Origin of the sequence: Psychrobacter sp. LFX-11D (genome assembly GCF_904846475.1) — a bacterium.
Lineage (GTDB): Bacteria > Pseudomonadota > Gammaproteobacteria > Pseudomonadales > Moraxellaceae > Psychrobacter > Psychrobacter cryohalolentis.
Map to the genome: position 1 here is coordinate 1 of NZ_CAJHAV010000002.1, position 330,905 is coordinate 330,905.

Annotated in this window: 285 protein-coding genes, 7 tRNA genes, 1 rRNA gene and 1 other RNA gene; 114 read left to right on the plus strand and 180 right to left on the minus strand. The window is 42.4% G+C overall.

Going from position 1 to position 330,905, the window contains the following annotated elements:
• The 4 genes from JMX75_RS01500 to JMX75_RS01515 all read right to left on the minus strand — a co-directional run.
• Nucleotides 1–112 (minus strand): 16S ribosomal RNA (locus JMX75_RS01500); the annotation flags it as partial.
• A gap of 658 nt (nt 113–770) precedes the next feature.
• A complete protein-coding gene (locus JMX75_RS01505) occupies nt 771–1,250 on the minus strand; it encodes a hypothetical protein (protein ID WP_201530670.1) in 480 nt (159 codons plus the stop codon).
• A gap of 360 nt (nt 1,251–1,610) precedes the next feature.
• Nucleotides 1,611–2,558 (minus strand): CDP-diacylglycerol--serine O-phosphatidyltransferase, encoded by a 948-nt coding sequence (gene pssA, locus JMX75_RS01510; protein ID WP_201530671.1) that lies wholly within the window; start codon nt 2,556–2,558, stop codon nt 1,611–1,613.
• Nucleotides 2,559–2,568: 10 nt separating this feature from the next.
• Nucleotides 2,569–3,444 (minus strand): 23S rRNA (adenine(2030)-N(6))-methyltransferase RlmJ, encoded by an 876-nt coding sequence (locus JMX75_RS01515; protein ID WP_020442843.1) that lies wholly within the window; start codon nt 3,442–3,444, stop codon nt 2,569–2,571.
• Between the two features lie 150 nt (nt 3,445–3,594).
• Between JMX75_RS01515 and JMX75_RS01520 the strand changes: the two genes are divergently transcribed.
• Together JMX75_RS01520 and dapE are read left to right on the plus strand one after the other, a co-directional pair.
• The gene (locus tag JMX75_RS01520; RefSeq protein WP_201530672.1) at nt 3,595–4,353 is read left to right on the plus strand and encodes a 2OG-Fe(II) oxygenase; all 759 of its coding nucleotides are present in this window, start codon (nt 3,595–3,597) and stop codon (nt 4,351–4,353) included.
• Between the two features lie 81 nt (nt 4,354–4,434).
• Complete coding sequence (gene dapE, locus JMX75_RS01525) at nt 4,435–5,682, plus strand: succinyl-diaminopimelate desuccinylase (protein ID WP_227673025.1); 1,248 nt, start codon at nt 4,435–4,437, stop codon at nt 5,680–5,682.
• A gap of 212 nt (nt 5,683–5,894) precedes the next feature.
• Here dapE and JMX75_RS01530 read toward each other — a convergent pair whose 3' ends face one another.
• The 6 genes from JMX75_RS01530 to JMX75_RS01555 form a co-directional block, all read right to left on the minus strand.
• Nucleotides 5,895–6,419 (minus strand): GyrI-like domain-containing protein, encoded by a 525-nt coding sequence (locus tag JMX75_RS01530; protein ID WP_149409878.1) that lies wholly within the window; start codon nt 6,417–6,419, stop codon nt 5,895–5,897.
• Between the two features lie 80 nt (nt 6,420–6,499).
• Complete coding sequence (iscX, locus tag JMX75_RS01535; RefSeq protein ID WP_011279849.1) at nt 6,500–6,709, minus strand: Fe-S cluster assembly protein IscX; 210 nt, start codon at nt 6,707–6,709, stop codon at nt 6,500–6,502.
• 99 nt (nt 6,710–6,808) lie between these two features.
• Nucleotides 6,809–7,372 (minus strand): acyl-CoA thioesterase, encoded by a 564-nt coding sequence (locus tag JMX75_RS01540; protein ID WP_201530673.1) that lies wholly within the window; start codon nt 7,370–7,372, stop codon nt 6,809–6,811.
• A 154-nt stretch (nt 7,373–7,526) separates the two neighbouring features.
• Nucleotides 7,527–8,927, minus strand: a complete 1,401-nt coding sequence (locus tag JMX75_RS01545) for an NAD(P)(+) transhydrogenase (Re/Si-specific) subunit beta (protein ID WP_413786612.1) — start codon at nt 8,925–8,927, stop codon at nt 7,527–7,529.
• Nucleotides 8,924–9,259, minus strand: coding sequence for a proton-translocating transhydrogenase family protein (locus JMX75_RS01550; protein WP_198010341.1), 336 nt, complete (start codon nt 9,257–9,259; stop codon nt 8,924–8,926). The genes JMX75_RS01545 and JMX75_RS01550 overlap by 4 nt, the downstream gene beginning before the upstream one ends.
• Nucleotides 9,260–9,374: 115 nt before the next feature.
• Complete coding sequence (locus tag JMX75_RS01555; protein ID WP_201530674.1) at nt 9,375–10,532, minus strand: NAD(P) transhydrogenase subunit alpha; 1,158 nt, start codon at nt 10,530–10,532, stop codon at nt 9,375–9,377.
• A gap of 495 nt (nt 10,533–11,027) precedes the next feature.
• On the opposite strand from JMX75_RS01555, the gene yaaA reads away from it, so the two are divergent.
• The gene (gene yaaA, locus JMX75_RS01560) at nt 11,028–11,828 is read left to right on the plus strand and encodes a peroxide stress protein YaaA (protein ID WP_149492949.1); all 801 of its coding nucleotides are present in this window, start codon (nt 11,028–11,030) and stop codon (nt 11,826–11,828) included.
• Between the two features lie 204 nt (nt 11,829–12,032).
• Here the strand turns inward: yaaA and groL are convergent, their stop codons facing one another.
• Both groL and JMX75_RS01570 read right to left on the minus strand, forming a co-directional pair.
• Complete coding sequence (groL, locus tag JMX75_RS01565) at nt 12,033–13,682, minus strand: chaperonin GroEL (RefSeq protein ID WP_201530675.1); 1,650 nt, start codon at nt 13,680–13,682, stop codon at nt 12,033–12,035.
• Nucleotides 13,683–13,778: 96 nt separating this feature from the next.
• Nucleotides 13,779–14,072, minus strand: a complete 294-nt coding sequence (locus tag JMX75_RS01570) for a co-chaperone GroES (RefSeq protein WP_025652227.1) — start codon at nt 14,070–14,072, stop codon at nt 13,779–13,781.
• A 525-nt stretch (nt 14,073–14,597) separates the two neighbouring features.
• Here JMX75_RS01570 and JMX75_RS01575 point away from each other — a divergent pair.
• Nucleotides 14,598–15,371: a DUF3108 domain-containing protein gene (locus JMX75_RS01575; protein WP_201530676.1), complete on the plus strand. Its 774-nt coding sequence runs from the start codon at nt 14,598–14,600 to the stop codon at nt 15,369–15,371.
• Between the two features lie 119 nt (nt 15,372–15,490).
• Here JMX75_RS01575 and JMX75_RS01580 read toward each other — a convergent pair whose 3' ends face one another.
• Together JMX75_RS01580 and wrbA are read right to left on the minus strand one after the other, a co-directional pair.
• Nucleotides 15,491–15,973, minus strand: coding sequence for a hypothetical protein (locus JMX75_RS01580; protein ID WP_201530677.1), 483 nt, complete (start codon nt 15,971–15,973; stop codon nt 15,491–15,493).
• 52 nt (nt 15,974–16,025) lie between these two features.
• Nucleotides 16,026–16,643 carry an NAD(P)H:quinone oxidoreductase gene (wrbA, locus tag JMX75_RS01585; RefSeq protein WP_201530678.1) on the minus strand — a complete coding sequence of 206 codons (618 nt, stop codon included), beginning with the start codon at nt 16,641–16,643 and terminating at the stop codon, nt 16,026–16,028.
• A 253-nt stretch (nt 16,644–16,896) separates the two neighbouring features.
• Here wrbA and JMX75_RS01590 point away from each other — a divergent pair, with 253 nt between their 5' ends.
• The 3 genes from JMX75_RS01590 to JMX75_RS01600 all read left to right on the plus strand — a co-directional run bounded on the left by JMX75_RS01590 (nt 16,897) and on the right by JMX75_RS01600 (nt 21,587).
• Nucleotides 16,897–18,465, plus strand: a complete 1,569-nt coding sequence (locus tag JMX75_RS01590; protein WP_201530679.1) for a YihY family inner membrane protein — start codon at nt 16,897–16,899, stop codon at nt 18,463–18,465.
• A 190-nt stretch (nt 18,466–18,655) separates the two neighbouring features.
• A complete protein-coding gene (locus JMX75_RS01595; protein ID WP_227673026.1) occupies nt 18,656–20,278 on the plus strand; it encodes a DUF2254 domain-containing protein in 1,623 nt (540 codons plus the stop codon).
• Nucleotides 20,279–20,312: 34 nt separating this feature from the next.
• Complete coding sequence (locus JMX75_RS01600; protein ID WP_201530681.1) at nt 20,313–21,587, plus strand: cation:proton antiporter; 1,275 nt, start codon at nt 20,313–20,315, stop codon at nt 21,585–21,587.
• Nucleotides 21,588–21,679: 92 nt separating this feature from the next.
• On the opposite strand, the gene JMX75_RS01605 is transcribed toward JMX75_RS01600, so the two are convergent.
• The 3 genes from JMX75_RS01605 to JMX75_RS01615 form a co-directional block, all read right to left on the minus strand.
• Complete coding sequence (locus JMX75_RS01605) at nt 21,680–22,243, minus strand: DUF2127 domain-containing protein (RefSeq protein ID WP_201530682.1); 564 nt, start codon at nt 22,241–22,243, stop codon at nt 21,680–21,682.
• On the minus strand, nt 22,236–23,417 hold the full coding sequence (locus tag JMX75_RS01610) for a dihydroorotase (protein WP_201530683.1): 1,182 nt from the start codon (nt 23,415–23,417) through the stop codon (nt 22,236–22,238). Before JMX75_RS01610 ends, JMX75_RS01605 begins: the two co-directional genes overlap by 8 nt.
• 90 nt (nt 23,418–23,507) lie before the next feature.
• Nucleotides 23,508–24,581 (minus strand): aspartate carbamoyltransferase catalytic subunit, encoded by a 1,074-nt coding sequence (locus JMX75_RS01615; protein ID WP_201530684.1) that lies wholly within the window; start codon nt 24,579–24,581, stop codon nt 23,508–23,510.
• A 404-nt stretch (nt 24,582–24,985) separates the two neighbouring features.
• On the opposite strand from JMX75_RS01615, the gene JMX75_RS01620 reads away from it, so the two are divergent.
• Entirely contained in the window at nt 24,986–25,969 is a 984-nt protein-coding gene (locus JMX75_RS01620) for a class 1 fructose-bisphosphatase (RefSeq protein ID WP_201530685.1), read from the plus strand.
• Between the two features lie 98 nt (nt 25,970–26,067).
• Nucleotides 26,068–26,862 (plus strand): TrmH family RNA methyltransferase, encoded by a 795-nt coding sequence (locus tag JMX75_RS01625; RefSeq protein WP_149409893.1) that lies wholly within the window; start codon nt 26,068–26,070, stop codon nt 26,860–26,862.
• Nucleotides 26,863–26,964: 102 nt separating this feature from the next.
• Here the strand turns inward: JMX75_RS01625 and JMX75_RS01630 are convergent, their stop codons facing one another.
• The 7 genes from JMX75_RS01630 to JMX75_RS01660 form a co-directional block, all read right to left on the minus strand.
• Complete coding sequence (locus JMX75_RS01630) at nt 26,965–27,897, minus strand: electron transfer flavoprotein subunit alpha/FixB family protein (protein ID WP_011512881.1); 933 nt, start codon at nt 27,895–27,897, stop codon at nt 26,965–26,967.
• 131 nt (nt 27,898–28,028) lie between these two features.
• Nucleotides 28,029–28,778 carry an electron transfer flavoprotein subunit beta/FixA family protein gene (locus JMX75_RS01635; RefSeq protein ID WP_011512880.1) on the minus strand — a complete coding sequence of 250 codons (750 nt, stop codon included), beginning with the start codon at nt 28,776–28,778 and terminating at the stop codon, nt 28,029–28,031.
• Nucleotides 28,779–29,367: 589 nt separating this feature from the next.
• A complete protein-coding gene (locus JMX75_RS01640; protein ID WP_010196799.1) occupies nt 29,368–29,580 on the minus strand; it encodes a cold-shock protein in 213 nt (70 codons plus the stop codon).
• Between the two features lie 376 nt (nt 29,581–29,956).
• Complete coding sequence (locus tag JMX75_RS01645; RefSeq protein ID WP_201530686.1) at nt 29,957–30,382, minus strand: hypothetical protein; 426 nt, start codon at nt 30,380–30,382, stop codon at nt 29,957–29,959.
• Nucleotides 30,383–30,669: 287 nt separating this feature from the next.
• The gene (gene ilvC / locus JMX75_RS01650; RefSeq protein WP_201530687.1) at nt 30,670–31,686 is read right to left on the minus strand and encodes a ketol-acid reductoisomerase; all 1,017 of its coding nucleotides are present in this window, start codon (nt 31,684–31,686) and stop codon (nt 30,670–30,672) included.
• Between the two features lie 152 nt (nt 31,687–31,838).
• Nucleotides 31,839–32,336 (minus strand): acetolactate synthase small subunit, encoded by a 498-nt coding sequence (ilvN, locus tag JMX75_RS01655; RefSeq protein ID WP_011512877.1) that lies wholly within the window; start codon nt 32,334–32,336, stop codon nt 31,839–31,841.
• Nucleotides 32,336–34,048 carry an acetolactate synthase 3 large subunit gene (locus tag JMX75_RS01660; RefSeq protein WP_011512876.1) on the minus strand — a complete coding sequence of 571 codons (1,713 nt, stop codon included), beginning with the start codon at nt 34,046–34,048 and terminating at the stop codon, nt 32,336–32,338. The genes ilvN and JMX75_RS01660 overlap by 1 nt, the downstream gene beginning before the upstream one ends.
• A gap of 889 nt (nt 34,049–34,937) precedes the next feature.
• On the opposite strand from JMX75_RS01660, the gene JMX75_RS01665 reads away from it, so the two are divergent.
• Nucleotides 34,938–35,426: a DUF4124 domain-containing protein gene (locus tag JMX75_RS01665; protein WP_201530688.1), complete on the plus strand. Its 489-nt coding sequence runs from the start codon at nt 34,938–34,940 to the stop codon at nt 35,424–35,426.
• Between the two features lie 48 nt (nt 35,427–35,474).
• On the opposite strand, the gene JMX75_RS01670 is transcribed toward JMX75_RS01665, so the two are convergent.
• Complete coding sequence (locus JMX75_RS01670) at nt 35,475–37,235, minus strand: NAD(P)H-hydrate dehydratase (RefSeq protein WP_201530689.1); 1,761 nt, start codon at nt 37,233–37,235, stop codon at nt 35,475–35,477.
• Between the two features lie 222 nt (nt 37,236–37,457).
• Here JMX75_RS01670 and queG point away from each other — a divergent pair, with 222 nt between their 5' ends.
• Nucleotides 37,458–38,675, plus strand: coding sequence for a tRNA epoxyqueuosine(34) reductase QueG (queG, locus tag JMX75_RS01675; protein ID WP_201530690.1), 1,218 nt, complete (start codon nt 37,458–37,460; stop codon nt 38,673–38,675).
• A 134-nt stretch (nt 38,676–38,809) separates the two neighbouring features.
• Here the strand turns inward: queG and lysM are convergent, their stop codons facing one another.
• The 6 genes from lysM to JMX75_RS01705 form a co-directional block, all read right to left on the minus strand.
• Entirely contained in the window at nt 38,810–39,316 is a 507-nt protein-coding gene (lysM, locus tag JMX75_RS01680; RefSeq protein WP_011512872.1) for a peptidoglycan-binding protein LysM, read from the minus strand.
• 288 nt (nt 39,317–39,604) lie between these two features.
• Nucleotides 39,605–39,841, minus strand: a complete 237-nt coding sequence (gene acpP / locus JMX75_RS01685; protein WP_011279816.1) for an acyl carrier protein — start codon at nt 39,839–39,841, stop codon at nt 39,605–39,607.
• Nucleotides 39,842–40,154: 313 nt separating this feature from the next.
• Nucleotides 40,155–40,889, minus strand: coding sequence for a 3-oxoacyl-ACP reductase FabG (gene fabG / locus JMX75_RS01690; RefSeq protein ID WP_226939375.1), 735 nt, complete (start codon nt 40,887–40,889; stop codon nt 40,155–40,157).
• Nucleotides 40,880–41,848 carry an ACP S-malonyltransferase gene (gene fabD, locus JMX75_RS01695; protein WP_201530691.1) on the minus strand — a complete coding sequence of 323 codons (969 nt, stop codon included), beginning with the start codon at nt 41,846–41,848 and terminating at the stop codon, nt 40,880–40,882. The genes fabG and fabD overlap by 10 nt, the downstream gene beginning before the upstream one ends.
• A gap of 526 nt (nt 41,849–42,374) precedes the next feature.
• Nucleotides 42,375–42,557, minus strand: coding sequence for a 50S ribosomal protein L32 (gene rpmF / locus JMX75_RS01700; protein ID WP_011512869.1), 183 nt, complete (start codon nt 42,555–42,557; stop codon nt 42,375–42,377).
• Nucleotides 42,558–42,878: 321 nt separating this feature from the next.
• Nucleotides 42,879–43,472: a YceD family protein gene (locus JMX75_RS01705; RefSeq protein WP_201530692.1), complete on the minus strand. Its 594-nt coding sequence runs from the start codon at nt 43,470–43,472 to the stop codon at nt 42,879–42,881.
• A 174-nt stretch (nt 43,473–43,646) separates the two neighbouring features.
• Between JMX75_RS01705 and JMX75_RS01710 the strand changes: the two genes are divergently transcribed.
• Both JMX75_RS01710 and JMX75_RS01715 read left to right on the plus strand, forming a co-directional pair.
• On the plus strand, nt 43,647–44,450 hold the full coding sequence (locus JMX75_RS01710; RefSeq protein ID WP_201530693.1) for an elongation factor P hydroxylase: 804 nt from the start codon (nt 43,647–43,649) through the stop codon (nt 44,448–44,450).
• Between the two features lie 212 nt (nt 44,451–44,662).
• On the plus strand, nt 44,663–45,280 hold the full coding sequence (locus tag JMX75_RS01715; RefSeq protein ID WP_201530694.1) for an L-threonylcarbamoyladenylate synthase: 618 nt from the start codon (nt 44,663–44,665) through the stop codon (nt 45,278–45,280).
• Between the two features lie 121 nt (nt 45,281–45,401).
• Here JMX75_RS01715 and rplQ read toward each other — a convergent pair whose 3' ends face one another.
• The 33 genes from rplQ to JMX75_RS01880 form a co-directional block, all read right to left on the minus strand.
• Nucleotides 45,402–45,761 (minus strand): 50S ribosomal protein L17, encoded by a 360-nt coding sequence (gene rplQ / locus JMX75_RS01720; protein ID WP_011279809.1) that lies wholly within the window; start codon nt 45,759–45,761, stop codon nt 45,402–45,404.
• A 19-nt stretch (nt 45,762–45,780) separates the two neighbouring features.
• Entirely contained in the window at nt 45,781–46,788 is a 1,008-nt protein-coding gene (locus JMX75_RS01725) for a DNA-directed RNA polymerase subunit alpha (protein ID WP_011279808.1), read from the minus strand.
• An 81-nt stretch (nt 46,789–46,869) separates the two neighbouring features.
• Nucleotides 46,870–47,511, minus strand: a complete 642-nt coding sequence (rpsD, locus tag JMX75_RS01730) for a 30S ribosomal protein S4 (RefSeq protein WP_011512865.1) — start codon at nt 47,509–47,511, stop codon at nt 46,870–46,872.
• Between the two features lie 48 nt (nt 47,512–47,559).
• On the minus strand, nt 47,560–47,949 hold the full coding sequence (gene rpsK / locus JMX75_RS01735; RefSeq protein ID WP_010196728.1) for a 30S ribosomal protein S11: 390 nt from the start codon (nt 47,947–47,949) through the stop codon (nt 47,560–47,562).
• A 20-nt stretch (nt 47,950–47,969) separates the two neighbouring features.
• Nucleotides 47,970–48,326 carry a 30S ribosomal protein S13 gene (gene rpsM / locus JMX75_RS01740; protein ID WP_011512864.1) on the minus strand — a complete coding sequence of 119 codons (357 nt, stop codon included), beginning with the start codon at nt 48,324–48,326 and terminating at the stop codon, nt 47,970–47,972.
• 257 nt (nt 48,327–48,583) lie between these two features.
• On the minus strand, nt 48,584–48,700 hold the full coding sequence (rpmJ, locus tag JMX75_RS01745) for a 50S ribosomal protein L36 (protein WP_010196721.1): 117 nt from the start codon (nt 48,698–48,700) through the stop codon (nt 48,584–48,586).
• A gap of 32 nt (nt 48,701–48,732) precedes the next feature.
• Nucleotides 48,733–50,064, minus strand: a complete 1,332-nt coding sequence (gene secY, locus JMX75_RS01750) for a preprotein translocase subunit SecY (RefSeq protein WP_201530902.1) — start codon at nt 50,062–50,064, stop codon at nt 48,733–48,735.
• Nucleotides 50,065–50,083: 19 nt separating this feature from the next.
• Nucleotides 50,084–50,524, minus strand: coding sequence for a 50S ribosomal protein L15 (gene rplO / locus JMX75_RS01755; protein ID WP_011512862.1), 441 nt, complete (start codon nt 50,522–50,524; stop codon nt 50,084–50,086).
• Nucleotides 50,524–50,703, minus strand: coding sequence for a 50S ribosomal protein L30 (gene rpmD / locus JMX75_RS01760; RefSeq protein ID WP_011512861.1), 180 nt, complete (start codon nt 50,701–50,703; stop codon nt 50,524–50,526). Before rpmD ends, rplO begins: the two co-directional genes overlap by 1 nt.
• A gap of 20 nt (nt 50,704–50,723) precedes the next feature.
• Nucleotides 50,724–51,239: a 30S ribosomal protein S5 gene (gene rpsE, locus JMX75_RS01765; RefSeq protein WP_010196711.1), complete on the minus strand. Its 516-nt coding sequence runs from the start codon at nt 51,237–51,239 to the stop codon at nt 50,724–50,726.
• A 2-nt stretch (nt 51,240–51,241) separates the two neighbouring features.
• The gene (rplR, locus tag JMX75_RS01770; RefSeq protein ID WP_011279801.1) at nt 51,242–51,592 is read right to left on the minus strand and encodes a 50S ribosomal protein L18; all 351 of its coding nucleotides are present in this window, start codon (nt 51,590–51,592) and stop codon (nt 51,242–51,244) included.
• A gap of 11 nt (nt 51,593–51,603) precedes the next feature.
• The gene (gene rplF, locus JMX75_RS01775) at nt 51,604–52,137 is read right to left on the minus strand and encodes a 50S ribosomal protein L6 (RefSeq protein ID WP_011512860.1); all 534 of its coding nucleotides are present in this window, start codon (nt 52,135–52,137) and stop codon (nt 51,604–51,606) included.
• Nucleotides 52,138–52,311: 174 nt separating this feature from the next.
• Nucleotides 52,312–52,710: a 30S ribosomal protein S8 gene (gene rpsH / locus JMX75_RS01780; RefSeq protein WP_011512859.1), complete on the minus strand. Its 399-nt coding sequence runs from the start codon at nt 52,708–52,710 to the stop codon at nt 52,312–52,314.
• A gap of 11 nt (nt 52,711–52,721) precedes the next feature.
• On the minus strand, nt 52,722–53,027 hold the full coding sequence (rpsN, locus tag JMX75_RS01785) for a 30S ribosomal protein S14 (protein WP_011279798.1): 306 nt from the start codon (nt 53,025–53,027) through the stop codon (nt 52,722–52,724).
• A 12-nt stretch (nt 53,028–53,039) separates the two neighbouring features.
• Nucleotides 53,040–53,576, minus strand: coding sequence for a 50S ribosomal protein L5 (gene rplE / locus JMX75_RS01790; RefSeq protein WP_011512858.1), 537 nt, complete (start codon nt 53,574–53,576; stop codon nt 53,040–53,042).
• Nucleotides 53,577–53,597: 21 nt separating this feature from the next.
• Entirely contained in the window at nt 53,598–53,915 is a 318-nt protein-coding gene (gene rplX, locus JMX75_RS01795; protein ID WP_011512857.1) for a 50S ribosomal protein L24, read from the minus strand.
• Nucleotides 53,916–53,923: 8 nt separating this feature from the next.
• Complete coding sequence (rplN, locus tag JMX75_RS01800; RefSeq protein WP_010196702.1) at nt 53,924–54,292, minus strand: 50S ribosomal protein L14; 369 nt, start codon at nt 54,290–54,292, stop codon at nt 53,924–53,926.
• Nucleotides 54,293–54,473: 181 nt separating this feature from the next.
• Nucleotides 54,474–54,749: a 30S ribosomal protein S17 gene (gene rpsQ, locus JMX75_RS01805; protein WP_011512856.1), complete on the minus strand. Its 276-nt coding sequence runs from the start codon at nt 54,747–54,749 to the stop codon at nt 54,474–54,476.
• Nucleotides 54,746–54,943: a 50S ribosomal protein L29 gene (gene rpmC / locus JMX75_RS01810; RefSeq protein WP_011279794.1), complete on the minus strand. Its 198-nt coding sequence runs from the start codon at nt 54,941–54,943 to the stop codon at nt 54,746–54,748. The genes rpsQ and rpmC overlap by 4 nt, the downstream gene beginning before the upstream one ends.
• The gene (gene rplP, locus JMX75_RS01815) at nt 54,943–55,356 is read right to left on the minus strand and encodes a 50S ribosomal protein L16 (protein WP_011512855.1); all 414 of its coding nucleotides are present in this window, start codon (nt 55,354–55,356) and stop codon (nt 54,943–54,945) included. The genes rpmC and rplP overlap by 1 nt, the downstream gene beginning before the upstream one ends.
• Before the next feature lie 3 nt (nt 55,357–55,359).
• Complete coding sequence (rpsC, locus tag JMX75_RS01820) at nt 55,360–56,088, minus strand: 30S ribosomal protein S3 (protein WP_011512854.1); 729 nt, start codon at nt 56,086–56,088, stop codon at nt 55,360–55,362.
• 3 nt (nt 56,089–56,091) lie between these two features.
• Nucleotides 56,092–56,421 (minus strand): 50S ribosomal protein L22, encoded by a 330-nt coding sequence (gene rplV / locus JMX75_RS01825; protein ID WP_010196689.1) that lies wholly within the window; start codon nt 56,419–56,421, stop codon nt 56,092–56,094.
• 10 nt (nt 56,422–56,431) lie between these two features.
• On the minus strand, nt 56,432–56,707 hold the full coding sequence (gene rpsS / locus JMX75_RS01830) for a 30S ribosomal protein S19 (protein WP_011279791.1): 276 nt from the start codon (nt 56,705–56,707) through the stop codon (nt 56,432–56,434).
• A 12-nt stretch (nt 56,708–56,719) separates the two neighbouring features.
• Nucleotides 56,720–57,547, minus strand: coding sequence for a 50S ribosomal protein L2 (gene rplB, locus JMX75_RS01835; protein ID WP_011512853.1), 828 nt, complete (start codon nt 57,545–57,547; stop codon nt 56,720–56,722).
• Nucleotides 57,548–57,558: 11 nt separating this feature from the next.
• Nucleotides 57,559–57,909 (minus strand): 50S ribosomal protein L23, encoded by a 351-nt coding sequence (gene rplW, locus JMX75_RS01840; protein WP_011279789.1) that lies wholly within the window; start codon nt 57,907–57,909, stop codon nt 57,559–57,561.
• Complete coding sequence (gene rplD, locus JMX75_RS01845; protein ID WP_011512852.1) at nt 57,906–58,508, minus strand: 50S ribosomal protein L4; 603 nt, start codon at nt 58,506–58,508, stop codon at nt 57,906–57,908. The genes rplW and rplD overlap by 4 nt, the downstream gene beginning before the upstream one ends.
• 14 nt (nt 58,509–58,522) lie before the next feature.
• Entirely contained in the window at nt 58,523–59,161 is a 639-nt protein-coding gene (gene rplC / locus JMX75_RS01850) for a 50S ribosomal protein L3 (RefSeq protein WP_011512851.1), read from the minus strand.
• 48 nt (nt 59,162–59,209) lie between these two features.
• Nucleotides 59,210–59,521: a 30S ribosomal protein S10 gene (gene rpsJ, locus JMX75_RS01855; protein ID WP_010196670.1), complete on the minus strand. Its 312-nt coding sequence runs from the start codon at nt 59,519–59,521 to the stop codon at nt 59,210–59,212.
• A 487-nt stretch (nt 59,522–60,008) separates the two neighbouring features.
• Nucleotides 60,009–61,595 (minus strand): Rne/Rng family ribonuclease, encoded by a 1,587-nt coding sequence (locus JMX75_RS01860; RefSeq protein WP_201530695.1) that lies wholly within the window; start codon nt 61,593–61,595, stop codon nt 60,009–60,011.
• A 224-nt stretch (nt 61,596–61,819) separates the two neighbouring features.
• Nucleotides 61,820–62,500, minus strand: coding sequence for a Maf family protein (locus JMX75_RS01865; protein ID WP_201530696.1), 681 nt, complete (start codon nt 62,498–62,500; stop codon nt 61,820–61,822).
• Nucleotides 62,501–62,637: 137 nt separating this feature from the next.
• Nucleotides 62,638–63,123, minus strand: a complete 486-nt coding sequence (gene mreD, locus JMX75_RS01870) for a rod shape-determining protein MreD (protein ID WP_133105432.1) — start codon at nt 63,121–63,123, stop codon at nt 62,638–62,640.
• Between the two features lie 142 nt (nt 63,124–63,265).
• Nucleotides 63,266–64,126 (minus strand): rod shape-determining protein MreC, encoded by an 861-nt coding sequence (mreC, locus tag JMX75_RS01875; RefSeq protein ID WP_201530697.1) that lies wholly within the window; start codon nt 64,124–64,126, stop codon nt 63,266–63,268.
• Nucleotides 64,127–64,370: 244 nt separating this feature from the next.
• The gene (locus tag JMX75_RS01880) at nt 64,371–65,399 is read right to left on the minus strand and encodes a rod shape-determining protein (RefSeq protein WP_011512846.1); all 1,029 of its coding nucleotides are present in this window, start codon (nt 65,397–65,399) and stop codon (nt 64,371–64,373) included.
• A gap of 690 nt (nt 65,400–66,089) precedes the next feature.
• Between JMX75_RS01880 and gatC the strand changes: the two genes are divergently transcribed.
• From gatC to JMX75_RS01980, 20 genes are all read left to right on the plus strand, one after another.
• Nucleotides 66,090–66,404 carry an Asp-tRNA(Asn)/Glu-tRNA(Gln) amidotransferase subunit GatC gene (gatC, locus tag JMX75_RS01885; RefSeq protein WP_011512845.1) on the plus strand — a complete coding sequence of 105 codons (315 nt, stop codon included), beginning with the start codon at nt 66,090–66,092 and terminating at the stop codon, nt 66,402–66,404.
• A gap of 65 nt (nt 66,405–66,469) precedes the next feature.
• Nucleotides 66,470–67,966 carry an Asp-tRNA(Asn)/Glu-tRNA(Gln) amidotransferase subunit GatA gene (gene gatA, locus JMX75_RS01890; protein ID WP_133105435.1) on the plus strand — a complete coding sequence of 499 codons (1,497 nt, stop codon included), beginning with the start codon at nt 66,470–66,472 and terminating at the stop codon, nt 67,964–67,966.
• The gene (gene gatB, locus JMX75_RS01895) at nt 67,966–69,495 is read left to right on the plus strand and encodes an Asp-tRNA(Asn)/Glu-tRNA(Gln) amidotransferase subunit GatB (protein ID WP_201530698.1); all 1,530 of its coding nucleotides are present in this window, start codon (nt 67,966–67,968) and stop codon (nt 69,493–69,495) included. Before gatA ends, gatB begins: the two co-directional genes overlap by 1 nt.
• A gap of 114 nt (nt 69,496–69,609) precedes the next feature.
• Nucleotides 69,610–69,686 (plus strand) — tRNA-Pro (locus JMX75_RS01900).
• 161 nt (nt 69,687–69,847) lie between these two features.
• Nucleotides 69,848–71,086 carry a tyrosine-type recombinase/integrase gene (locus tag JMX75_RS01905; RefSeq protein WP_201530699.1) on the plus strand — a complete coding sequence of 413 codons (1,239 nt, stop codon included), beginning with the start codon at nt 69,848–69,850 and terminating at the stop codon, nt 71,084–71,086.
• A 121-nt stretch (nt 71,087–71,207) separates the two neighbouring features.
• Entirely contained in the window at nt 71,208–72,050 is an 843-nt protein-coding gene (locus tag JMX75_RS01910; protein ID WP_201530700.1) for a hypothetical protein, read from the plus strand.
• Between the two features lie 130 nt (nt 72,051–72,180).
• Entirely contained in the window at nt 72,181–72,477 is a 297-nt protein-coding gene (locus tag JMX75_RS01915) for a helix-turn-helix transcriptional regulator (protein ID WP_201530701.1), read from the plus strand.
• Between the two features lie 2 nt (nt 72,478–72,479).
• Nucleotides 72,480–72,764, plus strand: a complete 285-nt coding sequence (locus JMX75_RS01920) for a helix-turn-helix domain-containing protein (protein WP_201530702.1) — start codon at nt 72,480–72,482, stop codon at nt 72,762–72,764.
• The gene (locus JMX75_RS01925) at nt 72,761–73,039 is read left to right on the plus strand and encodes a hypothetical protein (protein ID WP_227673027.1); all 279 of its coding nucleotides are present in this window, start codon (nt 72,761–72,763) and stop codon (nt 73,037–73,039) included. Before JMX75_RS01920 ends, JMX75_RS01925 begins: the two co-directional genes overlap by 4 nt.
• Complete coding sequence (locus tag JMX75_RS01930; protein ID WP_201530703.1) at nt 73,032–73,283, plus strand: hypothetical protein; 252 nt, start codon at nt 73,032–73,034, stop codon at nt 73,281–73,283. Before JMX75_RS01925 ends, JMX75_RS01930 begins: the two co-directional genes overlap by 8 nt.
• Nucleotides 73,276–73,791: a hypothetical protein gene (locus JMX75_RS01935; protein ID WP_201530704.1), complete on the plus strand. Its 516-nt coding sequence runs from the start codon at nt 73,276–73,278 to the stop codon at nt 73,789–73,791. The genes JMX75_RS01930 and JMX75_RS01935 overlap by 8 nt, the downstream gene beginning before the upstream one ends.
• A complete protein-coding gene (locus JMX75_RS01940) occupies nt 73,784–74,392 on the plus strand; it encodes a hypothetical protein (protein ID WP_201530705.1) in 609 nt (202 codons plus the stop codon). The genes JMX75_RS01935 and JMX75_RS01940 overlap by 8 nt, the downstream gene beginning before the upstream one ends.
• A 109-nt stretch (nt 74,393–74,501) precedes the next feature.
• On the plus strand, nt 74,502–76,598 hold the full coding sequence (locus JMX75_RS01945) for a DUF3987 domain-containing protein (protein ID WP_201530706.1): 2,097 nt from the start codon (nt 74,502–74,504) through the stop codon (nt 76,596–76,598).
• A 345-nt stretch (nt 76,599–76,943) separates the two neighbouring features.
• Nucleotides 76,944–77,303 (plus strand): type II toxin-antitoxin system RelE/ParE family toxin, encoded by a 360-nt coding sequence (locus JMX75_RS01950; protein ID WP_201530707.1) that lies wholly within the window; start codon nt 76,944–76,946, stop codon nt 77,301–77,303.
• Nucleotides 77,300–77,599 carry a helix-turn-helix domain-containing protein gene (locus JMX75_RS01955; protein WP_201530708.1) on the plus strand — a complete coding sequence of 100 codons (300 nt, stop codon included), beginning with the start codon at nt 77,300–77,302 and terminating at the stop codon, nt 77,597–77,599. The genes JMX75_RS01950 and JMX75_RS01955 overlap by 4 nt, the downstream gene beginning before the upstream one ends.
• A 47-nt stretch (nt 77,600–77,646) precedes the next feature.
• Nucleotides 77,647–77,811, plus strand: a complete 165-nt coding sequence (locus tag JMX75_RS01960; protein ID WP_201530709.1) for a DNA-binding protein — start codon at nt 77,647–77,649, stop codon at nt 77,809–77,811.
• Nucleotides 77,812–77,937: 126 nt separating this feature from the next.
• Nucleotides 77,938–78,390, plus strand: a complete 453-nt coding sequence (locus JMX75_RS01965; protein WP_201530710.1) for a hypothetical protein — start codon at nt 77,938–77,940, stop codon at nt 78,388–78,390.
• A 706-nt stretch (nt 78,391–79,096) separates the two neighbouring features.
• Nucleotides 79,097–79,951: a hypothetical protein gene (locus JMX75_RS01970; RefSeq protein WP_193011057.1), complete on the plus strand. Its 855-nt coding sequence runs from the start codon at nt 79,097–79,099 to the stop codon at nt 79,949–79,951.
• A 111-nt stretch (nt 79,952–80,062) separates the two neighbouring features.
• Nucleotides 80,063–80,230: a hypothetical protein gene (locus JMX75_RS01975; RefSeq protein ID WP_193013275.1), complete on the plus strand. Its 168-nt coding sequence runs from the start codon at nt 80,063–80,065 to the stop codon at nt 80,228–80,230.
• A 102-nt stretch (nt 80,231–80,332) separates the two neighbouring features.
• Nucleotides 80,333–81,289 (plus strand): DUF1853 family protein, encoded by a 957-nt coding sequence (locus JMX75_RS01980; RefSeq protein ID WP_201530711.1) that lies wholly within the window; start codon nt 80,333–80,335, stop codon nt 81,287–81,289.
• Nucleotides 81,290–81,314: 25 nt separating this feature from the next.
• Here the strand turns inward: JMX75_RS01980 and JMX75_RS01985 are convergent, their stop codons facing one another.
• The 7 genes from JMX75_RS01985 to JMX75_RS02015 all read right to left on the minus strand — a co-directional run bounded on the left by JMX75_RS01985 (nt 81,315) and on the right by JMX75_RS02015 (nt 89,394).
• Nucleotides 81,315–81,845, minus strand: a complete 531-nt coding sequence (locus JMX75_RS01985; RefSeq protein WP_020442801.1) for a DUF2726 domain-containing protein — start codon at nt 81,843–81,845, stop codon at nt 81,315–81,317.
• A gap of 303 nt (nt 81,846–82,148) precedes the next feature.
• The gene (locus JMX75_RS01990) at nt 82,149–83,345 is read right to left on the minus strand and encodes an SPOR domain-containing protein (protein ID WP_133105440.1); all 1,197 of its coding nucleotides are present in this window, start codon (nt 83,343–83,345) and stop codon (nt 82,149–82,151) included.
• Nucleotides 83,346–83,575: 230 nt separating this feature from the next.
• Nucleotides 83,576–84,949 (minus strand): bifunctional folylpolyglutamate synthase/dihydrofolate synthase, encoded by a 1,374-nt coding sequence (locus JMX75_RS01995; protein WP_201530712.1) that lies wholly within the window; start codon nt 84,947–84,949, stop codon nt 83,576–83,578.
• Between the two features lie 229 nt (nt 84,950–85,178).
• Nucleotides 85,179–86,132 (minus strand): acetyl-CoA carboxylase, carboxyltransferase subunit beta, encoded by a 954-nt coding sequence (accD, locus tag JMX75_RS02000; protein ID WP_188018940.1) that lies wholly within the window; start codon nt 86,130–86,132, stop codon nt 85,179–85,181.
• Between the two features lie 262 nt (nt 86,133–86,394).
• Nucleotides 86,395–87,213: a tryptophan synthase subunit alpha gene (gene trpA, locus JMX75_RS02005; protein ID WP_201530713.1), complete on the minus strand. Its 819-nt coding sequence runs from the start codon at nt 87,211–87,213 to the stop codon at nt 86,395–86,397.
• 114 nt (nt 87,214–87,327) lie between these two features.
• Nucleotides 87,328–88,530: a tryptophan synthase subunit beta gene (trpB, locus tag JMX75_RS02010; RefSeq protein WP_181210862.1), complete on the minus strand. Its 1,203-nt coding sequence runs from the start codon at nt 88,528–88,530 to the stop codon at nt 87,328–87,330.
• A 180-nt stretch (nt 88,531–88,710) separates the two neighbouring features.
• Nucleotides 88,711–89,394, minus strand: a complete 684-nt coding sequence (locus JMX75_RS02015; protein WP_011512834.1) for a phosphoribosylanthranilate isomerase — start codon at nt 89,392–89,394, stop codon at nt 88,711–88,713.
• 137 nt (nt 89,395–89,531) lie between these two features.
• On the opposite strand from JMX75_RS02015, the gene JMX75_RS02020 reads away from it, so the two are divergent.
• Nucleotides 89,532–91,157 carry a cryptochrome/photolyase family protein gene (locus tag JMX75_RS02020; RefSeq protein ID WP_201530714.1) on the plus strand — a complete coding sequence of 542 codons (1,626 nt, stop codon included), beginning with the start codon at nt 89,532–89,534 and terminating at the stop codon, nt 91,155–91,157.
• A gap of 171 nt (nt 91,158–91,328) precedes the next feature.
• Here JMX75_RS02020 and JMX75_RS02025 read toward each other — a convergent pair whose 3' ends face one another.
• Complete coding sequence (locus JMX75_RS02025) at nt 91,329–92,096, minus strand: DUF4230 domain-containing protein (RefSeq protein ID WP_201530715.1); 768 nt, start codon at nt 92,094–92,096, stop codon at nt 91,329–91,331.
• Between the two features lie 604 nt (nt 92,097–92,700).
• Here JMX75_RS02025 and JMX75_RS02030 point away from each other — a divergent pair.
• A complete protein-coding gene (locus tag JMX75_RS02030; RefSeq protein ID WP_201530716.1) occupies nt 92,701–94,419 on the plus strand; it encodes a proline--tRNA ligase in 1,719 nt (572 codons plus the stop codon).
• Between the two features lie 103 nt (nt 94,420–94,522).
• On the opposite strand, the gene queF is transcribed toward JMX75_RS02030, so the two are convergent.
• The 4 genes from queF to JMX75_RS02050 form a co-directional block, all read right to left on the minus strand.
• Nucleotides 94,523–95,380 carry an NADPH-dependent 7-cyano-7-deazaguanine reductase QueF gene (gene queF, locus JMX75_RS02035; RefSeq protein WP_020442791.1) on the minus strand — a complete coding sequence of 286 codons (858 nt, stop codon included), beginning with the start codon at nt 95,378–95,380 and terminating at the stop codon, nt 94,523–94,525.
• 114 nt (nt 95,381–95,494) lie between these two features.
• Nucleotides 95,495–96,268 (minus strand): ABC transporter permease, encoded by a 774-nt coding sequence (locus JMX75_RS02040; protein WP_020442790.1) that lies wholly within the window; start codon nt 96,266–96,268, stop codon nt 95,495–95,497.
• Between the two features lie 179 nt (nt 96,269–96,447).
• On the minus strand, nt 96,448–97,395 hold the full coding sequence (locus JMX75_RS02045; RefSeq protein WP_201530717.1) for an ABC transporter ATP-binding protein: 948 nt from the start codon (nt 97,393–97,395) through the stop codon (nt 96,448–96,450).
• A gap of 239 nt (nt 97,396–97,634) precedes the next feature.
• Nucleotides 97,635–98,312 (minus strand): c-type cytochrome, encoded by a 678-nt coding sequence (locus JMX75_RS02050; protein ID WP_011512827.1) that lies wholly within the window; start codon nt 98,310–98,312, stop codon nt 97,635–97,637.
• A 298-nt stretch (nt 98,313–98,610) separates the two neighbouring features.
• On the opposite strand from JMX75_RS02050, the gene JMX75_RS02055 reads away from it, so the two are divergent.
• The 8 genes from JMX75_RS02055 (at nt 98,611) to JMX75_RS02090 (ending at nt 109,435) form a co-directional block, all read left to right on the plus strand.
• Nucleotides 98,611–98,687 (plus strand) — tRNA-Arg (locus JMX75_RS02055).
• A gap of 173 nt (nt 98,688–98,860) precedes the next feature.
• On the plus strand, nt 98,861–100,324 hold the full coding sequence (locus tag JMX75_RS02060; protein WP_201530718.1) for a tyrosine-type recombinase/integrase: 1,464 nt from the start codon (nt 98,861–98,863) through the stop codon (nt 100,322–100,324).
• 175 nt (nt 100,325–100,499) lie between these two features.
• On the plus strand, nt 100,500–101,456 hold the full coding sequence (locus JMX75_RS02065; RefSeq protein WP_201530719.1) for a hypothetical protein: 957 nt from the start codon (nt 100,500–100,502) through the stop codon (nt 101,454–101,456).
• Nucleotides 101,457–101,579: 123 nt separating this feature from the next.
• Entirely contained in the window at nt 101,580–101,858 is a 279-nt protein-coding gene (locus tag JMX75_RS02070; RefSeq protein ID WP_201530720.1) for a helix-turn-helix transcriptional regulator, read from the plus strand.
• 3 nt (nt 101,859–101,861) lie between these two features.
• A complete protein-coding gene (locus JMX75_RS02075) occupies nt 101,862–104,327 on the plus strand; it encodes a DUF927 domain-containing protein (RefSeq protein WP_201530721.1) in 2,466 nt (821 codons plus the stop codon).
• 948 nt (nt 104,328–105,275) lie between these two features.
• A complete protein-coding gene (locus tag JMX75_RS02080) occupies nt 105,276–107,111 on the plus strand; it encodes an AAA family ATPase (protein ID WP_201530722.1) in 1,836 nt (611 codons plus the stop codon).
• Entirely contained in the window at nt 107,101–108,006 is a 906-nt protein-coding gene (locus tag JMX75_RS02085) for a sensor histidine kinase (RefSeq protein ID WP_201530723.1), read from the plus strand. The genes JMX75_RS02080 and JMX75_RS02085 overlap by 11 nt, the downstream gene beginning before the upstream one ends.
• The gene (locus JMX75_RS02090) at nt 107,999–109,435 is read left to right on the plus strand and encodes a response regulator (RefSeq protein ID WP_201530724.1); all 1,437 of its coding nucleotides are present in this window, start codon (nt 107,999–108,001) and stop codon (nt 109,433–109,435) included. The genes JMX75_RS02085 and JMX75_RS02090 overlap by 8 nt, the downstream gene beginning before the upstream one ends.
• Before the next feature lie 443 nt (nt 109,436–109,878).
• On the opposite strand, the gene JMX75_RS02095 is transcribed toward JMX75_RS02090, so the two are convergent.
• From JMX75_RS02095 to JMX75_RS02120, 6 genes are read right to left on the minus strand one after another with little or no spacing between them, the layout of a single operon-like run.
• Nucleotides 109,879–111,069, minus strand: a complete 1,191-nt coding sequence (locus JMX75_RS02095; RefSeq protein ID WP_201530725.1) for a hypothetical protein — start codon at nt 111,067–111,069, stop codon at nt 109,879–109,881.
• 28 nt (nt 111,070–111,097) lie between these two features.
• Nucleotides 111,098–114,385 carry a type I restriction endonuclease subunit R gene (locus JMX75_RS02100; RefSeq protein ID WP_201530726.1) on the minus strand — a complete coding sequence of 1,096 codons (3,288 nt, stop codon included), beginning with the start codon at nt 114,383–114,385 and terminating at the stop codon, nt 111,098–111,100.
• A gap of 34 nt (nt 114,386–114,419) precedes the next feature.
• Entirely contained in the window at nt 114,420–115,040 is a 621-nt protein-coding gene (locus JMX75_RS02105) for a hypothetical protein (protein ID WP_201530727.1), read from the minus strand.
• Between the two features lie 4 nt (nt 115,041–115,044).
• On the minus strand, nt 115,045–115,647 hold the full coding sequence (locus JMX75_RS02110; RefSeq protein ID WP_201530728.1) for a hypothetical protein: 603 nt from the start codon (nt 115,645–115,647) through the stop codon (nt 115,045–115,047).
• A gap of 23 nt (nt 115,648–115,670) precedes the next feature.
• Complete coding sequence (locus tag JMX75_RS02115; protein ID WP_201530729.1) at nt 115,671–116,984, minus strand: restriction endonuclease subunit S; 1,314 nt, start codon at nt 116,982–116,984, stop codon at nt 115,671–115,673.
• A complete protein-coding gene (locus tag JMX75_RS02120; protein ID WP_201530730.1) occupies nt 116,984–119,362 on the minus strand; it encodes a type I restriction-modification system subunit M in 2,379 nt (792 codons plus the stop codon). The genes JMX75_RS02115 and JMX75_RS02120 overlap by 1 nt, the downstream gene beginning before the upstream one ends.
• A gap of 545 nt (nt 119,363–119,907) precedes the next feature.
• On the opposite strand from JMX75_RS02120, the gene JMX75_RS02125 reads away from it, so the two are divergent.
• Nucleotides 119,908–120,201, plus strand: coding sequence for a contact-dependent growth inhibition system immunity protein (locus JMX75_RS02125; protein WP_201530731.1), 294 nt, complete (start codon nt 119,908–119,910; stop codon nt 120,199–120,201).
• Between the two features lie 369 nt (nt 120,202–120,570).
• Here JMX75_RS02125 and JMX75_RS02130 read toward each other — a convergent pair whose 3' ends face one another.
• Nucleotides 120,571–120,930, minus strand: coding sequence for a hypothetical protein (locus JMX75_RS02130; RefSeq protein WP_149409930.1), 360 nt, complete (start codon nt 120,928–120,930; stop codon nt 120,571–120,573).
• Nucleotides 120,931–120,965: 35 nt separating this feature from the next.
• Here JMX75_RS02130 and JMX75_RS02135 point away from each other — a divergent pair, with 35 nt between their 5' ends.
• Nucleotides 120,966–121,766, plus strand: a complete 801-nt coding sequence (locus tag JMX75_RS02135; protein WP_227672979.1) for an NAD-dependent deacylase — start codon at nt 120,966–120,968, stop codon at nt 121,764–121,766.
• Nucleotides 121,767–121,777: 11 nt separating this feature from the next.
• Here JMX75_RS02135 and JMX75_RS02140 read toward each other — a convergent pair whose 3' ends face one another.
• From JMX75_RS02140 to JMX75_RS02155, 4 genes are all read right to left on the minus strand, one after another.
• Nucleotides 121,778–122,776, minus strand: a complete 999-nt coding sequence (locus tag JMX75_RS02140; protein ID WP_181210802.1) for an adenosine deaminase — start codon at nt 122,774–122,776, stop codon at nt 121,778–121,780.
• Nucleotides 122,777–122,867: 91 nt separating this feature from the next.
• On the minus strand, nt 122,868–123,392 hold the full coding sequence (locus JMX75_RS02145) for a TPM domain-containing protein (protein ID WP_020442785.1): 525 nt from the start codon (nt 123,390–123,392) through the stop codon (nt 122,868–122,870).
• Between the two features lie 91 nt (nt 123,393–123,483).
• Nucleotides 123,484–124,647 carry a TPM domain-containing protein gene (locus JMX75_RS02150; RefSeq protein ID WP_133105448.1) on the minus strand — a complete coding sequence of 388 codons (1,164 nt, stop codon included), beginning with the start codon at nt 124,645–124,647 and terminating at the stop codon, nt 123,484–123,486.
• 260 nt (nt 124,648–124,907) lie between these two features.
• The gene (locus JMX75_RS02155) at nt 124,908–125,540 is read right to left on the minus strand and encodes a LemA family protein (RefSeq protein WP_133105449.1); all 633 of its coding nucleotides are present in this window, start codon (nt 125,538–125,540) and stop codon (nt 124,908–124,910) included.
• A gap of 1,021 nt (nt 125,541–126,561) precedes the next feature.
• Between JMX75_RS02155 and JMX75_RS02160 the strand changes: the two genes are divergently transcribed.
• Nucleotides 126,562–128,112, plus strand: coding sequence for an alanine/glycine:cation symporter family protein (locus JMX75_RS02160; protein WP_020442782.1), 1,551 nt, complete (start codon nt 126,562–126,564; stop codon nt 128,110–128,112).
• A 286-nt stretch (nt 128,113–128,398) separates the two neighbouring features.
• On the opposite strand, the gene JMX75_RS02165 is transcribed toward JMX75_RS02160, so the two are convergent.
• Together JMX75_RS02165 and JMX75_RS02170 are read right to left on the minus strand one after the other, a co-directional pair.
• A complete protein-coding gene (locus tag JMX75_RS02165; protein ID WP_133105450.1) occupies nt 128,399–129,001 on the minus strand; it encodes a fasciclin domain-containing protein in 603 nt (200 codons plus the stop codon).
• 339 nt (nt 129,002–129,340) lie between these two features.
• Nucleotides 129,341–129,895 (minus strand): fasciclin domain-containing protein, encoded by a 555-nt coding sequence (locus JMX75_RS02170; RefSeq protein WP_133105451.1) that lies wholly within the window; start codon nt 129,893–129,895, stop codon nt 129,341–129,343.
• A gap of 554 nt (nt 129,896–130,449) precedes the next feature.
• On the opposite strand from JMX75_RS02170, the gene metH reads away from it, so the two are divergent.
• Nucleotides 130,450–134,265: a methionine synthase gene (metH, locus tag JMX75_RS02175; protein WP_133105452.1), complete on the plus strand. Its 3,816-nt coding sequence runs from the start codon at nt 130,450–130,452 to the stop codon at nt 134,263–134,265.
• Nucleotides 134,266–134,353: 88 nt separating this feature from the next.
• On the opposite strand, the gene JMX75_RS02180 is transcribed toward metH, so the two are convergent.
• The 6 genes from JMX75_RS02180 to JMX75_RS02205 form a co-directional block, all read right to left on the minus strand.
• Complete coding sequence (locus tag JMX75_RS02180; protein WP_133105453.1) at nt 134,354–134,503, minus strand: DUF2256 domain-containing protein; 150 nt, start codon at nt 134,501–134,503, stop codon at nt 134,354–134,356.
• 45 nt (nt 134,504–134,548) lie between these two features.
• Nucleotides 134,549–134,719: a DUF2256 domain-containing protein gene (locus JMX75_RS02185; RefSeq protein ID WP_083759461.1), complete on the minus strand. Its 171-nt coding sequence runs from the start codon at nt 134,717–134,719 to the stop codon at nt 134,549–134,551.
• A gap of 29 nt (nt 134,720–134,748) precedes the next feature.
• On the minus strand, nt 134,749–135,771 hold the full coding sequence (locus JMX75_RS02190; RefSeq protein WP_133105454.1) for a PD40 domain-containing protein: 1,023 nt from the start codon (nt 135,769–135,771) through the stop codon (nt 134,749–134,751).
• A gap of 376 nt (nt 135,772–136,147) precedes the next feature.
• Nucleotides 136,148–136,636, minus strand: a complete 489-nt coding sequence (locus JMX75_RS02195) for an META domain-containing protein (protein WP_201530732.1) — start codon at nt 136,634–136,636, stop codon at nt 136,148–136,150.
• A gap of 347 nt (nt 136,637–136,983) precedes the next feature.
• On the minus strand, nt 136,984–138,102 hold the full coding sequence (locus JMX75_RS02200) for a lipase secretion chaperone (RefSeq protein ID WP_133105456.1): 1,119 nt from the start codon (nt 138,100–138,102) through the stop codon (nt 136,984–136,986).
• Between the two features lie 276 nt (nt 138,103–138,378).
• The gene (locus JMX75_RS02205; RefSeq protein WP_020442775.1) at nt 138,379–139,434 is read right to left on the minus strand and encodes an esterase/lipase family protein; all 1,056 of its coding nucleotides are present in this window, start codon (nt 139,432–139,434) and stop codon (nt 138,379–138,381) included.
• Nucleotides 139,435–139,744: 310 nt separating this feature from the next.
• On the opposite strand from JMX75_RS02205, the gene map reads away from it, so the two are divergent.
• Nucleotides 139,745–140,536, plus strand: coding sequence for a type I methionyl aminopeptidase (gene map / locus JMX75_RS02210; protein ID WP_413771532.1), 792 nt, complete (start codon nt 139,745–139,747; stop codon nt 140,534–140,536).
• Between the two features lie 173 nt (nt 140,537–140,709).
• Complete coding sequence (gene glnD / locus JMX75_RS02215) at nt 140,710–143,451, plus strand: [protein-PII] uridylyltransferase (protein WP_201530733.1); 2,742 nt, start codon at nt 140,710–140,712, stop codon at nt 143,449–143,451.
• Between the two features lie 9 nt (nt 143,452–143,460).
• Here glnD and JMX75_RS02220 read toward each other — a convergent pair whose 3' ends face one another.
• The gene (locus JMX75_RS02220) at nt 143,461–144,129 is read right to left on the minus strand and encodes a hypothetical protein (protein WP_201530734.1); all 669 of its coding nucleotides are present in this window, start codon (nt 144,127–144,129) and stop codon (nt 143,461–143,463) included.
• 294 nt (nt 144,130–144,423) lie between these two features.
• On the opposite strand from JMX75_RS02220, the gene dapC reads away from it, so the two are divergent.
• The 8 genes from dapC (at nt 144,424) to JMX75_RS02260 (ending at nt 153,685) form a co-directional block, all read left to right on the plus strand.
• Nucleotides 144,424–145,656 carry a succinyldiaminopimelate transaminase gene (gene dapC, locus JMX75_RS02225; protein WP_201530735.1) on the plus strand — a complete coding sequence of 411 codons (1,233 nt, stop codon included), beginning with the start codon at nt 144,424–144,426 and terminating at the stop codon, nt 145,654–145,656.
• Nucleotides 145,657–145,980: 324 nt separating this feature from the next.
• Nucleotides 145,981–147,924, plus strand: coding sequence for a DUF294 nucleotidyltransferase-like domain-containing protein (locus JMX75_RS02230; protein ID WP_201530736.1), 1,944 nt, complete (start codon nt 145,981–145,983; stop codon nt 147,922–147,924).
• Nucleotides 147,925–147,950: 26 nt separating this feature from the next.
• On the plus strand, nt 147,951–148,562 hold the full coding sequence (locus JMX75_RS02235; RefSeq protein ID WP_133105461.1) for a 3'-5' exonuclease: 612 nt from the start codon (nt 147,951–147,953) through the stop codon (nt 148,560–148,562).
• A 49-nt stretch (nt 148,563–148,611) separates the two neighbouring features.
• Nucleotides 148,612–150,723: a D-alanyl-D-alanine carboxypeptidase gene (locus tag JMX75_RS02240; RefSeq protein ID WP_201530737.1), complete on the plus strand. Its 2,112-nt coding sequence runs from the start codon at nt 148,612–148,614 to the stop codon at nt 150,721–150,723.
• Between the two features lie 39 nt (nt 150,724–150,762).
• Nucleotides 150,763–151,278 carry an ABZJ_00895 family protein gene (locus tag JMX75_RS02245; RefSeq protein ID WP_201530738.1) on the plus strand — a complete coding sequence of 172 codons (516 nt, stop codon included), beginning with the start codon at nt 150,763–150,765 and terminating at the stop codon, nt 151,276–151,278.
• A 122-nt stretch (nt 151,279–151,400) separates the two neighbouring features.
• On the plus strand, nt 151,401–151,943 hold the full coding sequence (locus JMX75_RS02250) for a DUF421 domain-containing protein (RefSeq protein WP_201530739.1): 543 nt from the start codon (nt 151,401–151,403) through the stop codon (nt 151,941–151,943).
• A gap of 246 nt (nt 151,944–152,189) precedes the next feature.
• Nucleotides 152,190–152,678: a 23S rRNA (pseudouridine(1915)-N(3))-methyltransferase RlmH gene (rlmH, locus tag JMX75_RS02255; protein ID WP_020442765.1), complete on the plus strand. Its 489-nt coding sequence runs from the start codon at nt 152,190–152,192 to the stop codon at nt 152,676–152,678.
• A 92-nt stretch (nt 152,679–152,770) separates the two neighbouring features.
• Nucleotides 152,771–153,685 (plus strand): DODA-type extradiol aromatic ring-opening family dioxygenase, encoded by a 915-nt coding sequence (locus JMX75_RS02260; RefSeq protein ID WP_227672977.1) that lies wholly within the window; start codon nt 152,771–152,773, stop codon nt 153,683–153,685.
• Nucleotides 153,686–153,727: 42 nt separating this feature from the next.
• Here JMX75_RS02260 and JMX75_RS02265 read toward each other — a convergent pair whose 3' ends face one another.
• A complete protein-coding gene (locus JMX75_RS02265) occupies nt 153,728–155,221 on the minus strand; it encodes an amidase (RefSeq protein WP_201530741.1) in 1,494 nt (497 codons plus the stop codon).
• A gap of 284 nt (nt 155,222–155,505) precedes the next feature.
• Nucleotides 155,506–158,793 (minus strand): DNA translocase FtsK 4TM domain-containing protein, encoded by a 3,288-nt coding sequence (locus JMX75_RS02270; RefSeq protein WP_201530743.1) that lies wholly within the window; start codon nt 158,791–158,793, stop codon nt 155,506–155,508.
• Nucleotides 158,794–159,517: 724 nt separating this feature from the next.
• On the opposite strand from JMX75_RS02270, the gene trxB reads away from it, so the two are divergent.
• The 3 genes from trxB (at nt 159,518) to JMX75_RS02285 (ending at nt 161,952) form a co-directional block, all read left to right on the plus strand.
• Entirely contained in the window at nt 159,518–160,540 is a 1,023-nt protein-coding gene (gene trxB, locus JMX75_RS02275) for a thioredoxin-disulfide reductase (protein WP_201530745.1), read from the plus strand.
• On the plus strand, nt 160,541–161,365 hold the full coding sequence (gene aat / locus JMX75_RS02280; protein ID WP_201530746.1) for a leucyl/phenylalanyl-tRNA--protein transferase: 825 nt from the start codon (nt 160,541–160,543) through the stop codon (nt 161,363–161,365). It abuts the gene before it with no gap.
• A gap of 152 nt (nt 161,366–161,517) precedes the next feature.
• Nucleotides 161,518–161,952 (plus strand): MerR family transcriptional regulator, encoded by a 435-nt coding sequence (locus tag JMX75_RS02285; RefSeq protein WP_201530748.1) that lies wholly within the window; start codon nt 161,518–161,520, stop codon nt 161,950–161,952.
• Between the two features lie 85 nt (nt 161,953–162,037).
• On the opposite strand, the gene rimI is transcribed toward JMX75_RS02285, so the two are convergent.
• The 10 genes from rimI to JMX75_RS02335 all read right to left on the minus strand — a co-directional run bounded on the left by rimI (nt 162,038) and on the right by JMX75_RS02335 (nt 170,334).
• Nucleotides 162,038–162,514 carry a ribosomal protein S18-alanine N-acetyltransferase gene (gene rimI, locus JMX75_RS02290; RefSeq protein WP_201530750.1) on the minus strand — a complete coding sequence of 159 codons (477 nt, stop codon included), beginning with the start codon at nt 162,512–162,514 and terminating at the stop codon, nt 162,038–162,040.
• 162 nt (nt 162,515–162,676) lie between these two features.
• The gene (tuf, locus tag JMX75_RS02295) at nt 162,677–163,867 is read right to left on the minus strand and encodes an elongation factor Tu (RefSeq protein WP_011512793.1); all 1,191 of its coding nucleotides are present in this window, start codon (nt 163,865–163,867) and stop codon (nt 162,677–162,679) included.
• 483 nt (nt 163,868–164,350) lie between these two features.
• A tRNA-Thr gene (locus tag JMX75_RS02300) sits at nt 164,351–164,425 on the minus strand.
• Nucleotides 164,426–164,542: 117 nt separating this feature from the next.
• A tRNA-Gly gene (locus tag JMX75_RS02305) sits at nt 164,543–164,616 on the minus strand.
• 85 nt (nt 164,617–164,701) lie between these two features.
• Nucleotides 164,702–164,785, minus strand: a tRNA-Tyr gene (locus JMX75_RS02310).
• Nucleotides 164,786–164,852: 67 nt separating this feature from the next.
• Nucleotides 164,853–164,928: transfer RNA gene (locus tag JMX75_RS02315), tRNA-Thr, on the minus strand.
• 475 nt (nt 164,929–165,403) lie between these two features.
• Complete coding sequence (locus tag JMX75_RS02320) at nt 165,404–166,537, minus strand: FHA domain-containing protein (protein WP_011512792.1); 1,134 nt, start codon at nt 166,535–166,537, stop codon at nt 165,404–165,406.
• Between the two features lie 82 nt (nt 166,538–166,619).
• Nucleotides 166,620–167,474, minus strand: coding sequence for an RsiV family protein (locus JMX75_RS02325; RefSeq protein WP_201530752.1), 855 nt, complete (start codon nt 167,472–167,474; stop codon nt 166,620–166,622).
• 189 nt (nt 167,475–167,663) lie between these two features.
• The gene (locus JMX75_RS02330; RefSeq protein ID WP_181209591.1) at nt 167,664–169,259 is read right to left on the minus strand and encodes a peptide chain release factor 3; all 1,596 of its coding nucleotides are present in this window, start codon (nt 169,257–169,259) and stop codon (nt 167,664–167,666) included.
• A gap of 157 nt (nt 169,260–169,416) precedes the next feature.
• Nucleotides 169,417–170,334 carry a hypothetical protein gene (locus JMX75_RS02335; RefSeq protein WP_201530754.1) on the minus strand — a complete coding sequence of 306 codons (918 nt, stop codon included), beginning with the start codon at nt 170,332–170,334 and terminating at the stop codon, nt 169,417–169,419.
• A 285-nt stretch (nt 170,335–170,619) separates the two neighbouring features.
• Between JMX75_RS02335 and JMX75_RS02340 the strand changes: the two genes are divergently transcribed.
• The 5 genes from JMX75_RS02340 to JMX75_RS02360 all read left to right on the plus strand — a co-directional run bounded on the left by JMX75_RS02340 (nt 170,620) and on the right by JMX75_RS02360 (nt 176,433).
• Nucleotides 170,620–171,033: an Ohr family peroxiredoxin gene (locus JMX75_RS02340; RefSeq protein WP_201530756.1), complete on the plus strand. Its 414-nt coding sequence runs from the start codon at nt 170,620–170,622 to the stop codon at nt 171,031–171,033.
• 239 nt (nt 171,034–171,272) lie between these two features.
• Complete coding sequence (polA, locus tag JMX75_RS02345; RefSeq protein ID WP_201530757.1) at nt 171,273–174,227, plus strand: DNA polymerase I; 2,955 nt, start codon at nt 171,273–171,275, stop codon at nt 174,225–174,227.
• A gap of 192 nt (nt 174,228–174,419) precedes the next feature.
• Nucleotides 174,420–174,950, plus strand: coding sequence for a hypothetical protein (locus tag JMX75_RS02350; protein WP_201530759.1), 531 nt, complete (start codon nt 174,420–174,422; stop codon nt 174,948–174,950).
• A gap of 118 nt (nt 174,951–175,068) precedes the next feature.
• The gene (locus JMX75_RS02355) at nt 175,069–175,857 is read left to right on the plus strand and encodes an SDR family oxidoreductase (RefSeq protein ID WP_201530761.1); all 789 of its coding nucleotides are present in this window, start codon (nt 175,069–175,071) and stop codon (nt 175,855–175,857) included.
• 219 nt (nt 175,858–176,076) lie between these two features.
• Entirely contained in the window at nt 176,077–176,433 is a 357-nt protein-coding gene (locus JMX75_RS02360) for a hypothetical protein (RefSeq protein ID WP_020442752.1), read from the plus strand.
• Between the two features lie 86 nt (nt 176,434–176,519).
• On the opposite strand, the gene hemH is transcribed toward JMX75_RS02360, so the two are convergent.
• Complete coding sequence (hemH, locus tag JMX75_RS02365) at nt 176,520–177,539, minus strand: ferrochelatase (RefSeq protein ID WP_201530763.1); 1,020 nt, start codon at nt 177,537–177,539, stop codon at nt 176,520–176,522.
• A 512-nt stretch (nt 177,540–178,051) separates the two neighbouring features.
• Between hemH and metX the strand changes: the two genes are divergently transcribed.
• The 3 genes from metX (at nt 178,052) to JMX75_RS02380 (ending at nt 180,971) form a co-directional block, all read left to right on the plus strand.
• Nucleotides 178,052–179,374, plus strand: a complete 1,323-nt coding sequence (gene metX / locus JMX75_RS02370; RefSeq protein WP_201530909.1) for a homoserine O-acetyltransferase MetX — start codon at nt 178,052–178,054, stop codon at nt 179,372–179,374.
• A complete protein-coding gene (gene metW / locus JMX75_RS02375; RefSeq protein ID WP_011512781.1) occupies nt 179,371–179,988 on the plus strand; it encodes a methionine biosynthesis protein MetW in 618 nt (205 codons plus the stop codon). The genes metX and metW overlap by 4 nt, the downstream gene beginning before the upstream one ends.
• 401 nt (nt 179,989–180,389) lie before the next feature.
• Nucleotides 180,390–180,971: a tetratricopeptide repeat protein gene (locus JMX75_RS02380; RefSeq protein WP_201530765.1), complete on the plus strand. Its 582-nt coding sequence runs from the start codon at nt 180,390–180,392 to the stop codon at nt 180,969–180,971.
• A 93-nt stretch (nt 180,972–181,064) separates the two neighbouring features.
• On the opposite strand, the gene JMX75_RS02385 is transcribed toward JMX75_RS02380, so the two are convergent.
• Nucleotides 181,065–184,289: an Eco57I restriction-modification methylase domain-containing protein gene (locus JMX75_RS02385; RefSeq protein ID WP_201530767.1), complete on the minus strand. Its 3,225-nt coding sequence runs from the start codon at nt 184,287–184,289 to the stop codon at nt 181,065–181,067.
• A 301-nt stretch (nt 184,290–184,590) separates the two neighbouring features.
• On the opposite strand from JMX75_RS02385, the gene JMX75_RS02390 reads away from it, so the two are divergent.
• Complete coding sequence (locus JMX75_RS02390) at nt 184,591–185,676, plus strand: rhodanese-related sulfurtransferase (RefSeq protein WP_201530769.1); 1,086 nt, start codon at nt 184,591–184,593, stop codon at nt 185,674–185,676.
• A gap of 123 nt (nt 185,677–185,799) precedes the next feature.
• On the opposite strand, the gene serA is transcribed toward JMX75_RS02390, so the two are convergent.
• Nucleotides 185,800–187,026, minus strand: coding sequence for a phosphoglycerate dehydrogenase (serA, locus tag JMX75_RS02395; protein WP_011512778.1), 1,227 nt, complete (start codon nt 187,024–187,026; stop codon nt 185,800–185,802).
• A gap of 399 nt (nt 187,027–187,425) precedes the next feature.
• Between serA and JMX75_RS02400 the strand changes: the two genes are divergently transcribed.
• Complete coding sequence (locus JMX75_RS02400) at nt 187,426–188,868, plus strand: FAD-binding oxidoreductase (protein WP_201530770.1); 1,443 nt, start codon at nt 187,426–187,428, stop codon at nt 188,866–188,868.
• A 317-nt stretch (nt 188,869–189,185) separates the two neighbouring features.
• On the opposite strand, the gene JMX75_RS02405 is transcribed toward JMX75_RS02400, so the two are convergent.
• A complete protein-coding gene (locus JMX75_RS02405) occupies nt 189,186–189,818 on the minus strand; it encodes a BLUF domain-containing protein (RefSeq protein ID WP_201530772.1) in 633 nt (210 codons plus the stop codon).
• A gap of 533 nt (nt 189,819–190,351) precedes the next feature.
• Between JMX75_RS02405 and JMX75_RS02410 the strand changes: the two genes are divergently transcribed.
• Entirely contained in the window at nt 190,352–191,989 is a 1,638-nt protein-coding gene (locus JMX75_RS02410; protein WP_201530774.1) for a carbon-nitrogen hydrolase family protein, read from the plus strand.
• 287 nt (nt 191,990–192,276) lie between these two features.
• Nucleotides 192,277–192,810, plus strand: a complete 534-nt coding sequence (locus JMX75_RS02415; RefSeq protein WP_201530776.1) for a protein disulfide oxidoreductase — start codon at nt 192,277–192,279, stop codon at nt 192,808–192,810.
• A 96-nt stretch (nt 192,811–192,906) separates the two neighbouring features.
• Here the strand turns inward: JMX75_RS02415 and JMX75_RS02420 are convergent, their stop codons facing one another.
• On the minus strand, nt 192,907–194,265 hold the full coding sequence (locus JMX75_RS02420) for an NCS1 family transporter (protein ID WP_133105485.1): 1,359 nt from the start codon (nt 194,263–194,265) through the stop codon (nt 192,907–192,909).
• A 64-nt stretch (nt 194,266–194,329) separates the two neighbouring features.
• Nucleotides 194,330–195,028, minus strand: a complete 699-nt coding sequence (locus tag JMX75_RS02425; RefSeq protein WP_133105486.1) for an aspartate/glutamate racemase family protein — start codon at nt 195,026–195,028, stop codon at nt 194,330–194,332.
• A 153-nt stretch (nt 195,029–195,181) separates the two neighbouring features.
• On the opposite strand from JMX75_RS02425, the gene JMX75_RS02430 reads away from it, so the two are divergent.
• From JMX75_RS02430 to lspA, 3 genes are all read left to right on the plus strand, one after another.
• Nucleotides 195,182–195,898 carry a GntR family transcriptional regulator gene (locus tag JMX75_RS02430; protein WP_201530778.1) on the plus strand — a complete coding sequence of 239 codons (717 nt, stop codon included), beginning with the start codon at nt 195,182–195,184 and terminating at the stop codon, nt 195,896–195,898.
• A gap of 656 nt (nt 195,899–196,554) precedes the next feature.
• Nucleotides 196,555–199,398: an isoleucine--tRNA ligase gene (gene ileS / locus JMX75_RS02435; protein WP_201530780.1), complete on the plus strand. Its 2,844-nt coding sequence runs from the start codon at nt 196,555–196,557 to the stop codon at nt 199,396–199,398.
• Nucleotides 199,391–200,029 carry a signal peptidase II gene (gene lspA / locus JMX75_RS02440; RefSeq protein WP_201530782.1) on the plus strand — a complete coding sequence of 213 codons (639 nt, stop codon included), beginning with the start codon at nt 199,391–199,393 and terminating at the stop codon, nt 200,027–200,029. Before ileS ends, lspA begins: the two co-directional genes overlap by 8 nt.
• 95 nt (nt 200,030–200,124) lie before the next feature.
• Here the strand turns inward: lspA and JMX75_RS02445 are convergent, their stop codons facing one another.
• Nucleotides 200,125–200,784, minus strand: coding sequence for a DUF1294 domain-containing protein (locus tag JMX75_RS02445; protein ID WP_227673128.1), 660 nt, complete (start codon nt 200,782–200,784; stop codon nt 200,125–200,127).
• 156 nt (nt 200,785–200,940) lie between these two features.
• Here JMX75_RS02445 and JMX75_RS02450 point away from each other — a divergent pair, with 156 nt between their 5' ends.
• Nucleotides 200,941–201,438 (plus strand): FKBP-type peptidyl-prolyl cis-trans isomerase, encoded by a 498-nt coding sequence (locus tag JMX75_RS02450; protein ID WP_133105490.1) that lies wholly within the window; start codon nt 200,941–200,943, stop codon nt 201,436–201,438.
• Nucleotides 201,439–201,479: 41 nt separating this feature from the next.
• Entirely contained in the window at nt 201,480–202,520 is a 1,041-nt protein-coding gene (locus tag JMX75_RS02455; RefSeq protein ID WP_201530784.1) for an aldo/keto reductase, read from the plus strand.
• A gap of 159 nt (nt 202,521–202,679) precedes the next feature.
• Here the strand turns inward: JMX75_RS02455 and JMX75_RS02460 are convergent, their stop codons facing one another.
• Nucleotides 202,680–203,480: a lysophospholipid acyltransferase family protein gene (locus tag JMX75_RS02460; protein WP_011512765.1), complete on the minus strand. Its 801-nt coding sequence runs from the start codon at nt 203,478–203,480 to the stop codon at nt 202,680–202,682.
• A gap of 413 nt (nt 203,481–203,893) precedes the next feature.
• On the opposite strand from JMX75_RS02460, the gene hflX reads away from it, so the two are divergent.
• The 4 genes from hflX (at nt 203,894) to JMX75_RS02480 (ending at nt 208,241) form a co-directional block, all read left to right on the plus strand.
• Nucleotides 203,894–205,363, plus strand: a complete 1,470-nt coding sequence (hflX, locus tag JMX75_RS02465; RefSeq protein WP_201530786.1) for a ribosome rescue GTPase HflX — start codon at nt 203,894–203,896, stop codon at nt 205,361–205,363.
• Nucleotides 205,364–205,670: 307 nt separating this feature from the next.
• On the plus strand, nt 205,671–206,099 hold the full coding sequence (locus JMX75_RS02470; protein WP_011512763.1) for a hypothetical protein: 429 nt from the start codon (nt 205,671–205,673) through the stop codon (nt 206,097–206,099).
• Nucleotides 206,100–206,130: 31 nt separating this feature from the next.
• Complete coding sequence (locus JMX75_RS02475; protein WP_201530788.1) at nt 206,131–206,820, plus strand: LrgB family protein; 690 nt, start codon at nt 206,131–206,133, stop codon at nt 206,818–206,820.
• A gap of 596 nt (nt 206,821–207,416) precedes the next feature.
• Nucleotides 207,417–208,241: a lytic transglycosylase domain-containing protein gene (locus JMX75_RS02480; protein WP_201530790.1), complete on the plus strand. Its 825-nt coding sequence runs from the start codon at nt 207,417–207,419 to the stop codon at nt 208,239–208,241.
• 134 nt (nt 208,242–208,375) lie between these two features.
• On the opposite strand, the gene tsf is transcribed toward JMX75_RS02480, so the two are convergent.
• The 10 genes from tsf to JMX75_RS02530 form a co-directional block, all read right to left on the minus strand.
• Entirely contained in the window at nt 208,376–209,260 is an 885-nt protein-coding gene (tsf, locus tag JMX75_RS02485; RefSeq protein ID WP_011512758.1) for a translation elongation factor Ts, read from the minus strand.
• Between the two features lie 256 nt (nt 209,261–209,516).
• Nucleotides 209,517–210,311 (minus strand): 30S ribosomal protein S2, encoded by a 795-nt coding sequence (gene rpsB, locus JMX75_RS02490; RefSeq protein ID WP_011279657.1) that lies wholly within the window; start codon nt 210,309–210,311, stop codon nt 209,517–209,519.
• Nucleotides 210,312–210,668: 357 nt separating this feature from the next.
• A complete protein-coding gene (locus JMX75_RS02495) occupies nt 210,669–211,118 on the minus strand; it encodes a chemotaxis protein CheX (RefSeq protein WP_020442731.1) in 450 nt (149 codons plus the stop codon).
• Nucleotides 211,119–211,159: 41 nt separating this feature from the next.
• A complete protein-coding gene (locus JMX75_RS02500; protein WP_011512756.1) occupies nt 211,160–211,609 on the minus strand; it encodes a chemotaxis protein CheX in 450 nt (149 codons plus the stop codon).
• 46 nt (nt 211,610–211,655) lie between these two features.
• On the minus strand, nt 211,656–212,018 hold the full coding sequence (locus JMX75_RS02505; protein ID WP_011512755.1) for a response regulator: 363 nt from the start codon (nt 212,016–212,018) through the stop codon (nt 211,656–211,658).
• 20 nt (nt 212,019–212,038) lie between these two features.
• The gene (locus tag JMX75_RS02510) at nt 212,039–214,240 is read right to left on the minus strand and encodes an ATP-binding protein (RefSeq protein ID WP_201530792.1); all 2,202 of its coding nucleotides are present in this window, start codon (nt 214,238–214,240) and stop codon (nt 212,039–212,041) included.
• A 12-nt stretch (nt 214,241–214,252) separates the two neighbouring features.
• Nucleotides 214,253–215,125 carry a transporter substrate-binding domain-containing protein gene (locus JMX75_RS02515; protein WP_011512753.1) on the minus strand — a complete coding sequence of 291 codons (873 nt, stop codon included), beginning with the start codon at nt 215,123–215,125 and terminating at the stop codon, nt 214,253–214,255.
• Nucleotides 215,126–215,491: 366 nt separating this feature from the next.
• Nucleotides 215,492–216,751: a multidrug effflux MFS transporter gene (locus JMX75_RS02520; protein WP_201530794.1), complete on the minus strand. Its 1,260-nt coding sequence runs from the start codon at nt 216,749–216,751 to the stop codon at nt 215,492–215,494.
• A gap of 197 nt (nt 216,752–216,948) precedes the next feature.
• Nucleotides 216,949–217,761 carry a crotonase/enoyl-CoA hydratase family protein gene (locus tag JMX75_RS02525; protein WP_011512751.1) on the minus strand — a complete coding sequence of 271 codons (813 nt, stop codon included), beginning with the start codon at nt 217,759–217,761 and terminating at the stop codon, nt 216,949–216,951.
• A gap of 126 nt (nt 217,762–217,887) precedes the next feature.
• Nucleotides 217,888–221,397 (minus strand): ATP-binding protein, encoded by a 3,510-nt coding sequence (locus JMX75_RS02530; protein WP_201530796.1) that lies wholly within the window; start codon nt 221,395–221,397, stop codon nt 217,888–217,890.
• 402 nt (nt 221,398–221,799) lie between these two features.
• On the opposite strand from JMX75_RS02530, the gene cysM reads away from it, so the two are divergent.
• From cysM to JMX75_RS02560, 6 genes are all read left to right on the plus strand, one after another.
• Nucleotides 221,800–222,756: a cysteine synthase CysM gene (gene cysM / locus JMX75_RS02535; protein WP_201530798.1), complete on the plus strand. Its 957-nt coding sequence runs from the start codon at nt 221,800–221,802 to the stop codon at nt 222,754–222,756.
• 87 nt (nt 222,757–222,843) lie between these two features.
• The gene (locus JMX75_RS02540; protein WP_201530800.1) at nt 222,844–223,659 is read left to right on the plus strand and encodes a 3'-5' exonuclease; all 816 of its coding nucleotides are present in this window, start codon (nt 222,844–222,846) and stop codon (nt 223,657–223,659) included.
• Nucleotides 223,660–223,817: 158 nt separating this feature from the next.
• Nucleotides 223,818–225,359, plus strand: a complete 1,542-nt coding sequence (gene rlmD, locus JMX75_RS02545) for a 23S rRNA (uracil(1939)-C(5))-methyltransferase RlmD (protein ID WP_201530802.1) — start codon at nt 223,818–223,820, stop codon at nt 225,357–225,359.
• A gap of 368 nt (nt 225,360–225,727) precedes the next feature.
• Nucleotides 225,728–228,268 (plus strand): RelA/SpoT family protein, encoded by a 2,541-nt coding sequence (locus tag JMX75_RS02550; RefSeq protein WP_201530804.1) that lies wholly within the window; start codon nt 225,728–225,730, stop codon nt 228,266–228,268.
• A gap of 39 nt (nt 228,269–228,307) precedes the next feature.
• A complete protein-coding gene (gene mutM, locus JMX75_RS02555) occupies nt 228,308–229,231 on the plus strand; it encodes a bifunctional DNA-formamidopyrimidine glycosylase/DNA-(apurinic or apyrimidinic site) lyase (RefSeq protein ID WP_133103756.1) in 924 nt (307 codons plus the stop codon).
• A gap of 299 nt (nt 229,232–229,530) precedes the next feature.
• On the plus strand, nt 229,531–229,971 hold the full coding sequence (locus tag JMX75_RS02560; RefSeq protein WP_201530806.1) for a hypothetical protein: 441 nt from the start codon (nt 229,531–229,533) through the stop codon (nt 229,969–229,971).
• A gap of 99 nt (nt 229,972–230,070) precedes the next feature.
• Here JMX75_RS02560 and mscL read toward each other — a convergent pair whose 3' ends face one another.
• The 3 genes from mscL to JMX75_RS02575 form a co-directional block, all read right to left on the minus strand.
• The gene (gene mscL, locus JMX75_RS02565) at nt 230,071–230,508 is read right to left on the minus strand and encodes a large conductance mechanosensitive channel protein MscL (RefSeq protein WP_201530808.1); all 438 of its coding nucleotides are present in this window, start codon (nt 230,506–230,508) and stop codon (nt 230,071–230,073) included.
• A 242-nt stretch (nt 230,509–230,750) separates the two neighbouring features.
• Nucleotides 230,751–232,598, minus strand: a complete 1,848-nt coding sequence (gene typA / locus JMX75_RS02570) for a translational GTPase TypA (RefSeq protein ID WP_011512742.1) — start codon at nt 232,596–232,598, stop codon at nt 230,751–230,753.
• A gap of 353 nt (nt 232,599–232,951) precedes the next feature.
• Nucleotides 232,952–234,130, minus strand: coding sequence for an OmpA family protein (locus tag JMX75_RS02575; protein WP_133103760.1), 1,179 nt, complete (start codon nt 234,128–234,130; stop codon nt 232,952–232,954).
• Between the two features lie 569 nt (nt 234,131–234,699).
• Here JMX75_RS02575 and JMX75_RS02580 point away from each other — a divergent pair.
• Complete coding sequence (locus JMX75_RS02580; RefSeq protein WP_133103761.1) at nt 234,700–235,287, plus strand: prepilin-type N-terminal cleavage/methylation domain-containing protein; 588 nt, start codon at nt 234,700–234,702, stop codon at nt 235,285–235,287.
• 37 nt (nt 235,288–235,324) lie between these two features.
• Here JMX75_RS02580 and JMX75_RS02585 read toward each other — a convergent pair whose 3' ends face one another.
• From JMX75_RS02585 to coaD, 13 genes are all read right to left on the minus strand, one after another.
• Nucleotides 235,325–236,122: a pyridoxine 5'-phosphate synthase gene (locus JMX75_RS02585; protein WP_201530810.1), complete on the minus strand. Its 798-nt coding sequence runs from the start codon at nt 236,120–236,122 to the stop codon at nt 235,325–235,327.
• Between the two features lie 91 nt (nt 236,123–236,213).
• On the minus strand, nt 236,214–236,978 hold the full coding sequence (recO, locus tag JMX75_RS02590) for a DNA repair protein RecO (RefSeq protein ID WP_201530812.1): 765 nt from the start codon (nt 236,976–236,978) through the stop codon (nt 236,214–236,216).
• A gap of 56 nt (nt 236,979–237,034) precedes the next feature.
• Complete coding sequence (gene era, locus JMX75_RS02595; protein WP_201530814.1) at nt 237,035–238,150, minus strand: GTPase Era; 1,116 nt, start codon at nt 238,148–238,150, stop codon at nt 237,035–237,037.
• 205 nt (nt 238,151–238,355) lie between these two features.
• Complete coding sequence (gene rnc, locus JMX75_RS02600; protein WP_020442714.1) at nt 238,356–239,153, minus strand: ribonuclease III; 798 nt, start codon at nt 239,151–239,153, stop codon at nt 238,356–238,358.
• Between the two features lie 153 nt (nt 239,154–239,306).
• Entirely contained in the window at nt 239,307–239,702 is a 396-nt protein-coding gene (locus tag JMX75_RS02605; protein ID WP_011512735.1) for a DUF4845 domain-containing protein, read from the minus strand.
• Nucleotides 239,703–239,861: 159 nt separating this feature from the next.
• The gene (gene lepB / locus JMX75_RS02610; RefSeq protein ID WP_201530815.1) at nt 239,862–240,764 is read right to left on the minus strand and encodes a signal peptidase I; all 903 of its coding nucleotides are present in this window, start codon (nt 240,762–240,764) and stop codon (nt 239,862–239,864) included.
• A gap of 79 nt (nt 240,765–240,843) precedes the next feature.
• Nucleotides 240,844–242,640 carry a translation elongation factor 4 gene (lepA, locus tag JMX75_RS02615; protein ID WP_011512733.1) on the minus strand — a complete coding sequence of 599 codons (1,797 nt, stop codon included), beginning with the start codon at nt 242,638–242,640 and terminating at the stop codon, nt 240,844–240,846.
• 408 nt (nt 242,641–243,048) lie between these two features.
• Nucleotides 243,049–243,125: transfer RNA gene (locus JMX75_RS02620), tRNA-Met, on the minus strand.
• A gap of 175 nt (nt 243,126–243,300) precedes the next feature.
• Nucleotides 243,301–243,664, minus strand: an RNA gene (gene rnpB / locus JMX75_RS02625) — RNase P RNA component class A.
• A gap of 66 nt (nt 243,665–243,730) precedes the next feature.
• On the minus strand, nt 243,731–244,450 hold the full coding sequence (gene bioD / locus JMX75_RS02630; RefSeq protein ID WP_201530817.1) for a dethiobiotin synthase: 720 nt from the start codon (nt 244,448–244,450) through the stop codon (nt 243,731–243,733).
• A gap of 2 nt (nt 244,451–244,452) precedes the next feature.
• Complete coding sequence (gene bioA / locus JMX75_RS02635) at nt 244,453–245,748, minus strand: adenosylmethionine--8-amino-7-oxononanoate transaminase (protein ID WP_201530819.1); 1,296 nt, start codon at nt 245,746–245,748, stop codon at nt 244,453–244,455.
• 3 nt (nt 245,749–245,751) lie between these two features.
• The gene (locus tag JMX75_RS02640) at nt 245,752–246,000 is read right to left on the minus strand and encodes a YfhL family 4Fe-4S dicluster ferredoxin (RefSeq protein ID WP_011512730.1); all 249 of its coding nucleotides are present in this window, start codon (nt 245,998–246,000) and stop codon (nt 245,752–245,754) included.
• Between the two features lie 70 nt (nt 246,001–246,070).
• Nucleotides 246,071–246,583, minus strand: a complete 513-nt coding sequence (coaD, locus tag JMX75_RS02645) for a pantetheine-phosphate adenylyltransferase (protein ID WP_011512729.1) — start codon at nt 246,581–246,583, stop codon at nt 246,071–246,073.
• A gap of 254 nt (nt 246,584–246,837) precedes the next feature.
• On the opposite strand from coaD, the gene smpB reads away from it, so the two are divergent.
• The gene (smpB, locus tag JMX75_RS02650; protein ID WP_011512728.1) at nt 246,838–247,314 is read left to right on the plus strand and encodes an SsrA-binding protein SmpB; all 477 of its coding nucleotides are present in this window, start codon (nt 246,838–246,840) and stop codon (nt 247,312–247,314) included.
• Nucleotides 247,315–247,418: 104 nt separating this feature from the next.
• Here smpB and rarD read toward each other — a convergent pair whose 3' ends face one another.
• Nucleotides 247,419–248,429: an EamA family transporter RarD gene (rarD, locus tag JMX75_RS02655; RefSeq protein WP_201530821.1), complete on the minus strand. Its 1,011-nt coding sequence runs from the start codon at nt 248,427–248,429 to the stop codon at nt 247,419–247,421.
• 254 nt (nt 248,430–248,683) lie between these two features.
• Here rarD and JMX75_RS02660 point away from each other — a divergent pair, with 254 nt between their 5' ends.
• The 4 genes from JMX75_RS02660 (at nt 248,684) to JMX75_RS02675 (ending at nt 253,339) form a co-directional block, all read left to right on the plus strand.
• Entirely contained in the window at nt 248,684–249,151 is a 468-nt protein-coding gene (locus JMX75_RS02660) for an Lrp/AsnC family transcriptional regulator (protein ID WP_201530824.1), read from the plus strand.
• 191 nt (nt 249,152–249,342) lie between these two features.
• The gene (locus JMX75_RS02665) at nt 249,343–251,790 is read left to right on the plus strand and encodes a YgiQ family radical SAM protein (RefSeq protein WP_201530826.1); all 2,448 of its coding nucleotides are present in this window, start codon (nt 249,343–249,345) and stop codon (nt 251,788–251,790) included.
• Nucleotides 251,791–252,124: 334 nt separating this feature from the next.
• Nucleotides 252,125–252,535: a hypothetical protein gene (locus JMX75_RS02670; RefSeq protein WP_133103771.1), complete on the plus strand. Its 411-nt coding sequence runs from the start codon at nt 252,125–252,127 to the stop codon at nt 252,533–252,535.
• Between the two features lie 273 nt (nt 252,536–252,808).
• The gene (locus tag JMX75_RS02675) at nt 252,809–253,339 is read left to right on the plus strand and encodes a hypothetical protein (protein ID WP_133103772.1); all 531 of its coding nucleotides are present in this window, start codon (nt 252,809–252,811) and stop codon (nt 253,337–253,339) included.
• A 50-nt stretch (nt 253,340–253,389) separates the two neighbouring features.
• Here the strand turns inward: JMX75_RS02675 and JMX75_RS02680 are convergent, their stop codons facing one another.
• From JMX75_RS02680 to JMX75_RS02695, 4 genes are all read right to left on the minus strand, one after another.
• Nucleotides 253,390–255,324: a tetratricopeptide repeat protein gene (locus JMX75_RS02680; RefSeq protein WP_201530828.1), complete on the minus strand. Its 1,935-nt coding sequence runs from the start codon at nt 255,322–255,324 to the stop codon at nt 253,390–253,392.
• A 5-nt stretch (nt 255,325–255,329) separates the two neighbouring features.
• On the minus strand, nt 255,330–257,405 hold the full coding sequence (gene ligA / locus JMX75_RS02685) for an NAD-dependent DNA ligase LigA (protein WP_201530829.1): 2,076 nt from the start codon (nt 257,403–257,405) through the stop codon (nt 255,330–255,332).
• Between the two features lie 179 nt (nt 257,406–257,584).
• The gene (locus JMX75_RS02690; protein ID WP_149408849.1) at nt 257,585–258,607 is read right to left on the minus strand and encodes a cell division protein ZipA C-terminal FtsZ-binding domain-containing protein; all 1,023 of its coding nucleotides are present in this window, start codon (nt 258,605–258,607) and stop codon (nt 257,585–257,587) included.
• A 188-nt stretch (nt 258,608–258,795) separates the two neighbouring features.
• The gene (locus JMX75_RS02695) at nt 258,796–262,752 is read right to left on the minus strand and encodes an AAA family ATPase (protein WP_201530831.1); all 3,957 of its coding nucleotides are present in this window, start codon (nt 262,750–262,752) and stop codon (nt 258,796–258,798) included.
• Nucleotides 262,753–262,891: 139 nt separating this feature from the next.
• Between JMX75_RS02695 and JMX75_RS02700 the strand changes: the two genes are divergently transcribed.
• Nucleotides 262,892–263,191 (plus strand): DUF4298 domain-containing protein, encoded by a 300-nt coding sequence (locus JMX75_RS02700; protein ID WP_201530833.1) that lies wholly within the window; start codon nt 262,892–262,894, stop codon nt 263,189–263,191.
• Between the two features lie 3 nt (nt 263,192–263,194).
• Here the strand turns inward: JMX75_RS02700 and JMX75_RS02705 are convergent, their stop codons facing one another.
• Complete coding sequence (locus JMX75_RS02705; RefSeq protein ID WP_201530911.1) at nt 263,195–263,998, minus strand: sulfite exporter TauE/SafE family protein; 804 nt, start codon at nt 263,996–263,998, stop codon at nt 263,195–263,197.
• Nucleotides 263,999–264,211: 213 nt separating this feature from the next.
• On the opposite strand from JMX75_RS02705, the gene JMX75_RS02710 reads away from it, so the two are divergent.
• Entirely contained in the window at nt 264,212–265,174 is a 963-nt protein-coding gene (locus JMX75_RS02710; protein WP_201530835.1) for a biotin--[acetyl-CoA-carboxylase] ligase, read from the plus strand.
• A 37-nt stretch (nt 265,175–265,211) separates the two neighbouring features.
• Nucleotides 265,212–265,940: a pantothenate kinase gene (locus JMX75_RS02715; RefSeq protein ID WP_201530837.1), complete on the plus strand. Its 729-nt coding sequence runs from the start codon at nt 265,212–265,214 to the stop codon at nt 265,938–265,940.
• Between the two features lie 231 nt (nt 265,941–266,171).
• On the opposite strand, the gene JMX75_RS02720 is transcribed toward JMX75_RS02715, so the two are convergent.
• The 11 genes from JMX75_RS02720 to JMX75_RS02770 all read right to left on the minus strand — a co-directional run bounded on the left by JMX75_RS02720 (nt 266,172) and on the right by JMX75_RS02770 (nt 280,302).
• A complete protein-coding gene (locus JMX75_RS02720; protein ID WP_133103779.1) occupies nt 266,172–267,359 on the minus strand; it encodes an isovaleryl-CoA dehydrogenase in 1,188 nt (395 codons plus the stop codon).
• Between the two features lie 197 nt (nt 267,360–267,556).
• A complete protein-coding gene (locus JMX75_RS02725) occupies nt 267,557–268,477 on the minus strand; it encodes a hydroxymethylglutaryl-CoA lyase (RefSeq protein WP_265088665.1) in 921 nt (306 codons plus the stop codon).
• Nucleotides 268,478–268,491: 14 nt separating this feature from the next.
• Nucleotides 268,492–270,606: an acetyl/propionyl/methylcrotonyl-CoA carboxylase subunit alpha gene (locus JMX75_RS02730; RefSeq protein WP_201530839.1), complete on the minus strand. Its 2,115-nt coding sequence runs from the start codon at nt 270,604–270,606 to the stop codon at nt 268,492–268,494.
• A gap of 142 nt (nt 270,607–270,748) precedes the next feature.
• Nucleotides 270,749–271,555 carry an enoyl-CoA hydratase/isomerase family protein gene (locus JMX75_RS02735; protein ID WP_201530841.1) on the minus strand — a complete coding sequence of 269 codons (807 nt, stop codon included), beginning with the start codon at nt 271,553–271,555 and terminating at the stop codon, nt 270,749–270,751.
• Between the two features lie 61 nt (nt 271,556–271,616).
• Nucleotides 271,617–273,227, minus strand: a complete 1,611-nt coding sequence (locus tag JMX75_RS02740; RefSeq protein ID WP_201530843.1) for a carboxyl transferase domain-containing protein — start codon at nt 273,225–273,227, stop codon at nt 271,617–271,619.
• Nucleotides 273,228–273,351: 124 nt separating this feature from the next.
• Entirely contained in the window at nt 273,352–275,106 is a 1,755-nt protein-coding gene (locus JMX75_RS02745; RefSeq protein ID WP_201530844.1) for an AMP-binding protein, read from the minus strand.
• 341 nt (nt 275,107–275,447) lie between these two features.
• Nucleotides 275,448–276,707, minus strand: a complete 1,260-nt coding sequence (locus JMX75_RS02750) for an NAD(P)/FAD-dependent oxidoreductase (RefSeq protein ID WP_201530846.1) — start codon at nt 276,705–276,707, stop codon at nt 275,448–275,450.
• A 178-nt stretch (nt 276,708–276,885) separates the two neighbouring features.
• Complete coding sequence (locus JMX75_RS02755; RefSeq protein ID WP_041753349.1) at nt 276,886–277,605, minus strand: amino acid ABC transporter ATP-binding protein; 720 nt, start codon at nt 277,603–277,605, stop codon at nt 276,886–276,888.
• A gap of 183 nt (nt 277,606–277,788) precedes the next feature.
• On the minus strand, nt 277,789–278,457 hold the full coding sequence (locus JMX75_RS02760) for an ABC transporter permease subunit (RefSeq protein WP_011512706.1): 669 nt from the start codon (nt 278,455–278,457) through the stop codon (nt 277,789–277,791).
• Nucleotides 278,454–279,200, minus strand: coding sequence for an amino acid ABC transporter permease (locus tag JMX75_RS02765; protein ID WP_011512705.1), 747 nt, complete (start codon nt 279,198–279,200; stop codon nt 278,454–278,456). The genes JMX75_RS02760 and JMX75_RS02765 overlap by 4 nt, the downstream gene beginning before the upstream one ends.
• A 109-nt stretch (nt 279,201–279,309) precedes the next feature.
• Nucleotides 279,310–280,302 (minus strand): glutamate/aspartate ABC transporter substrate-binding protein, encoded by a 993-nt coding sequence (locus tag JMX75_RS02770; RefSeq protein ID WP_201530848.1) that lies wholly within the window; start codon nt 280,300–280,302, stop codon nt 279,310–279,312.
• A 565-nt stretch (nt 280,303–280,867) separates the two neighbouring features.
• Between JMX75_RS02770 and JMX75_RS02775 the strand changes: the two genes are divergently transcribed.
• Nucleotides 280,868–281,848: an Hsp33 family molecular chaperone HslO gene (locus JMX75_RS02775; protein WP_201530850.1), complete on the plus strand. Its 981-nt coding sequence runs from the start codon at nt 280,868–280,870 to the stop codon at nt 281,846–281,848.
• Nucleotides 281,849–282,092: 244 nt separating this feature from the next.
• On the opposite strand, the gene JMX75_RS02780 is transcribed toward JMX75_RS02775, so the two are convergent.
• From JMX75_RS02780 to JMX75_RS02825, 10 genes are all read right to left on the minus strand, one after another.
• Complete coding sequence (locus JMX75_RS02780) at nt 282,093–283,556, minus strand: alpha/beta fold hydrolase (RefSeq protein WP_201530852.1); 1,464 nt, start codon at nt 283,554–283,556, stop codon at nt 282,093–282,095.
• A 230-nt stretch (nt 283,557–283,786) separates the two neighbouring features.
• Nucleotides 283,787–285,988 carry a PhoX family protein gene (locus tag JMX75_RS02785; RefSeq protein ID WP_133103787.1) on the minus strand — a complete coding sequence of 734 codons (2,202 nt, stop codon included), beginning with the start codon at nt 285,986–285,988 and terminating at the stop codon, nt 283,787–283,789.
• A gap of 273 nt (nt 285,989–286,261) precedes the next feature.
• A complete protein-coding gene (locus tag JMX75_RS02790; RefSeq protein ID WP_227672975.1) occupies nt 286,262–286,978 on the minus strand; it encodes a fumarylacetoacetate hydrolase family protein in 717 nt (238 codons plus the stop codon).
• 97 nt (nt 286,979–287,075) lie between these two features.
• Nucleotides 287,076–287,801 (minus strand): ABC transporter permease, encoded by a 726-nt coding sequence (locus JMX75_RS02795; RefSeq protein ID WP_201530854.1) that lies wholly within the window; start codon nt 287,799–287,801, stop codon nt 287,076–287,078.
• 13 nt (nt 287,802–287,814) lie between these two features.
• Complete coding sequence (locus JMX75_RS02800; RefSeq protein ID WP_020442682.1) at nt 287,815–288,549, minus strand: ABC transporter permease; 735 nt, start codon at nt 288,547–288,549, stop codon at nt 287,815–287,817.
• Between the two features lie 436 nt (nt 288,550–288,985).
• The gene (locus JMX75_RS02805; protein WP_149408868.1) at nt 288,986–289,903 is read right to left on the minus strand and encodes an ABC transporter substrate-binding protein; all 918 of its coding nucleotides are present in this window, start codon (nt 289,901–289,903) and stop codon (nt 288,986–288,988) included.
• 99 nt (nt 289,904–290,002) lie between these two features.
• Nucleotides 290,003–290,935, minus strand: a complete 933-nt coding sequence (locus JMX75_RS02810; protein ID WP_011512696.1) for a transporter substrate-binding domain-containing protein — start codon at nt 290,933–290,935, stop codon at nt 290,003–290,005.
• Between the two features lie 86 nt (nt 290,936–291,021).
• Nucleotides 291,022–291,822, minus strand: a complete 801-nt coding sequence (locus JMX75_RS02815; protein ID WP_201530856.1) for a transporter substrate-binding domain-containing protein — start codon at nt 291,820–291,822, stop codon at nt 291,022–291,024.
• A 340-nt stretch (nt 291,823–292,162) separates the two neighbouring features.
• Nucleotides 292,163–292,960 carry an ABC transporter ATP-binding protein gene (locus JMX75_RS02820; protein WP_133103790.1) on the minus strand — a complete coding sequence of 266 codons (798 nt, stop codon included), beginning with the start codon at nt 292,958–292,960 and terminating at the stop codon, nt 292,163–292,165.
• A 172-nt stretch (nt 292,961–293,132) separates the two neighbouring features.
• Nucleotides 293,133–293,459, minus strand: a complete 327-nt coding sequence (locus JMX75_RS02825) for a hypothetical protein (protein WP_201530858.1) — start codon at nt 293,457–293,459, stop codon at nt 293,133–293,135.
• Nucleotides 293,460–293,814: 355 nt separating this feature from the next.
• Between JMX75_RS02825 and JMX75_RS02830 the strand changes: the two genes are divergently transcribed.
• The 4 genes from JMX75_RS02830 to gltS all read left to right on the plus strand — a co-directional run bounded on the left by JMX75_RS02830 (nt 293,815) and on the right by gltS (nt 297,909).
• Nucleotides 293,815–295,116, plus strand: coding sequence for a glutamate-5-semialdehyde dehydrogenase (locus JMX75_RS02830; RefSeq protein ID WP_201530860.1), 1,302 nt, complete (start codon nt 293,815–293,817; stop codon nt 295,114–295,116).
• Nucleotides 295,117–295,408: 292 nt separating this feature from the next.
• Nucleotides 295,409–296,170, plus strand: a complete 762-nt coding sequence (locus JMX75_RS02835; protein WP_201530862.1) for a ribonuclease domain-containing protein — start codon at nt 295,409–295,411, stop codon at nt 296,168–296,170.
• Nucleotide 296,171: 1 nt separating this feature from the next.
• Nucleotides 296,172–296,546, plus strand: coding sequence for a barstar family protein (locus tag JMX75_RS02840; protein WP_201530864.1), 375 nt, complete (start codon nt 296,172–296,174; stop codon nt 296,544–296,546).
• 88 nt (nt 296,547–296,634) lie between these two features.
• On the plus strand, nt 296,635–297,909 hold the full coding sequence (gene gltS / locus JMX75_RS02845; RefSeq protein WP_011512689.1) for a sodium/glutamate symporter: 1,275 nt from the start codon (nt 296,635–296,637) through the stop codon (nt 297,907–297,909).
• A 102-nt stretch (nt 297,910–298,011) separates the two neighbouring features.
• Here the strand turns inward: gltS and glyA are convergent, their stop codons facing one another.
• The 3 genes from glyA to JMX75_RS02860 all read right to left on the minus strand — a co-directional run bounded on the left by glyA (nt 298,012) and on the right by JMX75_RS02860 (nt 301,563).
• A complete protein-coding gene (gene glyA, locus JMX75_RS02850) occupies nt 298,012–299,268 on the minus strand; it encodes a serine hydroxymethyltransferase (RefSeq protein ID WP_011512688.1) in 1,257 nt (418 codons plus the stop codon).
• 398 nt (nt 299,269–299,666) lie between these two features.
• A complete protein-coding gene (locus JMX75_RS02855) occupies nt 299,667–300,173 on the minus strand; it encodes a chorismate--pyruvate lyase family protein (protein WP_201530866.1) in 507 nt (168 codons plus the stop codon).
• Nucleotides 300,174–300,225: 52 nt separating this feature from the next.
• The gene (locus tag JMX75_RS02860; protein ID WP_201530868.1) at nt 300,226–301,563 is read right to left on the minus strand and encodes a GNAT family N-acetyltransferase; all 1,338 of its coding nucleotides are present in this window, start codon (nt 301,561–301,563) and stop codon (nt 300,226–300,228) included.
• A gap of 646 nt (nt 301,564–302,209) precedes the next feature.
• On the opposite strand from JMX75_RS02860, the gene JMX75_RS02865 reads away from it, so the two are divergent.
• Nucleotides 302,210–304,429, plus strand: a complete 2,220-nt coding sequence (locus JMX75_RS02865) for an NADP-dependent isocitrate dehydrogenase (RefSeq protein ID WP_201530870.1) — start codon at nt 302,210–302,212, stop codon at nt 304,427–304,429.
• A gap of 158 nt (nt 304,430–304,587) precedes the next feature.
• On the opposite strand, the gene icd is transcribed toward JMX75_RS02865, so the two are convergent.
• The gene (gene icd / locus JMX75_RS02870; RefSeq protein WP_201530872.1) at nt 304,588–305,847 is read right to left on the minus strand and encodes an NADP-dependent isocitrate dehydrogenase; all 1,260 of its coding nucleotides are present in this window, start codon (nt 305,845–305,847) and stop codon (nt 304,588–304,590) included.
• Nucleotides 305,848–306,063: 216 nt separating this feature from the next.
• On the opposite strand from icd, the gene JMX75_RS02875 reads away from it, so the two are divergent.
• Nucleotides 306,064–306,690 (plus strand): rRNA large subunit pseudouridine synthase E, encoded by a 627-nt coding sequence (locus JMX75_RS02875; protein ID WP_020442669.1) that lies wholly within the window; start codon nt 306,064–306,066, stop codon nt 306,688–306,690.
• A gap of 187 nt (nt 306,691–306,877) precedes the next feature.
• Nucleotides 306,878–307,717 (plus strand): DUF305 domain-containing protein, encoded by an 840-nt coding sequence (locus JMX75_RS02880; protein WP_201530874.1) that lies wholly within the window; start codon nt 306,878–306,880, stop codon nt 307,715–307,717.
• A 126-nt stretch (nt 307,718–307,843) separates the two neighbouring features.
• Here the strand turns inward: JMX75_RS02880 and JMX75_RS02885 are convergent, their stop codons facing one another.
• On the minus strand, nt 307,844–309,790 hold the full coding sequence (locus JMX75_RS02885; RefSeq protein WP_201530875.1) for a M61 family metallopeptidase: 1,947 nt from the start codon (nt 309,788–309,790) through the stop codon (nt 307,844–307,846).
• A 325-nt stretch (nt 309,791–310,115) separates the two neighbouring features.
• On the opposite strand from JMX75_RS02885, the gene JMX75_RS02890 reads away from it, so the two are divergent.
• Complete coding sequence (locus JMX75_RS02890; protein WP_201530877.1) at nt 310,116–310,601, plus strand: FKBP-type peptidyl-prolyl cis-trans isomerase; 486 nt, start codon at nt 310,116–310,118, stop codon at nt 310,599–310,601.
• A 501-nt stretch (nt 310,602–311,102) separates the two neighbouring features.
• Here the strand turns inward: JMX75_RS02890 and JMX75_RS02895 are convergent.
• Complete coding sequence (locus JMX75_RS02895) at nt 311,103–313,313, minus strand: carboxy terminal-processing peptidase (RefSeq protein ID WP_149408881.1); 2,211 nt, start codon at nt 313,311–313,313, stop codon at nt 311,103–311,105.
• A gap of 482 nt (nt 313,314–313,795) precedes the next feature.
• On the opposite strand from JMX75_RS02895, the gene nagZ reads away from it, so the two are divergent.
• A complete protein-coding gene (gene nagZ / locus JMX75_RS02900; protein WP_201530879.1) occupies nt 313,796–314,878 on the plus strand; it encodes a beta-N-acetylhexosaminidase in 1,083 nt (360 codons plus the stop codon).
• Between the two features lie 115 nt (nt 314,879–314,993).
• Here the strand turns inward: nagZ and JMX75_RS02905 are convergent, their stop codons facing one another.
• A complete protein-coding gene (locus JMX75_RS02905) occupies nt 314,994–316,595 on the minus strand; it encodes an OmpA family protein (RefSeq protein WP_201530881.1) in 1,602 nt (533 codons plus the stop codon).
• Nucleotides 316,596–317,037: 442 nt separating this feature from the next.
• On the minus strand, nt 317,038–318,555 hold the full coding sequence (locus JMX75_RS02910) for a hypothetical protein (protein ID WP_201530883.1): 1,518 nt from the start codon (nt 318,553–318,555) through the stop codon (nt 317,038–317,040).
• A gap of 320 nt (nt 318,556–318,875) precedes the next feature.
• Between JMX75_RS02910 and JMX75_RS02915 the strand changes: the two genes are divergently transcribed.
• From JMX75_RS02915 to JMX75_RS02940, 6 genes are all read left to right on the plus strand, one after another.
• Nucleotides 318,876–319,484 (plus strand): rhomboid family intramembrane serine protease, encoded by a 609-nt coding sequence (locus JMX75_RS02915; protein ID WP_201530885.1) that lies wholly within the window; start codon nt 318,876–318,878, stop codon nt 319,482–319,484.
• Nucleotides 319,485–319,597: 113 nt separating this feature from the next.
• Nucleotides 319,598–320,542, plus strand: coding sequence for a metallophosphoesterase (locus tag JMX75_RS02920; RefSeq protein WP_201530887.1), 945 nt, complete (start codon nt 319,598–319,600; stop codon nt 320,540–320,542).
• Nucleotides 320,543–320,672: 130 nt separating this feature from the next.
• Entirely contained in the window at nt 320,673–321,233 is a 561-nt protein-coding gene (gene purE, locus JMX75_RS02925) for a 5-(carboxyamino)imidazole ribonucleotide mutase (RefSeq protein ID WP_181209508.1), read from the plus strand.
• Between the two features lie 223 nt (nt 321,234–321,456).
• A complete protein-coding gene (locus JMX75_RS02930; RefSeq protein ID WP_201530889.1) occupies nt 321,457–322,812 on the plus strand; it encodes a 5-(carboxyamino)imidazole ribonucleotide synthase in 1,356 nt (451 codons plus the stop codon).
• Complete coding sequence (locus JMX75_RS02935; RefSeq protein ID WP_201530891.1) at nt 322,812–323,261, plus strand: YaiI/YqxD family protein; 450 nt, start codon at nt 322,812–322,814, stop codon at nt 323,259–323,261. The genes JMX75_RS02930 and JMX75_RS02935 overlap by 1 nt, the downstream gene beginning before the upstream one ends.
• A 207-nt stretch (nt 323,262–323,468) precedes the next feature.
• Nucleotides 323,469–324,107 carry an NAD(P)H-binding protein gene (locus tag JMX75_RS02940; protein ID WP_201530893.1) on the plus strand — a complete coding sequence of 213 codons (639 nt, stop codon included), beginning with the start codon at nt 323,469–323,471 and terminating at the stop codon, nt 324,105–324,107.
• A 301-nt stretch (nt 324,108–324,408) separates the two neighbouring features.
• On the opposite strand, the gene epmA is transcribed toward JMX75_RS02940, so the two are convergent.
• The 3 genes from epmA to JMX75_RS02955 form a co-directional block, all read right to left on the minus strand.
• Nucleotides 324,409–325,431, minus strand: a complete 1,023-nt coding sequence (gene epmA / locus JMX75_RS02945; protein ID WP_201530894.1) for an EF-P lysine aminoacylase EpmA — start codon at nt 325,429–325,431, stop codon at nt 324,409–324,411.
• Nucleotides 325,432–325,470: 39 nt separating this feature from the next.
• On the minus strand, nt 325,471–326,631 hold the full coding sequence (locus JMX75_RS02950; protein WP_201530895.1) for a 4-phosphoerythronate dehydrogenase: 1,161 nt from the start codon (nt 326,629–326,631) through the stop codon (nt 325,471–325,473).
• Between the two features lie 105 nt (nt 326,632–326,736).
• Nucleotides 326,737–327,876: an AI-2E family transporter gene (locus JMX75_RS02955; RefSeq protein WP_201530897.1), complete on the minus strand. Its 1,140-nt coding sequence runs from the start codon at nt 327,874–327,876 to the stop codon at nt 326,737–326,739.
• 777 nt (nt 327,877–328,653) lie between these two features.
• Between JMX75_RS02955 and JMX75_RS02960 the strand changes: the two genes are divergently transcribed.
• Together JMX75_RS02960 and JMX75_RS02965 are read left to right on the plus strand one after the other, a co-directional pair.
• Nucleotides 328,654–330,363 (plus strand): NAD+ synthase, encoded by a 1,710-nt coding sequence (locus tag JMX75_RS02960; RefSeq protein ID WP_201530898.1) that lies wholly within the window; start codon nt 328,654–328,656, stop codon nt 330,361–330,363.
• A 125-nt stretch (nt 330,364–330,488) separates the two neighbouring features.
• The coding region (locus JMX75_RS02965) for an IS1595 family transposase (protein WP_201530899.1) at nt 330,489–330,905 on the plus strand (417 nt) is incomplete at its 3' end.

Below are 330,905 nucleotides of genomic sequence, written 5' to 3' on the forward strand. Positions count from 1 at the left end.
ACCCGTCCGCCGCTCGACGCCTGATAGCAAGCTATCATCGTTTCCGCTCGACTTGCATGTGTTAAGCCTGCCGCCAGCGTTCAATCTGAGCCATGATCAAACTCTTCAGTTTAATCTTGCTATGAAGCTCTTTAAAGAAGCTTCTAAACTTGGCTCATCTAATCTGGCAAAATCGCTAAAAATTATGTTCGTAATGAATTAACTTTGAGTTTTTTTACTGTCTTAAATGATAATTTTTATAGTTAGAATCCTATCGAAAAGATAGTCAACCAACTTTATTTTTTAGCATTCTGAATCAGCAAAAATCCACACAAGTTGTTCTTTAGTTATGCTTTTAAATAATGTCTCTACTGTCGTCCAGTAAGAGTGTTCTAACTAAATCCGCTAAACCAATCTGGCTTATCCTATTTAGCGAGCTGACCATCATATCATGTTTTAATAGTCTGTCAACTTCTTTTCTTAATTTGTTTCTTTAAGTTAACTGGTTAGTTATTGTGTAATCACACAGTAGCTGATTCCAGTTCGTCTTAATGAGGTGCGTATTATAGACGCTTTAATTAGTAAGTCAAGAAGTAAATTATTTTAATTTGAGTTAACTTAAAAGTAATTTTTCCGGTTGGCTAAATTGTCTAAGCGATAAACCACTCCAACCCGCCTTCCTCTCCGACTGGGTGGCAGTATACGCTGTTTTAGTAGGGGGTCAAGAGATTATTAAGGTTTATTTTTATTTGGTTGAAAACACTAGGTTTACCTTTCAATGTAGGATTTCATCAAGGACAAAGATTTTTCGTCCATTTCCCCATTCTATTACCGCGAACACATTGATATTGCACCCCATACTGCACCCATTGCCAATTTAAATCAGACGGCTTGCCTTTTAAGGTAAAACTAATACGGTAACGTTCTGCACTCACACTATCATCCATGAGACCAGAACGGGTAATGACAACAACCGCTGTCTTAGGCTGCGATTTTGATGGATAGTAAAAAGCTTGTGCCAAATCATAATCCGCATCTACTTCGTTAATACTACTATTGATTAGCTTAAGCTTTTCAAGACCACAAGCAATCAGCCCTTTTTTGATAGAGCACGGTGCTGATGCGGAAGTTACTGCACTACCATTAATATTTAGATGCTTAAAATTAGCTGGATTGGCAGCTTCAGCACGAGATATCGTACTTACTGAATTACTAGTAGTAGCATGTGTAGAGACTGAAACAAATGACAATGAAAACAAAGCGCTTGCCATCAAACCTCTTAACAAATTGTTTGAGGTCCTTGAAACAGGTAATAGGCGATTAAAAATAGGTAAGTTCAGCATAATAACCTCGGCTTAGTTATCAAATGGCGTTATAGGAAGGCTAACCGTATAAACTTTATATAGACTGCATACAATAACATTGTATAAGGCTTTAATATTGAACCCAATCAATAGCTATTTGTGTTGTTTTATTTTAATTTTTCACTTGTTATGGTTATCTCTATCAAAGCTATAAATTAGTGCCCAATAGATTCGAAAACTAATACGCAAACAAAAACCGCCTATTAAAAAATAAGCGGTTTTTGTTTGCGTGTCTTAAGTTAATATTCACTATAAAAAGCTATAGTATTAACTGGTCGCTTTGGCTTGTAAGGTGCTAAAAATACCTGACAAGGCATAAATAACACCAATCGCTAAAATGCCGACTGGAATATCATATAACACGATACTCATGACCAATACACCAACGATAAGCACCACGAAAGGGACTTTCTTCTTATCAAACTCTTTAAAACTATAGTATTTGACGTTGCTAACCATCAGCAAACCGCAAATAACGACCCAAGCAGCAAATAAAAACATCACAAGCGTATCGTATTGTCCGATCCATTGATTGTGATCAACGGCAACCATAACAGCCGCTGTGACCAAAATAGCGGCAAGCGGACTGGCCAAACCAACAAAGTATTTTTTATCGACCTCACCAATCTGAACGTTAAAACGCGCTAGACGGAAGGCGGCACAGGCAGTAAAGACAAACGCACAGCCAAGCCCAATGCGACCTAATGGCTGCAAAGCAAAGCTGTAAATTAGGATTGCTGGTGCGACACCAAAAGCTAGCATATCGGCAAGCGAATCGTACTGCTCACCAAATGGGCTTTGCGCATTTAACATACGCGCTACCCGACCATCTGCACCATCCAAAATAGCCGATAAGAAAATCGCTAAAGAGGCTTTATAGAACTCACCTTGGGTACTGGCTAAAATAGAATAAAAGCCTGAAAGCAGCGATAAAGTGGTGATCAAGTTGGGCGCTAAATAAACACCGCGACTGACCACCCGCTTACCTTCAGCGACTTCCGCTTCAATCACCTCGAACGTCAGCCCATCATAGTTCTCATTATCCGCCAAGCGAATATCGAAATCATGCTCATCCACAAAAGGCGGTTGAGTGGCAGCGCTATCTTGTAATAAGGGCTCTTTAATCAAACCGTCATTCATCACTTTATCAGTGACCAGACTACCCTTTGCAAGATTGTTTTTTTCAAGGCTACGTGATGATTGATCAGTCGTCATAACAATATCCTTATTCGCCAACCAACCAGCGGACGGTGGTTGCACTATCAGGTGTTAAATCTGGTGCATCAGCAACTTTTAATACAGGCTGTAAGAAACGTAGTATCTCACGCGCTTGGTTATCGAACTGCCATGGCGGATTGATCACAAGTAGCCCTGTACCGTTTAGACCGACAGCGATATCTTTAGGATAAATATTTAGCTCACAAACCAGCTGACGTCTCATCTCAGTACGCTTGAGCTTTTTATAGAACAGCTCAACCGCGTCGATGTTCTTGATTGGGAACCATAATGCATAAGTGCCTTGTGGCCACTTGTTATAAGAATGCACCAACAAATCGATTAGACGCGTGAAGTCTTTATGCTCCTGCTCGTAAGGAGGATCTAAAAATATCAAGCCGCGCTTTTCTTTTGGCGGAATCACGGCAGCGATACCTTCAAAAGCATTGCGATGATGAATACCGATTGGCAATTTATGTAGCTGATAGTTCAGTGCATCATATTCACTGGCTTTGGCTTCAAACGCTTCACCGCGCACGCCAGCATCTGGATTTTTTTCAACATGATGAGCAATCCACCACGGCGAACCCGGATAGACTTTTTTATCATAGGTAAAACGGGCTTGGTTAATACCTTCCATATAGTCTTTGATGGCAGCTGGTGCTTTTTCGACATCGGCTTTTACTAAGGCTTGGATACCACCTTTGGCTTCACCAGTCTTGCGCGCCTCTTCACTGCCGAGCGAATACAGTCCACGACCGCCATAAGCATCAAGCACATAAAAAGGTTTGTTTTTTTGCCCCATTTGGTTCAGTAGTTGTACCAATAGAATGTGTTTAACAACATCGGCAAAGTTACCAGCATGATAGGCGTGTTTATAATTCATAAGTTCAAAAGTTTAAATAAGAAAAATTGCATCTATGGTAGCATAGGATGGCTAAAAGATAACGATGGTTTTGGTAAAAAGGCATAGATTGGTCGGGTAAAGGTATAGATTGACGGTGTAATGACAGATAATGGACGATAGCGAGACAAAATGACGAAGATTATTAGCAATCTTGATGTAACGACGTTGGTGGTTGATAATCCAATAGGTAAGGAGAATCCGCCACTGTTATCTTTACATTCTACTAACTATAATAATCAGGCGCTGCCGACCCAGCATTTATTACAATCCTCTGATTTTGAGGTTAACTGGGAACACAAGCTGACAGATAAACAGTTGGATACGTTTGTTGATGATGGTTGGCTGATTATTGATGATGTCTTTGAACGAAAAGCCTTATTAGCACTGCAAGCGGAAAGTGGCTTTATTGACTATCGTGATGCTCAGCTAACGGCGGGTATTCGTATCAGTGATATTCGCGGTGATAAAATACGCTGGATTACCAAAGACTTTTTTGCAGGATTTTATTATCTACACAGTATCAATGCGCTTGCCAACTTATTCAATCAAAGCTTGTACGCTGGTATTCGCCACAGTGAAGCGCATTATGCGTGTTATCCAGTAGGTTTTGGCTATCTATGGCATAGTGATAATCCAGCTGGACGTAATGAACGCGTTATCTCGGCAGTGTTTTATCTTAATGATGAATGGACAGCGAATGACGGCGGCGCGCTAGAAATCGTTGATAAACATGGTGTCCATCATAATGTAATGCCTGTCGCTAATAGGCTTGTAATATTTGATAGTGACTTACGGCATCAAGTACAAATCGCCCATCGTCAGCGTTATTCTATCGCGACTTGGATGCGCCGTGATGGCTTAGTACCATTCGTAGAAGACGTTATTTAAGTACTGTAATATTCATAAAGACTCTCTTACCAGCTACATCTAACCATACTATCTATCCCTCTATAATAAAAAAGGCTTCCCATGTCAGATTTTGATAAAAACCGAAATACTCAGTCTCAGATGCAAGCAACTCATCAACAAGCAACATTGGATTTAAGTATCGCCTTACTTGAACGTCCGTCAGTGACGCCAGATGATGATGGCTGCCAAGACATATTATCTGAGCGGCTAACGCAAGCAGGCTTCGACTGCGAGTTTATGTATTACGGTAATAGACAAGCAAAAGGCGAACATGCTGAGGTTAAAAACTTATGGGCGCGCCGCGGTAATACCAATCCAGTCATTTGCTTTGCCGGTCATACTGACGTCGTCCCAATAGGCGATGAAAAAAATTGGACCTATCCGCCCTTTACCCCAACCATTGCAGATGGCTATTTATGGGCGCGTGGTGCCGCTGATATGAAAACTGGCATTGCCGCTTTTACCGTCGCTGCTGAACGTTTCGTTGCCAATCATCCTGAGCACAATGGCTCAATTGCCTTTTTAATCACTTCAGATGAAGAAGGTCCGTCTATTAACGGCACAGTCAAGGTAGTAGAAACGCTAGAAGCACGTAATGAGAAAATTACGTACTGCTTAGTGGGTGAACCATCTAGTACTGATACCCTAGGTGATATTATTAAGAATGGTCGTCGTGGCTCACTCGGCGCAGTGCTCACTGTCACTGGTAAACAAGGTCACGTTGCCTACCCGCACCTTGCATCAAATCCTATTCATGCGGCTATGTCGGCACTCGCAGAACTGACCAATGCTACTTGGGATAATGGCAATGATTACTTCCCTGCGACTTCACTACAAATATCTAATATCAATAGTGGAACGGGGGCGACCAACGTCATTCCTGAAACCTTAGAGGCTGTATTTAACTTCCGCTTTTCGACAGAAACGACTGAAGATGAACTAAAAGCGAAGACACATGCTATTTTTGATAGATATTTCGCTGATAGCAAAGCAGCTTATGATATTCATTGGAAATTATCTGGTCAGCCTTTTTTGACGCCTGAAGGTAAATTGGTCTCAGCATGCCAGCAAGCGATTAAATCTGTGACTGGAACCGATACGACATTATCAACTTCTGGCGGCACATCAGATGGACGCTTTATTGCACCAACCGGTGCGCAAGTGGTCGAACTTGGCGTGCGTAATGCCACTATTCATCAGGTTGATGAAAAAGTTGAAGTAGATGACTTAGGGAAATTGGCGCAGATTTATGAAGGGATTTTAGAGAATTTACTAGGGCGTGTCCTCAATTCAATTGATCATATCTAAACGGGCTAAAAATGGCTAAATTTTGCCAAACATCGTTAAATAGCTGGTTAATATCCCGATATTATCTGCGCTATTTTCCTTGTTTGACTGCAATTTATCTCATTTTTATCACCATTTTTGAAATGAGGACACGCCCTATTAGATTAATAAGCACTAGTAAAAAAAGCGCCATCTCATACAGATGGCGCTTTTTTATTATAGATATTAATTACTTACTCAATACCAATATATAGCTCGACTTGACCATATTCTAACTTACCCTCAACGTAACGCTCAAAGTCAACGTTATAAGTTCGAGTATGCTCACAGCTTGGATCATTGAAATACGTCCACGCTTTTTCCCATGCATTCATCACGGTATTAGGCATGTTACCGTATTCAGAAAACACCATGTATTTTCCTGCAGGAATAGTGACCGTTGTTAGGTTGCTTGCATTTTTATTCTTAGTAGCTTTGACAGTATTGGTCGTATCGTCATTGTCTGACTGTTTTTGCTGACTTTCCACCTTCCAACTCGCAACCACATCAAAAGCGCCTACATCATCACTCTCATAGTTATGATAGATACCATAGATATCCTGACCCTTTTCAAGTTGGCTCACGTGATTTTTGTAAAAACTTTGCCATAGCTTGCCTAACTTTGCCGTTTCATGGCTTATTTCATCGGTGTTGGTGGTGCGTACGCTGATGCCTGTGCAAGTTTGTACGTCGGTTAGCTCTTGGATTGGTGCAGTCATGAGACGGTTTGTCCTGTTTTCATTTGAGATTATGTTTATTAAAGCTATGTTTGTTATTAAAAAATAGTCAAAAGGTCAATCTAGTCCGCTTCGTCGATCCAATTCATCTGAATCGCTTCTAAGATACCTTCATTGGAGCGTTGCGGATCATCGTCAAAGCCTTCAAGCTCCGTCACCCAGCGATGCAAATCCGTAAAGCGAATATACTGCGGATCGGTCTCTGGGAATTTTTCATAAAGCTCAATAGCGATATCTAAGCTGTCTGTCCATTTTAACTTCTGCGGGGTCATAGTAGCTCCTTATGTTTTCAATTATTTTTATAAAATAGCATTATAAAATATATATGCGCTATCCTACCAAAATTCATCATAGGATTATAGGCAAGTTGGTTACGCAGCCTTTGTTGATTTAGTCAACTCAGTAGATTGAGCAGCTTTAATCGCCACTTGATGCTGATTCCATGACTCAATAACTTCTGTCAGCTGCTTACCCGTCATATCTAGCACCTCAGTTGCGCACTTACCTTGCTTATTGGTTAAAACAAACTTGGTCATACCCACTGCCATCAGCTGGTTTTTAACAAAAAATCGATGCTCAAAATAGACATATTTTTTATCCCAACCGACAAGCATACTATTGACTGTTATCTTATCTAGAAACTTAATTTGTTTAAGATAGACCATCTCCTGCATAGCGATAATCCAGCCGAGATTTTTAATCCCTTTTTGATGACAGCAGTTCATAAGCCATTTGGTGATATTTAGCTCAATAAAAGACAGATAGCGATAATTAGGCAGATGATCGCGAAAACCCATGTCATGTGGTAATACCCGATACTGACGCACAGTTGGTGCTGTCAATGTTTCAATACTCAGGTGATTGCTTATCGATTGCTGCTTAAGTTGTTGTTTGAGTAGGCTTACCATAATAAAGAAACGCAGCAGCATATTCATAAGAAACCTTCTTATTTTATAATATTGATAATGAGAAAATACATTGTAGATAGCTTTAGATGGGCAATACTCTAACGCAAAAAAAGCCACCTCAGTGACTTTTTTATGTGAAAGCTTCTGTTTAAAAAATGATGTGTCAGATCTATTTTAAAGGTTAATGACCAGCGCCATTGATACTACGTACCATCTCTTCGACCATCTTCTTCGCATCACCAAAGATCATCATGGTTTTGTCCATATAGAACAAGCTGTTATCTAGACCAGCATAACCTGTACTCATAGAACGCTTAATAACCATCACCGTTTGCGCTTTGGTCACTTCTAGAATTGGCATACCAAAGATTGGTGATGTCGGATCATCTTTCGCAGATGGGTTGACAACATCATTGGCACCGATAACTAATACCACATCCGTACTCGCGAAGTCCGAGTTAATCTCATCCATCTCTAAAATATCATCATAAGGCACATCGGCTTCTGCCAATAGTACGTTCATATGTCCTGGCATACGACCTGCAACTGGATGAATGGCAAAACGAACATTAACGCCTTCTTCTTTTAACAGCTCATACAATTCTTTTACAGCGTTTTGTGCACGACCTTGCGCCATGCCGTAACCTGGGACAATCACCACACTACTGGCATTTGCCATAAGGAAGCCAGCATCTTCTGCTGATCCTGCTTTGTAATTCTTTGGCGCGCCATCATCGCCGCCAGCTGCGACCGCTGATGTACCCATACCGCCAAACAATACATTAAGTAATGAGCGGTTCATGGCTTTACACATGATATAAGATAGAATCGCACCTGACGAACCGACTAGAGAACCTGCGATAATGAGCATCGAGTTGCCAAGAGTAAAACCAATACCTGCTGCTGCCCACCCTGAAAATGAGTTCAATAGCGACACGACCACTGGCATATCGCCACCACCAATTGGCGCAATCCACATCCAACCAAAAATCACTGCAATCACTGCCATCGCATAGAAGGCGGGTAATGAATCAGTGACGAAGTACACACCACCGAACGCAATCATCGCAATGAACAATAGCGCTTGGACAGGTTTTACCCAACTACCAACTAAGGTCTTAGCCCAGCTCTTCGCTGCCAATTTACCAAAGGCAAAGACCGATGCTGAGAAAGTAATCGCACCGATAAAACAACCAATAAACAATTCAACACGAGCAACCGCGCCATGCTGTTGTTCAGTATGCAGTACCGTTGCTAATGCAATCGCAACCGCTGCCAAACCGACAAACGAGTGCATCAAAGCCACGGTTTCTGGCATTTGGGTCATGGCGACCGTCTTTGCTTTCCACATACCGACGATAGCACCCAATACCATCGCACCGATGATTAACCAAAGCACTGGACCTTCTGCTAGGAAGAACGTTGTTACAACGGCAATCGCCATGGCAACCATACCCAATCGATTACCACGAATCGCCGTTTTTGGGCTAGATAAACCCCGTAACGTCAAAACAAAAAGAATGGCACCGACCAGATAAAACCAGTCCGCATTAGCCGCAATCATATTTGATAAGTCACTCATGCGTCACCCCCAGTATCCGTTGTTACTACTGCTTTTTTCACTTTTGGCTTAAACATCGACAGCATACGCTCAGTCACGGCGAAACCACCAAAAATATTGATACTAGCTAAAAATACCGCAAAAGCCCCAAGTAAACTGGTCGGCGTAAATATCGAACCATCGATAGTGACGGTCTGTAGCATTGCACCGACAATAACAATACTTGATAAAGCGTTGGTTACAGCCATTAAAGGCGTATGCAGTGCAGGGGTTACACCCCAAACAACGTAGTATCCGACAAAGATAGCCAGTACAAATACGGTAAAAATCGCTACGAATGGCGTGCTACTCATGGCCGCACCGGCTGGCGCTGCCGCTAAAATAGTGGCAATCATCTTATCCTCCTAAAATTTGTTCGTGTCTGGCAAATGTACGATAATGAAATTATCAAGACCTGAAATTTAGCACTTAGCGTTTAGCAAGACGTACTTGATTGTTATGCGTTACCGCTAATGCGCCTTGAATCTCATCTTCCATGTCTAAGTTGAGTGCCATTGTGTTTGCTGTAGCGTCATCTGTAGCGGCAGGCGCAATTAAAGTGGTGATAAAATTAACGAGGTTATTGGCATACAAGTCTGATGATTGCGCCGCCAACTGTGAGGGAATATTAGCTGCACCGACAATACGTACGCCATTTGACGTCGTAATCGTTTCATCAGGGACACTGCCTTCAACGTTTCCGCCAGTGCCAGCCGCCATATCGATCAGTACCGAACCAGCTTTCATCTTAGCAATGGTTGATTGGTGTACCAAACGCGGCGCTTGACGACCCGGAATCTGTGCAGTCGTAATGACGATGTCAGCATTGCTCAAGGCTTTATCAACAATAGCAGCTTGGTCTTTGATATATTGCTCAGATGGCGTCCACGCATAGCCGCCTGTAGATTTAGCTGTCTCAGCCTCCTCCGCACTCATCGGGACATCAAGCCATTTACCACCTAATGACTCCACTTGCTCGCGAGCGGTCGGACGTAAATCACTGGCTTCAACGACAGCACCTAAACGCTTCGCCGTCGCAATCGCTTGTAAACCCGCAACCCCAACACCTAGAATAACGACTTTGGCAGGCTTAACCGTACCAGCTGAGGTCATAAACATCGGAAACGGACGCGAATATTCATTGGCAGCGAGCAACACTGCTTTGTAACCGGCAAGGTTGGCTTGTGAAGACAAGACGTCCATATTCTGTGCGCGTGATAAGGTGCGTGGCAATAGCTCCATGGCAAAGGCGGTAGCCCCTTTGACAGCATAAGTATCCAGTTGGGTATTGCGATAGGGATCAAGCATGCCGATAACGATTTGACCAGACGTTAAACTAGCAGTCGTTGACGTCGGCAAATCATTGACGGTAGTAATAATCTGAGACTGTGTGACGACGTCAATGCTACTATTGGCGATATCAGCACCCGCAGCCTGATATAATTCATCCGCATAATAAGACGCTTGACCTGCACCTGACTGGATGACAACCTCAAACCCAAGTTTGCGTAACTTTTTTACCGCGTCTGGGGTTAATGCCACCCGACTCTCACTTGCGCTCTCTGCACTAATAACACCAATTTTCATACCGTCTCCTTACGTCTAATGACTATGCTTATGTCTAATAACTAATTTTTAACACCCTTAACGCACCTCTAAAAAGCACAGGGGACAAAAAAATCTTTGGTCAGGGTTAGCTTAATACTTAAGACCAAAGATTATCAATTTAATAAATGATAGCTCGTTTGCCATCATGCCGTTTTATTATAGATATATCGTCTGCCAACTTTCATTGTCTAATGATGACCCGCAAGTAAAATAAAAGTTAGCTATTTATAACATTATCATAACTTTTATTGTTATATTAAAAAATTTTATTTATTCTTAAGTAGCTTGAAGCCTTTAGGCTATTGGCTTACACGAGTTATCACAATGCCTATAATAGTTGATATATGTCCATGATGAGGCTTAAAAGTACAAAACAGCCACGCGTAAGTCAAGTTAAACCTGTAGGTATCGTATAATGAGAAAGCTCGAAACATTAATGGAGTGTTTATCACTTCACTATAATAAGGAATAATTATGTATTTTTTACTCTCTCCTGCCAAATCTTTGAACGAAACAGATACTGCCCCAATGGATATTAGCAGCTACTATAGTCAGCCTGAGTTGATTGAACACTCGCAAGCATTGATGAAGATATTGAAGTCGAAGGAGCCGATTGACTTACAAGAGCTTATGAGTATCTCTGATGATTTGTCGCAGCTAAATGCTAAACGCAATCAAGACTGGGCTTGGAGTGATAACGAACTGTTTACGGATGACAATGCCAAACCAGCTGGTTATTTGTTCGATGGCGATGTTTATACTGGACTTGATATGTATCACATGGATAAAGACACCGCCATTTACGTCAATGAACATCTGGGTATCTTGTCCGGTCTTTATGGCGTGCTAAAGCCACTGGATTTGATTCAGCCGTATCGACTTGAAATGGGTACCAAGCTTAAAAATGAGCGTGGCGATAATTTATACGAGTTTTGGGGCGAAGAAATCACTAAGATTATTAATAAGCGCATGGCTGATAGCGATGACAAAGTATTGATCAACTTAGCTTCTAATGAATACTTTAAAGCGGTAAAGAAAAAAGCCTTGAATGCGGAGATTATCACGCCACGATTTGAAGATGAAAAGAATGGTCAATATAAAGTGATTAGCTTCTATGCTAAAAAAGCACGTGGACTGATGGTGAAATATGCTGCGGATAATAAACTGACCAATGCTGAGCAGCTTAAGCAATTTGATTTGGCAGGTTATTATTACTGTGCAGATGTGTCGGATGATAAGACGTGGGTGTTTAGACGGGATGCAGCGAATCAGTAATATTTAATGCTTTTATGATACACATGAAAAACCCCGATAAGCTCAGCCTATCGGGGTTTTATTTGAACTAGGTTTAACAAGTACGTTATGACAAAGTCATACTTCTAGCAAAAATCGATTTGTCGAGGAAGACGCTCGAAAATAGTACCTATTGTACATTGAGCACGTCTGACAAAGAAAACTCGCTTTGTAGTAGAAGTAGAGTTACATCATACCGCCCATTCCACCCATACCGCCCATTCCACCGCCACCGCCCATGCCAGCCATACCGTCATCACCTTGCGGTAAATCAGTAATCATGACTTCAGTGGTTAGCATTAGACCGGCAACAGAAGCTGCGTTTTCTAGCGCTGAACGAGCGACTTTAGCTGGATCAAGGATACCCATCTCTAGCATATCGCCATATTCGCCAGAAGCTGCGTTGTAACCGTAGTTACCACTACCACTCTTCACTTCGTTAACCACCACTGAAGCTTCTTCGCCTGAGTTGGTTACGATTTGACGTAATGGTGCTTCCATTGCGCGACGTAAGATATTGATACCAGCGTTTTGGTCATCGTTATCGCCACGTAGCTCAGACAATGCATTCATCGCACGAACTAGAGCAACACCACCACCAGGGACAACGCCTTCTTCAACCGCTGCACGAGTCGCATGTAGCGCATCATCAACGCGATCTTTCTTCTCTTTCATTTCAGTTTCAGTCGCAGCGCCAACTTTGATAACGGCAACGCCGCCAGCCAGTTTAGCCATACGCTCTTGAAGCTTTTCTTTATCGTAGTCAGACGTTGATTCTTCAACTTGACGTTTGATAGATTCAACACGGTTTTCGATATCAGCAGAGTTGCCAGCGCCATCAACGATAACGGTGTTTTCTTTACCGACAGTGACTTTCTTAGCAGTACCAAGTTGCTCTAGAGTAGCAGTCTCTAAACTTAGACCAATCTCTTCAGAGATAACCGTACCGCCAGTTAGCGTTGCGATATCTTCTAGCATGGCTTTACGACGATCGCCGAAACCTGGTGCTTTAACGGCACAAGTTTTTAAGCCGCCACGCATGTTGTTCACAACTAGAGTTGCCAATGCTTCGTTTTCTACGTCTTCAGCGATGATTAGCAATGGCTTGCTCTGCTGCATGACTTGCTCAAGTAATGGCACGATCTCACGGATGTTGCTGATTTTTTTGTCAACAAGCAAGATATATGGATTTTCAAATTCAGCAGTCAGGCTGTCTTGCTTGTTCGCAAAGTATGGGCTGATATAACCACGGTCAAACTGCATACCTTCGACAACTTCTAGGGTATCCTCAAAGCTTGAACCTTCTTCAACCGTGATAACACCTTGCTTACCGACTTTTTCCATCGCTTGCGCAATTAATTCACCGATTTTGGTGTCTGAGTTGGCAGAGATAGAACCAACTTGGGCAATCGCTTTTGAATCATCAGCTGGAGTAGATAGCAAATGAATTTGCTCAACAGCCGCACGTACCGCTTTATCGATACCGCGTTTTAGATCCATTGGGTTCATGCCAGCGGCAACTGATTTCATGCCTTCTTGCAAGATTGACTGAGCCAATACCGTCGCAGTCGTTGTACCATCACCAGCGACATCGTTGGTACGGCTAGCGACTTCACGAACCAATTGCGCGCCCATGTTTTCAAATTTGTTTTCAAGCTCGATTTCTTTGGCAACCGATACACCATCTTTAGTGATGGTAGGCGCGCCAAATGACTTATCGATAACCACGTTACGACCTTTAGGGCCTAGTGTTACTCGTACTGCGTTTGCTAGAACGTTTACGCCGTCCATCATTTGTTTACGGGCATCAATGCCGAATTTTACGTCTTTTGCCATGTTAAATTACTCCACTATTATAAGTATGAGAATGCAATTAAATATTTCAATGATATTGTCAAAAATGCGCTGAGTATAAATTAATACTCAAAAGGACTAGCCTTCTAGCACACCCAATACGTCAGATTCTTTCATGATAAGTAGTTCTTCGCCGTCAACCTTGACAGTTTGACCAGCATATTGACCGAACAATACTTTGTCGCCAGCTTTTACATCTAACGCGCGAGTTTCACCGTTGTCACGAATCTGACCGTTACCAGTTGCTAGCACTTCACCTTGTGAAGGCTTTTCTTGAGCAGAACCAGGAAGCAAGATACCACCAGCCGTTTTTGTTTCTTCTTCTATGCGGCGGACAACAATACGATCATGTAAAGGACGAATATTCATCAATATGTCTCCAATAATTGGTTATTTAAGTTAAAAATTTATTTGGTTTGTTAATCTCAACACCTTATCTTCAAAAGCCATCTTATAAAAACGCTTTTATTAATATAAGCCTTGAGCTTGTTTCAAAAAGTGGGGGCATAGCGAGGTAGCTTCAAGTGTAAAGACCAAAAATTTACAAGAATTTCTTAATTAGAGGGGTGTTTGTCGATAAGCAATACTAAATCTCTGGGAGTATTATGCAATAAAGGCATTAAGTGATTAATAATCCAGTAGAAAAGACCAGTATTCTATACGCCTATTCTTACTAAATTTACAGCAAGTTACTCATATGCTAATCGTTACTTAAGATAGTAACATCAACTACAAGAGCCAAACGTCAGCGTAAGTTCTCCCTCTTGATAATGTAACAGAGTATGACCATTATAAGCATTGAAAATATAATATTAGTTAACAGTAAGGTCGAATCGACTTAAATAAGTTATTTGATACCAATCTATTAAGGTGATATCAATCTATTAAGGACTGTCCATGAGTTTTTTATCTACCACTAAAGAACCATCCATAACCGATTATAATGACAAGAATAACGGTAAGGTTAAATTCTTAACCGCGTTGACCACTGGAGCGAGCATAGCGGCTATCAGCGCTTTAAGTATGGCTGCACCAACGATTGCCAGTGCAAAAGACATTCAACCGTCGAGCGCCGATTATACGTTTACGATTGAAGACAAGTATAAAGGTACCGCTACTCGTGCTTTAGATAAGTCAGGTAACACGTGGAAATATAATGTCGATGCACGGGTTGCCGGTATCGCAAGTGCTGCGCAACATAGTACCTTTACTATCAACGGTAATGCGGTTATTCCAACCCAAGCCAGTACCACTTATAAACTACTGGGTATCGGTCGTACGCATAAACTCGATTTTAATCCCCGTGGTAAAAAAGTCGTGAGTAATTATAGAGGCAAATCGACCACGTTAAATATGGCGCAGCAAGCATTTGATGATTTGAGCCTTGAGGTGCAAATTCGCCAAGACTTGTTAAATGGTAAATTCTCTGGCAATTACTACATGGCAAAACACGATAAAATCGAAAAAACGCCGTTTAAAAAATCTGGTAATACCAAGATAACGGTCCCTGCTGGTACCTTTGATACGGTGCGTGTCGACCGTATCCATGATGACAATAGCCGTTCGACCAGTTTTTGGTTGGCACCAAGCTTAGATTACTTACCGGTAAAAGTAAGCCAGATTAATGATGGTAAGAAGATGGATTTAGAATTGTCTAAAGTGAACCAATAATATTTACCCTCAAGCTTAAAACATTAAAAAAGCGGCAAACTAAATAGCGTGCCGCTTTTTTAATATAAATTTTTTATTAAGCACTACAGAAAAATAGCATTTGAATAGATATCAATAACTTATGAGCGTGGCTGTTTAACCACATTATTCATCGAAGGTAGGCGCTTTAATAAGATAAACAGCCAGATATTAATCGCAAATAGTAGGACGAAATCAACGAAATAAACAGCGATTTCTGCCCAACTACTGCCATAAGCACGTGTGAACAATACAACCCCACTTGCCCCTAAATATACCAAAGTAAACATGCTGTCTATTAATAGCGCATAAGGCGAGCGCCCGCGTAGTATCGATGGTGTTAAGACAAATGCTGGTACTAACCATAGCGCTTGCCATGCAATACCGCCGATAATATCAGGGTGACTAGGATTAAAGATATTGATCAAAAGAGGCAAAGCGAGCAATCGAAAGGTTAACCAAACCAGCCATGTCACCATCAGGCGCTGACGAACAGGCATAATCGGTTTCAACAGCTGGGTTGATTGACTGCTTATTTCGGATATTTGCTGTTGACTGTCATCATGAGAAAGGTTAGTAGCCATTAGAGGTATGTATTTCCTAATTGTTCATGCCAAACAGTAATAGATGAGCGCATTAACGGCTCCAGTTAGCTTGCGCTAATGCAGATGCCGTAATCGCTAAACGACGCCCTTGAGCGATGCCAAGCTCGCGCTCATCAGCAGATACAGGCTGATCATGGGAGGCGCCACTCACATGACTGGCACCATAGGGTGAACCGCCACGCATGGTACGGTTTAAAGCAGGCTCAGCATAAGGCACGCCCACAATCATCATGCCATGATGCAACAGTGGTAACATCATCGTCAGTAAGGTCGTCTCTTGACCGCCATGCATAGAGCCTGTTGCCGTAAATACTGACGCTGGCTTGTTCTGTAGATTGCCTGCCAGCCAAATGGTGACGGTATTGTCCCAAAAATACTTCATGGGCGCGGCCATATTACCAAAATGGGTGGGGCTACCAAGTGCCAGACCGCTGCAATTTTTTAGATCTTCCATCGTGCAATATAAATCGCCGTCGTCCGGTATCGCAGGCTTGCTTGCCGTGGTTTCAGGCGCGACTGTTGGTACCGTACGGATGCGCACGGTCATGCCCGCCTCTTCGATACCCTGAGCGATAGCATAGGCTAATGTCTTAGTCGTACCATAATTTGAATAATAGAGTACCAAAACATAAGGGGCGGTCTGACTCATTAGCAAAACTTCCTTATAAAATCGTTAACAGTAATATAGATATATGCCCATTATGCCCGAGTCATTCACTGACATGCAAACAAACCCTGCTACTTGGCAGCACACTTAACCTAGCAGCCAAGCAAATTATTTGCAGTACTTTACTTAACTACTCAATACAATCTAATGCATATTGACACAATTAACGCGCAGATTCAGACAGAGCATGTTTGTTACACTATCCGCACTCTATTATCCTTGTTAGATGGTCGTTATGGAAAATCTATTAAAAAAAATACCTTTTTTACACCAACGTTGGTTTCAGTTCCTACGTTTTTTGACGCGGCACTTTTTTGAGGATAACTGTCAGCAAAAAGCTGCATCATTAACCTATACGACTTTGTTGTCGATTGTGCCCATATTAACCGTACTGCTGATGATTTTGTCTTCAGTGCCAGCACTTGCTTCAGTTAGGGCGCAGATTTATGAAGTCATTTATAGCAACTTGCTGCCACAATCGAGCTTGCAAGTCAGTAAATATATCAATAACTTTGCTGAAAAATCATCAAACCTCACCATCATTGGGGCGATGTTCTTACTTTTTACTACCATCATGACTTTGACCACCATTGAGCGCGCTTTCAACCAAATATGGCGCGTAGAAGATCGTTCTGGCGGCATGAGAAGTATGTTGCGCTATTGGACCATCGTCACGTTGGGACCCTTAGTATTGGGTACGGCATTCATCGCCTCAAGTGCTGTCCAAAGCCTGAGTTTGTTAAATAGACAAATTGGCGGCTATGGTATTGATTGGTCGTTTTGGGTACAGATAGTATCGATTGCAGTTACGATCGCTGGTTTTATCAGTATGTATTGGTTTATTCCAAAAGCGCGAGTACCAGCAAAAAATGCTGCGATTGCAGGTATTTTTGTAGCGATTGTCTTTGAGCTGATGAAACATCTATTTGGTACAGTGATGGCGAACTTTACCAGTTATGAAGCGATCTATGGCGCATTTGCTGCGTTGCCGATTTTCTTATTATGGATATATCTGTCATGGAATTTGATTTTATTAGGGGTTGAGATCAGCTATACCCTAACGATATTTGAGACGAAAGAGGTTTATCCGCGCCATCCATTTTTAAGCTTGCTTGATATGTTAAATCTTGTTTATACCCATCACTTAAAAGGCGAAGCGGTGAGCGAACAAGCGCTACGCAATGTCCTCGGACGTAAAGAGCTGCCAAAATGGTATACCTATATCAATTATCTGCAAGACAGCAACTTGATTACCATGACAGAAGATGAGCACTATGTACTCAAAAGAGATTTGAGCAAAATGACCTTGTGGGATTTTTATCGTACCCTGCCTTATCCATTGCCTATCAAAGATGAACTTGATGAGATGAGCCTAGAAGACCAAAAACCTTGGCTTAGCTTATTGGTTAATCGCTTTGAAAATACCGAAGCCTATGCCAAAGCACAATTGAATGTGCCGCTCGGTGCTATTTTTGCCCATAGTGAACCACGTAAGAAAACCTCTGATGACAAATCCACTAACCATAAAAACGAAAAGCTTCAAAAAGAGAAAAATGAGTTTTTTAGGAAATCTAGCGCAGCTACCTCCAGTCATTTATTACAAGAGCCTCTAGATAGTAAGGATGACATGCCGAAGTTTGAACCAGTCGCTTATGATAAGGATAGCGACATAGAGCGTGACGAGCACAATCGTGAAATTCTTATTCCACAAGACAGCATTGACGATAAAAATCAAATAAACGCTAATTTTTCTAATGCTAAACGCGATATTATTACTGAAGCCGATAACCCAAGATCGATTTGAGTGTTTAAATAACAAGACCTCTCTATAAAAAACAAGTTCCAAATGGAGCTTATTTTTTATCCTGTTTTTAATGGATTATTTGCAGTGAATCAGGTAATTTGTTTTTAAGAGCTTTTGTTGTCAGCAGTCTGATTCTATAGAACTGCTGGTAATAAAAGAAATACTACGATCATTTTTGGAGCTCCTCACGTTGACTAAACATGCTGAAGACAACTTATTCAACCGTCTATCAACGTCAAGTCTCAAAAGACTGCGGCAGTTTTTTCAGTTATGGTCGCTAAAAACGCTTACCAATTTACCCGATCGCCTAACGAATTTGTGGCAACAGCTGATTGGCTCTTACTGGTTTATACCGACTGCCTGTGTGCTGGTAGGCATCTTGCTCGCTCCTATCCTTGTAACGATCGATGAGCATTTTGATCGCGACATGGTCAGAGAGATTACCTTTGCCTTCACTGGCGATGATGACGCCGCGCGCGCTATTATGACCACTATTGCTGGTGCGGTACTTGGCGTGGCAGGCACGACTTTCTCGATTACCATTGCAGTATTATCAATGGCATCTTCACAATTTGGACCCCGATTACTCCGTAACTTTTTGACTGATACGCCCAATCAGTTCGTTTTGGGCGCGTTCATCGGTACATTTAGCTATAGCTTGCTGGTGTTAAAAGCCATTCATAAATACGATGTTGGTTTTGGTGTGCCGCAATTGTCGGTGACCTTTGCCATTATTATGGCGATTATTTGTGCCCTTCTACTGGTCTATTTTGTACAGCATATGGTACATGCCATTCAGGCATCGCATGTGATTGAAGGTGCCAGCAATGAGGCAATTAAAAACATTCATTATTGGTACAGTGACCGCTGCGATATCGAGCACCAACGTAATATCGAGCATCATGATATCGAACAATTTCATCACTGGTCTGCGACGCCTATTTATCCACCGTACTCGGGCTATTTGCAGCAGATTTATTTTGAATCGCTCATTACCCTATCGCAAGATTATGGCGGCGTGGTAGAAATAAATAGCAGTCTCGGTCACTTTGTCACCGATAAAAATGTGATTGGCTATTTTTATCAGCGTCCGGCAGACCATCCAACTAACCTACAAAAAACAAAAACGCCGCATTTGGCGCTTGTGCCACGTTCGCCTGATGGGCTATTTTGGCAACGTTTTGCTGGTTGTATACGTCTTGAACAGCGCTTGACGCAATCTAATGATATTGCTTATAGCTTAGGGCAAATGACTGAAATTGCCGTACGCGCATTGTCACCAGGTATCAATGACCCAAAAACAGCGGTTAACTGTGTTCAATCGCTGACCAGTTGTCTGAGCATTATGATGCGCTGTCAGCCGCCGACGCCGTATCATTTTTATAAACCGTTAGATGAGACAGATACATCAGATACTATCAGCCATCAGCCGTCAGCCATCCTTGCCGTTGTTACCCGTATCCCTAAAATATCAGATTTTATTGATAGCTCACTTGGTGAGATACGGCGTTATGCGGCAGCAGATTTGATGGTATTAAAGGCGCTATGTCAGGCAATGATTGACTTGAATTATGCTAGGGTTAATGAGGCGCAGCAGCAAACGCTCATACATGAGATAAAATTGATTGAGCGTGCCGGCGCGGATAATTTAAATTACCATCAACTCGCTGATGATTTGACCGCAATGTGCCAACAAGCAGAGAAATTTATTATGAGTGAAAACGCCCAGCATCACTATTTCCATTATGTCAGTGATTTTGATGCCCATATTCGTCAGGCACTACAAGCCCAATCGAAACAAGTCAGAGCATAGTTGACACCTTTTATTACCCACTTGAGACTTTTTTATGGACCCTACGAGCAGCCTGACCATACTCGAAATTAGCGCGATATTTTTATCTATCACTGCCCTATTAACTTACGTTAACCATCGATTTATTGGCCTACCCACAACTATCGGTGTAATGGTTATCTCGATATTATTGTCGATCGGGGCGATATTTTTAGGGTTTTTAGGGTTTGATCAGCTTATTGATTATGAAGTCAGTTTATTAGGCCAGCTTGATTTCACTGAAGTCTTACTTGATGGCATGCTTTCTATGCTTTTATTTGCTGCCGCTTTGCACGTCAATATTGGTGATCTAAAACGTTATAAGCTGCCTATTGGTATTCTAGCTTTCATAGGTACCTTAGTATCAGCGCTGCTGATTGCAGGTGCTCTATATCTAATGTTGCCGCTGTTTGGTTTCGAGCTGTCTTTTTTATGGTGCTTACTGTTTGGCGCTTTGATATCTCCAACCGACCCTATTGCAGTGATGGGTATTTTAGCCTCTGCTGGCGCCCCAAAAAGCATAGAGACGGTCATCGCGGGCGAATCGCTATTTAACGATGGTATCGGCGTCGTCATCTTTGTACTGCTGCTCGGTATTTTATCGAGCGGTGATATCCCAACCGCCAATTATGTGGTGCACACCTTGGCAGTCGAGGCTGGTGGCGGTATTATTTTTGGCTTAGTACTTGGCGCGATTTTATATTACATGCTCAAAAGCATCGATAGCTATCAAGAAGAGGTTCTACTGACCCTTGCCGGTGTCATAGGCGGATATGCGCTGGCCAGTCATTGGCATTTATCGGGACCACTAGCAATGGTAATGATGGGGCTGATGCTTGGTAATCGCGGACGAGCACTAGCGATGAGTGATAAAACGCGCCATTATGTGGATTTGTTTTGGGAATTGATCGATGAGATTTTGAACGCAATTTTATTTGTATTAATCGGTCTTGAAGTGGTGATGATTGCTTATTCAGCCAATTTATTTATCGCTGGCGCTTTAACGATTGTGATTGCCTTACTTGCTCGATTTATTGTAGTCGGCATGACCACCAAAACCTTTCATCGACAGCTTGACTTGCCAGCAGGGGCTTGGAAGGTGCTAACATGGGGTGGACTACGAGGTGGTATTTCAGTTGCTTTAGTATTACAACTCCCAACAGGATCTGAACGCGATATACTATTGGCCCTAACTTATGCAGTGGTTATATTCTCTATACTGATACAAGGGTTAAGTGTAGGCAAGGTCGCCAAAAGCATTCGTACTGATGAAAAAACAGCCAACATATAAATCTTAGATTACGTTATTTATAAAAAAGCCAGTTTAAGATAAATATCTTAAGCTGGCTTTCTAAATTATCATTTGAGCCTAAGGAAACCTGATTAGATTAAACCCTTTCGTTTCATATTACGATAAACCACAATCACAATAATAATATTCGACACCAATATGGTAAGTTTGAACCAATCAAACGGACTCACAATCAAATAGTAGAGTTCAATAGGAATAAATATTCCATAACCCAGTACCCCAAACCAGTAAGCCCATGTTTTATCTTGCCATAAGCCATATGCCTCGACAAAACGCAAACTGGCATAAGCAAAAATCAATAATAAGAATACCGACCAGTTTTTGCTTGCCATCTGTGCAATACGCACCGCACTGTCAACTTGTGGCGCTAATAACTGACCAAATACTTGTTGCCAAGAAGCCGTCGCCGTAATGAGCCAATGCTCAAGGTCGGTATGCCACGACGATAAAGCCAATGCACCTAGTAGTGCGCCAATACCCTTTACGACTTCATAGATTGCTACTGCTTTGATAGATTCGCTTGACGTCGTGCGAGGCTCATTGTGTCGTGGGTCTGAAGACGGATGGTTATCTTTTGATGAATTGCCCTCTGACGAAGACTCTAGACTATCATCCTGCCTAGGCAAATTAGCCAAAGAAAGTCTCCACAACGCGCCCTTGCAGTGTTTGGTTAAAGAATGGCGTATTTTTGCCGTTTGATAACATGGATTCGCTAGTCACCTGCCATTCAAGATTGGGATCAACCAGTACTGCGCCACCGATAGTCTCATATTGCTCGCTAATACCCGCAATTTTTGCAGGGTTTAGACAGATTTTATCAACTAGCTGCTCAAGTGTTAACACCTCATCTTTTACTAACTGGCACGCCAGCGCCATAAAGGTATCAAAATTTGAGATACCGGGCGTACTTTCAGCAAATGGAGCTTTCTTCGCGGTACTGTTTAATGGCTCATGATGACTACAAATTGCATCAATTGTGCCATCTTTTAGACCACGGCGAATCGCTTGCTGATCAGTATTACTACGCAAAGGGGGTAATACATATGCTTGAGCATTAAAGCCTTCCAGATTATCATCGGTTAAATACAACTGATGCATTGCCACGTCACAAGTAACTGGTAAACCTTTATCTTTCGCCCAGCGCATCAGCTCAATTGACGACTTACAAGATAATTGGCTAAAGTGAGCAGCTATGCCCGTTTCTTCCACCATAAGTAACTGCGTTGATAAAGCGACGGTTTCTGCAATCCAAGGAATACCCTGCAGACCATGATAAGAAGCGATATAGCCTTCATGTGCAACGCCATCACCAGATAGACTAGGCTCATCAGGATAAAAGAATACCTTCATGCCAAACGTCGCCGCATACTCAAGTGTACGTAAGAGCACTAAGTCGTTTTGAAAGGGTCTGCGAGCATTGGAGACGGCAATACAGCCGCCTTTTTTAAGTCCTGCAATATTAGACGGACGTTCACCTTCTAAGCCAGCAGTCAACGCGCCCAAAATATGCAAATAGATGCCGCCATCATCGAGCGCACGCTCACGTAAGCCTTTTAACAATGAACCGTTCTCTAAAATAGGATTGGTATCAGGGGGAATCACCACATGCAAAAAACCATTACCACGTGCTGCACGCCCTTCTGACTCTAACGTGCCATGCTGCTGTTGACCCGGCTCACGTAAGCGGGCGCACAAATCCACCAGCGGTGGTAATATCCATGTCTCGCGCTCGCTCGTCAGCTTTGCTAACTGAGCAGTGGCGATTTGTGACAGTGATTCTTTAAATACTTTTGGAAGTAAGTCGTGCATATGAACATCTGAATTCGTAATGTGAACCATGAGCGTTATTACCGTATCAATAAAATGGAATAAATAAGAATAAAACAGGCGAGCTAAATATTAATGACCAGTCGCTTGATGCGCGCGCTGACCTTCCATCGCAAGCGACAGTACCGCCATACGAATAGCAATGCCGTTATTAACCTGTTTTAAAATTACAGATTGCGCACCATCGGCAACGCTTGAGGCAATCTCAACACCGCGGTTCATCGGTCCTGGGTGCATAACTAGAGCATCAGGCTTAGCCAGTGCCACGCGCTCAGGAGTAATACCATAGTGCTTATAGTATTCACTCGATGATGCCAATAGTGGAGAGCCAATACGCTCATTTTGAATTCTCAAGCCCATAATGACATCACAGTCCGTCACGCATTCATTCATATTCTCATATACTTGCACACCAAAACGCTCAATCCCTTTTGGTAATAACGTACGAGGTGCGCAGACGCGAATGTCTTTTACACCCAATGTTTGTAGCGCACTGATGTCAGAGCGTGCTACTCGCGAGTGTTTGATATCGCCAACGATTGCAACCGACAGCTCTTCAAAAGGACGCGGCGCCTCACGGTGAATAGTCAGCATATCAAGCATGCCTTGCGTTGGATGCGCATGCCAGCCATCACCACCATTGATAATGGCAATATCTGGCGTCACTTCAGTCGCCATAAAATGTGCCGCACCTGATGCTGAATGACGTACCACAAAGATATCTGCCGTCATCGCTTGCAGATTCCATAACGTATCGCGTAAGCTCTCTCCCTTCTTGGTACTAGAGCGTTCGATATCGATATTTAATACATTAGCACCTAAACGTTTTTCTGCTACTTCAAACGTGGTACGCGTGCGCGTCGATGGCTCAAAAAACAGATTCATCACCGTATAGCCTTCAAGCTCAGGACGGTTAATCAGCTGTCCCTTATCATCAAAAAATGACTCAGCTTTAGCGATAATCGCCTGCAGCTGGGCTTTATCAAGACCTTCGATACCTAAAAAATGACGAATACTACCATCAGTATTGAGCTGCGGACGACTCAATGACGCATCAAGTTTTTCATGAATCGTATCAGGATCAAATCTTGCGTAGTCTGTCGGCGAGACGGTAGGTAGTGATTGGCTATCGATAGAATTTGACATAAGGACACGTCTTCATTAAGGGTTTGTATGATTTTATAATAAGTTATCATTCGTTTTTTTAACGGTTTTGACTCGATAATACGGCAGACATGCATACAGACAAGGACATTTTGCTGCTTATTTGCTACAATTTACCGCAGTGATATAGACAATACTAAAATAGATGCGGCTCTCATTTTAGAGAATAGCAGCACATCATTTGGCAACCGTATCAAAAGACAGCCTCTTAAACCATAATTGAATAATAATAGTGTTAGTGTAGCTGATTTTCAGGTCAGGACAAAGACGCCTTAGTCAGTATTTAACAATATCTCTCATATCAATATAACGTAATCAATTCTTAAACACGCATTCCTTACTTAGCTTATACCACTCTTTATCAGAATTATTCATTAGGAAACACTATGACAACCTTAGCACAGTACTTGAACACTAATGCCACCACTCCTGCCCTCAATGACGTTATCACTACCGTTACTGACGTCGGCAAGACCATCTCACAGCTCTTAAGAAAAGGCGCTTTAGCAGACATCCTTGGTGAAGCGGGTAATCAAAACGTGCAAGGTGAAGACCAGAAGAAGTTAGATGTATTGGCCAACGATTTATTATTAGATGCATTGGCACAAAACAGCCATTGTGCTGGTGTTGCTTCAGAAGAGCTTGATGACGCTACTCCTGCCAATGTTGATGGCAGTTTATTGGTCTTGTTTGACCCACTCGATGGCTCGTCTAATATCGACATCAATATGGCTGTCGGCACCATATTCTCGATTTTACCGTACCAGCGTCAAGGTCAAGTTAGTGAAAATAGCGACTTTTTACAAGCGGGTAATCAGCAGCTAGCAGCCGGTTACTTACTATATGGCACGTCTACCGTTCTCACGCTGACCATCACAGATAATGTAGTCATGTTTAGCCTAGATCCAGATACCAATGACTATGTATTGATAGAAGAAAATGTCACCATCGATGCCGATACTAGCGAATATGCTATCAATGCCTCAAACTACCGTTATTGGCGCGCGCCAATGCAGCAATATATCGATGAGCTTATCGCTGGCGAGACAGGCGTACGTGGTCGCGATTTTAATACGCGCTGGGTTGCCGCTATGGTTGGTGATGTTCATCGCATTCTATGCCGCGGTGGTTTATTCACATATCCCTTTGATACCAAATACGCCAATAAAGCAGGCAAATTACGTCTCATGTATGAAGCCAATCCCATGAGTTTATTAATTGAACGTGCTAGCGGCGGGGCAACGGATGCAGTCAATCGCATTTTAGATATAGAGCCGATTGACATTCATCAACGCGTGCCTGTAGTGCTTGGCAGTAAAAATGAAGTCGACTATATTAAAGAGTTGCATTTAAACTACAGTGATAAGTAAGCTAATCAAGAACATTTTGACAGCACCTATAAAGCCATATCACTCATCATTTTATAGGCGCTGTCTATATTTTATACTTTTTCTCTAAGCGATCTATTATGGTAGCAAACCCCACCGAGCTTATTACCTCAGATAAGAATACAACGGTCAAGCTAGTAAAGGCGTTATTGACGCAAGCTCGCCAACGTAACAAACATGGACAAACTGTCATTGAAGGTATTCATCTTATTGATGCTGCCCTTCGTAGTGATTATCCATTTGTGCAAATATTGCTAGCAGAGTCTGCACACCACCATCCTGAGGTGCAGCAAGTTCTCACTCGCTTGCCCACTTATACGCCTATCTTAACCTTGTCGGATGCGCTTTATGAAAGTATTCGTAGCTTAGGTACTGGGATTGATATTATGGCAGTGATTAAGATGCCAACCCCTAGCCTATCTATGATTCATGATGACTGCTTGATTCTCAATGACGTTCAAGATAGTGGTAATGTCGGCACATTACTGCGTACCGCAGCAGCTGTTGGAATCAAAAACATACTTTGCACCAGCGCTACTGCGCAAGCTTGGTCACCAAAAACATTACGGGCAGGAATGGGTGCCCAGTTTGCCCTAAATATATATGAGGGATTAAGTGTACAAGAAGTTTTAGACCATGTGCAAACCCCTCTATTTGCCACCAGCTCGCACACTGATACCGTCATCTATCAGCATGATTTAAAAAAACCAATCGCTTGGATTATGGGACATGAAGGTCAAGGGGTTTGTGACGAGCTGATGCAGTGCGCAACCCCTATCGCTCTACCACAGCCCAATGGGCAAGAAAGCCTCAATGTTGCGATTGCAGGCTCGCTATGTTTGTATGAGACCTTGCGTCAAAGAAGTTATAGCTAATATCATTTAACTGAATCAGCAAGACGATTTTTAAGTTGAATATAAAAAAACCCGCAATCAATGACAGCGGGTTTTTTGTATTCAACTTTCACTAACAAGTACTTAGATTTTACTGGTCAGTTCAGGTAAAGCTGCAAATAAATCAGCTTCTAAGAAGTAATCGGCAACGCTAGCGATAGGTGATTCTGGGTCATTGTTGATAGCAACGATGACTTTAGAATCTTTCATACCCGCTAAATGCTGAATAGCGCCTGAAATACCAGCTGCGATATATAAGTCTGGTGCAACGATTTTACCCGTTTGACCAACCTGCATATCGTTTGGTACATAGCCTGCGTCGACAGCGGCACGTGATGCACCAACAGCAGCGCCAAGTTTATCAGCCAATGGCTCGATATATTTAGTGAAGTTTTCACCATTTGCTAGGGCACGACCACCAGAAACCACGATGCTGGCTGACGTCAATTCTGGACGGTCAGACTTAGCCATCTCTTCATTAACAAAGCTTGATTTGCCAAGCTCTTGTACATTGTCAAGAGTTTCAACAGCGGCTGAACCACCTTCACTTGCTACTGGATCAAAAGCAGTGGTACGTACGGTTAATACCACTTTATCTTCTGTCGTCTTAACCGTTGCAGTCGCGTTACCAGCATAGATAGGACGCTCAAACGTTTGTGCATCTACCACAGCAGAGATTTCTGATAACATGCTGACATCAAGTAATGCGGCAACGCGTGGTAGGAAGTTTTTACCAGTTGTTGTAGCAGGTGCAAGAATATGACTGTACTCACCAGCAATATCAGCGACCAATAGCGCTAAGTTACCTGCCAATTGATGCTCATAAGCTGCGTTGTCGGCTAGCAATACTTTGCTAACGCCTGCTGCTTTTGCTGCTTCGTCAGCTGCTGCTTGCGCACCACTACCAGCGATCAATACATGAATATCACCGCCAATTTGCTGAGCAGCAGCGATCGTATTCAAAGTTGCCTTTTTTAGACTGGCATTGTCGTGTTCTGCATATACCAAAATTGCCATTGTTTTTGTCCTTTATTTATTCGTATCATCTATTCATGAGGTTGTTGGTACACAAAGCCCTATTATGTCCAAGTTCAATAAAACTTATTTAGGACGTCATGGCTTTGCAGTAGATAGGCACTAGCAAAGTATTAAATGACTTTTGCTTCGTTTCTTAGCTTATCGACCAACTCATCAACTGAACCCACTTTGATACCAGCTTTACGCTCAGCAGGTGGTACAACTTTAATGATTTCTTGCTTAGATGCCATATCAACACCAAAATCAGCAGGTGTTTTTTCATCAAGCTGCTTTTTCTTCGCTTTCATGATGTTAGGCAATTTTGCATAACGTGGCTCATTCAAACGTAAATCAGTGGTAATAACCGCTGGCAAATCAAGCGCAACCGTTTGCAAACCACCATCGATTTCACGCGTTACATTAACTTTATCGCCTTCAACCTTTACTTCTGATGCAAATGTACCCTGACCGATACCCATCAATGCCGCTAGCATTTGACCCGTTTGGTTATTATCATCATCAATCGCTTGTTTACCTAGTAGAATGATATCGGTAGCTTCAGATTCAGCGATATTTTTCAGGATTTTAGCGATTTGTAGAGGATAAGGTTTTGCATCAGTTACTACCAAGATACCACGATCAGCACCCAGTGCTAAAGCGGCACGAATCTGCTCTTGTGACTCTTTTGGACCAATTGAGGCAACGATGATTTCATCAATCACACCCGCTTCTTTAAGACGAACCGCTTCTTCTACTGCAATTTCATCAAAAGGGTTGATTGACATTTTAGTGTTAGATAAATCTACGCCAGAATTATCAGCTTTTACACGAACTTTTACGTTGTAATCAATGACACGCTTGACCGCTACTAATGCTTTCATACGTTCCTCGTTTATTAATGTTATGAATTAAAATTGCCAGTTAAGAACCAAAGGTTCATTTTTTTAAAATCGTCGTTCGAAATAGTACTCAAGGTTGATTGCTGCGTCAGCATCTATAATGTAATAAAAAATATCAGACCATAAACAATATACTGGCATCACACTCTCTATCTATAAAATCTGCCAAAGCTAAGCCAACCGTTATTATCAGACCTATGTATCTTGCGTGAGCTCAGCCTTAAGGTCAAGACAACGCCGTGAATAATGCGTCATAAATTTGTCACCATTCTACAATAAACAGTTTATAAGCGCCTAGTCACACCATTTTCTTATCATTATTCTTATTCTTTTCTGATTTCTACAAGCTATCTAAGTCGTTTATAACTGTTAATATAAACCAATACCATCTCGTTATTATAAGAATTGAATCAAAAAAAGATCATAAAAAAAGCAACCTGATCAGAGGTTGCTCTTTTTTAAAGTCTAAACAGTATTTTTATTGTTTTAACAAACAAAGGCATCAATGCATATTGATAATCTTACTGTCATTAAGCGCGCTGAAGAACAGCTTACTCAATGTCAAATGAGATTAGATAGCTTCGATTTGCTCAGCTTGTGGGCCTTTCTTGCCATCACCTAAGATGAAAGACACTTTTTGGCCTTCGGCTAGAGTTTTGAAACCACCGCCTTGGATAGCGCTGTAGTGAGCGAATACGTCTTGTCCGCCGTTGTCTTGCGCGATAAAACCAAAACCTTTAGCTTCATTAAACCACTTTACAGTGCCTTCAACTTTATCTGACATAAATTTTCCTAACTCTTTAACTGTTGGCGAGACGTGTGTCATCACCGATTAATTGATATATACCTAAGTTTTTCTTGCAGAATGCGTGGGTAAAATCATTGAAACCTCTAATAGAGATCTTAATATTTTTACCCGAAATCCTTTGAGTACAAGCTGATTATAACAGCTTTTTTTAAGCGCAACAGCTTAAATTGATGATTTTTGTAACCTATTCAAGTCAATTTTAAATAACTATTACTATTAACTACTTGAGACTTAATATGTTGATATAGAATGCTTTTTTACCACTTACCTTTCGAGATTTACAAAGGACTTAGATATCGCTTTCGACAAATAACAATGATAAGAATTATATTTGCTACTATATTGAAAAAAACTATACAGCAATCGGCAACCACGGTGAGCTCAATACCAATAAACATAGCGCAAAAAATATCAGCGAAAATGACTGACTATAAGCGATATATTTAGCAGGTATGACCAAGTCTTTCGGAGAGTCAGGAATGCCTTTACGCTTCAATAAACGTGCGCCATAGATCCAGCCAAAGGTCGTATAAAGACCGTAAGCCGCTGGTACAGCAACGGCTAGTGGTGTCAAATCAATCGTATATAACATCACTACTGAGATGAAAAACCATGAGGTATCTAGAATTGAGCTGATTTGAAAGAACTTAGAGTTAGGTAGTTTGCCACCAGTTTTTTTGAGCATCTCCCCTTCGATCCAAATCAAAACGGCAACGACAGCGCTCAGAGTAACGTATATGAATTGCGGTGTTAGCCAATCAGGATAAGATATTTGCACAACAGACAACCTATAATCTATAGAATAAAAGAATCCTTGGCATTTATATTGCAAGAATAAAAATAACAAGGATAAAAATAGAGATACCTATTTAACCGACTAAGCCGTTAATAGATATGATAATGCTTGCCTATATTAGGCAGCGAAGTCAGATTTTCAACCAACACAGACTGGCGATGATAAAAATATTTTATAAAACACCGCCTACTAAAAATAAGAAGCCCATGCTATCACTGATAACATGGGCTTCTTTAGACTGATTTCTTTACTAATTCATCAATAGCAAATTAGTTTTTGTCTTTATCGATGATTTTATTGCCGCCGATCCAAGGCATCATACCACGTAGCTTAGCGCCCGTGATTTCGATTTGATGCTCTGCATTGTTACGACGACGAGCCGTCATTGATGGATAGTTGGTTGCGCCTTCACTGATGAACATTTTTGCGTATTCGCCAGATTGGATGCGTTTTAGCGCATTACGCATGGCTTCACGTGATTGCTCATTAATGACTTCAGGACCAGTCACATATTCGCCATATTCAGCGTTATTACTGATTGAGTAGTTCATGTCAGCGATACCGCCTTCATACATCAAGTCGACAATAAGCTTTAGCTCATGTAAGCACTCAAAGTAAGCCATTTCTGGTGCATAGCCAGCTTCAGTTAAGGTTTCAAAGCCCATTTTTACTAGCTCTACTGCGCCACCACAAAGAACCGCTTGCTCACCAAATAGGTCAGTTTCAGTTTCATCTTTAAAGGTCGTTTCGATAATACCTGAACGTCCACCACCAACACCAGCAGCATAAGATAATGCTAATTGCTTGGCTTGACCTGACGCATCTTGATAGATAGCGATAAGATCTGGGATACCACCGCCTTTGGCGAATTCTGAACGAACGGTATGACCTGGTGCTTTTGGTGCCACCATGATGACATCAAGATCGCTACGTGGAACGACTTGGTTGTAATGAATCGCAAAACCATGAGCAAAGGCTAGTGTCGCGCCCTGCTTGATGTTTGGCTCAATCACGTCATTATAAAGCTCTTTTTGGAATTCATCAGGCGTCAAAATCATGATGATGTCAGCAGCTTTTACCGCCTCTTCTACTTCAGCAACTTTTAAGCCAGCATTTTCTGCTTTCTTCCATGAGCCAGAGTTAGCACGTAGACCAACCGTCACATCGACGTTTGAATCTTGTAGGTTAAGCGCGTGCGCATGACCTTGTGAACCATAACCAATAATGGCAACTTTTTTACCTTGTACGATTGATAGATCACAATCTTTATCATAATAAACGTTCATAAACAGAGTCCTTTTCCTAAATCATGGCGTACCATGGATAAATAAACACTTAAATTATAGTCACCTTATCGAAGTGATTGGTGAGATAAGCGCTATGTTGATGTTGAATAAATAAGTTTGAAATACTGTATTTTGAAGATCATAAACGCTGATTATAGGCTTAGCGTTTTGTCACCACGAGCAATACCAATGACGCCTGAACGCACTACTTCCATGATACGTTCGCGACCAATAACATCAATAAAACCATCGAGCTTAGCTTTATCGCCGACGATTTGAATCGTATATAAGTTGGCATTGACGTCAACGATCTGTGCACGAAAAATATCGGCACTGCGTTTGATCTCTTCACGTACACCGCCCGTCGCACGTACTTTTATTAGCATCAGCTCACGTTCGACGTGTACGGTATCTGAGAGATTAAGCACTTTAACCACTTCGATCAATTTATGCAATTGCTTGGTGATTTGTTCTATCTTTTCAGGTGACGTGATTGTCGTTACTGTCAGACGTGAAATACTTGGATCATCAGTAGGGGCGACGTTTAGCGTTTCGATATTGTAGCCACGTTGTGAGAACAAGCCGACTAAACGCGACAACGAACCCGCTTCGTTTTCCATCAATACCGAAATCAGATGTTGTTGTTGCATTAGGTACGCTCCCCTTTTGTTAACCACATATCACGCATCGTTTGCCCAGCGATTTGCATCGGATATACATGCTCATTACGATCGACGTAAACATCGATAAATACCAACCTGTCTTTTATTGCCATGGCTTCAGCCAATTGTGCTTCCATGGTCGCAGGATCAGTAATCTTGATACCGACGTGACCATAGCTTTCAGCAAGCTTGACAAAGTCTGGTAAAGAATTCATGTAAGAATGTGCGTGACGACCTTCATACAGCATGTCTTGCCACTGTTTTACCATACCCAACTGTGCATTATTCAAGTTTAGGATTTTAACTGGCAAATCATACTGCAAACAGGTAGACAGTTCTTGGATATTCATCTGAATAGAGCCTTCGCCAGTAATACAAACCACATCACGCTCAGGATTAGCAAGTTTGGCTGCCATCGCATACGGCAAGCCAACGCCCATAGTACCAAGACCACCTGAGTTCAGCCATTGACGTGGCTCATTATAGGTATAGTAAAGCGCGGCAAACATCTGATGTTGACCCACGTCACTCGTGATAATCGCATTACTATTAGTCACTTTATCTAAAGCTTGAACGACCGCTTGTGGCTTAATACCATTATCGGTACTGGTGTCATAGCGCAAACCATGACGCTTGCGCCACTCATTAATCTGTGACCACCAATCCAACAACGCCGGTTGGTCTAACTCTTTATCTTCGCCAATAATGTCTATCATGTCAGTAAGCACTGATTTCACATCGCCAACGATAGGAATATGAGCAAAGATCGTTTTTGAGATAGAGGTTGGGTCAATATCAATATGAATAATCGTCGCATTTGGACAGAATTTTTTGACGTTATTGGTCACGCGATCATCAAAGCGTGCCCCAACTGCCAATATAACGTCAGAATGATGCATGGTCATATTGGCTTCATAAGTGCCATGCATACCAAGCATACCCAAGAACTGCTCATCAGAGCCAGGGAAAGCACCCAAACCCATTAAGGTATTGGTGACTGGTAGGTTTAAACGATGAGCAAGCGCCGTTAATTCTTTATAGGCATTACCTAAAACTACACCGCCACCAGAGTAAATAATCGGGCGCTTAGCCGCAAGTAAGGTTTCAACCGCCTTTTTGATTTGACCACTATGACCTTTTAATGACGGCTGATATGAGCGTATAAATACCTCTTTTGGATATTCATAAGCAAATTTTTCGCTAGGCGCAGTCATGTCTTTTGGCACATCGATGACAACAGGACCCGGACGTCCAGACTGGGCAATATAAAAGGCTTTTTTGACAATCATTGGGATTTCGCTAGCATGGCGAACTTGAAAGCTATGCTTCACGATTGGGCGTGATACACCAATCATATCGGTTTCTTGGAAAGCATCTTCACCGATCAGACTACTAGGCACCTGACCTGCGATGATCACCATCGGTACAGAATCCATAAAAGCAGTGGCAATAGCTGTCACTGTATTGGTCGCACCAGGACCTGAAGTCGCTAGCACCACACCCGTGTTGCCAGTTACTCGTGAATAAGCATCTGCCATGTGACCTGCGGCTTGTTCATGACGTACCAGAATATGCTCAACATTGTCTTGTTGAAATAAGGCGTCATAGATATGAAGGACCGCACCGCCTGGATAACCAAAAATGTATTTGACGCCCTCATCCGTTAGTGCTTGCACCAACATCTCAGCACCAGATAGCATGACAGGCTCATTGCTTCCTTCGGCAAGGCGTTGCTGCTTTTCAGGGAAATTCTTGGCAGCATGACCCGTTTGGGTATGTCCAGTCATATTCGGACTTTGCGTGGTTTGCGTCACTGTCGTCACCTTTTTTTGTGGCAAGAATATGTGCCCGCTACGTCTAAGTTACGCTGTGTTATAGGACAGCATATTACTCAAACATAGCAATATATTTAAGGTCAGCTTTGCGACAGGGTTTTATCGATATACAGTGACAAGATGCGAGTGCATCTATAAAAGAAGCTTATTATTTGTAGTGCATACAAGGTTGCGCTAATGACAAATAGACGGATACAGAATGATAGAACAAATCTCAAAGCTTATATTTTATAGCTTATATCATGTTATATGATTACGAAATCTTATAACCTGTTTGATGAGGAGATGTTAAAAACACACATGACACTCTATTTTTACAACAGCAAAATCTTACGAGACACAGTAATAATAAGTTTATCTTAGTCATTGTAGACAGATAAGTCCGGAGACAATAAATATAGATTTGAATAGCATTATTACAAGCGCTATTTATTTTATATCATTGTCACAAAGATAATAAGGCTAAGCAAGCTACCGATAAGCAACCCGTAGTCCTTATTTTCAAGTGCCACGGCAATATCATAAAAGCCGCTCACTGACCAATCAACTGCTATTATATTCGATGGTTTGTGAGCTATTGTCAAGAAAAACTTCTAAACCCTATCCCCAACTATTGGTTATTAAACAATGTACATTCATAAGTATTATTTGCTAGAATCAAGCCATTATGTATTTATATTGTTATCGATTCTATTAACCCTTATGCTTAACTGAACGATAGCTGTATTTTTTACCCATTAAGAGGGCTGTTACTATGGCACAAGCGTCTACGATAAGCACTGCTACCAAACTACTTATCAGTGTCAGCACTGCGTGTATGTTCATACTACCAATGAGCGCCACTCATGCCATTCAGGTATACAAATCTATTGGCGCACATGGCGAAGTCAAGTACAGCCAATATGCGCCGCAAAATGGTAGGAATATCGAAGTTATCGAGTTTCGTAGTGACGGTAGACAGAGCAATGCTGGACAGCTGGCAGGTAAAACCGAAGCCTATCAAAGTGCGCCGCAAAGCGCAGAAGAACAGCGCGTTGCCCAATTAGAAGCACGCATCAAAGAGCAAGAAGCCCAAGCGAATGCCCAGCGTTGTCAATCGTTACGCAATAATTTAACCAATCTAAATGTGGGCGGACGTATTTATGAGATGGATGCCAATGGCAAACGTCAATATCTAGATGGTCGTGAGATTGAGCTTAAGCGTGAACGTGTTCAACAAGCCATTACCCAGTATTGTGGCTAATCTTCAATTTGGTGTTTAAACACATTTAGCTGAGGTGACATTAAATCGTTAAAGGCTATCTGTTATGAGATGCATCACATGACGGATAGCTGCTGGCATATCTTGAGCTTGCAGACCTCGCTGCCCCACCAATAATAAATTATCATCGTTATTTCTCGTCTGGTTGACTAAAACATCGCCTGCTAATCCATGGATAACGACTGCTTGGTGCAAACTGCGTAGTTCATGTTTTAAATCATCCTGTGCCCATAGTCCAGTAATGACACCTGTAAGTACATCACCCATACCAGCGGTCGCCATGCCAGCATTGCCCACACCGCACACATAAACATGCGGTTGCGCTGATTGCTGCTCCAGAATTAACGACCCTGCTCCCTTTAACACCCAATCACCGCCATAAATTGCTGCGCACTCTGTTATTGCAGCCAATCTATCATTTTCTATCTCATTTACCTTTTTATTCAATAATCTAGCAGCTTCCCCACTATGTGGCGTTAAACACACTTGATAATTTTTACTATGTGTTTTTAGCTCGGCTATCAGCATATGGTTTTCCCGATGCAATGATGCCAAATGATAGAGACCGTCAGCATCAATGATTACGGGCTTACCTGCTGCTACCGCAGTCTGCAGATATTCAGTAAATAGCAATTTTGCTTTTTCATCACGCCCTAGGCCCATACCAATAGCAACCACACTGGCCTCTTTAATTAGGCGTTTTACTCCTTTGGTATCATGCAAATCCATGCTCATTGCATCTGCTAGCGAGGTTAATAACGCCCCATGGTAAGCCTTATGGCAGGCAACTGTTATTTTACCACTGCCCGTCGCCATCGCGCTCGATGCCGATAATATGGCTGCTCCGCCCATGCCTTGTGAGTTATCAATACGATTGCCGCCAATGATTAATACATGCCCATAGCTGCCTTTATGGCTGTTTTGTCGGCGTGGCTTTAATCGATAAGGCGAATTAATAAGGGTGGCGATAGGAATAAGCGCGTTATCATTTGCTAGATGGGGTATCAGCGGTATATCAATCACGGCGCCGCTATAATCGAGCCCGGCTTTGGTATGCAGACCAAATTTACGTGCGATCAGACATAAGGTCACATCTGCGGCTATCGCAACACGCTCAAATACCTGACCAGTAGAGGCAACCAAGCCACTTGAGATATCAACCGCGATGACCAATGCTTTAGCATGCTCTGCTGCTTTGTTAAAAGCGCAAATTGCTTGCTGATAAATATCGCTCGCTGCACGATTGAATCCAATACCAAATATCGCATCGATATAAACATCCGCCGGCAAAGCGCTCATGCTTCTATCATCGATATTTTCAAAACATCGATATTTACAATCAGCAGATAGTGCCAGCTGTAACGCCTTTGTCGCATCAGCAATTGGATTTTTACTATCTTCATTAAAACTTTCTATATTATCTTTTATAACAAAATCTTGTTTCTCAAAGCCAACCGTAATGATTTGTACTTGCCAGCCTCTCTGCTGTAAATAATACGCAACAAGCCACCCATCGCCACCATTATTACCTTTTCCGACCCAAACACTGACACGGCACGGACGATTAACAGGACGAGAGGCAATGCCCTGCTTTGCTAATTGCTCATTCAAACATTTTTCTTCATAAAGTATCTCAATATGCTTCACCATTTGCCAAGCCGCTTGTTGCATTAGAGCAAAGCTGTTATTGCCTTGTGCAAACCATGCTTGTTCCATCGCATAGAGCTGCTTGCTGCTATATAGAGCGATAGGCATGGTAGTTTTCGATGACAATTCATTTGACGTTGGCATGACTAACCCTCGATTATTCTTATAAGATTTGGCTAAGCTTCTGACTTATTATCAGTACAAACCAAAATTGATGTATGTATTTGCTGCTATTGACTTTAAGGTCAATTAATTAGGTTTAATCTATATAAATCTATATTTATATGGATTTATTCACTTTGATACTTGCGCTCTTCGCTCACTGGCTTATCATATCCATATTCACATTATCATTGATCGTCAGATATGAGCAATAAATCTCAAACAAACTCTCAAACGCAGATGCCATCATTACCTACTAGCGTCACTGCTAAAAAGATTGCTATCAATAATACGCATGATTTTACTACTACAGCAGATATTAAACACTGGATTAAAGAGACAGCGCAATCGTTAGGGTTTGCAGATTGCGGCTTTTTATCGGTACATCACCCTTTGTTTGTTAAGCAGACTGAACAGTTAAAGCAGTGGTTGGCCAAAGGCTATGAAGCACAATTACAGTTTATGCACAGCAATCATCATCTGCGTGCACACCCTGAGCAACTGGTAGAAGGCGCAAAAACCATTATTAGTGTGCGTATGGATTATCTCACTCAAACCCCAACACCACGTACTGTGACTGACAATAATTATCCTAACCAAGGTATCATTGCTCGCTATGCAAGAGGGCGCGACTATCATAAAACCATGCGCAGTCGCCTTAAGCAGCTGGCGTTAAAAATCGAGGCGATGCTTCCTGAATGGCGACATCTAGATATTGGCGCTGACACAGATTTTATTTTTAGACCTTTTAGTGACTCAGCTCCTATCTTTGAGCGACCGATTGCTGATGCTGCGGGTCTTGGCTGGACTGGCAAGCATACATTACTCATAAACAAACAAGCCGGCTCGTTCTTTGTGCTCGGAGAGCTGTTTATGAGCCTTGAACTACCTGACGATGAGCCAGTTAAAGAGCATTGCGGCAGTTGCAGCGCCTGTATTGATATCTGTCCCACTCAAGCCATTGTCGCCCCTTATGAGCTTAATGCGTCAGCTTGCATCTCTTATCTTACGATTGAACATGACGGTATTATCGATGAAAAATACCGCCGCGCTATTGGTAATCGTATCTTTGGCTGTGATGATTGTCAGCTGATTTGCCCATGGAACCGTTATGCCAATCTGACGCCCGTAGAGGATTTTGCGCCAAGGCATCGCCTTGATAGCAGCAGTTTGCTGGAATTGTGGCAATGGCAAGAAGCAGAGTTTATGAAAAAGACCGAAGGTAGCCCACTTAGACGCACCGGTTATGTGAATTTTCTGCGTAATATCGCTATCGGTCTTGGCAATGCCACTGGTAATCAAGAAATCATCGAAGCATTACAAGCAAAACTGGGGCTACATAACACTATGCTTGACGAACATATAGATTGGGCGATCGCTGAACAGCGTCATAAATTGGATATCTTACTTATTAATAATTAGAAGCCTAATTTTTAACTCTATATTTTATACATAAAAAAACACCTCATATTTTGAGGTGTCTTTATACAGCCATATTCTAAGTATCCAAAATACTATGAGTGTTTCGATACTTATAACGACTTAAAAAATGATAACTATTTAGGAATACGTAGTACTTGACCAGGATAAATCTTGTCTGGGTCAGACAACATCGGCTTATTGGCTTCAAATATCTTCATATAATCACCAGTTGAACCATAAACATCTTTTGCAATTTTAGATAAGCTATCACCAGATTTTACAGTGTACATAGTCGACTCAGGTGACTGCTCTTCAATATCGATATTATCAATGACTTTAGCCACGTTTTGTACATTACCGATGGCAATAATAGCTTTTTCGCGATCAGCTTGAGTCTTAGCTTTACCGCTAATTTCTGCAGTATCGGTTGACCCATTATACTTAATCTTTAAATCACTAATATTTAGATTTTGCTGCTGAATACGACGAAGTAAAATATTGGCTACTGATTGCGCTGAAGGCTCAGTACTCTGTACTGGTGTATTAGCGTCTGCTTTGGTTTCTACTTTAGCGTCATGCTTGGCGTCATCACGATTAAAGATTTTATCACCAATGTCTTTTGCAAAACTGAACATACCCATATAACTGCTCCTTAAAATATTATTAATTATTATGCATCATTGTTGTTTCGATGATAACGCATATCGGTTATCACCCTTTTTTGCTTACCATTATGAGTATAAGCAAAGCCATGAGCGATAAATAGTAAGAGTATGTTGAGTAATGTTGATTTGGCGTAGCCAATGTTAACGCTAATATTAAATCAGTTGTTATAAGTGTAATAACAATAAAGAGAAATGATAAACATAAAAAAACCGCCTATCTATCAAGATAAGCGGTCATATCGAACTTATTGAGCAAGTCGCTAATTATAGCTGTGCTTGTACGTAGTCGATTGCTTTTTGAACAGTCGTTAATTCTGCTGAATCTTCGTCAGGAATTGTGATGCCAAAATCGCTTTCAAATGACATAACCAACTCAACTAAATCCAGTGAATCAGCGCCTAAGTCTTCCATAAATGAAGCATCGTTGTTGATGTCTTCAACATTCATACCTAGTTGCTCAGCTACGGCAGCTTTAACTCTTTGCTCGGTATCATTACTCATGTAGATTTCTCCTTTTTGATCTATTATTTTGACAAACTACTATAATCACGTGGTTAGCCACTATAGCATTGTATATAAATGGGATTATCAGATCCATATAGCCATCTGAGTGTACTATAACAAGTTATACATTCTGTACTAATATCTAGTAAAGCCTTGCTATCATACATGGCTTTGACTTAAAAGTATTCGACATTATAGCACCCTTTATTATAGTTTACACTCGTTCACACAGTTTTTTATTATAAGTATGTAACGCTTGGGATTCAGCACTAATTGCTATCGCATGTAGGAAAAATCCGACAGCAAACTGCTACATATACATGCCGCCATTGACCGGCAAAACAGCACCTGTGATATAACTGGCTTCATCGCTTGCTAAAAACAGTACAGCAGCAGCGATATCCTCTGGCTGACCAAGACGGCTGATAGGTACAGCATCTAACATTGAGTTCAATAAACGCTCATCAAGCTCGTCCGTCATATCGGTTTCAATCAAACCTGGCGCCACACAATTAATGGTAACTTGACGTGAGCCAATTTCGCGCGCTAGCGTACGGCTAAAACCTTCGACGCCAGCTTTAGTCGCCGCATAGTTAGATTGACCTGCATTACCCATTTGGGCAACCACAGAGGTGATGTTGATAATACGACCACGGCGTGCTTTCATCATGCCACGGATAGCACGTTTGCTCATACGATAAACAGAGGTTAAATTGGTATCTATGACATTGTCCCAATCTTCATCTTTCATACGCATCAATAAGCCATCTTGAGTGATACCAGCATTATTTACCAATACTTGAACAGCACCATAGACGCTTTCTATCTCTTCAAATAGCTTGTCAATCTGCGCAGTATCGCGTACATCTAAAACACGACCAATACCGCCACTATCATTTAGATAGTCATCAATTTGTGCAGCACCTTTTTCGGTGGTGGCTGTCCCGATGACGAAATGTCCTTCTTTAGCAAAGCGTTTGGCGACGGCTTTGCCGATACCGCGGCTTGCGCCTGTGACTAATGTGATCGTACGGCTCATGATAATACCTCCAGCAATTTATCTAGACGAGCGGGCTTGTCAGTCGGATAGCTCATAATTGGATGCGCTTGACGCTTCGCCAAATTACTCAAGACGTTACCACTACCACACTCAATTAAAATGTTAATTTGTTTATCTGCCAGCTCTTGCATGGTTTTTGACCATAGTACTGGCTGACTTAGTTGTTCGGTTAATGCCTCTTTGATACCTGCCGCACTGGTTTCAACACGTGCATGACGATTTTGAATCACAGGAATCGTTGCTTGATCAAACTTAATTGCGGCAAGTTCTGCTGCCAACGCTTTACTGGCCGGCTCCATTAAAGCACAGTGTGACGGCACACTTACCTTTAATGGAATGGCTTTTTTGCCAGTATTTTGTACTTTATCAATGACTGCATTAACGCCTGCAGCATTACCAGAAACCACAACTTGCCCTGGGCTATTAAAATTTGCTGCACCAACAATCGCATCATCTACATGCTCAGTTGCTTGCTCACACAAATTTTCGACTCGGTGATCTTCCAAACCTAGTACTGCTGCCATAGCCGTATCAATACCCACTACAGCGTCTTGCATCAATTGACCACGCTTATGTACCAGTTTCACGGCATCAGCAAGTGACAGCACGTTAGCTGCGCAAAGGGCGCTATATTCGCCAAGGGAATGACCAGCTAGGTAACAAGGCTTATCCTTTATTTTTTGTTGTAAGATGCGCCAAATAGCGATACTAGCGGTCAATAACGCAGGCTGTGTATATTGCGTTTGATTAAGTTTTTCTTCATCTTGACAGATTGCCCACAAATCTTCGCCTAATGCCACACTTGCTTCAGTAAAGGTTTCAAGAATTTCAGGATAGGTATCAGCAAGCTCGCTTGTCATACCGACTACTTGTGAGCCTTGCCCAGGAAACAGTATTGCAATACGGGTTGGTTGTTTTTTTATCATATCGGGTACAGAGCCCATAACCAATATTCCTTATTTGATTGGAAACACCCCTAGCGTGAATGGGGCTAATCGTAGAGTTAAAGACTATAATAGGATATTAATTTTATAGAGCCGTTACTGTCACTAGTCCTTTAAGACAGCATACTCTTATGAAACTATACACTGACATCAGTAATTAACAAAGCTGCTAAAAAGTTAATTATTTATCTCGCTTCGATAAATCCTATGATGTGACTTATACTAGATAGCTAGAATAGCTAATTCTTCATAACTGATGCGTTAAAACGGCCGTCAACAGCTAGCGGTCAATAAACAGTCAATAAACAGTCAATAAACAGTCAATAAACAGTATTAAAAACTAATAATGAAAACTATTACTAAAAAACCCATAGCAAAAAGCCAAGTTATCTAGCCACATAATATATGATAGCGAAATAACTTGGCTTTCATTAGCTCAAACCAATTGCTGAATAATAGCCTGATAAAGAACATCGACAGTCATAAAAACCATCATCATCTTTAGCAGCCATCAAATAACAATAAATTAAGCGTCTTGACTTACTTTAAACAACTGACGACCACGATAAAAACCATCTTTGGTCATGTGATGACGACGATGTTTTTCACCAGTAGTAGCATCAACGCTTATTTCAGCGATTTCCATGCGATGATGTGAACGGCGCATGTCACGACGTGAACGACTTTTACGACTTTTTTGAACGGCCATGATATAGCTCCTATACTTAAAAGGGATAAGCTTGAAATTCAGCTTTAATCGACACTGACAGAGGCTATATAATCACAACAACCTAAGTCTTACGCATCATTAGTTAAATAGATTGCCACGTATTAAAGTGTTGATTACGTCTAAAATCTATAGTTAGTCTGCAAGGTTAGCTTCTCTCTGCCAATGGCAGATTGCTAGAATGCAATAAACGGGACATTATACGCATGTTCAACGGATTAATAAAGCCCTGCTTTTCACTCTTCTGCATAAAGCTGGCAAAAATATAATAGAACATATCTTTTATCAATGCCGTTTATAGCGTTATAAGTTACCTTTCAAAGATGCTAAAGCAGCAAAAGGATTTTCAGTTTCTTCTTCTTCAGGTATTTCACCAAACTGCTCAACACTCATTTCACAGTCATCATGCTTTGGCGCCATTGGCGTTTTGAGCAAAATTTCATCTTCTACCAATTTTTTGAATGGTAATAGTCGCTCTGGCGATTGCTCAGTGACAATTTCGTCTAACAATAAATAATCTTGCTCTTCATTAACTAGGCGTATTTGGCTTTCATTATCAAGAAGCGCAATATCATACTCATCACTCAAATCAATAGCAATCGGCTGCAGACAGCGCTGGCAAGTCAGCCAGACTTCACCAGTCAATGTGAAAGCCAAATGCAGTACATTGTTGCGACGATACAGAGTGGTATTTAGCACAATATTTGATTGTTCATGCTCGCTAGCTAAAATAGTCGCAAGACGCTCAAAAGAGCTGGGAGCTTCTTCACCTGCCCATTCAAAGCCAGTGTCTTCCCACTTATTTAAAGAGATGTTATCAGGCATGCTGGTTGACGTAGGCACTTGTACTTTACTAGCATGAAGCGCTGACGGCTTGTTATCTTGGGTGCTTGACATACGCGGCCTCATTGATCAAAAACGGTGTATAATATTGCCTGCCATACTAACGGAAAGCGCCCTGTTGCGCTAGCGCTAGTATGTTAATATTTTTTGGCAATTTCCTTGTCATTGTTTACCTAAAGAGATAGGACATCCTGCTCTATCATCCTTTACTTGGTTAAAGTTTTATTTATGATATCGCCTACCTTTTCTCCTGATTTTTCCAATTCATTATCTACTATTGATGCCAAAAATTTATTACACCGTTTGAATGAATTGCAAAGTCAGAAAACAAATCTTACTGAACACAGTATCAATCTTGAGGCAGATTCCTCATTAAAAAAACTGGCATTACAGTGGCAATATTTGGCTAATAACTATTTGATTCATTCTGCTAAAGAGATCAAGATCATTGAGCCTATCAAAGTATGCGAATTTATTCAAAACAGTTTAACCGATCTTAATTTTCAAAATGAATTATCGTTTGAAGGTATTGAGCAAGCACTGACTGATTGGCTTATTAATCTATTTAATCATTTATTTATCAGCAAACAGGTTATCTTGGTTCGTAGCACTGGCGAGCCCGAATACTTTCCTGCCCAGAACAATCAACCCGCAAGAATTGAGTTTGCTCATGGATTTTTTGCTAGTGCATTGCATGAAATCAGCCATTTTTGTATGGCAGGTGAACGACGTAGACAACTACCTGACTTTGGCTACTGGTATGCACCTGACGGACGCTCACCGGCTCAACAACAGGCATTTGAACGTGTTGAGGTTAAGCCACAAGCTATAGAGTGTTTGTTTACGTTAGCTTGTGGACGACCTTTTCAAGTATCACAAGATAATTTATCTGCAGATTTTGATACCAGTGGTAGTACTTTTGCTCAAGATGTTTATCAACAAGTTCAAGCATATATTACTAAACCAGATACCTTACCATCTGATGCTAAAACCTTGCTACAAGCTTTACTCACTATCTGCGCCGTATCTTAGCTAAAACCTACAATGTAAGATTTTTTATTATCGTCATCAAAACTCATTACACGACTGGCTATTGTTAACGATTTTATACTCACGTTAACGCCTTGCCCATAAACTTATATTTACTTTACGCTATACTACTTGATAAAGCCGTATTTTAATCTTTAGTACAAAAAGCAAAGTTCATCAATCAAATTCTAATAATTATAAAATAAGGAATTATTATGCAAGTATTTTATATTCATCCAGAAAATCCACAGCCACGGCTGATTGAGCAAGTAGCAGATTTATTACGTAAAGATCAATTGATTATTTATCCGACTGATACCAGTTACGCTTTCGGCTGTCGCTTGGGCGCAAAAGATGCCTTGGAGAAACTAAAACAAATACGCGCACTTGATGATAAACATCAATTCACCCTACTTTGCCGTGATCTAAGTGAGATTGCGAATTATGCTGCAGTAGACAATGTCCAATTTAAACAGCTCAAAGCGCATACACCAGCACCGATTACCTTTATTTTAAACGCGACTAAAGATGTCCCTAAGAAGCTGGCACATGCAAAGAAAAAAACCATTGGTATTCGTGTTCCAAGTAATGCTATTGCCCAAGCTTTATTAGAAGCGATGGATGAACCTATTTTGACCAGCTCATTAATACTACCGAATCGTGATGATATATTAGATGACCCTTTCGAGATCGAAGAATTATTAGGCAATAAGATAGATGGGCTCATTAATGCTGGCATTAAAACCACCAAACTCACGACCATCGTCGATATGACCAGTAGCCAGCCAGAAATCATTCGGCAAGGTGCTGCTGATGTGAACTCATTGCTGTAGATAGATATTTACTGCAATTGAGTAAATATGCACTTCCCTAACGATCATACAAAAATTTAAACGAAAAAAAGCTCCAATTGAATTGGAGCTTTTTTATGTACATATTTTGGTTATTGTAAAATTAGTCGCGATCAACCAATTCTACATAAGCCATAGGCGCATTGTCACCATCACGGTAACCACATTTTACGATACGCAAATAACCACCTGGACGAGCTTGGTAACGAGGACCAAGAGTACCAAATAATTTGCCTACCATAGCTTTGCTACGCATACGGCTAAATGCCAAGCGACGGTTAGCAACGCTGTCTTCTTTAGCCATAGTGATCAATGGCTCAGCAACGCGACGTAACTCTTTTGCTTTTGGTAAAGTTGTTTTGATCAGTTCATGCTCAAATAATGAGTTGGTCATGTTCTGAAACATTGCCTTACGATGACTGCCGGTACGACCCAGCTTGACTCCACTCTTACGATGGCGCATAGTCAAAAATCCTTAAAGTTTAACGGCTACGATAAGAAAAGCGATCATCAACACGTAAATCAGCTGGTGGCCAGTTATCTAGGCGCATACCAAGCTCCAAATCTTTAGACGCTAGTACGTCTTTGATTTCTGTCAATGATTTCTTACCAAGATTTGGGGTTTTTAGAAGTTCAGTCTCTGAACGCTGTACCAAATCACCGATATAGTAAATGTTTTCAGCTTTTAAGCAGTTGGCTGAGCGAACCGTTAGTTCAAGATCGTCCACAGGGCGTAATAGCACCGGATCAACCTCTTCTTTTTCTTTCACAGGCTCAGGCGCTTCTTCAGCTTCTAGGTCAACAAAGATAGAAATCTGTTGTTGTAATATAGTGGCTGCTTTACGAATTGCTTCTTCTGGATCTATAGTGCCATTTGTTTCAAGCTCAATGATAAGACGATCAAGATCGGTACGTTGTTCTACACGTGCGTTCTCAACCTGATAAGCAACACGAAGCACAGGACTAAAACTTGCATCAAGTTTTAAGCGTCCAATCGCTTTAGTATCACCATCTTCACGGCGCTGGTTTGCTGGCTCATATCCACGACCCATTACTACGCGCAAACGCATCTTTAGATGACCACGATCACTCAATGTACCCAATACCAATTCTGGATTGATGATGTCCACATTGTGCGGTAACGTGATGTCTGCAGCAGTAATAGTGCCTGGACCTTGTTTATCCAAGGTCAAAAATACTTCATTTTGGTCATGAAGGGTGATTGCTAAGCCTTTTAAGTTCAAAAGCAAATCAAGCACATCTTCTTGTAGTCCTTCAAGCGTTGAGTATTCATGGTCAACACCATCAATCTCAGCTTCAATGACTGCAGCACCAGGTAATGAAGATAACAAGATGCGACGTAAGGCATTACCCAAGGTATGCCCAAAGCCGCGTTCTAACGGTTCGAGCGTGACTTTCGCAATCGTTTCATTAACCGTATCCACGTTGATGGCGTTCGGCGTTAGAAACTCAGTTGCATTTAGCATCATGATGTCACCTCGATTTATTAAACTGGTTTAATTAACGTTAATTGCTCAATGCCATGTGAACAGCATCGAGCAGTACGTTACTTACTTAGAGTATAGCTCAACGATTAAGCTTTCGTTGATTTCAGCAGGTAGATCAATACGATCAGGCGCTTTTTTGAACGTGCCCTGTAGCTTGCTGTGATCAACATCTAGCCATTCTGGAATACCACGTTGGGTAGCCAGCTCAATTGCGTTTTTAATACGTAATTGCTCGCGAGACTTCTCTTGGATAGCGATGACATCACCATCTTGCAACTGAATTGATGGAATATTCACACGAATAAACTCATCACGGCCAGCTTTTTTCACCATAACAGTACGATGGCTAACTAGCTGACGTGCTTCAGCGCGCGTAGAGCCAAAGCCCATACGATATACTACGTTATCAAGACGACTCTCAAGCATTGCTAACAAGTTTTCACCAGTAGCGCCACGCTTACGAGCAGCTTCTTTGTAGTAGTTTGCAAACTGACGCTCTAATACACCGTAGATACGCTTAACTTTTTGTTTTTCACGTAACTGTAGAGAGTACTCTGAGCTTTTGTTACGGCTAACACCATGTTGACCAGGTGGACGAGCCGATTTTTTCGTTTTTACGTCGTATGGTTTAACACCAGACTTAAGACCTAAGTCAGTGCCTTCACGACGTGATAATTTGAGTTTTGGTCCAATATAACGGGCCATTGTTATGTCTCCTATAAGCTTCTATTATAAAAAGCTTCGTCTTTAATATTAGACGCGGCGCTTTTTCGGCGCACGGCAACCATTGTGTGGGATTGGGGTTACATCAGAGATGCTGTTGACTTTATAACCCAATGCACCTAGTGCTCTTACCGCAGACTCACGACCCGGTCCTGGTCCTTTGACCAAAACATCGATGTTCTTAACACCATATTCTTGAGCCGCTTTACCAGCGACTTCAGCTGCAACCTGAGCTGCAAATGGTGTAGATTTACGTGAACCACGGAAGCCTTGTCCACCTGAAGTGGCCCAAGCCAATGCATTACCTTGACGATCGGTAATCGTAACAATGGTGTTATTAAAAGACGCATGGATATGGGCAATGCCCTCCGATACTGAACGACGAGCCACCTTTTTGCGACTGCGAGTGTCTTTTGCCATCTTTTAGCTTCCTAAGTTAATTATCTTTTGAGAGGGCGTGTCGGACCCTTACGAGTACGAGCGTTGTTCTTGGTGTTTTGACCTCTGACTGGTAAGTTACGACGATGGCGGATGCCACGGTAACAACCAAGATCAACCAAGCGCTTGATATTCATTGACACTTCACGACGAAGATCACCTTCAGTCATGTATTCTGCAACTTGTGCACGGATAGCATCTAACTGTGTATCATCTAACTGACTGACTTTAGTACTAGGGGCAATGCCAACTGCTTCTAAGATTTTCTGAGCAGTGGTACGACCTACACCAAAGATGTAAGTTAGTGAAATAACAGCATGCTTATTATCCGGAATGTTTACGCCGGCAATACGAGCCATTGATTTCTCTCCATTAAAGAAAAATACCCTTATTGATTAAAATAAAGTGTTATTTTTCAGATTTGTTGCTGTCAATACTAAAGCTTTTATAATTATTATCGCTGCTTCGAGTTGGTAAACCAATCTATTCATTGATCATTTCATAAAAGATTTTGCATAAACTACGGCAAGTGGCGGATGATATCGCATCCGCCGTCATTTTTCAAGTATTAATTTAATAAGCAAACCAATCACTTAAAACTGACTTGCTTAAATTATTAACCTTGGCGTTGCTTGTGGCGAGGTTCTGCGGTACAAATGATATGTACACGGCCTTTACGGCGCACAACTTTACAGCTACCACAAATCTTTTTAACTGATGCTTGAACTTTCATAGCATACTCCTTTGAGATATCGTACCGCTCATTTAAGATTGAGTGGGCGATTGAATTAACGTCTGATCATGATATTGATGGGTCATCAAATGCGCTTGAATCTGCGAGATGAAGTCCATTACCACAACCACCATAATCAGTAACGACGTACCACCAAGTTGAAACGGCACACCAAACGATGACTGCACGACCATTGGCATTAAACAAATAACCGTCATATATATCGCGCCAATGAAGGTCAATCGGTTTAATACATGATCGAGGTAACGCTGAGTTTGTTGTCCTGGGCGAATACCTGGGATATACGCACCACTACGTTTAAGGTTTTCAGCCACTTCACGCGGACTAAATACCAATGCCGTGTAGAAGTAACAGAAAAAGATAATCATTGCACCAAATAGAACGAGATACAGCGGCTGTCCTGGGGACAACACCAATGCCATATTTTGCAATATCTTTTGCGTCAAGGTAGGATCAGGCGATTGACCAACCCACTGCCCTAAACTTGCAGGAAACAATAGCAATGAGCTAGCAAAAATAGCAGGAATAACCCCTGCCATATTTAGTTTCAACGGCAAATGTGATTGCTGCTGAGCGTAAATCTTGCGACCTTGCTGTTGTTTTTGCGCATAATTGACAGGAACACGGCGCTGAGCACGTTCAATATAGACGATACCCGCAGTAACCGCGACACCTAACAATGCAAAGATAAAGAGGACAATCAAGTTCATTTGACCTTGGTTGACCTGTTCAATAGACTGCGAAATCATACCTGGCGTACCAGCCACAATACTCGCAAAAATGAGCATTGAGATACCATTACCTACGCCGCGCTCTGTAATCTGCTCACCAAGCCACATTAAGAACATAGCACCAGCTACCAATGAAGTAACCGCTGGAATATAGAAAGTCAGACCAGAAGATAAAGTAAGATTTTGGCTGATTAAGCCAGCACACATCCCTAATGACTGTACTAGAGCTAATGCAAGTGTCCCTTGACGGGTATACTTGTTTAGCTTACGTCGTCCCGCTTCACCCTCTTTTTTGAGAGCTTCAAGCGATGGCAATACCGCAGACATCATCTGTACAATAATCGATGCTGAGATATATGGCATAATACCAAGTGCCATGATGGACATACGCTCTAGTGCACCACCTGAGAACATATTAAACATGCTCAGGATGGTATTTTCGTTGCGCGAAAACAGATCAGCCAAGTTAACCGGATTGATACCCGGTACTGGGATATGCGACCCAAAACGATAAACAATCAATGCGCCGATTAAGAATAACAAACGCGTCCATAGCTCATCATACTTACGTATAAAGGCAAAAGGATTAAGCGGTATACCAGTCGATGACATTGATTGCTTTGACACGTTACTACTCCTCGATGCTACCACCAGCAGCTTCGATTGCTTGCTTAGCGCCTTTAGTCACTTTGATACCTTTAAAAGTATAAGCTTTAGTGACTTCACCCGACAACATAACGCGCGCACGCTTCATGTCACGACGGATAAGGTTAGCAGCTTTCAAAGTTTCAATACTAACGACATCGCCTTCAATTTGGCTCAGTTCAGACAGACGAACTTCAGCAGTCGTCATAGCCATTTTACTAGTAAAACCAAATTTTGGTAGACGACGATATAAAGGCATTTGACCACCTTCAAATCCTGAGCGTATGCTAGAACCTGAACGAGATTTCTGACCTTTTACACCACGACCACCAGTTTTACCAAGGCCTGAACCGATACCACGACCACGACGTTGGGCAGTTTTCTTTGCGCCAACACCTGGTGATAATTCATTTAATCTAAGACCCATTACGCTTCCTCCACTTTTACCAAGTAGTTAACGCGATTGACCATACCACGAGTTGAAGGAGTATCTTCTACTACAACAGAATGATTAATACGGCGTAAACCCAATCCTTTCAAGCATGCTTTGTGGCTCTTGAGGCGATGGGCACCCGATTTGAATTGAGTGACTTTCATTTTTTTCATCGTAACTCACCTAGTCTAAGTTAACCCAAGATTTCGTCTACAGATTTACCACGTTTTGCTGCCATCTTTTCTGGAGTTGACATATCACGTAAACCGTTAAACGTTGCACGAACAACGTTAGCAGTGTTGGTAGAACCATAACATTTAGTCAAAACATCTTTGACACCAGCAACTTCTAATACAGCACGCATTGCGCCACCAGCGATTACGCCAGTACCTTCAGATGCAGGTTGCATATAGACTTTACTAGCACCATGACGTGCTTTGATCGGATGATACAAAGTTGCATCATTTAGCTCAACAGTAATCATATTACGTTTGGCAGCTTCTAGTGCTTTTTGAATAGCAGCTGGCACTTCACGTGCTTTACCGCGACCAAAACCAACACGACCATTACCATCACCAACTACAGTTAGTGCAGTAAAAGAGAAAATACGACCACCTTTAACAACTTTTGCAACGCGATCAACGGTAACTAAGCGTTCTACTAGACCGTCAGTCTGTTCATTTTTATCATTTTTATCATTTCTAGCCATGATTAAAACTCCAATCCGTTTTCGCGAGCAGCTTCAGCTAAAGCTTTTACTCGACCATGATATTTAAAACCACTACGGTCAAATGCAACTTTAGTAATACCAGCTGCTTTTGCGCGTTCTGCGATCATTTGGCCTACAGACGTCGCTGCATCAGCGTTACCAGTCGCGCCTGAACGCAAGCTGCTGTCTAAGGTAGATGCCTGAGCAATCACTTCACCACCGTTCGGAGAGATAATCTGGGCATAGATGTGTCTTGGCGTACGATTAACCGTTAGACGATGAACGCCCAAAAAACGGATATGTGCGCGGGTTTTCTTAGCTCGACGTAGACGAGCTGCTTTTTTATCAAACATTTCAACTCACCTTATTTTTTCTTGGCTTCTTTGCGAATCACATGCTCGTCACTATAACGAATACCTTTACCTTTGTAAGGCTCAGGTGGGCGGAAACCGCGGATATCGGCTGCTGCTTGACCAAGCTGCTGCTTATCGTTTGATTTTAAAACGATTTCAGTTTGCGTTGGAGTTTCAGCTGATACACCTTCAGGTAACGTATATTCTACTGGATGTGAGTAACCAACGTTTAGCGTTACTTTATTACCAGCAGCTTGAGCACGGTAACCAACACCAATCAACTGAAGACGTTTTTCAAAGCCTTCGTTAACGCCTATTACTAAATTGTTTAGTAAAGAGCGCATGGTGCCAGTATGCATCATCGCTTCTTTTGAATCGACTGTAGGTGAGAAAATGATTGCATCATCTTCCTGTTTCAGCTCGACCAATTCATGCAGGCGTAAAGACATATTGCCGTTCTTGCCTTTAACTTCGACCTGCCGATCGTTCAAAGTAACGCTTACACCGTTTGGCAGCGTCACTGGGGCTTTAGCCACACGAGACATAGGAATATTCCTTAGAAAATTAACTTCTTTATATTAGCGAAAAAACTAACAGGCTAAAAAGCGTGTTAGTTTAGCATAGTTGACCGCGTTAGACACCTAACAATGTTAAATAATTTATCATTACCACATTGAAAGAAGCCTAACAGCGTCAAATAGACTTTATCGTCGTGTAGCTTACGCTACAAATGCGACGACTTCACCACCGATACCAGCAGCGCGTGCAGCACGATCAGTCATGATGCCTTGGCTAGTTGATACAATAGCAACACCCATACCTTGCTTAACAGTAGGGATAGCGTCTTTACCGCGATGCTGGCGTAAACCAGGACGGCTAAAACGTTGAATCGTTTCGATGACAGCTTTGCCTTCGAAGTATTTTAATACGATGGTTAAAGTTGCTTTGTTGTTGTTTTCTTCAGTAACAACAGCGCTAGCAACATAACCTTCGTTAACCAACAAATCAGCGATTGATTTGCGTAGCTTAGAGTTCGGCATTGCTACCGATACTTTATTAGCCATTTGTGCGTTACGAATACGGGTTAGCATATCCCCAACGGTATCTTGCATACTCATATAGTTACCCCTTACCAGCTTGCTTTACGAACACCAGGCACATCGCCTTGCATGACACGCTCACGCAGCATATTGCGTGATAAGCCAAACTTGCGGAAGTAACCGTGAGGACGACCCGTGATAGCACAACGATTGCGCAGACGTACTGGTGATGCGTTACGTGGTAAAGCTTGTAGCTCTAGCATCGCTTCCATACGAGTTTCGTCACTTGCAGTCATATCACTGATAGTTTCTTTTAGCTTGATACGCTTATCAGCGTACTTAGCAACCATTTTTTCGCGCTTTAATTCGCGGTTAATCATGCTCTTCTTTGCCATAACGTCTTTACCTTATTTAAATGGGAAGCCGAAAGCTTTAAGCAACGCACGACCTTCTTCATCAGATTGAGCTGACGTAGTAATTGTCACATCCATACCACGGATACGATCAATCTTGTCAAAGTCTACTTCTGGGAATACGATTTGTTCTTTGATACCCAATGAGTAGTTACCACGTCCGTCAAAGGCTTTAGGAGAAAAACCACGGAAATCACGAATACGAGGAATTGCAATGGCAATGAGACGATCTAAAAATTCGTACATTTGCTCACCGCGTAGCGTTACTTTACAGCCAATTGGCCATTCTTCACGAATTTTAAAGCCAGCAACTGATTTACGCGCTTTGGTGACTACAGGTTTTTGACCAGCAATAGCAGTCATATCAGCCACAGCACCTTCAAGCAATTTCTTGTCTTGAGACGCGCCGCCTACACCCATATTTAGTGTGATTTTAGTGATTTTTGGCACTTGCATCACATTCGCCAAACCAAGTTCTTCTTTGATTTGCTGTTTTAATTCTTCGTTATATAAAGATTTTAATCTTGCCATTACCATTACACCCTTAGTGTCTTACGCAGTCGCCACTACTTCACCGTTCGAACGATACAGGCGTTGTTTCTTGCCGTCTTCGCCGAACTGATAAGTAATACGATCAGCTTTTTGGGTTTGCGCATTTAAGATTGCGACATTTGAGATATGCAGAAAAGCTTCTTGCTTAAGAATGCCGCCTTCAACGCCAGTTGCCTGATTTGGCTTCTGATGTTTAGTGACAATGTTAATGCCTTCAACTTTAATACGATCGTTTTTTACAGCTTGTACAGTACCTTGCTTGCCTTTGTCTTTCCCAGCAATCACGATAACTGTATCGCCTTTACGTAATTTTGACATGGATTACCTCACAATACTTCTGGTGCTAGTGATACAATTTTCATAAACTGATCACCACGTAGTTCACGAGTTACCGGTCCAAAAATACGAGTTGCAATCGGCGCTTTGTTTTGGTTCAACAATACCGCAGCATTGTCGTCAAAACGTAATACCGAACCATCAGGACGACGAACGCCTTTTTTGGTACGTACAACTACCGCATTCATCACGTCGCCTTTTTTAACACGACCGCGAGGAATGGCTTCTTTAACCGTTACTTTAATAATGTCGCCAACTGATGCATAACGACGATGAGAGCCACCCAGTACTTTAATGCACTGAACTCGTCTTGCACCGCTATTATCTGCAACTTCCAGCATAGATTCAACCTGAATCATAGCGTTACTCCACACGTATGAGCAATAAAAACCAGTTGCTGCCGCTAGCACAGTATGAGTAGTCGGCATTTTAATATTAATAACCGCTGCTACTCTTAATGTGAGTGATATACGCTCGGCGCAATCAGTATCCTTAAAAAGGCAGCTATTTTAACAGCTTCTGGCTTTTAATGCAATTTACTTAGATTTTTTCTACTTTTTCAACCACATCAACCAAAGTCCAAGACTTGGTTTTTGAGATTGGACGCGTTTCTTTGATGCGGACAAGATCGCCTTGTTGGCAAACATTATTCTCATCATGTGCTTTGATTTTAGTAGAACGACGAAGCTGCTTGCCATATAAAGGATGACGAACCAGACGCTCAATCAAAACCGTGATGGACTTGTCCATCTTGTCACTGACAACTCGTCCTGTCAGAACACTAGCATTGGTCGTTGCTTGATTGTTATCGCTCATGAGTCGCCTCGTTGTTTCTCGTTAATCAAAGTCTGAAGCTGAGCAATCGCACGACGATTGACACGTACTTCATGGGTATTCCCCAACTGACCAGTTGCTTTAGCCATACGAATACGGAAAGCATCAAGTTGCTTTTCATCAAGTAACTGGGTCAGTTCTTCTAATGATTTATCACGTAATTCACTGATCTTCATTACATTATCGTCCGCTTAACAATGGTAGTTTTAAAGGGCAGTTTAGCTGCAGCAAGCGTTAACGCTTCGCGAGCAAGCTCTTCTGAAATCCCTTCAAGTTCATATAGTATTTTACCAGGTTTGATTTCGCATACCCAATATTCTACAGGACCTTTACCTTTACCCATACGTACTTCTAATGGTTTATTGGTAATTGGTTTGTCTGGGAAAACGCGAATCCAAATCTTACCGCCACGCTTAATTTTACGAGTGATGGTACGGCGTGCTGCTTCAATTTGACGGGCAGTCATACGACCACGAGTCAAAGATTTTAGACCAATTTGTCCGAATGCAACGGTGCTTCCACGATGAGCTAGCCCAGTGTTACGACCTTTGTGCATTTTACGAAACTTGGTACGTTTTGGCTGTAACATAGTTTAACCTCTGTCTGTGTTTCGACGGTTTCCGTTTCCACGACCACGGCGTTTTGGCGCACGAGTCTGCTCTTCTTTAACGGGATTGTATACACTGTTCATACCGTCAAGGATTTCGCCACGGAAGATCCAAACTTTTACACCGATGGTGCCGTAAGTGGTTTCCGCACGTACTGACGAATAGTCGATATCAGCGCGTAGTGTATGCAGTGGCACACGACCTTCACGGTACCATTCAGTACGAGCAATCTCAGCACCGCCAAGACGGCCAGACAGCTCAACTTTAATACCTTTAGCACCAGAACGCATGCTGTTCTGTACCGCACGCTTCATAGCACGGCGGAACATAACACGACGCTCAAGCTGACTTGCGATGCCTTCCGCTACTAAATGAGCATCAAGATCAGGCGAGGTGATTTCTTCAATGTTGACCTGAGCAGGTACGCCCATAATTTTGGTCAATTCTTTTTGAAGTCTTTCAATATCTTCGCCTTTCTTACCGATAACAATACCAGGACGCGCAGTGGCGATGGTAATCTTAGCAGCACCAGTAGGACGCTCAATCATGATTTTGCTAATCATAGCACTATCAAGTTTCTTGCGCAGATATTCACGAACCTGAATGTCGTTAATTAGGTATTCTGAGTATTGTTTAGGGCTAGCATACCAGTTTGCGTTATGCTTTTTTACAACACCAAGACGAATTCCGATTGGATGTACTTTTTGTCCCATAACTTATTCCCCTACCTTTATAGTGATGTGACAGGTACGCTTACTAATACGATCAGCGCGACCTTTAGCACGTGGTAGGATACGTTTTAGCGTAATGCCTTCATCAACGTAGATGGTTGATACTTTAAGAGTATCGATATCTAAACCGTTGTTGTTTTCAGCATTGGCGATGGCAGAGTTAAGACATTTCTTAACAAAAACCGCGCCTTTTTTATTGCTATACGTTAGGATATCCAAAGCACGCTCAATAGATTTGCCACGAACTTCATCAGCAACGAGTCTAACTTTTTGTGCCGATATGGCGGCACCGCGTAATTTTGCAGTTACTTCCATGGTAAGCACCTTATCTCTTAGCTTTCTTGTCAATGCCGTGACCACGATATGTACGAGTCGGGGCAAATTCACCTAGTTTATGACCAACCATCTGTTCACTTACGATAACCGGTACATGAGTACGGCCATTGTGAACAGATAAAGTTAGGCCAACCATTTGTGGCAGAATCATTGAACGGCGCGACCAAGTTTTAATTGGTTTGCGTGAGTTGGTTTCTAATGCAGTTTCAACTTTAGCAAATAAATGCGCGTCTATGAATGGACCTTTTTTCAATGAACGAGGCATGAAATTCTTCCTTTATTTCTTCTTGGCGCGACGGCGGATGATCATGTTGTCAGTACGCTTATTGTGACGCGTTTTAAGTCCTTTAGACTTCTGACCCCAAGGGCTAGTAGGATGGCGACCTTTGTTACGACCTTCACCACCACCATGTGGGTGATCAACCGGGTTCATAGCGACACCACGAACAGAAGGACGAATACCTCTCCAACGTGAAGCACCGGCTTTACCAAGTGATTTCAAGTTGTTTTCAGTATTAGAAACTTCACCGATAACAGCACGGCAATTTACGTGTACACGGCGAGTTTCGCCAGAACGCAAACGAAGAATTGCATAAATACCGTCACGACCTAGTAGCTGAACGCTAGCACCCGCAGCACGAGCCATCTGTGCGCCTTTACCGATTTTAAGTTCGATATTATGGATCACAGTACCTAGTGGTATGTTTTTTAGCGGTAAACAGTTACCTGGACGAATTGGTGATAATTCACCTGACATTACAGTATCGCCAACTGCTTGCTTTTTAGCAGCGATAATATAACGACGTTCGCCGTCAGCGTACTTAAGTAAAGCAATATGCGCAGTACGGTTAGGATCGTATTCAATACGCTCTACTGTAGCTGGGATATTGTCTTTAGTGCGTTTAAAATCGATAATACGATAATGTTGCTTATGACCACCGCCGATGTGACGAGTAGTGATACGGCCATTATTGTTACGACCACCGGTCTTGCTTTTTGATTCTAGAAGCGCTGCAAACGGACGACCTTTATAAAGGTGTGGATGCACTACTTTTTCAACAAAACGACGGCCTGGTGATGTTGGCTTTGCTCTTACGATAGGCATGAGTGTAATCCTTATTCGTTATTCGCTGTTTCACTAGTAGAAGCAGTCGTATTTGCGACCTCTTCACCAGCATCAGCCATTTGTACATCTTGACCAGCTTTTAAGGTAACATAGGCTTTTTTATAGTCATTACGACGGCCGATACTTTTACCAAAACGCTTTGTCTTACCTTTAACGTTCAATGTGTTTACTTTTAAAACTTCAACACCTTCAAACATCATCTCAACTGCTTTTTTAACTTCAAGCTTAGTAGCCTTAGAGTCAATTTTAAATACCTGCACACCAAGTGAGTCGCCAAGCATTTGAGATTTCTCTGAGAATACAGGTCCTCTTAGGATCTGATAAAGTCTTGCGTTATTCATGCTAGTGCTTCCTCAAATTGTTTCGCAGCTTCGACTGTCATGATCACTTTATCAAAAGCGATCAAGCTCACTGGATCCACTTCACTTGTATCAAGTACATTGACATGTGGGATGTTGCGAGCAGCTAAGTATAAGTTTTCGTCAACTTCTTTGGTGACGATTAATGCACGTGATGCATTTAACTCACCTAACTTTGCGATCAGCTCTTTGGTCTTAGGACCAGAAACGCTTATCTCTTCAACCAAAATCAGACGCTCTTGGCGAATCAATTCGGCTAGGATGCACTGCATAGCACCGCGATACATCTTACGGTTAACTTTCTGTGACCAATCTTGTGGCTTAGCCGCGAATGCACGACCGCCCCCACGCCAGATTGGGCTACGAATAGAACCTGCACGAGCGCGACCAGTACCTTTTTGGCGCCATGGCTTAATGCCACCACCAGAAACTTCGGCACGGGTCTTTTGAGCGCGTGTACCTTGGCGAGCACCAGCAAGATATGCGGTGACGACTTGATGCACTAGTGCTTCGTTGAATTCACGACCGAAAGCCGTATCAGAAAGCTCAACTGCCGCCCCTGTAACTGTTTTTAAATCCACGTTAATCCCCTTGCTTAGGCTTTGACTGACGGACGTACGATGACATCGCCACCGGTGGCACCTGGGATAGCACCCTTGATGACAAGTAACCCATTTTCAACATCAACCGATATCACTTCTAGGCCTTGAACGGTAACGCGTTTGTTACCCATCTGACCTGGCATTTTTTTGCCTTTGAAGACTTTACCTGGTGACTGGTTTTGACCAGTTGAACCAATGGCACGGTGAGATACTGAGTTACCATGAGTGGCATCTTGCATGCTGAAGTTGTGACGCTTCACGCCGCCTTGAAAGCCTTTACCTTTACTGTTTCCTGTGACATCAACCATCTGACCTTGTTCGAACAAGTCAGCTAGGATCTCACCACCAATCTCACGACCTTCAAGATCGCTGTCATTGGCACGAAATTCCCAAACACCACGACCAGCGGCAACGCCGGCTTTAGCGAAGTGACCTTTTTGAGCTGCTGTTACGCGGCTGTCACGACGGGTGCCTGTAGTAACTTGGATGGCTTGATAGCCATCTACATCAGTATTTTTTACTTGAGTAATGCGGTTAGCACTGATCTCAACCACTGTTACAGGGATAGATGCGCCTGCTTCAGTGAAGACACGGGTCATGCCGCATTTTTTACCGACTAAACCGATCGCCATTTTAGACCTCTTTATATCTTATATTAATGGGTTGGGTGTTTATGTGCATTAACCCAAAGCAATTTGAACGTCAACACCCGCCGCTAAGTCAAGCTTCATTAGCGCATCCACAGTTTTATCGGTAGGTTGAACAATGTCAACCATACGCTTATGAGTACGGATTTCGTACTGATCACGAGCGTCTTTGTTTACGTGTGGTGAAGTTAGAACGTTGAAGCGCTCAATGCGAGTCGGCAACGGTACAGGACCACAAACTTGCGCACCGGTGCGCTTTGCAGTATCAACAATCTCTTGTGCAGATTGATCAATCAGACGATGATCAAAAGACTTAAGACGGATACGGATTCTCTGGTTAGCCATGCCAGCAAGCTCCTAATATGTGCTTTTGTCATTCTTGCTTTGCAAGGATATGAGCAAAAGCCGTTTGGTTAAATATTCACTTAAAGCGGCCTTCTGTTCTAAACCAGAATGAGTTCTTTATCCGAACTTATAGCGTGCCAAAAGCAAAATAGTTTAAAGCCCCGCCGACCCTTCCATTGTAGGATGTCAGCAAAGGCATAATGAAATAGTGCTAGAAACGATGCTCTAGCTGTCATAGCGCCAGCTGTTTGATTGGCTGCGCATATATAATTCAGTGGTCTGTATTATACATAATAATCAGATGATTGCAAGGGGATTATTTACAATGATATACACAACTGTTTGATATAAATATTGGTTTTTAAACCAAATTCTCTTAACTTTTAACCAATTGCTTACTAAGCATCAAAGCTAAACCGTCCCATTAAATGCCCTAAGTTTTCAACATTTGACGGCAATACTTACTATTCAGATCCCGCCTTGAGGTTCAATCTAATACTATATCGTATTGTTCTTGGGTATATAAATTCTCAACATCAAAGGTAATCACTCTACCAAGCAAATACTCTAAATCTGCCACGGTATCCGATTCTGACGTCAGTAATAAATCAATCACTGCCGCATGAGCGACCACCGTAAACTTCTTTGGAGAGTTATAAGTACGAGCACAGCGCATGATTTCACGAAATATCTCAAAGCAGACCGTCTCAGCGGTTTTGACAAAGCCGCGCCCTTGACAGGTCGAGCAAGGCTCACATAGTTGCTGACCAAGCGATTCACGGGTACGCTTACGGGTCATCTCAACCAAACCAAGCTCACTGACTTGAGTGATTTTGGTTTTGGCATAATCTTGTACTAACTGTGACTGCAAGCTCTCTAAGATATCATCCTTGTGCTGCTGCTCAAGCATATCGATGAAGTCTAGGATAATAATACCGCCTAGATTACGTAAGCGCAGTTGACGGGCTATCGCGTGTGTTGCCTCTAGATTCGTTTTGTAGACGGTATCTTCTAATGAACGCCCACCAACGAATGAGCCAGTATTGACATCAATGGTGGTCATCGCTTCAGTTTGGTCAATAATCAGATAGCCGCCCGACTTTAAATCAACGCGACGTTTGAGCGCATCACGTAAATCATCTTCGACGCGGTGCACATCAAACAGAGACTGCTCAGCGGTATAATGTACTATGCGATCATAGACAAAAGGCACAAATTCCTTGGCAAAGTATCTAACCTGCTCATATATCTGCGAATTATCAATCACGACTTTTTCGGTACCAGCGTGTACCAAATCACGGATAGAACGCAGTGGTAGCGATAATTCTTGATAAATAAGCTCTGAGCTTTGATTAGGCTTCATTTCTTGGCGACGGGCGCATATCGTCCGCCATAGCTGCAATAAGTAGTAGATATCTTCTTCAAGTTTATCAACGGGGACACGCTCAGCGGCTGTACGCGCAATCAATCCACCTTTAAGATTAACCGTCTGCATCAGACTAGTAAGCTCAGTCTTGAGACGGGTACGCTCTTCTTCACCATCAATACGCTGCGAGATACCGATATGCTCACTCGATGGCAAGTAGACCAGATAGCGAGATGGCAGTGATATATTGGTGGTTAAGCGCGCGCCTTTACTGCCTAACTGATCTTTGGTGACTTGAACTAAGATACGTTGGCTCTCGTGTAGGCGATGCTGGATGAGAGTTTTCGAAACTGATACAACTTCTGTGTTCTGCGTACTTATTACAGGCGGCGTGATGGCTAAATCGTCAGCCGTCACCTCTATAATAGTGCGCTCATCACCAGTCTTTTCGACTTTAATGCTTTTGGCAGCTGGACGAGGTTCACGCTGCATATCATTAACGTGTAAGAATGCAGTACGTGACTGACCAATATCGACAAAGGCTGCCTGCATACCCGGCAGAACGCGCACCACTGTACCCAAGTAAATGTTACCAACCAAACCCAGTTTATGATGACGCTCAATATAAATCTCGCCCAAGATACCGTTATCTAGTACGGCAACACGGGACTCCATGGGACTAATATTAATCAGCAGCTCTTCGGACATAGTATTTTCTCTTATCACTTAGCTTTCTGGTGAAGCATTCATAGTTTGGTAGCCTGACAGTGTAACAAATGCCGCTTGCTTTTGCCCATGACACAAGCGTGTCATTATGTGCAGATGGTTTAATATCGAACTTCATCTTAAAGCACTGCTGGATCCATACCCCTACTCTAACCTTTTTGAGCATGTAAGCTTTATTAGGTATTATCTATTTAGGCATCAAAATTTTAAAGCGTAGCATTGTTGGTCATCTCTTTAATCAATGCCAGCGTTTGGGCAAGCGGTAAGCCCACTACATTGGTATAGCTGCCATTAATACGGCTAACCCAAGCCGCACCCAACCCTTGAATACCATAGCCACCCGCCTTATCTGCAGGCTCGCCGCTGTCCCAATAATCACTCATCATCTCTGGAGTAAGCACTACAAAGGTGACCTCTGTGCGTTCAATAACTTGTTGCTGATTGATGATTTGCCATACTTGCTCATTATCGAACTCATCAGAACGTTTAGGCTGTAATGAGAGTTGCGTTGCCTGTACCGCCGTCCATACTTCATGAGTACTATCGGACATTTGCTGCCACATACGATAAGCATCTTCGCGATTATTCGGTTTGACCAAGACTGTTTTGCCATCTGGCAATACCCCAATGGTATCAGAGGTCAATAAAATAATAGGCTTCGATAAGAGTAATTGATATAAGTGAGCGTCATTATTCTTTAACTGTCTATTTAGCTGCACAGTTGCTGCCTCTGCTTTGGCGGCAACCATACGAACAATATAGTCTTTGGGCGACTCATCTTGATAAGGCGTTTCATCGATATCAACGCTGATGACAGTAAATTCTAGTTGCGCTCTGTTTAGTAACTCGCGACGACGCGGCGAGCCGGATGCTAAGATAATATCCATCACTACTCTCTATATTATGTAGAAACTTGATATTGATAGGTTTAGTCATAAATAAACGAGGGTCGTTTATCTTTGATGCTTGTAAAAACCATATGTGATGAAAATACTTATATTGATAATCGATGTAACCAACCTGATTAACGCACAAATTTTCGTAACGTCAATAGTACCAATGGCCAGCTAATAATACTCATCAACAAAGAAAAAGTAGATTGGGCAACAAAGACATCTTGTACAAACATCTGTAGCATCCACAGACTTGCTTGAAATACAAACAATCCTAAACTCGCTATTATCCATGCACTAATCGTATTTAGCTGTCTGATATAGATACTGGTCACCTTTATCATAAGCGCCACTGCCACAGCAGAAAAAGCCTGCTGTCCTAAATGAGTATCCATCAGCAAATCAGCAATAAGGCCAATAGCAAAGGCACTAAAAATGCCCACATAACGCGGCTGAAACAATAACCAAAAAATCAATACCATGATCATGATCATAGGACGCAATGTGGCCATACTAGGACTTAATGGATAAACACTGAGCGATGAGGCAATAATAAAACTCAGTACAATCACGGCATGCAGCAGCCCATTTGCATGATCAGAATCAGGATATGCCATGAATACGTACCTTTAGCGGATGTTTAGCAGCTACTTAATAATGAATTCAGCATTGCAGGGAATAAAAAACGAGGAGTAAAACAGCGCACTTAAATAGAATAGCGGCTGGTTATCGGGCAATGATTATCTCTAACAATGACCATCAAGACTCATTGAGGCCAATATTGTTTTTATTAGCCAGCTTGTCTTGCAATATCAGCACATAAGCATTATCGACAAAGTTTGCGGCAGGTGTGACATCAATGCTTCTAAAATTATCCGCTTGCGTGTCTTCAATATGGGTGATACGACCAACACGGTAGCCGGCAGGGATACGCCCCCCTAATCCAGACGAGACCAGCTCATCCCCGACGCGTACATCTGAGGTTTTAAAGACGTACTCAAGGCTCAATGAAGTAGGTATACCCTGACCAGTGACAATAGCGCGCTGACCTGTCCGCTTGACAGTAACGGCGACGGACTGCTGTTCATCAGTAATAAGCAATAAACGGCTGGTATTAGGATAGACATTGATAATCTGCCCTAAAATGCCGTTTTCATCAATGACCGTTTGCCCAACTTGTACCCCATCTTGCTCCCCTTTATTCAACACCACAATTTGACGCAGTAGATTGGTGTCAGTACCAATTACCTGTGCCAGATTTAAATCAAATTGTTCAGGGCGCGTGGTCGATAGAATACCTTGCAGGCGAGCGTTTTGCGCCAAGATATAATCTTGCTGCTGCAATTTAGCTTGCGCGTGAATAAGTTGAGATCTGAGCTGCATGTTTTCGCGGCGCAGCGTTTCTTTTGATTGTAGGCTGCCGCTTGACCAGTGTTGTGCATAACTGGGTAATAATGACAGCTCGTAAATAGGCTGCATTGCGGCGTGGCTCGTTGAGCGTATGGGCTTGAACCATTCTGGATTTTTGCTATCAAACCACATCAATATCAATGCCACTATTAATAAAACAGCAGTCATACGAAGCGCGAGTGGCTGGCGGGCAAAAATACTTGGAGTCATAGTTCGTCTAATGTAGAGGTTTTAATGTGAGCATTAGCCAGCACTGAATAGCACTATATAAAAGGCATTTGATATCAAAAAAAGCTCAGTATCTATCAGATATTGATTGCCTTTATTGATAATATTAAAGGCAACCTTTTTGGCTACCTTCAATGTTATTTATCCACCCTTTCTCATGCCTAGTTATCGTTAACTTCAGCCTTGTCTAACATTGCTAGTATGACAATGCTTGATAAACAGTGATTTATACAAAAATCATATTTAGGCTTTTGTTATTGATAAAATCAAGCGCAATACCGCCACCACGGCTCACGCAAGTTAATGGATCTTCAGCGACTGTAACTGGTAAGCCTGTCTCTCTTGAGATGAGCTTATCTAGGTCACGTAATAGTGCGCCGCCACCAGTCAAGACAATACCGCGTTCAGCGATGTCTGATGACAACTCTGGTGGCGTCTGCTCAAGTGCTGCTTTTACCGCGCTGACGATACCACTTAACGGATCACTCAAAGCTTTCTGCACTTCTTCTGAGTTGACAGTGAAGGTTTTTGGTACGCCTTCTGCCATGCTACGTCCGCGTACTTCTACTTCTAACTGGCTGTCTTCATTTAGCGCAGAGCCAACTTCTTGTTTGATACGCTCAGCCGTGGTTTCACCAATCACGCAGCCATGAATACGACGTACATGGGTAATAATGGCATCATCAAACATATCGCCACCGATACGGATAGACTCAGCATAGACACAACCTGACAAAGCGATAACGGCAATCTCAGTGGTACCACCGCCGATATCAACGACCATCGAACCGCTGGCTTCATGAACCGGCATGCCAGCACCAATCGCTGCTGCCATTGGCTCTTCTAGTAACAATACTTTGCTGGCGCCAGCTGACGATACCGCTTCACGAATCGCTTTTCGCTCAACAAGGGTAGACTTGCAAGGCACGCAAACCACCACATTAGGCTGGGCCATAAAACGCTTAGCCTTTACCTTGGCGATAAAATGCTTAAGCATTTTTTGCGTCACTTCAAAGTCAGCAATTACGCCGTCTTTTAAAGGGCGGATAGCCGTAATATTGGCAGGCGTACGACCCAGCATCTGCTTGGCATCAATACCAACAGCAGCAACGGTAGGGTTCTGTGTGCGATTGCTTCTTAAAGCGACCACCGTAGGCTCATCGAGCACCACGCCTTTACCAGGAATAAAAATAAGGGTGTTCGCAGTACCGAGGTCGATTGCGATATTATTTGATAAAAATCCAAACAGGTTCATGACTAATATTTCCAGCGTATTACAAATGAGGCGAATGAGGCAAATGAGAGTGACCGAGGGATTACTCGTCAGTATTGAGCAGGTCGTCTTTAGACATTACCCGTGGCGAGAGTTTATCATCGTAACAAGTCAAACCGAAGCTATAATGATGAAATGAAAAAACTGAGCTAAATTATACCGATTTGGCTCAAAAAAAACACAGATATTTGCATTAGTACGCTCGGATTTTGCGCTTATGCGCTAAAAGTTGTTACAAAGTTTGAAATCGCAGACCATACCAGCCGCTTTGATGAAACAGCCTTTAATTCAATCACTCACAAGGAGCTACCGTCTTATGATACTTATTAAGTAATTTGCTTGATAACTTGCTTAGCAGCAGCTACCCACTGTAACGTATTTCGTCATTAAATGGGGAGCTATTGACCATCAACTTTTACTATCCAGTCAGCTTTGCATAATTGCTTATTAAGTTGAGCCTTTTTTAATAGAAGAGTCGTGAATAAGCCCTTTTAAACAATCTTGTGAGTAAAGATTGTGCTGTAATCAAGTGTCCTGCTCTGTAAACTTCGGTCAGATGCTTTATAATAAAGCCACTGTATACTTACATCTTTATATAAGTCGCTTATTTTAGTGCTTATCTGTTTTAGTCATATTCTACTCTAACAAAAACTGTCCGTAACTGGAGACACTATGTCACAGCAACCATTAACGTCTGACAACACTGTCAGCCGTGAAGAAATCCTAGAAGTTGCCAACCTTGCCCGTTTAGGTGTCGATGAAAATACTGCCGATAGCTATGCTGCTGATATCTCTAAAATACTTAAGCTGATGAACACGCTTGGTAATGTCGATACCACCGATATCAAACCTTTATCAAACATTCATGAAGCTTGCCAAGATTTGCGTGCTGATGTCGCTAAACACGATATCAATCGTGAACGCAATCAATCGGTCGCCCCTGCTGTCGAAGATGGCTTGTATTTGGTACCGCAAGTGATTGAATAGGCGGCTGGCGCTCTCTGATTTCGTATCTTACTTTATGCTATTAACATTTTGACGGACGACACCTTATGTCTGAACTTCATTTATTAAGTACCCAGCAGCTCATTACTGGTCTGCAAGACAAACAATTTAGCAGCCTTGAGCTGACTGACCACTACATCAAACGTATCAACGCGCTTGATAGCAAGATTAACAGTTTTATCACTCATACCTCTGAGACAGCACGCGCGCAAGCAAAAGCGGCGGACGAGATGCGTGTACAAGGGGACAAACGCCCATTACTTGGCGTACCCATGGCGCATAAAGATATTTTTTGTACTCAAGGCGTATTGACGACCTGTGGCTCTAAAATGCTGCATAACTTTATCTCTCCTTATGATGCGACCATCGTCACTAACATTGATAAAGCTGGGATGATTAGCCTTGGTAAGCTTAATATGGATGAGTTTGCGATGGGCTCGGATAATGAAAGCTCATATTATGGTGCGGTGCACAATCCTTGGAACATAGCGCATGTACCTGGTGGCTCATCAGGTGGTAGTGCAGCAGCCGTTGCAGCAGGATTTGTACCCGTTGCGACTGGTAGTGATACTGGTGGCTCTATTCGTCAGCCTGCCTCATTTTGCGGCTTAACGGGCATCAAACCTACTTATGGTCGCGTCTCTCGCTTCGGTATGATTGCTTATGCCTCGAGTCTTGATCAAGCCGGTAGTATGGGTCGCAGTGCCATGGACTGTGCCTTCCTATTACAGCCAATGATTGGTCATGACCCACGCGATGCGACTTCTATCAAATACGACATGCCTGATTATGTACAAGATTTAAATGACGCAGCTACCAGCGCTGGTGATAAACCGTTTGCCGGTTTACGTATTGGTGTTGCTAAAGAATACTTTAGTAAAGGACTTGATACTGAAGTCGAACAAGCAGCTCGTGCAGCGTTAAAGAAATATGAAGAGCTTGGCGCGACCATTGTAGAGGTGACAATCACCGATCCAGAGATCACCCTTGCTACCTATTATATGCTCGCCCCAGCTGAAGCATCATCAAACCTATCACGCTTCGATGGTGTGCGCTTTGGGTATCGCTGTGAAAACCCTAAAGACTTGATTGACTTATATACGCGCTCGCGTTCTGAAGGCTTTGGTCCTGAAGTACAGCGCCGTATTTTGTCAGGGACTTATGCGCTATCTGCTGGTTACTTTGATGCCTATTATACTAAGGCACAAAAAGTGCGCCGCATAATTATCAAAGACTTCGAAGATGCTTTTGCCAACTGTGATGTGATCGCCAGTCCAACGGCGCCAACAGCGGCTTATAAACTTGGTGAAGACCTCGATCCTGCAACGATGTATCTAGGTGATGTTTATACCATTGGTGTCAACTTAGCGGGTTTACCTGCGCTTAGTCAGCCAGTTGGTTTAACCTCAGCAGGCTTGCCTATTGGTTTGCAATTGATTGGACAATATTGGCAAGAGAGCAAATTGCTCTCTACTGCTCATTTATTCCAGCAGCATACAGATCATCATCTGCAACACTCTACCATCGCGAAGGAGACGGTATAATGAATACAGCAACTACTACTGATAACAACGCCGTTCGCAAACACGATGTTCGTAAAGAGCTATTCGTCGATGGTTATGAAGTGGTCATCGGTATCGAGATTCACTGCCAGCTGAACACAGAAAGTAAGATATTCTCGAGCGCGCCGACTGACTTTGGTCACGAGCCAAACAGCCAAGCCAGTATTGTAGATTTAGGCTTACCGGGTGTTTTGCCAGTGCTAAATGCTGGTGTGGTTGATCGTGCGCTGAAATTCGGTATCGGCGTCAACGCTGAGCTGGGTCTATTTAATACTTTTGACCGTAAAAACTACTTTTACCCTGACTTGCCGAAAGGCTATCAAATCACCCAGATGGTCAATCCTATCGTTGGTGAAGGCTATATAGATGTCGTGGTCAATGAAGGTGAAAAGAACGAATATCCTAAGCGCATGGGTATCACCCGCGCGCATCTAGAAGAAGATGCTGGTAAATCAGTACACGATGCCGTCGATGGTATGACTGGTGTGGATTTGAACCGTGCTGGTACGCCTTTGATTGAAATCGTCTCTGAACCTGATATGCGCTCAGCTCACGAAGCACTGGCCTATATCAAAGCCATTCATCAGCTGGTGACTTGGCTGGGTATCTCAGACGCTATCATGGCAGAAGGCTCATTCCGCTGCGACTGTAACGTCTCTATCCGTAAGCCTGGAAGCGAGCTTGGTACACGTACTGAGCTTAAGAACCTAAACTCATTCCGCTTTATCGAGCGTGCCATCAATCGCGAAATCGAGCGTCAAATCGATATCTTAGAAGACGGCGGTAAAGTTGTGCAAGCAACGATGCTTTATGACCCAGAGCGCGACGAAACTCGTGTTATGCGTACTAAAGAAGACGCCAATGATTATCGCTACTTCCCTGATCCTGACTTGCTACCTGTGCGTATTGAGCAGCATACGGTTGATAGCATTCGTGCAGCGATGCCTGAGCTACCGGTTGCCCGCCGTGCTCGCTTTGAAGAAGCGCTTGGTCTTTCAGAATATGACGCTCGTATCTTGACTGGTAGCCGTCAAATTGCTGATTACTTTGAAAATGTGGTTGCAGAAGTTGGGCAAGCAGATGCCAAAATGGCAGCTAACTGGGTAATGGGTGACCTACTCGGTGCGTTGAACAAAGATGATAAGGAAATTACTGACTCCCCTATCAGCGCCAAGCAATTGGCTGGTATGCTATCGCGTATTAAAGACGATACTCTATCTGGCAAACTAGCTAAGAAGGTCTTTAGCGCCTTATATGAGCGCGAAGGCGGCGATGCTGATGATGCAGCAGATAAAATCATCGAGGAAAAAGGTCTCAAGCAAGAAACCGATACGGGCGCTATCAAAGCCATCGTTGAAGAGGTCATCGCTAAGAATGCAGCGATGGTTGAAGAGTATCGCGGCGGTAAAGAAAAAGCCTTCAATGGTTTAGTTGGTCAAGTAATGAAAGCCAGTCGCGGTAGTGCCAATCCACAGCAAGTCAACCAAATTCTAAAAGAGTTACTGGGTTAAGGTTAACTGCTCATTGGTTATACTGGCTATGATATGTAAAATACAATTGTAGATTTTGGCTAAAATAAATAGCTCTTGCAATATGCATAATTTTGCGTAAAATAGTCAGTCATTCGGGGCGTAGCGCAGTCTGGTAGCGCACTACACTGGGGGTGTAGTGGTCGCAGGTTCAAATCCTGCCGTTCCGACCAAACACAATATTAGGGCAGACCGTCATTAACCGTCTGCCCTTTTTCTATGGGCGTTTCAAACAATACGCCCTACATAACAAGCCATCATAAAGCATGGTAATCCATGTCAAAGTGCGGTATATTTTACGGTATATTTTATACCGTCATGGAAATATACCGTCATGTCATTAACTGATAGCCAAATCAAACGCCTTAAGCCGTCCGATACTTGCACACCTAGCCGACCTGACAAATATAGTGACGGTAATAACCTACGCCTATGGGTCCGTAGTACGGGTAGTAAGGTATGGGTATGTGACTATAAGTATGCTGATAAACGCCAAAGCCTAACCATTGGTAAATATCCAGCAATGAGCCTTGCCGATGCACGCCAGCGCAACCAACAGATAAAAGACTTGATAGCGCAAGGCATCAACCCTAAGCACGATAAGAAACGCTTGCAAGCCGATACTGACGGTACAAAAGCATTTGATGCCATAGCCGAACGCTGGCATGACGACCGCAAAGCCCACATTGCCCCTAAGACCTATAGCCGTGACTACTCACAGTACCAGCGCGATATTAAGCCCGTCATTGGTCACATGAACATAGAGGACATAACCGCGCCTGATGTTTTAGCCATTGGTAAAGCTATCGAAGCGAGGGGCGCACCCGATATGGCAAGGCGTGCAATGCGTCAAACAGGACAGATATTCAAGCAAGCCATACGTGAGGGGCTAGTAACTCATAACCCAGCCAACGACCTAACCGAAGCATTAAAACCGCATAAGGTGAAGCACCATAGCCGTGTAACTAGCCAGCAGCTACCTAAACTACTTCAAGACATTGATGCCTATGGTGGTGACTTACTGGTGAAGCTAGGCTTTTGGTTTATGTGCTATACGTTCGTGAGAACGCAAGAGCTACGCTTCATGGAATGGGCAGAGATAGACTATAAAGCCGAAGTATGGCGCATACCAGCCGACAAGATGAAAATGGATAGACCCCACCTAGTACCGCTTGCGCCTCAAGTGATAGCAATCTTAGAGCAAATTAAACAGCTAGGACTTTCGGACAAGCATGTGTTCTTTAATACCACAACCCGTAAGCCATACAGTGAAAACGCCTTTATCACTGCCCTATGGCGCATGGGCTATAAAGGGCGTATGACTGGTCACGGCTTCCGTGGACTTGCCAGCACTACCTTACATGAGCAAGGCGCTATGCACGAAGCGATAGAGCTACAACTGGCACACGAGAAAGAGAACAAAGTAAGCAAGGCATACAACGGGGCGCAGCATCTACCCTATAGAACCAAGATGATGCACCAGTGGGCAAACTTCATTGATGATGCCTACGCTGGCAAGATTGATAACGTCATACACGGTAACTTCAAACAACAAGCACAGAAGCATGGATAACCCCATGTGATAACGACTATGCAAGGCTAGGATTAATTACCCGAAAGCCAGCCGTTCACACACCTTTAGGCTGGCACTGCCTTGCACCTATTTTGTTTTAAGGGTGTGTAAAGGTGTGAACATGTATCATGTTACAGAAGATGAGCGAGCTCATAAGTTGATGTATAAATCTTTTGAACTCAGTCTATCAAGACCTACTGATAGTCAGATTGCAAAAACCATCCTATCTAATGAAGATTGCAATAAGGTTCAGTCCGAAAACAACCTTTCTTTCTTAGGCAGGGTGCGAGATGTTGTAGTTATGTTCTTACAACGAAATGAACTAGAGTATAGACAGCACAATAATCTTGAGGATAACCCTCAATGTGAATGTGATTATGACTGTGAGTGCTATCTTAATAAATTTATTATGCCGGCTTTCAAAAATCTAGCTCTCAAATTTGAACCTTACATAAAAGATGACTCTTTAGTAAATCATATATTAGAAGAATATACGGTAGAGGAGAAAGAAAGGCTTTTAAGTTGCAACTTAAGAGAAGTATTGAGGTTAATGTTATATAAAGGATTAGCATACTTAGCTTTTGAGCATGGGCTCTATGACGTTTCTTGTTGGCATCATGAAGCTGCGGTATTAATGTATGGAGGTTCGATAGTTGGTGAGAGTTTAAGCCCATCTGAGTATGTAGAAGAAAGCGAAATTTTATCACGTAATTATAGAAAGATTGGAGCAAAAGGAGGTTCACAAAAAGGTATTAATTATAGCGAACCGCAGCAAAAAGCATTGAATTATCACGATAAATATCTTAGTGATAAGAATGAAAGGGGTAAGTTTATTTGCTCAAATGATAAAGCTGCTAGAGAAATAATAGCTCATTTTGAAGGGAAGTCTGACGGTCTTGGTTATGCAGAACGCTCATTATCTAATATCTTAAGCACCCATCGGAAGAAGCACTTCAAAGACTAGAACACCATTTTACTAGCTAAAATGTCACTTTAGCTGCTCCAATTCTGCAATTAATTCTATACCCCATAAGATGAACCGTACAAGACAAGCCATTACATAGTGTAGTGGCACGTAGTACGGAGTCATTGACATGACACAGCACACCACCACAGATAATCCCGTTATCGCTTTCACTGATGACACATCAAACAGCATTGAACAAATAGCCGAAAGCCTACACGTCAAATATTTACCACCGCAAGGCATGAGCCGTGCCAGCCAGCTAATACCATTCTTACCGTTTGGTAGCAGTACCTTATGGGCATGGTCACGCGATGGACGCTTCCCAGCACCAATAAAACTATCCCCTACTATGACAGCATGGCGCAATGCTGATGTTATCGAGTGGCTGGAAAGTCACACCTCAACCACTAGCGAGGGGGTGTAACCATGACTACTACAGCCACCGCACCCGTTACCAATGAGCAAGCACCCAAGACCCACATAGAGATAATCAGAACGCACCTAATGACAGGCGCAACTATCACTATATGGGACTCTATCCGCCTTTATAGAATTACAAGTCTAGCCCCTCGCATATATGACTTACGAGCGGAAGGACTGCTCATTCAAAGTGAAATGGTCAAGCATAACAATAAGTGGTTTGCAGTCTATTGGCTCGATGAACATACCTTACTTGACAGTGAGTTATCTAATATCGAGGTGACCCCATGAGCATAACCGAACCATTGGAAGTATTAGAACCGCGCCTAGTGGCAGTGGACACTTATACGCTATGCCATGTGGACGACTACATACAAGACGTATCGAACGATTGTGAAAGCCTTGCTTATGCCTTGAACCTGATAGAAACCAGCGACCCAGCAAGCAAGGGCGTGATTGTGGCGGTACGTTCTGCGCTACTGGCACACAGCGAACACGCCAGCAAAATGAGCGCGGACATCATGGGTAATCTAATCACACAAGATGAGGTATCAATCAATGAGTAATCAAATATCAGTATCAGCCGACCAGTTAGAAAGTATCAATGAGCAGATAGTGCTACTCGATATTGATACCAGTCATCTAGCAATGGCATTGCAAGCCGTGCAAGTGGAGTGCGCGGTATCAGGTGGCGTTATCAATGCGGTCATGCTTGCCTTGTTCTCTGCGTCAAAGTCGCTGGAGAGCATTACTCAGGAATTGGATTGTATGTTGACTACGGCAAAGCAGGAGGCAACAGACCATGAGTGATAATACTAGAGCCAATCCAAAGCCCCAATACAGGGCACAGGCTGGCAAGCGCGGCTTACTGCTAAGGTTTACTATCTTTATGGCATGGGTAGCTGGCATTGGCTTGCTACTCTCACTACTGGCTTGCACCCAAACCAGTGTAAAACAGATTGCATGTGATGATAGCAGCGGTTACTATATAGACCTCTCAAAAAACGTTAGCGGACAAGCCAGCCGTTATTTATTGGCTTTTTTTGTGCCTGATAATAGCCCAGCCTCTCAAGCTGTTACTATGCCATCAAGCACTACCCTAAGAGCGCATTTAAGCGCATCAAGGGGGCATTCCCTCATATCTATAGCAAGTCACTTGCTAACCGACTATGACGGGTTGACGCTGCAAAATAAAATAGCCGTAAGGCGAATATGCAGGGCGGTTACTAACGTTACCGAGAGTAAGACCCGTCACCCTATACTTTTACCGTATAGCGTGGCATTCACTCAAAAAACGTTAGGAGGCTATCATGCCTAAATCAATCCGTACCAACTCAAACACTCAAAACATCCCTACACTAGCCACATTCAAAGCTGGTGACAGTGTTCTATGCCCATCATTAAGCTTTACCTCGTTTGTATTGACAGCCGACCCATACGGCAAGCGTGACCTATTGGCACTTACTCACGATGGCAGCAACATCTACTACGATGATAAAGGCTATTTTGTTCCAGCACACGATACAGAAACAGGCGATTATCAGCCGTCACTATTCCAAGACACGCCAGCCAACCGCCAAGCGATTGCAACGCTATATAACGGCAGGTTTGCCACTCAAGACAGCCAACGCAAAGTAATAGACACCACCGAAGCAGACGACAATATAGTCGTAACTATGTCATCACATGACTTGAACCATATTGCTGGTGATATCTGTGGTGCAGCCAATGCCTTACATGATGTTGGTTATCTGCTAGGGCTTATTTACTATGGCAAGATAGAGGGGGAAGCCGTTAAGTCTATGGCGCGTTTATCGCATGACGCTACTAGCACATGGGCAGAAATACTCTACGCTCAACTAGACATCATTAACGAACCCCTAGCAATGACTGGTTACAGCAAGGTAGGTGCAGAATGAAAACCTACCCACAGCCAAAGCAAAGCCGTAAATATGCCAAGCGTAAGAGCTACTACAAGAAGTATAGAGCCGAGCGCAAGCCGAACCAGTCGCAAGCAAGGGGGACTAGATGACCACTACACCACAAACCGATAGCCAAGAAAAAGCCCACGGCAAGGTGGGCTTATCTGGCATCTTAGGTGACTATCCAATAGCAACTACCGAGGCGCTATCAGGCTTTACTATTTTAGCCCAAAACTACCCGTTATTGAACCCTAAAAGCTTGCTTGTTATTGATGACAAGGTAAAGGTATCAGGGGATAAGCTGGACACAGTAGGCACTATAGGAATGGTTTTGCATAACAAAGACTATGAGCCGACAAGCTTACGATGCTTGTACGCTGATGACAGTCACGACCCCATCATAACCGATACTAGCCAGCCGTCCGCCTATCTTATCGGTAAATTGAGCAATGATAGCGAGCTTATCGCAGTAGATAATTTTGACGATGGCATAGCCCTAGCCAAATGCTTAATCAACGAGCATGTGACGATAGCTATTAGCCCTACTGAATGGCTATTCAATGAAACGGTTAAGCATTTCTCACAAGACAGACCGGTCACTATCTTTACGACATTAGACAAAGCGGACGAGGTAAGCAAGCCGCTGGCAGGTCATAACGTAAAGGTAGTAGTTACCAGTGACAGGACGGTATTAGAACACTTGGAATATGGGGGCTTAAGCTATGCTGTTATTTTGGCAGACAGTGAAACTACTATAGCCAATCTACAAGCTGATGCTTGGGGCGACCCTGAACCACTGGCTAATGACCCAAGCGCACCGACACCCTACCCTATAAATGCGTTCACAGGCTTATTGCGACAAGTCATTGAAGCCGTGGCATATTATGCACAAGTACCTACTGCTATGGCAGGTCAATGCGTTTTAGGGGCACTGGCGCACATGGGGCAGCGTTTCATTGATGCACCTATGGGACATGGGCACATGCCGGTAAGCCTCATAATAATCACAGAGGGGGAAAGTGGTAGCGGTAAAACGCAAGCGATGGGCTTAACTCATTTCAAGATTAAAGAGTATGAGCGCCAACAATACACCAACTATCTAAATGACGTATCAACTTGGGAAAGTGACAAGGTTAGTTTAAAGGGTAAAGAGCTATCTACGTTCTTAGATGAAAATCCTAGACCGTACAACCCTAAGAACTTATTCGATGATGCGACCATAGAACCAATATTGGATAGGTTTATCAGTGGGGAAATGAATAACGCATCATGGACGACAGACGAGGCAGGGCAATTCTTTAATGGTCATACCATGACAGGTGATACCGCTGGCAGTGCCCTATCAGCACTTACTAAGTTATGGAGTGATGGCGAAGTATCACGGTTACGCTCGCAAAAGTCTGCCTATGCCACGCCTCAAACAGACGCGCATGGTGTACGCATGACGCTACTGCTACAAGGGCAACGGGTAGTATTAGAACAGGCATTAACTGACCCCTTGATGAATGGGCAAGGGTTTTTAGCAAGGGCATTGATTGCTTGCCCTCCTGACTTACGTGGTCAACGTGTGTGGGACAATCCCCAGCGTAGAAACGATAGCCCTTATGACAACCCACACTTAATAGAATACTGGTCACGCTGTCAAAGCTTACTTGACCCATTGCCAGCCAATGAGCCAAACGATAGTACCGGCACACCCCAGCGCCTAAAAATACAATGGGCAGATGGTGCACAACAAGTATTTTGCACTCACATGCAAGCGATAGAGAACCGCCAAGCACAAGGGCAGACATTGGAGTACCTAAAAGCGTATGCCTCACGTATGGCAGAGAATGCCAGCCGTATAGCATCATTAATGGCGTTCTTTGAGGGACGTAATACCATCAACAGTGATGATATAGCACGCGCTTTTATGTTGGTTGAGTATTCCACAGCCGAACGTTTACGCTATCTTGATGCAACGCATAATGGGGAACAGAACGACAGTGAGAAACTAAGTAGCTGGCTAGTAGATAAAGCGAAAGGTAAAAATCCGCATAAGTTAAGCAGGACTTATATTGCTAATAATGCACCTAACCCCATGCGTAAAAATACTAAGTTATTACAAAGTGAGTTAGATAAATTAGAGTCTGCTAAACATATCAGGCAGGAAATGGAGGGGCGTAGTAAGGTGATACTTATTAACCCCAAACTATACAATTAGTATTAACGCTTAAGAAATCTTGCTTAAACTGCTTAAACTACCCCTAGCCCTTATGGTTAGGGGTTTTCTATTAAGATTGCCAAATCTTAAGCTTGCTTAAACTGCTTAAACTCAGCCTAAAACAAGCCAATTTAAGACGAACTTAAGCAGTTTAAGCAACGTTAAGCAAACGCCTACCTTAAGCTAATCTCTTACCCATCATACGTTATAGCCAGTTTAAGCATTTTAAGCAGCTTTTCTTAGGTATAAAACTATATTGACCGGTACGAGTAAAGCCCAGCTATTAGAAACCTCACAAGATATAACCGTATTGTTATATAATAAATAAGAAATAAGGCTTACTATATGTATGAGATTATATTTGCCCCTCAATTTGAGGACTGGCTAGAGTCACTAACCCAAGCCGAGCAGGACGATGTATTAGCCGCTTTAATGATACTGCGTCAATACGGGCATCAATTAGGCAGACCACACGCTGATACGCTAAAAGACAGTAAGCTAACCAACCTAAAAGAACTACGGGTTCAACATGCTGGCAAGCCATACAGGGCGTTTTATGTGTTCGACCCTTATAGGCAAGCAGTCATGCTATGTGGTGGTGACAAGACAGGTGACAAGCGTTTTTATAAGCGCATGATGCCGATAGCCGAAAGTATCTATCAGGCGTACCTTGAAACGCTAGATAACAAGGAGAATAACAAATGACAAAATTTACGAACTTAGATGACTACATGGCAAAACTGCCAGCCGATAGACAAAGCCGTATCACTGATAAAGCCAAACGCTTAAGCCAATCTATTGAGCTGGCTAAACTTAGAAAGATGGGAAACCTTAAACAATCGGAGCTTGCCGCCATGATGGGCGTATCGCAAGCCAGCATATCAAAGGTAGAAAGCGGCAAGGACATTCAACTATCAACCCTACAGAACTATGTACAGTCGTTAGGTGGCGAAGTGGTCATTACTGCTAAGATGCCAAACAGTGAAGTTATATTGATGTAATGCCCCACCCTATGCCGGCACAAGAATGAAGCAAAGGAGTACCCCCAATGACCAATATTAAAACCAGCGGTTTTGATGTGGCAGAGTACCTAACAGATGAAACCCTTATTAGTGCTTACTTGAATGAAGTATTGACTGATGGCGCACCTAGTGACCTTATCCAAGCATTAAACGATGTTGCACGCGCAAAGGGTATTAATGAGCTGGCATAAGACGCGAAAGTCTTGTTTTTAATTATTACTATAAGAGGTGGGCGTTTATCGTCTGCCCTTTTTTATGGCTAGCAAGTAATAAGGTATATTATCAAAAAACATTATGCATTATTTTGAGGGTGGCACATGAGCAATAATACTGGAAAGATTGAAGCGATTGATTTATTAGAGGTGCAAAGCTGGTTGACTGGCTGGGGTGACTTTTGCAATCGTGAAAAGGTTGGCGGTCATTTGGGGTATCAGTCACCTATGGCAAAAGTCTTAAATAATAATGTGCAGCAAAGTCGCGAAAGAAGTCGTCCAGTGCTGTGGGATATGAACGACGAAGCTTATTACACACTGATAGACCGTGAATTAGGTGGCATGAGGCAATCAGGTGATAAGGAACTTATGATGTGGGCTAAGATTATAAGGCACTATTATCTATACAGCATGTCTTATACAAAGCTAAGTAAATCGGTGGTGAGTGAATATGAACACGGGGAAGGCACAACTAAGCGCAGCCATGTACGCAAGGTAAGAGAGCATCTAAGCAATGCTGAACAACACATTTATGAGGCTCTTTTGGCGCTGTCATGACTTATAAAAATCTTAATGAATAAACCGCCTCTAACACGCACCCACCCACTAGCAAGACAACCCCATGAAAGAAAGTTGCAAGTTGATTTTAGTATCAGCAAATTGCAGTAGTATATTTAAGAGGCTGGCTCAAAATAACCCCAAGTTTGGGGTTATCTAGTTTTGCGAGTAAGTGCGAATTGGTGCGAGCAAACGCACGATAAACGCTTAACTTTAAGCGCCATTATCTAAGCGCGTGCAGTCATTAGCAATTTAACCCCATGCAAACAAAGTGCAAGTATAAAAAAGTATTCCTAAGTTGCTGGCATGTTGATAATAATGATGACCCTAATAACTATAATCTATCGTCTGTTATCTTTACTTTTTACAGCCAAATGAGGGCTAAAAGCTAAGTGACTTTTGCATAATGCGGTATATTTTGCGGTATATTTTATTTTAATAAATCAATAAACCTTTAATATCAATGCTTACAGCCAATACTTTACTTCCTGCCGTTCCGACCAAACATAGTAGTAAAGAGAAAAGCCAATCATTGTTTTCAATGGTTGGCTTTTTTTTGGGTTAGATTTATAAGGTTTGTGTCTACATCTTAGGTAAGAGATGAGATAAACTCAGATTTTTATTAAAGTATAAGCAGTTCTGTAAGGTTAACGCTTCGAATAATAGCGATTTATGCTTATTTTGGAAAGATGTAAGGATTTGAATTATGCAATATAGTCTTAAGGGTAAAGAGTATTACTCACAGTTTAATAATTGCGACAATATTAAAAATAATTTTGATTATTTGACTGTGCCTGAAGCGGCAATTTTATGGTGTGGTATTCCTAGAAGTGAATTAGCTACTGAATTGACTCAATGTACTCCAAAAGGAGATGGAAACGCATTATCCCGAAGTATTGTTAAGCACCCATATGTTCAATGTGTTGAACCTAGATGTGAAATACTTCATCAGGCCTTTGAGGATGGTAAGTTAAAAATGGGCAGAGATGGCGGTAAAGGTTACTATAAATATGATATCAAGGATAAAAAAGAAGCTGACTCTGTGAGTAGTGGTATAGGTCATATTAATCCTGAACGACGAACTATAAAAGTAACTGACTTAAAAGAATTTATTGCCGAATATCATGCTGACGACATGCCTAAAACTTTATTCTCCGATATTGATATTCATAAATTAAAACCGATTACTCATGATGATTACTCATCTCTACTAGCTAAAAATCAGGCTTTAGAAGCACGTTTGGAAAAGGCTAAGGAAATTTATGTCCAACAGAGAAAAGAAATATCAGACCTTGAAAGTAAAAGTGAACAAGCTGCACTCGCAGTCAATCCAGCCGATGATTTAGAAAAAGTACCGCATCAAGCATATAGAGCTTTAGATAGGGTAATGTATGCAATGGCTAAACTTACTAATCTGGATAATGCCGAACCATATAGCCAAAACAACCCATCTTTGAATGCTAGCATTACCACTATATTACAAAACGATGGTTTAACGCTCGAATATCAAGCCGTAGGCAAATGGCTGTCACGTATTAACGATATAAAGCCACTAAATTAATCTACTATAGATAACTTGCTATCTACTATAGAACCTACGCAAACCCCCACACCATAAACTAGCAACTATAAGCCGTATCAATCAAGTTACGGCAAATATGGAGCTAGACACATGAAACAGAAAATTCACATTCCAACAAATCCAAAACAAAAGCCATCTCAATATCAACCTAAATGGCAATTCTTTCTACTAAAAACGGTAGTCAGCACTCTATTACCTTACTTGCTATCGCCGCCTGATATTAGTATTCATATCCATCACATTAATATCATGTTTTAAGTCCAAAAGACTAAGCATTACCCTAGCCGATACTCGTATCCTATAGACTTTTATAGAGCGAGCCGTTAGGGTAAATACTACAACGTTACGATGGTTTATCCTATGCCCGAGCCTATCGCTCAGCCCTTCTCGACTTACCTTATAGATGACGCACCTTGGGACGTATACCAGCGACCTTATGTGCGTGATTTAGCGTATGTGCTTGCCTGCCCTAACATCTTAACGGAATGGCTGGACTTTGCGCCGCATCAGAATACACATACCGTGTCGGTACATAGCGCACACTTTTGGCAATCGCAGTTTGCGGTGTATCAGCAGCGGTTAACAGAGCTAGATAGCACCAATGACTATCAGGTGCTGACCCGCTATTTACTGGCGCGTCCAAGTCCCAATCGTTTGGGTTTTCACTTTGAAGGGTTACTGTCATTTTGGTTAGAGGATGGCTATGCGCGCAAACTACATCCGTATGAGACACTGGCTAATAATGTGCAGCTCTATAATGGCAAGCAGACGACTGGTGAGCTGGATTTAATCTTATATAATCATGCAGAAAATCTGGTCGAGCATTGGGAACTGGCTATTAAGTTCTTTATGGGATCAGCGCCTTTTGCCCCTGAGAACTGGGTTGGCATCAACTCAGAGGACAATTTACAACGCAAAATGACCCACATGCAAACCAAGCAGTTTCGCACCGTATGGGTAGATACGGAAAAACATGGTCAAATTAAAATTGATAAGCGCTATGGCGTGATAAAAGGGCGATTCTTTTTGCCGATAAATACCTGTAATTTTACTTATCCGTCTTGGCTGACACCAAGCTTTCCTATACATGAGTGGTGTGATAAGACTGATAGCGCAAATCTTTCGACGATTGATATTGCTACATTGCGCGCTGCTTATTATATTGAATGGTTTAGCAAACGCGACTTTTATGACGGTCGTCAGTCGCCACTGAACAATTCTAAAAACGATATATTAAAAACAGGTTTATATTTTGCAGGCGATAGACCGATTGTCATTTATCCTAAGCAGACCGAACAAGTAGAAAATAAACTTTAAGCTTTTATCATCATCTTAATAGCTTTTAATAACTCTCAATCACTTGCATCAGCTCATATCTCAGCATGTCGGCACTCGGCATGCGCTCCGCATGAAAACGCACGATAGCAATACCCGCACTGGCAAGCGCCTTGTCTTTTTTGTCATCGGCTTTTTGCCTTGCTTTACTGCTATGTGTCCAATCATCAAGCTCGATGGCAACCAAGGTAGTCTGCGCATCAATATCAACAATCACATAATCAACACTTTGGCGGCAGATACGATTGAACCAAAAACTGCGCTCAGACGTCTCATTACTGTTCGCTTCGATAATCCGTGACAGCTGTACTTGCACAAAAATATGATATTCCGGTAATGCATTTTTTAACTTATTAAAAAATATCACTTCAGTAGGGGTCATGATAGGCATCGGCGCAAACGGCCAAATAGCCAACTCATCACCGCGTACAGGCGGCGGATCTGGTTCAACAGCTTGTTTATTAGAAAATAATTTTGGTAAGGTAATCAGCCCCAAAAAGCCAACTGCCAATATTAAAAATATAGCGCCAAATGACATGGTTTTACCTTATGCAATATCTAAGCAGTTAGATAGCTTGCCTATATGCTAGCCCAGCTAACATAACAAACTACCTTTAACTGCAGCAGGTCGACCCTTATGGGCTAACAGGTTATACAGAGAGAAACAAAAATGGTGCTCATGGTAACTAAGTATGAGCAAATGGACAAACACTAAAACAAAAAACACGACAATAGATGTCGTGTTTTAATTATAAAAGCATCAAATGATGATAAATGAAAGCACTCTCACTAAGATTGTAGGTCCACATTCATTATCATGCGTTTAGCAGTTTAACAATATCTAGCGCCAATATAATACCCAAGCGCTGGTGGTATTCACTTTAGGGTCACTATTAATCTTATCCTTCAAGGCTAAAGCGGCTACTTTACCGCGCTCAGGACCGACAATAACCCGCACACCGCGACTCGTCGGGCTGGTCTTAACTTGATAACCTGCAGATTGGAATTTTTTTGCCATCTCATCCGCTTTGGATTGGTCGTTTGCTAACGCTACTTGTACCCCAAAGCTACCTTTAGCATCGGTTTCTTTGACTTCTTTGCGGGCTTCACTGAGTTTTTGCTGAGCATCACGTTTAGCGTCTGCTGACTTTTTAGCTAAAGCTTCTTCTCTTTGACGCTTTTCTTCACGTGCCTGTTCAGCCGCTGTTGCTTCTCGCTCTAAACGCTCTACCTGCTTACGCGATGGGATCGTAATGGTTTGACCAAGATTTAGCGATGTTGATGGTGAGAGATTATTGGCTTGAGCTAAGACTTCTACCGGCATATCGTACTGGCGTGCCAATTTAATCAGCCCATCTCCTCTTTTGACTTGATAGTCAGAGGGCGACTTAGATGGGGTCTTTTTTGCGGCTTCATCCGCCTCGCGCTTTTTTTCCGCAGCTACTTGCGCTTCAGCTTGCTTTTTAACGTCTGCTTCTTTTTTGCTATCTGCTAATTTCTTAGCAGCAGCTTGCTCTCTAATAGTTGCTTGTCTTTCAGCTGCCTGCTGCTCCGCTAGTGCTTTCTTCTTTGCTTCAGCACCATCAGCGGAATTAGTGGACGTCTCTGCACTAGAAGGCGCTGATATAGGTGTTGCAAGTGTGTTCTTCGTCGCCTTTTCATTATTGCTGTTAGTATCAGCGTTATCTTCGATACTTGGTGTGGTGCTCGCCAGATATTGCTGACTTTCAGCGCGTGCTTTTGCCAATGCTTGCGCCTCTGCCGCTTCTTGTTCAGTTAAGAACTGCTGAGCACGCTTTTCTTGTTCTGCAACGCGAGCGGCACGCTCTTTTTGTTTTTGTGCCAAGATACGTTTTTCTGTTTCGATATCTGTTGTCAGTGGTTGTACAGACGTAGGCTCAGCACTCGGTTGATCGATCATTGCCGATGCTGGCTGTGATTTATTGGTATCACCAATTTGTTGTACCATGGCGTATAGCATCACGCTACCACCGATAATCATCCCAATGCCCAATAAGGCTTGTCTCGAAAAATTCATCCGTTTACGTCTCTTAGTTGGTAATAAGGTTGATTGGGCGGCGCGGTTATTGTTTTAAACTATATTATAGATAGATTAAATCAGCAAGCTATTAGCGCCAGTTGCTTCCATCCGTGTTAATACTAATGCGCTAGGTTTTAATCACTTTGATTATAAAGCATATTTTTCATGCTGTCTGCCACCACGCTATTACTAAGACTAACATCAAACAGTCAATGTTTTAACGTAAATTATCGCGTTTCAAGCGTAGACAATGCCTCTCCAATCGTATGAAAAGAGCCGCAGACTACGATTAAATCTTGTGGCTGACTGGCATTTATAATCGCATGAGTGGCTTCTTGCAAACGCGCAAACTCATGTATCTGAGCATCATCGACATAGCTCGCTAAGATACCTTGCAAATGCTCCGTAGTGGCAGCACGTGGATAATCAATCTCAGCGATGAACCAATCACTGATTGGCAAGCCTGCTGTCGTCAAACGCTGCACCACTTTATTAATATCTTTATCACCTAGCATAGAAAACAACATTTTAATGGTAGCAGGTTCACCTGAAGTTTGATTAACTTGTTCAGGTGTACTTTGCTGTGTTAAATGCTGCTGCCAAAGCGGTAATAATTGTGCCAATAAAAACTCAACGCCTTGATCGTTATGCGCCACATCAAATAGCCAATGACGCTCATGGACTTCACGATAATCGAAGCGACCGGCAAGCTTAACTGTTTTTAGCGCTTGCCCTATAGCATTGGTATCGACGTCTAAGGGACTTGCAAGTACTGCTGACAGAGCATTGGCAGTATTGGTCAATGACAGTGCGGGTCGAGGCAATTGTAGAGTGACAGCTGCATTGCTATATTGCCACGTAGTCGAATCATTTTTACAATAGCTAAAGTCTTTACTGACTTGATAACAAGTCGCCTGATGCTTATCTATCGCTTGCTGTACGCTATTTGGCATCTCTGTAGCACCGTAAATGACGCTAATCCCATCACGTAAAATACCTGCTTTTTCCGCTCCGATGGCTTCCACATTATCACCCAACCAATCAACATGATCGATGGCAATGTTGGTAATCACTGCCATATCAGGGTCGATGATATTGACCACATCTAAGCGACCGCCCAGTCCGACTTCTAACACCCAAACATCGCAATCCGCTTCCGCGAATATCAACAATGCTGCCAGTGTTGTCATCTCAAAAAATGACAATGTTAAATCACATTGCAACCGTGCCGCTTCTACCTTACTAAAGGCAGCAATCAGGGTTTCATCGCTGACCATCTCGCCATCGATCCGTACCCGCTCGTTAAAGACATTCAAGTGCGGCGATTGATATAAGGCAGTTTTATATCCTGCGGCTTGGCACATCTGCGCGATGACCGCAGTCGTCGAGCCTTTGCCATTAGTACCTGCAACCGTAAATACATAGGCGTCATCTTTGGCTGATTGTACGACTCCCAATGCCTCAGCAACTGGCAGTACTCGTGACAGCCCCATATCTATCGCCGAGACATGAATCTGCTGCATATAATTCAGCCATTCGGTTAAAGTGGCTTGGGTGTCAAGGCTACTACTGGGGCTATGAGACGCTAAAGAATCAGACATGGACAGAACCTATATCAAAATTTGAGATAAAAGATAAAACTTATATAAAAAAATAAAAACAGTATGACTAGCTTGCTACAAAGCAAAAATAGCATTTACCGTTATACACGATAAATGCTATTCATTAGTTTTACATATTTGGCAGATATTAGCACGCCGCTCGATCATTATGCAGTGAAATTATAAAACAGCTGCTTGAATCTAACCCACTTGTTTTTATTTTTACTACCTACTGAGCATCAACATTGGGTACGCTACACAGTTTTGCCAGCAGACGATAAATGGTATCAATCATTTGATGACGATGTACCACTTCATCAACCACACCATGCTCTAGCAAAAACTCTGCACGTTGAAACGGCTCTTCTAGTGTCTCACGTACTGTCTGTTCAATCACACGCTTACCAGCAAAGCCAATCATGGCTTTTGGTTCTGCTAAGTGAATGTCACCAAGCATCGCAAGAGATGCGGTCACACCGCCATAAACAGGATTGGTCAGTACCACGATATATGGCACGCCAGCAATTCTCAAACGCTCGATTGCTGCTGCTGTTCTTGCCATTTGCATCAATGATAGCAAGCCTTCTTGCATACGCGCACCACCAGAAGCAGCGAAACAGACCAAAGGTACTCTGTCTGCGAGGGCTTTTTCGGCAGCTTGAACAAAACGGTCGCCAACCACCGAGCCCATAGAGCCACCCATAAATCGAAAGTCAAACGCACAAGTTACAATATCGAGATTGCGCAATTTGCCATATAGCACAATCAGCGCTTCACTCTCTTTCGTTTTTTCTTGTGCTTCTGCCATACGCGCAGGATAAGGCTTACTATCTACAAATTTTAGCGGGTCTTTGGCGGTAAACTCTTGCCCAAGCTCGCCTTCTACCTTATCAAGCAGCCAGTTCAAGCGCTCACGAGCACTCATCGGTAAATGATGGTCACAATGCGGGCACACGTAACAGTTAAAAATCAGCGCTGTATTGGTAATGATCGAATGGCAGCTGCTGCATTTTGTAGAAGGCTCTGTCTCTACAGCGGTCAATTGCGCCGTTAGTTGCTGTTTGATACCCGGAATCGGGCGCTCAAACCATGATTGACCAGCTTTATTGCCATTCTGCTGCAGGCTTGTACTATCGTTATTTATATCAGGTTTTGTCATCGTATCAGTCATATTATTCGCCATTATCTAAGGCTTATTGGCAAGCTCACTTGTGCACTTGTCCGTAAGAGTCCATTTATAAGAATCAGTTTAATCGTCACATATCCTCATGACTTTAGCAATTATAAGGCACGCTAATGCATAACTGTGACCATTTATATGTGATGTTAGTTTACACACGTAAACTAACTTTAGCAAAGCCATTTGCCTGTGTCTTTATAAACATTGTTATAAATACCCTCATAAATATTGTGACGATAACTTGCCCAACTGTTTGAGCGGGTGCTTATAAACTATCGAGTGCGCCGCGTAACTCATCCATTTTTGCCATAATTTTTTGCTGAGCATTAGCGACTGCAGCGATATCATTGGCATCGATATCAGCAAAGTTCTGCACCAATGCACTACCGACGATAATACCATCCGCATGAGCACCAATTGCTTTGGCAGAAGTTGCATCACGAATACCAAAGCCCACACATACTGGCAAATCCGTCTCTGCTTTAATGGCTTGTACTTGCCTTGCAACATCGTCAGTATCTAGCGTTGCTGAACCCGTCACACCTTTTAAAGACACGTAGTAGATATAACCACCGCAATGGGTCAATACTTGCTGACGACGTTCAGCCAGCGTAGTTGGTGATAATAAGAAAATCTCATTCATCGCGTGCTCAGTCAAATGCTGGGTAAAGCTACCCGCTTCTGCTGGCGGCAAATCAACCATCAAAATACCATCGACGCCTGACTGCTCGCATAGCGCAACAAAGTTATCATAACCGATAATCTCTACTGGATTGAGGTAACCCATCAGGATAATTGGCGTCTGCGTATCTTGCTGGCGAAATTCTGCAACCATCTTTAGCGCATCACGAGTGCTTGTACCCGCTGCTAATGCACGCTCGCCTGCCAATGCTACTGTAGGACCATCTGCCATTGGATCAGAAAATGGTAAGCCCACTTCAATCATATCTGCGCCATGCTTCACTAAGTCATGTAGTAAGCCAACAAAGTTGTTTGGATTGGGATCGCCTGCCATCACATAAGGGATGAGTGCTTTTTTATTTTGTGCTTTTAGGGTTTCAAAGGTGCTTTCAATTCGGGTCATAGTGGTCTCTTAATTATTATAAACTGGCTCATTTGACCCTTTATTTAATAATAACGGGTCAAATCAGTAATTTTTCTTCCAAGGAATAATCCAGTTGTTACTAAAAAGTAGCTATTAAAGCTCAATCCCTTCTGCCTTCATCACTGAATGCAAATCTTTATCACCGCGACCAGACATATTGACGATAATGGTTTGATCAGGCGTCATCGTTTTAGCCAGCTTTAGTGCATAAGCAACCGCATGAGCAGATTCAAGCGCCGGAATGATGCCTTCTTTACGCGTGACTTCATGGAAACCTTCTAACGACTCCTTATCGGTACAACCAACATATTCAACACGCTTCATATCTTTTAAGAAGCTATGCTCAGGACCAACACCAGGGTAATCAAGACCAGCTGAGATAGAATGGGTTTCTTGGATTTGACCTTCATCATCGGCCATCAAGTAAGTACGGTTACCGTGTAATACACCAATACGACCAGCAGCTAATGGTGCAGAATGACGACCCGTCTCAATACCATCACCTGTTGCTTCCACGCCATACATTTTAACGTCATTATCATTTAAGAAGTCAAAGAACAGACCAATGGCATTTGAGCCGCCGCCAACACAAGCGACTAGCGCATCTGGTAATTTACCCGTCATTTGCAGATGTTGCACACGCGCTTCTTTACCAATAATTGCTTGGAAGTCGCGTACGAGTAACGGATAAGGATGCGGACCTGCAACTGTACCAATAATATAATACGTGCTATCCACATTGGTTACCCAATCACGCATGGCTTCATTCATCGCATCTTTGAGAGTGCGTGAGCCAGATGTTACTGGCACAACTGTCGCACCAAGTAAGCGCATACGGTAGACGTTCATCTTTTGACGCTCAACATCGTCCGCGCCCATATAAACGATACACTCTAGTCCCAAACGCGCGGCAATCGTCGCCGTCGCAACGCCATGTTGCCCTGCTCCAGTTTCTGCAATAATACGTTTTTTGCCACTCATTTTGGCAAGGAGCGCTTGACCAATAGTGTTATTGACCTTATGAGCGCCAGTATGGTTTAAGTCTTCACGCTTAAAGTAAATTTGCGCACCGCCAATCTCATCACTTAGACGCTTGGCATGATAGAGAGGCGTTGGGCGTCCAACATAGTTGACCAAATCATTGTGATATTCTTCCCAAAATGCAGGGTCTTTTTTGACTGTGTTATATAACGTTTCTAGCTCTTCTAACGCTGCCATCAAGGTTTCAGAGACAAAGCGTCCGCCGTGGACGCCAAAATGTCCTCGCGCATCAGGATACTGGTTAAAATCTTGCACGCTTTCTGGATTAGTAAAGCTATTAATAGCGTGTGCGGTGGCAGATACATCTTTGTTAGCGACATGACTCATGGTAATTCCTACTGTAATAAGTGGTATTTTTTAGGATATCTGTTTTTTAGAAAAACTATAGGGAAAACTGTTTACATAGTTTGCTTTGGCAATTTGACAGCAGTAAAGCTAACTACTTATATTCGAAGATTCGCTAAGCGTCTCGTTTTGCCATCGGTCGCGTTTGACTGATTTCATAAAGGCATGCATTTTGCCAACGTCTTTTTTGCCTTTATCAGACTCAATCCCACCGCTGACATCAACGGCATAAATTGGTAAGTCATAAGTGGCAGCGACATTATCGGCATCAAGTCCACCGGCTAAGATAATCGGTAGTGAGCTGTCATTCGGTATCAGACTCCAGTCAAAGCGTGCGCCTGTACCGCCATACTTATGCTGATGGTAGGCATCTAGTAAAATGCTGCTTGCGCCTGCTGCGGCAAAACTGTCAATTTGCATATTCACACTCTCAAGCGCATCCTGTTCAGTATTGACACGCAACGCTTTAATCCAACGTTTATTGACGAGATTTGCCAGCTGACGGCACTGCTCGGGCGTTTCATCGCCATGAAATTGGATAATATCAAAAGAGACATGATTTGCCAGTTCAATAAGCTCATCTTCAGGCATATTGACGACCAAAGCCACCACACTGATAAAAGCCGGTACTGCAGCACTCAATATTTGCGCCTGCTCGATTGTAACCGCACGAGGACTTGGCGGATAAAATACAAAGCCAATGGCGTCCGCATTGAGTTTAACAGCAGCTTTAATATCATCAAGTTGAGTAAATCCACAAAACTTAACGTGCATGAGGTAACCTTGCGAAAGACTGAATATGATGATTTGTTAATAAAGGAGCAAATCAATTGCATCCAAAAACTTATCCTAGCATACTTTTATTCATAGTTTTGTTTATGATTGCGATTGATTAATATGGGAATAGATGAATGTCTAAAACGGCGGTAGCGATAAAAAATAATTCACACAACAAAGTCGAGGATAGTCATCAGTTGCATTACCTCATGTGGTTTCGCCGTGATCTACGCGTTCATGACAATACTGCTTTGGCTGCCATTTGTGAGCGTGCAAACGAAGACAATGCTCAGCTCAGCGCGGTTTTTTTTCTTACCCCTGAGCAGTGGCAGGCACATGACATGTCGCTTACACAGCTTGATCATATTGCGCGAACACTTCCTATCCTCGCAGAAAAACTGCACCAGTTGAACATCATTTTAACCGTGCAAATCTGCCCTAGTTTCACTGATTGTATAGCTGCGTTGAGCGCATTATGTGAGTCAAATAATATCAGCTGCGTGATGGCAAATCATGAGTACGAAGGTAATGAGGTTGCGCGGGATGAACTGTTAACCAAACAACTTGCAAACAACGAAATTGAGTTTATCCGCTGGCATGACCAATGTATCTTACCACCGAAAAGTATCACTACCAATGATGACAGCATGTATCAAGTGTTTACCCCATTTTATAAAAAATGGCGGCATACCTTGGAGGTGAGTGACATACAAATTCATACAGCACTTGCCATCATAGGTAATAAACAAGTTAATTTAACATTATCAGAACACAGTGCAAACACTACTCAAGATATAGAAGCATTGTGCAAAAAAACTGTCCACGACTATCAAGAATATCTACAAACTCATGAATCCTATCAAAATATAGATACGGACAAGCAAATTAGCCAAGCGCGCCTTGCTTATCCTGCTGGCGAAGCGGAAGCCTGTCATCGATTAGAGCGCTTTATCGCGGATGATATCAATAACTATGATGTGAGCCGCGATGCGCCCAGCTTACACGCGACCAGTCAGCTATCCGCTTACCTTACTATCGGAACAATCAGTCCTAGACTGTGCTACTTACAAGCTACTCAGGCACTAGGGGAATTACATAGAAATGATGGTGACAACTTTGACAGCGGTGACAATAACGATATCAACCGCTGGATAAGCGAGCTGGCTTGGCGAGATTTCTATCGCCATGTTTTAGACTATAAGCCTAAGCTTATTCGCCATCAGGCTTATAAATATGAGACTGATAAGAAAATCAACTGGTCATATGATGAAGATGCTTTTGCAGCATGGCGTGAGGGCAAAACGGGTGTGCCATTAGTCGATGCAGCGATGCGCTGCCTTAATGCGACAGGCTTTATGCACAATCGCTTGCGCATGGTTACCGCGATGTTTTTGACTAAAGATTTATTGATTGATTGGCGCTGGGGTGAGCGTTACTTTATGCAGCAGCTGATAGATGGTGACTTTGCGTCTAATAATGGTGGCTGGCAGTGGAGCGCATCAACAGGTACAGATTCTGCGCCCTATTTTCGTATTATGAATCCCTTTAGCCAAGCTAAAAGCCATGACCCTGATGGGATATTTATTAAGACTTGGATACCTGAGTTAAAATCGATTCCTACCAGCATCTTGCATAGCGAGGATAAAATGCGCAAGGCTCTGAGTAAGAATGGTACCTTTGCAGATATTGATTATCCTGTGCCAATCGTTGAGCATAAACTGGCACGACAATTAGCGATTGCTGAATTTAAAAAAGAGTAATATCTATAGTTAAAATATCTCAAAAACGCTACAGTGCTGCTGGTATAAATTTTTTGCAGCCTCTGTCTGCGTAGGCACAGCAAGCAAGAAAAATGAATATCAGCAGTACTTGATGTATCGATATTACTTTTCCCTGACTATACAACCATTACCTGCTGAGAATTGGTTTAATTATTTGTTAACCGTAGCAGTTGCCGATACTGAAGCGACTGACGGCATCTGACACGAGCCAGCACCTTGCGTCGTGACCGTCACTACTGCACCAGTTAACGCAAACAGCTGTTGCAACTGCACTTGTGCATTCTCTAACGCCATAGTCATGACATCACCACGGCAAGCACGTTCAAGCACTTCTTCTTTCGCCATACTTTGTGCTTGTTGTAAGATTTTTGGATCGACTTGCATCATCCCAAAAGCACCGGTTTGCCAATCATAAATCTCAATATCATCTAGATAGACTGAAAATATCTCTGATGGCGGCAGCGTAATATTAATTTGGGGCATAATAGAAACGGAGGCATCAACATCAGCGTTTTCAGCATTATTTATTTCCGACTCCGTAGGCTGTATCACTTGTACCATCTCAGGTGTCAATGCGCTCAAGTCAATGCCTGCCTCTACGCGACCACGAGTAATAAATAGCGCCTTTTGCTCATCTTGCCATAGCTTCATCCAACTGCCTGAACGCTGACTAGTAATCACCGTATCAACGCTGAATGCCACCGTCTCCAAACGATTCAAGTTCTGAATTTGTGTCACCACACCCTCACGAGTGATGGTTTCTATGGGCTCTTCTTTGGTAATATTCTGCACAGTATAGATAGCGAAAATGACGGCTGCGAGACCAGCAAGCAATACGATCCACGACATCATAGCGATGGATTTTTTCGCTTTTGAAGAAGTCGTATTAATAGGAGTTCGATTATCAGAACTGTTCATATAAACACCTTTGTGGTTTTATCATAGTTTTATCGATTATTTTTATAATGCCCTATTATTAGAACTACACAAAAAACGACATACTAGATGATAAATGCCATTTTTAAGCAGCAACTTCAAGTAATGACTACCAATACTCTACATAATTACCAATACTGCCCTTTTCAAAAACCACTTATTCATTTGCTATAAATACATTTAGAACTGGTAAATAATCGAGTTATAGCTGTCTGATTCAACCCTTTAAGTAACCTTCGCTCTGAAAAAACAAAAAGTCATTGCGTCTTAGGCGAACTTTACCTAACATAGTCAGGTTGTATGCTTAAAATATCGGTATACAGGTATTTTTCGAGCTTTATGCTAAAGACAGCGCTCGATGAAGTCTGGTATTTTTATACAAAATAATATGTTATATCCTTTTTTAAATGCTGTTTACGAACGCACTGCTTACTAGCGTACTGTCTGTTGTAGTACTTTCTAGCTAGGGCATGTCCTACACTATTACCAAGTAATAACAGGTAATCTTGCGTCGGCTATCAAACCACACGCTCAACATCCTACTATTTCTTATTTATTTTATCGTCGATAAGGTTCCGCTTTATTTATGAAAGCCAGTCAATTTTTATTTGCCACGTTAAAAGAAACACCCAGTGATGCAGATATCGCTTCAAGCCAATTAATGGTTAGAGCCGGTCTGATTCGCAAAATCGCTTCTGGATTATATATCTGGTTGCCAATGGGTTTGCGCGTATTGCAAAAAGTCGAGCGTATCGTTCGCGAAGAGATGCAAAATATCGGTGCTCAAGAAGTGCTTATGCCGATGACTCAGCCTGCTGAGCTTTGGCAGCTGACCGGACGTTTTAATGACTATGGTCCTGAGCTACTACGCTTTAAAGACCGTCATGACCGCGATTTTGTATTGGGACCGACTCACGAAGAAGTCATCACCAATCTTGCCCAAGGCGAGCTGCGCAGTTATAAGCAATTACCGATTACTTTCTTTCAAATTCAAAATAAGTTCCGTGATGAAATTCGTCCACGCTTTGGTGTGATGCGCGCACGCGAATTTACTATGAAAGATGCCTATTCATTTCACGTTGACCAAGCATCACTGGCAAAGACGTATGATGAGATGTATGACGCTTATACGCGCATATTCACACGCTTAGGTCTTGATTTCCGTGCGGTACAAGCAGACACTGGCTCAATCGGTGGTTTTGCCTCTCACGAGTTTCACGTCTTAGCAGACAGCGGTGAAGATGATATTGCTTTTTCTGATTCGTCTGAATATGCTGCCAATATCGAGCTTGCAGAATCTGTGAGTACGGCAGAACGCCAGCCTGCAACGATGGCTCGCGAGAATATTGATACCGTCAATATGCCAACCTGTGAAGCCGTTGCTGAGCATTTAAATGTTCCACTTGCCACAACCGTCAAAACATTGATTGTGCAAGGTCATACGCCAGAAGGTGAGCCGCAGCTTATCGCTGTGGTATTACGCGGCGACCATACACTAAACACCATAAAAGCCGAAAAAATTGAAGAAGCCAATGTTCCTTTAACAATGGCAACGGAAGAAGAGCTAAAAGCCGCTGGTCTGCATAAAGGCTATATCGGCGTTGAGCTTAATATGCCCGTCTTTGTAGATCGTGCAGCAGCAGCGCTATCAGACTTTGTCTCTGGTGCCAATGAAATTAACAAGCACACGACGGGTATGAATTGGGAGCGTGACGCGCATATCACCCGTATTGTTGATATTCGCAATGTACACGAAGGCGACCCTTCTCCTGATGGTAAAGGTACGCTACAGATCAAACGTGGTATCGAAGTCGGTCATATCTTCCAGTTGGGTGATAAGTACTCACAAGCGATGAACTGCACTGTTTCAGGTGAAGATGGCAAGCCAGTCACTTTGATGATGGGTTGTTACGGTATTGGCGTCAGCCGTATTATCGCTGCTGCTATTGAGCAAAACAACGATGAAAACGGCATTATGTGGCCATCAACGCCAGATATTAGTGATTCTTTAGCACCTTTTGAAGTCGCTATCGTGCCAATGAAATCAAAAGAAGACACCGTTATGGAAACAGCAACGGCATTGTACGAGGAGCTAAAAGCTCTTGGTATCAATGTATTGCTTGATGACCGTAATGAACGCCCAGGCGTGAAGTTTGCTGACCTTGAGCTGATTGGTATTCCGCATCGTATCGTAGTATCTGACCGTAACTTGGCAGAAGACAAGTACGAATACGTTAATCGCCGTGATAGTGAGAAGCAACTACTTAGCCGTGATGAAGTAGTAGCTAAAGTCAGCGGTAAATAGTGCAACGATAAAATTAGTACCATAAAAAGCGCCTATCTCATTATATGAGATAGGCGCTTTTTATTCTTAGAGGTTTATTTAACAACCATTCACAATGCTTTTATTATTGACGAATCAAACGGCTAGGCACAGGCAATAATGCAATATCGCTCACACGACAAGGATTGATATCAATACCACCTCGACGTGTATACCAAGCACGAACCATGAGCTCACTTGGCTCATAGTATTGACTCAAATCAGCAAATATCTGCTCAACACACTGCTCATGAAAGCCATTATGCTGACGGAAACTTAATATATAACGCAGCATATTTGCGTTATTAACTGGCTTATTAGTGGTTATTGAAACTGCCAATGTCCCCCAATCTGGCTGATTGGTCACCGGACAATTACTACGTAATAGATTAGAATAAAAGCTAAAAGTTTTACCCTCTGATATTTTAGCATCACTTGAATCATGTTCTAATAATGACGCATCAGGATGCAGCGTTAATGCTACTTTCTCAGTACTGTCCGCTAGTGCATCATCAATACAAATGCCATAAGGCTGAGCGATCAATAGCCCTGAATGCTCATCCTCTAAGTCAAACAATTCAACGTTAACTTCAGCTTGTACGCATTTCGACAAATCTTTCGCTATCAGCGTTTGTACTGTTTCCCAACTACCAAATTCAGTAAAGTTGATACTATTTAAATAAAGCTTCAATGACTTTGATTCAACAATAAATGGCGAGCTTGCCGGAATGCCAAAGCGTGCTATCGCGACCTGCGATATACCTTGCTCATTTAACCATGACAGCTCAAATGCCTGCCACCAATCGATACCTATCTCTAGCTTATCATCCTGCCAACCAATGACCTCTCGCCCCATACTACGAGCAATCGGATATAACGTCTCTGGACTATACTCAGTTGGATAATCAGTGGTTTGTTCACCCAAGATACCGTGGATACTCATTGGTATTTCCTAATAGTAATGATTGAAATTAAATAACATTTAAAGTTTTAGTAAAATTATTAACCAGTTCAAGTGCTCGAACGGAATGAAAGATTTATATAAACCTTATTCTTCCTACAAACGTACGTGCGAGCCGTCACTTAATAGTCGATAGGCAATGGTATAAAATATCGCACAAAAAGCAAAAATAGCGCCCATTGAATACCAGACATTGACGTCAGAATAGCCCAAAATCCCGTAGCGGAATGAGTTGACCATATAGACGATTGGGTTCAATAATGAGATATTTTGCCAAAATGGTGATAAGTTTTCCATCGAGTAGAACACCCCGCCAAGATAGGTCAGCGGCGTTAATACAAAACTTGGAATGATGGAGATATCATCAAAAGAGCGGGCAAATACAGCATTGATAAAGCCGCCCAATGAAAACAGAATAGAGGTGCCAAGGACAGTAAATATGGTCACAAATAAATGTTCAATACCCAAATCAGTAAAGAACAGCGCCACGATCGAGACAATGATACCAATCGCTAATCCGCGGAAAATACCACCGCTGATATAGCCCATCAAAATAGCATGTTTTGATACAGGCGAGACCAAAAGCTCCTCGATACTGGCGGTGAATTTGGCACTAAAAAAGCTTGAGACCACATTAGAATAGCTGTTAGTGATGATTGCCATCATAATCAAACCAGGCACGATAAACTGCATATACGGCACACCGCCCATCTCACCCACACGTGGTCCAATCATCTTACCAAAGATGACAAAATACAGGCTCATGGTAATGACTGGCGGCAATAACGTCTGCGGCCAAATACGTAGAATCCGGCGCACTTCTTTGACCAAAATAGTGCGAAATGCAATCCAGCGTTGTGCAAAGTTCATGCGGTATCTCTCCTAAGCGCCTATGCTTGCTAGAGTAAATAGTCTCTAGTGCAAACAGAGTTGCTTATCTGATTATTCTATTTAATATATATGTTGAATGAAGACTTATTAATACGGTCTTGTTATTCATAAAAATTCGTTATAAAGCCCAACTTTCAAAGGTAGCTAATGCTAAAGAGCTACGAGCTTAAAGGTTCATGTAGGCTTTTATCTACCAGACGCATAAACAGCTCTTCTAAACGGTTGGCTTTATTACGCATACTCGCGACCGTAATACCTTGCTCAGACAATTGAGTAAAGACACCATTTAACGACTCACCTTCTGTCAATGTTACCTCAATCGTCAAATCATCCGGCTGCACGACATCCGTCACACCAGTTAATACTATTTGATGTGTTAACGGAGTCGCCACATCAAAGACAAAAGTCTCAACCGATAACTGCGCAAGCAAGTCTTTCATTTCAGTATTGATACGAATTTCACCGTGATCCAAAATCGCGATACGCTTACACAGCTGCTCAGCTTCTTCAAGATAATGCGTAGTTAGAATAATGGTCGTGTTTTCTTCAATATTAATCTGCTCCATAAACTCCCACATTGAGCGGCGTAGCTCAATATCAACCCCAGCAGTCGGTTCATCTAATATCAATAGACGTGGCTTATGTATGAGCGCCCGTGCAATCATCAATCGACGCTTCATACCACCTGAGAGCTCACGCGATTTGCTGTCACGTTTTTCCCAAAGTCCCAAAGCTTTGAGCAACTTCTCTGCACGCGGTTTTGCTTCTTTTGCTGCAATGCCAAAATAGCCTGCTTGAGTAATAAGAATGTCTTCAACTTTTTCAAACTGATTAAAGTTAAACTCTTGCGGTACTACGCCCAAAAACTGCTTGGCTTTTGAGGGATCAGATAACAAGTCCGTACCAAAAATATGGACACTACCCGCTGTTGGCTTAAAGAGCGAGCTGATGATACCAATCATCGTTGACTTACCAGCACCATTTGGTCCCAGTAACGCAAAAAATCCCCCTTGCGGAACCGTAAGACTGACATCTTTTAATGCCGAAAATCCGTTGCTATAAGTTTTGGATAAATTCTGAATCGATAGTGCTGGTACTTCAGACATGAATACCTCTTTATGAATGATTAATCTAAAAAATGCTGTATCAGCATGCCAATTCTTATAATCGTTGCTGTCGTGTATTAATGTGAGGCTTAAGGGAAGCTATTTCAACGGTGGTATATCATAACGACGACATGAGTCCTATCAATCATACATAAAAAAGCACCTACCTCACTATGAGATAAGTGCTTTTTATTTATTGCCTTTTAAAGTGCGATATTAAAGCACCTTAGCCATAAAAACTAGCTGGCTTCACCAACCATATAATCAACGGCATTTTGCACTTCTTCATCAGGAATATCTGCGCCGCCTTTGGCAGGCATAGCATTGAAACCATTGATAGCATGGGTATATAGGGTATCTTTACCTTTTGCTATACGAGGTCCCCAAGCACCCGCATCACCTAACTTAGGAGAGCCAAGCAGTCCTGACGCATGACAAGTTTGGCATACCGCGTTATAGACTGCTTTACCATCACGAGGACCATCGCCTGCAGCTGGACCAGCAGAACGAGCCGTCACGTCACAAACTTCATCTTCTTCAAAACATATTTTGGCAACAGGCTGAATACGAGCAATCAGGTTCGGATATAACGCAATCAATTTTTGTACTTGCGGCGTATCTTGTGGAATTGGCTCTTCAACAGCAGCTGGTGCGGCTGCCGCAGTTGCCTCGGCTGGTGCATCTGTTGCTGTCGCGTCTGCTTGTGCAGTTGCATCAGCAGAAGCAGCGCCATCCGTGGTGTCAGCCGCCGCTTGAGGCTCATCACCTAGCTTTTGAGGGGCATTTTCGACAACCTCTTTGCCTTCTGCGACAGCAGATATAGTAACGGGTGTATCTATAGCACTTTCAGCTTGGCTCACAGCGATACTAGCGATTCCTAGAATGGCAGCTGCCGATAACATAACTACTTTTCTCATTCGTCACGTTCTCTTATTACGTATACAAGGGTCAGCAAGACTTAGACATTCTGTCTGTCCTCCTTTGACAACAAACCGTTGTCAATAGCAAACAGCCATCCCGCATGCGAGCGCACTTGTAATCGGTGATTATAAATATGGATTCTCCCTGACATTATAAGGGAAAAGACGGGTAGATTGCCATGCCTGTTTGCGGACTATGCTGTTTTTTCTTAAAAAACCTCAATAGCTGGCTTCATTCATTGGCTTTATGACTTTTATTTGTTAGACTAAGCGGTCTTTATTTTTAGGCACTTTTGCGCTCGTAGCTCAGTTGGATAGAGTATCGGTCTCCGAAGCCGAGGGTCGTGGGTTCGATTCCCGCCGAGCGCACCAATCATCGTATTACACCCTTCCCTAGCATTACCTAATACCTATAAAGCCCTTATATACCAAAGTATCACATCTTTCAGCATAACTTGCCATTACCTATTAGCACCTATAGAATGTTGTACATACTGTTGTACATACACAACATTCTTTATAGTTTGCTTTCAGAGGGTGTGATAATGAATGAGCGTAAAAACTATTTACTAACTGACAATGCCGTGAAAGCAATCGCTAAGCAGTCAGCACCCGCCAAACGCACAAGATATAGCGATGGAGACAGTCTCTATTTAATTCATGACCCTAAAGGTTCACTTTATTGGGTCATGGCTTATCGCCATCAGTCCGATAAAGATATTAAACCTAAACAAAAAACTCATCATATTGGTACGTATAAACTATCTAAGCAGATGATTGACGCATCATTCAAACCTGAAGTAACACTCAAGCAAGCTCGTATCGAACGCGACAAAGCAAAATTATTACTTGCGGACGGTGTCGATCCTAACGACCATAAGAACAGGCATAAAAACAGCTACGAACAAAAAGATTTGTTCAAAGTCATATCTGAAAGCTATATGTCAGAGAAATCAAAAACCACATCGAAGAACGTGCAAAAGCTACAAGGGTTTTTGGATAATCATATTTTAGAGCACATAGGTGAATATCCTATTAGTGCGATCACAGCGCAAGATATTATTAAGACAGGACTTGCTATTCAAACTAGCTTCGAGCAACAAGGCAAATATACGTCAGAAACCGCGCATAAATCCATGGGACTTATCAGCTCAATATTTGACTATACTATCAATACGCTAGGTTATGACATCGTTAATATTGCCAGCGGACGTAACAAGGCATTAAGGCCACACAAAGCCGAACGCATGAAAGCCGTTGAACAACACCAATTTCCTGAGCTTCTACGCAATATCGACAGCTATGTAGAAAACCATCCAAATGGTCATCAACAAACTGTTGCTGGCTTACAGTTAATGACGCTATGTTTTGTTAGAACTAAAGAATTGAGGTTTTTCGAATGGTCAGAAATCGATTACCATAAAAGTGTTTGGCGCGTGCCAGCTCATAAAATGAAAATGCGTCAAGATCATATTATCCCGCTGTCATCGCAAGCAATGGCAATTATTGAAAGTTTGAGACCACTGACTGAGCGGACGGGGTATGTTTTCTATAACTTCGAGTCTAATAAACCCTATAGTGAAGCTTGGTTCAATCAGGCATTAAAGCGCATGGGCTATACGGGCGACCCCTACCCTAAAATGACAGGGCATGGCTTTAGACAGCTGGCTAGCACGGGGCTATATGAGCTGCAATTTAATGACAACTTGATAGAGATACAGTTAGCGCACCTTGAGCAATCTAGTGTGAAAAAGCGCTACGATTTATCAGCTCATTTAGCCGAGCGTCAAATGATGATGAATAAATGGGCAAACTATCTTGGTGACTTGCGCGCGGGCAAAGCGGTTAGTTTTGACCTTCTAACACCTGATGAATTATCTAAAGAAATTAGTAGTAGAAATAAGCAAGTGACTGATATAGCGCTACATGATAAAGATATCTTGATAAAGATTTTACAAGCGCAAGGTGTATCACAAGAGGTATTGGATAAACTTGCCGAGCAGCTTTGACAATACCATATTAATAATTATCGTCAGCATTGTGCTGGCAAGCCGAACTTGATAGCGTTAATCGCTGTCATAACCGATTGCAAGGCTAGGATTAATTACCCGAACGACAGCACCCGCACCCTTATGCTGTCAGCGCCTTGCTCCTTTTTTATTCAAGGGTGTGAGGGTGCTCTAAATGTTATTTCTTGAGAAAGAATTTTTAAGTTTGGAAGAGGTTAGTCTGTATTTCAACAAAAATGGGTTTAACTTTGATCTAATAGTAGAAAATGACTATTGGCAGATCAGTGAGATAATCAGTGATCTAGTTAAGGAAAATAAATTAAGAGTAGTCATCTATTATGACGGACAGACACGACTCGAACCCCTCAAAAAACTTTCGCATGAAAAGAATCAAAACGACGAAGTGAAAACGGCAAATATACAGGGATACTTTCAGTCAAAATCTCTAATTAAATCTTTTGAAAATAATGCCGGTATAAGTACGGATTTCTCTTACGAAGCTTTTAAAATATTTGAGTTTCAATCCATGTACCAATATGATCCAACAAAATTCAAACACTTCTTAATAGATAACAAAAAAGTACATAGTAATGATCTAAGGTTTATTAAATCTGATTTAGATATATTTTTTGATAATCAACCTTATCAATTAGAGAAAAAATTACAAGCTAGATTAGAGCTTGGAAGAAAGTTATTTCAAGAACAGCGAAATCAAGTCGCCTCTCTAACAACTCAACTTAATAATGCATTGAATATCATCAAAAAAAATAATGAGGTAAATTGTTCATTAGAGGACGTAATTGTGACTAATAAAAAATCACAGTCTTATGATTGGCAGACAATGAACTCATACACGTATCCGCCAGAGCTTCATTTAGCCATGATGATATGGGAAAAAATTTATATCTTAAATGAGATAGACAACAAATATGTGACAGACCACTCTCAACGGTTTAATATTATTGCTGGAAAATTAGGTTTGGATAAAGCCATTCATGGTGAGGCGTTAATCAATAGGTTAAGTAAAATAACCAATCCTCAAAGTAACAAACCAAAAAACGATGTTGAAAATTTAAAAGTCATTAAAGGTTTAAATATAAAGGACTTAGACGACAGTAACCCCAAGAGGTAATCCGTGACCGTTACCCATTGTTTAAAGGGTAACCCTTTGCAGTAACCCCACTACCACCACTTAATATCACTTCATAGCAGGGCATTACCGCCCATTCCTTTAACCGCTATGGAGTGAATAATTATGACCTTAGTTGACCAATATCTAAGAATGGCAGACCTTGCCAACCAGCCCGAACGCAAAGCTAAGACCTACATTACAAAGTCAGGTCAAAAGCGCACCGTCACCGCCAAAGCTGCCACACGCGGCATCACTGGCTTTAGTATTAAGCACATCTACCATCTAATGAATGAAGGTAAATTTCCGAAATGCGTCAAAATCGGACGTGCCAGCTTATGGCGTTTGTCTGATATTAATCAATGGTTAGAAAGTCATAACACTACTAACAGTAGCGAGGTATAAGATATGACTACCTCAAAACAAACCAACAGCCAAGAAAAAGCCCGTGCTGTGAACACGGGCACTGATAATATCTTGCAAGGCTATAAACCGGCCAAAAAAGAACAGCTGGCAGGCGATCCCTTTTTAATCAAACTCTATGACATGCTAGAACCTGAACGGCTGCTATCCGTTACAGACAATACTACTATATATCATGGTGATGAGGTTGGCAAAACTAAACCCACCGCTGGCACGATTGCCCTCACAATTACTGACAAACAAGGCCAAACCGTCGGTGCGATATTCTTTAAACCAAACAGTAAAGACAAACCGGTTGTTATTGATCCAACAGGTTATGGTGCTATTTTCATGGGTAACACTGACCCAAACAGTGAAGTCATCGCTTTTGATAATATCGCTGATATGGTCGATGCATATATCGCGGCCATAGGTCATGATAAGACACTGATCGCCAGCACCAGTAAGCAAAAGCAGATATTCAAGCAAACCGTACACCACTGGAGCAGCACGCGCCGCGTTGTTGTACCTATGACGCTTGATGATAAAGGCAAAAAAGCACTGCTGGCAGGCGTAAAGGCGCAGGCACTTATTACTACCGCTGATATAGTCACGATGCTACAAGCAAATGAAAGCTATGAGTACATCAAAGAGCAGGCAAATATTATCGAGCTTTCCGACACTGTCCGCTACCCTGAATGGCGTAAGGATAGAGCACCGCAGCTGAATGAGCCGATGATTTGTGCTGATGGACGTTTTGAGCTATACCATGATGGACTGTTTTTTGTGAAGTACGATAAGAGCGACCCTAGCAATATTTTATATAAACAAAAAATGTTTGTTTGTTCTCCGATTGAGGTTATCGCCAAAACAAGAGACGCGAGCAGCGAGACATGGGGGCGGTTATTACAATGGCATGATGCTGATGGCGTGCTACACAAATGGGCGATGCCAGCGGAGATGCTTCAAGGCGATGTAAGAGACTATCGGCGCAAATTGGCAAGCTTTGGCTTAAATATTACTACTAATGCCAGACAACGCAGCTATCTCGACACCTACATTCAAGACTACCCTGCTTATACTCGAGGCTTGTGCGTGGATAAATTGGGCTGGCACGATGATCAATACATATTGCCTGATAGATCATTCGGCGGTGATGGTAAGGAATTAATTGTTTATCAATCTACCCATGCGGCGAACAACGCTTTAGCGCGAAAAGGCAGTCTTGATCAATGGCGTGATGAGTTATGCCGCCCACTGGCAGATCAAAGCCGTTTAGTATTCTCGATCTCTTGCGCCTTTGCAGGCCAGCTACTCGAACCACTGGGCATCGATAGTGGCGGTTTTCATATCGTCGGCTCATCGAGTATGGGGAAATCAGTATCGTTAAAAGCAGCGGCCAGTGTATGGGGACATCCAGATAAGTATGTTAAAACATGGCGGCAAACTGATAATGCGCTTGAGGGCACAGCGTGCGAACATAACGACAGCTTTTTAGGACTTGATGAAATCAGCGAGTGTGATCCAAAAATCATTGGTAAGACAAGCTATATGCTAGCAAACGGTCAAGGTAAAGGACGCAGCACCGTCAGCGGCCACAATCGCAAATCATCGACATGGAGGTTGATGTTCTTATCTAATGGTGAGAACACTATTGAGCAACACATGGCACTGGCAGGACAGAAGACCAATGCAGGCATAGAGATACGTGTAGCCCACATTGACGCTGATGCTGGTAAGGGGTATCGCATGTTTGACAGCTTGGTACTGGCGGACACAGGTGAAGCACAAGCGGACAAGATAAAAGCTCTATCAGCTACCTACTACGGCACTGCTGGCATAGCGTGGCTTGAATATATCACCAAGGACAAAGCTATGATCACAACAGAAGCGCAAGTATGGATTGATGAATTTATGAGTAGCTATCCTGATATCAAAGCGCAAGCGTACCGCGTAGGCATCCGTTTTGCTCTTGGGGCCGCCGCAGGTGAAATGGCAACAAAGGCAGGTATTACAGGCTGGCAAAAAGGACAAGCACTGAGCGCAGCGCAAATCTGTTTTGATAACTGGCTTAATAATTACGGTCGCGGTGGTGAGCATGAGCAGCGCCAAATCATTAAACATATTCAGGCGTTTATTGAACAGCATGGGTCAAGTCGTTTTGAACCACGCCATAGTCAACGATGCCCAGACTTTGAGCCTAGAACCTCTAACCGTGTGGGCTATCGCAATACTAATACAGGGGATTACTATTTCTTAATGAATACCTTTGAGATGGAAATTTGCCCACCTTTTAATACTAAAAAAGTTTTACAGGTATTAGACGATGCAGGGCTTTTGATGCGTAATCAAGGTGACCGCAAAGCATACAAGGCACCAAAGACACTTTTTATAGAACGCGATCCATTCTATGCAGTTAAATCTCACATATTAAGTTATGAAACCGATAAAAGCATGGGACTACGGGACTAGCGGGACAGGCCTTTCACAGCAAGAGCTAAACACTGTCCCGCACCCTAAAACATTACTGGGACATACGGGACGGAAAACAACAATTTGCTAACTCTGTCCCGTTAGTCTCAAAAAATGAAAACGGGTTGGGACAGCTCAAAACTAGTAAACACGCGGGCTGTCCCGTTGTCCCAACTGTCCCAAGCAAAAAACTAAGGTACAGAAAAATATTAAGAGGCAGGCGTGTATCGTTTGCCTTTTTTGTGCCTGATGATACTACGCTCATAAGCCCATCAACCTATCTGAACATATTGACTGCATTAACAGATACCCCCAAGTTTGGGGCTAGCGACTTGGCTTTGGATTACCCATACCGCCGTTATTATTGGGCAGCTTTAACACGACAAAAATGGAAGCAAGCGAATTGGGAAGCAAGAATCGCCTTTTTCAAAATATTGGAATCACGCCAATCGCTTAACACGTATTAGATACAGCGGAATCAGAAAAGGAATTTGGAATCACGAGGAAGCAGAAAAAAGGCTGTTATTCACTTATCTAAAAGCTTCATTCAGTTACTCAATAATCTGCTACAAGAACGCTTTTTTTGTCTTTAAGAGTTGACGTGCCGGTATCTCGGTAATCATCCCAACCATAAGACACTAATCAAATAGAATTAAGATTAAGCTGCCTAGTTTAGGCTTGCTTCACTCCCGATTTAGAGGTTACTAATCTGGAGAAACAAAAGGCAAGGCACGACTCCATTCACAAACTGAACGGTTATCGTTGATTAACGATATTCTCTCTGAGTTCTAGAATTAGATTTCCTTACAGATACTGATTTATCTGATAAGATCGCTTTAAAGCTTATTTTATCGATACCCTAGGTAAATATTTTCTAGCGTCAATTTGTCCACAATAAGGCAGTGCAGTTATAGCCTTTATCATGATTAGTAAGAGGTAAAGTATTCTATGAAAAATTTTTTTATTGAAAGGGTACAAATCGAGGGCGGCTTTCTTGATGGGTTAGATACTAGTCTAAAAAACGGTTTAAATACAATTATCGGTGCACGAGGTACTGGTAAATCAACATTTGTTGAATTAATAAGATATTGCTTAGGTATAAAAGGACACACAACTGACTCTCAAGCAAAGGCAGTTGGGCATGCCAGATCCGTGTTAAAAGATGGGCAAATAATAGTAACCCTTTCTGACGGTGTAGAAAGCATTATATATTCTAGAACTACTGAAGGTGAAACAACCCCGCCGATATACAACACACCTAAACTCCCACTAATATTTTCCCAAACAGAGATTGAAAATATAGGGCTAGTTTCAAGTGGAAGACTTAAAATTATTGATGGATTTGTGGACGGTCTAAGTGATTTAAAGTCTCAAGAATTGTCTGCTATCGCGTTAATTGAATCATATTCATCAGAAATACTATCTTTGACATATATGATCAATGACTCTGAAGATAAACTACTGCAACTGCCACCTTTAAAACAACAGCTTAAAGCTTTGGAGTTGGAGGAACAAAAGATTTCGGAAGTATCTAAACAAGCGGCTCAGAAGTCAGTGCAATTGAAAAAGTTAGAAAAAGACTATTTTGAACACTCTGCCATAGTGAGCTATATAAAAGAATATTTAACATCTCAAATGGAATGGAAGTTAGAACTAAATAATAGCCTCAATAAAGCAAAAAAGACTAGCAATTGGCATTATTCTTCCGAAGACCCTTTACTTGAAGTTATACATTTAAAACACGAAGCAATTAAAAAAGTTGAAGAAGTGCTACTAAAAATACAATTAGCAGAGAAAAAAGCTATTGAGAAGATCAATACGAGTCAAAGCTCTATCAGCTCCATAACGCATCAAGGTCAACTCTTAAGAAGTGAAATAGATGAACTACAAAAAGGCTCTGGTGAAATATCAAGAAAATGCCAAAAACTAAGGAACGAAATATTACAATTAGAAGCTGTAGCATTAAGCACTACAGAAAAAAATCAGCAAATCGATAGTGTTAGGAAGGAGCGAAACAAAGCTTTGATACAGCTAGAGCTAGTCCGAACAAAGCGCTCTCAGAAACGTTCTATCGTATGTTCTGAATTATCCTCAGTTCTACAGCCTAAGATTAGAGTTTCAATAGAAGAAGCAAGTCAACTTGAAGATTATCAGCAAGAACTAATCAACGCATTGAAGGGAAGCGGTATCCAATATAATGAGCTTGCACCTATTATAGCTGAGACAATTCCACCAAGAGCTTTGCTTGATATTATAGAAAACGATGATGCTGATGAATTTATTTCGCTGGTACCTATATCAAAAGAGAGAGCTTTCAAAATTATAAGTAGTTTGAAGTTATCAGTTGATAAAATTGCAACAGTCTTATTAGAAGACGAAATAAAATTTGAATTATTAGACGGTTGTGATTTTAAGGATTTTAGTGAACTTTCAACAGGCCAGCGATGTACTGTTATTCTTCCTTTAGTTTTAGAACATAAAGATACTATTTTGATTGTTGATCAACCAGAAGATCATATTGACAATGCTTTTATAGTGGAAACCTTAATATCTGCAATTGTTCGAAGGTCAGGCCAAGGGCAAGTTATTGTTACGACCCATAATGCAAATATTCCAGTATTAGGGAATGCCGCGGAGGTTATACATCTAAACTCCGATGGTACGAGAGGATATATTGTATCTGAAGGTACATTGGACAATCCTAAAATAATTGAAGCTATATCTACAGTCATGGAAGGTGGTAGAGATGCATTTAGAATAAGAGCTTCATTTTATGAACAGTAATTACGAAGAAGCTATAGCTGCCTTATCATCCCCAACGGCGATAGATCGTTTTGATGCTGCTAGGTATTTTATTAAAAATAGTGATAGTAGGGCTACTGATCAGCTCAGGATACAAAGAAGAATCGAAAAAGTCAGACACGTAAAAATGGCATTGGACAAAGCTTTGAATAATATCAATAAATTAGAGACAAATCAGTTATTAACTATAGACCTTCAAGTTGATGAAGCAACTGATGTAGAGAGAAAAAGGTATTTAAAAGCGGAAGCGATCGATGAGTTCTCAGGAATTCTTTTACATGAATTAGCCCCAAAACTCGGCATTCTTGAAGCTACTTTAAATACAGAGTTTCACTCTTTTGATTCAAGTCAGTCTAAAAAGTGTATTGGCAACTTAATGCAAGTTTTCAATGCGATTGAACAACTTAGAATTTCTGCTAGTGCACCTGATAGCAAGGAAGTTGATTTAGCACAGTTGATAAAGAATATTTTAACAGAGGAGGTTCAGGGAACCATAAGAGTCAACTTAGAAGGTAGTCAACCCTATATCATAACGACAGACCCTGCTCTGCTAAGTCTTGCTATTTCTAACGGAATTAGAAATAGCAGTGAATCAATTAATACCCTAACTAACATGAGTGATGATAAAAGTATCACGGTATCTTGGGGGGGAAATGATCAAGAATTCTGGGTGTCTATCATCGATGAAGGAATTGGAGTTCGAGGCAATCCCAATGAAGCATTCACTATTGGGAACACAAATAAAACAGGCCATACAGGATTTGGAATGGGCATTATGAGGCAAGCGATAGATAACTTAGGTGGAACTGTAGAGCTATCTAACATTGAGTCAGGTGGTGCGAAACTAATTTTAAGATGGGGAAATTTTAATGTCTAATCATAATTTTAAAGTCTTAGTAGTAGAGGATGAAGTTGATATTTCTAACTATATAATAAGTGTTTTTACGGCAATAGATGATCGAGTTGAAGTCACTATTGCAGGAAGTCGAGATCAAGCTTTTGATTTTTTAAATGATTCGAACCAATTTTTTGACTTTATTACTCTGGATCTCAAAATCCCAATTGAAAATGATAGCTTTGAAAAATCATCAATACATGGTTTAGCAGTTTTAGGTCAATGTAGACTTAAGGCGCAGGGTACTCCTCTACTCGTTTTTACAGGAACAAGTACTGTAGATATGATAGCTGAATTTTTAGTCTCTTCTCATAGTTCAGATATTTGGGCTGAAGGCCGATCACGATCAACTATCGATCATCTAACTAAAACAAAGATGGGTGATTTTAAAGAAAAAGTAACTGGCATAGTTAAAGCTGTACTAAGTCTCTCTGATATCGAGTTAAATTCTTGTTCTGGTTCCTTACCAATAGAGCACGACAGATTAATTCGAGTTTTTAGTAAAAGTCAAAGAGGGAGTCGTGCTAAAGTTACTAAAATTGGAGGCGGCCTTTCTAATGCAAAAGTCTATTTGGTACACGTAACGAATGAGACAGGAGCTATCGTTTATAGTGCCATTGCGAAATGTGGGCCAATGAAAGATATTAGTGAAGATGCAGAAAATTATGATAGTAAAATAAATAGGTTAAGGCCTGAAGTTACCCCAAGAAAACTTCAGCATATAGAATTCTCCGCCATGTCAAATTCAGGCGTTTTTTATAGTCTTGCAACAGGCTACGATCGTTCTTTCTTCAAGTCTGTAGAAGAAGGTGTAATTACCTCGACAATCAGACAGTGTGTATCTGGCATGTTTGATAGATGGCATGCTACTTCTTCAGAACAGCGTATCAGTATCAAAACTATTAGGCAAAATTTAGTTGATGATAAAACTAGTGAACGTTTGAAAAAACAGTATAGACTTGATTGGGCAAATAGATTTGAGGAATCTAAGGTCCAAGCAAATATAGGTTGCTTTCATTGTGACTTGCATGGTGAGAATATCCTTATCAACACAGATATAAGCTCCGCAACTTTGATTGATTACGGTGATGTATCAGAAGGATCAATCACTCTAGATCCAATAACATTAGAGTGCAGCTTCTTATTTCACCCTAACACAATTAAATATGACTGGCCTACTAAAACTGATATTGAAAACTGGGAAGATATAGACAAATACATTGAAAACTGCCCAATAGCTGAAGATATTCGCTTCTGTAGAGAATGGGCTAAGAATATAGGAACAGGTCCCCGAGAACTTGCTGCATGTTTATATTCATATTCTTTAAGGCAATTAAAATATGAAGATACTAACAAAGAAATTGCTTTGAATTTGTTACAGGCTTCCAGAAGAATTTACGATCAATCTTAAGTGGCTTTTGTAAGAGTAATAGGTCGCTTACTATATTTAGTGTTCTAATAAATCCTGCACATAGTAAAACGAGTTAATAGATGACTGATTGCAGAGTCGTTTAACTTAAACCTTGTTATCAAAGTGATCTCACTCACTCCATTGAATATATAGATATTACTATATTTTTATAAAAATCTAAAATTTTTGTATGTTTTTTAACCAAAACCCTTAGATTGATGGGAGATCCAGATGTTATTAATCGTTAAGATATTAGTTATAGACAGTTAGCAACTGGCTATAGCTAAATCAAACCTTTAACGGAGTAACATATATGAAAATCTTCATGAATAATGGTGGTCAAGGTGCAGGCTGGCCGAGCACAACAGGCAATCCATCAGGTGGTGGTCGTGATAATAACCCACCAAGTAAATAGATAGTCAGATGGTAACTACTAGCTATATTCAGGCCATACGTTCATCGCGTATGGCTTGCTCTTTTAGGTAGTCTGGCCATTCAACACGGTCTTTTTTTGTATTTTCGCTGACATTAGACTCGTAGTGATCTGTTATGGATTCCCATAGATCATAATAATAATCATCATAGGTAATATAGCTATTACTATCAGATTTCTCGCTTTTCTCATATAGTATTTGAAAAAAAGCATAGACTAACCAGATTAATCCAACGAGATTATGATCAAATCCTTCTAAAGCCTTAATATCGGTGCTTTTCAAATACTTGACCATATTATTTTGGCGAAGATGAAGCGCTTTACGAGCCTCATCATCTGTTCTATCCTCAATACCTAACAGCCAATATAAATCCATTAAAGTAATCCACTTACCTTCACTTGTTCGGCGAATATAGTATTCATGCATTCCTTCTGGGTCATTAGTAACAGGCCATTTGATATTGCTGCTTATACCTCTTGTACTTTTGGGCATCTCCTTATATTGCTGGAAATACAGCCAAGTTTGCGACCACTGTAAAAAAGTACGAGACGTACGGGTAAACAGACTACCTTTTTTGCCTAATGAAATAAATTTATTCGTTTTTGAATCATACTGTAATTTATTTGGATCTGGCTTTTTTTGGAACAGATGTCCCAGACTGATCGGATTGACTGATGATGAACATTCGTAATGGTAAAAGTAAGCGTCAAGATGCGCCACAAAGCTCTGCAGTAAATGCATATAAAAGCTTTCTGCGTTCATCTCTACATGAAGCTCATCATTTTTATAACCGAACTCACAGTACAAATAATTTTTGAACTGAGTTATAACTGACTGAGACAGTGTTTGACTAGCGCAAGCATCAATGATCTCTGTATGTTCATACAACTTGCTATCAGGCGATACACCCATAATTCGTAGTAACGCCTGATAGGGTTCCGCTGACATCTCACCTTGTTCAAGATTAATATCTTGTATATTAATGTAGTTATCTACTGGCGTACTTATTAGGTCATTAAATACTTTTGCTACCTGAGACCTCTGCCTAATAGGGGTTTTCAATAAGTTTGTAGTAAGCTCTTTTATTATGCTATTGAAATCAACTCCCGTTTGAGTGATGAAATAAGTTGGCAGCATGTTAAAAATATAACGCTGCTTTTCATCCTCAGTATCGCAAAGGTTAATGTTCTTGTCTGGCATAGCTAGCATCTCTCAATCTCTGTGTTTCCTATCCTGAAACCTCAGCACCCAGCTTCGTATCAAGCATCAATCTAATGAACTTCTTGAACTGATTAGGGTTAGATAATAAGTGCATGGTCATACCTTCATACGCCTCTTGGCTCTCAAACAGCGCATCCATCGCGGCATCAGGATAGCCGCCCAACATAATCTGATCCGTGCTGTTATTACTGAATTGCTTCACGACAATCTTATTTTCCGTGACCTTATCCCAAATGGTGTTTTGAAAATTAACCATATCGTTCTCGGTAAAGTCCTCGCCAGCAAACACCTCATTCAAGCGCTCAATAATCTGCGATAGAAATGCTTCTTTTATATCTTTAGGGGTTGCCGTACCAGCACCGCCGCCTGCTTCAAGCTCACCACTACCCTCTTGTAGCTTTAAGTCCTGCTGATATAGCTTTGAGACGCGGTAATGGCTCATGACAATATTACTCAGATCAACGTCATCTTCATTGTCCACGCTTTCGCGCAGTAGCGGCTGTAGGTTACGTGCGTATAGACTCAGCTTTTCCAGCTCTTTATCGTCATAGTCCACGATTTGTGACATAAACTCGTATTGACGGGTGAATGTACCTAAGTCCTTTTTAAAGATCTCCAGCGCATCTTGATCGGCCTTGAAGCCTTTGTAATCATTTTCGGCATTGGTCATCAGTACCACATCGCCCGTCGCTTTGGTGCGCTCAAGCATCACCTTGGCATGCTGTGCTTGCTCGCGCGCCAACTTATAGCGCTTCTGCCAACGCTCAACCGCAGGCTTGCAGATATTACTAATGGCCGCGTTAGACTTATTCTTGCTATAGAAGGCTTCAACAAACTGCTCGACCTCATTCCATAAGAAGATGCCGCTGGCACGCAGCTTCTCATACAAGTCATACACCTGATCAGGATCGGACACGTCAGCTAAGGTTGCCGTCTCATAATACGGCTGGAAGGCCTCTAAAATATCTTGCGGGTCATTAAAGAAGTCGAGCACAAACGTGCCGCTCTCCGCCTTACCCTTATAGGTACGGTTAAGCCGTGAGAGGGTCTGTACGCAGTCCACGCCTGTCAGTTTCTTATCCACGTACATGGCGCAGAGTTTAGGCTGGTCAAAGCCTGTCTGGAACTTGTTAGCCACCAGCATCACTTGATAGTCATCACTGTCAAAAGCTTTACGTAGGTCGCGGCCTTTGAGGCCAATATTCATATTGTGCTCAGTGAATTTCTCACCAAGTAATGCGCCGCTGTCAGGGTCATTATCATTGAAGGTAACTTCCCCTGAGAACGCGACCATGGCATTGATGTTTCTATAGCCGTACTCAGCGATATAGTTATCAAAAGCCAGCTTATAGCGTACCGCTTCTTTACGTGAGCCGGTTACTACCATCGCTTTGGCTTGTCCGCCGAGTAAGCCTTTGATGTTGTCATTAAAGTGCTCAATGATGATTTTTACTTTCTGCGCGATATTGTGCTCATGGAGGCGCACCCAGTTATTAAGCTTGATCTTAGCGCGGCGTGCATCGACCTCATCATCTTCGGCGGCCAGCTTTTGTTTGAGCTGATAGACCACTTTATAGTTGGTGTAGTTTTTTAGCACATCTAAGATAAAGCCTTCTTCAATGGCTTGGCGCATTGAATAGACATGATAAGCAGCTGGCAGGTTATCTTTCGATGCTGGCAAGTTAGGATTAGGAAGCCTTCCAAACAGCTCAATGGTTTTAGGCTTGGGCGTGGCAGTAAAGGCATAGTAGCTTAAGTTGGGACTGCTACGGCGAGCAGCTAACGTGGCGTCCAAGATATCTTCGCTAGATAGCGGCTTGTCATCGTCTGCATTACTCTCTATATCACCTGAGACCAGAACTTCTTTAAGCTGGCGTGCGGTTGAGCCTGTCTGTGATGAGTGTGCTTCATCAGCGATGATGGCATAACGGCGCGACTTTAGGACGCTTGAATCTTCAATCGCTTTAAGCACAAACGGGAAGGTTTGAATAGTCACGATAATAATTGGCTGCGAGTTCACCAGTGCGGCAGCCAGCTGCTCAGACTTTGAGCCGTCACCTTCTTTTCTATTGATTTTACCAACCACGCCATCGGCATGTTCAAACTGATAGATGGTTTCTTGTAGCTGGTCATCAAGCACGGTACGGTCGGTGATGACGATCACTGAATGAAACTGTTTATCGCCGTCGCTGTTATACAAGGTCGATAGCTGATGCGCCGTCCATGCGATAGAGTTAGACTTGCCTGAGCCTGCGCTGTGTTGAATGAGATACTTTTGCCCAGTGCCTTCAGTCACGGCAGCATCAACCAATTTGGTCACCACATCCCATTGGTGGTAGCGCGGGAACATCATGGTCTCGCGTTTAGACTTGCGTCCAATCGCGTCCTCTTCTTCCTCTATCTGCAAGTGCATAAAATGGCCGAGAATGGCCAAGAGATTGTCTGGGGTGAGTACTTCATTCCATAGATAATCAGTAGCATAGCGGCTGCTATCGCTGGGCGTATCATTACCCGCGCCGCCTGCTTTAGTGCCTTTATTGAACGGTAAGAAGTAGGTGCTGTCACCTGCCAGCTTCGTTGTCATATAGACTTCATATTGGCTGACGGCAAAGTGAACCAATGCGCCGCGCTTAAACGTCAGTAGCGGCTCAGGTTTTTTAGTATCAGGGTCTTTTGGCAGGCGGGTCTTCTTATACTGAGTAATGGCGTTTTGTACCGATTGCTTAAACTCCGACTTTAGCTCCATCGTCGTCACGGGTATGCCATTCACGAATAGCACGACATCAATACGGTTACGTTTAGCTATCTTGCCATCAGTGCTGTCTTTTAGGCTGGCATGAGGGCTATAGACTACTTCAGGGACAACACGGCATATATTAGCCTCATAGCGTGCCATGATCTCAGGGTTGAGACTGTGCTCAGGCTTGAACTGGCATAATGAGAAGCGCGCGTTACGAATCTTTAAACCATGACGCAATACGCCCAATGTGCCATAAGTACGCGACGCTCTATCGGTTGAGTGCTCATCAGCTTTGTTTAACTGCTTAACCAATGCGTCGATAAAGTGGCGCTCAGAGTCGATAGGAAAGGTACGGCAAAACTTCTCCCACTCTTGCGGCTGGGTGTTCTGCACAAAGTCCAGCACGTCTTGCTCATATAGCGCGGTCTCTGCCTGATAGCCGCTGGCATGACCCAACTGCCAGCCTTGCGTTTGCATTTGAGTGACGATATCGGCTTGGAAGACAGATTCATAGGTGACATTTTGCGCATTAATAGCAGTATTGGTCTGGGTCATGGTTTGACTCTTATTATTAATTTATGAGTTGGGCTTATGAGATCAGCCATACTTTATTGATTTCAACGATCTGATGCTCTCTACCTTCGATAACTTCCGTTCTTATATTTTTGCTAGGGTCAGTCTCTTGCAGTATTTCTATGTCGTAGTCATCAGTCATATCATATGCCTGAATATGCCTATTAAGTGTCCACTTAAAAGCATCTAAATATTTGGCAGTAGTCTCGTTATAGTGAATAGAGCTTTGAATACTGTCGTTGGGCTGCTCATCTACTGGCTCAAACGTATTTTGATAAAAGTCTTTGTAATCTTCTATCGCGCAAACCACTTGGGATCGACTAATGTATTCTTCATATAGCCAAATTTGTAGATAATAAGGAGTTTGCATATCTTCTAACGAGCCTTTCCATGACTGATAGATTTTTTGCAGGTTTTTAATTAGCATGTATTCACAGTCGCCTGTTGGCTCAGGATATATAGTATTACCTAAAGGCAAGCGCGACCATGGTTGTACTCGAAATTTAACGTAGTCTCTTTTTTCTTGATTCAGCAATTCAATATCAAGACTCTTACGATTATCACCCCACTGCTCAATAGCACGCTTACGGCGATTTATACCTCTTATTTTGCGATACCTTATTTTCTGCTTTTCCATACTTTTATCCCTCTCTATCAAAATCTGTAGAGACTACAATAGTATTTCTTGCCATATCTCCAGACTTTTTAATTAAGTTAAAACTGGTCAAGCTTTCAAAATGATGAATAGCAACTACTTCAGCAAATAGCATGTACATATAAAATAGAGCAGATACGATAGAAAATAGAGAGTAATTAAATATCGCCCAACCAACTGCTATAACACTAAGTATGAAGTTTCCAGCAATCAGACAAGCACGAATGCTAAAACACTTTTTTTTCAAAATATACATCTTGGTCGGTATGATAATTTCATCATTACGAATAACCACCAACTTATCTTTATTTAAAAATCTTAACTCCGAAATGGTCAGTAAGCGCAAATCTTTCTTCAATAGCACTTCAACTTGCTCCCACGTAAAACCTTTTAGATAAGTAATATTATTTATCTCTAAATCTTGCAGATATTTCTTACTGTTCTTAATATCTTCCTGTCTATCAAGAACACTTTTCGTCTTCTCTAAGTCGCCTTTTTTTTCAGAAATTCTATCCGTTATTATCTTATAGCTGATACCAATAAATGCACAGAGTGCCATTATTATCTGAGTCCAAACACTAGCGTCCATCTATACATCTCCACACTAGAACATTACTCACTCTCAACCCAGCCGCGCACGTCAATCTTACCCGTAACGGCGGCAGATATTAAGGCGGTGCGGCGTTCTTGCATGAGTTGAATGGCTTTTTCTGCTTTTACTATTAGAATGTCAAACTTTTCTGAAATCTTGTTAATTTCAATAAAGATGATTCTTTGTTCATCTATTGGCGGTATCGTTATTTTAAAATCTCTAATTATTTCACAATTGAGAGCGGCTTGATTTCCACCTCTAGCATCTTCTCTTAATTCTTTATAGGCAGCCTGAAAAAAAAGATGGGCATAGTTCGAATATAAATTTTCGTTTGGTATAACAGCTGCAAGGTTTTGGTTTATTGTTGCTTCAATTTTTGTTACAGCAGACGTTCCACGGGTTTTACCTTGGCCAATCATACCCATCACCAACGTACCAACTGGCAACAAGGTTACGGAGCACTCTTTAAGAGCTTTATAAGAGATATAGTCCGTTGGACTTTCAATATAGTATTGATTAACTTCTCCAGAAGATAGCCATGCAACTTCTTTAGGATGCCAATAAGATAAGTTTGCTTTACTTGGTGTTGAACCGTTAAGAACCTGACCATAATAGCCCACTCTACCAACAGCCCAATGCTCAGGCACTTCCCCTAACCATTCAACGCCCGAATCTTTCATCAAAGCATTGGGGTTCAAGCCTTTAGTAACCCCATGACTGATGACCGCTTGGCGCTTTTCTTTTAATAACTTGATTAGGGTTTGCTTTTTTTCGATTAAGGTATCGATTTGACCAATTTCATAATCGAGGAAGTTTGCAATTTGGACTTGTTCAGTGATGTTTGGTACGCACACCTCTAATTCTAATAAATCTGAAGCATTTAAAGCTGAACGTACACCTTGACCACCAATTTCGTTATAAATCCCCCTAAGATACAAATCAAAGTATAAATAATAATAAAACTTTGGATATACACTAGAAAAAGGTTGCAAACGTATATAGGCAGGACTCATGATTCCTTTTTTAAAAACCAATCCAACTCGACTTGTCTTGTAGTTCTCTAAATCAATCAGCTTAAACACTAGATCATTTTTTTCAAAAATTTGATAGCCAGAAAACTTTAATGGTTGTAGTCCATCATCACTTTCGATGCTACGTTCAATTACACCACGCATTGTTAATGCTAATCTCTCCATACATTGTAAGTTACGATTAACTTCTTTTAAGCTCTTAAATCTCCATTTTCCACGTAGTAAATTCCACTCAATCGGAATTTCCCCCAACCATTCAACCCCAGAATCTTTATACTCATCATATTGCTGATACTTCGTCATTATGAATGCACCTCACCCAATAACTGCATAATCTCGCTACTGACCGCATCCAGATCCGCATCAATATCGGCTAGTGCACGAGGTGGCTCATACACATAGAAATGACGGTTAAACGGTATCTCAAAGCCCACGATGCCAATCTCATCATCGATGGCATCAGTCTTATCTGCATTGATCCACGCATCAGGTACATGCGGCCGTACTTCACGCGCGAAGTAGCTTTCAATCAACTCAGTGGTGGTGATTTCAGGATTGAGCGGCACGTTTTCATAATCGCGCAGATCGCTGTCTGTTTGGAACTCAACTATTTTAGCAAGCTTGTTTGAATTGGCAGGCTTATAGCTAAACGCACCATAGAGTGGATTGGTAACCTTAACCGCTTTTTTGATGACAGGTTCAGCGTCTGGATTTTTCCAAGTGATAGCATCCATCAGCTGCTTTTTCTCTTTGGTGTCGAGATTAACATCTGCGTCTTTTAACGCTTGTTTGAACACTTTTTCAAATTCATTGAAGTCATCGAATTGGCGCGCGCCGATAGCTGCTTGCAAGGCTTTCGCTTTATTCATCAGCACAAGCTGCGATTGCCATACTTTAGAATCAAGCACATCTTTGATTTGGCTTTCTTTAAGCTCGCTAAAGTCTGCCTTTATCATCGCGCGTGCTTCTAAGGTGACCGCTGACAAATCACCATAGCTGTCACTGTCATTATTAGTAGCCCACTCACAACCAAAGGCTTCATATAGCGCTGGCATGACCATATCAAAAGGCTTAGGCGCATAGCGTAGGCTATCAATGGCGCTGTCAGATAACTGAGCCGATAGACGTAGCGGCCGCTCAATAGTGATACGGCGATAGCCAAATTCGTGGGTTTTAAATATCTTACTGGCAAAGGTTTTAGCAGGTTCAGCCTTAGGATTGGCAGACTGACGGCCACGGTTAGACTTCACCTCTTCTGGCTTATTTAATACGCGGGCATCAACCACTTCAAAGTTACCAAAGCTACGAGTAATGGTCTTGATGTCGTCATCATTCATCTCATTACGCTTAGAGCCAAGTGATTTACGCATCTTACTGTATAGGTTACTACCGTCAATCAATTGCACTTTGCCGCGACGCTCAGGGGTTTTCTTATTGCTTAATATCCAGATGTAGGTCGCAATGCCCGTGTTATAGAACATATCGTTTGGCAAGGCGATGATGGCCTCTAGCAAATCGGCCTCTAAGATATAGCGGCGAATCTCACTCTCGCCGCTCCCTGCGCCGCCCGTGAATAACGGCGAGCCATTTAAGATAATACCGATACGGCTGCCCTGATTGCTGTTTTGATTACTGCTATTATCTGTCGCTTTATCATCACCAGTAATCGGACGCATCTTGCTAATGAGATGCATTAGGAATAATAGCGACCCATCAGACACGCGCGGCAAGCCAGCCCCAAAGCGACCGTCAAAGCCTTTTTGCGTATGCTCATCATTGATCTCACCGGATATCTTTTTCCAGTCCACCCCAAACGGCGGGTTCGATAGCATGTAGTCAAACTTCTCAGCGACCAGCTGATCACTAGACAAAGTATTACCAAGCTTAATGTTATTCACCTCTTGCCCTTTGATCAGCATATCGGCTTTACAGATGGCATAAGATTCAGGGTTTAGCTCTTGACCATAAGTACGCATCACCGCGTCAGGGTTAAGCTCTAACACGTATTCCATACCAGAGGATAGAAAACCGCCTGTCCCCGCTGTAGGGTCATAGATGGTGCGAATAATGCCGTCTTTGGTCAGGGCATCATCATCTTCCATAAATACCAATGAAGTAGTCAGGCGCACGATATCGCGCGGGGTGAAATGCTCCCCTGCGGTCTCGTTCGAGCTTTCAGCAAAGCGGCGGATAAGCTCCTCAAAGACAAAGCCCATTTCATGGTTAGAGATAGTCTCAGGACTCAGATCGGTATTGGCGAACATCTGCACCACTTTATAAAGCAAGTTAGCATCGGCCAGCTGCCCAACAAACTCTTCAAATTTGAAATGCTCAAATATCTCACGCGCGTCTTTAGAGAAAGATTGCACGTATGTATTGAGGTTATCCTTAATATCGCTCTGACCCATCTTGCTTAAGTCCATGGGCGAAATATTGTAGAAAGGTCGCTTGCTGGCACGAATAATGAATTTCTCTTGCGCTTCCTCAGGCAAACTCATTTCAGCGATACGCTGGCTCTCTGCAACGACGTTTGCTTTGGTCTCTTCTAATACGCACTCTAAGCGGCGCAATAGCGTAAATGGCAGGATGATGCGTCCATATTGAGATTGCTTAAAGTCACCGCGTAATAGGTCAGCAACTGACCAGATGAAAGCCGCTGTTTGAGAGAAATTTTTGGTCATGGAATTGTCTTATTGTTTGTTGGGCAAGGATAAATGCTTGGGATTATATGACAGGCTTAAAAATTGGCTAACACGTACTGCAATGGAATACATCGACTTATGACGGTCTATAAAAATCATTGTATGATAGTAGGGTCTATAAAGGCTAGTATGAAATCGGAATTAAAGGCTATATTGAATAAAAGAATTCTTGTTAAGAATAGATGATGCTTTTTGGAAGCAAGAAAGTGAGGAAGCAAGGAAATGAGGAAGCAAAATCGCCTTTTTTAGACTTTTATTTCAAAGTGGAAAATTACCTCTAAACCAATAAAACAGGTAGCTGGCATTGGAAGCAGAAAAATTATCAGGAAGCAGAAAGTGGAATAATTGACACTCTACAGTAGCGGCTTTAAATGTGGGATAGTACACTCAAAATGGATTCAATTTTACTCGCAATAACTGACCTATAATTACAACCAGATACCTATCGAAAGTTGAAACCTAAGGCCTTGCAAAACAAAAATGCAACTTTATGCGCTCATAAAGATTATCTACTGGGAAATATTATGATCAATACATTTACATATCTGATGGATGCCTACTTCTATCAAGACTGGCGAGCAGAGTATTGTGACTCTAAAGCTAATGATAAGGACGTACTTTTACGTTTTTCGAGTAAAGAGAACGTAGATTTATTGAACAGCTTAGTTCGAGACCTCGAGTATATATTGGCTAATGGTTTAGCAAAAACAGTTTTTGAAAATAACAGCTTTGACTTTGATCCGTTATTAAATGGTTATGCTAGTGAACAAGCATGGATTGACTCAGCTTATAAGACACTAATCGCTGAAATCACATAATTGACTTTCATTATCATAATTATTTTGTAAACAGCTACGAGTAAGCTTCCAAGTTATAAGCCGAGAGTAACGATATTAAAATGTTGTACATATTGTTGTACATAAAATAAAATTAATATAAATTATCCATATTAATCAATATATTAAAGCAGTTGGTTGACTCCCGCCGAGCGCACCAATCATCGTATTTCGCCATTTCTCAGCACTACCTCAAATCTATAAGACCATTTAAAACAAAACCTTGAAGTTTTTATCATTAATAAGCTCGTCTGTTAATACCTATAAGATGTTGTATATATTGTTGTTAACTCCATTTTATGCTGACTTATGACGGGGTATTACTTCTCCTAGCTAGGTATTCGTACCAATCTACTCTGCCTCTTGCAAATTGGCATCTAGTTGCGCACGGCTAGGTACACGCTGATAATTAATCACTGGTATATCACCCAAACGGCGTTGACTAGCAGCAAGCTTGGGGTCGATCGTAATCATCGCGATTTTTATATTTTGTCGAGTAACGAGCAAATGACTGCCCTTTCGTGTCACTCGATAATCAGGAAAATGCTGCTTAATCATCTCCGCCGTCTTTTGTAAGGCGTCATTGATCGGTTTTTTCTTATCTTTTGACTTTGTGTCATGTAAGTTATTTGGCGCACGTGATTTTGCAAAAAACCATAATCCAACGATAACTGCCGTCAATATGACAAGCCACCAAATTCCGTCTATCATAAGAAAGGATATCCATTATTAGCAAGGGTTAGCTTATGTTAGCAGAATTATCATCAGCGTTAATAGCAGAAGTAGAGCATGCTGCTGAACTATTAGAATCGAAACAGCATATTTGCCTTTTAACTGGCGCAGGGATTTCAGCAGAAAGCGGCATTCCGACTTTTCGTGATAAGCAAACTGGCTTGTGGAAAAATTATCGGGCTGAGGACTTGGCGACACCAGATGCCTTCGCCCGTGACCCAAAGCTGGTTTGGTCATGGTATCAATGGCGCAGACAGCTCGTGGCTAGTAAAAAACCCAATCCTGCCCACACGGCATTAGCGCAATGGCAGGATCACATTCAATCGACTAATCAGCAACTAACCCTCATTACTCAAAATGTTGATGATTTGCATGAGCAAGCAGGTAGCGCTGTTACCCACCTGCATGGCAATCTATGGCGTAACCGATGCAGTCAATGTCAGATACCTTATACAATCCAATTAAAAGGCGCTTATAACAGCGAGAATAGCATCAGCTTTGATGAAGCTCTAATGACTTGCCAGCATTGTGATGGTTATATCAGACCTGATATTGTGTGGTTTGGAGAGTCGTTACCGATGCGGGCATGGCAGACAGCAGAGGAAGCTGCCGCGAATTGTGATGTATTTATTAGTATCGGTACTTCTAGCCTCGTCTATCCCGCTGCTGGATTGGCACAACTGGCAAAACATAACGGTGCCAAAATTATCGAGATAAATCCTTATCCGACACCAAATACGCTAGTCGATATTACTCTGGCAGCAAAAGCTGGTGTCATCCTGCCAGAGTTAGTAAAAAGAATGGGCGTACTATAATAGACAAACCATTAACCTACCGCTTGATCGACTTTGTCCAAATACTGCTGCTTTAGCTCATCACTGATAAATGACGATCTAAAAGAGTTTTTTACCAAGGTGATAATATCATCTTCTGTTAATGGCAAATTCTCACTGATATTAATAAAGTTCTGATTGATATAGCCTTTAAAATAAGCAGGGTCATCTGAGTTGACCGTGATATTTAGACCATAATCTAGCAGCTCTTTGATGTTGTGCTCTTTATAATTGTCAAATACTCTCAACTCGATATTAGAATTCGGGCATACGGTGAGCGGCATCTGCTCATCTTTTAGACGCTGCATCAGCTCAGCGCTTTTGATAGATTGCACGCCATGATCGATTCTACTGATATCCAATAAATCCAACGCTTCATAAATGTAAGAGAAATCCGCTTCTTCGCCAGCATGGGCAACCAACTTAAAGCCTTCCTCTTTTGCCTTTTTAAATACCTCTATAAACTTCGATGGCGGATTGCCTAATTCTGAAGAATCTAAACCGACACCAATAATGTCGTCTTTAAATGGCAATGCTTGCTCTAACGTCTCAAATGCTTCTTCTTGTGATAAATGCCGTAAAAAGCACATGATAATACAAGAGGTAATACCATATTGTGCTTTGGCATCAGCCAGTGCACGTTTGATGCCTGTTATGACTGTCTCAAACGCCACGCCTCTTGCCGTATGCGTCTGCGGATCAAAAAATATCTCTGTATGAATGACATTATCTTCGACACATTTGAGAATATACTCCCATGTCAAATCGTAGAAGTCATCCTGCGTAATCAAGACATTGGCACCGGCATAATAGATGTCTAAAAACGTCTGCAGATTGGTAAAGTTATAAGCATTACGCACATCTTCTATGTCTTTATAAGGAATCTCTATCTGGTTCTTTTTTGCCAATCTAAACATAAGCTCAGGCTCGAGCGAGCCTTCAATATGTAAATGCAGTTCTGCTTTTGGCAGTCTTTTTATTAGATCAATCATAATATTCCAGTATTGGCGTTGTATATCGGTTATTTATTAAATATAGCGATAAGTGTTTAGTGTAATCTTTCATGCTGATGGCCGTCAGGGTTTATTTTAAAAAAACCACCGTATCAGACAGCTCATTACCTGATGGGTTTTGCTCCAGATGATAATACTGGCGAAGTACTTGACCAACCTCATCGAGCAATTCAGTCAAGCTTTCTTCTGTCTTCTGATTGGCAATACCGACTACCGCTTTGTCACACATTGCGCGCCAAACTGTTGGGCTAACATGGGCACTGATACCGCGATCAGCGACGATTTCAAGCTTGTGCTCGCAAACATTGACGTATATCAGCACACCAGTGTTTTCTTCAGTGTCCCACACTCGATACTCACTAAATAAATCAATCGCACGGTCACGGCAGTCGCTATGATAGGCCTCTTGAATAGGCAAATGATTTTCTACGATCAAAAATACCTCGCCGCGGTGACCTTGCTCAGCAAGTGTCACCCGCTCTGTCAACCGAGCTTTTGCCGCGGGCGTCAACCATTTACTATGCAAAACGGGGATAAATAAGACTTGGCGCCACCAGCGGGCAAAGCTGGATTTTGAAGCGTTATTCTCTGCCATGATACTATTTCCTCAAGTACGTCATTACTAATGGTTATTTAGTGTCTTTACTAGGCAGCTATGAAGCCACTGAAAAACAACGGGCTAATGCTTACCAAGAACCGCCAGCGCCGCCACCACCAAAACCGCCGCCGCCACCGCCGAAGCCGCCGCCACCAAAACCGCCGCCGCCGAAGCCACCGCCACCGCCCATACCCGGTAGGAATATCATACCACCGCCTCTACCTCCTTTACCGCCGCCAGACCCACCTTTACCGCCGCCGCGTGAAATCAAGAACAGCCATAAAAATATCGCCATAATGATGGTCATAAATAGACCACCGCCCAATGCTAGTGAACCTGCAACAAAACCACCGGCCGTCAGCACAGAACCGAATACTCGACCAAATATACTGGTAATAAAGCTACCAAATATCATCGCCATGATGAATAGAAAAATAGGAGATGGAAGCTCGTCTGAGCCTTGTTGGGTAGTACGTTCAGCTGCCTGCGCATCGGCACGAGCAAGCACTTCAGGATCAGCAGATAAACGATTTTGTAAGGCTGTTACGCCTGCCAATATCCCTGCGCCATAATTATTTTGCTTAAATAACGGGGTAATATCCTCTCGAATGATGCGATTGACCGCCGCATCTGGCAGTACACCTTCGAGTCCATAACCTGTCAATATATACATATCACGGTCATTGACAGCGACAACCACAAGCAAACCATCATCGATGTCTTTACTACCCAGCTGCCATTTTTCAGCAACTTGCAAGGCATAATCAAAGATAGGCATGCCATTGGTAGTTGGGACAATCACCACTGCTGCTTGTGCCAAACCTTGCTGATAAATTGTACGTAGCTGTGCTTCTAAGCGCTGCTTCTCTTGTGGGTTTAAGATATTAGCTTGGTCGATGACAGGACTGTTCAAAATCAGTTTGTCTGCATCGACACTGTCAGCAGTTGATTTGACAGGGGGACGTTTGGTCGCATTTGCCTCTGCCACGCCCTCATTATTGGACGCATTAGGATTGATAGCTTCATTACCGAGTATGGTTTCGTTAATCGCCTCATTGCCTAAAACAGCATCATTAATAGCTTCATTGGATTCAGCGGCTTTTGCAATAGCCACTAAGTCTTCCACACTGCGATTTTGCGTGGTGCTATCGGCAGCAAGCGTACTGTCATCGGGCGCCGCATACAATGTAGACGAGCTACCAATAGTAAGGGCGAATAACAACGCTGCTAGGGGTGTTTTTAAATGAGTCATTAACTGTATACCACCTCAAGTCAGATCTTTACTAAATTAATAGGTAGAGCGGCAATCAGTAAGTATTTAATCGGTACTTGATGCTCTACCTGTTTTTAATGGCTTAACGATATAAATAGGCTTTAAGAGACGCTTATATTTAATATTAGACGCAACCTATTCATACCAGTAAGAAACGCTAAGACGGCTACACAACTCGTTCAATAGATGAAGCATACCAGCATGGAATAAACGCATGATTCATCATTATTGATTTGCTGCTATTGAGCCGTCTTTGACTCGCCATTGTCAAAATCCACGCTTGGTGCAGTAGAAATCTCTTTTTCGTTCGCGACGCTAAAGTTTGGTTTAGCACTCATCCCAAATACTTTTGCCGTAATATTGGTTGGAAATTGACGTACGGTCGTATTGTAGCCCTGTACTTCTTGGATATAGCGGTTACGAGCGACGGCGATACGGTTTTCAGTACCTTCTAATTGCGCTTGCAAATCTTGGAATAGCGCATCAGATTTCAGTTCAGGATAACGCTCAGACACTGCCATCAAACGTGATAGTGCGCCCGTCATCTGTTCTTGCGCCGCCGCATAACGCTCCATCGCTTCAGGATCATTGAGTACTTCTGGCGTTACGGTGATACCACCAGCGCGTGAGCGGGCTTCAGCCACTTGCGTAAAGACTTCCTGCTCTTGCTTGGCATACTGCTGTACTACTTTTACCAAGTTTGGCACCAAATCCGAGCGACGTTGATATTGGTTGACCACCTCTGACCACGAAGCCGTCACTTGCTCATCTTGAGCCTGAAGATTATTATAACCACAACCTGTCAAGCCGACAGTAGACGTGGCTAATACAGCTGATAGCAAGATGGATTTTACAATGGATTTACGGGTCATTGTGGATTCTCCTAATAATGATAAATATCAAACAACTGATAACAAGATTTTAAAATAACTTTTGACTGCTTTTTTTGATACTGACTTCAATACTATGACTATATAAGCTTATATTTTGTAGCCTACAATATGTTGTGCTAATAATGGCGCTATAACGCTTTTTTTACAATTCATCGTTACCAAAACACAACCGCAAGCAACGACTTGTAGCATAATCTCTCACTCTGTTTTGACTATGTATCTATATAACCTGACTTATCATGAATTATTGAAAAATCATCCAAACTGAGATAAATCGACCTTATGCCATATTCTACGGTACTTGTTGCCATAATAAAGCTTGCCATAACATATATATGGCTGCCGCTAAGAAGAAATTTCTAGTAATTGGGTAAAAAATATGGCAAATTGCAGTTACGTAGCTGTACGGTTTGCATACATTTGGTAGTGGACTTATTTTCTTCATAGTATTAGCGATTCGTTTATTTATCATTTAAAAGGATTAATAGACAGATAAATCATCGCTTTATGACTCTATTACGCAATTGTACTTAGCCGATACCGCTCATAGTAAGCTGAATGCCATCGCGATGATGGGTATTTAAAATTATAACCGCCTGTTTTATCCACTGGTTTATTTATAACAGCGTTTATGTTTATGGCAGGATGACGGATTACCAAAGTAAAGAGACAGTAAAAAGATGGCAACCATCGCCAATCGATTGATATTTATATATAAGTGCTATCAAGAGATGAGCAAATACAGCCAAACTTTGATAATAAACCAAGCGGATAAACACAGACAACTACAGTCCATTCTTGGTGACTATGTACATATGAAGCTTAAATCATTGTTTTAAGTACATGCAGATAATTTGAGTGGTTGGCTTTAATAAGGATATTAAACCGTTAACTCACTCTATGCATCCTCATATTTGGCTTTAATAAGGATATTAAACCGTTAACTCACTCTATGCATCCTCATATATAGTCATTTTGAGACAGTTGAAGGAATAGATATATGGAAGGTTTAGTCAATTTAGTAAACGGAATTATTTGGAGCCCTGCATTAATTTACTTATGCTTGGGCGCAGGTCTATTTTATTCCATCATGACGCGCTTTGTACAAGTACGTTTATTCGGTGAAATGATCAAATTGCTATTTACTGGTAAATCTAGTGAACAAGGCATTTCATCGTTTCAGGCACTTGCCGTCTCGCTTGCTGGTCGTGTGGGTATGGGTAACATCGCAGGGGTAGCAGCCGCTATCGGCTTCGGTGGTCCTGGTGCTGTATTTTGGATGTGGGTAGTTGCTTTCCTAGGCGCATCTACTGCTTATGTTGAGTCGACACTGGCTCAGATTTACAAAGAAAAAGATGTAATCACTGGCGAATATCGCGGTGGCCCTGCTTACTATTTTGAGCGCGCACTTGGTCAAAAATGGTACGGCATCCTTTTTGCAATCTCATCTATCCTTGCTTGTGGTATGTTCCTACCAGGCGTACAGGCAAACGGCGTTATCAGTGCTTTCGCGCAGGTAATGGGTGAAGGTTCTATCGTTAACATTGGAGCCTTAGAAGTTGGCTCTATGCGGTTAGTAGCATTGGGTATTATTCTTGTGGTATTAGGTATCATCATCTTCGGTGGTATCAAGCGTATCGCAACGTTTACCGAGTATGCGGTTCCTTTCATGGCAATCGGCTATATTATCCTTGCACTGATCATCATGTTTGCTAATTTTGAGATGATTCCAGAAGTATTTGGCTTAATCGTTGGTGATGCGTTTACTGCTCAAGCAGGTTTTGGTGCAGCGATTGGTTGGGGTGTAAAACGTGGTATTTACTCTAACGAAGCCGGTCAAGGTACAGGTCCTCACGCTGCTGCTGCTGCTGAAGTTGAGCATCCATCACAGCAAGGTTTGGTACAGGCCTTCTCAGTTTACGTTGATACGTTACTGGTTTGTTCTGCTACTGCATTTATGATCTTAACAATGGGTACTTATAACATCCAAGGTACATTACCCGATGGTCAATTCATCGTCCAGAATGTGGCGGCTACGACTGAAATCAACGCTCCAGCATTTACGCAAATGGCAATGGAATCTGTCTATGGTGGTTTTGGTAATACCTTTATCGCTATCGCTGTCTTCTTCTTTGCCTTTACAACCATCTTGGCTTACTACTATATCGCTGAAGTGAACGTTGCTTACTTGACGCGCTTTATCGGTCGCGGTGCCAACAAAACTGGTCTATTTTTAGTTAAAGTCCTAATCATGGTGATGGTTGCCTATGGTGGTCTTAACTCAGCCGGTTATATTTGGGCAATTGGTGATATTGGTGTTGGTCTTATGGCTTGGCTCAATATTGTTGGTATTCTTGTTATCTTCTTTGTGGCACGTCCGACGCTTACCATGCTTAAAGACTATGAAGCACAGCGTAAAGCTGGCGTAACACGCTATACATTTGATCCTGCAAAATTCGGTATCAAAAACGCGCCTTATTGGGAAGAGCGTCATCTAAAAGAGCAACAAAGAATAGCGGCACAAGATCCTTTAAATAAAGAGCATCGTTAATCCTCTGTAAAGTATTTGCCTACTAGCCAGTTATTAAAAAAGCCCGAGACCATTGTCTTGGGCTTTTTTGTATGTGCGCTCTTGCCTCTTTTCTACTATATTCGGTCCTAAATAAAAGAAATACAAATGTTATAAGGTACTACTGGATTCCTTTTACATTGCATCGACTCAAATTATTAGCAGCAATTATTAGGCAGCAAAAAGCCCAACTCAATGGCTAGGCTTTAGGTATTTTTACATCATTTACTTTTTACCAGAAAGATTTAGTAAGTCTATTAACCAAAACTTATTTAGGCAATAAAACTGTATCAATTACATGTACTACACCATTGGTTGCCATCATATCAGTGGCAACGATGTTGGCGGTATTACCATTTGAATCTGTAATGACATTGGCATCACTAATCGTGATGGTTTGACCATTCGCCGTTTCAATCGCAGTACCATAAGGAATATCAGCGGCTTTTACAACCATAGGTACGACATGGTATGGAAGCACACTTTTTAACGTCGCTTGATCAGCAAGTAATTCTTCTTTGGTAATGTTCAATTTAGTTAATAAAGCAGCAAATGCATCATCAGTAGGTGCAAATACTGTGTACTTGTCTTCAGCCATCAGCATCGAATCAAGCCCAGCTGCCTGTAGTGCAGCGGTCAAGATGGTCAAGTCTTTATTGCCAGCTGCCATCTCACCAATAGTCTGCGTAGCTGCTGCTTCAGGGGCAACATCCGCTTCAACCATTGGTTCAGCTGCGACTTCTGGCTCAACGACTACATCAGTGGTTGCTTCTGGCTCAACTGGCTCAGCAACGACTTCTTTATCGTTACAAGCTGCTAATGACATTGCTGCCGCCACAACGGCGATAGATAGTAAGTTCTTTTTTAACATAAGACATTCCTTTGATATTAATAACTATTGAGTGAATAAAAATTTGATAAGTACTGATTCGATAAGTAATAATTTTTGCATAAACAGTTTTTTTAAAATGCACAATACTGTTTAGAATATGACATTCTTTAAAGGGACGTTATCTGAAATCATCTACAATATTAACTGATTGATTTTTAATTGATATATTCTTAGGTAGTAGCACTGTAGCAATCACGTATATAACACAGGCGTTTCGTTATCTGAATCTATAACGAATTTAAGAGCTGCGTAGAACAGCTCTTAAACGATTGATCTTATACGCATATAATGGCTAGTTTATAAAACCTTGCCAAAAGACTATCTAGGCATTAAAACTCTATCAATCACATGTACCACACCATTACTGGCAGTAATGTCCGTTTTTAAGAGATTTGCTGTACGTCCACTTTCATCCATCAATTTGCCTTGGGCTGTGACCATAAGCGTGTCCATGCTTAGCATTGTTATATTGCCTGGTCTAATATCCTTGGCATAAATAGGTGCTGCGGCGTTAATCACGTGATAGCTTAAGATTTTAGTCAATAGTGGTTTATTGGCAAAGAGCTGTGCTTTGCTCATGTTATTTTCTTGTAACGCTTGCATAAAGGCAGCATTGGTTGGCGCAAGAATCGTATAGTTAGCATTAGGATTAGAGAGCGCGCCTGCTAAATCAGCGGCAACGACAGCTTCTACGAGTACAGAGAAGTCAGGATTGCTTTGGGCAATTTGTACTACATTCATTTTTGCCATTGATTGGCTATGCATGGGCGCTTTCATAGGAGCGCTTTTGGCTGGCATCATATTGTTACAAGCACTTAGACCTGCAATTGAAACAGCTAAAGTACCAATAGCAGCGATTTTGATGATTTTCATAATATTATCCTTAATGAGTAAATATCTATAATCTGTTGGTTTTTATCTGGTATGTCAGATGAGATTGGCTTTCCTTAGCAGCAACGCTTAACGATATAATCACTGATTTGATAATGCAGGATTAGCCATGAAAAATAATATATAGGCAAACTTGCAAATAAAATCATCAACCCTTACTAATAAGCACCGCTTATGAAACATCAATCCTTCTGAAATTAAATTAACATATCCTTAAGTGGCGTAAACGGCTATTTACGCTACTTTTTGTGGTGTGCATGTAATCTGTATTTGCATTATAAAGTGATACTTTTACGTTTATAATCATAAGTAAAGCTTTCTGTAACCCTAAAGATAAATGATATTCATTTGTGCTCACACGCTTTATGCAATAGACTTTGATAACCTGACATTGGCAATATATTTTCTGCTAAAATCATCTGTATTTATTTACTATTTTTTACTGACATTGATGGTTTTGACGTCTTCTCTATTAAAAATTATAACGACTTTTTCCTCTTCTTTTTTATAACATTGACTCTATAAGCAGCGCTCCTATGACTCCAACAGCCCGTTCTCAAACTGATACCTCTTCAAACAATTTAACTGACGCCAGTAACCCAAATGCCAATCCCAATGACTTTATATTGACGCCGCCTGCTGTGTTCCCTTATAAGGATCAGCAGCTAACGGCGCGAGCGCGCATTACAGAGCAAATGGCAGCACGGATTTTGATGCTCGATGGCGCCATGGGCACGCATATTCAGAACTATAAATTAGAGGAAACGGACTATCGCGGTGAGCGCTTTGCTGATATCAAGCAAGATGTCCGCGGCAATAATGATTTATTGGTGCTGACGCAGCCACATATGATTAAAGAGATTCATTTGGCGCATTTGGAATCCGGCGCTGATATTATCGAGACCAATAGCTTTAATGGTACGCGGCTGTCGATGGCAGACTACGACATGCAGTATCTCGTGCCTGAGCTAAATAAAACGGCTGCTAAAATCGCACGTGAAGCCGCTGACGAATACACTGCGAAGAATCCAGAAAAACCACGCTTTGTCGCTGGGGTTATTGGTCCGACATCGCGTACTTGCTCGCTATCACCTGACGTTAATGACCCTGCCTTTCGTAATATTACCTTTGATGAACTGGTGCTGAACTATCGCGAAGCAACCTTGGCGCTAATGGAAGGTGGCGTTGATATCATTTTGATTGAGACTATTTTTGATACGCTCAATGCCAAAGCAGCAATCTTTGCCGTCACAGGCGTGTTTGATGATATCGGATTTGAATTGCCAATTATGATTTCAGGGACGATTACAGATGCGTCAGGTCGTACGCTATCTGGGCAAACGGCTGAAGCGTTTTATAACTCCATTCGTCATGCCAAACCGCTATCCGTTGGCTTTAACTGTGCGCTCGGTGCGGACGCGCTTAGACCCCATATCCAAACACTATCGAATATTGCCAATACTTATGTCTCTGCGCATCCAAATGCTGGTCTGCCTAATGAGTTTGGTGAATATGATGAAACTGCCGATGAAACAGCTGCACTGCTTGAAGGCTTTGCCAAAGCTGGTATCTTAAATATTGTCGGTGGCTGTTGTGGTACAACACCTGAGCATATCCGTCAAATCGCTAATATGGTAGCAAAGTACCCACCGCGCATTATTCCTGAGATTCCGCCTGCCTGCCGCTTATCTGGTCTTGAGCCATTTACCATCAATAAAGACAGTCTATTCGTCAACGTTGGTGAGCGTACCAACGTTACCGGTTCAAAAAAATTCTTACGCCTAATTAAAACCGAAGCTTATCTTGAGGCGCTTGACGTTGCCCGTGACCAAGTCGAAGGCGGCGCGCAAATCGTCGACATCAATATGGATGAGGGCATGCTTGATTCTAAGCAAGCGATGATTCACTTCGTTAACTTGGTGTCAGGCGAGCCAGACATCAGCCGTGTGCCGTTAATGCTAGATTCATCGAAATGGGACATTATCGAAGAAGGTCTTAAGCGCACTCAAGGTAAATGTGTCGTCAACTCTATCTCATTAAAAGAAGGTCACGCCGAATTTGTTGAACGCGCCAAGCTCTGTATGCGCTATGGTGCCGCCATTATAGTCATGGCATTCGATGAAGATGGACAGGCGGATACCTTCGAGCGCAAAACTCAGATTTGTAAACGCAGCTATGATGTGTTGGTCGATGAAGTGGGCTTCCCTTCTGAAGATATTATCTTTGACCCGAATATTTTTGCCGTCGCGACCGGTATTACCGAGCACAATAACTACGGTGCTGACTTTATCAACGCGACCAAGTGGATTACGGATAACTTACCTAATGCGATGGTATCGGGCGGCGTATCTAACGTATCGTTTAGTTTCCGTGGTAATCCGATTCGTGAAGCCATCAATTCTGTATTCCTTTATCATGCGATTCAAAACGGCTTAACGATGGGTATCGTCAACCCTGCCATGCTTGAGCTGTATGATGACATTCCTGTCGAGGCACGCGATGCCATCGAAGATGTGATGCTCAACCGCAACCAAGGCGAAACTGGGCAAGATGCCACCGAACGGCTGATGACCATCGCTGAAAACTATCAAGATGGTGGTAAGAAAAAAGACAGTACCGTCGATATGACATGGCGTGAAGGCACAGTCGAAGAACGGATTGCTCATGCGTTAGTAAAAGGTATTACCACCTTTATCGAAGCGGATACTAAAGAAGCGTGGGAGAAATATCCGCGCCCACTTGAGGTCATCGAAGGACCACTGATGGACGGTATGAATATCGTTGGCGATTTATTTGGTGCTGGTAAAATGTTTTTGCCACAAGTGGTAAAATCTGCGCGCGTTATGAAGCAATCAGTTGCTTGGCTAAACCCGTATATCGAAGCGGAAAAAGTCGAAGGCGAAAAGAAAGGTAAAATCCTCATGGCGACGGTCAAAGGTGACGTCCATGATATCGGTAAAAATATCGTCGGCGTGGTACTCGGCTGTAATGGCTATGACATCGTCGATTTGGGCGTGATGGTACCTTGTGAAAAAATCCTCGATACCGCGATAGCTGAGAAAGTCGATATCATCGGCTTATCAGGTCTGATTACCCCAAGTCTTGATGAGATGGTCTATGTCGCCAAGCAAATGCAAGAGCGTGGCATGACTTTGCCATTGATGATCGGTGGTGCAACGACCTCAAAAGCGCATACGGCGGTCAAAGTCGAACCACAATACCAAAATAATGGTGTCATCTATGTGGCGGATGCCTCACGCTCTGTCGGCGTAGTGACCAAGCTACTGTCAAAAGAGAATTGCCAAGGTCTCATTGATGAAACCCGCGAAGAATATATCAAGGTGCGTGAGCGTCTGGCTAAGCGCCAACCAAAGGCGGCGAAGGTCACATATGCCGAATCGGTCAAGATTGGCTTTCAGTATGATTGGGACAACTATGTGCCACCGACGCCTAATAAATTAGGGCAAGTGATCTTTGACGACTATCCTATCACTAACCTGCTGCCTTATATCGATTGGACACCCTTCTTTATCTCTTGGGGACTTGCTGGTAAATATCCAAAAATCTTGCAAGATGAGGTGGTTGGTGAAGCGGCGCGTGATTTGTTTGATAATGCCAATGACTTGATGCAAAAAATGATTGATGAGAAGTTAATCGTTGCCAAAGGCGTCTTTAAGCTCATGCCAGCCCGTCGTACCGGTGCCGATACCGTCGCCGTCTATGACAAATCACCGACTGAGGGCGGCACAGCAGAATATCAATTTGAGCATTTACGTCAACAAAGCGACAAAGCCAGCGGCAAGCCAAACTTTAGCTTGGCAGACTTTATCTCGCCATCGGAAGCGCATACCGATTATCTTGGCGGTTTTACGGTCTCAATCGTTGGGACAGAAGCATTGGCTGAAAAGTATAAAGCGGCTGGTGATGACTATAATGCCATCATGGTACAGGCACTGTCTGATCGTTTAGCTGAAGCATTCGCTGAACATCTACATGAGCTGATTCGTAAAGAGTATTGGGGCTATCAGCCAACTGAGTCACTCACTAATGATGAGATGATTAAAGAAAAATATGTCGGTATCCGCCCTGCACCTGGCTACCCTGCCTGCCCTGAGCATACCGAAAAAGGCAAACTATTTGAATGGCTTGGTACGGGCGATGCCATCGGTACGACCTTGACTGAAAGCTATGCGATGTGGCCTGCGTCATCAGTCAGCGGCTTCTATTACTCACATCCTGATAGTGAGTACTTTAACGTCGGTAAAATCAGTACCGATCAGTTAGAAAGCTATGCTGAGCGTAAAGGCTGGGATATGAAGACTGCTGAGAAGTGGTTGAATCCGAATTTGTAGGTTACTAATGATTTAGACATCTATTTAGCATACAAACTTTATCATTATTCATAAGCCAAATATCAAACATTGATATTTGGCTTTTTATTCATTCACTATGTTTATCTTTCCCCCGCCGACACTTCTCCGAACAATAAATCACCTGTGCCCAATCCTTTTCCCATTTCTTGCGCCAAGTAAAGGGACGCTGGCAAACGGGGCAGATTTTTTGCGGTAAGTTTACTTTTTTATGTGCCATAGCCTGCTCCCTCGTGCCCATATACCCCTACTTGACTATTAACGCCTATTTATCTTCTTTTTGATGATTCAATCCTTCATACTTTTTCACGCGGCGGCATTGGTCGGAGCAATAGACCATGCTGTCCCAGTTTTTATCCAACTTTTTAGTCCAACTAAATTCGCGCTCGCAGACAGGGCAGAGTTTTTTGCGGACGTTCTTTTTTTTATGCGCCATGATACTTACCTTTAAATTAAAAAAATCGCTTAGCGACCCCAAATTGGTGAGCGCACTACCCCGCCCGTTTTACTGCTAATGGCATAACTGGTATTCCCTGTTAGAGAATGGATAACTAAGCTACCGCCATTTTGACTGCTTTGACCGATTACTTGCCTATCCAGATTTGACTGACGCATCGGATAGAGGGCGTATTGTCCAGAAGGTGATAGGCGCGCTGGCTCATCAAGTCCTGTCTCTGCCAGATTGATGACTTGTCCTGTGGTAAGCGTCATTACTGCCGCTTTGCGACCATTGAGATATGCCAAACGCTGACTATCTAAGCTAAGCTGGGGGCTGGCAGCATAGCCTCCCGTCGATATCAGCGCGGCGTTGCCCGTGGCAAAACTATAACGATAAATGCTTGGGCGACCAGCGCGGACTTTATCACTGGTATAGACAAAGCTCTGCCCATCGCTGGCATAGCTTGGCTGCACTTCAGTGCTCGGTAGCGTGGTGAGCTGTTTGGTATCGCCATCGCTTAAACGCATCTCATAAATATCGGCATTGCCGCCAACGGTTGAGCTATAAATAAGCTTTTTGCCATCGGGTGAGAATGACGGAGATAAATTGCTACCTTCTACGTTGACGACCAAATTATGACTACCGCTTTTGACATCGTAAATATAAATCTTTGGATGCTGACGCGCGGCTTGTTTGCTATAAGCGAGCATTTGACCATCCACTGACCACGTAGGCGCGTAGATATAGCCATTTAGCTGATCAATCAATTGACGCCCGCTACCATCAGGGCGGATACGATATAGCGTCGAGACCTTGGCAGCACCCACGCCTTGCTCCTCTACATAAGCAATATAACCTTGTCGATCTACTGCTGGCATGCCAATAGTGAGCGGATTATTTATAGCCATTGCGCTAGGCGCTTTGGACAAAGCATTTGGCATTGTCTGGCAGCCTGTTAATACTGCCAGCATTGAAAGCATGATAATAGGAACAGTACTGTTTAGACTACGAATATTAACAGTCGGTTTTAAGACAGCGGTTTTTAACATAAGATAAAGTCCTATAGATCCATTCGATACGAACCATTTAAAACGTGCAACTTACTATTAATAATATAGTCAGGGAAAAATAATATCGATACATCAAGTACTGCTGATATTAATTTTCCTTGCTTGCTGTAGCTAGCCGACAGAGGCTGCAAAAAATTTATACCAGCAGTACTGTAGCGTTTTTGAGATATTTTAACTATATCAAGTGAAAGAGTACTAAATGAAATATAAGCAATCAGCAACAGCGATGTCGCTAGTGTAACGTAGATTGCCCTCTTCTTTTAAACAAAAATTTTAGACAAAAAAATGCCCCACTGCTAAATGAGGCATTTTTTATATATGGTTATCATATAACGATAGTAACTGGCTATCTATATTATTTAGCAACCGCTTTAAAGTGTGCAACTTGACTGTTATTTTTGATGGTCAATATAGGTGTGTTGCTTGCATTGGTGCTGGTGCTATATTTGCCTTGTACCGTGGCAAGCGTAGCAGTATCGAAGCTGGCTTGTGGCTCAGGGCATGCCATCATAGTAGATAGGATATTGCCTAATATGACGTTACCATTGACAACTTTATAGTCAGAACCCATGTTATTACAAGTATTGGCAAAAGCAACACGGTCATTGCCGTTATCTTTGAAGAATTTTAGGGTAAGTGGTTTGGCTGGATCAAAGAATAACTGAGTGACCTTGTCACCATTTGCACGCTTGGCATCAACAAGCTGCCAATCATACGCTTGTAGTGCATTAGCAGTAATTGGTTGAGTCACAGGCGCCGTTACGATAGGAGCAGTTTGGCAACCAGCAGCCAATGTACCTACAGTAAGGGTAGCAGCCATCATTATTTTGGTCATATTTTTCATATAAAATCCTAGAGGTTTCAAATATTAATATACAAAGTAAGATACTCATTGTTTATCATTTTAATCAGTAGCGCTTGCTCTGATGAATTTGTTGTTTTCTTTAGTCTAAACAATGCGGCTATTATGCTGATTTCTCATAAGCCTTTCATGATAGATTGAGTACCAATGACCGCTATATTTGTTCCACTCTATGGTATTTTTGCTAATATGCCTTGCTAAGCCAGTTATGAGCTGCTAACACACAATAAATCTATCCTTAAGAATAAATTTATTGTTTCAAAACTTATTAAGCTATGTTTATAGCTTTTTACTTGCCTTTAAATTCCCACCTATAGCCTGTCTTTTGGTTAATTCATATCAGCAGTTTTCTGCTGCTGCAGGGCGGCATAACCTGTTAGACGCTTACGTTCAGACTCGCTAAACAGTTGCTGCTCGATTTGATTGATTTGGGTTTGCGTTTGTGATTGCGTTTGTGATTGACTGGCACTTTGTGTTAGAAGTTGCTGTTTTTGCGCTTGATACTGATTAAAACGTTTATCAAAGCTAGCGTCTGCTTGATCTACTTGCGCTAAGCGTGCTGCCGCTGGTGCACCAACCAGCTCTCGACGCATATTGTATAGCGCTTCAGGCGTGGCACCTTTTGCTTGCATCTGTTCTGTACGCGTCATCAACTCGTTTAGATTGGCTTGCTGGGCAATGTTGGTTTTGGTCGCATTGTCTGGCATGCGGCTAATATAATCTTGTCTTGTAGCTTCTTTTTGCGCATCAGACAGTTGGGCATTTTGGTTGATTCTGACCATCTCCATACTATAGTCATCATACTCATCTTCTGCACCAAAGAAGGCGATAATGGTTTCTTTATCAAAACGCTGTTGACGCAATCTAGCGACATCTTGTTTTTGCTGAGTGACGACGTTTAAATCTAGCTCGCCACTTTGGGTCGCTTGCAACTGTAGAGTACCGTACTTTTTCTCAATCTCAGGCATGGCTTTGAGATAAGCCACATATTGGTCAAATATAGCAAGCGCTTGACTGGCGGCTGGCTCTGGCGTATGACTACGAATATAACTCTCTACGCGAGCATAGATAGTTGCTTCCTCTTCTTCACCAAGTGCCGATAAAAAATAATCAAATAAACGCCGTAAGCCTTCAGTAACGACCAGTTGCTTGTTTTCATCAATGATAATCTCGCCATCGACATCAGTACCTTGCAAGGAGCGCGGTAAACTCTCAAGTCCTGTGGTAAATTTAATCGTACTTTGCTTAGATTTTTTGCTCATGCCGCTATCAGAGCTCGCTTCGTCTGTAGATTTAGCGCTAGCTTGACTGTCGAGTACTGTAGAAACCGCTTGAGAAGAGAGTTTACTATTGTCATTAGGCTTAAACCACCAAATAATCGCTACTACTAGCACGACTATCACAGCGATGATGACTGGCAAAAAGGGTGAACGGCGATTATTTGACATAACGAGAATATCTTATTTGATCAATGGGTTTATGTATGGATTTACGATATAGTCAAAATACTCTAAAAACGCGATGGTACTGCGGGTACAAATTTTTTGCAGCCTCTGTCTGCATGGGCACAGCAAGCAAGAAAAATTGATACCAGCAGTACATAATGTGTCGATATTACTTTTCACTGACTATAGATAAAAACGAATAAAGAAAAAGGGTCATTTCAGTATTGACCCTTTCTCTTCTCTCTAAAAGCTATAAATCTGCTAACTCATATATGAACGTTATAAATTGGCTTTTTTCAGACGATTGACGTGATCACGATACAAAGTTTCTGGATCAGGCTGTCCCCACGCTGTTAAGGCAAGAATTTGATTGGCTGAATCTAAGTGGTTCATACTATAGTCGTCTCGAATCACATAACCCAGTCGGCTTGAGCAGGCAGATACCAAGCCATCGTTGGGATCATTGTCAAAGGTTGTCCCTGTGAGTGCGAGCAAATAATCACTAGGATCAATACCATTGGTTATTTGCCCAACGCCACTAAATGAGTAATACTTGATACCATTAACTTCAGTATTTGTAGGTTGACCACAATAGCTGGTCGGCATCGCCGCAGGAAATTTAGCATTAAACTTGGCAGCACCATCAGTTGATAACGCGACAGCTGTATTCCAAGCTTCTTGTTTATTAAGTTCTGTTGGGCTCGTACCTGAGCCAATATCCGTAACGCCACCGAATAGCTGTAAGAAAACAGATACCGCTTGTGTCACCAAACTATCCTCAGAAAGCGTTTGCATCACTGCATCTGCCGTTTTTGAGCCTTGTTCTGGACTGGAAATAGCAGTGACAGAAGCGACATACTTTGGTGCCACGCCAGCGACATAACGAACATCAATACCGCCTTGACTGTGACCCAATAAATTCACTTTTGGGCTGCCTGAAATGGCACTGATGGTTTTTACTTTCTGTAAAAGCTGCTCGCCGCGAATTTCGCTATTATTAAAAGAAGAGCTTTTTGTGGTGTACACTTGACTGCCACCGCTCATGAGTGTTTCAGGAATACCATAAAAATAATCGACCAAGCCGAACATCTTAGTAAAGCCTCCCATACCATGGGCTAGTACTATTGGATATTTGGTTTTGGTATAATCTGAGGTGAAGTACTGACTACTCACGAGCTGGCAGCCGTCAGCATTTGCACAGTTGTAATATTGACCAGATGCTTGAGCAGAGGTGGTTTGCATAGTCATCAAAAGCATACCGGTGGCAATGGCACCTAATGACGGTAGAGCTACACTTGGTGTTAGCACAGCGCGGAGAGAGGGTTTTATAAACATAACAACATCCTTGTTATCGTAAACGTGATTCTATCTTTATATGCCTTGTTTGTTGCATCCTGCACAAAGCGGTATAGAGGGCTACTAAATCATTTAGCAAACAAAATTACAATACTTATATATTCTGTAACATTCAACTGGTTTTTGACATTCACACGCCTATTATGATGACTCTATAGTCATTTTTATGTATATAAAGTCAGTCAATATCGATATGATTGAAATATTCAATAACTTGCATTCAAGCAGCAACTTGTGCGTTTATGCTATAATTGATGACCTAAATTCTATAACTATAAGTACGACGATGATGACTAAAAAATCTCTTATCCAATCTCCTGAAGCCATAGAAAAAATGCGCGTGGCTGGTAAACTTGCCAGCGATGTCCTTGTGTTGCTTGATGAGCATGTCAGAGTGGGCATCAGTACTGAAGCACTGAACCAAATTGCCCATGATTATATCGTTAATGTGCAACAAGCTATTCCTGCACCGCTTAACTACAATGGTTTTCCAAAATCTATCTGCACCTCGATTAACCACGTGGTTTGTCATGGTATTCCATCCGAAAATAAATTGCTAAAAGACGGCGACATCATCAATATCGATGTGACCGTGATTAAAGATGGCTATTATGGTGATACCTCAAAAATGTGGATCGTCGGCAATGGCTCTATCATGGCGCAGCGTATCTGCAAAGTAGCACAAGACGCCCTATATGCTGGCATGAGCGTGGTCAAAAACGGCGCGCGTTTGGGCGACGTTGGTGCGGCTATCCAAGCAGTGGTTGAGCCTGAGCGTTTTAGTATCGTGCGTGAGTTCTGTGGTCACGGTATCAGTAATGAGTTCCACCATGAGCCACAAGTCATGCACTATGGCCAAAAAGGTACGGGCTTTGAGCTAAAAACTGGCATGACTTTTACCATCGAGCCTATGATTAACGAAGGCAAATGGCAGACTAAGATTTTACCGGATGAATGGACTGCTATCACTAAAGATCGCAAGCTATCCGCCCAGTGGGAGCATACCATGGTCGTAACGGATAATGGCTGTGAAGTATTCACCACGCGCCCTGAAGAAGATTTGAGTTTCTTGACTCAGTAATACAATAAAAGATCGCTTAGGCGGTCTTTTTTTTCGTCTATTATTAATGGTTGTCCCCCACTATTCTTGATGGTTTTTTATCTTTATACTTTCTCCATCTTATTGATCGCTTTTTATTTTTAGCGATCCTTATTTACTGAACTAGACTTCAAACTTTTAACTGGATAAATCTCATGTTTAATTGTGATGTCACCGCTATTGATTTGACACCGATGCCTTTGTTTTCAGCAGACAATATGACAACTGCCTCTTTATCAACAGACACGAGCGTGGTAGAAAAATCGCTATTTGGTATTCCTGAATGGTTGCTTCAAATAAATGACGATATCAGCCGCGCACTCGAACGTGGCGTCAATATCCGGCAACTGGTTAGCGCGCGTGCTTGCGTGATTGATGATTTATTGATCGAATTATTTAAATGCTTTGGGCTTGATAAGACGGATTTGGCACTGTTTGCAACTGGTGGCTATGGTCGCGGTGAGTTATCGCTACATTCAGATATCGATATTTTGCTACTGATGCCACATGATATTGACGCTGATACCAGTAGTAAAATTGATAACTTGGTGGCACTCTTATGGGACATTGGACTTGAGCCTGCGTTATCAGTACGCAGCGTCAGTGACTGCTTGGAGGCGGCGCTTGACCATACTATTGCCAGTGCATTATTAGAGGCTCGCCTATTAATAGGCAATGACGCCTTGCAAAATGTCCCGCACCAAATAGTAAACAATCAATGGTCCCCGCGCTCGTTTTATGATGTAAAAATCGATGAGGCAAAAGCACGTTATTTACAGCACAATGCCACAGAATATAATCTTGAGCCCAATATAAAAACCGCTCCTGGTGGTCTGCGCGATATCCATATTATTGGCTGGGTGACCAAACGCTATTTTCGGGTCAGTAAGCTCTATGATCTGGTACAACAGAACTTTTTGACTGAAAAGGAATTCGATGAATTAAGCTTTTCAGAAAACTATTTATGGCAGATACGGCACTACCTGCACGAACTGACTGGTCGCAATGAAAACAAGCTGTTATTCGATTATCAGCGTGAGATTGCTCAACTGATGGGCTATGATACCCAGACAGATGATCAACCAAATGCTGCGGTAGAGCGCTTTATGCGCGATTATTACCGCTGTGCGATGCAAATATCAACATTGTCTGAAATGCTAACCAATCACTATTACGAAACCATTATCGAGGCACAGTTGCCTGATGAAGAACGCCCAAAAAAACAGCCTATTAATGCCCGCTTTAACCAAGTCGGCGACCAAATCGCAATGGCGCATCACAGAGTATTTGCGCAGCATCCCGAGTCGATTTTAGAGATGTTTTTACTTATGGGTCAGTATGGCATCAAGAATGTCCGTACCCATACTTTGCGCGCGCTAAAAATTGCAGCGCGTGGTATTGATCAGGCTTATCGCGACAATCCTACGCATCAAACCTTGTTTCTAGCCAATTTAAAAGAGCAGAATTATCTCTTTCATCGTCTGCGTACCATGAATCGCTATGGCGTGCTTGGCAACTATATCCCCGCCTTTGCTCAAGTTACTGGTTTGATGCAGTATGACTTGTTCCATCGTTATACGGTCGATGCCCATACCTTATTTTTGATTCGTATTCTGCACCGTTTTACGGATCCGCATTTTTATGAAGATTTTCCGCTCGTGAGCTCCATCTTTCAGCGCATTGAGCGCAAAGAGATTTTGGTATTAGCGGCGATGTTTCATGATATTGCCAAAGGTCGTGGCGGCAATCATAGTCAACTTGGCGAAATCGAGTCGATTGAGTTTTGTTTGGCTCATGGTATGAGTACTGCCGACGCCAATCTGGTTGGCTGGTTGACCCGTTATCATCTGCTGATGTCAATGACAGCTCAGAAAAAAGATATCTCAGACCCAGAGGTTGTGACACTATTTGCAGATTTGGTGGGTAACGTTACCCATCTAAACCATCTGTATGTCTTAACCGTCGCGGATATGAACGCCACTAATCCACAACTTTGGAACAGCTGGCGTGCGACACTTATGAAGCAACTATATTCGCAAACGCGCCGTATTTTGCGGGCGGATATTGATGCCCCAACCAATCGTCAAGATATGATTAGTGCCACACGCAAGCAAGCACTGATAATGCTAGATAACGTCGACAATCAGCATATGAATCGCGATGAGGTGCTGAGATTGTGGGATGATTTGGGCGATGAGTATTTTTTGCGTGAAATTGCAGAAGATATCTTATGGCATACTGAGGCGATTTTGAATCATCCGCCCATTGGGCGTGCGTCAAATGCTGACAGTCCGCCACTAGTCGTCTTACGTGAGCATCGGGAACTGGCGCTGGATGCGGTGCAAGTTTTTGTTTATACCCAAGATCAGGTCAATTTGTTTGCCGTGACTATGGCTGTATTTGATCAGATGAATCTCGATGTATTGGATGCCCGTATTATCACAGCGACCCGTGATTTTGCACTCGATTCTTACGTACTACTCGATCGTAGCGGTACTTTACTGGTCGATAGCGACAGTCAGCAAGAGCTTAAGCAACGACTGATTGATGCCTTTAAAAACCCTACCTCGCCCAAACTGACCAACAAACGGATTCCACGCCAGCTTAAGCATTTTAATGTGGCAACGACGATTAACTTTGAGTTTAATGAGGCCTCAAGTCAGCATATTATGAGCTTAGAGACCCTTGATCAGCCAGGTTTGCTTGCGCGTGTTGGACAAGTATTTTTGCAGCAGCAGATTGAAGTACATGCCGCACGTATTACTACGCTTGGCGAGCGTGCAGAAGATATGTTTTATATCAGCGATCAAAACGATCAAGCACTGAGCGCTGATAAACTTAAGATGTTAAAAACGGCACTGATAGACAGTCTTAGTCTCCGTAATGACGCTATTTAACTTGCCTTTTTATATCAAGCTTTTATAGATGATGTCACGAGCATATTCCTTCAGGGCATCATCGGCAAGCTCTAGAGGCAGTATATCTGCTTCTACCTTTTGCTCGCCATACATCAAGCGTCCCGCATCGACCTCCTTTTGTAGGAGGCGGTGCAAGCTTGCCAAATGAAATTCTGCATTATAATATCGGTAGATTTGCTTCAAAGTAATAGGTGCTTTGGCATGAACATCGCGATACAAGCTATCGGAAGCCAAGATAGTCATCTCATTAAGCGTCTCTTCACGCGACAAATCGGCTTGATTAATCTTATATTGCAACTGCCTAGCAAATCTGTCTTTAAAACTCAGCATCACAATAAAAATTAAGGTTTGTATGACAAATAAAGCGATGTATTGCCACAGAGGTAACGATATATCTAGCAACTTACTAAGCAGCATGAGCACCATGGCAACGACTATATAGCTGACCAATTGCCACAGCAGCCACATCATAAAACTGTGATCGCCAAACCAAAACATTTGACGTTCTCGTAATAGTGTCAACTGCTGGCGTGATTTCCACCAAGTCTGTTCACGCTGCTTTAACTGCTTATAAACGTCAAGACTTTCATGAGTATCAAAGTATTTTTCATTGATATCCTTAGCATCGAGACTGTCCGTTTTCAATATACTAGACATATCAAATTATTCCTAAAATATGCTGTCAGAAAAACCAACATTTATCTTTACTTAATGATACATACATCATGTCGCTTTTATAATAACGCGTTACGATATGGCCACATGATTACCTATTTTTACAGTTATATCGTTAAAATAGTGGTGATTCAATGTGCTCTATTAAAGTCATTACAAAGCGCTAGAGGTAAATATAATAAGAAAAAGACAAAAAATAAGAGAAGTGCTACACTGCTTAAATGTAATTTTTCTTTATAACTTTATTATTAACTGTCTATTATAGTTAGCCTACCTATGAATCACAACTTGACGACCCTACACCCTTATCCATTCGCTAAGATGGCAACTTTGCTGGCTGGAAGCGTTCCAGCCCACGGCTATGATGAAATCAAGCTGGGTATTGGTGAGCCAAAACATGCGCCACCAGCATTTGTTTTGGACGTACTACGCGAAAACTTGGACAAAATAAGCCATTATCCGACCACAAATGGGCTGTTTGAGCTGCGTCAAACCATTGCTCATTGGCTTGAGAAGCGCTTTTTCTTAAATCACCTCAACCCTAATACGCAAGTATTGCCAGTAATGGGCACACGTGAGGCAATATTTAGTATCGTGCAGGCAGTGATTAATCACGAGACAGAGAGTGTTAGTCAGACGGCAACGCTCAACCAATCGCCTACGCCTATAGTAGTTATGCCCAATCCCTTTTATCAGATATATGAAGGGGCGGCGATATTAGCGCAAGCAACGCCTTATTTTATCCCTTGCACCTCAGACAATAGCTTTAAGGGTGATTTTCGTAGTGTGCCAAAAGACGTCTGGACGCGTACACAGCTCTTATTTGTCTGTAGCCCAAACAACCCAACCGGTTCAGTGATGACGATGGATGACTGGGAGCAAGTGTTGCGCCTATCAGACCAATATGGCTTTATCATTGCCAGCGACGAGTGTTATAGCGAGCTGTATTTTGATAAAGCGCCAATAGGCTTGCTGCAAGCCTGCGCGGCTCTTGGTCGACACGATTTCAAAAATTGTCTGGTGTTTCACTCTTTATCGAAGCGCTCAAACCTACCCGGTTTGCGCTCAGGCTTTGTGGCAGGCGATGCCGCTATCTTGCAGGCTTATTTACAATACCGCACCTATCAAGGTTGCGCGATGCCGATACCTCATCAGCTGGCGTCTATCGCCGCTTGGGAAGATGAGAAGCATGTGGCGCACAATCGAGCGCTGTATCAAGAAAAGTTTGCACTCTGGATGTCGGAGCTTGGAGAATTACTGGAGTTACGTATGCCTGAGGCAGGATTTTACTTTTGGATAAAAGCGCCTGAGCAATTCGGTGGTAATGATGAGCGTTTTGTCAAAGCACTCTATGAGGATGCCAATATTCACGCGCTTGCCGGACGTTACCTATCACGCGAGGTCAATGGTGAAAATCCGGGGCAAGGCTATGTGCGTATTGCTTTGGTGGCAAGCGTCGAAGAAAGTCGCGAGGCAATCAAGCGGATTCGTCAATTACTCGGTGCTTAAAATCCCTATTTAAAACGCATTAAGCTTAACAAACCGCCAATAACCACAATAATATTATGGTTATTGGCGGTTTTCTGTTAAAGAATGCTATAGTAAGTCTTATAGCCGAATCATACAGCACCGCCATTTGATGATATATAGTCAAAATATCTCAAAAACGCTACAGTGCTGCTGATATAAATTTTTTGCAGCCTCTGTCTGCGCAGGCACAGCAAGCAAGAAAAATGAATATCAGCAGTACTTGATGTATCGATATTACTTTTCCCTGACTGTATTTATCATACTTACATCCCTCTTATTGCTTATGCCATCAAGGATGATGCCATGCCCCATCTTGATTTTACCCAACCACCATTTGATGTATTAAGTGCCGCTGAACGCCAAAGTATCAAAAAAAATACCCAAGTGCGTTATCTTGCCAAAGATGAGATGTTACCAGCGGATGATTTGCAGTACTTCTATGTGGTGCTTAAAGGTCATGTCGAGCAGCTGTTAGATGGTGATTTTGTCGCCTCTTATTTGGGCAACAACCATACTACCCATCTTAATAGTAATGATTGGTTTGATAGCAGACGCTCACCAGAGTCGCTCATAGAAGATGGGCTGCAAGAAGATAAAAACATTGATTCGCAGCCGGCTGCTTATCAGTTTCGCGCTGTCGAAGATACTTTATTGCTGCAAGTAAATGGGGTAACCATTGATAAAATCGGTGCCCAAAACCATTTCGTACGCCAATTATTGTCAGAAAATCTGCCAGAGCGTTTAAAAGCTTTACAGCTGAGGCATGGTGGGAAAAAACTTGACGCTGCCAGCTATGACGATCCTCAGGAAGTACAACAAATCATGCTACAGCCGGTGATTGATATTACTTTACTACCAGTCCATATCGTTGACGCAGACGATAGTCTATATCAAGCAGCACGTACCATGACTGAGGCTGGATTGAAGCATGTTTTGATACGCCCACCAGGACATTTACAAGATAAAAATAGCTCCGATCGTACCTTGGGTATCCTCAGCGATAATGATATCTGCCGCGCCGTCAGCGACCAACAGAACACTACTACAACGCCTTGTCAAAACTATGCAAGTTTTAATCTGCGAACCATTAACGCTGATAATGAGATTGGTGATGCGTTACTGACCATGACTCGCTATCGCATTCACAGGTTACCAGTGATAGATACTAATGGTAAAGTCATCGGTGTGCTTGCACAAGGCGATATGCTTGCTCACATTGGTCATCATTCTCAGCTGATTAGTATTCAAATTAACCAAGCCACAGATTTGCCAAGTTTGGCGACCGCAGTTGAACTCATTGGGCGCTATATACGTGCTCAGCATCAAAACGGTATCAAAATGGGCAACGTCAGCCGCATGGTACAAACCCTTAACGCGCAAGTATTTACCAAACTTTGGCAACTCATTGTTCCTGATGAAGTAATGGAGAATACCTGTGTTATCGTCATGGGCTCAGAGGGTCGCGGCGAGCAAATCATGCGTACCGACCAAGACAATGCGCTCATCATGCGTGATGGTTATGACCACCCTAAGCTGGCAAAATTTGCCGATACCTTTAACCAGCACTTAGCAGATCTTGGCTATCCGCTATGCGACGGCAATATTATGATGAATAATCCCATGTGGCGGCAACCATTAAAAGCGTTTAAAGCGCAGGTTAGTCTATGGTTTAAAAACACTGACCCGATGCATAGTATTTATTTATCCGCTATATTTGATGGTGAATATGTCTGCGGTGATGAAACGCTATTGACGCAGGTTCGTGAACACCTAAAGACGGCCCATAGGCAGTCAGACTTGATGTTCGTGCGCCAATTTGCACGAGCAGCGCTGCAGTTCGGCGATGTCAATCAATGGTGGCAAAAGCTAGTACCGTTATTAGGTGGTAAGCTAAGCGATTATACTATTGACCTCAAAAAAGCGGGTATCTTTCCATTGGTACATGGTATCCGTACCTTGGCGTTAGAGAACGACATCTTTACCGACCCTAGCAGCAAAGGTCGTCTGAAAGCTTTGGTTCAAGCTCGGGCCTTAACCCAAGAGCGTGCCGACACCTTACTTGAGGCATTAGAGTTCTTTATGGCGCAGCGCCTATCCGTTGCTTTATTGACAGACAATAAGCATGCAAAAGAAGTCAATCCAACGACCTTGTCTGCCCTTGAGCGTGATTTATTAAAAGAGTGTTTGGCGGTAGTAAAAAGCTTTAAAGACCAGTTGAGCCGACATTATCAGCTTGAATTTGGTTAAGCTAAACCGGTTAGCCTTGGAGATAGATGACGATGAACTGGCTAAAACAGCTGTCTACTGCTTGGCAAAAAAACCAATTACAGCGACCTGAACTGGCATCAATGTTTACGGCACCTGTCGATGAACAATGGGTTGCGATTGATTGTGAGATGACCGGACTCAATCCAAAGAAGCATCACCTATTATCGGTAGCTGCCATTCATATCAATGGCGATAAGATTGATACAGGAAATGGGCTGCATCTGCTTTGCAGACCGCCTGTCATGCCTGAGGGCGATACCATTGTCATTCATGGACTGCGCACCGCCGATGTTGAGCATGCGATGAGCTATGATGAGATGCTGGGGTTACTATTGCCCTTTATTGGCAATCGGCCACTTGTGGGGTTTTGTCCGCAAATAGACGTCGGGTTCTTAAACCCTTTAGTAAAGCATTATATGGGTACTCATTTGCCCAATGAGATTATCGATATCCGCCCCCTTTATAGCCGGCGTATGATGGGTCGTAGCCAAGGGCTTCCTAGCCAAGCACAGCATTTGAATAGTATCTTGGCGCATTATAATATTCCTGAGCTTGGCACCCACGATGCTTATAATGACGCCATCATGACGGCAATGGCATTTTTGCATATGCGCTAAAATGCATTATTTAGACAAGGCTTTAAGATAAAAGCACGCTTACAACTACATGCTACAGCTACGCGAAAACAGTAACTCATGTTACCATATCCTGTTTTTGCCACCTGATGATAGGCTGCTCATGCGCTCCTTAGTAAAACCAACTCTACTTAGAACTCATAACTCTTCTATACGCACAACAGCCATTAGCCAATATTTGCAAACGCCGAAAAATATCGGTCAACGTCTATCTTTATTGGTATTAGTTGTCGCTCCTACCTTAGTGCCATTACAGCTGCACGCTGCCTTACCGCAAGAGATTGAAACGGCATTAGCGCGAGCCCATTTAAGCGCAGCAGACATCAGTATTGTCATTACGCCAGTGGGAGATAAAAACGCCAGCCGCTTGCCCTCTGCCATTCAGGTTATCGACAGTAAAAAGGCGGTCAATCAATTGCAGCCTGCAAGCTCAGACGAGATAAATACTGATACCAATAACAGCAAGCAAAAACTGGTGCAAAACAAGCAGAGCCCTAAGCCGCTAGCCAATTACCAAAGCGCGTTAGTAACCATCGAAAAGCAAACCATCAGACAGCACGACAGACAATTACACGCTTATACCGATGATCCTTATACCCATCAAAGCTTGATGAGTACTCCATCATTACTGCCAGAAAACGTGTTAAACACTGCTAATTATTCTTCCAGTCAGAACGACAATATCAGTGCTAATGGCGCAGATAATAATAAAAAAGCTAACAGTGAGACCTCAATAAAAATATCGTTTTCACCATTACTCAATCATCAGCCTGATATTGCGCGTACGCCCGCCAGCACGATGAAACTCGTTCCCAGCTTTATTGCTTTAGATATCTTGGGCGCTGACTTTGTCTGGCATACGCGCGTTTATCATACTGGTATTATCATTGGTGATACATTGCTTGGTGATTTGGTCATTCAAGGCAGTGGCGACCCAAAAATGACCCATGAGCGCTTACAGCAATTGCTCTATAAAGTAAAAGCAGCAGGCATCCGTCATATCGATGGCGATATCATTGTAGATAGCACTATTTTTAACCATGTCACTAAAGATCCTGCGGCATTTGATAACGCGCCTTTGCGTCCTTATAACGCCAGTCCCGATGGTTTTTTGGTAAATTTCAGTACTATTGGTATCCAAAGCTATCCATTAGATAATGCCCAAGCACAACTGACTTATACGCCGCAGCTGGCAGATTATAAGTTGCCAAGTAAGATAAATATACGCCCCTCTGCCTGTGGTCAAGCACGTTATAGCTTAGCACCGCAGTGGCAAAAAACTCAGCTGACCTTTGATACCTCTCTACCCGATAACTGCGGCAACCATGCTTTTTATGTCGCTTATCCTGATGCCAAAGATTTTGCGGCTCGCGTGATCAAAGCCAAATGGCAAGCACTGGGTAATACGCTAACGGGCAACATTGTCACTCAAGAAACACCATATAATAATAAGAAATCCATATCAGCGCGCGGTTTGGCAGCTCTACCAATATCGCCTTTACCAATTGTTAGTTATCCTTCTTTAAATTTAACGCAGCAAATATATGATATCAATCATTTCTCTAATAATGTGATGACTGAGCAAGTAGCGTTATCAATAGGTGCTTATCATAAACCCAGAGATGAAACCGTTAACCCAACCATTAATAAAAACGTCGATAAAGCCATTAATAGTCAGCACAGCTTATATCAATTTGGTAAGCCTGCGACAACGAGCTACCCTGCTGCCTTACAAACCATCAACGAATGGTGGCAAACGCATCTAAGCACGCCGCCGCCACATCTGACCAATGGTTCTGGGTTGTGCCGTGATTGTACGATCAGCGCTGCTAATCTAAGCGAGCTGCTGACTTATGCTTACGCTCACCCAAGCTTCGATTCTTATGTAAACTCGTTAGGTATCGCTGGCGTCAGTGGCACCATTTTGACACATAGCGAGCGTTTACCAGAATCAAATGCCATTGGTCGAGCTTGGATAAAAACGGGCACTTTAAACAATGTCACTTCGATGGCAGGCTACGTCAAAGGCTTATCAGGACAGGATTATGTGGTAGTGGGACTGATCAATAATGAGCAAGCGCTAAATACTTATACAGCAAGAACGGTACTGGACGCCATGCTAGATTGGACAGCGCAGCATTAATTTTTTACGCCAGATTATTTACTTTATAAAGGACATTTTATGTCACGTAAGCCCGCGTCACTTAGCAAACCTATCACCCCATCAGGACGTAAAGGATCACACTTAAATACAACTGCCACTCAACCCAAATTGATGCTCTATATTGGGTTTTTTGCCGTTGGCTATATGCTTGCCAGCGCTGTATTTATGATGATTCAAACCAAGCTTACTCTCAATGCGCAATTGGTCACTGTGCTGTCTATTGTCTTGGGCGCTTATATTGCCGTACATAAGTTTATCAAGCACCAACAGCGTGCACTAGATAGAGACGAGATCAACCGCTTAATGTTTGGCGGCGTGATCGTGGTTTGGCTACTCACTATGGTTTACTTTTTGGGGATATGGGTATTTCTATTCGATTCCATCAGCCGTGAAGTGCTGCTTGAGATGAGCATGCAGCAGCCTTTACCGCTAATTTCTGCATTGATCATGATATTGGTGCTGAGTTTGGTGAGTGCACGTATCAGCATTTGGGCAATTAACCGCCTGCTTGATCCCAATCGCAAGGGCGCTTAATTGCTTACTTCCAGCAATTGAACGTTATAAACAAGCAACTACAAAGTTTTTGCCCTATTCATCTCTAAATTCCGTTACGCTGTATTTACGCTGATGAACTTTGATGAATAGGAGATAAGACCATGGAAATGTTTTTTTTTGACAATGTTGATAAGCTTGGACGTATTATTCTGACCACGGTCGTGGTCTACGTTTTGATTGTTACGTTTACTAAAATTTCAGGCAAACGCTCAACCTCTCAGCTAAATAATTTTGACTGGATTGTCACAGTGATGATTGGGTCATTAAGTGCCAGTACGATTTTACTCAAAGATATTCCGATTATCGAAGGTATGGCGGCTATTCTTTCACTGTATTTATTACAATTTTTGGTCACCAAATACGCCTCTGTTTCGCCGCAATTTAGCAGCTTTATTTTATCTGAGCCGCGTATTGTCTTTTACCAAGGACAGTTTTTGCCAGATGCCATGCGTGATGAGCGTTTGACCCGCCAAGAAATTGAGTGTGCCATGCGCTCTGAGGGTATTCATAATTTTGATGAGGTTGAAGCCGTTGTTTTTGAGTCGGATGCCAAACTGACTATTATTCCAAAGCCCAGTCCTTCTTATAGCAATAACCAAGAAGGAGATGATACGGTATCAGAGACGATTGCTCCGCTTATGTAATACAGTTGATAAAATTTTTACTAAAAACTTGGTTAGCTCTAAAAAGGATAGAGCAGCATGACTCTTCTCTTTGTCTTACTCTATCCTTTTTAGGCGGCTGTTGGACTATTAGTAAGTAAGTGGGCTTTGAAAGCATTAAAATCATAGAGAATAATTATTTATCAAACGTGTCTTGAGCAAAGAATCTAGTATTTAACAGGTTTTCTTATTACATTTATTTAACCACTTCTTAAAATGGCAGCTGTTATGAAAGTAAGAATTTTGACCGTAGGTAATAAAATGCCCAAGTGGGTACAAACTGGTTTTGATGAGTATCATAAGCGTATTCAGCCTATGCTCACTACCGAAGTCGTTGAAATTGCGGCGGCAAAACGTGCTAAGAATCCATCAGATGCCAATTTAGCTCAATATCGTGAGCAAGAAGGTCAGGCGATCTTAGCCGCTCATGCTACAGCAGGACGTGAGCAATTGTGGGTACTTGATGTCAAGGGTAAGATGCTTTCGACCGAAAATTTGGCAGATAAATTGTCTGATGGTATGCAGCAAGGCGATGATATTGCCTTGGTCATCGGTGGTGCCGATGGTGTGTCACCAGAGGTATTGGCAAAAGCAGATGTGAAATGGTCGTTATCGGCGCTTACGCTACCGCATCCTTTAGTGCGCGTTGTCCTCATGGAGCAGCTATATCGCGCGATGAGTATCAATCATAACCACCCTTATCACCGTGGTAATTAAAGTAGCAATAGAAAACTATCCCGTAGGAAAACATCATCAATCACAGTGACACAACAGATTGAAAAATGGACGCACGCCCTAATAAATGCCACATGAGATATCCTAAACCTGCAACACCCAATGCCCAAAGTATCAATCCGCAACGCAATGATAATCGCGACGATTTGCATAGCCCACTAATATCGACGCCAATTACGGCGGCGGCGGCTTGGACAGATACGCCTATCATATCGAGCGCGGCAAAGCGCCCTAAGTTACCAGCGCTGTTTATATCGCATGGTGCACCGACGCTGGCTATCGAGCAATCTGCTACGACGAGCGCGCTAGCTCGTATAGGACAAAACTTACCCAAACCTCGTGCCATAGTCATTATGTCCGCGCATTGGCAGTCAGCGAAACTTGAGATCAGCAGCAATCCTGAGCCAAAAACGTGGCATGATTTTTCAGGTTTTACTCCAGAGCTATATGAGCTGCAATATCCTGCTACTGGTCATCCAGCACTTGCTGAGACCTTGGCGCAGCAACTGAGTGCCCGTGGTATTGTTTGTAGGGTCAATCCCTTACGTGTCAGTGACCATGGGGTATGGGCGCCACTTTTACACCTGTATCCACAGGCTGATATTCCTATCGTACAAGTATCCTTGCCACAGTATTATGACAGTATCGCTTGCTATCAATTGGGCGCGCAACTGGCACGGCTGCGTGATGAGCAAATTCTGATTATTGGTTCAGGGAATATCACCCACAATTTGCAAGCGCTACGCTGGCAAGCAGACAGTATTGATCAAACCGCAAAAGATTTTAAAGTTTGGCTGCTACAACAGCTCAAAACCGACATCCCAAGCGCCTTAGACTGGCAGCAATATCCTGACTATAAAGATATCCACCCAAGTGATGAGCATTTACTGCCGCTATTTTTTGCTTTAGGTGCCGGTCAACGTGTCTCAGTCGTGCATCAAAGTATGGCGCATCATAGCTTAGGCATGGATATCTATCGCTTTGATTAAAGGCTCTCAATCAAGGCGATAGATATATGCAGGTATACCACACTACTTTTCAAAAGCAAGTTTAGTAAATAAACCTGCACGCTCCATTTCGCCTGCTACACTCAATAACGTCGTCTCATCATTCATACGCCCAATCAATTGCATGCCGATCGGCAGACCTTTTTTACTCATACCGACAGGCAACGACATGGCTGGCAAGCCTGTAATATTACCCAATAAGGTAAAACCCATCTTCCCAAGCACTGGCGAGCTTAACTTTTCAATCATGCCTGAGCTAAAAGCGTATTTGCCCATATTCATGCCTTTATTTAGCAAACCAGCACTGCGCATCAGCATTTCATCCATGCGACTTGGTGGTAATACGCCATGTTTTACTGCCGGTGTTGGAACGGTTGGGCACAAAATCATATCGTAGGTCTCTAGCAGAAGACCGGTTTGATATTGGCTATCATGCCAGCCATGCTTGGCGTGCGCCAAATCAACAGCCGATAGTGAACGTCCTAACATTGCCATATTATACGTTTGCGGTTCAAGATTTTGTATATGCTGCGCACCATAGCAACGCTCAATATTATCAATAGTAAACGCAGTATGCGCGCAAACAACGACTAAAAAATTATGCCAGAATTGTTCAATATTAATATTAGGTTCAGCCGGTATTACGCGGTGACCCATGGCTTCTAGCTGCTTAGCGGTCTGCTCTAATACGACCAGTACTTCTTTATCGACCACAGTGTTAGCGACCAATGGCTGTTGATGCAAGGCGATGGTCAGTTGTCGTGGCGCGCGCATTGCCGCTTCTAAGAAAGTACCTTTAGGCGGCGCTATGACATAAGGCGCCCCAATCTCAGCACCACTAGTCGCATCAAGCATCGCGGCACTATCACGCACGCTACGTGTAATTACATGATCGGCTACTGCGCCTTCCCAGCCTTCACCAAATAAGGGACCCATTGGGTTACGTCCACGACTGGGTTTGAGTCCAAACGTACCACACCACGCGGCAGGAAAACGTATCGAGCCGCCACCATCGCCCGCGCCTGCCATCGGTACGATACCACTTGCCACTGCCGCCGCACTACCACCCGATGAGCCACCAGAACTATAACCTTTTTTAAAAGGATTATGTGTCACGCCATGCGCTTTTGGCTCAGTGGTGATAATCAAGCCAAATTCTGGGGTATTGGTCTTACCAAAGGTATTAACGCCGGTAGCTTTCATACGCTTGACGATTTCGCTATCGCTTTTTGAGATGATATTGACGCTACGACTGCCCATCGTAATCGGCTCATCCGTGAAGCTAAATGACAAATCTTTTAACAAATAAGGGACGCCGTTAAATACACCAGCTGGCAGTCCCGCCTGCGCTGCAGCATAAGCGCGCTCGTCAAAACGATGAATGATAGCATTCAATTTGGGATTGAGCTGATTGGCTTGATAGACTGCTGCATCCAGCAACTCTTTGGTACTGACTTCCCCAGCATTGACCAATGCCGCGAGTGCTAATGCATCGTATTGGGTATATTCTTTAAACATAACCGACCTTCCTTGGAGAATAATCAAATTAAAATTTTGAAAAGATTAATATGTATCCGATTTATAGACAGCATCCAGTTTAGTATAAAACCTTACTGTTTATAATGAATAAACAAACTCATTAGTCATTTACGGTATTTAGAATCCTATTTGATAGGGGCAATTGATAGCCTGAAACTAATACTCCTAAAACCTTTTACTACATAAAATTCCTTAATATCTTCAATAAAAAAGACGAGTTACTTTCGTAAATCGTCTTTTTACCATCCAGTCAAACATAAGCTCTACATTAGTAGCTCACGTTTACCACTCTTACCCATTGAACTGACCAGTCCAGCCTCTTCCATCGAGTCAACAATACGTGCGGCGCGGTTATAGCCAATGCTAAATTTACGCTGAATACTAGAAGCGGAAACTTTACGAGTCTCCATAATAAAACCAACGGCTTCGTTGTACAGGTCATCATCTTCACCAGAGGCATTGGCAGCACTACTGCCACCGCTAGGACTAGACAATTCAAAATTGCCTGCCATATTGTCGATATAATCAGGCGCACCGCGCTCACGCCATGCATCACAGACGCTATTGACCTCTTCATCGCTGACATAAGCTCCATGGACACGATCAGGTTCAATCTGCCCAGGCCCTAAGAACAGCATATCGCCATTACCAAGCATATCTTCTGCGCCACCACTATCCAAAATAGTCCGTGAATCGACTTTTGAGTTGACTCGTAACGCTGCTCGTACCGGAATATTGGCTTTAATCAAACCAGTAATCACATCAACTGAAGGACGCTGAGTCGCAAGGATTAAATGAATCCCTGCTGCCCGCGATTTTTGCGCCAAGCGTGTAATTAACTCTTCTGCCTGCTTACCGACCTGCATAATCATATCGGCAAACTCGTCGGCAACGATGACAATCATCGGTAAGGTTTTTAGCTTTGGTGCTTGGCTAATACTTACACTGTCATTGGGTCGCCATAATGGGTCAAGCATTGGATTGCCTGATTTTTCAGCAGCGATCACTTTTTTGTTAAACTCGTTTAGTTTACGCACTTTTAGCAAGCTCATAAGCTGATAACGACGTTCCATCTCTGCGACGCACCATGACAAGGCACTTGCCGCCTCAGTCATATCGGTAACGACTGGGGTCAGCAAATGCGGAATATCATTATAGTTGGCAAGTTCAAGCTGCTTAGGATCGATAAGAATCATTCGCAGCTCGTTCGGCGTATATTTTAGCAGCATCGATAGTAACATGGCGTTGACCAAGACTGATTTACCAGAACCCGTCGTACCAGCGACCAACATATGCGGCGCTCGTGCAAGATCAGTAATAATAGCTTTACCGCCAATATCTTTACCCATCGCCATACTGATTTGCGCTTTAGGATCTTTAAATTTTTCGGTATCCAACAACTCAATCAAACGTACCATTTCGCGCTGTTTATTGGGCACTTCAATGCCAATGTATGGCTTGCCAGGAATAACCTCAACCACACGTAAAGATGCCATTGATAATGAGCGTGCCAAATCGCGTGAAATCCCTGTGACTTTACTGGCTTTTATCCCAGGCGCTAGGTCTACTTCAAAGCGAGTGACGACAGGTCCTGGAATCGCATTGACAACGTTTGCTTTGACATTGAACTCTTGTAATTTGATTTCCAGTAGCTCTGATAACTGCTCAAGCTCAGCAAGCGTATAGCTTGGCTGACGATTGGGGTCTGGCTTATCTAAGATCGACATCTCTGGAATCGGCGACAGACTACTACGATAGGCAGCCGTTTGCATTGAGCGTGATTTTTGACTGAATGCAATATCATCACTAATATGAGGCATAACGGGAGCATCAATCTCGTCAGTGCTATCATAAACATTGTCGTCTTCTGGCATCATATCCGTAATATGATTGCTACTATCACCTTCTGGGACTGCAAAACTCATAGTTGGTTTGGTTACTGTGGCTGACTCGATACTTGATATGGTAGCCGTACTCTCTGCTATTGGTGGTGCTTTTGGATTTGCAGGCGGGGTATTGGTCGGTGTCATATCTATTATTTCTGATGTATTCTCTACATCAGCATCAGCAAAAGACTCCAAATCGTTCAACAAGTCATTTGCAGCATTATTAGGAATGTCGTCAGTAGTGTCGTTTGGTGAGATAGTAGTTTGCTGCTGAATAGGTGCAGCTGCCCTTTCTGTTAATGTCTCTACGGCAGATAATTCTTGTTCATGGCTAAAATCAGTCGCTTCCGGCACTGCCGCATGTTCTGCCAACCATGCATCCACTAAGCTATCGACGCTAGGCGCTGATTCAGGAATATCTGGCTGCGTAGTTGACATGTTCGGTGCATAATCATTTAACGAATGTGCTGCTTGTTGCTGAGTCTCCTCTTGAGTGATATCAAGAACTGGGCTAGCAGAAGAAATTTCAGTATTTAAGCTGTCAACAGAAGCAGCAGCTGATGCCTCTGAATATGGAGCATTTACGACATCATAAGGTATCGTATCTTGCTCATTTTCTATCTGGTTTGCTAATAAATCAGCGACAGTATTTGCATCGTTCCATGCAAAACTTGGCTCAACCTTTCTGATAGGCATTGGCGTAGCATTGGTAGCAGGTACTGATGTTTTATTCAGATTAAAAGCGCTATTGCTAATCGTTGTGGCGGCTGCAGTTTGCAGCTGCTCTTCTCGTTTGGTACTTTCACTGGCGACTTGCGCAGCGGCTGCCATAGAAGCTTTTACACTGGCACCCAATCCTGAAGACGATAAAAAGTCTGTCAATGCGCTATTAAAACGACCACTTCTATTGTCTTGCTGTTTATTTTTGGCCTGTTCATCCACTTGCAACTCAAGAGGCAATTGCTCATATTCTGGAGTATCAGTCTCACTTATTGCTGTATCACGACCTTGTTTATCGGCAGCACTAGTAGCATTGTCTTCTTGTGTTATTTGACTAGCGTCAAGGCTGCTATCAAGGTTTTTGACACCTGACCCAAACCAAGACAAAGTTTTAATTTTTTCGTAAATACTCATCCAATGAATATTAAAGGCAAAGGTGGTCGTAATAGCGACAAACACTGCCAAAAACGTCACACTCCCCCACTGCGACAATAGCTGTGCTAGCCTCGCTTGTAGCTCAAGACCAATAATACCGCCAGCAACGCCTTTGAGTCCTGACGACATCGGATCTGCTACCTGCTGTACCAATGCAATCAACTGGGCAAATAAGGCACTGCTGCTCAATATTAAAAACACATAAGCAACCAAGCGTAATAACCAAAACGTCGGTTTATTGTCCCACCAAATCAGTACTGACTCATAAACCAGAAACGCCAGTAACCACCACGCACCAAAACCAAAGAAGCTATACAGCAAATCTGAGAGCCATGCGCCCATCTCGCCGCCCATATTATTAATGGTCGTCATATCACTACTGATGTGCGACCAGCTAGGATCATTACCGGTATAAGTCATCAAAATCACGAACAAATAAACCGCGAGGAGTAATCCTAGTAGGGTAAATATGCCCTTTTTTAAGTAATCAATAATTGGTGCTGATATCACGTAAGATCTGCCTTGTTGTTAATACTCGTCATGAATACTCAATAGTCGTCAAACCATGATTAAGCTTAATCATGCTGACATAAATTCCTGATAGAAACTGCTGTAATAGGTTACGACTGATGTGGCGTAATAACACAAAAACTTTATCTAAAATACTACGACAAAATATTGACCGCATTGCTGTTTTTGTTTTGTGCGCGGCATACAACTTCTTATAATAACAAATACATAGCTGCCATGGCGACCGTGTTATCAATAAAGCGCATAAGAAAATCAATCCAGTAGTGATTTAGCCAAAAATGCAGCTAGTGAAAAATGATGCCTGTTCTTTTTGCATTAGAATCTAACCAAAATATATTAAAGCTCTACGTTACTGCTGATATAAATTTTTTATAGCCTCTGTCTGCGTACGTACAGCAAGCAAGACAAATTAATACCAGCAGTACGTGATGTTTATATATCACTTTTCACTGACTATATTTGAATATGGGCTCATTTTTGGTACTAAAATTTCAAGCTTCAGATACTTTAGTTCTAATGATACCCATATTTGTTTTAGCAAACTTGCACTTTTTGCTCTTAGCCCTTATGTTATTATCACATAGCAACGATAATAACCAGATACGTCGTCATTTTTACGCCTATCTTTTATAATACTTATAATATCTACTTATTATTTTAACGTTGAACCTTTTCACATTTATTGCTCTAGCAAGGAAATCTTATGGCAACTGATAATACTGCTCCACGCCACGAAAAACTCATTATTTTAGGTTCAGGTCCTGCTGGTTATTCTGCCGCTGTGTATGCAGCACGCGCCAACCTAAAGCCTGTTATGGTCACCGGTATGGAAGTCGGCGGACAGCTCACGACGACGACCGAAGTCGATAACTGGCCGGGTGATGCACATGATTTGACTGGTCCTGCATTGATGGAGCGTATGAAAGCCCATGCCGAACGCTTTGGTACTGAACTGGTTTATGATCATGTCAATGCTGTGAATTTAAATGTGCGTCCTTTTGAGCTGACTGGTAATAACGGCAATTACACCTGTGATGCTCTTATTATCTCAACCGGCGCATCAGCACAGTATCTAGGTCTAGAGTCAGAAACCAAATTCCGTGGTCTTGGCGTTTCTGCCTGTGCAACTTGTGATGGCTTCTTTTATAAAGACCAAAAAGTGGCAGTTATCGGTGGTGGTAACACGGCCGTTGAAGAAGCGCTGTATTTATCAAATATCGCCGCTGAAGTCACTTTAGTCCATCGTCGTGATAGCTTACGCTCAGAAAAAATCCTACAAGATAAACTATTTGAAAAAGCCAAAAATGGTAATGTCAAAATCGAGTGGAACCACAGCGTAAAAGAAGTGGTTGGTGATGATATGGGCGTTAATGGCGTGGTCATTGAATCTATGATTGATGGCAGTACCAAGCAACTGGACGTGTTTGGTATGTTTGTCGCCATTGGTCATAAGCCGAATACTGACTTATTCGAAGGTCAGTTAGAGATGAAAGACGGTTATCTGATCGTCAACAGCGGTCTCAATGGTAATGCTACCCAAACCAGTATCGAAGGGGTTTTTGCCGCAGGTGACGTCGCAGATCATGTCTATCGTCAAGCGATCACCTCTGCTGGTACGGGCTGTATGGCAGCACTTGATGCTGAAAAGTACCTAGATGCAATAGGCGAAACGGTCGCTCAAGATCATACTTATGCTTCAACGTTGACAGCTGACAAAGAAGCGTAAATGAGCGATTTTGTTAATGATGGTCATACAACGCCTGAGGCTTTTGTTCAACATATCAAGAGTCTTGGGCGTTATGACTTTCCAGAGCCAGCGATAGTAGACCCTGAAGGTATGGGCATTGTGGCTATCGGGGGAGATTTAGCCCCTGAGACGCTGATTTCTGCTTATGTACAGGGTCTATTTCCTTGGTTTAATGACGATGAGCCAATTGCTTGGTGGTGCCCTGAACCCAGATGTGTGATGCAGCCGACAGACTATCAGCCGAGTAAATCGCTACGTAAGCAAGCAAACCGTAGTCGTTGGCAGTTGACGCTGAATCAAGCTTTTGATGAGGTCATACACGCTTGTAGTTTACCGCGTAGTAATGGCGTTAATGACGATCTTAATGAAAGTCAGCCTGAAGGCGAACATACTTGGATTCATGATGAGATGATTGAAGCCTATAGCGAGCTACATGCTCAAGGCTTTGCGCATAGTATTGAAGTTTGGGATGATAAAGGCACGCTCGTTGGCGGTTTATATGGCTTAAAAATAGGCGGCATTTATTTTGGTGAATCGATGTTTCATATCGCTTCTAATGCATCAAAGCTGGCATTTTGGGGCTTGATGCGCTTATGTGAGCAAAGCAATGTTAATCTTGTTGACTGTCAACTCCCTAACGATCATCTCACAAGTTTAGGTGCTATCACCTTGTCACGTACTGAGTTTTTGGCTCAACTAGACATATTAATATCTAATAGTTCAGATAATTGGCACAAAAACTCGCATAAGCCTCTAGCGGTATCGCTGTTAGAGAGTTTGCAACCTTGGCAATTAAACCTCTAGTTTCTTACTTTATTTTAAAATCTAAAGTTGATCTGGCTAATCGATAGTTAAAATAGTGCGACTCGATTGAGTACGTATGATTATTACTGTTACGTTTAATCGGCAATTTTTTCATAAATCAGCAACTTACCTATCACGATCATGAGTACATTATGGCACCTGATACCTCTTTTTTATTAATAGGTAAGCTGGCAACCAAAGCCAACACCACTAAAGATACGATTCGTCACTATGACCAGTTGGGGCTGCTAAAGTCTCGTAAGCGTCAGGCAGGTTCACGGCTATATACTGAGTTTCATCCAGAATGTGTTGAACGTATCGAATTAATTAAAAGCGCACAAGCAATTGGCTTTACCCTGACTGAAATCAAAGACAGCCTCAATGATTATTATGATGGGCAGCTTGATATTGACTTACAGCTGAACATTACCCAGCAAAAACTGATTCAAATCAGAAAACAACAAACGACCATCAGTTTGATGATAGAGATGTTGACCGAACGCATTGATATTCTTGAGCATATGAAGTCTGATAGTGGTTATAAACTCGACATTGATGTGTGTAAAAAGACACTGCCTTTATCCTGATAAGGAAACCTCGATACCACACCGCTTTTATTATTTGTTATTGTTTTAAATCTCAAATAATAAAAGCTGCTAATATTTTTTAAGATTAATTATAAATACGCTGCATGATTAGCGCGTCGACTGCCGGTTGATGCGCTGCTTGATAGTAGTTTTTACGTGTATGAATCACAGTAAATCCTTGCTGCTCATATAGCGCGATCGCAGCAGTATTGTCTGCCCGCACTTCTAATAAAAGACTCTCTACTTGATTGGCCTTTAACGCCTCATCTAGTCTAATAAAAACTCGTGATGCTATACCTTGACGCTGATAATCAGGATGAGTGCCAATACGTAAAATCTCTGCTTGCTCAAACAATAATTGGTATAAACAGTAGCCAATCAATTCGTTTGCAGAATTATCAGTAACAACCATCAGACTGATACTATCCTGTTCGAGCAGGTCGCCTATTGTTTGAGATGTCCAAGGGTCTTGTAGCTGAACCATAGCTTCAACAGCTGCAACTGCTTCGACCATTTCTGTACGCTTATCTGGTTCATCTAATAGTATTTTTACATCGAACATCAGTGCCTCTTTATTTGCTGGCTTTAGTGTCAGTTATATTATCGTTGATTGTCGACACTGTCATTCTATTAGCAAACCATACCAAAAAAAAGCCACCCTCTTTCGAGGATGGCTTTTGACTAATTATTAACGACAATCAGATTACTCTGACAGCGTTAAGTATTAGTTCAATACGTTAGCAACAACACCAGCGCCTACCGTACGGCCGCCTTCACGAATAGCAAAGCGAAGACCTTTGTCCATAGCGATTGGGTGGATAAGCTCTACGCCCATCTCAACGTTATCACCAGGCATAACCATTTCAGTACCGTCTTGTAATTGGATTGCGCCAGTTACGTCAGTGGTACGGAAGTAGAACTGTGGACGATAGCCGTTTAGGAATGGTGTGTGACGACCACCCTCTTCTTTGCTTAACACGTATACTTCAGCGTCAAACTTGGTATGAGGCGTGATTGAACCTGGCTTAGCTAGTACTTGGCCACGTTGTACGTCTTCACGCTTAGTACCACGTAGTAGTACGCCACAGTTTTCGCCTGCACGACCTTCGTCAAGCAGTTTACGGAACATCTCTACACCAGTACAGGTGGTTTTTTGAGTGTCACGGATACCGACGATTTCGATTTCGTCGCCAACGCGTACGATACCAGATTCAACACGGCCAGTTACAACAGTACCACGACCTGAGATTGAGAATACGTCTTCGATTGGCATTAGGAATGCTTTGTCGATGTCACGCTCTGGCTCTGGGATGTAGGTGTCAAGAACGTTTAATAGTTCTACAACGGCTGGTTGACCATATTTTTCTTGTGAGCCTTTTAGGGCTTCAGTTGCAGAACCATGGATGATTGGGGTGTCATCACCTGGGAAGTCATAGTCGCTTAATAATTCACGAACTTCCATTTCTACGAGTTCAAGCAATTCTTCGTCATCAACAACGTCGCATTTGTTCATGAATACGACGATGTACGGTACGCCAACCTGACGTGAAAGCAGGATGTGCTCACGGGTTTGTGGCATAGGGCCGTCAGTTGCAGATACAACTAGGATTGCGCCGTCCATCTGGGCTGCACCGGTGATCATGTTTTTAACATAATCGGCGTGACCTGGGCAATCAACGTGAGCGTAATGACGTGATGGGGTGTCATATTCTACGTGTGAGGTGTTGATGGTGATGCCACGTGCTTTTTCTTCTGGTGCTGAGTCAATAGACGCGTAGTCTTTGGCTTCGCCACCAGAGGTGATTGCAGCTACGGTTGCGATTGCAGCGGTAAGGGTGGTTTTACCGTGGTCAACGTGTCCGATGGTACCGACGTTAACATGTGGTTTTAGACGTTCAAACTTGGCCTTTGCCATGGGTATTTCCTCTTTTTTTGGTGAATATTTATCAATCAAAGATCGGTAAATAACTGTTTGACGGCTTATGATGTATGACCATCAAACCGTTGACACTGTGTTTTTTCTATTAAACCAATATTTATTAAAATACTAGCTATAACGCTATACTATCTTTGTGTTCGATATTTTAGCTGTTAAGCTTATAAATAGAGGCATTATACGTGCTTTTCAATCTGTTGAACATGACAAGTTAATATACAGTACTGCTATTGCACTACTTTATCTAACTCTTATTCATTTAATTCTTTATACAGCTCATTTATTAGATAAAGATAACACCTACTAACAAACTGACAGCGCAAAAAGGCAACACCTCAGTGTCACCTTTGAATTATTCTCTGCCACACTGTATGTATAATTTTCGATATTTTATAATTTTGATACCAATACTGAGCTATGGACAAACATTAGCAAAGCGAATATAAATAATGGAACAATAAATGGAGCTCATATTGAGAATTGAACTCAAGACCTCTCCCTTACCAAGGGAGTGCTCTACCGCTGAGCTATATGAGCGTGCTTCTAACAACTACAGTAGCCAACCACTAAGTTGCACTAAAAAAAATATCACGATACAGCAATAATAACTGACTGTCGTGATGAGTATTGATGATTTGTGCAATGGTACATATATGGAGCGGGTGGCGGGAATCGAACCCGCGTCATTAGCTTGGAAGGCTAAGGTGTTACCATTATACCACACCCGCATTTACTCTTATCTGGGTTGACTCTGATAAAGAATCATGGATTGATATAGAGTATGCTTGGCGCTAAGACGAACTTAGAAAAATATGGTGGTGGGAGAAGGATTCGAACCTTCGAAGCTTTCGCGACAGATTTACAGTCTGTTGGGTTTGACCGCTCCCCAATCCCACCTTAGGTTGCTTTAAACAAAAATGGCTTTAGTTTAAGACATATTCATAAAAAGCTACTTTGAGAGAGATGGTGCCGACTGCCGGGATCGAACTGGCGACCTACTGATTACAAGTCAGTTGCTCTACCAACTGAGCTAAGTCGGCTTGTTCTCTCAAAGTGGAGGCTATTCTATCAAATATTTTGAGATGCGCAAGCCCTTTTTTAGTATTTTTGACTTTATTTTAATAAAAAATCTCAAACAACTGATTATAAAAGGGTTTTTATTTTTTGAAAATAGCTACTTTTACTGCTCTTATTCCAACGGTCTATCTTTTAGCCAAAAAACCTAGTCACTTAACTTCTTTGGATTGGTTATTCATTGCTAGAAACATTCAATAATTGTGTAAACCTGCCAAGCGCCAATACTTATCAGCGACAGATTTTTTAAAAGATACCGTTAAAACTTGTGATTCCTACGATGCTAAGATAAAACTTGTTCGCTATAAAATTACTATTTAAAGCGATGCAAAATTTATCCTAACATAGTACTAATCTCTTAAAGCAAATCAACTACAACTTTTACCAGTTGACCAATTTATTATTTAAATAAACAAAGATAGCTCTCTTGTTAAAAATTGGCTATACCATGCCTGTATTAAACAACCATAGTGCTAAGCCAATAATAATAATTGCGACAAACACCCATATAAACCAACTACCACTCGGTTTCTTTTCAACTGCTCCAGTAGTGGCAGGGTTATCCAGTGCTTGATCCATCGCATTATTGCCTGTAGTACCCAAATCGCGAGATTGACCTAGATTGGCTGTGCCCGAAAACTGTGAAGTGGCTGCCTGTTTAGCACGCAGTACATCTGGATCTGCTTCTTCTTGCAAGGCCGTCTTAGTGGTTTTGTCATGCTCTGGCTCAATAGCTGCTTCAATGACTGGCGCCTCACTTACAGGAGACGTTTCTGAAAGGGTTTCGGATACAGCGTCTTTATGTAGCAAAGGCTCATCAGCTAAGACGGGCTGCTCTAAAAGTGATTCTTGATGAGCAGAAGGCGTTGATGTAGTTTCGGTTGAGATAGACTCTATTACTTCGGGCTCAGCAGCCACAATAGGGACACTTGAGGTTTCAGTAGGACTATATTCTACTTCGCTCAATACAGGTTCGGCTTTATCTGCGGCGGCTAAGATATCAGTGATGCCTGTTTCTTTAATCACTGGCTCATCTGTTTGAGCAGCGCTAACAATCTGTTCTGCTTGCACAGCAGCAATAGGCATTGCTTCTAAAGAATTTTCGACAGGTAATATCTCTTCGATTATCGTTTCTTTGACGACTGGCTCTGCTTCAACGATAGGTGCTATCTCAGTATCAGGACTCAACATTAACGTTGGTTTATCTGCAACTGCTTGCTCATGAATAACAGTAGCAGCCACTGGCTTACTTACCTGAAAAATAAAGCTTGCAAACCCAAGCGTATCCTCTGCTGATAACTGCTTCGATTCATTGGCAGCGATACGCTCATCATTAATAAAAGTGCCATTTGACGACTCTAGATCTTTTACGTATAGCTGACCGTTTAAGACACTCAGTTGTGCATGATTGCGTGAAATTTGCTTGCTACCTAGTACCAGATCATTATCACTACCACGGCCCACAGAGAGGCTGTCAGTGACCGTTAATGTCAGATCGCCAAGTGCCTCTGTCAAGGCATTCAACTGCCATGTATTGGTCGTTGCGGCATTCATATTATCGATATCGTTTGTCATGCGATGACTCCTTATTTATTATTAAATATTCATGATGGTCATTAGCTGATCCATCCTATTGTATCTGACGTTTATAGCTATATTATTTAGAGATAAAGCGCGGTTGTATGATACCGCTAAGCTTATTATAAGGAATGCTAAGCACTGGCATACCATAGGCATAGGGAGCGATAGCATAATGCTGATAACGAATATCAATCCCTTTATCCGTCAATGTGACGTTATCACTTAAGGTAAATGGCCAATTTTTTTCGTAGTTTTTCACATCTTTATCGACCGTTTTCACCCAGTCTTTATAAGCATTATAGACAAGCGCATTAAACTGTGGCTTTTTACCGCTTTGCAGCATATCAGCCAGTTTAATTTGTTTTTTCGTCTTCTGGTCAAACACTAGATATTCGCTATACGGCATTCCATGTGCGCCGCCAGTAAAGACATATGAGCTTATCTCGAACGTCTCAAAATCATTAATATGACCCACATATTCAGGTGTCACCGTTAGGCTGTAAGCAAACGCACTGTCACTCGGTAGCTCATTCAATTGCGAGGCAGCAAAACCATCAAGCGCGTTTTTGACAGCAGCTGGAGTGGCTTTGGTAGTGATAGGCGCAGATTCAGAGGGTTTACTATTTACAACCAGCGTATTGATACGCTGATTGGTGATATCGTTTATCCATTTGTGATTGGTTTTAAGATATTTAACTTCAATCTCCGGACAGTTATCACGCGCCGTGCAGGTTTCTTGTAGTTTTTTGGGTAACTGATAATCGAGATACTCTGTGCTACTAAAAAGGCTACCGGCATATGCTGAGAAGCTTAACGTGCCAAACAGCAACCCACTACTTACTATTGACAATAAACGCAGCCTACCCGCATCCGTAGAAGATTGCTGGACTGATTGTGACTCAATAATAGGACGTTGATTAGCAGTTTTCATATAGCCTCTTTAATATATCTATAAGATTTACTGATATTCTACCGTAACCTTTGTCCTATATTGTAGGAACACTGTTCGTGTTTTTTCTAGAACCATAGGGATTAAAATCAATAATACGCTGTTTGATAAGCTAATAAAAAAGACACGATAACGTGTCTTTTAAGATTAAGCAAAGTGGCATAATGGATTTTAGTGCTCACGCGTATTGCTAAACGTCACTTCTGGATAGCGATCTTGCATCAGCTGCAAGTTCACCCGTGATGGCGCAAGATAAGTCAGATGACCACCGCCATCTAGCGATAGTTGGTCATGGGCTTTGCGCTTAAACTTGGCTAACGCCACTTCGTCATCGCAATGAATCCAGCGAACGGTCGCAATCGATACCGGCTCAAAGATACACTGTACTTTGTACTCTTCTTTGAGACGATGGGCGACCACTTCGAACTGTAGTACACCGACCGCGCCCAAGATTAAATCATTATTAATCTGCGGCATAAAGACCTGCGTTGCGCCCTCTTCACTCAACTGCTGTAGACCTTTTTGCAGCGCTTTTGATTTGAGCGGATCTTTTAGAATGACACGGCGGAACAGCTCAGGAGCAAAATGTGGGATACCAGTAAAATTCAGCTCTTCGCCTTCAGTGAAGCTATCACCAATAGAAATCGTACCGTGATTATGCAAACCAATAATATCACCCGGATAGGCTTCTTCTAGTGCTTCTCGATCACCTGCCAAAAAGGTCAGTGCATCGGCAATACGTACATCCTTACCCAAACGCACATGCTTCAATTTCATGCCTTTTTCATACTTGCCTGAGCAGACACGTAAAAATGCAATGCGATCACGATGACGCGGATCCATGTTTGCCTGAATCTTAAAGACAAAACCACTAAACGCTGTCTCAGTCGCAGCTACTTCACGTTCATTGGTCGGATGCGCTTTTGGTGGCGGCGCATATTTGATTAAAGTATCAAGTACCATATTGACGCCAAAGTTACCTAGCGCTGTACCGAACAATACGGGTGTCATCTCACCGGCTAAAAACTCTTCAACATCGAAGTCTTCTAGCGCCATTTGTACCAATTCTAATGACTCTTCAAACGAGGCGAACATTAAAGCGCCTAAGCGCTCACGGATATCAGGATAATCATAGCCTTCGCGCGTCTCAGCGACCGTCATATCACCGCCATGACCTTTCTCATAAAAATAGGTTTTGTTTTCGGTTAAATGATAGACACCAACAAAATCCTGTCCCATACCGATAGGCCAAGTGACGGGAATACATTTAATCTTTAATACCGCTTCGATTTCACTCAATAGCTCAAGCGGCTCACGAATCTGGCGGTCAAGTTTATTGACGAATGAGATGATGGGCGTATCACGCATCCGGCAAACCTCCATCAATTTGATGGTACGTTCTTCGACACCTTTTGCGCCATCGACCATCATCAGCGCACTGTCTACAGCGGTCAGAGTACGATAGGTATCTTCACTAAAGTCAGCGTGACCCGGTGTATCTAGCAGGTTGACCATATGTTCTTTATAAGGGAACTGCATGACCGAGGTGGTAATAGAAATACCACGCTCCTGCTCCATACTCATCCAATCAGATGTCGCATGGCGGTCGGTTTTACGACCTTTGACCTCGCCCACTACTTGAATCGCTTTACCCCATAGCAGCAGCTTTTCGGTCATCGTAGTCTTACCAGCATCAGGATGCGAGATGATGGCAAAAGTGCGGCGCTTGGCCACTTCTTTATTTAATTTCTTTGGATCTACGCTCATAATTATTGGCTTCAACGTTGTGTCATTTAGAAATCAATCTAAATAAATAGTGTAAACAATGGGCATATTGTAGCGGATTTAGCGTCAAGGTGCAGAATTAGCGTATAAAAAAACACTCTCTATCAAGCAAATAGAGAGTGTTTATGACTTTTTAAGCTTAATAATATTTTGTTATTTGCGTGGCTAAAAAGTCGGCGGCAACATCGTTATATAACTTGCAATCAACTACACCATTACGCTCATCCGAATTCGCTTCAGTTTTGCCACTAGCAACATAATCAGTCTCATATATACGATTACTACTATTATTGTAGGAATATACAACAGCACTATAAATATATTCTGGATCGTCGTTTGTGGCAAAAAACTTAATCTGTGACGCTGTTTGACGATTACTTATTCCGACTCCAAAGCCTTCTTTGGTTTGCGATGGACGATTGTCGTTAAAGCGATTTTTCGCGACATTAAGCCAGTCATTAAGTGTTCGATAATTGGTTTCGTTTTTGGCGTTAAATGCTAAAAACTCACGCTCACTGGTGATTGATGGGATATAACAAATAGAACCCTCTGGAAAGGCAGCATTAACATTGTTAGCTGATATTTTTGAGTAAGTGTTTAAGGCAGTACGGATACCAGAGCTGTTTTTTGTATTGCTTCCAGCTTTATAGCTATCAGCTTTGCGTCCTGATAAATCAACTTTATTATAAGTAATTCTATAATCTATAACAGTATTGCTATTTTTAAGATAAATAGGGCGTTTGACCGTAAGATTATTTACCTCAATATATCTATTTTCTAGCGTTCCCTCAAAACTGTTTAGCAAAACAGTTTTATCTAGCGTATTAATTCCTTGGCTATTATAGTTGGCTATAATATTGATAACTTCACTATTGTGCTCTCCTGTACGGTATTTTTCGTTGATACGGGCAATATTGTTAGCGTTACCTTCAAAGCTGCTTACTATCAACTCATTACTACCGCCTGAACCAAAAATAGCATCTTCACCCTCGCCGCAGCCCGCAAGGCTAAATGTCATTAAACATAATGCAATAGGTGTCATTACTAATTTATTCATCTTAAAACGTCCTCTTTAAATATTGGTACTAATAATTATGATTGTTATAAATCCGATTTATACGCTTAGTTTACCCTACTGTAACGATGAGTTATAGCAAACTTAGGTTTTGTTTCACAAACTTAAAAGGTAAACTTACAAATTCATATCATACTTTTACTGCCGCTATATAAAGCTCGCTTTATCCTCTGGTATGCTAGATGGGCTATTTTATAACTAGCTATAACAAGACTCAAAAATACTATCTAGAAATGATGGAAAACAATTTATATAAAAGGATACATTATGGAAACCCTATATTCGACTAAAGCATCTGTCACTGGTGGCCGTGCAGGTAAAGCTAGCGTACAAGACAGCGATTTAACCATCAATATGGTTGCACCTGGTTCTGGTAAAGACGGTAATAACCCAGAGCAACTGTTCGCTATGGGCTATGCTGCTTGTTTTGATGGCGCACTTGGTGCCGTCAAAGGGGCAGAAAAAGCAAAGTTTGATTCTACTACTGAAGTATTAGTAGATTTAAAGAAAGGCGAAGGTCTAGATTTTCAATTGGCGGTGAAGATTCACGTTATCGGTGAAAATACAGAGCTATCAGCGGATGAGTTTCAGCAATTGGTTGAGAAAGCCAATAAGGTCTGCCCATATTCTAAAGCGACCCATGGTAATGTCGATAGCGCAGTAACCTCAGAAGTAAAATAAGTTTCTAGTAACTACAATAGTTACAATGATAAAAAGAACTCAGTTGATCTGGGTTCTTTTTTTATGAATTATCATTTTAGGTCGTACACATCGTAACTGTTTATGCATTCTATTCGTTCATCATCTATTCGGCACGCAGCGCTTTTATCGTTATAATGAAGGTATCTTTTTACTCCATACTTACTGCAAAATATTTACTGACCAATACTTGCGACCCAAAACCTGATAAGTGACTCTCTATGACTGCCAACGATCACAACTCCCACTCGCCTATTAATCCCAATACGCTACCGAATTTTGCAACGATGCCCAATGTGGCGACAATGGACACCACGCATGTGGACAAAAACCAGCCACCTTTTATCTTGGTCGATGGCTCTTATTATCTGTTTCGTACCTATCATGCGCTGCCAAAAACCATGCAGAATTCGCAAGGGCTAGTCACCAATGCAATACGTGGCACGCTCAATGCACTTTTAAAGCTGATGCGCCGTTATCATCCAACCCATATGGCCGTTTGTTTTGATACCAAATCGCCAACCTTTCGTCATGCTATGTCAGAAGAGTACAAAGCCAATCGTCCAAAAATGGATATCGAGCTTGCCGAGCAGATTCCTTATATTCATCGTTTGGTCACCGCGCTTGGGATTCCACTGTTACGTATCGAAGGCGCAGAAGCGGACGATATTATCGGTACGCTCGCCTATCGTGCAGTTGCCGAAGGGCATCACGTGGTTATCTCAACTGGCGATAAAGACATGATGCAGCTGATTAATGACTGCGTAATATTAGAAGATAGCTTCACAGGCAAGATGACTGATAGCGCTGGCGTGGTTGAAAAATTCGGTATCAATCCTGAACAGATGATTGATTTTTTAACTTTGATGGGCGATTCCTCTGACGGTATCAAAGGCGTGCCCGGTATTGGTAAAAAGACCGCCAAAGACTTGTTAAATGAATATGGCACTATCGATAATATGCTCAAAAACGTCGCCAATATCAAAGGACGTGCTGGCAAAAACCTGCTCGAATATGCCGATGATATTCCGATGAACGCGCAACTGGCAACCATTGTCACTGATTTAGAAGTGGGGCAAGACTGGCAAGATTTAAAAATAAACACCGATCCTTGCGCCCACATCGATGAGCTACGTGAGCTATATAGTGAGCTCGAATTTAGAAATGAGTTAGCGTCACTTGATCACCCTAATCATCCTGCCAATGGCACGCAAAGTGTTGCTCATAGTCAAGCTGATGCTGAGTCACAAGCGCAAATCGCTAAATCCCTACAATCAAGCACCATCGGTGATATTACCGATAGCAAAATTCATGATAGAGCATGGCATACTATTTTAGACGAGCCTGCCTTTGACAACTTAGTTCAATTGTTAGCAGCTGCGCCGCATTTCGTTATCGATACCGAAACCACGAGTGTCTATTGGCGTCAGGCTGAATTGGTTGGCTTATCTTTTGCTGTGCAAGCACACGAAGCTTATTATATTCCGCTGACTCATGCGCTAGAAGGCGATGAATTAACAGCAAAACAGCTCGACCGCGATACCGTTTTGGCGCGTTTAAAGCCTATTTTAGAAAACCCAAACATCGGTAAAATCGGTCAACATTTAAAGTATGATGCCCATATTCTTAGCCTTTATGACATAAACCTCTTAGGCAATATTCATGACAAGCTCAACAATTGGGCGATGGATACCATGCTTGCCAGCTATGTGATTAATGCTGCCATTACCCGTCATGGCATGGATGATTTGGCACGGCATTACCTGCAAACGCAGACTATTAGCTTTGAAGATGTCGCTGGTAAAGGCGCTAAGCAAGTGAGTTTCGATCAAGTGGCGATTGATATTGCTAGCGACTATGCTTGTGAAGATGCTGACATTACTTATCAATTATTTGAGCTGTTTAGTCAAAAGCTTGCTGATGATACCAATAACGCTAAGCTACTACATGAATTAGAGATTCCAACCGCAGAGATACTGTGCCAAATGGAAGCAAACGGTATCTTAATTAGGCGTCCGTTTTTAAACGAGTTATCTAAACGCTTTGATGAAGAAATCATTGCCCTAGAAAAACGTGCGTACGAAGTCGCCGGTGAAGAGTTTAATCTTGGCTCTCCTAAGCAGCTTGGAGAGATGTTATTCGATAAGCTGGGCGTCGTGGGTGGCAAAAAAACCAAAACCGGTCAATATTCTACTGGTGAAGCCGTCTTATCAAAAATCGACCATCCTTTGGTCGATATTACTTTAGAGTATCGCGGACTCTCTAAACTTAAGAGCACCTATACCGATGCGCTGGATAATGTGGCAGATGCCAAGACTGACCGTGTGCATACCAGCTACCATCAAGCATTGACCAGTACTGGGCGCTTATCTTCAACTGATCCCAACTTACAAAATATTCCTATTCGTACCGCTACTGGTCGCTTGATTCGTCAAGCATTTATTGCGCCAGAAGGTCGAGTCATATTAGCAGCGGATTATTCACAAATTGAGCTGCGTTTGATGGCGCATTTCTCAGGTGATAAAAATCTAACTCATGCCTTTAATGAAGGGCTAGATATTCATGCTGCCACTGCCGCCGAAGTACTAGGAAAAGAGGTCGCAGAGATTACAGCAACCGAGCGCCGTAATGCCAAAGCCATTAACTTTGGTCTGCTATATGGCATGAGCGCCTTTGGACTAGCCAAACAGTTACAGATGAGCCGTAGTGAGGCGCAAGACTATATCGATATGTATTTTGAGCGCTATCCTGGCGTCAAAGACTATATGATCAATACTCGTGCCAGCGCTTATGAGCATGGCTATATCGAGACGATATTGGGTCGTAAGCTTTATACCCCTGATATCAATCACAGCAATCGCATGGTCAAACAAGGCGCTGAACGGGCAGCGATTAACGCGCCATTACAAGGTTCTGCAGCTGACTTGATTAAGCTTGCAATGATTGCCGTCGACAAAGTATTACCTAAAGAGCAGGCAAAAATGCTACTGCAAGTACATGATGAGCTAGTGTTCGAAGTCGATGCTGACAAGGTCGATGAGATAAGCCAATTGATTACTAATGCTATGCAAGATGTCTTAACAGCAACAGCAGTTGAAAAAGGCTGGAACGTCAATTTTGCAGTGCCGCTATTGGTTGAGACGGATTGTGGTCAGAATTGGGATGAGGCGCATTGATTCTTAAGGAGATTTTAAGTAGGTTTAATGCTATTTAAGATACTTGACACTCGCAGCGTAAACTAAAAAAAACAGTCGCGTATCATCATTGTCGGTATAATAAACCTATCTTATTTTTTCCCAAATTATTTTTTAGTCTAAAGTGAGCCTTAGCGCTCACTTTTTTTATTCTAAAAATCAGGAGCGCTTATTTTGGCTGCAGATGGCATTATCGAAATCCCCGGCATTATCTTACTGATAGCCTGTATATTACGTTGCGTGCAATATGTAGTGCAGAGTGAAAGCAAGCAAAGTCTTTATTTTTGGCTGGCATCAGTATTGACGTTTTTTGCGGTGATCCGTCGCGAGTTAAACTATTTACCCGAGTTGTTTATTGCTAGCGATTTTTCACTGTTAAATCAGTCCTATGACTGGTGGGAAGATGCGGTACTTCTTATAGTTTATCTGCTTATCGTGGGTTTATTAGCGTATACCTGGCGTTATCTCTGGGCAGTCTTAAAATCGGTGCCGGTTTATTTATATCTTATGATAGTGGGATTGGCATTATTAGAATATATGGGCGAAAACGCGATTATGATTCCTCAAGGTTTGGGAGAGATTGTTGAAGAAATGGCAGAAACTGGCGTTTACGCGATTGCATTGACCTATATATGGCGTTTCAAACCGCTTATGTTTGAAAGACGCTTGCCATCTAATAAGCGCTATTCATCATGCCAAGCGTAGTAATCACTGGTCATGATAGCATTTGTCTTAGCGCTAACTTTTAATAGAGAGTTTGCTATACTAAAAATTAGCGCATTTTTTCAGGCATCATTTATCACCAATCATTAAGCGAGTCATTATGAATATATTCATTACGGGTGCATCACGCGGTATCGGTCTAGCGACAGCAAAACGATTGCTCGCAAAAGGTCATAGCGTCGGTCTTTTTGATATTGACACGGTTGAGCTTGAGCGTGCGATTGATGATAAAACTTTTAAAAAAGCGCTAAAAAGCAATCGTCTCGTCCATGGTCATCTAGATGTCATTGACCCTGAAGCATGGGATACGGCAATCGATCATATGCTGGAGAATTTTGGTGGTATTGATGTCTTGATTAATAATGCTGGCGTATTGGTGAGTGGCGCGTTGCCCAATACTGACTTGGACAAGCAATTGTCATTGATTGATATCAATTGTAAAGGTGTGCTCATCGGCTGTCATAAGCTAGCGCCGCATTTAGCCGACAGCAAAAACGCCAAAATCATCAATCTCTCATCTGCTTCAGCGATATATGGTCAATCTGAAGTGGCACCTTATTCTGCCAGTAAATTCTTTGTCCGCGGTTTAACTGAAGGGCTAAATATTGAATACGCTGAGCTAGGTATCAAAGTGATTGATGTCATGCCACTATGGGTAAAATCCGACATGACGAAAGACATCAAGGTCACCAGTATCGACCGTTTGGGCATCAATCTAACCGTTGACGATGTGGCTAAAACCTTGTGTAAATTAAGCGCTCAGCCGAATCGCAAGCTGTCACGGACTCACTATCCTATTGGCTTTCCCGCTAAAATGCTGCATACAGCGTCGCAAGTCGCACCTGACTCATTAATGCGCTTTATCAATAGTAAAATCGGTACTAAATAAATTTAGATTATAAATTTCAAAAGTAACATGACAATATTTAAACGGCTACCAAGATTTGGCAGCCGTTTTTTTACGGTTAAATAAGCAACCTTCGTACATATTTTTAACATCCTGTGACACCTTACTACTAGAGGCAATGATGATAAGCGGACAAAATAGCTATACGACCACATTTAAACCCTACTAGGCTTGTTAACTATAAAAACTAAGGAAGACAGTATGGAACACTCAAAAACCCCGCTACCAGAAGAGATGAATCACATCGAAGGTGATGAAAATATTGATAATGATATCGATGAAGGTCAAGATAACCAAGGTAGCCAAGAGGTCGATTTAGACAATCCTATGCTGCATGTTATCGACAATGATGACTTTGACGATGATGCAGGATTTAATAATTCGCAAGTCGGAAGTGATGCAACCCAAGGTCTTACCCCTGTACATCATCAAAATATCGATGAATCACGTATTGATGAGTTGCTGGTTGAAGAGAATTTAGATGATAGCCATTACCCCAGTATTGCCGACATTGCTGACAAAGACGCAGCAAAACTAAGCCATGACAATGACTTTTAAAGAGTACTTTTAGAAAATTATTGATAAAAAAATATCGAACATGATGTTCGGTATTTTTTTGAATATTCATTTGATATTAAAAACGTTTATGCCCAACCATCCAGAGTCCCTGCCCAACCTTTTACCAATGGCGCACTCATTGCCTCTAACAAGTCTATATGTGCTTCATCAGCGTTGAGCGCTGGAATATAATGGTATTCTTGCCCGCCAGCATGCAGGAAAGTCTCGCGGTTTTCGATAGCCAATTCTTCCAAGGTTTCTAGGCAATCTGCCGAAAACGCAGGACTCAGAATTTGTACCGAGCGCACACCTGAGCTGCCCCACTCTTTGAGTACCACATCGGTATAGGGCTTAATCCATTCTTGCTTACCAAAGCGTGACTGGAAACTGATGATCCATTCATCTGGTTTTAGCCCAAGCTCATGAGCCACTTGTGCCGCCGTACATTTACAGCGCTTCGGATACGGATCGCCTTTATCAGCATAAGGCTGCGGAATACCGTGAAAGCTAAACATGAGCTTTTCAGGCTTGCCATGTACCGCTTGAAAACGACGGATGCTATCTGCTAATGCTTTAATATATAAAGGATGAGCAAAGTAATCTTTAACTATCGTTAGATTGGGCAAATTACGCTGCTTAAGCGACCACTTAGTAATCGCATCATAAACTGCACCTGTTGAAGTCGCTGAATACTGCGGAAACACGGGTAACATGACGAAATGGTCAACCCCTTCGCTACGCAATTGATCCATGACATCAGGCAAACCCGGATTACCGTAGCTCATCGCGGCATGAACAGACACGCGAAATGGCGCAGCACGTTCAGCCAAACGCTTGTCTAACATCTCAACTTGCGCGTTAAGAATATTGCGCATCGGCGAATCGCCATCCCAAATACTGGCATATGCTTCTGCTACCCGTTTCGGGCGACTTGGCAGCACAAACAGATTGAGGATAATCGCCCATAAGAATTTTGGGATTTCAATCACGCGCGGATCGGACAAAAACTGTTTGAGATAACGACGGACAGCTGGCGCGGTCGGTTCATCTGGCGTACCAAGGTTGACAAGTAAAACGGCAATACGGGGAGGCAGGTCAGGTTTCATAGCAGCACTGTTTTATAGTTAAGTTGATGAAGGAAGCTCTACAAAAGATTGTTAAGACAGTATTCAATGAGCACGCCGTTAGTGTAGCATTTTAACCCTTTATAACGCATGGCAAAAGTGTCCTTGTACAATTTGACACGCAGTTATCACTACTTGCCTACGTCGATAGCGCCTAAAACCTGTAGCAATGGCCCAGCATTTTTTTCGATTGGCTTAATAACATAAAAACTAAGTATGAAAGGCTGCGCTTGAAGGTTGTACTCATATGCGCATCGCCCTACAATAGGCAAGCACATGGTCAAAAAAATAGTGTAGATAAAACGTTTTTAGTAAACCATTCAAAAATATCGGCTAAACGAGTTGTCGATACAGTGTCCTTCTTATTTTATTGATGATTGTTGTCTTGTGAGGTAGCTTTGAACGCACGCCCTGATAATACCAGTGACCAGTCCGCCACAGATAAAAGCAATGCTAAAGGCAATGCTAAAAGCTCAATCAACACTGAGGAATTATTGAACTCAGTCGGAGTCGTCACGCCCCAGACTCTTCATTTCGCTGAGCCATTAACTCTAGAGTGTAATCGCACTTTACCATCATTCGATTTGATTATCGAAACCTATGGTACGCTTGATAGCGACAAGTCAAACGCTGTGCTGATTTGCCATGCCCTATCAGGCAGTCATCATGCAGCAGGCTTTCATAGCGATGAGGATCAAAAAGCTGGTTGGTGGGACAATATGATCGGACCCAATAAGTCCATCGATACCAATCGATTTTTTGTGGTCTGCGTTAATAATATCGGTAGCTGCTTTGGCTCTACTGGTCCCACGACGATAAATCCAGATAGCAGTCAAGCACAAGTATATGGACCTGACTTTCCTCTAGTCACTATCAAAGACTGGGTCAAGACCCAAGCCATGCTTTCAGATCGCTTGGGCATTGACGTCTGGCATGCCGTCGTCGGTGGTTCAATGGGCGGTATGCAAGCGCTGCAATGGTCAGTAGATTACCCAAACCGTTTAAAACGTTGCGTGGTCATTGCCAGTACGCCCAAGCTGTCTGCGCAAAATATTGCCTTTAATGAGGTGGCACGCCAGTCTATTTTATCTGATCCTGACTTTAAAGACGGACGCTATCTGCTAGCAGGTACTTACCCTCGCCGAGGGCTTATCCTTGCGCGAATGGTAGGACACATTACCTATCTGACTGACGATGCGATGAAAGCCAAGTTTGGCCGTGATTTAAAGTCCGGCAAGTTTATGTATGGCTATGATGTTGAGTTCCAAGTCGAAAGCTATCTGCGCTATCAAGGTGAGCGCTTTAGCGAAAATTTCGATGCCAATACCTATTTGCTCATGACCAAAGCGCTAGATTACTTTGACCCGACACGGGATTATCCATTAGAGACTGCTATAGATTCGTCGCCAGAATCTTTAGCCTCATCCCTTGCTGAATCTGTAAAAGCGGATAGTAGCGAAGATGAGCTAGCAAATACTTTAGTGGACAGTGCGGATATCGACAACATAAGTGCAACCAATCATCAAGAACTGACCGCATTGAAAGCCGCCTTTGCCCATACTGAATGCCAGTATCTGATTGTGTCATTTACCACGGATTGGCGTTTTGCCCCTGAGCGCTCACAAGAGATTGTCGATGCGCTGATGGCGACTGGTAAACCGGTCAGCTATATCAATGTCGATGCGCCGCACGGGCATGATTCTTTCTTATTTGATATTCCGCGTTATATGGGTGCTGTCAAAGGCTTCCTAAACGCACCATTTATGACTGATAACCGAGACCAAAACAGTCAAAAAACATTAGGAGCGCGCTCATGAGAATGGATCATCAATTGGCTGAGCGTTGGATTGCCCCACACTCACATGTGCTTGACTTAGGCTGTGGTAATGGCGAGCTGCTCGCGCATTTACAGCAAAATCGCGGCGTAACGGGTTATGGACTTGAGATTGACGAGGACAAAATCAATGAAGCCATCGCTAATGGTTTATCCATTGTTGAGCAAGACTTGAATGACGGCTTGGCGCGTTTTGCTGATAATAGTTTTGATACTGTAGTAATGGCACGTGCACTACAAGCCGTCAAATCGCCCGATATACTGTTGCTTGATATGCTGCGCGTCGCTCGTGAAGCGGTTATTACTTTTCCTAATTTTGCCCATTGGCAGAACCGAATACATTTGGGTTTGAAAGGTATTATGCCGGTCTCAGAAGCGCTGCCTTATGAGTGGTACAACACCCCAAATATTCATCTATGCACCTTTAAAGATTTTGAGAAACTGTGCGCGCAGCATGATATTCATATTATCAATCGTTTTGCCGTCAGTGATTCTGAAAAAGGGCATTCACCGTTGATGACAGCATTGATAAGACAAGCGCCCAACCTACTGGCAGATGTCGCTATTTATCGCGTCACCAAACAAAAACCTAAATGATATTTGCTACTGCTAGCTCTTATTAAAAGTAATATTGACACCCATAAGTACAATCTTAACCTTAATAGAGTCTTAATCTATTCTTACACCTAAGTAACTCTATGATTTTATTGAGGACAACGAGGTATAGATAGGCAGTAAATCGTGTAATTAGTATTTGAGTTTCGTAAGTTTGGGTGTTAAGCTAGCGAAATAGTGTCAACTGCACCCCGATTAATACCGTTTGTCGGCTTTATTGGAGTCCATTGACACATGATAACGATTAATTATATTGCTAATAATTAGGTAAGTTAGTCTTGCAAGATGTCGCCTAATTGTTATCACCGTCTAACTGTCTTTAGCGAGACAATGTTTAGCGGGACAATTTTTTTGCTTATTAACTGCCTAATTTTGGAGCTGCTATGAAATTATTAAAAGCTGCGTTGTTTACTGCCATTCTTTCTTGTGCAGGTTTTGCCAACGCTGAGTTAATATCAAACGTACCACTTGATACGTCACGTTTTGAGCTAATGCCTATTAGCGAGCTGTCCAATCGCGCGGCTCAAGGTAATGATCACGCTCAGTTTTATCTGGCCAAGCGTTTGCAAAAAGGCGAAGGTATTGCCAAAAATACCCAACAAGCGATTCAGTGGTATACCAAAGCGGCTCAGCAAGGCGTTGCCCCTGCTCAGCTTAACTTAGCCATCATGTACTTGCGCGGTGAAGGTGTACAACCAAACCTACAACAAGCGCGTGGTTGGTTAGAAAAAGCCGCTATGCGTGGTGATAACCGTGCTAGCTATACACTTGCCTTATTAGATGAAAAGCAAAAAAATCTAGTCGATGCTTATAAATGGTACGACTTGGCTGCTCGTGATGGCATGCTTGATGAAAAAGTCCGTAATAAAGCCCGTGGCAAAATTGGTCAATTGGCATTAAACTTATCCAGTGCTGATATCGCTAGTGCTCGCAGCAAAGCCGATACTTGGTTTCAGAGTAAATAATCTATAAATAAATTAGTTTTAAAACTCTTAGTCAATAAAAAATCCAGCCTATGAGCTGGATTTTTTGTGTTCACATAATGATAAATACTTACATTAACTGGCTTCGATAATGGCAATCTCATCATCGGTTAAGTCGTATAATTGATAAACCATTTGATCTATCTCACGGTCTGTACGGTCGATTTCTGCTATCAACCGCTTCGCTTTGGTTTGCTCAGCTAAAAAGTACTCTTCCCACTCGGCTTCATCAGCCAAGCTCATTTTAATTTTCTTTTTTGCCAGCTCTTTGATAAATTCTGCGTAAGTTATCTCATGCCAGTTTTCTAGCTTTTTACTGAGTTTGTCGATATCAAATTTGCGCTGCAAGGTGCGGATAAACTTGCTTGTTAAGTCCTGCAACTGTTCGTTTAGCGATAACATTAGATCGGCTTTCTCTGATAACAATAGCTGATTTTCCATGCTAGCTACTTTAGGCAGCGGAAAAGGTTCTAAAAATTTAGTTTTAAAAGTAAAATATCCACCTCTTAAAACATATCCTGTAGTCTTTAAAAAGAACCACATTATCGAAGAATTAAGTATAGTTAAATAATATTTATAACTTTCTAAATTATCTTCGTTCTTTACTAAGTAATAAACTTTAGTGTTATGAAACAATCCTTTTTCATCGAAAATCATATTCGTACCATATGATATTTCAGGAGTCATAATTTTTTCATTTTGAAAAGTCAATATATCTCTAGATCTATGCAAACTATACCAGTACTTCGGATTAGTCTTTTTTCTAATTTTTCTAGAAATCATCTCCTCTTTGAATTTAATCATGTAGTCAAAAACTAATGGAAAATTATTCTTAATGAAATCTTCTTCAAATGGAACTGTTTTCTTACCATTATGATAATGAAGATAGAGCATAAAATTGTTGGAACTTGGACTACTATACTTTTTTATATCTTCACCCTTTGATACTGGCTTCATAACAATAGCTTCTAGCTTTACATTCTCTTGCAACTGTTCAGAATAGCCTTCAAAGTAATCACCTTTTATCTCACCAGATAAAATAAAAATGTCATCAACTCCAGAATCAATACCCGCTCCTATCGAGCTGAACACATCTTTCAGAAAGTAGTTCTCTTTAGACAGCTTGCTAATTAAGGTAGTTTTACTACGATCAATTAAATTCCAATTATTGCCATCTAAATCAGAATAATCAACGTCTTTGTATGCTTTCTCATCGAATAGCTCTGTAGGACTAATATTTTTGAAACAGAGAGTGTTTTTTTGATCTAACGTTAAGTTGATTATACAAGTATAGGTAGATGCATCAGAAAACACTGATTCCTCTCCAAAATGTATTATGGAATGCACTAAACGTTTTTTAGCAAGAAAAGATCTTACACCATGACCTGCTTCTACAACTAAAAACTTATGAGGTAGAATGAAAGAAATAATCCCCTCATTGTTGATTATCTTTGAAGATTTTTCTATAAAAAGTGAATATATATCATATCGTCTAGTTGCACTTTCAAAATTCTTTTCATAATAAACTGTTTCATTTTGAAAATGTGATTTTAGACCTTGAACCCTCAAATAAGGCGGATTACCAATCACCACATCGAAGCCACCTTTTGCAAAGACTTGTGGAAACGCTGCTTGCCAATTAAAGGCTTTATCACCTGCGACTGCGGGATCATCAATCAGTGAGTTACCGCATTGGATATTATCATTCAGATTATTCAGCTTACGTCGTGGCTGCGCTGTCCGTAACCACAGTGACAGCTTAGCAATCTCGACGCTTTCCTCATTGATATCGACACCAAACAAGTTGTTTTCTAAAATACTGTTTTCGATATCAGGATATGCCAGACCGCTACCGAATAGCTTGGTTTCTAGCTCGACGATATAGTCATGCTCCGCGATTAGGAAGTTTAGCGCCTCATTTAAGAACGCCCCACTCCCGACCGCCGGATCACAAATGGTGATTTGTAATAGCCAATCTCGATACGCATTTAAGCTATCGAACGCTACCTTTTCTGTGGCAATCTGCTTGGCAGTTTTCTTCTTTTTAGTACCATCTTTATTGATGACCGCTTCTTGATAGTAATTCTCTTCATTAATACCCAGCTCAAGCTTTTTATCCGTACAGAGCTTGCCTACTGTGTTTTCGACGATATATTTGGTGATGTACTTCGGGGTATAGAACACCCCATCTTTTTTGCGCTTGGTTTGCGACTTATCGACCACCGTACCCTCTAGCTGTGCTTTTACCTCATCGAGTTCTGTGAGCGAGTTCTCAAAGATATGCCCCAAGATATTGACATCGACCTCACTGTCAAAGTCGTACTCTGACAGTATCTTGATATGGGTCTGTAGAATATCATCACTGATGATGACGCTGTCCAGCAGCTCATCCGTACTGAATAGACCACCATTATAGGCAAATATCTCGCTATGCTCATCCTTATGACCTTTGTCCAAATAACCAAAGTACGCTTTGACTCTATCGTACAAAGGCACGGTCATCTTAAGCGACTTGAGCTGTTCCCACTCGCTGATGATGCCTTTGGCAAAGTTGGCTGGCAGCAGATGACTGTCCTCAGCGAAGAAGATAAACAGTAATCTATCGAGTAGTTTTTGTGACTTTTGAAACAATACTAGATTATCCACGCTCGGATTATTGGTGATCAAATCATTGAATAGCTCACGTTTGAATACCGAGTAATCTTTATAGAGCTGCTTAGTTATCGCCTCTTCTTGCGATAGAGATGCCGACTTGAGGGTGGCAGGCAAATCGCTCATGATGCTGTCGCGATTGAGCAATAAATACAGTAATGCGAAGTCCGCTTGAGTCAAAGTGAATAGATTGAATTCTATAAACTCGACCGCATTATCGATATATAAGCGCAGCTTGTGAAAGTTAGAGGTGATGACATATCGGCACTTAGGCTGATTGTTTTTGTAGCCAAAAGCTTGCTGTTCAATCTTGCTTAGGTCAGTGGTATTCATGCCTTTTAGCTCGATTACCCCAATAGCATGACCGTCTTTGATTATCGCGCCATCGGCTTTTTTGCTGCCGGTCTGGTTTTTGAACTCTGTCGTTATATTATAGTTAGGATTTGGGTTTAACGTATAACCAAAGACATCGACGAATAAATCCCTTAAGAAGCCTTCTTGGTATTGCTCTTCTTTACTTAAGCGGATGTTGTCTTGCTTTGATAGGTTTAAAAAACAATGGCTATAAGTCTGCCATGCTGTCTCTAGCTGAGTGTTATCGAGTTCGCGGACATATTTTTCGATGATGATAGATTGAAACAGAGACATACGCGCGCCTTTACAATGAAATAAATAGAACCAAACGATGAGCAAACGTCTACTATAGCAAGCTCTACTCATCGGATAAATGCCTAAAATTGATAATCGCTCAGATAAGATTTCTTTAGTGAGTCGGCATTGCTTTAGCGATACCATTCGCTATTAAAGTATTCAAAATCTTACCAAAATTTGCTACACTACGGGCGCATTTATCAATTCCACAATCCGATAAATGTTATCGTCTCTTTTTAAACTAAATTTTTAATCCATCATTGCACTAGGTTTGCGACCTAGCCAGCAGGAGAAAAACATGAGTACTATTCAAGACAAAAATATAGATAGCAATATTCAAGACAACACGGTAACTGATAACAAGTCAGCACCTGCTTACGATAGCGTCACCAATAATATCGTCGTTGCCGCTCTTTATAAGTTTACGCGCTTTGCTGACTTTGAAAAGTACCGCGACCCAATTTTAAATACTATGCTCGACAATGACGTCAAAGGCACCTTGCTAATCGCTAGTGAAGGTATTAATGGGACCATTTCTGGCAGCCGCCAAGGTATCGATAAAGTCCTAGACTATCTGCGTAGTATCGAAGCGATTGGCAGTTTTACTTTTAAAGAATCTTATACCGATGCCCAGCCTTTTTATCGTACTAAGGTGAAGCTTAAAAAGGAAATTGTCACGATGGGTGTGGAGAATATCGATCCATTGCAGTCGGTAGGGCGCTATGTCAAGCCAAGCGACTGGAATGCCCTAATCTCAGACCCTGATGTCATCCTGATTGATACGCGTAATGATTATGAAGTAAAAATTGGCACGTTCCAAAATGCGGTCAATCCTAATACCGAAACGTTTCGTGAATTCCCAGAATACGTGGCAAAAGAGCTGGATCCGGCTAAGCATAAAAAAGTCGCCATGTTCTGTACGGGCGGTATACGCTGCGAAAAATCAACGGCATTTATGCGCGAGCAAGGTTTTGAAGAGGTTTATCATTTAGAGGGCGGCATTTTAAAATATCTAGAAGAAGTACCTGCCAGCAATTCTATGTGGGAAGGTGACTGCTTTGTCTTTGATAACCGTGTCTCAGTCAATCATAACTTAGAAAAAGGTAGCTATGAGCAGTGTTTTGCCTGTCGTATGCCGATTACGCAAGATGAGATGCAAAGCCCTGCCTACATAAAGGGTGAGTCATGTCCGCATTGTATCGATAAAGCGACCGATGAGCAAAAAGCACGCTTTCGTGAGCGTGAGCATCAAATGCAATTGGCACAAAAACGTGGTGAAGCCCATATCGGTAGTGACGTCATTGATGTCATTGAGAAGCGCAAAGCAGCTAAGATCGAAGCGCGTCGTCAAGCAGACGCAGCCAATAAAACTAAAGCTGGCTAAATTGATGCCTTAGGGACATGGAAAATGCGATAAAAAAAGAGAGGCTCTTATGAATAGAGCCTCTCTTTTTTGTTATTCGCTATTTATAGCGCTAACTATAAATTCAAACTGTTATTACAAAACTTAAAACAAAATACGCACACGAATTGTCTCTTGAACGTCTTTTAGCTGATCTAAAGCCGCGGTTGAGTCGTTATAATCGACATCCATAACGAGATAGCCGACATCGCCTTCTGTCATCAAGCTCTGCGCCAAGATATTGATATTTGCTTCAGCAAACAGACGGTTAATCTGTGACAGGACGCCTGGTACGTTTTTGTGGATATGTAGCAGGCGATGCGTGCCTTCTTTAAACGGAATCGATACTTCTGGGAAGTTGACCGCCGTTGCTGTATCGCCTTGGTCAGAATATCGCACAAATTTATCTGCAACTTCCAGTCCAATATTTGCCTGTGCTTCTTGCGTTGAGCCACCGATATGCGGGGTCAAGATGACATTATCGAACTTACGCAGTGGTGACTCAAACTCTTCATCAGCAGATTTTGGCTCTTTTGGGAACACATCAATTGCTGCACCCAAGATTTTGCCAGATTCAAGCACGGCAGCAAGGTCATCAATCTCGACACAAGTACCACGCGCAGCATTGATAAAGTAGCTGCCGTCTTTCATATGCGCAAACTGCGCCGCGCCCATCATGTAGCGTGTGCTTGGCAGATCAGGTACATGCAAAGTCACGATATCAGCAGTAGATAACAGCTCTTCTAAGCTAGCTACTTGGACTGCATTACCTAGTGGCAGTTTGGTCAAGACATCATGATAGATAACTTTCATACCAAAGCTTTCAGCCAATACAGACAGCTGCGAGCCAATAGATCCGTAACCGACGATACCGATGGTTTTGCCACGTACTTCATGTGAGTTAGTCGCAGACTTACCCCAACCACCGCGATGTACAGTGGCACTCTTTTCAGGGATACCGCGATAGAGCATGATGGCTTCAGCAAGTACCAACTCAGCGACCGAACGGGTGTTTGAGAATGGCGCATTGAAGACCGGGATACCGAATTCACGAGCAGCATCTAAATCTACTTGATTGGTACCAATACAAAAGCAACCAATGCCGATAAGCTTATGTGCATGCTGAAGCACTTCACGTGTCAGCTGCGTGCGCGAGCGAATACCGATAAAATGAGCATCTTTAATCTTTTCAATCAGCTCATCTTGATCCAATGCATGACTGATATTTTCAATGTTTTGATAACCAGCATCTTTTAATACTTTTAAAGCATTGTCGTGCAGACCTTCAAGCAATAAAAACCGGATTTTGTCTTTTTGGAGTGATAACGCCATGTGAGAACTGTCCTATAATTGTCTTATAAAAATCATCTGAGGGATAAGCTTGGATGAATGAAACGAAAAGAGTCTGGATATCTTACACAAAATTGGGCGGCGATGTTAGCAGATTAGATGAATTATTGGTTATCAATCCTGAAAACTTTTTATGCTATAGTGAATCCTGCTATCCAAATGAGAAAGCACCCCTTCTTTATGCTGTGTACGCATATACAGAGGCAAACTAATAACACTCTACGATTGCGACGACTATTAAATTGCAATAATATACATCGCTAATATTCCCTTAATAACATACACCATTAAACACGTTTAGTTATAGCCATTTGGTTATATGATAATTCCCATAATAATCCCCTCTATGCATAGCACTCACGTTGATACCGAGATTTGACCATGACTTCTTTATCTAGCCAAGCCCTATCTGAAACCTATACCGCGGCTGTCCAGACCCTATTAAATTCGCTGATTGACGCCCATCAGTTTGATGCCAGTCAAATTAAAACTGATAGCGAAAGCTTAGAGCATTGGGGTAAAGACTGGACCAAGCACTTTGCACCCGCACCTGCGGCTATCGTCTTTCCAAAGACTACTGAGCAAGTACAAGCAATTGTATTACTTGCTAATGAGCATGATGTGGTATTGACCCCAAGTGGCGGTCGTACAGGACTGTCTGCTGGTGCGGTTGCCGCCAATGGTGAGATTGTGGTCAGTATGGATAAGATGAACCATATCGGACAATTCTATCCCGCCGATCGTATGGTTGAGATTGAAGCTGGTGTGGTCACTCAGCAATTGCAGCAGTTTGCCGAATCAAAAGACCTCTACTACCCTGTCGACTTTGCTTCAGCAGGCTCTAGTCAAATCGGCGGTAATATCGGTACCAATGCCGGCGGTATTAAAGTGATACGCTATGGTATGACCCGTCAATGGATCATGGGGCTGACCGTGGTGACTGGTAAAGGCGATATCTTGCAGCTCAATCGCGGTATGGTAAAAAACGCCACCGGTTATGACTTACGCCAATTGTTTATCGGTAGTGAAGGTACACTTGGCTTTGTCACCCATGCACAAATCAAACTTGAGCGTCAGCCGCAAGACTTAAACGTCATGGTCTTAGGCATGGACAGCTTTAATGATGTCATGAACGTGCTGTCTGCTTTTCAAGCAAAGATCGATTTGACCGCGTTTGAGTTCTTTGATGATGTGGCGATTGATAAACTAATGGCACACGGTCAAGTACAAGAGCCATTTGAATCACGTACCAAGTTTTATACCTTGCTAGAGTTTGAAGCGCCTTATGAGCCTATCATGGATAAAGCCATGGCGATATTTGAGGAGTGCATGGAGCAAGGCTGGGTCGTCGATGGTGTGATGAGTCAAAGTCTGGCGCAAGCGGAAGAGCTATGGAAACTACGCGAATATATCTCTGAGACTATCTCAGTATTTACCCCTTATAAGAACGATGTCTCGGTACTTATCAGTCATGTCCCTGAGTTTATCTCTGAGATTGATCATATCGTCAGTAGTAACTACCCTGACTTTGAAGTCTGTTGGTTCGGTCATATCGGTGATGGTAACTTGCATTTAAATATCTTAAAGCCTGAAAATATGGGTAAAGATGATTTCTTTAGTGAGTGTCAAGTCGTCAACAAATATGTGTTTGAAACAGTGCAAAGATATGGCGGTTCAGTCTCTGCTGAGCATGGCGTTGGTATGACTAAAAAGCCGTATCTACATTATAGCCGCAGTGAGATTGAGATTGATTATCTGCGAGAAGTTAAAAAGGTCTTTGATCCCAATAATATTATGAACCGTGGTAAGATTTTCGATATGTAAGGCGTTTTTACTCTTGATATATCTTTAACTATTAAGGATAAATAGAAAGACGCGCAATCGATAAGATTAGCGTCTTTTTTATGCTCAAATAACACTAGGGCGTGTCCTCAATTCAATTGATCATATCTAAACGGGCTAAAAATGGCTAAATTTTGCCAAACATCGTTAAATAGCTGGTTAATATCCCGATATTATCTGCGCTACTTTCCTCGTTTGACTGCAATTTATCTCATTTTTATCACCATTTTTGAAATGAGTACACGCCCTAGTACGATATATTTAAGTGAATCGCCTATATCTTTCTAAAGTGGCATAAACTATACATACAGCAGTGCTAAACCTGCGACGAGCAGCACACTCAAAAAACCCTGGACAACTAAAAAAGCCTGATGCGGCGCAGCGACATGGCGCACCATATTACCTAGCGCATTGTAAGTGATGCCCGCTGCATTGATATGAGGCGGCGTATCAAAATTTTTGATCACTTGTAAGAATAATTCGGTATGATCGGGTCTCCAATCGTGGGGCGAAAATGGCAAAAACGGTGATAGCTGTGCCGCTTGTTTTTTGGTTGCAGGTGACCATAACCAACGTTCCAAACACAGTAAGCGCATACGCCAATCAGAAAAACTGCGCTGCTTGATGACTTGCACTAATAGCACTTGAATGTTTTTATGACGGGTATCGACATATATACGCTGAATTAGCGTCAGTACTTTGGCCTTTTCACCCTCAATGCATTGCAAAAAATGCCCATTGCCATAGCATAACGTGCCTGTAATACCCTGCTGCTGATTATAATTACGCGCATGACTTTCTACTTCTTCGAATATCGTCGTACTAAAACGCGAACTAAGCGTCATGCTACTGACGTACACCAATTGCACCAGTGCAGTATCTTCAATGTCATCTAATGTTTTAAAAGCAGCAGTATGAATTTCAGGCGTCATTAAAAATTCCTAACGGGTTAATATTAAATATGAGCAAGGAAAAACAACCAAATAAAATTAAGTATAAATTTATCAAATGATGTCTCGACGAGGCAGAAAGACTCACAAAAACCTAGCAAATCTTTACGACGTTTGACTGTCATTAGCTGACGAGCTTGATATCATACCAGTCGACATTTACTTCAATAAAACTATAATCAGCAGTCAATGTACGTCAAAAGGCAGCCAAAGCACCCTTGAAGTGCGATAGAGCCACTTGCAAACTTATAAAAATGCCTCATTAAAATAGATCATATGAGAAACGATCCTTATAACTTATTGTAAATGCACAGATAAATGATTGTAACGATTCTCACAGCCTATTGGTATATTTTTCTCAACATTGTTATGCCGAAACTTTGTCCTTAAGTTGAGACTTAAGTTTGCCGTTATTTATCCCACTTATATAAAAATTAATCACAAGATGTGTCTTACCTTCATTTATCAATATCACTTATCAACACCCGCATACAGAAACAACAGACAGGAATTTTATGAGTAAGATTGAAAAACCAGAAGACTTTCATTTAACGATTGCTGAGATTAAGAAAAAAGACTACCCGCAACTAAAAGCGTTAATGGATCGAGTCTATGTTAATTTAGGCGGCGCATGGTCAAAGAATACAATTCATACTTTGATTGACGCTTTCCCAGAAGGGCAGATTGCTTTATTTGATCATGACGAGCTGATTGGTATCGTATTATCTATGCGTGTTGATTATGCAAAGTTCTCTAATCCACATACCTATGATGATTTGATTGGTCATAAAGAGATTATCAGAGACAACCCTGAAGGCGATGCTATCTATGGTTTAGACGCTCTCATTGACCCTGAATATCGTGGTTATCGCTTGGGTCGCAGGCTGTATGATGCCCGTAAAGAGCTTTGTCGTCAGTTGAACTTTCGAGCTATTTTAGCTGGTGGTCGTATTCCAAACTACCACAACCATCAAGATTTAACGCCCGGTGACTATATCGATGCGGTTGCCTCACGTGAAATTCATGATTCTGCGCTTTCATTCCAATTATCGAATGGTTTTATCGTCAAGCGTATTTTGACCGCTTATTTGCCAGATGACAAACAGTCTAAAGGTTTTGCGACCTTACTTGAGTGGGCAAATATTTATTATGAGCCAAAAGACTACAAGCCAAATACTCGCAAATCTGAAGTGCGTATTGGCGGTATTCAGTGGCAGATGCGTGAAGTTGAATCGCCAGAGGAACTACTGCAACAGGTTGAATTCTTTGTTGATATTATGGCTGATTACAACTCTGACTTTGCCTGCTTACCGGAATTTTTTAACGCGCCATTGATGGGATTGTGTGAATCGACCGATCAAAACGTTGCGATTCGATTTTTGGCAGGCTATACCGAATGGTTTAAAAATGAGATATCGCATCTGGCTGTCAGCTATAACGTCAACGTTATTACTGGCTCTATGCCGTACTTGGACGAAGAAGATACCTTATTCAATGTCAGCTATCTGTGTCGCCGCGACGGTACGGTAGAAGAGCAACGCAAAATCCATATTACTCCGCATGAGCGTAGCGCGTGGGTAATTGAAGGCGGTGATGAAGTTAAGGTGTTTGATACTGATGCCGGTCGTATCGGTATTTTAGTCTGTTATGACGTTGAATTCCCTGAACTTGCCCGCCTAATGGCACTTGATGATATGGATATTTTGTTTGTGCCATTTTGGACCGATACTCAAAACGGCTATCTACGCGTACGCCACTGCGCCCAAGCGCGTGCGATTGAAAACGAATGCTATGTGATGATTTGCGGCTCAGTTGGTAATTTACCACAAGTTGAAAGTCTCGATATTCAATACGCGCAGTCTTCTATCTTCTCGCCATCAGATTTTGCTTTCCCGCATGATGCGATTATGGCTGAAACGACGGCGAATACCGAGATGGTATTCTTTTCAGATGTGAATTTAGACAAGCTTATTCATGTCCGTAATGAAGGTTCGGTACACAATCTACTTGATCGCCGTGACGATTTGTATAGCTTGAAATGGAAGAGAAAATCTAAAATATCAGCCAGTAAATTGAGCGATGATGAGCTTCGAGAAAACTCTGGTAGCGTGCTTTTAGGCGATCCATTACAAAACCGTGCGCAAAAGCCTTAAGTGAGGAATATCCAACCATTAATTAATAGCATACTTAATTAATGAGACTCTTAATATTTTAATCATACGGCTGACTATTCAGCCGTATATTTTTATCTATTAAAAACTATAGTCAATTCCAAATAAAACAAATACGTTATGTTCCATCGCAGTACTGGTATAAATTTTTTTGGCGTGCTGTGCCTACGCCGACAGAGGCTGCGTAAAATTCATCCCAGTCTTACTGTATAGCTTTAATACTGAATTCACTATACTTATAAAAGCCACCGAGCAAAAAAGCAGCCATTATGACGACTGAGAGACCTAAAAAGACACCCAAGCAAAAAGCACTGTCACTTATTAAAACTGTGCTGCTCTACGGCTTGGTATTTGCCATTATTTATACTGCTGTTAACTGGTGGCGACAGCCGGTCATGCCAGCCGATCCACAGTTGCAATTGATGGATTATCAAGGGCAGAGTATTGATTTGGCAGCAATGAGTGCAGACAAACCCACGCTGGTCTATTTTTGGGGTACGTGGTGTCCGATATGTAGCGTGACCTCACCTAATATTAATGCGTTGGCTGCAGAAAATAACTATCCAGTCGTTACTGTTGCTATCAAGTCCGGCTCTGACCAAGAGTTACACAGCTATCTTAAGCAAAACAATTATAATTTTAATACTGTAAACGATAAAGAAGGCGCTATCTTTGATGATTGGCAAGGGCAAGTCACGCCCTCTTATGTCATATTAAAAAATGGCGTGATGAGCCAAGGGCTTACAGGCATTCAACCATTATGGTCATTAAAACTAAGACTGTGGCTGTCGTCAGTTTTTTAGGGCTGAAATTAACTGTAGTCTTAGTCTAGCACCTCACGCAAAAACCCTATAGCAGAGCTCACTGCTATAGGGTTTTTGTATAAACATTTGAACAAATTAGGACATAAAACGCTGTGCAGCCGGCATTTTTAACATCAAGATCCAATAGATAGCGCCTGCTGGAATTAAGCTTGCATACCAAGAGATACTTGAGAATAATAGAGCGACTACAATCCCCACTACCATAGCGATAACAGCTGCCATGTTGACGCCCTTATAGGGACCATTCTCATCATATAGCTTGTCAAGATCCAGCTTTTGCTTACGTAAGAAATAGTAGTCAACGACTAAGATGGCAAATATAGGACCCAAAAACGCTGAGTAAGTTTGAATAAATAAGTTTAATCCCGCAGCAGATTCATCTTTTACTAGCTCCCAAGGGAATGTCCCAAAGGCAAGCAACCCAACAATAACTGCAGCAGTTTTATACTTAATTTTGAAGATATCCATTAATGCATAAGCAGGCGGTACGACGTTGTTTAAGATATTGGTAGTGACCTGCGCAAAAGCAATGAAAAGCATCGTAATGATTAATAAAGGCTTATTATCAACGGCGCTAGAAAATACCTTGATAGGATCAACTTCACCAGTCGCACTGGTCACCATCACACCAATCAGACCCATAAACAATGTTGCAGGTAGGATAGAGTTGGCATAGATGGCTACTTGACGAAAAAGACCAACATCTTCTTTTAGTTCACGCGAATAGTCAGAGACGTTAAGCATCATCGTACTGTAAACGCCTAAAAACAGCATGGTTGCGCCCCAAAATGGCGCTCCCCAAGTCCCTTCTGTATTGATAAGATTGGTTGAAATCACATCACCATATTTATTAATCACACTAATAAACATGTAAATCAGTGAACCAATAATAAAAATTGAGCCAATGTTTTCGAGCCATTTGATACCATGAAAACCCAAAACGGACAGACCAATTTGTAAAAACTGAAAACCAACAAAGAAGACGACTATATTACTGTAGCCAAACAAGGCATCAGATACTAAGTTCAAGGCACCGGCACCAATCCAACTTTGAAAGCCAAACCAGACAATCGCAGGTACAGAGCGCACCAGTGCTGGTATGCGACTACCAGTGAAACCAAAAGATGAACGACTTTGCACCATAAACGGGATACCATATTTATGACCTGCGCGACCGTTAATCATGAGCGCTGCACCAATAACCGTACAACCAATGGCGATTGCTAGCACTACTTGTAATAAGTTAAGCGTACCAACCAAACCTGACCCAACGGTGAAGGTACCAATAGAGACACACCCACCTAACCAAGTAAATAAATAAGACCAAGAGCCCATAATTCGTGTGGTTTGCGGCGCTAGGCTCTCTTCACCAACCCCTTTATGCTCTATTGTTTTTACGCCTGCCGTAGCACCGGCTCCTTGAATATTGTCCATTACCTTCTCCTTCCTTGAGAATGTTGAATATTTATTGGTTAATAGCTGTTTCGTCCATTTCTATTTAATGTTGGATAGGTGCTGCATAGGCGCCAATTTTACTGGTTTTTAGACCACAGCCAACCAGTGCCTCAATCATACGAGTAGCCACAGTCACACCATCAATCACAGGCACACCCGTTTCTGCAGTCAGCCATTCTGTTAAGTCTGCCATCCCAGCACAGCCCAAAACCACCGCTTCGCAGTTGTCTTCACGCACTGCACGCAAAATTTCATCACGAACTTTTTCACGGGCGCCAGAGCCAGCTTCCTCAAGAGCAAGCACGGGTATGGCAGCAGAGCGTACTTTTCTACAGCGATGAGATAAACCATAACCATGAATCAAATCTTCAATCACGGGTACGGAACGTGGCAAAGTGGTGACTACACTAAAAGAGGTTGAAATCATACTAGCGGCTTTGACCGCTGCTTCACAAATTCCAATAACCGGACCTGAAAACACTTCGCGGCAAGCACCAATACCTGGGTCATCAAAGCAGGCAACGACCACACCATCAATTCCTTCTTGTTCCGCTTGTTGTAAGCGTTTAATCAAACCAGGGACAGAGAGCGCTTCATCATGATGCCCTTGAATAGATGCAGGCGAATCCGTTCCAGAAGCGCCAATAATGGTCGTACCTGCACTGGCTTTTTGACGCGCGCTTTCAACGATTTTATCGGTCATAGAAGTGGTCGAGTTTGGGTTCATCACTAGAATTTTCATAGAGCCTCGCTATTCATAGGTTATCGTCATTATTCACAGATCAGCAGCATGTCATATTTGTTAACAATTATTGTTAACTATTATTGTTAACAAAACAATCTATTTTTTTAATATTTGTTGTAGCGATAACAGTCGCACACTATAATTGCGTCTATGAAAATAGAGAAAACCAAACAAACAGTTCCTGCGCTCGATGAAATACCCGAGCAAACCATTATCAACTCCATCACCGCTGCGGTGTCAGAGCAACGCTTGCCCGCTGGAACAAAGCTTGGCGAGCAGATGCTGAGTGACTTGTTTAACTGCAATAGAGCCAATGTGAGGCGAGCACTCTCTACCCTTGCAACGATGCATGTGGTGCAATTACAGCCCAACCGCGGCGCTTTTGTTTCAACTCCGTCACCGAAAGAAGCAGGTGATGTGTTTGAAGCACGGCGCACGATTGAGCGTACACTCGCCCGTAAAGTAATCAAAAATGCTAGTCTGCAAGACATTGCTGACATGCGTGCTACGATAGCTGCCGAAGCTGATGCGCGGGCGCAAGGTGATAAGCCTGCGGAGCTACGCCTATCTCGCACTTTCCATATGCAGTTGGCAATGATTTCAGGCAATACAGTTTTAGAGCGGTTTTTGAGTGAACTTACATTACGTACCACGCTAATCATTGGGCTATATAACAAAGTTGGCTCATCTAACTGCGCTGAAGACGAACATCTTGGCATGGTAAATGCCATTGAAAACAGGGATGAAGAAGGTCTGTTATTGCTGATTAATCAACACTTGAATCACTTAGAATCTAGCCTAGACTTTAAATGCGCAGCAAAACCTTTCTTTAGCTTAGCCGAGCAGCTGACTATCGTGCCTGCTTGAATATTGGTAATAGAAATGCACTTTTAGCACCCTTTAAGGCCGTTTACATTAAAAAACCTGCCAATCATTTGACTGGCAGGTTTTTTATTTAAAATAATCAGCGGCGATAAAAACTAGCCAACTAAAGCATCCATTTTTCTATACTGATAATCTAGCACTTCTGCTACGGCTTTATACGTCATATGAGCTTGCGTGGTATTTACACCTTAATAAACCCATATTAGTAAGTTTATGTTTCATTTCTTTAAATCGAATTGAATCGGATATGATATGTGATGCAGATTGAAATCAATGAATAAAAACAGTTAAATCAACAACGACCATCAACTACTGAAAGTAGGGATTATCTGACGATAGTGATATGATGCTGTCTTGCACATAAAGACAGCATGGACATTGATTGCTCAATTTATTATCACCTTTATTATCCTAGCAGATATAAAATAACAACCAATCGCTCGTTAAATGAATTTTGTGACGGTTTTGACAGACATAGAAACGATACTCGGCAGCTCTTCTTACCCCACTCTTTTTGTCATATAATAGCGAGTGTTATCTACTTTCAATCAAATTATTACTTTAGCTTTTGTAGCCAGCTTTACACGCACTTTTTAATTCAATTTACATTTTCATCACCATTCTAAAAGACGCCTTCTATGACTGATAAAAGTACTGATATGCCAAGCCAAGACTATAAAGACACCCTAAACCTTGCCGACACGCCGTTTGCGATGCGTGCAAACCTTGCCAAACGTGAGCCAGATTGGCTAGCAGCTTGGGAAGCAGATGATGTTTACGGTAAAATTCGTGCGGCACGTGCTGGGGCAATCAAATACATTTTGCATGATGGTCCTCCATACGCCAACGGTCAGATTCACTTGGGTCATGCAGTCAATAAAGTACTCAAAGACATTATCGTAAAATCAAAAACGTTATCTGGTTTTGATGCGCCTTATGTGCCCGGTTGGGACTGTCATGGTCTGCCTATCGAGCAAAAAGTCGAAGCCAAACATGGTAAAGTCGGTCAAAAGGTTTCTGCAACCGAATTCCGTGGTCTATGTCGTGAATATGCCAGCACACAGATCGAATTACAAAAGGCGGATTTTAAACGTCTGGGTGTGTTTGGTGATTGGGACAATCCTTATCTGACTATGAACTTCCATCAAGAAGCCAATATCGTGCGCGCCCTTGCCAAAATTTATGACAATGGTCACGTAACTCGCGGTATGAAGCCGGTCAATTGGTGCTTGGACTGTAGTTCAGCATTGGCTGAAGCCGAAGTTGAATATCAAGATAAAGTCTCAGACGCCATTTATGTCAGCTTTGATATTGTAGACAGTGACAAAGTTGCGGCATTGGCTGAAATAGACGGCAATATCGCTGCCGTTATCTGGACGACGACGCCTTGGACATTGCCTGCTAACCAAGCTATTGCAGTCCATCCTGAGCATGACTATAGTGTTGTCGCTACAGAAAACGGCAACTTACTACTGGCGACTGATTTGGTTGAGTCGGCGCTAAGTGAATTTAAGCTCGAGAATAAAGGCGTCCTAGCTACTATATCGGGGCGTGAGCTTGAAGGTCTACATGCTCAGCATCCGCTTATCGATGTGCGTCAAGTGCCATTAATCTTGGGCGATCACGTAACGACTGACAGCGGTACTGGCTTGGTCCATACTGCACCGGGTCATGGTCTTGACGATTATATCGTCGGTCTAAAATATAATTTGCCTGTTGAAAACCCAGTGAGTGGTACGGGCGTTTATTTAGAAAGCGCAGCGGTATTTTCCGGTGAGCACATCTATAAAGCCAATCCTCAAATCATTGCTGCCCTACACGAAAACGGTCATCTGGTTAGCCATACCAAAATTGAGCACAGCTATCCGCACTGCTGGCGTCATAAATCGCCAATCATTTTCCGTGCTACGCCGCAGTGGTTTATCAGCATGGAAACTCAAGGCTTACGTGAGCGCGCACTTGCTGATATTCCAGCGGTTCAATGGACACCAGCGTGGGGTCAAAACCGTATTGAATCGATGATGACCGGTCGCCCAGATTGGTGTATCTCGCGCCAGCGTACATGGGGCGTGCCGATTACTTTCTTTACCCATAAAGAAACTGGCGAGCTGCATCCAAACACCCTTGAGCTGATGGAAGTCGCTGCACAGAAAATTCATGCTGGCGGTGTTGAAGCATGGTTTGATGCCAGTTGTGAGGATTTTTTGGGCGCGGAAGCTTCTGATTATGATAAAGCGACTGATACGTTAGATGTTTGGTTTGACTCTGGTACCACGCATTTTGCGGTACTTGATCAACGCGATGAGCTGACCAACCCTGCTGATATGTACTTAGAAGGCTCCGACCAACATCGTGGATGGTTCCAGACGTCGTTGCTGACCTCGGAAGCCATGTACGAGCGCCCACCGTTTAAACAAGTTTTAACCCATGGTTTTGTGGTTGATGAAAACGGTCGCAAGATGAGTAAATCACTGGGTAATATCATCACGCCGCAAGAAGAGATCAATAAAACGGGCGCGGATATGTTGCGTTTGTGGATTGCATCAAGCGACTACCGTTATGAGATGAGCGCTGGTAAAACCGTCTTTAAGGGTGCAATCGATATGTATCGCCGCATTCGTAATACCCTACGCTTCTTGCTTGCCAATACTGATGATTTTGATCCTGCTACCAATAGCATTGATATTAATGAGCTGGTTAGCCTTGATAAATTTATCATTGAGCGTGCGCAAACGGTACAAGCACAAATCATCAGTGCTTATTATGCGATGGACTTTCACCAAGTCACGCAACATATCACCGCCTTCTGCTCGCAAGACTTGGGTAGCTTCTATTTAGATATTATCAAAGACCGTCAATACACCACCCAGACTGACGGTCAGCCACGCCGCTCTGCGCAAACGGCTATTTATCATATTGCTCATGCACTTATTCGCTGGATTACGCCGATTTTATCATTCACGGCCCAAGAAGCATGGGAAGTATTACATGGTGCTGATAGCTATGTGTTTACTGAGGAATGGTATACTTTCCCAGAGTTTGAGCTGAGCGCCATCAGTAACGATGACTGGCAACGTATCATGCTCGCAAAAGACATGGTTAATAAACATATCGAAACTGCACGTGGCGAAAAAATCATCAATGCCAACTTATCCGCTGACGTTAATCTATATGCTGATGGCGCTATGCATGAAAGCCTAGATAAGCTTGGTGAAGAGCTGCGTTTTGTACTCATTACCAGTAGCGCAACTTTAAAACTTTTGAGTTCTGCCCCTGCTAATGTAGCAAGCACAGATGAACAAGCGGACAGTAATAGTTCAGCGGCAGACTTAGTCGTCGAAGTAAATGCTGCAACCGGCACCAAGTGCGTGCGCTGTTGGCATATCCGGGACGACATTGGTACAGATAGCGCACACCCAGAATTATGTGCGCGCTGCGCAACCAACGTCAGCGGTGATGGCGAGGTGCGCCACTATGCCTAATTTAACGCCTAATCCCACGAACTTACCGGATGATAAACAGCCGTCTATCGAAGTCGACAACTCACCTAAACCGGCTCATGCAACTACGGGTAGCTCATCGACGCCTAAAAGTCGCTCGAATAAGACGCCAAAGATGATTGCTAATGGTCGCCTTGCACTTAACTGGTATCTGTTGTCACTGGTCGTGGTTATTTTTGATCAGTGGACAAAATGGTTGGCTGAAACCAATCTGACCTTTCTTGAACCTGTACCTGTGATTGAGCCGTTTCTAAACTGGACGCTTGCTTACAACTACGGCGCGGCTTTTAGCTTTTTGGCAGATGCTGGCGGTTGGCAAAAGTGGTTTTTTGCAGGGTTGGCGCTATTGATGTCACTATTCTTGATAGGCTATCTAGCTAAAGCGCCCCGTCAAGCTAAGCTGTTATCACTAGGTTTGGCATTGGTGTTAGGCGGTGCCGTGGGCAATTTGATCGATCGCTTATTACATGGTCACGTCATTGATTTTATACATGTGCATTATGCTGATGTTTGGCATTATCCCATTTTTAATATTGCTGATATTGGCATTTCTATCGGTGTATTATTGATTGTCATCGATATGCTGTTTTTGGAAAAAAAGCGTGACGTTTAACGCGTCTCAAGGCATATCACTTTATTAATAGAAAAGGTGGATTGCATTTTCGTAAATCCACCTTTTCTTTGGCTTTTATTTTCACTATCTAAAACCTATAACAATTCTTCCAGAAAATCCAAACCGCCATCCGCCAATATAAATAGTAACCCTGCCATGTTAATGATGACAGTCAAATAATACGCAATACGAAATTCAGGCTTTTGTGACTTATGACGCAAGTAAGTTTGTGCGACCATTGCCCCTACCCAGCCACCAAGCGCACTTAAAATATGTAATGTCATCTCAGGTGTTCGCCAGTCATTATTTTGAGCAGCCGCTTTGTCTTTGGCATACATGGTATAGGTTATCATACCCAATACAGCATACCACCCAACGACTAGCCAGCTAAGCTTATTCATGACCGCCAGTAATATCAATACACCATAAAATCCAACACCAAGAAACAAGCGTTTCTTTTGTCCTGCTTCAAACTCTGCTTGGGCGTTACGTTTGTGATTACGCTGACGAATTTGCTTATTTTTTTGCGCCATCTTTTGTTGTACAAAGCTCAGCTCTTGCACCTCTTTTGCTTGCAATCGTCTTTGATTATCATATCCAACGATAAAAACAACCTCTTCGCCGATAACAGGACGACGCTGCGCTTTAAACGCGCTGACATGAAAAAATACCGACTCGCCTGCTTCGGTTTCAATAAAGCCAAAGCCTTTATCGTCTTGCCATTTTGTGACTCGACCTTGTTGTTTATTTGCCATCAGTTTTGCCATAAATGTTGCGCTCACTTTTAGATTCGCCAAATATATTACACTATTTACGTTACACTATTGGCGCTTACAACCTTTTCTAGATGACTTATCATTTCTTATATTGATTCCACCTAACTTCCTACTCCAGTAATAGGTAAATTTTCCATGACCGACTCACAATTTATCACACCAAATGAAGATGTACGTATTACTTTTGGCAGCCTAGTTAAGCTGCATTTTGAAGTATCGCTCGAGAATGGCACCGTAATTGATTCAACCTTTAGCCGTGATACACCCGTTACTTTAACTATAGGTGATGAGAGCTTGCTACCTGGCTTTGAGCAAGTGCTGATGAATCTGCGTGCAGGCGATACGCGTTCCGCTCATCTTGAGCCAGAGCAAGCATTTGGTGAATGGAATCCTGACAACATCCAACGCTTTAGCCCTACTCAGTTTGCGCTTATCGCTGACAATCCTGAAATTGGCATGCTAGTAGAATTTGAAGACAAAGGCAAAAACACTCTACCCGGTACGATTAGCGCCATCACTGATGACCAAGTAGAAGTAGACTTTAACCATCCGCTTGCTGGACAATCCGTGCAGTTTAAAATTAAAATCTTTCAAGTGACGCCGCCGGGTGTCACAGGTATCAAGCTCATATAATATAAAAATTGTTTTAGAATAAAATAAAAAAGGAAGAACATATGCAATATCAAACACTGCCGCAACTCAATGAAAAAGTCTCCAAAATCTGCTTGGGAACGATGACGTGGGGACAGCAAAATAGCGAAAGCGATGCACATGAGCAGATGGACTTAGCACTCAGTGAAGGCGTAAATTTTTGGGATACTGCTGAGATGTATCCCTCACCGCCAGACAAAGACAAGCAAGGCGATACTGAGCGCTTTATGGGCACGTGGTTCCAAAAGACTAAACAACGCGATAAAGTCGTTCTTGCCAGTAAAATATCGCCAATGGATTTTTTACGTGATGGGCAAACGCGTTTTAATGCCGCGCATATCAGCAGTGCTATTGATGGCAATCTTGAGCGTTTGCAGACCGATTATATTGATATCTACCAACTACACTGGCCTGAACGTCAAACGAACTATTTCAGTCAGCTCGGTTATACCGAAGCAATGGCAGCACAGCCGCTCGATGATTTGACGCCTTTTTTAGAAACCATCCAAGCGCTAAACGATGAGATTAAAAAAGGTCGTATCCGTGCTTATGGATTATCAAACGATACTGCTTGGGGATTGATGCGCTACTTATGGGAAGCGGATAAAAATGGTTTGATCGCACCTATTACGGTGCAAAACCCTTATAGTTTGCTTAACCGCTTATATGAAGTGGCTATGGCAGAGATTGCGCATCGTGAAAATGTGGGTTTACTGGCTTATTCACCGCTTGGTTTTGGTGTGCTATCTGGTAAGTACCTTGATGGTAAACGTCCTACTGGCGCGCGCCTGACCATGTATGATCGCTTTGCCCGTTATACTAATGAAGAAGCACTATCAGCCACCGCCCAATATGCCAAAATCGCAGATGATACCGGTTTAGATATGGCGCAGATGGCATTAGCCTTTGTTAACTCACGCTCGTTTGTAACCAGCAATATCATTGGCGCGACCACTATCGAACAGCTGAAATCTAACATTGATAGCATTAACTTAACATTAGGCTCAGATGTACTAGACACTATCGAAGCGGTACATACTCAACAACCTAATCCTTCACCATAGTTGATGCTTATTAGACTTTTTATAAATAGAGTCATTCTATTTTCTTCAAAAAAGATACAAGTATCTATCAGTTAAAAAAAGGCGCAAATCGCAAGTATTATTACTGCGATTTGCGCCTTTTTTATACACGTTTAACTAACCAATTTAAAGCATATAGAATTAAACTTTCGCTATTTTTGTCAATACACGCGAATGTAATTCAGCTAAGCCTTCTTGCATACGTAATTGTAATAAATCTGTCAGCTGACTTTTACTCAAACCTTTAGGATCGATTGCTTCTAGTGGTAAGACGTAAGCGGTGACATCTTTACTATCTAAAACCTTTTTCAAACTGTCTTTCATCGTCAGCTTGCCGTAATAAGGCAATTCTTCACTTAAGGTACCGTCTTTATTGACATACGCAATCACCAGCGGGCGCACAGGTACATCAGCGTCTATCGCCGCTTGTAGCAATGTGCCATGGATACGTTTAATTTTTTTGCCATCTGTGGTAGTGGCTTCAGGGAAAAAGATAACCGAGAAGCCTTTGGTTAAAAAGTTAGCAATTTGCGACGCAACTGAGCCGACATCACCGGAACCACGCTCGATAAATACTGTACCTGCCGCGTGTGCCAGCTTACCAAAGATAGGCCACTCACCTATTTCGGCTTTGGATAAGAAAAAAGCAGGGCTCACTGTACCGACCACAGGGATATCCATCCACGATACATGGTTAGAAACCCATAGCCCGTGATGTTGCTCTACGCGCTCAACGGCGATAACCTTGACGCCAAAAGAGCCTGCCATTTTGCGACAAAAAGCTTGAATGTAGCGCGGCAGTGTTTCGCGTGGTGGCTGTTTAAATGCCCCGATACGTTGGGCGGCGCGTAGCCCACCAGCAATTGTGGTGGTCATACCAGCAATCTGTTTGCCGCGCCCCAATTGCTGTTTAATTGAAAAGCCTGGCTTGGGTTGGCTCATCTGTGTCCCTCGTAATTAAAACTTATGATTATATATGGTAAACAAACGCAATGAGTATAACAAAGTTTATGCAATCAGTGACGACTTGTTCACTGAGTTATGAATAGGTTTTGTGAGTAATTTGCTGCTAATGTCTCTAACTGATTCATTTTAGAAAGAATATTGCGCTGCAAAGATGAAATCCTACTTAATGAACGCTGTAACATAAAATCATCGCTAATTGTGTGAATACGCTTTAATATCAACTGATAAGACCACATATAAATGGTTATCTGAACGCAACTAAGATGGTTATTCTATTTCGATAAGCTTGGTAATTTATTCAATGTATTGAATAAACCCCAAATATTTAGAACTCACATTTAGAATAGGCAGCGTTGCGATTTATTTACTTTATGGATAGGTGATACTCTTTGGAATATTTTGAAAGACATACCGGTGGCGAGCGCGCCATCATCGTACATTTAGACATCCGCCAAATTCAAGATCCTGATGATTTAGGTGAATTTGAATTATTGGCAGACTCAGCAGGCGCAGACCGCTTGGCACTGGTCACAGGCTCACGTGCACGCCCTGACGCCAGATATTTTGTTGGTAGCGGCAAAGCAGAAGAGATAGCAGAACTGGTGCGCGAGCATGATGCGGACATCGTTCTTTTTAACCATAGCTTATCGCCTTCACAAGAGCGTAATATTGAAGCCTTGGTACAATGCCGCGTACTTGATCGCACGGGTCTGATTTTGGACATTTTCGCGCAGCGTGCACGTACTTACGAAGGTAAACTACAAGTAGAGCTGGCACAGCTCAACCATTTGTCGACACGTTTGGTGCGTGGTTGGACGCATTTGGAACGTCAAAAAGGGGGTATTGGTCTACGTGGACCCGGTGAAACCCAGCTTGAGACGGATCGTCGCTTGCTACAAGTGCGAGTCATGCAGCTCAAAAGTAGAATCGAAAAAGTCAGACAGACGCGTGCGCAAGGTCGAGCTCGCCGTCAAAAATCAGATGTACCGACTATTTCACTTGTGGGTTATACCAATGCTGGTAAGTCTACCTTGTTTAATCGCTTGGTCGATGAAAACATTTATGCGGCCGACAAACTGTTTGCGACGCTCGATCCGACGTTACGCCGCTTAGATTGGCAAGGTGTAGGACGTGTGGTACTGGTCGATACGGTCGGTTTTGTCCGCCATCTTCCACATGAATTGGTTGAATCTTTCCATGCGACCTTAGAAGAGACACTTGAAGCAGACCTATTGCTCCATGTCATCGATTCTTCGAGCGAAGACATGCATGAGCAAATTCAGGCGGTGAAAGACGTACTGGCTGAAATTGATAATGATGTGCCTATGCTTAATGTCTACAACAAGATTGATTTGACCGATGAGCCTGCACGTATCGGTTATGCTAGCGAAGGTCAACCCAACCGCGTCTATGTTTCTTCTAGAGAAAACTTAGGCATGGAAGAGTTGTCATTAGCCGTGCAGCAGTTACTGACTGGCACACTGACCACCTTTGATTTGACACTACCTTATAGCGCAGGGCAGTTAAAAAATGCTTTGTATGAGCTCGGCGTTATTCAAGAAGAAAGCTATGATGACAGTGGTCATGAGTGCTTAACGATTCGCTTGCCAAGCGATAGACTGAGACAGTTACTTGGTCAAGCCAACTTAGAGCCTCTAGATGTATTGCCATTAGCGCAAGCAACATTGCTGATGCCGATACTTGAAGAGTTTGAGCAGCCTGATGATGTAGAAGAACAAACGATGACGGATGCTGAAGAAAAAGCGTTTGCTGAATTTGAGGCGTTAAATGCTGAAGCTGAGAGAGTAGCGGAAGACTTGCTGATAGAAGATACTCAAACATCTGATTTGCAAAAATAAGTCATTTATTTATCATATTTTGAATAAAATTAAAAAGGACGCTATTGATAAATAGTGTCCTTTTTAATGCTGAATCAACATAGCGTACAAGAGAAACTCGTATTAGCAACAGCTATATATCGATGTATTGATGTATTGATGTATTGATCTATCAATTTTATTACTTACAGACTATATGGTCACTATTGACCGATACGCTTTATTAGTTGCGATACTCTATATATAATCTTTTATATACTGCACTCGTGAGTCTCCTCTCACTCATCTTTTTACTCTTTTATCTATCCCTGACGTGGTCCACTTGCTTATGAAGTCTACCCATTCTTCAAAAATGCCCTTATGGATGGCATTACTCCTGACGCTCACCATTGTCGTTACTGTGCGTGAGTCGGCAGTATTTGTCTGTCAGTTGGCGGGTATTGAAAAAGCGGCCAATATCGTCGGCTTACTGACCATGTTTTTTATTCTGATGATTTGGCGATTTATCAAAGGTATTCCAGGCTGGCTTACCCAAGCGAGTAATACTTTACTTGTCGATAGTGGCTTTGCTTTTTTGCCAGTTTCAGCCGGTGCAGGCTTGCTGTTATTTGCTTTAGGAGATGAGCTATGGGGCTTTATGCTTACCATACTGATTAGTACGCTGATACCGATTTGGGGATTTGCCGTGTTATCCAATCGTTGGCTGAACCGTAATAATGATATGAACGGCAACACTACTATTAATGAGCAAAAATGACAGCCTTGAGCGGTATGAATAAAGGAATCTTATGAGTTTTGATAATGTGTTTGTGGCAACCTTTGCGGCGATATTACTGACTTTAGCAGCCCATGTAATTGCTCGCATATTGGCACGCAAACTTTCATGGTTACCGATGGTCATTACCGCACTAGTATTGGTCGTTATATTTCTATTCATTTTCCAATGGGATTACAATAATTATTACGCCGTTGCCAAGCCCGTTTTTGACCATCTATTAGGTTATGTTACTGTCTTATTGGCAATACCTTTGGCTGCCATGAATTTCAAAGGTTTACCTATCAAGAAACTTGTCTTGATTGTGGCGATGGCGAGTTTGATTGGCGCATTATTACCGATGTCATTAGCCTATCTATTTTCACTCAGTCACGATACGATATTAGCATTTGCCAGTCGTTCAGTGACCACGCCGATTGGTCTGAGCATCGCAGATTTAATCAAAGCACCTCTAGCGATGGCAAACCTGATTATTATCGTTTCAGGTCTCATTGGCGGGACATTAGCGCGTTTCTTATTTATTGGCATTGAAGATGACCGTGCCAAAGGCTTAGCGCTTGGCTTAGTCGCTCATGCGTTCGGCACCGTAGAAGCATGGCAAATCAGTCATACAGCGGGCAGATATGCCGCGTTTGGCTTAGCAGTGAACGGTTTGGTCACTGCTGTCTGGGTACCTATATTTATCACAGCACTGTCTGCTTAATAGTCCTTTAATACAGCACTGCTATTCTATAGTCAATTCCAAATAAAACAGATACGTTATGTTCCAACGCAGTACTGGTATAAATTTTTCTGGCGTGCTGTGCCTACGCCGACAGAGGCTGCGTAAAATTCATCCCAGTCCTGCTTGCTGTATCGCTTTAATACTGAATTCACTATAGTACAGCTGCGAATATTTAGATTCATCGTGTGTTTCAATGCTTTTTGGCAAATACTAGTGATAATAGCCCTCCTCTATTTTGCCTTCACTGTAAATGGTCTGTGGCTACTTCTGACCTCGCACTTAATAAGGTACACTGCAATACCATATTGATTTTATTAAAAATTTTTACAATTTAAATGTTTGTTTGACCAGCTTGTCAGGTCAATCAGATGTAGTAAAAATTTATTATATGTTATAGTAAGCAACTATTATTTTTTGTATCTATTGCAATTGGTTTTGTTAACCGTGGTTCTGCGTTGTAGTACTTAAGCTTAGTGACTATGAAATATTGCAGACAGGGTAACCGCTTTATTGCGCAAACCAATGCGTCCATAAGCAAGGCAATTTGCTACTACTCGATAAAAAGTGATAACTCTATGATAAATGTTGCACCTTTCATAACCCGCTGCTTGTCTCCCGTTTTACTCACCGCCGTTGCCCTATCTAGCCTACCTATCGCTGCTCAAGCAGGCAATATGTATATCTATAAAGACAAAGGCGGACAAGTACTTCTCACCAACGTCAATCCCAGTGGTAATTTTGATAAATTTACTAAAAAAGTAAAAGTTACTTATTATAAAGATTCTAGTCTATATGATGGTGGTAGTAGTAGCAGTAATAGCAATGACTATGGGAGCAGCTCTGCAAGCAGCAGCGGTACTCGTAACTCTTATGATAGCTATATTATGGCTTCAGCGCAGCGCCACGGTGTCGATCCAGGACTTATGAAAGCCATGATGCATACTGAATCAGCCTTTAATCCCAATGCTCGCTCACCAGTCGGTGCGCAGGGTTTAATGCAGCTGATGCCAGCTACAGCACGTCGATTTAAAGTGAGCAATCCTTGGAATCCTGCCGATAATATTGAAGGTTCTGCCAAATATATCGCTTGGCTGATGCGCCGCTTTAACAACAACGTCGAGTTTGCGGTCGCGGGTTATAATGCAGGTGAAGGTAACGTCGATAAATATAATGGCATTCCACCGTTTAAAGAAACGCGTAACTATGTCAAAAGTGTGATGAGCCGATATCATAGCCTGTATAAAAACGATTCAGGGCTATCTGGTAATACGATGAATGCTAATAATAGCAATACTGCCAATACCAGTAATGGCGGTGGCATGCAAAACGTTAGTTATGGCACGAGTAGCAACAGTAATAGCGCAAGCTATGCCAACTCTGCTTATTTGGCATTGCGTTAATCCAAAATAAAAATCACAGACATAAAAAACCCGTTAAATAAATAACGGGCTTTTTTATGCTTGATTGCTTCTTATGTCAAACAATCTATAAGTACTGAGCAAAAACAAACTCAGTACTTACTGCATTTTAAAACTTACTTGTTAGCTAGTGCTTGAGTAGCAGCAACTTCAGCAGCGAAGTCTTCTTGCTTCTTCTCAATGCCTTCACCGACTTCTAGACGTTTGAAACCAAGTACTTTTACGCCTTCAGCTTTTAGTACGTCACCAACTTTTTTCTCATTGTCCATAACGTATGGCTGACGTAATAAAGTAACTTCTTCTAGGTACTTACGTAGACCACCTTCGATCATTTTTTCAACGATGTTGTCAGGCTTGCCAGACTCACGTGCTTTTGCTTCAATGATGTCTTTTTCGCGCGCTAATAGATCAGCAGCGACGTCTTCATCAGCAACAGCAACTGGGTTAAACGCAGCGATGTGCATAGCAAGATTTTTACCAGTTTCTGCACTGCCGCCTTCATAAGATACCACTACGCCGATACGTAGACCATGGCGGTATGCAGCAATGTTAGCGCCTTCAAGTACTTCAACACGGCGGATTTGGATATTCTCACCGATTTTTTGTACCAAAGATACGCGAGCTTCTTCAACAGTCTGACCATTGCCATATGGCAATTCAGCGATAGCAGCTACGTCAGTCACATTGTTTTCTAATGCAAGGTTCGCGACTGTTTCTGCAAAGGCTGCAAAATTTTCATCTTTTGCAACGAAGTCAGTTTGGCAGTTCACTTCTAACAAGAATGCTTTGCTGTCGCCTTGAGCGATGATGATAGCGCCGTCAGCTGCGATGTTACCCGCTTTTTTAGCCGCTTTTGCTTGACCAGATTTACGTAGGTTATCAATGGCAGTTTCGACATCACCGTTTGATTCTTCTAACGCTTTTTTACATTCCATCATGCCAAGACCAGTACGGTCACGCAATTCTTTTACCATTTTGGCAGATACTTTTACTTCTGACATAAGAGTTACCTTTTATTATGTAGGTGAGCATTATTATATATGGGAGTGCACAATATCTAAACGCACTTGAATTCTGTATAGCGGCTTAACAACGCCACTTTAACAAATCCGCTTTAACAATAAGGCATGACGAGTAATACTACATCATGCCTATTATTTATCTTTATGCTGTCTATACTATAAGTCATGTTATATGGCTGTTAATAGAAAAACTATCAAGGCAGCCTTACAACATTAAACCATATCACTCAGCGATTTATTCTGCTGGAGTAGCAGCTTCTTCAGTTTGAGCATCAGCTGCTTCTTCAGTAGCAGGTGCTTCTTGCTCAGCTTTACCACCAGCTTGAGTTTGTGCGTATTCTTTACCGGCGATGATTGCATCAGCCATAGAAGTTACGTACAAAGTCACAGCACGGATAGCATCATCGTTTGCTGGGATGATGTAATCAACGTTATCAGGGTTAGAGTTAGTATCAACGATACCGATAACTGGGATACCTAGGTTCTTAGCTTCTTTGATAGCGATTGCTTCATGATCTACGTCTACAACGAAGATTGCGTCAGGTAGACCGCCCATGTCTTTGATACCGCCCAATGAACGCTCAAGTTTTTCCATATCGCGAGTACGCTCTAACGCTTCACGCTTAGTAAGCTTAGCGAAAGTACCGTCTTCAGCTTGTTTTTCTAGCTCTTTTAGACGATTGATTGACTGGCGTAGTGTTTTCCAGTTAGTCAACATACCACCTAACCAGCGATGGTCAACGTATGGCATGCCAGCACGTGCTGCTTGCTCAGCGATAACGCCGCTAGCTGCGCGCTTAGTACCAACAAATAATACTTTGTTTTTCTTAGCAGCTAAGCCGTTAACGTAAGTCAATGCTTCGTTAAACGCCTTTACAGTGTGCTCAAGGTTAATGATGTGAATCTTGTTACGGGCACCAAAAATATATGGACCCATTTTTGGATTCCAAAAACGTGTTTGGTGACCAAAGTGAGCGCCGGCTTGTAATAGGTCGCGCATTTCGATTTTGGTTGGATTCTTTGTAGCCATGTTAAATGTCCTGTTGGTTGGGTTATGCCTCCACATCACAAAAACTGCCTATCTAGCGACACGCATCTGCTATGAGTTAGGTATATCAATGAAGCACCTAGCCGTGAAGCAAATTAATCAAGTCGCCAAACACCCAGCAATTTTTTGCCATGATGTGTGTGTCATTGGTTGATGGGTTGGTTGAAAAAACTGAGCTACGATTTGAACGTATAGAATACTATATGATAAAAAATAGCTGGGCTGTATTTTATCATATAACGCTTAGTCACTGCTAGCGCTATTATAAGGTTTAAGTGGATGATAATGCATAAAAAAAACGACGGTGAGACGTCGTTTTTTTATGCATTTAGAATAAGATTAAGCGATACTGATACCGATAACTGCTTTATAGCCTCGCCACGTAAATGGCGTGACATAGCTTTGGCGGTCTTTTGGCAGATAAGGAATACTGGGTATCCCTTCAATAATCTTAGGAGGTGAGATAATAAAATCGGCACCAAACTCGGTGCGAGCGTTGCCAGAGATGGTATTTGCCATCTCACCCAACAAGTCTTTCATCATCGTCATGGAAGAGTCAGGCTCGCCCATCACTTTGATAACTTCACGCAACATATTGCTTGGGGCACTGACATAGACACAGCCTTCAAGCGGTCCAGATATTTTAATCATGCCACTATAATCATAACCAACAGCATTTTTATTACTGTTTAGGTAAGGCGTATCAATGACCACTGCCTCAGCATCAATCTGCGCAAAAAATGCACTGATTGAACTTAAAAAGACGCCTAACTTTTCTACATTAACCATAATTGTTCATCGTCCATAGTTATCATCACGGGGTTGTGTAATCAATCTTGCAAACAAACCACAATCTCTCCGATTTGACTGCGCCAACTCACTGGAATGATAAAAGAACGTCCACTTTTAGGCAAAATGATACTTTGCGGCGAGCCTTTAAAGACAAACGGGACAGAGATATGAAATTCTGGACCAAACTCGTGACGGGCATTACCCGAAACCGTATTGGCAACCTCGCCTGCTAAATCGACCAGATTGTCCTCACTTTTATCTATCTCGCCCATACTGTCTAGAATACTGCTCAATAGTGCCGTGGTCGCCGTAAAATAAACCACCCCTTTTTGCACCCCTGATATACCGATGACGCCCGTATAATCATGGACTTTTGGCTGTTGGTTTTCTAACAAGTAAGGCGTATCGACCACCAACTCATCATTACCAAACTGAGTAAAATAGTTGGTAATGATACTCACAAAAATTTGTAAATTTTGCTCTTTCATAATGTGTGTTCTTTAATAAGGTATTTATTAAAATTATTGGACAATGTTAGTCTTGTACCAACTCATACAAAGACTCTACTAGCTCTTCTTCTGAAAAAGGCTTGCACAAGAACCCACTCGCGCCCAATGATAACGCTTCAATGCCAGTAGATTTGTCAGACAAGGCTGAGACCACCAAGATACGAACGTCAGGGTCGATAGCAATGATTTTTTCAATACATTCAAGACCGTCCATTTGCGGCATGGTCAAATCCATGGTCACCACATCTGGACGATGAATATTGAACTTTTCAAGCGCTTGAACCCCACTGGTTGCCGTAGCAACCAACATGAATTGACCCGAGTCATAAGCGCGCTGAATACGGTTTCGAATAATATTTGAGTCATCGACGATCATTAATTTATACATAGATTTTTTATTGTCCTTAATTACGCAGCAGGCAAGGTGATGACAAAACGAGTCATTTTTCCAAGCTCAGTATTTACATTCAGCTTACCATTGTGCTCTTTGACCAACGCCTTGATAACGTCTAAGCCCACACCGCGACCGCCATCTTCATCGGCATGTTCTTTGGTCGAGAAACCAGAAGCAAACAAGGTTTTGAGCAGATCACCATGAGTCATCTGAGGTGCCTCTTCTTGCGTGAAACGACCATCAGCAATCAACTTATGACGAATGCCCTCATAATCAATACCTTGACCGTCATCTTGCAGTACGATGATTAAGTTTTGACTGTCACGTTGCATCTCTAAATCAATGCTACCGATGGCAGACTTGCCCGCTGACTGACGCGCTTCAGGTGATTCGATACCATGTACCACTGCATTACGTAGCAACTGAATACTGATTTCTTTGATCGGTTGTTTGAGACGTTCAGGGATGTTTATATGTGCTAAATTATGGCCGTTAAGCTGTATTTTCTTGCCTTGTCTAACAGCAATGTCTTTAGCAAAATCTTGGTAATAAGATAGATGCTCGTTATCTGACTCATCGCTCAAATCGATTTCATTACCGCCATCGACATTTATGTTAGTGGTAGCAACGTCTGCTACTTGAGCTTGGACAACACTTGGTTGTGGTACAGTCTTTACTGACATTACAGGTTTTGCATTATTGTTAGCTTTTGGCGCTGCCTGATTGATACGTTCACCTAGCGTTTCAATGGTATTCGATAGGCTCAATAAGTCATCCAAATGCACGGCGAGCGGTAAGAAGTTATTACCCGACAGCTTGCCTTGATTTTGCAGCGCATCAAGCTTATCTTCAGCATCTGATGCGATTTTGGTAAAGCTATGCAGTTTAAGCGCAGATGCCTCACCTTTTAGGCTATGCATTTCACGATAAATCGCTTTTAGCTTCCCTTCTAGCTCAAATTGCGAGCTACCAGGATTTTTCAGGATATTGTTCATCTTATCGATGTGAGCTTTGGTATTATTAATAAACTCATTAATAATTTTTGGATTCACGTTTAAGATGGTCGTCAACATCTCAATCTGCATATCATTTTGCGAGCGTTCTTTTTCTAGGCGCTGCTCTAAATATACTGCATCTGAGACGTCATTGACGTTGACCAAAATACGGGCAATGTCTTTATCTTCATAAACACGTGAAAACTTAAAGTCTAAGAAGCGACTGGTCGTACTCTCCTCTCCAGACGCATTGTGTAACATGACTTTATGCAATGGATTTAAAGAATCAACCAGCTTTTCTTTGACACGTGGGTTGTATAACTGCTCGATAAACTGACGGGTGGTTCTCAAATCTTTGTCTGAGATACGGCCACGCAGTACATCGGCAAAGTTTTCTCCTGCCAATCTATCCTCACCAATAATGCCGTTAAGCGCGCGAGAATGCTGCTGACCAATGTTCAGGTCCTTATCCAACAAGAACAGGCCGGTATTGACCGTTTCCATAATTTCTTGCGTTTCACGACGAGCGGCCAATGCCTCAGCATCTGTATCACGCAGACGACGTACAAAGAAAAATACGAAAATTAGGAAGTAGGCAAAAATAGCGGCAACACCCAATACCTGAATGAGTCGGATAGTACTTGCTTGGCGTTCAGCGTTGATAAACACTTCATCGGTGAGCTGGTCTAACGAATCGTTAATTAGTAGACTCGATGTTTTTGCCTGTTCAACCGCTTGAATCAATTCATCAGATGAATCGACCATGATGTTGTCAGCGTCTTTAAGGTAAGTCTGAATCTTAGGCTCTAAAAGTAACCACTGCTCATTCGCCGCAGCGACTTTGGTTTGAGAGTTATTATTAATCTTCGGTAAGTCATAGCTTTTACCATCGACATCGGTAATTTCACCACCCTGTTCAATGGCAGTGATAGAGCTAGTAATAAGCGCTGTATTTTGCTCCAAACGCTCTAATACTCGTTGTATATGCGGCGAGTTGGTGTCTTCACCGTAACTGCTGTCCAAGTCAAATAAGTCTTTAATTACCGCTTGGGCGCTATTAGCAACTTGGTTGGTTTTATCAATTAAAACTGTATTTCTTTCAAGCAAGCTTGAGGTATAAAAAGTAAACGCTAGCAAGGCGCCAATCAAAGATAAAAATAGTGCAATCGAAATAATCAGACTGCGATAGCGCTTATTATCGACATTGTGTGTGGTTGCCATCTTTATAGTCCCTTAGCTCGATTGCTGATTATTTGAAGTACTTTTGGTCGCAGGCTCAGTCGCACCCAGCCATTTCTCTTCAATCTCTTTAAATGTGCCTTTTGCTTTTAACTTGGTAATGCCTTCATTTACACTCTTGATCAGCTTAGTATTTTCTTTTGCCATCAAAACGACTTGCTGTGCTGAAGGCGCATCCGCTGCTTCATAAGGGACAATCTTAACTTTATGTTCTGGATAACCTTTTATAATGTATTGCAAAACTGGCATATCATATAAGAACACATCAGTATTACCTTGAACTAAGTCCTGATAAGCCAAAAATGCAGTAGATCTTGAAACCAGCTCAACTGAGCTGCCCATCTCTTTTAGAGTGTCTTCTTCTTTAGAACCCTCTAAAGTACCTGTTTTTAGACCTTTGATATCGTTTAAATCTTTGATATCAAACTTTCCTTCCAAATACATAATAGTAGCTGGATTGAAAAAGTAAGGCGTTGATAGACCATATCTAATTGCACGATCATCTTTATAAGAAATACCAGAAATAGCTAAATCACGCTTTCCCGATTCCACACTATCGAACATATCCTGCCATGACTCTTTGTAGAATTCGACTTTAAAGCCTTGCTCTTCCCCAATGGCTCTAATCGAATCGACATCAGTGCCTTGCATGTTGCCATAATCATCTTGAAATGAGAAAGGCGGTAAATCACCAGTCATTGCCACCTTTAATGTCGGTGCTGTAGCAGGAAGTTTACTGACAAAATTGTCTTTATGTTCCGTTACTGTTGCGCCAGCTGCATTAGCGTTGTCTTGGGTAGAAGAATTTCCACACCCAAATAAGCCTACACTCAATATAATCGGTAATGCTCGATATAATAGTTTCATCTCTTATCCTTAAGGCTCAATTTTATTCAAAAAATCAATTTTAAAAACAATTCTGTAAGTTTAAGAAAGGTATAAAAAACACTTAATTACAGAAAATTACCTTAGATAATAATTGAGCAACTCAGCCATTGCAATCACTTTGTTTTATCAAGGCAAACAATTGTTTATATATAACCAGAAATGTATATACAATATACAAAGCAGGTTCGAGATTTTTATCTATAAAGCTAAGCGTACTGAGGCTTGTACCAAAAATAGATATTATTAACAATGAATAAAAAAGTATAAAAAAAAGCATTCAGACGATGAATACGTACTGAATGCTTTTTTACCGATGAATATTAATAAATAGAATTTTTCAGTTAATTAATCTGCATTATCTAAATCCAAATTACGGTCTATCTGCCAAATTAAATAGCAACCAAGACTCATCAGTGCAAACATCGCGATACCGATTTTCAGTACTGGATTGACGGGGAATAAGTTTAATAACAATCCACCAAAGATACCTACTGAGAACATAAGCGAGCCTTGTAGCGCACTGGCCATACCAGCACGGCGCTTTTGAAAAGCAAGCGCAATCGCTGAAGCGTTGGGCTGTGTCAAACCTAAACCTGAGATACAAAAGAAAATACAGACTAAGACCAATGGCAACCAAGCATCGGTCCCAAATACGATACCAAGGGTAAATAGAGCCCCCGCTGAGATGACCTGCATCATCGCACCAAAACGTAAAATACTCAAAATACGGAAGCGATTGGTCAGCCATTGGTTAAGCTGCGTCAATGCCACAAAGCCTGCAGCATTCATACCAAAGAGCCAGCCAAAATGTGTGGCTGACATGCCATAGGTATCCATGATAAGTTCAGAGGCTGAGCTGATATAAACGAACATTGCACCCATCAATAACCCGCCGCCAATCGCCGGATAGTTAAAGGTGGGATCTCTCAGCAAATCCCAATATTGACTGAGTATCTCTTTGGCAGGACGCACAGTGCGGTTTTCTTCGCTAAGGGTCTCAAAAAAGAAAAATTTAGTCAGTAATAAATTTAACGTGCCAAAAGCCGCCAAAAACCAAAAGATAGAATGCCAACTAAAATACTGCAAAAATACTGCGCCAAGTGATGGTGCTAGTATCGGCGCTAAGCCCATTACCAAAATCATGATAGAAAACGCTTTTGCCGTTTGCTTAGCGGTTAGACGGTCTCGAATCGCAGCACGGGTAACCACTGCCCCTACGCAAGCACCGAGCGCTTGCAAGGTACGACCAGCGAATAACACGTATTCATTGTTGGTGGTTGCACAAATAATAGAGGCAATCACATATAAGACCATGCCTATATATAAAGGCTTGACGCGGCCAACGCGGTCACTAAAGGGACCATAAAACAATTGACCAAATACCAATCCGACAAAGTAAGCAGGTACGGAGTTTGCCATAAAGGCAGTCGACACACCAAAGTCATCCGCCATCGATGGTAACGCTGGCAGATACATATCAATAGATAAAGGTCCTACCGCAACGATAAGACCCAGCATCATAATCCATGCGACAGGTAAATCGGCAGAGCGCACGCGGTCAGCAGCAAGCGGTTTATTAGGAAGGGGGGATTTTGGAGCAGACATAGTTAAACCATTTGATCTAGTGATTGTTATTTTATTTTTATCGACGAACCGCTACGCAAGCAGACAGTCTTATATCGCACTGTCTGCCTATATTTCAATAGAGGTCTCACGTTAATAAAACAAACTTTAATCAATAAAACAATGGTTCGTTTGAAATAAGATGAAGTCATTTAAAACAATAAGCTATCTAAACTGTATTAACGGAACTGGCGCTTGCCAAATACAGTACTGGCTTGCTTCGCTTTTCTAAGGGCAAGTTTACGATTGCGACCGAACATCATCTTTAATTGCCAGACTTTTTCTATATATAAAGTAGTCGCAGATTGTTCAAACATGGCATTGATAACGCGTTTACTTGCCAGCACGGCATCTGGTGACCGTTCAGCAAATTCAGCAGCAAGTTGCTGCGCTTGCTCAAGTGGCGTCTCACTGCAATGACTGACCAATCCTAGCTCTTTGCCCTGCTCTGCACTAACGATACGGGCTGTCATTGCCAGCTCTTTTAGGATATCAGCTCGTACCACGCCAAAACCAGATTGCGTCAAGCCCATATCTGGTACTAGTCCCCATTTGGCCTCCATAATAGCCAATTTACAATCAGGATGGCTGATACGAATATCACATGCCAGCGCCAGCTGTAAGCCTGCACCGATACAATATCCTTCAAGTACGGCAATGACAGGTACTGGGACATCGCGCCATACTAAGCACACGCGCTGAAATGAGCTTTGCCAAGGTTTGATCAGCTCCCATAGCGCAAAAACTTGGTTTTTGGGGTGATTTAAGTCGCCCAAGTCAATCCCTGCGCAGAAGGTACCTTCAGCGCCATTTAAAATCACTGCACGTATCGTTTTGTCTTTACTGATGCGACCGGCTACCGCAATCAACTCTTCGACCACTTTAAAACTCATGGCATTTTTTTTCTCAGGTCGATTGATTGTCACGGTTAAAATATCATCAGTCGCGCTAACTTGCAGTGTTTCATATTGGTAGGTGGCGATAGTGTGCATAATCATCCTTAATAATTGAAATAATAGCTTATATATAGAGTGATATTAACAGCCTTGCCTATCTCCTACCTTATCAATAACTGACTGCCACGATATCGTTAGCTCTTAGTATCATAAAACTTTTCCTTAAATCATTTTCCAAGTCATATCGTTCTCACTTAGACGATGGTAATTAAGCTGCGGATAAGCAGACAAATCAAGCGTTTGCAAATTATTCAAAGCGGTTAATAAAGCCTCATAATAAGGCTCTAACATTGCAAACTGTGCAGGCGTGGTATGCTGGATATTTAATAAACACTTATCTTCTAAATCTTGGCTGGCTTGGCGCAGTTGTGGCACGCCCGTATAACGACTGCCGCCCAATATCCGATGAGCGATTTGCGCGAGCATACTGCGATTGTGTGCCTCCCATGCTTGCGTCAATGCTTGTTTTTCCTCATTAATGGTATCAAGCATCATAATGATTAGCTTGGCAGCAAGATCTGGCTTATTGGCTGAGCGCGTCAATGCATCTTGCCAATCTAGAATATCCAAGGTATTAAATAAAGAAGCATTTAAGTTATTATCGTTTTGCAGATACACAGTACTGACTGATAGTTCATCTTTATTATCATCGAGCGTTTGAATAGAACGCGTACCAAATGCCGCCTGCCCTTGTTCTTGAAAACGCAGGTTTTCATAGCGTGGCTGCGTTTCGCGCAGGTTTTCACGTCGATAGTCTTCACGTGGTTGACTATCACGCAGATAGTCATCACGGATTTTTTTCAGTGACAGAGGTCGCTTCACTCTTTTCTCATTGCTCATCTTGATAGGTTTATAACTCTGAACCTGCTCGCTTCGAATCATTTGATAGGTAGGCGGCGCTGCATTTTTAGGCGCAGATGAGGAAGGTTGCAGCATCATATTTGGTACATTAGAACTTTGAGCGTCAATGGTTTTTGACTCTAATACTTGTAAGTCACCTGCTATGCCAAGATTTTGTGGATGCTCATCATTTTCTGCCGTTAATGGTGATGACGACGCATTACGTCCAAGCCATTTTTGTAATACTTGTAGCAGCTGCGGCTGGCTAATAGGCTTACCGACATAATCATTGATACCACTAGCGATTAATTTATCTCGCTCGTCTGCCAACCCATGTGCAGTCAGTGCAATAATGGGAATATGACTATCTGCTGCTTCAATCTTACGGATTTGTCGCGCCGCCTCATGCCCTGACATACGTGGCATTTGAATATCCATAAAGATAAGATCGATCCTATCTTTAGGTTGTGCGTTACCCTTTTCTTCTATCGTTACGTCTTCGATATGTAACGTGCTAACCGCTGATTTACTGACATCATCTCGCGTGACCGCTTTTGAGATTTGAGTTTTTTTCGACAGGCTTTGTTTTTCAGTTTTAGTAGCTTTGATATTTTTCGCTTGTTGTTTACTGATTAGCTCTATCGCATCAAATCCGTTACTGGCCGTAATAACATGAATACCAAGCTCGCTCAGCAGCGCATCAAGCACCAGTAAGTTTGGCAAATGATCGTCAACTGCCAATACGGTAACGCCTTTCCAACGTGGTTCTGCAATACCAGTAGGTACACTACGCTTTTGCGTATCTAGCATGGCATACAACTGTCTCTTGTCTAATGGCTCATACAAGATATTGGCATGGTAACGATTGAGTAGTGCTTGATCAGCGGCAACTTGATAACCAAAGACGGCCAGTTTACCTTGATAATGTAAACGGATTTGCTTAAGCAGCGCCATCATATCGTCTTGGGTATCATCATCAACGATGACCCAGTCCCAATAATTACCACGCTCTTTTAACGATTCAAGCAAACCTGGCAAAGAATTGGCTTGGGTTAGCTTAATAGGCAAATGATGCAGACTAGCTTTCAGTACTTGTATAGACGCGGTATGATTAATCCAAATAAGAACATTAAATTCATCAGTCGCACTTGCCAATGGTGCCAATACAGGCAGCTCAATGGTTTGTCCTGTCGCTGCCTCTACCACATCAACATGGGCTGGCATACGAAACCAAAACGTCGCGCCTTGATTGGAAATATTCTCTTGCATATTGTCATAGAAACCAATATCGCCGCCCATCAGCCGTGTTAATTGTTTAGAGATGACCAGACCCAATCCTGTGCCACCATATTGACGCGTGATGGATGGATCTCCTTGACTAAAGCTTTGAAAGAGCATTTTTTGATCAGACAGCGAGATGCCTTTACCACTGTCTTGCACGCTAATCATCAAATAATTGTCTTGATAGTCATCTAAGCTGACGCGCACCACCACGTCACCGCTATCAGTGAACTTAATCGCATTACCAACAATATTGGTTAGTACTTGTTTGAGGCGCAGCGCATCACCATTGATACGCATTGGCACATCGTTGTAAAACAATACCGCCATGCGCAGACCTTTTTCTGCAGACACTGGCGACAGCATATCGACCACATCATAGATAGTGTCATAAAGATCAAACTCATGGCGATCTAGTACCAACTTGCCCGCTTCGATTTTAGAGAAATCAAGCACATCATTGACCAATGCCAATAAGTGCGCAGACGATTTGCGAATGGTTTGTACATACAAGTCTTGCTCAGGATTGAGCTCACCGTGACGCGCGAGCAAATTAATAAAACCATCAATGCTATTGAGTGGCGTACGCAGCTCATGACTGATATTGGCTAAAAACGCTGATTTGGCTTGGCTGGTTGAGATTGCCGCATCACGCGCATTACGAATAGAGATGTTTTGCATCTCCATCTCATCAAAAGCAAGACGCAAATCATCTTCGGTCTGCTCCGCATGCTCTTTCAGCTCTTGGAAACTGACATATAAACGGCGTAATGTTCTCACCAAGTCTTGTTGTAATAGATTTAGCTCACCATTCGACTCAACGGGGATAGGCTGATAAAGATTATCGACGTGAGTACGCTGTAATTGCAACCGCAGCTCATAAATCGGCGCAATCCAACGTTTTGAATAAATGTTTAAACTTAGTAGTAGAATTAATAATGTAAACAAACCGGTAATTACCAATGCCATAGCGATACGATAGCGCGCAATATAAAGCGGCTCACTATCCATATCGACTAATAACCACAGTGTCTGACCCTCAAATTCACCTAGTATACTGCCGTAAGCGGTACCGATAGGAGTGGATTTTTGCGCTAAAAAACGCTCTGATGGATCGATTGCAGGCCATGCCTCTTCCGTACCATAGCCAACTGTCGCAAGTATGTCGTTGCTCTGATTGACAATAGCGATACGCTGAACATGTTGCTCTGCCCGCATACGCCTGAGTTTATCTTGGATGCCTTCTAACTTTGCAATCGCAGCTTGCGAGACTTTATTATTATTGTCATTAGCATTTTCATTATTATTTTTTGAAGTCTGTATCTTGGCAGCATCTTGCTCTAATAGCTCAGGTATTATCTCTGCAATCGTAGGTGAATAGCGGATAAGCACCGCCTCAGCCAACACTGCTTGCTCTGAATTACTGGCACGCATGGTTTCATAAAACACCAAGATACCCCCCACTGCTGCGAGTAAACAGATGGGCAAAAATACCAATATGACCAGCTGACCATAGGCACTACTGGTATCAAAACGTTTTTTGTAAGCCATACTGCGCACCCTCTCCACTACTGTTTTTGTTACTGGCATTTTAAAATGCTTTTACTGACCGCTTAGGTATCATCTATTAACGACTATATAGCTTATGATTATCTTAACAGGATTCCATTAGCCGCTGTTAGACAATCATCGATAAAGCTATCTGCGTTAAGCGCCATCAAAAACAAGATGATACAATGTCGCAAATTTTTATTTTCCATAATAAATACCTGACAGTCACGATGTATTGACTTATTATTGACGCATTTATAAAAACATGGTTATTTAACGCTTTAATACCATAATCTTATCAAATAATAAAAACGCTGCCGTTACCTCGAAGTATTGCCGAATATATAGCACTTTACTATAGCGTTAAACTACTTTAAAAATAGATACTATTAAGGATACTTTATGTCCGCTACAGCTCAGTCAAACGCCAATTTTATTACTCAAATTACTGACCTTGCTGATTGCGTCGGTCAAACGCCGTTAGTCAAATTGCAGCGCTTACCTGAACAAGAGCAGATTGACAATGGTGCTATCATGCTAGCCAAGCTTGAAGGTAATAATCCTGCTGGTTCTGTCAAAGACCGCCCTGCTTTTAATATGATTTATCAAGCGGAGCTACGCGGTGATATTAAGCCGGGTGACATGTTGATTGAGGCAACCAGTGGCAATACTGGTATTGCATTAGCCATGGTAGCGGCGATGCGTGGCTATCCGATTACCTTGTTTATGCCAAGCAACTCAACCCAAGAGCGTAAAGATGCCATGACGGCTTATGGTGCGACGCTGATTGAGGTAGAAGAAGGGATAGAAGCCGCGCGCGACATGGCATTACAAATGCAAACGGACGGTAAAGGTATTGTCTTAGATCAGTTTAATAACCCTGATAATAAACAGGCGCATTATCTGACTACAGGTCCTGAGCTGTGGGCGCAAACAGGCGGTAAAATTACCCATTTTATCAGCTCTATGGGTACCACAGGCACCATTACCGGCGTGGCACAATATCTAAAAGAACAGAATCCTAACGTCAAAATCATCGGGCTACAGCCTGATGAGGATGCAGCTATCGCTGGTATCCGCCGCTGGCCTGCCGCTTATATGCCAGGGATTTTTGATGCCGAATTAGTCGATGAGATTATGGATATCGATCAGCGCGTCGCTGAGGTTTATATGCGTAAGCTTGCTAAAACCGAAGGGATTTTTGCGGGCGTCTCATCAGGTGCAGCAGCATGGGCAGCCACACAAGTTGCTAAGGCAAATCCTGATGCCGTCATTGCCTTTATCGTCTGTGACCGTGGTGATCGTTATTTATCGACCGGCTTATATAATGTTGATGATAGCTTAGATAATGTAAACTAAGATAATTTATAAATCGCTGACAATGCCGTTTATACGGTCAGTGCGTTTAATGCAGTGTAGTAAGACAATAATCAGGTAGAAACCTCTATGTCACAAGCTTTTTCGTCTGACCCTATTTTGGTTTTTGATATTGAAACGGTTGCAGATACCGATGCTGCCCGCCGTATCTATCCGCAATTGGCTAAGCTCAATGATGCAGATACACTCAGTGCGTTAACTGCCATCCGTATACAAGAAGCCGGGCATGATTTCATGCGTTTGCCATTACAGCGCATTGTCTGTATCTCTGCTCTATATATTAAGGATGGTACTTTTTCATTATTTTCCCTTACTGCAGACAAATTTAGCGAAGAAGAGATTCTTGCCAAGTTTTTTCGCGCCTTTAATGATATTGCAAAACTGCCTAAACTGATTAGCTGGAATGGTTCAGGTTTTGACATTCCTGTACTTATTTATCGTGCCATGCAATATGATTTGGCAGCGCCTTGGTTATTTGAAGAAGGTGAGCGTATCAAAAACATGCGTTTTGATAACTATGTCAATCGCTTCCATACGCGCCATATTGACTTGATGGATCGATTTAGCCAATACGGTGCCAGCCGCCGCGAGGCTATGGATGTCGTTGCTAGCTTATATGGCTTGCCCGGTAAGACAGATGTTGATGGCAGTATGGTCGGCGAGCTTGTCAGCAATAATGACTGGCAAACGCTGTCAATATATTGCGAGTCTGATGTGATGAATACTTGGTTAATATACCTGCGTTGGCTGCGCCTGACCGGTCAGCTATCCTTACCAGATTTTGCCGTTTGGCAGCAGCAAAGCCGTGATTATTTAACCAAATTTACCCAAGTAGATGGCACGCCACGTCATCAGGCGTTTTTGAATGACTGGCTTATCAGCTAGCAATTTTAGCCAGTTGATATATTGATGAACGATACATGTAAGCGGTGATTATAGTTTTATAATCACCGCTTTTTTACTTTGTGAGCGCCTAATACCTTAGTCGCTTTATATGTTAAAATTGCTATTATTTTTAACACCTTCATTTTATAGGCAGGTTTATGCAACCCACCGATTCAAAGACGCTTACCAACGTAGATGCAACCGAACAGGCAAATGAGACGCAAACCATTACGATTCCGCCTAATAAGAAAAAATCCAAGCCATCATCAAAGACGCGTCGTCGACTAAAAGATGCTGAGCCACTCCCCTTTACTATCGATGGCTTGTCACATGATGGGCGCGGCGTTGCGGTATACGGTAATGGCTTTGGTGAAACTGACGGTCATATCACAGACAAGCATGGCAAAAAAATCTTTGTCAGCTTTGCCCTGCCTGGTGAAAGTGCGTTGGTCAAGATTACCAATAGCCGCACGAGCTTTGAAGAAGGCGATGCGGTGAGCATCACTGCCAATCCAAACCCTGAGCGCGTGGTACCGCCCTGCCCGCATTTTGGTGTTTGCGGTGGCTGTAATTTGCAGCATTGGCAGCCAGATGCACAAATTACATTTAAGCAATCTGTCCTTGCTGAGATGTTGATCCATCAAGCCAATGTGGCACCTGATCACTGGCTTGAGCCGGTAGTCGGTGATCGCCTTGGCTATCGTACCAAAGCCCGACTGGGCGTACGTTATGTGGTCAAAAAAGAAACGGCTCTGGTCGGCTTTCGCGAGCGTTCTAGTAATTTCTTAGCAGAGTTAAATGAGTGTCATATCTTAGATCCGCGTATTGGCTTTGAGATTGAAAACTTAAAAGCCCTTATTAGTACTTTAGATAGCCGTGACAAGATTGCTCAGCTTGAGTTGGCAATGGGCGAGCATTTACCAGAGCTGCCTGATGGCGATCAGCCAGTCGCGCTAATTGTGCGTAATCTTGAACCGTTATCAGATGGCGATATTGATAAGCTAAAAGTATTTTTTGCAGCACGTCATTGGCAGCTATATCTACAATCAAAGGGGGCGGATAGTATCCAACGTGTTGCCTTGAGGGATACAGATGATTTAAGCGAACAGTTTGGACGTTTGTATTATCAATTACCAGAGTATGATTTGACGTTTGAATTTATTCCTACCGATTTTACCCAAGTTAATCTGTCGGTGAATCGTCAGATGACCAAGCTTGCTTGTGACTTGCTTGATTTAAAAGCAGGTGAACGCGTTCTAGATTTATTTAGCGGTTTAGGCAATTTTAGCCTGCCTCTCGCGCGTTTGGTTGGTGAAACCGGCTCGGTCGTTGGTGTTGAAGGCAGTGAAGCTATGACTGCACGCGCCGCTGATAACGCGCGCCGTAATGGCATTAATAACACTGAGTTTTATAGCCAAGATTTGACGCATGACTGTACAGACAAACCGTGGGCTAACCAAGGGTTTGATGCGCTGCTTATCGATCCACCGCGTTCTGGCGCGTGGGAGATTATGCAATATTTGCCTAAGTTTAACGCCGAGCGGATTGTCTATGTCTCCTGTAATCCTGCTACACTTGCTCGCGATACCAAAGCATTGCTTGAACAAGGTTATCGTTTGACTCACGCTGGCGTCATGGATATGTTTTGTCATACTGGTCACGTTGAGTCCATCGCGCGCTTTGAAAAAATATCTGCTTAAACCGTATGTAATGGCAGAGTGTAGTATTAACCTATGATTTTTAGAGGCGTTAATCGCTGCAATTTAAGAATGATATCTGCGTTACTCGCATATGCGGCTAACGCTATCATTACAGAGCCTTGCTTGATTTGTCATCGCAACATGCGATAATAATAGTCACTGTTTTTATTATTTATAAAACATAGTGAGTCTAAGCGCTCATAATTCTATGCAAGATCCCTATAATTGATTTTATAGCTGCTAAAAAATGGATTTTTTAGCGGCTGTATTGATTTATAAATGACCATTTATCGATAGCAAGCTCATGTTTAGCTCTAGCATTGTAGATGGCGTTATTATCAAGTCAAAATAGCTAAGAGGAGTGGGCAATGGTAAAAATTCGTGAAGGATTACCGCTGGTAGATGGACAAACCACGCAAGCCGACAGTGCAACTTTGGCAGCGCAACTGGTCGCGAGTCAACGCTCGCACCAGTCTGCCAATAGCTATGCTCAAATCCCACTAGATATCAAGTATCAACTTGCCACTCATAAACTCCATACTACCTTTGATCGCTCTGTTAATTACGCCTACTACAGTCATGACTCAAATCTTGAAAATGACTATTTAAGGGATAAAATCCTTGATGAATCCGAGGCGTTTTCACAGCAAGAGCTTGAAGCGTTAGATTTAAATCAAATCAATATTGATGTACCTACTTGGCTTGATAATGTTGCAAAGCGTATTGGGCAAGATTCAGTACCCAATCTTAGCGCTGCCTGTGTATTCGTCCGTAATCACATGAATACCAGTGAATCGGAGCGTTCGGGCGCTTACGTGACTGGTATCGGCATGACTGATATCTTAACTTACCTTTATCAAGATGAAGATGCCCTTGTCGCTGCCATGCTCTATCGCAGTGCGCGCAAATCGATTATTAGTCTTAGCGAAATCGAAAAAAAGTTTGGCACCGATATCTCAACCTTGGTTAAAGATACCTTAGCGATGGGACAACTGTCTGAGATTATCGAAAGCAATAAGCGCTTAGAAGATCACTTCGTAAATAATCAGCGGGATCAATTATCGAATATTTATAGCATGCTGATCTCAGTGACAAACGATGTCCGAGTAGTACTGATTAAGCTTGCTGAACGCACTTTTGCTATGCGCGAGCTGACCTTTTCCAATGAAATTCGGCAAGCTCGCGTGGCGCGTGAAGTCATGACTATTTATGCGCCATTGGCACATCGCTTGGGTATTGCCCAGCTGAAATGGGAGCTTGAAGATTTAGCCTTTCGCTACCTTGCCCCTGATCGTTATAAAGAAATTGCCAAACTATTATCAGAAAAGCGTAGCGAGCGTGAGTCTTATATCCAGCGTGTACAAGATAGACTGAACGAGTCTTTAGCAGAATCTGGTATTGAAGGCGAAGTTTCAGGACGCGTGAAGCACATTTATTCTATTTATCGAAAAATGAAGCTTAAAGGATTGTCTTTTGATCAGCTGTACGATATCCGTGCGCTGCGAGTATTGGTCACCACTCCTTCAGACTGTTACCACGTGCTAGGATTGGTACACGGGTTATGGCGTTATATTCCTGAGCAATTTGACGATTATATTACCAATCCAAAATCTAACGGTTATCGCTCACTCCATACTGCGGTCATCGCTGAAAACAAATCGCTTGAAGTACAGATTCGTACTCAAGAGATGCATTTTGAAGCTGAGCTTGGCATGTGTGCCCATGTCAACTACAAAGAAGGGCTCAAAAATAAAAAGGACAATTACCTTAATCAGCGAATCAGTTCTTTACGTCAATTGCTGTCTATCAATAATCAGCCGCGCTCATCTTTATCAACCGGTGATGAATTAGAGGAAGTTGAATATGATGAAGAAGAGCAATTGGTTGATTTTGATGAACTCGAACGTATTTACATATTTAGTCGTGATGGCGATATTACGGAGTTGCCAAAAGGCGCGACTGTGCTGGATTTTGCCTATTATGTTCATACGCAGGTCGGTAACCGCGCCCAAGCAGCGCGGGTCAATCAGCGTTATGTACCACTAACTTATCAGCTCAAAACGGGCGAGCAAGTTGAGATTATCACCAAATCTTCACGTGAGCCCAATCGCGACTGGCTAGTGGCTTCACTAGGCTATATTCATACCAATCGTGCCCGCTCAAAACTGCGTCAATGGTTTAACAAACAAGATCGCGATAAGAATATCGAAATCGGGCGTCAGATGCTCAGTAAAGAGCTTGAACGTCTATCGGTACATCCGAACAGCATCGATTTAAACGATTATACGCAACATTTTAATGTCAACAATACCGACGATATTGTGGTTGGTTTGGTGACGGGAGAAATTGGTCTAAATCAGCTTACCAGTCATATCTCTCGTCAGCTGCATTTAGAGCCTGAAAGATCTGAAGAAGATTTTGCTCCTATTATCGATAAAAGAGATTCAGGTAAGCTCGATGCTTACAAAATCCAAATCGATGGCTTGGATAATATTGAAGTTGGCTTGGCAGGCTGCTGTCACCCTGTGCACGGTGAGCCTATCGCGGGCTACATTACTTTATCGCGTGGTGTCAGTGTCCACAATCGTGGTTGCCCTGAATATCTGCGCCTGATTGAACGTGATCCTGAACGCGAAATCAAGGCAGCTTGGAAGATTAAATCTGGTCGCTATCAGCCGGTTGATATTCATATAGAGGCCTATGATAGGCGGGGTTTATTACGCGATTTAACCCAAATTATTGATAAAGAAAACGTCAATATTCGTCAAGTTCAAACTCTGAGCAATGATGATAATATTGCCTTTTTAAAGTTTCATATTGAAGTGTCGGGGCTGGCACATTTATCCAAGTTACTTGCTAAGCTTGAACAGCAGCATGGTATCTTACATGCTCGCCGCGCTGTTGCCTGATAATACCTTTAATTCTTAATAGAGATTTTATAAAATATTATGCCTGAGTTACCAGAAGTAGAAACGACAAAAACCAGTCTGACGCCTTTATTAGGACAAAAAGTCACCAACGTACAAGTCTTTCAACCAAAGCTGCGTTGGTCGATGCCTGATAATTTAGCAGATTTGATTGATTATACATTGGACAGCGTTGAGCGACGGGCAAAGTATTTAATCCTCAATTTTATACCGCTAGCTGATGATGGCATTTCATCTTCTGTTGAACCTAGGAATTTACAGCCGAGACAGCTTTTGGTTCATCTTGGGATGTCAGGTAGCTTGCAACAACACAGTCACGCAAGCCATAAGCGCAAACATGATCATTTGGTTATGAGTTTTATCGGCGCTGACGATACTCAAACTCAGCTACATTATTATGACCCCAGACGCTTCGGCTCTATCTTATGGCTTGAGGATTACGGGGATAAACTACTAAACCATTTAGGACCTGAGCCATTATCAGATGCGTTCACAGCAGAGTATTTGTATTATCTTATCCAACGTAGTGAACAATCCATCCAGACTCAAAACAGCAAATCGTTTAAAAAGCAGCCTATCAAACGAGCCATCAAGTCAGTTATTATGGAGCAGCAAGCTGTGGTCGGCGTTGGTAATATCTATGCCACTGAGAGCTTATACCTCTCAGGCATCCATCCTGCTACTCCAGCGAATAAGATATCATATGACCAAATAGTAATTTTAGTCGCCCATATCAAAACGATTTTACAGAAAGCTATCAAGCTAGGTGGTTCAACACTACGTGATTTTACGGTTGCTGATGGTCAAACAGGTTATTTCCAGCAGACCTTGAATGTCTATGGTAGACAAGGTGAAACTTGTCCGCACTGTGATTCAGTTTTAGAGAATATCAAGCTCAATGGACGTGCCAGTGTCTACTGCCCTGCTTGTCAGCCAATTAATTAGATTCTAGATTTTCCAATATTAATTTTTTTTCAATATTTACTTAAATAGACCAGTTCGGCGCTCTTTAACTACTGGTCATTAAAATAGAGCAATTCATAAACATATCCTTATATGCTGCGCATTTTTGTTGCTTATTAGCCTATATATTGCTTTAATAGTGCTAGCACTTACATAAATAGTGCAAACCATTTATTTGACCGTAATATATACGCTATCTGTCGTTGCCGCAATATTTCTATTTCTATGGAAAAATAGCAGCAGCTATTTACCATACTACTTATGAGTTTTAGGACATCATTATGATTGCTCAGGCTAACACCAAACGCACCGTAAAATATACGCTATCAACTATATTGATAAGTGCCAGCTTAGCTTTTGCAAGTATGCAGCCCGCTTTAGCAGCGATAGAGATTGATGAAACAGATTTTGGTCCCTCTTATGAGACCATGGCTGTAGATACCGTTGTCGGCAAGCCATTACAGTTGATAGCAGCTGTCGCAGGTACAGCCGCTTACATCGTCAGTTTGCCCTTCTCTTTGATCGGCGGTAATGCTGACCAAGCACAGCAGAAGCTCTTTGTTGAACCATGGAATGCCATGAGTCGCTGCTTAGGCTGTACGGTTGCTGAAGACAACTATTACAAATCGCAAATCGTTGATAATAACGTTGTGCGTATCGTCGTTGATCAACCATCAGAGATTATTATTAATACCAATGACTATGTTGTCGTTAGACCCTAAACATAACTACCATTAAGTAATTATAAGAAATCCAATAAAAAGAGGCTAACATGACGTTAGCCTTTTTTATTTTTTAATCTGAAGGTCAGTAAAATGTGTTTACTTATTAATATTGCCAAGCTTGGCGCTAATTTCACGAAGCAATTGCACTTCTTCTGATGGCTCTTCTATCGCTTCTTCTACCTCATCTGCACGGCGCAATCTATTGACCATTTTTACCATCATAAAAATAATAAACGCCAAGATTAGAAAGTTAATCAGTACGGTAATGAAACTACCATAAGCCAATACAGGAATACCAGCAGCTTTGAGGGCATCATAGTTTCTTGCCACGCCTTCGGGCGCATCACCCAGTATCAAAAACATATTCTTGAAATTAATTTCGCCGCCGACGATAAAAGCAACAATGGGCATGATCACGTCCTCTACTAAAGACGTTGTGATTGTAGCGAATGCTCCACCGATGATCACACCAACGGCCAGATCCATCACATTACCTTTTAAAGCAAATTCTTTAAACTCAGATACCATACTCATGTTTTATCTCCTCAAAAATCTTATTGATCATAAGATAAGCGTGTAAATGATGCATCCAACTTGGGATTTTAATAATAACCGTAAGATTACTCGTTTTTTTTAGTAAGTGACATTCGACTATTGTCTTTCTATTCTATGTAAAATGCAACATAGAACAGTGGTATACCAACTATTCTATGTTGCTCACTAGATATCTTTAATGCGAAACCAAATAATGGATAACCACTATTTATTGTTCAATATTACGCACCTTTCTTACGACCATAACGTTTACGCTCACTTTCAGTCAAGTAGCGTTTACGAATACGTATCGCTTTTGGCGTTACTTCTACCAATTCATCATCTTGGATGAATTCAAGTGCTTGCTCAAGCGTAAACTTAACCGCTGGAGTCAGTGTCAATGCTTCATCAGTACCACTAGCACGAACATTGGTTAACTGCTTACCAGTCGTCGGGTTAACTGCCATGTCATCATTACGTGAGTTAAGACCAATAATCATACCTTCGTAAACTTCAAGCTGCGGCTCAGCAAATAATTTACCGCGTTTTTGTAGGTTAAATAAAGCAAAACCTAAGCAAACACCTTTTGCCATAGAAACCAAGACACCGTTTGAGCGAGCACCCACCTCACCAACTTTCTGTGGACCATAATGTGAAAAGCTTGACGTCATGATACCGGTACCTGAAGTCAGGGTTAAGAACTCAGAGCGGAAACCAATCAAACCACGGGCAGGCATTGTCGCTTCAATACGCATACGACCTTTACCATCAAGCTCCATATTGGTCATCTCGCCTTTACGCAAGCCAACCTGCTCCATGATAGGACCTTGATGCGCATCTTCGATATCGAAGACAACATTTTCATACGGCTCTTGTAGCTTACCATCAACTTCTTTGACGATAACTTCTGGACCTGAAACGCCCATCTCGAAACCTTCACGGCGCATGTTTTCGATCAATACAGATAAATGCAGTTCACCACGACCTGATACTTTAAATTTATCAGGAGATTCTGTATCTTCTACACGTAATGCTACGTTATGAATCAATTCACGCTCAAGACGCTCACGAATATTACGTGAGGTCACAAACTTACCATCACGACCAGCAAAAGGTGAGTTATTTACTTGGAAGTTCATAGAAACGGTAGGTTCATCAACCGTTAATGCTGGTAATGCTTCGACAGCACTAGGATCACAAATCGTATCTGAGATATTAAGCGAATCAATACCAGTAATACAAACGATGTCACCAGCTTGTGCATCTTCAACATCAATACGGTCAAGACCATGATAGCCCATAATTTTCAAAATACGGCCATTACGGGTATTGCCATTTTTATCAATGACAGTTACTTGTGTATTGGTTTTTACTTTACCACGCTGAATACGACCAATACCGATAACACCAACGAAACTATTGTAGTCAAGACTTGAGATTTGCATACGGAAAGGTGCATCTGCATCAACCTGTGGAGCCTGTACAACATCAACGATAGTTTTGAACAATGGCGTCATGTCATCAGCTAAATCATCAGCTTCTAAACCTGCAATACCATTCAATGCTGAGGCATAAACAACTGGGAAATCAAGCTGCTCATCAGTCGCACCTAAGTTATCGAACAAATCAAAAATTTGATCCATTACCCAATCAGGACGTGAACCAGGACGGTCAATTTTGTTGATAACAACAATAGGCTTTAGACCTTGCTCGAACGCTTTTTGCGTTACGAAACGAGTTTGTGGCATTGGACCATCAACAGCATCAACCACTAGAAGTACGCAGTCAACCATAGACATTACACGTTCAACTTCACCACCGAAATCGGCGTGACCAGGGGTGTCCACAATATTAATACGATATTCAGTACCGTCAGTGTTATCTGTCCAACGAATGGCTGTATTTTTCGCCAAAATAGTAATGCCACGTTCTTGCTCAATATCACCTGAATCCATTGCACGCTCAGCAATATTTGCACGGTCGCCAAAAGTACCAGACTGATGTAATAGCTTATCAACCAAAGTTGTTTTACCGTGGTCAACGTGGGCAATAATTGCAATGTTACGCAGGTGTTTGATATCGTTCGCCATATAAAATGCTCGTTTCGTCTTAAAAAAATGCAGTAGCAGTAAGCACCGCTGGATAAACTTTTGCCATTAACCAGATAAGTAGTATTACGCTATGATTAAGTAACCATACAATAGGTACAGCTAGATAATTAATAGAAGTAAAACATAGACTTATGGTGATGAATCCATCGTACAGATAGCTATGCTAATTACACTTTGTCAGTTTACAAAGTGTTTGGGTGGCTAGTATAGCATTATTACATCATAAATTTATGTAATAACTTACTTTTCTCGATACATAAATAAAAAAAAGCCACCCATTGGATGACTTTTTTTGTAACTAATTAGCTTATTACATAATTAGTAGCTAGTACTTATTGAACAACCATATCTTTAGTTTGTTCAACAGTCATTGTTTTGTCACCAGTGATGATGGCATAAACACGACGGTTCATAGCACGACCTTCTTCAGTGTTGTTGTCAGCGATTGGTTGATCATAACCATAACCAACAGTTGATAGACGGTTTGGAGCAATACCAAATTCGTTAGTCAACATAGATTTCACAGCAACAGCACGGGCTTCAGACAGACGTTGGTTATAACGTGCTGATGGACCAGTTTTAGAAGCATGACCTTCAACACGAGCGGTAGAGTTAGGATACTCGCGCATCTTCTCTGCTACTTTAGCGATTTCAGGTTTGTACTGAGTTTTGATAGCTGATTTATCGTTATCAAAGAATACACGTAGTTCCATTTTCAATTCATCAGTAATATCTACTGGTACTGGGCAACCGCGCTCATCTACAACAACATTCATTGGAGTGCCTGGGCAAGCATCGATGCTATCAGGTACGCCATCGCCGTCTGAATCAAGATCAGATTCAACAACAACGATTGGTGGAGTCTGAACATTAGGCTCTTGCATCGGTGGAACAGCTACTGCTGGTGCTAAGTGACCACCTAGTACTACTTCTAGACCGGCCAAAGCCATGCCTTCCCACCAGTTTTCATCAAAGTTATGAATCGCACGAGCTTCACCGCGTAGGCTTAAAGCGTCATTAATACGGTACATAGCACCTAGACCTAGGTTACCAATAGTATCTTTAGAACCAGTAACGAAGTTACCAGCAGCATCTTCAACTTCAATCTTAGAACGACCAGCACCAACCAATACATATGGCTTTAATGCATTATCAGTATAACCAGTAAACTGTTCAGTACCGATCAAGAAGTTACCAGAAATCATTTCTTGTTCAGCATCATTAGTTACAGTACCAGCACGATTTACAGCATCAGTATTTGATACACCATACTCTACTTGGAACTGAGTAGAAGGAGTCAATTCGATACCTAGTGCAGCACCAGTGTATAAACCATTCTCTTTATAGAAACTATCGCCAGCACCGTCACCCATAGTTGAAAGCTGCTCTTCATCAGCACCTTCGCTATAATGATAACCAAGTAGTAGTGGGCTGATAGTTACGCCAGCGTTAGCTGCTAGTGGGGCTGCTGTGATGGCAAACAAAGCCAAAGCAATTTTATTTAATTTCATGAAACTTCCTCCAAAGGATAATTTTAGTAGTGCATTAAGCAAAACTATTGCTCAAAAACAAACATCATTTACGAACTTAAAATTACAAAGCAAAACCAATTAAGACGTAGCTTAGCGATTATCAATTCAGTTTACAACTTTTTTCGTAAACCAGCTACACATTATTACACGATAATGTCATAACTAAAACACATTAGCCCGCTTAACTTACTGAGAGCTAACACACTTTACACTCTTTATCTTTTGTATGTTAGGTCGCAATAGATGATGAAACGATTCCTACCTATTGTTGCAACTCATTTTAATACAAGTAGTTAATTTTCTCTATTATTAAAAGCCTCTATTCACGAATTGAAACATTCTTTGACAGTAGACATATATTTGGTTTATATTTACAATTATAGAAACAAACAATATTTTACTTATTCCGTTTAATAGTTTTTTTGCTATTCACTATATTAATAATGCAACTTGATAAAACAAATAGTGACACGAACAACAAATTTAAAAACACAATGAACATTTGAAACCATCTTAGCTATCCCTTTTATACAGGTAGCAGGTCCATTATGGCTATATCATATATAATATTTTCAATATACTCGAAGGGTCTTAGACGGCATAATGAGCATGGGTTTAATTTAGTAGAATTAATTGTAACCATTGCTATCTTAGCTATTATATTAACGATTGCCACACCTTATATTTTGACTCAGTTGGCAAGTATGGAAGCCAGACGTATTGCAAGCCAAATAGACACTACCTTGACTTTAGCAAAAGCTGAGAGTCATATTAGAAGACAAGATTTACTGGTTTGCTTATCTAATGGGGGTGGTCTTTGCCATAGAGACAGCTTTAAAAAGTTATTATTATTCTCGGATAAAAATAATAATAACAATTTTGATGTTGGTATTGATGATTTGTTAGAAGACCAAGCGCTGAACCCAAAATACAGTACTTTATATTTACGGGTCGGTAATAACCGTCACTACACTAAATTTTGGGGCGATAGCGGCAGTCCTCGTGGGCATTTCGGACATATTAAATACTGTCCAACCTCAACCTATAATCACACCATGTACCAAATCTCTTTTAATCAGACAGGCGGTATTACCTACAAACCTAACGAAAACCATCCGACCGGATGTGGTACATAATGATATATCAATATAAGCTAAGAATAAACTGTCGTAGCTATCGGTGCATCGCTGTTTTCATCATAATAACCGCCTGCTCTATCCCCACAAATAGCGCATCTGCTATCAAAGCATGACCAATATTTAGCTCATATATACCGTCAATTTGGGCAATCGCATGAACATTATCACGTGTTAGACCGTGACCAGCATTGACCAACAGTTTACTATCAGCTCGTTTAGCGGTAATCACTGCATTTTTAATACGTTCAAGCTCTACATTTACCCTATCTGTTTTACCTGCCAGACCTGCTTCAGCATAAGAACCTGTGTGTAATTCGATTGCGTCAGCGCTACAATTAACTGCTGCCTCGATCTGCTTATCTTCTGGATCAATAAACAAAGAGACTTTGATACCTGCTGCTTGTAACTGACTGACATAATCTGTCAATGAAGCTAGCTGCCCTGCCACATCAAGCCCCCCTTCTGTAGTCAGTTCAGCCCGTTTTTCCGGCACTAGGCATACCCAATATGGTTTGACTTGACAGGCTATTTCTAGCATCTCAGTCGTTGCTGCCATCTCTAGATTCATTCTCGTAGTCAGCTGCCCTGCCATCTCATATACATCGGCATCTTGAATATGACGGCGATCTTCACGTAAATGAATAGTGATACCGTCAGCACCTGCTTTCTCACACAAAAGAGCTGCAGCTAGTGGGCTTGGATAGCTCACACCGCGTGCTTGACGTAAGGTTGCCACATGGTCAACGTTGACACCTAAGAGTGGTTTTTTTGAAGTATTTTGTGGATTTTGCTCTAATGTAGTAGTCGGCAAAATCTGCGCTGTATCCGTCATAAAAAATCCTTTTATTAATAGTTAGATTATTTACTAAAAATAGCTTATTGATGATAAGTAGTTGTGAACATATTCTATTGTTAAGTACGCTTTATAGTTGATAACGCTGTTGCTGCTGCCAAAGTAGACGACTTTGCAGCGGTTGATAATCGAGCATATGATCAATCAACTGCCGATGTAAACGCGACCATGCGTTCAGCGTACTAACGGACAACCCTTGCTCTACCATTATCAAAATATCATTCCCTTTAAAAACCGCATGACCAACCATACTTTCGCCATCTTCTGTATTCAAAGTCGGCACTAAGCCAATATCGGGTAAGAATCGGTAAACCTGTTCAGGCTCAATAGGGTTTTCAAGGCTGTCTTGATGTAACGTCAGTGAAAATCCCAACTCATCAAATAGATAGCTCTCAAACTGGCGCAAGCACAGACGTAGCTCGTCAGCGGTTAGGGGGTTTTTGAGCGCATCTAGGCTATTTTGATAATGTTGCCATAATATGGGCATAGGATCTTCAGTAGGCAACAATCGCCACAATATCTCGTTCAAATACAAGGCTGCATATTGATGCTGACCTGTAATGCTTTCTTGATGTCGTATATCTACATTTGCGGCATTATCATCTTGGACAGCTTGTGTATGGACCGAACTAAAAGAGGCTATATTGATTTGACTGAATGTTTTGAGATCACGTTTGCCAGTAGCAAAGAGTTGTAAAGGCATAAATAGTGGCGCGCCTTTTTTACCAATACCATGTATCACCCCGTGTTGCTGAGAAAATAAATAATATAAGGCGCGCTTTTCTTGATAAGAGCGCTGATGTAATAAATAACCGATTAACGCTTCGTTACGCATGATTATTACCTCAGCTATAGTTCACTCAATATAAAAGAGAGTCGCTATTAATATTTTTAATAGCCTAAACTGGTCAAGGCTCGCTCGTCATCCGACCAACCGCGCTTAACTTTTACCCACAGCGTTAACATGATTTTCTTATCAAACAGCTGCTCCATATCTTTACGAGCATCCATACCAACTTGTTTGATACGTTGCCCTTTGTCACCAATCACAATCGCTTTTTGCCCGCTACGCTCGACATAAATAGTGGCATCGATAAAGGTACAGGCTTTACGTGGACGACCAGTTTTTGGGTCAGTATGAGCCGCTTCATCTTTAAAGCCGTCAATTTGTACCGTTAAATCGTAAGGTACTTCATCACCGGCACTGCGCATGATTTTTTCACGAATAATTTCACTGGCTAAGAAACGTTCTGAGCGATCGGTGATTTGTTCTGTATCATAAATTGGCGCTGCGACTGGCAAATGTGATGCGATCACTTCTTGCAGACGATCTAAGTTTTGATTCTTTAATGCAGAAACTGGGACGATATCAGCAAAATCAAAGCTGTCGTTAAAGGTTTCCATTAACGGTAAAACGCTGCCTTTATCTTTTAAGGTATCGGCTTTATTAATCACTAAAACCACATTTAAATTGGTATCACCAAGCTTCTGTAGAACCAGTAAATCATCGTCACGCCATTGATCAGAATCAACGACAAACAATACTAAGTCAACATCTACCAATGCAGAGACGGCCGCTTTATTCATGCGTTCATTGATAGCACGTACTTCGTTGCGGTGAATGCCGGGGGTATCAACAAATACTGCCTGCATCTCATCATTAGACAAGATACCGTGGATACGATGACGCGTCGTTTGTGGTTTACGTGAGGTGATGGACAGCTTTTGACCCAATAAATGGTTCATCAGCGTTGATTTGCCGACATTTGGACGACCAACAATGGCGACATAGCCGGTTTTGAAACCTTCAGCAGCAAGCGCGCCATTATTTGGTGAAAAGAAATCTTCGATTGCTGAATCACTATCTACTGCATTGCTTTCTGTTTCGTTGATTTCTACTTCACTCACTTCTACTGCATTGTTTGTACTTGTATTTAGGTCAGTATTTTCGGTCATATTTGTGGCATTATCTTCATTATTTAATGGCAAGTCAGTATGATTGCTCATAGGGTAATCCTGTGGGGTTTGTCATCAGTTAAACTGCTGTATGCGCATATGACATAAATAGCAGCACTGTTATCAAGTTAAGAATATTTGATGTTGCAATACTAATTCGTTAAAGAATGAGTATTTTTGAAATATAGAAATGATAGTGTTGAAGGCATTACTATCAAGTCATCAATATAAAATCAGGGTAATATTACAAAAGCCATTAGCTGCGTTTTTTGGGCACACTAGGCAGCTTATGAAGTTGGTTAATCATCAATTCAGCCGCTTTTTGCTCAGCAATACGGCGGCTTTCACCAGATTCGGTAATATCAGGACAGTTAAGAATGTTTACCTGACAGCGTACCACAAATATTTGATGCGGGGCATTACCACGTGTTTCCATCAACTCATAGTGTGGTAAGTCAAATTGCTTCGACTGCAACCATTCTTGTAGACGGCTCTTGGCATCTTTTAGGGCTTTTTGATCATTGACATTATCAATCAAATCACCGTACCAAGACAATACACATTCTCGCGTGATATTCATATCTTGACTGTCTAGATAAATAGCACCAATCAAGGATTCGACGGCGTCCGCCAATATAGAAGCACGATTGCGTCCGCCACCTTTACGCTCACCCACACCCAATATTAGCTGATTAGACAGCTCTAGATTTTGAGCGATAATGACCAAGGATTCTTGCCTCACGAGCGTCGCTCGCATACGGGTCAGACGACCTTCGTTTTGGGTTGGATAACGATGATATAACGCCTCACCGACTATCATACCTAGCAATGCATCACCCAAAAACTCTAAGCGTTCATAGTTCTTTTTACTATCAAACGAGCGATGCGTGAGTGCCAGCTTAGGTAGACTTAAATCATTAAACACATAACCCAACTTGCGCGTTAATACTGCTAAGCGTTGAATAAATTCTGAGCTAATAACAAGCGTGTCATCAGACAGGCTATTTTTTGGTGGATTAGGAACCGCCTGAGGATACTGCGAAGTTGGTTTCATGCGTGGCTTATGATTATCCCTTTTGTTGTACTATTTAAGGTCATTAAGTAGTAACGTTTAAAAATATTAAATACAAAAAACCAGCTCATAAAGAGCTGTTTTCTAGAGTACTGGCTTGTTAGATCGTTGCTGCTCGTATTTTAGAAAATCGAATTACTCTGCTATTGTAGGATCGATATCGCCTTCAAAGCGATTCACAATATCAATATTTCCAAAGAGCGTATTGGTTTTTTCATATTTTTTATAGATAGCCAACTGACCTGTTTTTTTATCTTTAAAGGTAAATACATCCTCTGCTTTGGTATCGTAATCAGCATTGATAGACAACTGCTTATCAACACGCTCGACGAATTGCTTGGCAGTCTCTTTCTTATTATTAGACTCTTGAAGCTGCGCACTCAAGGTTTTAGTCAGTTGATAATCGCCAATTTGTGCTGGCACAATGGCAACAATCAATTTAACAGCAACACCCAAGGCGATGATAATAAAAACGATACTCGTGACACTAGCACCGCGCTGTGTAGATAAGCCAGATAACTGTTGCACCATAATACCTCTCAACGAAAAATAGCTATATTTGTAATGTATCTAGCTTAGAAAACACTATTTCTTAGTGGATGTTTATAAGCTAAATATCATTGCATTGAATGGCCATAATATTAGCACAAAACGTTTGTCGCTAAATATATCTATAGAATATTGATGTCATTAATCGATAGAACCATTACGTTTAAAAGTAGGTAGCTGTAGACCTGGCGGCTTATGCATCCAAATATATACTGCTTTTCCTGCTAAATTATCATCAGGAACAAAGCCCCAAAAGCGTCCATCTGCACTGCGATCACGATTATCGCCCATGACAAAATACTGACCTTCAGGCACGTTAATACGCCATTCATTGCCTTCTGAGCTCACCACTTCTGGCGACTGTTGCTGTAAAAATGGCGCATATTGTGAGCTGTTCATACCCTTCAAATAACGAACAACATACTCATGCTTACCTTGATTTTCTTTAAAATATTTTGCGTCGCTTTCTTCTTGCTGACCCATTACAGCAGCATTCTCCTCCGTCAGCATTTGACCCGGAGCAACTTCCCCTGAAGAATATAACTGTGACGTCAGCTCTGCATTGGCATCAAAATCAATGGCTTGAGTAGCAACAGGCACGTCATTAATCGCAATTGTGCCTTGATTATAACTAACCGTATCACCCGGCAGACCAATGACGCGCTTAATATAATAAATACTTGGGTTCTCTGGATAACGAAAAACGGCAACATCGCCATGTTCAGGCGTGCCAGTATCGATTACTTTATTATAAGTCAGTGGCAAACGAACACCATAAGCATACTTATTGACGGCAATGAAGTCACCCGTATATAGCGTTGGCACCATCGAGGACGACGGAATATTAAACGGCTCAATTAAAAACGAGCGCACAATTAATACTACCGCCAGCACGGGGAAAAAATCATATGCCCAGCGTACCAGCAAGCTCTCTTTACCGCGACCCCGTGTTTTACGCTGTTTCAGTGTCAGCTTATCTAATAGCCAAATAATACCCAAACCTATGGTTAATGGCACTAAAATCAAATTGAAATCAAAATCCATACTTAATTGCCTATTAGCGAGCTACTTATCCAATGATGACATCCGTAAAAACAGCAATGATGATTCATTTATTAATAATCTAATCTACCTGCAATACGGCTAAGAAGGCTTCTTGTGGAATCTCGACGTTACCCACTTGCTTCATGCGTTTTTTACCGGCCTTTTGCTTAGACAGTAGCTTTTTCTTACGCGAGACGTCACCACCATAACACTTAGCCAAGACATCTTTACGCATGGCTTTCACAGTACTACGCCCGATAATTTGGCTGCCAATTGCCGCTTGAATAGCGACATCAAACATTTGACGCGGAATCAGCTCTTTCATTTTGGTCACCAGTGCGTTACCACGGTAGCGCGACTGAGTTTCATGGACAATCATAGCAAGCGCATCAACTTTGTCACCGTTAATCAGCACATCAACTTTAACCAATTTATCGACTTGATAACGCTCAAAATTATAATCAAGTGACGCAAAACCACGTGACACTGATTTTAGACGGTCAAAGAAGTCCATGACCACTTCGCCCATCGGAATATCAAAGATCAGCTGTACTTGACGACCCATAAAGCGCATATCGACTTGCACACCTCGGCGCTCAATACAAAGCGTCATCACGTTACCGAGATAATCCTGCGGTACTAAAATCTGACAACGAGCAATCGGCTCACGGAATTCTTCGATATTATTCGGTTCAGGCAGTCTTGATGGGTTATCAACATAGATAATGCTGCCATCTTTTTTTACAATCTCGTAGATAACTGAAGGCGCAGTAGTAATCAGATCCAAGTCATACTCACGCTCTAGGCGCTCTTGGATAATTTCCATATGCAGCATACCGAGGAAGCCACAACGGAAACCAAAGCCTAGCGCGTCTGAGGTATCCGGCTCAAAGAACAATGACGCATCGTTAATTTGCAGTTTTTGCAGTGCTTCACGGAATTTTTCGAAGTCGGTAGATTCTACAGGAAACATACCAGCATACACTTGCGGCGTAATCTGTTTAAATCCAGGAATACGATCGACGTCAGGCGTACTGGCATGAGTAATCGTATCACCAACTGGCGCGCCTGCAATGTCTTTAATACCCGCAATAATAAAGCCCACTTCACCCGCTTCTAAGATACCCGTATCTAACGGCTTCGGGGTAAAGACACCAATTGATCCGACTAAATGCGCATCTTTGGTCGATTTAATATAAAGTTTATCACCTTTTTTTATCGTACCTTGGCGGACACGTACTAATGAAACCACGCCTAAATAATTATCAAACCATGAGTCAATAATCAACGCTTGCAGCGGTGCGTCACGATCACCTGTTGGTGCAGGAATAAATTCAACTAACGCCTCAAGCAGTTTATCAACGCCAAGACCAGATTTTGCCGACACGCGCGGCGCATCAACGGCATCAATACCAATAATGTCTTCAATCTCTTGAATCACACGCTCAGGCTCAACTTGTGGCAAGTCAATTTTATTTAAAACTGCCATGACCTCAAGACCTTGATCGACCGCGGTATAGCAGTTAGCAACCGACTGCGCTTCAACACCTTGCGCCGCATCAACAACCAATAGCGCGCCTTCACAAGCCGCTAAGGAACGTGAAACTTCATAAGAGAAATCCACGTGACCAGGCGTATCAATAAAGTTGAGCTGATAGCGCTCACCATTTGGATGGTCATAATACAGCGTCACCGACTGCGCTTTGATCGTGATACCACGCTCACGCTCAATATCCATCGAATCGAGGACTTGCGCCTGCATCTCGCGATCTTGCAGCGCGCCACACATTTGAATAAAACGATCGGCAAGGGTCGACTTACCATGATCAATGTGGGCAATAATAGAAAAGTTACGAATATTGGCTAATGCAGTCACAAAGCGCCTACTAAATAATGGAGGATTGAATAACGAATATAAATGCTGTCAGATGGCAACAATAGAATACTTACTCATAGTTAATATCGGTCAATACACCAATATCACTACATTAAGCAAACCGTATTGTAGCAAGTGAAGTGCCTACAGCGCTGATTATTAGTTATAACTACGCGCAGGCACGTGAGGGTATTCTAGCAGTTTTCCACTATAAAGTAAGTGGATTTTGTCAGCAAGCCTTGGTTTTATAAATGAAGGTAGACAAGCAAGCTTTAAATCAAGAATATTTACTTCGTTAGATCTGATATAGATTCTATGAGTAAATATTTATTTTTAGCCATAAAATAGGCAAAAAAAAACCAATCAAATAATGATTGGCATTTTTAATGTTACAGGTCTTGCTAAAAATGGTGGCGATGAAGAGACTTGAACTCTTGACCTCACGATTATGAGTCATGCGCTCTAACCAGCTGAGCTACATCGCCATTTTAGGCTCGGTATTATGCCGATATGAGTGACTTACGTCAACCCTTAAAAGGCATTTTTTGCAAAAAAATTGAATTAAATTCAAAATAAGCGCAATTTTAAAACACCAAACCGGTACTGCTATGCTTCTTTAAAAATTAGCTAATAAAGAAACATGTTTAAAACATTGCTAAAAAGGTTGGTAAACCGATAAGCCGGGTTCTGTCGTGGACAATCATTCCTCTAGGCGTATCATCGCTAATACGCTCAAGCAACCTACCCGCATCGAACGCGGGCCGCGCCATGCCGATGCCTATTTGGTCTTGCTACGCGTGGAGTTTACCATGCCGTGAACTGTTGCCAGCCACGCGGTGCGCTCTTACCGCACCCTTTCACCCTTACCGATAGTGTCAGACACTAAAGGCGGTCTACTCTCTGCTGCACTGGTCGTCAAGTTACCCTGCCCAGCCGTTAGCTGGCACGCTGCCCTATGTAGCCCGGACTTTCCTCCCCTGCATGTCTGTTACCAGTGTGCAGCGGCGATTGCCTAGTCTACCAAGCGCGCTAGTATAGCAAACTTGTGACGATTTAGGGCAGCAAATTTTGACTTATTTTTAGCGGTGATTTATACAAAGTTTTGAGGGACTATAAAGTCTGTATGACTAAACCCATTATCCTTTTGTACAGGTAAGGCTAACCAATGCGCCATTGGATGATGCTCAGCTAAATAGTTTTGCAGAAAATCAATTGTACTAGCTGCTATCTGTTTATCTGTCTGAGCAGCATTGTCGTGAATATGATTATAAATGACACTATGAACGTCTAGACCACGCGATTTTATCGCCTCTAAGCTAAGCAAAGTATGGTTGATGCTGCCCAAGCGTCCGGAAGTGACTAAAATAACCGGATAGCCTTGTTTAGCAATATAATCTAAGGTTAATAATTGCTCAGTGATTGGCACTAATAAGCCCCCTGCCCCTTCTAAAAGCACTACCTCATAATCCGCTTGCAAAATTTTTGTAGCGCTTGTAATCACATCAGGACTTAATACTTCATTGGCAAGTCTTGCAGATAAATGCGGTGACGCAGGTTTCTCATAACGATACGGGCAAGTGGTACTATCAATATCACACGGCTGTAGCGGAATCCCCATCAGCTGACGATGGGTAATAATATCATCGGCAATTCCCATTTTTCCGCTAATTAAATCTCTTGCGACGCCCGTTTGCACCAGCTTTTGGGTAATGACATTAACGCCGTGCTGCATCAGCGCTTTGGCAATCATACCGGTTGCATAAGTTTTGCCGATGTCGGTATCGATACCAGATATAAAGAGCACGCTCATCATTAATCCTTTCGCGTTAAATAACTACTGACCACTTTTAATAACGCTTGGCAAAGAGTGGTGAGTTCATCATCGGTAATCACATAGGGCGGCATAATATAAACCAATTTCCCAAATGGTCTGACCCAGATGCCGTTTTCAATCAGTAAGGATTGAAAGACTGGCATATTAACGGCGTCGTGTAGTTCGATTACTGCTACAGCACCTAAGCAACGCACTTCATTAATACCCTCTAAACTCGCAGCTGGTGCAAGTTGTTGCTCCATTATTGTTTGGATATTTGCTGTACGCGCTTCAATATCATACGACACTATTAAATCAATTGAGGCACAAGCAACGGCACATGCCAGCGGGTTACCCATAAAGGTCGGACCATGCATCAGTGACGGGTAATCACTTTGACTAATCTTATCGGCAATAGTGCGCGTGCATAAGGTCGCGGCAAAAGTCATATAACCGCCGGTCAGTGCCTTACCAATCGTCATAATATCAGGGCTAATAGCAGCATGCTCACACGCAAATAACTTGCCACTACGTCCGAAACCGGTGGCAATTTCATCAGCAATCAGCAGTACCTCATGCTCATCACACAATTGGCGTAAGAGCTGCAAATACTGAGTACTATAGAAGCGCATGCCGCCTGCGCCTTGAATAATAGGCTCGATAATAAATCCTGCCAGCTTATCGCTATTGTTAACAAAAAACTCCGTTAACGCCTCATGCTCACTTTGGGTTAAATCACGCTTAAATCCCATTGGTGGCGCTGCGACAAAATGCTGCATCGGCAACTGATTACCATATAGGCTATGCATACCATTAATAGGGTCGCAGACACTCATCGCATGCCATGTATCGCCGTAATAACCTGAATGGGTCGAGGCAAATTGGCATTTTTGCGGACTTTTGGCAGCAATTTGATATTGCAATGCCATCTTAAGCGCAACTTCTACCGCGATACTGCCACTATCGGCATAAAATATCGCATCCAGTCCGGCAGGCACAATTGACAGCAGTTTTTTGCCCAAGTCTATCGCTGGCTGATGGGTTAAACCACCAAACATGACGTGCGCCATTTTACCCAATTGTTCAATCATCGCCGCATTCAATTTGGGATGATTATAGCCGTGCACGCTTGCCCACCATGACGACATACCATCAATCAGGCGCGTACCATCTTCAGTAACGATATAAATACCTTCGGCACGGTCAATCACGATATTGGGATAAGTCGGTGGTAGGCTGGCATACGGATGCCAGAGATGTTGCTGATCAAAATCGTTGGTTGATACAGTTGTCATATTTTATTGACCAGTAATGCGTTTGTATTTAGACATCAAATCACTTTCGGTTTCGATATGATTGGGATCATGAGGAATACAATCGACAGGGCAAATAACCACGCATTGCGGCTCATCGAAATGACCGACGCATTCGGTACATAAGTCAGGGTCAATCACATAGATATCATCGCCCTCTGAGATGGCTTCGTTTGGGCAGGCAGGCTCACACACATCACAATTGATGCATTCATCTGTAATTAACAACGCCATAGACTGCTCCTTTTTTTTATCAGGCATTTCTATTTATTAAGAAATACGCAATCTAACACAGATACGCGACCTATTTATTACCGAGCTTTTGAATAAAAGCTGCAGAGACACAAGGCGGTACAAATTTTGTCACGTCACCGCCGAGCTTAGCAATTTCGCGAATCATGGTCGACGAGATGAATGAGTAATTCTGTGAAGGCGTCAAAAATACGGCTTCAAAATTTTCATCAAGCTCGCGGTTCATATTGGCGAGTTGAAACTCATATTCAAAATCTGACATCGCACGCAAACCACGCAAGACAGCAGTGGCATTCTTTTCGCGCATAAAATCGACTAGCAAGCCCTCAAAGCCTATAACGGATACCTGCGGCAAATCAACAAATACGGTCTCGACCAAAGCCACACGCTCTTCAAAGTTAAATAACGGCTTTTTATGGTGACCAGATGCCACGGCAATCACCACCTCGTCAAATAATTTGGTCGCGCGCGTCACTAAGTCCACATGACCATTGGTAATGGGATCAAAGGTGCCAGGGTATAGAATCTTGGTATGCAATTTTGAAGAAGTAGCAGAAGAGCTCATAGCAGGACCAATGTGGTTGGTGATAAAATAATAAGCTATATGCTAGCAAATTTTATCCAAACTTAATACTTATCTGCTACATTTGTCCTAACAGCGCGGCTACATTTGCAGCAGAAGCTTTGTTACAATAGCCAGTTCGACTCATCTGTTTAGCATTTATAAAAAATAACCCGCATTTAAGGGTTAGGATGAGGAATTAGTAAGACTAGAAATATAGGGACAAGATATATTTAAGCAGTCCTTATGGAGACATTATGTCAAAAAAATCAAAAAAACCGGAAAATCAAATTTGTGCCAATAAAAAGGCTCGTCATGAGTACTTTATTGAAGAGACATTTGAGGCAGGTCTGTCGTTACAAGGTTGGGAAGTTAAAGCCATTCGCGCAGGCAAAATGACCATTACGGAAGCTTATATTATTTTTCGTAATAATGAGGCATTCCTATTTGGCGCGCATATTCAGCCGCTACTATCCAGCTCGACGCATGTCAGCCCTGATAGTATCCGTACCCGTAAGCTGCTGCTTAATCGCCGCGAAATCGAAAAGCTAATGGGTGCAGTCAACCAAAAAGGCTATGCCTGCGTACCATTATCCTGCTATTGGAAAAACTCGCTGGTAAAATGTCAAATTGGCTTGGCACTGGGTAAAAAACAGCATGACAAACGTAAAACGCTTAAAGACCGTGATTGGGAACGTGATAAGCAGCGTGGTTTTAAGAAGGATTTAGATTAAAGCCCTCTTTCAAAAGATTGGTGTTAATCTTAAAAAAACGGACGATTCAGCATAATGTTGAATCGTCCATTTTTATTTATTCGATTACTCTTATTTATTAATTTTCAAATAACTGGTGCAATTTCTGTCGTTTGTGATTGTTGATGGGCGCGACGTAATTGACGTACACCATGGGCAATCAGACAAGCTATCCCGACCCAAATAAGACCATAACTATAAATCATCGCCGATTCAAAAGGATTGCCCAAAACGGTTATTGCTAAGATAAATAGTAATGCGGGCTCCAAATAACTCATCATGCCATAAACGTTCATTGGTAGCATTTGACTGGCATCGACGTTGGTTTTCATGGCCAGCACGCTCATAACGCCGAGTCCTACCAGCATCGCAATAAAGAACCCAGAGCCGCTGACTAAGCTTAAACTACTTGGGGCAATAAAAAATAAGTACGCCAAAGCAAATGGTGCGAATATCGTTAAATCAACCAACAACCCAGTCACCGCACCAATACCTTGCAAACGGCGCAAAATATAATAAACAGGATAAGTACCACATACCCATAGCGTTGCCCAAGAGACGCTTTGCGTACGTACAATCTCACTGCCGACTCCAACTGCGGCAAAAGCAACCGCCAACCATTGTAAGCGACTTAGTTTTTCACCGAAAAATACACATCCAAATACCACCATCATCAATGGAAATAGGAAATATCCCATCGCGGTTTGTACGCCCTGCCCATTGACGGGTGCCCACATAAATAGCCAAAACTGACTTAAGAATATCGGTGTAGGCAATAGCAACCACGCCCATTGTTTCACAGAGCATAATGCTTTTAGTTTATCCATATGCAAACCTAAGCGCCCGCTAATAAGCAAATATCCTATCAGTGCGGCCCACATCGCTAGCATCCGCCAGATAAAAACTTGTGTCCCTGATAACGGTGCTAAAAAACTGCTATAAGCATACAGTACGCCAAATAATACGTTGGATAAGACTGCTAGTGCTACACCCATCATTAAAGTACGCTGCTGTACGCTGCCTTTGGTCCACATTGCTGGCATCGGGAAACGTGACAAAGTCGACGCTACAGTATTGGTTGGGGTTGAAGTAGACATAAAGCACCTTTATTTGCATGAGCAGTGAGAACACTATTTGATAGAGATTATTATCGTTTTCTAATATATAAAGCTTAGTTTATAGCTAGTGATTGTGAAAAAATCTCTATATTTATCTTAATATGAATATATTTATCTTATAGTCACCTATATTACTAATAATTTATTACTTTATGATTTATAGTGATAATACTTCTATAGTAAGCGAATTGTAATCATCCTCTGTTAATGTCTCTACCTTAAAGCGAAACCCTATGAATCAGTCAATAGACAATACCGACAAGTCCATTTTGAATTTGATGCAAGATGATGCGACATTGCCCTTAAAAACCCTTGCAGAACACGTCAATGTGTCTATCGCTACGGCTCAACGGCGTGTGCAAGCGCTGATAGACAATGGGGTGATTACTAAGCAAGTGGCTATAGTAGACCCTCATAAGGTTGGTTATAGCTTGACGGCGGTGGTGATGGTAGAGATGGAGCGCTCCAATAACTCTATGCAGCATCGATTTGAGCGTTTGATGAATGCCCAGTCGCAAGTGATGAGCTGCTATGAAGTATCTGGCGATGCTGACTTTATGCTTATGGTGAGTGCTAAAAATATGAAGGATTATCATCAGTTCACTCGCAATTTGCTCACTTACGAAAATAATGTACGTAATTTTAAGAGTCAGTTTGTGATGAACTTTACTAAGAGTGGTACGAAGATTTATTTAGATTGATATCTGCTTTTTGCCTAATTGCTATCCATAGATTATTCTGCGCTATCAATAACTTATCGCTAATACGTTTATTACATCATGAACGTTATTCATGTTAAAATGAGCGCCTTTAAATTAGCCATCAACTACCGTTATCTATAATGGCTATTATATATATGCATTTTTTCTGATTTTCTGATTAAGGTTATCCCATGTCTGCCGATACCATCGCCCGCACCGCCTTTAAACAAGGCACCAAACCCCTTTACGACTACGACAAACATTGGGCAAGCTGCTACGAGCCTGCGCCTTATTTGCCGATGAGCCGCAAAGAGATGGATGAGCTTGGCTGGGATGCCTGTGACGTCATCATTATCTCGGGCGATGCTTATGTCGATCATCCAAGCTTTGGTATGGCGATTATCGGGCGCTTACTAGAATCACAAGGTTTCCGCGTCGGTATCATTGCTCAGCCAGATTGGAAAAGTAAAGATGCCTTTATGGAACTTGGCAAACCTGTCTACGCTTATGGCGTGACGGCGGGCAACATGGACAGCATGATTAACCGTTATACGGCTGATCGTAAGATCCGTAGTGATGACGCTTATTCGCCGGGTAACGTCGCGGACAAACGTCCTGACCGCGCGGCTATCGTCTATAGTCAGCGCTGCCGTGAAGCCTATCCTGATGTGCCAATTATCTTAGGCGGCATCGAAGGCAGCCTACGCCGTATCGCGCATTATGATTATTGGTCAGATAAAGTACGCCGTAGTATTTTGCTTGATGCCCGTGCTGATGTTTTATTGTATGGTAATGCTGAGCGTGCCATCGTCGATGTGGTACATGGTCTATCAAAAGGCTATAGCTTTGAGCAAATGAGCAATTTGCGCGGTACAGCTTACTTGCTCACGCCGACGCGCCGTCATTGGCAAGCAGGCATGACCGAAGTTGCCAGTAATGATGTCGATACCGTTGGTCGTGTTGATCCGATCATCAACCCTTATGTGATGACCGAAGATCTTGACCAATGCTCAATCGAACAAGATAAGCCTAGCGCCTCTCCTGTTGGACAATCAATGTCAGGAATGTCAGGGCAATATCCAGGATTTGTATCTGAGCCAGTGACCAATAAAATCTTGAATACTGACCAAGTCGATGAAGAGACGCAAGTCGTACAAATGCGTGGCTTTACTAAACCGATGACAGCACGTAAGCATAAAATTAAAATGCCACCGCGTGAGAAAACCGTCATTCGTCTGCCTGATTATGAGCATGTCAAATCTGACCCTGTGCTTTATGCTCATGCTAGCCGTATCTTGCATCTTGAGACCAATCCGGGTAATGCACGCGCATTGGTACAGCGTCATAGCAGTGGCGCCGGTAACTCACATACCTCTATCGATGTGTGGCTCAATCCGCCACCGATTCCTTTATCGACGGAAGAGATGGATTACGTGTTTGACTTGCCATACGCTCGCCTGCCGCATCCAAGTTATGGCGATGCGCGTATCCCTGCTTATGACATGATTAAGTTTTCGGTCAACATTATGCGTGGGTGTTTTGGCGGTTGTACTTTTTGCTCTATCACCGAGCACGAAGGACGCATTATCCAAAATCGCTCAGAAGAATCTATCCTACGTGAAGTCGAAGCGATTCGTGATACTGCGCCGAACTTTACGGGCGTTATCTCTGATCTTGGTGGTCCAACTGCCAATATGTATCGTCTAAACTGTAAAGACGAAACTATTGAGAAAAATTGCCGTAAACCGTCTTGCGTTTATCCTGATATTTGTGAAAATCTGATTACCGATCACAGTAATTTGACACAGTTGTATCGTAAAGCGCGCGATATCAAAGGCGTAAAGAAAATCCTTATTGCCTCTGGTCTACGTTATGATTTGGCGATTAAAGATCCTGAATATGTCAAAGAATTGGTCAGCCATCATGTCGGTGGTTATCTCAAAATTGCCCCTGAGCATTCAGAAGAAAACGTTTTATCAAAAATGATGAAACCGGGTATGGGTAATTATGACAAATTTAAAGCCATGTTTGAGCAATACAGCCAAGAAGCGGGCAAAGAGCAGTATTTGATTCCTTACTTTATCGCCGCCCATCCGGGTACCAAAGATGAAGATATGATGAATCTTGCGCTATGGTTAAAAGGCAATGGCTACCGCGCTGACCAAGTACAAGCGTTTTACCCAAGCCCAATGGCGACTGCGACCACCATGTATCATACCCATAAAGACCCACTGCATAAAATCAGCCGTGACGAAGGTGATATGGATATCGTCAAATCAGGTAAGCAGCGCAAATTGCACAAAGCTTTCTTACGCTATCATGATCCAAAAAACTGGGTAATGCTGCGTAAAGCCCTGCAAGATATGGGGCGCGGTGATTTGATTGGTAAAAATCGCGGCTGCTTAATCCCGCCATTTAATGCAAGCTTAGAAGGTCGTGATGCGGTGCAAGACAGCTATCAATCAGCGCGTAAGAAAAACAGCCGTCTGGGTAATGACTCGGTGAAACGTAGTAATAAATCAGCTGACAGCTGGTCAAATAAAGGTACTGCGGGCAAAAACACTGGCGGCAAAAAGAATGTGAGTAAAGGCAACTTCCAAACTCAGCATACGGGTCTACCACCGCGTAAAACCAAGTAATCAAATCATTATTAATCTGCTGTCATACAGTGGATCAATAATATCTATTGGCTAATACCTAATTAGATAAGCGCCTATCAGCCACACGTTGATAGGCGCTTTTTTATTTGATCTTGAAGTTGATTATGCTGCTTGCTGAAAATAAGCAAATCAGAAATTCATTAAGCACCCTTAAATCAATCGTTACAGTAAACAGTGTTTAAGTAACCAAGTGAACACGTAAAAAACAATTTCTAACATTTTTTAAGAAGCGTTTTCGTTACTATATGCGACATATGCTTAACGCATAGTTAATAACAAATACACGATGACTTTTATACTTTTGGAGAAGACTATGAATACCCTAACCAAACTGGCAACCGCTCTACCTGCGCTTGCCTTACTAAGCGCTTGTGCCACTACCGCTCCTACGACAGCAAATACCCCTGCTTCAGAAAGCGTGACCGATGTCGCTTATGATCGTATGGCACCAGCCCCTTATACTTGCACTGATAATAGTACTATCATGGCGAAACAGTCTATCAATAAAAAACAAACCATGCTAAACGCCACCTTGCCTAAAGTGAAATGGGCAGAGCAACCGCTTATCTTAAACAGTATTGTACAAGGTGATGTCGCAAGCTATGTCAACGACTCAAACCCAGAAGCCACCTATGCATGGCATATGAAAGGCGACAAAGGTATCTTCGCTATGAAATGGGCAAATGGTAAAGAATACCAAGTAAACTGCCAAGTAGGTAGATAGTTATTTCGGTTTAATCATTCATTTATAATGATAAATGTATAATTATTAGACTGAGCATTACTATAAACAGTCATCGAAAGATGGCTGTTTTTTTGTGCCTCCTCTGTTAAACGGTTTATAGAAAACTCGTCTTCTTATCTGACTTGCTAGAATAAGAAATCGCTAGAGTGAAAAGAATCCTTTTTTGCATTTCGCTAGAGAAGCGCATAGAAAGCTGTCAAAATAGCGCCTCTATCAAAACATCTCATGACTTATCATAAAGAGGATACCTCGATGCCAAAGCGTCTTATAACTATGCTCATCATTACGACTGCCAGTATGTGGGCGCTTTCAGGCTGCGATAATAATGCGGATACTATGGCTAAAAAAACGGATACATCGGTATCGACGACGGATTCAGCGGTAGCAAATACGATAGATTGGTCAGTCATGAATAGCGGCGAAAAGCCAGCCGATCTTGCTAACTATCAATATCCGTTTGCGCTTGATAGCCAAAATGTCCGCGATTATGCAGAGTATTTCAAAGTCGATAACGCTACGGCTCAGCATAATCTGACGATAAGCATGGCAAGTAACGAAGCGCTATCAAAAGCCTTGGATCAGCTCAGTGAAAGCTATGTCTCACATGAGCTGACTGATAATAAAGACATGAAGCTAATTATTCATACTACGCCCGATGTCGCTGCCAGCAGCTATGATTATGTGTTGGCTGGGGAATTTGCAAAAGGGTTGGTATTGCCTATCGTGATACAGCCAGATGGTAAAGAAGGTGATGTAAAAGGGCATGGAGAGGTGGCGGAGTAGAAGTTAATAGCGTGTGTTTTAGTTCATATGACACACGCTACTCAAAAATATTAAGTCTGACGATATGGATTGTTGGAAAGTTCAATCTTTACATTTGTATCGCAAAGTAGCTTAGCTAGATAAGGCTGATATTGAGTAGCTGCTGGGGCAATATAGATTTTATCAAGATGTGACTTTACTTCTGATTCATATTCAACGTATAGAAACCTACCAAACTCCATCTTTACTTTTTTATCATCAAGTGAAGTCATATAAACCATACGACACTCTTGTTCTTCTTGAAATGCTGAATGTTTGATAAGATATTTTAGAGGTAAAAGAATTTCATTTAATAAAATTTTTATTTTGCCTGATAAACTTGGATTTTTTTCCTCAATCTTAGTTAATTCTTCTGCAATAGCTTTATAAGCACTTTTAAGGTCTATAAAAGCCCTTCTGAAATCTTCCGTCTTTTTATCAATAAAGCTCTGATATTCCTTCCACTCGTGTTTAGCTTTACTTATCTGTTCACTTCCTAATTGCACAATTTCATCATTAAATTCTCGAAAAAACGTTAGTCGATTGCGCTGAGCTAAATGAATGTAATCAGAAGTAGGATCAAGATAAACACATCTCACTACTGGCTGCTTTTTTATTTTGCTTATAGCTTGTATATTATTTTCACCAGATTCATCATCAACATTCTTTTGAACAGAAGTTGTACTGATTTCCTTTGTATTGTCTTCAAATGCTACGTAAGACAATCCTACAGTAGAATTATGTTTTTGAAAAAAGCCTTTATTAAACACCAAGCTAATTCCGGAGGCTTCCTTATTATCTTGTTTACCGTATAGCCTGAACTGGTTAAGACTATCGTGATTAAAGGTAAAACAACTAATAAAAGCATGTAAATCTTCATCAAATTGAGAATTATATGATAATCCCTCTTTGATCCCTTTTAGATAATTCAAAAGCAGTTTGCCTTCACTAGGATCATTTACGTTATTTATAGTGTTAAGACGGAATGAGCTTGGTTGTTCTTTTCCTTTTTCTATATCTAGTAATTTATTTGTTGTATCTGTACCAGTATAGTGAGCTAGTTTACGTTCTACAGGCTTATTGTCAGTTACTCTATGGCTAAAATCCACTTTGAGTATTTCAATAATCTCAGTAGTATGAGTGAATAGTAGTAATAAATATTTTCCAATATCAGTAGAGGAAGTCTTAAGCAATCTACAGATTTTTTCTAGACATCGCTTTTCATATTGATATCCGTTTACGATTTTTTTAAGTGCATTCTCAGCTCTATTAATATCTTGATACTGCGTATTTTCCAACGATACTGTGCAAATATTGTATTGAGCACTATTGAATGCGTCTAAGGATTGTTCAGCTTCTATCTTCCCCCATATATCTAAAGCATCTTTAGTATGCCCTTTACGATTTAGACCAACGCCAATATTATACTGTGCAAATGTGTATGCCTCAGGGTAATCATCTTTTTCTACATTACTCCATGCTCGAATAGCATCGTCCTCGTTACCCTCTTTAAAGAGTTGAGAAGCTAAATTGGATTGTGCTTTAGCATATGCTTCTGGGCTACCATTCCTCTTTACCTTATTCCAAGCTTTTTTTGCTTCCCCAAATTCATATAAATCACTTTTTATAGCACCAATATTATATTGTGCTCTAGAATATATCTCTGAAGAGTCTGCTTCTATTTCCGACCATATCTTTAGAGCTTCTTCAGTTTTGTCTTGTTCTTCATAAACAGCAGCAATATTATATTGTGCTTTTTTATAATGTTCTCTATTGTCCTGAGGCTTAATTAATTTACTGACTCTAACAGCTTCATCAAGCAATCCATGCTTATAGAATATTTCAGCCAGCTTTCTCTGAGCAAGTGAAAATTGCTCGTCACTATCACTTTTACGTGTAACCTTTTGCAACTCCTCAATCTGCTTCCGAGTCACTTCATCTAAATTTTCGTAGCTATCCATGCTCATTTTTTTCACTCCCCAACCAACGACAAAAACTCTTCCTCACCCACTACTTTAACGCCCAGTTTTTCAGCTTTCGCCATCTTCGATCCAGCTTTATCACCTGCCAGCAGTGCAGTCGTTTTTGCCGAGATGCTACCTGATACTTTGGCACCGAGCGCTTGTAGCTTGGCTTTGGCTTCATCGCGAGCCATGCTATCGAGCGCGCCAGTAATCACCCATGTTTGACCATCGAGCGGCAATCCTTCTGACGCTACCTGCTCGACCTTATCCCAATGCACGCCAGCTTCTCGCAATGCCGTGATGACTTCGATATTATGTGGTGCGCGGAAGAATTTATAAGCAAGTTCAGCGGTGATCGCACCGACGTCAGGCGTTTGCAGTAGCTTTTCGATATCAGCAGCCATTAGGCTATCTAAGTCGCCAAATTGCTGCGCCAAATTCTGTGCTGTCGTCTCACCGACACCGCGAATACCCAGCGCATAGATAAAGCGCGCCAATGTCGTCTGCTTACTGGCTTCGATAGCGCTGAGGATATTTTGAACAGATTTTTTGCCCAGTTTCTCAAGCGTAATCAGCTCCTCTTGATGATTGTGCAACTGATAGATATCGGCAACGGTCTTCACCAAGCCGTGCTCAAAAAAGCTAATCAGCCAACTTGCGCCTAAGCCATCGATATCCATCGCCCGACGCGAGACAAAGTGAATGAGCGCCTCGACCTGCTGCGCGGGACAATATAGCCCACCAGTGCAACGCGCCAACGCTTCATCTTTGGGCAGCACCACAGGCGAGTCGCATACTGGGCAGGTCGACGGTAGCTGTACCGGTTCAGAGTTTTCTGGACGTTGATCTGTCCAAACACGGGTCACTTTAGGTATCACATCCCCTGCACGGTGGACGCTCACCATATCGCCTGCACGCACATCTAAGCGCTGAATCTCACCAAAGTTATGCAGCGTGACATTGCTGACCGTGACGCCGCCGACTTTAACAGGTTCGAGCTTACCGACGGGTGTAATCGCGCCAGTGCGTCCGACTTGCCACTCGATAGCATGCAAGCGTGTCATGACAGTTTCGGCAGGAAATTTATAAGCAGTTGCCCAGCGCGGCTCACGCGATAGAAAGCCAAGCTGCTGCTGCAACGCCAAGCTATTGACCTTGATGACCATGCCATCAATCTCAAACGGCAGCTCGCCACGTGTCTCCTTTACCGATTCATAATAAACTTGAGCCTCGCGTGGATTTTGTGCCACCTCAACTGCACTGACGGTAAAGCCAATGGTTTTTAGCCAAGCAAGCGCTGCTGATTGGGTTTTGATATGCTCAGGTAACCCTTGATTGACTGAATAACAGTAAAATGCGAGCGGACGGCTGGCGGCTATACTTGGGTCAAGCTGACGTAAACTCCCAGCAGCAGCATTGCGTGGATTGGCAAAAGTCTTTTCTTCTTTTTCGGCTGCTAAGCGATTGAGGCGCTCAAATCCCGCCTTGGGCATGAGCACTTCACCGCGCACTTCTAACAGCGGAATATCAATGGCATCAGCAAGCCAAAGCGGCAAGTTACGGATAGTTTTGGCGTTTTGGGTAATATCCTCGCCCGTTTGTCCATCACCGCGTGTCACCGCTTGGACAAACTTACCATAAGCATATTTGAGCGATACCGCCAAACCATCCAGCTTTAGCTCCATCTCATACTCTGGGCTTTGCTGAGCGACGCTTAAGCGGTCATTAACGCGGCGCATAAAATCACGCAAATCATCATATTCAAAAACGTTACCAAGCGATAGCATAGGGATATCGTGGGTCACTTGCGTAAATGCCGATAGCGGCATATCGCCGACTTGATTGATTGGGCTGTCTGGCTGTACCAAATCGGGATATTGTTCTTCAAGCTCCAATAAAGAGCGACGCAACTGATCGTATTCGCTGTCTTCTAAGATGGGATTGTCGAGCACATAATAGGCATAATTGTGCTGCTTGAGGGCATCAATAAACGTGCGCATTTGAGCCACGATAGCATCTTCGTTTGCTGCAGATTTTGCAGTATTGATGTCTTTAGAGGTAAGCGGTGCGATAGGGTCAGTCATAGTCGGCGTCTTTTTTTTGCAATTCAAGATGTCGATATGATAACAAGTTTGCAAGATACTCGGATAAACTTTTAATGAAAATGAATGGCTAGGAAAAGTAAAAAGGCAAACAACGTTATCGCTATTTGCCTTTTTTAGTACTGATACTATTTATCGATTTTAATCAACTTTGGTAGCGATCAACCTTCATAATCGCGGACTTGGTTGCGTAGCTGTTGCTTGTATTCAGGCGTGATTGGGTCGTTCTCTTCATCTAGCATCACAGCGTCCAAATCGCTTGCCATCATATAAGCAATACTCATCATACTATCGAAACTGCGCAGCGCTTGCGGATGCGGCAACGATAAGAAAACTACCACACCGTTATAGTTATTGGTCGCCACGCTATGCGGATCAAAAGGCGCGATACCACTATCGGTGATGCCCATCATGCTAAACCAGAGCATACCGGTGCCGTCTTTTTGCTCATAGCGATGGAACATATTCATCGCGCCATAACGCAGACCATATTTATCGATCAATGCCAATAAATCACGACCGCGAATCAACGCTGCTGGACGGTCACGATATTGGTGCGGCAAGATGGTGATATTGATATTGTCTTTGGCATTGATAAGTGGTGCATTTTGCGTATCATCGACCGGCTCTGATAAATGCTGATCAAGTATCGGGCTATTATCATTGAAACTTGGCTCTTCTGCCGTATCAATAGATGGCATCAGGCTGTCAGTTGCCGATACCAAGCTTGAAAACGCATCAGGCTCTTGTTCGATATTCATTTGCTCAGCAGCAGAGGTAAATTCGCTATTATCGTTATGCTGCTCCGCCTGCCAGCGCGCATAATCTTCATCATTTACTTGGCTATAGCTATCGTTTACATCGCTACTGACATTATCGTATCCAGACATCAACTGTACATCGTCTTGCTGACGCGCTTGACTCAAAGGTGCATCTTCAACGACTGCATTCAGATAACTGCGGTCAGGCGTGATACTGGTTTCGCCAGCGATCGTGTCGTCTAAATCTGGCTGGTCGACGATATTGCGCTCATGACGCGGTATGATAGGAATACCGTTTTTATCATAATTGACCGCGGCAGCTTCTGCATTTTTGCGACGCTTAAAGCTACGCATGACCATAATTAGCCCAGCAAGCACAATCAATGCAGCAATGGCGATCAATATAAACTGAATAGCGGTCATGAGAAATAATCCTAATCTACGACAAAAGAGAATACATAAGAGGGAATAAATGGCAATAGTCTAGCATGGCTAATTAACATCGTCACCATATAGTCATCGTTTACCGTGAGGCTGACACACTTGCGTGACCTTCTGCCCTGACCCCTAACTATACCACTGACAATCGCTGTCAGTTATCACTATTTTTGCTATTCAGCAATATAAAGTGCTGCTTCATCGAGCGATACGCTGACCAAGGTAGAAATCCCTGCGCTTGGCATGGTAACACCTTTTAATTCATCAGCAATTTGCATGGTTAATTTATTATGGCTAATAAAGATAAACTGCAAATCGTCTGCTAATTCATGAATGAGACTGGTAAAACGAGCGACGTTGGCATCATCAAGCGGCGCATCAACCTCATCAAGCACACAAAATGGTGCAGGATGCTGCTTAAATATCGCAAAAATTAAGCTCAGCGCGGTCAGGGTTTTTTCACCGCCTGAGAGTACGGCTAATCGACTATTACGCTTACCTTTCGGCTGTGCCATCAAAGTCAGCCCCGCCCGCCACTGTTCTGATTTTGGCGCATTAGCAGACATATCCTCAGTATTTAGGGTTAAGCTTGCTTGCCCGCCGCCAAAGACTTTGGCAAATAAGTTAGCAAGCTCATTATTGACCGCATCAAGTGTCTGCATAAATAATGTCTTGGTCGTTTCATCAATCGAGGCAATTGCTTCAGTCAATGTCTGCATACTGGCAGCAATATCTGCGGTCTGCTGCGCCAGTGGCTCTAAACGTTCATTAACCTCAGCTAATTCTGCCACCGCGGCGAGATTAACTGCGCCAATTTTGCTTAATTGCTGCTCAAGCTTGTTACGCTCAGTCTCAAGCTCAGCAATTTTGTCTGGACGCACACGGCGATCATGAGCGATAAAATCTGCCAATAAGTTTGAGACACTCATCACTTGTTGCTGATGCTGTGGCTGCTGAGATATATCCGACTGCGCTTTATATTTATGACTCGCATTAGAGTACGCATCTAGCGCTTCTTGCGTATGGCTGCTAGCATCCTCTAACCTCGCCGCGCTTAGTGCCAGCTCAGTGGCGAGGCGAGCAAGCTCACTTTGTTGAGTTTGCAATTTATGTTGCAGGGTATCTAGCTCGACCTGCTGCTGATTATACTCTTGCTTAAGTGCCGTTAATGCTGTCTCGCGCCCTGTTAATAATGCTTGCTGCTCATCGCGCGCCTTTTGCACTGTTTGCAATGCTGCTTGCAATGCTGGCAGCTTACTTTGCTGCTGTTCATAATTTGTCTGTAAAATTTTCTCGCTTTGCAGTGACTTATCGTGTTGCTCGGTCACACGCCCAAGGCTGCTAGCACTATGTTCTACACGTATCTCGCTCTGCTGGATACGCAGCTGCAATGCTTGCCAATCATCATCGTCTGCCTGACGGGTGCGACTTAACTCACTGCGCTCAGCTTGTAATTGCTGCGTTGTCGCTCGAGCATCGGTGATTTGTGGCGTTAGCGCCGCTATTTCGCTTTGGATGTTCTGTAGCTCATTATTAAGCGTTTGTTGCTCTTGCTCTAGCTCTTGTTGCTCTTGCTCAAGGGATATTTTATCAGCGCTTAAGCGTTGGCTGTCCGCTTGTAGACGCTCAGCATTAGCGCGTTGAGTAGTGAGCTGCTGCTGATACTTATACTGGTCACGGGTCAATTGCTCAGCTTGCGCACGGGTTTCTTCTAAGCTAACCGTTAGTGCATCATAGTTACGCTGGTTATTAGCAATAGCCTTTTGCTGATTTTGGATTTTGGCTTCAAATTCATCAAGCAACTCTTCTAACACTTGCAGACGGCTGCGCTGCTGTAAACGCTGAGTTAAAAATTGACTATTGCTATCGTTTTGACCATTTTGCGCGCCAGCAAACCTGCTTAGATTAATCGTCCCCTGACGACTAATGAGCCAGCCATCAGACGTTAGCAAAATGGCTGATGATGGCAATACTTTTAAAATATCAGTGAGAGTATCAAGAGTCTGCTGATTATTTGTCTCAGGTTGCGCAATATATAAATAGCATTGCTGCCAAAGCGCTAAGTTCGGCGCGCTAATCAGCTCTGATAGAGGTAGTACTTTATCACTTAGAGTATCTGGCAATTTACTGATAAATGGTTTTGTATTTGCCTCATTTTGCTTTGTAGATAACCATAAGCTGTGACTAGTTTCTACTAGTAACTTCTCTTTCGTACTACTATGCGCATTTTGCGCAGTCCGATAAGTAAATAAAGCTGTTAAGTCCTGCTTAAGCGCTTGCCATAAGCTGTGTGGTTTCTCAGAATCATCGCTCGCGTTATCAATGCTTGGCTGCATGGTTTGATTGCAAACCAATACATGACTATCCAACCACAACGCCAATACGCTATCGAGTAATTGCGCATGTTGTTTGCCTTTCTCGCTTAGCTCAATCTGCTCGCGCAAGGTGATAATGGTCAATTGGTTATAGTCGCTGACTATTTCGCTTTCTAAATCACCTTTAACATCGGCAGTTTTTGCATGAACAAGCGGTTGCGATTTTGGAATAGGTTTAGGATGTAATATTTGATGTAAAGTATCGTACTCACTTGCCAATATGGCATGACGTTTTTCAAATTCACTTAACTCGCGCTGCTGCATGTTTAAACGCTGCTGTAAATCATGCGCTTGCGGTTGTAGCTCTGACAGACGTTCATCAACGCTATCTTGTTGACGCTCAATCTGTTGCAGCTGTTTATTTAGCTCAGTCACTTGCGTATCTAATGTGTGCTGTAAATTGTTCGCCTCAGCCGGCTCTTGCTCGTCAGCACTATTATTTAAAGATACAGACTGTTGTAATTGCTGCCAGAGATTTTGCCAATTTTGTTGGCGGCGCTGCCATTTATCATGATTTTGCTGCTGCCGTTTTTGCGCTTGGCTATTAATCGCTTGCTGCTGCTCAAGAGTACGCGCAGTATCTTGCAGGCGTGACAGCTGATTTTGCGCGTCATGGTAGGCGCGCTGCAACGGTTGCTCGTTGCGTTTATGCGTGTCACGTTTATGCGTTAATTCAATAAGCTTCGGACGCAATAATTCTAGCACCTTCTGCTGCTCAGCTTCATCAGATTTTAAGCGCTCAATCTCATCGACTGCTTGCTGACGCTGCTGCTCTAAACTGGCAAGTTGCTGCTCAATGGTGGTCAGCTGTGACTTTGCATCACTGAGCTGGTGCTCTGCTTGTTGGTAGCTTAGCTGCTGTTGATAATGGTTGCTTTGGGCATCGTCTTTGAGCCATTGCTCCTGATTGATATATGCCGCAAGCTTATCTTGTTTGGCTTTTAGAGTCTCATAGTCGGCTTGTAAGGTTGCAACCTCAGTGGCACTACGCTCATGAGCGATTTTCTGCTGCTGCTGATTATGTTTGGCTTGATATAATTGTTGAGTGGCAAGTTGTTGTTTAATATCAGCAAGCGTTAACGCCAGCTCTTCATAACGCTCAGCACTGGCGGCTTGCTTAGACAAGCGCTTTTGTTGGCTGACCAGCTCGCTTTGCATATCGTGCAGACGTGCCAAATTGTCTTTAGTTTTTTCTAACTTCTTTTGCGTTTCTTCACGGCGGGCTTGATAGCGCGAAACCCCTGCCGCCTCTTCGATAAATTCACGTAGCTGCAGTGGGCTAGATTCAACAATACGCCCAATCATACCCTGCTCGATGACAGCATAACTGCGCGCGCCAAGACCCGTACCCAAGAATACATCGACCACATCACGACGACGGCAGCGCGTGCCATTGATAAAATAATCTGAGCGCCCTTCCAAATTTACCTGACGGCGAACGGATAACTCTTGATATAAATTAAACTCATGGCGAATACCCGTCTGCTCGTCTTGCGTATGCTCAAAAGTCAGCTCAACGCTGGCGGCACTTTTGGCGGCTTTATCTTGCGTACCAGCAAAGATAACGTCACTCATCGCCCCGCCGCGTAATTGCTTGGCAGAGGTCTCACCCAGCACCCAGCGAATGGCATCGATGACGTTGGATTTGCCGCAGCCATTTGGCCCGACAATGGCGGTGATGCCATGGCGGAAGGTAAAAGTGGTAGGATTGGCAAAGGATTTAAAGCCTGCCAGCTTGAGAGATTTTAGACGCATGAATAATCAGTAAATATGGCGAAAACAGGCGGCTATTCTACCTCAAATTGTGCTAAATTTTTAGGGTTTATGAGGGACGCTATAATATGGCTTAAAGTCAATATCATTAATTTAAACACTAAAAATCAAGAGAATTAAAATGACTAACTATAATCCGCAAGAATTGCAGCAAAAATATGAGCAATGGTGCGAACTATACCGCCAGCAGCTCAAAGCGCAACAGCAGTTTTTGCAAGCTGAAGCATTGCTAAACGAGTTAAAAGATTACTATCTTAATCCACAATGGATGGCGGATCGTGAAGCGGATCTGCCCATTGAGCATTCGGGTAAAGAGCACTCTATATTTAGTGAAGATGCGCTATGGAGTATGCTCAGCGACCATGATGAGCTAGCAAGAAAGTGGATGCGTTTAGGGCTAGATGCGATTGATAGGAAGTAAAACCTAAATTACCCCGATCCCACTTAACAATAACTGTCCACCCGCAAATAACAATAATATGCCAAAGGCACGCTTAAGCGTGAGCGCAGGTAATACATGGGCAAGTTTGGCACCGACCTTTGCCATCGCAAAGCTAGCAACGGAAATACATAAGAATCCTGTGATATGGACAAAGCCTATCGTACCTTCGGGCAGATTAACCACATCTTGACCAAACCACGCAAACCCTGCTGCGCCAGCCAATGCAATAGGTAAACCACAAGCGGCAGACGTACCGACCGATTGCTTCATCGGTAGCCCTGCCCAGTTTAAAAATGGCACGGTCAAGCTACCGCCGCCAATCCCAAAAATAGAGGACGCCATACCAATGCCCGTACCCGCGCCAAACTGCACACCAACCGACGGTAATGGTTTGCCCAACTGCTCTTTATTGGAGAAGAAGAACATCTTTAAAGCGACCAATAAAGCACCGACACCGATAATCGCTTGCAATACCTTACCGTCAATCATATCGGCAATGCCTGCCCCAACCAGACTGCCGATGACCAAGCCCAACGCCATCTTGCGCCATACTTCCCATCGTACACCGCCGCGCTTATTGTGGGCTGTCATTGAGCTGATTGAGGTTACAACAATAGTTGCAAGTGAGGTACCAATAGCTAAATGCGTGATTACTTCAGGAGGAAAATTATAAGCCGCAAAAATCCAGACCAATGCTGGTACGATAATCATACCGCCACCGACGCCAAACAAGCCGGCGCTGACGCCAGCAAACGCCCCTGCAATCACAAACCATACATATAACATCATCGAATTAGCCTTTTATCCTGCTTCTTTTTACTAGATTACTTTATCTTTTCAGCACTTACTTATCATACGCTTAATTGCATTTGCCAAATCGTATACTGACCTTTATCCTATCTACTCTGTATTGAATATTTGTGACCATCGCTCAGTATATCAAAAAATTCTCTTGCCACATTTATCACCTTTGCTCTATTAACCAAAGCGAAAAAACGTATGCTGCCACTCGACTCTTTATCTGACTGCGACTCTAAGTCTCACCTGCTTACTCATTTGCCAGAGCTTAACCATCGGCACCTATTTAGCAGCATCTCGACCAACAGCGAGCTTATCATAGCGGTACAGGATGGCACGCTCAATGCCCATGAAATGCATTTACTGACTGCCGAAACCCAAAGCGCAGGTCGTGGACAACATGGGCGTTCATGGCAATCACCACGTGGCAATGTTTATCTATCGTTATACTATCCAGTACATATGCCGATTAGCGGTTTATTATCGTTAATAATCGGTATTGAGCTGGCAAAAATGCCTGTTATTCAAACATTAAATGCACAACTAGCTAACCAAGGTTTAACACCTATAGGGGTAAAATGGGCGAATGATTTGGGTTTTTATCAATCTTTCTCTGTAACGGATGAAGCCGTATCAAGCACGAAAATTATTCAATTTAGCAAACTGGCTGGTATATTAATTGAGCCAGTTACCCAAGCGGGCAAATTGGTCGGCGTGGTGATGGGAGTTGGTCTTAATGTACAAGCAACTCCCAAGCTTACTGCCCAAACCTGCGAAGGTATGAGCTATCAAGCCATTAGCTTACAAGATATCGAGCAGCTGCTAGCGCCAGATAAACCAGCAAGTACGCTGCCAAGTATACGAGAGCTTTATCAACAAATGAGCAAAGCATTAATGGCAGCAATGACACGCTTTGAGCATTTAGGGTTAGAAAAACCAACTGGTCAAACCTATAATTTAGACAGCTTTTTGCAGCAATTTGACTCAATGGATGCACTAGCAGGATGGCGCTTACGTATTAGCCAAGAGCACAACGGTCAAACAGAGATCCTCACTGGCTATGCTTGCGGTATTGATACACATGGATGTTTGCAATTACGCCAAGATAACGGTAATATTTCTGCGCTTTTTACCGGACGCATCGACGTTATTGATAACGCTTAAAGCATTTACTGAATGCGCTCTATCTAAAGGGAATTTTATGCTCTGGCTTGATCTCGGCAACACCCGCCTTAAATACTGGCTGACTGATGATATCGGACAGATAGTCTCACATGATGCCAAGCAACATTTGCAAGCACCTGCCGAATTACTCATGGGTTTGACCGACCGCTTTGAGCGTTATGCCCCTGACTTTATCGGTATCTCATCGGTGCTCGGCGATGATCTTAATGTCAAAGTTTCAGAAACGCTCAGTCGCCTTAATATCCCGTTTGAATTTGTCCACGTCGATGCCAATTATCCGCTGATGAAAAGCACTTATAATGATGAGCAGCTCGGCTGTGATCGCTGGCTACAAATGCTCGGCGCAGTGGATAGAACCAAACGTCAATGTGTGATAGGTTGTGGTACGGCGGTGACCATTGATTTGATTGACCATGCTGAGCATTTAGGCGGTTATATTTTCCCTAGTATTTATCTTCAGCGCGAGTCGCTATTTTCTGGTACCAAGCAAATCACCATCTCTAACGGTACTTTTGATAGCGTCAGTCAGGGCACCACCACGCAAGATGCGGTCCATCGTGGGATATTATTGTCCATCGTTGGTGCTATTAACGAGATTAGCACACGTCATCCCAACTTTGAAGTGATCATGACTGGCGGTGATGCAGCTATTATCGCCCAACACGTCAACCGCCCAGTGCGCCTGCGTGACGATTTATTATTAAATGGTCTTGCGCGCTATTTTGATCATAGTAAACAGGCATGATAACTGAAAAAATTTTATAAGCTAGAAATTAAAAAAGCAGGACGCTTAAAACGTCCTGCTTTTTTATGTCTATTTGATTTGAGACCAATATAGAGTGCTAAAGGGATGAGCTATTCGCAGACTCTGTCACGCCTGCGAACAGCACGCAAGAAAAATTTAGCTCATTAGCACGAGGATATTAATGTATCCATTTTATTTTGAACTTAATATCTAATGAACACTCAATAATTCTTACTTAGTCTCGTTAAACAATTCACGACCGACTAGCATACGGCGAATCTCACTGGTACCCGCGCCAATCTCATAAAGCTTGGCATCGCGCCAGTAACGACCGAGTGGATACTCGTTGGTATAGCCATTACCACCAAAGATTTGAATGCCCTCACCTGCCATCCAAGTGGCTTTTTCGGCACACCATAAAATCACACTGGCGCAGTCTTTACGCACTTCACGGCTATGACCGGCACCGCGTTGATCTAGCATATCGAGATTTTTACCAACGGTATATAAGAAGCTGCGCCCTGCTTGCAAGATGGTATACATATCAGCAACTTTACCTTGGATTAACTGAAACTCACCGATGGCTTGACCGAACTGCTTACGGTCATGGATATAAGGGACGACGTTATCCATCACCGCCTGCATGATGCCAATAGGACCTGCGGCTAATACCGCGCGCTCATAATCAAGACCGCTCATTAAAACTTTAACGCCTTCGTTTAAGCCGCCTAAGATATTCTCTTTAGGTACTTCAACATTATTAAAGGTCATTTCACCAGTATGACTACCGCGCATACCTAGTTTGTCGAGCTTCTGTGCCGTACCAAAGCCTTCCATGCCTTTTTCAACGATAAAAGCCGTCATGCCTTTAGCACCCAGCTCAGGATTGGTTTTGGCATAAACCACCATCACATCAGCATCAGGACCATTGGTAATCCACATTTTGCTACCATTTAGCACATAATGACCGTCTTTTTCTTCGGCTTTTAGCTTCATGCTGACCACATCTGAGCCTGCACCGGTTTCACTCATGGCTAGTGCGCCTATGAATTCACCACTGATGAGTTTTGGCAGATATTTTTGTTTTTGTGCTTCACTGCCGTTACGTTTGAGCTGATTGATACACAGATTAGAATGTGCACCATAGCTAAGTGCCACAGAGGCAGAAGCACGGCTAATCTCTTCCATCGCGACCATATGCGCGACATAACCCATGTCAGAGCCACCATACTCTTCAGGAACGGTGATGCCATGTAGACCAATATCACCCATCTTTTGCCACAAATCCATTGGGAACTCATCGCTACTGTCAATCTCAGCAGCACGTGGGGCTATTTCATTAGCCGCAAACTGTTGTACCATATCACGTAAGGCATCGATATCTTCGCCAAGCTGAAAATTCAATCCAGGTAAACTCATAACCATTCCTTGTATTTTGATGTTTAATTTTTTACTAGCGCTGTGTCAATTTAAAAATAGATGATATAGCTGGGACAAATTTTCCTCGCTTGCTGTGCGACTTCGTCACTCCAGAGGCTTCAAAAAATTTGTCCCAGCCATAAACCTATCTATCTATTCATTTAGCTTATGACTAACTATATTCTTAATGAAATTAGTTAAGACTGATGTTTGTTAATTAAAGCACGTGCCACGTTTGAGCCATTAGGACGACCTAAAAACTCACTGATACGCTCACCAGCCACGACCAATTTATCCAAATCAATGCCAGTACTGATACCCATACCATGCAGCATATAGACGACGTCTTCGGTGGCGACATTGCCCGTTGCGCCTTTGGCATACGGACAGCCGCCAAGTCCAGCGACTGAAGTATCAAATTCACTGACGCCCATTTGTAGTGCCGCTAATGTGTTGCTGAGCGCTTGACCATAGGTATCATGGAAATGCCCCGATAACATGCTGATATCAGCATATTCAAGTGTAGCCTGTAACGCACGCTGTACTTTGAGCGGCGTACCAACACCAATGGTATCAGCAATGCCAATCTGCTCTGAGCCAATCTCAACCAAGCGCTTAGTCACGTAAGCTACTTGGCTTGGGTCGATCTCGCCTTCATAAGGGCAGCCGACAGTACAAGAGATAACGCCGCGCACCTTGATTCCTTGCGCTTTAGCCGCAGCGGCAACGGGCGCGAAACGCTCAATACTTTCATCGATACTACAGTTAATATTCTTTTGGCTAAAGGTTTCGCTTGCTGAGCCAAAGATAACAATCTCATCAGGACGATGCACGATAGCATTTTCAAAACCACGCATGTTCGGCACCAACACCGAATAGCTCACATCACTGTGACGTGTCGCTGCAAGTGCCTCTAACAGCGTGCTATTGTCGCCCATTTGCGGTACCCATTTAGGCGATACAAAGCTAGTAGCCTCAAGCTTTTTAACCCCTGCGGCAATCAAATCGTTGATAAGCCTTTGCTTAACCGCAGTCGGTACCGTCATTGATTCATTTTGTAGCCCATCACGTGGGCTAACATCAACGATGGTGACGTGTTTTGGGTACGAGATACTCATACAGATTGTCCTTTTTACTGATTCTCTTGGCTATCAATACGCAGCAGCTCACCACCATCAGCAACCAAGTCACCTGCGGCGAATAATAATTCTACAACCACGCCATCTGTCGGTGCCGTAATAGTATGTTCGATTTTCATCGCTTCAATGACAGCCAATGGCTCGCCTTTTTTCACCGTATCACCGACGGCAACTTTGAAGGCCACGACTTGCCCTGGCATTGGCGACTTTAAGCTACCGACCGCCGCATTCTCTTCGCCGACGTGCGCCATGATATCAACAAGGGTGATTTCATCACGCCCGTTATCAGTAAAGACATAGACGGTCTCATGGTTTGTCCAGCTTTGGGCGTTGATACGAGCACCATCTAACCATAGAGTATGATTGTGTGCGTCAATACTGCTATAGCTGACTTGAGCTTCATAGACAGTTTCTGTCTGGGCAGCTACATTAGCGTTGCTATTATCTTGAGTCTTAGCAACTTCTTTCCCAATAACTAGCGTAAAGCTACTGAGGTTATCGCTGCCCTTTTTGTTATCTGAACAATTTGCATTGCGCCAGTTGCTAATACGAGCATTATAAGATTGCTCATTATAAACTAAGCTAAACGAGCGCGTATAATCGCTAAAGGCACGGAAACCCGTAGGCTTGCTAAACGGATCTGACCCTTGCGTTTTCGCTTCACTAGCAAGCTGCTGCGCAATAGCAGTAACCGTAAGCGTCGATAATTCAAGCGGATGCTGATCAAACAGCTGCTCACGCTCACGTTCAATCAACGCGGTATCAAGATTGGCTTGGCTAAACGATTCCGTATTAAGAATATAGCGCAAAAATGCGACGTTATTTGGCAGACCGACGATGCGCGTTTGAGCGAGTGCACGATCGAGCTTGGCTAATGCTTGCTCGCGAGTAGGTGCATGAACGATAAGCTTTGCAATCATAGAGTCATAAAACGGGCTAATGACATCGCCTTCGCGTACACCGTCATCGATACGCACATCAGTGCTGTTCTTATTAATGACAAAGGTACTGTGGTCAGGTTTTTGATAAGTAAATAAAGTGCCCGTTGCTGGCAGAAACCCATTATCAGGATTTTCAGCACAAATACGTGCTTCAATCGCATGACCGTTGATAGTCAGCTCGTCCTGTTTTTTCGGCAATGGCAAACCTGCCGCGACCAATAGCTGCCATTCGACCAAGTCGACGCCAGAGATAGCTTCACTGACCGGATGCTCAACTTGCAGACGGGTATTCATTTCCATAAAATAAAAGTTCATCGAACCTTCGCGCTGCTCAACGATGAACTCAACCGTACCTGCGCCAAAATAATTGACCGCACGAGCGGCTTCGATTGCCGCTGTTCCCATCGCTTCACGCATCTCTGCATCAACACCCGGTGCCGGCGCTTCTTCTAATACTTTTTGATGGCGACGCTGTACCGAGCAATCTCGCTCAAACAGATGGACATAATTACCATGCGTATCACCGAATACTTGGATTTCTATATGGCGAGGTTTCAATGCGTATTTTTCGACCAATACTTGATCGTTACCGAAACTGGTAATCGCTTCACGGCGACAAGATTCTAATAAATCAATAAAGTCACTGGACTGCTCAACGATACGCATACCTTTACCACCACCACCAGCACTGGCTTTAATCAGTACAGGATAGCCAATGCTATCGGCTTGCTGCTGCAAAAATTGCGCATCTTGATTTTCACCATGGTAGCCGGGTATTAGTGGCACGCCAGCCGCTTCCATCAAACGTTTGGACTCAGATTTTCCGCCCATGGCACGGATAGCGTCCGCAGATGGCCCGATAAAGACCAAACCTGCATCTTGACAAGCTTGAGCAAAATCTGCGTTTTCACTTAAAAATCCATAACCTGGGTGAATCGCTTGTGCGCCAGTCTCTTTGGCAATGGCAATGATAGCATCGCCTTTTAGGTAGCTGTCTTTAGGAGCCGAACCACCTAGATATACGGCTTCATCACAGACAGCCACATGCTTAGCCTCACAGTCAGCATCAGAATAAACCGCAACGGTACTTACACCCAAACGCTTGGCAGTGGCGGCAACTCGGCAAGCGATTTCACCACGGTTGGCGATCAAAATTTTAGAAAACATAACTATCCCTGTATCTTGTCGTTTTATCGTTGATAAATAATCAAACGGTAGGATGATATTCACGTATGACCGTTTACGCTAAATTTATTCTGTTATTCATTGGCAATTTAGCGCATATATTTTTTATTTCTATTCTTTATTGCTACTCTGCTGCTAGCCAATCAGGTTGGCGCTTCTGTAAAAATGCTTGCACCCCTTCCTTACCCTGCTCTGATGAACGAATATCAGCGATGCCTTTGACCGTATCGGCGATTAGTTCATCGGTAATCGGTGCGCCCGCGACTTCATGCAATAAGCGCTTGCAGGTTTTGACGGCCTCAGGGCTGTTTTTAACCACTTTGACGCAGAACGCAGCAACCGCTTCATCCAGCCATTCTTCACTAACGCGCTCATGGATAAAACCAAGCTGACGGGCTTTTTTGCTATCAAATACTTCCGCACTGAGAAAATAACGCTGTGAGGCTCTGGCACCTAAAGCTCTAATCACATAAGGGCTAATGGTTGCTGGTGCTAAGCCCAGACGCACTTCGCTAAGACAAAAATTGGCAATTCTTACAGCGATAGCTACATCACAGACAGCAACCAAACCCATGCCGCCTGCATAAACATCCCCTTGTACCGCCGCTATCGTTGCTTTTGGGCACTCATAAATGGTCTTGAGCATTTGTGCCAATTTGTCCGCATCCGCTAGATTTTCCTCATAGCTATAATCCGCCATGGCGCGCATCCAATTCAAATCGGCACCCGCACAGAACGCTTTGCCTACAGCCGCTAAAACGATAACGCGTACTTGCTCATCATCGCTAAGCGTCTTGAAAGCATGGGTCAACTCAGCAATCATTTCATCATTAAAGGCGTTACGTATCTGAGGGCGATTCAAGGTTACTGTTGCAATATGCTGCTCAACGTTAACCAATAGACTTTTATAATGATTCAAATTTTGTTGCATATCTTTCTCTATATTTTATGTATTGATGAGCGCTAAATGACTGGCGATATACCTTTCAATGCTACATTCTAAAGACACCAAAGTTTGTCTCTTCAATCGGCGCGTTATGGGCCGCGCTAAGGGCTAATGCCAACACATTACGGGTATCAGCAGGGTCAATCACGCCATCATCCCATAGACGAGCGGTGGCATAATAAGGATGACCTTGCTCTTCGTACATTTCACGAATCGGCGCTTTAAATGCCGCTTCGTCTTCATCACTCCATGCTTCGCCTTTACGGTCAAAATTATCACGCTTGACGGTTGCCAATACTGAGGCTGCTTGCTCACCGCCCATCACAGAAATGCGTGCATTTGGCCACATCCATAAGAAGCGCGGACTATACGCACGTCCACACATACCGTAGTTACCCGCACCGAATGAGCCACCAACAATAACGGTGAATTTTGGTACTTTAGCATTCGCTACCGCCATCACCATCTTGGCGCCATGACGGGCAATACCTTCGTTCTCATACTTACGCCCGACCATAAAGCCGGTGATGTTTTGTAGGAATATCAAAGGAATTTTGCGTTTACAGCACAGCTCGATAAAGTGCGTGCCTTTTTGTGCAGATTCACTAAATAAGATGCCATTATTGGCAATAATGCCAACTGGCATACCTTCGATATGAGCAAAACCACATACTAACGTCGTGCCAAAGCGCGCCTTAAATTCATCAAAGGCACTGTCATCGACGATACGAGTGATAATTTCTCTAATATCAAATGGCTTACGCTTATCAGTTGGAATGACGCCGTATAGTTCTTTAGCATCATAGCGCGGTGGACGTGGTTTTATTTGATTTGGAATCTGTTTAGCAGAACGGTTTAAGTGGCTAACGATATTACGCGCGATTGATAACGCATGAGTATCGTTTTGTGCCAAATGATCGACCACCCCCGACAGACGGGTATGTACATCGCCGCCGCCCAAATCTTCTGCTGTGACTTCTTCACCTGTTGCGGCTTTGACCAGTGGCGGACCACCTAAAAAGATAGTTCCTTGTTCTTTAACAATGATAGATTCATCACTCATCGCTGGCACGTATGCCCCGCCAGCGGTGCAGCTACCCATAACCACTGCAATCTGTGGAATGCCAGCAGCACTCATATTGGCCTGATTAAAAAAGATACGGCCAAAGTGCTCTTTATCAGGGAATACTTCATCCTGATTGGGCAAGTTTGCACCGCCAGAATCGACTAAGTAGACACAAGGCAAGTTGTTTTCTTGGGCAATTTCTTGGGCACGTAGATGTTTTTTGACCGTCATTGGATAATAAGTACCACCCTTTACCGTGGCATCATTACAGACAATCATACACTCGATGCCATTGATACGACCGATACCAGCAATCACGCCCGCCGCTGGAATATCTTCGCCATACATATCGTGCGCTGCCATCGGAGCTACTTCTAAAAATGGCGTACCAACATCAAGCAAACGCTCGACACGCTCACGAGGTAATAGCTTACCACGTGCTAAATGCTTGGCGCGCGCACGCTCTGATCCACCTTGGGCGACTTTACGCAGATGCTGATATAAGTCATCGACGACCTCTTGCATGGCGGCACTATTTTGCTGAAATTCAGCGGCATTTGGACTCAGTTTACTGGTTATGATAGCGCTCATGATATCCCTTTTCTTTAATGCGTAAATGCGAGTAGCTTTTTATGCGATTTTTTTTAACTACTGGTTATTTTAGTCTTTACCAATATGAGTTATTAGTAAAACAAGAAGTAAAACGGCTCAATTTTTATAAACCTAACTCTTCTTTCATCTGCTCAATAATTTTATATTTCTGAATTTTACCAGTGATGGTCATTGGGTATTCGGTCACAAAGCGATAATAGGCTGGCACTTTATAATGAGCAATATGCTCACTACAGAATTGACGTACTTCTTCTTCCGTTAAGCTGCCAGCTTCTTTAGGTATAATCCAAGCAGCCAATACTTCACCATACTTTTCATCAGGAACGCCAACAATTTGCACATCACGGATTTTAGGATGACGATATAGATAATTTTCGATTTCAACCGGATAGATGTTTTCACCGCCGCGGATGACCATATCTTTACTACGACCGACAATTTTGACATAGCCATCTTCATCCATGGTCGCCAAGTCACCGGTGTGCATCCAGCCATCTTGAATGGCTTCACGCGTTTTAAAGCGACTGCCCCAATAGCCTTTCATCACCGAATAACCACGGGTGAGCAACTCGCCAGTTTCGCCTAAGGGCACAATATCACCAGTTTCAGTATCGATGACTTTGACTTCAAGCGCTGGCTGCACGAGTCCCACGGTCGAGACTTGCTTATCAAGTGGCGTATGCTCATTAGTCTGACAAGAAACTGGACTGGTCTCGGTCATGCCATAAGCAATGGTAACCTCTTTCATGTGCATCTCATCGATGACGCGGCGCATGATCTCAATCGGACAACTAGAGCCTGCCATAATGCCAGTACGCAAGGTCGATAAGTCGAAATTTTTAAATTCAGGGTGATCAAGCTCAGCGATAAACATCGTCGGTACGCCATGTAGACCCGTACATTTTTCATCTTCTACGGCTTTTAAGACCGATAATGGTTCGAAGCCATCATTTGGATAAACGATACAACCGCCATGAGTAAGAATAGCTAAATTACCAAGCACCATACCAAAGCAATGATATAAAGGCACTGGAATACACAGTCTATCTTCTTCAGTGAAATTCATCGCTTCACCGATGAAATAGCCGTTATTTAATATATTACGATGGCTTAAAGTTGCGCCTTTCGGTGTGCCCGTTGTACCACTGGTAAACTGTACGTTAATGGCATCAGTATTTTTAAGCTGAGCTTGACGCTCGGCGATACGCGGATCATTGGCATCACCTTCTGCCATCCATGCAGAAAACTTCTGCATAAACCCAAACTCTTCATCGCTGTTTGGTTCATCAATCCAAATGATGCGCTCAATCGTTGGAATCTCGACCAAATCTAGCTGAGTGTAGTTTTTGTGGTAAATCTCAGGACACATCTCACGGATTAAACTGGCATAGTCACTACTTTTAAAATGGCGCATGAGCACCAATGCCGAGCAGCCCAATTTATTTAGCGCATATTGCAGCTCAAAAACACGATAAGCAGGGTTGATATTGACTAAAATGATGCCAACCTTGGCAGTTGCCAATTGCATCAAAAGCCATTCAGCATTGTTGTGCGACCAGATGCCGATACGATCACCAATCTCAAGCCCCATCTCAATCATGCTGCTCGCTAACTGATTGACTTGCTGTTGCAACTCACGATATGTCCAGCGAATATTTTGATGGCAGACGACCAGCGCTTCGCGTTCAGGATATTTGGAGACGATAGCATCAAAGAAATCACCGATGGTCGCTTCAATCAGCGGCACATCAGGACCTTTATCATAGCTTTGAGTCAATGGCGCATTTGCCGAACGTGCGCCCATATTGATAGAGGGGATATTATTTAGAATGGTATCAAAATGGATATTTTGAGTCATAACGAGTCCTTTCGTTTTACTTTTTATAATACTTATTAGTCGCCTGCCACCCATTCATTCTTCCTTGAACAGGTCTCGACTAGCGTTAGCTACTATACCGCCTTAAATCGAATGCTGTCAATAATAGTAATACAATATGTATCATTTAATTAGAACCTAATGGTAATGATTTATTGAAGATAGCATAAAAATATGGCAGATATTTGACACAAAAAAGCCAGTCACGCTATGTATAGGTGGCTGGCTTTTTTTTAGCACTAAATTTTAGAGTATCTTCAATTTAAAAACATGATGCATGTTTAACAAACTAAGACCATAAATTACAGGCAATTTGATAATTACTACACTGATACAATTGGCGGCGCCTTAATAGTAACGGTCGCGCTGACTTCATTATTATCATTGAGTAAATTCATAATAAGCTCGTCTTCAGTTTCAGTGGTTACTTGCCAGTTGCCGTTTGCTTGCGGCACGCCCGTGGCCATCACTGAGATGGCTTTGTTTTTTAAGCGAATCATCGGTGGCTTATGCTCATAACCGCTATGCTCTAAACCTAATACATCATCAGCAATCGTTGCTGCCTGCGCACGCAGTGGCGCTACATAACGGCAGGCGACGCCATTGATAGACATACAATCACCAATCGCATAGATATTATCAGTATTGGTACGCAGCGTTGGCGCATCTACCACGATACCAGTGCGATGGTTGAACTCAACCCCAGCTGCTGTTGGCAATTTACCATCAACGGTCAAACCAGTACTGGCAATCACATGATCAACGATTAATATCTCAGATGACTGAGCATCTGCATCTTCTGCATTAGAAGCAAATGGCTCATAGCTAACTTGCAGCTTACCAATATTGTTTTCAGCTGTATTACCATCACTAATACGAACAACATCCGTTACCAGATAACCGCCCAAAAAGTTAATACCCTGTGATTTAACGGCCTCTGCAATACGAGCTGTCGCTTTTGGCGGTAGCATTTGCGATAGCGGCGCATCATTTAAATCAATTAAGGTCACCTCATGACCTGCCTTGAGCAAGTCCTCAGCAATCTCTGTCCCTACCATACCCGCACCGACAATCGCCACGTGCTGACTACCCGCTGCTAGCTTTTCTTGCAACTGCCCAAAACGCTCAATATGATTGACATGCCATACCAAATCTTGTGGCAAACTATTAGGAAAAATAGGATGAGCACCCATCGCTAAGACCAGCTTGTCATAGCTGATGGTTGCATAATTGGTATAAACAGGATCTGAGCGTAGCGCTGAGATAAGCTGTACCGTTTGCGCACCAGCATCAATGTCCGTGACTTGCGTATTGGCAAGTAAGGTCACTTGTGCCGCTTCTGCCGCATCAGCGCCAGTCGCGCGTACCAAGTCTGATGCCTGCTTGTTTTGGCTGATTGCCATGGTAAGCATCGGCTTATGATAACGATCGCCATTGTCTGTGGTGATTAAAGTAATCGACACATCTTTGTCTTTGGCACGAATGGCATCAATGACATGCCAGCCGGCTAAACCTGCACCAATGATGACAATACCTTTGGCGTCTGTTGCTGTAGTAATAGGAAATGTAGTTTCTGTGCTCATACTGACTCCATGATAGATGAGAGATTATATTGTTTTTATGATAGTGGCTGTTTATGATAGTTGCTGCCATTGTATCAGTAAACAGGTATTCACTCACGTAGGCGTTTATAAAGTCGCTTACAATAAAAAAAGCACCTATTAATAAGTGCTCTAAATATATCAATTCTAAATGACTGCTTTAATGATTGAGAATCTTTGATAAGAACATTTGCGCGCGGTCACTTTTCGCGCTTTCAAAAAACTCATCCTTGCTACAGTTTTCAACGATATGACCTTCATCCATAAAGATAATCCGATTGGCCACCTGACTGGCAAAGCCCATCTCATGGGTAACACACATCATCGTCATGCCCTCACGGGTTAGCTCAACCATGACATCAAGCACTTCTTGAATCATCTCAGGGTCAAGTGCTGAAGTTGGCTCATCAAAGAGCATTGCCACTGGATCCATTGCTAACGCACGTGCAATCGCGACACGCTGCTGCTGCCCACCGGACAGCTCAGCTGGATACTTTGCTGCTTGCGCCGTTAGTCCGACGCGGTCTAGATATGCCATGGCTTTTTGCTTGGCTTCCGCTTCTTTACGTCCCAATACTTTGATTTGCGCGACAGTCAGATTATCAACAATCGTCAGATGCGGGAACAGCTCAAAGTGCTGAAAGACCATACCGACACTACTACGTAATTTTGGCAAGTTGGTTTTTGGCGCGCCAACGGAGATACCGCTGACCATAATCTCGCCTTTTTGAAAAGGCTCTAACCCATTAACCGTTTTTATCAAGGTTGACTTGCCGCTGCCTGATGGACCACAAACGACGACGACATCGCCTTTATGCACATGGGCACTACAGCCAGACAATACTTGAAAATCACCATACCATTTACTCACATCACTCATTTGGATGACGATTTCATCGCTTGCATGACCAGTGTTAGTGACCAGTCCGCCAAATTCATTTATATACGTGTCAGTATTATTCATTACTGGCTCATTCATCACTGGCTCCTAACCACATTATTTTCATCATTATTAAATATAGCTCTTAACGTACAGGTTTCGATACGAATTTATTAAAGATCATTAGAATCTTAAACGCTTTTGTACTTGTTGTACGCCAATAGAGGCACTCAAACTGATAATAAAATAAACAGCGCCTGCTCCTAATATATAGGGCGTTAATAAACCCATCAGCTCACCGCGTACATAAGCGGCACGGAAAAAATCCGTCAAGCCAATCGCAAAAACCAATGTCGTATCTTGGAATAAAATAATACATTGCTGCAAAATCAGCGGTAGCATCTTGCGAAACGCCTGCGGCAAAATAATCAAGCGCATTGTCTGCCCATAGGTCATACCGAGCGCTTTGGCAGCATTGACCTGCCCACTGCCGATAGATTGGATACCCGCACGTACCACCTCTGAAAAATATGCCGCTTCAAACATCATAAAAGCGACTACACACGAGGTAAAGGCTGTATCGAGTTGCAGATATTTACCAGCGACCCAAAAATAAATCATCGGTACGGCAAAATAAAACCAGAGCAGCACGAGCAGCAATGGTACAGAACGGAAATAATTGACGTATAGCTTTGCAGGTATCTCAAGTGCTTTGATACCAGACAAACGCATCAAAGCCAATACCGTCCCTAAGCTGAGACCGCCTAAAATTGCTAAAAATAATACTTTTAAAGTCGTCAGCATGCCACCCATCAAACCGGGATAGGCAGTTGCAAGTTCGGTCATATTCATTTTTGACTCCCTGCAATTAGCCCAGGCACACGCAATTTACGTTCAATTAGCCCCATAATGGCAATTAAAGACAGATTAAACACCAGATAAATAATGGTCGCATAGGTATAAATCTCAAGACTGTTTTGGGTATATTCACTGATGGTTTTGGTCTGACTGATCAGCTCCATTACCCCAACCAAAGACGCAACTGAGGCGTTTTTAAAGCAGTTGGTCAGCTCTGAGCTCAGCGGCGGTAAGATAATCCGAAACGCTTGTGGCAGCAGTACTTCTTTATAGGCTTGCGGGATACTAAAGCCAAGTGCGTAGGCAGCATTGATTTGCCCTTGAGGTAGTGACTCGATACCAGTACGTACTTGTTCAACAATACGAGCTGCGGTAAATAAACCAAGACCGATACTGGCTGACAGCATGGCTGAGGTATTGGGAGACAAGTCTTTATACCACCACTCTTGTATGGATGGCGTGAGCCAACCTGGAGCGATATAAAACCAAAAAAATAATTGTACCAATAAAGGAATATTGCGGAAAAACGTCACATAAGCAGTACCGATAGCACGTGCACCTTTATTCGGCAAGGTACGCATGATGCCAAAAATAGTACCAACCACCATGGCGATTGCCCATGCAATACTGCCAATCAATAACAACCAGCCAAGACCAGTAATCATCCAATGGATATACAGCTCGCTACCGATACCGGTCTGCTCAAAGAGCACACCCCAGTTCCAGCTATAATTCATAATTGTCTCTCCGAGCAACGGTTAAAAAGCCCACGCTTTCAGACTGCTATCAAATTATTTGACAAACAATCTGAACGCGTAAGCATGCTATGTTGAGGGACAAGAAGCGTTATTGCGCAGTCGCTACTTTTGGCTGATCGCTATCATGGGGATTGGCAATCAATGCTTTTAAGTTATCTGACATCTCAAACTTTAGATTGACATTTTTTGGTGGAATTGGATTTAAGAACCATTTGTCATAGATGCTATTGATCTCGCCTGACTTAAAGACATTGGCTAGTGCTTCATCGACCACGGCTTTAAATTCTGGATCGTCTTTACGCATCATACAACCATAGATCTCAAACGATTGTGGCTCACCGACAATGACCCATTCATCTGGATTTTTTGCTTTGGCTTTTTCGCCTGCTAGCAATACATCATCCATCATAAAGGCATCGGCACGACCATTCTCTAGCATCAAGAAACCTTCGCCATGGTCTTTTGCTGAGATGACATTGATATCCATCTTTTTGTCATCGTTGTATTCACGAATATAACGCTCTGAAGTTGTACCTGCAGTCGTGACCAAGGTTTTACCCTTTAAATCATCGAAACCTTGGATACCTGAATCTTTTTTAGTCAATAAACGCGTACCGATTTCAAAGAAGCCGTTAGAAAAAGCGACTTGTTTCTGACGCTCTTCATTGTTGGTCGTTGAACCACACTCAAAATCTACTGTACCATTTTGTACTAATGGGATGCGTGTTTGTGAGGTAATAAGGTTATAGCGGATTTTTAGATCTGGCATATTCAGCTTTTGTTTGACAGCTTCTACCACTTTCATCTCTAAATCATGAGCATAGCCGATCGGCTGATTTGGATCATCAGCGATGTATGAGAACGGAATAGAAGAATCACGGTGACCGACGACGATGGTGCCTGATTCTTTGATTTTATCTAAGGTGCCGTTGGTATTTGCCGTCGCCTCAGTGGTTGCTCCATCTGCTGGCGTCGCCTCATTGCTGGTTTGGCTATTGTTGTTACAGCCTGCTAGACCTAGAGCCATAAAGGCAACTAACGTTAATGGTTTAGATATAGAGGTAGAAAGAAAGTAAGTCATGAGATATGTCCTTTTATCACATTGCCACAAGATTGGAATGACATTTAAGTGCGATAGAAACCGTAGAAAAACGCTATAAATTTGCGTTTATGGGCCCTATTGCTATGCATCCGTGCTGTTGCTGTTGTTTATCACTATGCAACTTAATGTTACTGTACAACAAATTGACTGACGAGGGTAAACTTTTTTTACTCAGCTGACTATTTTTGGTTTTTAATTTAACTAAGATAATAATCCCTAAATAAAACAAGCTCTAACGTCATTAATATAGGTACGTATTTGATAAGGCTAATAGAGAAATTCATTTTTTATAAACGTCATTTCTTACGTCAACAATCTACTATAGTCAGTCCTAAATAAAAGAAATACAAAAATCATAAGGTCTACTGGTATCAATTTTGCTTGCTGACTGTGCCTACGCAGACAGAGTCTGCGAATAATTAATCCCAGTGGCAATATATTCTTTTAAATGTATTCTTTTAAAAGTGTATCTACTATAGATACGATTGATAAATCCGCATCTATCCCCATAAAGCTAGCAACTTCTTAATCTTATAAATGACCTATGACCCAAGATACCCAAACTCCGAATGCCTCTGAACAAAATACTGATCTGATGCAAGATAACGACATTCGCCAACGCTTTTTTATTGAAGACTCTCCGGTGCGCGGTGATGTGGTGCGCTTATCGCGTAGCTATGCGACGACCATTGCGCAAAAGCCTTATCCTGAAGCACTAAAACGCTTACTCGGCGAGATGTTGACGGCTGCAAGTTTGCTGATTGGTACTGTTAAAATCAATGGTCGCTTGTCGATTCAATTGCAATCATCAGATAGCGATAGTTTGCTGAATTGGGCGATGGCTGAATGTGATCAAAACGGTATTATCCGCGCTCTTGCCAGTTGGAAAGATGATACTGACGAGCACGTACAAGCGTGGAATAATATGCTGCATGCTAAAGAAGCGTTTGCTGAACTGGGCGCTACTGGTCAAGGCGTATTATTTATCAATATCCAACCGGATGGCGGCGAGCCATATCAAGGTATTGTTGAACGTAGCCATGACAATTTGGCAGATTGTTTGGCGCATTATCAAAAGCAATCGGCACAGATTCCAACGCTGATTAATTTGGCATCTGACGGTTTACAAGCGGGTGGCATCTTGGTGCAAATGCTGCCGCGTACCGCTCAAGAAACCTACGAAGTTGAGCAAAATGAAGATGCTGGTATTGATGATGACTTGTGGATACGCTTGTCTGTATTGACGCGTACACTGAAAGCAGAAGAATTGACCACGCTTGATAGCAATGAGATTTTGTATCGCTTATATCATGAAGAAAAAGTCGTTGCTCCTGAGCCTATCTCGCTATCGTTTGGTTGTACGTGTTCACGTGAAAAGTGTGAAATGGCAATCGAGCAAATCGGCGAAACAGAAGCATTGGATATCGTTGCAGAGCAAAATGGTACCTTTGAGATGGATTGCGGATTCTGCGGTGAGATTTATAAATTTAATAAAGACGATGTGGCAGCGATTTTTGCTGAGTAGTCTTTTATCTCATTGATTTAAGTATAGTCAATTCCAAATAAAACAGATACGTTATATTCCAACGCAGTACTGGTATAAATTTTTCTGGCGTGCTGTGCCTACGCCGACAGAGGCTGCGTAAAATTCATCTCAGTCCTACTGTATCGTTTTAATACTGAATTCACTATAGTCAGTCATAAAAAAACCCTCAAGTATGATGCTTGAGGGTTTTTAGCATTAGTCTGATTATTTTGTATCTCTTATTCTAAACTTCATAGGTTTCTGGATAAGAATAAATACGCGGGTTCAGCGCATACTTTGCTTCATGTGCATCGCCTAATCTATCATCCAAGAGCCAAGCAATGATTTGCTGATGTACTCTATCGCTGTAGATTAAGTTCATATGGTTTATCCCATAAAAAATAGCTTTGTGCCCCTCTGGCACTACCAGCGTATGCTCTTCGGTATGCTCACCCAGTGCTGACTCTACCGAAACCAGCCCATCGCCCAATAAACTTGTGGTCTTAAATTCAAAATGGGTCTCGACCATCACTGCTGCTACCAGATAGGTATTCACATGCAATGGCAAGTGAGTAGGATGACGAAAATCTGCTGGTAGCACACTACGCCCCTCTAACGCTTGCCAGTCGGCATCTCGAATACTACCGTAACGCAGATCAATGATACCCGCACTGCGCATATCACCAAGCTTTGCTAATGACCCAGCAAAGGGCAATTTAGCTATTTTATCTTGGACAAAATGCCCAATCTGCTCCAAACTTGCGCCATGATGCGGTGACCCTAAAGTCACCAGATTGCTCACCCTTTTGACCCAGCTAAAACCTTGTTCTTTGCCATAAAACAGCGCGCTACGGCTTACCAAACCGCCCATACTATGACCGACCAAATCAATCTGGGTGATGTCTGGGTTATTCTCAACCAAATCTTGCAACACTTGAGCAAAGCTACGTCCATTACTTGAGATACGTCGACCTGTATTATAGTTTAAGTACAAGACAGTCGATGATGGCAAGCTATACATGAGCACTTTTGCCAGATTATTCTCACCAGATACTTTCCAGCTTAAGTGGCTTAAACAAAGTCCATGGCATAGAATAATAACGCGCCCTGACAATACAGCGCTTTGCACCCGATTATTGGTATCATACAGCACCATCGATACTGCTAATGGATTTTGATGCGTAATCAGATGATCACCCATCACTCCGTTTAGGATATTGACCATGCGCCGCAAGTTCTTTGGTAATAGTCTCACCTTTTTGGGTTTTAAAACAGTATTATAAAGGTGCAGACCTGAGGCTAAATTATTACCAATCAGCTGCACAGCCTGACGTACCGTACCATAAATGCGTCCCGTGATACCCTGTTGCCAGCGCTCGACATTTCCTTTATTAAACCGCCCTAAAGGACGCAGTAATATCTCACGGTGGATGGCTTCTACAATATCAGTCACCTCGACCACACCCATAGTCGCAAGCTGTGCCAATCCTTCAAAAAAACCAACCAATGAGAGCGGTTGATACGGTTGAACATCACTATGATTCACGCTTTTTTCAGTCAGCTCATCCACATAGATATAGTCAAGCTTATCCATTTCCTCATAGACATCGCCTTGAAATCCTATATCGATAGCAGATTGCTCATCAGAAGGACGCCGAGTCGTTGCAAATAAATCATGTATAGTTTCTAAAGGTTTTGGACTGAGCATAATGTTGACATATCAAACAGTTAAAGGGATTTTCCATACTATCCTGTAATGGTCATAAACAGAAGAGAATGATTTAACTATCAAGTATCTTTATTGTCAAAAAGCCATGTAATTATTCAATATCAAAAATTGCACACTAGTAACTACCGCCTAAAACACAAAAATCCCAAAGCCATGGCTTAGGATTTTTATGTTTGTTAAGACGTATCATTACTAATGCAAATGTCTAACTAGACAAACGACTCTGCCAGTATGACATCACCATCTTCGCGAGTAATCATGACGGTGGCTGAGCGTGGTGTACTACCTCCAGCAATAGCGCCCCACGTATTACCCGGATGCTGAATATTAATAAATAAGGTTTTAAAGTCTGGGGCCATCGTAATACCTGTGACTTCACAGCCTTCCGGACCGACGAAGAAACGTTTGATATTGTCATTATTGGCAGGCATGCCGACTCGGGTTTGTTGCCCCGCTGACGTAGTAGTGAGGGTTCCATCGCTGACATTGCCCGGTAGCGCTGCTAGCAACATACAGCTGCTGGTATCGGTATAAGCACCGTCATCTGTTTGAATCCATAAGACGCCACGTGGATCAAAGTATAAGCCGTCGGGGGAAGAAAAGTCATTATTGTCATTTAATTGTGATAAGTTTTCTGCTGATAAATCACTCGGCGCAGCAAATAAATAAATATCCCATTCAAAACTGGTTGCCGCATGATCGCCCCCTGCTTCTGCCCAGCGAATAATATGACCATTGTCATTACCACGCGCTTTGCCGCCAGTATTATAGCTGCGCGGATTGGGCGCTGAAAGTGGCTGATCATCACGTACACCACGATATTTATTATTGGTCAATGTCACATATACATCGCCCGTTATGGGACTGACCGACACCCACTCTGGTCGATCCATTTTGGTGGCCCCGACCACATCTGCTGCTGCACGAGCAAAGACCAACACTTCATCTTGTCCATGAAAAGGCAAGACCGTATTGGAGACGTCCAGTCCATTTTGACCGTGAATCAACGCTTTCCATTCACCGCGGCCATTTTCATTAAAGATAGCAACATAGAGCGTACCCTCATTCAAATACTTGTCACCTGCTTTTAATCCACCGCCGATATCAGCATTTGACCATGTGGCTTTGGAGACGAACTTATAGATATATTCCCCTCGAGCATCATCACCCATATAAAAAACCACCGGTTTGCCTTGTTCAACAGGAGCATAGGCGCAATTTTCATGAGCAAAACGCCCTAGTGCCGTGCGCTTTTGCGGTATGGAATTCTGATCAAAAGGATCAATTTCGGTGATATAGCCAAAGGTATTAAAGCCATTTCTATAATCGTCTGCAGCGCTAGCACTAGCGGCGGTCATATCCCAGCGTGAAAACTCATCGCTTATCTTGGCATCTTTAGCATCAGGGGTATGCCATAAATATTCCCAACCAGGGAAGTTTTCCGTTGCCCCGTAGCGTTCGCGACCATAGTTATGCCCAGCGCTTAATTGGCTAGCATCTTGCCCACGGGCAAATACCCCTAAAAAGTTTTCTTCGGTGGTCAGATAAGTGCCCCAAGGTGACAAACCTGCACCGCAGTTATTATTGATGCCGCGAGTCTGAAAGCCTGTCGGATCAAACTTAGTTTTGACCAAATCAGAGCCCGCAACAGGTCCTGTCAACTGCGCCGTACTACTACTCGTGAGACGGCGATTATATTTCGAATCAGCCACCATCTCATAGCCCATGCCATCAGCGCGGCGTTTCATCTCGACCACCGCCACTCCATGACAATTAACCTCACGGCGCACGTCGCTAGCAAGTCGACGATTTTGAAAGATGGGTGCGGCGTTGTTATCTTGGATCACATGATAGCCAAAAGGGCTTAGCTCACTACTGTTTACATACTCATGATTCATCACCAGTAGCCCATTCTCTGCCGCTTTGGCATCATATGCGCCGCCCTTTTTGCCAAAAAACCACATGCCATCATGATTATCACCCATGCGCCATTCGAATGACTCAGCCGACTGCTCTCGATTGTCTTTCCAGTCATCAATACCAGATATCAGCGGCGTGCCAAGTGGTAATATCATCTCGGCCTTATAGCCTGCTGCCACGCTCATCGTTTCGGCAGTTGAATGCGCCACTGCGGTAAACTTCAAAGTTTCGGGACGTTTGAGATCACCTTGTGCAGGGACAGCAGCAGCATTGCCATTATTTTTGGCAGGAATACTATCATCGTCATCGCTACAGCCGACTAAAGGTAGCGCGCCAAAAAACGCCGCCGCTGTTAATCCTGTGCCACCTTTTAGGATACTACGCCGATTTAAACGACGACTAATAATGGTTTGAAAATCGATATTGTCGGTCGGATTAGAATCTTCAACGACTTCATGGGCAAGTGGTTGTTTGTTATTCAATAATGTCATTATCAGTCACCTTGCTGTTAGGCTTGATTGGCATGAGAGAGTTGATTACAGTCTTGTAATTGCAATCACCGAAATACGAATTATGCCTAAGTCTACTGAGTGTTTATGACAGTATGTTGAAAACCAAATGCCAATTTGATAGTAATGTGACGATAACCTCATGACAAATGGCTATTACCCCTGATAAACCAAAAAAATCCCAAGTGTGAACTTGGGATTTTTTGGTAGTGTTAATGCATGTAAAAACTTATATGATACTACTGCGATAAGAAATTATCGAACTTGCACCTGCCATTCATGAGTGCCAAGCTTGAATGTTAGCGTATCATCTGCTTGCAATACTCCAACGCCGCTCGGCGTACCAGTCATAATCACATCGCCTGCTTGTAAGCTAAAGGCATGGCTAATCTCTGCTAGTAGCTCATACACTGGAAATAGCATTAAGGCACTATCACCATCTTGCTTCAGCTCGTCATTGATATAGAGCTGATATTCGACATGGCAAAAATCACCAAACGCTTGCGGATCAATCCAATCGGCAAGCACACAAGCACCATCGAAACATTTAGCACGCTCCCATGGATGACCTTTTTCTTTGAGCTTGCTTTGCAAGTCACGCAGGGTCAAATCAAGTCCCAAAGTCACGCCACTTATCGCTTGCTTTGCTTGTTCAACCGTTGCTGCCGATAAGTCGGCTACCAGCTGAATGCATAGCTCTGCTTCGTAATGAGTGTCGCCATATAGCGCTGGATTTGGACGGACAATATCATTGTGCACACTGACCACTGATGATGCTGGCTTCATGAATAAGATAGGCGATTTTGGTATCTCATTGCCAAGCTCACGCGCGTGTTCTGCATAGTTACGGCCCACGCAGATGACCTTGCCGATGGATTCTCGTACGCTATCATTAATGGTGGCAATACTCGCGTCATCCTTGACGCTGGCAGCAATTGTATCGACTAAGGATATAGATCGTGATTGGCTCATACTAGGCGCTCACAGCAAATGATTGATATTTTAAAAAGCAAAACATACTGCACTATTTATCACAACGTTAATGATAAGTTTTATTCATGACAAATCATTAGCCGACGGTATGAGTAGTCACATCTGGTGGTACATAACTTGCGTGACGATTCATGCGCTTTTCAAACATTCTAAAGCTAAATAAAATCACCCACGACAACAAGAGATAAACGATACCAGCAGCGAAGAACAGCTCCATCAAGGTATAAGTACGTGCACTAATGGTACGGGCAACGCCTGTGATATCCATCAAAGCAATCGTTGACGCTAGCGCACTACCTTTCAGCATAAAGATTACTTCGTTGCTGTATGCCGGAATTACAATACCAAAGGCACGCGGTAACGTAATACGGGTCAGTTTCTGCCATTTTGACATCCCGATTGCATCGGCAGCTTCAAGCTCACCGACCGGAATATTTTGAATAGCACCGCGGATAATCTCGGCTAAATACGCACTGGTATTTAGGGTAAAGGCAATGATAGCACACCAGTAAGCTTGGCTAAGAACTGGCTCCCATAGGAACGAATTACGTACCGCTTCGAACTGCCCAAGACCATAGTAAATCAAAAATATCTGTACCAGTAATGGCGTGCCACGGAAAAAGAAGATATATAGAAAAGGGAGTATCTGTACCACCCAATTTTTAGACAGCCGTAACAGCGCCAAAACCAAACCAAAAAATAAGCCAATAATACCCGAGAACAAAACCAGCTGTACGGTCAATACCGCGCCACCGAGTAAGTCTGGGATATGATCAAAAATAACCTGCCAATTCCATTCCATAGTGTCTTCCCCTTTATCCTATGGTCGATTGACGGTGAGTGGTTTGACGGCTGAGCTTTTTAGCATAACGCGCCGCCGGATTGGCACGCCATTCAAGCCACATCATAAAGCCAGTAATCAGCATGGTCAAACCTAAATAAATTATTGCCGCTGCCATATAAAAGGTAAATGGCTGCTGTGTTGATTGCGCGGCGCGCGAGGACTGATACATGATATCTTTGAGACCTACGACCGACACCAGTGCCGTATCTTTAAGCAAAACCAAAAATAGATTACCCAAACCTGGCAATGCAATCTGCCATACTTGCGGTAAGGTTATGCGATAAAAAGTCTGAAAAGGACGCATACCAATCGCTTGCGCCGCTTCTCGCTGTCCTATAGGAATCTCTTGAATCGACATACGGAAGATTTCAGTCGCATAAGCACCAAAAGCAATAGAAAGTGCCATCACGCCGCCCCAAAAAGCGCTAATCTCGACATAGTCGTTATAGCCGAACTTTTTGAGGATGCTCATTAGCAGTATAGAGCCGCCATAGTAGATAAACAGTACCAATAGCAGCTCAGGAATACCGCGCATCGTGGCGGTATAGACAGTCGCAATTTTGCGCAGCAGCCAGATATTAGATAGCTTTGCTGTGGCACCGAGCAAACCTAAGAACATGCCGATGATCAGACTGGTCATGGCAAGCTGTATGGTGACGGTAGCGCCGCTCAATAAAAGCGCGCCAAATCCTTGTAAGTCAAACACGATTATCCACTCAGTCTCTTTATATTAGCAAATTGCAAAATATGAGTTAAAAAAATCAGCATCAATAGCTGAATACAGTTAATAAACGTACTTTAGACCCAAGAAATATGAGTCATTTGCGTCATAGACTGACGCTAGATTAATACGGTTATTGCCGCGATAATTGACACAGTAGAAATGAGCGCTGATTTTATCATATTCATTCGCCGCTATGTTAATACTGACGTGTAAAAGCATCGCCTAAATAGATATCTATCTCTTTAAAAGGCCGATAATTTGGTTAAATAACAGCAAATCTGTTGGTTAATAATGCCTACAATAATAGCGTGACTGTAAATAAGGACACAAGAAAAAGGACATCACCATAATGGTGATGTCCTCATGCTTATTAACACAATATGAATGCAGTCGTGAAAACAGTAATACTACTGAGCCTTTACTGTGTAGCACTATCTATAGCTGGTGCTTCTGTTAGTGTCGCACTTGCTGGCACAGCAAAGTATTTTTGATTGATCTTATCATAAGTGCCATTGGCTTTAATATTGCTCAATGAGGTATTAATTTTTGCTTGTAGAGCTTCATCATTCGGACGGACGGCAATCGCAAAGTTATCATTGATATCAATCTCCGCGCCCTTTAACACATAATTATTACCGGACGTCGAGCTGAGCCATTCAATCGCTGGCAGTTTATCCGATATCATGGCATCGACGCGACCAGCACCCAAATCTAAAAACGCATTACTTAATGTATCATATAGCTTCATATCCGCTTTTGGATAAGTGTTTTCTAGCCACTGTGATGAGATGGTGGAGCGCTGAGCGGCGATAGAATGGGCATTAATATCAGTCACCTTAGCAGGGTCAAAGGTGCTGTCTTTTTTGGCTAAAAACACTAGCGCATTGCTAAAATACGGATCCGTAAAAGCGACTTGTTGAGCGCGCTCAGGGGTGACTGACATCGCAGCGACGATAGCGTCATATTTACCAGCCTTGAGACCGGGGATGATGCCGTCCCAATCTTGCGCCACAATCTCACAAGTTACTTGCATATCAGCACAGATAGCATTGGCAATTTCGATATCAAAACCGCCGAGCGTGCCATCTGCATTGGTATAGTTAAAGGGCGCATAAGCACCCTCAGTACCGATACGCAGCACATTACCCTCTGTCGCATCTGCTTTTTTCTCAGCTGTCTCCGCAGTATTATTAGCGTCTGAGTTAGTACTTTCAGCCCCTTTATCTTGACCGTTACTACAACCGACTAAAGCTAAAAATGCTGCCACTGCTAGCATAGGTTTTGAAAACCGCTGACTGGTCACTGAATTTGAGCCTATGACAAGATGGTTGCTCATAATCATCCTTGAGTTTATTACGTCGTGAAATTTTGATAAGTGCTGGCAAATATGCATTCCTCAAAACTTAGGATCAATACATATTTGTCATCACAGGTATTAGTTTGCTGTCGCTTGCTCTTCTTTAGCAATCGCCGTATCAGCATCGACACTAGCTTTATCCATAACTACTACTTCTTTGATATCACTAGTAGCGACTGCTTTTTGAGCAGCAGTGGTTGAGCTGGTACCAAAATAGCTACCCGTGATTTGATCATAAGTGCCATTGTCTTTTAGCTCAGCCAAGGCTTTATTGAATTTGGCAACCAATGGATCGCCTTTACGGAAAGCGATACCCATCGCATCATCATTGGTGCTGATTTCTTGACCTTTGACCTCATAGTCTTTACCAGCTTCTGTTTTTAGCCAGTCAATACCAGTCACTTTATCAGACATCATCGCCCGCACACGACCTGACGTTAGATCCAGATACGCATTGTCTTGGGTATCATAAAGTTTGATATCAGCATCAGCATGTTTATCTTGTAGATATTGCGAGGCAACAGTTGAACGCTGTGAGGCAATTGGCTGACCTTTTAAAGCGTCAACACTAACATCGTCGCCTTTTTTACCGATTAAGATAATGCCGCTATGAAAGTAAGGTTCGCTAAATTCGACCACTTCTTTGCGCTCAGGGGTGATTGACATACCAGCGATGGCAGCGTCAAACTTCTGCGCATTTAAGCCTGGAATCAAGCCATCCCAATCCTGTGAGATCACTTCGCATTTGGCTTTCATTTGCGCACATAGTGCGTCAACCAATTCAATCTCATAGCCGATTAATTTGCCATCAGCATCGGTATAACTAAAAGGTTTATAGCTTGATTCTGTCGCGATTTTGATATTTAAAGGCGTATCAGTTGCAGCAGCTGTTTCAGTGCTTTCTGTCGGTGTAGAGCTGTTGTTACAGCCAGCTAGCATCAGCATGGCAGCGCTTAGTGGCGCTAACCACAAGGCTTTTTTGGTCATTGACGAGGTCATTGAAATGATCATAGTGGTTATTCCTTAATATATTTACCAGCCGTATATATATCCGCCACTTAAGAAGGATATAAACAATCGACGCTAATGATTACAGATTATTGACCAAAGTTTTGCTGCTCAAGACGGGCAAGCTCACCGTTACTGCGAATTTCACTCAGCGCTTTATTAAAGTCTTCTTTAATGGCATCGCCTTTACGGACAGCAATCGCAATATTGTCATCATTGTCAATCTCATCACCCACGATACCGAAGCCTTCAGGGTTGTCTGCTAACCATGATTTTGCTGATACTTTTTCAGCCAATACAACATCACTACGACCAGACTTTAGGTCCAAATAAGCATTGTCATAATTGTCATAAAGCTTAACGGTATTGCCGTCTTTGCCTTCATAATTGTCTTGTAAATAAGCACCCGGCGTCGTTGAACGTTGACCACCAAGCGTCAGATTTTTGATAACTTTAGGATCAAAGCTGCCTTTGGTATCGGTCAGCCAAACCATCGTATTGGCAAAGTAAGGCTCGCTGAAATCGACTTTTTCTTGACGTTCAGCGGTAATAGACATACCAGCGATAACGGCATCGTATTTTTGCGCCAATAAACCTGGAATAATACCGTCCCAATCTTGAGCGACAATTTCACATTTGGCTTGCATCTGCTCACATAGAGCATTGGCAACATCGATATCGAAACCCGCCAAACTGCCATCGGCATTGGTATAGTTAAAAGGAGGGTATGCTCCTTCAGTCGCAATACGAATGGTCTTGCCAGCGGTTCCTGCTGCCGGTGCATCTGAATTGGCATCAGCAGCGTCATTGGCAGGTTGGCTACAAGCACCTAACATGAGCGCGGCTGTAACGGTCATCGATGACCACAATAGGCGAGAATTCGACATCATACGTTCCTTAAATTCTGATGGATTTTTAAGATGATTTTTAATCTCTAATTTTTAATACAGTGTTCTGGTATATTTTCTCTGACTTCCCTGCCAGATAAGTTACTCAGATTCAGGCAACTGCATATTCAGGCTGTGAGATATTTAGGTATATGGAGAAGTGCTATACATACCCGCTCACAAGTCTTTTGATAATACCTGAGTGGAATATCAAAAACAAACGTTTTGCATACCGACTGTGATTATTGAGTAATAAAGGCACGAATAGACTTACTGATGTGCAATCTTAGCGTTTTAAACAATTATTGCTAAGATTGCGATTTTACTAGATTTAAGCAATGGATTAATTTTGACGATGTGAAGCCATAAAGTCTCTAACGCGCTCAGACTTAGGGTTATCAAAGACTTGCTCAGGTGTACCAATCTCTTCAATAACGCCTTGGTGTAAAAACACCACTTTACTAGAAACGTCACGAGCGAAACGCATCTCATGGGTCACAATCAACATCGTGCGACCCTCTGCGGCTAGCTCTCGCATCACCGCAAGCACTTCATTGACCAGCTCAGGATCTAATGCAGATGTCGGTTCATCAAATAATAATACCTGTGGCTGCATAGCAAGAGCGCGTGCAATAGCAACACGCTGACGCTGACCACCAGATAGATTCGCTGGGTAAGCGTCTTTTTTATCGAGCAAACCCACTTTATCAAGCAGCTTTTCAGCATCGCTAATGGCTTGGTCTTTTTTTATTTTTAAGACTTGTATTGGCCCTTCGATGATATTGTCAATAATCGTTTTATGTGGCCATAGATTGAAATTCTGAAAGACAAAGCCCACGCGTGCGCGCAAGTGTTCTAGCTGTTTGATATCAGCCGCTTGCAATTCGCCTGACTTAGCTGGCTTTAGCATCAGCTCATCTTTACCGATAATAATGCGACCGTGATTGGGCTTTTCGAGCAAATTGATACAGCGCAGCAGGGTCGACTTACCTGAGCCAGACGAGCCTAAAATAGAGATAACATCGCCGTCATAGGCAGTTAGAGATACGCCTTTCAGTACGGCCAATGAGCCGAAACTTTTATGGATATCTTGTAAATCTAAAGCGATAGGTCGAGTCGGATTATTTGCAGTATCAAGCATGGTTTAGCAGACTTCCAATAAATATGAATGAAAACATGACGTAAAAAGGTACTTAGCATTAAAAAGGCGTTTGGCAATAAATTACCTTTATAAAATAAGGCCCATAATATACAGTCAATTATGGGCCTTATTTTATCATCTTAATAGCGTGAGCGCTGTTTTATCTGCCACATTAGTAGCTTGAGACGTGCTCTTCGCTTTCAGTACCGTCCATCATCTCTGCATCATCCGCAGTTGCTACGGCCACATCATCCGTGCTACTGACAGCCATATCATTGTCAGCAGTTGCTATCGCAACATCGTCAGCATTACCGGCAGTAGCCACACCCGTGGCTTCCTCTTCTACCGAAGTCTGCGCATCGACTGCTGGCGCCGTCTCTACCGGTGGCTCTTCTTTCTTACCACAGGCACTTAGCGTCAATGCCGCTGCAACCAACCCAACGCCCAACCAGTTTTTGTACGCGCCAGATTTTTGAATTTGTGGTTGATCAATGGTCATATTTATTCTCCAATATTTTTATTTACTATCATTAATTTCTACTATGAATAGCTATCATGTAGCCGAGCGAGTTTAAAAATAACGTGTCAAAGCTAAAATGAATCTTTTACTGCTTAGCGCTCACTATACGGACGATTCATAGCGACTACCTTAGTAATTGCAGTCTATTTCTGTTAAAAATACGTAACCATCAATCCAATGCCCAATCATGACTATCATATAAAGACAAGTGACTTCTATTCACAAAATCGGCTTTACTATCGACCTAATCTCCTCTATGTTAAATAGCAGAGTGCCATTAGAGCGCTAAAGAACACTGATTGTTTTCTATTTATAACTATAAGGAAGAATATTTATGAGTCAAACCAATACCACAGACGTAACCGCTTATATGCAAAATGTTGGTAAAGAAGCGCGCGCTGCATCCAGAGCACTGGCTGCTGCCAATACAGGTGACAAAAATGCTGCACTGATGGCGATTCACGATGTATTAAAGAACGCTAAGCAAGATATCTTAGCCGCCAATAAAGTCGATATGGACAATGGACAAAAGAACGACCTAGATGCTGCGCTGCTTGATCGCTTGGAGTTAAATGACGCCCGTTTTGATGGCATGCTACAAGGTCTAAAAGACGTTGCGGCATTGCCTGACCCTATTGGTGAGGTTACAGACATGACGTATCGTCCGTCGGGTATTCATCTGGGCAAAATGCGCGTGCCACTTGGTGTAGTCGGTATGATCTATGAGTCGCGTCCCAATGTTACTTTGGAAGCAGCCTCCCTCGCACTAAAGTCAGGTAACGCCATCATTTTACGTGGCGGCTCTGAAGCATTTGAGTCCAATCAAGCGATTGCCAGATGTATTTTAGAAGGACTAAAAAACGTTGGTATGTCTGAGTATAGTGTCCAAGTGCTAGAGACCACTGACCGTGCTGCCGTCGGTGAGCTTATCACTATGACAGAATATGTTGATGTTATCGTACCACGCGGCGGTAAAGGGTTGATTGAGCGTATCAGCCGCGATGCACGCGTGCCTGTCATTAAGCACTTAGATGGCAACTGTCATACCTTTATCGACAGTGATGCTGATCCTGAGATTGCCATTAACGTGAGTGTCAATGCCAAAACCCATCGCTATGGTACTTGTAATACCATGGAAACCTTGTTGGTCGATGAAGCCATCGCTGATGAGCTGTTACCAAAAATTGCCGAAGCCATCGTTGAAGCCGATAATGCGATGCAACTACGTCTTGATGGTAAAGCGCAGGCTATTCTGAACGATAACACTACCCTTAAAGGCCATTTATCAGCCGCCACCGCGGAAGATTGGGATACTGAATATCTCGCCCCTATCCTCGCGATTAAAATATTATCCGGCATTGATGAGGCGATTGAGCATATCAACACCCATGGCAGTCATCATACCGATGTTATCATTACAGATAACTATACCAAGTCACAGAGATTTATCCGCGAAATCGACTCGGCAAGCGTGATGATTAACGCCTCTAGCCGTTTTGCCGATGGTTTTGAATATGGTCTTGGTGCCGAAATTGGTATCTCAACTGACAAGATTCATGCGCGTGGACCAGTCGGACTTGAAGGCTTAACTTCACAAAAGTGGATTGTTTATGGTCATGGCGAAACGCGTGCCTAATTTATTACGTCTTCACTACAATCTATAATGTCGTCTGCAGTATAATTGTTACAGAACGTCAGCTTAATTGCTGGCGTTTTTTTATTTTTACTACACATGTTGTATATGACATATAGTCAGGGAAAAACAATATCGATACATCACGTACTACTGGTATCAATTTTTCTTGCTTGCTGTGCCTACGCAGACAGAGGCGGCAAAAAATTTATACCAGCAGCACCGTAGTTTTTTTAAGATACTTTCATTATATAGCCATTATTTTACGTGATAAAAATCTATCGATAGGACGAGGATGCCCATGCAAAGTGGCAAAATTAAGCATTGGAATTCTGATAAAGGCTATGGCTTTATCGATGTCGACAATCAGAGTGAAGATGTGTTTTTTCACATAACATCCGTGCGAATGGCGCAGCCTATCAGCAATGGGCAGCGGGTTTATTTTAATAGTGAGCGCAATGACAAAAATCAATTGCGCGCCACCGAAGTCACATCGGATGAATTGAGTATTTTAGAGACGCCAGCATCCAATTCAGTGGCAAATTCAATGCATCGCAGCTCAGATAATGTTAATCAGAAAAACAATCAAAACCACATTAGCAAAAATAATCGTAGCAGCCAAAATAAGAAAAGCAGCTTCTCTACCCTATTCAGTTTGATTGCCATTATCGCTGTTGCGGTCTATTTCTTTACTGATTTGAAATCCAGTTTTTTTGCCGATAGCGCCCCATCTACTACTCTATCGCAAAATCATATTGAAACTGCCAGTAATTCAAATGCAGCAGCTATCACTGGTGATGCGCAAATAGATCAGACGCTTGTGCTTATCAAGCAAGGTGGACCCTTCCCTTATCCTAACAAAGACGGAACCACTTTCTATAATCGCGAAGGTAAGTTACCGGCGCAGTCGCAAGGCTACTATCGCGAATATACTGTACCCACACCTGCCGTTTCGCATCGCGGCGCACGACGTATTGTCACTGGTGGTCACCCACCAACCATTTATTATTTAACCCTTGATCATTATGACAGCTTTCAAAAACTGGAGGTGAAATAACATGACTCAAGCTATTTACTATGTAAATCAAAGCAGCATTGATCAAAACCTTGTTAAAGGTAAAAGCAGCAGAACGTCTGCTACTATTCCTGAACAAGCAATCGCTATACCTATAGAAGAGCGATTAGATAAAGAAACACTCTTAAGTAGCTTAGCGAAAGCCTGCGATTTCCCAAGTTGGTTTGGTCATAACTGGGATGCAGCGTGGGACTGCTTAACAGACAGTGATATCGAGCATTTGGTACTTGATTTAACAGCGGTTAAAAATATTAACACCGAAGATTTTAATGTCTTCAAAAGTATTATAGAAGATGCTTTTAAAGAATTTGGCAAACCACAGCTGTGGATTGTCGTGGCGTCTGATGATTTGTCTTAGTCGCCAGTAAGAGAAGAATCTAAATTCGAGATAAAAACAGATTTATCCCGAATTCAGGTTAATTTATATTTATAGAAAGGATTAACATATGGAAATCACCCTAAACGGCTATTACACCCTGATATTAGCCACATTAGTACTTTTGCTTGGACGCTTCTTAGTCAAAAGAATTAAGTTTTTAGAAGATTTCAATATTCCAGAACCAGTCGCAGGCGGTTTGGTCGCAGCGATTGTCGTTTATATTCTTAATATTGTTTGGGGCTATAGCTTTAATTTCCATCAAGGACTGCAAACAGCGACTATGCTGATGTTTTTTGCCTCTATCGGGCTTAGCGCTGATTTTGGTCGGTTAAAAGCAGGTGGCTCACCCTTGCTGATTTTCACCATTATCGTGTCTGTTTTTATCATTTTGCAAGACATCCTTGGTGTTGCAATGGCAAGCGCACTTGGGCTTGATCCTTTGCTTGGCTTGGTGACCGGTTCAATCGCTTTGACTGGTGGTCATGGTACTGCTGGTGCTTGGGGCATTACTTTAGAGGAGCAGTATGGTGTGGTTGGCGCGACGACGCTGGGTATCGCAGTTGCCACTTATGGTTTAGTAGCAGGTGGTATTATCGGTGGTCCTGTTGCCCGTCGCTTGATTAAAAAGCTTGGTCTCAAGCCTACAGCAGACAATCCAAACCCAAGTGATGTTGAAAAACTGGCAAGTGAGCAGTCGCTCTATAGCACCAAGCATAGCGAAGAGGAAGTTCATAGCAATAAGGAGATGTTTGAAAAGCCGGATAATATCCGTCTGATTACAGCATCGTCTACCATTGAATCATTGGCACTGTTTGCCGCAGCACTGGCGTTCGCTGATCTCATGACTTTGGTAGCGCAGGATACATGGTTTGAGTTACCGACCTTCGTATGGGCATTAGCAGGTGGTGTGATTTTGCGTAATACCTTAACCATGGTATTCAATTTTGATATGTTTGACCGTGCGATTGACGTCATCGGTAACGCTTCTTTGAGTCTTTTCTTAGCGATGGCTTTATTGTCATTAAAGCTGTGGCAATTGACAGATTTGGCAGGTCCGGTATTGATCATCTTATTGTCACAAACTGTTCTAATGATTGGCTATGCTTACTTTGTGACCTTCAAACTCATGGGAAAAGACTATGATGCAGCTGTCTTGTCAGCAGGACACTGTGGTTTCGGTATGGGTGCAACTCCTACAGCGATTGCCAATATGCAGGCGGTCACCGATCGTTACCTACCATCACATAAGGCATTTTTGATTGTACCTATGGTTGGTGCATTCTTCGTTGATATCGTTAACGCCACTATCCTGCAGATATTTACCAAATTGCCGTTTATGTGATTTGATAAATTAAAAAACTGTTTTATATACTCACAAAAAAACCGCCTAGCCAAAGCTAAGCGGTTTTTTTATTTCTGACTTATAAAACCAATTAATTAGAAATTACTGGTTTTTAGCATAGACAGGAAGCTCTTTACAGATCGCTTCTACTTTGCCACGGACTTCAGCAGTCACTGCTTCATCGCCACGGCTGTCAAGAACATCACAAATCCAACCTGCCAAATCACCTGCTTGTGCTTCGTTGAAGCCGCGAGTGGTAATCGCTGGTGTACCAATACGGATACCAGAAGTCACAAACGGAGATTTTGGATCGTTTGGTACGGCGTTTTTGTTGACCGTAATGTGTGCGTCACCCAACCATTTATCCGCTTCTTTACCAGTCATCTCTTGCTTAACTAAGCTGATAAGCATCAGATGGTTTTCAGTGCCACCAGAGATAATTTCATAGCCGCGATCTTGAATGACTTTTGCCATGGCTTGAGCGTTTTTAACCACTTGCTGCTGATAGGTTTTGAAGTTCTCTTCTAAGGCTTCTTTAAAGCAAACTGCTTTTGCCGCGATGACATGCATCAACGGGCCACCTTGGTTGCCTGGGAATACGGCAGAATTGAGCTTTTTAGCAAGTACTTCATCACGCGCCAAAATCATACCTGAACGTGGGCCACGTAAGGTTTTGTGCGTAGTCGTGGTCACTACATCAGCAAACGGTACTGGGCTTGGGTAAACACCGCCAGCGATAAGACCGGCAACGTGAGCCATATCGACTAGTAAGTAAGCGCCTACTTCGTCAGCGATTTCACGGAAACGCGCCCAATCAACTACTTGTGAATACGCTGAAAAACCAGCGATGATCATTTTAGGCTTATGCTCTTTTGCCAAGCTCTCAACTTGGTCATAATCGATAAGACCAGTGCCTTCAACCAAACCATACTGTACTGCATTGTAGTTTAGACCTGAGAAATTGATATGTGCGCCATGCGTTAAGTGACCACCAGCATCTAAACTCATGCCAAGTACAGTATCATTGGCTTCAAGCAATGCTAAAAAGACAGCAGAGTTTGCTTGGCTACCAGAGTGTGGCTGTACATTCACATATTCTGCACCAAACAATTCTTTTGCACGGTCGATAGCTAGTTGCTCAACGACGTCAACATGCTCACAACCACCGTAATAACGCTTACCAGGATAGCCTTCAGCGTATTTGTTGGTCAAATCAGTACCCTGCGCTTCCATCACTGCTTGTGAGCAGTAGTTTTCAGACGCGATCAATTCGATATGGTTTTCTTGACGAACGCTTTCTGCGGCCATCGCTTCAGCAAGTACTGGATCAAAATCTTTGATAGAGATATCTTTAAACATAGTAAAGTCCTAAGTGGTGACGTTTATTAGTAATAACGGTCGTTGAAAGAAGCGAGTAGCAAAAGAAGTTTGAAATAGGCAAGCAAAAGGCATGAGCTTATCATTAGCTTGCAGTTTTAAGGATAAATTCGATACTCTTTTGCATCGATATTCTCGCTAAAGTTTAAGTGTAACATGAAACTTTATGTTGCGAGCGCAAAAAAATATCAGCTTATTTTTAGTAGACGACAGGGCAAAATTCTCTATATTTAAATCTATTTTTTTCAGTAACTTATCAATATATCATCTAAATAGAAGCAGTAAATTCATTAAAATTTATTCACTAAAAACTTATCTGAATAATAAAGTGGAAAATAGTTGGCTAATTAATTGGTTGTTTTAATTTTCTGATAAAGTACTTAAATATCCAATTGTTTTTCACAGAACCGTGGCAAAAAGGTCTCACTAATGAGTAAAGAACGACCGTGCCAATCATAAAGCGTCTGCCGTTGCCAGCCATCTGCCGTATATTTGATACAGCGCTGATTGGGCAAGGTGCGACTGCGATTAAACAATACATAACCTATGGGTGTGCTTTTTAGTTGCTGTAGACGTCTGGCACTGCCTTTTAGACTTGATAACGGAAACAGGCTTTGCGCCTGTACCCATGGTAACTCGTCATTCCCGTATAAATATACCTCACGGACCCACGCCAGCCGTGGATGACTAAGCGCTGCCCCTTTGATACCCAATTGTTTTTTTTGTGCTAAAGACAATAACCGATAGCCCTCAAATCTGCGTTCTACGAGTAATGGCCGCCCAGCTTTTACCTCTAGCAAGGCAGTAAGAGAGCCTTCGGTATTTAACCAAGGTAATAGCTCAGTTGGAGGTGATGAATTGGTTGCGCAAGAAAGATGAAAGGTCATAGTTTACGGCTAATGTGTACTTTATTAAGTAGAAGATGGTTAAAAGATAAGGTTATTCATTGTTATGGAACATTGGCATATTATCAATATTAAACGGCAAAGCTTCAAATGCCTGCTCTCGATATTGCGACATCTGTAGCCGATCTTTGCGGCAAAAATCAGCAATCGCTGGCACAAAACGTGCATCATAAATACGGTGCAGTGAGTGGGTAGCTGTTGGAATAAAGCCACGAATCAGCTTATGCTCGCCTTGCGTTCCTGGGTCGAAATAGTGCAAACCTTGCTCGATCGCAAACTCAATACCTTGATAATAGCACAGCTCAAAATGCAAGCTATCATACTCACCAAGCGCTCCCCAATAACGACCGTACAAAGTTGCCGTTTTATTGTCAGGCTTATCATATAAAAACAGACTGCTCGCGATAATCTCACCGTTGGCATCAAGTGCTTGTGCGAGCATTAAATGCTCAGCCATATGTTGCGCTAATGCTTTAAAAAAATCCATGGTCAAATAAGGCTGCTGCCCACGTACCGCATAAGTCATTACATAGCAATGATAAAAAGTCTTCCAGTCGGACTCGGTAATGTCATCACCGCATTTTCGCTGGCACGTAATACCTTGCTCAGCGACTTTTCGCCGCTCAGCCCGAATGGTTTTGCGTTTTTTGGCTTTGAGCGTGGTCAAAAATGCTTCAAAATCTGTAAACAGCTGATTATTTTGAGTTAGATTTTTATTTTGCCATAAAAATTGGCAACCTTGACGCTCAAGTATCGGTAGCTCAATCGGTTTTGCCGTTACACCATTTGCTTGGTTTTTAAGCGCCATTTCTATATCAATATCAGTCGGCAGCGATGCGTTAGCGATAGCAGCCATCTCAGGTGTGACAAATAGCCCATGCCAGCCAGAAGCATCTACTTGCTGCGCAATATCATCCACCCCGGCAATGGCGGTCTTTATAATGTCAGCATCGAGCGTCTCACCTGCTGCCACCCATAAACGCTGCCCAGTAATAGGCGTATAAGGGGCGCTCGTTACCAAACGCGGATAATAGTCGAGACCATACTGCGCATAAGCTTGCGCCCATGAATGGTCAAATACAAATTCCCCTTGGTGATGACCTTTGATAAATACGGGCATCACGGCAACCGGCTGCTTCACCTTTATAGAAGCTTCTACAGAAGACAAATTTTTCTGTACTACAAAATCGTCATCGGCATCTACACGGTGCACCAATATATAAATAGGTAACCAGCCAGCTTCCTCGCCAATCGCGCCAGTGTCACTAAGCGCTTGCCAAAAGGCAAATGACATAAAAGGGGTGTCTGGCGTTTGCCACTCGCTTAGGCTTTGCCAACTGGTATCGTTGAGTAACGCATATTGTAAGGTCATAATCAGTACACTATTTTTTTGATAACTTTTCTTGATGTTATAGCCTAGCAAATTGCCATTTTTTTGCTGTCACGATTTGCAAAACTGTCATTAGCGTTTAAAAGCGGTGCAGTGCTATTTTTATAGAAACAAAAATTTGCTGCCATAGGTGATAAAAATTACTATTAAAAACAGGCAAATTACATGGAAAAGATGATATCCATCTTGATGACTGATAGAATAAGGGTATTATTAGCTTAATATAATTCATATAGATGAGATATGAGCGAAATAGTATACTTAGTTCAACATACGAGATTGACATCATATCGGATTTATAGTGGATGAACTATAATATATCGACTGTCATGTATCATCAGGCAGTGTTACCCAATCGTTCAACCCCTCTTTTGACGGTAAGCTTTTCATAAAGGTTAAAGCAGCTTCCAAAAGATATTTTTGCAAAATAAGGTCAACAAGCGGTCTCAAAACTATTTGAATGCGTCGAACCGTTTCAATATATTTTTGTATGATTGCAAAAGTGACACGCGATGTACTTAATTTAGCGCCATCGCCCATTATGGTATGAAGGCTGTATAAAGGTATTAAATAATATCCAAGCCTTACTCACTTCATTACTGACAACATAAAGGAATACTCTACTACAATGTCAAAAATTATTTATACAAAAACCGACGAAGCGCCAGCGCTTGCCACCGTATCATTCTTACCTATTGTCAAAGCATTCACTAAAACAGCAGGCATTGAAGTGGATACGACTGATATCTCAGTTGCTGCCCGTGTACTGGCTGAATTCCCTGAATTTTTAAGTGAAGAGCAACGCGTTCCTGACAACTTAGCTGAGCTGGGTCGTCTGACACAAGATCCAAACACCAACATCATCAAACTGCCAAATATCAGTGCCTCTGTTCAGCAGCTAAAAGCGGCGATTAAAGAGCTACAAGGCAAAGGCTACGCCATTCCTGATTTTCCAGAAGATCCACAAACGGATGAAGAGATAGCCATTCGTCAGCGTTACGGCAAAAGCCTAGGCAGCTCGGTGAACCCTGTACTGCGTGAAGGTAACTCAGATCGTCGTGCACCCAAAGCGGTCAAAAACTACGCGCGTAAGCATCCACATTCGATGGGTGAATGGAAGCAATGGTCACAAACTCATGTATCGCATATGCACAGTGGCGACTTTTATGCAGGTGAGCAATCTATCACTTTAGATAAAGCCCGTACCGTGCGCATGGAACGTTTAGCTGACGATGGTACTGTGAATGTCTTCAAAACAGGCATCGCTTTGCTTGATAAAGAAGTTATCGACCTTATGTTCATGAGCAAAAAAGCACTGCTTGAGTTCTATGAGCGTGAAATGGAAGACTGCCGTGAAGCGGGTATTTTATTCTCATTGCACGTAAAAGCCACGATGATGAAAGTATCGCATCCTATCGTCTTTGGTCATGCGGTTAAAACCTATTATAAAGATGCTTTCCAAAAGCACGGCGCTTTTTTTGATGAATTAGGCATCAACGTTAATAACGGTATGGCAGACCTATACGACAAAATCTCAACACTACCCGCATCAACGCGTGAAGAGATTGAGCGCGATTTACATGCCTGCCAAGTACATCGCCCACGTTTGGCGATGGTTGATTCCTCAAAAAGTATTACCAACTTCCATTCACCAAGTGATGTGATTGTCGATGCTTCTATGCCTGCTATGATTCGTAATGGCGGTAAAATGTGGGGTGCTGATGGCAAGCCCTATGATTGTAAAGCTGTCATGCCAGAATCTACCTTTGCTCGCATTTATCAAGAAATGATCAATTTCTGTAAATGGCATGGTAACTTCGACCCAACGACTATGGGCACGGTACCTAACGTCGGTTTAATGGCACAAAAAGCGGAAGAATATGGCTCGCATGACAAGACTTTTGAAGCGAGCGATGATGGTATAGCTCGTATTGTTGACGAAGAAACAAACGAGATTTTGCTTGAGCAGCGTGTTGAGAAGGGCGATATCTGGCGCATGTGTCAGGTCAAAGATGAGCCTATCCAAGATTGGGTAAAACTTGCGGTACGCCGCGCACGCGAATCTAATACGCCGGTTATCTTTTGGTTGGACCCATATCGTCCACACGAAAACGAGCTGATCAAAAAAGTCAACATGTATCTAAAAGATCATGATACGAGCGGTCTACATATCAAAACCATGTCACAAGTTCGTGCCATGCGTTATACCTTAGAGCGCGTTGCTCGTGGTCTTGATACGATTTCTGCTACTGGTAATATCTTGCGTGACTATCTCACTGACTTATTCCCAATTTTAGAATTGGGCACCAGTGCTAAGATGTTATCAGTCGTACCTCTTATGAAGGGCGGCGGTTTGTTTGAAACTGGCGCTGGTGGTTCAGCACCAAAGCATGTACAACAATTGTTTGAAGAAAACCACTTACGTTGGGATTCACTGGGCGAGTTCTTGGCATTAGCTGTATCGCTAGAGCATTTGGCACAGAATGATGGCAATGCTAAAGCCCAAATACTGGCTGACACCTTAGATAGAGCAACTGAAAAGCTGTTATTAAATGACAAGTCTCCATCACGCAAGACTGGTGAGCTTGACAACCGTGGCAGTCACTTCTATCTTGCGATGTATTGGGCACAAGAGCTTGCCGCTCAAGAGCAAGACGGCGAGCTTGCAGCACAGTTTGCGCCACTTGCGCAAAATCTTGAGAGTAATGAAGCGGCTATCATCAAAGAGCTGAATGATGCTCAAGGTAAGCCTATGGATCTCAAAGGCTATTACTTAGCAGATGAGGCATTGGTTGAGCAAGCAATGCGTCCAAGCACTTTGTTCAATAACGCAATTGCATCATTATAATTAACTCATCTTATAAAAGTTAATTTATAGAAGTGACATTGGCGTAAACAAAACACCCCAAATATCTTAGATTTTGGGGTGTTTTTTTGTCTGTTATTAATGAGAGCTTTTCATGTCAGATACTATTTATAGGAAATTATGTAAAGGATATCATTTTCTTAAGCATTCATATGTTTGATGATGGCTTTGCCAAACTCAGAGGTACTTAGTAAGGTGGCATCCGGCATCAAGCGTTCAAAATCATAAGTCACGGTTTTGTTTTTGATAGCACCTTGGATACCTTCTATGACCAAGTCAGCGGCCTCTGTCCAGCCCATATCACGTAGCATCATCTCAGCTGATAAAATAAGCGAACCTGGATTGACTTTGTTTTGTCCGGCGTACTTTGGCGCTGTACCATGCGTCGCCTCATATACAGCAATAGCGCCGCCCTTATTGGCACCGGGAGCGATACCGATACCACCGACTTGCGCGGCTAGTGCATCAGAGATGTAGTCACCATTTAGGTTCAATGTCGCAATCACTGAGTAGTCAGCAGAACGCATCAGGATTTGCTGCAAAAACGCATCAGCAATCACATCTTTAATCACAATCTTATTGCCAGTCTTAGGATTTGTCATCGTCATCCAAGGACCACCATCTAACAATTGAGCATCAAAGCGCTCAGCGGCAAGCTCATATCCCCACTCTTTAAAAGCGCCTTCGGTGAATTTCATGATATTGCCTTTATGCACAAGCGTCACACTGGGCAAGTCATTGTCGATGGCGTGCTGAATGGCTTTACAAATCAAACGCTGTGAGCCCTCTTTTGATACTGGCTTGATACCAATGCCACAATCTTCTGAAAAGCGAATCTGTGTCACGCCCATCTCTTCTTTTAAAAACTTAATGACTTTTTTGGCATCCTCACTGCCTGCTTTCCACTCGATACCGGCATAGATATCTTCTGAGTTTTCGCGGAAAATAATCATATCAGTCAACTCAGGATGTTGGACAGGACTTGGAACGCCTTCGAACCAACGTACAGGACGCTGACAAACGTACAAATCAAGCTCTTGTCGCATTGCCACGTTCAGCGAGCGCATACCACCGCCAACTGGCGTGGTCAGCGGACCTTTTATACTGATGACATAATCACGCAACACATCAAGCGTCTCTTCTGGCATAAATTCGCCGTCATAAATTTTAGACGCTTTTTCACCGCAATAGGTCTCCATCCAAACGATGGACTTTTTGCCTTTATAAGCTTTTTCAACTGCCGCATCAATCACTTCAATCATGACAGGTGTGATATCAACGCCGATGCCATCGCCTTCGATAAAGGGAATGATCGGATGATTTGGAATATTGAAGGATAAATCAGCATTTACGGTTATTTTTTCGCCGTTTATTGGTACGATAACCTTGTTATATGACATGAGGTGATACTCCTTGATAGGTATTATGTGTTTTAAGCGTCCTTGGCATTCTGTTATGCTAGCTGTTTTATCATGGTGATGACAGCATTATAAATGTTTGTACAATACGATAAACTTAAGGTAAAACACGCCTCTACCTTTAGGCTTTACTCGTATATTAATTCTTATAGTATATGTCCTGCTATCCGCCATTTTATTTTTGGGAAACGCTATTTTATGTCCAGCTCTAGCCTGATTTTGTTTAATAAGCCTTACGGAGTACAAAGTCAATTCCGTGATGACAGCAATAATGACCATACTACTCTATCAGAATATTTCACGGACAAGTCACTCCGTATCGCTGGTCGGCTTGATGCTACCTCAGAGGGGCTGCTGATTTTGACCAGTGATGGACGTATCAATAAAGCCATTACGCAGCCACCATCTACAAAAGGTTTTGCGCAAAACAAACAAAAACAAGGTAAGACTTATTTGGTGCAAGTAGAAGGCATGGTCACTGCTGTCCAATTAAAGGCGCTGGCGTCAGGCGTGGTCTTGAAAGACGGTAAGACATTGCCTGCCTCTGCAGTACTTGTCGATGAAGCCGACTTGCCGATTACATTATGGGAGCGCGATCCGCCTATTCGTGAGCGTAAAAATATCCCAACGTCATGGTTGATGCTGACTATTTATGAAGGCAAAAATCGCCAAGTGAGGCGTATGACTGCGCATGTAGGGCTGCCTTGCTTACGCTTGATACGCTGGTCAGTGGCAGGATTTGAGCTTGGAGAGTTGGGCGTTGGTGAGTTTGTACGCATTCATTTAAATAGTGAGCAATGCCGAAAACTTGGCGTCATAGGTTAGCTATAATAATACCTAAGTAAAGTTGTACTTAAGATAGCTTTTTTTATTTAAGCTCACTATATTACGACATCTTAAACATAGCGTCTCGAAAGAGTAAGATTTATCTGTTAACATTTAGCTATGTGCTCTATATGATTCGTATACTTTTTCGCTAAGCCTCTTGTTCAATTTATGGTAAGGATATGTCATGACTGCTTTTCATCGTTTGGCCTTGTTTGCTACTGGCGTGTCTGCTGCGCTATTAATAAGTGCTTGCCAGCCAGCATCAGATGATGTTGAGGTGAATGCAGTGCAAGACGATGCACCGGTCGTAGCAGAGCAAGTTGACAGCCATGAAGATATGGATGCTCACGATATGATGACTGCTGATACTACGCCAGATGAGATGCCAATGACGGACATATTTAAAGACTATACGAAGTCTATGACTGATATGCATAATGAGATGATGGTAGGTATGGCTTATAATGATCCTGATACAGCCTTTGCAAAAAGTATGCTTGGGCATCATCATGGTGCAGTAGATATGGCAAAGATTGAGCTTAAATACGGTAATGATGAGACGATGCGTCAACTTGCACAAGACATCATTGACTCACAGCAGCTTGAGATTGATATTATAAATAAATGGCTTGCTAGCCACCCTGATGCGCCCAAGCCCAAGCCCAATACCCAAGCAATGCAACAAGCTTATACGGCAGGCATGCAAGCCATGCATGACGACATGATGACTGACATTGCAAACCCTATACCAGACATGGCATTTGCACGTGGTATGCTGCCTCATCATCGCGGCGCGGTAGATATGGCAATGGTACAGCTCCAATATGGTACTGATAAGGAAATGCGTAAATTGGCACAAGACATCATTGATGCCCAGCAGCCTGAAATTATATGGTTACAAGAGTGGATTGCAAAAACGTTAGTTAATGCAGAAAAAGATGCAAGCAATGCTACCGATCAAGATACTTCTGCAAACCAGAAAGAAGCCGTAGAGGTTGCCAAAACCACAAAACCTAATGCTTAAATTTTAAGCGTATAACATAAAGCCCATACTAAGCATCATTGTTTAGTATGGGCTTTTTAATAGTTACTAATTTTATAGTAGCCACTATCTTTGTAGAGCACTCAACTACGTGTGATAGCCAAATCACTATGACTCGGCACCCTTCATCACATCTAACCAAGCACTTTCTGTTTTTAATTCATTTATCTTATTTTCATCATCTGTATTAGCCTTTGCTAAACGCAAGCTAATACTATGTGGAAAGACTTTATCTAAACCATCACTCTCATCTGTATCGATTTTCGGTACAACCTTAACCGTCATCAGCTCATCACGGCGAAACAAATGGCATTCAATGTCGTGTGATGCATCATTGAATAGTGCTAGTTGTTTGTTATCTGCTTTGATACCATCAATTGCGATAATAACATCATGTGCTGAGAGTCCAGCTTTTGCCGCGGCGCTCGCTCGCGCTACCTTACTGACCTTGAGTCCTATTGGCGTTTCAGTACATCTCATGCCCCACGGTACATGTTTATCAGCGGTCTCTTTGGTATTGCTATGTAACTGAATACCGTTAGCGGCTAACAACGATTTCAGAGGCAACTCTTCAACGCCATTAACATAGCAGCGCTCAAAATCTTCCCAATCCGCTAATGGCATAAACTGCCCAATAATAGTCCCCATATCGGCACTACTGATCCCGACGCGCTTTTTGTCATTTTGCTTCGCTTGTTCATAAAAAGCTTTGACCACATCAAATAAACGATAACGTCCCGCGCTCTTTTCTAGTAGCGTTAAATCCAGACATAACGCCACTAAAGCTCCTTTATTGTAGTAACTGATACCCGCATTGCCAGTATTTTCATCGTTGCGATACAGCTTAATCCACGCATCAAAGCTCGATTCTGCCACACTTTGCTGTGCGCGACCCGGCGTTTGGTGATAGCGATTAATTTGTTCTGCCAATAACTTTAGATAGCTTGCCTTATCAATCACTCCTGAGGCTTGCAGCATAAAATCGTCGATATAGGAAGTAAAGCCTTCAAATACCCATAGCAAAGGTGTAAAAGCTTCGCGGCGTAAATCCACATCTAGCATCACATCGGGACGAACTGTCTTGACCCACCACGCATGAAAATACTCATGACTACACAAGCCTAAAAATCGCTGATAATCACTACTTGGCATTGTTGGTTCATTGATACGAGGTAAATCACGGCGTGGGGTAATCAAACTGGTCGAATTGATGTGCTCCAAGCCGCCATAATCTTGCCCACTAGCATAAGTCATAAAAGTATAATCATTAAATGGCGCGTCACCCAACCAATTGAGATACGTCTGGCAGATCCGAGTTAGGTCTTGCTGCAATCGTCCCATATTGGCATTATGCTTACCTGCGAGGAAAAATTGATGGCTCAGCGTCTGATGCTGATTATCTTGAATGATAAAATCAAATTTCTCTTGTATCCCAATCTCAAACGGATAATCAATCAGTTCGTGATAGCTGTCCGCTTGTAAACTATATAAATTTTGCTCATCGCTTTGTAAGTATGTAGCTTTAAGTCCACACGCCAGTAATACTTGCTCTTTATTTTTATCAATAAAAAAGGCTGCGGGTACCATCAAGCTAACTTGGATTGGTGATTGCTCTTGCCCAGCAACTGCCAATGCCAGTGAGGTAAAATTGCCGTACAAGCGCTGCTGATCGACATAAGCCGTGCGCACCGATAAATCATAACAATATACTTCGTAATATACGCTTATCGTTTGCCCTGCTTTTGCATGTGGCAATTGCCATGTGTGCTTATCAGTTTTTTGCGCGCGATAACACTTAGGATCTTTATGATTCGCAATCTGGTTATCCGCTAACTCTTTATCCAATATCTCGTAATGTACAGCGGTGATATTTCGAGCAAATTCACGCATCAAATAACTACCCGGTATCCATGCCGGTAGCCATAAGCTTGGCGCGTCTGTATCTGCTGTAAACCTAAGCGTGACATCAACCAGATGCTCTAAAAAACGCTCAAAGTCGAATTGGTAGTTAATATTAGATGGCTGATTATCGGCAGCATGAGAGAGTGAAGTCATATTTTTTTATCCTTATAATTACTGCTATGGTAGAAGTCATTGCTCAAAAACGCAACTGGCGAACCTAAAACCAGCAAGGCAGTATTTGGTTAATATGCTAAAAACATGGATTATTCTGCTCAATTACACGATTAATTGGCATTTTTTGTTGTTTTAACCTTGAAAGTGATGGGAGTTATCGCAATTAAAGAGGCTAACTGCTAAAGTTACCCTAATAAACTGATGATAATTAACTGATGACGTGGCTATTTGGCTGGCTGATTGGCTTTTTTAGGTTTATTGCAACCGTATTTAATTTTTAATATCAACATATTTAGGATAATTTATGACTACTATCGCAAAAGACACTGCCGTCAAGTTCAACTACATGCTAAAAGACGACGAAGGTAATATCCTTGACCAATCTCCAGAAGGTCAACCACTTGCTTATTTGCATGGTCACAGTAATATCATCCCAGGTCTAGAGCAACAACTAGAAGGTAAATCTGCTGGCGAAAGAGTTAATGCTGTTGTTGAGCCTGCTGACGGTTACGGCGAATATCAAGAACAAGCGGTACAACATGTACCACGTGACAACTTCCAAGGCGTTGAAGATATCCAGCCTGGTATGCAGTTTCAGTCAGAAGCTGGTGGTCAAGTGATGCTAGTTACTGTTACTGCCGTCAGTGACAAAGAAGTGACTGTTGATGCAAACCATCCACTAGCTGGCAAGCGTTTGACTTTTGATGTTGAAATCCAAGAAGTACGTGCTGCTACTGAAGATGAACTAAACCACGGTCATGTACATGGCGCAGGTGGCGTTGAACACTAATATCTTATAGATTATTGTGCTAGATGCATAAGCAATGAGTGATGAAGCCCATCCTTTGTTGCAAAGGGTCAGTAGATTTTTCTATTGACCCTTTTTTATGAGCAAATTTAAAGGTTTTTATTTGCACTTACTTAATATTAAGACCTTTAAAGTATCACAAAGCCCAGACGTAACAAAGCCGCATAATGACTAGCATTATGCGACTTTTATTACCAACCATCCATGTTACTGTCATTCAATACTTAATCCCGAAGTATTTTATAACGGTCGGGCATCCAGCCCTATCATCCCTAATCAGCAAACTACCTATCCCTTATGCGACTTTCCAGATACCAATCCCTAGTACCTCTGAACCTTTCAGTTCAATCGTGCCGTAGATGTATAATCGCAGATTGACCCATACTAAGTAAGAGGTCTAAACGTCAATCCTTGTAAGCATATGCTTACGTACAATTTTCGTAAAGTTTGGGCAGCTGAATAAATAATAGTCTACAATAATTTTTATAGCTTTTCTTCAGGACTGCTCAGCTTTGTTGGCTCAGCACTGAGCATAATATAAGCCGCTTCATTAATGAAAGCTTCATCTTCTGGTAGCTCTGGGCGCTCAGCAGCCTTCATCTGACTGCGCTCTTCAAACTTTGCATCCATTGCCGCTTGATAAGTATTCCAGTTGGCATAAGGACGCTCACCAGTTGCAATCTGACGCTTGTTCTCAGCCTCTAGGGAGCGTTTTTCTATTAGCTGCATTTTGGCACGGCGTTTATTGATATCGAGCGCAACTGGTTTTTTCTCATCTTCCATATTACGGATATCATTGAGCGTTGATAAATAAACGAACTGCGGATTTTTTTGTTGGCGGATTTTCGACTGTTGGTTAAGAGTCGCCAAGGTATTCGACGTGAATTTACCTTCGGGCTTATACGGTGCAGTCTTAATTGTATCCCAAGGCAGCGCCTTTTTCTGTGCGCGCTCGCCAAAGGTTGCATCGTCATAGATGTTGACCAATTCAATATCAGGGACCACGCCTTTATTCTGCGTACTACCACCGGTGATACGATAGAATTTACGCTGCGTTAATGTCGCAGAACCAAGCGCCAAGCTGTCTAATTGGATTTGCGCTGAGCCTTTGCCTGTTGTAGTACTACCGACTACCAAGCCACGTCCATAATCCTGAATAGCGGCGGCAAAAATTTCACTTGCTGACGCAGATGCAAGATTGGTCAAAACGACTACCTTACCATCATATAGCTGCTCACCACCGTCATCATCACGGTAGACTTGAATATTGCCACGATTATCACGAATCTGTACTAGCGGACCACTCTTAATAAAGAAGCCAAGCATCTTGGCAACTTCATCTAGTGAGCCACCTGGATTATTGCGCAAATCAACGACCAAGCCATCGATATTCTTTTTATTTAACTCTTTCAATGCTTTTTCGGTATCGATACTGACACTACGATAATCTTCACCATTACGGCGGGCTCGGTAGTTCAAATAAAAACTTGGTATTTCAAGAACACCGATACGTTTCGGAGTTTTATCGATATTTGGACGCTGAACTTCAACAACACGCTGAGTGACGCCTGATTCTTCTTGTGCAATAATATCTCGAACCACAGTCACATTACGAGCACTGGCATCAGGGGTATTAGGCTGACGAACTTTAATCGTCACCGATGTACCGCGTTTACCACGAATCAAACTGACGATTTCACGGGTTGACCAGCCGACCACATCAGTCATAGTCTCGCCATCTTTGGCAATACCAATAATTAAATCGTTAGGCTTAATTTGACCGGATTTAGCTGCCGGACCGCCATCGACTAAGGTCACAATACGCGTATAGTCTGGGTTTTTACGGTCAGGGCGGATAGATACCCCAATCCCTTCTAACTGTAGGCTAGATTGTATTTGCAGCTCATTGGCTTGAATTGGCGCGTAATAATTACTGTGAGGATCGTAGGTCAGCATCGCCGTGTTTAAAATGGTTTCCATAATCTCATCATCTTTGAGACGGGTAAATTGCTCTTGCTGACGAGATAAGCGATTCAGTAAAATCTCACTTGGCGTGCGCTCATCATTACGGACCAAATCTTGACCACGCGTGATATCCGGGTTGTCTAAAAAGACTTTTTCTTTTGCTTTTTCGTCTTCCTTACCCAAAGTAATACTCATCAACTGAAACTTCAACTGACTTGCCCAATAGTCGCGCTGCTCTTTTTTGGTTTTAAAATGATTGAGTTTTTCACGGTCAAGGACAATGTTATCCTTGCTGGTCAAATTGATATCCGTTTTTAGCATCTTTTTTGCCATGGCAAAATACTCATTTGAGCGTTTACGATAGCGCTCAAATACTTCTACCCCAGCAGACAAATCACCACGCTTTAAACGCGCACCAAATTCATCGGCATACTTTTTCTTAAACTCATCGACATCAGATTGCAAAAACAACGTATGGTTTGGATCGAGACTATCGATATACATAGACAAAATCTCACTACCAGTCGCTGTATCCAGTGGCTGATTAAGATAATGACTGCGATCCAGCAATGCCGCTACTTGGCGCGTGGTAACCTGTTGCTCAGGCGTCTGTTTAAAACCTTCGGTATTGGTATCAGCTACTGCGGTGCCGTAGCTCTGGGTAAGAATTAAACCTGCGATGCCCACTGACGCTGCACTGAGTAACCACTGTGCTGGTTGTTTTTTCATCATATCTACCTAATTATTTTAAGTGAAAAGTATGCTCTGTTTTTAGCAAAATCAAAAAATATCTATAAATGGCTGTCCATAAAATCCAGCTATTTTTACTCTCTTATATTTAACACTAAACCATGCGTTACGCTAGCACTAAAAGCTTATATGTGCGTAAGGATTATGTTGGTTTTATCGTTAAAAAACCATTCAATACTAGCATGGGCATGAATATAGCTCTGTCTCAAACTGTATAAACAATCTTACACGCTGCGCGCGCTCATACCAAGTTTCCTACTACATAAACCAGACGTATCCATTTAACGAATATCGGTCAATGTATTAAAATGCCTTCAAATGAATTCCCGTGATACATTATGCTAGACTCGCAATCACTGTCATAATAAGCCCCTGATAGCGATGAATGATAGATGTCATTTCTTATGACTTTTTAGTTTACCGTAGCATATAACAATATATAACCTCATAAGGATCACGCAATGTATGGCGTTTTGATGATTGATATCGATAGTACCGCGCTGACGGCTGAAGATGTCAGCTTAATTAGACAAGCACAAGTTGGTGGGGTCATATTATTCGCCAGAAACGTCACCGATGCCGCCCAAGTGCGCGCGCTGTGTGACGACATACGTTGTCACAACGCTGACATTCTGATTGGGGTCGATCAAGAAGGCGGACGCGTTGCCAGATTGCGTAACGGTTTTACGCCACTGCCAGCGATGAGAAGACTTGGTGAGTTATTTAACCAAGACCCCAATCGTGCTCTAGACTGTGCATATGATTGTGGCTATTTAATGGCGGCAGAAGTATTAGCAGTGGGCATTGATTTGAGCTTTGCACCGGTGCTCGATAGAGATGGTATCAGCCAAGTTATCGGTGATCGCAGCTTCCACCATGAGCCGCAAGCTATCACTGCTTTGGCAGCACAGTTTATGCGTGGTATGAAAGCCGCTGGCATGGCAACCACGGGTAAGCATTTCCCTGGTCACGGTGCAATAGCCCCCGACTCGCATGTTGCTGAAGCCATCGATGATCGTAGTTTAGATGAGATTATGAACAGTGATATGCAGCCATTTGCGCAAACGTTGCCTTGGCTTGATGCTTTGATGCCAGCACATGTGATTTTTTCGCAAGTAGATAATAAACCAGCGGGTTTTTCTAAGATTTGGCTCAAAGACATTATTCGTGAGCAGCTAAATTTTGACGGGGTGTTGTTTTCTGATGACTTGTCTATGGCAGGGGCAAAAGCTGCGGGTGATGTCAGTGCGCGCGTCAAAGCAGCGATCGAAGCTGGCTGTGATATTGCTTTGGTCTGTAATGACCGTGTCGCGGCTCATGAAGCAGCAAAAGCGGCGCAAGAGCTACCCTATCCCAATCAAAAACGTATCAAAACCATGTGTGGACAGATACCCGCTTGGCAAGGCGACCTTGAATCGACTTGTCAGCAGTTTGATTATTGGCAACAAGCAAAAGAGAATATCTCACAGACGTTTTTTCCTACTCAATCAGACTCTAAGGCATCCACTAATCTTGAGCTAAAAGACCCAACCAGTTACATCTAATAGGTAGCAATCAAGTTAATTTGATATGACAAGCTAGACACAATAAAAACCGCACCTTGATTAAGATGCGGTTTTTCTGATTTATAGTTTAATTCAATGTATCTTAACGCTTCGCTTAATTGGTTGCGGCTGGATCCAATGCCGTACCACGGCTAGCATCATCAGCATCTGGCATTAAATCATCGTTGTCGCTGTCTAATGGATTTAGGTCTGGATCAAGCGCATTACTATTAATCGCTAAGCCATCATTGGCCATAGTCGTTTCGTCATAGACCACAAACTCGATACGGCGGTTAAGGAAACGACCTTGGTCTGTCGTATTGTCCGCTATAGGATCGGTCTCACCCATACCTTTGGTCATAAGCTTACTCGGATCAACACCTTGCGCGACCAAATATGCCTTCATAGCCTGCGCACGCTCTTCTGATAGCTTTAGATTATAAGCAGCATCCGCTGTTTTGTCAGTGTGACCAATAATCATCAGTGTCATATTGGGCACTTGCTCCATTAGCTTCACAGCGCGATCTAATAGCGCTTTATTGGCGTCAGGAATCACCGCTTTATCTACTTCAAAATTGACCACTTGTAGACTTAAGGCGCGAGCGACATCACGAGGATCGGGGTTCTGACCCAAGTTATCCATTGCCGCCTCAGACGCTGTTAAGCTATCAGCAATCTCAGTTTGCTCATTCAGTGGACCTTCAGCAATAACTGTCATCGCTGGCGCAGCAGCTTGTAAATCCGATACCAATTTGGTTAAAGCGGCAGTATCAGCAGCATTGACCGTAATCGTATCGCCTTTAACCAACATACTGGCATTTGGGACGTTTTTGAAAATAGGCAAAATAGTCGCGAGCTGCGCAGTTGCTGGCATATCTATTGAGAAATTATCATCGACATCTGCACGGCAATTATTGGCGGCATCACCAAACACGCCAGTCAGCGCAGTCATGACATTGCTCTGTAGCGTGTCATTACCCACATCCATACGGCATGCATATAGCTCACTATTTTCACCAGTAGCAATACGCAAGGATGCTGGTGTAATATCACCTGCAACTGCCTGCCCATCACTATCCGCGGCTTGTTGCTCTGTCACAACAGGCTTGCCGACCGGCTCAGGCTTATCTTGACAGCCTCTTAATAGCGCCCAAGCTAAAGCCCCTAAAATAATCAATCCGATAATAGGTAGCAGCGCCTTCATAAAGCTGCCATCTTTTTCTGCTTCGCGCTGTAGCGGCGCGGTGCTCACAGTATCTGATATATGCGTACCAGTAGAAACAGGAGCAGCAGCAATCACGCCAACAGGCAATACAGCCTTTGCCCATACGGGAATATGACGCTGATAACTGTCAATATTTTCGTTTAAAAATTGCGGTACTGGAGTCGTACCTGCAAAACTTTTGATTTCATGATAAGCAAGCGGGGCTGCCATGGCAATTAAGCCACGAGCAGCCGTAACATCGACGTTATGCTTACCGGCAAGCTCGCGAGCGATTTGATCGCGATGTGCGTCTTCTGTCCATACACGATCATAAAAACCTTGATCATCACGAGCAATCGTTTCATTGGCAAAACGGTCATGGGTCTGATTGTTTGCTAGACGCGCCGCAAAAATAGCATAGAACTGTTCAAGTAAGTTTTTCTTGGCAGGATTGTGATCGTCTCCAAGTACCGCTGGACTGACTGTCCGTGTCAAATGACTGATAATATCCATAGCATCCTTCCTCAATTCATCATTATTTTATGTGACTTGTTTTATATCGTTTACGCGCTCAAAAAAAAGCGCGTTATGTCAGTGCTAATCTATAACAGTAGTAATCTAAAATTTAATCGTCTGAAATAACACCTAGCCACGCTATAAAGTGGGCAATGACCAGATTCAGCTTTCGTCATTATAAAAGTATTAAGAAGGCGTTCACAATCAACGCGCTGTTGTGCAAATGCTACAATAAGTAATATTTCAGTTGTTACTCGTAACTATGATGCCTATAAAGTAAAAATTGCCAATCTATATTCAGCTCAACGTTAAATTTCACTATTAGAACAGTGCCAATCAAATATTGCCTAAAAAACTGCTTATTAGTGGAAACAAAAAAGTGCCTTATAAAATATAAGGCACTTTTTAACGTTTTATAGTCTTTAAAAATGATAGTGACTTATCTTCTGACTTGAGCAGGTTCAACCACAATGACATTGTTTGCCATGTCATCAACTTCAGATAAAGAGATAGAGCCATTTGAACCTGAAGGCGCGCTATTAAAATTATTAGTATTATTATTTCTGACAGGTGCTGGCATCACACTATCGTTGGTCTCATCGTCTGGTGCTTGATATTCCACATTATTAGCGCTGTTGTTAGCATTGTTATTGACAGGCGCATTCTCAAATTGATTATTAAAATTATTGGTCGCCATACCTTGTTGCTCCACGATACCATTATTCATATCATTAGGGTTGCTAGGTAATGGTAGTGGCGCAGTACTCTCAATCATCATCGATGGTAGCAATGTACGCATATCTGTCATTAAGCGCTGTAGCTGCATAGCATCTGGCGCCTCTACCGTGATGCGATCATTCTGTAATTGTAAGCGCGCAAACGGCGCTGCTCTCAATAATGTTAGCACATTAGGTAATACCTCTATTGGCATATTGGCAACGCTGCTTGCAACGCCTTCTTTGACAGTTAACTGACACATCCTTGCCTGCTCACCAAAGCTAGTATTGAGCGCCTGTTGTAATAGGCTTTGTAGCGCGACATCGCCCACTGACCCACTACAAGTATAAAGACTGCCATTGTTATCCACCCCAACTATGAGCTCAATTGGCGTTACCACTTGTACTGGCGGTTCAATCACAGGCGGTACGACAACTGGCGCTGTCACCGCAGCTTCTACTGGCAGCGTGTCATTTGGCTTGATCAATAATGCCCACACAAGTCCAATAGCGGTCACTGCCCCTAGTAATACAAATGTCCATAGCAACATATCATTACGTTGATTACGGGTACGTGTTTTTTCGCGGCGTAGGCTGCTATTTTCTGCCAAATGATGCTCTGCTGGACTGACATGAATCGAATCAGTGCTGAGACGCTCATCTAAAGTTGGTATCGGCGATTCTGCTGTGAAACTCGGTGAAGCGATAATATCGACAGCGGCGGGCTTGTAGTTATTCAAAGCAACAGCTGGTATCACAGTCCCTGCCAATATTCTCTGGCTCTGAAACAGCTCATCATCAGTATGCTGCGGCGCGCCAATGATAGGTGCGGACCATATCGGCAAATAAGGGCGCAATGAGGCTTGTTCACCTTGCAAAAAGGCTGGCAAAAATTGTCCATTAGCCAGTATTTTTAACTCTTGATAGGCCAGTGGCGCGGCATTCATTAGCAGCTGCATCGTCGTAAACTCATCAATATGATGGGTCGATGCCAGCTCTTGAATCATCAACCGACGTAAGCTTGCGGTGTGCCAAAGTTGCTCAAATAATGGCGGTTGTGCGACATTTTCAGTGATAACAGTGGCATCAATACGCAATAACTGTGAGTAAATATGTGGCAATGCCAAACGCGATGCCAAAATCGCATAAAATTGTTCCAGTAAGCTGACATGGGAGACGCTACCATTGTTACCCAATATAGCTGGGGTCACCGTTTGCTCTAGTTGATCGATGATACTCATAAGTTACTGCCTCTGTCAGCGTTAATGTTACATATATAGTCGATATATTTTGATTGGTCATAGCATCAGTCGTTACTGTCAGTATACGAAGCATTACTCACTGTCACTCGTACGATGTTATATTATTCAATATAAACAAGCATTAAAGCACAATTTTGTCCCATATTGGTTTTTGCATGATAATCGCTGCTACTATTATTAAGATGAATACGTAACTGTTTATTATTCATATTTGGATGACAATAACCAACACAACCTATGTTATAAGTATTGCCTTACTTATCACTGCTATCTATCAGACCCAACCTAAGGACTATCCTTTGTTTAACCAGACGACGCTTATCATTATTATTACGGTTATTGTCAGTCTATTGGCGTGGCAAAACAAAGCAGTGTTTAATCGACTGATTTTTTATCCCCCAGCAGTGAACAATGGTCAATGGGATCGCTTTGTGACTCATGGATTTATCCATGCTGATAGCATGCACTTGCTCTTTAATATGTTCACTTTATACTTTTTTGGTCGTGCCATTGAAGGCTTATACCAGAAGTTTTTGTTCGGTTATGGCTTTCTGCTTTTCTATGTACTGGCTATTATTGTTGCGATGATTCCAAGTTATATTAAGCATAAGCAAAGTGCCAGCTATTTAAGCCTTGGCGCATCAGGCGGTGTCTCTGCTGTATTGTTTGCGTTTATATTGCTTGCTCCTTGGGAAAAAATCTATCTGTTTGCGATCATCCCTATTCCCGCTATCTTATTTGCAGTAGCCTACGTCGCTTACAGTATCTATTCTGATAAACGCGGCGGCTCAAACATCAATCATATGGCCCATATGTGGGGTGGCGCATTTGGGGTGATAGCCACCATCATTTTAGAGCCAAAAGTACTACCACATTTTCTAAATGCGCTGTTGTCACCTGGGTTTTGAAAAAATTGACTGAAAATAGCAGTAACGAATCAAGTAAACGCGGATAACAGTGGCTATTATTTTCATAAAACCGCTTTTTACGCCCTTTTATATTTAAGATTTGAAAATTTATTATGATTATAGATGTTATCGGCGATATTCACGGCTATGCAGACAAACTGGTTGGATTGTTACAGCAATTGGGTTATGTCCATAATGGTCAGTACTTTGTGCCGCCTTCTGGTCATCGTGCGCTATTTATTGGGGATTTGATTGATCGCGGCTCACAGCAGGTAGCGACATTAGAAATCGTTTTTGCTATGCTCGATGCCGATGTCGCTGATGCGGTGATGGGCAATCATGAATATAATGCTCTCGCCTTTGCCACCCTCGATCCTGATGATACTAGTCAATATCTGCGCTCACATAATGAGATACATACCCGCCAGCATGAGGCTTTTTTGGCAGAAGTACCCTGTGGTTCAGAGACACATGAATATTGGCTACGACGCCTATATGAGATTCCTTTGTGGCTTGAAACCGACTATGCCTGCTTTGTACATGCTTGTTGGGATGTCGACAGCATGGCGATATTGCAGCCGTTATTGACAGAGAGTAATTGCCTGACAGTCTATGGGCTGATCTCGACCTCTAGAGAAGATACTGTAGAATTTGATGCGTTAGAGCGCGTATTAAAAGGCGTTGAAACGCCGCTGCCTAAAGGCTTAGTGATGGTCGATAAAGAAGGCACCAAGCGCACGCGCGTACGAGTACGCTGGTGGCTTGATCAATTAAATACACGCAGTCTGCATGAAGTAGCGCGCGCACCTTTATCGGCATTGGCACAAATTCCTAAAGATGTATTGGCTGAAAATATTGACTTCACTCTGAAAACCCACAAACCTGTATTTGTCGGACATTACTGGCTAACGGGCGAGCCTGAGCCGCTCAGTCCACAAGTGGTCTGTACCGATTATTCGGCAGCCATCGATAGCGGTTATCTGACCTGTTATCAGCTCGATAGTGAGCAGCCTTTACCGTTAAAGACCAGTCGTTTTATACAATATCATCATGACTAAGAGGCTCGCATACTTGGCTATCTTTGAGATGTATGATGTTTTATATGCGTGATTTGGCATTAAAGCGCAAACTTGGCTTTACGAATACAGCAAAATTTTTGTATGATGGTCTTTTTGAGGATATCAAAGCATGAGCATCATCTCAGCGACGGTTAACGCTACTGATCAGAACGCACCTATCACCTCCCCTGTTGGTCAACCTAAAGTTGGCATTATCATGGGTTCGCAGTCTGATTGGGCAACCATGAGCGCAGCAGCACAATTGCTTGCAGACTTTGATATCGCCTTTGAATGTGAAGTGGTTTCAGCACATCGTACGCCTGATAGATTATTCGATTATGCTAAAAGCGCAAAAGGCAACGGCTTGCAAGTGATTATCGCTGGCGCTGGCGGAGCAGCTCATCTGCCCGGTATGTGTGCCAGTCAAACGCCGCTACCTGTCTTTGGTGTCCCTGTAAAATCCTCTATGCTGAGTGGTTGGGACAGCTTACTGTCTATCGTTCAGATGCCCAAAGGCGTGGCAGTTGGCACATTAGCTATTGGCTCAGCAGGTGCTTATAATGCGGCACTGCTTGCGATTCAAGTGTTGGCATTACATGATGAGTCGATTGCAACTAAGCTGGATAATATGCGTCAAGCGCAAACTGACACCATTCTTGCCAGTCCAACGCCCGGTATTATTAATACTTAGTATTTAACTTAAGCGACTGGAAAATAATTATTATATTTATCGTGCATTTTAAATATAAGCGGATTTACTTGATATTTATTTTTAGATAAGTTTTACTAAATATAAGGTGCATACAATGCACCTTTTCCTATTTTAACTCGTTAGACTTTTATACCCATATGCATTTATATTTTCATATATTGAAGCATTTAACCCCTTGTTTATCTGAATCAAAGAGCCTGCCATGACCATAGCGAACGCTTATCCTGTTACTCAAACCATCCGCACCATCGGTATTTTAGGCGGTGGTCAGCTTGGCATGATGCTGGCACAAGCGGCTATGCCATTGGGCTATCACTGTGTGTTTTTGGAAGACAGCGCTGACTGTCCGGCCAGTCTATATGGACGCGTTTTTAGCAGCGAGCAATTAGACGCCTTTATTGAAGCAGCTGACGTCTTCACTTTGGAGTTTGAAAATACCCCAACTGCTACCGTTCAGCAACTAGCAAATCTATCAAAATCTGGCAGCAAACAAGGCATGTTCCCGCCAACGATTGCCCTAGATATTGCGCAAGATCGCTTAAAAGAAAAGCAGATGTTTAATACGCTTGATATCGCAACGGTACCCTTTGTGTCCGTTAGCTCAGAGGCGGAATTACAGCAAGCTTGTAATGCTCTTGGATTGCCTATTGTCCTAAAAACTAGCCGAGGCGGTTATGATGGCAAAGGTCAGTTTGTGATTAGACAAGACAGCGATATCAAAGCAGCTTGGCAAGAACTAAAGGATGCAGTTACGGGTAAAGGCTCACTGACGCAAACGCCAGCGCCATTGATTGCTGAAGGTTTTATTCACTTTAGTCGTGAGCTTTCTATCATCGCCGCACGAGGTCAAAACGGTCAGGTACGCTGTTATGATTTGGTCGAAAACCATCATCATCAGGGTATCTTGGCCAAGACCCAAGCACCAGCTATTGGTACCAGTCATTTATTCAAACAAGCGACCGATGCTATTACCAACGTCATGAACCATTTGGGCTATGTTGGTGTGATGGCGCTTGAGCTATTTGTGACCAAAGATGCTCGTGGCAATGATACTCTACTTGCCAACGAAATAGCGCCACGCGTGCACAATTCTGGTCATTGGAGTATTGAAGGTGCTGTCACTAGCCAATTTGAGAATCATATTCGTGCCGTAGTCAATCTGCCACTAGGCGATACTGACAACGTCTATCCAGCAATTATGATTAACGTCTTGGGGCAATATCCTGATATCAGTTCAGTGCTCAATATTGATGGCGTGCATTATCACAGCTATCATAAAGCGGAGCGCGATGACCGTAAAATTGCCCATATTACCTTGATGCCAAATGATGTGGCAGACTTAGAGCCTGCATTGGCAAGGCTGGTCGCTGTACTGCCTAATAAAGTCGGTCTTGATAAAAAGGTAACACCCATTAATAATCCGGCAACGGCAGAAGATAGCTTAACGACTGCTAAAGTAAAGGCTGACGCTGAAAATAGAGAAAACTTAGCAAATGATGATAATGAGCAACAAAATTTTGAGTCAACCAACTCTAAAGTAGAGAAGGCTAAGAAATAATGCAGATTTGGGTAGATGCAGATTCAGTGCCTTTGATCGCCAAAGACCTGATTATTAAGACCGCTGAGCGCACACAGACGATGGCAATATTTGTCGCCAATCAGCCAATCAAGCTGCGTAAATCGCCGCTGCTTACGATGACTGTCGTGCCCTCTGGCTTTGATAAAGCCGATGATTATATCGTTGAGCAGATTCAGCCGGGTGATTTGGCAATTACCAGTGACATCCCTTTGGCCAATGATATTTTGGACAAAGGTGGCATGGTACTGACGACACGCGGCGTAATCTATGACAAAAACAATATCAAGCAGAAGCTCAATATGCGTGATTTTATGGACACCATGCGTGGTACTGGCGTGCTTGAGCTGCAAGAAATGAGCGGACAAAAACCTTATGGCGATCGTGATAAAAAAGCCTTTGCTGATGGGCTAAATAAATTGGTACGCTAATCTTTTATAAATAACGTTCTCTCTATTATTTCAAAATCATTATACGCGTTTTGCTTCCTTGCAAACCGTATACACTCTATAACCAAACACTATGCAATCGGCACGCTTCATAACGAAGCGTGCCGATTTTTCTTGTTACGCTATATTCGATGTGTAAAGAAATCCGTTTTTCAAACGACGATAACATGAATAAAAACAGGAATGATTATGAAGATTTTAGTAATTGGCGCAAGTGGTCGAGTGGGTACTGATTTGGTTAAGCAACTATTAGCAGATAACCATCAAGTGATCGGTACCACCCGTCAAGAAGAAAAGTTATTTCAAGATAATAATTATAGCCAATTAGATTTGGATATCACTGCAAACAAGGATGCAATTCAACAGCAAATTGATCAAGATATCGATGCTGTCTATTTCGTCGCCGGTTCTGGTGGTAAAGATGTGTTAGAAGTCGATTTACATGGGGCGGTTAAGACCATGCAAGCCGTACAAGATAAAGGTATCAAACGCTATATTATGCTAAGTACCGTCTTTTCGTTAGACACCAGTAAATGGGACAGTTCAGCTATTGAAAATTTAAAAGAATACTATATCTGCAAGCATTACGCCGATCAGTGGTTAATCCATAATAGCAGTCTGGATTACACCATCGTACAAGCAGGAGCGTTAAAAGAGCGAACTGCCACTGGAAAAATTACCATCAATGATGATAATTCCGGTGAGAACTCAATCGAAGATGTCGCAACTACGCTAGCTGCTGTACTTAATGCAGACAATAGCATTAACACCGTATTTAGTATGCATAATGGTGATACAAACATTGCTGAGGCTATTGCAAAATTATAATGGCGCCCCGTACTAGGGCGTGTCCTCATTTCAAAAATGGTGATAAAAATGAGATAAATTGCAGTCAAACGAGGAAAATAGCGCAGATAATATCGGGATATTAACCAGCTATTTAACGATGTTTGGCAAAATTTAGCCATTTTTAGCCCGTTTAGATATGATCAATTGAATTGAGGACACGCCCTAGTTAGCTCTAAATAAAAGGACAGACAAAAAAGCGAGTAAGTCAAAAGGCTTACTCGCTTTTTTCTAATAGTCTTGTTAAATAAGTGGCGACTATGTTGAATCTATCAAAGAGCGACTAAGCCGAACCACTAGGAAATGAGATAACTTCTTCTAAGCTCGTTGCATCTGTCAACACCATCAGCAGCCTATCTAAACCAACAGCAATCCCGCTACAAGGTATCAAATCATCAGACGCTGCTATTAAGTGCTCATCAATAGGCATTTGTGGCAAGTTATGCCGCGCTCTCAATTGGTTGTCCTGTTCAAACCGCTCTCTTAACGCCTGCCCGTCTGCTAGCTCATCATAAGCGTTGGCAATCTCGATTCCTTTGATATACAGCTCAAAGCGTTTGGCAACTTTATTACCTTCTTTATCAACAGCGGTCTTTGCCAAAGCGGCAGTTGCAGGCGGATATTCAATCACCAACGTCGGCAAATCGTGACCCAAATTTGGCTCAACAGCATGGCTAAACAATAAATCCAGCCAGCTTTGACGACGGTCTTGTTCGCTATCGCAGCTCTCTGCACTATTAAAATCAAATCCTATCAGACCTTTGTCTTCTGCCACGGCTTGTAATGCTGCTAGACTGGCGGTCAGCGGGTGAATACCAACAAAATCCATAAAAGCATCAACGTAGCGATAATGACTCATGATTATCGGATGACCATAGAGCGCTTCCAATAGCTCACCAAGCTCTGCTGCTAGATCATCCAGACTATAATTTGGCTGATACCATTCAAGCATCGTGAATTCAATATTGTGCCGCGCCCCGATCTCATTATCTCGAAAGACTGGACAGATTTGATAAATGGGCACCTGCCAGCTGGCAAGCAAACGCTTCATGGCAAATTCAGGTGACGTATGCAGATAATAAGTATAAGGCTTGTCTTGATACGTGACCTGTGCGGCTACGGATTGCAAAAAGGTATCGGTATTGCCTGCTTGCGATAATAGCGGCGTCTGCACTTCTAATACTTGACGTATGGCAAAAAACTGACGAATGACACTCATTAATTTCGCACGCTGCTGTGCCATTGCAAGGGTCATCGTTGGGGCATAGCTTAGATTAGATAAAGACTGATTATTGGCTTTATTCATGACTGGTTATAGTGCCTCATAAATCATAAAAACAGATAATTAAATAGTCACACTGATTGTTTGTGCTTGCCATTCACGGCGCAGATGGTAATCACGGCGTAATTGATCAAAATCTGAACCTTTAACTTTACCGTTGGTTACTTTATTTCTTAATGCCCCATCGTCTTTTTTAATGTCATAAAACTTTTGCAATCTGTCTGGGTGTTCTTTTAGCTCAAACCATAGATAAGTATTGAGTGGTAGTAACTGATGCATCGATAATACAGGTAGTACTGCCAATTTTTCACATAAGGCATCATAAATAATTTGTGTGCCACGCAGCTTGCCTTCTAAGGTATAACCAGCAATATGTGGAGTGGCAATAGCAAGCTTAGAGAGCAAACTCTCAGAAATCTGCGGCTCATGTTCAAACACATCCAATACCACTTGGCGTTCAGTCGCATTGATATCGGCTTCGAGGGCAGCGGCATCAATCACAGGTCCGCGCGCACTATTAATCAGCATAGTATGCGGCGACATCAGTGTCAAAGTTTCTGCATTAATTAAATGATGCGTTGGATAGTCGCTGACATTATTGCTAATGCTGTTGCTAACTGCATCTTGCACATCCGTATCTTTTTTATCCGTTAAAGGGACATGTAAACTTACTATGTCGCTTTGGCTCAATACCTGCTCAAGACTAGCGTTATTGATATCAGATGTGGCTAATAAAGGGTCATAACCCAATATTTTCCAGCCTAAATCATTGGCATACTGAGCTAGCGTACTACCGATATTACCAAGTCCGATGATACCCAATGTTAATGGCTTCGTGGATTGCTGCCAATACTGTGGGCGTAAAGTTAATATAGCAGTCACTACGTATTGTGCGACTGAATGCTTGCTACAGCCAGCGGCATTGGCGAAGGTAATATTGCGTTCTGCCAAATATTCTTGATCGACATGGTCAGTACCAATGGTCGCAGAACCAACGAATTTGACGCTATTATTATCACTTAATAGTGATTCATTTATTGAAGTGACAGAGCGTATCAACAAAACGTCAGGCTGCACATCTGCCATTAATTGTGCATTGATATCACGACCAGCAACACGTATGACCTGCACCTGTTGCTCAGTATTTTGACCCAGCGCTACAGGATTAAAGAACTCATCAAGGCTTGCGATATTACTATCAGCCACAATAGTGAGATTTTTCATCGTATCTACCTTGTTTTTCATCGTATTCGCTACCGTTTCATTGAATCTGGATAATCTTATATATGACTTTAAGCGCTTTAGATGATTGCTTTACTATAAACGCGCTTATAAAAGTGTCTCTTGGCTCGGCTGATCCACTTTAATCAAACTTTTACCTTGATCCAGCTCTTCTTGTTGGGCAAACAGATCATTTTTATGCTGTGATATCCATTCACGCCATACCGCAAGTCCGATTGCTAGTACCACAGGACCAATAAATAAACCCACAAAACCAAAAGCCGTCAGACCGCCCAACACCCCAATAAAGATAATAATAAAAGGAATTTTGGTCGCACCGCTAATAACAATCGGACGAATAAGGTTATCAACCCAGCTAATCACTAAAATACCCCACAGTGCTAAGCCGATACCTTCAACCGTATGACCTTGGCTCAATAACCAAAGTGAGACACCGCCCCAAACAAATGGCGTACCAAATGGAATGAGAGCAATGATAAACGTTACAATTGTCATTAAAATAGGACTCGGTGCACTGGCAAAATAATAGCCGATACCAGCAAGCAATGCCTGTGCTAATGCTGTCAGACCGATACCGTAAACCACCGCACGCGTGGTAGTACCGACAGAGTCAATATAACCGTCGATACGATTACCGATAATATTACGCAGCGCTTGTCGAATTTGGCGAACCAAACTGGTGCCATCGCGATAAAAGAAGAACAACGTCATAAGCGCCATACCAAGTTTGGCAAGACTGCTGAACACGACGTCAAAGGCAATTTTTCCGTAGTACAGATGCGACTGTACCCAAAGACGAAAAGCCTCTAGCGTCCCTTCAGGGTTTTTATTGATGCGCCAAAGCACATCTTTGACCTGCTGTCCTATTATCGGCAAATCTTTAACAGAATCAGGCACGTCCAGATAACCCACTTTAATACGATAGACCAAATTACTGATCAGGCTTAACGCTTCTTGCTGTAAGATAAAAATACCGGCTACCAAGGGCACGCCTATCATCAAAGTAATACTGACGGTCATAATCGCTGCACTAAAATTTGAGCTAAATCTGACTCTTTGATGAAAAAAGTTATAAATAGGAAAAGTCACATACGCCAAAATCGCTGCCCACAGTGCCGGTACAATAAAAAACTGCACCACTTGAAAACACAGCACAAACAGCACGACCAATAAGGTGATTGCCAGCAAACGCTGAATAATAAATTCTTTTGTCCAGTTTTCAATCATAGCGTGCAAACCAAAGGTGACCAGCAGAAACCTAATACGGTTCTACTATAAAATATATAAATGGGTTGTTTAAATCACAGATTATGTTTGTAATTTTCATCCATTAGCGAAGATTTTGAGCAGTACAGATTTGGATAAAATATCTGCTTTTATAAGGTTAATTAGGCTAACAGCAAAAAACTATTATGCAACAAGATTATCCAAATAAATAACGCTATGTTGTAACCTTTACTTACAACTTTCTTGGGAGCAAATTTGTCAGTGGCTGTATCGTCATTGATGTTGATTGCTAAAACCTATGGAACATAATTATCTTAACAAAAACATCATCAATATGCGCTTTTTAAGCACTTTTATATCTACCATCTAAAGGGCTAAATCACTGGCTGGTTCTATTAGTAACATCAATTGATGTTATACTAAAGGGATTGATTTACGCTTTTAAATGACGCTCTGTTGGTTTGGCTTTATTACTTTCATTGAGGTAAGCCCTTAGCGTCTATAAAACACCTCTCGTCTGTGATCTTACTCTAGATGGTATTTAGCATTATTTTTAGAGAAGTTCTGCATAAATTGAGAGGGCACATTTGCATGACATTCATGCCTATACATGTTTGATGCTCATGATATTGATGCACTATTTAAGCATCTTATTTTGAGTAAATGATTTTAAATACATATTTTGAGTCGTTTTCGGAAACATATTTTCATTTGGTTTTATTTGAAACCAAGAAATATATAACAGATTTAAATAACCTATTGATAGGAACAATAACAATGTCAAAAGACACTGCAAAAGATACCGATACCGATAACCCCAACCTTACCGCTTCCAATAAGGGCAACCAAGCTTCAAAATCGCAAGATAGCGTTACGTTTGCCCTAGCCCAATCCCACTTCTTAGTTGGCGATATCAAAGCCAATGCTGAAAAAATGCGCACCCTAGCACTGCAAGCACGCGAGCAAGGTGCTGATGTCATTATTTTCCCAGAGCTGGCCTTATTGGGCTATCCGCCGCAAGATTTGTTGCTACGTCCTAGTCTTTCAGGACGTATCAAAAGCGCGTTGTCTACCCTAAGCGACATCGATGATATCGTCATGATTGTTGGCTATCCGCATGTTGATCATCATGGCACCTTTAATTCAGCCGCTATCTTGCATAACGGTCATCAAAAAGGCTTTTATCATAAGCAAATTTTGCCAAACTATGGCGTATTTGATGAGCGCCGTTACTTTGATAAAGGACGTAATCAAGTCTTATTTGATTATAAAGGTATCACCATTGGTCTGCTGATCTGTGAAGATTTATGGGAAAAAGGTCCTATTGCCGAGCTCAAAAAGCAAGGCGCTGACCTTATTGTGAGCTTAAACGCTTCACCATTTGAGATCGAAAAACAAGATACTCGCAAAACAATGCTGGCCAAGCGTAGCCGTGAAAACAACTTACCTATCGTTTATCTTAATGCCGTTGGCGGTCAAGATGATTTGGTATTTGACGGTGGCTCTATGGCCATTCAAGCAGACGGCAGCGTCGCACATGAAGCCTCACGCTTTATGAATCAGTTACTACTGGCAAGCTTTGATGTAAAAACAGCAAAATTTGATACACAAGCAAAGGCACCTTTATCATTAAGCCGTGAATCAGAGATGTACCAAGCATTGGTCGTAGGCTTACGCGATTATGTCAATCTTTCAGGGTTTACTGGCATCATCGTTGGTTTATCAGGCGGTATTGATTCAGCATTGACACTATGTATCGCGGTCGACGCACTGGGTGCTGACAAGGTCTATGCAGTCATGATGCCTTACGAATATACCTCGCAAATCAGTTTAGAGGACGCGCAAGCCCAAGCACGCCGTCTCAATGTCTCTTATACCGTTTGTCCTATCTTTGATGCGGTCGAAGGTATCCGTCATACGCTTGCGCCACTATTCAACAAGTCGCCTGCTGATACCACCGAAGAGAACATCCAAGCACGTGCACGCGGTGTGGTACTTATGGCATTGTCTAATAAATTTGGGCATTTGGTCATTACGACTGGTAATAAATCAGAGCTAGCTGTTGGCTATTCGACCTTATATGGCGATATGGCAGGCGGTTTTGACGTTTTAAAAGACGTGTATAAATCACAAGTTTACAAATTGGCCAGCTATCGTAACCGTTTAGAAGATACGCCTGTTATTCCTGAGCGCGTTATTACTCGTCCACCATCTGCTGAGCTACGTCCTGATCAAAAAGACCAAGACAGCTTGCCTGATTATGATGTTTTAGACGGTATCTTAATGTCATATATCGATGAAGATATGGGCTATCAAGATATTATTAATAAAGGCTTTGATGCTGATTTGGTCGCCAAGGTTATCCAAATGGTCGACAATAGTGAATACAAGCGCTCGCAGGCACCAATTGGTACTAAGATTAGCCATAAAGCCTTTGGTCGTGAGCGCCGTTATCCGCTCGTCAATAAATGGTCAATAAAAGGCTAAGCCTTGATACTGAATTCATCAAAAACCTTTTAGAGCCATTTTTTAAAGGCCTGATAAATTTAAGTTTTTATCTAATATAATAAAAGGGGCTGTCCTAGATAAGTAAAATAATCTAGGATAGCCATATGAGAAAGAGTAGATTAGGTTGGTACAAACAAACCAGACTCATTAAACTATTTGTTGCTGGTTCTACCGCAAGAACAGCAGCAAGCCTAGTGGGTGTTAATAAAACAACATCTAGCTATTACTTTCATCGTCTTAGACTACTGATTTATGAAAACAGTCAGGAACCTGGTCTTCTAGAAGGCGAAATAGAAGTTGATGAGAGCTACTTTGGCGGCAGACGCAAAGGCAAACGTGGTCGCGGTGCTGGTAACAAAGTTCCTGTTTTCGGACTGCTTAAGCGCAATGGTAACGTCTACGCTTGTATTATTCCTAATGCCAGAGCTGAGACCTTAATCCCTATTATAAGAGAGAAAGTAAAGCCTGATAGCATTGTCTATACTGACTCATTCAGAAGTTATAACGCCCTTGATGTGAGC

Bases quoted from the DNA above. Each gene is read 5' to 3' on its own strand.
- JMX75_RS02090 (WP_201530724.1), top strand. From the start codon at position 107,999: ATGTCTAATCATAATTTTAAAGTCTTAGTAGTAGAGGATGAAGTTGAT.
- JMX75_RS02335 (WP_201530754.1), bottom strand. From the start codon at position 170,334: ATGAATAAATTAGTAATGACACCTATTGCATTATGTTTAATGACATTT.
- cysM (WP_201530798.1), top strand. From the start codon at position 221,800: ATGTCCGCTACAGCTCAGTCAAACGCCAATTTTATTACTCAAATTACT.
- JMX75_RS02360 (WP_020442752.1), top strand. From the start codon at position 176,077: ATGGAACACTCAAAAACCCCGCTACCAGAAGAGATGAATCACATCGAA.
- JMX75_RS02445 (WP_227673128.1), bottom strand. From the start codon at position 200,784: ATGGCAAATAAACAACAAGGTCGAGTCACAAAATGGCAAGACGATAAA.
- JMX75_RS02355 (WP_201530761.1), top strand. From the start codon at position 175,069: ATGAATATATTCATTACGGGTGCATCACGCGGTATCGGTCTAGCGACA.
- JMX75_RS02560 (WP_201530806.1), top strand. From the start codon at position 229,531: ATGATTGCTCAGGCTAACACCAAACGCACCGTAAAATATACGCTATCA.
- coaD (WP_011512729.1), bottom strand. From the start codon at position 246,583: ATGAGCTCTTCTGCTACTTCTTCAAAATTGCATACCAAGATTCTATAC.
- JMX75_RS02670 (WP_133103771.1), top strand. From the start codon at position 252,125: ATGAATACCCTAACCAAACTGGCAACCGCTCTACCTGCGCTTGCCTTA.
- JMX75_RS02045 (WP_201530717.1), bottom strand. From the start codon at position 97,395: ATGTCTGAAGTACCAGCACTATCGATTCAGAATTTATCCAAAACTTAT.
- JMX75_RS02170 (WP_133105451.1), bottom strand. From the start codon at position 129,895: ATGAAAATCATCAAAATCGCTGCTATTGGTACTTTAGCTGTTTCAATT.
- JMX75_RS02550 (WP_201530804.1), top strand. From the start codon at position 225,728: ATGGTAAAAATTCGTGAAGGATTACCGCTGGTAGATGGACAAACCACG.
- epmA (WP_201530894.1), bottom strand. From the start codon at position 325,431: ATGAATAAAGCCAATAATCAGTCTTTATCTAATCTAAGCTATGCCCCA.
- JMX75_RS01620 (WP_201530685.1), top strand. From the start codon at position 24,986: ATGACAACCTTAGCACAGTACTTGAACACTAATGCCACCACTCCTGCC.
- JMX75_RS02810 (WP_011512696.1), bottom strand. From the start codon at position 290,935: ATGATCATTTCAATGACCTCGTCAATGACCAAAAAAGCCTTGTGGTTA.
- recO (WP_201530812.1), bottom strand. From the start codon at position 236,978: ATGCGTAACGAAGCGTTAATCGGTTATTTATTACATCAGCGCTCTTAT.
- lysM (WP_011512872.1), bottom strand. From the start codon at position 39,316: ATGGGTATGTTCAGTTTTGCAAAAGACATTGGTGATAAAATCTTTAAT.
- JMX75_RS02480 (WP_201530790.1), top strand. From the start codon at position 207,417: ATGATAAATGTTGCACCTTTCATAACCCGCTGCTTGTCTCCCGTTTTA.
- glyA (WP_011512688.1), bottom strand. From the start codon at position 299,268: ATGTTTAAAGATATCTCTATCAAAGATTTTGATCCAGTACTTGCTGAA.
- JMX75_RS01910 (WP_201530700.1), top strand. From the start codon at position 71,208: ATGTATCATGTTACAGAAGATGAGCGAGCTCATAAGTTGATGTATAAA.
- rplE (WP_011512858.1), bottom strand. From the start codon at position 53,576: ATGGCAAGATTAAAATCTTTATATAACGAAGAATTAAAACAGCAAATC.
- JMX75_RS01545 (WP_413786612.1), bottom strand. From the start codon at position 8,927: ATGAGTGACTTATCAAATATGATTGCGGCTAATGCGGACTGGTTTTAT.
- JMX75_RS02380 (WP_201530765.1), top strand. From the start codon at position 180,390: ATGAAATTATTAAAAGCTGCGTTGTTTACTGCCATTCTTTCTTGTGCA.
- JMX75_RS02605 (WP_011512735.1), bottom strand. From the start codon at position 239,702: ATGGTGCAACAGTTATCTGGCTTATCTACACAGCGCGGTGCTAGTGTC.
- rimI (WP_201530750.1), bottom strand. From the start codon at position 162,514: ATGTTCGATGTAAAAATACTATTAGATGAACCAGATAAGCGTACAGAA.
- JMX75_RS01990 (WP_133105440.1), bottom strand. From the start codon at position 83,345: ATGAATTTTTCGAGACAAGCCTTATTGGGCATTGGGATGATTATCGGT.
- rlmD (WP_201530802.1), top strand. From the start codon at position 223,818: ATGCAACCCACCGATTCAAAGACGCTTACCAACGTAGATGCAACCGAA.
- JMX75_RS02500 (WP_011512756.1), bottom strand. From the start codon at position 211,609: ATGAAAGAGCAAAATTTACAAATTTTTGTGAGTATCATTACCAACTAT.
- JMX75_RS02450 (WP_133105490.1), top strand. From the start codon at position 200,941: ATGACCGACTCACAATTTATCACACCAAATGAAGATGTACGTATTACT.
- JMX75_RS01530 (WP_149409878.1), bottom strand. From the start codon at position 6,419: ATGACTGCACCAATCCAAGAGCTAACCGACGTACAAACTTGCACAGGC.
- rpsQ (WP_011512856.1), bottom strand. From the start codon at position 54,749: ATGAGCGATAACAATCAAGCAACGACCAATGCTAGTGTTCTGACAGGA.
- JMX75_RS01975 (WP_193013275.1), top strand. From the start codon at position 80,063: ATGAAACAGAAAATTCACATTCCAACAAATCCAAAACAAAAGCCATCT.
- rpsN (WP_011279798.1), bottom strand. From the start codon at position 53,027: ATGGCAAAGAAGAGCATGATTAACCGCGAATTAAAGCGCGAAAAAATG.
- JMX75_RS02910 (WP_201530883.1), bottom strand. From the start codon at position 318,555: ATGAGTATCATCGATCAACTAGAGCAAACGGTGACCCCAGCTATATTG.
- JMX75_RS02585 (WP_201530810.1), bottom strand. From the start codon at position 236,122: ATGACGGATACAGCGCAGATTTTGCCGACTACTACATTAGAGCAAAAT.
- lspA (WP_201530782.1), top strand. From the start codon at position 199,391: ATGCCTAATTTAACGCCTAATCCCACGAACTTACCGGATGATAAACAG.
- JMX75_RS01880 (WP_011512846.1), bottom strand. From the start codon at position 65,399: ATGAACCTGTTTGGATTTTTATCAAATAATATCGCAATCGACCTCGGT.
- JMX75_RS02825 (WP_201530858.1), bottom strand. From the start codon at position 293,459: ATGACCATTGATCAACCACAAATTCAAAAATCTGGCGCGTACAAAAAC.
- JMX75_RS02760 (WP_011512706.1), bottom strand. From the start codon at position 278,457: ATGAATATGACCGAACTTGCAACTGCCTATCCCGGTTTGATGGGTGGC.
- tsf (WP_011512758.1), bottom strand. From the start codon at position 209,260: ATGTCAGAAGTAAAAGTATCTGCCAAAATGGTAAAAGAATTGCGTGAC.
- JMX75_RS02030 (WP_201530716.1), top strand. From the start codon at position 92,701: ATGAAAGCCAGTCAATTTTTATTTGCCACGTTAAAAGAAACACCCAGT.
- JMX75_RS01540 (WP_201530673.1), bottom strand. From the start codon at position 7,372: ATGAATATGCTGCTGCGTTTCTTTATTATGGTAAGCCTACTCAAACAA.
- JMX75_RS02220 (WP_201530734.1), bottom strand. From the start codon at position 144,129: ATGTCTAGTATATTGAAAACGGACAGTCTCGATGCTAAGGATATCAAT.
- map (WP_413771532.1), top strand. From the start codon at position 139,745: ATGACTAAAAAATCTCTTATCCAATCTCCTGAAGCCATAGAAAAAATG.
- pssA (WP_201530671.1), bottom strand. From the start codon at position 2,558: ATGACGACTGATCAATCATCACGTAGCCTTGAAAAAAACAATCTTGCA.
- rplV (WP_010196689.1), bottom strand. From the start codon at position 56,421: ATGGAAGTAACTGCAAAATTACGCGGTGCCGCCATATCGGCACAAAAA.
- JMX75_RS02830 (WP_201530860.1), top strand. From the start codon at position 293,815: ATGAGTCAAACCAATACCACAGACGTAACCGCTTATATGCAAAATGTT.
- JMX75_RS02020 (WP_201530714.1), top strand. From the start codon at position 89,532: ATGTCTAAAACGGCGGTAGCGATAAAAAATAATTCACACAACAAAGTC.
- hemH (WP_201530763.1), bottom strand. From the start codon at position 177,539: ATGAAACCTGACCTGCCTCCCCGTATTGCCGTTTTACTTGTCAACCTT.
- JMX75_RS02100 (WP_201530726.1), bottom strand. From the start codon at position 114,385: ATGACCCAGACCAATACTGCTATTAATGCGCAAAATGTCACCTATGAA.
- JMX75_RS02785 (WP_133103787.1), bottom strand. From the start codon at position 285,988: ATGACATTATTGAATAACAAACAACCACTTGCCCATGAAGTCGTTGAA.
- mreC (WP_201530697.1), bottom strand. From the start codon at position 64,126: ATGACTCCAAGTATTTTTGCCCGCCAGCCACTCGCGCTTCGTATGACT.
- JMX75_RS01590 (WP_201530679.1), top strand. From the start codon at position 16,897: ATGGAAAATCTATTAAAAAAAATACCTTTTTTACACCAACGTTGGTTT.
- JMX75_RS02695 (WP_201530831.1), bottom strand. From the start codon at position 262,752: ATGCGTCTAAAATCTCTCAAGCTGGCAGGCTTTAAATCCTTTGCCAAT.
- accD (WP_188018940.1), bottom strand. From the start codon at position 86,132: ATGGCGAATAATATGACTGATACGATGACAAAACCTGATATAAATAAC.
- JMX75_RS02015 (WP_011512834.1), bottom strand. From the start codon at position 89,394: ATGCACGTTAAGTTTTGTGGATTTACTCAACTTGATGATATTAAAGCT.
- JMX75_RS02775 (WP_201530850.1), top strand. From the start codon at position 280,868: ATGACCCAAGATACCCAAACTCCGAATGCCTCTGAACAAAATACTGAT.
- rpsM (WP_011512864.1), bottom strand. From the start codon at position 48,326: ATGGCTCGTATTGCCGGCGTAAACATTCCGGATAATAAGCATGCTGTT.
- JMX75_RS02475 (WP_201530788.1), top strand. From the start codon at position 206,131: ATGAGTTTTGATAATGTGTTTGTGGCAACCTTTGCGGCGATATTACTG.
- JMX75_RS02840 (WP_201530864.1), top strand. From the start codon at position 296,172: ATGACTCAAGCTATTTACTATGTAAATCAAAGCAGCATTGATCAAAAC.
- rplX (WP_011512857.1), bottom strand. From the start codon at position 53,915: ATGTCAAAATTACGTAAAGGCGATACAGTTATCGTGATTGCTGGGAAA.
- mutM (WP_133103756.1), top strand. From the start codon at position 228,308: ATGCCTGAGTTACCAGAAGTAGAAACGACAAAAACCAGTCTGACGCCT.
- queF (WP_020442791.1), bottom strand. From the start codon at position 95,380: ATGAGTATCCACGGTATCTTGGGTGAACAAACCACTGATTATCCAACT.
- JMX75_RS02155 (WP_133105449.1), bottom strand. From the start codon at position 125,540: ATGACCCGTAAATCCATTGTAAAATCCATCTTGCTATCAGCTGTATTA.
- JMX75_RS02400 (WP_201530770.1), top strand. From the start codon at position 187,426: ATGACTTCTTTATCTAGCCAAGCCCTATCTGAAACCTATACCGCGGCT.
- JMX75_RS01550 (WP_198010341.1), bottom strand. From the start codon at position 9,259: ATGAGTAGCACGCCATTCGTAGCGATTTTTACCGTATTTGTACTGGCT.
- lepB (WP_201530815.1), bottom strand. From the start codon at position 240,764: ATGGATTTTGATTTCAATTTGATTTTAGTGCCATTAACCATAGGTTTG.
- JMX75_RS01555 (WP_201530674.1), bottom strand. From the start codon at position 10,532: ATGAAAATTGGTGTTATTAGTGCAGAGAGCGCAAGTGAGAGTCGGGTG.
- JMX75_RS02835 (WP_201530862.1), top strand. From the start codon at position 295,409: ATGCCCATGCAAAGTGGCAAAATTAAGCATTGGAATTCTGATAAAGGC.
- smpB (WP_011512728.1), top strand. From the start codon at position 246,838: ATGTCAAAAAAATCAAAAAAACCGGAAAATCAAATTTGTGCCAATAAA.
- dapC (WP_201530735.1), top strand. From the start codon at position 144,424: ATGAATCACAACTTGACGACCCTACACCCTTATCCATTCGCTAAGATG.
- JMX75_RS01600 (WP_201530681.1), top strand. From the start codon at position 20,313: ATGGACCCTACGAGCAGCCTGACCATACTCGAAATTAGCGCGATATTT.
- JMX75_RS02470 (WP_011512763.1), top strand. From the start codon at position 205,671: ATGAAGTCTACCCATTCTTCAAAAATGCCCTTATGGATGGCATTACTC.
- rpmF (WP_011512869.1), bottom strand. From the start codon at position 42,557: ATGGCCGTTCAAAAAAGTCGTAAAAGTCGTTCACGTCGTGACATGCGC.
- fabD (WP_201530691.1), bottom strand. From the start codon at position 41,848: ATGGGCTCTGTACCCGATATGATAAAAAAACAACCAACCCGTATTGCA.
- yaaA (WP_149492949.1), top strand. From the start codon at position 11,028: ATGTATTTTTTACTCTCTCCTGCCAAATCTTTGAACGAAACAGATACT.
- JMX75_RS02520 (WP_201530794.1), bottom strand. From the start codon at position 216,751: ATGTCTGCTCCAAAATCCCCCCTTCCTAATAAACCGCTTGCTGCTGAC.
- rplC (WP_011512851.1), bottom strand. From the start codon at position 59,161: ATGGCGATCGGTTTAGTCGGTAAAAAATGCGGCATGACCCGTGTCTTC.
- JMX75_RS02050 (WP_011512827.1), bottom strand. From the start codon at position 98,312: ATGAGAAAAGTAGTTATGTTATCGGCAGCTGCCATTCTAGGAATCGCT.
- JMX75_RS02805 (WP_149408868.1), bottom strand. From the start codon at position 289,903: ATGAGCAACCATCTTGTCATAGGCTCAAATTCAGTGACCAGTCAGCGG.
- JMX75_RS01520 (WP_201530672.1), top strand. From the start codon at position 3,595: ATGACGAAGATTATTAGCAATCTTGATGTAACGACGTTGGTGGTTGAT.
- secY (WP_201530902.1), bottom strand. From the start codon at position 50,064: ATGTCATCGACTGGTATACCGCTTAATCCTTTTGCCTTTATACGTAAG.
- JMX75_RS02070 (WP_201530720.1), top strand. From the start codon at position 101,580: ATGACCTTAGTTGACCAATATCTAAGAATGGCAGACCTTGCCAACCAG.
- JMX75_RS01580 (WP_201530677.1), bottom strand. From the start codon at position 15,973: ATGGCTACTAACCTTTCTCATGATGACAGTCAACAGCAAATATCCGAA.
- JMX75_RS01945 (WP_201530706.1), top strand. From the start codon at position 74,502: ATGACCACTACACCACAAACCGATAGCCAAGAAAAAGCCCACGGCAAG.
- rpsS (WP_011279791.1), bottom strand. From the start codon at position 56,707: ATGCCTCGTTCATTGAAAAAAGGTCCATTCATAGACGCGCATTTATTT.
- rpsK (WP_010196728.1), bottom strand. From the start codon at position 47,949: ATGGCAAAAGACACTCGCAGTCGCAAAAAGGTGGCTCGTCGTTCAGTA.
- trxB (WP_201530745.1), top strand. From the start codon at position 159,518: ATGGCAACTGATAATACTGCTCCACGCCACGAAAAACTCATTATTTTA.
- JMX75_RS01615 (WP_201530684.1), bottom strand. From the start codon at position 24,581: ATGTCAAATTCTATCGATAGCCAATCACTACCTACCGTCTCGCCGACA.
- JMX75_RS01715 (WP_201530694.1), top strand. From the start codon at position 44,663: ATGCAAGTATTTTATATTCATCCAGAAAATCCACAGCCACGGCTGATT.
- JMX75_RS02895 (WP_149408881.1), bottom strand. From the start codon at position 313,313: ATGAAAAAACAACCAGCACAGTGGTTACTCAGTGCAGCGTCAGTGGGC.
- JMX75_RS02860 (WP_201530868.1), bottom strand. From the start codon at position 301,563: ATGACCTTACAATATGCGTTACTCAACGATACCAGTTGGCAAAGCCTA.
- JMX75_RS02150 (WP_133105448.1), bottom strand. From the start codon at position 124,647: ATGACTCATTTAAAAACACCCCTAGCAGCGTTGTTATTCGCCCTTACT.
- JMX75_RS02930 (WP_201530889.1), top strand. From the start codon at position 321,457: ATGACCATAGCGAACGCTTATCCTGTTACTCAAACCATCCGCACCATC.
- dapE (WP_227673025.1), top strand. From the start codon at position 4,435: ATGTCAGATTTTGATAAAAACCGAAATACTCAGTCTCAGATGCAAGCA.
- JMX75_RS02325 (WP_201530752.1), bottom strand. From the start codon at position 167,474: ATGAAAACTGCTAATCAACGTCCTATTATTGAGTCACAATCAGTCCAG.
- JMX75_RS02515 (WP_011512753.1), bottom strand. From the start codon at position 215,125: ATGAAACTATTATATCGAGCATTACCGATTATATTGAGTGTAGGCTTA.
- JMX75_RS02815 (WP_201530856.1), bottom strand. From the start codon at position 291,822: ATGATGTCGAATTCTCGCCTATTGTGGTCATCGATGACCGTTACAGCC.
- rplR (WP_011279801.1), bottom strand. From the start codon at position 51,592: ATGTTTGATAAAAAAGCAGCTCGTCTACGTCGAGCTAAGAAAACCCGC.
- JMX75_RS02690 (WP_149408849.1), bottom strand. From the start codon at position 258,607: ATGACCGCTATTCAGTTTATATTGATCGCCATTGCTGCATTGATTGTG.
- JMX75_RS01980 (WP_201530711.1), top strand. From the start codon at position 80,333: ATGCCCGAGCCTATCGCTCAGCCCTTCTCGACTTACCTTATAGATGAC.
- JMX75_RS02405 (WP_201530772.1), bottom strand. From the start codon at position 189,818: ATGACGCCTGAAATTCATACTGCTGCTTTTAAAACATTAGATGACATT.
- JMX75_RS02075 (WP_201530721.1), top strand. From the start codon at position 101,862: ATGACTACCTCAAAACAAACCAACAGCCAAGAAAAAGCCCGTGCTGTG.
- JMX75_RS02065 (WP_201530719.1), top strand. From the start codon at position 100,500: ATGTTATTTCTTGAGAAAGAATTTTTAAGTTTGGAAGAGGTTAGTCTG.
- JMX75_RS02935 (WP_201530891.1), top strand. From the start codon at position 322,812: ATGCAGATTTGGGTAGATGCAGATTCAGTGCCTTTGATCGCCAAAGAC.
- JMX75_RS02955 (WP_201530897.1), bottom strand. From the start codon at position 327,876: ATGATTGAAAACTGGACAAAAGAATTTATTATTCAGCGTTTGCTGGCA.
- rpmD (WP_011512861.1), bottom strand. From the start codon at position 50,703: ATGAAAAAAATGAAAGTCACTCAATTCAAATCGGGTGCCCATCGCCTC.
- JMX75_RS01860 (WP_201530695.1), bottom strand. From the start codon at position 61,595: ATGTCCGAAGAGCTGCTGATTAATATTAGTCCCATGGAGTCCCGTGTT.
- JMX75_RS02230 (WP_201530736.1), top strand. From the start codon at position 145,981: ATGCCCCATCTTGATTTTACCCAACCACCATTTGATGTATTAAGTGCC.
- JMX75_RS01705 (WP_201530692.1), bottom strand. From the start codon at position 43,472: ATGTCAAGCACCCAAGATAACAAGCCGTCAGCGCTTCATGCTAGTAAA.
- ileS (WP_201530780.1), top strand. From the start codon at position 196,555: ATGACTGATAAAAGTACTGATATGCCAAGCCAAGACTATAAAGACACC.
- JMX75_RS02415 (WP_201530776.1), top strand. From the start codon at position 192,277: ATGACGACTGAGAGACCTAAAAAGACACCCAAGCAAAAAGCACTGTCA.
- JMX75_RS02710 (WP_201530835.1), top strand. From the start codon at position 264,212: ATGCTGCCACTCGACTCTTTATCTGACTGCGACTCTAAGTCTCACCTG.
- wrbA (WP_201530678.1), bottom strand. From the start codon at position 16,643: ATGAGTCAGACCGCCCCTTATGTTTTGGTACTCTATTATTCAAATTAT.
- JMX75_RS02060 (WP_201530718.1), top strand. From the start codon at position 98,861: ATGAATGAGCGTAAAAACTATTTACTAACTGACAATGCCGTGAAAGCA.
- JMX75_RS02235 (WP_133105461.1), top strand. From the start codon at position 147,951: ATGACGATGAACTGGCTAAAACAGCTGTCTACTGCTTGGCAAAAAAAC.
- JMX75_RS01505 (WP_201530670.1), bottom strand. From the start codon at position 1,250: ATGGCAAGCGCTTTGTTTTCATTGTCATTTGTTTCAGTCTCTACACAT.
- aat (WP_201530746.1), top strand. From the start codon at position 160,541: ATGAGCGATTTTGTTAATGATGGTCATACAACGCCTGAGGCTTTTGTT.
- JMX75_RS01610 (WP_201530683.1), bottom strand. From the start codon at position 23,417: ATGCACGACTTACTTCCAAAAGTATTTAAAGAATCACTGTCACAAATC.
- JMX75_RS01905 (WP_201530699.1), top strand. From the start codon at position 69,848: ATGTCATTAACTGATAGCCAAATCAAACGCCTTAAGCCGTCCGATACT.
- JMX75_RS02340 (WP_201530756.1), top strand. From the start codon at position 170,620: ATGGAAACCCTATATTCGACTAAAGCATCTGTCACTGGTGGCCGTGCA.
- JMX75_RS02130 (WP_149409930.1), bottom strand. From the start codon at position 120,930: ATGATAGACGGAATTTGGTGGCTTGTCATATTGACGGCAGTTATCGTT.
- JMX75_RS02885 (WP_201530875.1), bottom strand. From the start codon at position 309,790: ATGACTTCACTCTCTCATGCTGCCGATAATCAGCCATCTAATATTAAC.
- JMX75_RS02540 (WP_201530800.1), top strand. From the start codon at position 222,844: ATGTCACAAGCTTTTTCGTCTGACCCTATTTTGGTTTTTGATATTGAA.
- JMX75_RS01670 (WP_201530689.1), bottom strand. From the start codon at position 37,235: ATGCCAACGTCAAATGAATTGTCATCGAAAACTACCATGCCTATCGCT.
- JMX75_RS02720 (WP_133103779.1), bottom strand. From the start codon at position 267,359: ATGAGTTTACCTGGATTGAATTTTCAGCTTGGCGAAGATATCGATGCC.
- JMX75_RS01865 (WP_201530696.1), bottom strand. From the start codon at position 62,500: ATGGATATTATCTTAGCATCCGGCTCGCCGCGTCGTCGCGAGTTACTA.
- JMX75_RS01960 (WP_201530709.1), top strand. From the start codon at position 77,647: ATGACCAATATTAAAACCAGCGGTTTTGATGTGGCAGAGTACCTAACA.
- rnc (WP_020442714.1), bottom strand. From the start codon at position 239,153: ATGAAACCAACTTCGCAGTATCCTCAGGCGGTTCCTAATCCACCAAAA.
- JMX75_RS02190 (WP_133105454.1), bottom strand. From the start codon at position 135,771: ATGTTAAAAACCGCTGTCTTAAAACCGACTGTTAATATTCGTAGTCTA.
- JMX75_RS01725 (WP_011279808.1), bottom strand. From the start codon at position 46,788: ATGATGCTAAATGCAACTGAGTTTCTAACGCCGAACGCCATCAACGTG.
- JMX75_RS02820 (WP_133103790.1), bottom strand. From the start codon at position 292,960: ATGCTTGATACTGCAAATAATCCGACTCGACCTATCGCTTTAGATTTA.
- rpsB (WP_011279657.1), bottom strand. From the start codon at position 210,311: ATGGCTACAAAGAATCCAACCAAAATCGAAATGCGCGACCTATTACAA.
- JMX75_RS02125 (WP_201530731.1), top strand. From the start codon at position 119,908: ATGATCAATACATTTACATATCTGATGGATGCCTACTTCTATCAAGAC.
- rplB (WP_011512853.1), bottom strand. From the start codon at position 57,547: ATGCCTATCGTAAGAGCAAAGCCAACATCACCAGGCCGTCGTTTTGTT.
- mreD (WP_133105432.1), bottom strand. From the start codon at position 63,123: ATGGCATATCCTGATTCTGATCATGCAAATGGGCTGCTGCATGCCGTG.
- polA (WP_201530757.1), top strand. From the start codon at position 171,273: ATGACTGCCAACGATCACAACTCCCACTCGCCTATTAATCCCAATACG.
- JMX75_RS02675 (WP_133103772.1), top strand. From the start codon at position 252,809: ATGCCAAAGCGTCTTATAACTATGCTCATCATTACGACTGCCAGTATG.
- JMX75_RS02160 (WP_020442782.1), top strand. From the start codon at position 126,562: ATGGAAGGTTTAGTCAATTTAGTAAACGGAATTATTTGGAGCCCTGCA.
- JMX75_RS02740 (WP_201530843.1), bottom strand. From the start codon at position 273,227: ATGAGCGCTATCATAACCAGTAAACTGAGTCCAAATGCCGCTGAATTT.
- rlmH (WP_020442765.1), top strand. From the start codon at position 152,190: ATGAAAGTAAGAATTTTGACCGTAGGTAATAAAATGCCCAAGTGGGTA.
- JMX75_RS02330 (WP_181209591.1), bottom strand. From the start codon at position 169,259: ATGAGCGTAGATCCAAAGAAATTAAATAAAGAAGTGGCCAAGCGCCGC.
- JMX75_RS02505 (WP_011512755.1), bottom strand. From the start codon at position 212,018: ATGTATAAATTAATGATCGTCGATGACTCAAATATTATTCGAAACCGT.
- JMX75_RS01575 (WP_201530676.1), top strand. From the start codon at position 14,598: ATGAGTTTTTTATCTACCACTAAAGAACCATCCATAACCGATTATAAT.
- JMX75_RS02080 (WP_201530722.1), top strand. From the start codon at position 105,276: ATGAAAAATTTTTTTATTGAAAGGGTACAAATCGAGGGCGGCTTTCTT.
- JMX75_RS02795 (WP_201530854.1), bottom strand. From the start codon at position 287,801: ATGGAATGGAATTGGCAGGTTATTTTTGATCATATCCCAGACTTACTC.
- JMX75_RS01665 (WP_201530688.1), top strand. From the start codon at position 34,938: ATGGCACAAGCGTCTACGATAAGCACTGCTACCAAACTACTTATCAGT.
- JMX75_RS01635 (WP_011512880.1), bottom strand. From the start codon at position 28,778: ATGAAAGCATTAGTAGCGGTCAAGCGTGTCATTGATTACAACGTAAAA.
- JMX75_RS02410 (WP_201530774.1), top strand. From the start codon at position 190,352: ATGAGTAAGATTGAAAAACCAGAAGACTTTCATTTAACGATTGCTGAG.
- JMX75_RS01915 (WP_201530701.1), top strand. From the start codon at position 72,181: ATGACACAGCACACCACCACAGATAATCCCGTTATCGCTTTCACTGAT.
- JMX75_RS01930 (WP_201530703.1), top strand. From the start codon at position 73,032: ATGAGTAATCAAATATCAGTATCAGCCGACCAGTTAGAAAGTATCAAT.
- rpmC (WP_011279794.1), bottom strand. From the start codon at position 54,943: ATGAAGATCAGTGAATTACGTGATAAATCATTAGAAGAACTGACCCAG.
- rpsH (WP_011512859.1), bottom strand. From the start codon at position 52,710: ATGAGTATGCAAGATACCGTTGGGGATATGCTAACCCGTATTCGTAAC.
- gatB (WP_201530698.1), top strand. From the start codon at position 67,966: ATGAATACAGCAACTACTACTGATAACAACGCCGTTCGCAAACACGAT.
- JMX75_RS02390 (WP_201530769.1), top strand. From the start codon at position 184,591: ATGAGTACTATTCAAGACAAAAATATAGATAGCAATATTCAAGACAAC.
- JMX75_RS02660 (WP_201530824.1), top strand. From the start codon at position 248,684: ATGAATCAGTCAATAGACAATACCGACAAGTCCATTTTGAATTTGATG.
- JMX75_RS02185 (WP_083759461.1), bottom strand. From the start codon at position 134,719: ATGGCGCATAAAAAAAAGAACGTCCGCAAAAAACTCTGCCCTGTCTGC.
- JMX75_RS02875 (WP_020442669.1), top strand. From the start codon at position 306,064: ATGTCCAGCTCTAGCCTGATTTTGTTTAATAAGCCTTACGGAGTACAA.
- era (WP_201530814.1), bottom strand. From the start codon at position 238,150: ATGAGCAATCATACTGACTTGCCATTAAATAATGAAGATAATGCCACA.
- bioA (WP_201530819.1), bottom strand. From the start codon at position 245,748: ATGACAACTGTATCAACCAACGATTTTGATCAGCAACATCTCTGGCAT.
- JMX75_RS02145 (WP_020442785.1), bottom strand. From the start codon at position 123,392: ATGGCAGAGAATAACGCTTCAAAATCCAGCTTTGCCCGCTGGTGGCGC.
- JMX75_RS02260 (WP_227672977.1), top strand. From the start codon at position 152,771: ATGAGATATCCTAAACCTGCAACACCCAATGCCCAAAGTATCAATCCG.
- JMX75_RS01940 (WP_201530705.1), top strand. From the start codon at position 73,784: ATGCCTAAATCAATCCGTACCAACTCAAACACTCAAAACATCCCTACA.
- rpsJ (WP_010196670.1), bottom strand. From the start codon at position 59,521: ATGGCTAACCAGAGAATCCGTATCCGTCTTAAGTCTTTTGATCATCGT.
- ligA (WP_201530829.1), bottom strand. From the start codon at position 257,405: ATGACTGACCCTATCGCACCGCTTACCTCTAAAGACATCAATACTGCA.
- JMX75_RS02115 (WP_201530729.1), bottom strand. From the start codon at position 116,984: ATGACGAAGTATCAGCAATATGATGAGTATAAAGATTCTGGGGTTGAA.
- metW (WP_011512781.1), top strand. From the start codon at position 179,371: ATGAGAATGGATCATCAATTGGCTGAGCGTTGGATTGCCCCACACTCA.
- trpA (WP_201530713.1), bottom strand. From the start codon at position 87,213: ATGACCCGAATTGAAAGCACCTTTGAAACCCTAAAAGCACAAAATAAA.
- glnD (WP_201530733.1), top strand. From the start codon at position 140,710: ATGTTTAATTGTGATGTCACCGCTATTGATTTGACACCGATGCCTTTG.
- JMX75_RS02680 (WP_201530828.1), bottom strand. From the start codon at position 255,324: ATGAGCATGGATAGCTACGAAAATTTAGATGAAGTGACTCGGAAGCAG.
- JMX75_RS02880 (WP_201530874.1), top strand. From the start codon at position 306,878: ATGACTGCTTTTCATCGTTTGGCCTTGTTTGCTACTGGCGTGTCTGCT.
- JMX75_RS02765 (WP_011512705.1), bottom strand. From the start codon at position 279,200: ATGAATTATAGCTGGAACTGGGGTGTGCTCTTTGAGCAGACCGGTATC.
- JMX75_RS02770 (WP_201530848.1), bottom strand. From the start codon at position 280,302: ATGACTTACTTTCTTTCTACCTCTATATCTAAACCATTAACGTTAGTT.
- JMX75_RS02460 (WP_011512765.1), bottom strand. From the start codon at position 203,480: ATGAGCCAACCCAAGCCAGGCTTTTCAATTAAACAGCAATTGGGGCGC.
- JMX75_RS01625 (WP_149409893.1), top strand. From the start codon at position 26,068: ATGGTAGCAAACCCCACCGAGCTTATTACCTCAGATAAGAATACAACG.
- metH (WP_133105452.1), top strand. From the start codon at position 130,450: ATGACTCCAACAGCCCGTTCTCAAACTGATACCTCTTCAAACAATTTA.
- JMX75_RS01955 (WP_201530708.1), top strand. From the start codon at position 77,300: ATGACAAAATTTACGAACTTAGATGACTACATGGCAAAACTGCCAGCC.
- JMX75_RS02085 (WP_201530723.1), top strand. From the start codon at position 107,101: ATGAACAGTAATTACGAAGAAGCTATAGCTGCCTTATCATCCCCAACG.
- ilvN (WP_011512877.1), bottom strand. From the start codon at position 32,336: ATGCAACAACAACATCTGATTTCGGTATTGATGGAAAACGAAGCGGGT.
- JMX75_RS02755 (WP_041753349.1), bottom strand. From the start codon at position 277,605: ATGAGTGATGTGAGTAAATGGTATGGTGATTTTCAAGTATTGTCTGGC.
- rplW (WP_011279789.1), bottom strand. From the start codon at position 57,909: ATGAATAACGCAAGACTTTATCAGATCCTAAGAGGACCTGTATTCTCA.
- JMX75_RS02525 (WP_011512751.1), bottom strand. From the start codon at position 217,761: ATGCACACTATCGCCACCTACCAATATGAAACACTGCAAGTTAGCGCG.
- JMX75_RS02780 (WP_201530852.1), bottom strand. From the start codon at position 283,556: ATGCTCAGTCCAAAACCTTTAGAAACTATACATGATTTATTTGCAACG.
- JMX75_RS02730 (WP_201530839.1), bottom strand. From the start codon at position 270,606: ATGTTTTCTAAAATTTTGATCGCCAACCGTGGTGAAATCGCTTGCCGA.
- JMX75_RS01985 (WP_020442801.1), bottom strand. From the start codon at position 81,845: ATGTCATTTGGCGCTATATTTTTAATATTGGCAGTTGGCTTTTTGGGG.
- JMX75_RS01920 (WP_201530702.1), top strand. From the start codon at position 72,480: ATGACTACTACAGCCACCGCACCCGTTACCAATGAGCAAGCACCCAAG.
- mscL (WP_201530808.1), bottom strand. From the start codon at position 230,508: ATGAGTATGGTATCTGAGTTTAAAGAATTTGCTTTAAAAGGTAATGTG.
- JMX75_RS01965 (WP_201530710.1), top strand. From the start codon at position 77,938: ATGAGCAATAATACTGGAAAGATTGAAGCGATTGATTTATTAGAGGTG.
- JMX75_RS02950 (WP_201530895.1), bottom strand. From the start codon at position 326,631: ATGAAAAATCTCACTATTGTGGCTGATAGTAATATCGCAAGCCTTGAT.
- icd (WP_201530872.1), bottom strand. From the start codon at position 305,847: ATGTCATATAACAAGGTTATCGTACCAATAAACGGCGAAAAAATAACC.
- JMX75_RS01950 (WP_201530707.1), top strand. From the start codon at position 76,944: ATGTATGAGATTATATTTGCCCCTCAATTTGAGGACTGGCTAGAGTCA.
- JMX75_RS02920 (WP_201530887.1), top strand. From the start codon at position 319,598: ATGATTATAGATGTTATCGGCGATATTCACGGCTATGCAGACAAACTG.
- JMX75_RS02040 (WP_020442790.1), bottom strand. From the start codon at position 96,268: ATGAACTTTGCACAACGCTGGATTGCATTTCGCACTATTTTGGTCAAA.
- JMX75_RS02865 (WP_201530870.1), top strand. From the start codon at position 302,210: ATGTCAAAAATTATTTATACAAAAACCGACGAAGCGCCAGCGCTTGCC.
- queG (WP_201530690.1), top strand. From the start codon at position 37,458: ATGAGCAATAAATCTCAAACAAACTCTCAAACGCAGATGCCATCATTA.
- JMX75_RS02205 (WP_020442775.1), bottom strand. From the start codon at position 139,434: ATGTTTATAAAACCCTCTCTCCGCGCTGTGCTAACACCAAGTGTAGCT.
- tuf (WP_011512793.1), bottom strand. From the start codon at position 163,867: ATGGCAAAGGCCAAGTTTGAACGTCTAAAACCACATGTTAACGTCGGT.
- JMX75_RS02110 (WP_201530728.1), bottom strand. From the start codon at position 115,647: ATGGACGCTAGTGTTTGGACTCAGATAATAATGGCACTCTGTGCATTT.
- JMX75_RS02715 (WP_201530837.1), top strand. From the start codon at position 265,212: ATGCTCTGGCTTGATCTCGGCAACACCCGCCTTAAATACTGGCTGACT.
- JMX75_RS02120 (WP_201530730.1), bottom strand. From the start codon at position 119,362: ATGACCAAAAATTTCTCTCAAACAGCGGCTTTCATCTGGTCAGTTGCT.
- iscX (WP_011279849.1), bottom strand. From the start codon at position 6,709: ATGACCCCGCAGAAGTTAAAATGGACAGACAGCTTAGATATCGCTATT.
- JMX75_RS02245 (WP_201530738.1), top strand. From the start codon at position 150,763: ATGTCACGTAAGCCCGCGTCACTTAGCAAACCTATCACCCCATCAGGA.
- typA (WP_011512742.1), bottom strand. From the start codon at position 232,598: ATGGCGAACGATATCAAACACCTGCGTAACATTGCAATTATTGCCCAC.
- JMX75_RS01640 (WP_010196799.1), bottom strand. From the start codon at position 29,580: ATGTCAGATAAAGTTGAAGGCACTGTAAAGTGGTTTAATGAAGCTAAA.
- JMX75_RS01710 (WP_201530693.1), top strand. From the start codon at position 43,647: ATGATATCGCCTACCTTTTCTCCTGATTTTTCCAATTCATTATCTACT.
- groL (WP_201530675.1), bottom strand. From the start codon at position 13,682: ATGGCAAAAGACGTAAAATTCGGCATTGATGCCCGTAAACAAATGATG.
- JMX75_RS02745 (WP_201530844.1), bottom strand. From the start codon at position 275,106: ATGACTCAAAATATCCATTTTGATACCATTCTAAATAATATCCCCTCT.
- JMX75_RS02250 (WP_201530739.1), top strand. From the start codon at position 151,401: ATGGAAATGTTTTTTTTTGACAATGTTGATAAGCTTGGACGTATTATT.
- purE (WP_181209508.1), top strand. From the start codon at position 320,673: ATGAGCATCATCTCAGCGACGGTTAACGCTACTGATCAGAACGCACCT.
- rpmJ (WP_010196721.1), bottom strand. From the start codon at position 48,700: ATGAAAGTTCAAGCATCAGTTAAAAAGATTTGTGGTAGCTGTAAAGTT.
- JMX75_RS02430 (WP_201530778.1), top strand. From the start codon at position 195,182: ATGAAAATAGAGAAAACCAAACAAACAGTTCCTGCGCTCGATGAAATA.
- JMX75_RS02665 (WP_201530826.1), top strand. From the start codon at position 249,343: ATGTCTGCCGATACCATCGCCCGCACCGCCTTTAAACAAGGCACCAAA.
- JMX75_RS02790 (WP_227672975.1), bottom strand. From the start codon at position 286,978: ATGAGCCAATCACGATCTATATCCTTAGTCGATACAATTGCTGCCAGC.
- acpP (WP_011279816.1), bottom strand. From the start codon at position 39,841: ATGAGTAATGATACCGAGCAAAGAGTTAAAGCTGCCGTAGCTGAGCAA.
- JMX75_RS02105 (WP_201530727.1), bottom strand. From the start codon at position 115,040: ATGGAAAAGCAGAAAATAAGGTATCGCAAAATAAGAGGTATAAATCGC.
- JMX75_RS02750 (WP_201530846.1), bottom strand. From the start codon at position 276,707: ATGAGCACAGAAACTACATTTCCTATTACTACAGCAACAGACGCCAAA.
- rplN (WP_010196702.1), bottom strand. From the start codon at position 54,292: ATGATTCAGGTTGAATCTATGCTGGAAGTTGCAGATAATAGCGGTGCA.
- gltS (WP_011512689.1), top strand. From the start codon at position 296,635: ATGGAAATCACCCTAAACGGCTATTACACCCTGATATTAGCCACATTA.
- JMX75_RS02705 (WP_201530911.1), bottom strand. From the start codon at position 263,998: ATGTTATATGTATGGTTTGTGATTGCAGGGGCGTTTGCTGGCGTCAGC.
- JMX75_RS02385 (WP_201530767.1), bottom strand. From the start codon at position 184,289: ATGTCTCTGTTTCAATCTATCATCATCGAAAAATATGTCCGCGAACTC.
- JMX75_RS02855 (WP_201530866.1), bottom strand. From the start codon at position 300,173: ATGACCTTTCATCTTTCTTGCGCAACCAATTCATCACCTCCAACTGAG.
- JMX75_RS02095 (WP_201530725.1), bottom strand. From the start codon at position 111,069: ATGCCAGACAAGAACATTAACCTTTGCGATACTGAGGATGAAAAGCAG.
- JMX75_RS02265 (WP_201530741.1), bottom strand. From the start codon at position 155,221: ATGTTTAAAGAATATACCCAATACGATGCATTAGCACTCGCGGCATTG.
- JMX75_RS02200 (WP_133105456.1), bottom strand. From the start codon at position 138,102: ATGTCAAATAATCGCCGTTCACCCTTTTTGCCAGTCATCATCGCTGTG.
- JMX75_RS02240 (WP_201530737.1), top strand. From the start codon at position 148,612: ATGCTACAGCTACGCGAAAACAGTAACTCATGTTACCATATCCTGTTT.
- JMX75_RS02025 (WP_201530715.1), bottom strand. From the start codon at position 92,096: ATGAACAGTTCTGATAATCGAACTCCTATTAATACGACTTCTTCAAAA.
- JMX75_RS01660 (WP_011512876.1), bottom strand. From the start codon at position 34,048: ATGCTATCTGGTGCTGAGATGTTGGTGCAAGCACTAACGGATGAGGGC.
- JMX75_RS02725 (WP_265088665.1), bottom strand. From the start codon at position 268,477: ATGAGTATCTCGTACCCAAAACACGTCACCATCGTTGATGTTAGCCCA.
- JMX75_RS02180 (WP_133105453.1), bottom strand. From the start codon at position 134,503: ATGGCACATAAAAAAGTAAACTTACCGCAAAAAATCTGCCCCGTTTGC.
- JMX75_RS02135 (WP_227672979.1), top strand. From the start codon at position 120,966: ATGTTAGCAGAATTATCATCAGCGTTAATAGCAGAAGTAGAGCATGCT.
- JMX75_RS02575 (WP_133103760.1), bottom strand. From the start codon at position 234,130: ATGAAATTAAATAAAATTGCTTTGGCTTTGTTTGCCATCACAGCAGCC.
- JMX75_RS02420 (WP_133105485.1), bottom strand. From the start codon at position 194,265: ATGGACAATATTCAAGGAGCCGGTGCTACGGCAGGCGTAAAAACAATA.
- JMX75_RS02320 (WP_011512792.1), bottom strand. From the start codon at position 166,537: ATGACAAACGATATCGATAATATGAATGCCGCAACGACCAATACATGG.
- JMX75_RS02700 (WP_201530833.1), top strand. From the start codon at position 262,892: ATGACTAACTATAATCCGCAAGAATTGCAGCAAAAATATGAGCAATGG.
- rpsE (WP_010196711.1), bottom strand. From the start codon at position 51,239: ATGGCTAGAAATGATAAAAATGATAAAAATGAACAGACTGACGGTCTA.
- JMX75_RS02960 (WP_201530898.1), top strand. From the start codon at position 328,654: ATGTCAAAAGACACTGCAAAAGATACCGATACCGATAACCCCAACCTT.
- rarD (WP_201530821.1), bottom strand. From the start codon at position 248,429: ATGTCTACTTCAACCCCAACCAATACTGTAGCGTCGACTTTGTCACGT.
- JMX75_RS01630 (WP_011512881.1), bottom strand. From the start codon at position 27,897: ATGGCAATTTTGGTATATGCAGAACACGACAATGCCAGTCTAAAAAAG.
- JMX75_RS01925 (WP_227673027.1), top strand. From the start codon at position 72,761: ATGAGCATAACCGAACCATTGGAAGTATTAGAACCGCGCCTAGTGGCA.
- ilvC (WP_201530687.1), bottom strand. From the start codon at position 31,686: ATGAACGTTTATTATGATAAAGATTGTGATCTATCAATCGTACAAGGT.
- rplO (WP_011512862.1), bottom strand. From the start codon at position 50,524: ATGGGTCTTAGATTAAATGAATTATCACCAGGTGTTGGCGCAAAGAAA.
- rplF (WP_011512860.1), bottom strand. From the start codon at position 52,137: ATGTCTCGTGTGGCTAAAGCCCCAGTGACGCTGCCAAACGGTGTAAGC.
- JMX75_RS02735 (WP_201530841.1), bottom strand. From the start codon at position 271,555: ATGCAACAAAATTTGAATCATTATAAAAGTCTATTGGTTAACGTTGAG.
- JMX75_RS02940 (WP_201530893.1), top strand. From the start codon at position 323,469: ATGAAGATTTTAGTAATTGGCGCAAGTGGTCGAGTGGGTACTGATTTG.
- serA (WP_011512778.1), bottom strand. From the start codon at position 187,026: ATGGCGTTATCACTCCAAAAAGACAAAATCCGGTTTTTATTGCTTGAA.
- JMX75_RS02530 (WP_201530796.1), bottom strand. From the start codon at position 221,397: ATGGCTTACAAAAAACGTTTTGATACCAGTAGTGCCTATGGTCAGCTG.
- JMX75_RS02640 (WP_011512730.1), bottom strand. From the start codon at position 246,000: ATGGCGTTGTTAATTACAGATGAATGCATCAATTGTGATGTGTGTGAG.
- JMX75_RS02580 (WP_133103761.1), top strand. From the start codon at position 234,700: ATGGCTATATCATATATAATATTTTCAATATACTCGAAGGGTCTTAGA.
- JMX75_RS02165 (WP_133105450.1), bottom strand. From the start codon at position 129,001: ATGTTAAAAAAGAACTTACTATCTATCGCCGTTGTGGCGGCAGCAATG.
- JMX75_RS02495 (WP_020442731.1), bottom strand. From the start codon at position 211,118: ATGGTTAATGTAGAAAAGTTAGGCGTCTTTTTAAGTTCAATCAGTGCA.
- gatA (WP_133105435.1), top strand. From the start codon at position 66,470: ATGTCTGAACTTCATTTATTAAGTACCCAGCAGCTCATTACTGGTCTG.
- bioD (WP_201530817.1), bottom strand. From the start codon at position 244,450: ATGAGCGTGCTCTTTATATCTGGTATCGATACCGACATCGGCAAAACT.
- gatC (WP_011512845.1), top strand. From the start codon at position 66,090: ATGTCACAGCAACCATTAACGTCTGACAACACTGTCAGCCGTGAAGAA.
- rpsC (WP_011512854.1), bottom strand. From the start codon at position 56,088: ATGGGACAAAAAGTACATCCAATCGGAATTCGTCTTGGTGTTGTAAAA.
- JMX75_RS01935 (WP_201530704.1), top strand. From the start codon at position 73,276: ATGAGTGATAATACTAGAGCCAATCCAAAGCCCCAATACAGGGCACAG.
- JMX75_RS01995 (WP_201530712.1), bottom strand. From the start codon at position 84,949: ATGTCTGATTCTTTAGCGTCTCATAGCCCCAGTAGTAGCCTTGACACC.
- rplQ (WP_011279809.1), bottom strand. From the start codon at position 45,761: ATGCGCCATCGTAAGAGTGGAGTCAAGCTGGGTCGTACCGGCAGTCAT.
- JMX75_RS02285 (WP_201530748.1), top strand. From the start codon at position 161,518: ATGGCACCTGATACCTCTTTTTTATTAATAGGTAAGCTGGCAACCAAA.
- JMX75_RS02140 (WP_181210802.1), bottom strand. From the start codon at position 122,776: ATGATTGATCTAATAAAAAGACTGCCAAAAGCAGAACTGCATTTACAT.
- JMX75_RS02905 (WP_201530881.1), bottom strand. From the start codon at position 316,595: ATGGATATTATCAGTCATTTGACACGGACAGTCAGTCCAGCGGTACTT.
- JMX75_RS02195 (WP_201530732.1), bottom strand. From the start codon at position 136,636: ATGAAAAATATGACCAAAATAATGATGGCTGCTACCCTTACTGTAGGT.
- JMX75_RS01970 (WP_193011057.1), top strand. From the start codon at position 79,097: ATGCAATATAGTCTTAAGGGTAAAGAGTATTACTCACAGTTTAATAAT.
- JMX75_RS02425 (WP_133105486.1), bottom strand. From the start codon at position 195,028: ATGAAAATTCTAGTGATGAACCCAAACTCGACCACTTCTATGACCGAT.
- nagZ (WP_201530879.1), top strand. From the start codon at position 313,796: ATGTATGGCGTTTTGATGATTGATATCGATAGTACCGCGCTGACGGCT.
- rpsD (WP_011512865.1), bottom strand. From the start codon at position 47,511: ATGGCCCGTTATATTGGACCAAAACTCAAATTATCACGTCGTGAAGGC.
- JMX75_RS02890 (WP_201530877.1), top strand. From the start codon at position 310,116: ATGACTACTATCGCAAAAGACACTGCCGTCAAGTTCAACTACATGCTA.
- JMX75_RS02455 (WP_201530784.1), top strand. From the start codon at position 201,480: ATGCAATATCAAACACTGCCGCAACTCAATGAAAAAGTCTCCAAAATC.
- rplP (WP_011512855.1), bottom strand. From the start codon at position 55,356: ATGTTACAGCCAAAACGTACCAAGTTTCGTAAAATGCACAAAGGTCGT.
- JMX75_RS01515 (WP_020442843.1), bottom strand. From the start codon at position 3,444: ATGAATTATAAACACGCCTATCATGCTGGTAACTTTGCCGATGTTGTT.
- JMX75_RS02510 (WP_201530792.1), bottom strand. From the start codon at position 214,240: ATGGCAACCACACACAATGTCGATAATAAGCGCTATCGCAGTCTGATT.